Raw genomic sequence first — 453,288 nt, 5'->3', positions numbered from 1 at the left:
AGGCGGTAGCCCCGGGGCGTGGGAATGCGGCCGGCGGAGGTGTGGGGGCTGGCGATGAAACCCTGTTCCTCCAGGTCCGCCATGACGTTGCGGATGGTGGCCGGCGACAGGTCCAGCCCGGAGAAGCGGGAGAGGGCGCGGGAGCCCACCGGTTGGCCTTCGGCGATGTACCGTTCGACCAGGGTCTTGAGCAGGATGCGGGCGCGGTTGTCGAGCATGAATCGATTTTACCGAAAATCGCCGGGGCCGCCAGGAGTTGCATCCGCGCCGTGCCGCCGGGGGCGGGGGGTTTTGTGGTTTAATGCGGGCCATGAAAGGCTCCGGTCACCATTCCCCTTCGCGTCCCATGGCACTTCCCCGCACCATTGCCCTGATTGGCAAATACCACAGCCCGGAAATTGCCGAATCCCTGCGTTCCCTCGGCCAGTATCTGAGCGAGCGGGGCGTCTCGGTGCTGGTGGAGGCCGATACGGCCGCCAATGTGGGGGAAAGCCGCTGGATGACCGGCGATTTCCAGTTCATCGGCGCCCATGCCGACCTGGCCATCGTCCTCGGCGGCGACGGCACCATGCTCAATGCCGCCCGCCACCTGGCCCGCTACAAGGTGCCCCTGGTGGGCGTGAACCAGGGTCGCCTGGGCTTCATGACCGACATTGCCCGCTGCGACATGCTGTCCTGCATGGAAGACCTGCTGGACGGCCGCTTCGTGCCGGAGGAGCGCCTGATCCTGGACGCCGAGGTGATCCGGGACGGCAAGGAAGTCTGCGCCAACCAGGCCCTCAACGACGTGGTGATGGACAAGGGCGCCATCGGCCGCATGATCGAATTCGAGCTGTTCATCGACGGCGAGTTCATCTACAACCTGCGGGCCGACGGCCTCATCATCTCCACTCCCACCGGCTCCACCGCCTACGCCCTCTCGGCCAACGGCCCCATCCTGCACCCGACCCTGGGCGGCATCGCCCTGGTGCCCCTCTGTCCCCATTCCCTGACCAACCGGCCGATCACGGTGTCGGACCGCTGCGAGATCGAGTTGCGGGTGATCCAGTCCGCCGACGCCCGGGTGCACTTCGACGGCCAGGTGGCCTTCGACATCCGTCCCGACGACTGCGTGCGCATGCGCCGCTCCGCCTACAACGTCTGTTTCCTGCACCCGCCCGGCTACAGCTACTTCGCCATGCTGCGTCAGAAGCTCCACTGGAGCAAACGTCCCAAGGGGCCCTGAACCATGCTGCAACGTCTGAACATTCGCGATTTCGTCCTGGTGGACCGGCTGGAGCTGGATTTCCAGGGCGGCTTCGGCGCCCTCACCGGCGAGACCGGCGCCGGCAAGTCCATCCTGGTGGACGCCCTGGCCTTCGTCCTCGGCGAGCGGGCCGACAGCGGCCTGCTGCGGGCCGGGGCCGAGAAGACCGAAGTGGGGGCCGAGTTCGACATCCGTGCCCTGGCCGAACTGAAGTCCTGGCTGGCGGAGAACGACTTCGCCGCTGACGACGACCTGCTGCTGCGCCGCATCCTGGATGCGGGCGGCCGTTCCCGGGCCTACATCAACGGCTCTGCCGCCACCCTGCAGCAACTGCGACAGGCCGCCGAATGGCTGGTGGACATCCACGGCCAGCACGCCCACCAGTCCCTGTTGCGGGGCGAGGCCCAGCGCCAGCTGCTGGACGCCCATGCCGGCCATGCCGACCTGGCCCGCAGCGTCGGCGAAGCCTGGCGCACCTGGCGCGACGCCCGGGATTCCCTGGACGCGGCAGCCGAAGGCGGCGAAGCCCTGGCCCGGGAGCGGGAACAGCTGGAATGGCAGGTGCGGGAACTGGAGACCCTGGCCTTCTCCGCCGACGAGTGGGAAAGTCTCAACCAGGAACACAAGCGCCTGGCCCATGCCGCCTCCCTGCTGGAAGGAGCCCAGTTTTCCCTGGGCCTGCTGGCCGAAGGCGAGGGGGCCTGCGAAGCCCAGGTGCGTGCCGTGGCCTCCCGTCTCGACGGCCTGGCCGAATACGATCCGGCCCTGAGCGAAGTGGCCCAATTGGTGCAGTCGGCCGAAGCCGAGCTGGCCGAAGCCGTCAGCGCCCTGCGCCGCTACGCCGACCGGGTGGATCTGGACCCGGCCCGCCTGGCCGAGGTGGAACGCCGCCTGGAGGCCGTCATGGGCTGCGCGCGCAAGTTCCGCGCCCTGCCGGAGGAACTGCCGGAACTGTTGTCCCGCTGGCAGCAGCGTCTCGCCGAACTGGGCGAGGCGGGCGACCTGGCGGCCCTGCAGGCCAGGGTGGATGCGGCTCGCCAGCAATACGACAAGGATGCGGCCAAGCTCTCCAAGGCCCGGGCCAAGGCGGCCAAGGCCCTGGGCGACGAGGTCAGCCAGGGCATGCAGGAACTGGCCCTGGGCGGCGGCCGTTTCGAAATCGCCCTGGTGCCCGTGGCCGGCGGCAATGCCCACGGCCTGGAAAACATCGAATTCCGCATCGGCGGCCTGGCCGGCAGCGAAGCCCGTTCCCTGGCCAAGGTGGCTTCCGGCGGCGAACTGTCCCGCATCAGCCTAGCCATCCAGGTGGTCACCAGCCGCCAGGCCAGCGTCCCCACCCTGATTTTCGACGAGGTGGACGTGGGCATCGGCGGCGGCGTCGCCGAGGTGGTGGGGCGCCTGCTGCACCGCCTGGGCCGGGAGCGCCAGGTGCTGTGCGTCACCCACCTGCCCCAGGTGGCGGCCCGGGCCGACTGGCAGTGGCAGGTGGCCAAGTCTAAGGATGGCGCCGCCATCAAGAGCCGGGTCACGCCCCTGGACGCGGCGGGCCGGGTGGAGGAAATCGCCCGCATGCTGGGCGGCGTGGAAATTACCGCCACCACCCGGCAGCACGCCAAGGAACTGCTCGGTCAGGGCTGAGCCCGACTTGGCCCCGGCCCGGGGCCTGGGCTATGGTGAGGTAATCTACTTTCCCGCAAACGGGGCTGTCGCCCCGCTGCGGCCTTGAGTGTCTGCCATGATCGGGTCCCTCTCAGCTTCCGGCATTGCCAGTGTCTATCCTGTCGCCACGGGAGGCGTTGCTGCACCCGTGCAGCGGCCGGCGGCCGGCGGCGCCAAGGCGGCCGAGAGCGGCAGCGGAGCATCTTCGTCGGGCAGTGGTAGTGCGGCGGCTTCAGGTGCCGAGTGGAACGGGGGCTACGGCCAGTCCCTGGGCAAGAACCCCTTCGCCGCCGCTGCCGGGAAGAGCGAGCTGTCGGAGGACGAACAGCGGCAGGTGGAAAAGCTGAAGGAGACGGACCGCAAGGTGCGCGCCCACGAGCAGGCCCACATCGCTGCCGGCGGCGCCCTGGTCCAGGGCGGTGCCAGCTATACCTACGACAAGGGGCCGGACGGCCGCATGTATGCGGTGGCGGGAGAGGTTTCCATCGATGTCTCGCCGGGCCGTACGCCGGAGGAAAGTCTGGCCAAGGCCCAGCAGATCCGAGCCGCCGCCATGGCGCCGGCCGATCCTTCGCCCCAGGACCGGCGCGTGGCGGCAGGCGCCGCCAGGCTGGAGAGCAGCGCCCGGGCCGAGCAGGCGAAGCAAGAGGCAAGCGAGGCGGCTGCGGCCCAGGAGGGAAGCGGTTCCACCGGAGGTGTGTCTGGAGAGCAAGCATCGGCGCCGGTTGCGGCCGAGGCTGCCGTGGCAGGTCCGTCCGGTGCGGCTTCTGGCGGTGGGGCCAGGGGAGAGATGGCCTATCGGCTGGAGAGCGTGGGCGTCAGGGAAACGGCCGTTTCCCGCTCCCGCGTTGATCTCTTCGCCTGAGGCGCGGATTCCGCCGCGGGTCGATAGCGCTGCACGGCATTCTCGAAGAAGCCTTCGCTGCGCAGTTTTTCCACCGCGCTGCGGATGCGGGGCAGGTGGCCGAGCTGGGGGGATTTCTTCGACATCTGGGCCCACACCTCGGTCTTCTGCAGCATCAGGCGCGGCCAGGGCTGGCTCGGGTAGCCCCGCTTCTGCAGCAGGTGGTGCAGGGAGATGCTGTTGCCGGCGATGGCGTCCAGGCGGCCGCTGAGGAACATGTCCACCAGGGTTTCGTAGTCCCGCACTTCCACCTTGTTCAAACCGGCGTCGCCGTCGAAACGGGGGTTGAGGCGGATGTCCTTGACCAGGCCGATGCGCAGTCCCTGCAGGTCGTCATAGCTGCGCAGGGTGCTGCCGGGGCGGGCCAGCACCAGGGTGTGGAAGCTGAAGAGGTAGCCCGCGTATTCGACGTAGGCATCCCGGTCGTCGGAGCGGATCAGATAGGTCAGGTCGCAGTCGCCGCTCTGCAGCTCCTTGCCGACCCGGCCATAGGGCAGGGTGTTCAGTTCCAGGCTGAGGCCGGTTTCCCTGGCCAGTTCCCGGCTGATGTCCACGAACACGCCGCTGAGCTGGCTCTTGCGTTCGCCGCCGCCGTCCCGGCTGTAGTAGGCCCAGGGTTCGCTGTGCATGAGGCCCACCCGCAGGCCGGCCGTGACCGTATCGCCGCTATGGGCGAGAGCCGACAGGCCCAGGCAGAACAGGGCCAGCGCATGGCGGGACAGGGATCGACGGGAAAACCCCATGGAGGCGCATAGGCGTAACGATGTAGAACAAAAGTTATACCCCGCCCCTCCCGGGGGGTCAAGCGCCGGTGGTCAGCAGGGTGGCGCCGCCGGTCAGGACGAAGACCAGGGCGGCGAGGCGGCGGATCCAGTCCAGAGGCAGGCGATGGGCCAGCTTTTCGCCGATCAGCACGGCCGGCACGTTGGCGATCATCATGCCCAGGGTGGTGCCCAGGACCACGGCGGCCAGAGAATCGAAGCGGGCGGCCAGGGCCACCGTGGCGAACTGGGTCTTATCCCCCATCTCCGCCAGGAAGAAGGCGATCAGGGCCGTGATGAAGGCGCCGCGGGCCAGGGTCTTGGGGGTCTCGTCGTCGTCCAGGGTGTCCGGCTTCAGGGTCCACAGGCCGAAGGCGATGAACAGGATGCCCACCGACCAGCGCAGGATTTCCGGGCTCAGCAGGGAGGCGACCCAGGCGCCGACGGAACCGGCCAGGGCATGATTGGCCACGGTGGCGACGAAGATGCCGGCGATGATGGCCCAGGGCCGGCGCAGGCGTGCCGCCAGGACGAAGGAGAGCAGTTGGGTCTTGTCGCCGATTTCAGCCAGGGCGACCAGCAGGGTGGAGGTGAGGAGGGCGTCCATACAAAATAAAAGCCGGGGCAAGCCCCGGCGTCATGGCAAAGGAATGGGAGGGTCAGGCGTCGTGGGGCAGGTGGTGCTTGTCCACGTGGGCGTCCGGGGAATTGCGGTGGGGACAGTTTTCCTTGAGGCACTCGGCGTAGAGGTAGAGGGCGTGCTCCTGGATGGCGAAGCCCCGTTCCTTGGCGATCTTGTTCTGGCGCCGCTCGATCTCGGGGTCGTAGAACTCTTCCACCCGGCCGCAATTGACGCAGACCAGGTGGTCGTGATGCTTGCCCTCGTTCATTTCGAAGACGGCACGGCCGGATTCGAAAAAGTGGCGTTCCAGGATGCCGGCCTGCTCGAACTGGGTCAGGACCCGATAAACCGTGGCCAGGCCGATGTCCATGCCTTCGGCGATGAGGAGCTTATAGACGTCTTCGGCGGAGAGGTGGCGGACGTTGCTCTTTTCGAACAGGTCCAGAATCTTGAGTCGGGGAAAGGTGGCCTTGAGACCGATGCTCTTCAGGCTCTGGGAATTGCTCATGTCGCACCCTATTTGATAGGTTGGTCTGATTTTTTGGGCTATGATATACCGATTCACTTTGCTTGGACACCGCTGGAATCCAGCGTTTTGCCGCATGAGTCGCTTCCATATCCCTGCCTTTGATGGCCATTTCCGCCATAGTTCCCGGATTTTCCTTTCGGCCCTGGTCGTTTCCTCGACCTTGCTCGCCGGATGCTCCGTTCCCCGTATCGTCACCGAATACAAAATCGATGTGCAGCAGGGCAATGTCCTGACCCAGGACATGGTGGCCCAACTGCGCCCCGGGCTGAGCAAGGACCAGGTTCGCTACATCCTGGGGACGCCCATGTTGATGGACATTTTCCACGGCGAACGCTGGGATTACGTCTATCGGCTGGAAAAGGGCAAGACTGGGGAAACCGAGACCCGCAAGTTCTCCGTTTTCTTTGCTGACGGCAAGCTGGCCCGCGTCGGTGGCGACGTGGTGGCGGCCCAGGCCGGCGAGGCCGGTGGTGACGTGGTGCCGCCGACCCGGCAGCAGGTGATCGACCTTGGGTCCATTCCCGAGGACGGAAGTGTGCAGGCGCCGCCGCCCGACAGCGAGCGGGGCTTCTTTGGACGAATGCTGGATAAGGTTGGACTGTAATTCATGAGCAAGTTGCGTATTGCCGTGGCCGGGGCTTCCGGCCGTATGGGCCGGATGTTGATCGAAGCCACCCTGAAGGATGGCGAAGTGGTGCTGGGTGCCGCCTTTGACCGCCCGGGCAGCCCCGCTGTGGGTAAGGATGCGGGCGACCTGGTGGGCCAGCCCTGTGGCGTCCAGGTGCTGGATAGCGCCGAGACCGCCCTGAAGCAGGCCGACTGCCTGATCGACTTCACCCGCCCCGAAGGCACCCTGGAGCACCTGGCCCTGTGCCGCAAGCTGGGCGTGGCCATGATCATCGGCACCACCGGCTTCGACGAGGCTGGCAAGGCCGCCATCCGCGACGCCGCCCAGGATATCCCGGTCGTCTTCGCCCCCAACATGGCGGTGGGCGTGAATCTGGTGTTCAAGCTGCTGGATGTGGCGGCCCGCATTCTCAACCAGGGCTACGACATCGAGATCGTCGAAGCCCACCACAAGCACAAGATCGACGCCCCTTCCGGCACCGCCCTGCGCATGGGCGAAGTGGTGGCCCATGCCCTGGGCCGGGACCTGAAGGAATGCGCCATCTACGGCCGCGAAGGCGTCACCGGCGAACGGGATCCTTCCACCATCGGCTTTGCCACCGTGCGCGGCGGCGACATCGTCGGCGACCACAACGTGATGTTCTGCGGCACCGGCGAACGGGTGGAGATCGCCCACAAGGCCGGCAGCCGCATGCCTTACGCCCTGGGCAGCCTGCGGGCGGCCCGCTTCCTGGCGGGCAAGAAGAATGGCCTGTTCGACATGCAGGACGTGCTGGGCCTGCGCTGAGCCTCCTCCGGGGGCGGCCGCGAAGCCGCTCCGGGCCGTGACGTGCTGCGCCGCGATTGCCCCAAAAGGGGGCAGTCGGCTATAATAGTGCGGTTAAAAAATCAATTCGTGAAAGCGGGAGGGCGCTGAGCCCATCCCGCTTTGCGTATGTGCCCCGGTGAAACCGGTCCTGCCTGTGTGGCGGCAGGGCTGTCCGGGGTCCGACAGCGCGTCACGAGTACCACGAATTCGCCGCCCGGAGTCTTTTGTGTCCCTGCTTCCTGCCTTTTCGCCCGCCCTGCTTGCCCTGGCCGACGGCACCGTGTTCCGCGGTTACGCCATCGGTGCCGAGGGCACCACCAGCGGTGAAGTGGTGTTCAACACGGCCATGACCGGTTACCAGGAAATCCTGACCGACCCGTCCTACTGCCGTCAGATTGTCACCCTCACCTATCCCCACATCGGCAACACCGGCTGCAATGCGGAGGACTTCGAGTCCCGCGCCAACTTCGCCGCCGGCCTGGTCATCCGCGACCTGCCGATCCGCGCTTCCAACTGGCGTATCGAGCAGACCCTGCCCGACTATCTGAAGCAGCATGGCGTCGTTGCCATCGCCGGCATCGACACCCGCAAGCTGACCCGCATCCTGCGCGAAAAGGGCGCCCAGGCCGGCTGCATCATCGCCGGCGTGGCCGACGAAGCCAAGGCCTTGGCCGAAGCCCGCGCTTTCCCGGGTCTGGCCGGCATGGACCTGGCCAAGGTGGTCAGCGTCGATTCCCCCTACCAGTTCAGCGAAGGCGAGTGGACCCTGAAGGGTTACGCCGCCGCCCCCGCCGCCAAGTTCAAGGTGGTGGCATACGATTACGGCGTCAAGACCAACATCCTGCGCATGCTGGCTGCCCGCGGCTGCGACGTCACCGTGGTGCCGGCCCAGACTCCTGCGGCCGAGGTGCTGAAGTACAAGCCGGATGGCGTCTTCCTCTCCAACGGCCCCGGCGACCCCGAGCCCTGTGACTACGCCATCACCGCCATCCGTGAAATCCTGGCGGCCGGCGTGCCCACCTACGGCATCTGCCTGGGCCACCAGCTGCTGGCCCTGGCTTCCGGCGCCAAGACCCTGAAGATGAAGTTTGGCCACCACGGCGCCAACCATCCGGTCAAGGATCTGGACACCAACCAGGTGCTGATCACCAGCCAGAACCACGGCTTCGCCGTGGATGCGGACACCCTGCCGGCCAATGTGCGGGCGACCCACGTGTCCCTGTTCGACGGCTCCCTGCAAGGCATCGCCCGCACCGACGTGCCGGCCTTCTCCTTCCAGGGCCACCCCGAGGCGAGCCCGGGCCCCCACGATGTGGCCTATCTGTTCGACCGTTTCATCAAGCTGATGCAAGACAAAAAGGCCGAGGGAAAGTAACTCATGCCCAAGCGCACAGACATTAAGAGCATTCTCATCATCGGCGCCGGCCCGATCATCATCGGTCAGGCCTGCGAGTTCGACTATTCCGGCGCCCAGGCCTGCAAGGCCCTGAAGGCCGAGGGTTACCGGGTCATCCTGGTGAACTCCAACCCCGCCACCATCATGACCGACCCGGAAACGGCCGATGTGACCTACATCGAGCCCATCTCCTGGAAGGTGGTGGAAAAGATCATCGAAAAGGAGCGTCCCGACGCCCTGCTGCCCACCATGGGCGGCCAGACTGCGCTGAACTGCGCTCTGGATCTGGCCAAGCACGGCGTGCTGGAGAAGTTCGGCGTCGAGCTGATCGGCGCTTCCGAGGAAGCCATCGACAAGGCCGAGGACCGGGAAAAGTTCAAGGCCGCCATGACCAAGATCGGTCTGGGCTCCGCCCGTTCCGCCGTGGCCCACTCCATGGAAGAGGCCCTGCAGGTGCAGGCCATGATCGGCTTCCCGGCCATCATCCGTCCCTCCTTCACCCTGGGCGGTTCCGGCGGCGGCATCGCCTACAACAAGGAAGAGTTCGTCACCATCTGCGAACGGGGCCTGGAAGCCTCGCCGACCAAGGAACTGCTCATCGAAGAGTCCCTCATCGGCTGGAAAGAGTATGAGATGGAAGTGGTCCGCGACAGCAAGGACAACTGCATCATCATCTGTTCCATCGAGAACCTGGACCCCATGGGCGTGCATACCGGTGACTCCATCACCGTGGCCCCGGCCCAGACCCTGACGGACAAGGAATACCAGATCATGCGCAACGCCTCCATCGCGGTGCTGCGCGAGATCGGCGTTGATACGGGCGGCTCCAACGTGCAGTTCGCCATCAGCCCGAAGGACGGTCGCATGATCGTCATCGAGATGAACCCCCGGGTGTCCCGTTCCTCCGCCCTGGCCTCCAAGGCCACCGGCTTCCCCATCGCCAAGGTGGCGGCCAAGCTGGCTGTCGGCTACACCCTGGACGAGCTGGCCAACGAGATCACCGGCGGCAAGACCCCGGCCTCCTTCGAGCCCTCCATCGACTACGTGGTCACCAAGGTGCCCCGTTTCGCCTTCGAGAAGTTCCCCACCGCCGATTTCCACCTGACCACCCAGATGAAGTCCGTGGGTGAAGTCATGGCCATCGGCCGCACCCTGCAGGAATCCCTGCAGAAGGCCCTGCGCGGCCTGGAAGTGGGTGTGGACGGCTTCGACGAGAAGACCACCGACCGGGAAGTGATCGAGACCGAACTGGCCGAACCCGGCCCCGAGCGCATCTGGTACGTAGGCGATGCCTTCCGCATCGGCATGACCCTGGACGAGATCCACCGCCTGACCCACATCGACCCCTGGTTCCTGGCCCAGATCGAGGACCTGCACCTGAAGGCCAAGTCCCTGGCCGGCCGCAGCGTCGATTCCCTGTCCCGGGAAGAACTGCTGGTGCTGAAGAAGTGCGGCTTCTCCGACAAGCGCCTGGCCAAGCTGCTGGCCACCACCCAGACCGCCGTGCGGGAGCGTCGCCACGCCCTCAACGTGCGTCCGGTGTTCAAGCGCGTCGATACCTGCGCCGCCGAATTCGCCACCAACACGGCCTACATGTACTCCACCTACGAGGACGAGTGCGAGGCCCAGCCCAGCGACAAGAAGAAGATCATGGTCCTGGGCGGCGGTCCGAACCGCATCGGCCAGGGCATCGAGTTCGACTACTGCTGCGTGCATGCCGCCATGGCCATGCGCGAAGACGGCTACGAGACCATCATGGTCAACTGCAACCCGGAGACCGTGTCCACCGACTACGACACCTCCGACCGTCTGTACTTCGAGCCCCTGACCCTGGAAGACGTGCTGGAAGTGGTCAATGTGGAGAAGCCCGTCGGCGTCATCGTCCAGTACGGCGGCCAGACCCCGCTGAAGCTGGCACGGGACCTGGAGGCCAACGGCGTGCCCATCATTGGCACCAGCCCCGACATGATCGACGCGGCCGAAGACCGGGAACGCTTCCAGAAGCTGCTGCACGAGCTGGGCCTGAAGCAGCCGCCCAACCGCACCGCCCGCAACGAAGCCGACGCCCTGGCTCTGGCCCAGGAAATCGGTTATCCCCTGGTGGTCCGCCCCTCCTACGTGCTGGGCGGCCGGGCCATGGAAATCGTGCATCAGCAGTCCGATCTGGAGCGCTACATGCGCGAGGCGGTGAAGGTCTCCAACGACTCTCCTGTGCTGCTGGACCGCTTCTTGAACGACGCCTGCGAAGTGGACGTGGATGCCCTGTCCGACGGTGACGAAGTCATCATCGGCGGCGTCATGGAACACATCGAACAGGCCGGCGTGCACTCCGGCGACTCCGCCTGTTCCCTGCCGCCTTACTCCCTGACCAAGGAAGTGACCGACGAGCTGCGTCGCCAGACCAAGCTGATGGCCAAGGCCCTCAACGTCTGCGGCCTGATGAACGTGCAGTTCGCCATCCAGAACGACACCGTGTACGTGCTGGAAGTGAATCCCCGCGCCTCCCGCACCGTGCCCTTCGTTTCCAAGGCCACGGGCCTGCAGCTGGCCAAGATCGCCGCCCGCTGCATGGCCGGCCAGAGCCTGAAGAGCCAGGGCATCACCAAAGAAGTGATTCCGCCTTACTTCTCCGTCAAGGAAGCGGTATTCCCCTTCGTCAAGTTCCCCGGCGTCGATACCATCCTGGGACCGGAAATGAAGTCCACCGGCGAAGTCATGGGCGTGGGCACCACCTTCGCCGAAGCCTTCGTCAAGAGCCAGCTGGCGGCCGGCGTCAAGCTGCCCACCGGCGGCAAGGTGTTCCTCTCCGTCAAGGACTCGGACAAGACCAAGGCCGTGGATGTGGCCCGTGACCTGCATGCTGCCGGCTTCACCATCCTGGCGACTCGGGGTACCGGTGCCGCCATGGAAGCGGCCGGCATTCCGGTGACCGTGGTGAACAAGGTGACCGAAGGCCGTCCCCACATCGTGGACATGATCAAGAACAACGAGATTGCCCTGATCATCAACACGGTGGACGAGAAGCGCCAGGCCATCAACGATTCCCGCTCCATCCGGACTTCCGGACTGGCCGCCCGGGTCACCATGTACACCACCATCTGGGGTGCCGAGGCTGCTGCCGCCGGTATCCGCCAGGGTGGCGAACTGGTGGTTTATCCCATCCAGGCGCTGCACGCCCAGATTTCCTGATCAATCCTAACCCTCGCCGCCGGGAACGCCCCATCGGGGCGCCGGCGGTTTTGCTTTGATAGACGCGCTATGAGCAAGATTCCTCTGACCGTTAAGGGCGCCGAGAAACTTCGCGCCGAACTGCACCGCCTGAAGACGGTGGATCGGCCCAATGTCATTGCCGCCATTGCCGAAGCCCGTTCCCACGGCGACCTCTCGGAAAATGCCGAGTACGATGCCGCCAAGGAGCGCCAGGGCTTCATCGAGGGCCGGATCCAGGAAGTGGAAGGCAAGCTTTCCCATTCCCAGATCATCGATCCCCAGGCCCTGGATGCGGACGGACGCTGCGTTTTCGGCGCCACCGTCGATCTGGAGGACCAGGATTCCGGTGCCCAGGTGACCTACCAGATCGTGGGCGAGGATGAGGCGGACATCAAGGAAAGCAAGATTTCCTTCAACTCCCCCCTGGCCCGCGCCCTGATCGGCAAATATGCCGGCGATATCGCCCAGGTGCAGGCTCCGGGCGGCCTGCGGGAGTATGAAATCCTCGACGTGCGTTACGAATAAGTCCGGCGTAACCCATCATGTCCCGGGCCCTGTTCAACCGATCTGCCGCTGTCCTGGCAGGGGTGGCAGGGCCTTGGTTTTTGTCTTGAACCAAAGATGACCAAGCCTGCCGTCCTGTCCCGCCTGGCCACGGCACTTTGCCGCGGACTGCTGGTCCTCTGGGTCGGTGCCCTGTGGGCGGTCGGTTACCTGGCTGCGCCGGTGCTGTTTGCCAGCCTGCCCAGGCTGGTGGCCGGGGAGGTGGCGGGCAAGCTGTTCTTCATCGTCGGCTGGATCGGCATGGTGGCCGGCATCCTGCTCCTGGTTTATGTGCGTCACACCCAGGCGGCCGGCCGCGAGCGGCGGCTGCGTCTGCTGTTGCTGTCGGTGTTGTGGCTGCTGGCGGCGGCCCAGCTGTTCTGGCTGCAGCCGGTGATTGCCGGCATCAAGGCCCTATTGCCTCCCTTGCCGCCGGACGTGGCGTCCCTGGGGCCGGAGTTCGCCTTCTGGCATGCCTTGTCCAGCGCCCTCTACCTGCTGCAGAGTCTGGCGGGGCTGATTCTGGTGATGCTGGGGGGAGTGGAGAGCCGGCGGCCTGCTGTGGCCTGACCACCGGCGTGCCTGTTCAGGCCTGGAAGCTGCGCTTGGTGCGGCGGGGGGCGGAGCGGGGGCGGCGCTGGGGGGCGGCCTTGACCGGCTTGCCGGCGGCGTCCAGAGTGGGGCGCCACAGTACCAGCAGTTTGCCGATGTGCTGCACCGGGGCAGCGTCGAGTTGCTGGCAGATTTCCTGGAGGAACTGTTCCCGTTCTTCCCGGTTGTCGTTGTACACCCGGACCTTGATGAGCTCATGGCTCTTCAGGGAGGCGTCGATCTCCTTCATCACCCCTTCAGAGAGGCCGTTCTGGCTGATGCTGACGACGGGGTCGAGGGAATGGGCACGGGCTCGCAGAGCGCGGCGCTGGTCGGCATTGAGGGAAAGCATAGGAAGCACCTGATTCAAAACGCGGATTCTACTGGATGGCACGTTCCAAGACCAGCAAGGCGTGGCTGCAAGAACACGTCAATGATCATTTTGTCCATCGGGCCAAGGCCGAGGGCTGGCGTTCCCGCGCCTCCTTCAAGCTGCTCGAGATCGACGACAAGGACAAACTCCTCAAGCCCGGCGAGGTGGTGGTGGACCTGGGGGCGGCCCCCGGCGGCTGGTGCCAGGTGGCCGTGCAGCGGGTGGGGGAGGGCGGCAAGGTGTTCGCCATCGACCTTCTGGAAATGCAGGGTATCGCCGGGGTGGACTTCATGCAGGGGGATTTCCGCGAGGAATCGGTGCTGCGGGAGTTCGAGTCGCGCCTGGCGGGGCGCCAGGTGGGGCTTGTACTTTCGGACATGGCCCCCAATATATCAGGGGTGAACGTTTCCGATCAGGCGCGCTCCATCTATCTGTGCGAACTGGCCCTGGAATTCGCCCGGGAGCACCTCAAGCCGGATGGCGCATTCCTCGTCAAAGTCTTCCAGGGCAGCGGTTTCAACGAGTTCCTGGCGGCCATGCGGGAGACCTTCGAGGTGGTGGCGACACGCAAGCCCAAGTCGTCCCGGGATCGCAGTCCGGAACTCTATCTGCTCGGCCGGCGTCTCAAACATGGTGGGTCCGTATAGCCCCGCCTGCTGTCAGACCGGCTTTCGGTTTAGAATGGACCATTCGTGGCATTCGAGGTTTAGCCGCCGTTGAGCGGCGAGAGGAGCACACTTGAACAACATGTTTAAAAACCTGGCCATCTGGCTGGTGATTGGCCTGGTCCTGATGACGGTGTTCAATCAGTTCAACAACCGTCAGGTTGCCCAGAACTCCATGGAATACTCCCAGTTCATCGACGAGGTGAAGGCTGGTCGTATCAACAAGGTGGTGATGGAAGGCCGCACCCTCAAGGCCACCACGACGGAAGGCAAGCGCGTCACTTCCTATTCGCCGGGCGACATCTGGCTGGTTTCCGACCTGCTCAAGTACGGCGTCAAGATCGAGGCCAAGCCGGATGAAGAACCTTCCATGCTGATGAGCATCTTCGTCAGCTGGTTCCCCATGCTGCTCCTCATCGGCGTCTGGGTCTTCTTCATGCGCCAGATGCAGGGCGGCGGCAAGGGCGGCGCCTTTTCCTTCGGCAAGTCCAAGGCCCGCATGCTGGACGAATCCAACAACACCGTCACCTTCGCCGACGTGGCCGGCTGCGACGAGGCCAAGGAAGAAGTGTCCGAGCTGGTGGATTTCCTGCGGGACCCCTCCAAGTTCCAGAAGCTGGGCGGCCGCATTCCCAAGGGTGTGCTGATGGTGGGCAACCCGGGTACGGGTAAGACCCTGCTGGCCAAGGCCATCGCCGGCGAGGCCAAGGTGCCGTTCTTCTCCATCTCCGGTTCCGACTTCGTGGAAATGTTCGTCGGCGTGGGCGCAGCCCGGGTCCGCGACATGTTCGAAAACGCCAAGAAGCACGCCCCCTGCATCATCTTCATCGACGAAATCGACGCCGTCGGTCGCCAGCGTGGCGCCGGCCTGGGCGGTGGCAACGACGAGCGGGAACAGACCCTGAACCAGCTGCTGGTGGAAATGGACGGTTTCGAGGGCCATACCGGCATCATCGTCATCGCCGCCACCAACCGTCCCGACGTGCTCGACCCCGCCCTGCTGCGCCCGGGCCGTTTCGACCGCCAGGTGGTGGTACCCCTGCCCGACATCCGCGGCCGGGAGGAAATCCTCAAGGTGCACATGCGCAAGGTGCCGGTGGCCGGTGATGTGCGTGCCGACATCGTGGCCCGCGGCACCCCCGGTTTCTCCGGTGCCGACCTGGCCAACCTGGTGAACGAAGCCGCCCTCTTTGCCGCCCGCAGCAACAAGCGCCTGGTGGACATGGAGGACTTCGAGAAGGCCAAGGACAAGATCATGATGGGCGCCGAGCGCCGCAGCATGGTCATGAGCGAGGAAGAAAAGCGCAACACGGCCTACCACGAGTCCGGCCATGCCGTTGTCGCCAAGCTGCTGCCCAAGGCCGACCCGGTGCACAAGGTCACCATCATTCCCCGGGGCCGGGCCCTCGGCGTCACCATGCAGCTGCCGGTGGAAGACCGTTACGCCTACGACCGGGAATATCTGATGAACCGCATCGCCATTCTCTTCGGCGGCCGCATCGCCGAAGAGGTGTTCATGAACCAGATGACCACCGGCGCTTCCAACGACTTCGAGCGGGCCACCCAGATGGCCCGGGACATGGTCACCCGCTACGGCATGACCGACGCCCTGGGCCCCATGGTCTATGGCGAGAATGAAGGCGAAGTGTTCCTCGGCCGTTCCGTCACCACCCACAAGAACGTTTCCGAAGCCACCATGCAGCTGGTGGACAAGGAAATCCGCCGCATCATCGACCAGCAGTACGGCCTTGCCCGCAAGCTGCTGGAAGACAACCGGGACAAGGTGGAGGCCATGACCGCCGCCCTGCTGGAGTGGGAAACCATCGACGCGGACCAGATCAACGACATCATGGAAGGCAAGGAACCGCGCCCGCCCAAGGCGCCCCAGACGCCGCCCAAGTCGTCCGCCGACAGCAATTCCCCGGGCGCCGCGCCCAGCGCTGCCGCCACGGCCTGATCACGGCCTGGTTGCCAGGCGTTACAATACGGGGCCGGGAGGATCATCCTTCCGGCCTTTTCTTTTGTCTGCTGTCCACATGTCCCTTTTGCGCTGCGGGAAATTCACCCTTTCCCTGGAACGGCCCCTGATCATGGGGATCGTCAATCTCACCCCCGACTCCTTTTCCGGCGACGGCCTGGCCACCGATGCGGAACGGGCCGTGGCCCACGCCCGGGCCCAGATTGCGGCCGGTGCCGACATGCTGGACCTGGGGGCCGAATCGACCCGTCCCGGCGCCATCCCGGCCACCGCAGAAGAGGAACTGGAGCGGCTGCTGCCGGTACTGGCGGCCCTCAAGGATTGCGGCGTGCCCCTCTCGGTGGATACCTACAAGCCGGAAGTGATGCGGGCCGTGCTGGCGGCCGGCGCCGACATGATCAACGACATCGCCGCCCTGAGCTATTCCGGCGCCCTGGAGGCCGTGGCCGACAGCGATTGCGGCCTCTGCCTCATGCACATGCAGGGCGAACCCCGCACCATGCAGCAGCAGCCCAGCTACGGCGATGTGGTGGCGGAGGTGCGGGATTTCCTGGCCCGGCGGGTTGCCGCCGCCCGGGCCGCCGGCATCGCCGACGAGCGCCTGGTGCTGGACCCGGGCTTCGGCTTTGGCAAGACCCTGGAACACAACCTGGCCCTGTTGCGCCACCTGCCGGAAACCACGGTGGACGGCCTGCCCGTCCTCGCCGGCATGTCGCGCAAGACCATGCTGGGCGCCCTCACCGGCAAGCCCGTGGCAGAGCGTCTGGCGGCCAGCGTGACGGCCCATCTCCTGGCTGCCCAGCGCGGCGCCCGCATCCTGCGGGTGCATGACGTGGCCGCCACCCGGGACGCCCTGACCATCTGGCAGGCCGTGGCCGCCTGAACACTGAAAGTTGCGAGGACAACCATGAGCAGAAAATATTTCGGTACCGATGGTGTGCGGGGCCGCGTCGGCGAAGCGCCGATCACGCCGGATTTCGCCATGCGCCTGGGTTACAGCGCCGGCCAGGTGCTGGTGGCCCAGGACGGGCTGCCCGCCGGCGAGCGTCCGGCGGTGCTGATCGGCAAGGACACCCGGATTTCCGGCTACATGCTGGAAGCGGCCCTGGAAGCCGGTTTTTCCGCCGCCGGCGTCGATGTCTGCCTGGTGGGTCCCATGCCGACCCCGGCGGTGGCCTACCTGACCCGGGCCCTGCGCCTGCAGGCCGGCATCGTCATCTCCGCCTCCCACAACCCCTTCTACGATAACGGCATCAAGTTCTTCTCGGCCCAGGGCACCAAGCTGCCGGATGCGGTGGAACATGCCATCGAGGCCGGCGTGGAAGCGCCCATGGGCTGCGTGTCCTCGGACCGCCTGGGCAAGGCCCGGCGCATCGACGACGCCCGGGGCCGCTACATCGAATTCTGCAAGAGCACCTTCCCCAACGATCTGGACCTGCGCGGCCTGAAGATCGTGGTGGACTGCGCCCATGGTGCCGCCTACCACATCGCGCCGGACGTCTTCCACGAGCTGGGGGCGGACGTGGTGGCCATCGGCAACCGTCCGGACGGCCTCAACATCAACGCCGCCGTCGGCGCCACGGCGCCCAAGGCCCTCAAGGAAGCGGTGCTGGGCCAGCGGGCCGATCTGGGCATCGCCCTGGACGGCGACGGCGACCGGCTGGTGATGGTGGACGGGGAGGGCAACGTCTACGACGGCGACCAGCTGCTCTACGCCATCGTCCGCGGTCGCCAGGCCCTGGGCCCGGTGGCCGGGGTGGCCGGCACCCTGATGACCAACCTGGCCCTGGAAGATGCCCTCAAGGCCTTGGACATTCCCTTCGCCCGGGCTGCCGTGGGCGACCGCTACGTGCTGGAAAAGCTGGTGCAGAACGGCTGGCTCTACGGCGGCGAGAATTCCGGCCACATCCTCTGCCTCGACCGGCACACCACCGGCGACGGCATCATCGCGGCGCTGCAGGTGCTGGCGGCCCTGCGCCAGCAGGGCGGCAGCCTCAAGGCCCTGCTCGGCGACCTGGTGCTGTATCCGCAGAAACTGATCAACGTGCCCATGCCCAAGGGCTTCCCCTGGCAGGACAGTCCGGCCATTGCCGCGGCCCAGCGGGCGGTGGAGGCGGAGCTGGACGGGCGGGGCAGGGTGCTGCTGCGGGCTTCCGGTACCGAACCCCTGTTGCGGGTGATGGTGGAGGGCCGGGACGGCGAGCTGATCGCTCGTCTGGCGGATAACCTGGCCGGTGCCGTGCGCCAGGCCGTCGGCGAATAAGGCAGGGCGGTATTTTTCCCGGGGCTATCCCGGGGAGGCAGGAAGGGCGGGCATCCTGGCCATGGCATGGCGAAGATGCCCGTCTTTGCTTGATCTTGGCTGGCCTTTCCGGTGGAGGAGGGGGCCGGTCCGGATTTATTACAGCGATGTAACGGAAGTGTAATAGTGGCTAGGTAGACTCCGCAGGGTAGTGAAATGCACCGTCTTATGCGTGTAACCCCTCCAAGGAGAAAACCTGATGAAATTTGCCAAAATCGCCGCTGCCCTGGGTCTTGCCGGCCTGGCCGTTTCCGGTATCGCCCACGCCCAGTCCGCACTGGTGAAGGTGGATGGCTCTTCCACCGTGTATCCCATTACCGAGGCGGTGGCCGAGGATTTCCAGAAGGAAAAGAAGAACGCCATCAAGGTGACCGTGGGTATTTCCGGCACCGGCGGCGGTTTCAAGAAGTTCTGCCGCGGCGAGACCGATGTTTCCAATGCCTCCCGTCCCATCCTGAAGAAGGAAATGGACGCCTGCAAGGAACTGGGCATTGCCTACTACGAACTGCCCATCGCCTATGACGCCCTGACCGTCATCGTCAATCCCCAGAACAACTTCATCAAGAACATGACCGTGGCCGAACTGAAGGCCATCTGGGAACCCGCCGCCCAGGGCAAGATCACCAACTGGAACCAGGTGAACCCGGCCTATCCGGATGTGCCCTTGAAGCTCTACGGTCCCGGCGCCGATTCCGGCACCTTCGACTACTTCACCGAAGCCGTGGTCGGCAAGGCCAAGTCCTCCCGCGGCGACTACACCGCCTCCGAAGACGACAACGTGCTGGTGCAGGGCGTTTCCCGCGACAAGGGCGGCCTGGGCTACTTCGGCTACGCCTACTACATCGAAAACCAGAAGAAGCTGAAGGCCGTGTCCATCGACAACGGCAAGGGCGGCGTTCTGCCTTCCCCCGAGACCGTGGAGAACGGTTCCTACGCTCCCCTGTCCCGTCCCATCTTCATCTACGTGAACGCCAAGTCCCTGGAAAAGCCCGAGGTCAAGGAGTTCGTCGAGTTCTACCTGAAGAACGCCCCCAAGCTGGTCAAGGAAGTGAAGTACGTGGCCCTGCCCGGCAAGGTGTATGAAGCCAACCGGGAACGCCTGGCCAAGAAGAAGGCTGGCACCGTCTTCGGTGGCACTGAAGCTGTCGGCATGAAGATCGAAGAACTGATCAAGCGCGAAGCTCAACTCTAAGCTGTTGCAGCAGGGCGGCCCGTTGCGGCGGGCCGCCTTTTTTGAGCCCCGGCCCTGCCGGACTCCATTAGAATGAGCCCCGAAAATCCCGTTATGTCTTCCACCCTTGTATCGGATGCGCCTGTGGCCGTACCCCTTGACCATGTGAGCGAGCGTTTCGTGCGGCGGCGTACCCGCCACCTGCGCGAAACCATCATTGAATTCATCCTGCTGGCGGCAGCCCTGGTTTCCGTGGCGACCACGGCCGGGATCGTCTTTATCCTGGTGAAGGAGTCCCTGGTCTTCTTCGACCACGTGCCCCTCATCGACTTCCTCACCGATACCCAGTGGACGCCTCTGTTTGACGATGCCCATTTCGGCATCCTGCCCCTGGTTTCCGGCACCCTGGTGAGCTCCGGTGTGGCCCTGCTGGTGGCCATTCCCCTGGGGACCATCATCGCCATCTACCTTTCGGAATTCGCCCCCTTCAAGGTGCGCGAAATCGCCAAGCCCTTCCTTGAATTGCTGGGCGGCGTGCCGACCATCGTCTACGGCTACTTCGCCCTGATGTTCATCACCCCGCTGCTGCAGCAGATTTACCCGGATCTGCCCGGCTTCAACCTGCTGTCCGCCGGCATCGTCATGGGCATCATGATCGTGCCCTACGTCAGCTCGGTGGCCGAGGACGCCATGCGCGCCGTGCCCATGAGCCTGCGTGAGGGCTCCTACGCCATGGGCGCCACCCGCTTCCAGACGGCGGTCAAGGTGGTAGCGCCCGCCGCCACTTCCGGCCTGGCCGCCGCTTACATCCTGGGCATCTCCCGGGCGGTGGGCGAGACCATGATCCTGGCCGTGTCCGCCGGCATGCAGCCCAACCTGACCTGGAATCCCCTGGAGCCGGCGGCCACCATCACCGCCTACATCGTCCAGGTGGCCCTGGGCGACCTGCCCCACGGTTCCGTGGGCTACCAGACCATTTTCGCCGCGGGTCTGACCCTGATGCTGATTACCCTGTTCTTCAACGTCATCGGTCACATCATGCGCAAGAAGTTCCGCGAGGCTTACTGATCATGAGCGATACCGCTGTCGTTGCTGCCCGTCTGCAGGAAATCCGCCGCATCATCGCGCGCCACAAGCGCTGGGATCTCCTGTTCGCCTTGCTCGGCCTGTGCGCCCTGATGCTGGGCGTGCTGACCTTCGTTTCCCTCTTCGCCCAGATGGTGGTGGAAGGCGGTCCCCGCCTGTCGGTGGATTTCTTCACCAACTTCCCCTCCCGTCGTCCGGAGCAGGCGGGCATCCTCTCCGCCTGGGTGGGCTCCACTCTGGTGATGATCGTCACCGCCCTGGCCGCCGTGCCCCTGGGCGTGGCCGCCGGGGTCTACCTGGAGGAATACGCGCCGAAGAACCTGATGACCGACATCATCGAGATCAACGTCACCAACCTGGCCGGCGTGCCCTCCATCGTCTATGGCCTGCTGGCCCTGGGCATCTTCGTCTATCAGTTCGGCTTCGGCCAGAGCATCCTCTCCGCCGGCCTGACCCTGGCTCTTTTGATCCTGCCGGTGGTCATCGTCGCCACCCGGGAGGCCATCCGCGCCATTCCCATCTATGTGCGGGAAGGTGCCTACGGTTGCGGTGCCACCCAGTGGCAGGTGGTGCGGGATCACATCCTGCCCTATTCCTCCGCCGGCATCCTCACCGGGGTCATCATCGGCATGGCCCGGGCCATCGGCGAGACGGCGCCCATCATCACCATCGGCGCTCTGACCTTCATTGCCTTCCTGCCGCCGGCACCCTTCACCGGCGAGCCCATGGCCGGTCCCTTCGACTGGGTCTTCGCCCCCTTCACGGTGATGCCGATCCAGATGTTCAACTGGACCTCCCGTCCCGAAGAGGCTTTCCACCAGAATGCGGCCGCTGCCGGCTTCGTCCTTGTGCTGATGACCCTGACCATGAATGCCCTGGCGATCTGGATCCGCTATCGCCTGCGCAAGAACATCAAGTGGTAAGGCCGGACCTCGCCCTCTATCGAATTGACCGTGCCTGCCTTTAACAGGCGCTCCAACAGGAATTAATCCATGACCACTGCAACCCCGATCGTCAAGGCCGAAGCGAAGGACCTGAATTTCTTCTACGGCGGTTTCCATGCCCTCAAGGGTCTCAACATGCCGGTCTACGAGAAGAAGGTGACGGCCCTGATCGGTCCTTCCGGCTGCGGCAAATCCACCTTCCTGCGCTGCTTCAACCGCATGCACGACCTCTACCCGGGTAACCGCTATCAGGGCGCCATCAACTTCTTCCCTGACCAGACCAACCTGCTGGCCGAGAAGGTGGATCCCATCGAAGTGCGCATGCGCATCAGCATGGTGTTCCAGAAACCCAATCCTTTCCCCAAGTCCATCTACGAGAACGTTGCCTATGGCCTGCGCGTGCGCGGCGAGAAGAAGCGCACCGTGCTCGACGAGAAGGTGGAGGAGGCCCTGCGCGGCGCGGCCCTGTGGGACGAGGTGAAGGACCGCCTGGACGATCTGGCCTTCAATCTTTCCGGCGGCCAGCAGCAGCGCCTGTGCATCGCCCGGGCCCTGGCTACCGATCCCGAACTACTGCTCTTCGACGAGCCTACTTCCGCCCTGGACCCCATCGCCACCGCCAGCATCGAAGAGCTGGTGTCCGAGCTGAAGGAAAAGGTCACCATCCTCATCGTTACCCACAACATGCAGCAGGCGGCACGGGTTTCCGACTTCACGGCCTACATGTACCTGGGGGAGTTGATCGAGTTCGGCATCACCGACCAGATTTTCATCAAGCCCCAGAAGAAGCAGACCGAGGACTACATCACCGGCCGCTTCGGTTGATTGTCCTTTTTTGCGAGTGGCGGAATTTGCCATAAATCATAGAAACGGCCGGCCTTCCCGGCCGTTTTTCTTGGTTTGCGGCGCATCCGGTATCTCCGGTTTTGCATTGACCCGGGAGTCTTCTAAAAGATATAATTAAAAAGTTTTATGCACTCCCGTTTTGGGGGCGCTTCACCTGATCCGAGTCTTTGAGTCATGCGCCAAAAACTGGTTGTTGGAAACTGGAAGATGCATGGCGGCTTGGCAGCCAACCGTTCCCTGCTCCAGGGTGTGGTTGCCGGGGTGAAGGGGCTTGCCGCTGCGGTCGAGTGTGCCGTTTGTGTTCCCTATCCGTACCTGGCTCAGGCCCAGCAGGAGCTGGCTAAGACTGAAGTGAGTTGGGGGGCGCAAAACCTGAGCGAGCAAGTCTCGGGGGCATTTACCGGTGAGGTAAGTGCGGCAATGCTCAAGGATTTTGGCTGTCGCTATGTCATCGTCGGCCACTCGGAGCGCCGGGCGCTCTATGGCGAGGATGACGGGCTAGTGGCAAAGAAGTTCAAGCAGGCTCTGGCGGGCGGGTTGGTGCCGATTCTGTGTGTCGGTGAAACCCTGGCTCAGCGGGAGTCCGGTCAGACGGCTGAGGTGGTTGCTGCCCAGCTGGATGCGGTCCTGGATGCGGCGGGTGTTGAGGTTTTCGCCGGAGCGGTGGTTGCCTATGAGCCCGTGTGGGCCATCGGTACCGGCCTCACGGCCTCTCCCGCCCAGGCCCAGGCGGTGCATGAAGGGATTCGTGCCCGACTGGCGGCAAGAAATGCAGAAGTGGCTGCCGGAGTGCGTGTGCTCTACGGTGGCAGCGTCAAGGCGGGGAATGCGGCGGAGTTGTTTGCCATGCCCGATATCGACGGGGCTTTGGTCGGCGGCGCATCCCTGGTGGCGGAAGAATTCGTGGCCATTTGTCGTGCGGCTGCCTTTTGAGAAAAGAGTGACATGAATTACCTGTTTTCTGTGGTGTTGGTGGTGCATATCCTGGCGGCCCTGGGGATCATTGGTTTGGTCCTGATCCAGCATGGCAAGGGTGCCGATATGGGGGCTGCGTTTGGTAGCGGTGCGTCCGGCAGTTTGTTCGGCGCTACCGGTTCTGCCAACTTCCTGTCCCGTACCACCGCCATCCTCGCGATCGTTTTCTTTTCGACCAGCCTGGCGCTCGCCTATCTTGCTTCGGCCAAGCCGAAAAATAGTGGCAGTGTGATGCAGGAAGCTGTACAATCCGCGCCTGCTTCTGCGCCGAATGGCGCGCCGGCTGTGGTTGGCGGCGATGCCGCCGCTGCAGCGGCAGATGCTGGAGTTGGTTCGAAAGCGAAAGACATTCCCAAGTAATTTTTGGGTTTGGTTCTCTGGTACGGAAAGCAGAAGTCCTCGAATTGCCGTGCCAGAGTGGCAGTGCCGACGTGGTGAAATTGGTAGACACGCTATCTTGAGGGGGTAGTGACGTAAGTCGTGCGAGTTCGAGTCTCGCCGTCGGCACCAATTGCAACGAAGTCCAGTGGTTCCGCCAGGGGTCGTTGGGCTTCAGAACGAAGCGATAGCGCGGCGGATCATGCTGGAAAACTACTTCCCGATCTTATTATTCATTCTGGTCGGCATCGCCATCGGTGTTCTGCCGATTGTCCTTGGTTGGCTGATTGCTCCCAACCGTCCCGACGCTGAAAAGCTCTCCCCCTACGAATGCGGCTTCGAAGCCTTCGAAGACGCCCGTATGAAGTTCGATGTGCGGTATTACCTGATCGCCATCCTCTTCATCCTGTTCGACCTGGAAATTGCCTTCCTCTTCCCCTGGGCCACGATTTTCAAGGAAATCGTCAATACCGAGGCCGTGAAGTGGTTTGGTTTCGCCGAAATGATGGTTTTTATCGCCATTCTGGTGGTCGGATACATCTACGCCTGGGTCAAGGGCGCGCTGGAGTGGGAGTAAGCGTATGGCTATCGAAGGTATTCTGCAGGAAGGCTTTGTCACGACTACCGCTGACAAGCTGATCAACTACATGCGTACGGGCTCCCTGTGGCCCATGACGTTCGGTCTAGCCTGCTGCGCCGTGGAAATGATCCACGCCGGCTGTTCCCGCTACGACCTGGACCGCTTCGGTATCGTTTTCCGTCCCAGCCCCCGTCAGTCCGACGTGATGATCGTGGCCGGCACCCTGACCAACAAGATGGCTCCCGCCCTGCGCAAGGTCTACGACCAGATGCCGGAGCCCCGCTGGGTCATCTCCATGGGTTCCTGTGCCAACGGCGGTGGCTACTACCATTATTCCTATTCCGTGGTGCGCGGTTGTGACCGCATTGTGCCGGTGGATATCTACGTTCCGGGCTGCCCCCCGACCGCTGAAGCCCTGCTTTACGGTCTGGTGCAGCTGCAGAACAAGATCCGCCGTACCAATACCATCGCCCGCTGATCCTGGAGAGTTCCCATGTCCAAACTGGAAACCCTTGGCCAGAGCCTGCAGGCGCAGTTCGGTGAGCGCCTCAAGAGTCTCAAGCTGGCCCTCGGTGAAGCGACCATCGAAGTCGATGCCGCCGATTATCTGCAGGTGATGCAGGAGTTGCGCGATTCCGAAGCCCTGTGTTTCGACGAGTTGATCGACCTGTGCGGCGTCGATTACTCCACCTACGGCAACGACGGCTGGAGCGGCAAGCGCTACGCGGTGGTGGTCCACCTGTTGTCGGTGGCCAAGAACTGGCGTCTGCGGGTGCGTGTCTTCGCGCCGGATGATGCCTTCCCCGCGGTGGATTCCGTCGTCAATGTCTGGAGTTCCGCCAACTGGTTCGAGCGCGAAGCCTTCGACCTGTTCGGCATCGTTTTCCCGGGTCACGAAGATCTGCGCCGCATCCTGACGGATTACGGCTTCATCGGCCATCCTTTCCGCAAGGACTTCCCCATTTCCGGTTATGTCGAAATGCGCTACGACCCGGACCAGGGTCGGGTGATCTACCAGCCGGTGACCATCGAACCGCGCGAAAACACGCCGCGCATCGTGCGCGAAGAGAATTACGGGGACGTCTGATATGGCCGAAATTCGTAACTACACCATGAACTTCGGGCCCCAGCACCCTGCGGCCCACGGTGTGCTGCGCCTGGTGCTGGAGCTCGACGGCGAAGTCGTGCAGCGCGCCGATCCGCACATCGGCCTGCTGCACCGGGCTACCGAGAAGCTGGCGGAAACCCGCACCTGGATTCAGTCCGTGCCCTATATGGACCGTCTGGACTATGTGTCCATGATGTCCAACGAGCATGCCTACTGCCTGGCCGTTGAAAAGCTGCTGGGCATCGAGGTGCCGGTCCGTGCCCAGTACATCCGCGTGATGTTCGACGAGATCACCCGTCTGCTCAACCACCTGCTGTGGATCGGCTGTCACGGCCTGGACGTGGGTGCCATGGCCATGGTGCTGTACACCTTCCGCGAGCGGGAAGACCTGGTCGATGCCTACGAGGCCGTTTCCGGTGCCCGCATGCACGCAGCCTACTACCGTCCGGGCGGCGTCTATCGCGACCTGCCGGACCGCATGCCCCAATACACCGAGAACCGCTTCAAAAGCGCGTCCACGGTCAAGACCCTGAACGAGAACCGCACCGGTTCCCTGCTGGATTTCCTGGAAGACTTCACCAATCGCTTCCCGACCTATCTGGACGAGTACCACACCCTCCTTACCGACAACCGGATCTGGAAGCAGCGTCTGGTGAACGTCGGCGTGGTCAGCCCCGAGCGCGCCCTGCAGCTCGGCTTCACCGGCGCCATGCTGCGCGGCTCCGGCATTGCCTGGGACCTGCGCAAGAAGCAGCCGTACGAAGTCTATGCCGATCTGGATTTCGACATTCCCGTCGGCGTGAACGGCGACTCCTACGACCGCTATCTGGTGCGTATGGAAGAAATGCGCCAGTCCAACCGCATCATCAAGCAGTGCATCGACTGGCTGCGCAAGAACCCGGGTCCGGTCATCACCGACAACCACAAGGTTGCACCGCCGGCCCGCGAAGGCATGAAGTCCAACATGGAAGAGCTGATCCACCACTTCAAGCTCTTCACTGAAGGCATCCACGTGCCCGAAGGCGAGGCCTATGCCGCCGTCGAGCATCCCAAGGGCGAGTTCGGCATCTATTTCGTCTCCGACGGTGCCAACAAGCCGTATCGCATGAAAATCCGTGCTCCTGGCTACGCCCACCTGGCGGCCATGGACGAGATGGCACGGGGCCACATGATCGCCGACGTGGTGACGATCATCGGCTCCCAGGACATCGTTTTTGGCGAGATTGACCGCTGATGCTGACTCCCGAATCCCTCAAGAAGATCGACCGCGAGGTCGCCAAGTATCCGGCTGATCAAAAGCAGTCGGCGGTGATGGCATCTCTGGCGATCGCCCAGGAAGAAAAAGGCTGGCTGGCCGACGAAACCATCGAGTTCGTCGCCAACTATCTCGGCATGCCGCCCATGGCGGCCCTGGAAGTGGCCTCCTTCTACAACATGTACGATCGCAAGCCGGTGGGCAAGTACAAGCTCACCGTCTGCACCAATCTGCCCTGCGCCCTGACCGGCGGCGAACACGCCGGTGAGTACCTGCAGCAGAAGCTGGGCATCGGCTACGGCGAGACCACTCCCGATGGCAAGTTCACCCTGGTCATGGGTGAGTGCATGGGAGCCTGCGGCGACGCCCCGGTGATGATCGTCAATAACCGGTCCATGTGCAGCCACATGAATCCGGAACAGATCGACCAACTGCTGGCGGAGTTGAAATAATGGCCATTCTGGGAGCGATCAACCCCACCCTGACCGCCGGCTGGAACGGTGACGCGGGCTGGAGCCTGAAGGATTACGTGGCCCGCGGCGGCTACGAGGCCCTGAAGAAAATCCTGGCGGAAAAGATTCCCCAGGAACAGGTCATTGCCGAAGTGAAGACCTCCGTCCTGCGCGGACGGGGCGGCGCCGGTTTCCCCACCGGTCTGAAGTGGAGCTTCATGCCCCGCTCCTTCCCCGGCGACAAGTACGTGGTCTGCAACTCCGACGAGGGCGAGCCCGGCACCTTCAAGGACCGGGACATCCTGCGCTACAACCCCCACTCCGTGATCGAAGGCATGGCCATCGCCGCCTACGCCATGGGGGCCACCCGCGGCTACAACTACATCCACGGCGAAATCTGGGAAGTGTACAAGCGCTTCGAGGATGCCCTGGACGAAGCCCGTGCCGCCGGTTTCATCGGCCAGAACATCCTGGGCTCCGGCTTCAACTTCGAACTGTTCGCCCACCACGGCTACGGCGCCTACATCTGCGGTGAAGAAACCGCCCTGCTGGAGTCCATCGAAGGCAAGAAGGGTCAGCCCCGCTTCAAGCCGCCGTTCCCCGCCTCCTTCGGCCTTTACGGCAAGCCCACCACCATCAACAATACCGAGACCTTCGGCTCCATTCCCTTCATCATCCGGGACGGTGGCGAGAAGTTCCTCAACCTGGGCAAGCCCAATAACGGCGGTACCAAGCTGTTCTCCATTTCCGGCCACGTCAATCGTCCCGGCAACTACGAGATTCCGCTGGGCACCCCCTTCAGCACCCTGCTGGAGATGGCCGGCGGCGTGCGCGGCGGTCGCAAGCTCAAGGCGGTGATTCCCGGGGGCTCTTCCGCTCCGGTGCTGCCCGGCGACGTGATGATGGAATGCACCATGGACTATGACTCCATCAGCAAGGCCGGCTCCATGCTGGGCTCCGGTGCGGTCATCGTCATGGACGAGACCACCTGCATGGTCAAGGCTCTGGAGCGCCTCTCCTTCTTCTATCACGAAGAGTCCTGCGGCCAATGCACTCCCTGCCGTGAAGGCACCCCCTGGCTGTACAAGGTGGTGAGCCGCATCGAGCACGGCCTGGGCCGTCCCGACGACCTGGATCTGCTCGATTCCGTCTGCGAAGGCATCATGGGCCGCACCATCTGCGCCCTGGGCGACGCCGCCGCCTTCCCCGTGAAGAGCTTCATCAAGCACTTCCGCGACGAATTCGTGCACCACATCGAACACAAGACCTGTCTCGTGCCCAAGGATGTCCAGCGGGCGGGTAGCGGGTTCTTCAAGGCTCAGAACTGAGGCTTAAGCGACATGCTTGAAATCGAAATCGACGGCAAGAAGGCCGAGGTACCCGACGGCAGCACGGTGATGGATGCCGCGCAGCAGGTGGGTGTCTACATTCCGCACTTCTGCTACCACAAGAAGCTTTCCATCGCCGCCAACTGCCGCATGTGTCTGGTGCAAGTGGAGAAGGCGCCCAAGCCGCTGCCGGCCTGTGCCACTCCCGTGACCAACGGCATGAAGGTGTTCACCCACTCCGAGCTGGCCGTCAAGGCCCAGAAGGGTGTGATGGAATTCCTCCTCATCAACCACCCCCTGGACTGCCCCATCTGCGACCAGGGCGGCGAATGCCAGCTGCAGGATCTTTCCGTGGGCTACGGCGGCGTCAAGAGCCGCTACCAGGAAGAGAAGCGGGTGGTGTTCCACAAGGACATCGGCCCCCTCATCTCCATGGAGGAGATGAGCCGTTGCATCCACTGTACCCGTTGCGTGCGCTTCGGCCAGGAGATTGCCGGCATCATGGAACTGGGCATGGCGAACCGGAATTTCCATTCCGAGATCACCACTTTCATGGCCCGCACCGTGGATTCCGAGCTGTCCGGCAATGCCATCGACCTGTGCCCGGTGGGTGCCCTGACCTCCAAGCCTTTCCGCTACAGCGCCCGCACTTGGGAACTGCAGCGTCGCAAGTCCGTCAGCCCCCACGATTCCCTCGGCGCCAACCTGGTGGTCCAGGTCAAGGGCAACAAGGTCATGCGCGTTCTGCCCCGTGAAAACGAGGAAGTGAACGAGTGCTGGATTTCCGACAAGGACCGTTTCTCCTACGAAGCCCTGAACAGCGAAGAGCGCCTGACCAAGCCCATGGTCAAGCAGGGCGGCGAATGGAAGGAAGTGGAGTGGAACGTGGCCCTGGACTACGTGGCCCACGGTCTGAAGGACGTCTCCCGTGAATTCGGCGGCGATGCCTTGGGCTTCCTGCTGTCTCCCCACGCCACCCTGGAAGAACTGGCTCTGGCCAAGAAACTGGCGGCCGGCCTGGGTTGCGACAACGTGGACTTCCGCCTGCGTCAGCGCGACTTCTCCGCCGACGGCAAGCGTGCCGGCACTCCCTGGCTGGGCCTGAAGCTGGCCGAGATCAAGGATCTGGACGGTGCCCTGGTGGTCGGTTCCTTCCTGCGCAAGGATGCCGCCCTCTTTGCCCAGCGCCTGCGCCAGGCCGCCAAGAAGTTCACCAAGGTGAGCTTCATCGATGTGGCCGGCGATGGCCAGCTGATCAACACCCATGCCCGCCTGACCCTGGCTCCGGCCGACCTGATCCGCGGTCTCGGTGCCGTGGTCAAGGCCGCTGCCCAGATCAAGGGCGTGGCAGTGCCCGCCGGTCTGGACAGCCTCAATCCCTGTGAAACCGCCCAGAAGATCGCCCAGTCCCTGGTGGATGGCGAGAAGAAGGCCGTGTTCCTCGGCAGCGTGGCCCAGCAGTCCGGCGACGCCGCCCAGCTGCAGGTGCTGGCCAACGAACTGGGCAAGATCACCGGCGCCACCGTCGGCTTCATCGGCGAGGCTGCCAACAGCGTCGGCGGTTATGTGGCCGGCGCTCTGCCGGGCAAGCTCAATGCCCGCACCATGCTGGAACAGCCCCGCCAGGGCTATCTGCTGCTGAATGCCGAGCCCGAGTTCGACTTTGCCAATGCCCAGCAGACCCTGGCTGCCCTCAAGCAGGCCAAGCTGGTGGTGTTCATGTCCGCCTTCAAGCACGCGCCGGCCCTGGAGTACGCCGATGTGATGCTGCCCGTTGCCCCCTTCACCGAAACTGCCGGTACCTTCGTCAATGCCGAAGGCCGCGTGCAGAGCTTCAACGGTGTGGTGCGGCCCCTGGGCGAAGCCCGTCCGGCCTGGAAGATCTTCCGCGTCCTGGGTAATGTGCTCAACCTGTCCGGCTTCGATTACGAAAGCGCCGAAGCAGTGCGCGACGAGTTGCTGGGGCAGGGCACCGAATTCGCCGCCGGCCTCGATAACGGCATCAGCGGTGTGAATGTGGCACTGGCCCCGGCCCCTGCCGGTCTGCAGCGGGTGGGCGATGTGCCCATCCACTTCGCCGACACCCTGGTGCGTCGCGCGCCTTCCCTGTTGCGCACCCGTGACGGGCAGGCCCCCATGGCCCGCATCAACGGCGCCACGGCAGCCCAGTTGGGTCTGGAAGAGGGCGCCCAGGTTCGTGTGCGCCAGGGCGACGGTACTGCCACCCTGACCCTGAAGCTGGACGAAGGGACTCCTGCCGGTTGCGTGCGGGTTCCCGCCGCCCATGCCGCCACTGCGGCCTTGGGTGACCTGTTCGGCACCATCACCGTGGAGCGTGCATGATGGATATGCTGCAGCAATTCATTCAGGGCGTTTTCGGCCCTGCCTGGCCGGTGGTCTGGAACCTGCTCAAGATCGTCGCCGTGGTTGCCCCCCTGCTGCTGGGTGTGGCCTACCTGACCTACTTCGAGCGCAAGGTCATTGCCTACATGCACGTGCGGATCGGTCCCAACCGGGTCGGTCCCTTGGGCCTGATCCAGCCGATCGCCGACGGCCTCAAGCTGTTGCTGAAGGAAATCATCGTTCCGTCCGGTGCCGACAAGTGGGTCTATCTGATTGCTCCCGGCCTGGCCATCGCTCCGGCGCTGGCAGCCTGGGCAGTGGTGCCCTTTGCCGACGGCCTGGGTGTGGCCAATATCGATGCCAGCCTGCTCTACATCATGGCCATCGCCTCCATGGGCGTCTACGGCATCATCCTGGCCGGTTGGGCTTCCAACTCCAAGTACGCCTTCCTCGGTGCCATGCGTTCCGCGGCCCAGATGGTGTCCTACGAAATCTCCATGGGCTTTGCCCTGGTGACCGTGCTGATGGTGTCCAACAGCCTGAACCTCACCGAAATCGTGCGGGCCCAGGATCACGGCATCTTCGCCGGCATGGGCCTGACCTTCCTTTCCTGGAACTGGCTGCCCCTGCTGCCCATGTTCATTGTCTACCTGGTCTCCGGTGTGGCTGAAACCAACCGGGCCCCGTTCGACGTGGTGGAAGGTGAATCCGAAATTGTGGCCGGCCACATGGTGGAATACTCCGGCATGGCGTTCGCCCTGTTCTTCCTGGCCGAATACGCCAATATGATCCTGATTGCAGCTCTGACCTCCCTGCTGTTCCTGGGCGGCTGGCTGTCTCCGGTGGGATTCCTGCCCGACGGCTTCTTCTGGCTGGCCGCGAAGATGTCCTTCGTGCTGTTCCTGTTCCTCTGGTTCCGTGCCACCTTCCCGCGCTACCGTTTCGACCAGATCATGCGTCTGGGCTGGAAGGTGTTCATTCCGGTTAGCCTGGTGTGGTTCACCGTGGTCGGCGTCTGGATGATGTCGCCCCTGAACATCTGGAAGTGAGGATTACACCATGGGTGCCATGAAAGATATTGTTAAGAGCCTGTTCCTCAAGGAACTGTTCCAGGGTATGAGCGTTACCGGGCGCTATTTCTTTGCCCGCAAGATCACCGTTCAGTATCCGGAAGAAAAAACTCCGCAAAGTGCGCGCTTCCGTGGCCTGCATGCCCTGCGTCGCTACCCCAACGGGGAAGAGCGCTGCATCGCCTGCAAGCTGTGTGAAGCGGTCTGTCCGGCGATGGCCATCACCATTGAAGCGGCCCAGCGGGATGATGGTTCCCGTCGCACCACGCGCTACGACATCGACCTGACCAAGTGCATCTTCTGCGGTTTCTGCGAAGAAGCCTGCCCGGTCGATGCCATCGTCGAAACCCGCATTTTCGAGTATCACGGCGAAAAGCGCGGCGATCTCTACTACACCAAGCAGATGCTCCTGGCCAACGGCGACCGCTACGAAGCGCAGATCGCCGCTGACCGTGAAGCCGATGCCAAATTCCGCTGACGGGACCTGAAATGGAATTCAAGACTGTCGTTTTCTACTTCCTGTCGGCGATCCTGGTTTACGCCGCCCTGCGGGTGATCACTGCCCGTAACCCGGTCCATGCCGCCCTGCATCTGGTGCTGTCCTTCTTCAGTGCCGGTGGCGTATGGGCGCTGCTGCAGGCCGAGTTCCTCGCCATCTCCATCGTTCTGGTCTATGTCGGCGCGGTGATGGTGCTGTTCCTCTTCGTCGTCATGATGCTGGACATCAACATCGACCGCATTCGCGAGGGCTTCTGGAACTACCTGCCCCTGGGGGCCGTGGTCGGCCTGCTGATGGTCGTGGAAATGGGCGCCATCCTGGGTAGCCAGTACCTCGGCGCTGCCGAAGCCCAGGTGCCCCAGACTGCCGCCGGTGTTTCCAACGTCAAGGAACTGGGGCGTCTGCTCTTCACCGAGTACGTCTATCCCTTCGAACTGGCGTCGGTGATTCTGCTGGTGGCCCTGATCGCCGCCATCGTCCTGACCCATCGGGGCGCCAAGAAGACCAAGTACACCGATCCTGCCAAGCAGGTGTTCGTGAAGGCAGCCGACCGCATCCGCGTTTTGCAGATGCCGGCCGAAAAACAGGACTAAACAACGTGGCTGCGGCCTGGCCGCAGTCTGCTGAAGAAGGATAAGGGAGGCCCCTTGCTTACTCTGTCGCATTTCCTCGTGCTTGGCGCGATTCTCTTCGCCATCAGCGTGCTCGGTATCTTCCTTAACCGGAAGAACCTGATCGTGCTGCTCATGGCGATCGAACTGATGCTGCTGGCGGTGAACATGAATTTCATCGCGTTCTCCCATTACATGCAGGATCTGGCCGGGCAACTCGCCGTTTTCTTCATCCTCGTCGTCGCCGCGGCCGAATCTGCAATCGGCCTCGCCATCCTGGTGGTGCTGTTCCGCAATCTGCGCACCATCCATGTGGATGATCTGGACAGCCTGAAGGGTTAAGCATCTATGGATATGAAGAGCCTCTATCTGCTGGTTCCCCTGGCCCCCCTGGCGGGTGCCATCGTCGCCGGCCTGTTCTGCCGCGTCATTCCCCGCTGGCTGGCCCATACGGCCACCATCCTGGGGGTGGCCGTGGCGTTCATCACCTCCATCGTCATCTTCCAGGATGTGCTGGCGGGTGGCCGTTTCGACGGCACCGTCTATCAGTGGCTGGCCAGTGGCAAATACAAGTTCGAAGTCGGTTTCCTGATCGACAAGCTGACCGTGACCATGATGCTGGTGGTGACTTCCGTCTCCCTGATGGTGCACCTCTACACCATCGGTTACATGAAGGAAGACCCCGGCTACAACCGCTTCTTCAGCTACATCTCGTTGTTCACCTTCTCCATGCTGATGCTGGTGATGAGCAACAACTTCATGCAGCTCTTCTTCGGCTGGGAAGCCGTGGGCCTGGTTTCCTACCTGCTGATCGGCTTCTGGTACACCCGCCCCACCGCCATTTTCGCCAACATGAAGGCCTTCCTGGTGAACCGGGTCGGCGACTTCGGTTTCATCCTCGGCATCGGCCTGGTGCTGGCCCATTTCGGCAGCCTGGACTACGCCACCGTGTTCGCCAAGGCACCTGAACTGGCTAACAAGACCATCAACATCTGGGGTTCCGCCGACTGGTCCCTCATGACCGTTGCCTGCATCTGCCTGTTCATCGGCGCCATGGGCAAATCCGCCCAGGTGCCGCTGCACGTGTGGCTGCCCGATTCCATGGAAGGCCCGACCCCCATCTCCGCCCTGATCCACGCGGCGACCATGGTGACTGCCGGCATCTTCATGGTGGCCCGCATGTCCCCGCTGTTTGAACTGTCCGACACGGCCCTGTCCTTCGTCCTGGTGATCGGTGCCACCACCGCCCTGTTCATGGGCTTCCTCGGCATCATCCAGAACGACATCAAGCGCGTGGTGGCCTATTCCACCCTGTCCCAGCTGGGTTACATGACCGTGGCCCTGGGCGCTTCCGCCTACTCCGTGGCCATCTTCCACCTGATGACCCACGCCTTCTTCAAGGCCCTGCTGTTCCTCGGTGCCGGTTCCGTCATCATCGGCATGCACCACGACCAGGACATGCGCAACATGGGCGGCCTGCGCAAGTACATGCCCATCACCTGGATCACGTCCCTGATCGGTTCCCTGGCCCTCATCGGCACGCCCTTCTTCGCCGGTTTCTACTCCAAGGACTCCATCATCGAAGCGGTGGCCCTGTCCAACATCGCCGGCGCCAAGTACGCCTACTTTGCGGTCATGGCCGGTGTCTTCATCACCGCCTTCTATTCCTTCCGCATGTATTTCCTGGTCTTCCATGGCGAGGAACGCTTTGGCAAGGCTCACCACGATCATCATGGCGACCATGAGGACGAAGAACCGGCCGACGACCACCACCACGGCCTGGCTCCCGGCCAGAAGCCCCACGAGTCCCCCTGGGTGGTGACCGTGCCCCTGATCGCTCTGGCCATTCCGTCCGTGATCATCGGTTACATCGCCATCGAGCCCATGCTCTTCGGCGACTACTTCAAAGGCGTCATCCACGTCAATGAAGAGGCCCACCCGGTGATGGAAGCCCTGCACCACCACTTCCATGGTGCCGTCGCCATGGCGCTGCACGCCGTGACCACCCCGGTGTTCTGGCTGGCCTTCTCCGGCGTTGCCCTGTCCTGGTTCTTCTACATGAAGCGCCCCGACATCCCGGCTGCCATCAAGGCCCGTTTCTCCGGTATCTACACCCTGCTGGACAACAAGTACTACTTCGACAAGTTCAACGAAATGGTCTTTGCCGGCGGTGCCCGCCTCCTGGGCCGCGGCCTGTGGAAAGGCGGCGATGTGGCGCTGATCGACGGTCTGCTGGTGAATGGTTCCGCCCGTCTGGTGGGAGCGATCGCTTCCGTGGTCCGTTTCTTCCAGTCCGGCTACATCTACCACTATGCCTTCACCATGATCATCGGCGTGTTCGTGCTGCTGACCCTCTGGTTTAACCGCGCCTAAGCTAGAAGACTGGGATCAATATGTCTGGTTACTTGCTCTCTCTCGCCATCTGGACCCCGATTGTGGCCGGTCTGGTGGTGTTGTTCACCGGCTCCGACCGCAACGCGCCCCTGGCCCGCGGCCTGGCCCTGCTCGGAGCCGTCCTGGGTCTGCTGGTGACCCTGCCGCTCTATACCGGTTTCGACAAGGCCACCAGTGCCATGCAGTTCGTCGAACAGGCCTCCTGGATCGCCCCCTTCAACATCAACTACCACCTGGGGGTGGACGGCATTTCCATGCCCTTCGTCATCCTCAACGCCTTCATCACCATTCTGGTGGTGCTGGCCGGCTGGAAGGTGATCGAGCAGCGGGTGGCCCAGTACAACGCCGCGTTCCTGATCATGTCCGGTCTGCTCAACGGCATCTTCTGTGCTCTGGACGGCGTGCTGTTCTACGTCTTCTTCGAAGCCAGCCTGATTCCCCTGTACCTGATCATCGGCATGTGGGGCGGCCCCAACCGGGTTTACGCCGCCATCAAGTTCTTCCTCTACACCCTGATGGGCTCCCTGCTGTTCCTGATCGCCCTGATCTATCTCTTCTTCCAGTCCGGCGGTTCCTTCTCCATCCAGGACTGGCATCAGCTGCCCCTGGATCTGACCACCCAGATCTGGCTGTTCCTGGCTTTCCTGGTGGCCTTCGCCGTCAAGGTGCCGATGTGGCCGGTGCACACCTGGCTGCCCGATGCCCACGTGGAAGCACCTACCGGCGGTTCCGTGGTGCTGGCCGCCATTGCCCTGAAGCTCGGTGCCTACGGTTTCCTGCGCTTCTCCCTGCCCATCGCTCCCGACGCATCCCATGAGCTGTCCGGCCTGATGATCGGCCTGTCCCTCATTGCCGTCATCTACATCGGTTTCGTTGCCCTGGTGCAGGCCGACATGAAGAAGCTGGTGGCCTACTCCTCCATCGCCCACATGGGCTTCGTCACCCTGGGCTTCTTCATGCTCAACCCCCTGGGCGTCGAGGGTGCGCTGGTGCAGATGATTTCCCACGGCTTCGTTTCCGGCGCCATGTTCCTTTGCATCGGCGTGCTGTATGACCGAATGCACAGCCGCCAGATCGCCGATTACGGCGGCGTGGTGAACACCATGCCCAAGTTTGCCGCCTTCTTCATGCTCTTCTCCATGGCCAACGCCGGCCTGCCTGCCACCTCCGGCTTCGTCGGCGAGTTCATGGTGATCCTGGGGGCCGTCGAGTACAACTTCTGGGTTGCTTTCGCTGCCGCTACCACCATGATCGTTGGCGCTGCCTACACCCTCTGGATGTACAAGCGGGTGGTTTTCGGCGCCGTCGCCAACAGCCACGTGGCCGAACTGGAAGACATCAATGCACGGGAATTCTTCTTCCTCGCCATCCTGGCCCTGTGCGTCCTGGGCATGGGCCTGTATCCCCTGCCTTTCACCGAAGTGATGCATGCGTCGGTCAATGACCTGCTGCAGCACGTGGCCCAGAGCAAACTCCAATAATGGAAGCCGCCATGCTGACGAATTTCGTTATTCCCGACCTGCTGCCGGCAGCGCCGGAACTCTTCATCCTGGCCATGGCCTGCGTGATCCTCATTGTGGACCTGTTCGTCAAGAGCAAGGCCCGCACCCTGACCTTTGCGCTGACCCAGCTGACCCTGGTCGGTTGCGCCGCCATCACCTACATGACCAGCACGGGGGAGATCACCTATACCTTCTCCAACATGTTCGTCGATGACCTGATGGCGGACCTGCTGAAGCTGTTCCTCGACCTCACGGTCATCGTGGTGCTCTTCTATGCCCGCGGCTACATCGCCGAGCGGGTCTCCATGGCCAAGGGCGAGTTCTACGTCCTGGTGCTGCTGGCGACCCTGGGCATGATGGTGATGATTTCCGCCAACCATCTGCTGACCCTGTACCTGGGCCTGGAAATGATGTCCCTGTCGGTCTACGCCATGGTCGCCCTGAACCGGGATTCGACCCAGGCCACCGAAGCCGCCATGAAGTACTTCGTGCTCGGCGCCCTGGCCTCCGGCCTGCTGCTGTACGGCATCTCCATGGTCTACGGCGCCACCGGCACCCTGGAAATCACCCAGGTGGCCCAGGCCCTGGCCCAGGGCGCGGTCAACAAAACCATCCTGGTCTTCGGCCTGGTGTTCCTGGTGGCCGGCATCGCCTTCAAGCTGGGCGTGGTTCCCTTCCACATGTGGATTCCGGACGTCTATCACGGCGCTCCCACCCCGGTGACCCTGTTCATTGCCTCCGCTCCCAAGCTGGCCGCCTTCGCCATGGTCATCCGCCTGCTGGTCAACGGTCTGTTCTTCCTGGCGCCCGACTGGCAGCAGATGCTGATGATCCTGGCCGTGCTGTCCATGGCCATCGGTAACCTGGCTGCCATCGCCCAGACCAACATCAAGCGCATGCTGGCCTATTCCGCCATCTCCCACATGGGCTTCATGCTGCTCGGCATGGTTTCCGGCGTGGTCGGCGGCGATGCCCGTTTCGCCCTGAATGCCTACAGCTCCTCCATGTTCTACATGGTGGCCTACGTCATCACCAGCGTGGCCGGCTTCGGCATGATCCTGCTGCTGGCCCGGGCCGGTTTCGAGGCCGACTCCCTGGACGATTTCAAGGGTCTGAACAAGCGCAGCCCCTGGTTCGCCAGCATGATGATGGTGGTGATGCTGTCCATGGCCGGCATCCCGTTCTTCGTCGGTTTCTTCGCCAAGTTCGCCGTGCTGCAGGCGGTCGTCGCCGCCGGCTACATGTGGCTGGCTATCGCCGCCGTGCTGTTCTCCCTGATCGGCGCCTTCTACTACCTGCGGGTGGTGAAGCTGATGTACTTCGATGCTCCCCTGGACGAAACCCCCATCGCCGCCGGCTTCGACACCAAGCTGCTGCTGTCCGCCAACGGCCTGGCCGTGGCCCTGCTGGGTCTGTTCCCCCAGACCCTGATGTACCTCTGCGCCGTGGCCCTGGTGCGCTCCCTCTGAGGCGCCTTCCAGCCCCGCTCAGCAACGCCCCGGCAGCCCCGGGGCGTTTTCTTTTTCCTTGTTGCAACCCTTGCCGGAGCCATGCGTGGAACGTCAAACCAAGCCCGATGCCCATCTCGTCGAAGAAACCCTGAGTACCGAGCAGGTCTGGCGGGGCCGCCTGCTCGATGTTCGCCGTGACCAGGTGCGTCTGCCGGACGCCCATGAGGGGGTGCGGGAGTACATTGTCCATCCCGGTGCCGTGGTGATCATTGCCGTGCTCGATAATGGCAAGCTGCTTTTCGAACGCCAGTACCGCCACCCGGTGGGGCAGGTGTTCCTCGAACTGCCTGCCGGCAAGATCGATCCGGGGGAGGAAATACTGAAGACCGCCATCCGCGAACTGCGTGAGGAAACCGGCCATGCCGCGGGTCAATGGCGCTATCTGGGGGTCATGCATCCCTGCATCGGCTACTCCAACGAGCGCATCGAGATATTCCTGGCCCGGGAACTGACCCGGGAGTCGGCTCCCCAGTTGGATCACGGCGAGCACCTGGAGGTGATCGAAATGTCCCTGGAGGAGGCTGCCGCCGCCATCCGCGACGGGCGCCTGACCGATGCCAAGACCATCACCGCCCTCTATTGGGCGGAAAAGGTGCTGCAGGAAGGCTGGTGATCCAGGTCACCAAAGCAAAAGGCCCGCAATTGCGGGCCTTTTGCTTGATATCAGCCGTTGCTCAGACGGTATCGTCGCAGACCACCCGGTCGCGGCCGCTCTGCTTGGCGCGGTACATGCGCTGGTCAGCCTTTTCCACCAGGGTTTTCCAGTCCAGGGTCTGGTCTTCCAGGCGCTCGGCGATGCCGATGCTGGCGGTCACCGGCGAGCCGTCCGGACGCAGGCCGAAGCCGGCCTGGCGCATCCGCCGCATGGCCTGCTGGGCCTGTTCCAGATCCGTGTTGGGCATGATCAGGATGAATTCCTCGCCGCCCCAGCGGGCCAGCATGTCGCCCCGGCGCAGATTGTTCGAAATGGAGTCGGTGGCGCCCACCAGGACGCTGTCGCCGGCCTCGTGACCATAGCGGTCATTGACGGCCTTGAAGTTGTCCAGGTCGAGGAAGGCGATGGCCAGGGGAGCGTTGCTGCGGGTGGAGATGATGAACTGCAGTTCCAGCACTTCCTCGCCGCTGCGGCGGGAGAAAATGCCGGTGAGGGGGTCCCGCACGGCCTGCCGCACCAGGGCGATCATGAAGGCGAGCTGGGATAGTCCGGCCAGGGTGGACACACCGGTGATCAGGGTCAGCAGCCAGAAGGCGCCGGCAAAGGACGGCCAATCCAGGGTGGCCCAGCTGATGATGCCGGAGACGGCCTGGGCCAGCAGCATGGGCAGGGCGAAGAGGATGTTCTCCAGCAGGGTCAGGGGGAAGATGGAGAGACCCGCCAGCAGGACGAAGGGCAGGAAGGCGTAGCCGGCACCGATGGCGGCCTGCATGCCGGTCAGCTGGTAATTGACCAGCAACTGGTGGGTGGCGACGTAGAAGACGGTGGGGATGGCAAACAATATGGCCATGGCCCGGTAGGCGTCCGTGAGGCTGCCGGAGGGGCGGTAGTAGAGCACCAGCAGGGCAAAGGCGACGCTGGCCAGGATGCGCATGGAGGCCAGGGCGAACCACAATGGGAAGGGGAAGACCAGGTAGTCGATGATGCTCCACAGGGGCGTCAGGACGGCGAAGAGGAAGGCGAACAGGCGCACCCGGTTCACGATCATGGTCGCACGCCGCCGGGAGAGCAGAGTGAGGTGGAAATGGGGTGACACCAGCCAGGCCAGTTCGGCCTGGTTCAGCTCGCCGGGCATGAGGCCGGTGAGGCGGTGCCAGACGATATGTGCAAGTCGACTGGTCATGAAAAAGGGTCTTTTGTCTCGATGTAGCCTGTCGTGTTGTTGGTTGTACGGTGCCCCAAAAACAAGGGCAGCCCGCAGGCTGCCCGAGAGGATAGCATCAAATTGTTGCGCTGCGCTTAGCCGCAGGAGCCCACGGCGCCGCAGGCGGTGCAGAATTCGCAGCCATCCTTTTTGATGACCGTGGTATTGCCGCATTCGCTGCACAGCTTGCCCTGGGTGGGGCGGACGCTGTTGGAGGCTTCTTCCGGCGCTTCCAGGATGCCCATCTGCTGCAGGGGCACGCCCTGCTCGTCGAGGATGCCGAGCATGGCGTAGCGGTGGATGATGAGCTGGGCCAGGTAAGCCACCGTGGAGGGATAGTTGGTCTGGCGGCGGGTGCCTGGCACGAAGGCCATGAAGTCACCCAGGGGTTCCGGGTAGTCCAGCAGCTTGCGCAGCTTCATGCCGATCCAGGCCGGGTCCACCACCCGCATGTCGAGGGAGAGCAGCTTGCACAGGCCGTCCAGGGCGCGCGGATAGTTGCCGGAGAGCCACATGGAGTAGGGGCGGGTGACACCGTCGGGCAGGGTGATTTCCTTCAGGCCCAGGACGAAGTCTTCGCCGGTGGTCGGGTTGAAGACATCCACCGTCCAGGACAGGGTGCCGTCGGTACCGGTCTTCGGTTCCTTGGCGCTGAACATGGCGTCCACCACCGGAGTCGGGCCTTCGTGCTTCATGGCACCCAGCTGCTCCACACGCCAGTGGATCACCTGGGCCATGGCGGAAACGATGGAGGGCATGCGCTTGTGCTCGCCGTGGGGCGGGAAGGGCAGGTCGAAGGCGTCGCCCGGGGTCTTGGCCAGGGCATCCAGCTTCATTTCCAGCAGGCCCCGGTCATTGGCTCGCATGTCCATGGACAGGGTCTTGGCCACGGCACCCAGGCCGCGGGGCACGTCGGGACCGTTCACCCAGATCTCGAAGGGCCAGGAACGGCGCGGGGCGCCTTCCTCTTCCTGCTCCACATGGCCGACGAAGAGGGCGAACTTGCCCTGGGGGTAATCGAGCATGTAGGTCCAGGCCATGTTGCCTTCCGGCAGGGTGGGGCGGCCTGGCCAGCGCAGGGAGGCCAGCACGGGGGCCGGCAGGTTCTTGATGGAGAGGCGGCGGTTGGCGTCGGAGACGAAATCCTGAGGGTGATTCTTTTCCTCTTCAGCCTGGGCCTGGGCCTTGGTCGGCTCGACGGAGAGCACGGAGCCCAGGATGCTGTTGGGCCGGTAGGTGGCCAGGCCCTTGAGGCCGGACTTCCAGGCTTCCACGTAGAGGTCCTGGAAATCCTCGTAGGGGTAGTCGCCGGGCACGTTCACCGTCTTGGAGATGGCGGTGTCGATGTAGGGGGCGACGGCTGCCACCATGTCCTTGTGGGCGGCGGCGGAAATTTCCAGGGCGGTGACGAAGTAGTCGGGCAGCTTTTCCACATTGCCGCCCTGGTGCTTGTAAAGGCGCCAGGCGTAGTCTTCTACCGCGTATTCCTTCAGGGTGCCGTCGGGCATGCGCTTCTTCCGGTTGTAGGTCCAGGAGAAGGGCGGCTCGATGCCGTTGGAGGCATTGTCGGCGAAGGCCAGGGAAATGGTGCCGGTGGGGGCGATGGACAGCAGGTGGGAATTGCGCAGGCCGTGCTTGCGGATTTCGGCCTTGACCTCGTTGGGCAGGCGGGAGGCAAAGTTGCCGCCGGAAAGGTACAGCTCGGCGTTGAAGAGGGGGAAGGCGCCCCGTTCCTTGGCCATTTCCACGGAGGTCAGGTAGGCGGTGTCGCGCATGAATTCGGAAATGCGGGAGGCCATGGCCCGGGCTTCGGCCCGGTCGTAGCGCAGGCGCAGCATGGCCAGGGCGTCGCCCAGGCCGGTGAAGCCGAGGCCGATGCGGCGCTTGTTGGCGGCTTCTTCCTTCTGCCGTTCCAGGGGCCAGTGGGTGGCGTCCAGCACGTTGTCCAGCATGCGGGTGGACACCTTGATCACTTCACCGAAAGCGTCGAAGTCGAACTCGGTCTGTTCGGAGAAGGCGTTCTTGACGAACAGGGTCAGGTTGATGGAACCCAGGCAGCAGCAGCCGTAAGGCGGCAGGGGCTGTTCGGCGCAGGGGTTGGTGGCCTCGATCTGCTCGCAGTAATTAAGGTTGTTGTCCTTGTTGATGCGGTCCAGGAAGAGGATGCCGGGTTCGGCGTGGTCGTAGGTGGACTTCATCACCTGGTCCCACAGGTCCCGGGCCCGTACCTTGCGATAGACCCACATGCCGTCCTCGCGCTGGAAGGCGCCCTGGGACTTCATGTCGGCGTTGGGTTCGGCCTTGTGCACCAGTTCCACCTCGCCGTCGGCTTCCACCGCCTGCATGAAGGCATCGGTGACGCCCAGGGAAATGTTGAAGTTTGTCAGGTCGCCCTTGTCCTTGGCGTGGATGAAGTCCTCGATGTCCGGATGGTCGCAGCGCAGCACGCCCATCTGGGCGCCGCGGCGGGCGCCGGCGGATTCCACGGTCTCGCAGGAGCGGTCGAAGACGCGCATGTAGGAGACGGGGCCGGAGGCGCGGGACTGGGTGCCCTTGACCTGGGCGCCCACGGGGCGGATGGAGGAGAAGTCGTAGCCGACGCCGCCACCGCGACGCATGGTCTCGGCGGCCTGGGCCAGGGCGGTGTAGATGCCGGGGCGGCCGTCCACCACTTCGACGATGGAGTCGCCGACCGGCTGCACGAAGCAGTTGATCAGGGTGGCGGCGAGATCGGTGCCGGCGGCGGAGTTGATGCGGCCGGCGGGGACGAAACCGTTTTCCTGGGCCCAGAGGAATTTTTCTTCCCACTTGGCCCGGTCCTTCTCGTGTTCGACGGCGGCCAGGGCGCGGGCAACGCGGCGGCGCACGTCATGCACGTTCATTTCCTTGCCCTTGGCGTACTTTTCCACCAGCACTTCGGTGGAGATTTCCTGCTCGGGCAGCGGGGCAAATTCGGGTGCTTCGGGAATGGCGGACAGGGAGAGCTGTTCGGCGACCTGATTCATGGGTTTCCTCTCCAAAAATGTGGGTATGCGGTTGGTAATATGCCCCGGTAGTCCGGAGTCGAATGGGAGGTAAAGCTACTACATGTAGTGGTGCTAGGCAAATGCTTGACTAGATGTAGTTGTTGCGCTGTTCCCGGGGTGGTTCGCGGAAAGGCTGGAAAAATCAGGATTGGCACATTTTTTGACAATAAAACGGTGGTTCCGTTTGCAGCCGGTGGAACAAAAGAATACCTAGGGGGAGGGCGGGGGAGGAGGGGGTAGTCCGGTCGCAAAATCCGGTGGGGAGATTGGCCGATGGCCGGGGCCGTCCAAGGGCGGCGGTGGCGGTCCGGGAGTCCGGACCGCCGAGGGGTGTTGCGGCTATTACAGGTTGAGCAGGGTGGCGGTGTGGCGGGCGATCATCCATTCCTCGTTGGTGGGGATGACCAGCACGTCCACGGTGCTGCGGGGTTCGCTGATACGGTTGGCGTGCAGGGCGTTGGCCGATTCGTCGATGCTGATGCCCAGCCAGGAGGCCTGCAGGCAGACGCGACGGCGCACTTCGGCTGCGTGTTCGCCGATGCCGCCGGTGAACACCAGGGCGTCGATGCCGCCGATGGCGGCCGCCAGGGAACCCAGCTCCCGCACCACGCGGTAGCAGAAGAGATCCACCGCCTCCTTGGCTTCCGGCTTGTCGCTGGCCAGCAGGGTGCGCATGTCCGGGGAAATGCCGGAAACACCGAGCAGGCCCGATTCCTTGTACAGCAGCTTGGTCAGGGCCTTCACGTCCATGCCCTTGTTTTCCATCAGGTACAGCATCACACCCGGGTCCAGGGCGCCGGTACGGGTGCCCATCATCAGGCCCTCGACCGCGGTGAAGCCCATGGTGGACACCTGGCTCTTGCGATCCACCATGCCGCACATGGAGGCGCCGTTGCCCAGGTGGGCCACCACCACCCGGCCATTGGCCCGGGGCGAGTAGTCCGGCAGCACCCGGGCGATGTACTCGTAGGAGAGGCCGTGGAAGCCGTAGCGTTTGACCCCTTCACCGGTGATCCAGCGGGGCAGGGCAAAGGCCTGGGCCACGGGGGCCTGGGTACGGTGGAAGGCGGTGTCGAAACAGGCCACCTGGGGCACTTCCGGCATCATGGTGCGCAGGGCATCGACGCCGTCCAGGTTGTGGGGCTGGTGCAGGGGCGCCAGGGGAATGAGCCGGGTCAGGTGCTCGATGATGTTGTCGTCGAGCTTCATGGGGCGCGAATAGCGCTCACCGCCATGGACCACCCGGTGGCCCACGGCCACGATCTTCCAGCCCTTTTCATGGTCGTGCAGCCAGGAGATGAGGAATTCCAGGGCCTCGTGGTGCTGGCTTTCCGCATCGCCCTGGAGCGGGATGTCCACGTCGTCCAGCTTCTTGCCCTTGTCGTCCTTGGCCTTGATGTGGGCCTTGACGCCGATGCCGTCGATCTGGCCGGAGAGCACGGGTTCCGCAGCGATGCCGCCGCCGTTCTCCAGCTCGTAGAGGGAGAACTTGATGGAGGAGGAGCCGGCGTTGAGGGTGAGGACGGCGCGGGTCATTGGTTCTGCTTCCGGTAGGCGTGGGCCATCAGGGCGGCGATGGCGCAGGAGGCGGTGCGGGTCTCGGCGGTATCGGCGCGGGAGGTCAGCACGATGGGGCACTTGGCACCCAGTACGACGCCGGCGGAAAGGGCGTTGGCCAGGTATTCCAGCTGCTTGGCCACCATGTTGCCGGACTCCAGGTCAGGCACCACCAGGATGTCGGCCTGGCCGGCGACGGCGGACTTGATGCCCTTGGTCTTGGCAGCCACCAGGGAAACGGCGTTGTCGAAGGCCAGAGGGCCGTCCAGCAGGCCGCCCTTGATCTGCCCCCGGTCGGCCATCTTGCACAGGGCGGCCGCGTCCAGGGTGGACTGGATCTTGGGATTGACCGTCTCCACGGCGGACAGGATGGCCACCTTGGGTTCCGGGTTGCCCAGGATGTGGAAGAGGTCGATGGCGTTCTGGATGATGCTGACCTTTTCCTCCAGGGAGGGGGCGATGTTGATGGCCGCATCGGTGATCATGATGGGCTTGGGATAGGTGGGTACGTCCATGTAGAAGACGTGGGAGATGCGGCGGGAGGTGCGCAGGCCGTTGGCCCGGGATACCACCTCGCCCATCAGCTCGTCGGTGTGCAGGCTGCCCTTCATCAGGGCCTCGCAGTCGCCGTTGCGCACCAGGGTCACGGCCATGGCGGCGGATTCGTGGCTATGGCGGGTATTGACGATGCGGATGCCGGTCAGGTCCAGGCCGTTCTCTTCGGCGACGGAGCGGATCTTTGCCTCCGGCCCCACCAGGAAGGGTTCGATGAGGCCGGCCCGGGCGGCGAAGATGGGGCCCTTCAGGGATTCGGCATCGCAGGGATGGGCCACGGCCACGGGAATGGGTTCCAGGCCGGCGGCGGTGGCCAGCAGGGCCTGGTAGCGGGCTTCCTTGTCGCTGATGGTGAATTCGGGCAGGTGCACCCGCTCGCGGCGGATCTTCTCCGTCGGCGCCAGCACCTCGGCGGTGCCGCTCACCACCTGCAGGCCTTCCTGGTTGGTGCATTGGCAGTCGAAGAGGATGTGCTTGTTATGGTCGAACTTCTGCTTGGCGGTGATGGTGATGGTCACCGTGTCGCCGATGGTCACCGGCCGGGAGAAGTGCAGGGACTGGTCGATGTAGATGGTGCCCGGCCCCGGGAACTGGGTGCCGAGCACGGTGGAAATGAGGGCGCCGCTCCACATGCCATGGGCCACCACCTCCCGGAAAATGCCGCTCTGGGCGAATTCCGGGTCCACCACGGAGGGATTCACATCCCCCGACATGATGGCGAACAGCTTGATGTCTTCCGGACGCAGGGTCCGGATCAGGGTGGAAGAGTCTCCCACTTGGATTTCGTCGAAAGTCTTGTTTTCGATGTACTGCTCGGTGTGCTCAGCGTGCATGGCGCCTCCCGTTTTTGATTGTGTGGAGCTCTTAGCCGACGATGTTGTAGCCGCCGTCAATGTAGATGGTACCGCCGGTCAGGGTCTTCGCCACATCGCTGCACAGGTAGGCGGCCAGGGCGCCGACGTCGTCGATGGAGACCAGTCGGTGCAGGGGGGCCCGTTCCACGGCGTCCTTCATCAGATCGTCGAAGTGGGCGATGCCGGAGGCGGCGCGGGTGGCCAGGGGGCCCGGGGAGATGGCGTGCACCCGGATGCCCTTGGGGCCCAGCTCGGTGGCCAGGTAGCGGGTGGAAGCCTGCAGGGCGGCCTTTACCGGGCCCATCATGCCGTAGTTGTCCACCACTTCATCGGCGCCCAGGTAGCTCATGGTCAGCAGGGAGCCGCCGTCCTTCATCAGGGGCTCGGCCAGCTTGGCCATGCGGATGAAGGAGTGGCAGGAAATGTCGATGGCCCGCAGGAAGCCCTGGCGGGAGCAGTCCACCACCCGGCCGTGCAGGTCTTCCTTGGGGGCGAAGGCGATGGAGTGCAGGAGGAAGTCCAGCTTGCCCCACTTCTGTTCGATGGCGGCGAAAACAGCTGCCAGCTGATCGTCCTGTTCCACGTCCAGGGGCAGCACCAGGGGGGCGGCCAGCAGTTCGGCCAGGGGGCGCACGTGGGGTTCGGCCTTTTCATTCAGGTAGGTGACCGCCAGTTCGGCGCCGCAGATGTTGAAAGCCTTGGCGCAGCCGTAGGCAATGCTCTTGTTGTTGGCGATACCGACGACCAGGCCTTTTTTGCCGTTGAGGTTGAACATTTGCAGAACTCCAGGTTAGTTGAATGAAGGTGAACCATCCGGCGTCCAGTCTGGACCGGGGCCGTTATTGCAATCCTGTTTTCGTTATCATGCCGCATTTTGTGTTGCGGTGCAGCATATCGATTTTGACCTAGATCAAGGCCTAGTGGCAGTAGGACCTTAGCGGACGAGGGATAAGCCGGTATTTCGTTCCGATGACGTCCCCGTTACAGCGGCTTGCGCTGTGTCAACGTTTTTGCATTGACCATACCTATAATCCTCCGGCATGACCTTACAAGGGGGAGGGATTTTGGAACCGATTGCCAATTCTCTGGATGCAGTCCTCGAGGCGGTTTTGAGCAAACGCCGCCGGGACCCCACCCAACTGCTGCAAATTCTCCGGGAAGTGCAGGAACAGGTGGGCTACATCCCCCCTCCCGCCCTCACCGCCATCGCCGCCGCCCTGAAGCTGCCCCGGGCCCGGGTCGAGGGCGTGGCCGGCTTCTACTCCTTTCTCCATTTGCAGTCGGTGGGCAAATACCGGGTGCTCTTCTCCGACAACGCCACCGACCGCCTCCTGGGCAACCTGGACTTGCTCGGCACCATGTGCCAGAAGCTGTGGGTCGAACAGGGCAAGGTGTCGGAAGACGGCCTGGTCTCGGTGGATGTCACCTCCTGTACCGGCATGTGCGACCAGGGCCCGGCCCTGCTGGTCAATGGCCGCCCCATCACCCGCCTCACCCACCAGCGCGTCAATGAAATCTGCGAGCTGATCCGTTCCCGCCGGCCCCTGTCCCTGTGGCCCCAGGAATACTTCCGGGTGGAGGACAACATCCGCCGCAAGGACGATCTGCTCAATACCGTGCTGGAGCCGGGGGCTGCCCTGGCGGCGGCCATGGCCCTGGGGCCCGAGGCCTGGTTGGGCGAGGTGCAGAAGTCCAGCCTGCGCGGTCGCGGCGGCGCCGGCTTCACCACCGGGGTCAAGTGGGAGGCCTGCCGCAACGCCCCCGGTGAGGAGCGGGTCATCGTCTGCAACGCGGACGAAGGCGAGCCCGGTACCTTCAAGGACCGGGTGCTGCTGACCTCATACCCGGACCACGTGTTCGAGGGCATGACCCTGGCGGCCTACGCCACCGGCGCCCGCCAGGGCTTCCTCTACCTGCGGGGCGAATACCGCTACCTACTGGAGCCCCTGGAGGCAGCCCTGCAGCGCCGCCGCGAGGCCGGGCTGCTGGGGCAGGGCATCCGGGGCCAGGCCGGTTTCGATTTCGACATCGAGATTCATCTGGGCGCCGGCGCCTATGTCTGCGGTGAGGAAACGGCCCTGATCGAGTCCCTCGAGGGCAAGCGGGGCACGCCCCGCATCCGCCCGCCCTTCCCGGTGATCAAGGGCTATCTGGGGCGGCCCACGGTGGTCAATAACGTGGAAACCCTGGCCAAGACGGTGCTGATCGCCCTGGAAGGAGCCGAGCGCTTCGCCGCCGTCGGCACTGCCCAGTCCACCGGCACCAAGCTCCTCTCCATATCCGGCGACTGCGCCTTTCCCGGCATCTACGAGTATCCCTTCGGCGTTTCCATCGAGCAGATCCTGGAGGATTGCGGCGCCACCGACGTGCAGGCGGTCCAGGTGGGCGGCGCTTCGGGCACCTGCCTGGCGTCCTACGAGTTCCACCGGGGCATTGCCTACGAGGACGTGCCGACGGCCGGTTCCTTCATGATCTTCGATACCAGCCGGGACCTCTTCGAGGTGGCGCGCAACTTCGTCCACTTCTTCGCCCACGAGAGCTGCGGCTTTTGCACCCCCTGCCGGGTCGGCACCTCCCTGCTGCGGAACTTCATGGACAAGCTGGCCACCGGCCACGGCGCCAAGTACGACCTGGCCGACATCGAGTGGATCAACCGCCTGCTCAAGGCGGCCAGCCACTGCGGCCTGGGCCTGGCCGCCGCCAACCCGGTGGTGGAGACCCTGATCAAGTTCCGCCCCGCCTACGAGCGCCGGCTCCAGTCCCTGGATTTCGCCCCCGCCTTCGACCTGGACCAGTCCCTGGCCGAGGCCCGGCGCATGACCGGGCGCGACGATGCCGACGCCCACCTGAGTTCCGTGGAGGCCCACCGATGAGCGATACCAAGAAATTCCTGCTGGACGGCAAACCGGTGGTCTTCCAGGACGGCCAGACCATCCTGGAGGCCGCCCGCCAGGCTGGCCACTACATTCCCCACCTGTGCTGGCATCCGGATTTTCCGGCCCACGGTTCCTGCAAGCTGTGCATCGTCAAGGTGGGCGGACGCCACGTCTCCTCCTGCGCCATGCCGGCCAAGGAGGGCATGGAGGTGGAGAGCAACACCCCGGAGATGAACGGCGAGCGGCGGGCCCTGCTGCAGATGCTGTTCGTCGAGGGCAACCATTTCTGTCCCTCGTGCGAGAAGAGCGGCAACTGCCAGTTGCAGGCCCTGGCCTACGACCTGGAAATGCTCTCCGCCCATTTCAACCATTTCTATCCCAACCGGCCGGTGGATGCCTCCCATCCGGACGTCCTGCTGGACTTCAACCGCTGCATCTTCTGCGAGCTGTGCGTGCGGGCCAGCCGGGACATCGACGGCAAGAACATCTTCGCCCTCACCGATAGGGGCATCCACAAGCACCTGGTGGTCAATGCGGAAAGCGGCCGCCTGGCTGACACGGATTTTGCCGCCAGCGACCGGGCGGCCAACATCTGTCCCGTGGGCGTCATCCTGCACAAGCGCCAGGGCTTTGCCAGGCCCATCGGCGAGCGGGACTACGACGCCAAGCCGATCAGCGTGGTAGCCATGGAAGAGGTGGAAAAATGATCGTTTCCGGACGCAAGCTGCGGGTCGCCACCACCTCCCTGGCCGGGTGCTTCGGCTGCCACATGTCCTTCCTCGACATCGACGAGCACCTGCTGGAACTGGTGGAACTGGTGGAATTCGACCGTTCGCCCCTGACCGACATCAAGCACTGCGGCCCCTGCGACATCGGCATCATCGAAGGCGGCGTCTGCAATGCGGAGAATGTCCATGTGCTGCGGGAATTCCGCAAGCACTGCAAGATACTCATCGCCCTCGGCGCCTGCGCCGTCACCGGCGGCCTGCCGGCCCAGCGCAACCACCTGGACGTGGGCCAGTGCCTGCAGGAGGTCTACCACACCTGCATCGGCGTCGAATCCCTGCCCGGCGGCCAGGTACCCAACGACCCGGAATTGCCCCTGCTGCTGGACAAGGTCCATCCCATCCACGAAGTGGTGCGGGTGGATTACTTCATTCCCGGCTGCCCGCCCTCGGGGGAGGCCATCTGGAAGTTCCTGACGGACCTCATCGCCGGCCACACGCCCCGGCTTTCCCATCCCATCCTGCGTTTCGACTGAGGCTTCCCCACCATGTTCGAACTTGAAACCGCGTCCCAGACCGACAACCTGCGCCGCGTCGCCATCGATCCTGTTTCCCGGGTCGAAGGCCACGGCAAGGTGACCCTGCTGCTGGACGATCACAACCAGGTGCAGCAGGTGCGCCTGCACATCGTCGAATTCCGGGGCTTCGAGAAATTCATCCAGGGCCGCCCCTACTGGGAAGTGCCGGTGATGGTGCAGCGTCTCTGCGGCATCTGCCCCGTCTCCCACCATCTGGCGGCCTCCAAGGCCCTGGACCTGGTGGTGGGCGCCGCCAGCATCACGCCGACGGCGGAAAAGATGCGCCGCCTCATGCACTACGGCCAGATGCTGCAGTCCCACGCCCTGCATTTCTTCCACCTGTCCTCGCCCGACCTGCTGTTCGGCTTCGATTCCGACGTGGGGCAGCGCAACATCGTCGGCGTCGCCGCCGCCCATCCGGAGGTGGCCAAGCAGGGCATCCTGCTGCGCAAGTTCGGCCAGGAGGTGATCCGCGTCACCTCCGGCAAGCGCATCCACGGCACCGGCGCCGTTCCCGGCGGGGTGAACAAGGCCCTGGACCCGGCCGACCGGGCCATGCTGCTGCAGGACGTGGAGCAGATGATCGCCTGGAGCCGGGACGCGGTGCATCTGACCAAGCGCCTGCATACCAGCAACCCGGCCCTCTACGACCAGTTCGGGCTGTTCCGCTCCAACCTCTTCAGCCTGGTGCGGGCCGATGGTGCCCTGGACTTCTACCACGGCCACCTGCGTCTGCGGGACGGGGACGGCAAGGTGCTGCTGGACGGCGTGGACTACCAGAACTACCACCACCTGCTGACCGAGGAGGTGAAGTCCTGGAGCTACATGAAATTCCCCTATGTGACCGCCATGGGCCGGGAACAGGGCTGGTACAAGGTGGGCCCCCTGGCCCGGGTGCAGAACTGCGACTTCATTCCCAGCCCCCTGGCCGAGATCGAGCGGCGCGAATTCATGGACCACGGCCAGGGCGGCCTGGTGCACGCGCCCCTGGCCTACCACTGGGCCCGCATGATCGAAATGCTGCACGCCGCCGAAGTCATCAAGGAACTGCTGGCCGACGACGACCTGCTGGGGGACGACCTGATGTCCTGCGGCGACCGCCGCCGCGAAGGCGTGGGCGTGATCGAGGCGCCCCGGGGCACCCTGATCCACCATTACCAGGTGGATGAGGACGACCTCGTCACCATGGCCAACCTGATCGTCTCCACCACCCACAACAACCAGGCCATGAACGAGGCGGTGCGCCAGGTGGCGCGCCAGTACCTGAACGGCCGGGAAATCACCGAAGGGCTGCTCAACCATATCGAGGTGGCCATCCGCGCCTTCGATCCCTGCCTTTCCTGCGCCACCCACGCCCTGGGCCAGATGCCCCTGACCGTGGAACTGCTGGACGGCAGCGGCCGCCTGCTGGACCGCCGGGTCAAGGGATGACGCGCCGGCTGGTGGTCTTCGGCATCGGCAACCCCAGCCGCGGCGACGATGCCCTGGGGCCCCTGCTGTTGCAGCGCCTGGAGCAGGCCCGTCTGCCCGGGGTGGTGACGGTGGAGGATTTCCAGCTGCAGATCGAGCACGCCATCGACCTCCAGGGTCGGGACCTGGCCCTTTTCATCGATGCCGGGGAGGGCACGCCGGCGCCTTTCAGCTTCGCCCCGGTGACGCCCCTCTTCAATCCGGCCCACAGCACCCATTCCCTGGCTCCCGGCGCCGTGCTTGCCGTCTATGGCCAGGCCCTGGAACAGGCGCCGCCGCCGGCCTACGTCCTCTGCGTGCGGGGCCAGCGCTTCGAGTTGGGGGAGGGGCTCAGCCCCGCCGGGCGCCAGCACCTGGAGGCGGCCTGGGATTTTCTCCGCCAGCTGTGCACCGAGCCGGACCCGGAGCGCTGGAGCCAGCTCCGGCCCCTGCCCGGATTGCCGCCCCTGCTCTAGGATTCCGGGCCGCCGGTGAATTGACTTGCATCATGGTTTGTTCCCGGCCCGCCGACAGATCATGGCGCATGCTGCCCGGGGGAGGGTGGCTCCTTTTTGGCAGAACGACCATGACCCATCCGACGTCCACCCAGCCCGGCCTGCTCCTGCGCGGCTTCCTGCTGCTGTTCCTTGCCGGTTCCCTCCAGGCGGCGCCCTGGCCCAGCCCGGTGGCCTCCTACCAGGCCGTGGCGGCCGGGGAAGGGCGGGGCGAGGACATCCTCCTGGCGGCGGCTCCCGATTCTGGGCTGGAAGTCTCCTACGATGCGGCCAGCCGGCGCCTGCACCTGCACTACCCCATGGCCTTCAACCAGCTGACCGAAGGCTGGAGCTGGCGGCCCCTGGCCGATCCGGCCAGCGAGGATTACTACCGCTTCAAGTATCTGCCCCTGGGCAGCGTGAACGAGGAGCGGGACAGCTATGTGGGGGAGGACAAGATCGGCGAGCCGGAAACCATGCGGGTGCTCTGGCGTTACGACTATTTCCTGGCCTTCGACAATCTCTACGACTTCATGCCCCGGGGTACCGACGACGAAGCCGGCTTCGACGCCGAGCTGACCCTGGAGCCGGAGCAGGCGGCGCCCCTGCTGGAACCGGGGGCGGTGAGCCTGATCGCCCGGGTGCACCTGCAGGAGCCCTACGTTTCCGAGAGCACAACCTTCTGGAAGGCCATCCATGCCCGGCCCACGGATTTCACCCTGAAGAAGCGCTACCTCATCGGCGAGGTGGAGGAAATTCGCTTCGTCACCGGGCAGAATCGAGTGCTGGCGCAGCTTCCGCGGCATCCGCAACAAAAACAGCAGAGCGGCAAGCCGTAAGGGCGCAGCTTGCCGGGGGCTGCCGTGCTAAAATCTCGTTCTGTCACAAAACCTAAACTCAAAATTCATGTTCGGACGTCTGATGCCCCAAGAGGGCAAGTTTTTCGACCTGTTCAACGCTCACGCAGAACAGATCGTGCAGGGTGGTCAAGCCTTGGCCACCTTCATCAACCATCTGGGACGTAACCCCGAAGAGGCCACCCAGGCCGCCGACGCAGTGGATACCGCCGAAAGCCGGGCCGACAAGATCACCCACGAGACGGTTGCCCTGCTGCACAAGACCTTCATCACCCCCCTGGATCGGGACGAGATCCACTCCCTCATCACCGGCATGGACGACATCCTGGACCTGATCCAGGACGTGACCCAGACCGTCTCCCTCTACGACATCCGCAAGGGCACCCCGGAAGCCATCCAGCTGGCCGAAATCTGCGTCTCCTGTTGCGACCGGGTGCGCTGGGCCGTCTCCCTGCTGCCCAACGCCGACCAGGGCCCGGCCATCCTCAAGACCTGCGAGGAAATCGACCGCCTGGAGTCCGACGCCGACCGCGTCATGCGTTCCGCCATGTCCCGCCTGTTCCGCGACGAGCCGGACGTGCGCCAGCTGATCAAGCTCAAGGCCATCTACGAACTGCTGGAAACCGTGACCGACCGCTGTGAGGATGTGGCCAACATCCTCGAAGGCATCGTCCTCGAAAACTCCTAAGCGATAACCATGACTGGTCTCGAAATCAGCCTGGGAGTCGTGGTGCTCCTGGTGGTGCTGGCGTTGGCGTTCGATTTCATGAACGGCTTTCACGATGCCGCCAATTCCATCGCCACCGTGGTTTCCACCGGGGTCCTGAAGCCCCACCAGGCGGTGGCTTTCGCCGCCTTCTTCAACATCGTCGCCATCTTCATCTTCCAGTTGAAGGTGGCCACCACCATTGGCAAGGGCACCATCGATCCGGCCATCGTGGACCACATCGTCATCTTCGGCGCCCTCATGGGGGCCGTGGTGTGGAACCTGGTGACCTGGTTCTACGGCATTCCGTCCTCCTCCTCCCACGCCCTCATCGGCGGTCTGGTGGGGGCGGCCCTGGCCAAGTCCGGTCCCGATGCCCTGATCGCCGCCGGCATCCTGAAGACCGTAGCCTTCATCTTCGTCTCCCCCCTGCTCGGCTTCATCCTCGGCACCCTGCTCATGGTGGCGGTGTCCTGGCTGTTCTTCCGCACCACACCGCGCAAGGTGGACAAGTGGTTCCGCCGCCTGCAGCTGGTTTCCGCCGGCCTCTACAGCCTGGGCCACGGCGGCAACGACGCCCAGAAGACCATCGGCATCATCTGGATGCTGCTCATCGCCGCCGGCCTGTCCCAGTCCAGCGACCCCATCCCCGTCTGGGTGGTGGTCTGCTGCTACGTGGCCATCGGCCTGGGCACCATGTTCGGTGGCTGGCGCATCGTCAAGACCATGGGCCAGAAGATCACCAAGTTGAAGCCCGTGGGCGGCTTCTGTGCCGAGACGGGCGGGGCCATCACCCTGTTCCTGGCCACGGCCCTGGGCATTCCCGTGTCCACCACCCACACCATCACCGGCGCCATCGTCGGCGTCGGCTCCGCGCGCAAGTTCAACGCCGTGCGCTGGGGCATCGCCGGCGGCATCGTCTGGGCCTGGATCCTCACCATCCCCTGCAGTGCCCTCATTGCAGCCGGTGCCTGGTATCTGGGCAGCTTTCTGCTTTGATTCCCCGCCGCCCGCCCCGTCCGGGGCGGGCATAATGGAGCCTGACTCCATTTCCGCTCCACACCCATGGTCTGGCTCAAGCTTCTGGCGGTGATCGCCGCCTTCGTCCTGCTCGTCTGGTCTTTCCCCTTCCTTTGGGAAATCGGCATCGCCGCCATTTTCGGCGCCTGTTTCTGGCTCTTCGCCCGGCCGCCGCAAAACCGTCCCCCCGCCGACGACGGCCAGCCATGAAGGCGTTGCCCCAGCGTCTCCGCGGAGGGCTGTGGATTGCCGCTTCCGCCGCCGGTTTCGGCGCCATGGCCATTTTCGCCAAGCTGGCCTATGCCGAGGGCGTCGGCCTGGAAACCCTGCTCTTCCTGCGCTTTGCCCTGGGCGGCGCCTGCCTCGCCCTGATCCTGCGCTGGCGGCGCCAGGCCTGGCCGGCCCCGGCCCTCTGGCCCGGGCTGGCGGCCATGGGCGGGATCGGCTACGTGGGCCAGTCCTACTGTTACTTTGCCGCCCTGCGCCATGCCTCGGCCGGACTCACGGCGGTGCTGCTCTATCTCTATCCGGTGCTGGTGACCTTGCTCGCGGCCCTGCTGGGGCGCCAGCGGCTCAGCGGGCGCAAGCTGCTGGCGGTGGGGGCCGCCTTCGTCGGCACCCTGCTGACCATCGGCGGCAGCCTGGCGGGCACGCCCCTGGGCATCGGCCTGGGCCTGGCGGCAGCCCTCATCTACTCGGTCTATATCCTGGCCGGAGAGCGCCTGACGGCCCGGGCCGGGGCCCTGGCCTCGGCTGCAGTGATCATGCTGGCGGCGGCGGTGGTGTTCGGCGTGCTGGCTTTCCATGCCGCCTCGCCGTGGCCGGCTTCCCTGGCGGGATGGGCAGCGGTGCTGGGGATCGTGGTGTTTTCCACCATCGTCGGCATGGTGGGGTTCTTCGCCGGCATGGCCAAGCTGGGGGCGGCGGATGCGGCCACCCTGTCCACCCTGGAGCCGGTGGTGACCCTGGTGCTGGCGGCCCTGTTTCTCGGGGAGGTGGTGGGGGGCTGGCAGTTGGCCGGCGGCGCCCTCATCCTGGGCGCGGTGGTGGTCCTGGTGCGTAGCCCGGTTATGCCGGAGAGGCCCGCCGGATAAGGCGCTCCGGCCATGCCCCGGTGTCGTGCCCGGGGCATGGGCCTGGTGGCAGCGGGCTTACTCGGCGATGGGCCGGGCGGAGGTGATGAAGGAGAGGGCCTTGGTGCTGTAGAGGTCCACATGCACCGCTTCCACCTGGGGCGTGTTCACGGTGGCCTCGGCCTGCCAGCGGATGAGGAAGTTGGCGCCGGAACCGCCTTCGTCCTCCCGCCGCTCGATGAACAGCTCCAGGGTGCCCAGGGGCGGAATGGTGCGCACCTTGGGCACGAAATCCTTGAGCAGCTTGCCGTCCGTGTCGTAGTAGCGGGCCGAGAGCACCTTGATGGGGTTCTTCGTATCCGTGTTGCGCACGCTGACCAGGGCCGACAGGTAGGACTTGTCCGGATTGCCGCTCTTGTCCAGGTTGCCGTGCCAGAGGTGGGAATAGATGGGCAGGTAGAGGGTCTGGCTCTTGGCCTGGTAGATCTCCTGGGCCTGGACCGGGGCCACCAGCAACGCCCCGGCCAGCATCAGGCCGGCGAAGGTCTGCAGCGGGCGGAGCAGGCGATGGGGCAGGGCGTTGGCATTCATGGCAGTGGTCCAGTGGAAATGGTCAGAGGAGGAAGGCCCGCAGGGCGTCCAGCACCCGGTCCGGCTGTTCCGCCATCATGGCATGGCCGGCGCCGTCGATCTCGGCTTTGCGTACGTCCTTGAGGGCTTTCGCCAGGTCGCCGGCGGCCCGGGGCGGGGTCATCAGGTCCCGCTTGGCGATCACCAGCAGGGCCGGGCATTGCACCTTGGCGGCGGCTTCCAGACCGGTCTGGTAGTCGTTGCAGTTGGACAGGTCGACGAACAGGGAGCCGGCCCGGGCGCGGCGCATCAGGGCCAGGCTGGCCCCGGGCTGCCAGGCGCCGGGCACGGTGTTGCCGCCCAGGCCCTGGGCGTTGGACCATTGGTTGATCATGCGGTAGGCCTTTTCCGGCTTGTCCTTGGCGGCGGCCAGAAGTTGCTCGGAGACGGCCATGGGCACGGCGCTGCCGAGCAGGGCGATCTTGCCGATGCGGCCGGGGTGGCGGGCGGCGGCTTCCAGGGCGGTCAGGGAGCCCATGGAGTGGCCGGCCAGCACGGCCTTTTCCACGCCGGCCGCATCCAGCAGATCGGCCACCCAGTCGGCCAGGGCGCCGATGGAAGCCAGGGGTTCGCCGCCGGAGCGGCCGTGGCCGGGCAGATCCACCGCCAGCACGCTGTAGCCGTGGTTGGCGAAATAGCGGCTCTGCAGGCCCCACACCGTGTGGTCGTTGGCGGCGCCGTGGAGGAAGACCAGGGCGGGCTTCTTCGGGTCGAAGGTCTTGCCGCCGGTGTAGGCGTAGATCTTGGTGTCGCGGACGATCAGTTCCATGGCCCCCTCCTTACGCCACAGCCTTGGCCGCAGCGGCCAGGCCCCGGGACAAGTCTTCGATGAGGTCGTCCGCATCTTCCAGACCGACCGAGAGGCGGATGGTGCCGGCGCCGATGCCCGCGGCCAGCAAGGCTTCGTCGGACATGCGGAAGTGGGTGGTGGAGGCCGGGTGGATCACCAGGGACTTGGCATCGCCCACGTTGGCCAGGTGGGAGAAGAGCTTCAGGGTCTCGATGAATTTCTTGCCGGCGGGGCGGCCGCCCTTGACGCTGAAACTGAAGACGGAGCCGCAGCCGCGGGGCAACAGCTTCTGGGCCAGGGCATGGTCCGGGTGGCTTTCCAGGCCCGGGTAGGCGACGCTTTCCACAGCCTCGTGGGCAACGAGGAAATCCACCAGCTTGCGGGCGTTTTCCACATGGCGCTGCATGCGCAGGGGCAGGGTTTCGACGCCCTGCAGGATCTGGAAGGCGTTCATGGGGCTCATGCAGGCGCCGAAGTCGCGCAGGCCTTCGCGTCGGGCCCGCAGCAGGAAGGCGGCGACGGTGGATTCCTCGGCGAAGTCCATGCCGTGGAAACCGTCGTAGGGCTCGGTCAGAGTGGGGAATTTACCCGAGGCTTCCCAATCGAAATTGCCCGAATCCACCAGCACGCCGCCGACAGCGGTGCCGTGGCCGCAGAGGAACTTGGTGGCGGAGTGGAAGACCAGATCGGCGCCGTGCTCGAAGGGTTTCAGCAGGTAGGGGCTGGTGAAGGTGGAATCCACCAGCAGGGGCAGGCCGTGTTCGTGGGCCAGGGCGGAAATACGGGGGATGTCCAGCACGTCCAGGCCCGGGTTGCCCAGGGTCTCGCCGAAGAGCAGGCGGGTGTTGGGGCGGATGGCGGCGCGCCAGGCGTCCACGTCCCGGGTGGGGACGAAGGTGGTATCGATGCCGAAGCGGCGCAGGGTGTAGTCCAGCAGGTTGTGGCTGCCGCCGTAGAGGGCGCCGGAGGCGACGATGTGGCTGCCGGCCCCCATCAGGGTGGCCACGGCCAGGTGCATGGCGGCCTGGCCGCTGGCGGTGGCGATGGCGCCGACGCCGCCTTCCAGGGCGGCGATGCGCTCCTCCAGCACCGACACGGTGGGATTGGAAATGCGGGAATAGACGTGGCCGGCCCGTTCCATGTTGAAGAGGGCAGCGGCCTGGTCGGAGTCCTTGAAGACGAAGGAGGTGGACAGGTAGATCGGGGTGGCGCGGGCGCCGTACTGCGGGTCGGGCACCTGGCCGGCGTGCAGGGCCAGGGTGTCGAGGGTGTAGCCGTCCTTACCGGCCATGGGCGTTCTCCTGAGGGTCTCGTTGTTCTTTGGCTGTCAGGCCGGCATGTCCGGCAGCAGCATGTCTTCCAGCAGCCTGATGCGGTCCTTGAGCTGCAGCTTGCGCTTTTTCAGGCGCCGCACCAGGAGCTGGTCCGGCGGCGGGTTGGCGGTGAGGTGTTCGATCACCAGGTCCAGGTCCCGGTGTTCCACTTCCAGCTCGTGCAGCCGGCCGCGGATGATGCCGGCCTCGTCGTCGCTCAGGGTCATGGGCTGTTTACATTCGTAAAATGATCTTTGCCGGCGGCTTTCTTCCCGCGAGGGAAGCGGCCGCCAAGGCAGGATCGAGGACGCATTGTGGACCATTCCACAGCGTACGGAAAAGGGCATAGAATAGACCGTACAATTCTAACCTTATGGAGGAGATCCATGTCCCACACCGTCATTGTCGTTTTCGGCAAAGGCAAGGAGTACGAATTCAAGTTCACCCAGGCAGACCTCGGCGGCCAGACCGCGGAAGAGGCCCGTCGCTGGTTCGACAAGGAGTTCGTCACCCTGGAATGCGAACCCTCCAATCCGGTGGGCAAGGTCCTGATCATCGACAAGGTACTCAACGTCGCCAAGTACGGCGGCGAAGCCCGCTTCGCCGAGGCCGGCGGCTGGGCCAAGGACTTCACCCGTAACGCCGCCCTGGCCCTGGGCCGCGATACGGTGCGGGTGGATGTGGCCGATTTCATCATCGGTTACTGAAACCGCAGCGGCGGGAAAAAAGAACGGCGCACCTCGGTGCGCCGTTCTGCTTTTGTGCCTCAGTCTTTGCCATCGGCCAGGGCCGGGTGCCGGGCCAGCTCCCGGGTCCATTCCAGGGGCGGCTGGGATGCGGCGACGTACTGCCGGTACCGCCGCAGATAATCGCCCAGCAGGGTCCGGCCGGGGCCGGCCGCCGCTCCGCTGTAGGCCTGCAGCAGGCCCCGGTAGCACTGGCGGAAGCGGCGGGGCTCGCCCTGCCAGGCGTCCACCTGCTGCAGCAGCCGTTGCAGGAGCTGGGCGTCCTGCAGCAGGCGCCGGCCGTCCCAGGGATTGGGCCGGTCCACGGCGTGGCACAGGTATTTGAGATCGATGAAGCGCAGTCTGTCGCCGCTGCGGAAGGCCAGCAGGGCCCGGGCGGAGCGGGGCGAGGCGGCCAGGGCGCCGCTGTCGCCGAAGGCCAGGCGAATACGCTGCAGGGCCCGGGTCATGGGCGCCGGATCGGCGGGGTCGGCTGCCGGGTCCAGCCTGGGGCAGGGCTCCCCCAGGGCCAGGGCGAGGGCCTGCAGGTCGCTGCCGGTTTGGCTCACGGGGCATCCAGGGGGCAGCGGCTGTCCCCCTCCTGGAGGCGCGGCCGCAGGGCCGGAGCCCGTTCGCCGAGATCGCGGAATTCCAGGCGCAGTTCGATGCGGCGGCTTTCCTCGGCGCTGGCCTTCTGGAAATTGAAGGAGGAGCCGCCCACCAGGAACAGTTCCCGCACCGTCTGCTGGTCCGTCTCCGAGATGGCGTCGGCGCTGCCTGCCGGGCTGGCGAGGAGGGCGCAGAGGACCCGCTCCGAGCGCTGCAGGCTGAGATTGAGGTTGTACAGGTAGCTGCCCCGGGCATCGGCGAAGCCCTCGACCACGATCTGCTTCAGCCATTTACCGGCCACCGGGTCCCGGGCCAGGGCCAGGATCTTCGGCACCAGTTGCCGCAGCAGGCGGGCCTGCTCGGCGGAGAGCTTGTGGCTGTTGGTGTCGAAGCGGGCCCGTTCGCCGAAGTCCACGGACTGGCCGCGCAGGGTGACGCCGGGGAAGTCCCGGGTCATGTCCCGCACCCGCTGCAGCACCTCCCGGATGTCTTCCTCGCGCCGGGTCTTCTCCCGCTCGCTTTCGGAAATCTCGTGGGTGACCGCCAGTAGGGCCACGGTCATGGCCACCAGGAACAGCACCATGAGGCCCGACATGAGGTCGGAAAAGGAAATCCAGAAGGGCTTTTCCCCTTCCTCGCGGCGGGCGCGGCGCTTGCCGGGCAGGAGTCCGATCATGGCGGCGGTTTAGCCCTTGCCGTCGGCGAGGACGTCGCCCAGGTGTTCGATGGCGTCCTTCAGGTAGCCCACGGCCTCGGCCAGCTCCCGCTGGAACTGGGCGTTGCCGGCCTTGAGGGAACGCTCCACGTTGTCGGCGAAGGCGCCGTGGGCCTTGGCCAGGACCTCGCTGACGCCCTGCAGATAGACGTCGGCCCGCTGCTCGGCCCGGGCGAGGGACTGGGCGGCGCTTTCCAGGCGGCCCACCACCTCGCTGTTGAGGGCGGCCTCCCGCTGGGCCAGGGCCACCGTGCCCTGCACTTCCTGCAGCAGTTCCCGTAGGCTGGCGCCGACCTTGTGCTGCTGTTCCAGCAGCTGGCCGTTGCCGGCGCTGGCGGCGGCCAGGCTGCCGGCGGCGCTCTGGATGGCACGTCCGGCCTCGGCCACGGTCTGGGCGGTGTGGTCGAAGCTGCGCCCGGCGGCGGCGAAACCGCCGCAGGCCAGTTGCACGGCTTCGGCGCCGGCGCTGAGCTGGCCCATGGCCTGGCTGCCGGCCCGGTTGAAGCTGGCGACGCAGCTTTCCAGGGTGGCGGCGGCATTTTTCAGTTCCGTGGTGACGCCCTGCAGATGGCCGGCCACCTTGCCCATGAGCTTGTCGGTCTGCTCCGTCAGGCGCTCCTGCTGGGCCTGCTGGCCGCCGCCGATGGCCTCGGAGACGCCGGCCACCTGCTGGGCGAGCTGGCCGGCCAGCTGGGCCATGGATTCCTGGATGGCTTTTTCCAGACGCTGGCTGCTGGCCTCGAAACGCTGGCCGGTGGCTTCCAGGCTTTGCAGCAGGCGCTCCTGGCGCTGCTCCGCCTCCCGCTCCTGGCGTCCCAGCTGTTCGCCGATCTGCTGACCCACATTGCCCAGCAGGCCGTCCAGGGCCTGGCTGATGCCGCCGGCCACCGCCTTGCCCTGCTGGGCCTCCATCCGTTCCAGGGTCTGGGTCAGGCGCTCCAGGGGCGCGCGGATGCTGTCGCCGACGGCGCCGGCCAGGCCCGCCGTCATGTTCTCCAGCTGGCGCTGGCCGGCCTGTTGCTGCTGCTCCAGCAGGCTGGCCAGGGCCTGGCGCATTTCCGCCACCAGGGCCTGGCGCAGCTGGGCGGCCTGTTGTGCCGCCTGCTGGGCGGCGCCCTCGCTGGCGCCCACCAGGCGGGCCAGGTATTCCTCGCCGATGCCGGTGTCGAAGAGACTGTCGATGAGCTGGTTGAGGCGTTCCACCTGGCGGTAGCGGGCCACCACCAGGGATTTTTCGACCCAGGTGAGGAGCATGGCCAGACCGATGGCGATGGCGGAAATCTTGAAGGCGTGGCCGACGCCCTGGATCAGCTCCCTGAGGCTGCCCCGCACCACGTCGGCGCTGGCGGAAACCTCGAAGTGGGTGAGGCCGACGATGAGGCCGGAAAAGGTGCCGAGGATGCCGATGCCGGTGAGGATGCCCGGCAGGTGCTTGTAGAACTCGGCCCGCAGGGGCGTATCCACCAGGGCCTGTTCGGTGAGGAAGCTTTCCGCCAGGGCCGTGGCGCGCCAGCGGGGGCCGGCCTCGGTGCGGGTCGGGTGCAGGGTCTGGGCGTATTCGCGCCACAGGTGGGCCAGGGGCGGGGCGCCCATGATGTCGCGGCCGATCTGCTGGGGATCGGGGTTGCCGCCGCTCTCCCGCAGCTGCTCCAGCTGCCCGATGGTGCGGCGGAAGAGGCGGCCCAGGCCCAGGGCGGGCAGGACGAAGCGGAAGATGAAACCGGTGCAGATGGCCGCCAGGAGCAGGGCGATGACCAGCATGTGGCCCGGAATGTCGGTGGCGGCGAGGAGGGAAGTGAGGGAGGAAGGCATCGGGCCCGGCGGGTCAGGGTGGTCGGCAAAGGCGGCAACGAGCCCGGATTCTAGCACCCCGGCCCGGCGCTGCTGCCGGTGGCCTCCGCTACCGCAGCGGGGGAGCGGTGCGGGTCCGGGATTGATGCGGGTTTGGGGTGGCTGGAGGCCGGCGCCGTTCCTGGCCTCCAGCCATGGCATGGCCGGGAGGCGCTTGCCGCCTGCCCCGGCGGCAGGGGGTGTCCGAGGTGGTCGTCGCCAGGGCCTGGGTGGGAACTGTTTGCATCTGTCATCTTTGCAGAGTGGAAAGAAAGTTTCCAGGTGTCGGCTTTGTTACGTCGCAAGGTTTACAACTTTATGAAACGCCATTTCACGCGAGTTCCGTAGCTGCTTGATTGTTATGGTTTTGCCCTGTCTGGCACGGTTCTTGTAATCGTCCCACCCCAATAAGGGCGCGGCGATCCCCGCGCAACCATGCAAATAGCCCCGTGGGAACGGGGCAACAGACCGAGGGTGAGGCCATGCAAGAGCAAAAACTCCAGTCCCTGGAAATCCACGAGCACGTCATCGAGGCGGCCAAGCGCCTGGAAATGGGCCGCCGGGAATTCCTCCAGTTCTGTACGGCCATGGCCGCCACCCTGGGCCTGCCGGCCGGGGCCGAGGCCGCGGTGGCCGAGGCGGTGGCGGTGAAGAAGCGCCCCTCCGTCATCTGGCTGCACTTCCAGGAATGCACCGGCTGTACCGAATCCATGCTGCGGGCCGAGCATCCCACCATCGAGAAGCTGATTCTCGACGTCATCTCCCTCGACTACCACGAGACCCTCTTCGCCGCCGCCGGCCACCAGATCGAGGCCGCCAAGCAGGCCGCCATGAAGGCCAACAAGGGCCAGTACCTGCTGGTGGTGGAAGGTGCCATCCCGACCAAGGATGGCGGCATCTACTGCAAGGTGGGCGGCAAGACCGCCATCGACATCGTCAAGGAATGCGCCACCGACGCCGCCGCCATCATCGCCATCGGCTCCTGTGCCTCCTGGGGCGGCATGCCTTCCACCGACCCCAACCCCACCGGGGCCGTGGGGGTGAACAAGATCATCGACAAGCCGGTGGTGACCATTCCCGGCTGTCCGCCCAACCCCTACAACTTCCTTTCCACCGTGGTGCACTTCCTCACCTTCGGCCAGCTGCCGCCGGTGGATGAGCTGGGCCGTCCCAAGTTCGCCTATTCCCGCCTGGTGCACGAGAACTGCGAGCGCCGCGCCCACTTCGACGCCGGCCGCTTCGCCATGGAGTTCGGCGACGAGGGCCACCGCAAGGGCTACTGCCTGTACAAGCTGGGCTGCAAGGGTCCCGAGACCTACGCCAACTGTCCCACCATCCTCTTCGGCGACGCCGGCGCCGGCACCTGGCCCGTGGCCTGCGGCCACCCCTGCATCGGCTGTACGGAGCAGGGCGTGGGCTTCCAGAAACCCATCCACCAGACCGCCAAGGTCATGACCTACGCCCCGCCCGCCTCCTTCCCGCGCATCGTCGAGGAACAGGGCAAGGGCGCCTCCCTCGGGGCCGCCGCCGTGCTGGCTGCCGTGGCCGGGGCCGCCGCCGGGGCCGGGGCCATGGTGGCGAAGAACCTGGGTCTCTCCCACGCCGCCGAGGAGGCCGAGAAGGCCAAGCAGTCTTCCGAACAGAAACCCGCCGAGAAGGTGTGACCATGACTTCCCGTCGCAATTTCCTGAAAGGGACGCTGGCGGGGGGCGCAGCCGCGGCTGCGGTCTCCGTTTCGGTGAGTGGCCCGGCCTGCGCCCGGGACAACAATCCCCAGCCCGAGGGCGCCCTGGGCCTGCTCTACGACGCCACCCTGTGCGTCGGCTGCAAGGCCTGCGTCGCCGCCTGCAAGGAGGTCAATGGCAACCCGGCGGAGTTCTCCACGCCTGAACAGCTGTGGGATACGCCCCTGGATACCACTGCCAAGACCTTCAACGTCATCAAGATGTTCCGCAGCGGCACCATGGAGACGAAGGACGATCCGGACAACGGCTACGCCTTCATGAAGACCTCCTGCCTGCACTGCAACGATCCCTCCTGCGTCTCGGCCTGCCCGGTGTCGGCCATGACCAAGGACCCGGTCACCGGCATCGTCGGCTACGACGCCGACGCCTGCATCGGCTGCCGTTACTGCGTTGCCGCCTGTCCCTTCGGCATTCCCAAGTACGACTACTCCTCCGCCACCGGCAAGATCGGCAAGTGCGAGCTGTGCCGCCACCGCCTGCCGGAAGGCAAGTACGCCGCCTGTGCCGAGGTCTGCCCCACCGGCGCCACCCTCTACGGCAAGGTGTCGGACCTCAAGGCCGAGGCCGAACGCCGCCTCTCCCTCAAGCCCGGCACCAAAACCGTGTTCCAGCGCGGCCAGCTGGGGGGCAAGGACCAGAGCTACGAAAACGTGGTGGGCCATTACGTGCAGCACGTCTATGGCGAGAAGGAAGTGGGCGGCACCCAGGTGATCAAGCTGTCCGCCGTGCCCTTCGAGAAGGTGGGCCACAAGCCCCTGCCCGAGCGTTCCGCCTCCTCCAAGTCGGAAACCCTGCAACACACGCTCTACGGCGGGCTGGTGATGCCCCTGGCGGTGCTCGGCGTGATGACCTATTTCGCCAAGCGCAACGTCAAGCCTGACGACGACGAGCTGTAAGGGAGAGATCGCAATGTCTGCACAACAACACGCTGCACCCACCCCCGTCGGCGGCAAGCTGCTGACCCCGGTGACCCTCACCGCGGCGACCCTGATCGTGGTGGCCCTGGCCATCATCCTGGTCCGTTTCGTCTTCGGCCTGGGCGCCGTCACCAACCTCAACGACGGCTACCCCTGGGGCCTGTGGGTGGTGGGCGACGTGGTCATCGGTTCCGCCTTCGCCTGTGGCGGCTTCTCCGTGGCCATGCTGGTCTACATCTTCAACAGGGGCGAATACCATCCCCTGGTACGCCCGGCCCTGCTGGCCTCCCTCTTCGGCTACACCCTGGCCGGCGTCGGCGTCATCTTCGACCTGGGCCGCTGGTGGAACTTCTGGCACATCCTGACCCCGGGCTACGCCTCGGCCAACTCGGTGATGTTCGAAGTGGCCCTGTGCATTTCCCTCTACATCGTGGTGATGTGGATCGAGTTCTCCCCCACCTTCATGGAAAAGTGGGGCATGCACGAGAAGCGCAAGAAGCTGAACAAGGTGATGTTCTTCTTCATCGCCCTGGGCACCGTACTGCCCATGATGCACCAGTCCTCCCTCGGCTCCCTGCTGGTGGTGATGGGCACCCAGGTGCATCCCCTGTGGCAGTCCATGGCTTTGCCCCTGATCTACCTGCTTTCTGCTATCACCATCGGCTACGCCGTGATTCTCTTTGAATCCTGCATGGCCGCCGCCGGCTTCCGCCGCCAGATGGAGACCCACATCCTGACGCCCCTGTCCAAGGTCATGCTGGGCATGCTGGCGGTGTTCCTGGTGGTGCGGATGGGCGACCTGCTGGTCCGCGGCGCCTTGCCCCGGGCCTTCGAGGGCAGCCTGCAGGCCCTCATGTTCTGGCTCGAGATGGCCTGCTTCATCGCTCCCCTGGCGCTGCTGGGCAAGGAAGCCTCCCGCCGCAACCCGGCCCGACTCTTCGTCGGCGCCGTGCTGCTGATGCTGGGCGGCGTCCTGCTGCGCATCAATTCCTACCTGGTGGGCTACGAGACCGGCGACGGCTGGCACTACTTCCCCTCCGTCCCCGAAATGCTGGTCACCTTCGGCATGTTCGCCATCGAGGTCTTCGGCTACATCGTCATCACCCGCCGCTTCCCGGTCCTGGCCGCGGAAGACGCCGCTGCACACTAAGAATTCAAGGAGAAACCCAAAATGACCAAGCGCGTAACGATCGATCCGGTGACCCGCATCGAAGGCCACCTGCGGGTGGACGTGGAAGTGAATGGCGGCAAGGTGACCAAGGCCTGGTCCTCCGGCCAGATGTGGCGCGGTGTGGAGAACATCCTCATCGGCCGCGACCCCCGCGACGCCTGGGCCATCACCCAGCGCATCTGCGGCGTGTGCACCACCGTCCACGCCATCTGTTCGGTGCGGGCCGTGGAAGATGCGCTGAAGCTGGAAATTCCGGTGAATGCCCAGTACATCCGCAACATGATCATCACCGCCCACAACCTGCACGACTCCATCGTGCACTTCTACCATCTCTCCGCCCTCGACTGGGTGGACGTGGTCTCCGCCCTGCAGGCCGACCCGGACAAGGCTTCCGCCCTGGCCGAGAGCCTCTCGCCGTGGAACCGCAACGGCAAGCACGAGTTCCGCAAGGTCAAGGAAAAGATCGCCGGCTTCGTCAAGACCGGCCAGCTCGGCATCTTCACCAACGGCTACTGGGGCCACCCGGCCATGAAGCTGCCGCCGGAAGTGAACCTGATCGCCGTGGCCCACTACCTGCAGGCCCTGGAAATCCAGCGCTTTGCCTCCAAGATCGTTTCCGTCCTCGGTTCCAAGTCCCCCCACATCCAGAACGTGGCCGTGGGCGGCGTGGCCAACCCCCTGGCGGTGGATTCCCAGTCCGTGCTGACGGTGGAACGCCTGCTGGCGGTGAAGGAATGGATCGAAAAGCTGGACGAGTTCGTCAAGCAGGTGTACCTGCCCGACGTGGCCGTGGTCGGCGCCCATTACCCCGAGTGGACCAAGATCGGTCGCGGCATCGTGGACTACCTGTCCGTGCCCGACCTGCCCCTGGACGGCAAGGGCACCCAGTTCGCCCTGCCCGGCGGCTACATCCAGAACGCCGACCTCGGCACCTTCAAGCCCATCACCCAGTTCGGCGACAAGTACTTCGAGGCCGGCGTCTCCGAGGCCGTCAAGCACGCCTGGTACTCCTACAAGGACGGCGACAACGCCACCCTGCACCCCTACAAGGGCGAGACCACGCCGAACTACACGGACTTCCAGGACGAGGGCAAGTATTCCTGGCTGAAGTCCCCCACCTTCTACGGCAAGCCCGCCCAGGTCGGCCCCCTGTCCCGCATGCTGGCCATGCTGGCCGCCGGCCACGAGCCCACCAAGAAGTACGCCACCCTGGCCCTGGACACGGTCTCTTCCCTGGCCAAGACCAAGATCGGCCTGGATGCCATGCACTCCACCATCGGCCGCCATGCCTCCCGGGCCGTGGTGGCCTGTGTCCAGGTGGACGAACTGGCCCATCAGTGGGACCTGCTCCTGGCCAACATGGGCAAGGGCGACCTCAAGACCTACAACAAGCCCACCTTCCCCAAGGGCGAGATCGCCGGCGTCGGCTTCCACGAAGCGCCCCGCGGCGTGCTCTCCCACTGGGTGGTGATCGACGACGGCAAGATCAAGAACTACCAGTGCGTCGTGCCCACCACCTGGAACGCCGGCCCGCGTAACGAAAAGGGCGTTTCCGGCGCCTACGAGGCCTGCCTGCTGGACAACCCGGTGGCCGATCCCGAGAAGCCCCTGGAAGTGCTGCGCACCGTGCACTCCTTCGACCCCTGCCTGGCCTGCGCCGTGCATGTGGTGGACAAGGAAAACGACCAGGTGGTGAAGGTCAAGGCGGCCTGAGCCGCCGGTTTGACGGGAAGCGGCGGCGCCGGTGGTGCCGCCGTTTTGTTTGGTGCCCCGGCTGATCCCGCAGCATTTCTTGCGTTGCCTCAAACCGGCCCGGGGCCGGATTGTTTAAAGTGCCGCCCATGACTACTACCCCCACCATCGCCGTCCTTGGCGTCGGCAACATCCTCCTCACCGACGAGGGCATCGGCGTGCGCATCGTCGACGAGCTGCAGCGGCGCTACTCCCTGCCCGAGCACGTGCTGGTGCTGGATGGCGGCACCGCCGGCATGGAACTGCTGGAGCCCCTGGAAGGCCTGGACAAGCTCATCATCGCCGACGCCGTGCGGGTCGGCCAGCCGCCCGGTTCCGTCGTGCTGCTGCAGGGCGACGAGGTGCCCAAGTTCTTCCGCACCAAGATATCGCCCCACCAGATCGGCCTCTCCGACCTGCTGGCGGCCCTGGAACTGACCGAGAAGGCGCCCAAGGCGGTGGCCCTCATCGGTCTGCAGCCCGTCTCCCTGGATACGGGCATGGCCCTGACGCCGGAGGCGGAAGCCAAGGTGCCGGAAATGCTGGAACTGGTGCTGGCCGAGCTGGCCAAGGCCGGCGTCGTGCCCCAAGCCATTGAAGGGATCGCCTGATGTGCCTCTCCATTCCCATGCAGATCGTCGAGCTGGAAGGCGAGGAGGGCGAGTTCGCCTGGGTCGAGCGGGGCGAGGGCGAGCACTTCCGCCGGGAGCGGGTGAACATGATGCTGCTCGGGCCCCAGCCCGTCGGCACCTGGATCCTGGCCTCCCTCGGACTGGGCAAGGAAGTGGTGGAGGAAGAGGAGCGCCTGCTGATCGAGGACGCCCTGGCGGCCCTGGCCGAATCCCTGGAAGGGGACTACGACCCGGCCCGCCACTTCGCCGACCTCAACCGGCAGTAGGGGCATGAGTTCCTTCCGCCCCCGCGTACCGGCCTGGACGCCGCCCCCTGCCCGGGAAGGCAAGCCCTGGGCCGATGACCCGGCACCCCGGCTGGAGGAGCACTTCCGGCGCGTGCGCCAGGGCACCATGGCCGGCATGCCTTTCCTCAACGAGGCCCTGGCGGTGGCGGCGCTGCCCTTCGCCCGCGTTCAGGGCGACTGGGTCGGCATCGTGCTGACGCCCTGGTTCCTTCACGTCTATCTGCTGCCCGGTGGCGGCGAGCTGTGGCAGGACCTGGCCCAGGGCCTGCGCCGCCAGGTGCAGCTGCCGGCCGGGACCATGGATTTCATCGGTGACGAGGACGAGGCCCTGGGCCCGCTGCAGTACTGCGTGCTGCTGGCGCCGGTGCCCCAGTTCGCTACCCAGGACGAAGCCCTGGCGGCGGCCCGGGAAGCCCTGGACGCCCTGCTGACGCCGCCTCCGGCTGAGGCCGCCTCCACCCCCGCTGCCACCGTCGGCAACGAGGCAGGTGCGCCGGCCGCCACCGCTGCCGGCACTGCCGCTGCGGCCGCCACGGCCGAGAGCGCGGCCGTCAATGACGGGCGGCGGGGCTTCCTGCGGGGCATCCTGGGGCGCCCCTGAGGCCCCTTCCCGGCGCCGGCCGGGACTGCCGCAAATGCCACGTCAGGCCTGACGCTGAGGGACGGCGGCAGGCTTTTGCACTATCATGTGCGTGAATTATTTCGCATCCTGCAGCACTCACCGAGCATTTCCCTTCATGAGCAAGGCTTTCACCAAAGAGTCGGACGACGCGGACGAGGACGAACTCGAGCCCGCCCAGCGCCTGCCGATCGGCACCAAGAACTACATGACGCCGGTCGGCCACGCCCGTCTCAAGGCCGAACTGGAGCATCTGCTCAAGGTGGAACGGCCGAAGGTGGTGGAGGTGGTGCACTGGGCCGCCTCCAACGGCGACCGCTCGGAAAACGGCGACTACATCTACGGCAAGAAGCGCCTGCGGGAGATCGACCGCCGCATCCGCTTTCTCACCAAACGCCTGGACAACTCCCTGGTGGTGGATCCCCTGTTGCGGGAAGCCACGGACCAGGTGTTCTTCGGCGCCACCGTCACCATCGCCGACGAACAGGGCCAGGAACAGACCTACACCATCGTCGGGGTGGATGAAACCGATATCTCCCGGGGCCACATCAGCTGGATCTCGCCCCTGGCCCGGGCCCTGATCAAGGCCAGGGAAGGGGATACGGTGCGCTTCCAGAGCCCCATGGGCCAGCGGGAGATCGAGATCGTCGAAGTCCGCTACCTGGCCATCGAGTAAAGACAGAAATCATGCATTACGACCTGCCCATCTCCCAGATCCTGCGGCACGAGCTGCTGGAATGCGCTCCCCAGACCACGGTGGCGGAGGCGGCAGGGCGCATGCACCAGGCCCGCTGCGGCTCCATCCTGGTGGTGGAGCTGGGGGAGGTGCGGGGCATCTGGACCGAACGGGACGCCCTGGCCCTGAATTTCTCCGACCCCGAATCCATCCATCTGCCGGTTTCCCGGGTCATGAGCACGCCGGTGAAGACCGTGCGGGAAACGGACACCGTGGCCGACGCCGCCATCCGTTTCAAGCAGGAGCGCCTGCGCCACCTGCTGGTGGTGGACCGGGACGGGCGGCGCCTGGGCATCGTTTCCCAGACCGACATCGTGAACCACCAGGGGGTGGAGTTCTACGTGCACATGCGCGACGTGGGCTCGGTGCTGAAGAGCGCCCCCCTGCAGGTGCCCGGCAGCATGCCGGTGGCCGAGGCGGTGCAGCGCCTGCGGGAGGCCCGCAGCGACGCCGCCATCGTGGAGCACAACGGCCATCTGGGCATCCTCACCGGCCGCGACGTGCTGCGCCTGATCGGCCAGGAATCCCTCAACTGCAGCGCCGGCGAGGTGGCCACCTTCCCCCTCATCACCGTGCCGCGCAGTTCCACCCTGTACCACACGCGCAAGATATTCAACGACCGGCGCATCCGCCACCTGGGGGTGATGGACGAGCACGGCCGCATCACCGGCCTGCTCTCCTACGCCGACATCCTGGACAGCGTCGAGCAGGAATACGTGGCCGAGCTGCGGGCCGCCCTGCAGGAGCAGAGCCAGCGGCTGCAGCAGTCCCGCCACGCCCTGCTGCTGGCCTCCAAGGTGGCCGAGTCGAGCCAGCAGGCGATCATGATCGTCAATGCGGAACGGATCATCCAGTCCATCAACCCGGCCTTTTCCGCCATCACCGGCTATTCCGCCGAGGAGGCGGTGGGCCACGATACCCGCCTGCTCAAGTCCGGCCTCCACGACGCCGACTTCTACCGTCAGCTCTACGCCGACCTGGCGGCCTTCGGCGTGTGGAGCGGGGAAATCTGGAACCGGCGCAAGAACGGCGAGCTGTACCCGGAGAACCTCACCATCACCTCGGTCAAGGGGGAGGGCGGCCAGGTCATCAACTATGTCTGCGTGTTCACCGACATGACCGAGCAGAAGCGGGCCCGGGACGACCTCAAGGAAAGCCACCAGCGCCTGGAGCAGCAGTCCAGCCTGACCGAGATGATCCTGGACACCCTGCCGGTGATGGTCTTCGTCAAGGACGAGGACGGCCGCTACCTGGTCATGAACGAGGCCGCCGCCGCCTTCGTCGGCCACGACAAGCACGAGGTGGTGGGGCGCAGCGATTTCGAGCTGTACCCGGCCGACGTGGCTTCCCGCCTGCGCCAGGACGACATCAAGGCCCTGGCGGCGAAGAAGGTCACGGGCCGGGAAGAGAAGCACCTGACGCCCAAGGGCGAGCGCTACCTGCTCTCCTACAAGCGGGGCGTGGACCTGGGCGGGCGGCGCCTGCTCATCGGCAGCTCCACCGACATTTCCGAGCGCAAGCAGGCCGAGCAGCTGCTGGCCGCCGAGCGCCAGGTGCTGGAGCTGATCGCCAGCGACGCCTCCCTGCAGGTGGTGCTGGACGCCCTGTGCAACCGGGTCGAGTCCCTCATCTCCGACTGCTTCGCCGCCGTCCTCCTGCTGCAGCCGGACAACGGCCACCTGGTGCTGGGCTCCGCCCCCAGCCTGCGCCGCACCTGCCGCGACGTGGGCCAGAACTGCCCGGAAAACCCCGCGGTGTGCGCCTGTGCCGCCGCCATCCGCACCGGCAAGCAGATCATCGCCGAGCACATTGACGATTCGGAACAGTGGCAGGACTGCCGCGACTTTGCCTCGGCCCTGGGGCTGAAGACCGCCTGGTCCACCCCCATCGTCTCCCCGGGCAAGGAAGTGCTGGGCACCCTGTCCCTCTATTTCCGCCAGGGCCGGCGTCCCAACCGCTTCGACAAGGACGTCATCGAGCACGCCTGCCGCCAGGCCGCCATCGCCATCGACCGCAACCGGGCCATGGATTCCCTGCACCGGCTGGCCACCGTGGACACCCTGACCGGCCTCAACAACCGCTCCCGCTTCCTCGACCAGGGGGAGGCGGAGATCACTCGCGCCCGCCGCCTCGGACGCAGCGTGGCCGTGCTGATGCTGGACGTGGACCACTTCAAGCGCATCAACGACACCCACGGCCACGGGGCCGGGGACGTGGCCCTCAAGATCGTCGCCGCCATCATCGCCCGGGAGCTGCGGGCCATCGACATCTGCGGCCGTCTGGGGGGCGAGGAATTCGCCGTCATGCTGCCGGAAACCGACGGCCAGGGCGCCATGCAGGCCGCCGAGCGGCTGCGCCAGGCCGTGGCCCAGGAAAAGGTGCGGGTGGCCGAAGGCGTCGAGTTGGGCATCACCGTGAGCATCGGCGCCACCATCCTGGCGCCCCAGGATGCCAACATCGACCATCTGCTGGCCCGGGCCGACGGCGCCCTCTACGAAGCCAAGCGCAGCGGCCGCAATCTGGCGCTCTACGCCGCCCCCGGCAACATCCCCTCTTGAAATCCTGATTGCCGTCCCCATTTTCCGGGGCAACGACCGCGCCGGCCCCCGGGCCGGCACGGCGGCAACCGTTCGTTCCCACTTTTTACCCACGGAGTCTTGCATGGGCGCACCCAAGGAAACCCTCGGCTTTCAGGCAGAGGTCAAGCAGCTGCTGCAGCTGATGATCCATTCCCTCTACAGCAACAAGGAAATCTTCCTCCGCGAACTCGTCTCCAACGCTTCCGATGCCTGCGACAAGCTGCGCTTCGAGGCCCTCAACAACAACGGCCTCTACGGCGACGATTCCGAGCTGAAAATCCGCCTCTCCTTCGACAAGGCGGCCCGCACCCTGACCATTTCCGACAACGGCATCGGCCTCTCCCGGGAGGAAGCCGTGGCCCACCTGGGCACCATCGCCAAGTCCGGCACCAAGGAATTCTTCGCCTCCCTCTCCGGCGACGCCCAGAAGGACGCCCACCTCATCGGCCAGTTCGGCGTCGGCTTCTACTCCGCCTTCATCGTCGCCGACAAGGTCACCGTCATTTCCCGTCGCGCCGGCCTGGAGCACAACCAGGCGGTGAAATGGGAATCCGAAGGCGCCGGTGACTACTCCGTGGAAATGGTGGAGAAGGCCGGCCGCGGCACCGACGTGATCCTGCACCTGAAGGACGGCGAGGACGACTTCCTTAACGCCTGGAAGCTGAAGTCCATCATCCGCAAGTACTCCGACCACATCACCCTGCCCATCGTCATGAAGGCGGAGAAGTGGGACGAGGAGAAGAAGGAACAGGTCGCCACCGACGAAGACGAGACGGTGAACCAGGCCAACGCCCTGTGGGCCCGCCCCAAGAGCGAGATCACGGAAGAGCAGTACCAGGAGTTCTACAAGCACGTCGCCCACGACTTCGAAAATCCCCTGGGCTGGATCCACGCCAAGGTGGAAGGCAAGCAGGAATACACCCAGCTGCTCTACATCCCTGCCCGGGCCCCCTTCGACCTGTGGGACCGCAACGCCCGTCACGGCGTCAAGCTCTACGTAAAGCGCGTCTTCATCATGGACGATGCCGAGCAGCTGATGCCGCTCTACATGCGCTTCGTGCGCGGGGTGGTGGATTCCGCCGACCTGCCGCTCAACGTCTCCCGGGAAATCCTGCAGCAGAGCAAGGACATCGAGACCATCCGCGGCGGCTGCGTGAAGAAGGTGCTGTCCCTGCTGGAAGGCATGGCCGACAGCGACGACGCCGCCGAGAAGGAAAAGTACGCCGGCTTCTGGAAGGAATTCGGCAATGTGCTGAAGGAAGGCGTGGGCGAGGACTTCGCCAACAAGGAACGCATCGCCAAGCTGCTGCGCTTCGCCTCCACCCACCACGACACCACCGAGCAGAACGTCTCCCTGGCCGACTACGTCTCCCGCATGAAGGAAGGCCAGGAGAAGATCTACTACGTCACCGCCGAGACCTTCCTCGCCGCCAAGAACAGCCCCCACCTGGAAATCTTCCGCAAGAAGGGCATCGAGGTGCTGCTGCTCTCCGACCGCGTCGATGAATGGGTGGTGGGCCACCTCACCGAATTCGACGGTAAGCCGCTGCAGTCCGTGGCCAAGGGCGGCCTGGATCTGGGCAAGCTGGAGGACGAGGCCGAGAAGAAGGAGCAGGAAAAGGAAGCCGGCGAGTATAAGGAACTCACCGACAAGGTGAAGCAGGCCCTGGAGGCCCGGGTCAAGGACGTGCGCATCACCCACCGCCTGACCGATTCCCCCTCCTGCCTGGTCTCCGACGAGCATGACCTTTCCGGCAACCTGGCGCGCATGCTCAAGGCCGCCGGCCAGAAGGCACCGGAGGTCAAACCCATCCTGGAGATCAACCCCCACCATCCCGCGGTGCAGCGCCTGAAGTATGAGGAAGCCCGCTTCGACGACTGGGCCAACCTGCTCTTCGAACAGGCCCAGCTGGCCGAAGGCGGTCAGCTGGAAGACCCGGCCGGCTTCGTCAAGCGCATCAACGACCTGATGCTGGCCCTGTCCCTGGGCGGCAAGTAAGTCCTCCGCCAGGGCAGGCGAGGGCGGGGAGGCGGCATGGCCGCTTTCCCGCCCTTCGTATTTCTGGCATTTCCGCCGGCGAGGGCTTAGCATGGCGGAAAGAAACCACGCGCCGTACGTGGATATAACAAAGACCGCCATGAAATTCCGCCATTCCCGCCTCCCCCTGATGGCCGGCCTGTCCGGTCTCCTGGGTTTTTTCATCCTGGTCGGCGTCAGCCTGAAGAGCGACTACGACGGTCTGGAGGAGCGGGCCCGGGTCGAGGTGGGCAACCTGGGCCACCTCATGGAGCTGCACACCGCAGCCCGCATCCGCAACATCGACCAGATCCTGCAGGACGTGCAGGGCCACGTCACCCCCGAGGACATGGCCCGTTCCCAGGCCCAGCGTGGCGCCCGGGGCGAGGAGCTGGAGCGGCTGCTGCGGACCAAGCGGGAGATCGTGCCCGAGGTCCATGGCCTGCACCTGGTCAATGTGAAGGGGGATTTCCTCTACAGCTCCCTCAGTCCCCTGCCGCCCTACAACATGGCGGACCGCAGCCATTTCACCGCCCACGTGCAGAACCCGGAGGCGGGCCTGGTGATCGCCGAGCCGGTGCTGGGCCGCACCACGGGCAAGTGGACCCTGGCGGTGAGCCGCCGCCTCAACAATGCGGACGGCAGTTTCGCCGGGGTGGTGGTGGCCACCTTCCTGCCTGAATCCTTTGCCCCCTTCTACCAGAGCCTGGATCTGGGGCCCCACGGCAATGTCTCCATCCGCAACACCCATGCCCGCATGCTGATGCGCTTCCCGGCCCGGGACGACCGTATCGGCCAGCCGGTGGAATCCCATCCGGCCCAGCCCTACATGGCCCGGGGCGACCGGGAAATCCTGATGAAGATCCGCAGCGGCACGGACCAGGTGGAACGGCTGGTGAGCATCCGCAAGGTGGGCGAGTATCCGCTCTACGTCTTTGCCGGCATGGCGCCGGAGGACTACCTCAGCAACTGGCGCAGCAAGCTCTACTACTACAGTGCCGGCAGCCTGCTATTGGCGGCGGTGGTGCTGGGCCTGCTGGTGATCAACCGGCGCGGCGAACGGCAGGAGGAGTCGGCCCTGCGGGCCCTGGCCGAAACGGAGGGACGTTACCGCCTGCTGCTGGAAAACCTGCCGGTGGGCGTCATCCACTTCGATTCCCGCCTCTGTCTGACCTTCTGCAACGAGCGTTTTGCCGCCATGGTGGGCAGCACGGTGCAGGCCTTGCAGGGCCTGGATCTGCAGCGCCTGCGGGACCAGTCGGTGCTGCCGGCCATGCGCCAGGCCCTGGCCGGGGAGGACGGCACCTACGACGGCAGCTACCGCACCACCCTCAGTCATATCGACGTGTGGATATCCTTCCGCGCCAATCCCCTGCGCGATGCCAGCGGCGCCATCATCGGCGGCATCGGCATCGTCGAGGACGTGGGCGAGAAGCGGCGGGCCGAAGACAGCCTGCGGCAAAGCGAGCGGAACTTCCGCACCATGGCCGACTTCACCTACGACTGGGAATACTGGCAGGGGGCCGACGGCCGCATCGTCTACATGACCCCCTCGGTGGAACGCATCACCGGTTACGGCGTCCAGGCCTTTGCCGACGATCCTTCCCTGCTGCAGCAGATCGTCCACCCCGACGACCGGCAGGAGTTCCAGGAACACCTCAACCAGGCAGTCTTCCATCACGAGCACATGGTGGACTTCCGCATCGTGCGCCGGGACGGGCAGGTGCGCTGGATTGCCCACGGCTGCCAGGCGGTGGTGGGAGAGGAGGGGGAGGCCCTGGGGCGGCGGGTGAGCAACCGGGACGTGACCGAGCGCAAGACCCTGGAAGCGGAACTGCAGGCCCTCAACAGCCGCCTGGAGGCCCGGGTGCAGGAGGAACTGGCGAGCAACCGGGAAAAGGACCAGCTGCTGATCCAGCAGTCCCGCCTGGCGGCCATGGGCGAGATGGTGCACAACATCGCCCACCAGTGGCGCCAGCCCCTCAACGCCCTGGGCCTGGTGATCGCCAACATCCGCGACGACTTCGCGTTTGGCCAGCTGGATGCGGCGGCCCTGGACGAAAGCGTGGGCCGGGCCCTGAAGCTGCTGCAGCGCATGTCCACCACCATCGACGATTTCCGCAATTTCTTCCGTCCCGACCGGGACCCGGCGGACTTCGACCTGGGGGCGGCAGTGGAGGATGCGGCCTTCATCATGGAGGCCTCCCTGAAGAACAACGATATCGCCCTGGAACGGGCCATCGAGCCGGACCTGCGGGCCTGGGGCTTCCACGGCCAGTTCTCCCAGGCCGTGCTCAACGTCCTGGCCAACGCCAAGGAGGTGCTGCAGGAGCGCCATGTGCGCCCGGCTCGCATCCGCCTGCAGGTCAGCCGTTGCGACGGCCAGGTGGAAGTGACGGTGGAGGACAACGCCGGCGGTATCCCCGGCAACGTCCTGGGGCACATTTTCGAGCCCTATTTCACCACCAAGGAGCAGGGCAGCGGCATCGGCCTGTATATGACCAAAATGATACTGGAGCGCAGCATGCACGGTAAAATAAGGGCTGAAAACACCGCCGAAGGCGCCCGCTTCGTCCTCACCGTGCCTTTGTACACCCTTCCGCCCACGGCCCCAATGCAATGAACGCCCTCGAAAAAGACCAAGACGCGGAATTCCTGCGCACCCTCAGCCTGCTTTACGTCGAAGACGAGGAAGAGGTGCGCCGGGAACTGGCCCGCTTCCTCTCCCGCCGTTTTGCCAAAGTGGACGTGGCGGCCAACGGCCAGGAAGGTCTGGAACTGTTCCGTCAGCACGGCGGCTACGACATCGTCGTCACCGACGTGCGCATGCCGGTCATGGACGGCCTCTCCATGGCCGCCGCCATCAAGGACATCCAGCGGGAAGTGCCGGTGATCGTCATCACCGCCTACAACGAGATGGACTATTTCGTGCGGGCCATCGAGATCGGCATCGACCGCTACATCACCAAGCCGGTGGATCCTTTCCTGCTCATGGAGGCGGTCAGCCGTAGCGCCAAGATGCATTTCCACCAGCGGGAAATCGAGCGGGCCCGGGAGGATACCACCGAGGCCCTGAACCAGGTGGTGGCGGTGCTGGCGCGGGCCATCGAAGTGCGGGACCCGTACACCGACGGCCACCAGAAGCGGGTCTCCCAGCTGGCCGGGGCCATCGCCGAACGCATGGGCCTGCCGGCCGCCCAGGTGGCGGGCATCCGGGTGGGGGCGTCGATCCACGACATCGGCAAGATCCAGGTGCCGGCCGAGTTCCTCAGCATGCCGCGGCGCCCCTCGCCGGACGAGTTCGCCCTGATCAAGGCCCATGTGGAAGCGGGCTACGAGATCCTTGGCGACGCCACCTTCCCCTGGCCCATCGCCCAGATGGTGCGTCAGCACCACGAGCGACTGGACGGCTCCGGCTATCCCCAGGGCCTGAAAGGGGACGAGATTTCCCTGGAGGCCCGCATCATCGCCGTGGCCGACGTGGTCGAGGCCATGAGTTCGGACCGTCCCTACCGGGCGGCCCTGGGTCTGGAAGCGGCGAAGGAGGAAATCCGCCAACACCGGGGCACCCTCTACGACGGGGCCGCGGTGGATGCCTGTCTGGCGGTGCTGGAGAGCAATCCGGAACGCTACGTGGGGACGGCCGCCTGAGAGCGGCCGCATAACACCGGGAACAACGGGAAAGGACGGGGAGGGCTCAGGCCCGGCCCCCGGCAGGCTGGCTTACAGCCCCTGCTCCGGCAGCAGATCGGGCCGCCGCCGCATGAGGCGCACGCAGGCGTTCACCACTTCGGCATCGTAAAGCTGGCCGGCGCCGCTTTCCAGTTCGGCCAGGGCCTGCTCCAGCCCCAGGGCAGGGCGGTAGGGACGGTGGGAACTCATGGCTTCCACCACGTCGGCCACGGCCAGGATGCGGGCTTCCAGCAGGATGGCCTCACCCTTGAGGCCCTGGGGATAGCCGGAGCCGTTCAGGCGCTCGTGGTGCTGGCGCACCATCTCGGCGATGGGCCAGGGGAAATCCACATCCTTGAGCAGCTCGTAGCCGGCCTGGGAGTGGTTCTTGATGATCTCGAATTCGATGGGCTTGAGCTTGCCCGGCTTGCACAGGATTTCGCTGGGGATGCGGATGGAGCCGATGTCGTGGATCAGGGCGCCGAAACGCACCCCTTCCACCACCTCCCGCGCCAGCCCCATTTCCTTGGCGATGGCTGCCGCCAGGGCTGAAACCCGCTTCTGGTGGCCGTCGGTGTAGGGGTCCCTCATCTCGATGGCACGGGCCAAGGCCATCACCGTCTGCTGCAGGATGTCGGCAATACGGGTTTCCGCCGCCAGCAGGGCCTTCTGCTGGGTGCGCACCATGACTGCGTCGTGGATGGCGGTGAGCAGGGCATCCGGGTCGATGGGCTTGGTGACGTAGCGGTCCACCCCCAGGTCGATGGAGCGCAGCAGGTAATCCCGGTCGCTGTAGGCGGTGACCACGATGATGGGCACCGCATGGCCCGTGGCGCGAATCCTGGAGGCCATTTCCAGGCCATCCATTTCCGGCATCTTGATGTCGGTCACCACCACGTCGTACTCGCCCTTGAGGAAGGCTTCCAGGCCTTCCCTGCCATTGACGGCCACCTCCAGGGTGCCGACGCGGCGGCCGAGGAAGCGGGAGAGCAGTTCCCGCACCTCGTCTTCATCTTCCACGTAGAGCAGGCGCAGGCCTTGCAGGAAGTTCAGATCGAGGCCGGGCGGGGTATGGGAGTCCATGAGCGTATTCTAATTCTTTTTCGGCTGGCGCACCGGCACGGTCAGGGTGAAACAGGCGCCGTCGCCCAGGTTGGCGGCGCTGATGCTGCCGTTCATATTGTGTTCGATGATGGTCTTGGCCATGTACAGACCGATGCCGCTGCCCTTGTCCTTGGTGGTGAAGTAGGGGTCGAAGATTTTCGGCAGGATCTCCGGGGCGATGCCGCCGGCGTTGTCGCTGACCCGCAGGAGGATGGTTTCGCCCTGGCGCTGCAGTTCGATCTCGATGCGGCCGGCGGCGACCTTGCGCGCCAGGATTTCTTCCTTGGCATTGGCCAGGATGTTGAGCACCGCCTGGGCGAACTGGGAGGGGAAGCCTTCGGCCTCGACGCCGGGGTCCAGTTTTTCCACCAGTTCGATGCCGTGGCTCTTCAGGGTGCCCTGCATGATGAACACCGCCTCTTCCACGGCATGGCTGACGTCGAACTGGGTCATCTCCTTTTCCGGACGGAAGAAGTCGCGGAAATCGTCGATGGTGGTGGACATGCGCCCCAGCAGGCGCTGGGCGTCGGCCACCGAGCGGTCCATGACTTCCGGGGTGAGGGCCTGAAAGTCATAGTCGTCCTTGATGTTGCGCACCAGCAGGGAGAGGGCGTTGAGGGGCTGGCGCCACTGGTGGGCGATGTTGTGCACCATCTCGCCCATGGCCGCCAGGCGGGATTGCTGGATCAGCATGTGGTCCTTCTCCCGGTTCTTCGCCAGTTCCTCCTGCACCCGCTGTTCCAGGTGCTCGTTGAGCTGGCGCAGGCTCTGCTGGGTGGCCTGGACCTGGTCCCGCATGGCGGCGAAGGTATTGACCAGGGTGCCGATCTCGTCCTTGCCGCCGGGGGGCAGGTGGGCGTCGAAGCGGCCCTCGGCCAGTTCCCGGGCGGCAGTCATGAGGCGGTTGACCGGGCGCCGCACCGTGGCGTCGAGCACCACGCCCAGGGCCAGGAAGGCTCCCAGCAGCACCGAGGCGAGCAGGGCGAAGAGGGTCTTCTGGGACTGGGCCACGCTTTCCAGCAGGGCCCGGTGGCTGATCCGGATGCGCAGGCTGCCGACGCTGTCGTTGGCCAGGTTCAGCTGCTGGGTGTGCAGCTGCTCGTCGGGGCCGGCCGGCGGGACGGGAGTGCCGGCCAGGGGGTAGAGCTGGCGCCCTTCGTGGTCCTGCAGCACCACCTCGACCCATTCCGGATTCTCCTGGCGCAGGGAATCCAGGGTGTCGTGGATGTCCCCCAGCTGTCGGGCCACCACCAGGGGCAGCAGGCTTTCCGTCAGGTTGTGCATTTCCCGTTCCTGCTGCCGCTCGAAGACGGCGATCTGGTAACGCACCGAGTCGGGCAGCCAGATGCCGTAGAGATAGGCGATGAAGGCGGTCCACACCAGGGCCAGGGGCAGCAGCAGCTTGAGGCGCAGGGTCATGGGTTCAGCGTTCCGGGACGAAGAAGTCTTCCAGGCCCAGGTCCTTCAGGGGCTGGTAGTCCTTCATGGCGGTGGGCACCATGCGGGCCAGGGGGATTTCCTGCAGCAGGGCCTTGCCCTCTGGGGTGGCGGCGAAGTCCAGGAGGGCGCTGCGCACCTGCTCGCGCACGGCTGCATCGACCCGGGGATGGGCGGCGATAGGCAGGGAGGGAACCGTTGCGGTACGGTACAACACTCGCAGCCGCTCCTGCACTTCCGGCTTCTGTTCGTTGAGGGTCTTCTGCACGCCGCCGCCGGCGCTGGCCAGGCCCTGGATCACCGAGAGATAGACGGCGGTGTGGGAATTGACGTAGCGGGGTGTGAAATTGACCTTGTACTTGCGCACCAGCTCGGCCCGGATGAGCAGGCTGGCGCCGATGGCGTTGGGGGCGGGGAAGGCGATTTCCTTGCCTTCCAGGTCGGCCGGGGTGCGGAGGGGGCTGTCCCTGGCCACCACCAGGATGCCGGTGATCGGTGTCTCGTCCCGCACCTGGGGAATGTAGCCGGCCGGGTTGGCCACCACCAGGTAGGGATTGATGTAGGCAAAATCGAAGGCGCCGGCGTTGTACTGGCGCTCGAAGCTGGGGATGTCGGGCATGATGGCCAGGTCGAAGCGCAGCCCGGTGCGCTTTTCCAGCTCAATGAGGATGGGTTTCCAGATGGCGAAGAGCTGGCGCCGCTCGAACTGGGGCGTCACCCCCAGGGTGTAGACCCGCTCCGCCGGCTTGCCGGCGGTGGTCTTTGCGGTGGCGGGGGCGGCAGGGGCCGCGAGGGGGAGCATCAGCAGGCCTGCCCACAGCAGGCCGGACAGGCGCCGGAGCAGTGGTCCCATGGTGGTTCCTCCTCGGGTGATGAGTGCCGGACGTCCCGTTGTCCGCTGCGCATGCCCTACCCGGAAGCTGCGGGGGCGGAGTGGCGCTGCCATCCCATGGGGGCGGCGGAGGAGCAAACGGGGGAGCGCCAGTATCCCCTATTAAGAGTAGGGTTTCAATGGCGAAGGGCGGCGGGCCAGGCTGGAGAAGGGCTCCGGGCGGTGGCCCGGGGCCGGCTGGCAGCCTTATTTGGCGGGCTGTTTGGCGGCCTTCTTGGCGCCGGGGTGGCTGTTGGGATGGCTGCTGGTATGGCGGTTGATGCAGTCCCGCAGCTCGGGGCCGAACTTGTCCTGGCAGGCCGCCTGGGCCTTCTGCATGGCTTCGCAGCGCTGGGGCTGGCGGCTCTTGCTGCAGTCGGCCTGGAGCGGGGCAGGGGCTGCCGCCGGGGCCTTGCCGGCCGGACTCCGCTCGGCTGGGGCCGACACGGCTGCCTGGGCGCAGAGGAGGGTCAGCAGGAGCAGGGCAGTGGCCGGGGCTTTCATGGTCGGTCCAATGTAAAAATGCGTATGGCCTGAGTATAGCGCCCTTGCCGCGCCCCCGGGCGGCGCGGGATTCGTTTATAGTGCGGATCAGTTCCGCCCCATGTTTCCGACATTTTCCGCCGCCATGCCAGCCTCCACTTCCGCCAGCGCCACTTCCGCCAAAGCCACCGTCGCCGAGCATCGCCTGACCCTGGGGGAACTGGTCAAGCTGCTGGTGGAGGACGGCATGGTGGATGCGGTGGTGGCCGACGGCCTGGTCAAGGAGCGGCGCTATCACCGGGGCGACGTCCATCCCCTGGTGGTGATCGCCGACCAGAACTGGAAGTCCCTGGTCCCGCCCCACAAGCCCCTGATCCTGGAAACCCTGACCGAGTGGCTGGCGGCCAAGGTGGGCCTCGACTACCTGCACATCGACCCCCTCAAGATCGACTTCTCCGCCGTCACCGAGGTGGTCTCCAACACCTATGCCGGCCGCTTCAAGATCCTGCCCATCCAGGTGACCACGCGGGAGGTGATCATCGCCACCGCCGAGCCCTTCCTGCGGGAGTGGGAGAAGGAGCTCAAGCCCATCCTGCGCAAGGACATCCGCCGGGTGGTGGCCAATCCCCAGGACATCGCCCGCTATCTGGTGGAGTTCTACAACCTGGCCCGCTCGGTGAAGAAGGCGGCGGCCGGGGGCGGCGAGGTCAGCGGCCTGTCCTCCTTCGAACAGCTGGTGGAGCTGGGCAAGACCAACCGCCAGTTCGACGCCAACGACCAGCACATCGTCCATATCGTGGACTGGCTGTGGCAGTACGCCTTCGAGCAGCGGGCCTCTGACATCCACATCGAGCCCCGACGCGAGTTGGGCATCGTGCGCTTCCGCATCGACGGGGTGCTGCACCAGGTGTACCAGATCCCGATGGCGGTGATGGCCGCCATGACCAGCCGCATCAAGCTCCTCGGCCGCATGGACGTGATCGAGAAGCGGCGCCCCCAGGACGGCCGCATCAAGACCCGCACCGCCGGCGGCCAGGAGGTGGAGCTGCGCCTGTCCACCCTGCCCACCGCCTTCGGCGAGAAGCTGGTGATGCGCATCTTCGACCCGGAGGTGCTGGTGCGGGACTTCGCCGAACTGGGCTTCGGCGAGGAGGACAAGGTCCGCTGGCAGTCCATGACCAGCCAGCCCAACGGCATCATCCTGGTGACCGGCCCCACCGGCTCGGGCAAGACCACCACCCTGTATTCCACCCTGAAGCAGCTGGCGACGCCGGAAGTGAACGTGTGCACCATTGAGGACCCCATCGAAATGGTGGAGCAGTCCTTCAACCAGATGCAGGTCTCCCAGAACATCGACCTGGGCTTTGCCGACGGGGTGCGCGCCCTCATGCGTCAGGATCCGGACATCATCATGATCGGCGAAATCCGCGACGGGGAAACCGCCGACATGGCCATCCAGGCCGCCCTCACCGGTCACCTGGTGCTGTCCACCCTGCACACCAACGACGCACCTTCCGCCATTTCCCGCCTGCTGGACCTGGGCATGGCGCCCTATCTGATCAACGCCACCATGCTCGGGGTCATGGCCCAGCGCCTGGTGCGCACCCTCTGCCCCCACTGCAAGAAGCCGGTGGACCTGCGGCGGGAGGACGAGGAAATCTGGGACAGCCTGGTGGCGCCGTGGAAATCCAAGCGTCCGGCCCAGATCTACCAGCCCGTGGGTTGCCTGGAGTGCCGCATGACCGGCTACATGGGCCGCATGGGCCTGTACGAGCTGCTGCTGATGTCCCCCGAAGTGAAAAAGCTGGTGACCACCACCACCGACGTGGCCAAGGTGCGGGAGCAGGCCTACCGGGAAGGCATGAAGCCCCTGCGCATTTCCGGCGCCATGAAGGTGGCCGCCGGCCTCACCACCCTGGAAGAGGTGATCAAGGTGGCGCCCCCGGCCAGCCAGGGCTGAGGCTCCGCGCGGTTCTCCGGCCCAGCTGCGGTCGGCGGCATCCATTCATCTCCGTGGCCGGGGCGTCCAGCTTCCGCCGCCTGCCCCATCCCGTCCCATTCCCGTGCCATTTCCGGCGCCCCCCCTTTTCCGCGAAAGACGCCCATGCTGCCTGAGGTTCTCCACCCCTATCCCGACGCCGAGGCGGCCGGGAAAATTCTCGCCGACACCCGGCGCTGGCTGGAGCGGGCCGTCATCGGCCTCAACCTGTGCCCCTTCGCCAAGTCGGTGCATGTGAAAAAGCAGATCCGCTACGCCCTCAGCGCCGCCGCCACGCCGGACGAGCTGCTGGCAGAACTGGAGCGGGAGTTCACCCTGCTGAGCGAGACCGACCCGGCCCTGCTCGACACCACCCTGCTGATCCATCCGGACGTGCTCACCGACTTCCTCGACTACCACTTCTTCCTGCAGGAGGTGGAGGCCCTCATCCGCAACCTGGGCTACGAGGGCGTGTACCAGGTGGCCAGCCTGCATCCGGATTACGAGTTCGCCGGCAGCGAGGCGGACGACATCGACAACGTCACCAACCGTTCCCCCTATCCGACCCTGCACCTGCTGCGGGAGGCCAGCATCGACCGGGCCGTGGCCGCTTTCCCCGATCCGGAGAGCATCTACGAGCGCAACATCGCCACCGTGCGCCGTCTCGGTCACGAGGGCTGGCGCAAGCTGTTGCAGGAGGAGCCGGGCCAGGAGTAAGCAAGGGCGGCCATCCCAGCCATGCCATGGCCGAACGCCGCGCCCTCTGGGCGTGAGCGGCATGGCCCCATGAAAAAAGGCCCGGGAGCTGCCTCCCGGGCCTTTGTCTTTTCCGGTACCGGCCGCCTACAGCTGCTCCAGGCTGTCCCGGCCCAGCAGCTTCCACAGGGACGGGGCCTGGCTGGGGCGCAGGCGCACCAGATAGACCTCATCGTTGCCCTGGCGGATGCGGGCCACCGCCTCGGCCACCGGCAGCTGCAGCAGGTGGGCCAGGATCAGGGGCGTGACGCCGCCGTGGCTGACCACCAGCACCTGGCCCTGGGGCTGCTCGCGGCGGATGCGTTCCACCGCCTGGGCCACGCGCCGGGCCTGGCTGGCGAGGGATTCGCCGCCGTCCAGGCTGTCCTCCAGCTTGCCGCTGCGGGCCTTTAACTCGGCCAGCAGGGCGGCTTCCTGCCCTTCCCGGCCGTCCTCGGCCATGCCCTCGAACTTGCCGAAGCTGCGTTCGGCCAGCTCCGGCAGGGCCTGCACGGTCATTCCGGGACGGGCCAGGGCGGCGCTTTCCCGGGCTCGGGCCAGGCTGCTGCTATAGACCGCGGCGAAGTTTTCGCCGGCCAGTTTTTCCCCCAGCTGCCGGGCCTGGCTGCGGCCCGTGTCGTTGAGGGGATTGTCGGTGCTGCCCTGCAGGCGCTTCTCCAGGTTCCAGGCGGTCTGGCCGTGGCGGGCCAGGTACAGCTCCAGCACCGCCTCCTCGGCCCGGGCCGGCAGGCTGGCGGCCAGGCCCAGGCAGAGGGCGAGGAGGGCGGCGAAGCGTTGGCGTTTGCCCATGGCGTCTCTCCTTAGCGGGCCTGCAGCAGTTCGGGCACCCGCAGCAGGATGAACTCGTTGTCGTCCTGCAGGTTGGGCTGTCGGGCGGCGGAATAGGGCAGGTTGTTGTCGTTGGCGACGACGATGTGCTCCCCGTCCACCACGTCCACATCCTCGATGGTGACGAAGGGGAAGGTGAATTTGCCGTCCTTGCCGCCGCGCCGGGCCAGGTGCTTCGGATCGTCGATGTCCAGCAGGTCGATGTGGCCGATCTTGCGCACGAAGCCGTCGCTGTCGGCGTCCTTCAGGCTGATCTTGTAGATGCGCTTGAATCTGGCCGGCACGTTCTGGCAGTCCGGGCGGGCCGGGCCGTTGCAGGCGTGTTCCGGCAGGCCCTCGCCGTTGTCCCGCTCGATGATGAGGCCGGTGTCGGCGTCGATCATGTTGAAGTCGCCGATGTTGTTGCCGTTCTGCTCCAGGCGGTACTTCCAGGAGCGGCCCGTCCATTCGCCCCGGGCCACGCTGAACTCCAGGATGCGCAGGTATTCCCGGCCGTCCTGCTGTTCCCATTTTTTCTCTTCGGCATTCCACAGGGGCCCTTCCAGCAGGGGGTAGAGGAACTGGCCGTCCCTGGAGGCGGCCATGCCCTCGTAGCCCCGGGAGCGGCGGGCCACGGTGGTGAAGCTGCCGCTGGTGGCCGGGGTGGTGATGCTGAAATGGTCCGGGGACTTGAGCACCTTGCCGTCCACCTTGGTCTCGAACACGGCCAGCACCTTGCCCTGGCGGTCGGTCTTGAGCAGGTAGGGGCCCAGCTCGTCGCCGAACCACACCGCATCGCCCAGGGGCTGGATGGATTCGATGTCGAAGTCGGCCCCGGTCAGGTAGCGTTGGCGGGTGCCTTCGTTGACGATGAGGAAGGGCACCTTCTGGTCCGGGTCGTGCAGGGCGGCGCTCTTCACCAGTTTGACGCCGCCCTGGTCCCAGTCCGGCTGCAGCAGGTGGAACATCAGGAGGGCGTCGGCGCTGTTGTTGCGGGCGCCGTAGCCGTTGTCCTGCAGCACCCAGTAGCGGCCCTGGCCGGCGTGCTTGATGCCGGAGAAGCCCTGCACCGGCTGGCCCTTGAAGGGCAGGGAGACGCCGGTGGGACGGGGCGCGTTCTTGTCCGAGAGATAGGAGGTGCCGGGTAGGGATGCGGGCGTGTCCACGCGCCGGGATTCGGGCCCGGTGTATTTGCCGGAGACGGCCAGGCTGGCCGGGGCATCCTTGGGCGGGGCGATGAAGGTGCGGGCCGGCAGCATGGCATGGCCCGCCAGGGTGGCGGGGAAAGCCTGGTCGGCCAGGGCGGGAACCTGGGCCAGGGCGGCGGCAAAGGCCAGGGCGAGGGGCGTCTTGGGGCTCATGCTTCTTCCATGGGTGGGGATGAAGCAGCCAAGCCTAGGAGACGCCTGTTGCAGGATGGTGACAGAAGCCGGCGTCCCGGCCGGGGCGGTGCTCTCAGCCGCTGCGGGAGAGCTGCTTCATGGCCTCGCCCAGGCCGGCCAGGGTCAGGGGATACATGCGCCGGCCCAGCAGGTCCTGCAGCAGCTGGATGGACTGGGTGTGCTCCCAGCGCCGCTGGGGTTCCGGGTTGAGCCAGACGGCGTGGGGAAAGGCCTCGGTGAGGCGGCGGATCCAGGCGGCCCCCGGCTCCGGGTTGGAGTGCTCGACGCTGCCCTGGGGGTAGAGGATTTCGTAGGGGCTCATGGTGGCGTCGCCGACGAAGATCAGCTTGTAGTCGCTGCCGTACTTGTGCAGCACGTCGCTGGTGGCAATGCGCTGGTCGAAGCGGCGCCGGTTGTCCTGCCACAGGTTTTCATAGACGCAGTTGTGGAAGTAGAAGTGCTCCAGGTGCTTGAACTCGCTGCGGCAGGCGGAGAACAGCTCCTCGCAGACCTGGATGTGGTCGTCCATGGAGCCGCCCACGTCGAGGAAGAGCAGCACCTTGACCGCGTTGTGCCGTTCCGGGCGCAGCTGCAGGTCCAGGGTGCCGGCGTTGCGGGCGGTGCCGGCGATGGTGCCTTCCAGGTCCAGCTCCTCGGCGGCGCCGCTGCGGGCGAAGCGGCGCAGACGCTTCAGGGCCACCTTGATGTTGCGGGTGCCCAGTTCCACTGAGTCGTCCAGGTTGCGGAATTCCCGCTTCTCCCACACCTTCACCGCGGTGCGGTTGCCGCCGCTCTCGCCGCCGATGCGGATGCCTTCCGGATGGTAGCCGCCGTGGCCGAAGGGGGAACTGCCGCCGGTGCCGATCCACTTGCTGCCGCCGGCATGGCGCTCCTTCTGCTCCGCCAGCCGTTCCCGGAACTGCTGCATCAGCCGCTCCCAGCCCAGGGCCTCCAGCTTCTGCCGGTCCGCCGCGCTGAGATGGCGCCGGGCGGCCAGTTGCAGCCATTCCTCGGGCACGGCGCCGGCGTCGAAGCCGGGCAGGGTTTCCACTTCCCGGAAGTAGGTGGCGAAGGCCTGGTCGAAGCGGTCGTAGAGGCTTTCGTCCTTGATCAGGCAGGCCCGGGCCAGGATGTAGAAGTCGTCCAGGCTGGGGCCCACCACCCGGGCCTGCAGGGCCCCCAGGAGGGTGAGGAATTCGGTGGTGGAGACGGGCAGGCGGGCGTCCCGCAGGTGCAGGAGGAATCCGGCGAGCATGGCCTATTCCTCCACCGCGCCGGCCACTTCGACCCGGTTGCGGCCGCCGGCCTTGGCCCGGTAGAGGGCGGCATCGGCCGCATCCACCAGGGCGTCGGCGCTCTTGCCGTGGCCCGGGTAGCAGGCGACGCCGACGGAGAGGGTGGCCTGCAGGGCCAGGCTGCCGAAGTTCACCGTCAGCCCGGCGAAGCCGGCACGCCATTCCTCGGCACGCTGGCGGGCCGTCTCCAGGTCCACCCCGGGCAGCACCAGCAGGAACTCCTCGCCGCCGTAGCGGCAGGGTACGTCGCCGCTGCGGGCCCGGGCCTGGAGGAAGTGGCCGAGCTGGCGCAGCATCTCGTCGCCGGCCCGATGGCCGTAGGTGTCGTTGAGCTGCTTGAAGTGGTCGATGTCGAGCAGGGCCACGGCCAGGGGATAGCCTTCCCGCTGGGCCCGGGCCACTTCCCGCTCCAGGGTCTCGTCCAGGTAGCGGCGGTTGTAGAGGCCGGTGAGGGCGTCCCGGGTGGCCTGCTCCTGCAGCCGTGCCTGCAGCAGGTTGATTTCCTGGAGGCGGTAGGCCAGCTCGCCGTTGAGGGCCTGCAGGGCCTCTTCTGCCGCCTTGCGTTCGTTGATGTTGTTGAAGGAAACGAAGGCCAGGGGTTCTTGTTCCTCCAGCAGGATGCGGGCCGAGAGGAGGGCCCAGAAGGGCTGGCCGGCCGCATCCCGCAGGCGCACTTCCATGTCGGTCACCACCTGCTTCTGCCGCAGTTCCTCGATCAGCCGCTGGCGCTGGCCCATATCCACCCAGTAGTCCGGGGCATGGCGCCCCACGGCATCCTCCTGGGGCACCTGGAAGCAGGTGGCGGCCCGCTGGTTGATGTAGGTCACCAGGCTGTCCCGGAGGCGGGTGATGACCACCGGGAAAGGGGCGGTTTCCAGCAGGGTGCGGTAGCGCTGCTCGCTGTCCTGCAGGGCGGCGCGGACCCGTTCCCGCTCGGTGACGTCGGCGGCCAGGGCGATGACGCTGGGCGGCCCGCCGGCCTCGTCGCGGAGGATGGCGTTGCTCCATTCGCAGAGGATGGCGCGGCCGTCCCGGGTCAGGTTGCGGTTGAGGGAATACTGGATTTCCGGCCCGCGGAAGATGCTGTCCACGATGCCCTGCACCTGCTGCCGGGCCTCTTCGGGCACCATGTGCTCGAAGAAGCTGCGGCCCAGCATTTCCTCCCGGCGCCAGCCGAAAATTTCCTCGGCCCGGTGGTTCCATTCCAGGACCCTCGCTTCCTGGTCGTAGACGATGGCCGCCAGGGGCGCCGTCTCGAAGATGCGGGCCAGGTGCTCCCGGCTCGCCCGCAGGTTGCGTTCGCTGCTGTCCCGCTGGCGCATCTGCCCCTGCAGGCGGCCGTAGAGGCGGTGGATGTAGAGGGCGGCGAGCAGGGCCAGGGCGGCCAGAAGCAGGGTGCCCCAGGCCCACGGCGGCAGGGGCTGGGGGCCGGCCGGGCGGTACAGCAGGGTTTCCACCGCATAGTCCCGGGGCATCATGCCCAGTTCCGCATAGGTGTCGCCGATGCGGCGCCAGCGGGCCGGGCTCATGTGACCCAGTTCCACCAGGGCCGGCTCGATCAGGGGGCGCATGCGTTCCGCCTCGAACAGGAGGTGTTCCCGGCTGTGGCGGGTGGAGTAGTGCTGCAGAATCTCCCGGGCGGCGGCGTCCGGATCGGCCAGGGCCGCGGCCCAGCCCTGCAGGCTGGCGCGGCGGAAGGCCTCCACCTGCTGCGGATGGGCGACGGCGTGGGCTTCGGCGGTGAACAGGGTGTCGCCGTAGAAGTCGATGTTGGCAGCCCGGGGCGAGAAGGAAAGGTAGGGGAAGCCGGCCTTTTCCAGTTCGTAGGTCTCGTCCGTGAGATAGCCGGAAACGGCATCCACCCTGCCTGCCATGAGGTCGGCGGCGGAGAAGGAGTGGGGGACGCGCTGCAGGCGTTCCTCCTTGACCTGTTCCCGGCGCAGGAAGGCGAACAGCTCGGCCTCCGTCGGCAGCAGCATGAGGCGCCGCCCTTCCAGGTCGGCCGGGCGGCGGATGGGGCCGCCGGCCCGGGCCAGCAGCACCAGGGGCGAGTGCTGGAAGACGGCAGCCAGAGCCACCACCGGCTTGCCCCGGCTGCGTTCCAGCAGCAGTTCGGAGGCGCCGATGCCGTATTGGGCCCGGCCGGCCAGCACTTCGGCCACCGGGTCGGTGTCGGCCCGGCCTTCGACGATGCGCACCTCCAGGCCCGCCTCCCGGTAATAGCCCCTGGCCTGGGCCATGTAATAGCCGGCGAACTGGAACTGGTGCTGCCATTTGAGCTGCAGGGTGACGCTTTCCAGGGCGCCGGCCGCACCTGCCGCCAGCAGCAGGCACAGGGCCGCCAGCAGATGGCGCAGCAGGCGGCGGTGGGCGGCTCCGGGGGGCATGGTCAGCGTCCCTGTCGGGCGAGGAAGACGAGCTTTTCGAAGAGATGCACGTCCTGCTCGTTCTTCAGCAGGGCGCCGTGCAGGGGCGGAATGCTGGTGCGGGCATCCTTGCTGCGCAGGGCCTCGGCCGGAATGTCCTCGGCCAGCAGCAGCTTGAGCCAGTCCAGCAGTTCCGAGGTGGAGGGCTTCTTCTTCAACCCGGCCATCTCGCGCAGGCCGAAGAACACCTCCAGGGCCTCCTGCAGCAGTTCCCGCTTCAGTTCCGGGTAGTGCACGGCAACGATCTTCTCCATGGTCTCCCGGTCGGGGAAGCGGATGTAGTGGAAGAAGCAGCGGCGCAGGAAGGCGTCGGGCAGTTCCTTCTCGTTGTTGGAGGTGATGAAGATGAGGGGCCGGTGCCGGGCCCGCACGGTCTGCCGCGTCTCATAGACGTGGAACTCCATGCGGTCCAGCTCCCGCAGCAGGTCGTTGGGGAATTCGATGTCGGCCTTGTCGATCTCGTCGATCAGCACCACCGCCGGGGTTTCGCTCTCGAAGGCCTGCCACAGCACGCCCTTGACGATGTAGTTGGCGATGTCGGAAACCTTGGGGTCCCCCAGCTGGCCGTCGCGCAGGCGGGACACCGCATCGTATTCGTAGAGGCCCTGCTGGGCCTTGGTGGTGGATTTGATGTGCCACTGGAACAGGGGCAGGCCCAGGGCCCGGGCCACTTCCTCCGCCAGCAGGGTCTTGCCGGTGCCCGGTTCGCCCTTGATCAGGAGTGGGCGTTGCAGGGTCACGGCGGCGTTCACCGCCAGGGTCAGTTCCCGGGGGGCGACGTAACGCTCGGAACCGTCGAAACGTGGGGTCATGGGGATGCTCCGGTGGGGTTGGGGGCGCGACGGCGGCGAGGCGGCGTCCTGCCGTTTTTCTCATCATTGTAACGACAGCGCTAAATGACCTTTTGTTGATTTGTACCGCTTGCCATTTCTGCCGTTTTGCTATGATCAAAAACGATATTACAAAAGTTATGCCATTCCAAGAATGGCGTCTTTCCTTAGTCTCCTGGCATAGCCCCTTTTTCGCGGCAGCAACGATGAAAATCAATCTTCCGGTTACAAATCAAGAGATTCCCTTTCCCCCGAATCAGTATCTGGTCTCCAAAACCGATCTCAAGGGCATCATCACCCATGCCAACGATGCCTTTGTCGAGATCAGCGGTTTCTCCCGCGACGAGCTGATCGGGGCCAGCCACAATCTGGTCCGCCATCCGGACATGCCGCCCCAGGCCTTTGCCGACCTGTGGCGCACGGTGAAGTCGGGCAATCCCTGGCGCGGCCTGGTGAAGAACCGCAGCAAGGACGGCGGTTTCTACTGGGTCGAGGCCTTCGTCGTGCCGGTGGTGAAAAACGGCCATACCGAAGGCTACATGTCGGTGCGCACGCCGCCGGCCCGGGACAAGGTGCAGGCGGCCGAGGCCCTCTACCAGCGCCTGCGGGAGAACAAGAACGCCTCCCTGCCCCAGTCCGCTGCCGGCTTCTGGTCCCGCCTCTCGGTGAAGGGGCGCCTTGGGGCCATGATGGCCGCCTTCGTCGCCATCACCGCGGTGGTGACCGGCATCGGCCTCTCCGGTCTGCAGGAAGGCAACGCCAGCCTGCAGGAGCAGTACCAGCGCAAGCTGGAGCCGACCACGGTGGTGAACGAGGTGCTGGCCCTGCTGGGGGAAAACCGCTCCCAGATCATGCTGGCCCTGCAGCACGATCCCAAGAGCGAACTGGTGAAGCTGCACGACCACGGCCTGGAAGTGCATCTGGAAAAGACCCTGGCCAACCGCCAGCAGATCAACGCCCAGCTCGAAGCCCTGCAGAAGCTGCCCCTGTCGGAGAAGGAACGGCAGCTGGTGGAGCAGCTGGGGGAGGCGCGCAAGAAATTCTCCGCCGAAGGCGTCAATGCGGCCCGGGAGTCCCTCAAGGCCGGGGATTTCCATCAGGCCTCGGTGCTGCTGCTGACCAAGATCAACCCCATCTACGGCCAGGTGCAGCAGGCCGGCAAGGCCCTGGTGGATGAGCTGAAGGCCTCGGCCCGGGCCGATTTCGAGCGGGCCCAGGCACGTTACGAGAACATCCTGTGGGCCATGGCCCTGGCCACCCTGGCGGCCCTGGCCCTGGCGGTGGTGGGCGGCTGGCTGCTGGTGCGGGCCATCGTCAATCCCATGCGCCAGGCCATCGACACCTTCAAGCTCATCGCCGAGGGCGACCTCACCAGCGACATCGACATCAGCCGGCGCGACGAGGCCGGCCAGCTGCTGTGCCAGCTGGCCACCATGCAGGCCACCCTGAAGGCCATGCTGGACCAGATCCAGGAAGCCTCCCGCCAGATGGACCAGCGCTGTAGCCAGCTGGAATCCGAGGTGGCCCTGGTGGCGGCCAAGTCCCAGCAGCAGCTGGACGACGTGCAGAGCGTCGCCGCCGCCACGGAGGAATTCTCCCAGTCGGTGCAGGAAGTGGCCGGCCACGCCGGGGAGACCGCCAGCGCGGCCCAGAACTCGGAACGGCTGGTGGAGGAAAGCAACACCCAGATCGGCCGCAGCATGGCCGTCACCAACCGGGTGGTGGAAGCGGTGACCGGCTCTTCGGCCACCCTGCACGAGCTGAACACGGCCATCGACCAGATCGGCCAGATCACCCAGGTGATCAAGGAAATCGCCGACCAGACCAACCTGTTGGCCTTGAATGCCGCCATCGAGGCGGCCCGGGCCGGCGAGGCGGGCCGGGGCTTTGCCGTGGTGGCCGACGAGGTGCGCAAGCTGGCCGAGCGCACCACCACCAGCACCGCCGACATCACCGGCAACATCGGCGCCATCCAGGGCGCCACCCACGAGGCGGTGAGCCGCATGGAGCAGGCGGTGCGGGAGGTGGAGGAGGGCATCGGCATGATGCGCGAGAGCGTGGCCGGGCTGGAGGGCATTACCGCCGCTTCCCAGCAGGTCAGCGCCATGGCCCGGCAGATTTCCGAAGCCTCCCAGCAGCAGAGCATCGCCAGCCAGGAGGTGAACGGCAGCATGGAACACATTTCCGTGCTCATCGAGCAGAACACCGCCACCGCCCAGGAGGCCCAGCGGGCCACCGAGGCCCTGGTGTCCACGGCCGAGGGCCTGCGCGCCATCCTGGCCAGCTTCCGCCTGTACCGCTGATCCGGCCGGCGCCGGCAGCGGCAAAAACAAAAGGGGCGCCCGCGGGCGCCCCTTGTCATTGGTGCCGGGCCGGCATCAGGTGGTGAAGCGGCCCACCATGGTGTTCAGCTCCCGGGCGATGTTGTCCAGGGCCTCGGCGGTCTCGGCGGTGTTGCGCATGGCGGCGGAGGTCTCTTCCACCATCTGGGCGATCTGCTCCACCCGCTGGGCGATGCTGGTGCTGGCGGTGCTCTGTTCCCGGGTGGCTTCGGCCACTTCCTGGATGCGGTGCAGGGTGGTTTCCGAACCCTCGCGGATCTGCCGCAGGGCGTCGGCGGCGGATTCGGCCAGGGTGACGCCTTCTTCCACCTGGGGCAGGGCCGCATCCATGACCTGCACCGTCTCGTCGGTTTCGGTCTGGATGCTGACGATCATGTCCTCGATTTCCACCGTGGCGGAGGCGGTGCGTTCGGCCAGCTTGCGCACCTCGTCGGCCACCACGGCAAAGCCCCGGCCCTGTTCGCCGGCCCGGGCCGCCTCGATGGCGGCGTTGAGGGCCAGCAGGTTGGTCTGGGCGGCGATCTCCTTGATGACGCCGGCGATGCCGGAAATTTCCTTGATGCGGCCTTCCAGGTGGCGGATCTTCTCCGAGGCGCCGGTGACCGAGCCGGCCAGGTTCTTGATGGCACTGGAGGCGGTGGTGACCCGGGTTTCGCCGTCGGCGGCCAGGCTGGCGGAATTGTGGGAGTCGGCCTCCGTATCCCGGGAACTGTCGGAAATGTGGTTGATGCTCACCGTCAGTTCCTCGATGGCGGCGGCCATGGAGGAGGTGGCGTCGGCCTGGTGCTGGGAGGCGGTGGACACTTCCTGGGAGGCGGTGTTGATGCGCTCGGCGTTGTTGGAGAGGGCGGTGGCGCTGTTGCCGATTTCCCGGATCACCTGGCGCAGTTCGCTCACCATCTGGCCGAAGGAGGCGAGCATGGAGCCCTTGGGCGCATTGCCCACCTCCACCGCCAGGTTGCCGGCGGCGGCCTGGCTCATCAGTTTGATGACGTCGGCGGGTTCGCCTCCCACCTGCTGGCGGATGCTGCCGCCCACCAGGAAGGTGGCCACCGCCACGGCGATGAGGATGATGGCGGCGATGAAGGTGTCGGACAGGGCCCGCTCCCGCACTTCCGTGGCCACATCGTCCATGTAGATGCCGCTGCCGATGACCCATTCCCAGGGGGCGAACAGCTTCAGGTACTGCAGCTTTTCCACCGCCTTGTCCGCCGGCTGGCCCGGGCGCGGGAACAGGGTTTCGACGAAGGCGCCCTCGGGGGCGGCCTTGGAGGCGGCCAGGATGTTTTTCAGGGTATAGCGGCCGAGCACATCCTTCACCTCTTCCACCTTGCTGATGCCTTCCCATTCCGGCTTGGTGGTGTGCATGACGGTGACGCCGTCGCTCCTGTAGACGTAGAAGTATTCGGACTTGCCGTCGACGCCGCCGTAGCGGCCATGGCGCATGGCTTCCCGGGCCGCCTTCTGGGCCTCTTCCCGGCTCATCTTGCCGGCGGCTTCGAGAGCCTGGTAGTTGGCGGCGATGCTGTAGGCCGATTCGACGGCGGCCTTGACCACCGCCTTGCGGCCGTCGGTCAGGTCCCGTTTCACTCCCCAGGCGCTGAGGCCGGTGAGCAGGACCATGCCGATGACGGACATGACCAGCAGCAAGACGAGCTTGGTCTTGAGCGAGAGTTTCGCAAACATGGATTTCCCCCAGGGTGTAGGTTTTTTATCTATTACTTTTGGCTAATGTGGCTAAATACTGCACCTGTCCGTAGGGGAATGACAAGTGCCCGCCAAAGTCCGCGACAGGCGCGGAATTCCAGGGGGTGGGGGTGGCTGCCGTCAGCCAGGCGTCAGGTTCAGCCGCGGCCGGCGCGCTTGACGGCTTCCAGATAGGCTTCCGGGTCCAGCTGGTTGCCCGCCTGCTGGGCATGCCAGACGGCTTCGCCCAGGCATTCGAGCAGCTGGTGCTTGGCGGCGTGGGGATCGTCCAGGCGCCGGGCCAGGGCGTGGAAGGCTTCCCGGATGCCCCGGGGATGGTCGATGGAAATCTGCTCCTCCACCGCCAGATGCAGGGAGAGGTGCAGGAAGGGATTCATCTGCCCTTCCTCCGGCGTCCATTCCTGGCTCAGGGCCCGCTCCACGTCGGCCAGCAGGGCGTGGTATTCGGGATGAAGGCGGATCAGGTCCACGGCGATGGTTTCGGCGCCCACCAGGGGCAGGCCTTGCCGGTCTTTTTGCCAGGCGTCGCAGAAGAAGCGGCGCACCTGGTCGCGGCTGGGATTGAACATGGCTTAAATCTCGGAAAAGAGGGCGGTGACGACGCTGTTGTGCAGCAGCCGTCCGCCGTTGCTGGGGGCGATCTGGCCGCTGCCGTAGAGGCCCAGCAGGGGCACGCCGGGGAAGCGTTCGGTGAAGACCAGCAGGTCCCGGTCCTCGCCGCCGTAGAAATAGGGGCCGCGGCCGATGCAGGAGAACATCAGGCCCAGGCTGGGCCGGGGCAGCTCATCGCCCAGGGCCACCAGGGTGTCGCGCATTTCCTGTTCCGCCGCCAGGGGCTGACGCACCGCCCAGGCCAGGGACTGGCCCGGCACCAGCTTGTCGGCCAGGGTGACGACGCCTTCCGGGCCGGTGTCGATCACCGGCAGCAGGCGGCAGTAGGTGCCCTCGGGACGGTCCAGGGCATGGCCCGGTTCCGCCACCACGGCGGTGACGTGGTGCAGCAGGCGCCGCTCCCGCTGTTCCAGGGGCAGGGCCCGCAGCAGGGAATCCAGGGCGGTCTGCTGGCCCAGGGTATGCAGGTCGTGTCCCCGCACCTCCACCACCGGCGCCGGCTCGGTGAGCAGGCGCAGGCCGCAGGAGAGGGCGACACTGGCCTGGCTGCCGGCGATGGCCAGGGACAGGCGGTGGTCGGCGCAGGGGCGGCCCTGCTGCCACACGGGCCCGGGTTCGCTGGCCAGGGCGTCCAGGTGCAGGGCGCCGAAGCGCTGGCTGCCCGGGGTCGCCCATTCCGGCGGCAGGCTGGAGGCGGAGGCGAGGGAGAGCAGGGGCGCGGCGCCGGGACGGCCCGGCACCAGGGACAGGGGGCCGGCGAAAACCATGGCGGCGGCAGCGGGCCGGTCCAGCACCCAGCCTTCCTCGGTGAACAGGCCGGCGGCCACGCTGCCGGCCACCTGGGTGCAGGCGGCGGCGCGGCTGGCGGCGAGCAGGGCCGGTTGCACCTGGCGGGAGAAGTCCTGGGTCAGGTAGAGCAGCACGCTGTTGGCGTGGCTGGCGCCGGCGGCAAGGAGCTTGTCCAGGGCCTGGCGCACCGCGTCCTCCGCCAGGCGGGGCAGGGGATCGTTGCCGGAAACCAGGGCGGTGGCGACAGTCATGGCAGTGCCTCGGGACGGGCTACAGGTGGGCGGGTTCGGAACAGGTCTTGCCCGGATATTCGCACAGATCGGCGATGACGCAGCGTTCGCATTCGGGCTTGCGCGCCTTGCACACGTAGCGGCCGTGCAGGATCAGCCAGTGGTGGGCGTCCAGCCGGTATTCCGGTGGCGTGGTCTTGAGCAGCTTTTCCTCCACCGCCAGCACCGTCTTGCCCGGGGCCAGGCGGGTGCGGTTGCAGATGCGGAAGATGTGGGTGTCCACGGCGATGGTGGGTTCGCCGAAGGCGGTGTTGAGCACCACGTTGGCGGTCTTGCGGCCGACCCCGGGCAGGGCCTCCAGGGCCTCCCGGTCCCGCGGCACCTCGCCGCCGTGCTGTTCCAGCAGGATGCGGCAGGTGGCGATGGTGTTCTTGGCCTTGGTGCGGAAAAGGCCGATGGTCTTGATGTAGTCCATCAGCCCTTCCTCCCCCAGGGCCAGCATGGCGGCCGGCGTCGGGGCGGCGGGGAAGAGCTTGCGGGTGGCCTTGTTCACGCCCACGTCGGTGGCCTGGGCAGAGAGCAGCACGGCGATCAGCAACTGGAACGGGGTCTCGTATTCCAGCTCGGTGCGGGGCGCCGGGTTGGCGGCTTGGAGCCGGGCGAAAATCTGGGCCCGCTTGGCGGCATTCATGGTTTTTGGCTTGGCTGGAAAATTGTTTTAGCCACAGAGGACATCCCCCAAGGGGACTTCCTTCACCCCCTTTGGGGGTTCGGGGCGCAGAGATGACTGAGTAAGTGTTGCTCCGGCATTGGGGCCGGTGGCAGGGGGCATTTTACATCTGGCCTGAGAGGCAGTAAGGGCGGGAGTCTCGGTCATGCCTTACCGGAGAGTGGCGTCCCTATTGCCTTTCCGGCATGGCATGTATTTCTCTGTGTCCTCTGTGCCCTCTGTGGCAAGGGGTTTTCAATGGCAGCCGGCTTCGGCCACCGGCGCCGGCGGAGTCTTCTGCTGGCGGGCGGCGGCCCGGGCTTCGATCCAGTTCTTCCAGGCGATCAGGCAGCCCAGCAGGATGAAGGCGCCGGGGGGCAGGATGGCCAGCAGCAGGCCCGGGTAGTCCTTGGGCAGCAGCTGCAGGGGCTGCAGGCCGGGGAAGACCATGTCGATGCCGGAGAACAGGGTGCCGGCGCCGATCAGCTCCCGCAGGCCGCCGAGGAGGCCCAGGGTCCACAGCATGCCGACGCCCATGAAGACGCCGTCGGCGGTGGCCTGCAGGGGCGGGTTCTTGGCGGCGTAGGCTTCCACCCGGGCCAGCACGATGCAGTTGGTGACGATGAGGGGAATGAAAATGCCCAGTACCAGGTACAGCTCGTGCAGGTTGGCGTTGAAGAGCAGGTCCACCACCGTCACCAGGGCGGCGACGACCAGGATGAAGACCGGGATGCGGATTTCGTGGGGGATGAGATTGCGCAGGCTGGCGATGGCCACGCCGGAGAGGGCCATGACGATGATGGTGGCCAGGGACAGCATGACGCCGTTCACCAGGTTGGTGGTCACGGCCAGCAGGGGGCACAGGCCCAGGATCTGTACCAGGCTGGTGTTCTGCTTCCAGATGCCGTTGCCGGCGATCTGCTTGAATTCCTCGCGGGTGATCATGGTCGGCCTCGCTTATTTCCGGTCCGCTGCGTTCTTGTCGGCTGCGGCGAACAGTTCGTCCCGGTGGGCGTCCACATAGGCGACGGCCTTCTTCACCGCCTTGACCACGGCCCGGGGCGTCACGGTGGCGCCGGCGTTGGAATCGAAAAGGCCGCCGTCCTTCTTCACCTTCCACTCCTTCTCCGCCAGGGTGGCGAGGGAGAGGCCGTTGAACTGGGTGATCCAGGGCCGTTCCTTGTTCCTGTCCTTCTTCGGTTCCACGTAGTCGCCCAGGCCCGGGGTTTCCTTGTGCTGGGTGACGCGCACGCCGGCCACCCGGCCGTCGGCCTGCACCGCCAGGATCAGGCGGATCTTGCCGGCATAGCCGTCCGGCGCCATGGCTTCCAGCACCAGGGCCGCCGGGGCGCCGCCCATGCGGGCGCGGAAGACGGTGGAAGGCTCTTCCAGCCCCAGTTCCGGGGTGGGGGCCAGGGCCAGGGTGTCGTGCAGCAGGTCGTTGTCGTAGCTGGCGGTGGGCAGCACTTCGTTCACCAGCTTCATCTTTTCTTCCGTGGCCGAGGCCTGGATGGCCGGCAGGGTCCACTGGTAGGCGCCCGCCAGGAGGCCGGTGAAGACGATGACGAAGACGAACAGGATGACGGCGGTGCGCGCCGCCATGGTGCCGGCCGTGGGTTCCTTTACCGTCACCATGTCATTGGTCCTTCATGCCGAAGACCTTCGGCTGGGTGTACATGTCGATCAGGGGCACGCAGATGTTCATGATCAGCACGGCGAAGGCGATGCCGTCCGGATAGCCGCCGAAGACGCGGATGATGTAGGCCAGCAGGCCGACGCCGGCGGCGAAGATGAGCTTGCCCCGGGGCGTGGTGGCGCCGGACACCGGGTCGGTGGCGATGAAGAAGGCCCCCAGCATGGCGCCGCCCCCCAGCAGGTGGAAGACGGGATTGGCAAAGCCGGCGGGCTGCCACAGCCACAGCAGGCCGGCGAGGAGGCCCATGGCGCCGAGGAAGGCGGTGGGGATGTGCCAGGTGATGACCTTGCGCCAGACCAGGAAGAGGCCGCCGGCCAGATAGCAGAGGGCGATCACCGCCTGGGCGTTGCCGGCCAGGAAGGGCAGGGGCCCGCTATGGCCCTCGTCGGCGCGCAGGGCGGTCTTCAACGCATCCAGCGGGGTGGCGCTGGTCATGCCGTCCAGGCGCGGTGCCAGGCCGAAGATCCAGTCCAGCTGCTGGGCCGGCGCCAGGTGGGAGCCGGGGCCGGGCCACTGGGACATGAGGGCCGGGAAGGAGACGATGCACACGGCGAAGGCGATCATGGCCGGGTTGAAGGGGTTCTGCCCGAGGCCGCCGTAGAGGTGCTTGGCGACGACGATGGCGAACAGCACGCCGACCACGGTGAGCCACCAGGGCGCCACCGGCGGGAAGGTGAGGGCCACCAGCCAGGCCGTGACCACGGCCGAGCCGTCGCCGAGGAAGAGGGCCAGGGGCTTGTCCCGCAGGCGCAGCATGGCGGCCTCGGCGGCCAGGGCGGTGAGGGTGGCGATGGCGATCTGGGCCAGGATGCCCGGGCCGATGAGCAGGGTGTAGGCGACGATGCCCGGCACCAGGGCCAGCAGCACCTGGGTCATGACCCGGCGCACCGAGGTGTCCTTGAGCAGGTAGGGGGAGGTGGAGAATTCCATGACCGGGGCGTCAGTTCTTGGGGGTTTGGCCGTCGTCCGCCGGAGCGGCCGGGGCGGCCTCGGCGGGATGGGCTTCGGGGTGGGCCAGTTCGGTCTTGGCGATGTCCCGCAGGCGGGCGCGGCGGGCCTCGATGTCGGCCACTTCCTGCTGCTGGGCGCGCTGGGCCCTGGCCCGTTCCATGGCGGCGGCGATGGCGGCCTTCTTGGCGGCAGCGGCGGCCTCTTCCGGACTCTGGGCGGCCGGCGTTGCAGTGGCTTCGGCCGGGGTGCCGCCTTCGGCAGCAGCGGCAGCGGCAGCGGCGGCTTCGGCGGCCTTCTTGGCGGCCTGGGCAGCGGCGGCCTTGGCCAGCTTCTCGGCCTTTTCCTGCTTTTCCCGCTCGTCCCGGAGCTGCTTGAATTCGAAACGGGTCTTGGCGCCGTCGGCCGCCTTCTTGTCCCGTTCCCGGGCCCAGATCTCGCTCTTGGCGAAACGGAAGTACTGCACCAGGGGAATGCGGGAAGGGCAGACGAAGGAGCAGCAGCCGCACTCGATGCAGTCGAAGATGTTGTATTCCTGGGTCTTGCCGAAATTCTTGGCGCGGGCGAACCAGTACATCTCGAAGGGCTGCAGTTCGTGGGGGCAGACCTGGGCGCAGGAGCCGCAGCGGATGCAGGGCATCTCCGGCGCCTTGGGCGGGAACAGGGCCGGCGAATGGGCGATCAGGCAGTTGGTGGCCTTGACCACCGGCGCCTTGGCCTCGGGCACCAGGAAGCCCATCATGGGGCCGCCCATGATGATGCCGTCGGTGTCCGCCTTGGGGCCGGCGATGGCCAGCAGTTCGTCCATGGGGGTGCCGATCAGCACCTCGTAGTTGCGTGGCTCGGCCACGTTGCCGGTGAGGGTCACCAGGCGGGAGATGACCGGCTCGCCGTGGCCCAGGGCGCGCCAGGCAGTGTAGGCGGTGGCCACGTTGAAGCACTGCACGCCCATGTCGGTGGAGCGCTTGTTGGCGGGCACTTCCTTGCCGGTGAGGACGCGGATCAGCTGCTTGGCGCCGCCGGCCGGGTACAGGGTGGGCACGCTGACGACCTGGAAGTCCTCGCCCGCGGCCTGTACGGCCTGGGCCATGGCGGCGGCGGCTTCCGGCTTATTGTCCTCGATGCCGATGAGGACCTTCTTCGGCTGCAGCAGGTCGCGGAAGATGGCGATGCCCTTGACCACCTCGGTCGCCCGTTCCCGCATCAGCAGGTCGTCGCAGGTGATGTAGGGCTCGCATTCGGCGCCGTTGATCACCAGCTCTTCCATGGGCACGCTGCGGGACGCCTGGGTTTTGGCGTGGGAGGGGAACACGGCCCCGCCCAGACCCACCACGCCCATGTCACGCAGCAGTTCGCGCACCTGTTCCGGGGTCAGGGTTTTGTAGTCGACGCTCTGCCGCTCGATCCAGCGGTCCTCGCCGTCCGGCTCGATGACGACGCAGTCGGTGAGCAGGCCGGAGGGGTGGGCGGCGGCGTACATGCCCACTTCCCGCACGGTGCCGGAGGTGGGGGCGTGCACGGCGGCGGAGATCCAGCCGTCGGCCTCGCCGATCATCTGGCCCTTCAGCACCCTGTCGCCCACCTGCACCAGGGGCCGGGGCGTGCCGCCGATGCTCTGGTGCAGGGGCACGGCCACCACGGAGGGCAGGGGCGCCTTGGCGATGGGCAGGGTGACGGACTGGGCCTTGTTGGTGGCCGGCTTGACGCCTCCCTTGAACTTGAACAGCTGCATCAGGCCCATGGCTTAGGCGACCCTCTTCAATTCAACGACCGGGTATTTCCACTTCCACGTATCCACCGTTTCCTGGATCGGCTCCATGGTGATGCATTCCACCGGGCAGGGCGGCAGGCACAGCTCGCAGCCGGTGCACAGGGATTCGACGATGGTGTGCATCTGCTTGGCGGCGCCGACGATGGCATCCACCGGGCAGGCCTGGATGCACAGGGTGCAGCCGATGCAGGTGTTCTCGTCGATGAGGGCCACCTGGGGCGGCTTCTCCACCCCGTCCAGGGGCTTGGCTTCCCGGCCCAGCAGGTCGGCCAGCTTGCCCACCCCCTCGGCACCGCCGGGGGGGCACAGGTTGATGTCGGCCTCGCCCTTGGCGATGGCTTCGGCGTAGGGCTTGCAGCCCGGGTAGCCGCACTGGCCGCACTGGGTCTGGGGCAGGATGGCCTCGATCTTGTCCACCAGGGGATCGCCGTCCACCTTGAACTTGACCGAGGCAAAGCCCAGGGCGGCGCCCAGGACGACGGCCCCCAGGGCCATGATGGCGATGGCGATGAGCATTATTGGTACTTGTCCAGGCCGGAGAAGCCCATGAAGGCCAGGCTCATGAGGCCGGCGGTGACCATGGCGATGGCCACGCCGCGGAAGTGAACCGGCACGTCAGCCCCCTCGATGCGCTCCCGGATGCCGGCGAAGAGCACCAGCACCAGGGAGAAGCCGACGGCGGAGCCCATGCCGAAGAGCAGGGACTCGACGAAATCGTAGTGGTTGGCCACGTTGAGCAGGGGCACGCCGAGCACTGCGCAGTTGGTGGTGATGAGGGGCAGGTAGATGCCCAGCACCTGGTGCAGCACCGGGCTGGTCTTCTGGATCACCATTTCGGTCAGCTGCACGATGGCGGCGATGGTGACGATGAAGGAGAGGGTGCGCAGGTACTCCAGACCGAAAGGCATCAGGAGGTAATGGTCGATGATGTAGCTGGCCCCGGTGGCCACGGTCAGCACGAAAGTGGTGGCGGCCCCCATGCCGAAGGCGGTTTCCAGTTTCTTGGAAACGCCCATGAAGGGGCAGAGGCCGAGGATTTTCACCAGCACCACGTTGTTCACCAACACGGCGCCGATGACGATGAAGAGATAGTGGCTGATCATGGTCGGATTTTCAGGGGCGGTGCATTATCCCGCCGAATAACGTAAGGGGCAACCTTGGCGGCCCTGGGGGCATTGCCCGCCGGGCCGCCCCGGAGGGCTCAGCGGCCCATCCGGCAGAGGGTTTCCGCTGCCTCCCGGACCAGGTCCGGCCCCCGGTAGATGAAGCCGGAATAGATCTGCACCAGCTTGGCGCCGGCCTCGATCTTTTCCGCCGCATCGGCACCGGAAAGGATGCCGCCGACGCCGATGATGGGCACCTCGCCCTGGAGGGCGGTGGCCAGCTTGCGGATCACCTGGGTGGACAGGTCCCGCACCGGGGCGCCGGAGAGGCCGCCGGCCTCGTTGCCGTAGCGGCAGCCTTCGACGCCGTTGCGGGAAAGGGTGGTGTTGGTGGCAATGACCCCGTCCATGCGGTGCTGGCGCAGCAGGTCGGCGATGGCCTGGATCTGGGCGTCGTCCAGGTCCGGGGCGATCTTCAGGGCCAGGGGGGTGTGCTTGCCGTGCTTTTCCGCCAGGCGGGCCTGGGCCGCCTTCAGCTGGCGCAGCAGGTCGTCCAGGGCGTCATCCCGCTGCAGGTCGCGCAGGTTCTTGGTGTTGGGGCTGGAGATATTGACCGTGACGTAGCTGGCGGCGGCATACACCTTCTCCAGGCAGATCAGGTAGTCGTCGGCGGCCTTCTCGATGGGGGTGTCGAAGTTCTTGCCGATGTTGATGCCGAGGATGCCGCCGCACTTGGGGAACTGGGCCAGGGCCACGTTCTGCAGCAGGTGGTCCACCCCCTCGTTGTTGAAGCCCATGCGGTTGATGATGGCCTGCTTCTCCTCGATGCGGAACAGGCGGGGCTTGGGGTTGCCCGGCTGGGGCCGGGGCGTGACGGTACCCACTTCGAGGAAGCCGAAACCCATGGCGGCCATGCCGTCGATGCATTCGCCGTTCTTGTCCAGGCCGGCGGCCAGGCCCACCGGGTTGGGGAAGCGGAGGCCCATGACCTCCACCGGGCATTCCGGCGCCTTCTTGCCCATGAGGCAGGACAGACCGGCAGCGTGGAGGGCGGCCAGGCCGTTGAGGCCGATGCCGTGGGCCTTCTCCGCATCCAGGGAGAAGAAGATTTTGCGGGCGAGTGAATAGAGCATGGGCGCGATTTTACCGCAATGCACCATGGACCGGTCTTGCGGCATATGACTAAAGGTAAGGGTGCAGTTTTACCACACCCCGAGAAGCATTCCTATCTGCGAGATTGAATTGCGTATCGTGAAACGCCATTTGCCCGGCATGGTGTGGGTGGCGCCGCCCCGCTGACTTGGCATGGCCTCCAGGGCGGAGAGGGCGGAGAGGGCAGCCATGCCGTCTGGATAGCGGTGCCATCGAACCCGGTGGGGATGGCTTTTCGTACAGGTTTTTCCGTTCTACAATAAGAATAATTCTTATTCGTTTCTTTCCTTTGCCATGAGCGCCGTCCTTTCCCAATCCGATCTGGCCGTGGCCGCCCTCTACCGGGAGCACGGCGGGTGGCTGCGTTCCTGGCTGCGGCACAAGCTGGGTTGCGCCGAGAGTGCCGCCGATTTGGCCCAGGACACCTTCTGCCGCATTCTGCGGCGGGAAAACCTGGAGGGGCTGCGGGAACCCCGGGCCTACCTGACCACGGTGGCCCACGGCCTGGTGGTGGACCACTGGCGGCGCCTGGAGATCGAACGGGCCTACCTGGAAGCCCTGGCCTGGCAGCCCGAGGCCCTGGCTCCGTCGCCGGAGGAGCGGGCCCTGGTGCTGGAGGCCCTGCTGGAAATCGAGGCCCTGCTCGTGGCTCTGCCGGAGAAGGTGCGCCAGGCCTTCCTCCTGGCCCAGTTCGACGGCCTCGGCTACCGGGAGATCGGCGAGCGCCTGGGCGTTTCCGAGCGCATGGTGAAGAAGTACATGGCCCGGGCCATGCTCCACTGCCTGTTGGCCGGGAGTGACGCTTGAGCGCCCGAGCCGGCATCCAGGCCACCGACTACCAGGTGCTGCAGGCGGCGGCCGAATGGTTTGCCGTGCTCCACGACCCGGGCGTCAGCGCCGCCGAACGGCAACGCTGGCAGGCCTGGCTGGAAGCCCGGGAGGAACATCGCCGGGCCTGGCAGCAGGTGGAGGCGGTAAGCCGCAGCTTTGCCAGCCTGCCCCGGGCCGGCCAGTCCGGCGAAGCGGCCCGGCTGGCGGTGGAGGCGGGCAGCCGCCAGCGCCGCATGCAGCGGCGCCAGGCTATGAAGGCCCTGGTGTTGTTCGCCGCCGTCGGCGGCATGGCCTGGGGCGGTCGCCGCCTGGGGCTGTGGCCCGGCGAAACGGCAGATTTCGAGACCGCCCGGGGCGAAACCCGGGAAGTGCAACTGGCCGACGGCACCCGGGTCTGGCTCAATACCGACAGCGCCATCAGTGTGCGCTTCCAAGCCGGCGAGCGCCGCCTGGGCCTGCTGCGCGGCGAGGTGCTGGTGGAAACGGGCAAGGGCGAGCCGGGCGTGGACGACGGAGCGGCGCTCCGGCCCCTGCGTCTGGCTACGCCGGAAGGCCTGCTGCGGCCCCTGGGCACCCGCTTTCTGGTGCGCCGGGACGAGGGCGGCGGGTCCGGCGAATCCCTCGCAGTGTTCGCCGGGGCGGTGGAAATCACGCCCCACGGTCAGCCCGGGGGGCGGCAGGTAATCGCCGCCGGCCAGGAAGTGCGCTACGACCGTAACGGCGTCGCCACCCCGGTGCCGGCCCAGACGGCGCGCCAGGCCTGGAGCCGGGGCATGCTGGTGGCCGACGACATGCGCCTGGGCGACTTCCTTGCCGAACTGTCCCGCTATCGCAGCGGCCACTTGGGCTGGGACCCGGCGGTGGCCGAGCTGCGCCTGGTGGGCGCTTTTCCCCTGGGAGATACGGACCGCATCCTGGTCAGCCTGGAGGAAAGCCTGCCCCTGCGGGTGCGCCGCACCCTGCCCTGGTGGGTCAGCGTGGAGCCCCGCTGAGGTTCCTCCGGCGCCGTTCACTCCGGCCTCCCGGCGCAGATCAGGAGCAGTTTTGGGCAGGCGCCTGAAACTTTTTTTCCTCCCCGGTTCCCTTTTTCGTTTCCCCCTCGGCAATGCAGATGAGCCCCCTGCGGCGCACATCTTCCACGCATTGATAGAGGTTTCCCCATGTCCTTCGCCCTGCCTACCCGCCGGCCCCTGGTGCTGGCCCTGCAACTGGCCTTCGTCGCCGCCCCTCTGCTGACGCCCGCCCTGATGCCGGCGGCCCAGGCCCAGGCGGCGGCGCGCAGCTACAGCATCCCTGCCGGCACCCTGAGCCGGGTCCTCAGCCAGTTCGCCGCCGAGGCCGGGGTGCTTCTATCCGTTGATGCCACCCTCACCGAAGGCAAGCAGAGCAGCGGTCTTCAGGGCAGCTACGGCGTTGCCCAGGGACTGGAGCGCATCATGGCCGGCAGCGGTCTGGAAGCGGTGCCCCAGAACAGCGGTGGCTATACCCTGCGCCGTCTGCCCGCCGGCAGCGGCAAGGAGGCGGCCCTGGCCACGGTGGCCGTCACCGCCAACAGCGCCGGCCAGCCTGGCCAGCAGCCCAAGCCCTATGCCGGCGGCCAGATGGCCCGGGGCAGCCGGGTCGGCCTGCTGGGGGATCTGGACATGATGGACACCCCTTTCGCCACTGCTTCCTACACCTCCCAGCTGATGCAGGACCAGGCTGCCAAGAGCGTGGCCGACGTGGTGGCCAACGATCCGGCGGTGCGGGTCTACCGCGGCTACGGCAACTATGCTGAGGCCTACACGGTGCGCGGCCTACCTCTCTACGCCGACGACCTGGGCTTCAACGGCCTTTACGGCCTGCTGCCGCGGCAGTACGTGGCGGTGGAAATGCTGGAGCGGGTGGAGGTGTTCCGCGGCGCCAACGCCTTCCTCAATGGCATGGCCTCCGGCAATTCCGGCATGGGCGGCAGCATCAACCTGGTGCCCAAGCGGGCCGGCGACCTGCCGGTGACCCAGGTGACCGGTACCCTGCACGGCGATTCCCTCTTCGGCGGCCATGTGGATGTCGGCCGCCGCTTCGGTCCGGACCAGTCCGTGGGCGTGCGGGTCAATGCCCTGAGCCGGGACGGCGAGGGTTCCATCGACCGGGAAAAGCGCAGCCTGGACATGCTGGCCGTGGCCCTGGATTTTCGCGGCGACAAGCTGCGCCTCTCCGCCGATTTCGGCTACCAGAAGAGCAAGATCCGCCAGGGCCGGCCCAATGTGCAAGTGGCTGCCGGTGTGGCCGTGCCCACGGCCCCGGATGCCAGCCGCAACTTCGCGCCGTCCTGGAGCTATTCCGACACCGAGGACACCTTCGCCGCCGTGCGCGGTGAGTACGACCTGAACCAGGACTGGACCGCCTACGCCGCCTACGGCGTACGCTACAACAAGGAACTGGGCATCTACGCCACGCCGACGGTGAACAGCAGCAACGGCAACGCCACCCTTTCCCGCTTCGAAGTGCCCCACGAGGAAGACGTGTCCACCGGCGAGGCCGGCCTGCGCGGCAAGTTCTCCACCGGCGGCGTCAGCCACCGGGTCAGCCTTTCCGCCAGCCGCACCAATCTGGTGGGGCGCAATGCCTGGGCCATGTCCTGGCCGGCCCAGAACACCAACATCTACAACCCGGCGGACCTGGCCAAGCCCGGCCTGGCCTTCTTCGGTGGCGATCTCAACAATCCTCAGCGCACCGCCGACACCCGCCTCTCCAGCATCGCCGTGGCCGACACCCTGGGCTTCTTGCAGGACAAGGTGCTGCTGACCCTGGGCGCCCGCCAGCAGAAGGCCCTGGTGGGCAACTATGCCTACGGCAGCGGGGTGCAGAGTTCGGTGTACGACGTTTCCGTCACCACCCCCTCCGCCGGCCTGGTGGTGAAGGCGGCCGACAATCTCTCCCTCTACGCCAACTACATCGAAGGCCTGCTGCAAGGCGGCGTTGCTCCCACCGGCACCGCCAACCAGGGCCAGGCCCTGGCGCCTTTCCGCTCCAAGCAGAAGGAAGTGGGGGCCAAGGCCGACTTCGGCCGTATCGCCGCCAGCGCCGCCCTGTTCGAGGTGAACCAGCTGAGCGCCGCCACCAATCCGGGCACCAACGTCTATGAAGTCAGCGGCGAGCAGGTGAACCGGGGCCTGGAACTGAGCCTCTTCGGCGAAGCCAGCCGCAACCTGCGCCTCATCGGTGGCATCACGGTCATGGACGCCAAGCTGGAACAGGCCGCCAGCGCCGCCAACGTGGGCAAGCAGGCCATCGGGGTGGCCAGGTTCCTGGCCAACCTGAGCGGCGAGTACGACGTGCCCGGCGTGCCCGGCCTGGCGGTGGTGGGGCGCATGGTGCATACCGGCAAGCAGTACCTGGATACGGCCAACACCCAGGAAGTGCCGGCCTGGACCCGCTTCGACGCCGGTGTGCGCTACGGCTTCCAGGCCGGCAGCCAGGCCGTGGTGCTGCGGGCCAACATCGAGAACCTGGCGGACAAGAACTACTGGGCTTCCGCCACCGGCGGCTACCTGACCCTGGGCGCCCCCCGCACCCTGACCCTCTCCGCCACGGTGGATTTCTAAGGGCTTTCCATGCGGCGTTTCTGTTCCCTGCTGCACCGCTGGGTCGGCCTGGCCATGGCCCTGTTCCTGGTCGTGGCCGGCCTCACCGGGGCCGTCATCTCCTGGGACCACGAACTGGATGAATGGCTCAACGACCACCTGTTCGAGGCCGTTACCCCGGGGCAGCCCCTGCCGCCCCTGGAAGTGGTGCGGCGGGTGGAGGCGGCGGACCCGCGCATCCAGGTCACCTTCCTGCCCCTGCAGTTGGAGCCGGGGCACAACCTGCAACTGGGCGTGCGGCCCCGGCTCGATCCGGCCACCGGCAAGCTCTTCGCGCCGGGCTACAACCAGGTCTTCGCCGACCCGGTGAGCGGCGAAATCCGGGGGCGGCGGGAGTGGGGCGGCCTTTCCCTGTCCCGGGAAAACCTGCTGCCCTTTCTCTACAAGCTGCACTACAGCCTGCACATCCCCGACTTCGGCGGCAAAAACCGCTGGGGCTACTGGTTCATGGGAGGCGTCGCCCTGCTCTGGCTGCTGGACTGTTTCATCGCCGTGGTGCTGACCTTGCCGGCAGGTCGCCGCAAAGGCAGGCTGGATGCGCCTGTCGGGGCAGGACAGGCCGAACGCCGCTCCTGGTGGGCACGCTGGAGCACCTCCTGGAAAATCCGCCGCGGCGCCGGCGCCTACAAGTTCAACTTCGACCTGCACCGGGCTGGCAGCCTGTGGACCTGGAGCCTGCTGTTCCTCCTGGCCCTGTCCTCCGTCTCCCTCAACCTCTACCAGGAAGTGTTCCGCCCGGTGCTGGCCGCCGTCTCCACCCTGACGCCGGACCCCTTCACCCAGCGTCCCATGCGTCCCCTGGAGCAGCCCATCGCCCCCCGCCTCAGCTACGCCGAAGCGATCGCCGCGGCCGAGACGGCGGCCCGGGCCCGGGGCTGGACGGAGCCTGCCGGCAGCCTCTTCTATACCCTGCAATACGGCATCTACGGCGTCCAGTTCAACGAGCCCGGGGACGACTTCGGCAACATGAAGGTCAAATCCCTCTACCTGGACGGCCAGGACGGCCGCATCCTGGGCGAGCGGGTGCCCTGGCAGGGCACGGCGGCGGATGTCTTCGTGCAACTCCAGTTCCCCGTCCACTCAGGCCGCATCCTGGGCCTGCCCGGGCGCATCCTCATTTCCCTGATGGGCCTGGCGGTGGCCGCGCTGTCGGCGACTGGGGTCTATGTGTGGTGGAGAAAGCGGCAGGGCCGGCGGCGCCGGGAATTGCAGCAGGAGGTGCCAGTGTTAGGGTCTGCCTGAAGGATCAGGGCTGGGGGCCTGGCTCCGTCTGGGCGGCGGCGAGCGCCTCCAGCTCCTGCCATTCCCCGTCCACCAGCCCTTCCAGGGGCTTGAAGCGGATCTTGTAGGCCATCTTGCGGCTGGCGCCGATCCAGTAGCCCAGGTACAGGTGGGGCAGGCCCAGTTCCCGGCATTGCTGGATCTGCCACAGGATGTTGTAGGTGCCGTAGCTGGCGCCGGGCACGTCCGGGTCGTAGAAGGTGTAGACGGAGGAGAGGCCGTCGGTGAGCACGTCGATGACGCTGACCATGCGCACGGCGCCGCTCCCGGGTTCGAGGAATTCCACCAGCCGGGTGTCCACCCGGCTTTGCAGCAGGAAGTGGGCGTACTGCTCGTGGCTGTCCTGGTCCATGCCGCCGCCGGCGTGGCGGTTGGCCTGGTAGCGCTGGTACAGCTCGTAGTGGCTGGCGGCGAATTCCAGGGGCACTTCCCGGGCCACCAGGTTTTCGTGCTGGCGGGCCACCCGCCGCTGGGTCCGGTCCGGGGCGAAGCGCTGCACCGGGATGCGCGCCGGCACGCAAGCGCGGCAGGCGTCGCACCAGGGACGGTAGGTGAACACGCCGCTGCGGCGGAAGCCGGCCCGCACCAGCTCGCTGTAGATTTCCGTGTTGATCAGGTGGGTGGGCGTGGCCACCTGGGAGCGGGCCTGCTGCTCCGGCAGGTAGCTGCAGCCGTAGGGCGAGGTGGCGTAGAACTGCAGCAGGGAAAAGGGCAGGGACGAGTCGTTGAGTTGGGACATGTCGGTCAGGCTGCGCTATGCCACAGGTGGCTTGCATCTGCCGCCGGCCAGGGGCCGGGGGCGGGCCCCGCGGCCACCAGGGCGTCGAGGCGGGCGATGAAATCGTCCCGGGGAATTTCCCGGGCGCCGAGGGAGGCCAGGTGGGCGGTGTGCATCTGGCAATCTACCATGCCGAATCCGAGCCTTTCCAGGTAGCGGGCGAGATGGGCGACGGCGATCTTGGAGGCGTCGCTGCGCCAGGAGAACATGGATTCGCCGTAGAACATGCGTCCCAGGGCGATGCCGTAGAGGCCGCCGACCAGTTCGCCATCCACCCAGGTTTCGACCGAATGGGCCAGCCCGAGTTCATGCAGGTGGCGGTAGGCGGCCTGCATCTCCGGCACGATCCAGGTGCCGTGCTGGCCCCGCCGCGGCGTCTGGGCGCAGGCGGCGATGACCCGGGCGAAGGCCGTGTCCAGGCGCACCTCGTAGCCGCCCCGGCGCAGGGTCCGGCCGAGGGAGCGGGAAACCTTGAATTCGGCGGGGAACAGCACCATGCGCGGGTCCGGGCTCCACCACAGGATCGGCTCCCCGGGCGAATACCAGGGGAAGATGCCGCGCCGGTAGGCCGCCAGCAGGCGTTCCGGCGCCAGGTCGCCGCCCACGGCCAGCAGGCCGTTGGGCTCGCTGAGGGCGGTGGCGAGGGGCGGGAACTCGTGGGCGGCGGTGAGCCAGGGCAGCATGGGCGCTTTCAGCCGGAGGCAAGGTGGAAGGGCGGGCCGGGGTGGGGCTCATTATAATGTGGCCCTTGCCCCGGGCCAGCGCCCGGGAAAATTCTGCGAGACCTCCATGTATTCTGCCCGTCGTACCTGCCTTGGCGCCCTCCTGGGGGCCGCTTCCCTGCTGCTTTGCGGCTGCGTCACCCTGGACCGGACGGAGGCCCCGGCAGCGGCTGCGACGGCGGTGGGCCATCCGCCGCCCAAGGTGGTGCTGGCCCTGGGAGGCGGCGCCGCCCGGGGCTTTGCCCATGTGGGGGTGATCAAGACCCTGGAATCCCACGGCATCGTGCCGGACATGGTGATCGGCACCAGCGCCGGTTCCGTCGTCGGCGCCCTCTATGCCGCCGGCTATTCCGGCTACGAATTGCAGAAGCTGGCCATGAAGCTGGACGAATCGGCCATCACCGACTGGTCCCTGGCGGATCGGGGCGTGCTCAAGGGCGAGGCCCTGCAGAAGTTCATCAACGAGGCGGTGAAGCAGCAGCCCATGGAAAAGCTGAAGAAGCCCTTCGCCGCCGTCGCCACCGATCTCAAGAGCGGCGAGGCGGTGACCTTCCGCAGCGGCAACACGGGCATGGCGGTGCGGGCCTCCAGCAGCGTGCCCGGCGTCTTCCAGCCGGTCACCATCAACGGCCGCGAGTACGTGGACGGCGGCCTGGTCAGCCCGGTGCCGGTGCGGGCCGCCCGGGCCATGGGCGGCGAGGTGGTGATCGCCGTGGACATTTCCAGCAAGCCGAAGAACGGCAAGGTTTCCGGTCTCATGGAGGTGCTCCTGCAGACCTTCGCCATCATGGGCAGCCACCTGGGCCAGGCGGAGATGAAGGAGGCCGATGTCGTCATCCGCCCCGACATTCCGGGCATCGGCTCCACCGACTTCAAGTCCCGCAACGACGCCATCCTGGAAGGGGAGCGGGCGGCCCAGGCGGCCCTGCCCCTGATCCGCGCCAAGCTGGGCATCCGGTGAGCGCCGTGGCCGCCGAGGAGAACGTCACCTGCGCCACCTGCCGGGCCTGCTGCTGCAAGCTGGAGGTGATGTTGCTGGGGGGCGACGACGAGGTGCCCGAAGCCCTGACCCGGCAGGACCCCTGGGGCGGCTGGATCATGCACCGCCTGGAGGACGGCTGGTGCGCCGCCCTGGACCGCCGCACCATGCTGTGCACCATCTACGAGCAGCGTCCCTTCATCTGCCGCGACTACCAGGCGGGGGATTACGACTGCCTGGAGCAGCGGGCCGCCGGCCTGCCGGCCTGACCCAAGGCCGGCCTCAGGCCAGGGCGGAGGGCCGTTCCGGGGCGGCCAGGGCCACCACGCTGCCGATGACCAGCAGGGTCGGCGGCTTGATGCCGTGGCGCTGGGCCGTCGCCGCCAGGGTGGCCAGGGTGCAGGTGTGGAGCCGCTGTTCCGGCCAGGTGGCGCGATAGACCAGGGCCGCCGGCGTTTCCGGGGCCAGGCCGGCGCCCTGCAGGCCGGCGGCGATGCGTTCCAGGCCGTGGATGCCCATGTAGATCACCAGGGTCTGGTTGGGCTGGGCCAGGGCCTGCCAGTTCAGTTCCAGGGCCTGGTCCTTGAGGTGGCCGGTGACGAAGACGCAACTCTGGGCATGGTCCCGGTGGGTCAGGGGAAAGCCGAAACTGGCGCCGGCCCCCAGGGCGGCGGTGATGCCGGGCACGATTTCCACCGGCACCGCCTGTTGCAGCAGCACGTCCATCTCCTCGCCGCCGCGGCCGAAAACGAAGGGATCGCCGCCCTTGAGGCGCACCACCCGCTTGCCTTCCCGGGCCTTCTCCAGCAGCAGTTGGCAGATGTCTTCCTGGGGCAGGGTGTGGTTGCCGGCGGATTTGCCGACGTAGATGCGCTCCGCCGTCGCCGGGGCGAAATCGACGATGCCCGGGCCCACCAGATTGTCGTAGACCAGCACTTCCGCCGTCTGCAGGCGCCGCCAGGCGCGCAGGGTCAGCAGTTCCGCATCGCCGGGGCCGGCCCCCACCAGGGAGACGCTGCCCGGCGCCTGTTCCGACCAGACCCGGCTCACAGGCCGGGCCCCTGGTGGAAAACCAGATCATCCACGGGGCGGCCCTGCTTCAGGTGCTCCTCGACGATGCGCTCCAGGTTGTCGGCGGTGACGTTGTAGTACCAGGTGCCGTCGGGCTGCACGCACATCACCGGGCCGCCCTTGCAGGCGGCGAAGCAATTGACGCGGGAACGCTTGACCCGCAGCTCGCCCTCGGTGAGGCCGGCGGCCTTGAGCTTGTCGCCCAGGGAGTCGAAGAGGGCCTGGCCCTCGCCGTTCTGGGTGCAGCGGGGACCGGTGCACACCAGCAGGTGGCGGCGGTAGTCGCCGATGCGGGGCTTGCTGACTTCGCTCATGCTTCCGCCTCGGCTTCGGTTTCGTCCGCCGCTTCCGGGCCGGCGGCCAGGGCGGCGGCGATGTAGTCCTCCGGCAGGCGGTATTCCACGGCCAGTTCGGCGGCGCTCTTGCCGCTGTCGCGGATGGCTTCCAGCCAGCCGTTGAGGCCGGTGGAAAGGGAGCGGCCGGCCTGCTCGCCGCCCTTGGTGGAACGTTCACCCTCGGCCACGTCGTACTTGTTGGCATAGCCCCGGGGCGTGACCATCAGGCCGTCCCGGATGAAGGTGTTGGAGTTGCCGATGAGCACGGTGGACAGCATGCCGATGTCGGCCTCGGCCATCTTTTCCAGGGTGGTGAATTCCAGCCGCTGCTTGGGGCGGAAGGCGCTCTTGACGATGGCCACCGGGGTCTTGGGATCGCGGTGGCGCAGGAAAATGCGCTGGGCTTCCTGGATCTGGCGGGTGCGGCGGCCGCTCTTGGGGTTGTACAGGGCCACCACGAAATCGGCGTAGGCCACCGCATCCAGGCGGCGGGCGATGGTGGGCCAGGGCGTGAGCAGGTCGGAGAGGGAGATGGCGCAGAAGTCGTGAGTCAGGGGCGCGCCCACCAGGGCGGCGCAGGTGTTGAGTGCGGATGCGCCCGGCACGATTTCCACCTCGATCTCGGAATCGGGTGTCCAGCCGGCCTGGAACAGCACCTCGAAGGTGGGGCCGGCCATGCCGTACACGCCGGCGTCGCCGGAGGAAATCAACGCCACCTTCTTGCCCTGTTTGGCCCGGTCCAGGGCTTCGATGGCCCGGTCCAGCTCTTCGGTCATGGACTTCTTGATGACTTCCTTGCCGTCGATCAGGTCGGCCACCAGGCGAACATAGGTGACGTAGCCGATGATGGTGTCGGCTTCGGCGATGGCGGCCCGGGCGCGGCCGGTCATGTGTTCCACGGCGCCGGGGCCCAGGCCCACCAGCATGATCTTGCCGCTCTTGGCCGGGGCGTTGGTTTGAATGTCGGTCATGAAATCGTTCCTCGGAAATTCAGTGAATGCAGTTGTGGGGCTCAGGGCAGCAGGGCGATGGAGACGGTGGCGTTGCGCCCGTCCGGACCCCGCAGCTTGTGTTTTTCGATCAGCAGCCGGCTCATGTCGGTGCCGGCGGCCAGCAGGGCGGCGGCTTCCGACACCGACGGGGTGCCGGTGTACTTGCGCACCGTCTCCGACGGGTTGGGCACGGGGACGGTGGCCAGCACTTCCGGCGGGTAGAAGGTGAGGGTGAGGCCGAAGCGTTCGGCAAAGCCCAGCAGGCCCACCTCGTCCGCCTTCAGGGTGATGCTGGCACCGGCCGCCACCTGTTCCGGGGCGAGGCCGGCGGCGGCCAGGGCCTCCTGCACGGCTTGCGCAATGGTCGCCTCCGGGGTGCCCCGGTCGCAGCCCAGGCCCAGCGCCACTCTGCGGCTGCCCAGGCTCAAGCGCCTTGCTCCACGGGCGGCCGGTAGATGACCAGTCGGCCTGCCAGGCGGGGCGCCAGTTCTGGCGGCAGGGGGCGGTGGCTGATCCACAGCACGGCGGCGACGCTGTCCAGGTCCACCTCTTCCAGGCGGCTGAACTGCTTGATGTTGGCGGGCACCGGGCCGCTGCGGCCATTGGCGTGGCGCGGCCACCAGTCGGGGCTGCCGGCTTCCTGCACCAGGGCCACCGGCTCGTCGTTCACCACGGCGGCGCTGGCCTTCACCACTTCGTCGTGGGTCGCTTCAAAGGTCCAGCCCAGCTCCCGGCCCAGCAGGTCCACGCCCAGGGTCTGGCGGGAGTCGGAGGCGGTGGTGAGCACCGGGGTGGCGCCCAGGCTGGCCGCCAGGATGCCGGCCAGAGCGTTGGCGCCGCCCAGGTGGCCGGAGAGCATGGGAATGGCAAAGCGCCCAGCCTCGTCCACCACCACCACCCCCGGATCCTGTTCCTTGTCCTTGAGGTGGGGGGCGATGAGGCGCACCAGGGCGCCCAGGGAGACGATGGCGACGATGCCGTCGAAGTTGGCGAAGAGGGCGGGAATCTGGTCGCCGGTCTTGCCGCTGTAGGTGGCTGCTGCGCCAGGAGTGTTGGCAACTGCGGCTTCCGCCTCGGCCCGGAATTTATCCGGGGCGAACAGGCGGGCGCCGGGCAAGGCCGCCACCACCTTGCCCGCCAGGGCAATGCCGTGGCGGGTGATGGAGACGACGGCGATTCTCTCGTTGGGGAAGGGGAGGGGAATGGTCATTTTATTTTTTAGGTTGGGGCAAAACTGTTCAGGCGGCAGCCGTTTCGTTGGGCTGTGCGGCCTCGGCCTTGCGCTTGCGGCAGCCCCGGCGCAGTTCGCCGCGCTGGCGCTTGGGGTTCTGCACCAGCATGAGGGAGAGGTAGTTCACCTTCTCGCCCTTGAGGGAAGCCACGTCGCGCACGATGCGCTCGTCGGGGGAACCGACCTTTTCGATGAAGCAGCTGGTGGTCAGCAGCTCGCGCCGTTCCAGCAGGTCCAGCACCTCATCCACCAGGGGCTTCACCTTGAGCAGCACCAGGGTGTCGAATTCGTCCAGCAGGTGGTCGATGACTTCCACGCCGTAGGCGGCGGGGATCACCGCCAGGGTTTCGTCTTCCTCGGCCAGGGTGGTGCCGGTGGTGGCGGCCGCGGCGGCAAAGGAGGAGACGCCGGGGATGGTTTCCACCTCAACTTCCGGCACCAGTTCCCGCACCACCCGGGCCAGGTGGCCGAAGGTGGCGAAGGTGGAGGCATCGCCTTCCACCAGGAACACCAGGTCCCGCCCCTCGGCCAGCAGTTCCACGGTGCGGGCGGCGGCCCGGGCCCAGGCCTTGGTCAGGATCTCCGCGTCCCGGGTCATGGGGAACACCAGTTCCTCGGCGTCGGCGGGCACTTCCAGACCACCCCGGGTGACGATGGAGAGGGCGTAGGAGCTTTCCTCGGCCTTCTTCACCGGATAGAGCCAGCGGGCGTCGCCGTTGAGCACGGCCCAGGCACGGCGGGTGATCAGTTCGGGGTCGCCGGGACCCAGGGAGGCGCCGATGAGGCGGCCGTATTTTCTGTCGGTCATGTTTAGCTCTTCTTTGCGGAGACTATCCAGATGGGGTTTTGTGCGGCCATGCGGTGCATGTCCAGGATGGGCTGGCTGCGGGAGGCCTGGAGCTGGGTCACCTCCCAGTTCGCTCCGAATTTCTCCACCGCAGCGGCCAGGGCGGTGGTGGCCGTGGCCAGGTTTTCCAGGGTGACGAAGTTCATCACCAGGCGGCCATGGGGCTTGAGGCGACCCAGGATCAGGTCGATGAGGGCGGCCAGTTCGCCGCCGGAACCGCCGACGAACACCGCGTCCGGGTCGGGCCAGGTGTCCAGCCCTTCCGGGGCCTTGCCGTGGCGCAGGGTGTAGTTGGTGGCCTGGAAGCGCCGGGCGTTTTCCCGGGCGTTGGCGGCATCGCCCTCGTTTTTCTCGATGGCGTACACGTGGCCGTGGCGGCACAGACGGCTGGCTTCCAGACCCACGGAGCCGGAACCGGCGCCGATGTCCCACACCACGCTGTCGGGTTTCAAGCCCAGTTTGGCCAGCGACAGGGCCCGGGCTTCCAGCTTGGTGATGAGCCCCTTCTCCGGCTGGCGCTGGACGAAGTCCAGGTCGTCAAAGCCGAAGATGGCCCGCGGGTCGGCCTCCTGGCGTTCCACCAGCACCACATTGGGGTCGGGGAAGCTCATGGCCGCGGCCTGTTCCAGGGAAAGGTCGGGGAACAGCTGCTCCTCCGGCAGGGCCAGCTTGGCGGCCACCGAGAGGTGAATCTCTTCACCGTAGCCCGCCGCCAGCAGGGCCCGGGCAAGGCGGGCCGGGTTGTTGTCCGGGCCGGTGAAGGCCGCTACTTTCGGATACTCGGCGATGGCCCGGATCAGCTTGTAGAGGCCGTTCTCCGGGGTGGTGCCGAACTGCCACTCGCCCGCATCGGCGGTGTGGCAGGTGGAAATGCGGTAGTCCTGCCAGGGCCGCTGGAAGCGGGCGAAGGCCAGTTGCAGGGTGGAGGGGGCGGGCAGTACGGTGACCGCCGCGGCTCCCAGCTTGCCCACCAGATAGCTGGCCATGCCGTGGCAGAGGGGATCGCCGGTGGCCAGCACGACGGTGTGCAGGCCGTCAGCGGTAGCTTGTTGAATCCAGCCGGGCACCTGGCCCAGCTTGCCGTCCATGTCCTTGAGGGTGGTGCCGGCGGCCAGATGGGGCTGCACCAGGGCCAGGGTGCGGCCGGCGCCGACGATGAGGCCGGCGGATTGCAGGCAGTGGCGGGAAGAATCCGGCAGGCCGGCCCAGCCGTCGTCCAGGATGCCGAGGACGGTGCAGTAGGGTTGTTTAGACACTTTCGCCCTCTTCGACGCGACAGATGAACTGGCCTTCGAAATCGCAGACCAGCACGGTGAGTTGGTAGGGGCCCGGGTGGCAGGCCCGCAGGCTCTGCATGGCGTGGATGGCCAGGGCCCGATGGAAGGGCACGGTGAGGCCCAGCAGGGCTAGGCGCTCGGCGGCGAAGCGGGCCGTCTCGGCATTGCGGATTTCCTCCACCAGGTCGGCGGGGGCGCCCACTTCGGTGGCGCAGGCGGCCAGCAGGTCCCGGTCGATCTCCTGCTTCCAGGCGTGGGTCACGGCCAGGCCCTGGCCCATCTTGGTCAGCTTGCCCACCATGGCGCCGATGTAGACGTGCTGCATCTTGCGCTTGATGGCGCTCTGGAAGGCGGCCTTGACGAAGTCCCCCATCTGCACGAAGCAGGCTTCCTGCAGTTGCGGCAACTGCTTCATGGCGAATTTTTCGGTGCGGCCGCCGGTGGTGAACACCACGCTGGTCTGGCCCTGGCGCGCCGCCACGTCCACCGCCTGGACCACGCTGGCGCGGAAGGCGGCGGTGGAATAGGGGCGCACGATGCCGGTGGTGCCGAGGATGGAAATGCCGCCCAGGATGCCGAGGCGGGCATTGAGGGTCTTCTTCGCCATCTCCTCGCCGCCGGGCACGGAAATGGTCACTTCCAGGCTGTCGCCGGCGGCCAGGATGGCAGCACCGGCCCGGGCCACGTTGTCGCTGATGTTGCGCCGGGGCACCGGGTTGATGGCCGGGCCGCCCACTTCCAGGCCCAGGCCTTCCTTGGTGACGACGCCGACGCCTGGGCCGCCCTTGAGGATGACCTGGCCGCCGCCCCCGGGAATGCGCACCACGTCGGCGGTCATGTGGGCGCCGTGGGTGGCGTCCGGATCGTCGCCCGCATCCTTGATGCTGACGGCGTGGGCCCGCAGGGGCATGCCTTCGCCCTCGACGCGGCCGTCGGTGATCTGGAAGGGCACTTCCTGGCCGTTGGGCAGGCGGCAGAAAATCTGGTCCGGCACCTGGCCCTGGACCAGGCCCTGGGTGGCGGCCACGGCCGCCGCCGCCGAGTTGGCGCCGGTGGTGAAACCGGTGCGGTTGCCCCGTTCCCGCTTGGCCGTGCCCTTGCGGACCTTCTCGGCCGGCGGCGCTTCGCTGTTCACGGGAGCGCTGTTGGCGGCTTCAGGCGGCATTGCGCTGGCGGGCTTCGGCGACGCCGAGGAGGGCGTGGATGGCCGCCACCACCAGGGTGGAGCCGCCCTTGCGGCCGCGGATGACGATCCAGGGCACGTCCTGCACTTCGGCCATCAGGTCCTTGGATTCGGCGGCGGAGACGAAGCCCACGGGCATGCCGATGACCAGGGCCGGGCGGGCCCCTTCTTCCTTGATCAGGCGCACCACTTCGATGAGGGCCGTGGGGGCGTTGCCGATGCCGACGATGGCCCCGTCCAGCAGGCCCTGGCGATGGGCCTTGCGCATGGCCTGCACGGCCCGGGTGGTGTCCTCGGCCTGGGCCTGGGCGATGACGTCGGCGTCGGAAATGAAGTGGTGGGTGGTGACGCCGAAGTGCTTGAGGCGGCTGGCGGAGAGGCCGACGCAGATCATTTCCACGTCCGCCACGATGGGGGTGCCGCCCTTGAGGATGGCGGCCAGGCCCGCTTCCACCGCTGCCGGATGGAAGTCGGTGAGACCGTTGAATTCGAAGTCGGCGTTGGCGTGGATCATGCGCCGCACCACCGGCCACTGGTCGGCGCTGTAGGCGTGGGGGCCGGCTTCGGCATCGATGATGGCGAAGGAATCGTGCTCGATGGCGCGGCCGGCGGCGGTGAGCTGTTCGGTGACGACGTTGGCGTTGTGGTTCATGGCTTACCCGTGGGAGTGATGATCGTGGGAGTGATTGTGCCCATGGCAATGGCCGTGACCATGATCGTGATCATGTTTGCCCCCATGTTGGTGGCCGCAGCCGCCGTGGGTGTGGCCATGCTCATGCCCGTGGTCGTGGGTGGCGGTGTGGCTGTGGTCGTGGGTGGCGGTGTGGCTGTGGTCGTGCAGGTGCTCGTCCTCGGCGGCCAGGCGATACTTGCAGCCGTCGCATTCGAGCAGGCTGCCTTCGGGCAGTTCATCGCCGCCCACCTTGGCGTCCAGCAGGTCGAAGATGCCCTTGTCGAAGCCGAAGTGGGTGCCCAGGGCGAAGGCCACCTGGGGATACTGGCGCTGCAGGCGCTCGGCCTGGGCCTTGATGCGCTCCATGAGCACGCCGGTAAAGAGATAGACCGGAACGATGGCCACCTGGGTCATGCCCAGCTTGACCTGGCGCTGCACGGCGGTTTCCAGCCGGGGCCAGGTGACGCCGGTGAAGGCGATGTCCACCAGCTCGTGGTCGTTGTCCTCGAAGATCCAGCGGGCCATCTTGGCCAGCTCGCCGTTGGCGCCGGCGTCCGACGAACCGCGACCGAGCAGGATGACGCCGGTGGTGCAGGGGTCGGGCATGTCCAGCTGCTTCATCAGCCGGTCCAGCTGGCCCTGCAGCACCTCGAAAATCTCCCGGCCCATGCCCAGGTGGCGCACCACCTGGAATTCCACACCGGGGTGGCGGGCCCGAGCCTCTTCCACGGCGTGGGGCAGCTCCATTTTCACGTGGCCGGCGGCGTTGAGGATGAAGGGGATCACCACCACCTTCTTCGCATTGCCGGCGGCCCGGTTCAGGCCCTCATCCAGCAGCACCTCGGCGTGCTCGATGAAGCACACCTCGATGCGCCAGCCGGGGTGGCGTTCCCGCCACTGGGCGGCGAAATGGAGGATTTCCTTGTTGCCGTCCCGGTTGCGGGAACCGTGGCCGACCAGGAGCAGGGTGGTGTCTTGGGCACTGAAGGTCATGGGCATTTCTCAGGAGGCCTCGCCCACGCTGGCCTTGCGGAAGCGGTGGGTGAAGCTGGGGTCGTAGAGCTTGGAGCGGGCGATGTCCTCCCAGTCCCGGGCGCCGAGGGCCGGGCTGGCGATGATCATGGCCTGGGCGGCGATCTTTTCCGCCTGGCACTTTTTCTTGATGTCCGCGATGGTGCCGCGCACGATCTTTTCCTCCCCGGGCCAGGAGGCCTTCTGCACCACCAGGATGGGCGCATCCTCCGGCCAGCCGGCGGCCAGCAGGGCGCGCTGCACCTCGTGCAGCAGGGTGATGGAAAGGAAGATGCAGAGGGTGGAACGGTGGGCCGCCAGGGCCTCCAGTTCCTCCCCCGGGGGCATGGGGGTGCGGCCGGCGACCCGGGTGAGGATCACCGTCTGGGTCACTTCCGGCAGGGTCAGGGTCTCGCCGGCCGCAGCGGCGGAGGCCAGGGCAGAGGAAACGCCGGGCACCACGGCCCAGGGCACGCCCACCTCGTCCAGGGGACGGGTCATTTCCACCAGGGCGCCGTAGAGGCCCGGGTCGCCGGTCTGCAGGCGCACCACGGTCTGGTGGCGGCGGCTGGCCTGGAGCAGCCAGTAGGTCATTTCCTCCAGGGTCATGTCCTTGGAGTCCCGGATCTCGCAGCCCGGCGGGGCGTAGAGGGTGGCCGCCTGGTCCACCAGGGAGCCGGCGAAGAGGATGGCGCCGGCCTGTTCCAGCAGGCGGCGGCCCTTGACGGTGATGAGGTCCGGGTCGCCGGGGCCGGCGCCGACGAACCAGATCTTGCCGAGGGTGGCTGGGGTCATGGCATGTTCCTTCTCAGCAGTCTTCTTGTTGCAGCTGGGCCAGGAGGGCGCTGCAGCTGTGGATGGGGGTGTCGCCGCGGAGCAGGCCGCGCTGCCGCAGCTGCCGTTCCAGGCCGATCACCGAGGGCAGGCGCAGGCCGATGGCGGCCAGCTCGGCCTCGTGCCCGGCCAGGGCCGGGGCGTCGAAGCTGGCGCAGCAGCGGCCGGCGGCCATGAGGTGGATGCGGTCGGCCCAGCGGTAGGCGAAGTGGATGTCGTGGGTGGCCAGGAGGATGGTCATGCCCCGGCGGTGCAGGCCGTCCAGCACCGCCAGCAGTTCCTCCTGCATGGCCTGGTCGAGGCCGGCCATGGGTTCGTCCAGCACCAAGAGCTCCGGCTCCATGGCCAGCACGCCGGCGATGCAGACCCGCTTCTTCTGGCCGAAGCTGAGGTTCTGCACCGGCTTGTGGGCCAGGTCGTCCATGCCCACGGCCTGCAGGGCGGCTTCCACCCGGGCGGCGACGGTGGCCTCGTCCAGGCCCAGGTTGAGGGGGCCGAAGGAGACGTCCTCCCGCACGCTGGCGGAGAAAAGCTGCCGGTCCGGATTCTGGAAGACCAGGCCCACCTTGCTGCGCAGGGCGCGCAGGCCGGCCCGGCCGTAGTCCACCGGGGTGCCGGCGTAGTGCACCCGGCCGGCGGCGGGGCGCAGCAGGCCGTTGCAGTGCTGGAAGAGGGTGGTCTTGCCCGAGCCGTTGGCGCCGATGAGGGCGTTGCGGCTGCCCCGGGAAACGCCCAGGGAACAGCCGGCCAGGCCCGCGCTGCCGTCCGGGTAGCGGTAGTGCACGTCCTCCAGCTGCAGCAGGGGCACGCTCACCGGCCGCTCCAGGCGAGCAGCACCAGGGCCAGGGCGGCCACGCCGGCCAGGCCGGCATCGCGCCGGGCGTGGGGGTGGCGGCTGCCGAGGAAGCGCAGGGGACCGTCGTTGTTGCGGGCCAGGGCCGCCAGGTGCAGGGCGTGGGAACGCTGCCACACCTGCAGGGTGAGGTGGGCGGCCATCTGCCCCAGGCTGCGCAGCAGGCGGCTGCGGTCCAGGTGGCCGAGGCGGGCGGCCTGGGCGGCGCGCATGTCCTGCAGGGCGGCGGCGAAGACGAACAGGGTGCGGTAGCACAGCACCATGATGTCCAGCAGCACCTCGGGGGTGCGCAGGCGGCGCAGCAGGGCGATGAGGTCGCTCAGGGGCGTGGTCAGCACCAGGAACAGCAGGGCCGCCAGGGCGCCCAGGGAGCGGGTCGCCACCACGGCGGCCTGGTGGGTGCCGGCGGCGGTGGCCTGCAGGCCGCCCCCATCCACGGAGACGGCCAGGGAGAGGGCGCTGATGGCGAGGAAGAAGAGGGCCGGGGCCGCCACCCGCAGATAGAGCAGGGGCGATACCCGGGCGCCGCCGATGGTCACGGCCGCCAGCAGGGCGGCCACGCCGAGCCCGGCGGCCGGGGTGGCGGCGGCGACGAAGGCGGCCGTCACCCCGCCCAGGGCGAAGAGGCCCTTGGCCTGGGGCGCCACGCCGCGCCAGCGGTTGGCGTAGGCCGACTGCTCGATCAGCACGCCGGCCCTTCCTGGTCCTTGTCTTCGCGCCGGGCTGCCGCTTCACCGCGTCGTTGTTCCCGGCGCAGCTTTTCCCGGGTGCGGGCGCAGCCCAGGTAATAGCCGATGAAGCCGGCGCCGAGGGCCGCCTGCAGGGCGAAAAGGAGGGAGGCGATCTCGCCGCTGGCCGGCTCCAGCAGGGGCTGGAACCAGGGCTGGTAGTCCGGGGCGATGCGGGTGATGAGGGCCTGGGCCTCGCTGTCGGCGCCGCCGAAGATTTCCGCCGGCTGGCCGTCCGGCCCGACCGGCCGTTCCACCAGCCACAGGGGCAGGGCCGCCAGCAGCACCACGGCGATGAGCAGCAGCAGGTTCTGGTGGCGCTTCATGCCCGCACCTCCGGCGCCGGGGCCACGCCCAGGTCCTGCAGTTCCTGCGGGTTGAAGCGGGCCAGGGCGTTGCAGATGACCACGGTGAGCAGGCCCTCGCTGATGGCCAGGGGAATCTGGGTGAGGGCGAAGATGCCGGCGAACTTGAGGAAGGAGGCGCCAAAGCCGCCCACCGGATCGGGGAAGGCCCAGGCCAGTTGCACCGAGGTGGTGACGTAGGTGAGCAGGTCCGCCAGGCTGGCGGCGAGGAACACGCTCACCGCCAGGGAGGCCTTGAGGCGGCGGGCCAGGGCGAAGATGCCGTAGGCGGCGAAGGGTCCCACCACGGCCATGGAGAAGATGTTGGCGCCCAGGGTGGTGAGGCCGCCGTGGGCCAGCAGCAGGGCCTGGAACAGCAGCACCACGGCGCCGATGGGAGCCATGGCGGCAGGGCCGAAGAGCACGGCGCCCAGGCCGGTGCCGGTGGGGTGGGAACAGCTGCCGGTGACCGAGGGCAGCTTCAGGGCCGAGAGGACGAAGGTGAAGGCGGCGGCCACTCCCAGCAGCATGCGCTGCTCGGGATTTTCGCGGATGCGGCGGTTCACGGAACGGATGCCCCAGGCGACGAAGGGGGCGGCGGCGACGCTCCAGCCCACGGCGTGTTCGATGGGCAGGAAGCCTTCCATGATGTGCATGAGTCTCTCCCTCGGCGAGCATGACGGTGGCGCACCAGGCGGGGGAGTTGTGGCAGGTCGGATAAAGGGCCGCGGCGGATGGAACAGCGAGGAGGCGGCAAATCACCAGAACCGTTCCCGTCACCCCGGGGAATGGTGCAACTTGTGATGTCAGGCCGGTCTTCTGGCTTGCCTTCATCCTTCCCTGCCGGCCTTCCCGTGATGAACCACAGTGGCGTGAGGCAGCGTCGTCTGGCTTACAGCAGCGGGGGCTGCGCCGGACTGTCCTGGGTGGTCCCTGGAGTCACCGGCTTCCCGTTTCACCGTCCCCGCAGAGCGCGAGGCACGGCACCTGAATCGGGGCGGATGATAGCCCACTCCCCCCGGGCTGGGCAATCCGCCGCGCCAGGCGCGGCGTTTGGCGAATCGGTCGGGGCGGGTTAGACTGGCCCCGCTTCGGTTCCCCCCTCCAGGGGATGAAAAGGGAATCCGGTGCGAGACAGGGCGGCGACGCCCCGACTCCAGTCCGGAACTGCCCCCGCAACTGTAGGCGGCGAGCGTTGCGCTCCACTCTTTGCCACTGGCGATACTGCCGGGAAGGCTGGCGCAACGTGACGACCCGCAAGTCAGGAGACCTGCCGCGGCATTACTTCATATCAATCCTAATTGGGGCGGGGTGTCCCCTGAGGAAGGTAAATGCGCGCATTCCCTGACTGTCATCGTTGTCCGCTCTCGGCTGCCTGCCGCTCCGAGCCGCTTTGCCGCGGCCCGGGGTGTTCGCCCTTCTCCGATGCTCCCGCTCCGCTTTATCCAAGGAGTTGCGCATGCGCATGGAAGCAATGGAAATCGGCGCCGTCGTGGGGACGGCCGCCCAGCCCGTAGAAGCCAATCCCGCCCCCACTTCGTCCACTTCGCCGCGGCAGCAGCAGGCCACCCTCATGGTGGACGTGGTCTTCCCCGAACAGGTGAACCATCACGGCACCCTCTTCGGCGGTTCCGCCATGGCCATGATGGACAAGCTGGCTTTCCTGGTGGCCACCCGGGAGACCCGCCGGCCCATGGTCACCGCCAGCAGCGGCCGCATCGACTTCCGTAAGCCCATTCCCCAGGGGCGCCTGGTGGAACTGTCCGGCCGGGTGGTGCAGCGGGGTCGGCGCTCGGTGCAGGTGGAGGTGGCCCTGGCGGCGGAGGACCTGGCCACCGGGCTGCGGGAGACCAGCGCCACCGCCCACTTCACCCTGGTGGCGGTGGACGGTCCAGGGGCGCCGCTGCAGGAGGACGACGAGAGCTTCGCCCAGCTGCCCGGCATCGGCCCGGTGACGGCCATGGTGGAGATGGTCTTTCCCGGCCACACCAACCACCACGGCAGCCTCTTCGGCGGCCAGGCCCTGGCCTGGCTGGGCAAGGCGGCCATGGTGGCGGCCAGCCGCCAGGCCCGCATGCCGGTGGTGATGGCCGCTTCCGAGCGCATCGACTTCCACGCGCCGGTGCTGGAGGGGGAGATCGCCGACCTGGCGGCCCGGGTGGTGGCCATCGGCAACAGTTCCATGACGGTGGAAGTGCTGCTGCACGCCGAGGCCCTGCTCACCGGCCAGCGCCGCCTGTGCACCCGGGGCCGCCTCACCATGGTGGCGGTGGGCTACGACGGCCGCCCGGTGCCCGTGCCCCAGCCCCTGGGGCGGCGTCTGGCCTAGGCGCCGGCCATCGCCCGCCCCGGTCGGGGCGGGCGCCCGGTTTCCGGCCCGGAACGGCAGGCGGCAGGCTGCCCGGCCGGGCAGCGGCCCCCCACCGCGGTGTGACATAGTCGAGCCAATTCAGCGGTGGCGGGCCGTTATACTGCCGACAGAACAAGATGGGCCGGAGCCCGTGCCGTGATCGGCATGGCGCCTTCCGCAACCCAGGCTGCCCGGGCATCGGCAGTGACGATCCCTCCAACCTGCCTAGTCCCCATGTCCCTCAAGACAGCCCTGGCCCTGTGCGCCGCCTGCCTTACCCTGAGTCCGCTGCCCGGCGTCGCCTCCGAGCCGGCGTCCATCGTCTTCACGGCTGCCGAGCAGGCCTACCTGGACAGGGTGCAGTCGGTGAAGATGTGCGTCGATCCGGACTGGGAGCCCTTCGAGCGCATCAACGAGCAGGGGCGGCACGAGGGTATCGGCGCCGACCTGGTGCAGCTGGTGGCCCAGCGGGTCGGCCTGCGCATCGAGCTGCTGTCGGTGCGGACCTGGGACGAAAGCCTGGCCGCCGCCAAGGCCGGGCGCTGCCAGCTCATGAGCTTCCTCAACCAGAGTCCGGAACGGGACCGCTGGCTGAATTTCACCGCTCCCGTGTTCACCGACCCCAACATCATCGTCACCCGGGAGGAGCACGCCTTCGTCGGCGACCTCCTCGGCCTCAGCGGCGAGAGCGTGGCCCTGCCCCGGGGCACCATGGTGGAGGAGCGCATCCGCAAGGACTTCCCCAACCTGCGGGTGATCCTCACCGGCAGCGAGCCGGAGGCCGTCTCCCTGGTTTCCGAGCGCAAGGCCGACCTGACGGTGCGCTCCCTCATCGTCGCCGCCTACGCCATCCGCAAGGAAGGCCTGTTCAACCTCAAGATCGCCGGCCAGATTCCCGCCTACACCAACCAGCTGCGCATCGGCGTGGTCAAGGACGAACCCCTGCTGCGGGACATCCTGGACAAGGGCGTGCGCACCGTGACGCCCCAGGAGCGGGAGGCCATCGCCAACCGGCACGTGGCCATCAAGGTGGAGCAGCACACCGACTACAGCCTGCTGTGGAAGAGCCTGGCCGTGGCCGCCTTCGTCCTGGCCGTGGTCATCTACTCCAACCGCAAGCTGAGCGCCCTCAACCGGGAGCTGGAGCGACTTTCCGTCACCGACAAGCTGACCGGCCTGTTCAACCGCATGAAGCTGGACGAGGTACTGGAAAGCGAAATCCAGCGCTCCCAGCGTTTCGGCCAGCCCTTCAGCCTGATCCTGCTGGACCTGGACCACTTCAAGCTGGTGAACGACTGCCACGGCCACCAGGCGGGGGACCAGGTGCTGCTGGAAGTGGCCCGGCTGCTGCAGCGTCACACCCGGGAGACGGACCTGGCAGGCCGCTGGGGCGGCGAGGAATTCATGGTGGTCTGCCCCCACACGGACGAGGCGGGGGCCCGGGTGCTGGCCGAGGACCTGCGCCGGGTGTTCGAGCTCAACGAGTTTCCGGTGGTGCGGCAGAAGACCGCCAGCTTCGGGGTCGCCACCTACCGCCCCGACGACCAGGCCAAGGACATCGTGGCCCGGGCCGATGCCGCCCTGTACCGGGCCAAGGACCTGGGCCGCAACCGGGTGGAATGGCAATAGGCGCGGGCGTGGGGCGCTGCCTTCGCCTGCTGGTCCTGGCCTGCCTCCTGGGCGCCTCGGTCCAGGGCCGGGCCGGGGACGATGGGGCGGAGGCCCTGGCGGGCACCACCTTCTTCGGCTACGGCAAGGCCATGCACGTCTTCGACGACAAGAAGGGCGGCCGGCCGAACCAGAACACCGCCGGCTTCGGCGGCAAGCTGGGCCTGGAGAGCGGCGACTACCGGGGCTGGCGCCTGCGGGCCGCCTGGTACACCACCCAGGACCTGGGCTTGGCCCGGGACAATCCGCGCCAGACCGACGCCTACATGTTCGGCCTGGACAAGCGCCCCTATTCCCTGTGGGGCGAGGCCCAGCTCATCTACAGCCGGGGCCGCAGCCGCCTGACCCTGGGGCGCCAGGAAATCCAGTCGCCCCTCATCAACAGCTACGAATACCGCATCATCCCCAACCTGTTCGACGCCTACGTGCTGAGCAGCCGGGAGCTGCCCGGCACTACCCTGACCCTGGGCTACGTCGGCCAGATGTCGGGCCTGGACGGCCTGGTGAGCTTTTCCGATTTCCGCAGCATGTCCCAGCAGACCTACACCTCCCTGCTGGTGGACGGCCGGGGCCGGCCGGATGCGCGCAACGGCGAGACCCTGGACCCCTCCACCGTGGTCGGCCACCGGGGCGTGTGGATGACGGGGGTGGCCTACGAGGCGGAGCACAAGCTGCAGCTGTGGCACTACTACGGCCGCGACACCCTGCAGACCGTCTATGCCGACGGCCGCTTCAAGCAGCCCCTGGGCCGGGGCTTTACCGCCCTCATCGACGGCCAGGCCTACCGGGTGTCGGAGGTGGGTGCCTTCCGCGACTACCTGGCCCGCCACGGCCTCAATGCCAGCTACGGCCTGGCGGGCCTCAAGGGCACCCTGGCCCACGCTCCCAGCGGCCTCAGCCTGGCCCTGATGGCCAACCGCTTCGGCGGCGACCAGCGCACCGTGACGGCCTACGGCAACTGGGGCGGCTATCCGGAATTCGTGCTGATGCCCTATCTCTACGCCGAGAACGACGCCATGTCGGCCATCGCCCGCAGCCGCCTGCGCAAGGCCACCCTGCTGCTGGACCTGGGCCCCTACGGCCTGCCGGAGCACAGCCTGCTGCTGGGCCACGCCCGCATGGACATCGACGAGGCCATCCTGCCCGGTGCCGACATCATCGCCAACAGCCTCATCTACCGGGCCCGGCTGACGCCCCGGGTCTCGGCCCGGCTGCACCTAGAAGCGCGCAGCTCGGCCCATTCCCGCTACGACAACCACTTCCTCACCCTGGGCCTGCGCTACGACTTCTAGCGGCCCTCAATTTTCACCATGACCAACAAGCGACCCTTGGATTATCTGGCCGGCTATCCGGCCGAGCTGACGGCCCGGGTGCAGCACCTGATCGGCCAGGGCCGGCTGGCGCCCTGGCTGCTGGAACGCTATCCCCGGGCCCACGAGGTGCGCACCGACCGGGCGCTGTACGACTACGTGCTGGAGTTGAAGGGGCGCCATCTGCGCAATGCGGAAACGCCGAGCAAGGTGGCCTTCGACAGCAAGCTGCATGACCTGCGCAACGCCCTTGGCACCCACACCACGGTGGCCCGGGTCCAGGGCGGCAAGTTGAAGGCTAAGCGGGAGATCCGGGTCTCGGCCCTGTTCCGGGAGATGCCGGAGGTCTTTCTGCGCATGATCGTGGTCCACGAACTGGCCCACCTCAAGGAGCGGCAGCACGACAAGGCCTTCTACCAGCTGTGCCGGCACATGGAGGCGGACTACCACCAGCTGGAATTCGACCTGCGCACCTACCTTTGCTACCTGGAACAGGGCGGTGCGCCCCTGTGGGCCGCCGCCTCGCCCTCTTCGCCGGAATAAAGCCCCGGCCTAGTTTTCCAGCAGGCGGGTCTTGACGCTCTTGCCCTTGACCTTGGCCAGCTTGCGCACCGCCTCCCGGGCGATGTTGCGGGCCACGGCCACATAGGTGACCTGCTCGGTGACGGTGATCTTGCCCACCTGTTCCTTGGCGAAGCCGGCTTCGCCAGTGAGAGCGCCGAGGACGTCGCCGGGACGCAGCTTGTCCTTGCGCCCGCCGAGCAGCAGCAGGGTGGCCATGGGCGGCACCAGGGGCGCCTCGTTGCCGCTCTGCAGGCTGCCCAGGGTGTGCCATTCCGGCTCCATGCCCATCATCTGGGCGATGGTCTCCACCCGGCGCCGGTCCCGCGGGCTGCACAGGCTCAGGGCCCAGCCGTCCTCGTCGCCGCGGCCGGTGCGGCCGATGCGGTGGATGTAGATTTCCGGGTCCGGCGTCACGTCCACGTTGATCACCGCTTCCAGCTGGGCGATGTCCAGGCCCCGGGCGGCCACGTCGGTGGCCACCAGCACGGAACAGCTGCGGTTGGCGAACTGGATCAGCACCTGGTCCCGCTCCCGCTGTTCCAGGTCCCCGTTCAGGGTCAGGGCGGAAAAGCCCTGGCCGTGGAGCACTTGCACCAGGTCCCGGCACTGCTGCTTGGTGTTGCAGAAGGCCAGGGTGCTGGCCGGGCGGTAGTGCTTGAGCAGGGTGCATACCGCCTGCAGCCGTTCCTCGTGCTTCACCTCGTAGAAGCGCTGGCGGATCTTGCTGCCTTCGTGCTGTTCCACCAGCTTCACTTCCTTCGGCTGGCGCAGGAAGCGCTGGGCCAGTTCGGCGATGCCGGGCGGATAGGTGGCGGAGAAGAGCAGGGTCTGGCGTTCCGCCGGACAGCGCCGGGCGACCCAGGCGATGGCGTCGTGGAAGCCCATGTCCAGCATGCGGTCGGCCTCGTCCAGCACCAGGGTGTTGAGGGCGGCCAGGCTCAGGCTGCCCCGTTCCAGGTGGTCCATGAGGCGGCCCGGGGTGCCGACCACGATGTGGGCGCCGTTCTCCAGGCTGGTGATCTGGGGCTTCATGGGGCTGCCGCCGCAGAGGGTGAGGATGCGCACGTTTTCCTCGCCCCGGGCCAGGCGGCGCAGCTCCTGGGTCACCTGCTCCGACAGTTCCCGCGTGGGGCACAGCACCAGGGCCTGGATTTCCAGACGGCGCGGGTCGAGGCGGCTGAGCAGGGTGAGGCCGAAGGCGGCGGTCTTGCCGCTGCCGGTCTTGCCCTGGGCGATGAGGTCGTGGCCGGCCAGGGCCAGGGGCAGGCTGGCGGCCTGGATGGCCGTCATGCTGCGGTATTCCAGCTGTTCCAGGGTGGCCAGCAGGCCGGCGGAAAGGGGCAGGCTGGCGAAGGACAGGTCGGCCGCAGCGTTCAGCCCGGCATCGGGGGAAGTGGGGGCGTCGCTCATGGGGTGCTTCAGCTCCGGCGCCGGGCCTTGGGGGCCGGCTTGCGCTGGCGCTGGCCGGGGCGGGGCTTGTCTTCCACAGGCTTGGGCTTGGGCATCAGCAGGTTCTTGGCGCCGCCCTTGCCGGCTTCCCGGTGAGCCTGGATGGCGGCCTTGATGTCCTCAGTAGCCACCGCCACGGCGGCGTGTTCGCCTTCGGGCTTGAAGGTGGACAGATTGTCCTTGACGCGGAACAGGCGCTCTTCGGCCTCGCCCTTCTTCGGCAGATTGCTGACCATCTCCTCGGCCGCCGGGCTCAGGCGGAAACCGTCGTCCTCGGCCAGGACCAGGCCCATGCCGGAAAGGCGGGCGAAGGCTTCGCTCAGCTTGGCCTCGCTGGGGATGTTGCCCTGCAGGAAATCAATGGCGGCCATGATCTCCAGCAGTTCGGCCGGGCGGCGCTTGGCGGCGATGCCCAGGGCGAGGAGGAGGAGGGTGTCGATGTCGTGAATCTGTTTCATGGCGGACCTTTGCAGTGCCGGGCTGACCGATGGGGTTCCCGGGCGGGGGTGAGAGTTTAACGGCTGGCGGGGGAAAGGGCGAATCGGCTGGTCGGCGGCGGGGCGGAATTGGCGCTGCTTCTCTCACCACCTGCCCGCCGGGCCGCGCCGGACGGGCATCCGCCGGGTCCATGTCCTGTCACTGGAGCGTGGGCGGGCGCTGGGCCTGATGCCCGCCGCTGCGGACCACCCCTGGCCCGGAGCAGGGTGCTAGCGCCAGGGCCCGCTTCCAGCCTGGCCCCTGGCGCGATGGGCAGGGCTTCAGGCGGCGCTTTGCGGCCCGCCGGCGACCCGGTTGCGCCCTTCCTCCTTGGCCCGGTAGAGCTGGGCGTCGGCCTGGCGCACCGCCTCGTCCATGTCTTCCTGCTCCGGCGTGGCCAGGGCGACGCCGACGCTGACCGTGACCTGGCGGTCGATGGGGGGCTGGCTGGCGGCGATGCCGGCGCGGATATTCTCCCCCACCCGGGCGGCGTCGGCCAGGCTGCTTTCGGGCAGGATGACCATGAATTCCTCGCCGCCCACCCGGGCGATGAAATCGCTCTCCCGCACCAGGGTGCGCAGCGTCGCCGCCACATGGCGCAGCACTTCGTCGCCGCCGGCATGGCCCAGGGTGTCGTTGATGCGCTTGAAGAAGTCGATGTCCAGCATCAGCAGGCCGTAGCTGCCGCCATGGCGCCTCATGCGCAGGAATTCGTCCTGCAGGCGCTCGTTGGCGGCGAAGCGGTTGGCCAGGCCGGTGAGGACGTCCCGCCGGGCCAGTTGGTGCAGTTCTGCATTGGCCTGGGCCAGGGCGGCGGTGCGCTCGGTCACCTTCTCTTCCAGCTGGGCATTGCTCTGGGCCAGGGCTTCCTGATGGCTGAGCAGGGCGTCGGCCATGTCCTGCAGGGCCGCGGCCAGACTGCGGATTTCCTGGGGTGCGTCGGCCACTTCCAGGCGGGTCTTTTCCTCCCCCGCCTCGATGCGGTGGGCCAGCGCGGCCAGGCGTTCCAGGGGACGGCTAAAGCGGGTAGCGCTCCACCACACCAGGGCCAGGAAGAGGATGGTGGCAGCTGCCAGGGACAGCAGCACCACCCGCTGCAGGTGCCGCACATCGGCCAGGGTGCGGGTGATGGGCTGGCGTACGACGATGCGCCAGCCCAGGCTCTGGCCGGCAATGAATTCCCGAACCGGGGCCGTGGCAGTGAGGTAGGAAATACCGTCGCCCCAGCCATCGGTGGTGTAGGACTGGGGATTGAAGGCGGCCTTGTCCGGGGCCAGGAGGGTTTTTTCCTGGCCGTCGGGGTAGATCACCACGTTATCCTGGTTGACGATGAAGACGTCCAGGCCGTTGGTGGCCGCGTCGTGGGGTGTCATCACCTGGACCACTTCGGCGGCCCAGCGCCAGTGGGCGTGGGCAGCCAGGACCCCTCGCAGATGGCCGGCCTCGTCGAACACGGGCGAGGCGAAATCGATGAAGCGGATCGGCCCCTGGCCTTCGGCAGGGGGCAGCAGCTTGGCCAGCAGCAGGGCTTCGTGGAGGTCGCCGAAGAAAGGGCCCTGCCTGCCGTTGATGAACCAGGGCCGCTTGACCACACTCTGGCCTACCAGCATGCCGCCGGTAGCGGCACGCACGGTGCCCTGGGCATCGGCCAGGCCGATCCAGGAATACTGGGGATAGGTTTCCTGGACCCGCTCCAGGCTGGATCGAAAGTCGGAGCTGTCCAAGGGGGCGCGGCGGTAGAGGGGGCTCTGGGCCAGCAGCTCGATTTCCCGCTGCCGCTCCCGCAGGTTTTCGCCCAGCACCCCGGCCACGGCGGAGGCCAGGTCCCGCAGGGACTGGCCCCGATCCCGCAGCAGCTGGGCGGCGTAGATGTGATCCAGGTAGAGGTAGGTGGGCAGGCCCACCAGCAGGGCGAGGCCGACGAAGAGTAGGGCGAGACGGTTGCGGAAACTATCTGGCAGGAATTTCATGATTTACAGTCCGTCAACGAGCAAGCGGGACTGCTCGGGTGCGTCCATTTGACCATGCTTCCAGCCCTCCGGCTAGACCGGGAAAACCGCGAGGTGTGGCGGCTGCCAGCCCCGGGCACGGCCTCAGCCTGCTGGGCTCTGCGTGAAGGCTACCACGTGGTCCACGTCGAGGCGGATGCCGATTTTCTCGCCGAGGGCGTGGTTGTGGTGGGAGGGCACCAGGGACAGCACCCGGGCTCCGCTTTCCAGGCGCAGGGTGTACAGGATGTCGGCGCCGCGGAAGGCCTTGTGTTCCACCGCGGCCTGCAGGGGGCTCTTGTCGTCGTGCACCACGTCGTCGGGGCGCAGCAGGATGTCCACGCCGCAGCCCTTGCCGCAGACGCCGCAGCCGGCGCTGCATTCGACGGGCACGCCGGATTCCAGGATGCCCAGTTCCATCTGCACCCGGTTGCCGGCCAGCACCGTGCCGGGGACGAACACGCCCTGGCCGACGAAGTCGGCGACGAAGCGGTTGGCCGGCTGGTGGTAGAGGTTGTAGGGCGTATCCCATTGCTGGATGCGGCCCTCGTGCATGACGCCGATCTCGTCGGCCATGGCGAAGGCTTCGTGCTGGTCGTGGGTGACCAGGATGGCGGTGGTGCCGGCCTTCTTCAGGATCTCCCGCACTTCCAGGGAGAGGCGTTCCCGCAGGTCCACGTCCAGGTTGGAGAAGGGCTCGTCCAGCAGCACCAGGCGGGGCGCCGGGGCCAGGGCCCGGGCCAGGGCCACGCGCTGCTGCTGGCCGCCGGAAAGCTCGTGGGGATACTTCTCGCCCTGGCCGGAGAGGCCCACCAGGTCGAGCATGGCTGCCACCCGCTGCTGCCGTTCGCCGCCCTTGGTCTTCAAGCCGAAGGCGATGTTGTCGGCCACCGTGAGGTGGGGGAAGAGGGCGTAGTCCTGGAACACCATGCCGATGCGCCGCTGTTCCGGCGCCAGCTTGAAGCCGGGGCGGCTCACCAGTTCGCCGTCGAGGGCGATGCTGCCGGCGGCGATGTCCTCGAAACCGGCGATACAGCGCAGCAGGGTGGTCTTGCCGCAGCCCGAGGGGCCCAGCAGGCAGGCGATGACGCCGGCCTCGATGTGGAAACCGATGCCGTCCACCACCGTGTGGGCGCCGTAGCGCTGCATCACGTCCGCCAGTTCCAGATGGGCCATCTTTGGAGTCAGTTGAGAAGGATTGGCAATTATAATGTGCCGCGGCGCCTTTGCTGCCGCTTTTGCCGCTTCCGGCCACCCTTCCACCATGATCCCTATGCGCTCCCCCCTGCTGCCCGTCGCCGTTGCCATCGCCGCCCTGGTGGGCCTGCCCGTGGCCAGCGTGCTGACCCACCTCTTCGCCGGCGGCACCGGGGAAACCTGGCAGCACCTGGCGGCTACGGTGCTGCCCGAATACGTGGGCAACACCCTCTGGCTGTGCCTGGGGGTTGGCCTGGGCACGGCCCTGGTGGGGGTGGGCACGGCCTGGCTGACGGCCATGCACCGCTTTCCCGGCCAGGCCGTGTTCGAGTGGGCCCTGGTGCTGCCCCTGGCGGTGCCGGCCTATGTGCTGGCCTACGTCTATACGGACCTGCTGCAGTTCGTTGGCCCGGTGCAGACCTGGCTGCGGGAGACCTTCGGCTGGAGCAAGGCCGACTACTGGTTCCCCGAGGTGCGCAGCCTGGGCGGCGCCGTCGCCATGTTCGTGTGCACCCTCTACGCCTACGTCTATCTGCTGGCCCGGGCGGCTTTCCTGGAGCGGGCCTCGGGCATGCTGGAAGCGGCGCGGATGCTCGGCGTGGGGCCCTGGGCCAGCTTCTTCCGCGTCTCCCTGCCCCTGGCCCGGCCGGCCATCGTGGTTGGCGTTTCCCTGGCCCTGATGGAAACCCTGGCCGACTACGGCACCGTCGCCTACTTCGCCGTGCAGACCTTCACCACCGGCATCTACCGGGCTTGGTTCTCTTTGGGCGACCGCATCGCCGCGGCCCAGCTGGCCGCCAGCCTGCTCGGCTGCGTCATCCTGCTGGTGCTGCTGGAAAAACTCTCCCGGGGCCGGGCCCGCTTCCACAACACCACCGGCCGCAGCCGGCCCCTGGCGGGCCACACCCTCACCGGCTGGAAAGGCGCCCTGGCCACCCTGGCCTGCCTGCTGCCCCTCACCGCCGGCTTTCTCCTGCCCGCCGCCCTGCTGCTGAAAATGGCCCTGGCCGAGGGCGATGCCCAGTTCGGCCAACGCTTCCTCATCCTCGCCCGCAACAGCTTCACCGTGGCCGGCGTCACCGCCGCCGTGGCCGTGCTGCTGGCCCTGGTGCTGGCCTACAGCGTGCGCCTGGCCCGCCGCAGCCAGCCCGGCTGGCCCAGCCTGCTGGCCCGGGGCCTGAACCGGCTGGTGGGCCTGGGCTATGCCGTGCCCGGCTCGGTCATCGCCGTCGGCGTGCTCATTCCCGTGACCCGGCTCGACAACTGGCTGGCCGCCCAGTGGCAGGTCTGGTTCGGCGCCAATCCGGGGCTGCTGCTCACCGGCGGCATCGCCGCCCTGGTCTATGCCTACCTGGTGCGCTTCCTCGCCGTGGCCCTGCAGACGGTGGATGCCAGCCTGGGCAAGATCACCCCTTCCATGGACGACGCCGCCCGCAGCCTGGGCCTCTCCCAGAGCCAGACCCTGGCCCGGGTGCATGCGCCCCTGCTCAAGGGCAGCCTGCTCACCGCCGGCCTGCTGGTGTTCGTGGATGTGATGAAGGAATTGCCGGCAACCCTGGTGATGCGCCCCTTCAACTTCGACACCCTGGCCACCCAGACCTACACCCTGGCCGCCGACGAACGTCTGGCTGAAGCCTCCACCGCCGCCCTGGCCATCGTCGCCGTCGGCATCCTGCCCCTCATCGCCATCTCCCGCCAGATCGCCCGCTCCCGGCGCTGAGTCGCCGTCTTCGCCGCTGCGCGACGCCCCCGGGCGGCGGGTGCTACCATCGACGCTGCCGTATTCACTCAGGATGACGTCATGGCCCCCGCCAAACTGCTTGCCTTCGCCGCCGGCCTCGCCGCGCTGGCCGCCTCCACCGCCCCGGCCCAGGCCGGCATCTACAGCGACGACATGGCCAAGTGCCTGGTCCGCTCCACCACGCCGGCCGACCGCGCCTCCCTGGTCAAATGGATGTTCAGCGCCATGGCCCTGCACCCCGACGTCAAATCCATGGCCCGGGTGGAACCGGCCCAGCGGGAAGGGCTGGACCGCAACACCGCCAACCTCATCGTCCGCCTCATGACCGAGACCTGCCGCAGCGAAACCCAGCAGGCCCTGACCCTGGAAGGCCCCCAGACCGTGCAGCAGAGCTTCCAGGTGCTGGGCCAGGTGGCCGCCCGGGAACTCTTCTCCAACCCCGACGTGATGGCCGGTGTCGGCAACCTGGGCAAGTACGTGGACCCGGCCCGTTTCAAGGGCATGGCCATGCCCGCCGCGCCCCAGAACCCCCGCTAGGTCCGGCCAGGGCGATGGCCCAGGCCCGAGTCAGGACGGACCTGTCCGGGCAGGCATGCCGGAGATGCCCATGGCTATTGGCTTGCAGACCATCCAGGTTATGCTGGCCGCCTCACCGATTTTTGGGCGCAAGCGCGCCCGTTCAAACAGCGGGGAAAACCCGCCGAACCGCCTCACCGACCCCACGCAAAGGAGCGATCAATGCAACGACGTGAAGTACTGAAAACCGTCGCCGGCGCCGTAGCCGCCGCCATGGCCACCTCCGCGGCCGCCGCCGCCCAGGACCACCAGCATCACCACCACGACCACGGCGCCATGGGCGGCAAAAGCTACGCCGCCCTGATCGACAGCAGCAGCGACTGCCAGAAGACCGGCGAAGCCTGCCTCGCCCACTGTCTGGTGCTGCTGGGCCAGGGCGACAAGGAAATGGTCGCCTGCGCCCAATCCGTCAGCGAACTGCTGGCCACCTGCAACGCCCTGATGAAGCTGGCCCTGCAAGGCTCCAAGTTCACCCCGGCCATGGCCAAGGTCGCCGCCGACGTCTGCGCCGCCTGCGAAAAGGAATGCCGCAAGCACGAAAAGAAACACGCCGAGTGCAAAGCCTGCGCCGACTCCTGCGCCGCCTGCCTCAAGGAATGCAAGGCAGTGGCGGCCTGAGCCGTCTGTGATCGTAAAAAACCCCGGACTGCCTTGCGGCGGTCCGGGGTTTTTTATTGGTAGGGTATGGGCGGTTTTGGGTTATTTGTCAGGCCGAATGGAGGGCTGTTACCAGAAAATAGCAACCGTTAACTAGAGTGCTTTCAGAGGTCTGATTATTGGCCTTTCCGGACGTTCACTCTTCCCAGCCAAAGCGGCCGGAATAGGAGATAAAGCTGACTTCGAAGGTTCTTGTAAAAGCCTCTCGGCGGAAGAGCTATCTGCCTTTGCCTGCTATCGCTTTTCTTACTACGGCTGAGTAGTCCCCAGCTGGGTGTAGATAAACGAATCCGCCCACTTGCCAGCTTCCTCGATACTCAAAAAGATGTCCCTAAGTGGCACCACAATCATTGGATTGTTTCCCATCGGAAGTAGCCGGCGAGGATCTGTTTGAAGCCCGACGCAATGTTTTGCGTGAGCGTAGGCATAACCAAGCTCAAAAGCAGCACCTTCGTCAATCGTCCTGCCATCCATGACAATGATCACTGCTGCAGCAGCCTCGAGCGCGCAAATGTCTCGTTCAAAGATGGACTTATAAGCGGCGTGCTCATTGACGCCGCACGCAACCAAGTCTACGACCTTTCCGCCATCACGTTGGGGCAGATAAACATCTAAGCTGACTTCAATTCGATTCGCTAGTGCAACATTGAAGGCTAACTCTGCCTCCGAAAACAACGGGCCGGCTATGTAGACGAGAGGACGATCGTGATAGAGCCTTTGCATTTCTAATTTCCCAAAAATTTTTTTAGCTGCTCCGTTAGTTTTGTGGGGGTATATGCGTCTCGGTGAATAATTTGTGCGATTCGTTTCGTGAGTTCGGCGATCCCCATGAATTGGGTGTCGATGGTTACAGTACCTGACATATTTTCATATAGGGTTTTCATGTCATCTTGCATTTTACTCAGCTTGTCAGCGGTGTAGTCCTGCCGGCCAGTTGCCCGCACTCGGGCTGATAACTCTTTAGGGTTTCCCAATAGTAATATAACCACGCCGTCCTCAATGCCATAAGCGTCGCCCGGGCAGATTTTCCCCGCAAGGAATTTTGCTTTTTTGGCACGTTCGCTTTCTGGTGTAAACACTAAGGGATCAAGTGGAGGACGATCCACTACGCTGACGGCGGCATTTTCTTCGCGACGGAGCGAGTCATTCTTCTTGGCGAACTGGTCAGCAATCCAGTTGTCTGCCGTCGTTTTTTCATCGGGAGTAAGGGTGTCCCACGGCTTGCCTAAAATATCCAGGCGAGGCTCAAGCCACTCATCCAAGACACTCAAATTGCGCAGTTGGTTGGTGGTTGTACTCTTCCCGACTCCTAATGATCCTGTCATGTAGAATATATACTTCAATGGCACTTTTGCCTGTGCTGCCAAATCCTTTAACTTCGGCTCCGGCACGGTGTCATTATTTACAAGCTCCAGCAATATTTTAATTTCTGACGATGTCAGAAAAAGCGTATTTAAGTTATAAACCTTGAAATTCGCTTCAGATATTAGATCGCGTTCTTGTTCTGTAAGGTGACTGTGGTTGGGGATCCAATGAATGAAATAATGAAAATTCCCTGGATTAATTTCCGCCCCGCGCATTAATATATTTCGAAGCTCAGCCTCTAATGAGCATCCTATGATTAAGCAGGTGTTTCTAGCGAAGTGCGCCAAAAGAAATGATGTGTCATGACCCCGAGCACCGACATACTGCTTGGAGTAAGAGGCTTCAGAAAAAACAAATCTGTCGACTGTCTTTTCCATGAGCCCTGCAGGCACATAGCCGTGTGGGTGATAAATGACGCAGTCAGTGCGGCGGAATTGCGGCCAAGGATCGGTCACGGCCTCAAAGCCTCGGTTGCCATTGTCCTGGGGACGCTTCTTTTCTGCCAGCGCGCGCTCTAAGTAGTCGTCAAAATTGAAGTTAACTGTGAGAGCGCTCTTTTGCACAAGAGGAATCAGAGCTTCCATATATGGGTGTTTCGGAAGCTGACTGGCCATATCGATCGGCAATGGCTGATAAAGATACCTTTGACATATAGTGAGCCACTGCGCTGTTATGCTATTTTGTTGCTCTGTTGGGGTTAAACTCGTCAGCGTCTTCCCATATTCTGCTTGAAACTTCTGAAATAGGACTTCGGTTTGATAGGATGGGGACATACCCTTAAATGCCTCGCCATCCGTCAGGGTCTTTGCATCTATGGCGGGATCTGATGCGATATCGTTTATTAGCTTTGACCAGGATGGTGCACCAAAATCAATGCTAATTCCTGCGCCTAGGACTGTGCCAAATCTCTGTTTGCGGACTTGCGATCGCAGGTGGACGATCGCTCGAGGGTATCGCTTCAGCAAGTCGCAAAAATCATTATCTTCAGCCACAGCCACTCCTATATCAAATTGATCTGTCCACTAGCGCTTTCGCGATCCTTTATTCGTGAGCGCCATCCAGTTGGAGCCAGTGATTTTTCGGGTTTATTGCTTCGCCCCTCTGCGACGTTTACATATTCTTCAAAGACATCTAAAGACATTGGATCGAAGTCTTCATAGACGTGATTTACATTCCACAGTCCGGAGTAGGGAATGGCTTCTCGCGTACTCCATCGGCCAAGCCAGTTGCCAGTTGGCAAATCCAGTGGGCCTGTTCGTCCTGCTAGTAGCGATATGAAGTTGCGCTCCAGATATGCGCGATCACTGTCTGCGGATGCCTCATCGGGGACTTCAAGCCACGTGACAGGCATTTGACCGATATGCTCCGAGACTGCCAGCTCCATCTTCTGTTCAGACAATCGAATATCCGCTGACGCGGATTGTCCTTTCCCCCAAGTGGGAAACGCCAAGTGAAGTTTGTTTCGTCGTATCAAGGCGTCGCCAACATGAAGACGAAAGATTGAGCCTCTATGGTTGCCAAGACCATCGCTACCACCGCGATGGGTGCGTAGGCGGTTCCAGAGAGTAGCTTTGGATCCATTGCTTACCGCGTGTGTGCCAATCCTTACAACACGCGGCTCAAATGGTGAGGTCATACGCATTTCACCATCTTCAAAGAAAAAATAGATGCCACGCTTGTGGTGAACAGTCTTCGCCGTCTGTCCGGAAAGCTCGCGTGTCGTACCGAGGTTAAGCGCGACGACCCGTTTCAAGAGCGCATAGAAGCGATCCATGTAACCGAGTTTGTTTGCCTCATTGGCCACCTTCTGAAGCCACGCAACTTGGCTGCCAATGCCAAGCGCCGACATAGGGGCTGCGGTTTGAAGCCCTTCAGCTTCTAGCATGGGCGAAAGGTGCGAGCGATATGCCGAACCAGCTAGGAAAATAACTTGGCCACAAGCAGGTATGCGGGCTAGCAAGGACTGATGAACCCGCTCGGCCCACTCCCGTCGTTCTGAATCATTTCTATCCCGAAGCGATTCGTTGTACGGCTCAATCACGTCGTCAGGCGAGAGTAGTCCGTGTTTCGCTGATAGGATGAACCATTGATTGGCGCGATTTTCCGCGTAATTGCGTGCAGCGGAGAATAGTGGCGATTTGTATATGAACTCGGCCTTTGCCGGATGGTCACCTTTGCGGCTCGTACATGCGACTAGACAGACAACGTTCGTAGAAGGTTCGACTCCAAGCGGCTTCACTCTATAGCCCCTGCCATGCGAACTCATGTAATTTGCATGCATCACATGCCTCGCATGGCACAAAACCGGCCTCAGTGATCTTAGGCCGATAGCAACTCCAGGTGTCATGCCGCTGCAACCCAAGTTTTCGACCCAGTCTGGCAATTTGCGGTTTAGACCTTTTTTGCAGAGGAGCCAAAAGCTTCGGCCCCTTCGGAATTGCAAACGCTAGCATGCTGCGGAAGGCAGTGATGAATTCAGGACGGCAGTCAGGGTAGCCGGAAAAGTCCACAGAATTAATTCCTGTCCATACCTCGTCCGCGCCGACTCCCGCTGCTTCGGCAGAGGCTAGCATTAGAAAGAGGCCATTTCGCCCCGGCAAGAAAGCGCTTGAGACTCCCTTTTTGATCTCAGCCACAGAGCGATTCTTTGGAATCTCGCGAGGGGGCTTACTCCAAGAAACCGATACGATTCTGCGTTCAACTCCGAAGCGAGCGCACTGTGCCGCCGCATAGTCGAGTTCAACATGATGGTGTTGGTTATAACTCACGCCTAGACTCAGAACTTCATGTCCACGCGACTGAGCAAGCAGAACGCAGACTGTTGAGTCCAACCCTCCGCTGTGAAGCACTACGATCTTCCGTTTTTCGTTGCTCACATGGACTCCTCACCTTATATGAATCCTTACGACTGCTCTACCTACATGAATGATAGCTGGATTCGGAATTCGTAAGCTGGCCAAACCTCGCAATCCAAACGACATTTTACCTGCAAAATTTCAAGCTATGGACCACAAAGAAGGCTGGGGTGCGAGTGGCATTTGTGCCGGGGTGTTCATAGAAAACTGTGGCTTACTTCGCTGTTGATAATTGTTCGGTTGTCAATCGCGCGCTTTCCATCGGTCAAAACTACACTGGATCGCCCTGGACTTTGTAGCGACTGCGCAGTCAGCTGTGTGCACTACTGCAGTCAGTCAAGCAGGATGACTGAACGACTGCAAAGGCCGACAAGAAAACCTACTGCAGCGTCCTATTGCATGCCTGCTCCGGGTCAATATCGGACCATCAAAATTTCCATCTCCCAAACAAAAACGCCGGCCCCAAGGCCGGCGTTTTTTATCGCTACCCCCCAACTTACATGCTCTTCAAATGCTGGATGATCTCCCCGGCCATGGGCTGGGCGTCGCCGTAGAGCATGCGGCAGTTGTCGGTGTAGAAGAGGGCGTTTTCCACTCCGGAGTAGCCGGTGCCCTTGCCGCGCTTGATGACGATGACGTTCTGGGCCTGGTCGGCGTTGAGGATGGGCATGCCGTAGATGGGGCTCGATTTGTCGGTGCGGGCCGTGGGATTGACCACGTCGTTGGCGCCGATGATCAGGGCCACGTCGGCCTGGCCGAATTCGGCGTTGATTTCCTCCAGGTCGAAGATCTTGTCGTAGGGCACCCCGGCCTCGGCCAGCAGCACGTTCATGTGGCCCGGCATGCGGCCCGCCACCGGGTGGATGGCGAATTTCACTTCCACCCCGGCTTCTTCCAGCAACTCGGTCATTTCCCACACCTTGTGCTGGGCGTGGGCCACGGCCATGCCGTAGCCGGGCACGATGATGACCTTCTGGGCGTAGCGCATCATGGCGGCGGTGTCGATGGCGCCCAGCTCCTTCATGCTGCCGGCGATGGCCTCGCCACCCTGGGCGGCGCCACTGATGGGCGTGAACAGGATGTTGCTGATGGGCCGGTTCATGGCTTTGGCCATGAGCTGGGTGAGCAGGGTGCCGGCGGCGCCGACGACGATGCCGGCGATGATGAGGGCCGGGCTGCCCAGGACGTAACCCTCGAACCCCACTGCCAGGCCGGTGAAGGCGTTGAAGAGGGAGATCACCACCGGCATGTCGGCGCCGCCGATGGGCAGGGTCACCACCAGGCCCAGCAGCAGGGCCAGGGCGAAGAAGGCCAGGATCAGCCCGGGGCCGGCGTTTTCGGCCAGCACCAGGGCGGCGCCCAGGCCCACCACCAGCAAGGCCAGCAGCACGTTGACGGCGTTCTGGGCGGGCAGCCGGTAGGCTTTTTTCAGCAGCCCCTGGAGCTTGGCGAAGGCGACGCAGGAGCCGGTGAAGGAGACGGCGCCGATGAGGGCGCCGATCACCGCCAGGGTCACGGTCACCAGGCCGTGGGCCTCGCCCCGGGCCAGTTCCACGGCGGCGATGGCGGCCGCGGCGCCGCCGCCCATGCCGTTGTAGATGGCCACCATCTGGGGCATGTCGGTCATCTTCACCTTCTTCGCCGACAGCCAGGCGCCGACGGTGCCGAGGGCCAGGGCCAGGGCCATCAGGCCCAGGTTGTGCAGGTCCGGCACGAGGAAGGTGGCGGCCACCGCCACCACCATGCCGACGCCGGCCCGCAGGATGCCCTGGCGGGCGCTGGCCGGGGAACTCATGCCCTTGAGGCCGACGATGAAGAGCAGGGCGCCGAGGAACCAGGGCAGCTGGACGTAGAGGGGCAGGTTCATTTACGCACCCTCCTTGCCGCCGGCCCGCTTGCCGGGCTGGAACATGGCCAGCATGCGCTCGGTGACGACGTAGCCGCCGGCGGCGTTGGCCGCCCCCAGGGCCACGGCGAAGAAGCCGATGGCCTGCTCCAGGGGCGTTTCGGCCCGGCCCAGGGCCAGCATGGCGCCCACCACGACGACGCCGTGGATGAAGTTGGAGCCCGACATGAGCGGGGTGTGCAGGATCACCGGCACCCGGGCAATGATCTCGTAGCCGGTGAAGGCGGCGAGCATGAAGATGTAGATCGCGATAAAGCCGTCCATTACGCCTCTCCCATGGCTTGTCTGACGCCGTTGTGCGTCGTCGTTCCGTCGCGGCACAGCAGGGTGCCGGCCACCACCTCGTCTTCCCAGTCGAAGGCCAGGCGGCCTTCCTTGATCCAGGGCGAGAGGAAGTTGTAGAGGTTCTTGGCGTACAGCTCCGAGGCGTGGGTCGGCATGCGGGAAGCCAGGTTGAGGGGGCCGTGGATGTTCACATCGTTGGCCACCACGTGTTCCCCCGGCTGGGTCAGGGCGCAGTTGCCGCCGGATTCGGCGGCCATGTCCACGATCACGGCGCCGTACTTCATGCCCTTGATCATGTCGGTGGTGACGATCACCGGCGCCTTCTTGCCGGGGATGGCGGCGGTGGTGATGACCACGTCGGCCTGGGCCACGGCCTTGGCCAGGCGCTCGGCCTGGCGTGCCTTCTCCTCGGCCGACAGCTCCCGGGCGTAGCCGCCGGCGCCATCGGCGGAGACGCCGGTGTCCACGAACTTGGCGCCCAGGGATTCGATCTGCTCCTTGGCAGCGGCGCGCACGTCGTAGGCTTCCACCATGGCGCCGAGGCGCTTGCAGGTGGCGATGGCCTGGAGGCCGGCGACGCCGGCGCCGATGACCAGCACCCGGGCCGGGCGGATGGTGCCGGCGGCGGTGGTCAGCATGGGGAAGAACTTGGTGCAGCGGGCGGCGGCGATGAGTCCGCACTGGTAACCGGCACAGGAGGCCTGGGAGGAGAGGGCGTCCATGCTCTGGGCCCGGGAAATGCGGGGCAGCAGCTCCAGGGCGAAGGCGGTGATGCGGCGTGCGTTGAGGGCCGCCAGGCGGGCCGGGTCCTCGAAGGGCTTGAGCAGGCCGATGAGGGTCGATCCTTCCGGCATGGCGGCGATTTCCTCGGCGCTGGGGGGCGTTACCCGCAGCACCAGGTCGGCGCCGCCGTAGGCCTCGGCGATGCCGGGCACGGCCTGGACTTCCGGATAGTCGCTGTCGAGAAAGTGGCTTTCGCTGCCCGCACTCTGCTCCATGCGGATGGCGGCCCCGAGGGCCATGAATTTCCTGGCGGTTTCAGGCACCAGCGCCACCCGGCGTTCGCCGGACGCTCGTTCCCGAACCACCGCGATGTTCAGCGGCATGGTGATGTTCTCCCAAAGACAAAGTGATGAAACTGTTTTATTTGCCCGGGATTATGGTGTTCGGGTAGCGGGTGCTGTATTAGGGGATACCCTACGCCTGAGTATGGAAAAGGGCCTGGGTGGGGCGCATCGGGCCTCGCTCAGGGCCGATTCGCCCGGCGTCGGCCAGAGTGGGCGTTGCTGGCAAGAAAAAGCCCCGCCGGATCGCTCCGGCGGGGCTTTTGCTTTGCTCCCTTACTTCACTTCAAAGCGGGCCTGCAGGGGCTTGCGTCCGGGCAGTTCCACCGCGGCCACCACCTTGGCGCCAGGCTTGAGGCTGGCGGTGGTTTCCAGGCGGTTTTCCGCCGCCGGGGCCAGTTGCAGTTCGCGCTTGGCGCCGCCTTCCAGCACCGTCAGGCGGGCCTTGCCGCCCTGCACCGGCACCGGGGCGCCGTGCTGGGTGACGTAGAGGGCCACCTTGCCGGCCTGGTTCACCAGTTCCAGCTGGGCCTCGCCCGCTTCGGCGAAGATGCCGCCGTATTGGGGCTGGCCGTGTTCGGCATGGGCCATCACGGCGGCGGGGGCGGCCAGGGCGGCAGCCAGCAGCAGGGAGGAGGCGAGGGTGTGCAGTTTTTTCATGGCAGTGCTCCTTGGCAAATGGGAAATGATGGGTATGGGATGGAGGTTGGAAAATGGGCGCAGCATGGGCCGGCTCACAGGGCTTCGCCGCCGGCTTCCGCCAGCAGCCGTTCCGCCGCCGGCCGGGCATGGCGCCAGAACAGCAGGGGGGTGAGGAAGGTGTCGAGCAGGGTGGAGCTGATGAGGCCGGAGAAGATCACCACCGCCACCGGGTGCAGAATTTCCGTGCCCGGCTCGCCGGCTTCGAAGAGCAGGGGCGCCAGGGCGAAGGCCGCCACCAGGGCGGTCATCAGCACCGGCGTCAGGCGTTCCAGGGAGCCGCGGATGATCATCTCCTTGGTGAAGCCCTCGCCCTCGAAGCGCATCAGGTTGAGGAAGTGGCTGACCTTGAGGATGCCGTTGCGGGTGGCGATGCCGGCCAGGGTGATGAAGCCGATGAGGGCGGCGATGGAGAGGGGCTGGCCCGAGAGCCACAGGCCGATGACGCTGCCTACCAGGGCCAGGGGCACGTTGGCCATGATCAGCCCGGCCAGCAGGCCGGAGCGGTAGCGGCTGTAGAGCACCAGGAAGATCATCAGGGCCGAGACCAGGGAGAGCAGGCCGATGCGCCGGGCCGCCTCCTCCTGGGCCTGGAACTGGCCGCCCAGGGTGACGAAGTAGCCCTGGGGCAGGGGATGGGCCGCCACCACGGCGCGGATGTCCGCTACCACGTCGGAGAGGGCCCGGCCCTGGGCGTTGGCGGAAATCACCAGGCGGCGCCGGCCGTCGTCCCTGGATATCTGGTTGGGGCCGTCCGACTCCTCGATCTGGGCCACCTTGGCCAGGGGCACCCGGCCCGCCGGCGTCTCGATCAGCAGCTGCTCCAGCCCGGTGGTGCCCCGGGCGCTTTCGGGCAGGCGCAGCACCAGGGCGAAGCGGCGGTTGCCCACCACCACCTGGGTGATGCGCTCCCCGTCCACCAGGGACTGCAGGCTGGCCAGCAACTGGGCCGTGGATAGCCCGTACTGGGCCGCCGCCCCCGCATCGATGCGCACCTGGATCTGGGGCGAGAGCACCTGCTTTTCGATCTCCAGGTCGGCCAGGCCGGGGATGGCCTTGAGCCGTTCCTGCAGGGGGCCGGCCTGGGCCCGCAGCACGTCGAGGTCGTCGCCGAAGATCTTGATGGCGATCTGGGCCCGCACCCCGGAGAGCATGTGGTCGATGCGGTGGGAGATGGGCTGGCCCAGGTTGAGGGAGGCCGGCAGCACCGAGAGGCGCTGGCGCAGGTCGGCGAAGACTTCCTCCTTGCTGCGTTTGGAGGGCGTCAGGCGGATGTCCAGTTCGGTCACATGGACCCCTTCGGCGTGCTCGTCCAGCTCGGCCCGGCCGGAGCGGCGGCCCACGTGTTCCACCTCGGGCACCTGGCGCACCAGCTTTTCCGCCTGGCTGGCCATGCGCACCGATTCGGCCAGGGTGGCGCCGGGGTTGAGGCGCAGGGAGAGGATCAGGGCGCCCTCGTTGAAGGGCGGCAGGAAGGTGGTGGGAAAGAAGGGAATGGCCGCCAGGGCCAGCACTACCGCCGCCGCCGTGCCCGCCAGCACCGGCCGGGGCCGGGCCAGGACCCGCTCTAGCAGGGTCTGGTAGCGCGCCTTGAGCCAGCGCACCAGGCGGGTGTCGCCGTCGTGCAGGTGCTTCATCTTCGGCAGCAGGTACCAGGCCAGCACCGGCGTCAGGGTCACCGCCACCGCCAGGGAGGCGAGGATGGAGACGATGTAGGCGGTGCCCAGGGGGGCGAAGAGGCGGCCCTCGATGCCCGGCAGGGCGAACAGGGGCACGAACACCAGGGCGATGATGACCGTGGCGATGACCACCGCCGAGCGCACCTCGACGCTGGCATCCCGCACCAGGGTCAGCAGGCGGGCCGGGCTCAGGGCTTCGTGGCGGGCCCGGGCCAGCTTGAGACGGCGCAGGATGTTCTCCACGTCCACCACCGCATCGTCCACCAGTTCGCCGATGGCGATGGCGATACCGCCCAGGGTCATGGTGTTGATGGAGAGGCCGAAGTACTTGAAGACCAGGGCCGTGGTCAGCACCGAGACGGGGATGGCGGTGAGGGAGATGAAGGTGGTGCGGAAGTTGCCGAGGAAGAGGAACAGCACCGCGGCGACGAAGACCGAGGCGGCCAGCAGCTTCACCTCCAGGTTGTTGATGGAGGCCTCGATGAAGTTGGCCTGGCGGAAGGTCACCCGGGGCGCCGCCAGGCCCGGCGGCAGGGCCTTTTCCATGTCGGCCAGGGCCGCTTCCACGGTGCGCGTCAGGGCCACGGTGTCCGCCGCCGGCTGCTTCTGTACCGACAGGATCACCGCCGGACCGCCGTCGTAGCCCGCGTCGCCGCGCTTGATGGCCGGGGCGAAGGTGACGTTGGCGATCTGCCGCAGCAGGATGGGCTGGCCGTTTCTGGCAGTGACGGCCAGGTTCTGCAGGTCCTCCAGGCGGGAGGTGCGGCCCAGGTGGCGGATCAGGTATTCCCGGCCGTTGAGTTCCAGGAAGCCGCCGGAGGTGTTGGCGGCGTAGCCCTGCAGGGCCGCCTTCAGCTGCTCCAGGGAAATGTCCAGACTGCCCATGAGACGGGTGTCCGGCTGCACCTGGAACTGGCGTACCTCGCCACCGATGGGAATCACCTGGGCCACCCCGGGGATGGACAGCAGCCGGGGCCGCAGCACCCAGTCGGCGTATTCCCGCACCGCCATGGGCGTGGTCTGTGCCGGGTCGATGGGGATGGCGATGAGCAGAATCTCGCCCATGATGGAGGAGACCGGCGCCATGCGCGGCGTCACCGCCGGCGGCAGGGCTCCCTCCAGGGTGGTGAGGCGCTCGGCCACCATCTGCCGGGCCCGGTAGATGTCCGTCTCCCAGTCGAAGCTGAGGTAGAGGATGGACAGGCCGGCGGAAGAGACGGAGCGGATGCCCGCCACCCCGGGCAGGCCGTTCATGGCTGTTTCCAGGGGGAAGGTGACCAGCTGTTCCACCTCCTCCGGGGCCATGCCGCCAGCCTCGCTCATGAGGGTGACGGTGGGGCGGTTGAGGTCGGGGAAGACGTCCACCGGCGTGCGCGACAATTGCAGGCCGCCGAAGACCATCAGGGCGAAGGCCGCGGCCAGCACCAGGAGGCGGTTGGCCAGGCTGTTTTCCAGGAGCCACTTGAACATGCCGGTTCTCCTAGCGCACCTGGTTGAGCAGGGGGGCGCCCTGCACCACCACCCGGTCGCCCGGGGCCAGGCCCTGGGTCACCGCCACCCGGGCCCCGTCCAGGGGCTGGTAGCGGATGGCCCGGGGCTCGAACAGCTCGGGGCTGCGCTTGACCCAGAGGATGGTCTCGTTGCTGGGATTCTTCACCAGGGCCGTGGCCGGCACGGCGGCCGCCTCCAGGGTGCCCTTGAGGCGCACCTGGACCTTCACCGGCTGGCCCAGGGCCAGCCACTGGCCGACGCCGGCGCTGTGGTTGTCGAAGATCACCGGCAGGGCCTGTTCCTTGAGGCGTCGCCCGGCGCCGAGGAATTCCAGGGGAATGACCCGGGGCGCGGCCGGCCCGGCCCCGGCGCCGCCTTCGCTGACGGCGACGCTGGCCGCCTCGATGGCTTCGGCGGCCAGGGGCGTGTAGGCCATGGCCTCGATGTGCAGGCTGTCCGGGTCCACCACCTCGAAGATGATGTCCCGGGCCTCCACGATCTGGCCCGCCATGCCGTTGGCGGCGGCGATGACGCCGGTCACCGGCGCCACCAGGGTGTCCCGGTTGGAGAGGCCGCCGCCCACCGCTGCGATGCGGCCCTTGAGGCTCTTCACCTCACTCTCGGCCGCCTCGATGTCCTTGCGCGGCACCGTGTCGGCCAGTTCCTGCAGCCGGGCCAGGCGCTTTTCCGCCAGGCTGCGGGCGGCCTGCAGCTCGGCCAGCAGGGCGCTCTGGTTGGAACGCTCGATCTGGCCGGCGCTGGGCACCACGTAGGCCAGCACCTGGCCTTTGTGCACCTTCTGGCCGACGCTGGGCAGGCCCGCCGGACCCGGCTCCAGGCGCCCGGCCAGCATGGACTGGACGCGGCCGCCCTTGTGGGGGTCCATGATCACCGTGGCGTTCAGCTCCAGGGTGCGGGGCAGGGGGCCGGGAGTGACCGGCAGGGTGCGGATCTCGATCTGGCGCTGGCTGGCCTTGGGCAGGAAGACGCTGCCGTCGGCCTGGCGCCGGGGCGCATCGCCGGAGACCGGGGCGGCGGCTTCGTCGCCGTGGCCTTCGTGGGCCTGCAGGGGCATGGCCGGCAGGGCCAGGGCGGCGCCCAGGCAGGCGGCGAGGGATGCCCGCAGCAGCAGGCGGGACGGGATTCTACGGGCGCTCATACGGCACCTCCTTGTCGTTGCTGACGGCGGCGCCATGCCAGGCCAAGGCCCAGCAGCAGTGCGGCTGCCAGGGCAAGGCCGGCCAGCAGGGCCGTGGATATTGGGCCGGAGGCCAGGGCATGATCCTCATGCACGTCCAGATCCCCCAGCAGCAGGTCGCTTTCTTCCGCCTGTCCCTCGGCGGCGGGCAGGCTCAGGGTGAAGGTCAGGCTGTGCTCGCCGGCCTGTTGCAGGGCGGGCAGCAGGGCGGCGTCGCCGAGCAGGTAGTCGCCGTGCTCGGGGCGGAAGGCGGCGACGGCGCTCTGGCCACCGCTTTCCACTTCCAGCCGGGCGTTGAGCACCGGGGCGTTGTCGGCGCTGCGGTCCAGCCACAGCACCAGCCCTTCGGGACGCAGCCGGCCCACCAGTTCGAACTGGTCGGAGACGGCCTCCACCCGGGGGCTGGGGGCGGGACTGCCGGCAGGGGCGGCGGGGCCGTCGGCCCGGGCCGGGGCGGCCAGGGCGAGGCAGAGGAGCAGGGGGGAGATGAGTCGCAACATGGCTTTACTCCGGCAGCAGGCCCAGGGCCTGGCGCAGTTGGGAAAGGGCGGCGGCCGCCTGGATGCGGGAGCGCACCGCCTGGCGCTCGGCCTCGAAGGCTTCCAGCTCGATGCGCAGGCGGGTGGGCAGGTCGGCTTCGCCGAGGCGGAAGGCCTTGTCGTAGAAGCCCCGGTTTTCCGCCGCCAGCCGGGCCCGGGTTTCTGCCGCCGCCAGTTGCAGGCGGGCCGCATCGAGCTGGGCCCGGGCGGTCTCGCCTTCCTGGGCCAGGCGCTGCCGTTCCAGGCGCAGCTGGGTTTCGGCCTCGATCAGGTCGGCGTTGGCTTCGGCGATGCGGGCCTGGTTGCGCGGGGTCGAAGAGAAGGGCAGGCGCAGGGCCAGGGCCCAGGTCTGGTCCGTCATCTCGCCGGCGGCGCTGCGGTCGCGGCGGGTGGAAATGGCAATTTCCGGATTGGCCCGGGTCTGGCGGGAGGCCAGTTCCAGGGCCCGGCGGGAAACGGCGCTGCGCTGGGCCAGGTCCTGCAGCAAGGGGTGGCCGATAGCTGTAGCGGCGCCTTCGGCGTCGGCGCCATCCTCGTCGGCGAGGCCCGCAGGCAGGGCGTTGGCAGCAGGCTCCGGTTCCGTCTGCGGGGGGCCGTCGGCCGGCTTGGGAGGTTGGCCGGTGAGGCTTTGCAGGCGACGGGCAGCAGCCAGGGCGGCCACCCGGCTTTCGGCCAGGGCCGCCTGGGCGGCGGCCTGGGCGCCCTGGGCCTGGTTGAGGTCGGCCCGGGAAAGGTCGCCGGCCTTCATCCGCCGTTCCACATCAGAAGCGAGACGGGCGGCGTTGTCGGCCCGGGCCTGGGCCACCTGCTGGTCCTGGCCGGCCTGCTGCCAGGCCCACCAGGCGCTGCGCAGTTCGGCGGCCAGTTGCAGGCGGGCGGCCAGGGTGCGGGCGTCCAGGGCTTCCTTGCGGGCATCGGCCAGGGCCCGGGTGCCGTCCTTCTCGCCGGGCAGCCAGAGGGGCAGGGCGATGCCCGTTTCCACTTCCCGGGCGCCCCGGTCCCGGTTGTAGCGGTCGGTGCGGGTGGACAGGTCCAGGCTCGGCGGCTGGGCCAAAAGGGAGTCAGCGGCTTCCTGCTGGGCCCGGGCGGCGTCCTGCCGTTGGGGCAGGGCGGCAGCCAGGGGCTGGCGCTCCCAGGCGGCGGCAAAGGCCCGGGCCAGGGGCGTTGCCGGGGCGACGGAAGGCTCTGCGGCCCGGGCAGGGGACAGGAATCCCTGGCCGAGGCCCAGGCTCAGGGCGAGCAGGGCCGGCAGCAGGCGGGCGCGATGGCGGACGGGGTGCCCCGGATGGGGGGCGGTTGCGGTCTTCCGCATGGTTTTCTCCGGTGAGGCAGGGAAAAACCGGCGGTACTCCGCGGTGAGGTCACGGGCGCAGGCGGCGCGGCGCCTTTCAGGGCGTCGGCAGCATGGGCTGGCTCAACGGGAATTTCCGCCGGACTTCAGGCGGAGAAGGAGCGGGGGGGACGTTCCAGGCCCAGGGGAATGGGCGAGAGATAGCGGGCGGCGATGGCCGGGGGGCGCACGTCCTGGCCGGCAGCGGCCGGCAGGGTGGTGTCGGCGGTGAGACCGATGAGGTGGCCGAAAACGTGACCGGCGCAGTAGTGGTGATGGCCCGGCTGGCCCTGGCCGTCGTCGCCGGCGGCGTGGTGCTGGGGGGCGCAGTCCTGGTCGTGGTGGGTGTGCTGCAGGCTGTCGTGGGCACCCTGGTCGCCGTGGTGGTGCTCGGCCACGGCGGCATGGTCGTGGGGCGCGGCCGCACTCACCATTTCCCAGCCGAAGGTCGGCGTCAGGAAACCGGCCAGCATCACGGCCAGGAGGCCGCGGGCGATGGCAGTGGTGAGGAGGGCGGTGAGTCGCATGGGTCGCATTCTAGGCGCCGGAAGCGGTTTTGACCATGGAGATGGATCAAAAACGGGATCAAAAACGGCGGATGTCCCCCGGGGGCATCCGCCTGGCGCCGCTTCGGATCAGCGGTAGTTGGCCCGGTCGAAGAGGATCTGGGCCTTGGCCCGGTACATGGCCAGGGAACCCACGGGCAGGGCGTCGGCCTTGAACTTGCCGAGACTTTCCAGAGCCGGGTTGCCGACCTTGACGCTGGCCACCACCGGCCATTCGTTGTTGCCGTCGGCGAAGTAGCGCTGGGCTTCGTCGGAGGCCAGGTACTCGAGGAACTTCACGGCGGCGGCCTTGTGCGGTGCGTTCTTCAGCATGCCGGCGCCGGAGACGTTGATGTGGGTGCCGCTGGTCTTCTGGTTGGGCCAGACGACGCCGACCTTTTCCATGACCTTCTTGTCCTCGGCCTTGTCGGAGCGCAGCAGGCGGGCCACGTAGTAGGTGTTGGAGACGGTGACGCCGCATTCGCCGGCGGCCACGGCCTTGATCTGGTCGGTGTCGCCGCCCTTGGGGGCGCGGGCGAAGTTGGCCACCACGCCCTTGGCCCAGGCTTCAGCCTTGGCCTCGCCCTGGTTGGCGATGATGGAGGCCATCAGGGACAGGTTGTAGGGGTGGGAGCCGGAGCGGGTGCACACCTGGCCCTTGAGCTTGGGGTTGGCCAGGTCGTCGTAGTTCTGCACGTCCTCGGCCTTCACGGCGCTCTTGTTATAGACGATGACCCGGGCCCGGGTGGAGAAGGAGAACCAGTCGTCGGTGCGCAGATTGGCCGGGATGCGGGATTCCAGGACCTTGGACTTGACCGGGGCAAACAGGCCCAGTTCGTGGGCCAGGGCCAGGCGGGAGGCGTCCACCGTCAGCAGCACGTCGGCGGGGCTGTTGGCGCCTTCGTTCTTGATGCGCTCCAGCAGTTCCTCTTCCTTGCCTTCGATGCGGTTGATCTTGATGCCGGTCTGCTTGCTGAAATTCTCGTAGAGCTTTTCGTCGGTCTGGTAATGGCGGGCGGAATAGAGGTTCAGCACGTTTTCCTCGGCGGCCTGCAGATTGAGGGACAGGGCTGCGGCCAGGGCGCCGGCGAGAAGGGGGAGACGCAGGGTCATGGAGAACTCCAGCACGGGTTGGTCAGGTAAGTGTCAGATTCTAGTCAGGCTTGAGTTTTGTGTAAATGAGAATATTTCTTGTGCTGTAACCGGTGGTCGCGACAGCGGTGGCCGGGGCGCGGGCAACAAAAAAGCCGGCATCGGCCGGCTTTGTCGGGGAGGTGGTGGTGCTGTGTTACTGCTGTTCGGTGACGCGGCGGGCGCCGTTGTAGCGGGCCACCCAGTAGCTCTGGCGCATGTCCTCGACCCGCACTTCGCCGCCGGGGCGGGGGGAATGGACGAACTGGTTGTTGCCGAGGTAGATGCCGACGTGGGAGAAGGCGCGGCGCATGGTGTTGAAGAACACCAGGTCGCCCGGCTTGAGGTCGTTGCTGGCGACCTGCTCGCCCACCTGGCTCATTTCCTTGGCGGTACGGGGCAGGTTGAGGCCCAGGGAGTCCTGGAAGACGTAACGCACGAAGCCGCTGCAGTCCAGGCCGGAATCCGGCGTGTTGCCGCCGCGAACGTAACGCACGCCAACGAACTCCAGGCCCTTGATGATCAGGTCCTGGACGCCGCTGGTGTAGCGTTTGAAAAAGGTGGGTTCCTCCCCGCGGGGCTCCATCCTGAATTCATCCGCCGTGGCGGTGCCGGTGTTGGCCAGAACCCCGATGAACAGGGCCAGGAGGGAAGCTGCGAGCTGTTTTTTATTCAGCATGGGGCCGGACTTTATTGGAAAATCAGCCAGTTGTAAACCTAAGGTCATATACGTACAAAGCTTCTGTCACATTCGGTGGCCGGGGGTAAAGCCGCTTTTACACCGGCCTCGCCGCCGGGGCGCGGCGCCGTGGTTATAATCCCGGGACCCCGGTGGGCTGCGCAGGCCTTGCCTGGCGGTGCCGCCCCTGCGCCCGCGCCGTCCCCTGCTTGCCCCGGACCCCATGAGCCAACAGGAAAGATCATGACCGAAGCACCCCATCCCAGAATCTTGATCGTGGACGATTCCCGCATGGTGCGGGCTTCCATCATCAAGCACCTGAAAGGGCACTACGAGATCCGGGAAGAGGGCGACGGGGAGGCCGCCTGGCAGACCCTGGTGCTGGACCACGACATCCAGGCCGTCATTTCCGACCTGTCCATGCCGGTGATGGACGGCTTCGACCTGCTGGCCCGCATCCGGGATTCCAAGGTCAGCCGCCTGCGCCAGCTGCCGGTGATCATGATCTCCGGCGAGGAGGACGAGGAGTCCCGGGACAAGGCCCTGGCCCTGGGGGCCAACGATTTCATCACCAAGGGCATCGGCACCGCCGAGCTGCTGGCCCGGGTCGATTCCCTGGTGCGCCTGGGCCAGGCGGAGCAGGCGCTGCACAGCCACCAGGACCAGCAGTTGCGCCATCCCCACAGCGGCCTGTTCACCCGGGCCTATCTGGAAGCCCAGGCCGAACAGGCCCTCTCCCTGGCCGGGCGGCAGCAGGCTCCCGCCAGCGTGCTGGTGCTGGGCTTCGATTCCCTGGAACGCTATACCGCCCAGTACGGCGGCGCCCTGGTGGACAAGCTGCAGGAACGCTTCGCCAAGCTTTTGGCCGGCAACATCCGCAAGGAAGACAGCCTGGGCCACTATTCCGACACCACCTTCGCCATCGTCTCCCCCGGCACCCCGGGGGCGGCCAGCGAGGCCTTCGCCAACCGCCTGCGCCATGCGGTGGAAACTTCCAACATCGCCGTGCACGGCCAGCGTCTGCCCCTCACCATCAGCATCGGCATCGCCAGCTTCCCCCTGGACGGGGCGCCCAGCGCCACCAGCCTGCTGGCCATGGCCGAGGCGAGGCGGGCGGCGGCGGCCGCTGCCGGCGGCAACCGGGCCGTGGCGCCGGCGCCTGCCGTCGAACCGGCGGCGGTGCGCGGCGGCGCCGCGGTCAGCGTCGACCAGGCCCTGGCCATGCTGGCCGCCGGGCAGGACGAGGAATTGCGGCCCCAGGCGGCGGCTTTGGCCAAGGCCTTGATGCCCCTCCTTAGCTTTCTTAATTATGAATTACAATACGGGCCTTCCGCAGACGTACCGGAGTCCAAATTCCAGGCGTCGGGGGAACCCCAGGGCAACCGCAATCCGGGTGGGGATGCGCCCTAGGTGAAAATAGAACAGGACGAGATCAGCCTCGAATCCACCCCATAAAAAATAATCAGCAAACCAAAGTAGTGCAGGACGCAAACGCTAGAGGGAGTTTTATGACCAGCTACAAAGAGTTTCATCGTCGTTCCATCGAACAACCGGATGCCTTCTGGAGCGAGCAGGCCCAACTGATCGACTGGCACAAGCCTTTCGACCAGGTCTGCGATTACTCCCGTCCTCCGTTTGCCAAGTGGTTCGTCGGCGGCCAGACCAACCTGTGCTACAACGCCGTTGATCGCCACGCCAAGACCCGCCCCAACGACAATGCCCTGATTTTCATCTCCACCGAAACCGACGTGGAGAAGGTCTACTCCTTCGCCGAGTTGCAGCGCGAAGTCGAGCGCATGGCCGCCATCTACCAGAGCCTGGGCGTCAAGAAGGGCGACCGCGTCCTGATCTACATGCCCATGATTGCCGAAGCCTGCTTCGCCATCCTGGCCTGTGCCCGTATCGGCGCCATCCACTCCGTGGTCTTCGGCGGCTTCGCCTCCGGCTCCCTGGCCACCCGCATCGACGATGCCAAGCCGGTGCTGATCGTCTCCTCCGACGCCGGCATGCGCGGCGGCAAGGCCGTGCCCTACAAGCACCTGCTGGACGACGCCATCAACCAGGCCGAGCACAAGCCCGGCAAGGTGCTGATGGTGGACCGGGGCCTGGACAAGGCCTTCAACAAGGTCGAAGGCCGGGACGTGGATTACGCCGCCCTGCGCGCCCAGTTCATGGACGCCCAGGTGCCCGTGACCTGGGTGGAGTCCTCCGACCCCTCCTACATCCTGTACACCTCCGGCACCACCGGCAAGCCCAAGGGCGTGCAGCGTGACACCGGCGGCTACGCCGTGGCCCTGGCTTCCTCCATCAAGCACATCTACTGCGGCAAGCCCGGCGAGACCTTCTTCTCCACCTCCGACATCGGCTGGGTGGTGGGCCACTCCTACATCATCTACGGCCCCCTGATCGGCGGCATGGCCACCATCATGTACGAAGGCACCCCGATCCGTCCGGATGCCGGCATCTGGTGGCAGATCGTCGAGAAGTACAAGGTCAATGTGATGTTCTCCGCCCCCACCGCTGCCCGGGTGCTGAAGAAGCACGACCCCGCCTTCCTGCACAAGTACGACCTCTCCAGCCTGAAGCACCTGTTCCTGGCCGGCGAGCCCCTGGACCAGCCGACCCACGAATGGATCATGGGCGAGCTGAAGCTGCCGGTGATCGACAACTACTGGCAGACCGAAACCGGCTGGCCCATGCTGTCCACCGTGCGCGGCGTCGAAGACACCAAGATCAAGTACGGCACCCCGTCCTTCCCGGTCTATGGCTACGACGTGCGCATCTTCCGCGAAGACGGTTCCGAGTGCGACGCCAACGAGAAGGGCATCCTGGGCGTGGTGCCGCCCCTGCCGCCCGGCTGCCTGACCACCGTGTGGGGCGACGACGAGCGTTTCGTGAACACCTACTTCAGCCTGTTCAAGGAACCGCTGGTTTATTCCTCCTACGACTGGGCCATCAAGGATGACGAGGGTTACCACTTCATCCTGGGCCGTACCGACGACGTCATCAACGTCGCCGGCCACCGCCTCGGCACCCGGGAAATCGAGGAAGCCGTGCAGGGTCACCCCGCCGTGGCCGAAGTGGCCGTGGTCGGTGTGAACGACGCCCTCAAGGGCCAGCTGCCGGTGGCCTTCGCCGTGGTCAAGGACGCCTCCAAGATCGCCACCCCCGAACTGGTGGCGGCCCTGGAGAAGGAAGTGATGAAGCGGGTGGACGAGACCCTGGGCGCCATCGCCCGTCCCGGCCGCGTGTACTTCATCTCCGGCCTGCCCAAGACCCGTTCCGGCAAGCTGCTGCGCCGTTCCATCCAGGCCCTGGCCGAAGGCCGGGATCCGGGCGACCTCACCACCATCGAGGACCCCACCGCCCTGGAGCAGATCAAGGCCGCCCTCAGCGCCTGATCCCGCCGGCCTCCGGCAAAAAGCCCGCTGCATCGCTGCAGCGGGCTTTTTTTTGGACATTCGCCGCCGGCATCAGGCCGACGTCAGGCAGGAAGGGCCCAGATGGCCACGTTCCGCAGCGGCCTGCCGGCCGGTTGCGGCAGGGGCTCCCCCTCGGGGCGGCAAACGGCTACACTGTCTGCCAAACGTCATAGGCGGCAGGCCGGCGCGGTGCCGGCGGCCCCTTCCTGGGGAGGAAAACAAGCGATGTCCACGTCCTGGCTCGCCACCAATCTGGTGGCTACCTTTCTGTTGCCGCCGGGCAACGGTCTGGGGCTCCTGCTGCTGGCCTTCCTCTTCCGACAGCGACGCCCCCAGCTCGCCATAAGCCTGGGACTGACGGGGGGATTGCTGCTGCTGGTGCTGTCCCTGCCGGTGGTGGGCCGTGCCCTGGTGCAGCGCCTGGAGGCGCCGCCGGTGGTGCCGGAGCAGGTGCAGGAAAAGGCCAAGGGAGCCGGCGCCATCGTCGTCCTCGGCGGCGGCCGCTACCGGGAAGCGCCGGAATACGGCGGCGATACGGTGGGCAACGAGACCCTGGTCCGCCTGCGCTACGCCGGGCAGCTGCAGCGCCAGACCGGCCTGCCGCTGCTGGTCACCGGCGGCACGCCGGACGGCGGCGAGGTGAGCGAGGCCGAGGCCATGGCCCGGGTGCTGCGGGACGAATTCAAGGTGCCGGTGCGCTGGGTCGAAGGCGAGTCGGACAACACCCGGGAGAATGCCCTGAAGACGGCGGCCCTGCTCAAGGAGGCCGGCGTGTCCCGGGTCCTGCTGGTCAGCCACGCCTGGCACCTGCCCCGGGCGGCCCTGGCCTTCAGCCGGGCGGGCCTGGAAGTGGTGCCCATGCCGACCCTGTTCCAGCGCGGCGTGCCCACGGCCCTGGACTACCTGCCCCAGGCCGACGGCCTGCGCGCCTCGCGCACCGCCCTGCACGAATGGCTGGGGCGTTTCTGGTACTGGCTGCGGGGCTGAGCCGGCCCCTTTTCAGGCGGCCCGGGGCAGCCGGGCCGCAGCCGGCGCGCCCAGCACCTGGGCGAGAAAATCCAGCGCTTCGCCGCTGACCCGGCGCCGCTCGTTGTCCAGGGTGATGATGTGGTAGCTGTCGTCCAGCACCACCTTACGCCGGCGCTCGGCGCTGATGCGGCGGTATACCTGCTCCGGGCTGCGCAGGCTGGCCACGTCGTCTTCCCGGGAGTGGATCACCAGGGTGGGGCTGACCACCTGGGGCAACTCCTTCTTGATGCTGCCGATCAGGCGCTGGGCCTGGTAGATGCCGTTGAGGGGCAGCTCCGAGGCGCCGGCGGCGGAGACTTCCCTTTCCCGCATGTCCCGTTCCACCCGGGCCCGCACCCGGGGATTCTTCAGGCCGAAGGGGGCCCGTTCCCGATAGGTGTAGATGTGGCGCAGGGGCGTGTAGTAGCTCAGGGGCAGGAGGAAGCTGTACCAGGGAATGCCCCAGCCGTCGTAGTAAAGGGTGGTGGCCAGGGCGAGCACCGCCGCCACCTGCAGGCCCCGCTGGGCCGCCAGGTGCAGGGCCAGGTCGGCGCCGATGCACAGGCCGCCGACAACCACGTGGCGATGCTGCTGCCGCAGTTCGTCGAAGACCGTTTCCACTTGGGCGTACCAGTCCTCCCAGGGGCTGCGGGCGAAGCGGCGGTCCAGCACGTCTTCGGCGCACACCGTATAGCCCTGCAAATGGGGAATGGCGACGCGGTAGCCGGCCTTTTCCAGCTCCTTGCCGAGGGGGGACATTTCGTTGGGGTTGCTGTAGAGGCCGTGCAGCAGCAGGACGGCGGCGTCGTCGCCGGGGGGAAGCGGGTGGGGCAAGTCACTCTCCTAGCCGTTGATCGGCTTATGGCGCGCCATGCTAGTCCCCGGGACTGACCCACCTCTGACCCTCCGCTGACCGGGGGCTGACCCTGCCGCCGGCGCCATCCCAGGCGCCAGCCGCGTTGCCGCTACGACTCCTTGCGGCGCCGATCGCCGGCGCTGCGACCGTCACGCGCCCATTGGCCCGTCCCTCGCTTCAGCTCTCGCTGCCGCTCACCGCCTGCCAGTAGGCCCGGTGCCGGGCGACGCTCTTCGACCGTTCGACCACCGCCTCGACCAGCCAGGGGCCGCCCGTGGCAACGGCCTCGGCGATGGCTGCCTGGAACTCGGCGCGGGATGCGGCCCGGCGGTAAGGCACCCCGTAGGCCGCCGCCCCATGGGCCAGGACGAGGGGCACCGGGGTCAGCCAGCCCGTCTCGTATTCGGGCAGGGCCCGGGCCGGCAGATACTCGAAAATGCCGCCGCCGCCGTTGTTCACCACCACCAGCAGGCAATCCAGCTCCCGCGCCGCGGCCAGGGCATTGAGGTCGTGGTGGGCCGCCAGGTCGCCGAGGAGGGCGGCACTGTAACGGCCTTCGGCGCTGCCTGCCGCCGCCAGGCCCAGGGCCGTGGACAGCTGGCCGTCGATGCCGCTGCAGCCCCGGTTGCCGTGCTCCTCCAGGGGTTTGGCGGAGAGGCCGGAAAAGGAATCGCCGTCCCGCACCGCCATGGAATTGCCCCAGAAGAGGCTGCTCTCCGCCGGCAGGGCCGCCAGCAGGTCGGCCACCACGGCCCCTTCCCACAGATCGTCGCCGGCCGCGTCGAGGGCGGCCCGGGCCAGGTCCCCGGCCCCCTGCTCGGCGGCGCGCCAGGCCTGCATCCAGGCCGGCGGCGCCTTGGCCGCCACAGCCTGGGCCAGGGCCGCCAGGGTGGCGGCGGTGTCGCCCCGCAGCAGCAGGCTGGTACCCCGTTCCGGGTCGGGCCAGCGGCCTTCGCCTTCCAGCAGCAGCAGTTCGGTGCCCTGGTCCAGGCACTGGCTGAGCCAGGTCTGCAGGGAGCGGCTCACCTGGGCGTCGCCGCAGCGCAGGATCCAGGCCGGGGCCTGGGCGGCGGCAAAGGCGGCATCCCGCACCAGGGCTTCGCCGTGGGCGAGGAAATGATGGCTGTCGGGGCGGCTGTCGGCCTCAAGCCCGGCGGTATCGTGGCGCAGGCCGGAAAGGGGTTCGGCCAGCACCGGGCAATCCAGGGCCCGGGCCAGGGCGGCCACGGCCCGGGCGTAGTCGGGGCCGGCGCTGCCCGGCGGCAGGGCGCCGGCCAGGATCAGCCCGGGGCGCCCGGAGAGACGGGCCGCAGCCTGGGCCACGGCGTGGGGCGCCGGCAGCACCAGGGGCGGCGGCGCCTCCGGCGGATGGACCGGGCCCAGGTCCGGGCTGGCCGCCAGCTTGGCGGCGGGCGGCAGCAGAGGCTCGCGGAAGGGCAGATTGACATGCACCGGCCCCGGGCAGGGCCAGCGGCATTCGGCCAGGAGCCGGGCCGCCAGGGTATGCACCTGGCGCGGCAGGAAACCTTCCTCCGGCGTCGCCAGGGCGTGGGCGGCGCGCACGAAACCGGTGAACAGGCCGGCCTGTGCCACCGTCTGGTTGGCACCCCAGCCGTGCAGTTCCGCCGGCCGGTCGGTGGAGAGCAGCAGCAGCGGCACCCGGCCGGCGTCGGCCTCGATCACGGCGGGCAGCCAGTGGGCCGGGGCGGAGCCGGAGGTGCACACCAGGGCCACCGGCAGTTCCGTGGCCTTGGCCAGACCCAGGGCGAAGAAGGCGGCGGAGCGCTCGTCCACCAGTACGTGGCAGCGCACGCCCGCCTGCCGCAGGAAGGCCAGGGTCAGGGGGGTGGAGCGGGCGCCGGGGGAAATGACGACGTGGGCCAGCCCGGCGCCGGCCAAGGCGGCGGCGAAGTGGCGGGACCAGAGATAGTTGGTGGTGCCGGTGGCGTTCATGGGCGAAGGACCGTGAGGTTAGGCGCCGCGGCGGCTGGCGGCGGCAGGGGCTGGGGCCGAGGGTGCCAGGGCCTCCAGCATGGTGGCGAGCTTGGCCTCGGTTTCGGCCAGTTCCTGTTCCGCGGCGGAGCCGGCGACGATGCCGGCGCCGGCCTGGAGTTCGGCCCGGTTGCCGCGCAGGTCGGCGCAGCGCAGGGGCACGGCCAGGGTGCCGTTGCCGGCGGCGTCGATCCAGCCCAGGCCGCCGCTGTACCACAGGGGCCGCTCCTCGCCGTGGGCCTGCAGCCATTCCCGGGCCGGGGCCGCCGGCCAGCCGCCGACGGCGGGGGTGGGATGAAGCCTGGCGGCCAGGTCGAAAAGGCCGACTCCGGGCGCCGGACGGCCGTGGAAGGGGGTGCGCAGATGGCTGAGGCCGGCGTGGCGCCTGCCGCCGGGCAGCTGCAGCACTTCCGCCGGGGCGGCCTGCAGTTCGGCGCAGAGGGGGGCCAGGGTGTGGCGGATGGCCTCGGCCACCCAGCCGTGTTCCCGTTGGTTCTTGTCCGAGGTCAGGGGGGCGTCGGCCCGGCCCCAGCCGGTGCCGGCCAGGGCTTCGGTGTGCAGCTGGCCGTCCTGCAGGGTAAGGAGCCGCTCCGGTGTGGCGCCGAGGAAGGTGCCGGCCCGGTGGCCGACGGCGAAGACGCTGCTGTCGGCCTGCTGGGCCGCCAGGGCGGCGAAGACGGCGGCCGCTTCCAGGGGGCTGTCGGCCTCGAAGGTGACGCGGCGGGAGAGGACCACCTTGTCCAGCTCGCCCCGGGCGATGGCGGCCAGGGCGGCCCGGGTGCGGGCGACGAAGGCCTGCTCGGGCAGGGGTGCCGGTGGCCGTTGCAGGTGGAGCGCGGCCAGCGGCGCAGGTTGGGACAGCAGGGTCCGTTCCAGCGTTTGCCACAGGGCCTCCCAGCCGGCCATGGCCTGGGCGGCGCCATGGCCGGGGCAGGTGAGGACCAGGGTCTGGCGACCGGCCCGGCGCCTCAGCAGCAGGGCGGGGACCCGCAGGCGGGCGTTCGGCAGGGGGCTGTCGCCGCTGGCGTCGTAAAAGGCAAAGCCCAGGTGGGCCAGGGGCGCCTGGAGGTCGCCGCTGCCATTACTGCTTTGCGACATGGTGGCAATCTGCCAGCGGGCCGCCAGGCCCTGCCAGGCGCCGTTGAGGGCGGTGAAGCGGCCCGGCCCGGCGCTTTCCACGGTGCAGGCGGCACCCAGGGCCAGCCAGGCGTCGTCCGGCCGCTGCCAGGCCAGGCTGTCGGGGGCTGCGATGTAAGGCAGGGGGCCGGCCATGGGCAACGGGGGCGCCGGCAGGCACAGGCTGAGGAGGTCCGTGGGGCGGGCCTGGGCGGCCAGAGCCGCCAGTTCCCCGGCCAGGCCAGGATAGCGCTGGCTGAGGCTGGCGCTGTCGGCGGCGGGGTGGGCCTGGGGGCGGCTCATGGCGCATCCCCTGGGGCCAGCAGCCCGTCCTGGGCCAGTTGTTGGGCCAGCTGCCGCAGGGCCGGGCGTTGCAGCTTGCCCATGGGGTTGCGCGGCAGGTTGGCGACCCGCTGGATCAGCCGGGGCCGGCGCGGCGAGGGCAGGCGTTCGGCGCACCAGCGGTGCAGGCCGGCGTCGTCCATGGCGGCGGAGTCGCCCACCACCAGGGCCAGCAGCCGGTCGCCCCACACCGGGTCGGGCAGGGCCGTCACCGCCGCGTCGCGCACGCCGGGGCAGGCCAGCAGCACCGCCTCCACCTCGGCCGGATGCACATTGACGCCGCCGCTGACCAGCATGTCGTCGGCCCGGCCCAGCAGGGTCAGGCTGCCATCCGCCTCCAGGCGGGCCAGGTCGCCGCTGAGCAGGGCGCCGTCCGTCAGGCCCCGGCCCGGCTCCAGCTCTGGATTGAGATAGCCCCACATCACCTGGGGCCCGGCCAGGCGCAGCCGTCCTTGCGGATCCAGCTCGACACGGCAGCCGGCCAGGGGCGCGCCGACCCGGCCCTCCTGCCAGGCATCGGGGGGCGGATGGACCCAGGTCGCCACCTGGGCGGCGCATTCGGAAAGGCCGTAGCTGACGCAGAGGGGCCAGCCGGCAGCCGTGGCGCGGCGGAAGACGGGGGCGGAAAGGGCGGCGCCGCCGATCAGCACGTAGCGCAGATTACCCGGGGAAACGCCGGCCTCCAGCAGCCGGTCGAGCATGGCCGGCACCAGGGACAGGTGGGTGATGTTCCCTGCGGCCAGGGCCGCGGCCACCGCCTCCACCGTGAAGCGGTCCAGCACCCGGGCCGTGGCGCCACTGCGGGCGCAGCGGGCGAGGATGGAGACGCCGCCGATGTGATGCAGGGGCAGGCAGGCCAGCCAGGTGTCGCCCGGGCCCAGGGGCAGGCGCTCGGCCGAGGCATCCGCCGCCGCCGCCAGGTTGGCGTGGCTCAGCACCACGCCCTTGGGCTCGCCCTCGCTGCCGCTGGTGGCGATGACCAGGGCCGGCTGGGCAGCCGCGGGCAGCGGTGGCAAGGGATTGGTAGCCGTCGCCGCAATCGCTGCGGCCGACGGCAGGGCCTCCAGCAGACGGCCCCGGGGGCCGGCCAGGGCCAGCAGGGCGGCGCGGCGTTGCGGCGAAGTGGTCGGGTCCAGGGGAAAGAGGGTGATGCCGGCCCGGGCGCAGGCGAAAAACAGCCGGGCCAGGTCCGGAGCGGGCAGGGGAACGAGGAGGATGGTGCCGGGAGCAGCGCCCCAGGCAAGGAGCGCAGCGGCCAATGCCCTGCAATCCGCCACCAATGCCCCACGCCGCCAGGCACCGTCGGAGGTGACCAGCTGGAGCGGATCTTCGGACAGGGGACCGAGCCAGTCCAGGGGCTCGTGGGGATCAATGAAAGGCGCAGGGTTCATCAGCGCCTGATTATACGCAGGGCCGGCGGGGGGCTACACGATGTGGGTCAAATCTGGGAACGGGCCAGGCGCTTCCTGTATTCCCGCTGCAAGTTCAGCCACATAGCAGGGGAGGTTGAAAAATAGCCAGCCAGCTTGGCGGCACTGTTGCTGGTAATGGAGCTGTTGCCACTGACGATTTTGCTGACGAGGGATGCCGAGAGCCCTGTTCTTCTTGCCAATTCAGCGCGTGAAAGACCTGAGGGCTTCATGAACTCTTCGAGGAGTATTTCGCCCGGGGAGATTTCGTCAAGCAAATGCCCATTGCCTGCAGGCCCGGACGGTGCTTGATTGCGTTGCGTAGGTTGTCCAGATTTTTCCATTGGCTGTTCACTCCCCAATAGCCGGTATTCGTTCAGGGGGGAATTTATCAGTCTGTACTGCAGGATGCACAGTTCAGAATGGACAAAGAGAACGTCGGAAGCAACTGAGGTGGATAGGGGGAGCCGCAATCGGTGGAGCGCGGGGGCGGTAGTGATTGGGCCTAGCGGCTCCTGATCTCGATGCGGCCGTTGCGGATGGCGTCGATGAAGCGGTCCGCATTGGCGTCGCCCGGGCGGCGGCGCTTGTAGTCTTCCAGGTACTTGAGGGCGCCGTCCTGGTCCTTGAGGCTGAGGTGAGCCATGCCCAGGGTGAAGGCGGCATCCGCGATGCCGGCGGCCAGGGACTTTTCCAGGTAGGGGAGGGCTTCCCGGGGTTTGCCGGCGCCGGCCAGGAAAGTCCCGTACAGGTAGTTGCCCCGGGGATGGGCCGGCTCCAGCTGCAGCAGGCGCTGGAACAGGGCGTTGGCCTTGTCGGCGGCGCCGGGAATCTCCAGGTTGTGGCCCATGCCGTTCAGGTGGGCGGCGCGGAGCAGCAGGTCGGGATTGGGGTTGGGCACATTGACCAGGGTGTCGAGCATGCCGGAAATGACCTTGATGTCCTGGGTGGCCCGTTGCCGGTCCTGGGGCGTGTCGAACTGGGGCGGGTAGTTTTTGGCGTGGGCGGCCAGGTCGTTCAGCATCTGGTCCAGATAGGCGCCGTCGAAGCCGTATTTCTTGCCCGAGGGGGTTTCCGTCACCGTCAGCAGGCGTTTGGGATCGTAGGTTCCGTATTCCCGGGCATGGGCGGCGGTGCCCAGGAGCAGGGCGAGGGCGGCAAGGGCGATCAGGTGCAGATGGCGCATGGATGGTGGCTCCTGGGGACTCCGGGTCGGTCCCGGAGGATGGCAGGAATGCAGCATATTTGCCATTGGCATGAATGTCGAGGGCCGGGACGCAACTGCCGGCGGTCGCCGCGGCGGGCGGGCGCCTCAGGCCGGCGTGGCGAAGGGCTGGAAACCGAGGCCGGGGCCGGCGGGCAGGGTCAGGTAGCCGGCGGCGACGGGGGGCGGGGCGCCCAGGTCCGTCGCCAGCCATTCGGCGGTGGCCAGGCCGTGGGCCAGATCGCCGCCGAGGGCGGCGGCCAGATGGGCGGCGGCGAGGAGGCCGCAGGCGGATTCCAGGCTGCTGGTGACGATGCAGTCGCCGCCGGCGGCGGCGAAGCGCTGGGCCAGGGCGACCGCGGGGAGGAAGCCGCCGAGGCGGGGCAGCTTGAGGATGAGGCGGCGCACGGTGCCGTCGAAGAGGGCGGCCTGGGGCAGGTCGGCCAGGGATTCGTCCAGGGCCAGGGGGAAGGCGGCCCGGACTTGCAGGGCGGCCCAGGCCGGGGCGCTGGGCTGGGCCAGGGGTTCTTCCAGGGCGTCGATGGGCAGGCCGGCCAGGGCGTCGAGCCAGGATCGGGCATCGCCTTCCTGCCAGGCCCGGTTGGCGTCCAGGCGCAGGGTGCTGCCGGCGGGCAGGCGTCGGCACAGGGCCTGGACCAGGGGTATCTCCTGGGAGGCAGGCGCCAGGCCGATCTTCAGCTTGAGTACCTGGAAGCCGGCTTCCAGTGCGGATTCCAGGGTATCTGCCGTATGCGGGCCGAGGCTGCCCAGGCTGGCGTTGACCCGCACCCGCTGGCGGCAGTCGCAGCCCCGGATGCTGGCGTTGAGGGAGCGGCCGTTGCGCCGGGCCAGCAGGTCGAGCAGGGCGCTTTCGACCCCGGCCCGGGCGGCGGGGGTGTCGAAGCTGGCGGCGTCGTTGAGGGCTTCCAGGGCGGCGGCCGCCTCCAGCCTCCTGAAGCGTTGCTGCCATTGGACCAGGGCGGCGGCCGCGGCGGCGGGAGGTTCCGTACCGATGCCGGGCAGGGGGGCGCAGTCGCCGTAGCCATAGCCGCCGTCTTCATCTTCCAGGCGCACCAGCCAGCCTTCCCTCTGGTCGAGGCCGCCGGCGGCGCTGCGCCATTGCTGGCGGAAGGGCAGGCGGTAGGGCACGAAGGTGAAGGCGCGCAGGGTCATGGGCGGAGTGTAGCGGGTTGCTCCGGCTGCCGGGAGGGGCTGGCGGGGCGGATGAGTGCGGATGCGGTGCGCTTAAGGCGGGCTTAAGGATCGGGCTTTAGGCTGCAGGCATCATCCTGTTGTGGAGTGTTCCATGGAAACCGTGACCTACCGCCGCCAGCGGGTGTTCGACCCCCTGCTGCGCCTCTTGCACTGGTTCAACGCCCTGGCCATCGTGCTGCTGTTCGCCACCGAACTGGGGGCCGAGGCCCTGGAGAAGGGGGCGGTGCGGGAGGCGGTGTGGCACGGCCACGTACTGCTCGGCTACGGCCTCATCGCCGGCCTGGGGCTGCGTCTGCTGTGGGGCCTGGTGGGGCCGCAACGGGCCCGCTGGAGCGACTTTTTCCACGTCTCCGTGTGGTTGCGCCGCCAGAAGGCCGATGCCGGCGCCTTCGGCCACGATGCCTGGGCCAGCCTGGCCTACCTGGGGCTTTACGCGGTGTTGATCGGCATGGGCGCCACCGGGCTGGTGGCTGCTGCCGGCTACTTCCAGCTGGGGCCCCTGGCCGATGGCGGCATTACCAAGGAGCTGGCCCACGGCTTCAAGGAAGTGCATGAGCTGGGCGCCAATCTGGTGTGGGCCTTCATCGCCGTGCATATCGGCGCCCTGATCTGGCACGAGCGTCGCGGCGCGCCCATGGCCCAGTCCATGGTCAGCGGCTACCAGTACCGGGTGGCGGACGAGTCGCAATAGGTGCAATCCGCGGTATGAAAAAAGGGACCCGGAGGTCCCTTTTTTTACGGCCGCTTGCGGTATTTGCCGAAGTCCGGCGGGCGCCGTTCGAGCCAGGCGTCGCGCCCTTCCTGGCCTTCCTCGGTCATGTAGAAGAGGCCGGTGGCATTGCCCGCCAGTTCCTGGATGCCGGCCAGGCCGTCGGTATCGGCGTTGAAACCGGCTTTCAGCATGCGCAGAGCCATGGGCGAGAGGCGCAGCATTTCCTGGCACCAGGCCACGGTTTCCTCCTCCAGCTTTTCCACCGGCACCACCGTGTTCACCAGGCCCCAGTCCAGGGCCTGGGCGGCGTCGTACTGGCGGCAGAGGAACCAGATTTCCTTGGCCCGCTTCATGCCGATGGTGCGGGCCATGAGGCCGGCGCCGAGACCCGCGTCGAAGCTGCCGACCCGGGGGCCGGTCTGGCCGAAGCGGGCGTTTTCGGCGGCGATGGAAAGATCGCACACCAGATGCAGCACGTGGCCGCCGCCGATGGCATAGCCGGCCACCATGGCCACCACGGGCTTGGGCAGGCGGCGGATCTGCATCTGCAGGTCGAGCACGTTGAGGTGGGGAGTGCCGCTTTCGTCGTGGTAGCCGCCGTCGTCGCCGCGCACCTTCTGGTCGCCGCCGGCGCAGAAGGCGTCGGGCCCTTCGCCGGTGAGGATGATGGCGCCCACGGCGTTGTCCCGGTGGGCCAGGTGGAAGGCGTCGATGAGCTGCATCACCGTTTCCGGGCGGAAGGCGTTGCGCCGCTCGGGCCGGTTGATGGTGATCTTGGCGATGCCATCACAGGTTTCGTAACGGATGTCGGAGTAGTCGGCCTGGGCAACCCAGGGCAGGGCGGGTCGGATCATGGCGTCTGGCGCGGGGATGGGGAAAGAAGGCGCCAGTATAACGGCCCGGGCGGCGCGGCGATTTGATCTGGCATCGCCCGGGTGGCAGGCCTTCAGCCCATGAGGAATTCCGGCCCCTGCTGCATGAGCTGGCCGGCCCGGCCCGGTACTTCGCCCCGGGTCACCTGGCAACGGGGCAGCATGTCCCGGTCCAGGGCGTCCACCATCTGGCGGCAGGCCACCAGTTCGTAGCCCTGTTCCTTCCAGCCGGCCAGGAGACGCTCGAACTCGGGCAGCAGCTTCATGCCTTCCAGTTCGGCGTGCAGGGTGAATACGTGGCCGTTGTCGGGTGCGTCGTGGGTCAGGGCCAGCAGGCGGTCGGCATAGGTTTCGGCGGTGATGCCGTCCCGGCCCACCATTTCTTCCGCCGTCGGCAGGGTGGTGGGCAGCTGGGGGCAATTGACCAGCTCGCCCTCGATCACCGGCAGGTAGGGGCCGGTGCCCCGGGTGTCGCTGGCGTAGGCCAGGCCCAGCCGCTGGGTCAGGCGCAGGGCGTGGCGGGTGGTCTGCCAGCCGCTGGCGGCGCCGGCGGCGGGGCGCTGGCCGAGAATGTCCTCGTAGCGCTTGGCGGCCTTGGCCATTTCCACTTCCACCCATTCGTTGTCGGCCTGGGCCAGCTTCTTCTGCCACATCACCCGGTCCCAGCTCTGGATGCCGGTCTCGAAGCCGGCCTCATGCACGGCCCGCAGGATGTGGGCAGCGCGGCGGCCGATCTCGGGAGCGGGAATCCAGGCGCCGTAGAGCAGGCTGGTGAAGCCGTAGCGCTCCAGGCGGGAGAAGGTCTTCTGCCCGGCCGGCGTGGTGCGGGGCGGCACGTAGCCCGTGTTGTCCTTGCCCAGGGAGAAGAAGAAGGTGGCCTGGGCGCCGTGCTTCTGCAGGGCTTCCACCAGGCGGGGCACGCCGACGCGGGCGCCGCGCAGGGTGTCGACATTGATCTTGAGGGCGAGTTTGGGCTGGGACATGGGGCGATTTCGGGTCTGACTGGAGAGGCCGTCGCGGCCGGAATAGGATTGGCGCCGTCTTGCGCAGCGGCCGGGGGGAGATTGTAGTTTCATTCCGGCCGTTTGCGGTGGCCGTGTGGACGGAAAAGCGCAGGAACAACGTCGAAAATGGCATCCGCCAATGAAAAAACGCGCTCCGGCGTTGGGTCCGGAGCGCGTTGAAAGTACAGCTGTCCGTCTTGGAGGAGAGGACAGCCTCAATTGTAAGGATATCTACTGACGCCTTTCTGACGGACTTCAGGCGGAGCGGGTGATGACGTACACGCCGAGGACGATGCAGCCGATGCCGAGGAGCTTCTGGGCGCTGAGGGCTTCGCCGAACCAGTGCCAGGCGATGAAGGCATTGATGACGTAGCCGATGGAGAGCATGGGGTAGGCGATGGAGACGGGCACCCGGGAGAGGGCCATGATCCACACCACCAGGCTGACGCCGTAGGCCACCATGCCGGAGAGGATGAAGGGGTTGAAGGCTAGCTTGAGGCCGATGGGCAGGACGTTGTCCAGGTGGAAGTCGAAGTGGCCCACGGCGTTGGTGCCGGCCTTGAGCAGCAGTTGCCCGGCGGCGTTGAGGATGACGCCGGCCAGGATCAGGGAAAAGCTGATGGCGTTCATGCCCCTCAGCCCTGCAGCAGGGCGCAACCGACGCTGCGGCCTTCCGCCACCAGGATGTTGTAGGTGCGGCAGGCGGCCTGGGTGTTCATCACCTCCAGGCCGACGCCGGCCCGCATCAGGCCCTGCAGCAACTGGGGATGGGGAAAGCGCTGCTTGGCGCCGGTGCCGAGGATCATGATTTCCATCTTCAGCTCGGCGAGGAAGTCGAAATCGGCCTGGGTCAGGCTGTCGAAAGTGGCGTCGGTCCAGTCCTGGATCAGGCGCCGGGGCAGCAGCACCAGATTGCCCTGGTGGTTCTTACCGTTGATGGCCACGTAGTCGTCACCGTAGCCGGTGAAGGAATAATGGCCGTCTGTACTGTCTCTGTGGAGCTTCATGGTCGGCTGCGGTGCACAAACGGGGTAAGAAAGGGTAGGATTATAGCCTTTTTACGCGCCCGTCCGGACCGTCCGGCCGCTGGTGCCGACTGCCGGAATTCCCCTGCGCCCATGAAAGACTTTCCCCGCATCAAGCGTCTGCCGCCCTATGTGTTCAACATCACCGGCGAGCTGAAGATGGCTGCCCGCCGTCGGGGCGAGGACATCATCGACATGTCCATGGGCAACCCGGACGGCGCCACGCCGAAACACATCGTGGACAAGATGGTGGATGCCACCCAGCGCGGCGACACCCACGGCTACTCCGTCTCCAAGGGCATTCCCCGGCTGCGCAAGGCCATCTGCGACTGGTACCTGCGCCGCTACAACGTGGAATTCGACCCGGACAGCGAGGCGGTGGTCACCATCGGCTCCAAGGAAGGCCTGGCCCACCTCATGCTGGCCACCCTGGACCGGGGCGACACGGTGCTGGTGCCTAATCCCAGCTATCCCATCCACATCTACGGCGCCATCATCGCCGGGGCCAACACCCGCTCCGTGCGCATGACCGATGATGTGGATTTCTTCGAAGAGTTGCAGCGGGCCATCCGGGAATGCACGCCCAAGCCCAAGATGATGATCCTGGGCTTCCCCAGCAATCCCACGGCGCGCTGCGTCGAGCTCGACTTCTTCGAGCGGGTGGTGGCCCTGGCCAAGGAACACGACATCCTGGTGGTGCATGACCTGGCCTACGCCGACATCGTCTTCGACGGCTACCGGGCCCCCTCCATCATGGAAGTGCCCGGCGCCCGGGACGTGGCGGTGGAATTCTTCACCATGTCCAAGAGCTACAACATGGCCGGCTGGCGCGTCGGCTACATGGTCGGCAACAAGGAGCTGTGCGCCGCCCTGGCCCGCATCAAGAGCTACCACGACTACGGCACCTTCACGCCGATCCAGGTGGCCTCGGTGATCGCCCTGGACGGCCCCCAGGACTGTGTGGAAGAAGTGCGCCAGACCTACGAACTGCGCCGCAACGTGCTGGCCAAGGGGCTGCACGAGGCGGGCTGGATGGTGGAGGTGCCCAAGGCCTCCATGTATATCTGGGCCAAAATCCCCGAGCCCTATGCCCACCTGGGCTCCCTGGAATTCGCCAAGAAGCTGCTGGCGGAGGCCAAGGTGGCGGTCTCCCCGGGCATCGGCTTCGGCGATTACGGCGACGACCACGTGCGTTTCGCCCTGATCGAGAACGAGGCCCGTACCCGCCAGGCGATCCGCGGCATCAAGGACATGTTCCGCAAGGACGGCCTGCTCAAGTAAGCCGGCCGCCAGACAAAACCGAATTGATCTTCGTCCGGCCCCGCCGGCAACCCCGCAGGAAAACAAAGTGCGACCCATCAAGAAATCCGCCAAGCTCGACAACGTCTGCTACGACATCCGCGGCCCCGTGCTGGAAAAGGCCAAGCAGATGGAAGAGGACGGCCACAAGATCATCAAGCTCAACATCGGCAACCTGGCCTCCTTCGGCTTCGACGCGCCGGAAGAGATCCAGCAGGACATGATCCGCAACCTGCCCAATTCGGCGGGCTATTCCGACTCCAAGGGCATCTTCGCGGCGCGCAAGGCCATCATGCACTACGCCCAGCAGAAGAAGGTCAAGGGCGTGGGCCTGGAAGACATCTACGTGGGCAACGGCGTTTCCGAACTGATCGTCATGTCCATGAACGCCCTGCTCAACCCGGGCGACGAAGTGCTGGTGCCGGCCCCCGACTATCCCCTGTGGACCGCCGCCGTCAGCCTTTCCAGCGGCACCCCGCGGCACTACATCTGTGACGAGGGCGCCGGCTGGCTGCCCGACCTGGACGACATCCGGGCCAAGATCACTGAGAACACCCGGGCCATCGTCATCATCAACCCCAACAACCCCACCGGCGCCCTCTATCCCGATGACCTGTTGAAGGAAATCGTCGAGATCGCCCGCCAGCACCACCTGATCATCTACGCCGACGAGGTGTACGACAAGGTGCTCTACGACGGCGTCGAACACACCGCCATCGGCTCCCTTTCGGAAGACGTGCTGACCATCAGCTTCAACGGCCTTTCCAAGAACTACCGTTCCTGCGGCTACCGGGCCGGCTGGATGATGGTCTCCGGCGACAAGCGTCCCGCCGCCGACTACATCGAAGGCCTCAACATGCTGGCCTCCATGCGCCTGTGCGCCAACGTGCCCGGCCAGTGGGCCATCCAGACCGCCCTGGGCGGCTACCAGAGCATCAACGACCTGGTGGCCGAGGGCGGCCGCATGCGCCGCCAGCGGGACGTGGCCCACGAGCTGATCACCGCCATTCCCGGGGTCACCTGCGTCAAGCCCAAGGCCACCCTGTACATGTTCCCGCGCCTGGACCCCAAGGTCTATCCGATCCAGGACGACCAGCAGTTCATCGCCGAACTGCTGCAGGAGGAGAAGGTGCTGCTGGTCCAGGGCACCGGTTTCAACTGGCCCGAGCCGGACCACTTCCGCCTGGTCTTCCTGCCCCATGTGGACGACCTCAAGGAAGCCGTCGGCCGCATCGACCGCTTCCTGGCCGGCTACCGCAAACGTCACGGCACCTGACCGCACCTGATTTTTCCAACCACGATAATTAACTCAGCAACTAGGGATCTTGCATATGAAAGCGATCAACGTCGGCCTGCTCGGCATCGGTACCGTCGGTGGCGGCACCTTCACCGTCCTCAAACGTAATGCGGAAGAAATTACCCGCCGGGCCGGCCGTCCCATCGAGATTTCCATCGTGGCCGATCGCAATCTGGACCTGGCCCGCCAGGTCACCAGCGGCGCCTGCAAGGTCACCGACGATGCCTTCGCCGTGGTCAGCGACCCCAATGTGGACATCGTCGTCGAACTGATCGGCGGCTACGGCGTGGCCAAGGACCTGGTCATGAAGGCCATCGAGAATGGCAAGCACGTGGTCACCGCCAACAAGGCCCTGCTGGCCACCCACGGCAACGAAATTTTCGCCGCCGCCCAGAAGAAGGGCGTCATCGTCGCCTTCGAAGCCGCCGTGGCCGGTGGCATCCCCATCATCAAGGCCCTGCGCGAAGGCCTTTCCGCCAACCGCATCGAGTGGGTGGCCGGCATCATCAACGGCACCACCAACTTCATCCTCTCCGAGATGCGCGACAAGGGCCTGTCCTTTGCCGACGTGCTGAAGGAAGCCCAGCGCCTGGGCTACGCCGAAGCCGACCCCACCTTCGACGTGGAAGGCGTGGACGCGGCCCACAAGCTGACCATCATGTCCGCCATCGCCTTCGGCATTCCCATGAGCTTCGACAAGGCCCACGTGGAAGGCATCACCAAGCTGGACGCCATCGACATCAAGTACGCCGAGCAGCTGGGCTACCGCATCAAGCTGCTGGGCGTGACCAAGCGCACCCCGGAAGGCGTGGAACTGCGCGTGCATCCCACCCTGATCCCGCAAAAGCGCCTCATCGCCAACGTGGAAGGCGCCATGAACGCCGTCCTGGTGAAGGGCGACGCCGTCGGCGCCACCCTCTACTACGGCAAGGGCGCCGGTGCCGAGCCCACCGCTTCCGCCGTCATCGCCGACCTGGTGGATGTCACCCGCCTGCACACCTCCGATCCGGAACACCGGGTGCCCCACCTGGCCTTCCAGCCGGACGCCGTGGTGGACCTGCCGATCCTGCCCCTGGCCGAAGTGCAGACCGCCTACTACCTGCGCCTGCGGGTGGAAGACAAGCCCGGCGTGCTGGCCGACATCACCCGCATCCTGGCCGACCAGTCCATCTCCATCGATGCCATGATCCAGAAGGAGCCGGGCGAGGGCGAAGTGCAGACCGACATCATCCTGCTCACCCACCAGACCCGGGAAAAGAACGTGGACGCGGCCATCGCCAAGATCGAAGCCCTGGCCGCCGTGCAGGGCCAGGTCACCCGCCTGCGCCTGGAAGAACTGCAGTAAGCCGCACCGCGCAGCCCTGACGGGCTGCGATGCAGCTAGGACGGGCATCTTCAGCCTGCCATCCCGGAAATGTCCGCCCCGTGCGGGTCTCCAGGGTGGTGCGGTGAAGGTGCCCGTCCTTTTTCTTTGGCAGGATGGGGCAAAAGGCCTTGGCCGCCTCAGGGGTTTTGCCTGTCTGGATCAAAGACGGAGCGGTGCCACCCGGACACAATGGGCGCTCCTGTTTTTACTCCGATCCCTGCGAGGACATCCATGCACGCCTGCGACCAACCCACTCCCCTGGCCCTCTATCCCTTCGACGCCCGGGGCGTTGCCAAGCGCTTCCGCCACGCCGCCATCTTCGGCGCCTTCGACGCCCTGTTCCCCGGCGAGACCATGCGCTTCTGCAACGACCACGACCCCCTGCCGCTGCTGGACCAGCTGCTCACCCGCTACGGCGACGGCATCTCCATTGCCTACGTGCAGCGCGAGCCGGGCGCCATCGTCATCGACTTCACCAAGCAGGGCTGAGGCAGCGCGCCGGCCAGCCCGGCGCCGCCCGATCCCGCCAGGCCGGCCTTGCGCCGGCCTTTTTTATCGCAACAGGCGAAGGGCGGTGGAAGGGGCGGTGTTGGCTTGGCCGAGAACTGCTGTTCCGGCCTGTTGCAGGATTTGATTGCGGGTCAGTCGGGCGGTCTCTTCGGCAAAATCCGCATCGGTGATGCGGCTGCGGGCGGCGCTGGTGTTCTCCACATAGGCCTGCACATTGGCCACCACCGCTTCGAAGCGGTTCTGCACCGAGCCGAAGGTGGCCCGCAGGTTGGCGATCTTGGCGATGTCCGCATCGACACTGCCGACCGCTGCCGCTGCCAGGGCCTGGTTGGTGATGTTGATGGTGCCGGTGGCGGTCATGCTCTGGTAGTAGGAATACAGGCCGGTGCCGACGCCTACCCAGCCGTAACCTGCAGCGGCGTTGGCGGCGGCATTGTTCACTGCCGCCAGGACGACTGCCGGTTTGGCGCCCGCATTGGCGTTATAGGCGGCTTCGGCGGCCTGGTAGGTGGCCCAGGCCGCATTCTGGGCCGGGCTGCCGCTGGTGAAGCCGCTGACGTTGTAGGTGTTGCTGCCCACCGTGGTGGTGAGTCCGCTGGTGACGAATTTGCGCAGGGCCTGGTCGGCGGCGGTGATGGCGGCCAGGGGCGAACTGCCGCCCTGGACGGCGCCGAGAATGGCGCTGGAGGCCTTGGCCGCCGGACTGGGACTGCCCAGGGATTGGGCCAGGTCCGTGGTGCTGACCTGGATGCGGTTGTCGCCGCTGCCGCTGTAGCCCACCTGGAAGGTCAGGGTGGAGGCGCCGGAGAGCAGGCGGGAGCCGTTGAAATCCGTGGTCTGCACGGTGCGGCTGATTTCCTGGGTCAGCTGGTCCACTTCCTTTTGCAGCTGGGAGCGGTTGCTGTCCACCATGGAGCCGTTGGCCGCCTGGATGGCGATTTCCCGGATGCGTTGCAGGTTGCCGCTGATCTGGCCCAGGGCCGACTCGGCCACCTGGCTCAGGGAAATGCCGTCGTTGGCGTTGCGCACCGCCTGGTTGCCGCCGCGGATGATGGTGCTGAGGCCCTCGGCGATGGCCATGCCGGCGGCGTCGTCCTTGGCGCTGTTGATGCGCAGGCCCGATGACAGGCGCTGCAGCGATTGGGCGAGGGTCCCGGACGAGCGCGCCAGGTTCTGCTGCACGGTCTGTGCGAGAACGTTGGTGTTAATGATCAGCGGCATCGGGCGTTCGTACCATCGGGATGGGCGGCTATTCCGTATTTTTTGCGGAGCAGGGGGCTACCCATCCCTATCGGCCTTGGGCCCGCCAACTTGAGGGTGTTGCCCGTATTCGTCCTTACGTTATGCCCTTGGGGCGCCAGGCTTCGGCAAGGGGAGCGGCCGTGGTATCCTTCGGCCCTTCCTTAAGTCCTTGAACGTCCCGGATTTTCCATGCGCTATCTGTCTACCCGCGGTGATGCAGCCTCCTCCCCGACCCAGTCCTTCTGCGACATCCTCCTCGGCGGCCTGGCCCCCGATGGCGGCCTCTACCTGCCGGAAACCTATCCCCAGGTGAGCCGGGCCGAGCTGGATGCCTGGCGCCAGCTGTCCTACGCCGAGCTGGCCTTTGCCGTGCTGTCCAAGTTCATCGACGACATTCCCCCGGCCGACCTCAAGGCCATCTGCGACAAGACCTATACCGCCCAGGTCTATTGCCATGCCCGTCCCGGCGACAACGCCGCCGACGTGACCCCCATCCACTGGCTGGAGCCTGGCAAGCTGGCCCTGCAGGAACTGTCCAACGGCCCCACCCTGGCCTTCAAGGACATGGCCATGCAGCTCCTGGGCAACCTTTTCGAGTACGTGCTGGCCAAGCGCGGCGAAGAGATCAACATTCTCGGCGCCACCTCCGGCGACACCGGCTCCGCAGCCGAGTACGCCATGCGCGGCAAGAAGGGCGTGCGCGTCTTCATGCTCTCCCCGGACGGCAAGATGAGCGCCTTCCAGCGGGCCCAGATGTATTCCCTGCAGGATGAGAACATCCACAACATCGCCGTGCGCGGCATGTTCGACGACGCCCAGGACATCGTGAAGGCCGTCTCCAACGACGCCGCCTTCAAGGCCAAGTACAAGATCGGCGCCGTCAATTCCATCAACTGGGCCCGCGTTGCCGCCCAGATCGTCTATTACTTCAAGGGCTACTTCGGCGCCACCGAGAACAACGACCAGCAGGTGGCCTTCTGCGTGCCTTCCGGCAACTTCGGCAACATCTGCGCCGGCCACATCGCCCGCATGATGGGCCTGCCCATCGGCAAACTGATCCTGGCCACCAACGAAAACAATGTGCTGGACGAGTTCTTCAAGACCGGTGTCTATCGGCCGCGCAAGACCGCCGAGACCTTCGTCACCTCCAGCCCCTCCATGGACATTTCCAAGGCCTCCAACTTCGAGCGTTTCGTCTTCGACCTGGTGGGTCGCGATCCGGCCAAGGTGCGGGAACTGTGGGCCCAGGTGGATGCAGGCCAGGCCTTCGACCTGCGCGGTACCCCCTACATGGACAAGCTGGCCGGCTTCGCCTTCGTCTCCGGCGCCAGCAGCCACGCCGACCGCCTGGCCACCATCCGTTCCTGCTGGGAAACCTATGGCGTCATGATCGACACCCACACCGCCGACGGTCTCAAGGTGGCCAGGGAAAACCCCATCGCCGGCATGCCCACGGTGGTGCTGGAAACGGCCCTGCCGGCCAAGTTCGCCGAGACCATCCGCGAGGCCCTGGGCCGGGAACCGGAAGTGCCCGCCGATCTCCAGGGCCTGGAAAAGCTGGCCCAGCGCGTCGAGGTCATGGACCCGGATGTGAATGCGGTAAAGGCCTTCATCCAGGCCCGGGTCTGACAGGTCTGGCGGGCCAGGAAACGGCCGGCCATTGCCGAACGGGGCACCTGCGGGTGCCCTTTTTCTTTGATGGAGCGATCAAGATGAGCCAACACGAAAAATTCTGGAGCGAGCGCTTCAGCGCCGCCGGCGAGGACTACCTTTTTGGTACCGCTCCCACCCGTTTTCTCGCCCTCCACGAATTCCTCCTGGGGGCGGGCAGCACCGCCCTGTCCGTGGCCGACGGCGAGGGACGCAACAGCGTCTGGCTGGCGGAGCAGGGCCTGCAGGTGACGGCGGTGGAAGTGTCGCCGGTGGCGGTGGGCAAGGCGCGTCGTCTGGCCGCCGGCCGGGGCGTCCTGGTGGATTTCCAGGTGGCGGACCTGCTGGCCTGGGCGTGGCCCGAGGCCGCCTACGACCTGGTGGTGGCCGTGTTCATCCAGTTCGCCAATCCGGCGGAACAGGAACGGATTTTTGCCGGCATGGCCCAGGCCCTGAAGCCGGGCGGTCGCCTGCTGCTGCACGGCTACACCCCGAAGCAGCTGGAATACCGCACCGGCGGCCCCAGTGCGGTAGAGAACCTGTACACGCCGGAACTGCTGCGCCAGGCCTTCGCCGGCCTGGAGATCGAGGAACTGCGGGAGTATGAGGCGGAACTGCATGAAGGCCTGGCCCATCGGGGCCGTTCGGCCCTGATTGACCTGGTGGCGAGAAAGCCGGGCTGAGGTTCAGCCCGGCAGGAATGGCGAGGCGCGGCTAGAGGTAGATGACGGCCGGGAACACGGCGGCAGCCAGGACCAGGACCAGCCATTCCAGATTGTGACGGGCGAGGAAGCCGGTGAAGTGCAGCACCAGCACGGCGATGGCGATGACGTAGAAAAGCGCGAACAGCATGTCGTTCCCCCGGTGACGACCCCGGCGGATGGCCCGCCGTGGCGGCGGAACCGGGGTTCTTCGGCCGATTATAGCCACCTGCTCCGGCGCTGCCGTGACATATTTGGCTCCCGGCCGGCCCGGGAACAAAGAGATGCAGGCCTGCCGGAGGGCAGGCCCCAGGCGGACGGGTAAGGCGCTGGGGAAGCCGGGGAGAGGCGGTGGAGAGCCGCTGCGGCGGCCCCTCAGCCCGCCTTGAAGCGCATGGAGAGATCCAGGGCCTGCACGTCCTTGGTCAGGCCGCCGATGGAGATGCGGTCCACCCCGGTTTCGGCGATGGCCCGCACCGTTTCCAGGCTGACGCCGCCGGAGGCTTCCAGCACGGCCTGGCCGGCGGCCAGGCGGGAGGCTTCCGCCATGTCGGCCAGGCTCATGTTGTCCAGCAGGACCATGGTGGCGCCGGCGGCCAGGGCCTGGCGCAGCTCCTCCAGGTTTTCCACTTCCACCTGGATGAACTTGCAGGGCACAGTTGCCGCGGCGGCCACGGCCTTGGCCGCCGCCATGGCCTGGGCGATGCCGCCGGCGGCCATGATGTGGTTTTCCTTGATCAGGATGGCGTCGTAGAGGCCGATGCGGTGGTTGTCGCCGCCGCCGCAGGTGACCGCGTATTTCTGGGCCAGGCGCAGGCCGGGCAGGGTCTTGCGGGTGTCCACGATGCGGGCCCTGGTGCCGGCCACCGTATCGACGAAGCGGCGGGTGCGGGTGGCGACGCCGGAGAGCAGCTGCAGGAAATTGAGGCCGGTGCGCTCGGCAGTGAGCAGGGCCCGGGCCGGGCCGGCGATGTCGCACAGCAGCTGGTTGGGCTGGACCCGGTCGCCGTCCTGGGCGTGCCAGGTGATGCGGCAGGCCGGATCCACCTTGCGGAAGGCGGCTTCGAACCAGGCGGTGCCGCACAGGGTGGCCTCTTCACGGGAAATCACCGTGGCCGTGCCGGGCTGGCCGGCCGGGATCAGCTGGGCCGTCAGGTCGCCGCCGGCCACGTCCTCGGCCAGGGCGCCATCCACATTGCGCTCGATTTCGGCGGCGGGGGGCAGTTGCAGGGTGAGTTGGGAATCCACGGGCTTGGGCACGGCAGGCTTTCGTTCATGTTAGATTGACCGGACGCAATTCTAACATCCGCAAAGGAGGCGCCATGGGCAGCGAAGCAATGGGTATCCTGCATGTCAGTCTGGGCGTCCTGCTCGCCCTGGGCCTGGCGGCGTGGCTGGTGTACTGGTATGTGCAGGACATCACCCAGAAGCGCCACACGGTGCTGCGCAACTACCCCATCGTCGGCCACCTGCGCTATTTCTTCGAGAAGCTGGGGGAGTACTTCCGCCAGTACTTCTTCCTCAACGACCGGGAGGAGCGCCCCTTCGACCGGGCCACCCGGGGCTGGATCTACCGCCTGGCCAAAAACGAGGGCGGCATCCTGGGCTTCGGCTCCACCTACGACTTGCACCAGACCGGCGCCATCCTCTTCGTCAATGCGCCTTTCCCCGTGCTCGACGAGGAACGCCTGCCGACGCCGCCCCTGGTCATCGGCGAGGGCTGGTGCGACAAGCCTTTCACCGGCCGTTCCCTGATCAACATCAGCGGCATGAGCTTCGGCGCCATTTCCAAGCCCGCCGTCCAGGCCCTGGCCCGGGGCGCCCAGATGGCCGGCTGCTGGATGGATACGGGGGAGGGCGGCCTTTCGCCCTACCACCTGGAAGGGGGCTGCGACATCATTTTCCAGATCGGCACCGCCAAGTACGGCTGCCGCGACGAGCAGGGGCGCCTGTCGGAGCAGAAACTGCGGGAGCTGGCGGCCCACGACAACGTGCGGGCCTTCGAGATCAAGCTGTCCCAGGGCGCCAAGCCGGGCAAGGGCGGGGTGCTGCTGGCGGCCAAGGTGACGCCGGAGATCGCCGCCATCCGCGGCATTCCCCTAGGCCAGGATTCCCTCTCGCCCAACCGGCACCGGGACATCGCCGACATGGAGCAGCTGCTGGACATGGTGCAGCGGGTGCGGGACGTCACTGGCAAGCCGGTGGGTATCAAGACCGCCATCGGCGGCTGGCAGTTCATGCACCTGCTCAACGAGGCGGTGCTGCGCCGGGGGCTGCACTGCGCTCCCGATTTCCTCGCCATCGACGGCGGCGAGGGCGGTTCCGGGGCGGCGCCCCAGGCCCTGGCGGACCACATGGCCCTGTCCATCATGGAGGCCCTGCCCCGGGTGGTGGATTCCCTGCTGGAGGCCGATCTCAAGGGCCGGGTGCGGGTCATCGCCGCCGGCAAGCTGGTGACCCCGGCCAAGGCCGCCTGGGCCCTGGCCTGCGGCGCCGATTTCGTCAATTCGGCGCGGGGCTTCATGTTCTCCCTGGGTTGCATCCAGGCTTTGCGCTGCCAGAGCAACACCTGTCCCACCGGCATCACCACCCACAACCCGCGCCTGCAGCGGGGCCTGGACGTGGAGGACAAGGCCGAGCGGGTGGCCGCCTACTGCCGCAACATGGGCAAGGAGATGGACATGATTGCCCACTCCTGCGGCCTGCGCCACGCCCGGGAATTCCAGCGGGAGCACGTGCGCATGGTGCAGCCCAACGGCGAGAGCGTGGCCCTCAACATGCTCTACCCCTATCCCCGTCCGGCCTAGCCGCGGCGGCTTTCCCGCCGCTGGGCCAGGGCCAGCCACAGGCCGCTGCCGGCGATGACGGCCATGCCGGCGGTGGTGAGGCCGTCCGGCAGGTGGCCGAAGACGATCCAGCCGAGCAGGGTGGCCCACAGCAGCTGCACGTAGAGGAAGGGCGACAGGGTGGAAGCCGGGGCGTGGCGGAAGGCGGCGATGAGCAGGAAATGGCCGCTGCCACCGAACAGCCCCATGGCGCACAGCAGGGCCCAGTCCCAGCCCTGGATGGCCGGGACGGCGCCGAACCAGGGTGCCGCCAGGGTCATGGTGAGGGTGCCCACCAGGGCGGTGTAGAAAAGCATGGTCAGGGTGTTCTCGGTGGGCGAGAGCTGGCGCGTCAGCAGTTGATAAACGGTGTAGCAGCCGGCGCAGGCCAGGGCCCAGGCGATGCCTTCCAGGTTGAGATCGCCGCCGGGGCGGGCGATGAAGAGCACGCCGATGAAGCCGACCCCCACCGCCAGCCAGCGGTTGAGACCGATCTTTTCCTTCAGCCAGGGACCGGCCAGGATGGCCACCAGCAGGGGCGTGATGAAGACCACGGCAGTGGTCTCGGCCAGGGGCATGTTGCGCAGGGCCGCCATCATGCAGGCGGTGACGCCCACCAGCAGCAGGGCGCGCAGGATCTGCAGCCCTGGCCGCCGCGTGCTGACCAGGCCCCGGCCCAGGCGGGGACCGAGAAAGACCAGCATCAGCAGGCAATGCACCAGGTAGCGGGCCCAGGCCAGGAAGGGAATGGGATAGGTGGCGGCCAGGGTCTTGGAGGTGGCATCCAGCAGGGCGAAGAAGAAGACGGCGGCGAGCATGAGCAGCACGCCCCGCAGGGGATGGCTGGGATGGGACATCGTTTTTCTTTTGACGGGCGGAGCGGCGCTCCGCGATAAGGGTCAGACGGCCGGCCGGCACCAGGCGTTGAACAGGGCCCTGGCCGCCACTGCCGTCTCCGAGGCAGTCAGACCGATGGGGCCGACGCCGGTTCCCGGCAAGGTGTCGGCGGCGGCGCCGTGCAGATGCACCGCCCCCAGCAGGGCTGCGCCCGGCTCCCAGCCCTGGGCCAGGAGCGCCACCGCCATGCCGGTCAGCACGTCGCCCTGGCCGGCGGCGGCCTGGCCCGGGTTGCCGCTGGTATTGATCCACCAGCACCCGTCCGGCGCGGCGACCACGGTGCCGGCGCCCTTGAGGGCGACCCAGGCGCCAAACTGCTCGGCCAGCTGCGTGGCGGCGCCGATGCGGTCAGCCTGCACTGCGGCCACTTCCGTGCCCAGCAGGCGCGCCGCTTCCGCCGGGTGGGGCGTGAGCAGCCGCGGCGCCTGGCGGGTGGCCAGGGCCTGGGCCAGGGTGGGGTCGGCCGCCAGCAGGTTGAGGGCATCCGCATCCAGGACCAGGGGCAGTGGGCCGGTAATGGCCCGGGACAGGAATTCCCTGACCTCCGGCGCCTGGCCCAGGCCCGGGCCCACGGCCAGGGCGGTGAGGGGGGCGGCCTCCAGGGCCGCGGCCGGACGCAGCATCAGTTCCGCCTGCTGGGGATCGAAGGCGGGGCCGTGGCGGTCCGCCAGGCCGACGAAGACCCGGCCGCAGCCCAGGAGCAGGGCGGCGCGGCCGGCGAGGAGGGCGGCACCGACCATGCCGGCGGCGCCGCCGAGAATGCCGGCGCTGCCGTAGCTGCCCTTGTGGCTGTTGCGGCGGCGGGGCTGCAAGTGGGCGGCGAAGTGTTCCCGGCCGATGCTCCAGCCGTCCGCCGGCACCAGGGCGGGGGCGTCCAGCTCCAGGGCGGCCAGATGCAGGGCGCCGCAGTGGTCCGGCCCGTCCAGGGTGAGCAGGCCCGGCTTGTGGGCGATGAAGGTGAGGGTGTGGCTGGCGCGGATGGCCGGCCCCAGGGCGCGGCCGCTGTCCGCATCGAGTCCGGAGGGGCAGTCCAGGGCCAGCAGGGGGCAATGGTCCCGCTCCGCCAGATGGTTGGCGGCGGCCACGGCATCGGCGTAGGCGCCGCTCAGGGGGCGTTGCAGGCCGATGCCGAAGAGGCCGTCCAGCACCAGGCCCCAGCGGGGGCAGGGGGGGATGGCGTCGAGGATGGCGCCGCCGGCCTCGAGGAAGGCTTGGCGGGCGGCCCGGGCGTCGGCCGGGGCCCGCTGGCCGTCGTCCCAGGCCACCACCTGTACGGCGAAGAAGCGGGCCTGCAGGTGGCGGGCGGTCACGTAGGCGTCGCCGCCGTTGTTGCCGGGGCCGGCCAGCACCAGCAGCGGGCCGGGGCGGCACAGGCTGGCGGCCAGGTCGGCGGCGGCCAGGCCGGCCCGTTCCATCAGGGGCTGCTTGCCGGTGGCGGCTTCGAGGGCGCGCAGGCCCTGGCTGCGGTAGAGGGGCAGGGCGGGGGGCGGGGGCGTCAGGGTGGCGGTCATGACTGGATTCTAGCGCTGCTCGAAGTGCCGGCGGGCACAACGTATCGTGTTGGCATGGATGGCCACGGTGTCGCCGATGTCCCGGGCGTAGCCGCCGGCCATGGCGATGGCCACGGGGATGCCCCGCTCCCGGCAGGCCGCCAGGACCCGCTCGTCGCGGGCCTCCAGGCCGGCCATGGTCAGGGAAAGGCGCCCCAGGCGGTCCCCGGCGTAGGGGTCGGCGCCGGCCAGGTAGATCGCCAGCTGGGGCCGGCAGCGGCTGAAGAGGTCCGCCAGTCCTTGTTCCAGGGCCGCCAGATAGGAGGCATCGTCGCAGCCGTCGGGCAGTTCGATGTCCAGGTCGCTGCGGGCCTTGGCGAAGGGATAGTTGCGGGCGCCATGGATGGAGAAGGTGAACACGCTGGCATCCCCTTCCAGGATGCGGGCGGTGCCGTCGCCCTGGTGCACGTCGCAGTCGATCACCGCCACCTGGCCCACCCCGTCCTGCGCCAGCAGGGCCCGGGCGGCCACGGCGGCATCGTTGAAGACGCAGAAGCCGGCGCCGGCGGCATGGGCGGCGTGGTGGGTGCCGCCCGCCAGATTGACGCCCCAGCCCTCCGCCAGGGCTGCCCGGCAGGCGCCCAGGGTGGCGCCGGCGGAGCGGCGGGAGCGCTCCACCATGGCGGCCGACCAGGGAAAGCCGATCTGGCGCATTTCCTCTGGCGTCAGCTGGCCGCTGCAGACCCGTTCCACGTAGGCCGGATCGTGGGCCCGGCAGAGGTCCTCGTGGCTGGCGGCCTCGGGCAGGATGAAGTCCGCCGGCGGGTAGCCTTCGTCGAGCAGGGTCTGGCGCAGGCGGGCGTACTTTTCCATGGGGAAACGGTGGCCCGGGGGCAGGGGCAGGACGAAGGTGTCGGAGTAGAAGAGCTGCATGCCTAGTAGTGATTTCTGCGCTTGTTCGATACGGGGATTCCCGTTAAGGTGGCAACTACAAAAATTTACAATATGCTGCTGTCAGTTTTTGCCGCCAATCAGCTGTACCGGAAGCGGGTCTGGCAACCGGCATTGGTCACCTGTCACCGCGCCCCAATAATGATGAAATACCTGTCCCGGGCCAGCATTCTGCCCATGTTCCTGATGATTTCTGCTCTGCCCGGCCAGGGGGCGGAGTCGGTTGCCGACCTTTCCGAACAGGATTTCCTCGCCGACGTGCCGGTGGTGCTGACCGCTTCCCGCCTGCGCCAGAATGTAGCAGATGCGCCGGCGGCGGTGACGGTGATCGACCGCCAGATGATCCGGGATTCCGGCGCCTGGAGCATTCCCGACCTGTTCCGTCTGGTGCCCGGCATGTATGTGGGGGAGGGAGCAGGCAAGGGGGCATTGGTGCCCAACACCATGGTCAGCTACCATGGCCTCTCCGATTCCTTTTCGCGCCGCATGCAGGTGCTGGTGGACGGCCGTTCCATCTACACCCCCCTCTTCGGCGGCGCCGTCTGGAGCACCTTGCCCCTGGCGCTGGAGGATATCGAGCGCATCGAGGTGATCCGTGGCCCCAACTCGGCTACCTACGGCGCCAATGCCTTCCTCGGCATCATCAACATCATCAGCCGCCAGGCTGCCGATGTTTCCGGCAGTATGGTCTCCCTGACCCAGAGTAGTCGCGGCAACGATTCCACCTTCCGCTTTGGTGGTCAGTCCGGGAGCCTGGACTACCGGATTACCGGCAGCCTCCGTGCCGACCAGGGCATCGAACTGCAGGCGCCCACGGCGCCAGGTCATTCCTTTTCCGCCCGGCGCCATGATGACAAGCGTCTGGCCAACCTCAGTTTCCGCGGTGATCTGCAACTGGGAAACCGGGATTCTCTGGAAATCCAAGCCGGTCTTTCCTCCGGAGATCACCAGTCTGGTCGCCGGGAATCACCCGGGGCCTATGAGGGCTCCCCTCCCCACACCAGGCAGTTGAACAGCTACTACGGCTCTCTGCGCTGGCAGCGTACTCTCAGTGCTGACGAGCAGCTTTCCCTTAAAGCCTATGCCAGCCGGGACGAGCAGAACCTGGACCTGTCCGCCCTACTCAGGGACCCCAAGGTCACCATTGCCGGTATGCCGTTCTACCTCGAGGTTCCCTATCCCCTGAACAGTCCCCAGCGGTTGGTGGCGGAGCGCTACGATGTGGAACTGCAGCACGCCTTCGCCCCTACTTCCTCGACACGTCTGGTATGGGGTGGTGGCGCCCGCCTGGACCGCTTTTCCAGTACCTACTATCTCAATTCAACGGAGCCGGTGGAGTTCCGCCAGCAGAACCTGTTTGCGAATCTGGAATGGCGGCCGACTGCCAAGTGGGTGCTCAACGCGGGAGGGATGCTGGAACGCAACAGCTTCACGGGTACCTACTGGTCGCCCCGGGTGGCGGCCAACTATCACTGGCAGCCCGGCCATACTTTGCGCCTGATCGCCAGTCGTGCCACCCATACCCCGACCATTTTCGAGGCGAAATCGGACATCCGCCTCAGCACTTCCTGGACACCTGCCTCCTGCGCCACGCTGAAGGCGTTTGGCCTAATTACTTCCTGCGCCTTTCCCTCCGTGCGCAGTGCCTATCACCAGGATGACCTGCGTTCTGAAACCATCGACTCCCGGGAACTAGGCTACTTGTGGGAGTTGCCGGGCGGCCATCTGGATTTCAAGTATTCCTACGACCGACTTGGAGATTTGCTGGAGACTTATCGGCCTGCCGGAAAGAGCTGGCAGGAGTACCGGAACGAAGGTAATGCCCAGGTTCGGGCGGCGGAAATGCAGTGGCAACAGAAAGTGGCTAGCAATACCCGCATTCATCTGGCTCTGGCGGCCTCCCGTATTTCCGGCTTCAGTTCGGAGCGCTCAGGTGCCTACGCAGAATCGGCGGCCTCCCACAGCCGTAGCATGTTGCTGGCCCACGATTTCGACCACCGCTGGACCGGCAGTCTGGCTTACTACGCAGTGGGGCGGCTGACGGTACAAGGCGATGGCGATCTGCAGACGCCCTACGAGCGGGTCGATGCCCGTCTGGCCTACCGCTTCCGCGACGGCGCTTACCAGGGCGAGGTCGCCTTCATCGTGCAGAACCTGTTCGACAAGCCCTATCAGGAGGTTTATTACGAAAACCTCATCGGCCGTCGTTCCTACGTCAATCTGCGGCTGGAATTCTGATTTCCCATGTCGCGCCTGTTCCCTTCCCCGGCCCTGCCTCGCCTGCGAATGCTTTGTCATATCGCATTGGCATTGCTGTGGCTGGGGCTGACGGCAGGTGCTGCACCGGCCGCGGCGGCGGATACGGTCGCCGTGGTCCTGAGCGAGCGGGGCGGTGTCTACGCCGAATTCCTTGACGCCCTGAATGCCGGCATGGCCCAGTCCCCGGGCCGGCGGGTGGTGCGGCTGACCGGGGTGGCGGCAGCCGGGGAAAAGATCGACGAGGCGGAACTGGGCGATGCCTCCCTGGTCCTGGCCGTAGGGGCCGGCGCCGCCAGGGCCCTGGCGCGGATGGAAGGGACGCCGCCGGTGTTGAGCGTCCTGGTGCCCCGCCTGACCTTCGAGCGGATCGCTGCCGAATCCGGGCGCCGCGCCCGGCCCGGCAGCTTTTCCGCCCTCTACCTGGACCAGCCCCTGTCGCGTCAGCTCAACCTGCTGCGCTTCGCCCTGCCCGGACGCAAGCGGGTGGCGGCGCTGCTGGGGCCCGAATCCGCCGCTCTGGCGCCGCGCCTGCGCAGTGCCGTGTCCCGGGCCGGCTTTGAACTGCAGATGGAGCAGGTGGCCGAGGAGGGGGACATCGTGCCCGCCCTCAACCGCCTGTTGCCGGGCACCGACGTGCTGCTGGCCCTGCCCGACGGCCTGGTGTTCAACCGCAACACGGCCCGGCCGGTGCTGCTCACCACCTATCGCCACCAGCGCCCGGTGGTGGGCTTTTCCCAGGCCTACGTGACTGCCGGAGCCCTGGCGGCGGTGTTCTCCACCCCGGCCCAGATGGGGCGTCAGACGGCCGAGTTCCTGCGCGGCCTGCCGGCGGGACGGGTGACCCTGGGGGCGCCCCTGTACCCGAGCTACTTCAGCGTCGCCGTCAATCGCAACGTGGCCCGTTCCCTGGGACTGGACCTGCCGGACGAGGGCGTGCTGCGGGAAGCCCTGGAAAAGGCGGGGGAGGGCGAATGATGCAGCACCTCTATCTGCGCCTGGTCGGCAGCATCCGCCAGCGGGCCCTGTGGCTGGCCCTGTTGCCGGCCGTGCTGGTGGCCACGGCCCTGGCCTCTTATTTCTCCATCACCGGCATGGGCGAACTGGACGAGGAACTGCGCCGGCGTGGCCACACCATCGTCCAGTACCTGGCGCCGGCCAGCGAGTACGGCCTCATCTCGGGCAACCGGCCCAGTCTGCAGGCCCTGGTCCAGGCCGCCATGCAGCAGCCCGACGTGCGCGCCGCCGTGGTGACGGACTTCCAGGGCCGGGTCCTGGCCATCAGCGGCCGCACCCAGCTGCCGGTGCGCCTGGCGGAGCAGGCCGGCGACCTGGTGGGGCTGCTGGCCAGCAGTCACGACACCCTGGGCTTCGTCGCCCCGGTGCGCCGCAGCCAGCTGGATATCGACGATTTCCTCAGCCTCGAGCCGATGCCGCCCCAGCCCCCCAGCAGCGACCGCCTGGGCTGGGTCTATGTGGAACTGTCCAGCGAAGACCTGCAGGCGCGCAAGTCGGCCCTGCTGCTGCATACCCTGCTGATCCTGACGGCCGGCCTGGGGGCCGGCGCCTACGTGGCCCTGCGCATGGCCCGTTCCCTCTCCCGTCCCGTGGGGCGCCTGTTGAAGGCCGTCGGACGCATGGCTGCCGGCGAGCTGGAGGCCCGGGTGGAGCAGGCCTCCGCCGGCGAACTGGGGGCCCTGGAACGGGGCTTCAACCACATGGCCAGCCGTCTCCAGGACATGCACGAATCCATGCAGGAGCGCATTGCCACCGCCACTGCCCAGCTGGCCCACCAGGCCAGCCACGATCCCCTCACCGGCCTGGCCAACCGGCGCGAATTCGAACTGCATCTGCAGGCCACCCTGGACGGGCGCGGTGGCGAAGAACTGCACCACGTGCTGTGCTACATCGACCTGGACCGCTTCAAGGTCGTCAACGACACCTGCGGCCACGCCGCCGGCGACGAACTGCTGCGCCAGATCACCCAGCTGCTGCGGCAGCGGGTGCGGGGGCAGGATCTGCTGGCCCGCCTGGGCGGCGACGAGTTCGGCCTGCTGCTGGAACGCTGCAGCCTGGAAGACGGCCTGCGGGTGGTGGAATCCCTGCGCCAGCTGGTGGAAGACTTCCGCTTCGTCTGGAACAACCGGGCCTTCGGCATTGGCGCCAGCATCGGCCTGGTGGAACTGGATTCCCGCATCCAGACCCTGGAGGAGGCCCTGGCCGCCGCCGACCAGGCCTGCTTCGCCGCCAAGGATCTGGGCCGCAACCGCATCCACGTCTACCAGGCCGACGATCGGGAGGTGGTGCGGCACCAGGGGGAAATGGACTGGGCCTCCCGCCTGACCCAGGCGGTGGAGGAAAACCGCCTGCTGCTCTACGCCCAGCCGGTGGTGCCCCTGGTTTCCGGCATTTCCTCCTGCCTGCGCTTCGAGGTCTTCCTGCGCCTGCTCAACGAACGGGGCGAGGTGGTGCTGCCGGAGGTGTTCCTGCCGGCGGCGGAGCGTTTCAACCTGATGCCCCGGCTGGATCGCTGGGCCATCGATGCGGCCTGCTCCGGCCTGCGCCGGCTGCTGGATCAGGAAAGCCCCCCCAGCCTGCAGTGCGGCATCAACCTCTCGGTGCAGACAGTGGGCCGGCCCGAGACCCTGGAATACATCGGCGAGCGCCTGCAGCACTACGACATTGCCCCGGCCTATCTCTGCTTCGAAGTGGCCGAGGCCGCCGCCAGCCGCCAGTTTGCCGAGGTGCAGACCTTCGCCCAGGGCCTGCGCCAGCTGGGCTGCGGCTTTGCCTTCGACGCTTTCGGCAGCGGCCTCTCCTCCTTCGCCTACCTGCGGGCCCTGCCACCGGACTATGTGAAGATCGACGGCGACCTGATCCACCGCATGACCGACGACCGGGTCAGCCAGACCCTGGTGCGGGCCATTCACGACATCAGCCGCCAGCTGGGCGTGGCCGCCGTGGCCGAGATGGTGGACGATGCTGCGGTTTTCGCCATGGTGCGGGAGATCGGCATCGAGCTGGGGCAGGGCACCTGGTTCGATCCGCCCCAGCTGTTCGAGGACTGGCTGGCGGTGTGCGAGGCCCGTCACGTCAATGGCGAGGCCGGCGTCTATTCGATCCTGCCGTCGCCGGCGGCCTGAGGCCGGCGAACTTTTCGCGTTTTTTGCGTTCTCTCCAGCAGAAGAGCCCGGGGTCGTGGATACAATGCGGTATCCAGGGCGCAGACGGGCAGGGGCGGGGAGCATGGGGAAGGATACGGAGCGTATCTCGATCAGGCTGGTGGTGGGACTCACCGCCGTCTTCCTGCTTTGCCTGTGGGCCTTCGTCGCCTACTGGAGCCTGCGCAGCCGCGATCTGGAAATCGATAGCACCCGGGTCACCCTGGTGCGCCTGTCCACCGCCGCGGAAGAGCAGGTGCGGCGCATGTTCAAGCTGGTGGAAGTCTTTCTCGACACCTCCGACCTGTGGCTGGCCAACCATCCCCAGGCCGATCCCCTCACCGATCCCCAGTTCTCCGCCCTGGTGCAAGGCTTCTACCGGGCTTCCGGCAATGCCATCCAGCTGCGCCTGGTGAAGCGCGACGGCGCCCTCTACCGCATTCCCGCCGAAGGCCCCAAGCCCAACGCCCGGGTCGGCGACCGGGACTATTTCCTCGCCCAGGGCGACGCCGGACGGCGCGGCTTCTACATCGGCACCCCGGTGCAGAGCCGGGAGAACGGCCACTGGCTGATCCCCATCTCCGTGCCCCTGCAGCGGAGCAGCCACGACGTGACGGTGCTGCTCGCCTCCATCCGGGTGGACTATTTCGCCGGCGTCTTCGAGCAGGAGCGCATCCGCCCCAACGGCGCCATCACCCTGCTGCGCCGGGACGGCACCCTGCTGGCCCGGGCTCCCCACCTGCCCCAGTTGCTGGGCAAGTCGGCGGCCCAGACCGACGTCTTTGCCGACTTCCTGCCCCGGGCGCCCCGGGGGGTGGAGTTTTCTTCCTCCAGCGCCACCGACGGCGTCAGCAAGCTCACCTCCTATGCCGCCATGGACGATTTTCCCCTGGTGGTGGTGGTGGCCGCCGCCACCGACGACATCCTGGCCCGCTGGGAGCTGGACGCCACGGTCATCACCCTGGTGGGGCTGATCCTCACCGTCTTCGCCCTGGCCGCTTCCGGCCGCCTCATCTGGCTGTTGCGGGACCAGGAACGGGCCCGCTGCGAACTGTTCCGCATGGCCAGCACCGACGACCTGACGGGCTGCCTCAACCGGCGTCATTTCATGGCCTCCCTGACCCGGGAGTTTTCCCGCAGTCAGCGCCACGACGACGACTTCAGCCTGATGGTGCTGGACCTGGATTTCTTCAAGCGCATCAACGACGGCTATGGCCATGCCGTCGGCGACAAGGCCCTCGGCGCCTTTGTCGCCGCCGCCCAGTCCTGCCTGCGCCAGTCCGACCAGTTCGCCCGCCTGGGGGGTGAGGAATTCGGCATCCTGCTGCCGGTGACCACGGTGGAACAGGCTCAGCCCGTGGCCGAGCGCCTGCGCCAGAAGGTGGCCGAGATCCGCATCCCGACGCCCCAGGGCGTGGTGCAGTTCACCGTCAGCATCGGCATTGCCGCTTACAGCAGCGATCTGGCCTCGGCGGAAGAACTGCTGCTGCAGGCCGACCGGGCGCTCTACGCCGCCAAGGGGGCCGGGCGCAACCGGGTGGTGGCGGCGCCGCCTGCCGGGCTCCCCGCAGACACCGTCGTTACCCCGGGCTAGGGGGGCGCCAAGCGGGTATAATCCCGCCTTTCGCCTTACCCCTTCAGCCACTCCCTCTCGAAATCCCATGGCCGACATCATCTTCCTGCGTGGCGCTCCCGCCTTTTCCGCTTTCCGTCTGCAACGTCTCCAGGCTCGATTGAGCGCCGCCGTGCCCGCCGTGGCCGGGGTGGAAGCGGACTACTGGCACTTCGTGCAGCTCGACCAGCCCCTGGCCGACGATGCCCGCGGCCAGTTGGCCAGACTGCTCGAAGAGCGTCACGGCGAGGAACGCGGCGACGACCTGGAACTGTTCCTGGTGACGCCCCGCATCGGCACCATTTCCCCCTGGTCCTCCAAGGCCACCGACATTGCCATCAATGCGGGCCTTGCCGCCGTCGAACGCATCGAGCGGGGCATCGCCTACTGGGTGCGCACCCCGGGCGGCCGCAGCCTTTCCGCCGAGGAGCGGGCTGCCGTGGCGGCCCAGCTGCACGACCGCATGACCGAATCCGTCATGGCCGACTTCGACGAGACCGCCGGCCTGTTCCGCCATTTCGAAGCCCAGCGCCTGTCCCGCGTGGACCTGCTGGCCGGCGGCCGGCCCGCCCTGGTGGCGGCCAACACCGACCTGGGCCTGGCCCTGTCGGAGGACGAAATCGACTACCTGCTGGACATCTACCAGAAGGCGGGGCGCAACCCCACCGACGTGGAACTGATGATGTTCGCCCAGGCCAACTCCGAACACTGCCGCCACAAGATCTTCAACGCTGCCTGGGTGGTGGATGGGGAAGCCCGCGACGAGACCCTGTTCGGCATGATCAAGGCCACCCACAAGGCCAATCCCCAGGGCACGGTGATGGCCTATGCGGACAACGCCTCCATCATCGAGGGTGCCACGGTGCCCCGTTTCTACCCCCAGGCCGACGGCTCCTACGCCTACAGGGAAGAGCTGACCCACATCCTGACCAAGGTGGAAACCCACAACCACCCCACCGCCATTTCTCCCTTCCCCGGCGCCTCCACCGGCTCTGGCGGCGAGATCCGCGACGAGGGCGCCACCGGCCGCGGCTCTAAGCCCAAGGCCGGCCTCTGCGGTTTCTCCGTCTCCAACCTGTTCGTGCCCGGTGCCGAACGGCCCTGGGAAACCAGCATCGGCAAGCCCTCCCGCATCGCCTCGGCCCTCTCCATCATGCTGGAAGGCCCCATCGGCGCCGCTGCCTTCAACAACGAATTCGGCCGCCCCAACCTGACCGGCTACTTCCGCACCTATGAAGAAAACGTGGGTCCGGAAGTGCGCGGCTACCACAAGCCCATCATGATCGCCGGCGGCCTGGGCAACATCGAGGACGGCCAGTCCTTCAAGGCCGAAGTGTTCCCCGCCGGCACCCTGCTGGTGCAGCTGGGCGGCCCCGGCATGCTCATCGGCCTGGGCGGCGGCGCCGCTTCCTCCATGGCCACCGGCGCCAACAACGAGGACCTGGACTTCGCCTCCGTGCAGCGGGGCAACCCGGAAATCCAGCGCCGCGCCCAGGAAGTGATCGACCGCTGCTGGCAGATGGGCGTGCCGAAGAACGACATCGCCGCTCCCGGCGACGGCAACCCCATCCTCTCCATCCACGACGTGGGTGCCGGCGGCCTGTCCAATGCCTTCCCCGAACTGGCCCACTCCGGCCAGTGCGGCGCCACCTTCGACCTGCGCGCCGTGCCCATCGAGGAACCGGGCATGAGCCCGGCGGAAATCTGGAGCAACGAATCCCAGGAACGCTACGTCCTGGCCCTGCCGCCTTCCCGCCTGGAAGAATTCAAGGCCCTGTGCGAGCGGGAGCGCTGCCCCTTCGCCGTGGTCGGCGTCACCACCGCCGATGGCCGCCTCAAGGTGACCGATGCCAAGCTGGGCGAGGACCCGGTGGACATGGACATGGAAGCCCTGCTCGGCAAGCCGCCGCGCATGACCCGGGAGGCCGTGCACCAGGCGCCCGCCGCCGTGCCCTTCGCCGCCGACAGCATCAATCTCAAGGATGCGGGCTACCGGGTGCTGCAGCTGCCCTCCGTGGCCGACAAGACCTTCCTCATCACCATCGGCGACCGTTCCGTCGGCGGCATGACCGCCCGGGACCAGATGGTCGGCCCCTGGCAGGTGCCTGTGGCCGACGTGGCCGTGACCCTGATGGGCTACCAGGGCTACCAGGGCGAAGCCTTCGCCATGGGCGAGCGCACCCCCCTGGCCGTGCTCGACGCCCCCGCTTCCGGCCGCATGGCCGTGGGCGAGGCGGTGACCAACCTGGCCGCTGCCCCCATCAACAAGCTCTCCGACGTCAAGCTCTCCGCCAACTGGATGGCCGCTGCCGGCTACCCGGGCGAGGACGCCCGCCTCTTCGATACCGTAAAGGCCACCTCCGAGGTGTGCCAGGCCCTGGGGCTTTCCATCCCCGTGGGCAAGGATTCCCTCTCCATGCGCACTGCCTGGGAAGAGGGCGGTGCAAAGAAGCAGGTGGTCTCCCCCCTGTCCCTCATTGTCACCGGCTTCGCCCACAGCCCGGATGTGCGCCGCACCCTGACCCCGGTGCTGCAGCTGGACCAGGGCGAAACCGAACTGCTGCTGCTGGACCTCTCCGCCGGCAAGAACCGCCTGGGCGGCTCCGCCCTGGCCCAGGTGTACAACGCCACCGGCGAACAGGTGCCCGATCTGGATGAGCCCAAGCTGCTGGCAGCCTTCTTCGCCGTGGTGCAGAAGCTCAACCAGGACGGCCTGCTGCTGGCCTACCACGACCGTTCCGACGGCGGCCTCTTCGCCGCTGCCTGCGAGATGGCCTTTGCTTCCCGTTGTGGTATCACCATCAACGCCGACATCCTGGCCTACGACCCCCTGCAGAACGATGTGGATGGCGCCGAGAAGCGCCCCGACCTGCTCGAGGGCCGCTCCATGGAGCTGCTGGTCAAGGCCCTCTTCAACGAGGAACTGGGCGCCCTGGTGCAGATTCGCCGGGCCGACCGGGAGAAGATCACCGCCATCCTGCGCGAGGCCGGCCTGGGCCAGTGCTACGCCCTGGTGGGTTACCCCAACGACCGGGACCAGGTGCGCGTCTTCCGCAACGCCAAGCCCCTCTTCTCCGAGAGCCGGGTGGACCTGCAACGGGCCTGGTCCGAGACCTCCTACAAGCTGCAGTCCCTGCGCGACAACCCGGACTGCGCCCAGCAGGAATTCGACCGCATCCTGGACACCCAGGACCCGGGCCTCTCCGCCAGCCTCACCTTCGATATCGCCGAAGACGTGGCCGCCCCCTTCATCAACAGCGGCACCAAGCCGAAGATGGCCATCCTGCGCGAGCAGGGCGTGAACAGCCATTACGAGATGGCCGCCGCCTTCGACCGGGCCGGCTTCCATTCCGTCGATGTGCACATGAGCGACATCCTGGCCGGCCGGGTCTCCCTGCAGGACTTCAAGGGTGCCGTGGCCTGCGGCGGCTTCTCCTACGGCGACGTGCTCGGCGCCGGCCAGGGCTGGGCCAAGACCATCCTGTTCAACGGCAAGGCCCGGGACGAGTTCTCCGCCTTCTTCCAGCGCCCCGATACCTTCGCCCTGGGTGTCTGCAACGGCTGCCAGATGATGAGCGCCCTCAAGGAACTGGTGCCCGGTGCCGAGCACTGGCCCGCCCTGCAGCGCAACATCGTGGAGCAGTTCGAAGCCCGCTTCGTCATGGCTGAAGTGACCGAGTCGCCTTCCCTGTTCTTCGCCGGCATGGCAGGTTCCCGCATGCCCATCGTCGTCTCCCACGGCGAGGGCCGGGCCGAGTTCGCCAACGCCCAGGACCAGGCCAAGGCCCTGGTGGCCCTGCGCTATGTGGACAACAAGGGTGCGCCCACCGAGGTCTATCCCTACAACCCCAACGGCTCGCCTGCCGGCGTCACCGGCTTCACCACCGCCGACGGTCGCTTCACCATCATGATGCCGCATCCGGAACGGGTCTTCCGCTCCGTGCAAATGTCATGGCATCCTAGCGCCTGGGGCGAAGACAGCCCCTGGATGCGCATGTTCCGCAACGCCCGCCGCTGGGTGGGCTAGGAACACCCAGGGCCGGGAGCGGCAGCCGGACAGAAGATCCGGCGCCGCGCCACAGGAACGGCCCTCAACTTTCAGGGAGGTATGCGATGGCATTCATGCCATGGACCAAGGAGCTGGAACTGGGGCTGGCCGAGATCGACCGGCAGCACCACTGGCTCGTGGATCAGACCAACGCGCTGCACGACGAGCTGTCCGCCCCGGCCCCCAGCCGGGACAAGGTGGGACAGATTTTGGAGGGGCTGGTGGATTACACCCACAACCACTTCATCGTCGAGGAGGTGTTGTTCCAGCAGTTCGGTTACCCGGAAACCCCGGCCCACAAGGCCGAACACGACGGTTTCACGGGCAAGGCCATGGATCTGCTGATGCGTTTCGAGGATGGGGAAGAGGTGACCATGGAGGCCCTGGATTTCCTCAAGGAATGGCTGGTGCACCACATCTGCCAGGTGGACCGGGCCTACGTGCCTTTCCTCAAGTCCAAGGGCGCCCTCTAGCCGCCCGCTAACGACAGGGAAATCAGATGGCGGCTGCGGCCGCCAGACCAGGCCGGCGGCGCTCGATGAAAAGAGTGCTCCCGGCCTGTCTTTTTGCCTGCTTCTTGGCCATGCTGGCCGCCGCCGCCACTTCGTGGTGGGAGCTGAAGAGGCCCGGCTCCACCCGCAGGGCGCCGATGGAAAGGGAGGGCAGGGGATTGAAGACGGTGCGGCCCTTGCGGTCCTCGCCGACGAAGCCGCCCCGGGCTAGGTCTTCCGGCGCCACCAGGGCCGGCATGCGCTGGTCGAACAGGCGCAGGGCGCGGGCGCAGCGCTCCTCCCAGTCCGGGCTCTGGAACAGGATGATGAAGTCGTCGCCGCCGATGTGGCCGATGAAGTCCAGGCGCGGGTCCGCCACTTCCGCCATGAGCAGCCCCAGCATCTGGATCACGTCGTCGCCCTTGCGGTAGCCGTAGGCGTCGTTGAAGGGCTTGAAGTTGTCGATGTCGTAGTAGCAGGCGGCAAAGGCCGTCTGGCTCTCCAGCAGGCGCTCGGCATGCTCGTTGATGGGCACGTTGCCCGGCAGCTGGGTCAGGGGATTGGCGTAGCGGGCGGCGGAAATCTGCATTTCCGTGATCATGGCCATCAGGTCCTGGCCGCTGCCGACCCCGACGTAGGAACCCTGGTCGGTGATGACGAAGCCGTCGTAGAGATAGTGCTTGGCGGCCCGGGCGATCATCAGCCCCACCTCCTGTACCGACAGGTTCTGGTCCACCACCAGGGGCGCCGGGTCCATGAACAGGGTGCACGGCTTCTTGCCGTACAGCTCCCGGCGGAAGGGGCGGGCGAAGCGGTCGATCAGGTTGTGACGGTTGATCAGGCCCAGGGGCTGGCCCTGGTGCACCACCGGCAGCACGTGCAGTTCCGGGTTGTCCTCGAAGCGCTGGTAAACCATGTCGTTGCAGGCGTCCGGGGCGATGGGCTCGATGAAGTGGCTGAGGGCCCGGGCGGTGCTGCCGCCGGCGCCGCCGGCATTGGGGAAGATGGCGATCTGGCGGTTCTTCAGGGCGGCCAGGGTGTCGCTTTCCGGCAGGGTTCGCGGCGTTGGCGCCGGGCGGGCGATGAAGAAGCCCTGGCCGCAGGCGATGCCCAGGTCGCGCACGGTGGTGAAGTCGGCCTCGGTCTCGATGCCCTCGGCGATGATGTAGGCGCCGCAGGTTTCGGCGATCTCGTGCATGGAACTGACCAGCTTGAACTTGAGGGCGTCGTCGGCGATGCCCTGGATGAAGTGCCGGTCGATCTTCACGTATTCGGGGCGCAGCTCCGACCACAGGCGCAGGTTGGAGAAACCCTCCCCCAGGTCGTCGATGGCGATGCGGTAGCCCTGGCCCCGGTAGTGCATGAGGGCGTCGTGGAGGTCGGCGAAGTCCTCGATCTGCTGGTTTTCCGTCAGTTCGATGATGATGCGGCTGGGGGACAGGCCCAGTTCCCGCAGCAGGCCCTGGGTTTCGCCGTTGCGGAATTCCGGGTCCTTGAGGCAGCCGGGGCTGACATTGACGAAGAGGTTGCCGGGCAGGTTCAGCTGGGCGAAGGCGCGGAAGATGGCGATGCGGCAGGCCCGCTCCAGCTCCATGGTCAGGTCCAGGCGGCGGGCCAGTTCGAAGAGGGCGGCCGGGGTGTGCAGGGGGGAGTCGATGGGGCCCCGGATGAGGCCCTCGAAGCCCATGTAGGACTGGCCCCGGTAATCCAGGATCGGCTGGAAGACGGGAGTGAGCCGGCCTTCCCGGATCAGTTCGAGCAGGATGTCGGCTTCTTCGGCGCCGGGCAGGGAGTGGGCGCGGAAATTGAGGGCAAGGCGTTCGAGCAGGGAGGCGGCGGTCATCGTCTTCTCCACCAGGGAGGCAGGATCGCCACTGTAGGCGGGGGAGGTTACATGGCGATGACGTAGGACGAAAAAAAGGGGGAGGGCCATGGGCCGCTCCCCCTTGATCGGCGGGCCTCTCCGGGGAGAGGCCGCCAGCAGGCTTATTCCACCTTGGCCTTGGCGCGCAGGTCCTTGACCATGTTTTCCACGATCTGCTGCTGGGCGCGCTGTTGCAGCTGGCCCTTGACCTGGTCGAAGGGAGGCGGGTTCAGGGGGCGGGTGTCTTCCAGCTGGATGATGTGCCAGCCGAAGTCGGACTTCACCGGGGCGTCGGTCAGCTTGCCCTTTTCCAGGCGCACCAGGGCGTCGGCGAAAGGCTTGACGTAGTTGCTGGGGTTGGCCCAGCCCAGGTCGCCGCCGTTGTCCTTGGAGCCGGGGTCCTTGGATTGCTTGGCCAATTCCTCGAACTTCTCGCCCTTCTTCAGCTTGTCCAGGATCACCTTGGCTTCGGTTTCGTTGTCCACCAGGATGTGGCGGGCCTTGTATTCCTTGCCGCCGAGCTTGGACTTGATCTCTTCGTAGTCCTTCTTCAGCTGGGCATCGGTGACCGGGTGCTTGGCCAGGTAGTCCTGGATGAAGGCGCGGATCAGCACGGCCTGGGAGGCCAGACCCATCTGGGCGGCGACGTCGGCCTTCTTGTCCAGGCCCTTCTTCTTGGCTTCCTGGCTGAGGATTTCGCGGCGGACCAGTTCCTCGCGCACGGCGGCGCGCAGTTCCGGACCTTCGGGGGCGCCCTGGGCCTTCTGTTCGGCGATGAAGGCGTCAGCCAGGCTCTGGGGCACGGCGGTGCCGTTCACCACCACGGCGGCGGGAGCCTTTTGGGCCATGGCATTGGCCGAGAGAAGGGCGCCGCAAACCAGGGCGGCGGCCAGCTTGGAAGCGGACTTGGAAATAGTCTGCATGAACTTGTCCTTGTGCTGTGTGATGGGTGGGGTAAAACGCGATTATACGGAGTCTTGGTCCGGCGTCAGGGCATTTATGGCGAGGGCATGGATGGGCCCCCGCATCATGTCGCCCAGGGCGTCGTAGACCAGGCGGTGGCGGGCCACCGTGTTCTTGCCGGCAAAGGCGGCGCTGACCAGGGTCAGGCGGTAATGACCGCCGCCGCCGGCAGCGCCGGCATGGCCCCGGTGGGCCGCCGACTCGTCGTCGATGTGCAGACGCAGGGGGGCCAGCACGGCCAGCCGCCGCTGCATTTCGGCCAGGGTGTCGCTCACGCCGGCAGCACCTTCTTGAAGGGCTTGACCGTGACCTGGGCGTAGACGCCGGCGGCCACATAGGGGTCCGCATCGGCCCAGGCGCGGGCGGCTTCCAGGGAGGCGAACTCGGCGACGATGAGGCTGCCGGAGAAGCCGGCCGGGCCGGGATCGGGGGAGTCGATGGCAGGGCAGGGGCCGGCCAGGATCAGGCGGGCTTCCTGCTGCAGCTGGGTGAGCCGCTCCAGGTGGGCGGGACGGGCGGCCAGACGGGCCTCCAGGCTGCCGGGGCGGTCTTCGCCGATGATGATGTAGAGCATCAGTTTTTCTCCTCGTCGCTCACGTACTTGGACAGCATGGCCCCCTGGATGAGGACGAACACCAGCATCAGGCCCATGCCGCCGAACAGTTTGAAATTGACCCAGGTTTCCGTGGGGTAGTGGAAGGCCACATAGAGGTTGAGGGCCCCCATGAGGCTGAAAAAGGCGATCCAGGACAGATTCATGCGCTGCCAGGCGACATCGGGCAGTTCCATCTTTTCCTGCATCAGGCTGCGGATCAGGTTGCGGCGGAAGAACAGGGTGGCGCCGCCCAGGATCAGGGCGAACATCCAGTACAGCACCGTCGGCTTCCACTTGATGAAGGTCTCGTCGTGCAGCACCAGGGTGGCGCCGCCGAAAATGACGATGATGGCCAGGCTGACCCAGAGCATGGTGTCCACCGGCTGGCGGCGCAGCTTGAGCCAGCCGATCTGGCCGAAGGTGGCGGCGATGGCCACGGCGGTGGCGACGTAGATGCCGGCGAACTTGAAGGCGATGAAAAAGAGGAGGACGGGGAACAGGTCGAAGAGAAACTTCATGGGTATCCGGAAAGGGGCATGCAGCCGTGCTGGGGTCGCTGGATTATGGCGGCTTTCCCCCGGGCTGTCCATGGCGCCTCTGCTATACTTTGCGGTTACAAATCGTCACGAAAAACACCGTGGGGCGGGGCTTTGCAGCCCGCCGCCGGCAGGCGCTTCCCCGGCCCCGCCGGACCCTTTCGTCGCGGCCCTTTTGGCGCACTTTCCGTTCTTCCGGCCCTTGCCCATGAACCAGACTCCTGCCGTCCGCCGCCGCTTCAGCCTGCTGCCCTACCGCATCAGTTCCCAGGTGGCGCTGCTGGTGTCCCTGCTGTTCATGCTTACCGTGTTCGCCTTCACCGCCTACACGGTGCAGGAGCAGGCCGATCTGTCCCAGGAAACCATCACTCGCCACAGCCAGGCCCTGGCCGAGAACATCGCCCTCACCGCGGCGCCCCAGATGGTGCTGGGGGACGAGAGCGCCCTCGAGTATTTCCTGCTGCGCTCCGCCGAGTATCCGGACATCCAGGCCCTGACCCTGATCGACGCCAGGGGCAAGGTCCTGGCTTCGGTGCGCAAGGATGCCCAGGGCGGCTCCAGCGCCGAATACGGCGTGTCCCGCCTGTTGCCGCCCCATGGCGAGGAGCCCCGCTCCAACCTGCTGGAAACCCCGGCCGGCCGCCGTCTGCTGTTGTGGCAGCCGGTCGCCAACGGCCAGGTGCTGGGCTGGCTGCGTCTGGAGATCGGCCTCGACCTGCTGGCCGACGCCCGGCGCCACATCTGGCAGGACAGCATCGTCACCGCCCTGGCGGCCATCATCGGCAGCACCACCCTGTTGCTGCTGTTCCTCCTGCGGCCCCTGCGGGCCCTGCGCCAGGCCACGGATTTCGCCTCACGCCTCGACGTGCTGCGGGGTCAGAGCCTGCCGGCCTACCACGGCAGCCTGGAGATCGGCGAGCTGGTGCAGGCCCTCAACCGGGCCTCGCGCCGCCTCAAGCAGCAGGAAGAGACCATCGAGGAAAACAGCCGCTTCCTGCAGAGCCTGACCGACGCCCTGGGGGAAGGGGTCATCGCCACCGATGCCGAGGGGCGTTGCACCTTCATCAACGCCGAGGGCGAGCGCATGCTCGGCTGGCGCCGCCAGGAGCTGCTGGGCAAGGATGTGCACCACACCATCCACTTCCAGACCGCCACCGGCTTCCACGTCAGCCAGGACGAATGCCCCCTGCACTCGCCGGCGGTGGCCAGCCGGCCCTTCCGTTCCGAGCTGGATGCCTTCACCCGCAGCGATGGCAGCGTCTTCCCCATCTCCGTCGTTTCCGTGCCCCTCTTCGAGGGCGAGCGCTTCACCGGCACCGTGGCCGCTTTCCAGGACATCACCGAGCGCAAGCGGGACGAGGACTTCCTCATGGCCACCACCTCCCGCCTCTCGGCCCTGATCGAGAGCATGCAGGCGGGCATCCTGGTGGAGGACGAGAACCGCCAGATCGTGCTGGCCAACCAGGCCCTGGGCCAGCTGTTCGAACTGGATGTGGACCCCCAGGAACTGGTGGGGGTGGATTGCCGCCTGGTGCTGCAGCACCTGCAGGGCCTGTGCGCCGACGGGGCCCGGTTCGTGCCCCGGGTGGAGGCGGTGGTGGAGGACCGGCGCGCCGTCCTCGGCGAGGAAATCCGCCTGGCCGACGGGCGCGTCCTGGAGCGGGACTACATTCCCATCTACCTCTTCCCCCAGGTGGCCCAGCCGGAGGACTACCGGGGCCACCTGTGGCTGTTCCGCGACATCACGGAGCGCAAGCATGCGGAGCTGGAACTGCAGCAGGCCAAGGAGGCGGCGGAATCGGCGAACCGGGCCAAGGGCGAATTCCTGGCCAACATGAGCCACGAAATCCGCACCCCCATGAACGGCATCCTGGGCATGACCGACCTGGCCCTGGATTCGGCCCTGACGCCGGAGCAGCGGGACTACCTGGAGATGGTCAAGTCCTCCGCCGACGCCCTGCTGGTGATCATCAACGACATCCTGGACTTCTCCAAGATCGAGGCCGGCAAGCTGGAGCTGGAGCACATCCACTTCCACCTGCGCCAGCTGCTGCGGGAAACTCTCAAGCCCCTGGAACTGCGCGCCCGCCAGCGCGGCCTGACGCTGCGCTGCGAGGTGCCGGAGGAGGTGGCCGACGGCTATCTGGGGGATCCGGGGCGGCTGCGCCAGGTGCTCATCAACCTGGTGGGCAACGCCATCAAATTCACCGAGGAAGGTCAGGTGGCGGTGCGCGTCGAAGCCCGGGACGGGCTCCTGCACTTCGCCGTCAGCGACACCGGCATCGGCATTCCGGCGGACAAGCAGCAGCTCATCTTCGAGGCCTTCTCCCAGGCCGACAGCTCGGTCACCCGCCGCTTCGGCGGCACCGGCCTGGGCCTCACCATCTGTACCCGGCTGGTGCGCCTGATGGGCGGCCACATGTGGGTGGAGAGCGACCCGGGCCAGGGCAGCACCTTCCACTTCACCGCCCGCCTGGAGGCCGTGGCCGGTCCGGCCGAGAGTGGCAAGGCCGACGCCGGTCGGGGCGAGGTGGTGCTGCCGCCCCTGCGCCTGCTGGTGGCCGAGGACAACCCGGTGAACCAGAAACTGGTGCTGACCCTGCTGCGGAAGCGGGGCCACCGGGTGACCCTGGCGGACAACGGCCAGCAGGCCCTGGCGGCCCTGGCGACGGACCATTTCGACCTGGTGCTGATGGACATGCAGATGCCGGTCATGGGCGGCCTCGAAGCCACCCGCCGCATCCGGGCGGCGGAAGCGGCCCGGGGCGACGGCAAGCACCTGCCCATCGTCGCCATGACCGCCAACGCCATGGCCGGGGACCGGGAACTGTGCCTGGAGGCGGGCATGGACGGCTACGTTTCCAAGCCCCTGCGCCGGGACGAATTCTTCTCTGCCATGGCCGATGTGCTGCCGTCCGAGCTGTTGCGCCAGGCCGGCGCCGCTGCGGCGATACCCGCAGACGGCCAGGCGGCGGCTGCCGCGGCCCCTTTCGAGTCGGCGCCGGCGGCGCTGCGCCGCTGCGACCGGGCCGAAGCCGTGGCCCGCCTGGAAGGGGACGAGGAACTGTTCGCCATGCTGGTGAAAATGTTCAGCGACGACCTGCCCAACTACCTGCAGCGCCTCAACGCCGCCCTGACGGGGCAGGACATGGAGGCCCTGTCGCGGGAGGCCCACACCCTGAAAGGGCTGCTGGCCACCTTCAGCGCCGGCCGCGGCACGGCCCTGGCCCTGGAACTGGAAACCCGGGCCAAGGGCGGCCACGTGGAAACCCTGGGCGTGCTGGTGCGGCAACTGCAGGAAGAACTGGAACTGGTGCGCCAGGAACTCTTGGCGGGCGCGCCCGCCGCCTGAAACGGCAGGCCGGAGACGCCCGTCCGGTAGCGCTTTCCGTCATGCCATGCCGGACATCGGCCAGGGATGCGCCTCCTGGCCGGGTGCCCGCAGGGGTTTGTTGCCGGGCGCCTAGGGCAGGCGCAGCAGGTCGCCGGCCGCGGCAGCGTCCACGCCGTGGGGAATGACGCCCAGCAGGGGCGCCGGCAGGGCCCGCTCCAGGCAGGCCAGGTTTTCCTCGAAGCGGCTCATGGCCGGATCAATGCGGTTGGCCACCCAGCCCGCCAGGGGCAGGCCCTGGGCGGCGATGGATTCGGCCGTGAGCAGGGCGTGGCTGATGCAGCCCAGGCGCATGCCCACCACCAGGATCACCGGCAGGCCCAGTTCCCGGGCCAGGTCGGCGGCGTCGAAATCGTCCCCCAGGGGCACGCGCCAGCCGCCCACTCCTTCCACGATCAGCACCTCGGCCAGGGGCTTGAGCTCCTGGAAGGCATGGCGGATCACCGCCGCCTTGATGGGCCGGCCGGCTTCGGCGGCGGCGATGTGGGGAGCGATGGGCGGGGCGAACAGATAGGGATTGACCAGGTCCCGGGGCGCCACCACGGAGGCGGCGGCCATCAGGCGGCGCACGTCGTCGTTATCCCCGTCGGCCTCGGTGCCGGCCGCCACCGGCTTCATGGCCAGGGCCGACAGCCCCTGGCGCCGGGCGGCGTGCAGCAGGGCGCAGGCGGAGAAGGTCTTGCCGATTTCCGTATCGGTGCCGGCGATGAAATAACCCTGTTTCATGGTGCGGTCCTCACTGAAAGGCGTTGGCCACAGAGGGCACAGAGATCACAGAGAAAAGCCTGAAATAACAGAGGGGACGGAATGCTGCCGCCGGCCGTGGCAGCCGGATGGTTCTTCCCCTCAGCGTTCTCTGTGCCCTCTGTGGCAAAAAAGAATTTCCCCCCGCTCACTTCACCGCCGTACACAGCACCACGTCGTAGGTGGCGGGCAGGCCGGCGGCGCTGCGGTGGCGTTCGTAGCGCGCTTCCACGGTCTTCCAGGCGGCCTTGCCGAGGAAGCCGGTGCGACGGGCACCGCCCACCTGGTTGGCGCCGATGTCCTTGATGGCCCGCAGCAGGCTGCGCAGGTCCGGGTAGAAGATCTGCAGCTTGCGCCGCTCCACCCGCAGTTCCTGGAAACCGGCGCCGAGCATGGCTTCGCCGCAGGTGGCCGGAGGCGCGAAGGGCAGCACGTGGCGATGGCTGTCGATGCCGGCGAAAGCCTCCCCCAGTTCGGCGAAGGTGCCGGGCCCCAGGGTGCTGAAGGCGAGGACGCCGCCGGGCGCCAGCACCCGGGCCGCTTCCTTGAGACTGTGGCCCAGGTCGCACCACTGCACGGCCAGGCTGGACCAGTAGAGGGCGGCGCCGCCGGCGGCCAGGGGCAGGTGCTCCAGGTCGGCGCACAGCGGCAGGCCGCCGTTGTCCCCTTCCCGGGCTCGGGCCAGCATGGCCGGGGCGAAGTCGGCCAGGAGCAGGGGGCGGCCCGGATAGCGGTGGGCCAGCAGGCCGGCGCCGTAGCCGGTGCCGCAGCCGGCATCGAGGAGAAAGCCGGCGGGCAGCTGGCCGTCCCCGGGCGGCAGGGAGGATTCCAGGGCGTCGCACACCTGGCGTTGCAGGGCGGCGGCCTGGTCGTAGGAGTCGGCGGCCCGGTCGAAGGCGCGGCGGATGTGGCGTTTTTCCATCAGGCGGGCAGTCCTTCCGCCCAGGCCTGCAGATGGCCGGCGAAGGCAGCCGGATCGTGCAGGAAGGGGGTGTGGGCGGCCTCCGCCATGAGCTGCAGTTGGCCGTGGGGCAGCTGGGCGGCCAGCCAGCGGGCGGCCTCCACCGGCATCAGGGGATCGGCCTCGCCGTGGATGACCAGGGCCGGATGGGGCAGTTTGGGCGCCAGGGGGCGCAGATCCAGGTCCCGCAGCCAGTCCAGACCCCGCAGCAGGGCGGCCTTTTCCGCCAGGGGGGCCTTGGTCAGGGGCGCCAGCTGGCGGTTGATGTCCTTGGCCAGGCTGTCGCCCTGGTTCATCAGGGTGGCGAAGCGCGGCAGTACCGGGCCCGGGGCCAGGCCCACGGCGGCGGAGAAGCCGCCGAGCAGGCTGGCCGGCTGGCCGGCATTCCAGCCTTTGCCGGCGAGGAAGCGGGGCGAGGTGGCCACCAGCACCAGGCCGGCGATGCGCTTGGGGGGCCGGGCCGCCATCAGCTGGGCCAGCTGGCCGCCGAGGGACCAGCCGAGCAGCAGGGCGCCCTCGGGCACGTCGGCCAGCAGGGCGTCCACGGTGGCGGCCACCGAGTCGGCGCCGTCGGGGCGGCCCGGATAGCCGGGCAACTGCAGCCGGGTGACGGAGAAATGGGGCGTCAGGTGGGGCAGCAGGGCCTCCCACACCCGGGAATCCAGGCCCCAGCCGTGGAGCAGGGCCAGGGGGCGCTTGGCGGGGGAATTCATGGCGTCGGACTCAATTTTTCAGCGGCCCGCATTCGGCCAGGGCCGCCACCAGGGCGTCCACCTGGCCCACGGTGTGGGCGGCGGAAAGGGTGATGCGCAGCCGGGCCTGGCCCTTGGCCACGGTGGGCGGGCGGATGGCGGGCACCCAGATGCCCCGCTCCAGCAGGGCCCGGCTCAGGGCCAGGGTGGGTTCGTTGTCGCCGATGACCAGGGGCTGGATGGGGGTAGGGGAATCCAGCAGCTGCCAGCCCCGCTCGGCGCAGAGGGGTTCCAGGCCCAGGCGCAGGCGGGCGATGAGGGTCACCAGATGGGCCCGGCGCTCGCTGCCGGCGGCGATCAGCTCCAGGCTCTTCTGCAGGGCGCAGGCCACGGCCGGGCTGGCGGCGGTGGTGAAGATGTAGGTGCGGGCCTTCTGCAGCAGCCATTCCAGGACCTTGGCGCTGCCGGCGACGAAGGCGCCGGAGACGCCGGCGGCCTTGCCCAGGGTGCCCATGTAGAGGACCCGGGGCGAGGGAATGAGCTTTACCGCGGCGGCACTGCCCCGGCCCTGGCCCACCACGCCGAAGCCGTGGGCGTCGTCGATGACCAGCCAGGTGTCGTATTTCTCGGCCAGTTCGTAGAGTTCTTCCAGGGGGGCGATGTCGCCGTCCATGCTGAAGATGGCGTCGGTGACGATCATCTTGCGCGGCGCCTGGCTGGCGGCCAGCTGGCTTTCCAGATGGGCCAGGTCCAGGTGCCGGTAGCGGTGGCTGTCGGCCCGGGAGAGCTGCACCGCATCGATGAGGGAGGCGTGGTTGAGCTTGTCGGCGAAGACCGCGTCGCCCCGGCCCACCAGGGCCGGAATCATGGCCAGGTTGGCCATGTAGCCGGTGGAGAAATACAGGGCCCGCTGGCGCATGACGAAGGCGGCCAGGGCTTCTTCCAGCTGGTGGTGGGGGCGCAGATGCCCGCTCACCAGATGGGAGGCGCCGGAGCCGGCGCCCCACTGCCGGGCGCCCTCGGCCATGGCCTCGGCGATTTCCGGGTGGTTGGCCAGGCCCAGGTAGTCGTTGCTGCAGAAGGCCAGCACCGGCTTGCCGTCCGCCACCATTTCCGGCCCGCAGGGGGAATCGACGATGCGGCGGCGGCGGGTCAGGCCTTCGGCTTCGATGGCTTTGAGTTCGGCGTCCAGGCTTTCCCAGATCATGCGAGTGTGGCCTCCAGGGTGGCCAGGGTGCCCTGGCAGAGATGGCGGGCCTCGTCCTCGGAGAGCACGTAGGGCGGCATCAGATAGACCGTGTTGCCGATGGGGCGCAGCATCAGTTCCCGCTCCAGGCCGGCCTTGTAGAAGCGGCGGGAGAAGGAAGCGTCGGCCCCCTCCACGTCGAACGCCAGGATCATGCCGCGGCGCCGGTAGTGGCGCACCCGGGGATGCTGGCGCAGGGGTTCCAACAGCTGGTGCAGGCGCTCCGAGAGCTGCCGGTTGGCGGCGATCACGTCGTCCTGCTCGAAGATGTCCAGGGTGGCCAGGGCGGCCCGGCAGGCCAGGGCGTTGCCGGTGTAGGAATGGGAGTGGAGGAAGCCCCGGGTCACGGCATCGTCGAGGAAGGCTTCATACACGGTGTCGGTGGTCAGCACCACGGAGAGGGGCAGGTAGCCGCCGGTGATGCCCTTGGAGAGGCAGAGGAAGTCCGGCCGGATGTTGGCCTGCTCATGGGCGAAGAAGGTGCCGCTGCGGCCGAAGCCCACGGCGATCTCGTCGCAGATGAGGTGCACGCCGTAGCGGTCGCAGGCCTGCCGCGCCAGACTCAGGTAGAGCGGATCGTGCATGGCCATGCCGGTGGCGCACTGGATCAGGGGCTCCACGATGAGGGCGGCGATGTGGTCGTGGTGGGCTTGCAGATGGGCTTCCAGGGCCGCGGCGGCGCGCCGGGCCACGTCGGCGGCGGTCTCGCCGTCCCGCGCCAGGCGGGCGTCGGGGGAGGGCAGCACGGCGGCGGGGCGGATCAGGGGGGCGTAGGCATCCTTGAACAGGGCCACGTCGGTGACCGCCAGGGCGCCCACGGTCTCGCCGTGGTAGCTGCCTTCCAGGCAAAGGAAATCGGTCTTCTCCGGCTGGCCCGTGTTGCGCCAGTAATGATGCGACATCTTCAGGGCGATCTCGGTGGCCGAGGCGCCGTCGGAGGCGTAGAAGGCGTGGCCCAGGGCGCCGCCGGTGAGAGCGGAGAGGCGCTCGGAGAGCTGCACCACCGGCTCGTGGGTGAAGCCGGCCAGGATCACGTGCTCCAGGGTTTCCAGCTGGTCCCTGAGGGCAGCGTTGATGCGCGGGTTGCGGTGGCCGAAGAGATTGACCCACCAGGAGCTGACCCCGTCCAGGTAGCGGCGGCCGTCGAAGTCCGTCAGCCATACCCCCTCGCCGCTCTGGACGGGGATCAGGGGCAGTCCGTCGGCCGCCAGGTGGTGCTGCATCTGGGTGCACGGATGCCAGACAGCGGCAAGGCTGCGGTCCAGGAGGCGGCGGTTTGCGGACATGGGGCGTGGGCGGGATGGTGGGCAGGGATGGTGGACAGGTCGCGGCGCCGGGGCCACCACCTCAAGCCCGCCATTTTACCCGCCCCGGCAGGCCAGTGCCAAAAGCGATGCGCAAAGACGGCGACAAAATGGCTAGAATAGCCTGCGGCAGCCCCGCCGACTGAGGCGGGGAGGGGCCGACCAAAACAATATCGCTGGCACAACTAAGGGTTGAGAGGCGGGAGACAATCGATGAAAAACATGAAGCTGGGTTGGAAGCTTTTCCTGCTGGTGGCCCTGGCGGTCGCCGGCTTCCTCGTCAATTCCGGCCAGGGGCTGTTCCTGCTCAAGGAAAACCTGCTGGAAGACCGCAAGCTGAAGACCAAGAACGTGGTGGAAACGGCCCACGGCATCCTGGCCTACTACTACCGGGAGCAGCAGACCGGCCGCCTCTCCGAGGAGGACGCGCGGCAGACCGCCGCCGCCGCCATCAAGGGCCTGCGTTACGAGGGCGAGGAATATTTCTTCCTCATGGACTTCAACGCCAACATCGTCATGCATCCCATCAAGCCGGAGATGGATGGCAAGAACTTCGCCGAGACCAAGGACCCCAAGGGCAACCGCCTGTTCTCGGAAATGTCCCGCATCGGCCGGGACGTGGGCCAGGGCTACTACGCCTATTTCTGGCCCAAGCCGGGCAAGAGCGAGCCGGTGGAGAAGATCTCCTACGTCAAGGCCTTCAAGGAATGGGGCTGGCTGGTGGGCTCGGGCATCTACATCGACGACGTGGACGCGGTCTTCTTCAAGGCCGCCACCACCCAGGGCAGCCTGGCCATCGGCGGCCTGATCCTGCTCATCGGTTTCTCCGTCTATCTGATGAAGACCATCGTCGGGCCGGTGCAGCGCATGCAGAAGGTGATGGAGGCCCTGGCCGAGGGCGACATGACGGTCCATGCCTCCTCCGATGCCAGGGACGAAATCGGCCTCATGCTGCAGGCGGCCGAACGCATGATCGACCGCACCCGCAAGGTCATCCAGGAGGTGCGGGTCAGCGCCGACGCCCTGGTCAATGCCTCGGACCAGGTCAGCGTCACCTCCCACAGCCTCTCCCAGTCCGCCTCCGAGCAGGCCGCCAGCGTCGAGGAGACCTCCGCCTCCATCGAGCAGATGTCGGCCAATATCGAGCACAACAAGGACAACGCCCACCTGACCCAGGACATGTCGGCCCGGGCCGCCAGCGATGCCCAGGTCGGCGGCAAGACCGTGGGCGCCACGGTGGAGGCCATGAAGCAGATCGCCGACAAGATCGGCATCGTGGACGAGATCGCCTACCAGACCAATCTGCTGGCCCTCAACGCCGCCATCGAGGCGGCCCGGGCCGGCGAGCACGGCAAGGGCTTCGCCGTGGTGGCCGGCGAGGTGCGCAAGCTGGCCGAGCGTTCCCAGGCCGCCGCCCACGAGATCGGCGAACTGGCCGGCAAGAGCGTGGAGCAGGCGGAAAACGCCGGGCGCCTGTTCCAGGACATGATGCCCAACATCGAAAAGACCGCCCAGCTGGTCAAGGAAATCGCCGCCTCCTCCGAGGAGCAGGCCATCGGCGCCGGCCAGATCAGCCAGGCCATCAGCCAGGTGAACCAGACCACCCAGCACAACGCCAGCGCCTCCGAGGAACTGGCGGCCACGGCCCAGGAACTCCATTCCCAGGCCGAGCGGCTGAAGCAGAACATCGCTTTCTTCCGCATCGACTGAGGCGGGGAAAGCTTAGCCACAGAGGGCACAGAGAACACAGAGAGTTGAAACGGCGGCCACGGGCCGCCGTTTTTTTCGCCCCCAGCTTTCGCCCCCAGCTTTCGCCCCCAGCTTTCGCCCCCAGCTTTGCCACGGCGACGCCTTAACTCTGTGTTCTCTGTGCCCTCTGTGGCCCGCCTTTATGACCTGGCCTGAAACGCAGAAGGGACGCCATTCTCCGCGGTGATGCGGTGGAGAGTGGCGTCCCTTCTGCCTGGTGGGGCAGGGCCTTGTGAAGTTTTACTGGTAGCGCAGGGCCTCGATGGGGTCCAGGCGGGCGGCCTTGCGGGCCGGGTAGTAGCCGAAGAAGATGCCGACCCCGGCGGCGACGCTGAAGGCGACGATGACCGAACTGCCGGAGATGATCACCGCGGTGCCGGTGAGCAGGTTGGTCAGCACGGCGCCGCCGATGCCCAGCAGCAGGCCGATGAGGCAGCCGGCGATGGAGATGACGATGGCCTCCAGCAGGAACTGGGTCAGGATGTCCTTCTCCCGGGCGCCGATGGCCATGCGGATGCCGATTTCCCGGGTCCGTTCGGTGACCGAGACCAGCATGATGTTCATGATGCCGATGCCGCCCACCAGCAGGGAGACGGAGGCGATGGCGCCCAGCAGCAGGGACATGATGCGGGTGGTCTCCGCCGCCGAATCGGCCACGGCGGTGAGGTTGCGCACGTTGAAGTCGTCGTCCTGGCCGGGGCGGATGCGGTGCCGCTGGCGCAGCAGGGCGTTCATGGAATTTTCCACCGCCGGCATCACCTCGGGCGCCGCGGCCTTGACCATGATGGCCCGCACCGAACCCTGGAAGGGCGTGCCGAAGAGTTTGCGCTGGGCCGTGGTGAGGGGAACGATGAGCACGTCGTCCTGGTCCCGCCCGTCCAGGCTCTGGCCCTTGGGCGCCAGCACGCCGAGGATGAGGAAGGGGGCCTGGCCGATGCGCAGGGTCTTGCCCGTCGGGTTCTCGGCGCCGAACAGGTTCTGGGCCGCGGTCTTGCCGATCAGGGCCACCCGGGTCGAGGCCCGCAGGTCCGAATCGGTGAAGGGGGAGCCGTCCACCAGGGCCCAGGAGCGCACGTCCAGATAGGCCGGCGTGGTGCCGATGACGTAGGAGTTCCAGTTGCTCGAGCCATACACCAGCTGGGCCGAGCCCTGGTGCACCGGCGCCGCCGTTTCCACCCCGTCCAGCTCGGTGATGGCTTCCGCATCGGTGACGGTCAGGGTGGGGGCGTTGCCGCTGCCGCTGCGCACGCCGCCGGCGTTGGTGAAGCCGGAGAGGACGATGAACAGGTTGCTGCCCATGGAATTGATGGACTGGGCCACGGCGTACTGGGCGCCCTGGCCGATGGCCAGCATCAGCACCACGGCGCCGACGCCGATGACCATGCCGAGCATGGTGAGGAAGGTGCGCAGCCGGTTGGCGCCCATGGCGCGCCAGGCTTCGCCGAGCATGGCGGTCAGCATGGCTGGGTCTCCCCGGCGGGCAGGTCGTGGTGGGTCGGCGCATCGTGCACGATGCGGCCGTCGAGGAAGCGCACCTGGCGCTTGGCGTGCTGGGCGATGTCCGGCTCGTGGGTGACCAGGACGATGGTGATGCCCTCCCGGTTCAGTTCCTCGAACAGGGCCATGATCTCCTCGCTGGTGTGGCTGTCCAGGTTGCCCGTGGGCTCGTCGGCCAGGATCAGGCGGGGCCGGTTCACCAGGGCCCGGGCGATGGCCACCCGCTGCTGCTGGCCGCCGGAGATGCGGTTGGGCAGGGATTTGGCGTACTGGCCCAGGCCCACCTTGGCCAGCAGTTCCCGGGCCCGCTGGCGCCGCTCTTCCTTGTCCACGCCGCAATAGACCAGGGGCAGGGCCACGTTGTCCTCCAGGCTCATGCGCGGCAGCAGGTTGAAGCCCTGGAAGACGAAGCCGATGGTGCGGTTGCGCAGCAGGGCGGTCTGGTCCTTGTCCAGGGCCGAGACGTGCTTGCCGTCGAGGATGTAGTCGCCGCCGCTGGGCCGGTCCAGGCAGCCCAGGATGTTCATGAAGGTGGACTTGCCGGAGCCGGAGGGGCCCATGATGGCGACGAACTCGCCGGCATGGATGGCAAGGCTGACGCCCTTGAGCACCGGGAAGGGGCCCATGGGGGTGTCGTAGGCCTTGTCCAGGCCGGCCACCTCGATCACCGCCGCCGCGTCGGCGGAGGCCGTCGCAGCGCTCATCAGAACATCCTCATGCGCATGGTGCCGCCGCTGCTGCCGCCGGCATTGGCGCCGTCCGGCAGGTTCTCGCCGACGATCACCTGGTCCCCCGCATTGAGTTCGCCGCCGACGATTTCCGTGTTGCGGTTGTCGGTGATGCCCAGGCTGACGCTGACCGGCACCACTTCGCCGCCGCGCAGCACGTAGACGGTGCCGCTGGCGCTGTCCCGCTTGCGCTGGCGCTCGCCGGCACCCTTGCCGTTGCCGGGGCCGGCTGCTCCCGGCGGGCCGCCGGCCGGGGCGCCATTGGCGGCGGCATTGCTGGCGGCATTCGGAGCCGGCTTCTGGCCGCCGTTGGGCTTGTAGCGCAGGGCCGCGTTGGGCACCAGCAGCACCTCGCTGCGCTTGGCCACGGCGATGTTCACATAGGCGGTCATGCCCGGCAGGAGAATCTGCTCCGGGTTGTCCACCACCACCACCACGTTGTAGGTGACCACGTTCTGCTGGGTGGTGGGGTTGAGCCGCACCTGCTTCACCTCGCCCTTGAACTGGCGGTTGGGGAAGGCATCCACATTGAACTTCACCGGCTGGCCCACCTTGATGTTGCCGATGTCGGCCTCGGCGAAGCTGGTGTAGATCTGCATGGCCGTCAGATCCTGGGCGATCTTGAACAGGGTGGGGGTCTGGAAGCTGGCGGCCACGGTCTGGCCCACGTCGATCTGCCGATCCACCACCACGCCGGAAACCGGGGAGCGGATCACCGAGTAGCCCAGGTTGGCCCGGTCCTTGTCGTTGGCCGCCTTGTACTGGTTGAGCTGGGCCTGGGCGCTGCGGCGGGCCTGCACCGCCTGGTCCAGCTCCTGGCGGCTGACGTATTCCTGGGCGAAGAGGGACTTCATGCGTTCCTCGCTGGCGATGGCCAGGTCCAGGGAGGCCCTGGCGCTGGCGATGTTGGCATCGCTCTGGTGCACCTGGGCGGAATAGAGGGAGTCGTCCAGCTCGGCCAATATCTGGCCCTGCTTCACCTGGTCGTTGAAATCCACGTAGAGCTTTTTCACCGTGCCGGAAACCTGGGTACCCACATTGACCAGGGTCACCGGGTTGAGGGTGCCGTTGGCCGAGACGCTCTGGGTCAGTTCCCCCTTTTCCAGGGTCTGCAGCTTGTAGCGCTGCTCCAGGCCCGGGGCGGTGAGCTTCTGGTAGGCGACGTAGCCGCTGCCGGCGAGGAGCAGGGCGGCCAGAATCAGGACGACGGTTTTCTTCTGGGGGCGTTTCATGATCAGTTGGAGCCTTGGATGGGGCCGCTGGCGGCGGACTGGCCGGCATTGGCGGTGGCTGCGTCGGGGAGGCTTTGCAGCAGGGAAATGTCCAGGTTGCCCATGGACTGGGCCAGGGTGGCGCGGGAGACGTTCCACTCGAAGGTGGCCTGGACCCGCTGCTGGCGGGCCGCCGCCAGGGCGCTCTGGGCGTTGAGGACGTCCAGGATGCTGCCCAGACCGGCCTTGTAGCGGCCCAGGGCGACCTTTTCCGCCGCCTCGGCGGAGACCAGGAGGTCGGCGGTGGTCTGCAGGGACTGGCCGGCGGTGATGAGGCCCTGATAGGCCTTCCACACGTCCAGGGCCACCTGCTGGCGGATGCGCTCCCGCTGGGCTTCCCGGGCTTCCTTCAGTGATTCGGCGTTGCGCACCTTGTAGGTGGTGGAAAAACCGGTGAACAGGGGCACGTTGAGGGTGACGCCGATGCTCGAGGTATTGCTGACGTTGCCGCCCAGATCCTGGTAGGCCGGGCCGGCGCTGAGGGACAGGGTGGGCAGGCCGGCGGCGCGCACCGCTTCCACATTGGCCTGGGCCGCCTGGTACTGGGCCTCCGCCGCCACCAGGTCGGGCCGGCGGCGCCGGGCTTCCGCCACCAGGGCGTCCACATCCGCCGTGAATTCCCGGGTCGGGGCGACCACCGGCGTGGCCGGCACCAGGGCCGGCGGACGGTGGGCCTCGCCGCCGATGACGTTGGCCAGGGTGCCCTGGGCATTCTTGAAATCCCGGTCGGCCTGGATGCGCTTGAGGGAGGCCTGGGAGTAGGCGGTCTGGGCCTGCAGCCGGTCCGCCGGGGTGGCGGTGCCCACCTTGTAGCGGGCATCGGCGGCGTTGAAGCTTTCCAGGCTGGCCCGTTCCGATTCCCGGGCGGCCACCAGGGCCGCCTCGGTGGCCTGGACCTGGTAGTAGGCCTGCAGGGCGGCGAGGAACACGGCCTGCACCGTGCTGTCCTGGGTGGCGGCCGCGGCGGCCAGCAACTGCCGCGCATTCTCCAGGGTGGCGGCCCGGGCGCCGAAGTCGAACAGCAGGTAGGAAAGTGTCAGGCCGGCATTTTTCTGGGTGTAGCTCTCCGGCTTGCGGCTGTCGTTGCGGTTGCGGCTCTGGCCGGCGCTGAGGCTGAGGCCGGGCAGGTAGGCCGCCTGGGCCACGCCCACCAGGGCCGCCTGGGCCCGGGCGTTGGCCCACACTTCCCGGGTCTGGGGATTGTGGCAGAGGGCCCGCTCCACCACCTCGGTGAGGGACAGGGGGCCGCTCACCGGCTGCTCGGGGCAGGGATTGGCGCCCTGGCCCTCGCTGCCGCCGAGGGTCGGCCGGGGTGGCGCCAGGGCATCGCTGCCCAGGGGGTCCAGGGCCAGGGCCGGGGCGGCGGCCAGGACCGCGGCGAACGCCAGGGTCAGGGGAAGGGGGGCGAAAGCGGAGCGGGCAGGTGCCGTCACGGGCATGGTTGCGGGTTTCATCGGGGCGCGGCCGGAGCCTTAGGAATTTTGAGCCGAAGTATAGCGGGCCCCTGGGCCGTACCGGGACGGCAAGTTGTTACCGGATGTTGCATCGGCCCCCGTCCGGCCATCCTGCCGGGCGGGGGCGTGGCGGTCTCAATCGGCCAGTTCGATCTGGCCGGAAATGTTCACCGTGACGGCCGAGTCGCCGCCTTCCAGGGGCATGGGAACGGCCTCGGCGGCCATCAGGGCGCTCTTCATGCGCGGATAGACGGGGGGGCGGCCGCCGCTGCTGCCGACGCTGAGCTGCTTGATGCGCCAGGATTTGCCCAGGGTGTCGCCCACCAGCTTGGCCCGGGCCTTGAAGGCGGCGATAGCCTCCACGGTGGCTTCATCCTCGGCCTTCTTCTGGGTTTCCGGGGTCGGCATGAACTGCACGCCGCCCACGCCCATGGTGGCCTGCAGCTTGCCCAGCAGCTCGGAGAGGGCGCCTGCGTCCCGGGCTTCCAGGGCGATGTCGGAGCGCATGCGCCAGGACTCGATGCGCCCGCTCTTGCCGTAGACCGGATAGGTGTGGGTGCCGCCGCTGCGCACCTTGACGTCCTTGTAGGCCTTGGCGGTACGCAGGCCTTCGGCGATCTGGGTGTTCACCTTCTGCGCCAGGTCGGCGGTGGTGGGGCCGCTGGCTTCGGCGAAGACGCTGGCCAGGACCAGGTCGTTGGGGGCGCTGCGGCTGGCGCTGGCGGAAAGGTCCACCGTGGTGCCGGCCTGGGCGGCAGCGGCGAGGCCGAGGGCGAGCAGGGCGAAGCTGAGGCGGGAGGTCGGGCGGGAGGGATGCATGGCTTTCCTTTCGACGGCAAAGAGAGGCTGACCCGGGCAGGCGAATGAAGGTTCCGTCAATGCCGGATGAATAGCGATGCCGCCGGCCCGGTGCAATTGGCCATTCTAACGCCGCCGCCGGCCCTCCCGGACATTTGTTCGGTCGCTGGCACGGCCCTTCAAGCTCGGCTAGAATCGGCTCACCTCGGGCAAGGTCCTTGAGGCGTCTTTGAGGAGACAGCAATGCTGAAACCTGGTCAGGCTGCGCCGGAGTTCGCGCTTCCGGATGCAGACATGGAGCTGGTGGAGCTTGCGGCATACAAGGGCAAGCGCCACATCATTCTCTTCTTCTACCCCAGAGACGACACCCCGGGCTGCACCCTGGAGGCCACGGACTTTTCCGATCATGAGGACGAGTTCGAGCGCCGGGACTGCACCCTGCTCGGCATCAGCCGGGACGACTGTCTGCGTCACGCCGCGTTCCGCGACAAGCACGGCATTTCCGTGCGCCTGTTGTCGGACGAGGAGGGCCAGGTCTGCCGTCGTTACGGGGTGTGGCAGGCGAAGGAAGTGGACGGCGTGAAAAAGCACGGCATCCTCCGCTCCACCTTCGTCATCGACAAACAGGGCCTTGTTCGCCACGCCTTCTACGGCGTCAACGCCAAGGGCCATGCGCTGGAAATGCTGCGCCTGGCCAAGGAACTTTAGGAAATTCCCCATGCAAGTAGCTAAGAATACCGTCGTCACCCTGGACTACAACGTCACCGATCCGGACGGCGTCCTGGTGGATGCGGGCAAGGATCCGCTGGTCTACATCCACGGCGGTTACGACGATATCTTCCCCAAGATCGAAGAGGCCCTGCAGGGCAAGAGCGTGGGCGAAACCGTCAAGGTCAAGCTGCAGCCAGACGACGCTTTCGGCGAATACGATTCCGAACTGGTGCAGATGGAGCCCCGGGAAAACTTCCCCGAGACCCTGGAAGTGGGCATGCAGTTCGAAGGCGCCCCCGAAGGCAGCGACGACGATGACTTCATCCTCTACCGCGTCACCGACATCGCCGACGGCAAGGTGGTCCTGGACGGCAACCATCCCCTGGCCGGTACCGCCCTGGTGTTCACCTGCACCGTCACCGCCGTGCGCCCCGCCAGCGCTACCGAGCTGGAACACGGTCACGTGCACGACGACGGCGAGTGCGACGACGAGTAATCCCGTCCCGCTTCCGTGCCGTGAAAGGGCCCTGCTGCTGCAGGGCCTTTTTTCATGGGGCGCCGGTCATGCCGTTTGCTTAGCTCGGGGGGCTGGTCTATAGTCCCGAGCCAGTTGCCGCGTTGCACTCAAATCATTGACAGGCCCGGGCCACGGGCCGTTTCAGGGAGAACTCCATGCACGATTCCGCAGCCAATGCCATGGTGGGATTGGGCTTCATCGTTGTCGGTCTGGTCCTGCTGTTCGCCATCGGCGTCATCGTCGCCATGGTCTTCTATCTGCTCAACCTGCAGCGCTGCCTGGATGCCACCCGTCCCGAATTCCGCCCGGCCATTCCCTCGGCCCTGGTGTGGCTGACCCTGATTCCTGCCATCGGCTTCATCGTCTGGCTGGCTGCGGTGGTGATCCTCTCCAGCGCCCTCAAGCGGGAGGGCGAGGCGCGGCAGACCCAGGCCTTCGGCGACGGCGGCCTGACCGTGGGCCTCATCAGCTGCATCTTCGGCCTGCTTTCGCCCATTCCCTTCCTCGGCCTGCTGTTCGGCCTGGTCAGCCTGGTGTGCTGGATCATCCACTGGAACAAGGTGTCCACCTACCGCCGCCTGCTGGCCGGCGAGGCGTCCCAGCCTGGGGCTGGCCGCGTCGAGCCTGCCGTGCCGTCGCCGGTGGCGACCCTGCCGCCGGTGGCACCGGCACCTGCCGCTCCTGCTGCCGTTGCCGAGGCAATGCCGGGCAGCGATGCCACTCTGGTTTCCCGGCCGGAGCCGGTGGCCTGCCTGCGCTGCATTGCCGGCCCCCTGCAGGGCCAGGAATTCCCCGTGGGCCAGGGCCTCATGCTGGGGCGCTCGGTGGAGGCCAGCGTGGTCATCGGCGATCCCCACGTTTCCAACCGCCACGCCTGGGTCGGCCCCATCGGCGGCAAGCTACTGCTGCGGGACAACCAGTCCACCAACGGCACCTTCCACAACGGCAACATGGCCCAGCGCGTGGGCGAGGTGACCCTGCAGGACGGGGATGTGGTGATCCTGGGCGACCAGGGCAAGGTGCGCTTCCAGGTCTTCTACCGCTGATCCCGGCTTCACGAAAAAAAACGGCAGCCCCAGGGCTGCCGTTTTTTTTGGCGGGCGGAAGGCCGGATTTCAGGCCAGCTGCTGGGCCACCCACAGGTAAAGGGGAATGCCGAAGAGCACGTTGAAGGGGAAGGTGAGGGCCAGGGCCGCCGCGATACCCAGGGCCGGGTTGGCTTCCGGCACCGCCAGGCGCATGGCCGTCGGTGCGGCGATGTAGGAGGCGGAGGCCGCCAGGGTCATGAGCAGCACGGTCCCGCCCACGGACAGCCCCATCCAGCTGGCGGCCAGCCAGCCCAGGGCGGCGTTGCCCAGGGGCAGGGCGATGCCGCAGGCCACCAGGAAGAACCCGGCCTTGCGCAGGTCCCCCAGGCGGGAAGCCGCCACCAGCCCCATTTCCAGGAGGAACAGGCACAGGGCGCCCTTGAAGAGGTCGGTGAAGAGGGGCTTCAGGGGCTCGGTGCCGTGGGGGCCGGCCGCCCAGCCGATGAGGATGCCGCCCAGGAGCAGCAGCACGCTCTTGTTGGCAAAGACTTCATGGATCAGCTTGCGCCAGTCCGGGCGCTCTTCGCCGCCAAGCCGGGCCAGCACGGTGGCCACCAGGATGGCGGGCGCCTCCATGAGGGCGGCCAGCAGGGCCAGATGGCCTTCGTAGGCCACCCCACGGCTGGCCAGTACGGTGGTGCCGACGGCAAAGGTGACGACGCTGATGGAGCCGTAATGGGCGGCCAGGGAGGCCGCATCGAAGCGGTTGAAGCGCAGGCGGAAGAGGGGGAAGGCGAAGAGGGGGATGAGGGCTCCCAGGCCGATGGCCAGGGCGGCATGGGTCAGCAGGGCCGGGTCGCTGCTATGGGCGATTTCGCTGCCGCCCTTGAGGCCGATGGCCAGCAGCAGGTAGATGGAGAGGGCCTCGAAAACCGCAGTCGGCAGCTTCAGCTCGCTGCGGGCCAGGCTGGCGACAGCGCCGAGGGCGAAGAAAAAGGGGACGGCATCAAGCACGAACAGACTCCGTTTGTTTTGGTGTGGCGCATTCTGAGTCTTTTCATGTATTTGTAAAAATCATATATTTCTAAATATTGCATAGATAAAGATCAATATATGTATCGGCTTGGCGGTTCCCTGCACCTGACCCTCCATCAACTGCGCCTGCTGCTGGCCACTGCCCAGGAAGGGAGCGTTTCCCGGGCGGCGGAGCGCCTGCACCTGACCCAGCCCACCCTCTCGGCCCAGCTCAAGCAGCTGGCCGAGCAGGTCGGCCTCCCCCTGCACGAGCGGGTGGGACGCCGCCTGCACCTGACGGAAGCGGGGCGCCTGGTGGCGGCGGCCGCCGCCCGGGTGGCGGAGGAGCTGGGGCAGCTGGAAAACGAGCTGGCCGTGCTGCGGGGCGACCAGGGGGGGCGGCTGCGGCTGGCAGTGGTCAGTACCGCCGAAGCCTTCATTCCCCGCCTGCTGGGGGAATTCCGCAAGGTCCGGCCGGCGGTGGAAGTGTCCCTGGTGGTCCTGAACCGGCAGGCGGTGGTCGGCCGGCTGCTGGAGAACCAGGATGACCTGTACATCATGACCAAGCCGCCGGCGGAGACGCCGGTGAGCGCCGTTCCCTTCCTGACCAATCCGCTGGTGGTGGTGGCGGCGGCCGACCATCCCCTGGCCAAGCGCAAGCAGGTGGCAGCAGGGGCCCTGGCCGATGCGGAATTCGTGCTGCGGGAACCGGGCAGCGGCACCCGGCTGGCGGCCGAGGAGTTCTTTGCCGCCCGGGGCGTGCAACTGCGCCCCCGGCTGGAGCTGGGCAGCAACGAGGCGGTGCGTCAGGCGGTGGCGGGGGGGCTGGGCCTGTCCGTGCTGTCGGCCCACGCCCTGGGGCCCCATCCGGAAGAACTGGGGATCGCCGTGCTGCCGGTGCGGGGCACGCCCATTCCGGCCCGCTGGCAGGTGGTGGCGCCGGCAGGCAAGCGCCTGACGCCCCTGGCCCAGGCCTTCCTAGACTATCTGCAGGAACGGGCTCCCCGGCTGGAGGCCGAGGCGGGCCAGCGTCTGGCCCTGGCGGTGGCAGGGGCTATTCCCGGTCGTTGAAGCGTGCGGCCTTCACCGGCTTGAGCAGGAAGCGGGCCGGGTCCAGGGCGTCCGCCAGATCCCCTTCCAGGGGCAGGGGATCGCCGGTCATCTGGCTGGCCAGGAATTCGCCGGCCCAGGCGGACCAGACGAAGCCCCGGGCGCCGAAGCCGCTGGCCAGCCACAGGCCGGCGCGGCGCGGCAGGGTCTGCAGGCGGGCGCCGATTGCCGGGGCGGTGTTTTCCGGCAGGGGGCCGAGCATGGGCAGGCGGTCCGGGGAAATGGGGCGGAAGCCCACCCGGCTGCCCAGGTCTGCCGCTGCCAGGTCCTTGGCGAAACCGGGCAGGATGAAATTGAGCTTGGCCAGGTTGTCCTGCTGCTCTTCCAGGCGCGGCTGGGGGTCTTCATCCCCGGCCAGGAAGGAAGCGCCGCAGACCCGCAGGCCGTCCAGGGCTGGCGTCACGTAGCCGAGGCGGCACACCACCATGTCGAGGGGCGGCGTGGCTGTCTCCGGCACCAGGGTGGCCTGGCCCCGGGCGCTGCGCAGGGGCAGCCAGTCGCAGCCCCCCAGGCGCCTGGCGTCGGCGGCATTGGCCAGCACCACCTGGTCGGCCTCAGCCAGCAGGGTACCGTCGGCGGCGTAGGCGGCCCAGCCGTCGGCGCCGGCCTGCAGTTTTTCCACCCGCTGGCTGTAGCGTTGCTCGATGGCCGGATGGGCCTGCAGATTGGCCTGGCACAGGCTGGGGGGCATGCCCCAGCCGCCGCCGGGGAAATGCCAGCCGCCCACCGATACCGGCCAGCCGATGAGGCGGGAGGCCTCGGCCGCGTCCACGTAACGGAACAGCTCGGGGGCGGCGAAGGTTTCGGCCACCTGGCGCTGGGTGGCTTCGTGGGTCTTGTCCCGGGCCAGGTGCAGGACGCCGCTGGCGCCCCAGCGCACCGGCAGGCCGGCGGCGGAGAGGGCCAGCAGGTGGCGGCGGGTGTACAGGAAGGCGCTGCGGGTAAGGCGGGAGAGGCGGTTGTCGTCCAGGCTGGGCAGGGGGCGCAGGACCCCGACCCGGTTGCCGGAGGCGCCGCAGCCGGGGCCCTCGGCCTGATCCAGCAGGGTCACCTGGTAGCCCCGCTCCGCCAGGCGGTGGGCCGTGGAGGTGCCGGCGAAACCGCCGCCGATGACCAGGATGCGCTTGCCCGGCATCACCGTCCGGCGCACGCCCGGGCCCCGGTACTGGCCCTGCAGCATGTCCCGCTTGCCGCCGAAACCGGGGGCCTTGTCGCTGACGAAGCCGACGGCCTGCAAGCCTTCGCGCACCCCGACGGCCACCGACCAGGTGGCCAGGGTGGCGCCGGCGGCGGCGCAGCGGGCCAGGCCGCGGAAGACGAAGGGGGACCACAGGTCCGGATTCTTGGCCGGGGCGAAACCGTCCAGGTAGAAGGCGTCGGCGGCCAGCCGCAACTGGGGCAGCAGGCTCTGGGCGTCGCCGAAGAAAAGGGTCAGGCTGACCCGGCCGCCGGCGAAATGCAGGCGGTGCACGCCGGGGGTGAGCAGGGGCCACTGGGCCCGCAGCTCGGCCGCCAGTTCCGCCAGCTCGGGATGGGCGGCGTGCAGTTCGCCCAGGTCGGCGGCGCTGAAGGGATGCTTTTCCAGGGAGACGAAATGCAGGCGCCGGCAGGCGGCCGGATCGTCCCGCCAGGCGGCCCAGGTGGCGAGGAAATTGAGGCCGATGCCGAAGCCGGTCTCGACGATGGTGAAGCTTTCCCGCTGCTGCCAGCGCCGGGGCAGGCCGTTGCCGGCGAGGAAGACGTGGCGGGCCTGGCCCAGGGCCCCGGCGGCGGTGTGGTAGATGTCGTCGTAGTCCGGCGAGTAGGGCACGCCGGCGTCGTTGCGGCAGAGGCGGGCGGGAACGAGGGGCCGGTAGGCGTCGGGATTGGCGTCGGCGACTGAATGGGGGGCAGGGGAGGCGGGCGTGCTCATGGGGGCGGATTGTCGCACGCCCCCATGGGACCGTTAAGCCCGGGCTTCAGTCGGCGCTGCGCAGGATGCCGTCGCTGACCTTGACCCGGTCGCCCTGGCGCCAGGCCGGGGGATTGGCCTCGGTGAAGCGCTGGGTGGTGCCGTCGTCGAAGCGCACCGTGATCTGGTATTCCATGTTGCTGCGGGCGTTCTTTTCCACCTGGTGCCCGGCGTAGGCGCCACCGGCGGCACCGAGGACGGCCATGGCGGTGCGGCCCTTGCCGCCCCCCACCTGGTTGCCCAGGAGACCGCCGAGGACGCCGCCGGCGACGGCGCCCAGGCCCGTGCCTTCACCGGGCTTCTTCACTTCCATGATGTTTTCGATGACGCCGCAGTCCTTGCATACAGGTGCCGCAGCCTTGGCCGGCACGGCTTCGCCTTGGGCCACGGTGGCCGCTGCCGGCTGTTCCTTGGTCACGGGCTTGGCCCGCTTGGCGCTTTCCTTGGGCTTGCTGGCGGCCACCGGCGGCGCCGTCTTGGCGGCGGCCGGGGGCGTGGTGGCGGCCGGGGCTGCGATCGTTGCCGGGGCAGGTTCTGCGGCGGCCATGGTGGCACTGGGCGTTTCCGCCGGCTTGTTTTGGCCTGGGGCCGGCAGGATGCCGGTGAGGACGCCGACACCGGCCAGGCTGAGGGCGGTGACGGAAACGGCGGCGATCTTGATCAGGGGATGGAGGGCTTTGACTTCCATGGCGTTGCTCCGGGGGCGAATGAGGGATTCCATGGCTATTAGAACGCCTTGCCCGGCCTTTGGCCGACCGGGGAAACAGATTGTTACCTTTGTTAATGCTTCTTGCCGCAAGGGGAGGCGATGTGCCCCAAGGCCGGTTTTTCGGCGTAGATACAATCGATTCGCTTTCCCTGGGGGCTTCAAGCCGATAAAATCCACCCTTCATAAAAAGGGGCCGGGGGCTCCTTGCCATAGAGCATCGAACAACAAGAAACGTTCAGGGGTGGTGTGCATGCCTTTCAAGGCGCGTCTTTCTGCGCTGCTGGCGCTGGCTTCGTGCAGCGCCGCCTGTTTGCTCCAGGAACCGGCCCGTGCGGCCGGGGATGAGCCCGTGGCGGCCGAGCTGGCCAGCCTGTCCACCCTTTCCATCGAAGAGCTGCTGCGCACGGAAGTCAGTTCCGTGCTCAAGCACCCTTCCGAACTGGCCCAGGCGCCGGCTGCCACCACCGTGCTGCGGCGGGAGGACATCCAGCGCCTCGGCGCCACCACCCTGCCGGACCTGCTGCGCACCGTGCCAGGCCTGCACGTGGCCCAGATCGACGGCAACAAGTGGGGCGTCTCCGCCCGGGGCTTCAACGGCTTTTTCGGCGGCAAGCTGCTGGTGCTGATCGACGGCCGCAGCATCTACAACTCCATCTATTCCGGCGTTTTCTGGGACGCCTACGACATCGCCCTCGACGACATCGCCCGCATCGAGGTGGTGCGGGGGCCGGGGGCCGCCCTGTGGGGCGCCAACGCGGTCAATGGGGTGATCAACATCGTCACCCGCTCCGCCCACGAGACCCAGGGCGGCCAGGCGACCCTGGCGGTGGGTAACGTGGAAAAGGGCATGGCCAACGTGCGCTGGGGCAGCACCACGGAGGAGGGCGGTGCCTGGCGCCTCTACGCCCGCAGCCGCAGCCGGGACGACCACCAGTCCCTCACCGGCAGCGGTGCCGGCGACACCTGGCGCGCCGACCGCATCGGCTTCCGCGCCGACAGCGCCGCCGGCAGCGACACCTGGATGGTCAACGGCGAGGCCTACCAGGGACATAGCGGCGGTGCTCCCTATCCCCTGTCCACGGCCAACGACATTTCCGGCCAGCACCTGCTGGGCCGTCTCAGCCGCCGCCTGGGCGATGGCTCCCAGTTGCAGGTGCAGTCCTATGTGGACCACTCCTGGCGCCGGGAGCCCTCTTCCGGCGCGGTGCTGGAAGAGACCGTGGCGGACGTGGATCTGCAGCACACGGTCAACCTGAACCCGGCCCACCGGCTGGTGTGGGGCGGCGGCTGGCGCCAGTACCGTTTCGACTCGGTGAGTTCGGCCAAGCTCTCCTTCAGCCCGGTCAGTTCCCAGCGCACCGTCACCAACCTGTTTGTCCAGGACGAGTGGAGCGTCATCCCGGAAACCCTGCAGATCATCGCCGGGGCCAAGCTGGAGCGGGTTCCCGACCACGGCAGCGAATGGCAGCCCAACCTGCGGGCGGTGTGGAACGCCGCCGCCGGCCACACCCTGTGGGCCGGCACGGCCCGGGCGGTGCGTTCCCCCAACCAGGTGGATACGGCCATCCGCTTCAACGGCCCCGGAGTCGGGCCTTTGCCGGCCGTCGGCAATCCGGCCTTCCGCCCGGAGCGGCTGCGCAGCCTGGAGGCCGGCTGGCGGGCCCAGCTGACGCCGAACCTGAGCAGCGATGTGTCGGTCTATCAGAACCATTACAAGGACCTGCAGACCATCGAGTTCGATGGCGCCAGTTCCATGATGTACTTCAACAACGCCCAGGGCCGCACCCGGGGCCTGGAATGGGCGCTGGACTGGCAGGCGGCGGCCCACTGGCAGCTGCGCGGCGGCTTCACCCTGTACCGGGAGGCCCTGGACTACAGCAGCCGGCCCGCCGGCCCGGCCCTGATCTCCTTCCAGGGCGGCTTTCCCCGGGAGCAGCTGTTCATCCGCTCCCTCTGGGACCTGTCCCGCAACCAGCGCCTGGACCTGACCTGGCGCGGCGTCGGCCCCATGGACCAGCGCGGCGTCGCCGGCTACGGCACCTTCGACCTGCGCTGGACCCGGCGCCTGGACCGGCGCAGCGAAGTCTCCCTGATCGGACGCAATCTCCTGGGGCCCAAGCACCGGGAATTCGGCGACCAGCCCTTCTTCCAGGAAACCGTGTTGCGCCGGGAACTCAGCGTCGTGCTGAGCTGGGGCTTCTGACGTGAGGCGTTGCCTGCTGCTGCTCTGCTGCTGGCCCCTGTGGGCGCTGGCCAACCCGCCCTCGGAGGCGGCGGTGAAGGCGGCCCTGGTGGCCAATCTGGCCAACTACGCGGAGTGGGGCGAGGGCAACTGGTCGGTCAAACACACCCTGATCTGCGTCGCCGGCCGGGGGGCGGTGGTCGATTCCCTGCTCGCCCTGGACAGCCAGACCCTGCTCGGGCGGCGCATCGGCGTCTCTCCCCGCAGCCGCCCGGCCGAGGCCCGGGACTGCCAGGTGCTGTTCCTCGGCGACGCCCCCGGGCGCAGCCAGGGGGACTGGGACCTGGAGTGGACCCAGGCCCTGGCGACGGCGCCGGTGCTGACGGTGTGCGAAGGCGAGGACCTGGTCAGCCAGGGCTGCATGGTGGGCCTGGCCCGGGAAGGCACCCAGGTCGCCTTCGACGTCAATCTTGCGGCCCTGCGCCGCGCCAACATCCGGCTCAGCGCCCATCTCCTGCGCCTGGCCCGCACCATTTACGGAAGGCCACGATGATGCGCCGTAGATTCCGCTCCCTGCCCATCGGCGAAAAGCTGCGCCTTGTCCTCATGCTGGTGGCCGCCTCGGCCCTGCTGGTCTATGCCAGCCTGACCCTGATCCACGGCCTGCGCGAGGTGGAGCAGTTCAACCGGGAAAACCTGCAGGCCCTGCTCGACGTCACCGCCCGCAACCTGGAGGCGCCCCTGGTCTTCAACGACGGCAAGGCGGCCCAGGATACCCTGCGGGCCCTTTCCGCCGACCCGGCGGTGATCGAGGTGCTGGTGAGCGATGCCCAGGGCCAGCTCTTCGCCCGCTACCTGCGCGGCAACCCGCTGCAGCAGGAGCGCCTGGCCTGGCTGCCGGCCTCCTGGAACCGCATCCGGGAGAGCCGGGAAATCGTCTTCCGCAGCGGCGTGGTCGGCCACATCGAGCTGCTGGCCAGCCGCGACGGCTATTGGGATGCGGTGGGCCGGGGCGCCCTCATCTGGCTGCTGGTGACGGTGCTTTCCATGCTCGCCGCGGTGCTGGCGGCACGCCGCCTGCAGCACATCATCGCCGCCCCGGTGGTGCGCCTGGAGCAGGCCACCCGGGACATCACCCGGCACAAGCGCTTTTCCCTGCGGGTGGAGCGGGAGGAGAGCGGCAGCGAGGACGAGGTGGGCCGCCTCATCGACAGTTTCAATGCCATGCTGGCGGAGATCGAGCAGCGGGACGAACGCCTGGCCCGCTACCGGGAATCCCTGGAGGAAATGGTGGCCTCCCGCACCGAGGAACTGACCCATTCCCGGGATGCGGCGGAGGAGGCAAGCCGGGTCAAGAGCCGCTTCCTCGCCACCATGAGCCACGAGATCCGCACCCCCCTTAACGGCGTGCTGGGCATGATCCGCCTGTTGCAGACCACGGCCCTCTCCGGCGACCAGCGGCGCATGACCGAGGCCGCCCTGCGTTCCGGTGAAACCCTGCTCAACGTGCTCAACGATGTGCTCGACTTTTCCAAGATCGAGGCCGGCAAGCTGACCGTGGATGCGGTGCCCTTCGACCTGGCCGACACCGTGGAGAGCGCCGCCCTGCTGCTGGCGCCCAATGCCCGGGAAAAGGGCCTGGAGCTGGCGGTGCATCTCAAGGGCGAACTGCCCGTGACCCTGGCGGGGGACCCCAACCGGCTCAAGCAGGTGCTCTTCAACCTGCTCGGCAATGCGGTTAAATTCACCGAGCAGGGCGAAGTCTGTCTGCGGGTGGAGCGCAGTCCGGGGGCCGCCGGCGACAGCCGGGAGCGGGGCGACGTGATCCTGCTGCGCTTCACCGTGCGCGACACCGGGCCCGGCATTCCCGAATCGGAGCAGGGCAAGCTGTTCCAGGCCTACTCCCAGACCAGCGCCGCCTCCCAGACGCCGGCCGAGATCGAGGAAGCCGCCAGCCGGCGGGCCGAAGGCACGGGCCTGGGCCTGGCCATCAGCCGGGAGCTGGTGCGTCTGATGGGGGCCAGGGACCTGACCGTCTCCAGCCGTCCCGGCGAGGGCTGCGAATTCAGTTTCGAGCTGCCTTTCCATGTGGTGCGGGACAACCCCACCGGCATCCACTATCCGGGCTTCCGCCTGGTGCTGCTGGAACCCCAGCCCACCCTGGCCCTGATCCTGCAGGACTACGCCCAGAGCCTGGGCCTGGACTGCCGCCTGGCCGGCAATGCCGCCGAGGCGGAGCGGCTCCTGGGCGAGGGCGCGGCCCAGGCGGTGCTGGCCGACCTGTGCTACCTGCAACTGCCCGAGGCCACCTGGCAGGACTGGCACCGCCGCTGCGGCGGCGTGTGGATCGCCCTCTCCGACTTCGGCGCCAGCACCCTGGAAGGGGAACTGGCCCAGGTCTTTGCCCAGCGCCTGTCGAAGCCGGTGTCGCGCAAGGAATTCGTGCGCAGCATCGGCCAGGCCTTCATGGTGGCGCCCCGGGGTGCCGAGCTGCCGCCGGCTGCCGGCTGGCAGGGGGCCGCCTGGCGCCCGGCGGCTGCTGCGGTGCCGAACCGGCCCCGCTTCCACGGCAAGGTGCTGCTGGTGGAGGACAACCTGACCAACCAGGAGGTGACCCGGGGCCTGCTGCAGGTCTTCGGCTGCCAGGTGGAGGTGGCCAACCACGGCCGGGAGGCCCTTGAAAAATGGGCCGAGCGGGATTTCGACCTGATCCTCATGGATTGTCAGATGCCGGTCATGGACGGCCTCACCGCCTCCCGGGAGCTGCGCCAGCGGGAGATCCAGGCGGGCCGGCTGCCCACCGCCATCATCGCCCTCACCGCCAATTCCTTCGCCGAGGACCGGCAGCGCTGTCTGGCCGCTGGCATGAACGGCTTCCTGCCCAAACCCTTTGACGAGCTGGCCCTGGTGGCCCTGCTCACCGACTGGCTGGGACCGCCGGAAGGCGGCGCCCAGGTGCGGGTCCAGGCCCGGCCGGAGCGGGAGGCGGGAGCCCTGCTGGACGCGGCGGTGCTGGACGCCATTGCCGCGCGCCAGGAAGAGGCGGGGGAGGTGCGCAGCATCTTCCTGGCCCGCTTCGTTTCCACCTTCCTTGCCCAGGCCAGCCAGGCCCTGCAGAACATGGCCCAGGACGACCTGGCGGCGGCCCGGGAGGCGGCCCACAGCCTCAAGTCTGCCGCTGCCAGCATCGGTGCCCGGCCCCTGTCCGAACTGGCGGCCCGGGTCGAGGCGGCCGCCCGGGAAGGGCAGGCGGCCGAAGTGCGGCGCCTGGGCGAGAGCCTGCCCCAACTCCTGGCCGATACCCGCAGTGCCCTGGAACGCTACATGGAGCAGGGCGGCCACTAGGGCGGCGGAGCGCCTGCCGGGCCGGAGTCCGGGCCGTGGCGGCAGGCAAGAAAAAGGCGCGGGGCCTTGCGGCCACCGCGCCTTTTTTTATCGACTCCGGGCGGAGTCGATAGGGTTCGGCGTTCAGTCTTCCTTGCGCATCTGGGGGAAGAGGATGACGTCCCGGATGTTGGCGGTGTCGGTGAGCAGCATGACCAGGCGGTCGATGCCGATGCCGCAGCCGCCGGTGGGGGGCAGGCCGAATTCCAGGGCCTTGATGTAGTCGGCGTCGTAGAACATGGCTTCCTCGTCGCCGGCATCCTTGGCCTTGGCCTGCTCCAGGAAGCGGGCGGCCTGGTCCTCCGGATCGTTCAGCTCGGAGAAGCCGTTGGCGATTTCCCGGCCGACGATGAACAGCTCGAAGCGCTCGGTGATTTCCGGATTGCTGTCGGAGGCCCGGGCCAGGGGGGAGACTTCCACCGGGTAGTCGATGATGAAGGTGGGGTCCCACAGGTTGGCTTCGGCCACTTCCTCGAACATCAGCAGCTGCAGGGCGCCCAGGCCCATGCCGGGCTTCACCGCGACCTTCATTTCGCCCAGCTTCTTCTTCAGCCACTCGGCGTCATTCAGTTCGGCTTCGGAGTAGCCGGGGCACTGGGCACGCACGGCCTGGACCATGGTCAGGCGGGCGAAGGGCTTGGACAGGTCCAGCTCCCGGCCCTGGTACTGGAACACCTCGGTGCCCAGGGCGTCGCGGGCGGCGTGGCGCAGCAGGCCTTCGGTGAAGTCCATGAGGAGCTTGTAGTCGGCATAGGCCTCGTAGAACTCCATCATGGTGAATTCGGGGTTGTGGCGGGTGGAGAGGCCTTCGTTGCGGAAGTTGCGGTTAACTTCAAAGACCTTCTCGAAGCCGCCCACCACCAGGCGCTTCAGGTACAGCTCCGGCGCGATGCGCAGGAACAGTTCCATGTCCAGGGCGTTGTGGTGGGTGATGAAGGGCTTGGCCGAGGCACCGCCGGGGATGGGGTGCATCATGGGCGTTTCCACTTCCAGGAAGTGGTGGCTGATCATGTAGTTGCGGATGGACTGGATCATCCGGCTGCGGGCCACGAAGGTGAACCGGGAGGACTCGTTCATGATCAGGTCGAGATAGCGCTGGCGGTGGCGCTGTTCCATGTCGGTCAGACCGTGGAACTTCTCCGGCAGGGGGCGCAGGGCCTTGGACAGCAGGCGGATCTCGGAGACCTGGATGGTCAGTTCGCCGGTGCGGGTCTTGAACAGGGTGCCTTCGGCACCGACGATGTCGCCGATGTCCCAGTGCTTGAAGTCGTCATAGGCTTCGGCGCCCACCAGGTCCACCTTGACGTAGAGCTGGATGCGGCCGGAAACGTCCTGGATGGTGGCGAAGCTGGCCTTGCCCATGAGGCGGCGCAGCATGATGCGGCCGGCGACCTTGACGCTGATGGGGGCCGCTTCCAGTTCCTCGGCGGTTTTCTCGCTGTACAGCTCGTCGAGGCGGCCGGCGGTGTTCTCGCGGCGGAAGTCGTTGGGGTAGGCCTTGCCGCTCTCGCGCCACTTGGCCAGCTTGGCCCGGCGCTCGGCGATGAGCTGATTCTCGTCCTGGGGTTGTGCGGTCTGTTCGGTCATGGTCGTCTGCCTGATGTTTTATTCGCTTACACGCCTTGCTTGAGGCTGGCCTGGATGAAGTCGTCGAGGTCGCCGTCGAGTACGGCCTGGGTGTTACCCGTTTCGAAGTTGGTGCGCAGGTCCTTGATGCGGGACTGGTCCAGCACGTAGGAGCGGATCTGGTGGCCCCAGCCGATGTCGGACTTGGCGTCTTCCAGCTTCTGCTGCTCGGCCTGCTGCTTGCGCAGTTCGAATTCGTAGAGGCGGGCCCGCAGCATCTGCCAGGCTTCGTCCCGGTTGCGATGCTGGGAACGGTCGTTCTGGCACTGCACCACGATGCCGGTGGGCACGTGGGTCAGACGCACGGCGGAGTCGGTCTTGTTGATGTGCTGACCGCCGGCGCCGGAGGCGCGGTAGGTATCGGTGCGCACGTCCGCCGGGTTGATGTCGATCTCGATGGAGTCGTCCACTTCCGGATAGACGAACACGGAAGTGAAGGAGGTGTGGCGGCGGGCGTTGGAGTCGAAGGGGCTCTTGCGCACCAGGCGGTGGATGCCGGTCTCGGTGCGCAGCATGCCGTAGGCGTAGTCGCCGGCGATGCGCAGGGTGGCGCTCTTGATGCCGGCCACGTCGCCTTCGGATTCTTCCAGCACCTGCACGTCGAAACCCTTGCGCTCGGTGTAGCGCAGGTACATGCGCAGCAGCATGGAAGCCCAGTCCTGGGCCTCGGTACCGCCGGCGCCGGCCTGGATTTCCAGGAAGCAGGGATTCGGGTCCTGGGGATTGTTGAACATGCGGCGGAATTCCAGGGCCGCCACCTTGGCCTCGATGGCCTCGTTGTCGGCCGCCACGGCGGCCACGGTGTCGAAGTCGCCTTCTTCACGGGCGATCTCGAACAGCTCCTTGCCGTCGGCCAGACCCTGGGCCACTTCCTGCAGGGTCACCACCACGCCTTCCAGGGCCTTCTTTTCCCGGCCCAGGTCCTGGGCGCGCTTGGCGTCGTCCCAGACGTCGGGACTTTCCAGTTCCCGGGAGACTTCGACTAGACGGACTTCCTTGGTGTCGTAGTCAAAGATACCTCCGAAGTTCCGCCGACCGGGATTCCAGGTCGGCAAGCTTGTTGGCGATGGCGTTGAGCTGTTCCGCTTCCATGTTCTTGGCTGTTCTGCTGGGAAAACCGGCAATTATACACTTTGCACCGGGCTCCCGGTGGCCGCGACGATGCAAGGAAGGCGGGCAAAGGAGTAAACTCCGTAGCCCCTTTTCTTCCGGGTTGCCGCCGGTGTCCCTCCCCACCTCCAGTTTCGAACGTCTGCCCCGCCAGGGGCTCCTGCTGCTGGCCGCCCTGGCCCTGGGCTGGGGCTTCAACTGGCCGGTGATGAAAGTGGTGCTGTCCGAAGTGCCGCCCCTCTATTTCCGCGGCAGCTGCCTGCTGCTGGGCGGCCTCGGCATCCTGGCCATCGCCCGGGCCGGCGGCGGCAGCATCCGGGTACCCCGCAGCCGCTGGGGCCGCCTGGCCCTGGTGACCCTGACCAACATCGTCGGCTGGAATGTCCTCGCCATCTACGGCGTCGGCCTGCTGCCCTCGGGACGGGCTGCCCTCTTGGGCTACACCATGCCCCTGTGGAGCGTGCTGCTGTCGGTGTGGCTTCTCGGCGAGCGGCTGACGGCGGGCCGTATCGTGGCCCTGCTGCTGGGCCTGGCCGGGGTCGGGGTGCTCATGGGCGACAGCCTGGAAGGCATGCTGCGGGCGCCGGTGGGGGTGGCCTGCATGGTCGGCGCGGCGTGGAGCTGGGCCCTCGGGGTGGTGCTGCTGAAGCGTCTGCCGGTGGGGCTGTCCACCACCGCCCTGACGGGCTGGATGATGGTCCTGGGCGGCCTGCCCATGCTGGCGGTGGCGCTTCCCCTGGAAACCTCGCGCCTGGCCTGGCCCTCGTTCTGGCCGGCCTTCGGCGTCTCCTACAACGTCTTCGTCGCCTTCATGTTCTGCTACTGGGCCTGGAACCGCATCGTGCTGATGGTGCCGGTGGCGGTGTCCTCCCTGTCCTCCCTGGTGACGCCCCTCATCGGCGTCCTCGGCGGAGCCCTGATCCTGGGGGAGCAGCCCGGCTGGCGGGAAGGGGTGGCGGCCCTGCTGATCCTGGCGGCGGTGGGCGCGGTGTCCGTGAAGCGCAGCTAGACCGCGTTTGGCGCCCGGGCGGGCGTCGCGGCCCGGGGCGAAGGCTGGAAATCACCTGCCCTGGGAGCCAGCATTCACGCGACTTTCCCGGCAGGTTGCCTGGGAAGGCCCGTCCCTTCTGCTCCTCAGGCCGGGGCGCAGTGCTCCACCACCAGCTGGGGCGTCTGCACCCCGTTGTAGTCGTTGATGGTCAGGCGGTAGGCCAGGCGGGCCCGGGGGCCGGGATTTTCCGTGGCGTTGAACTGGATCGCCTCCAGCACCGACCGCTCCTTCTTCAGGCGCAGCTTGAGGTGCTTGTCCTTCAGCACCCGCTGGCTTTCCACCTCGAACACGTCCTCGAACAACGGCGCCGGGAAGCCCTGGCCCCACACTTCGCCGGCCAGCATTTCCGCCACCTGCAGGGAGATGTAGCCGGCCTCCAGGGCGCCGTCCGTCTCCAGGGTGCGGGTCAGGTCCGCCGGGTTGAGCAGTTCGTCGGCCACCTGGGCGAAGAGGCTCTTGAATTCCTCGAAGCGTTCTTCCATCAGGGTGGCGCCGGCGGCCATGGCGTGGCCGCCGAAGCGCAGCAGGATGCCGGGGGCCCGCTTGGAGACGAGATCCAGGGCATCCCGCAGGTGCAGGCCGGGAATGGAGCGGCCGGAACCCTTGATCTGGCCGTCGTCGCCCCGGGCGAAGGCGAACACCGGGCGGTGCAGCTTTTCCTTGATGCGGGAGGCCAGGATGCCGACCACCCCCTGGTGCCAGTCCGGGTCGAAGAGGGCGACGCCGGCGCCGCTGGCTTCCAGGTCGAAGTTTTCCAGGTGGATGAGGGCCTGTTCCTGCATGCCGGCCTCGATCTCGCGCCGTTCCCGGTTGAGCTGGTCCAGCTGCTGGGCGATGTTGGCGGCCCGGGCCTCGTCGTCGGTGATGAGGCATTCGATACCCAGACTCATGTCCGAGAGGCGGCCGGCGGCGTTGAGGCGGGGGCCGACGGTGAAGCCCAGGTCGAAGGCGGAGGCGGTCTGCAGATTGCGTCCGGCGGCACGGAAGAGGGCGCGGATGCCCGGCGTCAGCTTGCCTTCGCGCATGCGCTTCAGGCCCTGGGCCACCAGGATGCGGTTGTTGTGGTCCAGCTTGACCACGTCGGCCACCGTGCCCAGGGCCACCAGGTCCAGCAGGCAGGAGAAGTTGGGCTCCGGGCGCTCCGGGCCGAAGGCGCCGCGGCGGCGCATCTCGGCGCGCAGGGCCAGGGCCACGTAGAACATGACGCCGACTCCCGCCAGGGCCTTGCTGGGGAAGGTGCAGCCGGGCTGGTTGGGATTGACGATGCAGTCCGCCTCCGGCAGGGTCTCGGCCGGCAGGTGGTGGTCGGTGATGAGGGTGGCGATGCCCAGCTGGCGCGCCGCTTCCACCCCTTCGATGCTGGCGATGCCGTTGTCCACGGTGACCAGCAGGTCCGGCTGGCGCTCTGCCGCCAGCTCGACGATCTGGGGCGAAAGGCCATAGCCGTGGACGAAGCGGTCGGGCACCAGGTAGTCCACCGTGCCGCCCAGGAGGCGCAGGGCGCGCACGGCCACGGCGGTGGCGGTGGCGCCGTCGCAGTCGTAGTCGCCGACGACGAGGATGCGGGCCTCGGCCTCGATGGCATCGGCCAGGAGGATGGCGGCCTCTTCGGTGCCGGTGAGCTGGCTCGGGGGAATCAGGCTTTTCAGGTCGTAATCCAGTTCGGCCTTGTGCTTGATGCCCCGGGCGGCGTAGATGCGGGCCAGGAGCGGGTGCAGGCCTTCCTGCTCCAGTTGCCACTGGGGGCGGGGCGGGACGGGGCGGGCGATGAGCTGGGTCATGACGGTGACTTTGGGGAAATTGGGGGCGGTCGGGGCCTAGGCGGCGGCCAGGCGGCGGGCCAGCTGCTGCAGGGCTTCGGGCTTGCCGGCGAGGAAGGAAAAGAGGCCGCCCTTGATCTGGCGCGGGCTCGCCTGCCAGGTCAGGTCGCCGTAGCTGGTGCCGGCCACCACTTCCAGCTGGCTGAGGCGCCCCTTGGCCAGGGCTGTCTTGAGGGGAGCGAACCAGCGGTTTTCCAGGTCCGCCAGGGCGTCGCGCCAGGCCTGGGCGTCCTGGTCCTGGGCCGCCTGCAGCAGGTCGTCGAGGCACACCAGATGGCGTTCTTCAGCCGGCCCGGCCTGCAACAGGGAGTGGGCGGAGGCGGGCAGGGGGTGGTGCTGCAGACCGGCGGCTCGGGCCAGTCCCCGGGGCAGGGGCTGGTTGCTCCAGATGGCGCCTGCCTGCGGGGCCGCTGCCGCCAGACTGCCGGCGCCCCACAGCCAGAGGCCGTTCACGGCGGGCAGGCCCCGCTCGCCCCGGGCTTCGTTCACCGGGTGGCTGTGCAGCAGCATCTGTATTTCGTTCATCAGGGCTAGCAGGCGGCGCGACGGCACGTCCGCCGGGGTCGGCAGGTTGAGGCGGCGGCCGGCGGCGGCGGAAAGGGGCGGCAGGGCGTCCCCGGGCAGTTCGGCCGCCCAGGGCGTCTCCAGGCGCACATACCAGCGGCTGGCCGTCATCGGGTGGAAGCTGGCCTCGCCCGCATAGTGGGCGTTGAGGCTGGCGGCCAAGGTTTCGACTTCGGCGGCTTCCAGGTCCAGTTCCCGGCTGTCGGCGACGATGATCTCTTCCTGGTGCAGGCGCAGGTGGATGGGGTCGGCACAGAGCCAGATGCCGGTGTCCGGCGCCAGGGCGGCACCGTCCTCTCCCAGCAGGCGCAGGGCGCCCAGGGGTTGCGGCGTCGGGCCCAGCCAGCGGGCCGCCTGGGCCTCGGCGGCCAGGGCCGGGCGGCGCTGCAGTTCGCTCCGTTGCAGCAGGGTGGCCAGGGCCGGGCAATCCAGGGCCTGCCAGGCCAGGTCGTCTTCCGGTTCGGGCCACAGCAGTTCGGGAACGAGGAGGGTGAGGCGCATGGGCAAAGCCTGGCTGGAAAAGAAAAATATGGGGGAAAACAAGGAGAATGCGGCGGGGCCGACCGAGGCGACATTTGGTTCTGGTCCGGGAGCTGCGGCCAGCCTTTGAGCCGGGTTGGGGCCGCCGGCGCCTGCCCGCTGCGTATTGCCGCAAGTGGCCAAAAGCGGGCAAAAGTGTAGCATAGCGCCTTTGCTTTTCAGCCCGTTCCCGCGGGCCTCCCCTCGGCATGAAACTGCCCTACGAACTCCTGGTCGGCCTGCGTTATACCCGGGCCAAGCGCCGCAACCATTTCATCTCCTTCATTTCCCTCATTTCCATGGCCGGCATCGCCCTCGGCGTGGCGGCCCTGATCGTGGTGCTGTCGGTGATGAACGGCTTCCAGAAGGAGCTGCGCACCCGCATCCTGGGGGTGGCTTCCCACATCCAGGTCACCGGCATCAACGGCGAGCTGCACAACTGGCTGGAGGTGGGGCGGCAGACCCTGCAGCATCCGGAAGTGAAGGCGGCAGCGCCCTTCGTCCAGGCCCAGGCCATGCTCTCCCGGGACGAGACGGTGCGCGGCACCCTGGTGCGGGGCATCATCCCCGAGCTGGAGGACAAGGTGGCGGACTTCGGCCGCTTCATGAAGGCGGGCAAGCTGGAGAACCTGCAGCCCGGCGGTTTCGGCATCGTCCTCGGCAGCGACCTGGCCAATGCCATGGGCGTCACCCTGGAGGACAAGGTGACCCTGATCGCGCCCCAGGGCACCGTGACGCCGGCCGGGGTGGTGCCCCGGCTGCGCTCCTTCACCGTGGTCGGCATTTTCGAGGCCGGCATGTATGAATACGACTCGGGCCTGGCCCTCATCGACATGAGCGACGCCCAGCTGCTGTACCGCCTGGGCGACGGCGTCTCCGGCGTGCGCCTGAAGCTGGACGACCTGTTCCGCGCCCCCCGGGTGGCCCGGGAACTGGTGCCCCTGATCCAGGAGGACGCCTACATCTCCGACTGGACCCGCAGCCACGCCAATTTCTTCCGCGCCGTGCAAATCGAGAAAAACATGATGTTCATCATTCTTTCCCTGATCGTGGCCGTGGCAGCATTCAACATCGTTTCCACCCTGGTCATGGCCGTCACCGACAAGCAGGCGGACATCGCCATCCTGCGCACCCTGGGGGCCAGCCCCCGCAGCATCATGGCGGTCTTCGTGGTCCAGGGTGCCCTCATCGGCGTCATCGGCCTGGGCCTGGGGGTGGTCGGCGGCGTCGCCCTGGCCCTGAACATCGACGTGGTGGTGCCCTTCATCGAGCGGGTGCTGGGCACCCAGTTCCTGGCCAAGGATGTGTATTACATCTCCCAGCTGCCGTCGGAACTGCAGTGGGGCGACGTCACCGGTATCACCGCCATCGCCTTCGTGCTGGCCCTGGCGGCAACCCTCTACCCGAGCTGGCGCGCTTCCCGCGTCAATCCGGCGGAGGCCCTGCGTTATGAATGAGGCAGCGATGGCAAGTGCGGCAGCAGTAGCGGAAAGTGCGATGGAGAATAGGGCCAGCGATACGGCCGTGCTGGCCTGCCAGGGCCTGTCCAAGGTCTATCGCCAGGGCGACCTGGAAGTGCCGGTGCTGACCCGCATCGACCTTTCCCTGCAGCCCGGTGAGCGCCTGGCGGTGGTGGGTTCCTCCGGCTCGGGCAAGAGCACCCTGCTGCACCTCCTGGGCGGGCTGGACCGGCCCACCGCCGGCACGGTGCGGCTCAAGGGCGCCGATCCCTTCAGCCTGTCCGAGGCGGCCCGGGGCGAGTGGCGCAACCGCTACCTGGGCTTCGTGTACCAGTTCCACCACCTGCTGGCGGAATTCACGGCCCTGGAGAACGTGGCCATGCCCCTGCTCATCCGCCGCCTGCCCCGGGCCGAGGCGGAAAGCCAGGCCGAGGCCATGCTGCAGAAAGTCGGGCTGGGCCATCGCCTGCACCACCTGCCGTCGGAACTGTCCGGCGGCGAGCGGCAGCGGGCGGCCATCGCCCGGGCCCTGGTGACCCGCCCGGCCTGCGTGCTGGCCGATGAACCGACGGGCAACCTGGACCGTCATACGGCGGAGCAGGTGTTCGACCTGATGCTGGAAGTGAGCCGGGAGCAGGGCACCGCCTTCGTCATCGTCACCCACGATCCGGCCCTGGCGGCCCGGGCCGACCGCACGGTGCACCTGGCCGACGGCATGTTCCTGGAGGAGCCCTGGTAAGCGACCTGTTTTGGCATTGCCCGTAGCAAATACTAAAAAAAGACCCGAGGGAGAAAGGCGGCGCAGACCGCAAGACGCTGTTCAACCTGGAGCCTAAAAAAATGATGCAAATCCTGTTTGCACCGGCCATTGCCTTGATGCATCGGCTGACCTATCCGAAGAAATTCGCCCTCATCGGCCTGGTGGCCCTGATCGCCATCGCCGTGCTCTTCGTCAATCTGTCGCGTCAGTTGCAGAGCCAGATCCACCTGGCCAACGACGAACTGGCGGCCCTGGAGGTGATCGTGCCCATGGACCGCCTGGTGCAGTTCACCCAGCAGCACCGCGGCCTTTCCGCCGGCGTCATCAATGGCGACGCCAGCCTGCTGCCCAAGAGGGAGGCCAAGACCGGCGAAGTGAAGACCGCCCTGCAGGGCCTGGGTCCGATCCTGCCGGCCTCCGTTGCCGCCTCCGAAGAGTGGAAGAAGATCAACGAGGAGTGGAACCTGATTGCCGCCGACGGCCTTTCCTGGACCGCCACGGAGAGCTTTGCGGCCCACACCCGGCTGATCGCCGCCATCCTGCAGCTGAAGGTGGACGTGGCCGACGAGAGCGGCCTCACCATCGACCCCAACATGGATTCCTACTATCTGCTGGAAACCGCCGTGGTCAAGCTGCCCTCCATGCTGGAGCGTCTCGGCCAGACCCGGGCCAAGGGCACCGGCATCCTGGCCAAGAAGAGCATCAACGATCACCAGCGGGTCGATATCGGCATCCTAATGGCCCAGGTTTCCGACACCCTGGCCGCCCTCAATGTGAACCTGCAGAAGACGGCCCGCCACAACCCGGCCATCCGCGACACCCTGGGCACTTCCTCCAAGGATCTCAACGAGGCGGTGAGCGGCCTGGTGAATATCGTGAACCAGGACATCATCGCCGGCATGTTCGTCACCGATTCCGGCGACTTCTTCAAGCAGTCCACCGCCGTCATCGACAAGGGCTACGCCCAGCTCTACGACACCCTGCTGCCCACCGCCAAGCAGCTCATCGGCGAGCGCAAGGCCAAGGCCGAACGAGGCCTGCTGCTCAACCTGGGCCTGTCCCTGGTGATGGTGCTGGTCTTCATCTACCTTTCCGCCGGCGCCTACCTGGCCATCGTTTCCTGCATCACCGGCTTTTCCGCCAGCGCCCACCGCATCGCCCAGGGCGACCTGACGGCCCGCATCCAGCTCCAGTCCAAGGATGAACTGCAGCAGGTGGCCGGCAGCTTCAACGAGGTGGCCGGCGCCTTCGCCAGCCTCACCACCAGCGTGCAGCAGAGCGTGAACCAGCTCTCCGCCTCGGCCCGCAGCATGGCCGACGCCAGCGAACAGATCACCCTGTCCACCCAGCAGCAGAGCGAGGCTGCCTCCTCCATGGCGGCTGCCATCGAGCAGATGACCGTGGGCGTGGATCACATCAGCAAGAATGCCCAGGACGCCCACGCCCTTTCGTCCCAGTCCGGCGACCTGTCGGCCCGGGGCGCCCAGATCGTCGGCAACGTGGTGCAGGAGATCGAGCAGATCGCCAGCGCCGTGAACCAGTCCGCCGGCATCGTGGAGGACCTGGGCCAGCATTCGGAGAAGATTTCCACCATCGTCGGCGTCATCAAGGAAATCGCCGACCAGACCAACCTGCTGGCCCTCAATGCCGCCATCGAGGCGGCCCGGGCCGGCGAGGCGGGTCGGGGCTTCGCCGTGGTGGCCGACGAGGTGCGCAAGCTGGCCGAACGCACCGCCCATTCCACCCAGGAGATCACCGACATGGTGGCCGCCATCCAGGGCGGCACCCAGGAGGCCGTGGTCAGCATGAAGCACGGTGTCGAGCGGGTTTCCCAGGGCGTCGAACTGGCCCGGGAGGCCGGCGACGCCATGGGCCAGATCCAGGCCGGGGCCCAGCAGGTGGTGGACATGGTGAGCGACATTTCCTCCTCCCTGCGGGAACAGAGCGCCGCCAGCACCGAGATCGCCAAGAACGTGGAGCGCATCGCCCAGATGGCGGAGGAGAACAGCGCCGCCGTCAGCGAAAACGCCAACACCGCCGGCCAGCTGGAGCAACTGGCCGAGGCCCTGCAGACCGAGGCGGCCCGCTTCCAGGCCGGCTGATCCTACCCCGTCGGCCTGCCGGCCCGCCTTCTTCAACGGCCCTGCGGGGCCGTTGTCGTTGGTGCCGGGGCCTTGCCGTCGTTACCGTTTTCTTCTTCGTCCGGCCCACCCTGGCCGCTCTCCTTCCAGGCGTAGCGGTCGTACCAGTAGCGGGGCCGGCGCTGCCGTTCGGCCCAGAGTTCCGGCTTGCCGCTGGCCGTGGCTGCGCCCAGGACCAGGCCGATGGCCCCGTCCCGGTCCGTGCGCCAGGCCCGGGCGCCGCTGGCGGCATAGCGTTCCACGACCTCCGGCCGGGGATGGCCGAAGCGGTTGCGGTAGCCCACCGGGTACAGCACCTCCCGGGCGCCGACGGCGGCGACGAAGGGTGCCGTGGATGAACTGCGGCTGCCGTGGTGGGGCACCAGCAGCACCTGGCTGGCCAGCTCCGTCCGGTGACGGGCCAGCAGCCAGGCTTCGTCGGCGGCCTCGATGTCGGCAGTGAGCAGCAGCCGTTGCCCCGCCGCTTGCACCAGCAGGACGCAGCTCTGGTGGTTGCTCCTGCCCTGGGGCGCATCCACCCTGCCTGCCGGCGGATGCAGCATGGAGAAGCGCACCCCGTCCCATTCCCAGCCTTGCCCCTCGGCGCAGGCCCGCCGTTCCTGGGCCAGGGGCTGCAGGTCCCGGGCCTCGGGGGATGCCGGGGGCAGGGAATCGAGCAGCAGCGCCACCGGCAGGCTTTCCAGCACCGAGCGGGCGCCGCCCGAGTGGTCCCAGTCCCGGTGGGTCACCACCAGGGTGTCGAGGCGATCCACGCCGACGGACCGCAGCCAGGGCAGCACCAGCCGCTCCCCCGCATCCGATTCCGGGCTGTAGTAAGGCCCGGCGTCGTAAAGGAGGGTGTGCTTTTGCGTGCGCACCGCCACTGCCAGCCCCTGGCCCACGTCGAGCAGGGTGACCCAGGCCTGGCCCGGCGGCGGCCGGGGCTGGGGCGTGGCCAGCAGGGGCAGCAGCATCAGCAGCCCCAGCCAGCGGCCGGGAAAGCCCCGGGGCAGGAGCACACAGACGCAGCCGAGGGCGGCCAGGAACAGGGCCGGCAGGGTGGGCGCCGGCGGCGTCCACAGGGCCCCGGGCAGGGCTGCCAGCCACTGCAGGCAGAGCATCAGTCCGTGCAGCAGGGCGTGGGCAGCGGCGGCCAGCCCGGGCAGGGGCAGCAGGGCCGCCGCCAGGGCCAGGGGCGTCACCGCCAGGCTGACCAGGGGAATGGCGAGAGCGTTGGCCAGGGGCGAGACCAGGGAGAACTGCTGGAAGAAGAGCAGCAGCAGGGGCAGGGTGCCCAGGGTGGCGACCCACTGGGTCAGGCTCCAGTGTCCCAGGTGCCGCCCCAGGCGGCGCCAGGACTGGCGCGGCGGCTCCTCCGCCAGGGGGCGGGCGGCCAGCAGCAGGGCGCCGACGGCGACGAAGGACAGCCAGAAGCCCGGCGCCAGGACGGCCCAGGGGTCCGGCAGCAGCACCGCCAGCAGGGCGAAGGCGAGGACGTTGCCGGGCGCCACCCGGCGGCCGCTGGTCTATCCCAACCTTATAAATTCGTACGGTCGATTCTTAATCGGCGTACTCATAGTCTGTGTCATCCACTTGAATGAAGCGTTTGGTGCTTGCGTCATACCTTCTGCAGAAAGCTATGCGCCTGAGCGTACCTATGCTGTCGCTGTATTGAACATAGCCAAAGAAAAAATAGTGCGGAGGTTGGCCAGCGCTAATGATAGTTTTACTTTGCCAGCCATTCACAATGCTAGCTGTATCAGGGGCGTCGATAAACAGAGTCTCTTGAAGACCAGACTCCCCAGGTTCACGAATCACATTAACGATAGCAGTGGTTATTGGGCTATAGGGAGGAATTGGAGGAAGGGGGGCGTCAAGTTGGGCGAAGGTAGCATTGCTCTCTATTATTGTTGCTCGGCTACCTCCAATATTTGCAATAGTGAACTCGATTCTGGGGCGGTTGTCCGCTTGGGCAATTACTCCCTTTGCTCCATAGTGAAGCGAGATTCCGCGAATAATAAGCTTGGGGCGGTGAGTAGTAAGGTATTGCCATCGTTCAAGCTCATGCTGCTTTTCGAGAATCTCGACTTGGCGTGCAGCCAAAGAAATCTGACCCTCAGAGAGAGTGAGGGCTTCCTGCGATTTGGCATCCTGCCGATCGGAGGTCGCTTTAGCATCGTTGGCGAGTTTAACTGTAGCCCTCCAGAGTCTGGCGGTGAAGATTGCAAGGGCGGCCGTAACGAGGAACAGAAGCCCCGAGAGGTAAACCAGCCACCATTCCGAAGACGAATAATCGTTTCCCTTGTTGCTTTCATCCTTGGGAACGTTGTGATGGTCAAGGGATGGAGCATCTTTTACAGCGGAATGCAATTTAAGGGGCGCCTGATTGCTTACGTTGGAACTTTCCTTTGGATTTGCGCTGGAGGCTTGTGGTTGAGTAGTGGATTTAAGTGGTCTTGGGGATGGCCCGTCTGACCATGCGGGCCACGATATAAAAATGACTGCCATCATGAGCCAGCGCATCATTGTCTCCTTTGACTTTTCTAAGATGTCGGCGTTTCAGTGGTTATGTTTTTGTATTGCAATTGGTACGGATTGTGGAAGTTACAATTGTTTTAAGGCGGACTTGTTGTGGTTGGTACCTATCTGGGAGTGTCTTCGAAATTTTCGATTTTCAGTCTGTAGGTGGCATAACTGCTTCTGGCAGGTAACCCAAAGTCAGTGACCAATGACAAGAGGGGTCATGTCAGCCTGGGGCATTCCGTTAGGGCGGGAACTTGGCGTTTACACAGTTTTATACTCAACCTTAGAGTTAAGCTTCATCTCATTCCCATAGTCTCCCGTCCTAATCATCCTCAGCGATACTAAAGTAATCAGCCTCTTCCATGGCAAGAGCTATGCATCCAAAGAGATCTTCAAAAGGAAGGGGATAGTCGCAAGGTTTTCCTTGTTCTTTTAGCTGTTCGGACCTGTGGGTGAACATCTGAAGTAGCTGCATCGCAATCGTACAAGCCGCTTCATGCTGGCCCTGACTTTGGATTGCCTCGGCTTCCTTTACTAGGATGAATGCGGCAACCAGCGCATCTAAATCTCTTTTGGCACAGAGAATGTTACTAACCTGCCCTAAATCTACTGGGCGCCTCCAGAAAAAACCTGATGTTTCCTTTTCGGATGCAATAAACATAGATTGAAGCCTTGGTGAAAGGCCTTCAAAAAACATCCGAATCTCAGCCATCTCCATCGGAGCGGGATCAACCAAGCGCCATAGAGGCAAGGACAACCACTTTGCTGTCCCTGGATAGATCTTCTCAACCCGCTTAACGAGATTGAGTCCTCCGGTGCTACCACTGCACCCGCCACGTGGCGCTACCGTTCCTGCACGATATTTGTTCCATAAACACGAGCGCTTTCCATTTGCGACCTTCCTGCTTGAAAACTGGCGCTCGAGGTCGCGTGTCCCCATGCCTCCACTCGCCTGCTCTACGGCATGAAACCATGTCTGGATTCGCATAGCCCGAACCTTGGGATCTTCCTTGTAGCATCGGGGTTTTTGCATCATGAGATATGCATGTTTTTAACCTAAAGGGGATCTATTTTCCACCAAAGGTTAAAACGTAGGTCTTGTTCCCAGTCAATTTAATTACTACAACGTGACTATGGCTGGAACTGCGAAAGGTTTTTGAAAAAATCGTAGTCAGTGACGCCATCGTGGCTTTACTAGCTGGTTGTGCTGTCGCAGCCAAAATCGAACGAGGAGAAGTCCGACCCACAGAGTTGAAAAATCAGATCCCAAGCAGGACCACAAATGGAAACGGCCTGGAACTTGCGAGAAGTCCAGGCCGTGATTGAAGCTTTCTAGTCGGGAAACCCGATAGCTTCATTCTAGGCTTGAAGGGCACATAGTCAAGTGCCTTTGCCGTTCCAATTTCGTCCAAATTTAGTATGGCTGACAAATTGAATTTGTCAGCTAAGGGACCGGCTTTGCTTAATTTTGTAGGAAGGATTCTCGCCCCGTTCAGCATGTTCGAAAGGAAACGATCATGATGAACACCACTCAACTCGATGCCTATTGCAAAGAACTTGGAATCACCCACAAGGCTCGCTTGGTCATAGACCAGGTACGTTCCTTACCGCCTACCCGTCGCGTACAGAGCGGAACCCACAATGTGGCCTGCCGATATGCCAGTAAGAAAATGGGACTGGTGATCCAAGCAGAGAGTCATAAAAACGAACTGCCGGCAATCATTGGCTGGGAGCGAGACCAGCACACTTACGAGTTCTACGATCAGCCGCCCAAGGTAAAACTGAGCTATGTCGGCCGCGGTGGTAAGCCTGTCTGTTACAACGCGACACCGGACTTCTTTCTTCTCCAGGAAGACTTCGTTGGATGGGTGGAATGCAAAACCGAGGAATGGCTGCAATCCCATGTGGCAGAAGGCTCGAATCTGTATGTTCAGGATGGCAATGGGGGCTGGCGCTGCCCAGCTGGGGAGAAATACGCAGATTCCGTCGACCTCGGTTTCCGGGTTAGATCGTCATCGGAGACGCAGTGGAACACGATCCGGAATCTGGAGTTTCTGGCTGACTACCTAGATGAGCGCTGCCCAGAACCATCACGGGAAGCATTGGAACGCATCCAGAATGCCATGGGCGGGCAAGCATGGATCGTACTGAAAGATCTGCTGAATGCCGTTCCCGTCGATGATGCTGACGCTCTCTACAAGATGGTTGCCGACGGAGTTCTCTATGTTCGCCTGACTGAGGACCTTCTCTCGGAGCCGGAGCGTACCTGTGTCTTTCGTGATGGGGGGGCTGCCGATGCATATCGGCTGCATTGGGCCTCGCAATCTCAGGCGGCGCTGCCGTCACTACGGACGCTAACAGCCACTTCTGGTCAATCGCTCCTGTGGGATGGTCGGGTCTGGAATATCCGGAATGTCGGAGAGCAGAACGTTTTCATTCAGGATGAAAACCAGGTTATCGCGCCCATCGGTCTGAAAATGTTCGAGCAGATGGTCAAGGATGGCGTAATCACCGGCGTTCCCGTCAGCACTACCCTGGAACAAGATCGGGCAGAGGACATTGTCCGTCGGGCGAGTCCCCATGATTTTGAACATGCGATGCGTCGCTACTACAGCCTGTTCCCGGAACAGAACGATGGTGTGCCAACCAAATCGTGCGATCGCGCCCGGCGTAAATGGCGTGCCCTCTACAAGCGCGGACAGGAATTGTACGGATCTGGACTACTAGGCCTCATTCCCAAGATTAATCAGCGGGGCAATCGAGAGCGTCGCATTGATGATGAAGTTATCAAGGTCATGGACGCTGTGATTGACGAGCACTATGCCGTCAAAGATAGCTGGTCGATCACCGCATGTTGGGGGGAGGTGACCAATCGATGCACCACGAATAGCCTACTGCCGCCCAGCCAAGTGGCATTTCGTAACCAAATCAAACGGCGTCGTCAGCACGACCTGACTGTGGCCCGGGAAGGAGAGAAGGCTGCTTACAGCGACTCCGAGTTCTATTGGCTCATCGATTCGGCAACGCCCCGTCACGGAGAGCGGCCATTTGAGATCGGCCACGTGGACCATACGCAACTTGACCTCCAATTCCGCGGTAGCCGGAGGGGGGAAAAGATGGGTAAAGCCTGGCTGTCAGTGCTATTTGATGCGTACACCCGGATGGTTTTGGCCTGGGTCATAACGTTTGACGTTCCAAGCTACCGGACCTGTATGGCATTGATCCGGGCATGTATTGAGCGTCATGGCCGAATTCCGCAGACCATCGTCGTCGATAAGGGTGTGGACTTCCAAAGTATTTACTTTGAGACGTTGCTGGCCCGACTTGAATGCCACAAGAAAACTCGCCCTGCCAGTAAACCACGTTTCGGCAGTGTTATTGAACGCTTCTTCGGCATGAGCAATGGACAGTTCATACATTGCTTGCGTGGTAACAACATTGCTCTCCAGAAACCGAGATCAATGTCGAAATCGCACGATCCCCGGGAACTATCAGTCTGGACCTTGCCGGAGTTCCGGGAGGCCTTCGATGGCTTTTTAGATCAGGTTTACGGCGAAATGGAGCATTCAGCGTTAGGCATTTCCCCAAAGGCCGCAATGGCAATTGGCCTGGCGCAGTCAGGCCTGCGTAGGCATACCTTGATCCCCAATACCCGGGAACTAATGATCATGTGTTTGCCGTCGACTTCTAAGGGTACCGCCAAAATTAACCCAAGCCGGGGGGTAAAGATTGGCTACATCTTTTACTGGAGTCCTGCGTTCAAGGACCCAAAATTTGCCCGGACCGACGTTCCAGTTCGATACGACCCCTATGACATATCAGTGGCCATGGTCTGGCTTAAGGATCATTGGGAAACCTGCCAATCGGAATACGCCGCTGTTTTCCGTGGCCGTACCGAGAAGGAAATTCAGCTCATTTCTCAGGACATCGCAGGACAGAACCGGAATACCGGCGTACGCAACAGAATCAATGCATCGCTTATCGCTAGATACCTGAGTACGACGGATGCGACCGAGAAGATCCTGCAGCAGCGTCAGCGCGATAAGGAACGGAACCCCCAACCTTCTGTTTCTAGCTCAACCACTGGGTCAAGTGGGTATTCGAGCGTCAACGAAATCGAAGAGTCCATCTGGTCTGATCTTGAATACGAATGCTTTGGAGAATGACATGAAAAATGCTTACACCCCCCTTTTCCCCGCTCATCTGCTGGACGCCGCCACCAAAAACCGGGTTCAGTATTTTCGTAACTGTGTGATTGAGCATGCCAACCAACAGGAATGCTTTACAAGGGCCATTTCAGCTATCAATAGCGCCTGCAGCCCGATGATCATCCAGGTTGTGGGGCCGACCGGTGCTGGTAAAAGCACTTTAGCCATACATCTTTATCAAGCGTTGCTGGAGCAATATGTCGATTTGATCGAGAACGATCCTGGTGCTGTGCCGATTGCAATCCTTGATGCGATTGCACCAAACGGTAGTTCTTTCAACTGGAAGGACTTTTATATCCGTCTGCTGGAAAAACACGGCGATATTCTGACTGACCGTAAAACGCTCCTGCCTCGCCAGTACGATCTCTTTGAAGGCTACGCGGTCCCCATACATCAGGAGCGTACGACCACCGAAGCGTTGCGTCGCACCACAGAGAAATGCCTGAAAAACCGTAAGACCAAGGTGCTGATCATCGACGAGGCGCACCACCTCCTTATGGTCAACAACCCTAAGCGCCTTGAATTTCAGTTCGAGGCGCTCAAGTCCCTGACTATCGAGTCCAACGTCGTTATCGTCTTGGTAGGGACATATAAGCTATTGGCCATCCGAGACCAAAGTGGGCAATTAGTTCGGCGTAGCGAGGTCGCTCATTTCCCCCGGTATAACCTGCGCCAAAAAGAGGATCAGCGTAATTTTCTGAATGCCTTGGTTGAACTGCAACGGCAGTTGCCCTTGCCCGTCATGCCAAACTTGAGTGCCGATGTCAGGTATTACTTCCTCAAGTCTGGCGGCAGTATTGGGATACTAAAGGACTGGTTATCTCGCTGCCTGGAGCACGCCATTCTTCGGGGTATGCAGACCTTCGATCATATTTTCGCCGAGAAATTTGCGCTTTCCAACAAGGCCCTGATTACCATCCTCGATGAGGCTATTGAGGGGGAAATCGCCTTGGAAGATGCCAGCATTGATGAGGTTAAGGAGCTGCTCTACCGCGTAGCTAATAGGTCAAAGTTGGTGTCACTAAATGAGCCGGCAGCGAAGAGGGCTGGAAAGGTGGGGGAGCGTAGGCCAGTTCGCGACAAAACGGGAAATAGTCATGGTCGCAAGTGATCTATTTTTCACGCCGGACTACCCGGGTTTTGCTTCTGGGCGGATTCTTCCGCCCAGAAGCAGATTGTTCGCACTGGAGCCGATTGCTCTTGGAACACCGATGGTTGAAGGAATGATTTCCTACGTCATCCGGCTGGCAAACGCCTATTCGGTTAGTCCGCGTCGCCTGATCAGGCGTGAAATCATGAAGATAGCCCCTGGCATTGAAAAATATGGCCGAGAGGGACTACTTTTCCAGAAGGATGCGCGGAGCATTAATGGTCTGCATCAATACAGCAAGTCATTCTCAGCCGCCATCGGAACATTATGCGGACTCACAAGTGCCAGACTGCTCACCCTACAGAGCTTAGATGATCTGCTGCCGTACAATGCCGCAGGATTAATTGCCGTACATCCTCGCTGGTGTCCCGTGTGTTACCGGGAAAGACTCGACTTCCACCAAGAAACTTACCACCCCCTCATCTGGTCATTTGACTTATACCGTGTTTGTAGCAGGCATAAATGCACGTTACTTGACCGTTGCCCAACTTGTGGTCAGTTTCAACATGTGATTCCCAACAGCCCAATCATTGGATTCTGTTGCCACTGTGGAACCAGTCTTGCCCACGAAGCATCGGCAATGTGTGCGGATGACCATATCGACCTCTGGTTAGCTTGGGCCATAGAGGAAATCGTCGGAGCACTTCCCGAGCTTACGGGGCACACAACGCGCGCTTGCTTTGTTACTCAGCTAAATTCCGTGGTTCAGATCAACTTCGGAGGTAATGGGCGGAGGTTCTGTAACGAGTTGGGGTTGCCGAAAAATGCATTTCGTTATTGGGTACATGGCAACTCAAAACCAACCCTCGCTCAGTGGCTCACAATTGCCTACAGCCTAAATGTCGGCCCAGTTGAATTTCTGAAAAAGAAATTCACGTCCGACATGTCAGCCCATGAGGTACGCAAACTCGACAGAAAGATCAAACCCCATATTAGGCGCCCCCCTCCAACTAAATTACAGCATGACGCTGTTGAAGCAGATCTGCGTAAGCAAGCAGAGTGTGGAGATGGTTTGGTTTCCGTGGCGATGATTGCAGAACGACACCAACTAGGGCGCACCTATTTGTGGCGACTATGGCCAGATCTATATGCAACTATTAGGGATGCCTACAAAGCTAGATTGAAGTCCTTGGCTTGGGAAGAAAAGTGCCGGAAGGAAAGGATCGTGCGAGAGATTGTCGATGAGTTTATTGATCGAGGGACTTTTCCAACTCAGGGCGCATTGACAGTCGCTTTAAGCAGAGTGAGGGTGTCGTATGCAGATCCAGTCGTTCAACGGATGCATCGACAGCTTTTGGCAAAATGGAAGGAAGAAAGAAATGCCGATTGATAGCCGTCCAGATGGATGCCCTTCTACTTAATGCCAAGTTTCTTGCTCAATAAATTTCTAGCCAAGGCGTTATGCCTGAAAGCCGTCATGAGGCGTTTCAGTTGCTCAGGCGTTATGTCTAGGTCTCCAGCTGGGTACAGGTTTGGCAGCAGTGATCCGAGCGCGTGAACGGGGAATCCTGCTCGCACCTTTCCTTTGGGAGAGTCGGACAACAGAAAGCCCTCCTTCAAGAGTTGCCCGAGTACGTCTCTAGCAACTCTCTCCGATAGACCTGTAATTCGACCTGCCTTCCCTCGCTCGAACTCGCCGAATCTGAAAGCATGAAGAAATAGGTAAGCGCTCTCAGGTCTTAAATCAAAGCGAACTCGATTGAAGTAGCCTTCAGCTCGGGCCTGGAAGTTTTCGAGCGAGAACATGCTGCCCATATACTTGGTTTGATCAATGGCTGTCCTCAGTGAGTATTCAATAAACTCGGCAAGCCGTTTCTCTGAAAGGTTGCCGCGACCATCAAGGTCTCCCATCCGGTGCTCGTCCGCTCCTGCTAGTTTGGCCTTGTAACTATCGGCAGTCTTCGCGAAACCTCGGGACATTGACCATAGGTAGCTGCCATTGACTCCGCATTCGCGAAGCATCGCATCAAGGGTGATACGAGCAACACGTCCGTTACCGTCTAAGAATGGATGAATCCAAGCAAGGCGATGATGGGCGGCGAAGGAGGCTAGGATCCCATCGAGCTTGAATATCCCGTTCTTTTTAGCCCATTCAAGTTTTTGCCCATAGACATTCGTGTAGCGCGTAAGGAAAGGCCCAAGGGTTTCGGCTTTCGGTGCGAGATGTCTCCCGACTTGCACTTCCTTGTTTGTGGGTCGAAGCTCTCCAGGCTTCATGATTGAGCCATCACTGAGCCTCAGAAGGTCATTTGGCAAGTGCTGGCAAAACACTCGATGTATTCCGAGTAGGAAGGAAAGTAGAGTGTCCTTTGTGAGGCTTTGCTGTTTTGACCACCGATCTGCTTCAACATGTGCGAACGCTAGGCTCTGCGAGTCTATCTGCTCCGACTTATCTGTTGCCTCTTGCAGTGCTTCCTCGATATCGATTGGGAGTATCTTGTGGCCTTCAATGAGGTTGCTGTAATAGCAGTTCATGTTCTCGACAAGCGTTGAAAGACTCCTCGCTGTCGAGGGAACAAGAGCCGCATCTAGGCATGCTGAAATCTCAGAAAGCTCGTGAGCGAGTCCGATAAGTGAGTTGTAAACAGACCGAGAGCCATCTATGACTAGCGGCTCCATCTGAGCGGGGTCAACGTAAAAATTTGCCAATTGCTTTTCGTTTTCTTCCGATCCTTGTTCCGATTGTAAAGTATTTATATCAATCGATTAGATTGTTTTGTTGCCCTGGCCTTTCCGATCTTTTTCTATATTTCCACGGATGCTTTTACTGAAGCTTCATTGAAATTTCGTTAGAGCTTTTTTAGGTGCGAAAAGTCCCTCAGACTTACATAGTTTTTCACGAGAACAATGCCTCGGAAGTGCTATCCACCTCTCTGGGGCGAGTCACAAATCCACCCCAGCTAACAAAACATGGCAGTTCCTCGGCCAAAGCTGCCGGTGACGTCATCAATAAGAAATGGCCACATCCTCGTCGTTGCAGGGTGTCAGGCAGGCGGCATTGTCATAGTGACGCGGCGGCTTGATTAACCTTCTTACCCAGCGCGATTACGCGGAACCCAGCGGGAACATGAGTGAACAAGGGGACGATTCCCCAACAGAAGAACAGGCCGACAATTACGAAAACGTAGCCGCCAACCACAGAACTGGCCAGGCTGGTGGAATTTGATCGCAAAGATGATTAACCGGCTGGACGAGGACCTGGCAAATCTCAATGCCACCATCAAGATTTTTGCCTCGGACTTCAACCTAGCCGGGATTGGCGTAAAGCGCGTTCGCGGCGCCAAGGTCGGTGGTTTTAAGCACTACAATCAGGGCGAAAGTCACACCCTGGGATAGGCGGGGTTTGTCTATCACACCAGGGGCAGTCCACCTCAGGCCAGTTGGAAGCAAATACTCAGTTTGTATAATTGTCATCAATCACTATTCCGTAGGCACAACTGCCATGAGCCTTGCCAGTGTTCGTTCTAGCCGTGGCGATAGCTATGAGCTTCTAATAGCAGCAAGGTGGGCGGTTCATATACTTCACGATCCCGGCTTTACGCGGATCGACATTGACTCGACCTCCCTTGATGTATCCGATACACCAATCGAGGTTGACGACATAGTAGTCAGCCTGGCCAATGGTCAGACACTCTACTGTCAGTGCAAGAAGAACCAACAGGATTTCAGGGCTTGGTCGCCTGCAGACCTGCAGGATGAACTGAAGAAGGCTGCTCGACAGCTTGCGCGAGACCCAAATGGTCTGGTTCATTTCTACTCAGCAACCCCATTTGGCGACATAGCAAAGCTAGCGGAGCATGCCGCGACCCAACCCGATGCAGCTGCCTACGCCCATAGTCTTGGGAGCATTGCCAACCTACGCAGCATCAACAGCACTCTTGAGGGCTATTGGTTGCCCGAATTGGCAGGCACAAATCTATTTGTATTCGATCTTCTTCGCCGCATTTCATTTCATTCAACCTCAGGATTGAATGAGCTACGGCAAGAGCTTCTAGGTGCTATTGGTCAGCACGCCACCCAGGCAGGTTACGTCCTCGATGTACTCCTGAGCCGGCTCGCCAGCATCAAGAGTCGAACGTCTGCATCCTCCTGCGGGGTCGCTGCCACTCCATCCACAGGCATTGTCCGGGGCGACCTGTTGCGGATTCTCTCTGAGGTAGGTTCACTCCTCACTCCGCCGCGTGCCGAACGTGATTTGCTTGCTGAGTTCCGGAATGTCTCAGCGATGGGTCGCTCGTGGCGACGAGACATAGGCAGCAAGAGGCTACCCCGCAAAGCGATAGACGAGGTACTCAAGCATATCCAAACAGAAGCGAAACGCGTCTTGGTAACTGATGGGCCGGGTTCTGGGAAGACGTGTGTTCTTCTGGATCTGGCAGACAGACTTGAAACTGATCCTGTTCAGGCTGTGTTGTTTATCCAGGCACGCATCTATTCCGAATGTCACACACCCGATGCGCGACGTGGAATGGGGTTGCCAGAAAATATTGTCGAAGACATTGGACGTCTGGCGGAATACAGACCCATCGTTGTTATCCTCGATTCACTAGATGTTCTATCTTTGGCCCGTGAGCACGATGTTCTCGACTTCTTCTTAGGCCTCATTGACCGTCTTTCACTTATTCCTCGGGTTACCGTAGTTGCCGCCTGTCGCAACTACGACCTGCAATACGACCACAGACTAAAGAGCCGTGACTGGGGATATGTCGTCTCCCTCGGTTTGCTCGACTGGGATAACCAGGTTCTTCCTCTGTTGCAGGAATGGTCGCTTGATCAAGAGCACCTCCCGGCACCATTGCGTGATTTGCTTGTAAACCCACGCATGCTCGCAATCTTCGAGGAGATCGTCCGACGCGGTGCAATCCCGACAGCTAACACTGCACAGGAGTTAACTGAGCACTACCTGCAATCAGTGGTTCTAAATGCCCCCACCTTAGGGGACGCTGCGATGGCACATCTGGAGCGTCTCGGTCGCGAAATGCTTCAGCTGAGGCTGATGTCTTTGCCAACGGTTAGAGCCAATGTGCCGGACACGTTGATGAATGCGTTGAAGAGCGCCGGTGTCCTAGCTGAATCGGGCACTAAAGCGGTGACATTTGGCCACCAAACCCTCCTCGATGTACTCGCTGTTCGAGCCGCATATCGGGACAAAAAATCTCTACTCGACTTCATAGGAGACCAAGCGGCCACGCCTTTTGCTCGACCAGCGGTCCGCAGTTTCTTCTTCTACTTAAGATCTGCGGAGCCTGAGAGATTCAGAGGGCAGGTTCGTGCGGCGCTAAACAATCCAAGCGTTGCATTCCATCTGAAGCGTCTCCTCACTGAATCACTGGCAGAGATCGAGCCACAAGATGCCGATTGGCCACTGATACAGCACATTTATACAGACCACAGTGAACTTTTTCCCACCTTCTACTTTCCGACGAATAACCCGGCATGGCTTTCATTCTTTGCAAAGCATTGGTGGCCGGTCGTGCTAGCCGAGAAAGCAGAGCAATGGGCGCTGAATCACGCTCGACACCTCGGAATCTGGCTCCAGAAGCATCCGGATGCCGTTGTGAATGCCTGGCTGGCCATGTTCGAGATCGAATGGTTGCCTAAGAACGATTTGGCATACGTTGTAACTCTAGCGCTAGAGAAATTCAGCGAGTGGCAGTCGTCATCAACTCGTGCCTTAATTGAGAAGTTACTGCCACTTACCCGTGGCGAGCATGATTTCCTAGGAGCGCGAATTGGCGCATTGGTTGCCGCAACAAATAGCGATGACGATCTCTTATGGCGCTTCATCATCCGCGATGTCACAGAAGATGCCCTACTGAGCTATCACCTCGACGGGAAATTGCGTTGCGCACCCCATGACCTAGGCCAAGATCGCCTGATTTTGGAAAAGCGGATGGCGCAATCTGAAAGACTGCTAAACGATGCCATAGCCTCAGTAAATCAGTGGTCCGCTTTCATTCGCGCCAGATGGAACAACCCGGAAAGCTTCCACAACCAGTTCTTACAAGAAACGTCGTATGGACAGACACACACTCGAATAAGCATCCGGCATGTGAGCAGTGAATCTGTTCTGTTCCATGCAATTGAGCAGGCTTGTCTACAGCACGCAAGAACCGACTCCTCCTGGTGGCGCAATCACGAGAAAGAGCTACGCCAAAGCCATGATGCGGCGCTTAGATACATAGCAATTAAGGCGTACACAGAGAATCCAACCTCTAATCTTGCTAGCATCGCCGCAGTTCTGACGGACCGAGAGATGCTGGAACACCGATGGACATTTGAGATCGGGCTGTTGATACAGGCATCGTTCCACTTGCTCGACCTGACCTCCCAAGATCAAGTGATCCAACTAGTCCTAGAGATTCATAGCAATCACGAGGTCGAAAATGATCATCAAAAAGTATGGATTGCCCGAAAGCAGCGGGACTACTTGCGGATGATGCCGGCGTTCAGTTTGACTCTCGAAGCTGACAAAATCTTGCGCGAAACCCTGTTGCAGTACGGCCCTGCCAGCGATACGCCCTACATTGAAGCACGTAGTGGGTGGGTAACGCAGCCCTTCTCGGACGAAACCCTAATAGGCTTGAGTGACGATGCGATCTTGAGAATTGTCAGACACTATGAAGGTAGTGGAAGAGGTGCATGGGAATATGACTCTCTCATTGGCGGTAGCGACCAAGTGACGCAAGTCGTCAACTACGCCGCGTCGAGGCAGCCGATTCGTTTCATGGCCTTTCTGGCGACGCATTGGCTAGATTTGCCACCTAAGTTCCGCGATGAAATCTTTTCTGGCGTCGCCATTCACTTGCGCTATCGCTTTGGTCACCTATCATCCAGCACACCATGGGAACCACTTGAGACACCGTCCGGAGCCGACGTCGCCAGCAGTTTGATGACTGAACTCAACCGGCACCCCTCCTATTGGCGCTGTAAGCACCAAACGGCAGCAGCCCTAGAGGCCTGCGCGTATGTCGTTGAGGAGCAAACTGAAGCAGAGGATCTAGCCTTCTGGCTTACGGAGACCCGACTCGCAGACGACCCGCTACCAGGTCGACAGCATGATGGAATGGGTTTAATCGGTATTGCAATCAACAGTACGCGTGGCATAACGGCCGACGCATCAATGATTCTCGCTACAAGATGGATTGAGGCCAATCGACCTCTACCAGAGTTGTTGCCACCTCTATTGCTTGCTCTGGCATCTGATCAACATTTGGCAATACGGGCGGTTCTGGTTCGCAGACTGCCAGTGCTGCAATTCCATTCTCCGGAATTGGGCTGGCACGTATTTTCAAGAGCCATTGCGGGAGCTGACAAGGACTTATGGAGCTTGGCGGAGCCCTGCCTTTACCACGCCTACCATGCAAACTTCGGCACTGTAGAACCGTATCTCGACGACGTTCTCACAGCCGGAGCAGGAGATTCATGGGGTCGAATCGCAGCTCTCGCGTGCCTTTCAAATCACATCGAATTTGATGTATTAACCCAACGGCTCGCCAACCTGACTGACACTCTTGCGTGGACTGGCGTAGCGCAAGTATTTGGTTTGAACCTTGATAAGCCAGAACACTTCAACACTTGCTTGGCCGGGCTAACCTGGATGCTGAGCAATAGTCCACAGCCAACGGTGATCGCATCAGAGATTCTATCCAACGCCTTTAGCGATAAAAAACCGCCATTACGGTTTTCGGCAGAATTTCTTCAGCGACTGTTTTCCACTCACAGCCAGGGTGGCCAAGATCAGCAAAGATCGCTTCACAGCTTCATGGAATGGCTAGAAGCCCTCGTTCAGACTCATGTTGAGGATGCGCTCCAGGCAACCGAGGTTATGTTGGCAGCAGGTAGCTTTGGCCAAGACTTGGACCTTTGGCACCTGACATCTGGATCTGTTCTGAACAGATTATTTCAGGAGGCGGAAGACCGCGAGGCGTCGGATGGCGGAAACTTTCTGCGCCGCGTAATTGCCGTCCAAGACGTCTTGCTGAAGTCAGGAACTTACGGTCTCGACCAATGGCTAAAGGATGCCGAACGCCCATAAGGGCCTCACATCTTACTTTTCGTCCGCAAGGTCCCAAGTACGCGATGGGCCATAAACCCTCAGCCTTCAGGCATATCCTTTAGTAGCCGGCCATACATTGCATGCCAAGCTGGCGATGGCATCCCTGCGGTGCAACCTTCCGCTCGATGGGACTGCCTGCAAGCAGTGCTTACTGGTTCCCTTACTTTGCTCGGAAGCTCCTTGGTTAGCATGTTCCTGAACGTCCGCCTTTCCAAACGCATTACTTCCGCTTGGGGTCGGAAGTCAACGTAGTCAGGTAGCTACCCCAATCAAAATACAAATGGCCGGTCTGGAATCAGAACCGGCCATTTTTCATTCAGTAGGCCACCGGTAGCTTTGGCCGACGAGAAGTCTTTGTGTTGCAGTGGATCTAAATCCCCCTCCGAGTCAGGATCCGACGTAGCTTGGCAGTTACCCCAATGAGAATGGGCAACCAGGGGGGAATTCAGCCCCAGCCTGACCATCAAGCTCTTACATGAATATCTGTTGCTCGAAATGGCTAACGGCACATCCCTAGTTCTGAGCTGAGGTGCCTCAGGGGCGGTGGCCTACTCACGAGGTATCTACCTGCGCTCCGATGCATAGCCTTCGGGGTCAGCCTGCCCGTCGGTGAAGCTGTAGAATACGACCACGTCATTAGACAGGTATTCTTGTGTTCCTAGAGGAAAATCGTCGGCACTTTTTTCGGCCCTTGTCCGGTAAGCGTCGGGAAATGGTGGCTTCTTGCTTGAAGTCACTGTATGACCGGCTTCACGGCCCAGGGGCCGATTATTCCCAGAATCTGACCCGGGACGGCTTGCGGGAGTTGCTCTACCCCGTCATCCAGGAAACAGCCAACCTGGAAATCTCGGCCGGCGAGCCTGCCAGCGACGATGACCTGGCCCAGATCCATAGTTCCGACCTTCCCCTGCTGGCCAACGCCCTGATCCGGGACTTGGTCCGGGATGGCTGGTTGGAGTCCTTTGGCGATCGGGCAGGGCTTGTGGCAGCTTACCGGTTCACCCGGGCCGGCAAACTGTTTGCAGAGGCTCTCTGGTCCCTGGACCGGGTTCGGGCACGCAGTCGCCAGCGCAATGTCCGGGGATGTCGTAACGCCCTGGAAGCAGCCTTACGCAACGTGGACGCCTATGACCTGGTGGATGCCTACGATTATGCCGAGAAGGTGATCAGTGACCTGTCTGAGGGGGTAGAGTACTTCCAGGAGCTGGTCCGGCGCCTGATGGCTGAGGCTTCTCAGACTCCCTGGGACTCCTTCATGGAGTTCCTCTCCCGGTTCGAGACAGACTTCAAGAAGCAGATGACCGCCGACAATGTGGAGCGGCATCGGCAATCCATTCGGGAGGCCATTGACCGCCTGCGTGCGCTGGAGGATGACCGGTTCAACCGGCTGTCTCGCCAGCTGGAGGAAATCGCGCCCTGGGCTCAATCGGCCACCACCCGGGAAACTGCCCTGGAATGGCTGCTATCCCGGACCGAGGAGATGGTAGAAGCCGCCTGCACGATCAAGCATCCCGAGCTACTCAAAGCCATGAACACCTACATGCGCCGGGCAGCAACCATCGTGCAGCAGGCCATGCTATTGCGTCAGGGCCTGGCCCGGCATGCCTATTCCCAGGCCATCGCTCGGGTGGCAGAGGCTATCGGCGAGGCTCAGGACCTGCTGCTGCTCAGGATTGGCCAACACCTGGCGCCGGCGGAAGTCCGACTGCTCGACCCGGCCGCTTTCAAGATTCGTTCCGCCGCCCAACGCCGGCGGGCCCTGGCCGTCACCATCAAGCCCAAGGTGACCCGGGAATCCCGTCTGGCGGCTTTCCTGCACCGGGCCGAGGCTGAGGCGTTCTCCTTGTCCGCTGAGGATGTGCTGGGCCGGTTGCGACGGGAACTGCACCTTCGGGGCAAACCTTACCGGCTATCCCATCTTACGTTCCAGTCGGCTGACGACGTGCTGGCCGCCATGCAGGCCGTGGAGTCCATCCGCAACTCCCGCAATGCCAGCCTGCGGGTTACGCAGTTGCCCAGCAAGCTGATCACCCCGTTTTACACGGGGTACGACTATCTGATCGAGGCACATACCGATGTTGCTTGAGTCTTTGAATGACCTGCTGGAGTCCTCCGGGCTGAAATTGCCTCGATTCCAGCAAATCACGACCCGACTGTTTGCCTACGGCATCATCCTGCGGGACGAAGACGGGGGGGAGCAGCGCCTTTACGACGACGCCCACCGTATCGAGGCGGTGCTGACGGATTACTTCCAGGCAGGGGGCTTCCGGCTTCACCACGACGTCCCCGGCCAGTTTTTCCGGCTGTACGTACCAGGAGCCTCCATCCCGGGGCTCCCTGAGGACGAGCTGGACTCCGTGCCGGCCCTTCGTGCCAAGGTTACCCCTGATTTCGTAGCTGCCGCCCTGGCCCTGCGCTTCCTCTACCAGCAGGCCCTCAATGAAGGGGGCGGCAAGCTCTCCAATGAAGGGGACGTGCTGATCTACTTCGAGGAACTGGCCACCACATTGCAGACCCAGCTGCGCCGGAACCTCCCGGACACCCAGGGGGACCGGGATCGGCTGTTGAAAGACCTGAAACGGCACCGGCTGATCCACTTCAACGCGGGCTTCTCGGCAACCGACGAGGAAGCCATGATTGCCATTCGCAGCACCATTCTGGGACTGATCAGTGAAGATGCGCTGGCCGCGGCCCTGGAAGGCGGCGAAGGCGCCCAGATTTCGGAAACGTCTGATAACGAGGACACTCCCGACCATGAAGCTTGATCGACTGATTCTGGTGAACTGGGGCGCCCTGCACTCCGGGGAATACCCCATGGGCAACATGACGTTGCTCACTGGCCCTTCCGGCGCCGGCAAGTCCACCATCCTGGATGCGCTGCAGACAGTGATGACGGCTGTCTACACCAACATCTTCAGCTACAACCCCAGCCAGGGCGAAACAACCCAGACCCGCCGGGATGGTAAGACCAAGCGGACCCTGTGGTCATACATCGTGGGGGCCGAGGACAACTTGTTTGCCCGGCCGGACGGCGCCCATGGCTACATCGGCGCTGTTTTCAAGCCCAGCGAAGGCGAGCAGGGCAAGGAATTCACAGCCCTCATCGCGGCTTCCGCCCGGGTGGAGGGCTCCGGCGGTCTGCGTCAAGCGGTCGGCGAGAAGCTCAATCTGCTGATCATAGACGACGCTGCCCTATCGGTGGACGACCTGTACCGGATCGACGGCGACAACATGTGGGTGGTGGAAGTCGAGCGGATCGAATCGGTGTTGAGCAGCAAGTATCCCAAGGTGCTCAACTTGCGGGATCTCAAGCGGGAGTACCTGTGCCAGCTGTACGGCCGGTTCCGGGGCATGAAGTCCGTATCCTTCCAGGAAGCTGAAGCAGCGGCCAAGGCTTGGTGCCATGCCATTGCGCTGCCCAAGATCGACAGTGTGGACGACCTGGTTAAGCACCAGATCCTGGACTTCGATGGCCAGCAGCTCAACCAGCGTATTTCCCACATTGCAGAGCTTATGCAGCAAGTGCATGCCTTGCGCAAGGAGGGAGATCGTCTGCAGGAGAACGTGAGGCAGCTCACTGGGCTGAAGGAGTCATCCGCTGCAGCACTGCAGGGCTTCGAAGACTTTGCGCTGCATAAGCTGGTGGGCGCCCGCCGAGCGCTGGTGCTGGATCAGCGGGCCATTGCAGAAGCCTCCGGGCAACTGGGGCACGCCCAGCAAGAGCTTTCTTTGCAGCAAGGCAAGGTCCTGACCATCAAGCAAGACCTGGAAGGCCTACAACAGCAAATCATTCAGGTGCAGGCCCAGCTCATGGGTATTCCCGCCGCTGCCCAGAAGGATGCGCTGGAATCCCAGCTACAGTCGGCCCGGGTGGCTACTCAGACCGGGCTCAAGCAGCTGCAAGTCGCCCTGGCCCGCGGCCAGCAGCTTCAGGAACGCGCCAATCAGTTGCTGGCTATCGAGTTTCCTCCGGAATTCAGCAAGGTCTGGGACGCCGTCCCGCAAGTGGCCAGTGCCTTCCGGGCGGTACGGGACTACCCTCTGGACCGGTGGGCACTGCAGGCAGGACGCCTGGCCGAGCACGCTGATCTGTCTGATGGCGCTCAAGTTCTCACGCTGACCACGCAGGTGGAAGCCCTTCGGGGGGGCTTCGAACCCTTGTACACTGCCATGACCCGGCCGGCCGACAGTCTGGCTGCCGCCCTCAGCGAGCAGCGCAATGAGTTGGCAGGATTGCTGCAGACCTTGGAGGCCAAGGAAGCAGACGCCGCCGGCCGTAAGCGCGCCCTGGCCGGTGGCGGAACAGACTACCCGGGGCAGATCCGCCGTGCCCTGCAATGCTTCCGTGCCGAGCTTCCGGGCGTCACCGTGCAGGTCTTGTGTGACCTCATCGAGCCTTTGGACGAGGACTGGCAGCCGGCCATCGAAGCCTACATGGGAGACGCCCGATTCAACTTCCTGGTGGCGCCTGAGCACGAGGAGGATGCTACCAACCTGGTGAAACAGCGCCAGTTGGGCACCCGGGTCGTCCAGGGCACCAAAAGCCTGCAGGATGCCCGGGCCGATCGGGTTCATCCTGAGTCCATCGTGTATGACCTGCAAACGGAGCATCCTGTCGCCAAGGCATACCTCATGGCCCAATTCGGGGATGTGATCAAGGTGCGGGATGCCAAAGACCTGAAGAGCACACGCCGGGGCGTCCTGCTGGACGGCCGGGCAGCCGGTAGCCGGACGACCTACCATGCTCGGGTGCAGGACCTGGTTTTTGGCCAGGCTCAACGCAGGCTAGCCCTGGAGCGGGCGATGGAAGCGCATAACGCCCTGCTGGATGACGTGGCAAAGAATCGGAGCCTGCTGGCCGAGCTGGTACGGGTGCAAAAGCTGGTGGATGGCCTGTTCTTGCCTGAGTTCGACAGCATTCCTCAGATTGTGCTGGGAATGCAGGAGATCGATCGAATTCTCAACAGCCTGGACCAGCTGGACCTCACCGCGATCAAGGATCTCGAGGATCAACGACAATCTCTGGAGACGGAACGCAAGGCCCAGGATTCGGCCTTGCAGCAAGCCAATCGGCAGGTTGCCCGTCTGGAAGAAATCTTGCATGGGCTGGAAAACATCATCGTCCAGCGGCAGCAGGGCCTGGCTGCCCGGGAAACGACCATCGTAGAGCAGGAGACCCGTGTCCAGGGGCTGTGCCTGCACAACCCGGCCTTGAGCTTCCTGGCCCTGGTGGACAAGGCCCGGGACATGGCCGAAACCCAAGAAGCCGATCAATCGGAAAGTCAGGCACATGCCTGCCTGCAGACGGCGCTGGCGGCCCAGGGCGACTTGCGGGAGGGGCTAAGCGCTTACAACCAGCGGGCCAAGGCCGGGGAACGGCTAGACTATGGCTACGCTGGCGGGCATTCTCAGCGTGCCGAGGAAACGTTCTCCGACAACTATGCGCCCTTGGTGGTGCTGCTGACCGGCATCCGGGGGCAGCTTCGGCACCAGCGCGACACCGGGCTCTACAAGAACGTGGCCGAACTACGCCAGGCTGAGCAGTCCTTCCGGGACGTGTTCACCAAGCAGTTCTGCTTTGAAATTCGCAATGCGGTGGATACCGGTATCAAAACACTGAAAGCGCTCAACGCCGAGCTGAGCCACCTGAAGTTTGGCACTGATCGCTTCTATCTGGACTGGAGCGCCTGGGTGCCCGAGTTCAAGGCTTATTACGATTTCTTCGAAGCGGCCTACACGCTGTCCGAGGCTCAGGAATCCGAAGACCTGTTCACCACGACGACCCTGACCCCGGCGCACTGCGAGGTGCGGGACAGACTGGTGCATTTGCTGCTGTCCGAAGATCAGGATAAGGCCCTGCAGGAATTGCGGCGCATTGCCGACTACCGGAACTACCGGCGCTACGAGATCTGGAAGGAATCCGATTCCGGCTCCAAGGTGGCGTTGTCCACCTGGGGCACCGGCTCCGGCGGGCAGCTGCAGACCCCCAGCTACATCATCCAGGCGGCAGTGGTGGTCAATCGGCTCAAGCACTTCGAGAAGGGCCCCGCCCTGAAGCTGCTGGTGAACGACGAGTCCTTCCATCGCATGGATGAAACCCGAACCCACGACGTGCTCAAGTTCCTTCGAGACAACCTGGGCCTACAAGTCATTTGCGCCATGCCCACCAAGAACGCCGGCCCCTTCAAGCCTGAATTCACCAAGGAGTGGTGCGTGACCCGCACCGGCGTAGAAGGCAACGGCGAGGTGGGCTTCGTGGCCGAAGCCGATGAGCGGGACCTCAACCCGGATGCACTCCGGGAGTTGTGGGACCATCGTCGGGATCAGGTCCGCACCCAGGCCGCCCTGCTGTTCGAGGAAGCCAACTCCCTGCCGGCGGAAGCATGACCGACGCACCACTTTGGCTTCAGGACCCAGGGCTCCAAACCTTTCTGAAGGAGTTGGTATCCCGGCTGGACCGGGCAGAAGGGCAGGGTAAGCCCCTGGCCCGGGCGGTGCCCGTGGATGCCCGCACCTTCCCGGCATTTTTCAAGGCGGACCTGGAAAACACTCGAGAGCAGTATTGGACTCAACTGCTGCAGCTGGCTGTGCAGGGCTGGTTTCATCTGGAAACGGATCGGGTGCCCCAAGGCGCTGCCGCCTATGAGTGCCGGCCCAGGGTCAGCAGGCTCGATACGGCGTTGTTGCGGCACGCCACCGGCCAGGTCGGCAGGCAGGTCAGCCCCGCTGAGCAATGGCGAGCCGCCGTGCTGGACGGGTTGAAAGCGTCCCCCGAAGTCCTGGTCCAAGTTTGTCGATACCGGCTGGAAGTCCCTGGCCGAAGCCCCGCTGAGCTGGTGGCCCAGCTGGCCCAGCTCCCGAGCCTGACCAATGCGGACCTCATGCTGCGGGAAGTTTCGGCCAAGCTGTTCTGGGGCCAGTCCAAGGTGCTGGATGGCCGGCAGGCCCTGGTGGCGGCCCTGCTGGGGGTTCCTGAGTGCCCCTTCCCGGAAATGCCGGTGCAACTCCACGTCAGGCTACCGCGCTGTCCGGCAAAAGAGGTGCTGTTCATCGAGAACCTGACCACGTTTGAGCAGGTGTCCCGAAATGCGGATGGGGCGCTGCCTGAGGTGGCCCTGATCTATGCCGCCGGCTTCAAGGCAAGCGCTCGCCGGCTCCGCCGCCCGGAAGGAGTCTCCCTATACCTGGCCGCCACCGGTGACTTGTCGCCTGACGGGCTGGCCGCATTTCAGGATTGGCTCTTTGGTCAGCACGAGCTGTCTTGCTGGTTCTGGGGCGATCTGGATGACGCAGGAATGGATATCCTAGCCCGGCTACGGGAGGGATTCCCAGATATGAAAGCGTGGACGCCAGGGTATGCTCCGATGGTACGATCTCTCCTCGCCGGAGAGGGGCATACCCCTGAGCATGCCCAGAAAGCCCAAACCCGGGCGACACTTACCGGGTGCCCCTATGCAGATACCGTGCTGATCCCAGCGTTACGGCAGACCGACCGGTACCTGGATCAGGAATACCACCAGGTCCTGGAGGGGGCCCTCTGACATAAGGCCTAGCCGGGAGATCCCCTGGGTATGAGCGGACCATGGAATGCCTGCTGAAAACGTTCCCCGTGACGCCTGTGCGCCAACGCTTCAAGAGAAATTGGATCGGATTTCCAAAGCCTGTCCGGAAACCAAGGGGGAGGTGCTTGGCCCGACTCTCAATTGGATAATGATGGGCAATGTCAGCCCTCGCTCCAGGCGTGGCCAGCTGCTAGCCTTGCTAGCCCGAGTGGAGGCCGCTGTAACGCCTCATGCGCCTTGCAAGTCTGGGTGCGCCGCCTACTGTCACATTCCCTTGTCCATCTCTATGAGCGTGAGGCCCAGACCGTGGGTGTCCTGACTCGCCGTACCCCGAAAAGGTTGCCACGCCGGACCGTTGCAACTGCGGTTGAGGCCGGAAAACAGTTCATAAACTAAGCTCTGGGAGCAGGGCCAACGGCAGCTATGGCCGAAATTCTGACTGACTGAGGATAATGTCAAACAGTGAAGGGGAGTTACCTACTTCCGCTTATCGGCCGAAGCGGCTAGCAGATGAATGGGTGGTAGGAGGCGGCTTTTCGCCCCTTAGCGGTCGAGAGTGAGGCTGCCTGAAACCTGACTCAAACCAAGCGGTTAACCCTTTCCCGGGCCCTCGATATGGACGCCACTACGCTAGCGACGGTTAAAGGATTGGCATTCCAGCTTGGATACCGGCTTACCCTGGTGCCAGACAACGAGCTGGCAGAAGGTCTGGCTAAAGAGGAGCTGTTCTTCCGGTAAGAGCAATACGCATCGCACTTGGAGTTCTCATCCTTGGATGCCGTCGCTCCAAGAAGGCTTCCTGCCGCTTGCTGTCCAAATGATCGAGTCATAGTCCCCAATGCGGGGATATACTCAGCTGGCAAGCTCGTACCGGGGGATTCCCGGTACGAGAAGATGGCCGAAGAGCCCATTGGGAGATTTCAGGTGCAAAGAATTCTGATGGGGCTGCAGGAGCTGTTCCTGGCTTTAGGGGTCGTCGCGGCCGAGATGGGCATCCTCAGGATGTGATCAATATGTTCGTTTCCTTCGATTGCGAATTTACTCGGCTGACCGAGCAAGCAGAGCTGATCTCTTTCGGCGCTATTTCTGAAACAGGCGACACCCTTTACCGGGAACTCGCACCGATTGTTTGCGAAGAGTGTTCCAATTTTGTACGAACCGAAGTGCTTCCACTGTTTAACGGAGGTGAAGCATCTTGTGAGCGCCAGATATTCGTGGATGTTCTTGTCCGCTGGCTCGAGCGCATTCCTGCACCTGTGCTGCTGTGCGATTCTGTATGGGACATCTATGTGCTCACTGGAGAAATTGGGTGCCGTAGCCGGGAAGCTAGAGAGCTAATTCTCCCAGGTCTCCGCAACCCAGTACCGATAAGCCTAGTTACGGATATGTTAGGGACTGTACAAGCAGCTGTTGCTGAAGGTAAGCAACAGTTTTGGCTCCGAAATACCAGCCTTCGCCCACATCATGCACTAAACGATGCCCGTGCCCTCATGAACGGATGGTTGGGTGCAGTCGCAAATCTTCCAAGCGCTAGTCTTTTCACCGCTGTCGGCACGAAATCTGCAGATGAGCAAGGCTATAAGTAATGATCTTATCCCAATCAGGCACCGTCACTAGGAGTCTACAAAAACGCATTGCAAGATGCCTACAGGCCAACAGCAATTGCTGTTGATTAAGTCCAGCCTCCGCTCTACCGACTGCATCTTTGAATACTGTCGGTACCTCCAAGCCAATTCAGCCCGCACCTGCTCCAGATTAACGTCTTGGCCGCTACGCAAGACGACGCACACTTCTCGCCCGTACCGATCCGGCGCGCCGCAGTCGAGTTCGACATCGTGGCTAAACACATGGTCTGATAACCGCAAGCTTAAGAAAGCTGCACTGCACCCTAGGCCACCGAAAGCCCCGCCTTGACTGTTTCAGAACTGATCATCAGCAAATCGACTTAACTCGAACGATTGTCCTTGGTGTCCCTGTTCTTCAGACGCTTGCTTGCTGGAAAACTCTGGTAGTGCGGCACAACGCATAAGGTTGAAGCGTTTATTCTTTATTTCAAGTTACGCCAAATGATTGGTAAAAAATAATTCCGATTAGGACGGAAAATCGAGGATCACCGGACTAATGCTGTTAGAATCGGTACGATAATCAATTATCGATAATAGACTTCACAGGATTATTATGGACATCACGACTCTTTCCGTTGCAGAGCTGAAATCCCTTCTAGAAAAGATTCCCGCTGAAATCACGCGCCGCGAGAAGGAGGAGAAGGCCCTTATTCGTAAAGAGCTTGAGGCACTTGCGGCTCAACGAGGCTATACCCTTGATGATCTACTGGGTAATGCTGTTGAGAAGGTGGTCAAGGTTAAGAAGGCCGTTGCAGTCAAATACCGCCATCCGCAGGACGCTTCTCTCACCTGGTCAGGTAGAGGTAAGCGTCCCCGCTGGACGGTCGAATTTCTTGCCAATGGTGGTGCCTTGGAGCAGTTAGCCATCTGATCTTTCGCTCGTAATATATTAATGGCCGCATGTGCGGCCATTTTTATTTCAAATTCAAGCTTCCGGATGCTCCGCCAGATCAAGGGCATCATCGACTTCAATTACCCTAGTAACGCAAAGTGTTTTCCAACCTGGCGTGTCCGAGTAATAGTTGGATTGCCCTAATATTTCTGGTTCTCCGATATATCCGCATTGGTTTTGTATGGCGCATTGAGTCGGTACCGTACCCTTGCTATTGCCTACTGAGTTGCAGTCGGGTCCGTATTGCCCATATCTCCGCAAGTTTGAGAGGAGATTTCTGACCAATGATGCATCCCTTATTCCAAGGTGTTGCACGTGTTGCTATGACCATGGCAATCTCCCAGGTAGCCCGCTGTGTTGGAGGAAGGCGTTCACTTCGATTGGTGCAAACTCCAAGTCCCTAGGTGGGCGTTTTTTGGTATGGGCGTGCACAAGCTTTACGGCACATGCTACCTGCCAGAGATCGTCATCGTGCTGAGAGCAGGAGGCAAGATCTACGTACAAGAAGTAGATACTGTCCCAACTCACTTTTCGTTTCGTGTCAAAAATGGCCTGGCCATCAGGAAATGCTAGCGGTCGCAAATGCCGATGGATTAATTTTTGCGCCAATGCAAGTATGATCGCGCCTGCCGAAGCGGCCGCCTTGATGGATACCAGAAGGACGCAGGATCAATCGTGCATACGCCTATACTGTTCCAAGGCCCGTACTTCCACTGATCCTGCTGTTTTCAAGCGAAATGTCTCTGTTCAAGGAAGCCTGCTTGCTTATTGCCGGATGTACCTTTCTACATCGAGAGGGAGCGTCAAAGCCTAGGAAATCGTCGCACAAACCGCATAAACACTTGAGCCACAAGGCATGCTGAAATCATGGGGAATTTCCCGTGAGTGCCGGCACATGCAGGGATAAGTACAAAAACAGGATTGGTGAGAAGCCAGCCTCTAAGTCGACTGATCGATAAGGCACTTCACCAACTCACGCACCTTGCTCGGAGATAAAACACCGGCTGCACGGATCAAATCTGCCAGATCATCATTTGGCTCATATAGATATGAGACGGGAACTTTCAACTGCGAAGCTAGGCGTTGTGCAGTCGATAAGTCGGGGATATGTTTGCTGCGCTCGTACTGGTTGATTCTGGCACTGGCTACAAATTGGTCAATACCGGCCTGAATACCCAGTTGTTTCTGAGAAATGCCAATAGCTTCACGAGCCTCCCTGAGCCGTTTGGCAAACGTTGATTTTCCCTCCATCCATTGTCCCCTTCGAAGAGGACTAAGAGATTCTTAGGAATTCGATTGACGAGATACTAAGGAATACTTAGCATCCCAAGTCAATATTCAAAGACCCTTGATTCGGGGAGGACTAGTAATGAAGTGTGCTGGACACGTCGCATTGGATGCTGTCGGAACCTGCAACGCATGTGGGAAGGGGCTCTGCCCTGAATGTGTAACGATATTCACGCCCCCACTTTGTAGTGGCTGTGCTCTGGCGCATAACAAAAGCGTTGCCACATCGCTTTGGACCCATCTCGCCTTGATGGCAGGCCTATTCGGAGTCGCTCTCGTCGTCCTAATTGGCAAGTTGCCAGTCCTGACGGCCATCTGCTATGCCTTAATGGTGGCTTTTTTCCCGTCAGGATGGAGCTTTCTGAGGCGCTACTTCTCGCCGAGTGGCGGCTATCTGTTTCCGATGGCTCGGTGGATCAACCTACTTTTCCAGGCAGCAGTGGCTACGATGATCGGCATCGTAGTTGGTCCGATCTATCTACTCAAATCTTGGAGGGAACTTCAGGTCGTCCGCGAGACAAAAAGAACAATCGGCAATCAATAATATTCAGTATCTTCATTACCTCCACCTCCGATTCGCCGTGGAGGCTTGCCACCTAGAGAGCATGAGATGTACCCCTGGTTAAGACTTCTTAGCCGACTCCAGGCTGACCGGGTATCCCATCCATTCTTCCCCACCGGGGTTGCAGCCAGCCACGGAATCAGCGCTAATTACCAGGAAATGCTACCCGGAGAATGACCGGTACCTCGTAGGTACCGCGCTGGAACAGGATGGGGGGCACTGGCCAGAAGGGATGGGTTACCGTCACTTGTTGACGGTTCAACTACTCCCGGATGGTCATTCTTCAAGGTGTGGAGGCACCGACGAGCTACTGGACTGCAACTTGGGAATGCCCCTGGTGGCAGGAATGCCTGCCCCGCTGGAAATACAGGAGTTTCGCTAAGAGGATGGCCCCTGGGGCAATGGACCGTTTCTGGTCATTGGGGAGCTGGCCTCATTACAGCGCAAGCCCACCCCCCTAGCTGATGCGCGCACTTTTCTGTGACTGCATCTGACTTTCAGCCAATTCGAGTTCACTTCGGATCTTTGGCATGTCGAGCGTTGGCAATCCAAAGGTAAAGGAGGGGGCAACGATCGTGTTGTCCGGTAGCCCTAAATGCTGGTGATCCCATCGAAAAATTTGTTCGGGATGGTCGTGCGCGTTATCCACCCGTCGCAAATTATCCTTCGATGGCGTCGTCATCATGTAGGCGTAGCTACGCTTGTCAGTGTGCTGCTCGCACCGCAGAATCACTTTTATACCGCTCTTGCGCGTACCCGTCACTTGAATCTTTTTCGCATCCCTCCTGAGGTCGTTGCAGGCGAGATCAGTAAGAGCTTTCTCGATCAGTTGGTAGACGTCTTCCGAGGTTGCTTCTCTGATGCTTAGGGGGTTGTTAAACCCACACATGCTTGCCAAAAAGTCAAATAGAAAGCCCTTCGCTGACTCCTTTTCGTGCTCAGGACAAAGGCTTAGAACAAGCGTCTGAGCGTAATCACCGATAGAAATTGTTGTTGCGACGGTAGTCTGCGACGCGGTTTCATTGCAAATGAGACACACCCCCCCTGTGTCAAGAACATCGATCTCCTGGGTCGTGGTCGCACCGACGCGACCTTCGTAGAACTGCGTGAGGAGCTCAGTTTGTGGGTTGGTGTTCCTCTTCCTGTAGTCAGCCAAACGCTCGGTGTAGCCATTAACTTGAGCCAGTTTCTGCAAGTCCGCGAGGGATAAGAGCTCAGTCAGTCCATGCAGCTTATTGCTACGGTACTGGTTAAGCCCGTCAATGGTCGTGTTCGTGTAGTAGAAGCGCGCTGCGGGCCTATCGGAGTCAGCAAGTATTAGGAAACCGAGTAAGACGACCGGGGAATTGGGAACATGCGCGGCAATCCAACGCGCGTCTTTGGGGGCCCAGGCAAGCAGCTTCTCCTCCTCCAAGATACCAATAGGCATCAGGCCTGTGGCTGCGTCGGACAGCTGCGGCGAGTAGACGGCGACGAACCTCTCAGCCTGTTCGAATGTGATGTTATGCAACTCGATGAGTAGTGAGATCTCTTTTGTCGGATCAAGTCGACGTACGGTATCCATCAACCCTCTTGAAATGGTGCGCATTGACTCGCGCATTGGTCAATGCCAGCTGAACTGATGCTCCATGTGCTCAGTTAGCTTTCTGTGCCTTTGTGGTATTGGTTTGGTCAAAGTCAGCTCCCGATGTGCAGACTACGCATAATCTCGTAGCAACGGTCGAGTCGATGATCGATCGACCTACCGCGATCGCGATGCAGTCCATGGCTTGTGTTGTGGCACCTCGGATTGTTGCCGCCGGTATACCGCCAATTGTAAGTAACGCCACATAAGGCACGGTTTTGGAGTCTGCCTTAATCGCTGGCGGGCTTTTTATTCCTGATAAAACGTGATGTGCTGAGAAAAATGGTCAAATCAAGCCATGAAAAACGTCTGAACACCGGCTGACTGTAACAGCGCATAAAGTGGAGCCACGGTTGTACGGGTGCCCCGTTCGGCTGTATACGTGAAGATTACGCGCTGCTTTGCGCGAGTGAAAGCCACGAAAAACCCCGCGGTTGACTCTGCAGTGTCTTGCTGGAAGCTCCACCAGGCTGAATCATCTAGACCGACGAAGATTACGGTGTGGTATTCCAGCCCCTTGCTCTTGTGTAGGGTCATCAGTGGAAGGCCGTGTATTCCTTCGTATGCGTCGAGCGCAGCGCTCCAGTCAGGAGCCCCGGCGGTGCTAGCTTGCAGGTGGAGAGCCATGCTGTGTTCGACCTCCGACAGCCAATTTCCTTGACCATACACAGGATTCGCTGCGATCAGCGCGTCGCGCCCCAGGAATCCGACGATGGACTGTATGACAGCCTGTACAGCTTCAGCTGTCTGAGGCGGGGTGGGATAAGTACGATTGAATCGGCGTGCGAATGTATCAAGGTCCACCGTGAGTTGTCGGTGTCCTCGCTCGTTTTCTGGCACGATGCCGCGCAGAGATGACAGCGCCTGGAGCGCATCGCTCCAGGCTGACCTAGCCCTGCCAACCGTGGCCAAGCGCAAGATCAGAACCAGCAACTCGGACAACGGCTCGGTAAGCAGTTCCTGCAGCATCTGAGCCCCGAGCTTCGCGGCCTCGTTGCGCAGGGCAATTCCTTGATCGCGAAACACCGGTTCGAGAATGGCGGCGTATTCTTCAGCTTTCTGGCGAACGAGGATCACGAAGTCGCCCGGTTGGAGACTATGTGCCTGCATCTGCGATGTTATGAACTGGGCTAGATACTGTGCCTCAACTGGAGCCGAGGAAAAGTTCCAGATTGAGCAGCAGGCATCGGAGATTCGGGAAGAGGTTCGTGACAGGGGCTCCGCGGCCCCTGCATCGATGGCTTGGGCGAGGACATGCTGGATGCGCACGAGCTCGGGGGATGAGCGGTAATTGCTCCGCAGAGGGATTCGCTGCGCGCCAAAGGTTTGCTCGAAGGCGCTGAATGAATCATCCATGGCCAGTGCCCAGCGCATGATTTGCTGCTTGTTGTCGCCCACAGCGGTCATGGTAGCTGGAGTTCCCAGAAAAATCGTCTTGACCAGATCGAACTGCGCCTGGGTGGTGTCCTGGAATTCGTCCATGAAGACGTGGGAATAGGTCAGCGCCAAGGCATGCCGAGCTGCCACATTGACCCGAACCAACAATTCCGCGAGCCGGGTGAGCATCGGAAACGTCAGTGTACTTCGCGTTCCCTGGTGGAGTTGTTCATCCCAGAATCGCTGGCCGATCCATTGCCCAGGGTTGCCTGATGGCCAACCAGCTTCGGGCAACGGGGCGGCAAGGACGTGCCTGCGCTCCAAGGTTTTGCTCGCAATGGCGTGAATCTGTGCCCGATGGAACGGTAGATCATCGGCCATGGCTGCGCGGCGAATGAAGTCTTCGAGGAAAGGGCGGGTTGGAAACAAAATTCCGTAGTCGGAGGTGGGGCGCCATCGTTCCGGCAGCGCCTGACCGAAGCGGTCGACGAGACCCTTCGCCAATGCGTCGAAGGTCAGGGAGTCGAAGCGCGCCGCATGCTCAGGATGACACCGTTGACGTACACGCCTGGCCAGATTCCTTGCCGCATCGCGCTTGAAGCTGATCGCCAGGATCCGCTGAGGCGCTGGCGATGCGCCCGTCTGCAGTAGGAAGGCGGCGCGCTGTGCGAGGAGTTCCGTTTTTCCTGCACCGGGGCCAGCCAATACCGCATAGTGTCTCGACGAGCACACGACAGTCGAGGCGTTCGTCTCCAGCTCGGTGACACCGACAGGCTGCCAATAATCGGGGGGGACGCGGCGCGGAGGCAAGGACATGATTAAAGCCCAGACAACTGAACCGAGATGTGACGAAGTACGCGCTGCAGCGGCTCTGGCATGGCGTTCCTGAGCGCTTCTGCATCCACATGCGTTAAAGCTCGCAGATGGGTGGCGGGTTTACTTTGGGTCAGGAAGTGGTAGCGGTAGGCTGCCATGTGTTCGCGAAAGGGCTCAATGTCTCCGGTGTAGCAGGCCAAGCCAGGCCCTGCGGTGCCAAGCACTACTTCCGCTGCAGCTTCGTTGGTCATCCGCGGTCCAGTTCCTTCGACGGTCGCGGCGTAGGCTGTCGGGAAAGCAGACAGCATCGCTAGATCGAGATCCAGCGGCCATGAAAAGAATACTGAGGAAGAGCTTTCCAGATAGCTCAGCCAACCAGCCAAGTGGGCTTGGTCAAAGGTATGCATTTGGTCGAGCCTCTCGTCGTTCATGACTGACCCATCCGAGAGTGCCAGAATCCTCTCTCTGGGAACCCCCAGCGCAAGCAACTGCCGCAAAACGTTCTTGACTCGCCCATAGCCGCCGCCTTCGCGGCCCAGATCAAGATCAAGCAGGGTTGCATGGGGAATGCCGAGGCCGTTCAGAAGGCGCCAGAAATGCTGCACGTGGCGGCCTCCCAAAGGGACGATGGCGACGAACGAGGGATCGACCAGCAGGTCGAGTGCTTCGGCGAGTTTGGGAAGAACGATGCGCTCTGAATCACCCTCCACCAGCAGCGCGAAGCGTGCGAAATACAGCTCTGGAAAGGCCAGCATCGCGTTGCGCACGAACTTGATGACCTCGACTTCATCGGTCGGCATCGGGATGGCGCATACCGACGAGCGCCCGCTGCTCGTATCTCGGCGGCAGTATCTGACGTCTTCGGGCGGCACTCGCCCCAGGACCGAAGGGGAGTGGCTGGAGATCAGGGCTTGTCCGGCGCCTGTATCCACCAGGGTGCGGATTTGTCCGATGATCCGGGACAGGTAGTAAGGGGACAGATGATTTTCGGGTTCCTCTACTGCAAATAGCGTGAGTGCCGGGATGCTGAGGTCCTCGGACCGAAAGCCCTGGATGGTTCCAGCGGTCGCTGCGCGCTCCACATCGAAGACGGCTGCAGCCAGTGCGAAATAGAAGAGGGACTGCTGTCCATCACTGAGTACGTCGAGACCCCGATCTTCACCTGTGGGGCCACGTCTGAACATGACGCCAATGCGTGTGATGACCTCTTCGAAGCGGCGACTCATCAGACTCAGCGCCGGCTCGCAATCGACATCGCCATCGTGCAGATTCGACCAGCGTCTGGAAAGCGATGCGCTAAAGGCCTGAATGGCACGCTCACTGCCAAAGGCGGTGGTGAGTTGCTCGGTAGCGGATTCGACAGCACTTTGGGTGTCAGCCGACCACTCGATCGCTTTGAGCAGGCGCGCCGCTAGTGCGCCGGTGGTGGCTCGAATCTGCGAACTGGCGTCACGGGTTGCTGGCGTGTAGAACAGTTGAATTAAGCCCCGATCGGCGGCAGCCACTGGCGTGCAATGTTCATCTCGAACGGCATCGTCCGTGGTGTTGACCCAGCACAACGTCTGGCTCACTGCTCCTTCGGCGGTGCCATCGGCATCCCAGCGTGCCTCCAGTCGTATCCGGCAGGTCGGAATACCTCCGGGGCGGTCGATGCACATGTGCCGAAATACAGGAGCCACGGTTGCCGCTGTGGCCGTGCCCGCAATTAATTCGGGTAGGCACAGCTTAACGTCGATCGTCAGGCCCCTGGTGTTGGGTGGCGTGTGTTCCTCCGGCGGGACGTGAAAATCTGCAGGAACAATTGTGCGTTGAGCGCGAGTGATACCGAACAGGCGCATCAGGGCATGGAGAGCCGCTGTTTTGCCCGAAGCGTTGGGGCCCACGATGGCTGTCAGCCCAGAGTTGAAGCTGATTACTGTAGGTTCAGGCCCAAAACAGCGAAAGCCGGTGATCGCAATTTTTTCCACGTGCATTTGGCGTTACCTGGTTATCTCATTAGCATTGAGCATTTGACCATAACCATTCGTACAGTAGGTAAGCCATGCCAAATATCCGCGCCATCGACATGATATTTCTAGACGACCTGTTTGAGATGGGTAGCGGATACGTCCTGAACTTCTCAAATTCGACATTCTCACGATTTTTCTCCGATGAGCTTAACGTCGATATCGATGACCCCATCTATGCTGAGCAGGGCGGATCAAAAGGAAAGCGACTTAGATGCTTCCTGCAAAAAGTTGATGTCCCAACGGTAATCAGGGCGCTCAAAGCCTTATGGGACTACCGAGAGGCCATTAGGCAACGCGATGGAAAACCTGAGACGACCCAGAATGCGCAAGGCCGTCTGTTATCCCTGATTAATCGACTCGAGGGCAAGCCAGATATTCAGCCAGCGGGGCAAACACCCAAGCCTGAGTTTGACCGTCACAAGCTTATCGCGCTGCAGAATAACCTTATCGGATTACTCCAACTCGCACCGCAGGCGAGGGGCTACGCTTTCGAGAGCCTACTGCGCGACCTATTTAATATATTCGGGCTTGAAGCCCGCGAGCCGTTCCGGCTCAAAGGCGAACAAATCGACGGAAGCTTCCTGCTACAAGGCGAAACTTATCTGGTGGAAGCCAAGTGGCAGGATGCACAGACAGGTGCAGCAGATCTGCATACGTTCCACGGGAAGCTCGAACAAAAGGCCGCATGGACTAGAGGCCTGTTCGTCAGCAATAGCGGCTTTACCGAAGACGGGCTTATTGCGTTCGGCAGAGGTAAGCGTGTGGTTTGTATGGATGGACTCGATCTATTCGAGACGTTGAGCCGTGAGCTACCGCTCAATCATGTTCTCGAGAGAAAAGTTCGCCGGGCAGCAGAGACCGGTTTTCCGTTCGCGCGGGTGCGAGATCTCTTTCCAACTTAGATAACGAAAGTAAGCCCAAAGGATCAAGCGGTTGCGCAGAAAGCCACGCCAGTCGCGCAAGCTGGGTCGGCAGCAGCCCCTGTGGCAAACGGTACGCCGCTATCTGGAGCAAAGCTGGTCCCCGGAGCAGATCGCCGGCCGGCTGAAGAAAGACTATCCTGAGCAGCCCGACCTGCCCAGTATTCATCTGCGACCACCCGAGGCAGATGAGCGGCTGGTGCCAGGACACTGGGAAGGAAACTTTCTCAAAGGGGCCGCCAACCGGACGGCCGTCGGTACCCTGGTGGACCGGATGAGCCTGTTCGTGATGGTGGTGAAGATGGAGCCTGTAGCACCCTGGCTGCCCTGGAGGGTTTCAGCCGGGCCTTTGCCCCGCTGGACTCAAGCCTGTGCCAGACACTGGCCTACGATCAAGGCAAGGAGATGGCATTGCATGCCACCCTGGCAGAACGGACGGGGCTGAAAATCTACTTTGCTGATCTGCGCAGCCCCTGGCAGCGTGGCATCAATGAAAACACCAATGGGCTGCTACGCCAGTATCTGCCCAAGGGAACTAACCTCTCGATCTATTCCCAACGGGATCTGGATCGTATTGCCTGGTCACTCAATGCCCGTCCCCGGAAGTCTCTCGGCTTTCGTACCCCTGCCGAGGTCTTCTGTGAGCATTGTGCTAACCAGGGAATTACGCTCGATCCCTCTGTTGCACTTGGGCTTTGAAACCGCCCAAGTTGGTTGATGATTGTCGATGTAATCCAGTGACGCTGTCTTTTGGTTCCATTTGTTGGGACTTACTGTGTCGATGATCCTGATCCACAGATAGACAACTGGCTACCATATAAGGGGCATCGAACCTCGAGAAGCGGGATGATCGTCTCAGCGTATTTTTTAGCTGCCCATATTCCTTTCCTACCCACTATCACCAGGGCCATTTGTTCGTTGGCGACCAGGTATCGTTTCCATGTCCCTAAATCTATTGAAGAGGGGGAAGGGGTATCCTCTGGGTGGGTGTGCCATTCCCCAAGATATTGAAGACGACCTGATGAACTGGCGAAGGCTTTATCTACAACGACTTGATGGTGAGGACCACGACGGTCAACAAAGTATCGGTGTCTGATGTCGCCTTTTCCCGGTTCCGAGATTTGATGTACCACGAGGTGCAAGCCTCGGCGTTCGCCAATGAGCACACCAGCAGCCTCGGTGCTGTAACTATCTAGCTGGCAATAGGTTAGTAATCTGTTTAGGGAAGAAGGCATGATCACCAGCAACCCACCCTGATTATCTGCGAATGTCAGCTCAGTCTCAGTCATTGCAGATTGGGCATTCGGACTGACGTGGTAAGAGACGAGCTCGCTTGGATCGGCTTCCATCAAGCATGTGTTCACTGTACGTCCAGCTCAGGCTGGGCTCCAAGATCGAAAGCACAGCTTCTTGCACCATAGCCGCTGTGATCACACTGACCGCCGCATCATAAGGAGTGAAGGTATTCCCACAACTGACGAAGCGTTCCTCGTTGACCTCTATTTTGCTAAACCGTAGGTCCAAGCCATTTTTGTAAAAGGCAGTGTCTGTCAGCATGCATCCATAGCAGCAACTACCGTCGTCAATCAAGACTTTTGATGAGCGACCGTTGCCGTCATTAAAACCGTGGACGATCTTAGGCCTCTTGTTTATTGGCATAGTACGAGCTACATGGGCCAAGCGCTTTGCCACTGGAGGGCGGCCAGTCGTGTCGATAACTATGTCGTACCGGTTCAACAGCTCAGGTGTAATTGAAAATTGAAAAGGTATTCCCTCTATATTGCAGTTCAAATGTGTAGAGGATTTAAGCATAGCCGCTAATGCATTTGCTTTGTTCTCCCCAAAGTTTACTGTTGAGAGAGGATGGCGACCAAAATTTTGAGGCCCAAAGGCATCGTTGTCGTATAGATCAAATTTCCCTTCTCCGCAGCCTGCGCCAGAGCGAAGCAGCAAGCCACAAAGATATCCTCCTATGGTTCCACAACCTATAAGCGCAATGCGTTTAGTGCTCAAGTCGCCGGATGCAGATCGACGTCGATTGCGGCTCAGAATTGTATTTTTGTCCGCCTTGGTTACCCCAATTCGAGTAAATTTATGGACTGAGTGCTTGGCTGAAAGGCAGGTGATCAGCATATTAGACCTGACTACGCGTCCCGTATTTTTCTTGCGATTGTTTTTCTGGGGATAGGTATTCAATCCAGTTGCAGCAATATCTAGCTCAACAAAGAGTCCTACGAGGTCTTGTTGACGAACATCGAAAAGAAGCACATGCCGCTTCACTGGATTATTCACAAAATGATTAAGCAGGCGGGAGCGAGCGCTTAGGTCTACCTCGGTAAGCCACTGCAGTAGTTCCCGGAAGTTCTGGGGCGGCCACTTCACACCGGCTAGGCGGGAAGGGGTGACTTTGAAATAGCTGGTGAGAATGCTCCTTCTGTCTTGTTTTGTAAGACGTCTTTGCCTGAGCCACTCATTGAGCTTGCTTTCGTCCTCTTTTGCATATGCTACCCACTCTTCACTTGAGGCCTTGTCTAGGTTTTCTAATCCGGTCTCATTGAGAGTTACGTAGCATTGCATTTCTAGTTTTTCGACAGCATCAGAGAGAAGATAAAGCCTCTTCTTAGGCAACCAATATGAGGAAAACTCACCCTCCATTTCTTGATCATCGGGCGAGCCTTGGTCCACCGAGGCAACCGTAGCATCTAATGTTCTTTGGATTTGGCTATCAACCTGCAAATAAAGCTCGTGCATATCATTCGCATCCCAGTCAGCTTCCATCTCTCGGACATAGCATAGGTACCACCCCAGGTTGACGTGGGGAAGCAATCGATCCTTGTACTGGTCCGGTTTTTTGAGAATGTACGCGCTAGGTAAAGTGATATGAGGGTCCACGGGGAGACTCAAAGCAATGCTGAAATCGCCACCCGTAGTCCTGTATGCTTTGACGTAAAACCCTTTGGCGGGATTGATGAGACGCAAAGGCGTCCCTTCAGGGATGTGCTGGGCCTTGGTGTATTGATATCCGCACCCCAGCAGTATCTGATGAAGCTCGCTAAACACGTAGAGTTAACCACTCGCCATGGTATTGCTGATGGTCGCAGCTTTGGCACCACGTGCGGGTTCATTAGCAAAGGCAGGGGCAGACTTATCGCTTACGATAAGGTCACTCTTAACTACTCGCCGGCCGAATGCCCGATTGATTGAATCGAGAGCGAGTTCTTTGGATAAGCACTGCTCAGCAGCAACCAAAATTCCGTGGAGCTCAGAGAGTCTCGCCATAATTTCCAACTCATGCGCCCCATGTTTACTTCGAGGTGGGAAAAGCGGTTTCTCATCAGTGTGGTCAGGGCTTTCAACTCCATTTGAGAACTCATCAGGAAGGTATTTTGCAAGTGTTCTCATCGTTGCTCCTAGGTCATTCTTGTCGTGTGCAACCCGATCGAGAATACTAACGGAAGCTGCCATAAGTGAAATGGACGAAGGGCCACCACCTTTTTCCCATTGAACATCCCGCCACGATTTCATAAAGCGGCAAATACTGCGTAGATGAGGACCAATGCGCCGGCAGCTGTCGTTGAACCAATCTTCGACAATTTTTGGATCGCTCTTCATCCACTTTTTTTCACCTTCACGCAAAGCCAGGTTTACGCAGCCCTCGTCAAGCTCATAGTCGGCACGATTCAATACACGCGACCCACTTATCGAGTCCATTACCTCCATGGCGATACTGCGGCTTTTTGTCAGTGCGGCTTCCTTAAGAAAAAATTGATCTTTTGGAATTGCATACATAGGGACATCAATATGAGTGTGCTCTGCGGGAATTTTGATTCGAGCGCAGGTAGACTTAGCCTCAAATTGCCAGCCGCTATTTTCATGCACCAAAGACTTCAGGGATGAGTCCACAAGAAGCACCAGGAGCTGATGACCAATGATGGGGCGATCTTCAAAGATGTCCATCGGGAGATATGTGCCATCATCAATGTCCATTTCCTGAGGTGGGATGGCGTAAGGGTTGTTGAGTGTGTCATATTGAAAACTACCCTGAGTCCAGAAGCGTGGTGTAAGCGCCAAAAAGGCTTTCCGCGCGTCATCATCCATGTCTCTGAGAAGTTTCGCTGCCTCCTCCTGAGCTTGCTGGCTAAGGTATTTGAGCCGAGTGTTCGCAACTCGAGCTGTAATACTTTCGAGAGAGATGGTCCTGTTGGATGTTTTGACGAGCTCCTTCGCTTCGTCAAAAATCTCTTTTGTGCGGCTTCGGACGAGGTCTCGTAACCTTTTAAGCTTCACGACACGAGACTCTTCCAACTTCAACTTACTAATGAGTCCATCGGTGCTGTCGTTGTAATAGCGGTGGAAATTCCAGGTCATTAATTCTTCTCCTTTTGGACAAGACCACGTACAGCAAAGGGGGGCGTTGGTTGTTTGAAGAAAGCCTGCAATAGAAGGTTCTTGGAGTATTCGGTAGTAGCCAGCTGTTTTCCTCGGCTAGCGAGGTTACGCAAGCTACTTTCGCTAGCGTTATCCAGAGTGATATCGGCGGCCGCTTCGTTAGGAACGACATCGTCCAGATAGACATAGTTTTCTGAGGCGTTATGGCTTCTGAGCTCCCGCTCCAGCATTGCTTTATGAAGCTGCTGATTTGCGGCCATGGTGGTTAGCACCAATCGCTCACCAATGCCCCACAGTCCAAGATAGCCGTTATTGCACTTTGACTCCAAAGCGGCAGGGCTCACCGTGTACCCCTCACTCAGGGTTCCGATATTCAGTATCTTGACATCGGCAACTGTGGCATCCCGGAAGTCGCTGCTCATGTCCCGAAGAACTTCATGTAGTCCGATGAAGCTGGGATTATTAGCAACCAAGCCCCCATCAGCGAAGTACGCATCCAGATCCGCGCAATGATGAGGCGCAAAGTAGGTAGGTGCCGCCGATGTGGCCATTGCCGCATCTATCAGCTTGAGGCGACTGTCACGACTGAACTCCGGGTTATGAGGAGTTTTAAAAAACTGGGGTTTGCCGGTCGAGAGGTTGACGGCAGGAATCATGACTCGGCGTTCTAATTCACCAAATGTGACATCGGCTCCAACCATGCTGGTGATGGCGTCAAAAAGTGGTTTGCTACTATATCGGGCGCTAAAGGCTGCCTTCCATTTTTTTCGCCAAGAGCTGATGCTTGGAAATATTAAGGGGGCCTGGCGGCGAAAAACTGCCTCCAAATCCCTGGCACTTTTCCCGGATGCGAGCCCTAGCGCCAGAATTCCACCAATTGAGGTGCCAGTAATCAGGTCGAAGTACTCTCCAGCTTTAACGTCCGACTGTCCGGTCTGTTGTTCAATGATGCGCTCAATCTCTGCTAGAACATTGATGGTAAATAGACCTCTAGCGCCCCCGCCATTTAGGCTGAGTATCTTAATGCTACCGCTGTGTGCTGGCATGGAGCGCTCCTTTTTCACGGCTCGTTCATATTGGTATGAGTCTGTCTCGACTGATTCTAATACGCTAGTACAAATTTTAATGAGACGGTTTTAAAGCTCAAGTGCAACAGGGGGATTGAGAGCAATTTCTCGGTTAGCACAATGCTTACAGAAGACCTCGGTCAGAGTACAAAAGCCGAGCAAGCAGTCCAGGCCATAAAGGAGAGCTGCTAGCCTTCTAGCTCAGATATCGCCCCTTAACTCGCGGTAGCGCGCAATTAACGCGCGCCAAGTGGGTTTCTTGAAGGCTGATGTGAGGTTGTCCACCAGATCACGTGTTTCCAATAATGAGAGCTCTAACCGGTAACCTCTGCCGGAGTGTATCGCCACCTGCTTTCCCATCCTGAGTAGCTTAAAGTCACCCCGGGAGAAGGAGTAAGGCGTGGTTCTACTTCCTAGCACGTCATCAAAAACACCGCACTCGATGGCCGTGTAGAGGCTGAGTACTGCATGCGACCCAAAGATATGCATGTGGTGCCCCTCACTTACAACCAGTGTCATATCCTTGCCGTATAGTTCCCAACTAACGGTGTTGACGTTGAAATTCTCGGTTTCTGGAAAGAAACCTTCCATGTCGCGTTGAACAATATCCTCATCAACACCCATCCTGGCCCCATGTACGGCAACTGGGAGAAGGGCTTTTAGATGAGGGGCAAAGATTCTTGCGACTATGGTTGAATCCAAATACTGAAGATCGTCAGCCATAGCCTCAAGGGGGCGCGTCAACATCTCTGCATAGCCAATATCGAGACCATTCCGAATCTCTGTACGGATACGCTGGATGCCGACATCCAATTCTTCATTTTCCTTGATCCCCAGGCAGCCGCGGGCATGGTCGTAGCCCCCCGTAAAGTGCATACTCTTTCCGTGCACCATCAGCTTGATAATTATATCGAGCATGGCGATGACATAACGCGGATTTGCGTAGCCGTCGAAGCCCGCTGACAGATACGCCCAGTGCAGGAAGTACATGAGGCCGGAATAGACCGGAAGCGGCAACCTGGTGTTGCTGTCGGACCCAGCTACTGCACCGCGCAGGGCGCGTAGGGTGCCGGTGCGGTCGGCGTTAGCCGCTTCGAGTGCCAGTATTCGATACTCATTGGCAAAAGCTGCCTCAATGCCGGCTCGAACAGTGTCTGGGGCAGGCTTGCCAATCTTCTTTGCAAACTGGTCGATGAGTTGAGACAGCTTGGTAGGCAAACGTAAGGAGTAGGGGGTGCTGCCTTGCTGGTTACTCATGGATAGCCTCTAAGTGTAGTTACGACAAGTAGTGTAACAGCATTTGTCGTAGTAACTACAAATTCTGCGCTGTGTATATTAGCTTTACTAAAAACACGCTAAATGCATTTGGCGTGCGCTGCGTTGAGTTATCAATGGCTCCAAGCACACTCCCTTTAATCCTCAAGTTCATCGCTTTGAGGGGCAGTGGCAAGCATTACGGTGATGCAGGTTACCTATTGTGAAAAGTTAATATCTAACCTTCGGTGCTGCGCGAAGGCATAACTGTGCCGCTGTAAGCTGAAGGTATAACTGTGCCAAACCGGTTCGGTTATGCCTTGAGATACAGCTGGCCAGGGCCAGGGCGGCGGCGCCGAGCATGGCCAGGGTGCGCAGGGCCGGCACCCCGGCACCGGCCAGCAGCGTGTAACCGGCCGCCGCCAGCCAGCCGGCCAGGAGCGCCGCCCGCTGGGCCGGCCAGCGCGCCATGAGGGTTGGCGAGCGGCGCCACAGGGCCCCGGCCAGGGCGGCGGCAAGGGCCGCCATCATGGTCACGTGGAGCCCGGAAATGCTCATCAGGTGGGTGGTGCCGGTGCCGGCGAAGACCTTCCACTGGTCGCCGGGAATGGCCTTCTGGTCCCCCACCGCCAGGGCGGTGAGGATGCCGGCGTAGGGATAGTCGGCCTCCGGCAGGCGGGCCTGGAAGTCCTCCCGCACCGCCTGGCGCAGCCGTTCGATGCGGCTGAAGAAGCCGTCGCTGCGGCCCAGCAGGCGGTTGTCCCCAGCTTCGCGCACATAGCCGGTGGCGCCGATGCCCCGTTCCAGGAGCCAGGCCTCGTAGTCGAAACCGGCGCCGTTGGCGTGGCCGTGGGGGCGCTTCAGGCGCACCGTCAGCTGCCATTTCTGGCCCGGCTCCAGGCGCGGCCGGGGCGTTTCCGGCCGGTCGTACCAGGAGAGCAGGAGGGTCGGCGGCAGGCTCACTCCGGCCCCGGGCGCCACGGCGAACTCGAAGCGCTGGCCCCGGCCAAAGTCCTGGGGCAGGGCGGCGATGCGGCCCTGCAGCTGCAGGTCCAGTCCTTCCAGGGCCGGCGCCAGCCGTTCGGCAAGGCGGGTCTCGGCCCGCCAGCCGGCCCACAGGAAACCCAGGGCCGCGGCCAGCAGGATTGTTCCCAGGCGGGGCAGGGCGCCGGGCCGCCGCCCCAGTGCCAGCAGCCCGAGGGTTGCCGCCGCCCCCAGGGGCAGCCAGGGCCAGGGCGGCAGGGCCGGCTGCTGTTGCAGCAGGACGATGCCCAGGGCGAAGGAATAGAGGGGCCAGTTCATGGCGATAGCATAGCCACTTTCGCCCCCGGGCTGGCCCTGGGCCGTCCGGGGGCCGGCGCAGTAGAATGAATCCATGGTGCGCAAACATCTGAAGCGTTTTCTGCCCGACCACCAGGCCCTGATCGGCAACCGCTGGCTGGCGCCCTTTGCCGGCACCCTGCTGCATCCCCGCCTGTGGCACCTGAACCGCCATTCCGCCGCCGGCGGCGTGGCCGTGGGCCTCTTCTGCGGCCTCATTCCAGGCCCCTTCCAGATGCTGGGGGCGGCCATCCTGGCCACCCTGTTCCGGGTCAATCTGCCCCTGGCCCTGGTGACCACCCTGTACACCAATCCCCTGACCATCGTGCCGCTCTACTTCGTCGCCTACCATCTGGGCCGGCTGGTGCTGCTGCGGGAAGGAGGCGCCTTCGTGGCGCCGCCGGAGCCGGGGGATGGGGGCATGCTGGCCTGGATCGGCGCCCTGGGCGACTGGCTGCTGGCCCTGGGCGAGCCCCTGGCCCTGGGCCTGGTGTGCCTGGGCCTGCTGCTGGCCCTGGCGGGATATGGTATTGTCCGTACGGCATGGCGCGCATACCTGCTCTACGCATGGCGCCGCCGCCGCTATCGCCAACCACCGCCGCCGCCCCCGAATCCATTCCCATGAGTGCCAGCACCAGCAATCAGCCGCTCCAGGTCCAGCGTTACCTCTATGGAGCCCTGATCATGCTGGTGGCCGTGCATGTCATCGGCACCTTCGGCTACCACCTGCTGACCGGGGGGCGCTACACCTGGTTCGACTGCTTCTACATGACCTTCATCACCGTGGCCACCATCGGCTACGGCGAAATCATCGAGATGACCCAGAATCCGGCGGCCCGGATGTTCACGGTGTTCATCGGCATTCTCGGGGCAGGCACCCTGTCCTTTCTCTTCTCCACGGTCACGGTGACCCTGGTGGAATCGGATCTCAACGGCACGCTGCGGAGACGGCGCATGGAAAAGATGATCAAGAAGCTCACCGGCCATTACATCGTCTGCGGTTTCGGACGGGTGGGCCGCAACGTGGCGCGGGAGCTGGAAGCCACCAACCGCCACTTCGTCGCCATCGAGGAAAACCTGGAAGGCCTGGAGGCCCAGCGGGAAAAAAGCCCGGGCCTGCTCTACCTGCACGGCGACGCCTCCGACGACGACGTGCTGCTGGGCGCCGGGCTGGAATCGGCCCGGGGCGTCTTCGCCGTCACCGGCGACGATTCGCGCAACCTGATGATCACCATCACGGTGAAGCAGCTCAATCCGGCCATCCGGGTGGTGGCCCGCTGCCAGGAGTCGCGCAACGTGGAGAAGATGAAGAAGGCCGGCGCCGACGCCATCTTCTCCCCGGACCTGACCGGCGGCATGCGCCTGGCCTCCCTCATGGTGCGGCCCCACGTGGTCTCCTTCCTCGACGAGATGCTGAAGTCGGAAAAGCGCCTGCGGGTGGAAGAGGTGGCGGTGCCCGGCCATTTCCCGCCGACGCCCCTGGGCAACCTGAAGCTGCGCAGCAACGAGTACGTGTTGCTGGCGGTGCGGGAAAAGCTGGACTGGGTCTTCAACCCGCCCAAGGACTACGAACTGAATCCCGGCTACGTCATCGTCGCCATGGCCTCGGCCCTGGGGCGGCAGGAGCTGGAAGCCTCCCTGCTGGAAATGATCGGCTAGGCGGCGGGGCGCTCCCCCGCGGGAGTGCTAGACTTTGGGCCATACCCTCTGCCAGGAGACGAGGCCCATGAATATCTGCAACAGTCTGCGCCGCCTGTTTTCCCCCGCGCCGGCCATGGTCGAGAAGCGGGTGCTCTGCGCCGCCCTGGACGGCTCCGGCCTGCATCGCATGGCCTATACCCAGTGGGGCGATCCCGCCAATCCCCGGGTCCTGGTGTGCGTGCACGGCCTCACCCGCAACGGTCGCGATTTCGATTTCCTTGCCCGCCAGCTGAGCCGGCACTACCGGGTGGTGTGCCCGGACGTGGTCGGCCGGGGCCGCAGCGACTGGCTGAAAAAGGCGTCCGGCTACGGTTTTCCCCAGTACGTGGCGGACATGGTGAGCCTCATCGCCCGCCTCGACGTGGCCGAAGTGCACTGGCTCGGCACCTCCATGGGCGGCCTCATCGGCATGTGCATCGCCGCCATGGAGCGCAGCCCCATCACCCGTCTCATCCTCAACGACGTGGGGCCGGTGATCACCAACGAATCCCTGCGCCGCATCGGCGAATACGTGGGCAAGGCGCCCCGCTTCCCCAGCCTGGAGGCGGCGGAGCAGTTCATCCGCCAGGTCTCGGCCCCCTTCGGCTCGCTGACGGACGCCCAATGGCGCCACCTGACCGAGACCAGCGTGCGCCAGGCCGACGATGGCCAGTGGGAGATGCGTTACGACCCGGCCATCGCCGAGGCCTTCCAGCTCGGCTTCGTCATGCACCAGGACGTCATCCTGTGGCCCTACTACGACGCCATCCGCTGCCCGACCCTGGTCATCCGCGGCGCCGAGTCGGACCTGCTGCCCCGGGAGGCCCTGGCCGAGATGGCCCGGCGCGGTCCCCAGGCGTGGACCCGGGAAATCCCCGGCGTCGGCCACGCCCCCATGTTCCAGGACCCGGCCCAGGTGGCGGTGGTCCGGGAATTCCTGCTGGGAGCCTGATGTGGCCAAAGTGAATGTGCTCGGGCGCGAGCTGGAATACGAGCTGATCAGCGCCCACCAGATCTATCGCCCGACCCTGGTGTTCCTGCACGAGGGCCTGGGCTGCGTCGGCTTCTGGCGCGACTTCCCGCACAAGGTGGCCCAGGCCACGGGCTGCCGCACCCTGGTCTTTTCCCGCCAGGGTTACGGCGATTCGGACCCGGCGCCGTCACCGCGCACTCCCCGCTACATGCACGACGAGGCTCTGGAGATGCTGCCCGCCACCCTGGCCGCCCTGGACATCGAACGGCCCGTGCTGGTGGGTCATTCCGACGGCGGCTCCATCGCCCTGATCCACGCCGGCACCTATCCCGAGGCCGTCTCCGGCCTGGTGGTGCTGGCGCCCCACGCCTGGGTGGAGGAGGAGGCCCTGGCCGGCATCCGCCAGGCCGGCGAAGCCTGGCGCCAGACCGACTGGCCCTCCCGCCTGGGGCGCTACCACCGGGATGCCTTCCGGGTCTTCCACGACTGGCACGATACCTGGCTCTCGCCCCAGTTCCGCGACTGGAACATCGAGTCCTACCTGTCGGGCATCCGGGTGCCGGTGCTGGCCATCCAGGGCAAGGACGACGAATACGCCACCCTGCGCCAGATCGAGGTCATCGCCGAGCAGGTGCCGGCGGAGGTGGAACTGCTGGAACTGGCGGACTGTCGCCACTCGCCCCACCGGGATCAGCCGGAGGCGGTGCAAGAAGCCCTGGTGCGCTACCTGGAGCGGCTGGAACCGGCGGCCTGAGCCCGGGCCAGGGGGTCCTGGCGGTAGAACAGGGCCAGCTGGGCGTAGAGGGCCGGATACTCGGCGGCCACCACCTGGGGCTGTTCGAAAAAGCTCTCCGAGACCACGGCGAAAAATTCCCCCGGATGCTCGGCGCCGTAGGGGTCGATGGGCAACTGCTCGAGGGCCTCCTCGCCCCTGGCTTCGGCCCGCTCCACCCGGGCCAGGAAATCATCGTAGGCCCCGTCCAGGGCGGCTATCCAGGCCTCCTTGTCCATGCCCGGATGCAGGGGCGGCAGGCCGTCCGGGGCGCCGTTGATCATGTCCAGCTTGTGGGCGAATTCGTGGATCACCACGTTGTAGCCGTCCCCCGCCATCTGGCTGTCCTGCCAGGAGAGGATCAGGGGGCCGCCGTCCCAGGCCTGGCCCGCCGCCACCTCGTCGTATTCGTGCACCACCCCGTCCGGGTCCATCTCCTGGCGGGGCACCACGAACTCGTCCGGATAGACGATGATCTCGACCCAGTCGTCGTACCACTCCAGGCCCAGGTTGAGGATGGGCAGGCAGCCCTGGGCGGCGATGTGCACGCCCATGGCGTCATCCACCTCCAGGCCGGCGGCTCCGGAAAACTGCTTGGCCGCCAGGAAGGCTTCGCTGAGGCTTTGCAGGCGCGCCAGGTCCGCCGCCGGAAGCCATTGCAGGAAGGGCAGGCGGGCCACGGTCTGCTGCCACAGGGGCTGCGGAATGGGGCGGGGCCGGCGGCGTCCCAGCAGTCGGTCGAGCCAGCCCATCAGGCGCCCTTGAGACGGGGCAGGCGGGCCATGGTCAGGTAGATGCCGCTGAAAATGAGGCCGATGCCGACGAAGTGGTAGAGGTGGGGCAGTTCGCCCAGGAAGAGGGCGGAGAGCAGGGTGCCGAAGACCGGCATGAGGTGGATGAAGAGGCTGGCCTTGTTGGCCCCCACCTCGGCCACGCCCCGGTTGTAGAAGATGTAGCCGACGAAGCTGGGCAGGACGCCGACGTAGGCGATGCCGGCCAGGGAGCCCCAGTGCAGGTTGATGTGCCGGGCCGGGCCGCCGAAGGCCCCCAGCTCGTGGGCGTAGATGGGCGCCAGGGCCAGCACCCCCACCAGGGTCAGGGCGCCCAGCATGAGCATGGGATGCACCCCGGCCGGGCGCCACTGCAGGCCCACGGTGTAGATGGCCCAGGTCAGCACCGCCCCCAGCATCCACACGTCCCCCAGGTTGAGGGAAAGGCCCAGCAGCACCGCCAGGTCGCCCCGGGCGATGATGGTGGTGGCGCCGAGGAAGGAAATGGCCACGCCCACCGCTTCGATGGGTTTGAGGCGCTTGCCCAGGAACAGCCAGGAGAGGGCGATGGTGACGATGGGAATGAAGGAGTTGAGCAGCACCGCATTGGTGGCGGCGGTGTACTGCAGGGCCACGTAGGCGAAGGTGTTGTAGCAGCCGACGCCGAGGATGCCCAGCAGCAGCACCGGCTTCCAGCCCTTTTTCAGCAGGGGCCACTGTTCCTTCAGGTGGGGCAGGGCCAGGGGCGCGATCAGGGCCAGGGCGATGACCCAGCGCCAGAAAGCCAGGGCGATGGGCGGCACGTCGGCGCGGATGCCGCGGCCCAGGACCATGTTGCCGGACCAGAAGAGGGCGGTCAGGGTCAGCAGCAGGTAGGGATGCCGGTAAAGGGGCGTGTTGGGGTTCATGTCTCTCTGTCCGGCCGCTACCTGGGGGCGCGGCCTTTGTCGTTGGCTGGAGCGTGGATTATGCCCCAACGGCGGGCCAGTGCCCGGGGTCGCGGCGGACCTACGTTGGCGGCACTGCCGGCCCCGGGAGGCGGCCCGGCGCGGGTCCCGGCGTATTTGCCGCCAGGGGCGTATAATCCGCGCCATGGTTTCCGTCGTCCATTCCGTCGCCGCGCAGAGCGACTTCGAACAGTCCCTCCTGACCCTCACCGATGGCCTCTCCGAAAACGAGACGGCCTTTATCCGGGAGGCGGCCCTCTTCGCCCGTGACGCCTATGGCGACAACACCCTGGGCAGCGGCGAGGGCATCCTCTCCCACGCCCTGGGGATGGCCCTCATCATCGCCGGCCTGAAGCTGGACGCGGACTCCCGCGCCGCGGCCCTGCTCTTCGCCGTGGCCACCTACGACGAGAAGGGCCTGGAAACCCTCAACGAACGCTTTGGCGGCGGCGTCGCCCACCTGGTGGGCGGCATCTCCCGCCTCAACCGGCTGCGCCCCATCTCCCGCGGCTTCGTCGCCGACACCACCCAGAATCCCCAGGAAATGAAGGCCCAGGTGGAAGTCCTGCGCAAGATGTTCCTGGCCATGGTGGAAGACATCCGGGTGGTGCTGCTGCGCCTCGCCTCCCGCACCCAGACCCTGCGTTACTACGCCGCCGAGCCGGACGACCTGCGGGTGCACGTGGCCCGGGAAACCCTGGAACTGTATTCGCCCCTGGCCAACCGCCTGGGGGTGTGGGAACTGAAGTGGGAGCTGGAGGACCTCTCCTTCCGCTTCATCCACCCGGACACCTACAAGAAAATCGCCAAGATGCTCGACGAGAAGCGTCTGGAGCGGGAGCAGTTCATCATCGACGCGGTGGACCGGGTCAAGTCCGAGCTGGCGGCGGTGGGCATCCACAAGGCGGAAATCTACGGCCGGCCCAAGCACATCTATTCCATCTGGAACAAGATGCGCAAGAAGGGCGTGGATTTCTCCGAGGTGTACGACATCCGGGCCCTGCGCGTCATCGTGGACGAGGTCAAGGACTGCTACACGGTGCTGGGCATCGTGCACAACATCTGGACGCCGATCCCCAAGGAATTCGACGACTACATCTCCAATCCCAAGGGCAACAACTACCGCTCCCTGCACACCGCCGTGCGCTGCCCCGACGGGCGCAGCCTGGAAGTGCAGATCCGCACCTGGGAAATGCACCGCCACGCCGAGCTGGGCGTGGCCGCCCACTGGCGCTACAAGGAAGGCACCAAGCACAGCTCCGAGGACAACTACGACGACAAGATCGCCTGGCTGCGCCAGCTGCTGACCTGGAAGGACGAAGTCTCCGACTCCTCCGACTGGGTGAACCACTACAAGCAGGCCGCCCTGGACGAGACCATCTACGTCATGACGCCCCAGGGCAAGGTGGTGGACCTGCCCCAAGGCGCCACCCCGGTGGACTTCGCCTACCGCCTGCACACCGACCTGGGCCACCGCTGCCGCGGCGCCAAGGTGGACGGGGCCCTGGTGCCCCTGGATACGGCCCTGAAGACCGGGCAGCGGGTGGAGATCGTCGCCGCCAAGCAGGGCGGCCCCTCCCGGGACTGGCTCAATCCCTCCCTCGGCTACATCGCCACCAAGACGGCACGCACCAAGGCCCGGGCCTGGTTCTCCAACCTGGCCCTGGAAGAATCCCTGGCCGAAGGCCGGGGCATCGTGGCCAAGGAAATCCAGCGGGTCGGCGGCGGCGGCACCAATCTGGAAGAACTGGCGGGCAAGCTGGGCTACGCCAAGGCGGACGACCTCTACATCGCCGCCGCCCGCAACGAACTCAACCTGCGCCTGTTCCAGGCCGCCGTGCGCGGCACCGAGCCGCCGGTGGACGAGCGGGGCATGGAACCCATGCCGGTGCGCCGGCCCAAACCGGCTGAAGGGGAGGGCGCCGGCGACCGGGGCATTCTCATCGTCGGCGTGGACAAGCTATTGACCCAGCTGGCCCGCTGCTGCAAGCCGGCACCGCCGGACCCGATCCAGGGTTTCGTCACCCGGGGCAAGGGCGTCTCCATCCACCGGGCCGACTGCCCGGACTTTGCCAACCTCCAGGCCCTGCACCCGGAGCGGGTGATCGAGACCGAGTGGGGCGGCCATCCCCACGGCATCTTTCCGGTGGACATCACGGTGGACGCCCACGACCGCCAGGGCCTGCTGCGGGACATCTCCGACGTCTTCGCCCGGGAGAAGATCAACGTCATCGGCGTGCAGACCCTCTCCAAGCAGGGCCAGGCCCACATGGGCTTCACCGTGGAAATCCTCAACCTGCCCCAGCTGACGCGGACCTTGAAGCTGATCCACGATGTCCAGGGCGTGGTGGGGGCGCGGCGGGGGTGACGCCCGCCAGGTAAAGCCGCCTCGCTCGGCTGTGGCCGGACGCCCCGGCGGCAAGAAAAAACGCCCTCCAAGGAGGGCGTTTTCTTTTTCGCCTGCTACCGCGGGGCGGTTCAGGCGCCGGCGCGGATGAAGTCGGCGAACTTGGCCAACTGGCCGGCAATGTAATCCCGGGTGCTGGCGTCGTTGAGCTTGCCGTTGGCCGCATCCACCTTGTTCTGCACGCTGCCCACCATCACTTCCGGCACGTTGAAGACCCGCGGGTTGAGATAGATCAGCACCTGGCGCAAGTGGTACTGGGCCCGGGCGCCGCCAAAGGGGCCCATGGAGGCGGATTGCAGGGCCACCGGCTTGCCGGCGAAGGGCTGGTTGGGAATCCGGGAGAGCCAGTCGATGGCGTTCTTCAGCACCCCGGGTACGGAATAGTTGTATTCGGGGGTGATGATGATGAGGCCATCGGCGGCCCGGATGGCGTCAGCCAAGGCAGTGACGGCGGGTGGGATGCCCTGGGCTTCCACGTCGCCGTTGTAGAGGGGAATGTCGTTGAGGGCGGGCAGGGCGCTGATGGTGACGCCGGCCGGGGCCAGTTCCGGCAGGGTGTTGGCGACCATGCGGTTGTAGGAGGCCTGGCGCAGGCTGCCAACCAGGGTGACGATGCGCAGCGGGGTGGCGGTGCTCATTTCCTCTTCTCCTTGAAGTCAGTGCAACGGGAACGGGTGAGGCGGGATGATGCGGGGTGACGCAGTCTGGGGGTGAGGCCAGGGAAGTGACAGCATCGTTCCCCTGGCCGGGAAAGGCAAGGCCGTCGCCGGGGGCGGCGGTATGGGCATCTGCGGCCACCCTGCCCTGGAAGGCAGAAGGGACGCCACTCCCGGCCCTTGATGCGCGGAGATGGGCGTCCCTTCTGCCTTCTGGCGGGGGTAGGGTTCGGGCTTTTCAGACGCCGCTGGAAAGCCCCTGCAGCAGTTCGCTCTGGGCGCAGCGGGGCTTGGCCCGGGGGCTGCGCTTGCGGGTGTAGCCGCCGGAGGCGCCATCCATTTCCCAGGCCTGCTGGTTATCCACCATGTAGGGGCGCAGGCCTTCGACGATGACCCGCTTCTTCAGCTTCGGGTCCAGTACCGGGAAGCACAGTTCGATGCGGCGGAAGAAGTTGCGTTCCATCCAGTCGGCGGAGGAGAGATAGACGTTTTCCGCGCCATCGGCGTGGAAATAGAAAATCCGGTGGTGTTCGAGGAAGCGGCCGATGATGGAGCGCACCCGGATGTTCTCCGACAGCCCCGGCACCCCGGGGCGCAGGGCGCAGACGCCACGCACGATGAGATCGATCTTCACCCCGGCCTGGGAGGCTTCGTAGAGGGCCATGATGGTCTCCGGCTCGAGCAGGGAATTCATCTTGGCGATGATGCTGGCGGGCCGGCCGGCCTTGGCGTGTTCCGCTTCCTTGCGAATGGCGGCGATGATGTTGGCGTGCAGGGTAAAGGGCGCCTGCCACAGGTGGTGCAGGGCCTGGGCCCGGCCCAGGCCGGTGAGCTGCTTGAAGACTTCGTTGACGTCGGCCCCCATCTGCTCGTCCGCGGTGAGCAGACCGAAGTCGGTGTACAGCCGGGCGGTGCGTGGGTGGTAATTGCCGGTGCCCAGGTGCACATAGCGGCGCAGGCGGCTCTGGCCGTTCTTGTCCTCTTCCCGGCGCACGATCATGATCATCTTGGCGTGGGTCTTGTGGCCCACCACGCCGTACACCACGTGGGCGCCGACTTCTTCCAGACGGGTGGCCCAGTTGATGTTGGCCTCTTCGTCGAAACGGGCCATCAGTTCCACCACCGCGGTCACTTCCTTGCCGTTCTCGGCGGCGCGGATGAGGGATTCCATCAGCACCGAGTCGGTGCCGGTGCGGTACACCGTCATCTTGATGGCCACCACCGCCGGGTCCGTGGCCGCCTGGCTGAGCAGGTCGATCACCGGGGTGAAGCTCTGGTAGGGGTGGTGCAGCAGGATGTCGTTCTTGCGGATACTGGCGAAGATGCTGGCCCGCTTTTCCAGGGTCTTCGGCAGCCCCGGGGGGAAGGGGGGGAATTTCAGGTCCGGCCGGTCCACCTGGTCGGGAATTTGCATCAGGCGCACCAGATTCACCGGGCCGTTTACCCGGTACAGATCGTTTTCCGACAGGTTGAACTGGCCGAGCAGGAATTCGCTCATGGCGGGGGAGCAGTTGTCTGCAACCTCCAGACGCACCGCATCACCGAAATGACGCTGGGGCAGTTCGCCCTGAATCTTGGTGCGCAGGTTCTTCACCTCTTCCTCGTCCACGAAGAGGTCGGAGTTGCGGGTGACGCGGAACTGGTAGCAACCCAGCACGTTCATGCCGGCGAATAGTTCGCCGACGAAGGCATGGAGGATGGAGGAGAGGAAGACGAAGCTATATTCCGTTTCTCCCAACTCACGCGGCAGGCGGATGACCCGGGGTAGCACCCGGGGCGCCTGGACGATGGCGGCGCCGGAATTGCGACCAAAGGCGTCCCGCCCTTCCAGTTCCACGGCGAAGTTGAGGCTCTTGTTGAGCACCCGGGGGAAGGGGTGGGAAGGGTCCAGGCCGATGGGGGTGAGCACCGGCATCACCTCGCGGAAGAAATAGTCTCGCACCCACTCGCGCTGGGCGTCGGTCCAGCGGGTACGGCGCAGGAACTGCACGCCTTCCTTCTCCAAAGCCGGCAGCACATCGGCGTTGAGCAGTTCGTACTGCTCGTGCATCAGGCGGTGGGCTTCGGCGGATACCTGGCGATACACCTCCTGGGGCGTCTTGCCGTCGGTGGTGCGGGTGGAGGAACCCAGCTTGAGCTGTTCTTTCAGGCCGGCGACACGAATCTCGAAAAACTCGTCCAGGTTGGAGGAAACGATGCACAGGTAACGCAGCCGCTCCAACAGTGGGATGGAAAGGTTCTCTGCCTGGGCGAAGACACGGCGGTTGAAGGCCAGCAGGCCCAGTTCCCGGTTGATGAAATTTTCCGGGGGGAAGCGGCGGTAGATGTGGGATCGGTTCAGGTTCATGGCGGCGGTGGCGCGGGGCAGGGGAGTGGCGTGATTGCCGGATTACGGACAAACGCCATTTTGTTACGTTAATGTTAAGGGAATATGACCGCAAACGACCAGTATGCGCCCTTTCCCACGGTTGGTGCCGTGCGGGGCGTTCCGGGTCGCTGTCACGAGACGCCCACATTGCGGGTGCTAGAATGACGGCTCTCCGACAGAACAAGAGCCACTGAAAAGGCTGCCCGCTGCATGCGCTATGAATTGATTGCCGCCGTCGATCTGGGCTCCAACAGCTTCCGCCTGCAGGTCGGGCGGGTGGTGGACGACCAGATCTATCCCCTGGATTCCCTCAAGGAGCCGGTCCGGCTCGCTTCCGGCCTGTCCCCCGACAAATACCTCAACGAAGCCGCCCAGGAACGGGCCATCGCCGCCCTGCGCCTGTTCGGCGAGCGCCTGCGGGGTTTCGCCCCCGACGCCGTGCGGGTGGTGGCCACCAACACCCTGCGGGTAGCGAAGAACGCCCCCGAACTGCTGCCCCGGCTGGAAGAGGCCCTGGGCTTCCCCATCGAAATCATCGCCGGCCGCGAAGAGGCGCGCCTGATCTACATCGGCGCCGCCCATTCCCTGCCGCCGGCGGAGCACAAGCGCCTGGTCTTCGACATCGGCGGCGGCTCCACCGAATTCATCATCGGCCGCGGCGCCGAGCCCCTGCTGCTGGAATCCCTGTACATGGGCTGCGTCAGCTACACGGTGCGCTTCTTCCCCGACGGCAAGGTGGACAAGAAGCGCCTGCGGGAAGCCGAAGTGGCGGCGGGCAAGGAAATCCAGACCATCGCCCACGACTACCAGCGCCTGGGCTGGAACGAGGCCGTCGGCTCCTCCGGCACGGCCCGGGCCATCGCCGACGTGCTGGAGCTGAACAACCTCAATCCGGGCGGCGTCGCCGGCATCACCCGGGAGGGCCTGCAGAAGCTGCGCGCCATCCTGCTCAAGGCCGGCTCCGCCGAGGCCATGCCCCTGGAAGGCCTGCGCAACGACCGCACGCCGGTGCTTTCCGGCGGCATCGCCATCATGGGCGCCATCTTCGAGACCCTGCAGCTGGAGCACATGACCTACGGTGACGGCGCCCTGCGCCTGGGGGTGCTCTACGACCTGCTGGGCCGTTTCCACCACCACGACATGCGCGACGCCACCGTGGCCAGCTTCATGCGCCGCTACCAGGTGGATCTGTGGCAGGCCCAGCGGGTGGAGCAGACCGCCGGGGAAATCTTCAGCCACCTTGATACGGGCGGCTGCGGCGGCGACAGCACGGACCGGGACAATGCGGAGCATTTCCTGCGCTGGGCCGCCAAGCTGCACGAGATCGGCATTTCCATCGCCCACAACGGCTACCACAAACACGGCGCCTACATCCTCACCTTCGCCGACATGCCCGGCTTCTCCAAGAAGGACCAGGCCCGCCTGGCCATGCTGGTGCTGGGGCACCGGGGCAAGCTGGACAAGGTGGCGGTGCTGCCCAAGGGCGACGTGAACTGGCTGCTGATCCTCTCCCTGCGCCTGGCCGTACTCTTCCACCGCTCCCGCAGCGACCAGGGGCGGCCGCCCTACAGCATCGCCATGGGCGACAAGGGCGCCACCCTGGAACTGCCGGCGGACTGGCTGGCCGCCAATCCCCTGACGGCGGCAGCCTTCGCCGAAGAAATCCAGGCCTGGCAGCGGGCCGGCCTGGAATTCCGCCTGAAGCGCCTCAACGCCGCCAAGGGTGGCGGCAGGCAGGCGGCCTGAAGCCATGAACGCGGGCGGCCTGGAAACGGTACAGGGCGACGCGGGCCCCATCGCCCGCATCAGCGGCGACTGGACCCTGGCCTCCCTGCCCCGTTCCCTGGCCGAGCTGGAAGATCGCCTGGCCGCCCTGGCCGCCGCCGGTGCCGGCTGGGACCTGACCACCCTGGGGCGTCTCGACAGCCTGGGGGCGCTCCTCCTGTGGCGCGCCTGGGGCCGCCAGTGGCCGCCCGGCGTGGCCCTGGCAGCCGATCACCGGCGCGCCCTGGAACGGGTGGCGGCCCTGCCGCCGGCGGCTGCGGCCCTGCCGCCGGCCCGCCCCTTCGAAGCGGTGGAAGCCCTCGGCGTCTTCGTCCTCAAGTTCAGCCACAACCTGCTCGGCCTGGTGGCCCTGCTGGGCCAGCTGGTGCTGGACCTGGCCTACCTGCTGCGCCATCCCCGGGAACTGCCCTGGGTCGAGTACTCGGCCACCCTCTACAAGAGCGGCGCCAAGGCCCTGCCGGTGACGGCCCTGGTGGGTTTTCTCATCGGCGTGGTGATGAGCTACCTGTCGGCCCTGCAACTGAAGATGTTCGGCGCCGACATCTTCATCGTGAACATCCTGGGCATCAGCATCATCCGGGAACTGGGGCCGGTGCTGGTGGCGGTGCTGGTGGCCGGCCGTTCCGGCTCGGCCATGACGGCCCAGATCGGCGTCATGCGGGTCACCGAGGAAATTGACGCCCTGGCCACCATGGGCATCTCCCGCACCCAGCGCCTGGTGCTGCCGAAAATCGCCGCCCTCACCACCGCCTTGCCCCTGCTGGTGCTGTGGACCTCCGCCGCCGGCATCCTGGGCGGCATGGTCTCGGCCAACCTGCAGCTAGGGTTGTCCTACGGTTTCTTCCTCGACCAGCTGCCCAAGGCCGTGCCCCTGGCCAACCTGTGGATCGGCCTGGCCAAGGGCTGGGTTTTCGGCCTGCTCATTTCCCTGGTGGCCTGCCACTTCGGCCTCCACGTCAAACCCAACACCGAGAGTCTTTCGGCCCGCACCACCGCCGCCGTGGTCACCGCCATCACCATCGTCATCCTGGTGGATGCTCTGTTCGCCATCGCCACCCGCGAGATCGGGCTGCCCAAATGAGCCGGCCGGTCATCGAAGTCCATGGCCTGTGGAGCCGCTACGGTGACACGGTGATCCATCGGGAGCTGGACCTGGTGGTGGAGCAGGGCCAGATGGTGGGCCTGGTGGGCGGCTCCGGTAGCGGCAAGACCACCCTGCTGCGGGAGGTGGTGGGGCTGCTGCGACCGTGGAAGGGGCGGGTCCATCTCTTCGACTGCCCCCTCTATTCGGGGGACCCGGGCGTGGACCGGGCCCTGCGCCAGCGCTTCGGCATGCTGTTCCAGCAGGGCGCCCTGTATTCGGCCCTCTCCGTTTTCGACAACGTGGCTTTCCCGTTGCGGGAATTCGGCCTGGAGGACGAGAGCCTGATCCGGGACCTGGTGCACCTGAAGCTGGCCATGGTGGAACTGGACCCGCGCCACGGCCTGCTCAAGCCGGCGGAACTTTCCGGCGGCATGGTCAAGCGGGTGGCCCTGGCCCGGGCCCTGGCCCTGGAGCCGGAACTGCTGATCCTGGACGAGCCCACCGCCGGCCTGGACCCGGACCGCAGCGAAGGCTTCGTGCGCCTGATCCGGGAACTGCAGGCCGAGCTGGGCTTCACCGTGATCATGGTGACCCACGACCTGGCCACCCTGACCGGCCTGTCCACCCATATCGCCGTGCTGGCCGACCAGCGCATCGTCGCCTTCGGCACGCCGGAGGAGGTGCGCCGGGTGGAGCATCCCTTCATTTCGAGTTTTTTCGGCGGCGCCGCCGCGGCCCCAGGCCCGGCCGCCCCCGCGCCCCTCTAGGCGTCAGCAGGAGTCGTTTATGGAAAACCGCGCCCATGCCCTCGTTGCCGGACTGTTCACCCTGCTTCTGGCAGCGGCCGTCCTGTTCTCCGTGTGGTGGTTCGGCGGCAAGCACGACGTCACCCGGGACTACCTGGTGGTGACCCAGGGCAACGTCACCGGCCTCAACCTGCAGGCCCAGGTGCGCTACCGGGGCATCCGCGTCGGCCGGGTGGAGGATATCCGCCTGGACAAGAACCAGCCCGACGACATCCTCATCCGCATCAGCATCCTCGACGAGGTGCCGGTGACCCGCAGCACCGTGGCCCTGCTCAACTACCAGGGCGTCACCGGCCTGGCCCAGGTGCAGCTGGAGGAGCGGGGCGACGACGACCGTCCCCTGGCGGCCGGCGACGGCCTGCCGCGCATTCCCATGCAGCCTTCCCTGATCCAGGAGCTTTCCGATGCCGGCGCCGAGACCCTGCGCCAGGCGCGGGAACTGCTGACTTCCGCCAACCAGCTGGTGGGGGAGGAGAACCAGCGCCGGGTCGGCAACACCCTGGCCAACCTGGAAAGCATCTCCGCCGGCCTGAAACCCGCCGCCCAGGAGCTGGGGCCGACCCTGGTGCAGCTGCGCAAGGCCCTGGCCGACGACAACCTGAAACACCTCAGCAGCGCCCTCGAAGGCAGCGCCGGCACCGCCAGGGAAGCCAAGGAACTGGTGGCCGGCCTGCGCCGCCTGTCGGAGCGGCTGGAACAGTCTGGCGGCGGCGAATCCGGCGCCGGGCTGCTGTCGCCGCGCTGGGGCGACCTGGCCGGCGACATCGCCGCCAGCACGCGCCAGCTCAATCGGGTCCTGAACCAGGTGGAACGGGACCCTCAAAGCCTCATCTTCGGCGCCCCGGCCCCCGTGCCCGGCCCCGGGGAGCCCGGCTTCCTGCCCCATCCCGGGAGAAATCCATGACCTTCGCCACCATCGGGCGCCTCGCCGCCTGTTCCCTGCTGCTGACCCTGGCCGCCTGCGCCGGCGGCCGCGGCGCCCCGCCGGCCGCCACCTACGATTTCGGGCCGCGCCTGGCCGAGGCCAGCGCCGTGGCCAGGCCCGTCAGCCTGGAGCTGCGCCTGGTCCCCTGGCTCGATACGCCGGCAGTGAATTACCGTCTGGCCTACGACGACGCCAGCCGCCTCATGGCCTACAGCCAGAGCCGCTGGGCGGCGCCGGCGGGGCAGTTGCTCAACCTGCGCCTGCGTCAGCAGCTGGGCGGCGGCAACGGCGGTTGCGCCCTGCGCCTGGAGGTGGATGAATTCACCCAGGTCTTCGACAGCCCGACCCAGAGCCGCGGCGTGTTGCAGGGCCGCATGACATTGTTCGACAAACAGCGCAAACTCATATTCGAGCGTCCGTTCAGCGTGGAGAAGCCCGCTCCTAGCCCCGATGCGCGGGGTGGGGTGGTTGCGCTGAGCCTGGCTGCCGATGCCTTCGGCCAGGAAATCGGACGTCGGCTGGCCGACCTGGAGCGGGAGGCCAGACTGGCTCCCTGCCGTTAGCAGTCCGGGGGCAGGGAGTTCATGAAAAATACCAACGCAAACACATAAGAGGGATATTCATGGCAGGTCATAACGACAACAGCAGCAACATCTACAAGCAGGGTCTGGAAAAGAATGCGGCCAACTATGTGCCGCTGTCGCCGCTAACCTTCATTGCCCGTTCCGCCTACATCTACCCGGAACGGGTGTCCGTGATCCACGGCCAGCGCCGCTATACCTGGCTGGAAACCTTCAACCGCGCCAGGCGCCTGGCCTCCGCCCTGGAAGCCCGGGGCATCAAGGAAGGCGACACCGTCGCCGTGATGCTCAACAACACGCCGGAAATGTACGAATGCCACTTCGGCGTGCCCGTCACCGGGGCCGTGCTCAACACCCTCAACACCCGTCTCGATCCCGAAGCCGTGGCCTTCATGCTGAACCACGGCGAGGCCAAGATCCTCATCACCGACAAGGAGTATTCCCACATCGTCGGGCCGGCCCTGGAAAAACTGGGCCGCAGCATCGTCGTCATCGATGTGAACGACAGCGAATACACCGGCCCCGGTGACCTGCTGGGAGAGAAGGACTACGAGGCCCTGCTGGCCGAAGGCACCCCGGACTACGAGTGGAAGGGCCCCCAGGACGAATGGGACGCCATCTCCCTCAACTACACCTCCGGCACCACCGGCAACCCCAAGGGCGTGGTCTATCACCACCGGGGCGCCTACCTCAACGCCATGTCCAACATCGTTTCCTGGGGCATGCCGCCCCACTCGGTGTACCTGTGGACCCTGCCCATGTTCCACTGCAACGGCTGGTGCTTCCCCTGGACCATGGCGGCCAATGCCGGCACCAACGTCTGTCTGCGCCGGGTCGATCCCAAGCTGATCCTGCAGTCCATCCGGGAAAACAAGGTGACCCACTACTGCGGCGCGCCCATCGTCCATTCCATGCTGGCCAATGCGCCGGCCGAATGGCGTGAAGGCATCAACCACGGCGTCTCCGGCCTCATCGCCGCCGCGCCGCCCCCCGCCGCCGTCATCGAAGGCATGGCCAAGATCGGCTTCAAGATCACCCACGTCTATGGCCTGACCGAGACCTACGGTCCCGCTTCCGTCTGCGCCCAGCAGCCCGAGTGGTTCGATCTGCCGGTGGGCGAGCAGGTTAACCTGAACGGCCGCCAGGGTGTGCGCTACCACGCCCAGGAAGCCATCACCGTGCTCGATCCGGCCACCATGGAGGCGGTGCCCTGGGACAACGAGACCATGGGCGAGATCATGTTCCGCGGCAACCTGGTGATGAAGGGCTACCTGAAGAACCCCAAGGCCACGGAAGAGTCCTTCGCCGGCGGTTACTACCACACCGGCGACCTGGCGGTGATGCAGGCCGACGGCTACGTCAAGATCAAGGACCGTTCCAAGGACGTGATCATCTCCGGTGGCGAGAACATCTCCTCCATCGAGGTGGAAGACACCCTCTACCGCCATCCGGCGGTGATGGCCGCGGCCGTGGTGGCCACCCCCGATCCCAAGTGGGGCGAGGTGCCGGCCGCCTTCATCGAACTGAAGGACGGCGTCAGCATCACCGAGGTGGAAATCATCGAGTTCTGCCGCGAGCACATGGCCCGCTTCAAGGTGCCGAAGAAGGTCATCTTCGGACCCCTGCCCAAGACTTCCACGGGCAAGATCCAGAAGTACGTGCTGCGGGAAATGGCCAAGTCCACCGCCGCCATCGAGTAATCCAGCCGCATCCATAACCAAGCCGGGGGCAGACAGCACAGCCTCCGGCTTTTTTCTGTAGGAGACAAACAATGACAAACCAGGAACCCATCCTGCTGCGCGAAGACCGCCCCGACGGCCGTACCACCCTGGTGCTGAACCGTCCGGCCCAGTTCAATTCCCTCTCCAACGCCATGCTGGAAACCCTGCTGGCCGAACTGCAGAGCATCGCCGCCGACAAGACGGTCCGCGTCGTGGTGCTGCAGGGCGCCGGCAAGGCCTTCTGTGCCGGCCACGACCTCAAGGAAATGCGCAGCAACCACGACAAGGCCTTCATGCAGGCCCTGTTCAAGCTGTGTGCCAAGGTCATGCTGACCATCCAGGAAATGCCCCAGCCGGTCATTGCCCGCATCCACGGCATCGCCACCGCTGCCGGCTGCCAGCTGGTGTCCATGTGCGACCTGGCGGTGGCCGCCGACGTGGCCAAGTTCGCCGTTTCCGGCATCAACGTGGGCCTCTTCTGCTCCACCCCCGCCGTCGGCCTGGCGCGCAACATGGGGCGCAAGGAAGCCCTGGAAATGCTGCTCACCGGCGAGTTCATCGATGCCGGGGAAGCCCAGCGCCGGGGCCTGGTGAACCGGGTGGTGGCCCTGGGCGATCTTGACGAGGCGGTGGAGCACCTGGTGCAGTCCATCCTGGCCAAGAGCCCGGTGGCCGTGGCTACGGGCAAGCAGATGTTCTACAAGCAGCTGGAAATGGGCATCGAAGCGGCCTACCAGTATGCCGGCGAGGTCATGGCCTGCAACATGATGGCCGGCGATGCCGCCGAGGGCATCGACGCTTTCATCGAAAAGCGCAAGCCAGTCTGGCAGGCCGCCTGAACGGGCCCGACAGGGCCGGAAATGTCCTGCAGCCGGGACTTTCCCGGCCCTGCCGCGGTAGGATGCCCCATGGCCGGAGATCCGCCGGCCGGGGCCTGGCGCCGCACAGGCCGGGGAGAGAGTGAACGCCATGTCCGCAGGTGATAGGGTTGAGACGGCCTTCGTGCCGACCGCAAGGCACTGGCTGGTGGCCATCATCGGCTTCGTCCTGCTCCTGGCGGGCGGGCTCTACCGCAGCCACCAGGTGCTGTTCGGCGCCGCCCGGGAGACGGCGGAACAGCAGCTGCAGGCGGTGGCGGCCCTCAAGTCCCAGGAAATCCAGCGCTGGATCGAGGATCGCCTGATCTTTCTCAGCCAGCCGCCGGGCAGCGTCATGTCCCAGCATTTCGCCCGCCTCCTGCAGCAACCGGGCGACGCCCGGGCCGCAGCCGGGCTGCGTCAGCGTTTCCGCTACCTGCAGCAGACCATTCCCGAAATCTCCGCCATCGGCCTGCATGACCTGGCCGGCCGCAGCTATCTGGCCGACCCGGCGGACGATCATCTGTGGGACGACACCCTGCACCAGGAAGCGGTGCAGGCCCTGCTGGAGAGCCGCAGGCCGCGCCTGGTGGACTTTCATCGCAAGGCCGGACGCGAGGGCGAGGTGGTCCTCGACCTGCTGGTGCCCCTCTTCGCCGAGGGGGAGACGGGGCGCCTCATCGGCTACGCCCTGTTCGAGATCGACCCGGCCAGGGTGCTCTATCCCATGGTCAGCCAGTGGCCCGTCCCCAGCGCCACCGGGGAAAGCCTGCTGGTGCGGCGGGACGGGGACGAGGTACTGTTTCTTTCTCCCCTGGGGCGGCAGGCCGGGGCTCCCCTCAACCTGCGCCTGCCCCTGGACACGCCGGGGCTGATCTCGGGCATGGCCCTGCATGGCGTCGGCGAGGCGCTGGCGGGGCGGGATTACCGGGGCCTGGCGGTGCTGGGCGTGGTGCTGCCGGTGGGCCAGACCGACTGGCTGCTGGTGGCGAAAATGGACGACAGCGAAATCTATCGCGAGGCCCGGCGCAACTTCGCCTGGCTGACGGCGGCGGGCGTCGTGCTGATGGCCGTGCTGCTGCTGCTGGGGCGGGTCTTCAGCGCCGCCCTGCAGGCCCGGGAGCAGGAAGCCCGCTTCCGCCTGCTGGCCGAGAGCGGCAGCGACGTGGTGTGGCTGTACGAACTGGCTTCCCGCCGCTTCGCCTATGTCAGCCCCTCGGTGCAGGCCATGCGCGGCATCACCGTGGACGAGGCCCTGCAGCAGACCATGGCGGACCTGCTGACACCGGAGTGCCACCAGCACCTGGACGGGGAGCTGGAGCGCTGGATCGCCGCCGTGGATACGGGCCAGGAGGCTGCCGCCTCACGCCACTACGAACTGGTGCAGCCGAGGAAGGACGGTTCCCTGATCCAGACCGAGGCGGTGATGACCCTGATCACCGATGCCCAGGGACGGGTCACCCACATCCAGGGCATTTCCCGGGACATCACGGAACGCAAGCGGGCCGAGGCCGAGCTGCGCAAGTTCCTGCTGTCGGCGGAGCAGAGCCCGGTGAGCATCGTCATCACCAACCTGGCGGCAGAGATCGAATACGTGAACGAGGCCTTCGTGCGCACCGCCGGCTACAGCCGGGAGGAGGTGCTGGGGCAGAATCCGCGCATCCTGCAGTCCGGGCGCACGCCACGCTCCAGCTACGAGGAGATGTGGCGCTGCCTGTCCCGGGGCGAGGGCTGGCGCGGCGAACTGTTCAACCGGCGCAAGGATGGCAGCGAATACCTGGAAGACGCCAGCATCAACCCCATCCGCCAGCCCGACGGCAGCATCACCCATTACTTGGCGGTGAAGGAGGACATCACCGAGCGCCGGGCCACCGAGGCGGCCCTGGCCGAGAGCGAGGACAAGTTCCGCACCATCTACGACACCATCGGCGATGCCATTTTCGTGCACGACGTCGCCAGCGGCAGCATCCTGGACGTCAATGGCGGCGCCTGCCGCATGTACGGCTATAGCCGGAAGGAGCTGCTGTCCCTGGATGTGCAGGGCATCACCGCCGACGACCCTGCTTTCCCGCCCCAGGCGGCCCGGGACTACATGCGGCGGGTGCAGGAGGAGGGGCCCCAGTCCTTCGAGTGGATGGCCCGGGGCAGTTCGGGGCGGCAGTTCTGGGTCCTGGTGAACCTGCAGATATTCCGTCTCTCCGGCGGCCAGCGGGTACTGGCCGTGGTGCGCGACATCGACGGGCGCAAGCGGGCGGAGCAGGAACTGCAGCAGGCCCTGGCCGAGGCAAAGGCCCTCAACCAGCGGCTGGCCGAGGCCCAGAGCCAGCTGCTGCAGTCGGAGAAGATGGCCTCCATCGGCCAGCTGGCGGCCGGGGTGGCCCACGAGATGAACAACCCCATCGGCTTCGTCTATTCCAACCTGGGCACCCTGGACCACTACCTGCGGGAGATCTTCGCCATCATCGCCGCCTATGAGGCGGCGGACAGCGGTCCCTGCCGCGATTGCCGGCAGCTGGAAAGCGCCCGCCAGCTGAAGCTGGAGAAGGACTTCGATTTCCTCCGCAGCGACATCGTCCAGCTTCTGGCCGAGTCCCGGGACGGGCTGGAGCGGGTGGCCAAGATCGCCCGGGATCTGAAGGACTTCTCCCGGGCCGGCGAGGCCGAGAGCCAGTGGGCCGACCTGCACCAGGGCCTGGATTCCACCCTCAACATCGTCTGGAACGAGCTCAAGTACAAGTGCACCGTGCACAAGGAATACGGCGAACTGCCCCTGGTGTGGTGCGAGCCGTCCCAGATCAACCAGGTCTTCATGAACCTGCTGGTCAATGCGGCCCAGGCCATTCCCAAGAAGGGCGACATCTGGCTGCGCACCGGCCGCCGCGGCGACGAGGTGTTCGTCGCCGTGAGCGACAGCGGCTGCGGCATCGCCCCGGAGTACCTGCACCGCCTGTTCGAGCCCTTTTTCACCACCAAGCCCGTGGGCAAGGGCACCGGCCTGGGCCTCTCCCTGGCCTACAGCATCGTGCAGAAGCATCAGGGCCGCCTGGAGGTGGAGAGCGAGCCGGGCCGGGGCAGCACCTTCACCGTCTGGCTGCCCATCGAGGCCAGGCCCAGGCCGGAGGAGGGGACCGAGGCTGCCAGTGCGCCCCGGTGATGGCATACTCCCGCCTCCATTAGCCGGATGGCCCCGGGCCGTCGTTTTCTCCCATGCCTTACCTGATCACCGTCAACCTGCTCTGGGCCTTTTCCTTCAGCCTTATCGGCGAATACCTGGCGGGGCGGGTGGACAGCGATTTCGCCGTGCTGGTGCGGGTGGCCATCGCCGCCCTGGTGTTCATTCCCTTCACCCGCTGGCGCGGCCTGCCCGGGCGCCTGGTGGTCGGGCTGTGGCTGGCCGGGGCCCTGCAGTTCGGCGTCACCTACCTCTGTCTCTACCGCAGCTTCACCGTGCTGACGGTGCCCGAGGTGCTGCTGTTCACCGTGCTCACCCCCATCTACGTCACCATGCTCGACGACGCCCTGGCCCGGCGCTTCAATCCCTGGGCCCTGGTGGCCGCCCTGGTGGCGGTGGGGGGCGGGGTGGTGATCCGCTTCCAGCCGGTGGCGGGGGAATACCTGGCGGGCTTCCTGTTGCTGCAGCTGGCCAACGCCACCTTTGCCGCCGGGCAGGTGCTGTGCCGCCACCTGCTGGCCCGCTATCCGCTGCAGTTCCCCCTGTCCCGCTGTTTCGGCCATTTCTTCCTCGGCGCCCTGGTGCTGGCCCTGCCGTCCTTCCTCATCTTTGGCAATCCGGCCCGGCTGCCCACGACCGCCGTACAGTGGGGCGTGCTGCTGTGGATGGGCCTGTTCGCCACGGCCCTGGGCATGTTCTGGTGGGTCAAGGGCAGCACCCGGGTGGATGGCGGCACCCTGGCGGTGATGAACGAGCTGCACGTGCCCCTGGGGCTGGTGGTCAATCTGCTGATCTGGAACCGGGACGCGGACCTGCAACGCATCGCTCTGGGCGGCAGCGTCATCCTCGTCTCCCTCTGGCTGAACCGCTGGGGACGCCGCCGTTTTGTGGCGGCGGCAGCCTGATGGGGACTTCAAGTCAGATTGCGGTCCGCCGCCTTCCGCTATGATGGGCACCATGAGACTGCGCCAGCTTTCCCACAGCATCATCCTGCGCATCCTGCTCCTGGGGCTGGGGATCGTGGTCGTCGGCACGACGGCCCGCTATTTCATCCTCAGTCAGTTCCTGCGCGAGGATCTGGACAAGGTGGTGGCGTCCCAGCAGCAGGCCCTGGCCAGCTATGTGGCCCGGGACGTGGACAGCAAGCTGGTCGAGCGGCGCGACCTGCTGCAGCGCCTGGCGGCCAGCCTGCCCCGGCAGTTGCTGGGCCAGCCCCGGCAGTTGCGGGCCTGGCTGCAGGAGCGGCATGAACTGCATCCCCTGTTCAACCAGGGGCTGCTGCTGGTGGATTCCCGGGGCGCCATCCTGGCCGATTTCCCCGAGCGGCCCTTGCAGGCCAGGATCAACCTGGCGGATCGGGAATATGTGCAGGCCGCCCTGGCCGGCGAAGCCAGCCTGGGCCGGCCGGCGCCGGACTGGCTGGACCGGGAGCCGGTGCTGCCCATGGCGGCTCCGGTGCGGGACGAGCAGGGCCGGGTGCAGGCCGCCCTGGTGGGCCTGACGCCCCTGGCCACCCCGGGCTTCCTCAACCTGCTGCTGCAGAGCCGGATCGGCCGCAGCGGCGGCTTCCTCCTCATCTCTCCGCGGGACCGGGTCTTCGTCGCCGCCACCGAGCCGGAACTGGTGCTCAAGCCGACGCCGCCGGCCGGCGTCAATCCCCTGCACGACCGGGCCATGGCCGGCTATCGGGGCACCGGCATCACCGTCAACGCCAAGGGTGTGGAAGAGGCGGTGGCCATCGTCTCCGTGCCCAGCGCCGAGTGGTTCGTGGTGGCCCGCCTGCCCACCGCGGAAGCCTTCGAGCCGGTGACCCGGGTGCAGCAGTACATCCTGCGCAACAGCGTGGTGGTGTCCCTGGTCTTCCTGGTGCTGGCTTCCCTGGGCCTGGCCCACGTCTTCCGCCCCCTGCGGCGCACGGCGGAGCACGCCGACCGCATGACCCGCGGCGAGTGCCCCCTGGAACCCCTGCCGGTGCTGCGCAACGACGAGGTGGGCCATCTCACCGCCGCCTTCAACCGGCTCCTGCGCAAGCTCAGCGAGAGCCAGGCGGCCCTGGCCCAGGCGGCGCACCACGACGCCCTCACCGGCCTGCCCAACCGCATGCTGCTGGCCGACCGCCTGAGCCAGGCCCGGGTCCTGGCCCAGCGCAAGGGCAGCCGCATCGCCCTGCTGTTCCTCGACCTGGACGGCTTCAAGCCGATCAACGACAGCCTGGGTCACGAGGCCGGGGACGAGGTGCTGCGCCTGGTGGCCGGCCGCCTCAGCGGCTGCGTGCGGGCCAGCGACACCCTGGCCCGGGTCGGCGGCGACGAATTCGTCATCCTCATGGGCGATCTGGATAGCCAGGCGGAGCAGGCCGCGGCCCGGGTCGCCGCCAAGTGCATCGAAGCCCTGGCGGAGCCGTTCCCGGTCCAGGATCAGAGCTGCCGTCTCGGGGTTTCCATCGGTATCGCCCTGGGTGACGGCGAGAGCGCCGCCAATACCCTGTTGCTGCAGGCGGACCAGGCCATGTACCGGGCCAAGGAAAGCGGCCGCGGCCGCTACGTGATCGCTACCACCTGAAGCGGTGGGGTGGAAGGAAAAGGGCGCCGGCGGCGCCCTTTTTCAGTTCTGGGCCGGCAATTCCAGCTCGTGCAGGGCCAGGCGGCTGTGGTTGTGCTTGAGGTAGGCGAGAAAATCCATGCCGGAACAGTTGAGGCCCAGTTCCGGATGGCCCTGTTTCAGGGAGAAGAAGGAAATGTCCCGACCCACGATCTCCAGGCCGCACTGGGAGGCGACCTCGATGATCTCCCGCAGGCGGGTGGAGAGGGGGTCGATGCTGGGGTCGCTGGGCATGATGATCCAGAAATCGACGCCGTGCCGGGCCACCAGGTCGGTCTTGCGCAGGGTCTGGCCGAGGGCGTCCTGGACTTCGTGCAGCTTGAGGCTGGCCGCCTGGGCGCCGTAGGTCTCGCCCAGGATGTGGGGGGAGCCGAAGTCGACATGCACCAGGTGGAAGTGGATATTGCTGTCGTAGCGGGCGGAGACTTCCAGCAGCCATTCCAGGGTGAACAGGAAATTCCCGAACTGTTCGACATCTTCGTGCAGCATAAGTCCCTCCTTGATGGCGACGGGAGGCTCCCGTGAATGGCGCAGGGGCGGCCGGGAGCGGCGTCTGGCTTTGAGGCGGCCCTTATGTTGTTGTGCTGGCCGCCCGTTGCCTCAACTTTAACCATTGCCCGGCTCCCATGCCAGCTTTTCGGCCGGTGCAGAAGCAGGCGGTGAGCAGATAGCCGCCGGTGGGTGCCTCCCAGTCCAGCATTTCGCCGGCGCAGAAGAGGCCGGGCCGCTGCCGCAGCATGAGCTGCTCGTCCAGCTCCTCCAGGCGCACGCCGCCGGCGCTGCTGATGGCTTCGTCCAGAGGGCGGGGAGCCACCAGCCGCAGGGGCAGGGCCTTGATGGCGGCAGCCAGGGCGGCCTCGTCCTGGAACCGCTCCTTGTCCAGGCATTCCCGCAGCAGGCCCATCTTCACCCCCTTCAGGCCCAGGCGGCTTTGCAGGTGGCTGGAGAGGGAACGGGAGCCCCGGGGGCGGCGCACCTCGGCCAGCACCCGCTCGGCGCTGTGGCCGGGCAGCAGGTCCAGGCTCAGGGTGGCGCTGCCGTCCCGCTCGATGAGGTCCCGCAGGGGGGCGGAGAGGGCGTAGATGAGGCCGCCCTCGACGCCGTCGGCACTGACCACGAATTCCCCCTGGCGGCGCCAGGCCCGGCCGTCGGGGCCGCTGCAGGCGGCCACCACCGGCTTCACCGGCTGGCCGGCGAAATGCTCCCGGAAGTGGGGGCTCCAGGCGGCGTCGAAGCCGCAGTTGGCCGGTCGCAGGGGCGCCACGGCAATGCCGGCCCGGGCCAGGGTGGGCACCCAGGCGCCGTCCGAGCCCAGCTTGGCCCAGCTGCCGCCGCCCAGGGCCAGCACCGTGGCGGCGGGCTTTACTTCAATTTCCCCTGCCGGCGTGGCAAAGCGCAGGGCGCCGTCGGCGCTCCAGCCGAGCCAGCGGTGCCGCACCTGGAAGGCGACGCCTTCCTGGCGCAGCCGGTGCAGCCAGGCCCGCAGCAGGGGCGCCGCCTTCATCTCGGTGGGGAAGACCCGGCCCGAGGTGCCGACGAAGGTGTCGACGCCCAGGCCGTGGATCCAGGCCCGCAGGGCCTCCGGGCCGAATTCCTGCAGCAGGGGCGCCAGCCGTTCCCGGGCGCTGCCGTAGCGTTCCTGGAAGGCGGCGAAGTCCTCGCTGTGGGTGATGTTCATGCCGCCCTTGCCGGCCATGAGGAACTTGCGTCCCACCGAGGGCATGGCCTCGTAGACGGTGACCTGGGCGCCGTCCCGGGCCAGCACTTCCGCCGCCATGAGCCCGGCCGGGCCGCCGCCGATGACGGCGACGTGGGGAGGAGGGGAGGGCATGGGGGTCATGGGCGGGACTCGGGCGGGACTCGGGCAGGGGCAAAAGAAGGCAAACCGGCCGCCATTCTAGGGCCGGCGCCGGGTCCGGGCAAAGCGCTTTGGTGGTCAGGGGCGGGGCGGCCTTGGTATAGTCGCGGGGTCATGCTTGCCTACCTCCTGCGTCGCCTCCTCTACGCCATCCCCATTCTCATCGGGGTGAACCTGCTCACCTTCGCCCTCTTCTTCGTCGTCAATACGCCGGACGACATGGCGCGCATGCAGCTGGGCGTGAAACGGGTGACCCCGGAAGCCATCGCCAAGTGGAAGGCGGAGCGGGGCTACGATGCCCCCCTCTTCTGGAACGGCGAGGCCGCCGGCCTGGAAAAGGCGACCCGTACCATTTTCTTCACCAAGTCGGCCCGGCTCTTCGTCGGCGACTTCGGCGCGGCGGAGGACGGCCGCGACATCGCCACCGAAATCCGCACCCGCATGGGGCCCTCCCTGGCCATCGCCATTCCCACCTTCATCCTGGGCCTGCTGGTGACCGTTTCCCTGGCCCTGCTGCTGGCCTTTTTCCGCGCCACGGCCCTGGATTTCTGGGGCGTCGTCGCCTGCGTCGCCATGATGTCCATCTCCGGCCTGTTCTACATCATCGGCGGCCAGTGGCTCATCTCCAAGGTGTGGCGGCTGGTGCCCATCTCCGGTTACGTGGAGGGCCTGGACGCCTGGAAATTCCTGCTCCTGCCGGTGGCCATCGGCGTCGTCGCCGGCATCGGCAGCAGCGCCCGCTGGTACCGCACCATCTTCCTTGAGGAAATGGGCAAGGACTACGTGCGCACCGCCCGGGCCAAGGGCCTCTCGGAGAGCGCCGTGATGTTCCGCCACGTGCTGCGCAACGCCATGATCCCCATCCTCACCGGGGTGGTGGTGGTGATTCCGTCATTGTTTCTCGGCGCACTAATTACAGAAGCTTTTTTTGGCATTCCCGGATTAGGTAGTTACACCATTGATGCCATCAAGAGTCAGGACTTTGCCGTAGTGCGTTCGATGGTCTTCATCGGCTCCGTGCTGTACATCGCCGGCCTGATCCTGACCGACATTTCCTACACCCTGGCGGACCCGCGGATTCGCTTCGACTGACATGGCCTTCCTTCCCGTCTTTCTCTGGTCCGACCTGGTCATCTGGCTGCTGGTGGCGGCCCTTGGCCTGCTGGCCTGGGGCGTGGCCCGCACGCCGCCCCTGCGCGCCGCCTGGGGCCGGGTGCTGCACAGCCGTACCGGCATGGCCTCTCTGGCAGTACTGGCGTTGTTCGTGGCAGTGGGTCTGCTGGACTCCGCCCATTACCGGCCCCGCCTGGCCGATGCCCCGCAGAACGGCCAGGGTGGCGGCGTTGCGGCGGCCCCGGCCTACGGGGTTGAAGTCCTTTCGCTCCTGGACGCCCTCCTGACGCCTCTGCGCACCCAGGTGGAAAAGACCTATTCGGCGCCCCTGGCGACCCGGGCCTACGCCAAGGAAATGCAGGAAGTCCGCCAGCCCGACGGCAGCCTGGTGCAGCAGCGGGACTTTCCCCGCCTCAAGTTCGGCGGCGCCCACCTGGGAACGGAGGAATCCGCCTGGGCCGGCGACGTGGCCCGGCGCCTGCTGCAGGGGTACGGCCTGGCGGCCCTGCTGTGGGGGGGGCTGGCGATTTTTCTCGTCGGCCGTCTGGCCCGGCGCCGGCAGTGTTCCTTCCGGCAGTCCTGGCGGGACCTGTGGTGGCGGCCGCCCACCAGTACGGCGCCGGCCTGGGATGCCTTGCTGCTGACCCTGGCCGGCCTCTTCCTGCTGCTCACGCCCCTGCTGGCCCTGGCACCGGAATACCATGTACTGGGTACCGATAAGGTGGGTCAGGATATCCTCTATTTGGTCTTGAAGAGTATCCGTACCTCACTTGTTATCGGTTTGGTCACTACCCTTGTAACTCTTCCTATTGGCGTATTGCTAGGTATCTCTGCTGGCTATTTTCGCGGTTGGGTGGATGACCTGATCCAGTATCTATATTCCACCCTGAACTCCATCCCGAGTGTGCTGCTCATCGCTGCTGCCGTGCTGATGATGCAGGTGGTGATCGACACCCATCCGGAGTGGTTCGCCACCGCCGCCGAGCGGGCCGACCTGCGCCTCTTGGCCCTCTGCTTCATCCTCGGCATGACCAGCTGGACCGGCCTGGCCCGCCTGCTGCGGGGCGAGGCCCTGAAGCTGTCCCAACTCGAGTACATCCAGGCGGCTCAGTCCTTCGGCGTTTCCTCCTGGCGCATCCTGCTGCGTCACATCCTGCCCAACGTCATGCACATCGTGCTGATTGCCTTGGTCATGGACTTTTCCTCTCTAGTGATGACTGAGGCTGTTCTTTCATATTTGGAAATTGGAGTTGATCCGACCATGGTCAGCTTTGGGTCGTTGATCAACAACGCCCGCATGGAACTGGCCCGGGAGCCCATGGTGTGGTGGTCCCTGGCCGCCGCCTTCGTTTTCATGTTCATCCTGGTCCTGGCCGCCAACCTCTTCGCCGACGTGGTGCGGGACGCTTTCGATCCGAGGGCCGCCTGATGTCCGACCTGCTTTCCGTCCGCAACCTCAAGGCCGGCTTCCTCGCCGGCGGCCGGGTGCTCACCGCCGTGGACGGCGTCTCCTTCGCCGTGGCCCCCGGCGAGACCTTCGCCCTGCTCGGCGAATCCGGCTGCGGCAAGTCCGCCACCGCCCTGGCCCTGTTGCGCCTGCTGCCCAACGCCGGGCGCATCCAGGGCGGCGAGGTGTGGCTGGAAGGGGAGGAAATCCTGGCCCTGCCCGAAGCGGCCATGCGCGACCGCCGCGGCAGCGCCGCCGCCATGATCTTCCAGGAGCCGGCCACCAGCCTCAATCCGGTGCTGACCATCGGCCGCCAGATCGGCGAATCCCTGGAACGGCACCGGGGCATGAAGGGCGAGGCGGCCCGCCGGGAAGCCCTGGCCCTGCTCACCGCCGTCGGCATCGCCGACCCGGAGCGGCGGCTGGAGGAATATCCCTTCCAGCTCTCCGGCGGCATGAAGCAGCGGGCCATGATCGCCATCGCCCTGGCCGGGGAGCCGCGCCTGCTCATCGCCGACGAGCCGACCACGGCCCTGGACGTGACCATCCAGGCCCAGATTCTCGACCTGCTGGCCAGGCTGCAGGCGGAACGGGCCATGGGCATGCTGCTCATCACCCACGACCTGGGCGTGGTGGCCCGCAGCGCCCACCGGGTCGGCGTCATGTACGCCGGCGAAATCGTCGAGACGGCCCCCCGCCAGGAGTTTTTCGCCAGCCCGCGCCACCCCTATACGCAAAAGCTCTTCGCTGCCCTGCCGGACCTGGGCCAGCGGGGCGCCCAGCTGGCCACCATTCCCGGCCAGGTGCCGGGCCTGGCCGCCATGCCCGCCGGCTGCCGCTTCGCCCCCCGCTGCCCGGTGGCCATGGACCGCTGCCGGCTGGAAAGCCCGGGCTGGACAGAGCTTGAAGCAGGTCATCAGGTGCGCTGCCATTGGGTGGCCCAGCAGCTGCCGGGTGGCGAGCAGCGCCTGCCGGACCTGCCCGCCGCGCCACCGGCTGCTGCCGCTGCCGCCGACGCCGCCCGGGAAAACCTGCTGGCCGTGGGCGAACTGAAGGTCCATTTCCCCATCCGCAAGGGCCTCTTCAAGCGCACCGTGGGCCACGTCAAGGCGGTGGACGGGGTGTCCCTGGAACTGCAGCGGGGCCGTACCCTGGCCCTGGTGGGCGAATCCGGCTGCGGCAAGACCACCGCCGGCAAGGCCGTGCTGCGCCTGCTGCCGGCCACCGGCTCGGTGCGGCTCGATGGTCGGGAGCTGCTGGGTCTGCCGGAGCGGGAACTGAAGCCCCTGCGCCGGCGCATGCAGATGGTGTTCCAGGACCCCTTTGCCTCCCTCAACCCCCGCCTCACCGTGGGGGAGATCATCGAGGAAGGCATGACCGCCTTGCGGGTGGCCGCCAGCCGGGACGAACGGCGGGCGGCCCTGGCCGCCCTGCTGGAATCGGTGGGCCTGCCGGCGGAGGCTCTGGGCCGCTATCCCCACGAATTTTCCGGCGGCCAGCGCCAGCGCATCGCCATCGCCCGGGCCCTGGCGGTGCAGCCCGAACTGCTGGTGTGCGACGAGCCCACCTCGGCCCTGGACGTTTCCGTGCAGGCCCAGATTCTCAACCTGCTGCGCCGCCTGCAGGAGGAACTGGGGCTGGCCTATCTTTTCATCACCCACAACTTCGCCGTGGTGGAATACCTGGCCCACGACGTGGCGGTGATGTACCTGGGCCGCATCGTCGAGCAGGGGCCGGTGCAGCAGGTGCTGGCGGCTCCCTGCCATCCCTATACCCGGGCCCTGCTCTCGGCCGTGCCCGAGCCCCGCCTGGCGGGGCAGCGGGAAATGGTGCGCCTGCCCGGCGAAACGCCGTCCCCGGCGCGGCCGCCCCAGGGCTGCCATTTCCATCCCCGCTGCGCCCAGGCCAGCGAGCGCTGCCGCCAGGAGTATCCGGCCCCCAGCACCCAGGCCGGCGGCGTGGTGGTGCGCTGCCATCTCTATCCGGCGGACTAGCCGCAAAACAAGCACCCCTGCAAGGCAGAAGGGACGCCATTCTCCACCGTGCCATGGTGGAAAGTGGCGTCCCTTCTGCCTTTGCGGCCTGGGTTTTTTCCGGGTTCCTTAGCCGTCTCCCAGGCGCCGCAGGGAGAGGGCGATGCCCAGCACCACCGCCACGCAGGCCAGCAGGGTGGCCACCACTCCCGGCCAGCCGCCATGGATCCAGGGCCAGCCCGTGGCGCTGCCGATGACGCTGCCGCCCAGGTAATAGCTGGACAGGTACAGGGCGGAGACCAGCCCCCGCCGCGGCCCGGCCCGGCGTCCCACCCAGCCGCTGGCCACCGCATGCACGGCGAAATAGCCGAAGGTGAACACGGCCAGGCCGAGGATGATCAGGGGCAGGGCCGCGGCTAGGGTGAGGCCGATGCCGGCGGCCATGGTCAGGCTCATCAGCAGCACGATGCGGCTGCGTCCGATGCGGTCCGCCAGGTGGCCGGCCAGGGCCGAGGAGGCGCTGCCCACGGCGTAGAGCAGAAAGATGGCTCCGATGGCCGCCGGGCCCAGGCCGTAGGGCGGCAGGCTGAGGCGGAAGCCCAGGTAGTTGTAGATGCCGACGAAGCTGCCCATGATGAGGAAGGCGGTGACGAACAGCCAGGGCAGGCCCGGGTCGGCGTAGATGCGGCCCACGTCCGCCAGCAGCAGGCGGGGCTTCAGGGAGCGGGGCCTGAAGTGTTGGGCCGGCGGCAGCAGGCGCCAGAAGGTGAAGGCCGCCAGCAGCCCCAGCAGGCCCAGGGCTCCCAGGCCGTGGCGCCAGTCCCACCAGCCCGTCACCAGGGCCGAGAGAAAGCGCCCGGACATGCCGCCCAGGGCGTTGGCGGCGATGTAGAGGCCCATGGCCCGGCCTCGGGCGTGGGGGGCGATCTCTTCCCCCAGGTAGGCCATGGCGGCGGCGGGTACCCCGGCAATGCAGGCGCCCAGCAGGGCCCGGCACAGCACCAGCAGGTGGAAGTCCGGCATGAAGGCGGAGGCGCAGGCGAACAAGGCGGCCCCCAGCAGCCCCAGGCGCATCAGCCGTTCCCGGCCATAGCGGTCGGCGATGAGGCTCAGGGGAATGAGCAGCAGGGCCATGGAAAGGGTGCCGGCGGCGACGCTGAAACTGGCGCTGGCCGGGGAGATGCCAAACTCGTGGGTGAGCTGGGGCAGCACCGGCTGGGTGCCGTAAAGCAGGGCGAAGCAGGTGAAGCCGCCGGTGGCCAGGGCCAGGTTGGCGCGACGGAAGGCGGGAGTGCCGGCTTGCAGCCCTCCGTTATCGGCGGCTGCAGCGGTGGAAGACGTGGGGGTCATGGTCAGCGAGTGGAGGCCGGGTTCCGGGGCGGCCAGGCGCGGCCCGGCGCCGGCAGGGACGGCGGCGAAGGCTTGAATTCTACGCCCCGCCGCAATCCCGCCGGAGCGGGGATATCCGTACTTGAAGCACTGGAGATGACGGTGTAGGGCTGCACCTGCAGGTGGCGGCAGCTTAGGCGCGCCACAACGTAGCCGTCGGGGAAAGGTGGCGGAAGGCGGAAAATCCTTGCCGCGCCCCGTCGGCCAAAAGAAAAGGCGCCCGCAGGCGCCTTTATCCGTCGTCCTTCGGCCTCAGTCGTTCTGGGCCAGCTGGATGGTGATGGTCTGGCCCGGTTTCAGGTTGCCCGGAGCCACCTTGTTCCAGCGCTTGATGTCGTCCGCTTCCACCTTGAACTTCTTGGCGATGCCGGCCAGGGTGTCGCCCTTGCGGATGGTGTAGCGGGCCACCTTGGCCTTGGCGGCAGCGGCCTTGGCATTGGCCGGGGCCTTGTCGTTCTTGCTCAGCTTGAGGTTCTTGCCTTCCAGGGTGGCGCTGACGCGGCCGTTGGCCGGGGCGCTGGCCACCGTGGTCTTGGCGGCAGCAGCGGGAGCAGCGACGGCGGGGGCCACGGTGAGCTTGGTGCCGGCGGCCATGTTGCGGCCCAGCTTGTTCCAGCGCTTCAGCTCGTCCACGGAAACGTCGTAGCGGCGGGCGATGGAGAAGAGGGTGTCGCCTTTCTTGACCACGTGGAACTTGGCCGGCTGGGCCCGGGGTTCGTTGCGGGAGTCGGCACGGGAATCAGCGCGGGCGTCGCTGCGGGCGGGTGCGGTTTCGGCTGCCGGCGGGGTGAAGGAGGCGACGGCGAGGTCGCCTTCGATGCCGTCCCGGGCCGGGACCAGCAGGGTGGTGCCGGCGCCTACCTTGGCCTTGGGCGGCAGGCCGTTCACCGTCTTCAGGTGGGCTACGGAGACGCCCAGGCGGGCTGCCACCTTGTCCAGCTTTTCCCCGGCCTTGAGGGTGTAGGAGGTCCAGGAGGAGAGGGGGGCTTCGTTGTTTTCCAGGTTGGCGCGGAAGCGCTCCACCTTTTCCGCCGGCAGCACCAGGGGACGGTCGGCCTTGATCACCGGGCGGTTATGGGCCGGGTTGAGGGCGACGAATTCATCCACCGGCATTTCCGCCAGCTTGGCCGCCACCTTCACGTCCATGTCGGCCGGCTTGGCCACGGCGGCGAAGTAGGGCTGGTTGGGAATCTGGGGCAGGTCCAACTGGGCCAGCAGGCGGGGGTTGGAGAGGATGTTCTTGAGGGCCTGCAGCTTGGGCACGTAGTTGCGGGTTTCCGCCGGCATGGTCAGGTTTTCGTAATCTGTCGGCAGACCCTTGGCCCGGTTCTTGGCGATGGCCCGGCCGACGGCGCCTTCGCCCCAGTTGTAGGAAGCCAGGGCCAGCTGCCAGTCGCCGTGCATCTCGTAGATGGTCTGCAGATAGTCCAGGGCGGCGGAGGTGGAGGCGATGATGTCGCGCCGGTCGTCCACCCACCAGTTCTGTTCCAGCTTGAAGTTCTTGCCGGTGGAGGGAATGAACTGCCACAGGCCGGAAGCGTGGCTGCGGGAATAGGCCATGGGGTTGTAGGCGCTTTCCACCATGGGCAGCAGGGCCAGTTCCATGGGCATGCCGCGCTTCTCGATGGCCTCGACGATGTGGAACATGTAGCGGCGGCTGCGTTCGACCATGCGTCGCACGTAATCGGGCCGGTTCATGTACCACTGCTGGTGGGTCAGCACCAGGTCGTTGTTCAGGTTCGGCATGCCGAAGCCGTTGCGGATGCGTTCCCATAGGTTGTCGGGGGAGGCGGTGAGGTCGATGGTGCGGGGTAACTGGGGGATCGGCGCGATCTCCTCCACCGGCAGGCTGCCATCGTTCTGGACCGGGCTGGCTTCGGGGCGGGCGGACAGTTCGGTGCGGGACGGCACCATGGACTGCAGGCTGGGCGCGAAGGAAAGCGTCAGGGGCTGGTCGTTGGCCTGGGCGGGAGTGGCGGCGAAGAGGGCGCCGCAGGCCAGGGCCGGGAGGGAACGATGGAGTTGCCGGATGAAGCGGAGGGTGCAGCCTAGCGTGTCGTCGAGCGTCATAGATTCTCTTTGTCTGCTGTTCCCCGCCAGGCGGGGGGATTCCCGAGGGCCGGCACGGCAGGCGGGCCGGGCGTCGGGCACGACGTTTCAGGATGACCTAATCGCGGAATTATACCCTATGAAAAGAAGGGGATATCCGCTGCCAAAGGTAAAAAATCCAGGCCGTTGGAATGACGTACGGTCTTTACCGGAGGCGTTGCCACAGGGCCTCCAGGGTGGCGGCAGCCCCCTGGGTGATGTGGTGGTCGGCGAAGGGGCTGACGGGCGTGGTGCCCGGATTGATCTCCACCGTGGTGATGCCCTGCTCGCTGGCCCACAGCACCGGTTCGGCCACATAGGGAAAGAGGCTGGAAGTGCCGATGGAAAAGACCATGTCGGGGCCGGCATCCAGGGTGCGGAGCAGCTGTTCCATTTCCATCTGCGGCAGGGATTCGCCGAAAAGCACCACCCGGGGCCGTACCAGGGCGTTACAGCGGGGGCAGGCCGGCGGCAGTTCCAGATCGGAGAAGCTGTCCACTTCCACCTCGTAACTGCAGCGGGTGCAGTGCAGATGATGCAGGCGACCGTGGATCTCGATGACGTCGGAAGAGCCGGCCTGGCGGTGCAGACCATCGATGTTCTGGGTGAAGACGGTGACCGCGGTGCCGCGCCGTTCCAGATCGGCGATGACCTGGTGGGCCCGGTTGGGGCGGGCGTCGCGGCAGGTGCGCTCGATCTGGGCCAGGTATTTCCAGGTGATCTGGGGATGCTGGTGCAGCATGGGGCCTGACAGCGCCTCTTCGATGGAGAAGCCTTCCGCCGTCAGGTCCTCCTCGTAGAGTCCGCCGACGCCCCGGTAGGTGGGCAGTCCCGAGTCGGCGGAGATGCCGGCGCCGGTGATGAAAAGGACGCGGCGGGCCTCTGCCAGTTCTTCGGCAACGGCATCCAGGGTGGCGGCTGTGTCCATGGCGGATTCCCGGAGATATGAGGAAATGGGGGCTGGAAACGAAAAAACCGGCCCAGGGCCGGTTTTTTCTATTTTGTTGGCGGAGTGGACGGGACTCGAACCCGCGACCCCCGGCGTGACAGGCCGGTATTCTAACCAACTGAACTACCACTCCAAACTGCTTTAACTCTGTACTGCGCTACCGATGCTGCCGGTACCACTTGAATCTGTGGCGTCCCCACGGGGATTCGAACCCCGGTTATCGCCGTGAAAGGGCGGTGTCCTAGGCCTCTAGACGATGGGGACCCTAGGTATCTTTCGCATTTGTATGGTGGAGGTACGCGGGATCGAACCGCGGACCTCTTGCATGCCATGCAAGCGCTCTCCCAGCTGAGCTATACCCCCGCCGCGAAAGAAGACCGAATTATAGGGAGCGTTTTTGGGGTTGTAAAGCCCTTTTGTGATTTTTTTTAAGAAAATCGCCATTCACCTGGATAAGTCCCTGTTTTGTCTCTTGCCGCGTACTCTTTGACGGGCTGTGGGCCTGATGGGGAAAGGCTCGTAGGGCGGTCGGGGGTGACAAGGGGAGGGCTGAAAAGCAAAAAGCCAGCATTTCTGCTGGCTTTTTGCTTTTAGCTGGCGGAGTGGACGGGACTCGAACCCGCGACCCCCGGCGTGACAGGCCGGTATTCTAACCAACTGAACTACCACTCCGAACTTCTGAAGCTTGCAACGGTAAAACTGGTGCCGCTTACAAAACTTAGGGCTTGCTGATTTTGTCGATCAGCAAGCCCTGCTGTAGGTGGCGTCCCCACGGGGATTCGAACCCCGGTTATCGCCGTGAAAGGGCGGTGTCCTAGGCCTCTAGACGATGGGGACCCTAGGTATCTTTCGCATTTGTATGGTGGAGGTACGCGGGATCGAACCGCGGACCTCTTGCATGCCATGCAAGCGCTCTCCCAGCTGAGCTATACCCCCGCCGCGAAAGAAGGCCGAATTATAGGGAGCGTTTTTTAGCTTGTAAACCCTCTTCGCCAACTTTTTTTAAATTTTTGCTGCGGCCAGTCGTGCCAGCACCTTTTCCCGGGGGAACAGGGCCACCACTGCATCCACGGACGGGGTCTGGGCCTGACCGGTGAGCAGCACCCGCAGGGGCATGGCCAGCTTGGGCATCTTCAGGCCGTGTTTGGCCACGGTCTCCTTGATCAGGGCGCCGATGGCCGGCGCTTCCCAATTGACGCCCTGGACGCCGGCAATGAAGTCGGCCAGGGCCGGCTTGGCTTCCTCGCTGAGGTGCTGGGCCAGCAGTTCGGCGTTGGGGTGGATGTCGATGTAGAACACCTCGGCCGCATCCGCCAGCTCATTCAGGGTATGCACCCGTTCCTTGTAGAGGGCGATGATGGATTCCAGGGCCGGCACCGGCGCCGGCGTGATGCCCCGGGCCGCCAGGCGCGGGCGCACCAGGTCGGCCAGGCGGCCGTTGTCGGCCTGCTTGATGTAGTGGGCGTTGAGCCAGTTCAGCTTTTCCGTATTGAACTGGGCGGCCGACGGGGTGATGTGGTCCAGATCGAACCACTGGCAGAACTGTTCCATGGAGAACACTTCGTCGTCGCCATGGGACCAGCCCAGGCGGCCCAGGTAGTTGAGCACCGCTTCCGGCAGATAGCCGTCCTCGTCGTACTGCATGACGGAAACGGCGCCATGGCGCTTGGACAGCTTCTGGCCGTCGTCGCCCAGGATCATGGAAAGGTGGGCGTACTGGGGCACGCTGGCGCCCAGGGCCTGCAGCACATTGATCTGGCGCGGGGTGTTGTTCACGTGGTCATCGCCGCGGATGACCTGGGTGATGCCCATGTCCCAGTCGTCCACCACCACGCAGAAGTTATAGGTGGGGGTGCCGTCGGCCCGGGCGATGATGAAGTCGTCCAGCTCGCTGTTGCTGATCTCGATGCGGCCCTTGACCAGGTCGTCCCAGGTCACCACGCCGTCCACCGGGTTCTTGAAGCGCACCACCGGCTGGATGCCGGAAGGCGGGGTGGGCAGGGTCTTGCCCGGCTCCGGGCGCCAGCGGCCGTCGTAGCGGGGCTTTTCGCCCTTGGCCCGCTGGGCTTCGCGGATCTGTTCCAGTTCTTCGGGGGAGGTGTAGCAGTGGTAGGCGGTGCCGGCTTCCAGCATCTGCTGGATCACTTCCTTGTACCGGTAGATGCGCTGCATCTGGTAGAAGGGGCCTTCGTCGTGCTCCAGGCCGAGCCAGTTCATGCCGTCGATGATGGCCTGCACGGCTTCCGGGGTGGAACGGGCCACGTCCGTATCCTCGATGCGCAGCACGAACTTGCCCCCGTGGCGGCGGGCGTAGGCCCAGGAGAAGAGGGCGGTGCGGGCGCCGCCGATGTGCAGATAACCGGTGGGGCTGGGGGCGAAACGGGTACGGATCATGGTGGGTGTCTGGCGTTGAACAAAAGAAGGCTATTGTAATGGATGCCATGGACGCCGGTCCCGGCAGCGGGCGCTCCGGGGGAGAAAAGATGTTTTTTTCAAAAACGTTTGACCACCCGAAATTGTTGTGGTCTAATGCGCACCTCTTCGACGCACCGGGTGGTTAGCTCAGCGGTAGAGCACTGCCTTCACACGGCAGGGGTCACAGGTTCAATCCCTGTACCACCCACCAGAAACCTCTGGAAAACGACGGTGTGACGAAAAACAAAAAGCTGCCTTTTGGCGGCTTTTTTGCTTTTTGCCTTCCGCTCGGGCAAAAAGCCCCATCTCCGCTACTCCTGTCGATGCCCTTTGCGGCCTCAGACTCGTCCCCCGGTTTTCCCCTTTCGTCATCATCCCCCTGCCTGCTCCGTGCCGGCTGTCGGTGTTTCCTACTGCTGTTTCGTCCGGGTTGCCGAAACCTTCGTTGCCGAGAAGAGCCTTGCCATCGGTACCAAGAGCTTTGCATTGGCCAAGTTTTTCGCGGAGCTTTTTGCTGGGCATGCCCGCTACTTCGATGTGGGGAGCAGCCATAACGCAGGCCAAGGGGGCCGCTCCCTCGCTCCAACCAAACCGCAACCAGTTCCTTGCTCCGGCAGCAGGAGACCTACGTTGTTTTTCAAGTTGTCCGGAGGCTTTCCCGTGGCAAAAAGGTTTTCGTAGAATCTGCCCCCTCGTTGAACCTGGAGAGGAAAAAGCCTATGAAAAAAAACCTCGCTATCGTTGTCGCTGCAGTCGCCCTGTCTGGTTGCGCAACCTTTGGTCAGCTTGAGGATGGTCTCAATGCCTTGGTAGGACGACATGAGAAGGAAGCATTCAGTGCTCTCGGCTATCCGAACAGTAAGCAGGAGTTTTCCGGGGATACGGTCTATTACTGGGGAGAAAGCCGGAATTCAGCAGTTTTTATGCCCCAAACGGCGACTACGACTGGATATGTAGGACGCACGCCGGTTTTTGGAACCACAACCTCGTCTCAACTGGTGCCTGTTAGCTATAACTGCACCATCAAATTAGTTGTGGGGGAGGACAAGGTCATCAAGGATTGGGAGTTCAGCGGCAATCTGGCTGGATGCGAACCGTATATCAAAAGGGTCAAGAGCTACACCAAGGGTGGGCAATCGTGACCATCCAATCCGGTCCTCCGCTGGGGGAGTCTGGCGCAGTTCGTCGATTCATGCGCCGGTGGAAATCCCACCGGCGAGAGCTTGTGATGTGGCCCATCTGCAGCCACCGGGTGCTGTCTTCGATACGCGCTTCAGACTCGTCTTCTCTGCTTCAGGGGAATCGTAGCCATCCCGCCCCCCAGGGACAGCCTCGGAAAAGACTTCAGCCGGTGGTTTTTGCAGCCCAGGGATTGATTTGGATGGCCAGATCTACTGGCCTTCCACCGGAGTGCTGGGCGCCGGGGCGTTGGGCGGCGGCGGGGCCAGGGGATTGAAGCCCGGTTCGCCGTAGCGGTTGGCCTCTTCCGGCGGTGGCGCCGGGGGCGGTTCGACGGGCAGGGGCTCGGGTTGCGGCGGCGGGCTGGCCGGGGCGGGTGTGCGGCGGGGGCTGTGGGGCGGAGGAACTTCCGGCGCGGGGGCCAGCAGTCGGGTTAACCAGTCCCGGCCCCAGGCCAGGACGCGGGTGAACAGGCTGCTGTCCTCGGGTTCGGCGAAGCGGGCCTTGGCGTCGATCTGGCGCGAGCGCAGGGCCTGCTGGAAGAAATCGCCCACCATGGGCAGGGCGCTGTGGGCGCCCTGGCCCCAGTAGTCGCTGCGCAGGGTGATGCGGGCATCGTTGAATCCGACCCAGGCGCCGGCCACCAGCTGGGGGTGCATGAGGATGAACCAGCCGTCCGTGTTGTCCTGGGTGGTGCCGGTCTTGCCGGCCACGTCGGCGCGGATGCCGAAGCGGCTGCGGATGGCGCTGCCGGTGCCCCGGTCGATGACGCCGCGCATGGTGTCCACCAGGGTGTAGGCCACCTTGGGTGGCAGGGCCGGTTCCGGGTCCGCCGGGGCGAATTCGGCCAGGATCTTGCCCTTGCCGTTTTCGATGCGGCTCACCAGCACCGGCTCCAGGTAGCCGCCGCCGTTGGCGATGGTGCCGTAGGCGGCGACCATTTCCCGGAGGCTCACCGGGCTGGTGCCCAGGGCCAGGGAGGGCACCGTTTCCAGCCGGCTCTGGCGGATGCCCATGGCCTGGGCCAGGCGGGCGACCCGCACCGCGCCCACTTCCTGCATCAGCTGGGCGGTGACGGTGTTTTTCGACAGGGCCAGGGCGGTGGCCAGAGTAATGGGCTGGTTGCTGGGCGGCTCGTGGTCGGCGGGGCGCCAGATTTCGCCGCCGGCCAGGGGGATTTCCACGGCCTGGTCCATGCGACTGTCGCCGGGCTGGGCGCCCCGCAGGAAGGCGGCGCCATAGACGAAGGGCTTGAAGGTGGAGCCGGGCTGGCGCTTGGCCTGCTGCACGTGGTCGAAGGCGTCCTGGCTGAAATCCCGGCTGCCGACCCAGGCCCGGACCTGGCCGTTGCGCGGGTCCAGGGCGAGGAAGCCGGCCTGGATGCGGGTCTTCTGCTGGCGCAGGGCGGCCATGAAGGCCTTGTCGGCAAGGAGTTTCTTCAGTGCCTCCTCCTGGCCCAGGCCGGCGGCGACGGCGCTGCGGAATTCCGGCGTTTCGCCCACCAGGGTGCGCACCAGGGGATTGGCGGCGTTCCAGCCGCCGCGGCGGTTCCAGGCCGCATCGGCCTGGTTCTGCAGCACGTAGCCCTGGCGCGCCACGGCCTGGTTGGCCCAGGCCTGCAGGCGGGAATCCAGGGTGGTGTACACCACCAGGCCGTCGGCGTAGGCGTTGTAGCCATGGTCGTCGGCCCAGGCGATGAGCCATTTGCGCAGCTGCTGGGCGAAGTGGGGGGCCGGGCCTTCCGGCTCGCTCTGGCGTTCGAAGTCCAGGCGCAGGGGTTTTTTCTTCAGGCCGTCGAACTGGGCCGGGGAGAGTCGCTCCCGCTTCACCATCTGGGCCAGCACCGTGTTGCGCCGCTGCACCGCCCGTTCCGGGTTGAGCACCGGGTTGTAGTAGCTGTTGCCCTTGAGCATGCCCACCAGGGTGGCGCTCTGCAGCACGTCCAGGTTGCCGGCGGAGGTGTCGAAATAGGTGCGGGCCGCCATTTCGATGCCGTAGGCGTTGTAGAGGAAGGGCACCGTATTCAGGTAGGTCTCGAGGATTTCCTCTTTGGTATACAGGGCCTCGATCTTGAGGGCGGTGATGGCCTCTTTCAGCTTGCGCGTCAGGGTGGGGGCCCGGCCGATTTCGTCCGGGTAGAGATTGCGGGCCAGCTGCTGGGTCAGGGTGGAGCCGCCCTGGCGGTCGCCGGAAAAGGTGTTGAGGGCGGCGCCGGCGGTGCGGCGCCAGTCGATGCCGTGGTGCTGGTAGAAGCGGTGGTCCTCGGTGGCGATGAGGGCCTCCACCACCCGGGGCGACACCTGGGCCAGCTTCACCCATTCCCGGTTGGCCCGCTTGAACACGGCCAGTTCCTTGCCGTCGGCGCTGAGGATGCGGGCCGGCTGCTCCTGCTTGGCCTTGCGCAGGTCGCTGATGCCCGGGGTGAAGGGGATCAGCAGCAGGGTATAGGCCAGCAGCAGGGCCAGCAGCAGGGCCGGCGGCAGGGCCAGGAGCAGCAGCACGCCGCGCCAGCCGAGGCGGCGCAGGCGTTGCCAGTAGTCGAGGAGAAGGGTCTGGAGGCGAACGGGGAAGGTGTGGGGATTCAAGGGCTGGATCGCTTTCCGCTGTCTGGCCGCTGCCCTTGCCGCAGGCGGGGCGGGACCGGACTTCTTGGCTGGCGCTGGAACGGCTGCCTGGCGCCAATTTTATCGCTGCACCGCAATAGTCGGGGAATTATCGGACGCAAGCCCCCGTTTTCAGCAATGGCCCTTGTTTTTCAACGATTAAATGTGATCCGGCAAGGCCGGGGCGCCGCGCCGGGGCCGGTGGACGGCCCGCCTGTCATACAAGCAGGATGGGCGTTGCCGGCCCGAATTTGGTAATCTGACGCCCGTTTTGTTTAGCCTGTCGCGGCGTTTTTGCCGCTTTGCCCGAAACGGGGAAAAAAGCACCATGAGCAATCCTTCCGATTACAACGCTTCGTCGATCACGGTCCTCAAGGGCCTGGAACCGGTGAAGCAGCGTCCGGGCATGTACACCCGGACCGAAAATCCCCTGCACATCATCCAGGAAGTCATCGACAACGCGGCGGACGAAGCCATTGCCGGTTTCGCCAAGAGCATCCTGGTCACCGTCCATGTGGATGGCTCCATTTCCGTGGCCGACAACGGCCGCGGCATTCCGGTGGAATTGCACCCGGTGGAAAATGCGCCGACGGTGGAAGTGGTGTTCACCCGCCTGCACGCGGGCGGCAAGTTCAACAAGGGCGCCGGCGGCGCCTACAGCTTCTCCGGCGGCCTGCACGGGGTCGGCGTTTCCGTCACCAACGCCCTGTCCACCCGCCTCGAGGTGGAAGTGGCCCGGGAAGGTGGCATGCACCGCCTGGTCTTCGCTGCCGGCGACGTGGTGGAGCCCCTGGCCCGCATCGGCGATGCGCCGAAGAAGGCCAGCGGCACCCGGGTGCGCGCCTGGCCCGACGCCAAGTATTTCGATTCCCCCACCATCCCCATGGGCGAGCTGGAGCACATCCTGCGCTCCAAGGCCGTGCTGCTGCCCGGCGTTGCCGTCACCCTGCACATCGAGCGCAGCGGCGAGACCAAGGAATGGGCCTACAAGGACGGCATGCGCGGCTACCTGGCCGAACTGCTGGACGGCACCGACCTGGTGATCCCCATGATCGTCGGCGAGAAATACGCCGGCAAGCCGACCAACGGCGACGGTTTCGCCGAGGGCGAGGGCGCCGCCTGGGCCATCGCCTGGACGGAAGAGGGCGCCCTGGCCCGGGAATCCTATGTGAACCTGATTCCCACCCCCGGCGGCGGCACCCACGAATCGGGCCTGCGGGACGGCATCTTCCAGGCCGTGAAGAGCTTCGTGGACATGCACAGCCTGCTGCCCAAGGGCGTCAAGCTGCTGCCGGAAGACGTTTTCGGCCGCGCCAGCTTCCTCCTTTCCGCCCGCATCCTGGACCCCAGCTTCCAGGGCCAGACCAAGGACCGCCTCAATTCCCGGGACGCGGTGAAGCTGGTCAGCGCCATGTTCCGCGACACCTTCGAGCTGTGGCTCAACGAGCACGTGGAATACGGCAAGAAGCTGGCCGAGCTTTCCATCAAGCAGGCCCAGAGCCGCCAGCGTTCCGCCCAGAAGGTGGAAAAGAAGAAGGGCAGCGGCGTCGCCGTGCTGCCGGGCAAGCTCACCGACTGCGAATCCGACGACATCGAGCGCAACGAGCTGTTCCTGGTGGAAGGCGATTCCGCCGGCGGTTCCGCCAAGCAGGGCCGGGACAAGGAATTCCAGGCCCTCCTGCCCCTGCGCGGCAAGGTGCAGAACAGCTGGGAAGTGGAGCCGGACCGGCTCTACGCCAACGTGGAAATCCACAACATCGCCGTGGCCATCGGTGTGGACCACCACACCCTGGAAAGCGACACCAGCATCGACGGCCTGCGCTACGGCAAGGTCATCATCATGTCCGACGCGGACGTGGACGGCAGCCACATCCAGTGTCTGCTCCTGACCCTGTTCTTCCGCCATTTCCCCAAGCTCATCGCCAACGGCAACATCTACGTCGCCAAGCCGCCCCTGTTCCGGGTGGACGTGCCGGGCCAGGGCAAGAACCGGCCGCCGCGCAAGATCTACGCCCTGGACGAGAACGAGCTGGAAGCGGTGAAGGACAAGCTGGTCAAGGAAGGCATCAAGCTCGAAGCCCTCTCCATCTCCCGCTTCAAGGGCCTGGGCGAAATGTCCAGCGAACAGCTGTGGGACACCACCCTCAACCCGGACACCCGCCGTCTGGTGCGGGTGGAATTCGGCGACTACCCCATGGAAGAGACCATCGCCAAGATGAACATGCTCATGGGCAAGGGCGAAGCCAGCTCCCGCCGCGAATGGCTGGAAGTGCACGGTAACGAAGTCGAGGCGGATATCTGACCATGACCCACAAGAACGAGCATAACAACGACAGCCTGAGCGGCGATCTCTTCGCCGCCGACGACAACAAGGCGACTGCCGCCGAAGTGGCCCAGGCCGAGGCCGTGGCCGAACACCTGATCGAACAGGCCGCGCAAATGGACGGTGCCCTGGAAGCCGCATCCAGCGGCGATGCTGGCGATGCCGATGCGGACATGCCCGTGGCTGCTGCCTCCGGGGGCAGCGGTGGCGGCAACAACCTGGCCCCCCTGCCGCCCCTGCCGACGGACGCCGATTCGGCCCCCCTGGCCCTCTTTGCCGAGCGGGCCTATCTGGAATACGCCGTCAGCGTGGTCAAGGGCCGGGCCCTGCCCGATGTCTGCGACGGCCAGAAGCCGGTGCAGCGCCGCATCCTCTACGCCATGAACGAGCTGGGCCTGACCAGCGGCGCCAAGCCGGTGAAGTCCGCCCGGGTGGTGGGCGACGTCATCGGTAAATACCACCCCCACGGCGATTCCTCCGTCTATGAAGCCATCGTCCGCGTCGCCCAGGATTTCTCCCTGCGCTACCCCCTGGTGGACGGCATCGGCAACTTCGGTTCCCGGGACGGCGACACCGCCGCCGCCATGCGTTACACGGAATGCCGCCTCACCCCCATCGCCCAGCTGCTGCTCGGCGAGCTGGACATGGGCACCGTGGATTTCCAGCCCAACTACGACGGCGCCTTCCAGGAACCGGCCCTGTTGCCGGCCCGCCTGCCCATGCTGCTGCTCAACGGCGCCTCCGGTATTGCCGTCGGCATGGCCACGGAAATGCCCAGCCACAACCTGCGGGAAGTCTCCGAAGCGGCCATCGCCCTGATCAGGAAGCCCGAACTGTCCGTGGCCGACCTCATGGAATACATCCCGGCGCCGGACTTCCCCGGCGGCGGCCAGATCATTTCCACCCCCGCCGACATCCGCAACGCCTACGAGACCGGCCGCGGCTCCCTCAAGGTGCGCGCCCGCTGGAAGGTGGAAGAACTGGCCCGGGGCCAGTGGCAGCTGGTGGTCTATGAACTGCCGCCCTCCGCCTCCAACCAGAAGATCCTGGAAGAGATCGAGGACCTGACCAATCCCAAGGTCAAGACCGGCAAGAAGACCCTGACCCAGGAACAGACCCAGACCAAGCAGCTGATCCTCTCGGTGCTGGAAAAGGCCCGGGACGAATCCGACAAGCAGCACCCGGTGCGCCTGGTGTTCGAACCCCGTTCCAGCCGCCAGGATGCGAACGAGTTCATGAACATCCTGTTGGCCCACACCTCCATGGAATCCTCGGCCCCCATCAACATGGTGGCCATCGGCCTGGACGGCCGGCCGCGGCAGAAGACCCTGAAGGACCTGCTGGCCGAGTGGATCGCCTTCCGCTTCGACACCGTGCGCCGCCGCACCGAGCACCGCCTGGGCAAGGTGAACGACCGCATCCACATCCTGGAAGGCCGGCACATCGTCTTCCTCAACATCGACGAAGTGATCCACCTCATCCGCGAGTCGGACGAGCCCAAGGCGGCGCTGATCGCCCGCTTCAACCTCTCCGACCGCCAGGCCGAAGACATCCTGGAAATCCGCCTGCGCCAGCTGGCCCGCCTCGAAGGCATCAAGATCGAGCAGGAACTGGCCGAGCTGCGGGAAGAGAAGGCCGGCCTGGAAAACCTCCTGGCCGACGACAAGGCCATGAAGAGCCTGATCATCAGCGAGATCAAGGCCGACACCAAGAAATACGGCGACGAGCGCCGCACCGTGGTGGAAGCCGCCGAGCGGGCCGCCGTGGCCCAGGTGGTGGTCAATGAACCCGTCACCGTGCTGCTCTCCGAAAAGGGCTGGATGCGCACCCGCCAGGGCCACGGCCTCGACCTTTCCACCGTCGGCTTCAAGGAAGGGGACCGCCTCTTCGCCGCCCAGGAATGCCGCACCGTGGACAACGTGGTGGTGCTGCTCACCGATGGCCGGGCCTGCACCGTGCCCGTCTCCAGCCTGCCCGGCGGGCGCGGCGACGGCGTGCCGGTGGCCACCCTCATCACCATCCCCAGCGGCGCCAAGGTGGCCCAGATGGTCTGCGGCAACGCCGAACAGCGGGTGCTGCTGGCCGTTTCCAGCGGCTACGGCTTCACCTGCCGCATCGGCGACATGCTCGGCCGCAACAAGGCCGGCAAGCAGTTCATCAGCGTCGAGCCGGGCGACACCATTCTCTCGCCATGGACCTTCGACAGCCACGAAACCCTGCTCGCCATCAGCAGCGGCGGCCGCCTGCTGGTGTTCCCCATCGCCGACGTGAACGAACTGCCCCGGGGCGGCCGTGGCGTCATCCTGATGAAACTCAACGAAGGCGACACCCTGGCCGCCGTGGCCGTGGCCGCCTCCGACGAGACCCTGCAGATCCGCTGCATCTCCAAGACCGGCAAGGAAACCCAGATGTCCGTGACGCCCAAGGACGTGCAAATCTTCCTCAGCGCCCGGGCCCGCAAGGGCGAAGCCTTCATCGGTAGAACCCAGCCGGTGGGCTTTGTACGGGAGACGCCGCTGAAGTAGGGCGGTTGATGGGAAAAGAAAAGGGGCGCTTAGGCGCCCCTTTTTTTTGACTGCTTTCGACTCAAAGCTGAAATCGGTTGCTTGGGAAAGCGGAAGTTCAACGTTGGAATTCAGCGGCCGCCGGAGGCGGTCCACTGGAATGACGGGTTAGGTGCGTTCATTGCTTTGCATCCTTTCAATAAACGCCCCAAAAATTTTGTCACCAGCGGTGGATTCGAGCGATCTGAACTGTTTACCTGCAGCAATGGACAAGCGGGTAGCAAGCCCTTCGTCCTTGGAAGCGAGCTTCGCAATTGTTGCGACGGCCCCCTTAACAGCAACTAGAAGTTCATCGGGCCTAAGCGAGACAAATTGGCCTGGATTGGTAAGTTCGAGTGCTGCTTGAGCTAGCGTTGGATCGTCAGTACCGAATGAGTAGAAGACTGACCTTGCTTTACCTGATTTACTCAAATCCGACTCCCACCCAAGGGTGTGGAGAACAGAGCATCTTGCGGCGTAGAGTTCTAGCGCCGCACATTGAATGCTACTGCCTGGAAGAATGTGACTGTCGCAGAGCGCAGTGAACCGCTCGCGAACCCCTTGGGTCTTATCGCCATAAAGCGCCCAAGCCAACGTATCCATCGCCGTGTAGAGCAATACAAGCATAGGAATATCAAGAGCGCGCTCCCGGCACAACTCGGCAGCCTCAAACATCTTCGCGAATGTGCTCTTTTCTAGGGGAGACATTAAAGCACCCAACGTGGAGGTCATGGACGCTGCGCGACTTTATCGCGCAGTGTCCCCCGCCGCAGGGTTAGCTTTCTCGTTCGTCGCCACTCCCTGAGGCGCCGCCACCTCCGCAACCTTGGTAGGGTCACTTGGGGCCGGAACACTGTTAGCGGCCAAACCTACAAGCTGAAAAGTGACCGCCACGTAGATGCATGACAAGCCAAGGTAAGTCCAGCCCTTCAAGGAGCCAAACATGAAACCAAGGGTTCTTTTGAACTTGCTGCTGTTCCTTTTATCGGCGGCGTTCTGTTGTCGCAGTTGATCGAGAGTTTGACCGAGCCCTGCGTCAATCGGCATGAGGATGTGATTCACACCAAACGCCATGTTCAAGGTGAATAGACCGATGAAAGTTGCGAACATGAGGAGCACTAAGCACCAATTGCCGGATGGCCCGAGCGCAATGGTGAATTTCAACAATGCGCCACAGGCAAGATACCAAGTCAGATTCTTGAATATGGCGTCAGTGACGTCTTTCTGAGTAATGACGTCACCAAAAGTCATCTTCGGAGTTTCCTGGGACATACGCACCTCTGTGTTGAGAAACCTAAGAGTTATTAAACGGACCCTCTGGGTCCGTATATGAATTGATATACAGGCAGCAACTATGCTTAAGGAATTGCTTGTGGGGCAAGGAAGTGGCCTCCGATGGGTCCGTATAACAACTCCAATAATGCGGACACCAAGAAGGTTGCTCGGATGTCCGCTTACGGGACAAATTCATCAATGACCACTCATGGTCGGAAGTGGACATGGCTAGGTAGAGATTCGGCTCAAGAAAGTCGGTCCAATTATGAATTGCCAATTTTTGCGAGCAGCCGTCGTTTCCGTTCGGCCGACAAACATTCATTCCCCCTCACTGCCTCACCGCCTTCCCCTGAATAGCCCGGTTCAACGCCCGCACCACTTCCCTCAACCTGATTTCCAGCGTCTCCTGGCCGGCCTGGGAGGCGCTTTGGTCTTCCATGGCGGCGCGGGCCATGCGGATCAGGGAGTGTTCCTGTTCGCTGCTGAGGCCCAGGCGGACGAAGGCGTCTTCCATTTCGTGCAGGTGGGCGATCAGGGCGGCCTGGGCTTGCAGGCGCTGTTCCTGCTGCCGTTTTTCGATCTCTTCCAGGGTGACGCTGAGCTGGGTGACGGCCTGGACGATGGCTTCGGCCTGGGCCAGGCGCAGGTTTTCCGTGCCCAGGGCCTGCAGCCGGGCTTCGGCGGCTTCGGCGACGATGGCCAGGTGGTCCCGCAGGCGGCCGACCCGGTCCGGGTCGTCCTGGGGCAGTTGGGGAATGAGCAGGGTCACCAGGGGGTAGTTGATGACCATGCGTTCTGCGGACTGGACGATGCGCGGCAGGTTGCGGGCGTATTCGAGAATGGCGCTTTCCAGGGGGGCTACCGAGCCCTGGCTGCTGAAGTGCAGGGGGGCGTGGTCGGGGCTGCGGATTTCCACGGCGCCCTGGAGGCCGTAGCCGCCCAGGGTGTTGAAAATTTCCTGGGCCAGTTCCCGGGGGCTGAGGGCAAGGAAGGACTTGCGCATGAATTCGAGCACGGCGCCCATCTCGCCCATGGAGGACATGGCGGAGAAGGCCACGGTCTGGGCCATGTCGGCCCGGGAGGCGAGGGAGTCGCGCAGTTCCAGCTGGCCGATGGCCTGGCGGATCTTGCGCGTCAGCTCGTCGGGCATGAAGGGCTTGACCAGGAAGTCGTTGCCGCCCGCGTCGTAGGCCGCCAGCCGGGTCTCCATGTCGTCGTGGCTGGAGATGAACAGCACGTGGGGCCGTTCGTGGCCGTCCTGGCGCAGGGCGCGGCAGGTGGCGATGCCGTCGAGGCCGTCCATTTCCACGTCGAGGATGATGATGTCGGGCTGCTCCTCCACCCGGCCCAGGCAGGCCTGGCCGTCCTCCAGCTCGATCATGGTGAAGCCCTGTTCTTCCAGGCTGTTGGTGGTGACCAGCCGGGCCAGGGGGTCGTCGTCGACGATGAAAATCTTCATGGTTCCTCCCGCAGATTACTGATTGCTGATGTGAATTGGTTCAGTCGCTAAATTCGGTGGCGGTGCGCACGAAGGCCCGCTCCTGGGCCTGCATGGCGGCCACCACGGTGGGGTCGAAATGCCTGCCGGCCTGGCCGACGATGTAGGCCAGGGCTTCGTCGTGGGGCATGGGCGGCTTGTAGACGCGCCGGGAAATGAGGGCGTCGTAGACGTCGGCCACGGCCATCAGGCGGGCCGAGACGGGAATGTCCTCGCCCTTGATGGCCTGGGGGTAGCCGCCGCCGTCCCAGTGCTCGTGGTGGCCGTAGGCGATCTCCATGCCGTAGCGCAGGAAGTCGTTGTCTTCCCCCACTTCCTTGGCCACCTGGGAAATGGCGTCGCGGCCGATGCGGCAGTGCTCGCGCATGATTTCCCACTCGGCGGCGTCGAGCTTGCCCGGCTTGAGCAGGATGCGGTCGGGGATGCCCACCTTGCCGATGTCGTGCAGGGGGGCGGACTTGTAGAGCAGGGTCACCACCTGGTCGTCCAGGTGGTGGCGGAAGTCCGGGTGGTCCTGCAGTTCCAGGCCCAGGATGCGCACGTAGTTCTGGGTGCGGCGGATGTGGTTGCCGGTCTCGTTGTCCCGGGCCTCGGCCAGGGAGCAGAAGGCGCGGATGGTGGCCTCCTGGCCGGAAATGACCTGCTGCTTGCGCTGCAGCAGTTCCCGGGTCTGCTCCATGTATTCCCGGGTGCGCTGGGCGACCAGGGCTTCCAGGTTTTCGTTCTGCTCCCGCAGCTGGCGGCTGGTGGCGGCCAGCTGCAGGTGGGTGCGCAGGCGGGCCTTGATGCCGGGCATGGAGAAGGGCTTGTGGATGAAGTCCACCGCGCCCAGGGCCAGGCCCCGGGCTTCCACGTCCGGGCTGTCGAGGGCGGTGATGAAGATCACCGGCAGTTCCCGGGTGGTCGCATTGGCCTTGATCTGGCGGCAGAGGGAAAAACCGTCCAGGTGGGGCATGACGATGTCGAGCAGGAAAATGTCGGCCCGGCCGCCCTGCTTCAGGTAGAGCTGGACGTCGGTGCCGTCGGGGAAGGTGCGCACCTCGTAGTCTTCCTGGAGCATGGCCTCCAGCAGCAGGAGGTTTTCCGCCTGGTCGTCGGCGATCACGAGGATGGGCCGGGAGGTCATGGCGCGTTCTCCTGCAACTGGTCCAGATACTGGTGGATGGTGGCGAACAGCCGCTCCAACTGGTCCGCCAGTTCGCCGGCCAGGACCGCGCTTTCCGGCTCGCCGGCGGCGGCGGCGTATTCCAGGCGGCGGGCCAGGGTGGCGGTGGGTACGGCGGCCAGGTTGGCGGCGGAGCCGTAGAGAGCATGGCCGAGGCGGCGCAGCCGCTCCAGGTCCGGGTTGCAGGCCAGGTCCCGCAGTTCGTCGGGCAGGCGGCCGTTGCTTTCCAGGAACAGGCGCAGGAAGCGCTCCATCAGCCCGGGCTTGACCCCCAGGCGGCTGCGCAGCTGGGGCCAATCTATCGCGTCGGAATCGAGGTCGCTAGCAGGGGGAGGTGGTGGGGTTGTCGGGGTCGGCAGCGGGTTGGGCGGGGCCTGCCACAGGGGCGAGGGCCGGGCGTCGCTGCGCACCACCCGCAGGATGGCCTCCACCAGGGCGTCGAGCTGGTAGGGCTTGCCCACGTGGTCCACCATGCCGGCGTTGAGGCAGTTCTGCCGGTCTTCCAGGGTGACGTTGGCGGTGACGCCGATGATGGGCAGCTCCGGGTACTGGCGGCTCACTTCCCGGGCCGCGGTGTAGCCGTCCATGACCGGCATCTGGACGTCGGTGAGGAACAGCTGGAAGTCCTGGGGGCCGCGTCGTTGCAGGGTTTCCACCGCCTCCAGGCCGTTCTCGACGCAGACGATGCTGGCCCCTTCCGATTCCAGCAGTTCCCGCAGCACCAGCCGGTTGGCCTGGTTGTCCTCGGCGATGAGGATGGCGATGCCGCCCAGGCGGCGCTGGGGGTCCGCCGCCGTGGTGCCGGCGGCGCACTGGCCCAGGGCCAGGGATTCCACATGGCAGGCGCGCAGGGGCCGCTCCAGGTATTGCAGCTCCGGCGCCAGGGGGCTGGGAGGGGGCAGGCAGCCGGGCTGGTGCAGCACGGCCACCCGTTCGCCCCGTTGCAGCAGGCGGCCGAGGAGGGCGGGCTCCACCTTGACGTCGGCGACGACCAGGGCCAGGCCGCTGGGGGTGGTGGCCGCGTCGCCGCCGATGATGGCGGTGGAAATGCCGTAGGCCGCCAGGGTGGCGGCCAGCTGGCGCCGGTCCTCCTGCTCGAAACCGAGCAGGCCGACCTGCAGGGGCGGGGAGGGCTGGGCCTCGACCACGTTGTGCATGGGGATGCGGATGGAGAAGCAGGTGCCCTGGCCCGGGGTGGATTCCACCTCGATGCTGCCGCCCATCATCTCCACCAGGCGCTTGGTGATGGTGAGCCCCAGGCCGGTGCCGCCGAAGCGCCGGGAGGCGCCGCCGTGGCCCTGCTCGAAGGCGTGGAAGAGGCGCCCCAGCTGCTCCCGGTTCATGCCGATGCCGGTGTCGCGGATGCTGTAGATGAGGTCCTGGCCGTCCCGTTCCTCGCGCAGGGTGATGCTGCCCTGGTCGGTGAACTTGAGGGCATTGCCCAGCAGGTTGAGCAGCACCTGGGCCAGGCGCAGGGAGTCGCCGTCGAAGGCGGCGGGCAGGTTGTCGCTTTCCTCCACCCGCAGTTCCAGGCCCTTCTGGAAAACCGAGGCGGCCATCAGCTTGACCACGTGGTCCACCACCTCGCAGGGATTGGTGGGCTGCATCTCCAGCTTCATCTTGCCGGCTTCGATCTTGGAGAAGTCCAGGATGTCGTTGATGATGCCCAGGAGGTGCTGGCCGGCGTCATGGATGCGCTGGAAGCCAATCCTGGCGCGGGATTCCGGCGTCTCCCGCTGGCCCAGCTGGGCGAAGCCGAGGATGGCATTGAGCGGGGTGCGGATCTCGTGGCTCATGTTGGCGAGGAACTCGCTCTTGATGCGGGCCAGCTGCTCCGCCGCCTCCCGCGCCGCTTCCCGGGTGGCGTCGGCCTGGCGTCGCTCGGTGATGTCCTGCAGGGTGCCCACCACCTGCAGGCGGCCCTGGCGGCGCTGCACGTCGAAGGTGTCCGCCACCCAGCGGCAGGTGCCCTGCTGCAGCACCCGGTATTCGAAGAGATGGCGCCCTTCGGTGTGGAGGGCCTGGCCCATGGCCTGGGCCATGGCTTCCCGGTCCTCCGGGTGGATGGCCTGGAGGAATTCGGCGAAGCTGCCCTGGTGCAGGTCGAACAGGGTGTTGCCGCTGAGGGCCGGCAGGTGGCATTCCAGTTCCGGGTCGTATTCCCAGGCCCCCAGGCCGGCGGCGGCGATGGCCAGGCGCAGGCGGGCCTCGCTGGCCCGCAGTTCGGCGGAGCGGGATTCCACCAGCTGTTCCAGCTTGTCCCGGTGCTGCTCCAGTTCCACCTGGGTCTGGCGCAGGGCCTGCTCGGCCTGTTTCAGCTCGCTGACGTCGGTGAGGCTGGCGACGATGCCGTCGATCTGGCCGTTCTGCATCAGGGGCTGGTAGCGCAGGCTGATGTGATAGGTGCCCCGGCTGGGCCTGTCCACCGACAGCTGGAAGCGCACCGACTGGCCTTGCAGCGCCGCCTGCAGGTGGGGCAGTGCCTTCTCGAAGCGGTCCGCCGGCAGCAGCTCCTGCAGGGCCAGGCCGCGGATGCTCTCCGGCGTGTGGCCCAGGAATTCGGCGAATTCCCGGTTGCACAGGCACACCCGCAGGTCCCGGTCGTAGATGGCCAGGCCGTCGCCGGCGTTGAGCACCAGCTGCTCGTAGCGCTGCTGGTTGAGCTCGGCCAGCTTCTTGTCGTGGATGTCGATGTTCATCCCCACCCAGGCGCCGATGCGGCCGTTGGCCAGGCGCAGGGGCACGGCGCGGCAGTGGGTCCAGCGCCACTGGCCGGAATGGTGGCGCAGGCGGTGGTCCATCTCCAGGATGGAGTTCTGGCTGAGGGCCTGGCGCCAGCGCCGGGCCAGTTCCTCCTTGTCTTCCGGGTGAATGGAGGCCAGGCGCAGATCGCCGTCGGCCATGCTGCTGCCGGTGTAGGCCTGCCAGGAGGGGGAGTCCTCGAAGATTTCGCCCCGGGCGTTGCAGCTCCAGACAATCTGGGCCGAGGCTTCCACCAGGGCCTTGTAGCGGGCTTCCGTCTGCAGGGACTGGTGCTGGGCCTGGCTGATGGCGGTGACGTCGGTGTTGGTGCCGATGATGCGGCGTACCTGGCCGTCGTTGCGGATGGCCATGGCGCGGCAGAGCACGTCGTGCCAGGTGCCGTCCTTGCTGCGCATGCGCAGGACCTGCTCGATACGCTCCCGGCCGGTGGCGCCGGTGGCGTCGCTGAGGATGGCCATGGCCCGGGTCAGGTCGTCCGGGTGGATGAACTGGCGCCAGGTTTCCAGGCTGCAGGGATATTCGTTTTCGCCGTAGCCGAGCATGGTGAACCAGCGGGGCGAGAGGTAGAGGGCGTTGCTGCTCAGGTCCCAGTCCCAGAGGCCGTCGTTGGTGGCGGTGAGGGCCAGGTCGAGCCGTTCCCAGACGATCTCCAGCTCCCGCTCGATGCGCTGGCGCCGCTGCTTTTCCTCGCTTTCCTCGATGCTGCGGCAGATGGCGGGCATGAGCCGGGCCAGCCGGTCCTTGAGGACGAAGTCGGAGGCGCCCAGCCTGAGCAGGTCCACCGCGTCCTCGTCCATGAGGGAGCCGGAGACGACGATCACCGGCACCTCCGGCTGGCGCCGGCGGATCAGGTGGAAGGCGTCCTCGAAAGAGAGGCCGGGAATGGAGTAGTCGCACAGCACCACATCCCAGTGGCGATCCTCCAGGGCCTCGTTGAGCTCGTCCACGTTGCCGACGTGCCGGGTTTCCACCGGGATCTCCCCGTGGCTGAGGCTGCGGGCCAGGAGCAGGTAATCGCTGGCCATGTCCTCGATGACCAGGATGTGCAGCGGCGAGAGCATGGGGCAGCCTCCTCTCAGTTCTTCGGCGGTATGTTGGTGGCCAGCCAGTACACCCCCATGCGGGCCACGGTTTCGGCGAATTCGCCGAAATCCAGGGGTTTGCGCACGAAGCTGTTGGCGCCGTCCTCGTAGGAGGCGAGGCGGTCCTGCTCTTCGTCGGAGGAGGTCAGCATCACCACCGGCAGCAGGTGGGTGCGGGAATCGGCGCGCAGGCGCTTGAGCACGTCCAGGCCGCTGATGCGGGGCAGGTTGATGTCCAGCAGCACCACGGTGGGCAGGGGCTGGCCGGCCCGTCCGGAAAACTCGCCTTCGGCGAAGAGGTAGTCCAGGGCCTGCTGGCCGTCCCGGGCCACGTCCACCTGGTTGGCCAGGTTCACCTTGCGCAGGGCCCGCAGGATCAGCTTTTCGTCCTGGTCGTTGTCTTCCACCAGCAGAATGTTCTTGTCCATGGTTCGGGTCCTTTCAAGTGGGCAGGGTGATGCGGAAGACGGCGCCCTGGTTCACCGCCGAGGAGGCCGTGATGTCGCCGCCGTGGCGGTGGATGATGCGTTGCACCGTGGCCAGGCCGATGCCGGTGCCGGCAAATTCGCTCTGCCGGTGCAGGCGCTGGAAGGGCTTGAACAGCTTGTTGGCGTAGTTCATGTCGAAGCCGGCGCCGTTGTCGGCGACGCACCAGGCGACGGTGTCGGCGGTGATGCTGTCGGCGTAGACGCGGATGTGGGGCGCCTTCTGGTGGGCCGAATACTTCCAGGCGTTTTCCATGAGGTTGCGCATCACCACTTCCAGCATGGCGGGATCGCCGTGGACCTGGATGCCGGGTTCCACCTCCAGGGTGAAATGGGCGCCCCGCTGGTGGCTGCGGATTTCCCGGGCCATGGCCTCGGCCAGGGCGGAGATGTCCACCGGCTCCCGGCGCAGTTCGCCCCGGGTGCAGCGGGAGAGGGTGAGCAGGCCGTCGATCAGTTCTCCCAGGTGGCGGCCGCCGCGGATGATCTCGTCGAGGAATTCCCTGGCCTCGCCTTCCAGCTTGTCGCCGTAGTCCTCCAGCAGCGCCTGGCTGAAGCCGGTGATGGCCCGCAGGGGCGCCCGCAGGTCGTGGGAGACGGCGTAGGCGAAGCCTTCCAGCTCGTGGTTGGCCGCCGCCAGCTCGGCGGTGCGCTCCTTCACCCGCCGTTCCAGGCTGTCGTTGAACTGGCGGATCTGCTCTTCCGCCGCCACTTCCCGGGTGATGTCCCGGGCCACGCCGGCGGCGCGCTCGGCCTTGCCCTCCGGGGTGCGTTCGAATTCCGCCGTGAGATGGACCCAGCGCAGTTCGCCCCGGTGCCGGATGCGGCACTTGATGTCGAAGGGGGCCGTACCGGCCTCGGCCTCGCGCCAGGCCTGCTGCAGGTTCGCCACGTCTTCGGCGTGGGCCAGCTGCAGCAGCTGGGCGCAGTTGTACTCGCCCGGCGGCCAGTCCACGATGGGGGTGAAGTCGGGGATGAACCAGCGGCCCTGCTTGAGGTCCGCCGCCCAGCTGGCGAAGTGGCCGAGGCGCTGGCCCTGGGAAATGATGCGGCGGGCTTCGCTGAGGGCCGCCATCATTTCCCGCTCCACCTGCACGTCCGTGTTGCTGCCGATCCAGCGGATCAGCTTGCCTTCCCGGTCCTTGAGGGCCGAGGCCCGGGTGTCGAACCAGCGGTACTGACCGTCGTGGCGGCGGATGCGCAGGTCGATGCGCAGGTTCTCGCCCCGGGCGATGCAGCTTTCCCAAGCGGCGTTGAGGCGGCCCTGGTCCTCCGGGTGGATCTGGGCCATCCAGGCCCGGCCCAGCTGCTCGCTTGCCGGCCGGCCGGTGTATTCCTCCCACTGGCGGCTGAGAAAGTCGCAACGGGTGTCCGGCGTCGCAGTCCAGATCAGCTGCTGCAGGGAATTGCACAGCTGGCGCAGCTGGTTCTCGCTTTCCTGCAGGGCCTGCTGGTCCTTGAGGGCGTCGATCAGCTGGGAGCAGCTGTCCACCACCGGCTGCAGGTAGTCGGCCAGGGCCTGGTCGTAGCCGCCGGGCCGATTGGCCAGGCCGACGCTGCCGACGATGCGGCCGTCGCGGAAGATGGGCAGGCCGAGGAAGGCCTGCATGGGCGGATGTCCGGCCGGGATGCGGTCGTTGTGCCGGGGATGATGTGCCGGATCGTTGGCGATGACTGCCGCGCCGCTGTCGATGGCGGCGGCGTAGAGACCGTTGAGGCCGACGAACTGCATGCGGCCCGCGGCCGCTCCGGCGTATTGCTGACGGCTGGCCTCGTCCCAGGCAATGTCGGAGAGGGCGAGGAAGCGCTGCACCGGCTCGCCGTCGGGGCGGTAGCTCAGTTCGGTGATGTAGCCGAACTGGCTGTTGGAGAGATCGAGGATTTCCGTCAGCACCAGGGCGAAGATGGTGTGACCGTCGTGGCCCCGGATGTAGGCGTCGCGCAGGCGGGCGATGCTGGCCAGGCGCCGGTGCTCCTGGGCCAGGGCGGCCTGGTTGCCCTGCTGTTGCCGCACTTCCCGGGCCAGGCTGCGTAGCAGCTGCAGCAGCAGCAGGCTGATGGTGCCGCCGGTGGCCAGGATGATGAGGGAGGAATGCTGCTCCAGTTCCGCCTCGAAGGCCGGGGTGCTCTGGAAGCGCAGGGTCCATTCGCGCATGGGCAAGGCCAGGGTCACCTGGGTGCGGCGGATGCCGCTGCTGTCGGTGATGCCGCTACGGGTGGCGTAGAGGCGGTTGGCTTCGCTGAAGGGGGCGCCGTCGTAGATCTCGAAGTCCAGTTCCCGGCCCCAGTGGCCCAGGATGTCGGTCATCAGGTCGCCCATACGGAAAGGGCTGTAGACGAAGCCGAGCAGGGCCTGGCGGCGCTGGGCGGTGGTTTCCAGGGGCTGGCCGGGGCGATACACCGGCATGTAGAGCACGGTGCCGGCCTGGATGTCGTGGCCGTCCTCCTGCACCAAGGTGACCCGGCTGGTGAGGGCGGCACTGTTGCGGTCCCGGGCCAGTTCCATGGCGGCGCGGCGGGTCGGGTCCGAATACATGTCGTAGCCGAAGGCCCGCTGGTTGCGCTCGGAGAAGGGCTCGATCAGGTGGATGCTGCTGTAGACGGGACGGTCGCCCCGGGGGCTGATGGCAAAGTCGGGAAAGCCTTCCTGGCGCACCTGTTTTTCGTAGGCCGCCCGCTCTTCCGCCTTGAGCATGACGGTATAGCCCAGGGCCAGGATGCCCGGGTAGTGTTCCTTCAGGTTGAGGGCCTGGAAGAAGTCCCGCCATTCCTGCCGGGTGACGTCATCCGAGGACAGGATCAGGCCGACGGCGCCGCGCAGAATCTGCTCGTGCTCCTGCATGCGCAGGGTGATGCGCTGGCTGGCCTCGGCCACGTAGCGCTGGAAGCGTTCCTCAGTGATGCGGTCGTTGGTGGCGACGGACGTGCGCCAGAACCACAGGCTCAGGGCCAGGGCAATGGTCAGGACCGCCCAGGGGCTGGCCGGGTGCAACAGCAGGGCTTGCCCCCGGGAGAGCCGGGGCGGCGGCTGGGGATGTGCCGTCATGGTCTTGTCTCCAGGCTGTGGCAGCCTTGGTTCTGGTTATTTTCCAGGCCATTATGGGGAAAAGACTATGGTGGCGACATACGAAAAAAGTAGTAGGAATAAAGACTTAAGTAGTTCTACGGATATAAAAAAGGCCGGGGTCGCTCCCGGCCTTCTGCCGCTGCCTGGCGCAGCCCGCCAGGCCTACAGCTCCACCAGCCTGCTGGCGTAGCGGCGGGCGTTGTCCACGTAATGGTCGGCGCTCTTTTGCAGCCGGGCCTTTTCCTCCTCGCTCAGCTCCCGCACCACCTTGCCGGGGGAGCCGACGATCAGCACCCCGTCGGGGAAGACCTTGCCTTCCGGGATCAGGGTATTGGCGCCGACGATGCTGTGCTTGCCGATCACCGCCCGGTTGAGGATGACGCTGCCGATGCCGATCAGGGAATTGTCGCCCACGGTGCAGCCGTGCAGCATGACCATGTGGCCCACGGTGACGTTGGCGCCGATGTGCATGGGCACGCCTTCGTCCGTATGCAGCACGGAGCCGTCCTGGATGTTGCTGTTGGCGCCGATGTGGATGGGGTCGTTGTCGCCCCGCAGCACGGCGTTCCACCAGATGGAGACGTTGTCACCCAGGCGGGCGTCGCCGATCACCGTGGCGTTGGGGGCGACCCAGGCGCTCGCGGCGATCTGGGGCGTCTTCTGGTCGATCTTGTAGATGGGCATGGGGGGCTCCTGGGGTTTGTTTTTTTAGCCACAGAGGGCACAGAGATCACAGAGAGGCGGCTATGGCAGCTGGCCTGCCTGCTGATACGGTTTGGCTTTTGCCCGCCTCTGTGTTCTCTGTGCCCTCTGTGGCAAAGGTTTGTCAGGCCCGGGGCAGGGCGGCCAGGAGGGCCACCAGGAACTGCCAGCTCCTGGCCACCGTTTCCACCTCGACCCGCTCGCCGGGAGCGTGGGCGCCGTGGATGGTGGGGCCGAAGGAGAGCATGTCCAGGCCCGGGTACTTGGCGCCGATGATGCCGCATTCGAGGCCGGCGTGGATCACCTCCACCTGGGCGCTGCCGCCGAACTGTGCGGCATAGACCTGCTGGGCCAGGGCCAGCAGGGGCGAATCCGGGTTGGGCTTCCAGCCGGAGTAGCCGTCGGTGAGCTGGCAGTCGGCGCCGATCAGGCCGAAGAGGTCGGCGATGCGCCGGGCATGGGCCTGGGCGGCGGAATCCACCAGGGAGCGCACCATGAAGTTGGCCCGGGCCTGGCCGTTGGCGACGCTGAGCACCCCCAGGTTGTTGGAGGTTTCGACGATGCCGGGCACGCTCTGGCTCATGCGGGCAACGCCGTGGGGCGCCGCGTTGAGGGCGGCCAGCAGCTGGCGCTGGGCGGCGGGGGCCATGGCCGGACCGGCCAGGGAGGGCAGCTCGGAGAGGCGCACGGATAGGCCGTTTTCAACCCCCTTCAGCTCCCGGGCAAGGGCCTGGGCGCCCGTAGCCAGGGTCGCCTCGATCTCGGCCAGGCAGGCCGGGTCCAGGATCACGGTGGCGAAGGCCTCCCGCGGCAGGGCGTTGCGGGCGGTGCCCCCTTCCAGCTGCAGCAGGCGCCAGGCCTCGGCGCCGAGTTGCTGGCCCAGTTCCCCTAGCAGGCGCACCAGCAGCTTGATGGCGTTGCCCCGCTCCTTGTGGATGTCGATGCCCGAGTGGCCGCCGCTGAGGCCGGTGAGGGAGATTTTGGCCACCGTCCAGCCCGCCGGGGCCGGCTCGCTGCTGTAGGGATAGGTCACATTGACGTCCATGCCGCCGGCGCAGCCCAGGTACAGGTGGCCCCATTCCTCGGTGTCGATGTTGATCAGGTAGCGGCCCCGCAGCAGGCCCGGGGCCAGGCCCAGGGCGCCGCCCATGCCCGCTTCCTCGTCCACCGTGAGCAGCACTTCCAGGGGCGGATGGGAGAGGCCGTCGGCTTCCAGGGCGGCCAGGGCCAGGGCCACGCCGATGCCGTTGTCGGCGCCCAGGGTGGTGTTCTCCGCCAGCAGCCAGCCGTCCTTCAGTACGGGGCGGATGGGGTCCTGCTGGAAATCGTGGCCGGTGCCGCTGTTCTGCTGGCAGACCATGTCCAGGTGGCCCTGCAGGATGACGCCGGCCTCCTGTTCCCGGCCCGGGCTGCCGGGCTTGCGGATCACCAGGTTGCCGACGCCGTCCTGCTCGCTGGCCAGGCCCCGGCCCTCAGCCCAGGCCGCCAGGTGGTCGCGCAGGGCGGCTTCGTGCTTGGACTGGCGCGGAATGGCGCAGAGGGCGGCGAAATGGCGCCACACGGCGACGGGCTGCAGGTCGGCGAAAGGGAAGTCGGGCGTGGGCTGGTAGGCGGCGACGCGGGGGGAGAGGGCGGGTGCGGCAGAGACAGAGGAGGCGGCAGTGGGGGCAGAAGAGGGGGCAGAGTCGGTCATGGTCCGGTGCGTCGGGGCATAATCACGGTCCGCCCCGTCCAACATTGAAAAGCCCATGACCTTAGCAGAAATGCCCGTCCCTGCCGACCCTGAATCCCGCTCCCCGTCCGATCTGCAGCGGCTGACCGAGGCCATCCTGGCCTTCCGCGACGAGCGGGACTGGAAGCAGTTCCACAGCCTGCGTCACCTCATCGTCTCCCTCAACCTGGAGGCGGCCGAACTGCTGGAGCTGACCCAGTGGAAGAGCGACGCCGACATGGCCGCCCTGGTGGCGGACCCGGCGGGGCGGGAGGCCCTGGCCGACGAATGCGCCGACGTACTGCTGTACCTGCTGCTGCTGACGGCGGAGGCGGGCATCGACCTGCCGGCGGCGGCCCTGGCCAAGATCGGCAAGAACGCGGCCAAGTATCCGGTGGAGAAGGCCCGGGGCTCCTCGCGCAAATACACGGAGCTGGAGTGAGCCGGGAGCACCGCCGGGGGCAGCCATGAACTTCCTGGCCCACGCCTATCTGGGCGGCGAGGTAGCGGAGCACCGCCTAGGCGGCTTCCTCGGCGACTTCGTCAAGGGGCCTCTGGACAATGCTCCGGGCGGCCTGCCGGCGGAGGTGCTGGCCGGGGTGGAACTGCACCGGCGCCTGGACAGCTTTGCCGAAACCCATCCCGCCTTCTGCCGCAGCCGGGAGCGCATCAGCCCGGCACGGCGCCGGGTGGCGGGGATCATGGTGGATCTGTTCTACGACCACTTCCTGGCCCGGGACTGGGCCGAGTGGTCAGCCCTGGCGGCGGGCGATCTGCCCCGGGGGCTGGCGCAGTTTTCCGCCGGCCTTTACGCCCAGGCAGAAGAGCTGGGGCCGGCCCTGCCGCAGCGGCTGGCGGCCATCCTGCCGCGCATGCGGGGCGACGACTGGCTGGCCTCCTACCGGGAGCCGGAGATCATCGCCCTGGCCCTGGACCGCATGGCCCAGCGCTTTACGCGCCCGAGCGCCCGGACGGCCCTTTGCGGGGCGGGCGCGGAGTTGCTGCAGGATTACGCGGGCTTTGCGGCGGATTGCCGGGCTTTCCTGCCGGACGCCCAGGCTTTTGCCCGGCGCTGGCGGCAGGCGCGCGGGGCGCCTTCCGGCCCGCCGTATTAGACGGAAAACCGGCGCTGCCCCGGGGATTGAACACCGTCGGCCGGGCCCGCTCCGGGCGTAGCGGCGTATCGCCGAGGGTGCCACCGGCGCCGCTCTCCAGGACGAAGTGGGCGCCCTTGCCGGCATCCCCTTCTTCCGCCAGCAGTTCCACCAGCCGGGGCAGCACTTCCTTCAGGGTGGCGGCCAGGGTCCAGGGCGGGTTGAGGATGAACATGCCGCTGCCGGCCATGCCGAAGCCGTCCGCGTCCGGCGAACGCACGTGCAGGGAGACGTGGAGCCAGTCCTTGGCCGGCAGGCGCTTCAGGCGGTCGGGAAACTGGCGGGATTCGGGGCGGTTGAGACAGGGATACCAGACGGCGTAGGTGCCGGTGGCGAAGCGCTGCAGGGCGTCCTGCAGGGATTTGTAGATGGTGGCGTAGTCGGTCTTGACCTCGTAGGAGGGGTCGATCAGCACCAGGGCCCGGCGCGACGGAGGCGGCAGCAGGGCCTTCATGCCGGCCAGGCCGTCGCCGGAGGTGACCTGGACCTGGCGGCCGGCATCCTTGAAGTTGGCGGCCAGCAGGCGGGCGTCGGTGCTGTGCAGCTCGTACAGGCGCAGCCGGTCGATGTCCCGCAGGCCCTGCTGGGCCAGCCAGGGGGAGCCGGGGTAGAGGCGCAGGGGGCCGTTGGCCTCGTTGCCGTTGAACTGGCGGATGCGGGCCACGTAGTCGGCCAGGGCCGGCGGCAGGTCGGCAGGAGGCACTTCCCACAGGCGGCCGATGCCGCCCTGGAATTCGGCTAGCTTCTTGGCGTAGTCCGACTTCAGGTCGTAGGCGCCGGCGCCGGCGTGGGTGTCGATGACGTAGAGGGCCTTGTCCTTCTGGGTCAGGTAGTCGAGCAGCTGGAGCAGAACCAGATGCTTGAGGACGTCGGCGTGGTTGCCGGCGTGGAAGGCGTGGCGGTAGCTGAGCATTAGATTACAGCCTTGAAAAGTTCGAGTTGGGGCGGGCCGACGTAGAGTTCCCGGGGCGTCAGGGCCGCGTTGGCGTGGGCCTTGCGGAAGGCCTCCGACTGGGTCCAGTCCTCGAAAGCCTGTTGCGAAGCCCACATGGTGTGGGAGGCGAAGAGGGTGAATTCGCCCGGGTCGTCGCCCAGGGGTTCCAGTTGCAGCAGGTGGAAGCCGAGAAAGCCCGGGACTTCGGCCAGATAGCTTTCCCGCTTTTGCCAGTGTTCGATGAAGGCGGCTTCGCTGCCCGGCTTGATGCGAAAGCGGTTCATGGCGAGGAACATGGGCGGGCTCCGGGAAATGGCGGTCGAGGGGGCGGATATTAGCGGACTTTCGCCCGCCCCGGCAGTCGCCAGGCGGGGCGCGGCTCCCGGCCCGGCGCAAGAATGGGTCGGGGGCAAAAAAGGGCTTGCCGGGGCAGGCAACTCTTGGGGAAAATAGAAGTCAAACGATCGTTTGAATTAACGCAATGGCCGGCGATGGCCGACCGTGAGCAATGCCGGAGGCTCCGGCTTTGGCCCATCGCGCCGTGGTCACGGGTCCGAGCTGACCGCCGCGGATGCCGCCCGGCGCGCCGTGGCCCGGCCGGCCATTGCCCATCCCCTTTCCCGACGAGAGATTCATGAAAGCCAGCACCTTCCGCCGCCTCATCAACCTGTGGCCGCCCTTCCTGTTCACCGGCATCCGCAGCCCCCGCATCGCCCCCGACTACCGGGAGGCGGAAGTGGAACTGCGCCTGCGCTGGTACAACCGCAATTACGTCGGCACCCATTTCGGCGGCAGCCTTTTCGCCATGACCGATCCCTGGTACATGCTGCTGCTCATGCAGCGCCTGGGCAAGGACTACCTGGTGTGGGACCAGCGGGCCGTGATCGACTTCGTGGCTCCGGGCAAGGGCGTGGTCAAGGCCCTGTTCAAGGTGGATGACGCCACCCTGGAGGAGATCGTGGCCCGCACCGCCGGCGGCGACAAATACCTGCCCGAGTTTCACATCGACGTGGTGGACGAGGCCGGGCAGGTGGTGGCCCGGGTGCACAAGACCGTCTACGTGCGGCGCAAGCGGCGGGCCCGGGGCGAGGGCTGAAAGGCGGCTGAACGGCTGCCGGCCCGGGATGCAGGAAGGACGCCATTCTCCGGGCAGGCATGCCGCTCATGCCCGTCCCTATTGCCTCCCGGGGCAGTGCCCTGCAAGGCAGCAGGACCCGGCATTACCCGGCCGCCGCGGCCCTGAGGCGCCATGAGCGGCGCCACGGCCCCCGCCGTTGTCCCAAGTGCGGGTAAAATGCCCGCCCTATGGCTCTCAAATCCACCGTATTCAAGGCCGACCTCAGCGTCGCCGACATGGACCGGCACCACTACGCCGATTATTCCCTGACCCTGGCCCGGCACCCGTCGGAAACCGACGAGCGCATGATGGTGCGCCTGCTGGCCTTCGCCCTCAACGCCGACGAGCGTCTGGCCTTCTGCAAGGGCCTCTCCGACGACGACGAGCCGGACCTGTGGCGCAAGGACTACACCGAAGCCATCGAGCAGTGGATCGAAGTGGGCCTGCCGGACGAGAAGCGCATCAAGAAGGGCCTCTCCCGTTCTGCCCAGGTGCTGGTCATGGCCTACGGCGGCCGGGCGGCGGAAATCTGGTGGTCCCAGCTGGCCAGCAAGGTGGAGCGCCAGGAAAAGCTCACCGTGCTGTTCATCCCCGAAGCCCAGAGCCGCGCCCTTGCCGAACTGGCCGACCGCACCATGAGCCTCTCCTGCACCATCCAGGACGGCCATGTCCTGGTCGGCTGCGACAAGGGCACGGTGAATATCGAGCCGGTGAAGTGGCTGTACAAGGAATGAACGGAATGTGCAGGAAATGAAAAAAGGCCGGGACCACCGGCCTTTTTTTCGGCCTTTTTTTTCGCCCCTTTTCATGGGGGCCAGGGCTTCCTCTGCCCGGCAGCGTCAGCGCCGGCTTTTCCCTTTCAGGGCCCGGACTTCGAAGGCGGCCTCGTCGATCACCCGCTGCCGGGCATCCACCAGCTGCAGGCGGTGGCGGCCGGGCTGGGGCAGCCAGCGGGGCGCCGGTTGGGCGGCGGCCAGCCGCTTGCCGTCGAGTTGCCAGTGCCAGCCCGGGGCGGCGGGGCCGCTCAGGCGCAGTTCGATGCGTTGCCGGCTGGGCGGAATGTCCGGGTCCAGGGCCAGGATGGTGCCGTCGGCCGGGTAGGCGATGCGGCCCAGGGCCTGGCCGCCGGCCTGGCGGATGACCGCCTGCTCGGTGCCGGCCAGGAACCACTCCTGACGGGCCGGTTCCCGGGCCGGTTCGAAGCGGATGCTCTGGCGCACCACGCCGGCGGGGGCCGGCGGCGGCCGGCTGGATTGGGGTGGCCGGGCCCGGGCCGGATCGCCCCGGTGCAGCCAGTCCATGACTTCCCGCCACACCGGCGCCGCACCACTGATGCCGGAAACGTCGTGCATGGGGCTGCCGCCGGCATTGCCCACCCACACTGCCACGGTGTAGCGACGGGAATAGCCGGCGCACCAGTTGTCCCGCATGTCCTTGCTGGTGCCGGTCTTGACCGCGCTCCAGTAGGGCGTGGCGAGCCAGGATTCCAGGCCGAAGGTGGAAGCCCGGGCATTGCGGTCGGCCAGGATGTCTCCCACCAGGAAGGCCGCCGCCGCGGTGAAGGCCGGGCGGGGCACGTCGCTGAAAACCCCGGCACAGCCTTCGCGGCGGCAGGGAATGGGCTGGGCCTTGCCATTGCTGCCGGCAGCGGCGGCAGGCACGGCCCGCAGAGGGCTCCAGCGGCCGCCGTTGGCCAGGCTGCGGTAGCCGTTGGCCAGCATCAGCAGGGAAATATCCGCCGAGCCCAGGGCCAGGCTGTAGCCGTACCAGTCGCCATCCTGGTTGAGGCTGGCCAGGCCGGCCTGCAACAGCTTGCGGCGGAAGGGCTCGGGCCCCAGGCGCACCAGGGTGCGCACCGCCGGCACGTTGAGGGAGCCGGCCAGGGCGCGCCGCACCGAGACCCAGCCCTGGTAGTGGGGCTCGTAGTTCTGGGGAGCGTAGAGGCCGTTGCCCGTATCCAGGGCCAGGGGCGCATCCTCGATGAGGGAGGCGGGCGTCAGGGCCCGCTGTTCGAAGGCCAGGGCGTAGAGAAAGGGCTTGAGGGTGGAGCCGGCCTGGCGCAGGGCGGTGACCCCATCCACTTCCGCCGCCTCCGAGAGGTCGCCGCTGGAGCCGACCCAAGCCAGGATTTCGCCGCTGGCGTTGTCCAGCACCAGCACCGCGCCGTCTTCCACGTTCTGGTGCCGCAGGGCATGGAGGTGGCGCCGCAGGGCGTGGCTGGCGAACTGCTGCAGGTCAGCATCCAGGCTGGAACGCAGGGCCTGGCCGGGTTGCTCCAGCAGCTTGCGGGCCAGGTGGGGCGCCAGTTGGGGGGCGGGGGCCTGGCGCGTGCGCTGGGCGCCGCTGAGGGCGTAGTCCACATAGGCGGCGAAGGCCTGGGCGTCGCTGCATTCCTGTTCCCGGCCCATTTCCGCCAGCAGGCGGCAGGCCCGGCGGGCCACCACGGCGGGGGCGGCATTGGGGGAGCGCAGCAGGGCAGCAGCCAGGGCGGATTCCCGCTCGTCCAGGCCGTGGGGCCACTTGCCGAACAGCTCCTGGCTCATGGCGCCGACGCCCTGCAGCTCGCCCCTGAAGGGCACCAGGTTGAGATAGGCCTCGATGATCTGGCGCTTGTTCCAGGTGCGCTCCAGGCGTCCCGCCGCCATGGACTGGCCGAGCTTGTCGAGGAAGGAGCGGCGGCCCCGGCGCTGCCCGTCCTCCTCCAGCAGGCCGGCCAGCTGCATGGTCAGGGTGCTGGCGCCCCGGGTGCGGCTGCCCCAGAAATTGCTCCAGGCGGCCTTGCCGGCGGCGCGCCAGTCCACGCCGTCATGCTCCATGAAGCGCCGGTCTTCGGAGACGATGACGGCCCGCACCAGGGCTGGGGAGATTTCCGCCAGGGGCGTCCAGGCCCGGCGCCGGACGTTGCGGTCGAGGCGCAGGCTCTGCAGCACCTGTCCGTCCCGGGCCAGCAGGGTGGCGTCGGAGGCCCGGTATTCCCGGCGCACCTGGGCGTAGTCCGGCAGGGCCTGGGCAGCAGGCGCGGCCAGCCCCAGAAGCAGGGCCAGGGTGGGGAGCAGCGCCCGTCGCCGCAGCGGCGGGCGGGGCTCCCCAAAGCCTGAAGAGCGCGGCACGGCCGGTCTAGTCGCCAACCTTGATCCGGCTGTTGGGCACTTCGCCGAACACGTCGGGGGCGTAGAGGGCCTCCACCCGGGTCGGCGGCAGGGCGAAGTCGCCGCTGTTGTTGAGGCGCAGGGTGTATTCCAGGACGAAGCGGCCCTTGGGCAGCCACTGGTAATAGGCCCGGAAGGCGCTGAAGCTGCGCTCCACGTAGCTGGGCCGCAGGCCGTGCGCGTCCCGGTTCTCATCCAGGGTGCCGATGGCGCTGTCCCGCCCGTCGCCGTCGCCCAGGATGCGGGCACCGGCGGGAATGGGGTCGCTCAGGGCCACCCAAGTCATATCCTGGTCCGCATCCACCGTCAGGGTCACGCGCCACAGATCGCCGCGGCTGACCTTGCCCGGGGTCTTCTCCTGCAGCGGCGCCACCTTGCGGCTGATGCGGTAGCCCATGGCCCGGGCCGGGCCGTCGGCCACGGCCGCCAGCACCTGCACGGTGGCCCAGGGCTTGCCGCTGCCCTGGTGGCTCAGCTGCAGCTTGTCCTCCTTGCCGGCCGGATTGGGCCAGGGCAGGGCCAGGGGGGCAGGCTGGGCAGCGCCGGCCTGGCGCCAGTCCACCTCGGCACTGGCTTTTGCCAGGCTGGCCACGGTTCTGCCGGTCACCGGCTCCCGCTCGAACTTGCGGGCGAAGCGGTCCAGGGTGACCCGGGCCCAGGCATTGGCTGTGGTGGTCAGCCAGCGACCCCGCACCTGGCGCTCCATGGCGCCCTGCACCAGGCGCGGCAGGTCCTCCTGCCAGGCCGGGTTGTCGAGCATGGCCTCGATGAGGCGGAAGGCGTTGGCGTCGGCGTTGAGCATCATCCACCACCAGTAGTCTTCCCGTTCCGTGGTGAAGGTCAGGCGGCCGCCGGTGTAGGAGAGGCGGTTGCGCAGTTCCTGCTGGGCCTCGGCCAGGCGCTTGCTGCGCTGGGGCAGGTCGGCGGTGCGCTGCAGCACCAGATACCAGTCGATGAGGGCCGCCGTGGGCAGGCGCAGGGGATCGACCTCCAGGGCCGCCACCGTGCGCGGCAGTTGCACACCCTGCCGGCCCAGGGCCTGCAGGGCGTTGAGGCGGCGCAGCAGCAGCGGGTCGCCGTAGCTGGCGGGTGCCCATTCCCCGGTGCGCAGTCGGCCTTCGGCGTAGGCGGTGAGGCCCTGGAGCATGCGCCGCTTGCTCTCCTCCGGCACGGTGAAGCCGGCCAGGGTGGTGAGGTCGAGCAGATAGGCCGTCAGGGTGGCGCTGCCCGGGGTGCCGGGGAAGTAGCCGGCCAGGCCGTTGCTGTCCAGCATGCCGGGCAGGCTGTCGGCCACGGCCTGCCAGCGCCCGGCATCGTTGAGGCCGACGGCGACGGAGGTCTTCTGCTCCAGGCAGGAGAAGGGGTACTCCTCGAAGAAGCGGCGCAGGCCCGGCGGCGGCACCGCCAGCTTGGGCGACAGGCTGATCTCCAGCCCGCCCTTGCCGGGCAGGGCGCCGGCCGGCGGACTGACGCCGACCTCGTACTTGCCGTCGACCCGGGTGAAGGTGGCCTGCTGCACCGTCACCGGCACGGCGGGGGCGACCTGCTGGGTAATCTTCAGGGCATCCTGGGCCTTGCCGCCTTCTTCTTTGGCGGTGAATTCCCAGTCCTGGTGGTTGGCACCATCGGGGGCGTCCGCCTCCCAGCTGAGTTCGGCGGCCCCTTCGGCGGCCAGGACGACCTGGCGTTCGGGCAGGCTCTGGCTGCCATGGCGGGCCTGGAGGCGCACCGTCATCTGGCGGGCGGTGCCGTTGCGCAGGGTGACCAGGGCCTTGAAATGGTCGCCCTCCCGCACCAGGGGCGGCAGGCCGGAGATGATCTGCAGGTCCTGCCGGGTGCGCACGCTGCTGCTGCCGCTGCCGAACAGGCCGGCCCCGGCCGTGGCCACACCCACCAGGCGGAATTCGCTGAGGGAATCGTTCATCGCCACCTTGAGGGTGGCGCTGCCGTTGGCATCCAGCTTGACCCGGGGCTGCCAGCTGAGCAGGGTGTCGAACAGTTCCCGGGCCGGGGCGCGGCCGCCGCCGCCGCCGGGGGGCAGGGCTTTCTTGCCGAAATGGCGCTTGCCGATGACCTGGGATTGGGCGGTGGCGGTTTCCACCTGATAGGCCCGCTTTTGCAGGAAGGCCTGCAGCAGGTCCCAGCTGTCGTTGGGGCGCAGTTCCAGCAGGGCCTGGTCCACCGCGGCAAAGGCCACCTCGCTGCCGGCGGGGGCCGGCTTGCCGTCCGGCGTGGTGACGCGGATTTTCACCGTGGCCTCTTCCCGGGGCCGGTAGTCGCTCTTGTCGCTGCTCACCTCAACCTTGAGGCGGAAGCCGTCGTTGCCCACGGCGATTTCCCCCAGGCCCAGGCGGTAGGCCGGCTTGGCCAGGTCCACCATAGCGGTGGGCTGCTCCGGGTGCCACCATTCCTTGAACCAGGCCAGGGGCTCGCGCCAGCCCCACTGGAAGAAGCTGGTCCATTTCAGGGGCTCCACCCGGCCCCGCACGGCGAGCACGGAGACATAGACATTCGGCCCCCATTCGGGTTTGACCGGGATTTCCACGGTGGGCTTGAAGCGGGAAAGGGGCTGCACGAAGGTGTCGATGATGCCGCCCGCCTCCACGGAAACCAGGGCGGTGGCTTCCCGGAAGGGCGTGCGCACCTGGAAGCGGGCCGTCTCCCCGGGCTGGTAGCTGCGCTTTTCGGGAATGACGTCGATGCGGTCCTGGTTGCCGGCGGTGAACCACAGGTCGCCGCCGCCGCTGACCCAGTAGCTGGTGCTGGCCCGGGCCACGTTGCCCTGGCTGTCCCGGGTTTCGGCCAGCAGGTGGATGGCCCCCGGCTCGCCGGCCTTGGGCTCGCACAGCAGCAGGCCCCGGCTGTCCGTGGTACCGGCGCAGACTTCGCCCATGTCCTGGTATTCCTGCTGGTTTTCGTAGGCGTAGAAACCGCCGACGATGCGCCGGCGGTGGCTGTAATCCACCCGCCGCTTGGCCTTGACGCTCACCGCCTGGCCCGCCACGGGCTTGCCCTGGATATCCAGCACCGCCACTTCGATGCGGTTCTTGCCATTGCCGGAGGCCCAGTCCGCCACCTTGATGCCCACCGCCACATTGGCCGGCCACAGTTCCACCTGGCCCCGCAGGGTCTGGATTTCCCCGTTGGGGTCGGCGAAGGTCATTTCCGCATAGACCTCGCTGGGTCCCTTGGGCTTGCCGGGCAGCACCACCTCCAGCTTGCCGGCGCCGGCCTGGTCCAGGGTCACGGCCTGGCGATCGAGAATGAGGGTTTCCTGTTCCCGGTTGGACTCCACCTTGAAGGCGGCCAGGGCAGCGGCATCGAAATCGATGTGGAAGTTGTAGGCCTCGAAGTTCTTGTACACCGGCCAGCGTGGGCGCAGGGTGGCCGAGACCTGGACTTCCGCCCGCTTGGCCGCGCCGCCGTTGAGGAAGGACAGGCCCAGGGCCAGGGGCACCTTGCCCGGCGCCACCTGGCGGGCCGGCACGCCCTGCACGCTGCCGGTGAACACCGGCAGGCGGAAGTCGGCGACCCGGAATTCCCCGGTGTACTGCTCGCCCCGCTTGCCGCCGGAGAGCACGATTTCGTAGTTGCCCAGCTTGGCCGAGTCCGGCACCTTCCAGCTGCTGGTGGCGGCGCCCTGGGCATCCCAGCTCAGGGGCTGGGGATATTCGGTACCGCTCTCGCCGTGGCGGATGACCAGGCGGGTGGGTAGCTCCTCCGCTGCCGGAATGGCAAAGCCCCGGCTGTTGCGGCTGCGGGCCAGGTGCTTCATGGAGAGGGTCTGGCCGGGACGGAAGAGGGTGCGGTCGAGCACGGAGTGGATCTTGAAGTCGCCGCTCTCGCCCCAGGTTGCCACGCCGAAGCGCCAGGGTTCGATGCCTTCGTTCCAGTCGGAGCGGACGAAGCTGTAGTCCCCGTTGAGGCGGGCGCTGGCAAAGAGGAACTGGGTATCCCGGCAGTAGGGCGCTTGCAGGGCCTGATCCACCCGGGCCCGGCCCTGGGCATCGGTGCTGCCTTGCCAGAGGGACTGGCCGTTGCAGCCGGAGATGCGCACCTCGGCGCCGGCCACCGGCTTGCCGCTGTCCAGGGCGGTGACCCAGACCAGGCCGTTGTCCCGTCCCGTTTTCAGATGCACCGCCAGGTTGGTGACCAGGGCCGCGGCCCGCACGTACATGGGCTTGGGCGTTGCCAGCAGGGCCTGGCCCAGCAGCTGGCTTTCGATTTCGACGATGTGGTAGCCGGGCTTCTGCAGGGGTACGCCGATCACCTCGAACTCGCTGCTGCCGCCGGGCTTGGGCAACTCCTGGCGGGCGACGCCGGCTCGCCCCTGGAGGAAGGAAAGCTCCCGGGCGTAGTAGGGGTCGATCAGTTCCCGCCATTCCCCATCCACCTTCAGGCGGACCTTGCGGCTCTGCTGCTCGAACTTCTCCAGGGCCAGCATGGCGGCAATCACGTCCGCATCTTCCGTCAGGCGCTGCTGGCTGAAGCGGTGCTGGCCCGGCAGGGTCAGCCCGGCGGTCTTCAGGCTGGCCTCCACGTTGCGCAGGGTGACCGGGAGCAGCCCGCCTTCCTGCAGCTCGATGATGCCGAAGGCGCCGGGAAACTTGGCCAGGGGCGGCAGCCCGCCGGTACGCAGTTTGAGGGGGAAGCTGGCGGCGTTGGCCAGGGGGCGGCCCGCGTCATCTTTCAGCCCGGCGGGGATTTCCAGGGTCAGCTCGGCATTCTGGGGCAGGGGGCCGGGGAAGCTGAGGGATTGCAGGGTGTCGCTCTTGCTGCTGCTGTTCTGGTTGGGGTCCTGGGGCTTGCGCTTGCCCTCCGGGGTGACCAGGGCGAACTGGCCGATCTGCTTGGCATCGAAAGGGGCATTGAACTGGAGGCTGAGGCCCGAGAGGGCGGAGCAGGGCGCACCGGCCTTTTCCCGCTCGCAAGAGAAGGTGGCCTTGAAGGGCTCCCGCACCTTGTAGACGAAGCTCTCCTCCTTTTCCGTCGGCGTGCCGTTGGCAGCACGGATGCCGGCGCCCCAGACCAGGCGGGCCCGGCTGCCGGCGGGCAGACGTTCGCTGCAGGTCACCACCAGGGGCGCGGCGCCCCCATTGCCTACCCGTTGCAGCACCTCCTGACGCACCTTGGCCGCCACCGGCCGGGCCGGCAGACGCTGGCCGACGCCGTCGGCTTCGCACCAAAGATTGTTTTCCAGGGAACGGGCATCCAGCTCGCCGCCGCCGTTGATGACGAAAGCCTGTTCCTCGTCGATGGCGCTGCCGGGGGACGGGACAATGCGCCAGGGCCGGGGAGGGGCGCCGAACAGCTCGAAACGGGTTTTGCCGCCGATGCTCTCCCCGCTCAGGGCAAGCTGTTGGGATTTGACCGTGAAAACGCAGCGTTCGCCGGGCTGCAGGGCGCGTGCCAGTTGCCAGGCCCAGGTGCGGGCATCCACCCAGCGGCCTTCGCCGGAGATGCGGGCGCAATCCACCTCGAAGGGCGCGGCCGCCGTGGCCTCTCCCAGCTTCACCATGTCGGCGCTGAAGCGGGCCGTGATGCGGGTCTGGTCTGCGACCTTGCCCTGGGGCTGGAACTGCTGCACGGTGGCGGCGGAGACCAGACCGGTCAGGGACAGGCTACAGACAAGCAGGGCCAGTTTTTTCATGGGCGAGCCTTTGGGGCAGGTGGCTGGGGAATGTCGCATTTTATGACGATCGCTTCGATCGTGAGTCGCGAATTGGCATGCCAAGCGCGGCAGAGGGAAAGTATCGGTCTCTGTCGTGGGCGTAGCCGGGCCGAGAGCTGTGGCGACCCGCCGGGTGTCGCCGCCCCCAGGTCGGTTGTGGCAAAGCGGAGGAAAGGGCGGTGTGAGGGCGGTCCATTCCATGCCGGATCATGCCGGCGCCACCGGCGCTGCGGTCGCCGTCCGTTCGCAGAGCGCCTGTTCCCCGCTGCTACTTGCTGAACAGCCCCTTGATGGCCTTGCCGACGCCTTCGGCCGCTTCCACTGTTTTCTGGCCCACGGTACCGACGCCCTTGGCCAGGCCTTCGAAGCTGATGCCGAAGGTGTCGGCGATGGAGGCGCCGACCTTGGTGGCGAAGCTTTCGTTGAGATGGAACTGGGGGTCCTTCAGGTTGCCCTCGAGGACGAACTTGATGTCGATGCGGCCGTTCTTGTCCTTCAACAGGCCGAGCACCGCCTGACGCGGCATGCCCATGAAGGTGCTGCCGTTGCTATCCAGCTCCAGCTGGTTCAGCACCAGATTGCCTGGGGCCCTGAGGCGCTGCTCCTTGACCACGGAGTGCAGGTCCAGGTCCAGGCTGCCCTTCTTGACGCCGGTTTCGGCGGCCTTCACCAGATAGGGCTGGAGGGCCACCAGGTCCACCTGGCGGAAGGTGCTGGTGATGTCCGAATCCCGGGTGGCCAGGTCCATCCAGCCCTTGATGCTGATGCGGCCGTCCTGGCGCACGCCCTTCAGCACGCCGTCCAGGGCCAGCCGGGTGCGGCCGGCAAGGTCGGGCAGCTGGATGTCCTGCACCGTGGCGTCGAGCTGTTCCAGGCGGATTTTCAGGGCAGGCTTGCGCACCGTGGCGTCGAAAAATTCCAGCACGGCGCCGGTCAGTTCGATGCGGCCCAGGTGCACCCGGGGCGGCGGCGTCTTCTCGGCCTGCTCCGCCGGCGCCGGATGTTCCAGCAGGTTCGGCACCACCCGCATCTTGCCGTCGGCGCTGCGCAGGGCCGAGACATAGGCGCCTTCGATGCGGATGGAGGACACCCGGATGGGCTGGCCCAGCAGGCTGCGCAGGTCGGGACTGACGACGATGCGCTCGGCCCGCAGGGTGTCGGCCGCCGGCCAGCCTGCGGGGGCCTTGAGGCGCAGCTTGAGGATTTCCACCTCGCTCCAGCCGAGGCGGATTTCCCCCACTTCGCTGTCGGGCCCCAGGGCCTGCTGCACCTGGTCCTTGAGCAGCCGGGTGCCGACCTGGAGGCCGGCGACGGCGAGCACGATCAGGGTGACGGCGAGGATGAGGAGGGCGGAGAGCCAGCGCTTGAGTCGGGTCATGGCAGCAGTCGGTACGGGAAGGGCGAGGTCGATGGTCGATGGCGAGGATAGCACCGCCACCCTGGCGGCATAAAGCCGGGATGGGGCGGCCTGGTGCGGGGCCGCGGCTTCAGCGCCTGAGGGCGGCGATGAACTCGTCGCTGTCGAAGCCGTCCTTCATGTGGTGGCCGCGCACGATCAGGTAGGGCACGCCGTTGCCGCCATAGCTCTGCATTTCCTGCTCGCAGCGGCGGTCGATGCTCATGTTGCAGTCGGTGTAGGCAAATCCGTACTGGCTCAGCCAGGAGCGGGCCTGGGCACTGTAGGGGCATTCGCTGGTGGTGTACATCACCACTTCGCCGGGGCCGACGCCGCGGGCCAGGGCCTGCAGTTCGTCGAGACTGGGTGAGGTGCTGGCCGCAACCGTGGCGGCCCCTGCGACATCGGTGCCGGCATAGTGACGCCAGCCCAGGTGGACGGCGCCGGCCAGGATCAGGATGAGGAACAGCTTGGGCATGGGGAAGGCTTGGGGTGACGAGGCTGTCAGTCTAACGTCATGGAGGCGGTGGGTGTGCGCAAGCCCCTTAGCCGAACAGTTCCAGGGGCCCCTCGTCCATCAGGGCGATCTGTTCTTTCAGTTCCAGGATGCGTTCTTCCCAGTAGCGCTGGCTGCCGAACCAGGGGAAGGCGGCGGGAAAGGCCGGGTCGTTCCAGCGGCGGGCCAGCCAGGCGCTGTAATGGACCAGGCGCAGGGTGCGCAGGGCCTCCACCAGATGCAGTTCCCGGGGATCGAAGTCCATGAAGTCCCGGTAGCCGGCCAGCACGTCGTCCAGCTGCCGCTGCTGTTCCCGGCGGTCGCCGGAAAGGAGCATCCACAGGTCCTGGATGGCCGGGCCCGTGCGGCTGTCGTCGAAGTCCACGAAGTGGGGGCCGGCATCGGTCCACAGCACGTTGCCCATGTGGCAGTCGCCGTGCAGGCGCAGGCTGGCGACGTCGCCGGCCCGCTCGAAGCAGCGGCGGGCGCCGTCCAGGGCCACGTTCACCGTGCCTTCCCAGGCGTTTTTCAGTTCCGGCGGAACGAAGCCGCCGGCCAGGAGGAAGTCCCGGGGCTCCTCGCCGAAGCTGTGCAGGGTCAGGGCCGGCCGTTCCCGGTAGGGGGCGAGGGCGCCGACGGCGTGGATGCGGGCGATGAAGCGGCCCAGCCATTCCAGGGTGTCCGGGTCCGACAGCTCCGGTGCCCGGCCACCGCGGCGGGGGAACAGGGCGAGCCGGTGTTCGCCGCTGTGGTGCAGGGTGCGGCCGCCGATTTCCAGGGGGGCGACCACGGGAATTTCCCGCTCCGCCAGTTCCCGGGTGAAGGCGTGTTCTTCCAGGATGGCGCCATCACTCCAGCGGCCCGGGCGGTAGAACTTGGCGACGACAATGTTGTGGCCGGCCAGGGGCTCGTCCAGCCACAGCTGGTACACCCGGTTTTCGTAGCTGTTGAGGGCCAGCTGGCGGCCGTCCGGCAGCAGGCCCAGGCTTTCCAGGGCGTCGAGCACCGCGTCCGGGGTCAGGCTGGCGTAGGGCGGCGGGGCTTGGGTTTCGGGCATGGTGGGGTCCGGCTTTGCGCGTAGAATGGGCCGATTGTAACCGGCCGCCCCGAGAGCCGCGCCCCATAAGGAGTCCGCCATGTCTCCCCTGAGTCCCGATGCGCTGAAAATCTACTGGTCCGCCGACGAGGTGGCCACCAATCTGCTGGTCTTCGTCAATCTGCTGGGGGCTTTGCTGCTGGGTTTCATCGTCGGCTACGAGCGCTCCTACCACGGCCGGGCGGCCGGCATGCGCACCTACGGCCTGGTCTGCATGGCCTCGGCGGCCCTGGTGGTGATCATCGGCTATCCCGGCTACTGGTATGGTGGCCAGGGATTGCAGCCCGCGGCCACCGATCCCACCCGGGTGATCCAGGGCATCGTCACCGGCATCGGCTTTCTCGGTGCCGGGGTCATCATGCGCGAGGGCTTCACCATCAGCGGCCTGACCACGGCGGCCTCCATCTGGGCCTCGTCGGCCATCGGCATCCTGGTGGGAGTTGGGTTCTACGCGGCGGCCATCCTGCTGGCCCTGTTGTCGGCCACCTGCATGATGCTGGTGTCCCGGCTGGAGGGCTGGCTGCCGTCGCGGCAGGCGGTGGCCATCACCATGCGTTTCCGGGCCGGCTTCACGCCGCGCCAGGATGTGCTGGCCCGGGCCGCCCTGAAGCGGGGTTACGAACTGGCGCCGGGCAGTTTTGCCATCGGCTACGATGCCGGCCAGGCCGAATGGCGCTTCGTCGCCGTATCCCTGGGCAAGGCCAACGGCACGCCCATCACCCAGCTGGCGGAGGAACTGGCCAGCTTCGAGGGCGTGGACAGCTTCAAGCTCTCCCACGCCCGCAACTGAGTCCCTACTTGCCGGTGTCGCTCCCGGCCTTTTCCGCCTTGCCCTGTTCCACCAGCTTGCCCAGCTTCTGGGTGAAATAGCCGGCGTAGGCCAGGGCCGCCAGGGTGAGGCCGGCCAGCAGCAGCTGGGTGCCGCTCATCTGGCCCGGGGTCAGGTTGTTCATGGTGGAGTAGCCCAGCACCAGGGCGGCGACGAAGCCGCCGATGACCTGCATCAGGGCGAAGACTTTTTGCGCTTTGAGGGGGGGAGTGGCCATGGCGGAACGGATATTTGGCTGAAAGTGGGCGATTGTAACGGATGGGGCGCCCAACTCCTGCGATAATGGCGGCCTTTCGCGGGATTTTCCCGGCGTCCGACGCCCCTTCCCGTCGCATCCTATTTGAGATTTCAGGCAAGACATGACAATACAGTGGTTCCCCGGCCATATGACCTCGGCCCGCAAGAAGGCCGCCGAAACCATGGAGTTCGCCGACGTGGTGATCGAAGTGCTCGACGCCCGTCTGCCCGAAGCCAGCCGCAACCCCATGATCGAGGAACTGCGCAAGCACCGCCAGCGGCCCTGCCTCAAGCTGTTGAACAAGTCCGACCTGGCCGACCCGGCCGTGACCCAGGCCTGGCTCGACTACTACAAGCAGCAGCCCGACGTGAAGGCCGTGGCCATCTCCTGCAAGAAGCCCGGCGAGGTGGCCCGCATCCCGGCCCTGGCCCAGACCCTGGCGCCCCACCGCAACAGCAACGTCAAGCCCCTGCGGCTGATGATCATGGGCATCCCCAACGTGGGCAAGTCCACCCTGCTCAACGCCCTGGTCAAGCGCAAGGTGGCGGCGGTCGGCGACCAGCCGGCGGTGACCAAGCAGCAGCAGCGCATGGATCTGGGCCCGCGCCTGTCCATCGTCGATACCCCGGGCCTGATGTGGCCCAAGATCGAGCTGGCCAGCGACGGTCTGATGCTGGCCGCCAGTCATGCCGTCGGCCCCAATGCCTACATTGACGAGGAGGTGGGGGTGTATCTGGCGGAACTGCTGTTGCAGCGCTATCCCCAATGCCTGGAGGCCCGCTACGGCCTCAAGGCGGCCGAGACCGATGCGGTGGGCGTGGTGGAAACCGTGGCCCGCAAGCGGGGCTGCATCATCAAGGGCCGGGCCGGCGAGCTGGACCTGGAGAAGGCCTCCCTGATCCTGCTCAACGACTACCGCAACGGCACCCTGGGTCGCATCAGCCTGGAGACGCCGGAGAGCCGGGCCGCCCTGCTGCAGGCCGCCGCCGCGGGCCAACTGGTGCCGCCGGAAGAGGCGCCGGGCGCGGACGAATAACAGCCGCCATCAGAAAAAAAGGCCTGTCAGCGACAGGCCTTTTTTTTGCGCCCGCTTGGCCGGGCTAGTGCTGATGCTGCTGCATCATTTCCTTGAAGCGGGGATCCTTCATCATCTCCGCCGGGTTGAAGGTGCCCATGTTGGGCATGATGATGTCGCCCGGTTTCTGGCCCTTGGCGCAGGGGCCCAGCCAACGGGTCTCCTGGGTCATCCTGGTTTCCTTCATGCCCTGCAGCGGCGGGCTGTAACGCATGGTCATGTCGCTCTTGTAGCCGCTGGAGAAATCCCCGGTGAGGACGCCATCGGTGGTCACCGTGGTCTTGTCCATGCGGCAGACGGTATGGATGGTGACCTTGTTGCCGCTCTGCTTGACGTCCATGGCGCTACAGTCCGGCTTCTGGCCGGGCTGCTCCTGCATCAGGTTGTCCGTGTTGGCGTCCACGCACATCTTCATGGGGCCGGGGCTGGGGGCGCCGACGATCTGGGTGTGGATTTCCCACAGACCCGACTTGCGCTTGGGCAGCTCGGCGGACCAGGTGGAAAGGGACAGGCTGCCGGCGAGGACGGAGCAGACGGTCAGGGCCAGGGGGTGACGGAAGGGAGAGGGCATGGCGGCTCCTTTGCCTGAAAGGGGACTCTGCAACGCCGGAACGGTTTTCCGGTGGCGTCGAGTGTAGCAAAACTGCCCGTTGCTACGGGGCAGGTTTTCAGGCAGGTATTACAGGAAAGGAGCGCCGCGGCGGGTGGCGCTGGGAGGACGGCGGCGCCGGCCTCAGCGGAAGGCGGAGATGTAGGCGTTGCCGTTGTAGTGGGCAGAGGCCTCGCCCCGGTGGGAGCGGAAGGTGACTTCAAAACGGTGGCCCAGGGGGCGTACTGCGATGACTTCGTAATGCTCGTCGTCTCCCTTGCAGAAGTCGACAATCCGGTCGCCCGGCATGAGTTCTTTTACTTTCACTAAGCTTTGTTTCCTTGAGTTGATCAGCACCCTGCGAAGTTCCGCATCGGCGGGGATGGCGCAGGGTGCCGTGGCGCGCCTAGCGGCGGCGGCGTGCGGGGGCGGGGCCCCGGGCACCTTCGCCGAGGTGGCGGAAGGTGATGCGACCCTTGGTCAGGTCGTAGGGGGACATTTCCACGGTGACCTTGTCACCCATGAGCACCTTGATGCGGTGCATCTTCATTTTGCCTGAACCGTAGGCGAGGATTTCCACGCCGTTGGCCAGGGTGACGCGATAGCGGGATTCGGGCAGCACTTCCATGACGGTGCCTTCAAATTCGAGGGCTTCTTCCTTGGACATTCAGTTCTCCGTTTGGTCTGCCCCATTCCTGTCGGACAGGCGGAACAGCGCGAGGTGGATCAGAGCCGGGCGCACAAACACATGGCGCAAGCCGGCCGGGGGCTGATGCGATCTCTTCTGGACGTAGTTCCGGGGCAGCGCCTGGGGCGTGGCCGGCAACAAGCACGAATGCATCTGGGGATGACTCGGGGCGCGGGGCGCCGAGGGTACCGCAAGGGCGGAGGGCTTGAGGGCAGAGGGGGCATCACGTTGGCCGAGGTGATGCTATTCGGCCAAGGTGCAGCAGTGTACTGCATTTCCCCCGGGGACGTCGGAATATCTTTACATCCCCGGGAAAGGGGGGAGGGGGCTAGAACTTCTCGTCGCTGCGCAGGTAGCGCCACTGGCCCGGCGGCAGCTTGCCGAGGACCACGCTGCCGATGCGGATGCGCTTCAGGCCCACCACCTTCAGACCCACCAGCTCGCACATGCGGCGGATCTGGCGCTTGCGGCCCTCGCGCAGGACGAAGCGCAGCTGCTCCTCGTTCTGCCAGGAGACGTGGGCCGGCTTGAGCTTGACGCCATCCAGGCTGAGGCCGTGGTTGAGCAGGGCCAGGCCGTTTTCGATCAGTTCGCCCTCGACCCGCACCAGGTATTCCTTTTCCACGGTGGAGTCTTCGCCGATCAGGCGCTTGGCCACGCGGCCGTCCTGGGTCAGCACCAGCATGCCGGTGGAGTCGATGTCGAGCCGGCCGGCGGGGGCCAGGCGGCGCAGGTGGGCGCTCTTGAAGCGGGTGCCGCCCTTGTCCTCTTCCCAGCGGTTTTCCGGCTGGACCAGGACCACGGCGGGCTCGTAGCCGTCCTCGGCCTGGCCGGAGACGTAGCCGATGGGCTTGTGCAGGATGATGGTGACGCTTTCCGCCTGGTGCTTGCGGGCCTCCGGATCGACCTCGATGCGGGCCGTGGGCACGATGCGGGAACCCAGTTCGCTCACCACCTTGCCGTCCACCTTGACCCAGCCGGCCTCGATCCATTCGTCCGCTTCGCGGCGGGAACACAGGCCCTGCTCGGACATCACCTTGGACAGGCGCGGCAGTTCGCTGGGATTGCCGCGGTCGCCTCGGGGCGGCCGGGTAGCGGCGGAGCGCTCGCCCGTGGCCGCATCGTCGCGCCGCGGCGCGGGACGGCGGGGGGTGTCGTCGAAACGGCGTGCCGGCTTGGCGAAGTCACCCGCCGGCTTGCCGCGGAAGGGCCGTTCCCGGTCGCCGTAGGTCCGTTCGCCGCCTTCGCGGCGGGGGCGCTCCGCCCGTTCGCCGTCCCGGGCGTAGGCCGGACGGGCGGGGGCGTCGCCACGCCGAGGCGGGCGACCATCCTCACTGCGGGGCTTGCCGAAAGGGGCGCCGGGCTTGCGTTCGCCGTAGCTGCGCTCGCCGTCCTCGCGGCGGGGCGCGCGGGGCCCACGGGGGGCATCCCCATCCCGGCCGTCGCGGGCGTAGGCGGGCTTGCCGGGTCCATCGCTGCGCCGGGGCGGGCGGCCATCGGCCTGGCGCGGCGGCCGCTCATCGCGGCCGGCGGGCTTGCCCCAGGCCGGGCGGTCCCGGTCGCCATAGGGGCGTTCGCCGTCTTCCCGGCGGGGGCGGCGCGGTGCTTCACCATTCCGGTCATTGCGGCTATCACGACCATCGCGGCCGTAGGCCGGCTTGCCAGGGGCGTCGCTGCGCCGCGGCGGACGGGCATGGTCGCTGCCTTCCCGGCGCGGCTGTTCGCCTTCGCTGCGGCGGCGGGGTGACTCTTCACTGCGCGGTGCGGAGCGGCGGGGTGCCTCGTCCCGGGCCGGGGCTTCCGCCCGGGGCTGGTTGCGGGTGGCGCGGTTGCCGCCGCGGATGGGCTTGCGCGCCGGATCGCGGGAGGGTTCGCTGCTGGCGTCGCCGGCTTTTTTACTCGGCAGTTTGAGGGTGGAGCGGGTCATGGTGGGGCCGTGGAAATCTTCAGGCCTCGCAGTGTACGCCAAGTGGGGCATCCCAAGCGGGAAAACGTCGCCGCCTGCCGCCGTGCGGCGCGGGGGGGCGTGGCGGCAGCGATGCCGGTGGTGCGTCGCCCAGTGGGGCGGGCAACGTGACCGCGGCTTTTGCCGCATGGCGCCCTGGCGCCGTTGGACGAGTGCGGTCGTCGCCGTGTCGGCCTCATCCATAAAAAAAAGCGGCACTCCCGGAGGAGCGCCGCCTTTTTCCGGCTTGGTCGGCAGACGGAGGTCAGACCCGCAGCAGCACCGTCTTCAGGGGCGGCTGGCCGTCCGGGCTGGGGAAGTCGGCCTCGGGGACGATCCATTCGGCCGCCCGCACTTCCCGGCCGGCCTTGCGGGCGCTGCGCTGCAGCTGGTCGAGCCAGGCGTCGCGCTGCACTTCGGCCACGTTGTTGCAGCAGACCAGGGTGCCGCCTTCGGCGGTGGCCAGCAGGGCCGGCTTGAACAGGGCCGGGTAGTCGTTCACCAGGTCCACCACGCCAAAGGGGCTCTTGGCGTAGCGGGGCGGGTCGAGGAACACCAGGTCGAACTGGCGGGGCTCCAGTTCGATGAAGGGGGGCATGCGCTTGCCCCGCACCATCTTGGGCTGGCCGATGCCGGCCAGCTGGCGGATGGCGGGGAAAACGTCGCTCTTGATGAAGCGGGGCCGGTGATTGAGTTCGTTGAGGGCGGCGTTGCTCTTGCCCACGGCCAGGCTGCTTTCGGCGAAATCGACATTGACGACGAAGGCGGCCCCGGCCTTGGCGGCGGCGATGCCGACGCCGCAGGTGTAGGCGAAGAGATTGAGCACGGACTTGCCGACGGCTTCCTGCATGATGCGGCGGCGGCCGGCCCGCAGGTCCAGGAACAGCCAGGGGTCCTGGCCGGCGTGGCGGGCCTGGATCAGGTAATTGACGCCCAGTTCGCTGAACTGCCGCGGGCGGTGGGCCGGTTCCACCTTTTCCGGCGGCAGATCGTTGGCGATGCGGGAATTGGCGCGGCTGCGGTCGTTGTAGATGCAGTCCAGGCCGGGCAGGACGCCGGCGTAGAAGGCTTCCAGCTCGGCCAGTTCGCCGGCTTCCAGGGGCGTGTGGAAGCTCTGCACCAGCAGCAGGTCGCCGTAGCGGTCCACGGTGAGGCCGGAGCGGCCTTCGACGCTGCCGTGGAAGAGGCGGTAGGCATTGGTGCCTTCGGCGTGCAGCTGGGGCAGCAGTTCGCTGCGGGCGGAATGGGCGGCGGCCAGGCGGTCGCTGAGCAGGTCTGACATGGGGACTCCGGTGCTGCTGAGGGGGAGGCCGGCGCCCGGGCGGCGGTCGGCAGGGGGGGGCGGCGGAGCGGCGGCGGGCTGGTGCCCGGCGGCCGGCCCCGACGACGGGCAGGCCGGCATTGTAGCGGAAGGCCTGCCGCGGTGCTGGCCTATCGCTGCAAACAGTGCCGTGGAAACAGCAGCTTGGCCACCGCTGCGGCCTCTTGCCGAGGTTCAGGCGGAGCGGCCGCGGCCCCGCTGCTTGCGCCGGCCTTCCAGGGCCCGGCGCAGGCGGGCGGCGGTGTCCGGCAGGTCGATGGGGTGGGCGGGGGCCAGCTCGTTGCTGCGGCTGCGCAGCTGCTCCAGGGACGGGGGGAAGTCCTCCTGCTTGCAGGCGAAGGCGATCTGGTTGCCTTCCTCCTGGGCGTCGATCAGCAGCACCCGGCCGTCGAAGCACTGGCGCAGGCGGCCCAGGTAGAGCTGCAGCAGGTCGTCGCCGGCCCACAGGTTGACCACCATGACGCCGCCGGGCTTGAGGCGGGCGTAGCAGTAGTCGTAGAAGGCGGTGGTGCAGAGCTGGCGCGGCAGGCCGTCGAGGCAGAAGCCGTCGATGAGCAGCACGTCCACGCTGTCCTCTATGGCCCGGATGTAGTCGGCCCCGTCGGCGCAGACGACGCGGAAGTTGTCGCCGTCCGGCGGCAGGCGGAATTCGTCGCGCAGGGCGATCACCGCCGGGTCGATCTCCACCGCGGTGAAATCCACCCCGGGCAGGCGCTGCAGGCAGTACTTGGCCAGGGAACCGCCCCCCAGGCCGATCATGGCGATGCGGGCCGGCTCCGGATGGAGCAGGAGGAAGCCCATCATGGAGCGGGTGTAGCCCAGGGTGAGGGCCGTGGGGTCGGCCTTGGACATGGTGCTCTGCACCGTGCGGAAGTCGAAGTGGAGGGCCAGTTCATCCGCCTCGTCCTTGAGGTAGGGACGGCCGCTGAGGCGCTCGGGCGGCACGCTCTGCCTCAGTTCGTAGTCGTCGTCCCGGGCCATGGTTCAGGTGCCGGCGTAGCGGCCGGGGCGGTGATTGACGGCGATGACGAAGTTGAGGGCGACGGCGCCGAGGATGGAGAGCAGCACGTGGTAGGGGTCCCGCACCAGCAGGGCGGCCGAGAGGATGGCCACGTCGGCGGCCATCTGCACGTGGCCGGCGCGCCAGCCGCGCCGCTCCTGCAAATACACGGCCATGACGCCGAGGCCGCCGAGGCTGGCCCGGTGGCGCACCAGCATGAGCAGGCCGATGCCGGTGAGAAAGCCCCCCATGAGGGCGGCAAAGACCGGCTCCAGGCTGGCAAAGGCGACGTGGGCCGGCAGCAGCTCCGTATAGAGGGAGAGCAGGGCCACGGCGATGAAGGTCTTGAGGGTGAAGTTCCAGCCCAGGGCCCGCACCGAGAAAAAGTAGAAGGGCAGGTTGATGAGGAAGAAGGCGGGGCCGAACGGCAGGTCGAGGCCGTAATGGGCGAGGAAGGCGAGGCCGGTGGTGCCGCCGGTGAGGAGACCGGCATGGCGGAACAGCAGCACGGCGAAAGCGACCACCAGGGGCGCCACCAGGAGGGCCTGGAGGTCTTCGAAGAGGCTGTGGCGGGGCGGGGCGGGGGGCTGGGTAGTCAAGGCAGGGTGGGAGCAGGCGTGAGGGGCGTAGTGTAAGCCATGGGGCGGCAGGCGTAGAATCCGCCCTCACTCAACGACCGGGAACCGCCATGGAAGAGCGTCTGAACGAACTGGAAATCAAGCTCAGCTTTGCCGACGATGCCATCGACGAACTGAATCGCACCGTCTTCCGCCAGCAGCAGCTGATCGAACAACTGCAGCACGACCTGCGGGCCCTGCGGCAGCAGATGCTGGCCAGCCTGCCGGAAGAAAAGCGCACCCTGCAGGACGAGATTCCGCCCCATTATTGAGCTAACTTTTTGCCACAGAGGGCACAGAGAACACAGAGGTAAAGCAACGGCTTGGCATCGCTCTTCTCTGTGTTCTCTGTGCCCTCTGTGGCTAAAGGTTTTTCCCCCACTCAGTGGGGCATGAGCTGGATGCTGCGGTTCTTGCGCATCTTGCCCACCACGTGCATTTCGCACTTCACGCAGTCGAACTTCAGGGTCAGGCGCTCGCCGTTGTTCACCAGGGTCAGGGGATCGGGCTTTAATCCCTTCACTTCCTTGGGGCACAGGTTGAAGCTGTGGCGCAGGCAGTGCTTGGTGATCATCAGGGAAACGGCGCCCTTCTCCTCGTCCGCCTCGTAGGCCGCGGCGATCAGTTCCACCCCGTGCTTGAGGTAGAACTCCCGGGCCTTGCGGTTGTACACATTGCCCAGGTAGGTCAGTTCCACTTCCGGGTAGAGGGCCGGCGGCTCCACCGGCCTGGCCCGGGGCGGGCGCTGGTAGGCGGCGGCCCGGGCCGTATCCAGGGCTGCCACCGCTTCCCGGCGCAGGGCGTTGATGGCGCCGGCGGGCAGGAACCAGGGCTGGGACAGCTGCAGCTCCACCCCGTCGGCCACGTACAGGGTGTTGCCCAGCTTGGCCAGGTTTTCCCGGAGGCCGGCCAGGGCCCGTTCGCCGTTCTGGGCGGCTTCCTTGGCGTGGGCCAGGGGCACGCTGACGGCTATGCCGGTTTCGTCCGTCAGGGTCAGGGCGAAGCCGTCGCCGCTTTCGGCGAAGACCATGGTGATGCCCACCCGGCGTTCCGCCGACTTCTTTTCCAGGATGCGTTCGAATTCCTGGTCCCGGTTGCGGTGGATGGCGGTGCCCACGGCCAGGTCCGCCGGCACTTCGTTGGGCGTGCAGCGCCAGGCCGCGCCCACCTTCTCCGCCGTATTGAGGCGCAGGCCCACCAGTTCGCCGTGACCGTCGAAATAGGAGAGGCCGTCGCCGTTGTGCAGGGCTTCCGCCGTCTCGACCTCGAACCAGCCCTTGCCCAGGCGGCTCACCTTGCCGATGGCCGGGCCGGAGAAGGCGGGGGTGTCGAAGGCGCCCACTTCGCTGTGGCCCCGGCCGTGCACAAAGTAGTCGGTGGCGCCCCGGTTGAAGGTCTTTTCCGGCTGGGGGGTGAAGAAGAAGGTGCTGCGGCCGGCGGAGGAGCGGGTGAATTGGGGATGCTGCGCCAGGATGCCGTCCAGCAGGGTGCGGTAGTGGGCGGTGATGTTCTTGACGTAGGAGAGGTCCTTCAGCCGGCCTTCGATCTTGAAGGAGCTGATGCCGGCCTGGGCCAGGGCCAGCAGGTTGGCGCTCTGGTCGTTGTCCTTCATGGAGAGCAGGTGCTTGTCGCTGGCGATGATCTGGCCCTGCTCGTTTTCCAGGTCGTAGGGCAGGCGGCAGGCCTGGGAACATTCGCCCCGGTTGGCGCTGCGGCCGGTGTGGGCGTGGCTGATGTTGCACAGGCCGCTGTAGCTGACGCAGAGGGCGCCGTGCACGAAAAACTCCAGGGCGATGTCGGTCTGGGCGGCAATCTGGCGGACCTGTTCCAGGTCCAGCTCCCGGGCCAGGACGATCTGGGAGAAGCCCACGTCCTGCAGGAAGCGGGCCTTGTCCACGGAGCGGATGTCGGTCTGGGTGCTGGCGTGGAGCTGGATCGGCGGCAGGTCGAGCTGCAGCAGGCCCATGTCCTGGATGATGAGGGCGTCGGCGCCGGCGTCGTGGCATTCCCAGGCGATGCGGCGGGCGGTCTCCAGTTCCTCGTCCTTGAGGATGGTGTTGAGGGCCACCAGTACCCGGGCGTTGTAGCGGTGGGCGAATTCGCTGAGGCCGGCGATGTCGGCCACGCTGTTGCCCGCATTGGCCCGGGCGCCGAAGGCCGGACCGCCGATATAGACGGCGTCGGCGCCGTGGACGATGGCTTCCATGCCGAAGTCGGCATTCTTGGCGGGGGCGAGGAGTTCAAGCGGGTGGGCGAGGGGATGGGGCATGGGGGAATCTTTTATTGCCACAGAGGCACAGAGAACACAGAGTAAAAGCGGGAAAGCCGTAACGCCATGGGTACGGGCAGGCGTTACTTGGTGCGCCGCGGGCGACAGGAGTTCAGATTATTTCAGCTGGCCGCTGGAAATGACACTGCCCGGAGAGGAAGGAGGGACGCCATTCTTCGCGGTGCAGCGGTGAAGAATGGCGCCAATATTACCTCTCCAGCCAGCAGGTATTCGCTCTCTGTGCCCTCTGTGGCGAAGGTTCTTACAGGAAGCGTTCGAGAAACTTGCGGCTGGGCTTGTCCAGGGCCTGGCGGTTGCGGATCAGGTACTGCACGCCGTGGCTGTCGGAAATGAGCAGGGCCTGCTGGTTGAGGCGGCGGATGTCGTCCTCGCCCTTGAGCACCAGGCGGGCGTTGCCCCGGTCCGTTTCCACGTCCCAAGTACTGGGGGTGGCGAAGCTGGAAACGTGCACGATGCGGGAGATGACCGGCATGAACTCCCGGTTGGCCAGTTCTTCGACCACCAGTTGCCGCGGGCCTTCCGGCAGGTCGGCCAGGCGCTCGATCCATAGCAGTTCCTTGCCGTGGGCGTTGACCAGGGCCAGGCCCTCGTCCGGGGCGGTGATGCCGAAGGCGCGCACCGGCACCACGCCTTCGTGGACGTCGCCCTCGGCGCCGGTGAACACCAGCTGGCCGAAGGGATTGCGAATCAGGGTGAAATTGCAGGGCGTCATGGCGTTCATTCCTCGCTCTCACGCTCGGCCAGCTGCTCGTCGAGCTGCTTGGTCTGGGCGGTGTACAGGCGGTAGTAGGCGCCTTCCTTGGCGATCAGTTCGTCGTGCTGGCCTTCTTCCACCACCACGCCGCGATCCATGACCACCAGCCGGTCGGCTTTGCGCAGGGTGGACAGGCGGTGGGCGATGGCGATGGTGGTGCGGCCCTTGATCAGGTTGTCCAGGGCGCCCTGGATTTCCAGTTCGGTTTCCGTATCCACGGCGGAAGTGGCTTCGTCCAGGATCAGGATCTTGGGGTCGATGAGCAGGGCCCGGGCGATGGAGATGCGTTGGCGCTCGCCGCCGGAGAGGGCCTGGCCCCGTTCGCCCACCAGGGAGTCGTAGCCGTGGGGCAGGCGCAGGATGAACTCGTGGGCATGGGCGGCCCGGGCGGCGGCGACGATTTCCTCCCGGCTGGCGTCCGGCTTGCCGTAGGCGATGTTCTCGGCAATGGTGCCGAAGAAGAGGAAGGGCTCCTGCAGCACCAGGCCGATGTGCTTGCGGTATTCGGACACGGGAATGTTGCGCACGTCCACGCCGTCGATGCAGATGGCACCTTCGCCCACGTCGTAGAAGCGGCAGATGAGGTTCACCAGGGTGCTCTTGCCGGAGCCGGAGTGGCCCACCAGGCCGATCATCTCGCCCGGGTTGATCTTCAGGTCCACACCCCGCAGCACGGTGCGGTTGCCGTAGCGGAAGCCCACCCGCTCCACGGTGATGCCGCCTTCCACCTTGGTCAGGTGCTGGGGCTTGACCGGTTCCGGCACGCTGGAAACGTGGTCCAGGATGTCGAAGATACGCTTGGCGCCGGAAGCGGCCTTCTGGGTGTGGGAGACGATGCGGCTCATGGAATCGAGGCGGGTGTAGAAGCGCCCGATGTAGGCCAGGAAGGCGGCCAGGGTGCCCACGGTCACCTGGTTCTTTGTCACCAGCCAGATACCCAGGCCCCAGACGATGAGCAGGCCCACTTCCGTGAGCAGGGTGATGGTGGGGGAGAAGAGGGACCACAGCCGGTTCACCCGGTCGTTGGCCTCCAGGTTGCGCTGGTTGGCGTCCTTGAAACGGCTGGTTTCCCGCTTTTCCTGGGCGAAGGCCTTGACCACCCGGATGCCCGGGATGGTGTCGGCCAGCACGCTGGTGACGCCGGACCAGACCCGGTCGATCTGCTCGAAGCCGTGGCGCAGCTTGTCCCGCACCACGTGGATGAGCCAGACGATGAAGGGCAGGGGAATGAGGGTCACCGCCGCCAGCCAGGGATTGATGGAGACCAGGATCACCGCCGTCATGGTGATCATCAGCACGTCGGTGAAGAAGTCCAGCAGGTACAGGGAGAGGAAGACGCAGATGCGGTCCGACTCGCTGCCGATGCGGGCCATCAGATCGCCGGTGCGCTTGCCGCCGAAGTATTCCAGGGACAGCTTGAGCAGGTGCTCGTAGGTCTGGCTGCGCAGGTCGGCGCCAAGGCGCTCCGACACCAGGGCCAGGATGTAGGTCTTGGCCCAGCCCAGGCCCCAGGCCAGCAGGGCCGAACCCAGCAGGCCGCCCAGATAGAAGTAGACCTTGCCGGTGTCCAGGGGCTGGCCGTTCTGGTAGGGGATCAGCACCTCGTCCATGAGGGGCATGGTCATGTAGGGCGCCACCAGGGTGGCGGCGGTGGAGATCAGGGTCAGGATGAAGCCGGCCAGCAACTGGCCCCGGTAGGGCCGGGCAAAGCGCCACAGGCGGAACAGGGTCCAGGTGGAGGGCGGGGTGTACAGCTCCTTGGCGCAGCTCGGGCAGTCGTCCTGGCCCGGCACCAGGGGGGCGCCGCAGCGGGCGCAGATGGCGGCGGGCGGGGCTTCCACGGGCTGGCCGCTGACGGCGGCATCCCGCTGCTGCTCGAAGTGATCCAGCACCTGGCGGGCGTTGGTGTCCTTGCCCAGGGTATGGCGCCAGCGGGCCAGCTGTCGCTGCTCGTCCACCAGCTCCAGGCTGGCCACGCCGGCATGATCCCGACGCTGCAGGTGGAGGCCGGCCCGGTAGGGAAAGGCCTGCCAGGCAGGCTCTTCGCCGCTGCGGGCGATGAGCTGGCGGTCGGTGACCAGGACCAGGCCCCGGGCAAAGCGCAGGGTCTTGTCCAGGTCCAGTTCCAGGTGGGCCAGGATGGTTTCGTCCGGCCCCAGGAGGGCGGACAACTCCGTCAGCCAGGCACCGGGAAGCTCTTCCAGAGTGGTGGTGAGGGATGCGGATTGGGAGGACAGCTTGGAAATTTCCCGTAAGGGTTCTACGTTTTGTGAAATAATTTTTGCACCCGCCGGTGAACCAAAAGAAAAGTTGCGCGTTGATTTTACCTTACAAAGGAGAGTCCCCCGGAAAAACGGGCCAGGTTGATCCCTTCTTGGGCTACATCGGAAATAGCGCGGAAGCTAAGCTAAACGCAGTTTTCCCCAAGGAGTTGACCTGAGCCTGCAGGTTCCCCGGTTCCGGCACAAGGTATGAGCCACAAGACAATCAAATTTCTGAGCATTACCCATCTCAAGGGTCCCAACGTCTGGACCTACACCCCCGTCCTCGAAGCCCTGATCGACATCGGCGATCTGGAGGACTGTCCGTCCAACACCATCCCCGGTTTCTACGAGCGCCTCTCATCCTGGCTGCCCGGCCTGGTGGAACACCGCTGCAGCTATGACGAGCGCGGCGGCTTCCTGCGCCGGGTGGAAGAGGGGACCTGGCCCGGCCACATCATGGAGCACGTCTCCCTGGAGCTGCAGGCCCTGGCCGGCATGCCCGGCGGCTTCGGCCGCGCCCGGGAAGTGCCGATCCGCGGTGTCTACAAGGTGGTGGTGACGGCCTGGCACGAGATGGTCACCCGCTACGCCCTGGAAGCGGCCCGGGACCTGGTCATGGCCGGGATCGAGGACAAGCCCTTCGACGTGGCGGCGGCGGTGAGCCACCTGCGGGAGCTGGTGGACGACTACTGCCTCGGCCCCTCCACCGGCTGCATCGTGGAGGCCGCCGAGAGCCGGCACCTGCCCTTCATCCGCCTGTCCACTGGCAACCTGGTGCAGCTGGGTTACGGTTCCCGCCAGCGCCGCATCTGGACGGCCGAGACGGACCGCACCAGCGCCATTGCCGAAAGTATCTCCCGGGACAAGGACCTGACCAAGAGCCTGCTGGCCTCCTGTGGCGTGCCGGTCCCCGAGGGCGTCACCGTCAAGTCGTCGGAAGATGCCTGGGAAGCGGCCGAGGACATCGGCCTGCCGGTGGTGGTCAAGCCCAGCGACGGCAACCACGGCCGCGGCGTGTTCACCAACCTGACCACCCGGGAAGAGATCGAGACCGCCTTCAGCGTGGCCCAGGACGAAGGCAGCGAAGTCATCGTCGAACGTTTCATTCCCGGCAACGAACATCGCCTGCTGGTGGTGGGCGGCCGCATGGTGGCCGCCTCCCGGGGCGAGACCGCCCAGGTGGTGGGGGACGGCAAATCCACCGTGCTGGAACTGATCGAGCTGCAACTGAATTCCGATCCCCGCCGCGGCAACAGCGAAGATCATCCGCTCAACCGGGTCCGCCTGGATTCCGCCGCCCGCCTGGAGGTCCGGCGCCAGGGCTTCGAGCCCGACGGCGTGCCGCCGGAAGGCAAGGTGGTGGTGATCCAGCGCAACGGCAACGTCTCCATCGACTGTACCGCCGAAGTGCATCCGGATACGGCCGAGACCGTGGCCCTGGCGGCCCGCATCGTCGGTCTGGACATCGCCGGGGTGGACCTGGTGGTGGAGGACGTGTCCAAGCCCCTGGCCGACCAGGGCGGCGCCATCGTCGAGGTCAATGCCGGTCCCGGCCTGCTGATGCACATCAAGCCCGCTGCCGGCGAGCCCCAGCCTGTGGGCAAGGCCATCGTCGAACACCTGTTCCCCAACGGCGACAGCGGCCGCATCCCCGTGGTGGGCATCAGCGGCGGCAAGGGCAAGACCACCGTGGCCCGCGTCGTCACCCGCCTGCTCGAATTGTCCGGCCACTACACCGGCCTGGCCTGCAGCACCGGTCTGTACCTGGACCGCCGCCTGGTGGAAGCCGGGGACCGGGCCCAGTGGGATACGGCCCGCCGCGTCCTGATGAACCGTTCGGTGCAGGCTGCCGTGATCGAGAATAGCGCCACTTCCATCGTCACCGAAGGCCTGGCCTACGACCGTTGCCAGGTGGGGGTGCTGACCAATTTCGAGCCCATCGAGGACCTCAGCAAGTACTACATGGACTCCCCGGAGAAGCGCTTCACCACCCTGCGTACCCAGGTGGACGTGGTGCTGCCCACCGGCGTCGCCGTGCTCAATGCCCGGGAACCCCAGCTGGTGGAGATGGCCGAGCTGTGCGACGGCGAGGTGATCTATTTCGCCGCCGATCCGAGCCTGCCGGTACTGGCCGAGCACCGCTCCAAGGGCGGTCGTGCCGTGCTGCTGCGGGAAGGTGCCGTGGTCCTGGCCAAGGGCTGGGAGGAAACCAAGCTGCTGGACCTGGCCCAGGTGCCCATGGCTGCCGGCGGCGAAGCCTTCCAGGCCGAGAACGTGCTGGCCGCCGTGGCTACGGCCCGGGCCCTGGACATTGCCCCCGAGGTGATCCGCGCCGGCCTGGAAACCTTCGTGCTGGACGCTGCACCCGCCATTTGATGATTGCCGACTGACGAGACGCCTGCCCCGGGCTTTCCCGGGCAGGCCCGACTAAACGGTCACAACAGGATTTTTTATGGAAGTCTCCCGCATCCGAGCCCTGCGCGGCCCCAACCTGTGGAGCCGCCACACCTCCATCGAAGCCATCGTTACCTGTAGCGAGGCCGAGCGCTTTTCCCCCGCCTCTTCCGCCCTGCTGGAAAGTTTCCTCGACCGGCTGCTGGAGCGCTTCCCGGAAATCGGCCTGGTCATGCCGGCCGGTGCCGCTGCCCTGCCGTCCGTGGCCCATGCCCTGCAATTTGCGGCCCTGGGCCTGCAGGCTTCCGCCGGCTGCCCGGTGACCTTCAGCCGCACTTCCGAAACCCTGGACCCCGGGGTTTACCAGGTGGTGGTGGAATACACCGAGGAGCCCGTCGGGCGCCTGGCCTTCGACCTGGCCGTGTCCCTGTGCCAGGCGGCCCTGGAGAACACGCCCTTCGACCTGGACAATGTGCTGGCCCGCCTGCGGGAACTGGACGAGGACGTGCGCCTCGGTCCTTCCACCGGTTCCATCGTCGATGCGGCCATTGCCCGCAACATCCCCTTCCGCCGTCTGACCGAGGGCAGCCTGGTGCAGTTTGGCTGGGGCAGCAAGCAGCGCCGCATCCAGGCGGCCGAAATGGATTGCACCAGCGCCATTGCCGAATCCATCGCCCAGGACAAGGAACTGACCAAGGAACTGCTGCGCGCCGCTGGCGTGCCGGTGCCCTGGGGCCGGACCGTGGCCGATGCCGACGATGCCTGGGCGGCCGCCCAGGAGATCGGTCTGCCGGTAGTGGTCAAACCCCGGGACGGTAACCAGGGCAAGGGCGTGGCGGTCAACCTGAAGAGCGAGGCGGAGGTCCGCCAGGCCTTCGATGTGGCTTCCGAATTCCGCGATGATGTGATGGTGGAACGCTACCTGCCCGGCCAGGACTTCCGCGTCCTGGTGGTGGGCAAGCAGCTGGTGGCGGCCGCCCGCCGCGATCCGCCCCAGGTCATCGGCGACGGCGTGCATACCATCCGCCAGCTGGTGGACCAGGTGAATGCGGACCCGCGCCGGGGCGAGGGCCATGCCACCTCCCTGACCAAGATCCGTTTCGATGAAATCGCCCTGGCCACCCTGGCCCGGCAGAACTACAACGCCGACTCGGTGCCGCCCCGTGGCGCCCGGGTGCCCCTGCGCAACAACGCCAACCTGTCCACCGGCGGCTCGGCCACCGACGTCACCGACGACGTCCATCCCGAACTGGCGGCCAAGGCCGTGGCCGCGGCCCAGATGGTGGGCCTGGACATCTGCGGTGTGGACGTGGTGTGCGAGACCGTGCAGCGCCCCCTGGAAGAGCAGGGCGGCGGCATCGTCGAAGTCAATGCAGCCCCCGGCCTGCGCATGCACCTGCAGCCTTCCTTCGGCAAGGGCCGGGCGGTGGGCGAGGCGGTCATCTCCACCATGTATCCGGACGGCGACGACGGCCGCATCCCGGTGGTGGCCGTGGCCGGCACCAACGGCAAGACCACCACGGTGCGCCTGATTTCCCACCTGTTCACCTGCAATGGCCAGCGCACCGGCATGACCGGCACCGACGGTGTCTATATCCAGGGCAAGCGCATCGACACCGGCGACTGCTCCGGTCCGAAGAGCGCCCGCAACGTCCTGCTGCACCCGGATGTGGATGCGGCCGTGCTGGAAACCGCCCGGGGCGGCGTGTTGCGCGAGGGCCTGGGGTTCGATCGTTGCAACGTGGCCGTGGTCACCAATATCGGCATGGGCGACCACCTGGGCCTGGCCTACATCAATACCGTGGAAGACCTGGCGGTGGTGAAGCGGGTCATCGTCGAGAACGTGGCCAACAACGGCACCGCCGTGCTCAATGCCACCGACCCCATCGTCGCCCGCATGGCCGAGTCCTGCCCGGGCAGCGTCACCTTCTTCGCCGCCGATCCGCACCATCCGGTGATGGCCACCCAGTTCGCCCAGGGCCGTCGCGGCCTCTATGTGGAAGGCGGCGACATCGTGGCCGCCGAAGGTTCCACCGTGGTCCATCGCATCCCCCTCTCCGGCGTGCCCCTGACCCGTAACGGCAGCATCGGCTTCCAGGTGGAAAACGTCATGGCGGCCACCGGTGCCGCCTGGGCCATCGGCATCTCCTGGGAGGTGATCCGCCAGGGCCTGGCCACCTTCGTCAGCGACGCCTCCACCGCTCCCGGCCGTTTCAACCTGTTCGACTACAAGGGCGCCACCCTGATCGCCGACTACGGCCACAATCCGGATGCCATCCAGGCCCTGACCAACGCCATCGCCACCATGACGGCCAAGCGCCGTTCCGTGGTCATCAGCGGTGCCGGCGACCGCCGCGACGAGGATATCCGCCAGCAGACCCGCATCCTCGGCGGTGCCTTCGACGAGGTCATCCTGTACCAGGATGCCTGCCAACGCGGCCGCGCCGACGGTGAAGTGCTGGGCCTGTTGCGGGAAGGCCTGCAGGGCGCCAGCCGCACCCGGAACGTGGAGGAGGTGCGGGGCGAGTTCCTGGCCATCGACACGGCCCTGGCCCGGCTGAGCCCGGGCGACCTGTGCCTGATCCTGGTGGATCAGGTGGATGAAGCCCTGGAGCATATTGCCAAGCGCGTCAAAGAGGCTTGATTTTGCTACAATTCCGGGGTTTGCCTGACGGCGGGCCCCGGACGTTGTCCCCGGGCCGTTCTCTCAACCGCAATTTACAACCTGGAATCCGTGCCACCATCGCCCGCGGCGATGGCGACCCCCTGCTCAAGCTGCCATGTCCTCCGGACCATCCCGCCTGGTATTCATCGACGTCCTCAAGGCGTTTGCTTCCCAACTGATCGTTCTGCACCACCTGGCCTTCTACGGCCCCATGTCCGACGCCGCCCAGGAGCTGGTTCCCGGCCTCATCGGCTGGCTCAGCGAATATGCCCGCATCGCCGTCCAGGTGTTCCTGGTGGTGGGCGGCTTTCTCGCCATTCGCGCCCTGGCGCCCCAGGGCCAACTGCTGACGCGACAGCCGGTCAATATGCTGGCGCGGCGTTACCTGCGCCTGGTGCCGCCATTCCTTGCCGCCATGGCCATCGCCGTCGTCTGTGCCCATGTGGCCCGCCTGTGGATGGATCACGACTCCATCCCGGACAAGCCCATGGCCCTGCAGGTGCTGGCCCACGCCTTCCTGCTGCACAACATCCTGGATTTTGATGCCCTCTCCGCCGGGGTCTGGTATATCGCCATCGACTTCCAGCTCTTCGCCCTGCTGGTCGGCCTGCTCTGGCTGGGGCGCTGGGGCCGGGAACGCATTCCCGCCATGGCCGGCGGTCGCAGCCGCGGCGTGCACAGCCTGGGCATGATCCTGGTGTTTTCCCTGGTGCTGGCTTCCCTGTTCCATTTCAACCGGGACGCCAGCTGGGATGTCTGGGCCGTCTATTTCTTCGGCGCCTACGGCATGGGTGTGATGGCCTACTGGGCTTCCGAGCGGGGGCAGTCCCCCGTCTGGCTGGCCATCATCGCCTCGGTGGCCCTGGTGGCCCTGTTCCTGGATTTCCGCCTGCGCATCGCCGTGGCCCTGTGCGCTGCCCTGGCCCTGGGCCTGGCCCGGCGCAGCGGCTGGATGGAACGCTGGCCCCTGGGTTTGCCGGGCCAGACGGCCATCACCTTCCTCTCCCGGGTTTCCTATTCCGTTTTCCTGGTGCATTTCCCGGTCTGCCTGCTGGTCAATGGTGCTTTTGACCGCTTCGTCCCGGCGGAGCCTGCCCTGCAGCTGACGGGCATGGTCCTGGCCTGGCTGGGCAGCATCGTGGCGGGCACGGCCTTCCATTTCTATGTGGAAAGCCGCCAGTGGAACCTCTCCGGAATGCTGCAAACCCTGTGGCGGCGCACTGCCAAGGCCTGATTCCGGGCCTGGCGGCGACCTGGCAATTAAAGTGAAACTTTAAGTCAACCGATTAAATCTCTCCTGCGTTATTGGCCTCATGGGGCAAGAAATTGTCCCGGTCATTCAAAGGAGAGTATCAAATGGGCAGTCTGAGCAACGAATCCTTCGAAGAATTCCTGGATTCCCTGAAACGGGCCGGAATCACCATCACCCGCGAAGATGAACTGCGCGAGCGCCTGGCCGAAGCCCAAAGCTGGCGTTACGCTTTCATGACCCTGGCCAACAATGGCCGTTCCATCGGTATCCGCTTTGAAGATCAGGGCGCCAGCCAGAATCTGGATGTGGTGCGCAACGCCTTCAGCGCCTACCAGTTTCCCGAGCAGTACGAAGCCGCGTTCGAAGCCAGCCTGCGTCCCCGCCACTAAGCGGGCCGCCCAGGTAAAGGGCCACCAAAGATTCCCAAAAATACCCGTCCTTGAGGCGGGTATTTTTTTGCCGGCCATCCCGACAGGGATGGCTAGGGCGAAATCTGAATTCGGGCTTTGACCTGCTTGAGGCCGCTGATCAGGGAAAAACTCATCAGGGCCAGCATGGTCCAGGATGACCATTTGCCCAGATGCACGGTGGCCCAGGCACCCAACTGGTTGGGATAGCGCCAGACGCCGAGAAAGGTGCCCATGTTCTCTGCCAGCCAGATGAAAAAGCCCACCAGGATGAAGCCGAGCAGGAAGGGCATGGAACGTTCCCGGTCCAGGGGGGGGAAAACGATGCTGCTGCGGGCGTAAAGCCCCAGGGCGAGGGCGGCCAGATACCAGCGGTAGTCGCCGATGAAGTGGTGGGTAAACAGGTTGAGATAGAGCAGCAGGGCCAGGCCGCCGCTCATCCAGTAAGGCGGGTGGCGTTCGATTCGCAGATGGAGGATGCGCCACGCCTGCATGACATAGCTGCCGACAGCTGCGTACATGAAGCCGGAGAACAGTGGTACGCCCAACACCTTGGTCAAGGCGGGGTCCGGGTAGCTCCAGGAGGCGATGGGAGCGGATACCTTGAAGACCTCTAGGGCGAATCCTGCCAGGTGGAAGAGCAGGATGGTCCGGGCTTCATCCCAGGTTTCAATGCGCCGCCACAGCAGCCATGCCTGCAAGGCCAGGGCGATCAGCAGGAGCAGGTCGTAGCGGGCGATGCCCAGCCAGCCCCCCCGCGGCACGACGAAGAGGGCGAGAAAGAACAGTCCGGCGAAGATGCAGGCCCGGGCTTCCTTGATGCCGAACCACCAGAATTCCGCCACAAAACGCCGCCAGCCGCTCAGGGCGGGGCGTTCCTGCCGGTTTTCCAGGTGCAGGTCGAGGCGGCGCAAGGTGGCGTAAAGGGGCATGAAAGTTATCTAGATGGAAAAAGCCCGCCAAAGGCGGGCTTGGGGTCGTGCTGACAGGCGGCCATTCCGGACGGCAACGTCGCGGGGGGGCTGCCTGAGCCCTCAACGGCTGATGGGCTTGTAGCGGATGCGCTTGGGCTTGGCGCCTTCTTCGCCCAGGCGCTTCTTCTTGTCGGCTTCGTATTCCTGGTAGTTGCCGTCGAAGAAGGTCCATTGGGAATCGCCTTCGGCCGCCAGGATGTGGGTACAGATCCGGTCCAGGAACCAGCGGTCGTGGGAGATGATGAGGGCCGAGCCGGGGAATTCCAGCAGGGCGTCTTCCAGGGCCCGCAGGGTTTCCACGTCCAGGTCGTTGGAAGGTTCGTCCAGCAGCAGGACGTTGCCGCCCTCCAGCAGGGTCTTGGCCAGGTGCAGGCGGCCACGCTCGCCGCCGGAGAGGGTGCCGACCTGCTTCTGCTGGTCGCCGCCCTTGAAGTTGAAGCGGCCGATGTAGGCCCGGCTGGGCATTTCGAACTTGCCCACGGTGAGGATGTCGGCGCCGTTGGCGATTTCCTCGAAGACGGTCTTGTTGGCGGAAAGGTTTTCCCGGCTCTGGTCCACGAAGGCCATCTTCACCGTGCTGCCGATCTTCACTTCGCCGCTGTCCGGGGCTTCCTTGCCGGTGATCATGCGGAACAGGGTGGATTTACCGGCACCGTTGGGGCCGATGATGCCGACGATGGCACCGGCGGGAATCTTGAAGGACAGGTTGTCGATCAGCAGCCGGTCGCCGAAGGCCTTGGAGACGCCATTGAACTCGATGACCTCATTGCCCAGGCGCTCACCCACGGGGATGAAGATTTCCTGGGTTTCGTTGCGCTTCTGGTATTCGTAGCTGGAGAGTTCCTCGAAGCGGGCGATACGGGCCTTGGACTTGGCCTGGCGACCCTTGGGGTTTTGCCGCACCCATTCCAGTTCCTGTTTCATGGCCTTCATGCGGGCGGCTTCCTGGCGGCCTTCCTGCTCCAGCCGCTCCTCCTTCTGTTCCAGCCAGGAGGAGTAGTTGCCCTTCCAGGGAATGCCCTGGCCCCGGTCCAGTTCCAGAATCCATTCAGCGGCGTTGTCGAGGAAGTAGCGGTCGTGGGTGACGGCCACCACGGTGCCGGGGAAGCGGCAGAGGAACTGTTCCAGCCATTCCACGGACTCGGCATCCAGGTGGTTGGTGGGTTCGTCCAGCAGCAGCATGTCGGGCTTGGAGAGCAGCAGCTTGCACAGGGCGACGCGGCGCTTCTCACCGCCGGACAGGTTCTTGATCAGCGCATCCCAGGCCGGCAGGCGCAGGGCGTCGGCGGCGATCTCCATCTGGGCTTCGGTGTCGCTGCCGGCGGCGGCCAGGATGGCCTCGCAGCGCGCCTGTTCCTCGGCCAGCTTGTCGAAGTCCGCATCGGGTTCGGCGTAGGCGGCGTACACCTCCTCCAGGCGCTGCTTGGCGCCCATGATCTCGCCCAGGGCCGATTCCACCTCCTGGCGCACGGTCTTTTCCGGGTCCAGCTGGGGTTCCTGGGGCAGGTAGCCGATGTTCAGGTTCGGTTGCCACTGCACTTCGCCATCGTATTCCTTGTCGGCGCCGGCCATGATCTTCAGCACGGTGGACTTGCCGGAGCCGTTCAGGCCCAGCAGGCCGATCTTGGCGCCGGGGAAGAAGGAGAGGGAAATATCCTTGATGATCTGCCGCTTGGGCGGGACGATCTTGCTCACGCGGAGCATCGACATTACGTATTGGGCCATGGAGCACTCTTGATGGGTGGAATTCGGCTGGGCCGCGGGCGGGGCCGGCGGCAAAGGCGCTATTGTACCGAGCCTTGCCGCGGGCGCCACCGGGCTTTGTCGACGGAGGCTTTTAGGCAATGATGGCGGTATAGTTTTGGACTATAGTGGTGGAACGTACGAGCAAGCGCCATAAGGCGTACCAATAACAGTCCCTGGGGGTAGCGAAGATGACCTGGTTTGACAACCTGAGCCTGCGGGCCAAGCTGTACTTCAATTTCGCCATTACCGGCGGGGTCCTGATCCTGGCCCTGCTGTTCTGTCTCTATCAATTGCAGAAAGTCGGCGGGGAAACCCGGGACATCATCGGCAACTGGCTGCCTTCCCTGCAGATGGTGGGCAAGATCAGCCAGGAGCGCCTGCGTTACCGGGTGCGCAGCCTGGAGTACATGCTGCCCGGCAGCGCCGAGGACAAGGCCAAAATCGAAAAAAGCCTGGCCAAGCTGGATGAAGACGTGCGTACCGTGCTCAAGGAATACGCGCCTCTGGTAACCGGCTCGGAAGAGCAGAAAATCCTCGACGAGGTGGGTAAGGCGGTCAATGCCTACAAGGCCGTGGTCGAGGAGGCGATTGTGCTGGAAAAGGCTGGCAAGGAAGAGGAGGCCCAGCAGCTGCGGCGCAAGGGCTGGGTGGAAAAGGCCAACCAGCTGCGCGACTCCACCGATGCCCTGGCTAAGTTCAACCGGGAAGGGGCCGACCGTTCCGCCGCCCAGGCCATGAGCGATGTTTCCAGCGCCATCAGCAGCGGCCTGACGGCCCTGGTGCTGGGGCTGCTGGTGGCCCTGGTGGCCTCCTTCCTGCTGGCCCGGCGGATTTCCCGGCGTCTGGAAGAGGCTCTGGCCGGCGCCCGGCGCATCGCCGCCGGCGACCTCACCGGCGCCCTGCCGGCACCGACGGCGGATGAAGTGGGGCGCCTGGTGGGCGCCATGGGCGACATGCAGACGGCCCTGCGCAGCACCATCGGCCAGACCAAGATGGGGGCGGAGGAAATCTCCAGCGCAGCCCAGCAGCTGAACCAGACGGTGAAGCAGATGGAGCAGAGCGTCACCGTGCAGAGTTCCGCCTCTTCAGCCATCGCTGCCAACATTGAGGAACTGACCGTTTCCATCAACCACGTTTCCGACAGTACCGGCGATGCCGCCCGGCTGGCCGGTGAATCCGACGAGCAGGCCCGGGAAGGGCGGGAGACGGTGGAACGGCTGGTGGGGGAAATCGACCAGGTGTCCCATGTGGTGAAGGCGGCGGCCGAGCAGATCGGTGAGCTGGAAGTGGAATCGGCGAAGATTTCCAGCATCGTCAGCGTCATCAAGGACATCGCCGACCAGACCAACCTGCTGGCCCTCAACGCCGCCATCGAGGCGGCCCGGGCCGGCGAGCACGGCCGCGGCTTTGCCGTGGTGGCCGACGAAGTGCGCAAGCTGTCCGAGCGGACGGCCCATTCCACCGGGGAGATCACCCAGATGGTGGATTCCATCCAGGAATCCACCCGGCAGGTGGTGGCCGGCATCAGCGGCGGCGTCGGGGCGGTGGAGAGCAGCGTCAGCCACGCCCAGCAGGCCGGCGAGACCATCGCCAAGCTGCAGGAGATGGCGCGCCGGGTGGCTGAGATCATCGGCGACGTGGATATCGCCCTGCGGGAGCAGTCCACCGCCTCCACGGAAGTGGCGCGCAAGGTGGAGGAAATCGCCACCCACGCGGAGGAAACCAATGCGGCGGCCAACGAGACTTCCCGGGCTTCCGATACCCTGGACCGGGTGGCCGGCGAAATGCAGCGGGCGGTCAGCGGCTTCCGGGTTTGATCCTGGCGGGGCCATGCCCCGCAGCCAGCAAAAACGGCACCCCGCGGGGTGCCGTTGTCGTTGATGGCGTCCTGCCTGGGCGCCAGGGCAGGGGGGCTCAAAGTCCGCCCAGGTCCTCGATGGCGTCCACCACCATGCTGGTGCCCACGGCAATGAGCAGGATATCGGAGGCAACCCGCACGTAACGGTAGCCGGCTGGCGGCGTGCCGAGGCGGATGGAAAGGTCCCGCGGCAGGTCGTAGATGACCACGCCGCTGGGCAGGCGGGCGCCCCGCTGCCACTGCTTGGCCTGTCCCGGCGGCAGGCAGCCGTTGTGTTTTTTCGCCAGCCCGGGCGGGCAGCCCTTGCTGCGGATGCTGTTGCCGTAGTAATCCCGGATCAGGTCCCGGTCACCGCCGCCGAAGCGGATTTCCACCGAGGCGCCGTCACGGCGCCCATCCCGGCCATCCCGGCGGCCATCATCGCCCCGGCCCCGGTCATCCCGGTCGTTACGGCCCTTGCCCGGACGTTCGTCCTGGCCATGTTTGTCGTTGCCGCCGCCGGCCCAGGAAGGTTTGTCGGCGAAGGCCGGGGCGGTGCCGAGCATCAGGCCTAGGCCGATGGCGGTCCACAGGGGGGCATGTTTGTGTTTTGGCTGGGACATGGATCAGTCTCCTGGCTGGTGTTGTCGTGGCCCGCAGGAAGCGGGCGGGTCGAGCTTAACCCTCCGCCCGCAGCCGTTCAAGGCCCGGCGGCGGATGGGCCGCAAAGCCCGCCCGCCGCCGGGCCTGCCGGTGGCCTAGAGCAGTGCGTTTTCCTTCTTGCCCTCCTTCAGGGTGACGTTGCCGTGCAGGGTCGGAATGCCGGGTTCGGCCGGGCTGGCCTTGGCCGAGCCTGCCTGGTGTTCATCCCCCAGGGAGCGCACGTCGCCGGAAACCTGGCCGCCTTCGTCGATGAGGATGCTGCCGTAGCGGATGGTGCCGCTGACTCGGCCGCTGGCGTGGATGAACAGCTGCTTGCGGGCCACCAGCTCGCCTTCGAAGGTGCCCCGGATTTCCGCCACGTCGATGCTGACCTTGCCGGAAAAGGCGCCCTGTTCGGCGATCTGGATCAGGCGGCTGTCCAGGGTGGCCTCCACCCGTCCTTCCACCACCAGGGTGTCGCAATCCTGGATTTCCGCCCCCTTCAGCTTGACGTCGGGGCCGACGATGAGACGGCTGCCGGAGGGCTGTTCCTTGTCGGCAGCCACCGGCGCCGGCGGCGGTGCACTGGCCGTGCTGGCCGTGCTGGCTTTGGGCGCGCTGCTGACGTTGCTGCTGTTGGTCTGGGGCGCGCTGCCGGGCCAGGGATTGCGGGGCAGGACGGTTTCCTCGCGCTTGGAGGAAAACAGGGATTGCTTGTTCAGCATGGAAGCTCCTTTTCGCAGGTTGGAGCCTTTACTTCGCAAGGCCCGTGCCTGGGATCGGGAAAGGATGCCGCTGCCAGCCAGGGCTGGCTGAAATCCCGCGCCAGTTGGCGACTTTGGGGCGGGTGCGACGATTACGGCAATGCTCCCGGCCTGCTTCCGGCGACCCGGATTTGTCGTGGGCTCCCGACGGCCTGGGGAGCCAATGCCCCTAAGTGCCTGTTTTTTAGGCGATGGCTGCCTGTTGGGGGAGGGCGACGTCGGGGCCGGCCCGGGTCGGGGGTGCCGGCCATGGGGCCGGGCGCCCCTTTTCCCCGTTGCCTCAATGGCTTGGCCGACCGCCCGGGTAGACATCCGCCGGAGCCTGGCGTAGCATCCGCCGCCCCCTGCCGACCTCGCCGCGTTGGCCGGCAACCTTCGTCTTCGCCACCAACCGCCGTCATTCCATGCCTGCCACCGCTCCCCGCCGCGCCTGCGGCCTCGACTTCGGCACCTCCAACTCCACCGTGGGCTGCCTGCGCCCCGGCCAGCCCACGCTGCTGGCCCTGGAGGAGGGCAAGGTGACCCTGCCGTCCGTGGTCTTCTTCAATGCGGAAGACAACAGCACCAGCTTCGGCCGGGCCGGCCTGGGCGAGTATCTGGCCGGCTACGAGGGCCGCCTGATGCGCTCCCTGAAAAGCCTCCTGGGCAGCAGCCTGCTGGACGGCAAGACCGAAGTGCAAGGCCGGGCCCTGCATTTCCGTGACCTGCTGGCCCAGTTCATCGGCGAACTGAAGCGACGGGCCGACCGCCAGGCCGGCGGCGAATTCGAGCAGGCGGTGCTGGGCCGGCCGGTGTTCTTTGTGGACGACGACAGCGACGCCGACCGCCTGGCCGAGAACACCCTGGGCGACATCGCCCGGGCCGTGGGCTTCAAGGAGGTCAGCTTCCAGTACGAGCCCATCGCCGCCGCCTACCACTACGAGACCACTCTGGCGCGGGAGGAACTGGTGCTGGTGGCCGACATCGGCGGCGGCACCTCGGACTTTTCCCTGATCCGCCTTTCCCCCGAGCGGGCACGCCAGGCGGAGCGCCGGGACGACCTGCTGGCCAACGGCGGCGTGCATATCGGCGGCACCGATTTCGACCGCCTGTTGAGCCTGGCCGGGGTCATGCCCCTGCTGGGCTACCGCAGCCTGCTGCGCAGCGGCCGGGAAATGCCGGCCAGCATCTTCTTCAACCTGGCCACTTGGCACACCATCAACTTCGCCTACACCCGCCAGGTGCTGGCCGAACAGCAGCGCCTGGCCATGGATGCGGCAGCGCCGGAAAAGATGCAGCGCCTGCTGGGGCTGATCGGAGAACGGGCCGGTCACTGGCTGGCCAACGAGGTGGAGCAGGCCAAGATCGCCCTCTCGGATGCGGACACCTGCACCCTGTCCCTGGAGCGCCTGGAAGCCGGCCTCAGCCATGAGCTGAGTCGCAGCGAGTTCGATCAGGCCACGACAAGCCTGGTGGAACGGGTCGAAGGCACCGTCAGCGACTTGCTGCGGCAGGCGGGTGTCGACGCCGGGCGGATCGATACGGTGTTCTTCACCGGCGGTTCCAGCGGCATTCCCCGTCTGCGCCAGCGCATCGCCGCCGTCCTGCCCCAGGCCCGGGCGGTGGAAGGGGATCTCTTCGGCAGCATCGGCGCTGGCCTGGCGGTGGAAGCGGCGCGGCGCTACGGCTGAGGCCGAGGCTGGCGGCTGAACCGGCTCAGGCCCCTGCCGGCTTGTCGGCAGCCCAGGCCAGGGCCAGGGAGCCGATGGTCTGGCCCGTATCGTCCTGGATCACGGAAAAACTCATGCTGACGTAGCGCTTCTGCCCGTCCACCTGCAGGGCCCGGGTCAGGCGGGGCTTGCCCGGATGCTGCACGGCGCCCCGGGCCATGGCCTGGTGGAAGCCGCGCCAGTGGGCGGCGCGCAGATGCTCCGGAATGATCAGGTCCAGACTGGCGCCGATGGCGGCGGCGGCGGGAAAGCCGAAGAGGGCGGTGGCCGCCCCATTCCACAGGCGGATTACTCCTTCCTTGTCGGCCAGGATCAGGGCCGCATCCATTTGCTCGGCCAGCAGCCGGTGGATCGACGCCGGCAGGTCGTCCGGGGCAGGGCCCAGCACCTGCCAGGCATACATGAGGGAAGCTTCGTTGAATTCCTGGCCGCTTTCCTCATCCCGCCACCACCGGTTGCCCTGGGCATCCTCTCCCCGGTAGCGCCAGCGGCGCTGTTCGCCGCTGCACAGTTCGATGCGGTAGAGGCTGTGCGGCAGCAGGGGCGCAGACATGGGAACTCCCTTTATTCCAGGGGAAAGACCTGTTGGTAGAGGGCGTGGCTGGCGTAGGCCAGCAGGGGGAAAACCAGCGGAAAGGGAAACAGCAGCAGGATGCTGCCGATGACGCCGGCAGCCAGCAGGACGCCCCACAGCAGCGCCAGGAGGAAGTTACCGAAGACGGCGCGGACGCTGAGAACCACGGCCTGGATCAGGTTGGCCCGGCCGTAGTGCAGCAGGGGCACGGCGAAGGCGGTGACGGCGTAGATCATGAAGGCCAGCACCGCCCCCATGAGGGAGCTCCAGCGCAGGAAGGCCTGCACGTCGGTGCCGGGGCTGAGCAGGGTGGCCAGGCCCCGGGGTTCGCCGCCCACCATGAAGCCGTAGAGTGTGGCCGCGTCGGTGATCCAGATCAGGTAGAAAAAGGTGCACACGGCACCGATGGCCCACAGGCCGGTGGGGGCGCGCCGGTAGGCGGTGAAGGCCAGGGCTGCAGGGGCCGCTTCACCACGGGCGCTGCGGTCCGCCAGTTCGAAATAGCCCACCAGCAGCAGGGGGCCGACCAGCATGAAGCCGCCGCTGGCGGCTAGGGCCAGGGGGGCGACGGCGGCCTGGCCCAGGATCAGCCAGATCAGTACGCCGACGACGGCCAGGGGCAGGGCCAGGAGCGCGCTGGGGCCCGGGTTGCGGGCGAAGGTGCGCCCGCCGCTGGCCAGGGCGGCCCCCAGATGGGCAAGTCGCAGACGTCGGGGCTGGATGGCCATGGGGGCTCCCATAGGATCAGGCGGTTAGGACGGGTCCAGGGTCAGCAGCAGGGCGCCTTCGGCCAGGACGTCGCCTGCGCAGACGAAGACTTCCCGCACCGTGCCGGCGTAAGGGCTGGGAATGTCCAGGGCCACCTTGCCGGTTTCCAGGGTCAGGATGTTGTCGTCCCGTGCCAATGTGTCACCGGCTTGGACCAGGAGTTCCAGCACGAAGACGTCGCCCTGGGCGCAGTTGCCGCAACTCTCCCAGCATTCGGGGTATTTGGGCATGCGCACTTCGATGGGACCGGACATGGGGGAAGGGTAAGGGGATGGAGGTGGAATTGTGCCCCGGCCCGGGGCATCGGCCTTTGACCGAAATGAAATGTGGGGAAAAAAGCGGGGAGTGGCCCCGCCCCGGGAACGGGACGGGGGGCGGGAAGCTCAGGCGCTGAGCTTTTCGTCCAGGGAAATATCGACCATGAGATCGTTGGAGAGCCGTTCCAGCTCGCCGGTGAGGCCGCGCACATCCAGTCCCGGCCCGGCCAGCAGGCTGACCTGGGCGTGGAAGAGGATTTCGGCGGACATGGGGGCACTGGAGGTGTGGGTGGCCAGCTCCTCCACATTGACGCCGTGGCGGGCCAGCACTTGGGAGACCTCGCGCACGATGCCAATGCGGTCGTGGCCCACCAGGGAAAGGCGCAGGCGGCGGCCCTTGGGGGCTTCCTGGCTTTCGGGGGAGCTTTCTACCGTCACCTTGAGCAGGGAGAGGCCGGCCAGTGCCTGCTGCAGGGCTGGGGCCTGCTCGGCCGGTACGCTGACCTTGAGGATGCCGGCAAACTTGCCCGCCAGACGGGACATGGAGGATTCCAGCCAGTTGCCCTGATGGGTGGAGATGGCGGTGGATAGCTGCTCCACCAGGCCGGGGCGGTCGTCACCGATGACGGTGAGTACCAGGATCTGATCAGCCATGTTGGTAGTCCTCCACAGGGGCGCAGGCGCAGAAGAGATTGCGGTCGCCGTACACGTCGTCGATGCGGTTCACGCTGGGCCAGAACTTGTTCTCAGCCACCCAGGCCAGGGGATAGCAGGCTTCCTGACGGCTGTAGGGGCGGCTCCAGACCTCGTCGGCCAGATCCTTCTGGGTGTGGGGGGCGTGCTTCAGCGGGTTGTTGTCCGCCGGCCACTGGCCCGCTTCCACCTTGCGGATTTCGTTGCGGATGGCGATCAGGGCGTCGATGAAGCGGTCCAGCTCGGCCTTGGATTCGGATTCGGTGGGCTCCACCATGATGGTGCCGGCCACCGGGAAGCTCACCGTGGGGGCGTGGAAGCCGTAATCCATGAGGCGCTTGGCGATGTCGATCTCGGCGATGCCGGTGGCCGCCTTGATGGGGCGGATGTCCAGGATGCACTCGTGGGCGACGCGGCCGTTCTTGCCCCGGTACAGCACGGGGTAGTGTTCCTGCAGGCGGGCGGCGACGTAGTTGGCGTTGAGGATGGCCACCTGGGTGGCGGTCTTGACGCCCTTGCCGCCCAGCATGGCGATGTACATCCAGGAAATGGGCAGGATGGAGGCGGAGCCGAAGGGAGCGGCGGAAACGGCGCCCTGGCCCTTGTGCTTGCGCTCGGCAGGGCCGGTGGCCTGCACCGCGTGGTCGGCCATGTAGGGGGCCAGATGGGCCTTGAGGCCGATGGGGCCCATGCCCGGGCCGCCGCCGCCGTGGGGGATGGCGAAGGTCTTGTGCAGGTTCATGTGGGACACGTCGGCGCCGATGAAGCCGGGAGCAGTGAGGCCCACCTGGGCGTTGAGGTTGGCGCCGTCCATGTACACCTGGCCGCCGTTGGCGTGCACGATGTCGCAGATATCCTTCACCGCTTCCTCGAACACCCCGTGGGTGGAAGGGTAGGTGAGCATCAGGCAGGAGAGCTTGGCGGCGTGCTGCTCGGCCTTGGCCTTGAGATCGGCCACGTCCACGTTGCCGTTGTCGTCGCAATCCACCACCACCACCTGCAGGCCGGCCATCTGGGCGGTGGCCGGGTTGGTGCCGTGGGCGGACTTGGGAATCAGGCAGATGTCGCGCTGGCCCTGGCCGTTGGCCTCCTGGTAGCGGCGGATGGCCACCAGGCCGGCGTATTCGCCCTGGGCGCCGGAGTTGGGCTGCATGCAGACGGCGTCGAAACCGGTGACGGTCTTCAGCCACTCGGCCAACTGCTCGATCATCTCCAGGTAGCCCTGGGCCTGGTCCAGGGGCGCGAAGGGGTGGATGTCGCCGAACTCGGGCCAGGTGACGGGAATCATCTCGCTGGTGGCGTTCAGCTTCATGGTGCAGGAACCCAGGGAGATCATGGAGTGATCCAGGGCCAGGTCCTTGTTCTGCAGCTTCTTCAGGTAGCGCAGCATCTCGTGTTCGGTGTGGTGGGTGTTGAACACGGGATGGCTGAGGATGGCGTCGGTGCGCAGCAGCTCGGCCGGCAGGGCTGGGTCGGCGGCGGCCACCTGGGCGTCCAGGGCCTCGATGTCGACTTTCACGCCAGCGATGAGTTGCAGCAGGGTGGCCACGTCTTCCCGGGTGGTCTTTTCATTGAGGGCGATGCCGAGGCGGCCGCCCTCGATCAGACGCAGGTTGTAGCCGGCATTCTGGGCGGCCTGGTACACGGTGAGGGCCTTGGCCCCCAGGTCCAGCTGCAGGGTGTCGAAGTAGCAGGCGTTGAGCTGCTTGATGCCGGCCTTGGCCAGGCCCGTGGCCAGGATGGCGGCCAGGCGGTGGATGCGGCGGGCGATGGTCTTGAGACCCTCGGGGCCGTGATAGACGGCATACATGCCGGCCATGTTGGCCAGCAGCACCTGGGAAGTACAGATGTTGGAATTGGCCTTCTCCCGGCGGATGTGCTGTTCCCGGGTCTGCAGGGCCATGCGCAGGGCCTTGTTGCCCCGGGCATCGACGGAGACGCCGATGATGCGGCCGGCCACGGAGCGCTTGTGTTCGTCCTTGCAGGCGAAGAAGGCGGCATGGGGGCCGCCGAAGCCCATGGGAATGCCAAAGCGCTGGGAAGAACCCAGGGCCATGTCGGCCCCCATGGCACCGGGGGATTTCAGCAGCACCAGGGCCATGAGGTCGCAGGCCACGGCGGTGACGGCACCCTTGGCCTTGAGGGCGGCGATGGTGGCGGTGAGGTCCTGCACCTCCCCCTTGTCGTTGGGGTACTGCAGCAGGGCGCCGAAGACCTCCACCGTGGCGGCTTCTTCCACCGGCCCGAAGATCAGCTCGAAGCCGAAGTAGGCGGCCCGGGTCTTGACCACGTCGATGGTCTGGGGGAAGCAGGCTGCATCCACGAAGAAGCGGTTGGAGCCGGACTTGGAGACGCGGCGGGCCATGGTCATGGCCTCGGCGGCGGCGGTGGCCTCGTCCAGCAGGGAGGCGTTGGCCAGTTCCAGACCGGTGAGATCGATGATCACCTGCTGGTAGTTGAGCAGGGCTTCCAGGCGGCCCTGGGCGATCTCGGCCTGGTAGGGGGTGTAGGCGGTGTACCAGCCCGGGTTTTCCAGCACGTTGCGCAGGATCACCTTGGGCGTCAGGGTCTCGTGATAGCCCTGTCCGATGAGGGACTTTTTCACCACATTGCGACCGGCCAGGGCCTTCAGGTCGGCCAGGGCCTCATGCTCGCGCCGGGGGGCGGGCAGGGGCAGGTCGGCGGGGAAGCGGATGGCGGCGGGCACGGTCTGATCCACCAGCTGATCCAGGCTGGCGGCACCGATGGCGGCCAGCATCTGGCTCATTTCGCTGGCGCAGGGGCCGATGTGGCGGGCGATGAACTCGTCCTTCTGTTCCAGGGCGGAAAGGGACTGGGGCAGGGTATCGGACATGGGCAATCTCGGGAGGCGGAAAGAAAAAAGGGAAGGGGCTTTGCCCTTCCCTTGTCTGTTGGCTTATTCGCTGTCGGCCACGGCACCGTAGGCGGCGGCATCGAGCAGGGCGCCCAGGTCGCCGGCGTTGGCCGGCTGCAGCTTGAACAGCCAGGCGGCGTAGGCGTCCTGGTTGAGGGTCTCGGGGGCATCCACCACGGCCTCGTTGACGGCGGTGACGCTGCCGGCGATGGGGGCGTACACGTCGGCGGCGGCCTTCACGGATTCCACCACGGCGGCTTCCTGGCCGGCGGCCAGGGTCTTGCCCACTTCCGGCAGCTCGATGAAGACCAGGTCGCCCAGGGCTTCCTGGGCGTGGTCGGTGATGCCCACGGTGACGCTGCCGTCGGCTTCGAGGCGAACCCATTCGTGGCTCTTGGTGTACTTCAGATCGGCGGGAACGTTGGACATGGAACTCTCCTTAAGTTGAATGTGAATTCTGATTGCTGAAATCGGGATAAATCAGGCCACGGCCTTGCCGTGACGGGCGAAAACGGGTTTGACCACCTGGGCGTTGAGCAGCTTGCCGCGGATATCCACCTGCACGGTGTCGCCAATGGCGACGCCCAGGGGCAGGCGGGCCAGGGCGATGGATTGTTCCAGGGTGGGGGAGAAGGTGCCGCTGGTGATTTCACCCTCGCCCTGGCTCGTCACCACCTTCTGGTGGGCCCGCAACACGCCCTTGTCCAGCAGCTTGAGGCCGAGGAACTGGGCCTTCTGGCCGTTGGCGAGGAGGGCGGATTTGCCGACGAAGTCCCGCTCGGACTTGAGGTCCACGGTCCAGGCCAGGCCGGCGTCCAGGGGGGAGACGGTTTCGTCCATATCCTGGCCGTAGAGGTTCATGCCGGCCTCCAGGCGCAGGGTGTCCCGGGCGCCCAGGCCGCAGGGGCGCACGCCGGCGGCGATCAGGGCATTCCAGAAGTCCTCGGCCTTGGCAGCGGGGAGGGCGATCTCGAAGCCGTCCTCGCCGGTGTAGCCGGTGGTGGCAATGAAGAACTGGCCGATCTGGGTGCCGAAGAAGGGGGCCAGGTTTTTCGTGGCGGCCTTCACCTCGGGCAGCACCTGCCACACCTTGGCCTTGGCCTGGGGGCCTTGCACGGCGATCATGGCTACGGCCTTGGGACCTTCGCGCAGGGGAATGACGGAGACGTCCAGCTGCCACTGACCCAGGAGCTGATCCATCCAGGCCAGGTCCTTGTCGGCGGTGCCGGCGTTGATGACCACCCGGTAGTGGGTGTCGGTGAGGTAATAGACGATGAGATCGTCCACCACGCCGCCTGCCTCGTTGAGCATGGCGCTGTAGAGGGCCTTGCCCGGGACTTTCAGCTTGTCCACGTTGTTGGCGATGAGGCGCAGGAGGAAGGCCTTGGCGTCGGCACCGGTGACATCCACGGCGCACATGTGAGAGACGTCGAACATGCCGCAGTCGTTGCGCACGGCATGGTGCTCCTCGATCTGGGAGCCGTAGTTCACCGGCATGTCCCAGCCGCCGAAATCCACCATGCGGGCATTGAGGGCGCGGTGGGCCTTGTTGAGGACGGTTTGCTTCGTCATTTCAGTTCCTTGGGCGGGGCTGTGAAAGCCGATTCTGAAAACGAAAAAGGGGCGAGCCGGAAAATTCCAGACAGGTCTGGTTTCCGGCTCGCCCCCTCTGTCCTGCAACCTGAGAGTGTTGCGGTCCCCGTTCGTTCCACCCGGAGGATGGAGAAACAGCGGCCGTTGCCCCCTTCGGTGGGCCGCCCGGACCGGGGGCCGCTCTCCAGAGATGTTCTGCCGCAAACGGTCCTTTTTGCCTGAGCGATTTCGGGGCTAGCGAATGGTGGATTGCGCCTTCGGCGGCAGCCCGTGGAAGCCGGGCCGCGCTCTCCCGTTTGCGCGGCGGACTATACCCAAAGGCAGGGGGCATGACAACAAGCCCGGGCGGCGCTGCCAGCGGCGTTTTCCCAGACCGCGCCAATGCTAGATTTCAGGCCGTCGCCCGGATGCCCGGCAAGGGCCTCCGGGAGGGCCGGGAGTTGGCTTGCTACATGGGTTGATAAATATTTGTTGAGAAGCACTTGCATTTGGATGGGTTCGTGATAATAATTCTCATTAGTTTGTTAGCCATCCATCTGTTCAGGAGCACCCGCCATGTATGTCTGTGTCTGCCACGCCGTTACTGATCGCCAGATCTCAGCGTCCGTAGCCATGGGCGCCTCCACGCTTGCCGACCTGCGCGACGAGCTGGGGGTGGGCACCTGCTGCGGCAAATGCGCCCGGGAAGTGCGCCAGCAGTTGCGCGACGAACTGGGCCAGTGCCGGGGCTGCGGCAAATGCGCTAACGCCAAGCATTGTTGAACCTCGGGTTGCGGTTCGGTCGGGCAGTCCGTTCCGCTTTTTCCCCTTGCCCTCGCGTCACATCGGCGCGGGGGCTTCTTTTTTGTGCCTTGTGCTAATCTACCGGCATCCATTCCCCAACGAATCAGGAGCCAGCCATGAAGGGCGATAAAAAAGTCATTCAGTACCTCAACAAGATTCTGGCCAACGAGCTGACCGCCATCAACCAGTACTTCCTGCATGCCCGCATGTACAAGAACTGGGGCCTGAAGAAGCTCAACGAACACGAGTACCACGAGTCCATCGACGAGATGAAGCATGCCGACAAGGTGATCGAGCGCATTCTCTTCCTCGAAGGCCTGCCCAACCTGCAGCAGCTGAACAAGCTGTTCATCGGCGAGAACACCAAGGAAATGCTGGAGTGCGACCTGAAGCTGGAACTGGCCGCCATCCCCCTGCTGCGCGAAGCCATTGCCTACTGTGAAGGCGTGGCCGACTACGTCACCCGGGATCTGCTGGAAGACATCCTGGAAAGCGAGGAAGAGCATGTGGACTGGCTGGAAACCCAGCTGGAGCTGATCGCCAAGGTGACCCTGCCCAATTACCTGCAGTCCCAGATGCACGACGACTGAGTCCTGCGCCACCACACCCGGGGCCGGCCTGTGCCGGCCCTTTTCATTTGCCTGCCATGAAACCGAGCCGAGTCGAATATTTCTCCCTGCGCGGCCGTCGCCAGGCCCTGCGCCGCTGGGGGCCTGCCGAGGCGCCGCCCCTGGTGTTGCTGCACGGCTGGATGGACGTTGCCGCCTCCTTCCAGTTCGTGGTGGATGCCCTGAGTCGGGAGTGGTCCGTGCTGGCACCGGACTGGAGGGGCTTCGGCGACAGCCAGGAAAATCGGGGGCCCTACTGGTTCGCCGATTACCTGGGTGATCTGGATGCCATGCTGGACAGCCTGTTCCCCCGGCAGGCCGTGCCCCTGGTGGGGCACAGCATGGGCGGCAACGTGGCCTGCCTGTACGCCGGATTGCGGCCCCAGCGGATCAGTCACCTGGTCTCCCTGGAAGGTTTCGGTATCAATGACATGGTCCCGGCCCAGGCGCCGGAACGCTTGTCGGCCTGGCTGGATCAACTGGCTGCGCCGCCCTCACTCCATGCCTACGCCGACCGGACCGCCCTGGCATCCCGCCTGCGCCGGGACAACCCGCGCCTGACACCTGCTCGGGCCGAGTTCCTGGCCACCCATCTGGGGCGTGTCGACGATGACGGGAGTGTGAAGTGGGCCGGCGATCCCTGGCACAAGGCCGCCAGTCCGCTGCTCTACCGGCTTGAGGAAGCCAAGGCCTGCTGGCGCCGGGTCCAGGCGCCCACCCTGTGGGTGCGGGGAGCGGAAACCTCTTTCCTCAAACGCTTTCATATAGACGAGGGCGACTATCGGGAACGCCTGGGCTGTTTTGCCTCGGCCCGGGAAGCCGTGGTGGCCGATGCCGGCCACATGCTGCATCACGATGCGCCCGAGGCGGTGGCAGCGCTGCTGGAGTCCTTCATCACGGCCTGAGGCCAAGGGGCGGCGCGGCCCCTGTGCTATGATTCCGCGCTTTCCTGCTGTCTTGGGGCGCCTTTGTCGCGACCTGCCGATGTCTGACCTGAACTGGGATTTCCACTGCCACTCCACCGCTTCCGACGGCCTGCTGCCGGCGGCCGAAGTGGCGCGCCGCGCCGCCGGCAACGGGGTGCAATTGCTGGCCCTGACCGACCATGACGATCTGGCCGGCCTGCCCGCAGCCCGGGCCGCGGCGGAGGAAATGGGCATGGGCCTGGTCAATGGCGTGGAAGTTTCCATCGAATGGGAAGGCCTCTCCATCCACGTGGTGGGCCTGGGCTTCGATGCCGCCAATCCGGTTCTGAACGAAGGGCTGGCCGGCATCCGCAGCGGCCGGGTGGAACGGGCTAGGCGCATGGCCGAGGCCCTGGAGGCCATTGCCATCCGCGGCGCCTTCGAGGGCGCCATGGCCTATGCGGAAAACCCCAACCTGATTTCCCGCGCCCATTTCGCCCGCTATCTGGTGCAGATCGGCCTGTGCAAGGACGTGCACAACGTCTTCGACAACTACCTCACCCCGGGCAAGCCCGGCTACGTGGAGCATCGCTGGGCTTCCCTGGAGGACGCGGTCAGCTGGATTCGTGCCGCCGGCGGTTTGGCCGTGGTGGCCCATCCGGGGCGCTACAAGATTTCCAATGCGGCCTTGCGCCGTTTTCTGGGCCAGTTCAAGGATGCGGGCGGGGAGGGCATCGAGGTGGTGACCGGCAGCCACAGCCCCGACCAGATCCATCATTTCGCCCGCCTGGCCCGCCATTACGGCTTTCTCGCCTCCCGCGGCTCCGACTTCCACGGGCCGGAGGAGAGCTATACCGATCTGGGGCGCCTCTCGCCCCTGCCGGACGGCCTCACGCCCATCTGCTCCCGTTTCGTCTGATCATCCACGCCATGGCCGAATATCTTTCCCTCCATCCCGATAATCCCCAGCCCCGCATGCTGGCCAAGGCCGCCCAGGTCCTGCGGGAGGGGGGGCTGATCGCCTTTCCCACTGACTCCTGCTATTCCCTGGCCTGCCATCTGGGCGACAAGGAGGCCCTGGATCGGCTGCGGGCCATCCGCGGCGTCGATGACCGGCACCACATGACCCTGATGTGCCGCGACCTGTCCCAGATCGCCCACTTTGCCCGGGTGGACAATGCCCAGTACCGCCTGCTCAAAACGGTCACGCCGGGCAGTTACGTGTTCATCCTGGAAGGCACCAAGGAACTGCCGCGACGGGTGATGCACCCCAAGCGCAAGACCATCGGTCTGCGGGTGCCCGACCATCTGGGCGCCCTGGCCCTGCTGGAGGAGTTCGGCGAGCCCCTGCTCACCGCCACCCTGCAGCTGCCCGGGGATGAAGCGCCTCTCACCGAAGGCTGGGAGATCCAGGACCGTCTCGACGACCAGCTGGAGCTGATCCTGGATGGCGGCCATTGCGGCACCGAGCCCACCACCGTCATCGACCTCACCAGCGGGGCACCGGAACTGGTGCGGGCCGGCCGCGGAGCGCTGGCCCCCTTCGGTCTCTGACCAGCACGGCCGACCGGAGCCGGGTCGGTCCCTTTGGTAGAATCCCCCCTTTATTACGCTGACGCGCCATGGACCAACTGATCCAGACTCTTGCCATTGCAGCCCTGCCGGTGATCTTCGCCATCACCCTGCACGAGGCCGCCCATGGTTATGTGGCGCGCCACTTCGGTGACCTGACGGCCTATGCGGCGGGGCGCATCAGCCTCAATCCCCTGCGCCACATCGATCCGGTAGGCACCATCCTGATTCCGGTGCTGATCCTGCTCTTCTCCGGCGGTAGCCTGCTGTTCGGCTATGCCAAACCGGTGCCCGTGGATTTCGGCCGCCTGCGCCGTCCCAAGCAGGACATGCTGTGGGTGGCCGCCGCCGGCCCCCTGGCCAACCTGGCCATGGCCATCGGCTGGGGTTGCATGCTCAAGCTGGCCCAGCTGCTGCCGGTGAATGCCTATACCCTGCCCCTGGAGCGTATGGCCGACCTGGGCATGGATGTGAATATCGGCCTGATGCTGCTCAACCTGCTGCCCATTCCGCCCCTGGATGGCGGCCGCATCGCCGTCAGCCTTTTGCCCTACCGCCAGGCCGTCGCCTTTTCCCGGGTGGAACCCTGGGGTTTCCCGATCCTGATCCTGCTGCTCTTTTCCGGCGTGCTGGCCAGCATCCTTTATCCGCTGATGGGTATCATGCGTTACCTGTTGGCCCTGATTTTCAATTTCCAAGCCTGAGACAAACATCACCATGTACGCGGAACGAGTCCTTTCCGGCATGCGCCCCACGGGCAGCCTGCACCTTGGCCACTACCACGGGGTCCTGAAGAACTGGGTCAAGCTCCAGCACGACTACCCCTGCCTGTTTTTCGTGGCCGACTGGCATGCCCTGACTACCAGCTACGACCAGCCGGACATCATCGAGAAGGCCGCCTGGGACATGGTGATCGACTGGCTGGCCGCCGGCGTGGACCCCAATCAGGCCACCATCTTTATCCAGTCCCGGGTGCCCGAGCACGCCGAACTGCACCTGCTGATGTCCATGATGACGCCCCTGGGCTGGCTGGAGCGGGTGCCGACCTACAAGGACCAGATCGAAAAGCTCTCCCACAAGGACCTCACCACCTACGGTTTCCTCGGCTATCCCCTGCTGATGTCTGCCGACATCCTGGTGTATCGCGCCAACCGGGTGCCCGTGGGCGAGGACCAGATTCCCCACCTGGAGTTTTCCCGGGAAATCGCCCGCCGCTTCAACCATCTCTACGGCCGGGAGCCCGGCTTCGAGGAGAAGGCCCTGGAAGCGGTGAAGAAGCTGGGCGGCAAGGTGGGCAAGCGTTTCAACGAGCTGCGCACCCGCTTCCAGCAGGACGGCGATGCTGCCGCGGTGGAGGAGGGCAAGCGCCTGGTGAACGAGGCCCAGAGCCTGTCCCTGGTGGATCGGGAGCGCCTGCTGGGCCATCTGGAAGGCACCGGCAAGATGATCCTGGTGGAGCCCGATGCCCTGCTTACCGAGGCTTCGCGCATGCCCGGCCTGGACGGTCAGAAGATGTCCAAGTCCTACGGCAACACCATCACCCTGCGGGAGGATGAAGCCTCCGTCACCCAGAAGGTCAAGCGCATGCCCACCGATCCGGCCCGGGTGCGCCGCACCGACGCCGGCAATCCGGACAAGTGCCCGGTGTGGCAGCTGCACCAGGTCTATTCCGACGGGGCCACCAAGGAGTGGGTGCGCCAGGGCTGCACTTCCGCCGGCATCGGCTGCATCGAATGCAAGCAGCCGGTGATCGACGGCATCCTCAAGGAACAGGCGCCCATGCGGGAGCGGGCCCAGGTCTATCTGGACAATCCGGCCCTGGTGCGGGAGATCGTCAACGACGGTTGCGCCAAGGCCCGCCGCCTGGCCCAGGAAACCATGACCGATGTGCGCGCCGCCATGGGCCTGAACTACGCCTGACATGAGCGATACTCCGGTCCTCGACGACATTCCGGCCCCCCAGGCGGCGCCGGCCCAGGAGGCCCTGGCCCGCATCTACGGCCAGCCCCTGGAGCAGCTGCCCCTGGACCTGTACATCCCGCCCGACGCCATGGCGGTGATGCTGGATGCCTTCGAAGGCCCCCTGGACTTGCTGCTCTACCTGATCCGCAAGGCCAACGTGAATGTGCTCGACATTCCCATGGCGCCCCTGACGCTCCAGTACCTGGAGTACGTGGAAGCCATGCGCTCCCAGAACATGGAGCTGGCGGCCGACTATCTGGTGATGGCCGCCATGCTCATCGAGATCAAGTCCCGCATGCTGCTGCCCCGGGCCAAGCAGGCGGAAGAGGACGAGGTGGAGGATCCCCGGGCCGAACTGGTGCGCCGCCTCATCGAATACGAGCAGATGAAGCTGGCGGCGGTGCGCCTGAACGAGCATCCCCAGGCCGAGCGGGACTTCGTCTGGGTCGAGACCTGGGTGGAAAAATCCCAGATGCAGCGTTTCCCCGACGTGTCGGTGGCGGACCTGCAGCAGGCCTGGCAGTCCATCCTGCGCCAGGCCCAGCTGCATACCTCCCACAAGGTGCAGCGGGAAGAGCTGTCGGTGCGCGAGCACATGGGCCTGATCCTGCGCCAGCTGAAGGAAGCGGACGGCTTCGTCGAGTTCATCCACATGTTCGACGTGGAGCTGGGCGCCCCTTCCGTGGTGGTGCATTTCCTGGCCATGCTGGAACTGGCCCGGGAGCGGCTGATCCGCATCACCCAGGCCGAGGCCTTCATGCCCATCTACGTGCGCCTGGCCATTGCCGACGACGCGGAAACGCCCCTGACCGAGGAAGAGGCGGGGCAGATAGTCGAAATCCCTGCGGAAGAAGGAGAGGGCGATGCCCCAGTTACCGTCTAACCCCGCCGAGATCAAGCGCATCCTGGAAGCGGCCCTGCTGGCCGCCCAGCAGCCCCTCTCGGTGTCCGAACTGCGCCAGATGTTCGATGGCGAGCTGGCGCCGGAAGTGGTGCGCAAGCTGCTCGACGAACTGCGGGAGGAGTGGAGCGAACGCACCGTGGAACTGGTCCAGCTGGCCACCGGCTGGCGCTTCCGCACCCGCACCGAGTACATGCCCTATCTGGAAGCCCTCAATCCGGAAAAACCGCCCAAGTATTCCCGGGCAGTGCTGGAGACCCTCTCCATCATTGCCTACCGCCAGCCCGTGACCCGGGGCGACATCGAGGACATCCGCGGCGTCACCGTCGCCACCCAGGTCATCAAGGCCCTGGAAGAGCGGGGCTGGGTCGATGTGGTGGGCTACCGGGATACCCCGGGCCGTCCCGCCCTGTTTGCCACCACCAAGAAATTTCTCGACGATCTGGGGCTGCGCAGCCTGACCGAGCTGCCGCCCCTGGAACAACTCAATCAAACACTGGAATTAAGCGATGCCTCCTAAGCCTCCCCGTAAGCCTGCCGCACCCAAGACGGGCCAGGCACCCCGCCGCAGCCCTGCCGGCGGTCGTCAGCGCCGGGACGACGGCGCCGAGTGGGTGGAGGGTTCCGACCCCGCTCCCCATGGTCGTCGCTCAGGCAGCACTGGTGCGGCTTCTGGCCGGCCTGGCCCGAAACCCGCGCGCGACGCGGCGAAGCGGACGCCATTCCGCGCGCCCACCCGCCCCCGTCCCGAGCCTGTCGCCGCCGTGGAGGAAGTAGAGGAGCAGGAAGCGCCTCGTCCCCGTCGCGGTGCCGGCCGCAATGCCCCTGCGCCCCGTGCCGTTGGCCGCAGCGGCCGCAATGCACCGGTGGAGGCCAAGCCCGAGCGCCTGCACAAGATCCTGGCCCAGAGCGGCGTCGGTTCCCGGCGCGACATGGAGGAGTGGATTGCCGCCGGCCGCGTCACGGTCAATGGCAAGCCGGCCGAAGTGGGCCAGCTGGTGGGGCCGGAAGACAAGGTCAAGGTCAGCGGCCGCCTGGTGCATCTGCGCTTCGGCTCCCTGCGCCTGCCCCGGGTGGTGCTCTACCACAAGCCCGAAGGTCAGATCGTCTCCCGCGACGACCCGGAAGGCCGGGACAGCGTCTTCGACTTCCTGCCACGCATGCGCGGCAGCCGCTGGGTGGCGGTGGGGCGGCTGGACTACAACACCAGCGGCCTGCTGCTGTTCACCAACTCCGGCGACCTGGCCAACCGGCTGATGCACCCCCGCTACAACCTGGAGCGGGAGTACGCGGTGCGGGTGCTGGGCGACCTGGACGACGCCACCCTCAAGCAGCTGGCCGCCGGCATCGAACTGGAAGACGGTCCGGCCCGCTTCACCACCCTGCTGGACGCGGGCGGCGAGGGGGCCAACCACTGGTACCGGGTGACCTTGTCCGAAGGCCGCAACCGGGAAGTGCGGCGTATGTTCGAAGCCGTAGGGGCCACGGTGAGTCGCCTGATCCGCGTGCGTTACGGCCCCTTCGTCCTGCCGGCCCGCCTCAAGCGGGGCAGCACCATGGAGCTGACGGACATGGATGTGGCCAAGCTGATGCGGGAATTTGGCCTGCCGGCACCGGAAGTGATCCAGAAGCGGGACAAGCGTACCCGGAAGTGATTTCGGGCCGCAGCGGCCCGATCCGCGGCTACCCCCAGGGTCGTTTGGAGCCCGGGTGGCGGCTTTCCGGCAGGAAAGCCGTTGTCCGGGCTGTTGTTTTCCGATATAATTCAAAAGTTTTCATCGTCCTGCCCGGCTTTGGGCGGGTAACTTTTTGGATGGGCGTTTCGCCCATTTTTTATTTGTAGCGCATGGATCTGCACTCATTAGTTGAAAATACGGTCACCGGCCTGGGTTACGAGCTGGTGGACCTGGAACTGACGCCCCGGGCCCGGGTTATCCGCGTCTTTATCGACCAGCCTGAAAAGGAGGGCGGTATCGGCGTGGAGGATTGCGTTGCCGTGAGCAACCAGCTTTCCCGCGTGCTGATGGTGGAAAACATCGACTACGACCGGCTGGAGGTTTCCTCCCCCGGTCTCGACCGGCCTTTGAAGAAGCTGGCCGATTTCGATCGCTTTGCCGGCCAGGAAGTGCATATCCGCTTGCGCGTGGCGCTGAACAACCGGCGCAACTACAACGGCATTCTCATGGGCGTGCGCGACGGCAAGGTCTGCGTGCGCCTGATTGACAAGAACAGCGGCAAGGAAGAGGGCGAAGTGGCCCTCGAGCCGGGCAATATCGACAAGGCCCGGCTGGAGCCGAAGTTTGATTGATGGCGGGTTGAAGGCAGATACGAGGAGAGAAAAGCAATGAGCCGCGAGATTTTGTTGCTGGTGGATGCACTGGCGCGCGAAAAAAACGTTGCCAAGGATGTGGTGTTCGGCGCTCTGGAGTCGGCCCTGGCATCCGCTACCAAGAAGCGTATTAACGACGAAGCCGACGTGCGCGTCGTGATCGACCGCAATACCGGCGAGTACGAGTCCTTCCGCCGCTGGCAGGTGGTGGCTGACGAAACCTACGTCAACGAGTTCCTGGAAATGCCCCTGTCCGAAGCCCAGAAGCAGGACGAAGGCGTGGAAGTCGGCGACGTGATCGAGGAATCCCTGGAGCCCATCGACTTCGGCCGTATCGGCGCCCAGGCCGCCAAGCAGGTCATCCTGCAGCGCATCCGCGATGCCGAGCGGGAGCAGATCCTGGCCGACTTCCTGGAGCGCAAGGAACACATCGTTTCCGGCACCATCAAGCGCATGGAGCGCGGCAACGCCATTATCGAAGCCGGCAAGATCGAGGCCCTGCTGCCCCGGGACCAGATGATCCCCAAGGAAAACCTGCGCGTCGGCGACCGGGTCAAGGCCTTCCTGCTGCGTATCGATCGCAATGCCCGCGGTCCCCAGATCATCCTTTCCCGCACCGCGCCGGAATTCATCATCAAGCTGTTCGATCTGGAAGTGCCCGAGATCGAAGACGGTCTCATGGAAATCAAGGCTGCCGCCCGGGATCCCGGCATGCGAGCCAAGATCGCCGTGAAGTCCAACGATCCCCGCGTGGATCCGATCGGTACCTGCGTCGGCATGCGCGGTACCCGCGTCACCGCCGTCACCAACGAACTGGCCGGCGAGCGCGTGGACATCGTGCACTGGTCCCAGGACCCGGCCCAGTTCGTCATCGGCGCCCTGGCTCCGGCCGAAGTCAGCTCCATTGTGGTTGACGAGGAAAAGCACAGCATGGACGTGGTGGTGGACGAGGCCAACCTGGCCATCGCCATCGGCCGCGGCGGCCAGAACGTGCGCCTGGCCTCCGAACTGACCGGCTGGAACATCAACCTGATGACCCAGGAAGAGTCGGAAAAGAAGGTGGAAGCAGAAACCGCTGCCACCCGTGTGCTGTTTATGGAAAAACTGGATGTGGACGAGGAAGTCGCCAACATCCTGATCGACGAAGGCTTCTCCACCCTGGAAGAAGTTGCCTATGTGCCCCTGGCGGAAATGCTGGAAATCGAGGCCTTCGACGAAGATACGGTGAACGAGCTGCGTAACCGCGCCCGTAATGTGCTTCTGACCGAAGCCATCGTCACCGAAGAGCAACTCGAAGGTGTGGAAGATTCCCTTTTGGCCCTGGACGGTATGGACAAGTCCCTGGCTGCCAAGCTGGCTTCCGGCGGTGTGAAAACCCTGGACGACCTGGCCGACCTGGCTGTGGATGAACTCACCGAAATTACCGGCATTGACGCAGATCGCGCCAAGCAACTGATTACCAACGCCCGCTCGCACTGGTTCGAGTGAGAGGGAAGGGAGAGAAGTAAATATGGCGCAAACCACCGTATCCCAATTTGCCGCCGAGCTGAAAATGCCGGCCGCTGTTCTTCTGGAACAGCTACAGAAAGCCGGCGTCAGCAAGCAAGCCGCTGAAGATCAGCTCTCCGAGCAGGACAAGACCCGTCTGCTCGACTACCTGCGCAGCAGCCACGGCGAAGCCCAGGGTAAGAACAAGATTACCCTGACCCGCAAGCAGACCAGCGAGATCAAGGCCCAGGATTCCACCGGCAAGACTCGTACCGTCCAGGTCGAAGTGCGCAAGAAGCGCGTCCTGGTCAAGCGTGAAGCCGGCGAAGGCGTGGTCGAGGCAGCAGTCGAAGAAGCCCAGCAAGCTGCTGTTCAGGCTGAGCCGGTTGTCGAGCCCGTGGCTGCACCCGTGGTCGAGGCCGCGCCCGAACCTGTGCCCGAGCCCGTGGTGGAAGTTGCTCCCGAACCCGCACCCGAGCCTGTGCCCGAACCCGTGGTGGAAGCCGCTCCCGAGCCCGTTGCTGCTCCGGCTGAGGAGCCCGTGGCTGCCGCCGAGCCTGCTCCGGCTGCCGCGCCGACCCGCACCAAGGTGGTCAAGCGCAGCATGGTTTCCGTCATCGGCGAAGCCGAGATGAAAGCCCGGGAAGAAGAGGCCCGTCGCCACCAGGCCCTGCTGGAACACCAGCAGCGGGAATACCAGGAAAAGCAGGCCCGCGCCGCCGAACTGGTGCGCCTGCGGCGTGAAGCCGAGGAAAAGGCCGTGGCCCTGAAGGCTGCTGAAGCTGCCAAGAAGGCGGCGACCGCCCACCAGGTGGCCCAGCCGGCAGACGACAAGCCCGCCGACCGCACCCTGCACAAGCCCGCTGGCAAGCCCGGCGACGCCAAACCCGGTGCAAAGAAAGAAGGCGGCTGGAACGACGGCAACAAGAAGCGTCCCGGTCTCAAGACCCGTGGCGGCGATGCCAACAGCGGCTGGCGCAGTGGCGGCGGCAAGCATGGCAAGCGCCATGGCGGCGGCAACGACGAAGCCCATGCCTTCCAGGCACCGACCGAACCCATCGTGCGTGAAGTACACGTGCCCGAAACCATTTCCGTGGCTGATCTGGCCCACAAGATGGCAGTCAAGGCCACCGAGGTGATCAAGACCCTGATGAAGATGGGTTCCATGGTCACCATCAACCAGGTGCTGGACCAGGAAACCGCCATGATCGTGGTGGAAGAAATGGGCCACAAGGCACTGGCGGCCAAGCTGGATGATCCGGATGCCTTCCTCGACGACGCCGTCGAGCATGTGGATGTGAAGCAGGAGCCCCGCGCCCCGGTGGTGACCGTGATGGGTCACGTGGACCACGGCAAGACCTCCCTGCTCGACTATATCCGCCGCACCCGCGTGGCTTCCGGCGAAGCCGGCGGCATTACCCAGCACATCGGCGCCTACCACGTGGAAACTCCCCGCGGCATGGTGACCTTCCTCGACACCCCGGGTCACGAGGCCTTCACGGCCATGCGGGCCCGCGGTGCCAAGGCCACCGACCTGGTGATCCTGGTGGTGGCGGCCGACGACGGCGTCATGCCCCAGACCAAGGAAGCCATCCACCACGCCAAGGCGGCCAATGTGCCCCTGGTGGTGGCGGTGAACAAGATCGACAAGCCCGAAGCCAATCCGGACCGCGTCAAGCAGGAGCTGATTGCCGAAGGCGTGGTGCCGGAAGAGTACGGCGGCGATTCCCCCTTCGTGCCGGTGTCTGCCAAGAAGGGTACCGGTATCGACGACCTGCTGGAGCATGTGCTGCTGCAGGCCGAAGTGCTGGAACTGACCGCGCCCAAGGATGCTCCGGCCAAGGGCATCATCATCGAAGCCCGTCTGGACAAGGGCAAGGGCCCCGTGGCCACCATCCTGGTGCAGTCCGGCACCCTGAAGCGGGGCGACATCGTCCTGGTCGGTCAGGTGTTCGGCAAGGTGCGCGCCATGCTCGACGAGAACGGCAAGCCCATCGACCAGGCCGGTCCTTCCATCCCGGTGGAAATCCAGGGCCTGTCCGACGTGCCGGCTGCCGGCGAGGAAGCCATGGTGCTGGCCGATGAGCGCAAGGCCCGTGAAATCGCCCTGTTCCGTCAGGGCAAGTTCCGCGAAGTGAAGCTGGCCAAGCAGCAGGCCGCCAAGCTCGAGTCCATGTTCGACAACATGGGCGAGGGCGCCGCCAAGTTCCTGCCGCTGATCGTCAAGTCCGACGTGCAAGGTTCCCAGGAAGCCTTGGTGCAGTCCCTGAACAAGCTGTCCACCGACGAAGTGCGGGTGAACGTGATCCACGCAGCGGTCGGTGCCATTACCGAAACCGACGTGAACCTGGCATCCGCCTCCAAAGCCGTCATCATCGGCTTCAATACCCGTGCCGATGCCGGCGCCCGCAAGGCGGCCGATACTTTCGGCGTGGATATCCGCTACTACAACATCATCTACGACGCCGTGGATGAGGTGAAGGCAGCCCTGTCCGGCATGCTGTCCCCGGAAAAGCGGGAACAGATCACCGGTCTGGTGGAGATTCGTCAGGTCTTCCGCATTTCCAAGGTCGGTTCCATCGCCGGTTGTCTGGTGCTGGAAGGCGTGGTCAAGCGCAATTCCCGCGTCCGTCTGCTGCGCAACAACGTGGTGCAGTGGGATGGCGAGCTGGACTCCCTGAAGCGTTACAAGGATGACGTGAAGGAAGTGAAGGGCGGCTTCGAGTGCGGTCTGTCCCTGAAGAACTTCAATGAAATCGAGGAAGGCGATCAACTGGAAGTGTACGAAATCCAGGAAATCGCCCGGAGCCTGTAAGGCACGATGGCTAACAAGAGTTTTTCACGCAAGGACCGGGTGAATGAGCAGATCCGCCGCGAACTGGCGGAGCTCATTCGCACCGAGCTGAAGGACCCTCGCGTCGGCATGGTCAGCCTGACCGACGTCGAGGTGACTCCCGATTACGCCCATGCCAAGGTTTTCTTCACCACCCTGGCGGCCTCGGAGCAGCTGGCGGAAATCAAGAAGGGCCTGGACAAGGCTTCCGGTTTCCTGCGGCGGGAACTGGGGCGCCGGGTGCGCATCCACACCACGCCCCAGCTGCATTTCGTGTACGACAATTCCATCGAGCACGGCACCAGCCTTTCCCGTCTGATCGACGAAGCGGCGGCCACCAGCCGCCAGACTTCGCCCGACGAGGATGGGGAAGCCCCGCCGGATACCGCTGCCGAAAGCTGACCAGCTCATGTCCAAACCCAGACGCACCTGGAAACAGGTGGATGGGGTGCTGTTGCTGGACAAGCCCCTTCACCTCTCCTCCAACGACGCGCTGCAAAAGGCGCGTCGTTTCTTTTCGGCCGCCAAGGCCGGCCATACCGGTACCCTCGATCCCCTGGCCACCGGCCTGCTGCCCATCTGCTTCGGCGAAGCCACCAAGTTTTCCGCCGACCTGCTGGATGCCGACAAGGCCTATGTTGCCGATGTCCGCCTCGGTCAGACCACGGCCACCGGCGATGCGGAGGGTGAAATCCTGCAGACCCGGCCGGTACAGGTTTCCGCCGAGCAGCTGGCTGCCGTGCTGCCCCGCTTCACCGGGGTGATTGCCCAGGTGCCGCCCATGTATTCGGCCCTCAAGCGCGATGGCAAGCCGCTCTACGAGCTGGCCCGCCAGGGGCTGGAAGTGGAGCGGGAAGCCCGGGAAGTAACCATTCTCAGCCTGGCTGCCAGCGATTTCGACGGCGTTAACTTCCGTCTGCATGTGGATTGCAGCAAGGGTACCTACATCCGTACCCTGGCCGAGGACATTGGCGAGGCCCTCGGCTGCGGTGCCCATCTGACGGGCCTGCGGCGTACCCGGGTCGGTCCGCTGGAACTGGATCGTGCGGTGTCCCTGGCAGAGCTGGAAAATACGGAGGAGGCGGACCGGGGGCGCTACCTGCTGCCGGTGGATGCCTTGCTGCGCAGCCTGCCCGAGGTATTGCTGGAGGCTGAATCCCTGCAGCGCTTTGCCCACGGCAATCCGGTGGCAACCGAACTCCAGTCCGGCAAGGCCCGGGTCTATGGCGAGGGCGTCCTGCAGGGGGTGGGAGAGGTCAGGGAAGGCAAGCTGTGGCCCTACCGCCTGCTGCGCCAGAAGGACAACGGCTAGGGGCGTGCAAAATAGCGGGGAATGGCCGGAATTATCTTGCTACTCCTCTGCTCCCTGCGTATAATCCGCCGCTTCGCTCCCCGTGGAGCGAAGTTTTTTTAACCGTCGGGCGCCTGGCTCTATCAAACTGGGGCAGCGTCGTAACACTCAAGAGAGTTTGACATATGGCTATCAACACCACTCAAAAGGCCCAGATCGTTGGCGATTTCCAACGCGCTCAGGGCGATACCGGTTCCTCCGAAGTGCAGATCGCGCTGCTGACCGCACGCATCAACGACCTGACCGGTCACTTCAAGGAACACATGAAGGATCACCACTCCCGTCGCGGTCTGCTGCGCATGGTGTCCCGCCGCCGCAAGCTGCTGGACTACCTGAAGCGCACCGATGTGGACAAGTACCGCAGCGTTATCGAGCGTCTGGGCCTGCGCAAGTAATCTTGCCCACGCCTGATACCGTCCGCCCATGCGGTCGGGACGCATCAAGTAGCGTTTGAAAGAGCGGGCGGCCTTTGGCCGCGCCGCTCTTTTGCTTTCCGGGAGCATGGTTTTCCCCGGGTAAGCAGGTAGAATCGGCGGTTGCAAGAATTTAAGCGAAGACAAGAGAAAGAGAGAAAGGAAGATATGTTCAATATTGCAAAGAAAACCTTCACCTACGGTGCCCATCAGGTCACTCTGGAAACCGGCGAGATTGCTCGCCAGGCCTCCGGCGCCGTACTGGTCACCGTTGACGACACCGTGGTCCTGGTGACCGTGGTCGGCGCCAAGCAAGCCAAGCCGGGTCAGGATTTCTTCCCCCTGACCGTCGACTATGTCGAGAAGACCTACGCTGCCGGCAAGATCCCCGGTGGCTTCTTCAAGCGCGAAGGCCGTCCTTCCGAAAAGGAAACCCTGACCTCCCGCCTGATCGACCGTCCCATCCGCCCCCTGTTCCCTGAAGGCTTCTACAACGAAGTCCAGGTGGTGGCGACCGTCATGTCCCTGAATCCCGAAGTGGATTCCGACATTCCCGCCCTGATCGGTGCCTCCGCTGCCCTGGCCATTTCCGGCATTCCCTTCTCCGGCCCCATCGGTGCAGCCCGCGTCGGCTACATCGACGGCCAGTACGTGCTGAATCCCTCCGCCACCCAGCTCAAGGACAGCAAGCTGGACCTGGTGGTTGCCGGCACCCAGTCCGCCGTGCTGATGGTGGAATCCGAAGCCAAGGAACTCTCCGAAGAAGTCATGCTGGGCGCCGTGGTCTACGGCCACGAGCAGATGCAGGCCGTCATCAACGCCATCAATGAACTGGTGGAAGAAGCCGGCAAGCCCGAATGGGAATGGCAAGCTCCGGCCCAGGACCAGGTCCTGGTGGGCAAGCTGGAAGCCCTGGTCAAGGCCAAGCTGGAAGAGGCTTACAGCATCACCAGCAAGCAGACCCGCAGCCAGCGCGTCAAGGAAATCCGCAGCGAAGCCGTTGCCGCCCTGTGCCAGGGTGAAGATGCTCCCGACGAAAACACCGTGGCCGACCTGTTCTTCGCCATGGAAGCCGCCATCGTCCGCGGCCGCATCCTGGCCGGCGAGCCCCGCATCGACGGTCGCGACACCCGCACCGTGCGTCCCATCACCGTGCGTACCGGCGTGCTGCCCCGTACCCACGGTTCCGCCCTGTTCACCCGTGGTGAGACCCAGGGCCTGGTGGTGGCCACCCTCGGTACCAGCCGCGACGAGCAGATCATCGATGCCCTGGCCGGCGAGTACAAAGACCGCTTCATGCTGCACTACAACATGCCTCCCTACGCCACTGGCGAAACCGGCCGCGTCGGTTCCCCCAAGCGTCGCGAGATTGGTCACGGTCGTCTGGCCAAGCGTGCCCTGCTAGCCGTGCTGCCGCCCGCCGACGAGTTCTCCTACTCCATGCGCGTGGTGTCCGAGATCACCGAATCCAATGGCTCCTCCTCCATGGCTTCCGTCTGTGGCGGCTCCCTGGCGCTGATGGATGCTGGCGTGCCCCTCAAGTCCCACGTGGCCGGTATCGCCATGGGCCTGATCAAGGAAGGCAACCGCTTCGCCGTGCTGACCGACATCCTGGGTGACGAAGACCACCTGGGCGACATGGACTTCAAGGTGGCCGGTACCGATTCCGGTATCACCGCCCTGCAGATGGACATCAAGATCCAGGGCATCACCAAGGAAATCATGGCGGTGGCGCTGGATCAGGCCAAGGCCGGTCGCCTGCACATCCTGAACATCATGCAGGATGCCCAGGATGCTCCGCGTACGGAAATGTCCGCTTACGCTCCCCGTCTGTACACCATGAAGATCAATCCGGAAAAAATCCGTGACGTGATCGGCAAGGGTGGCGCGGTAATCCGTGCCCTGACCGAGGAAACCGGTACTTCCATCGACATCCAGGACGACGGCACCATCACCATTGCCTCCACCGACGGTGAAGCCGCCGAGATGGCCCGCAAGCGCATCGAGGCCATCACCGCTGAAGTGGAAGTGGGCAAGGTCTACGAAGGTCCTGTGCTGAAGATTCTGGACTTCGGTGCCATCGTCAGTGTCCTGCCGGGCAAGGATGGTCTGCTGCACATCTCCCAGATCGCCAACGAGCGCGTCAATGCCGTGGCCGACTACCTCAAGGAAGGTCAGGTCGTCCGCGTCAAGGTTCTGGAAACCGACGAGAAGGGTCGCATCCGCCTGTCCATGAAGGCTGTGGCTGCCGAAGAGGCTGCTCCCGCCGTGGCTGCAGAACCGCAACAGTAAGTTTTTCACCGTTGCAAAGGAAAAAGGGCGCTTCGGCGCCCTTTTTCATAGTTTGATCCGCCGACAATAAAAAAGCGCAGCCGAGGCTGCGCTTTTTTGCGGCGGAGTGCTCCGCTTACTTGGCGACCTGCTTTTCCCGCAGTTCCTCCAGGGTCTTGCAGTCGATGCATAGGGTTGCCGTGGGGCGGGCTTCCAGGCGCTTGATGCCGATTTCCACGCCGCACTTGTCGCAGAAGCCGTAGTCGCCGGAATCGATGCGACCCAGGGTCTCGTCGATCTTCTTGATCAGCTTGCGCTCCCGGTCCCGGTTGCGCAGTTCCAGGGCGATATCCGTTTCCTGGCTGGCCCGGTCGTTGGGGTCGGCAAAGACAGTGGCTTCATCCTGCATGGTATGCACCGTGCGCTCGATGTCAGCCATCAACTCCTGCTTCAGCGTGCCAAGAATGGCGCGGAAGTGAGCCAGCTGCTTGCTGTTCATGTATTCCTCGCCCTTCTTGGGGACGTAGGGCGTGAAATGTTTGTGGAGCAAATCTTCAGCCATGTTCGAAGACCATCCGTGTTTGTGCAAAAAGGCGATTAAATATCAGAAAAGCATCTTACCTGCAACAATCATTGATTGCACGAAAAAAAACTACTTTTGGCGCTTGACCACCCCGGGGGGCATGTGTAGAATTCGCGTCTCTTCGGGGCGTAGCGCAGCCTGGTAGCGCATCTGCTTTGGGAGCAGAGGGTCGTGAGTTCGAATCCCACCGCCCCGACCAGCAGATACAGGTTGCACCCAAGGCGAGCGAGAATTAGCGCCCGTAGCTCAACAGGATAGAGCAACGGCCTTCTAAGCCGTAGGTTGTGAGTTCGAGCCTCGCCGGGCGCGCCAAACAGGTTTCAGTGGCGGTATTAGCTCAGTTGGTAGAGCACTGGATTGTGATTCCAGGTGTCACCGGTTCGATCCCGGTATATCGCCCCAAAATAAAGAAAAACCCGGCCTAGTGCCGGGTTTTTCTTTTTCTGCTTCAAAAATTCAACTTTAATCTTCCGCCACCGCGCTGTTGCCCGCAGTTTTGCCCAGCTTTGCCGCCAGCCCCAGCAGGGGGGCGTTGCCGGGGTCCCTGGCCACATCCAGCAATACCAGATTGCCGTACTTGCCGATGTCGCGCATGGCATCGATGCGGTTGGTTTCCAGCAAGACGGTCAGGGCTTCGGCCGAATTGACGTGGAATTTCTCGAAGTCGGCGAGGGATTCCCGCAGACCTTCGGCCAGCAGCTTGCGCGAGTCGGCCAGGCCTTTGGCCCGGGCCCGCTGGGCGTCGGCCTCCGCTTCGGCCTGGCGCACGGTCTTGATGCGCATGGCTTCCGCTTCCTGTTCCGCAGCCTCCCGTTCCCGCTTGGCGGCCACCACCCGGTTGAAGGAGGCCTGGACGTCGCCGGAGACCGTGGGCTGGTCTACCAGCACCGCTTCCAGGACGTATCCGAATTCCTCCAGCTTGGCCGAGAGGGCCTTTTCCACCTGAGTCACAAGATGGTCCCGGTCCTTGAACAGGTCCTCCAGGGTCATGGAAGCGGCGATGGCGCGGATGGTGTTGAGGACCCAGGTGGAGATCTGGGCCGACGGGTTCTGCAGCTTGTACCAGGCATGGCTGGCACGCTCCGGTGTGACACGGATCATCAGGCTGACGGGGAGGGAGACAAACATGTTGTCCGAGGTCTTCACCTCCACCGTGCTCTGCACTTCGTCGATGCGCAGGGAGAGCATGCCGGTGACGCGCTGGAAGGGGAAGAAAATCCAGTTGAGGCCGGGCTCCAGCACCCGGGAATAGCGGCCCAGGGTTTCAACGACGGCGGCGGTCTGCTGATTGATGATGCGGATGCCGAGAACAGCGATGGCCACGGCCAGGATCAGCAAGAGTGACATCAGTTCCATGAAGAAAATCTCCGGATTGAGGTGGTGCTAGTGTAATCCGGTTGTCATCGTCGGCGGGTAGGATTCAGCCGTCACAGGGAGCAAACCGCTTGAGCAAGGATGATGAACATGATGGAACTGGAACAGGTGCTGGCCCGCATTCTGCGCGATACCCGCGGTCAGTGGGGATTGAGCTGAAATCTGCGGAATGCCCATAAAAAAAGCCCAGGTGTTTGCCTGGGCTTTTTTTATGTCGGGTCGTTTGGCCCTTCGTTCCGTCTTCAGTTGGGCAATTCCTCACGCCGCAGCAGGAAGACGAACTGGTCGCCACCGGAAGTGTCGAGCCAGGTAAATGGGGTCTGGGGGTAGGCTTCTTCCAGGACGTCCCGGTTGTGGCCGATTTCCACCACCAGCAGGCCGCCGGGGTTGAGGTGGTCCTTGGCTTCCCGCAGCAGGGTGCGCACCAGGTCCAGCCCGTCGTCGCCCCCGGCCAGGGCCAGTTCCGGCTCGGCCCGGTATTCCGGTGGCAGGGTTTCCATGGATTCCGCATTGACGTAGGGCGGGTTGGAAATGATGAGGTCGTAGCGCTGGCTCGCCAATCCGGCGAAGAGGTTGGATTGCACCAGGCGCAGCCGGTCTTCCAGGCCGTAGTCGGCCACGTTGCGCTTGGCCACTTCGAGGGCGTCGGCAGAGATGTCCACGCCGTCCACGTCGGCTTCGGGGAAGGCCAGGGCCGCCAGGATGGCGAGACAGCCGGAGCCGGTGCAGATGTCGGCTACCCGGGTGATGGCCCAGGGATCGTCGATCCAGGGGGCGAACTGCTCTTCCAGCAGTTCAGCGATGAAGGAGCGGGGCACGATGACCCGTTCGTCGACGTAGAAGCTATGCTCGCCGAGCCAAGCTTCATGAGTCAGGTAGGCCGCCGGAACGCGGCTTTTGACGCGGCGTTCGATGATGTGCAGGACGGTGTTGCGCTCGGCTTCGGTGAGGCGGGCGTCGAGGAAGGGTTCCAGCCGGTCCAGGGGCAGATGCAGGGTGTGCAGCAGCAGATAGGCGGCTTCGTCCCAGGCATTGTCGGAGCCGTGGCCGAAGAACAACTCGGCTTCGTTGAAACGGCTGACGGCGTAGCGCAGCAGGTCGCGCAGGGTGAAGAGTTCGGTGCGGGCGTTTTCGGACATGGTCAGGTCAGCAGTTTTTCCAGGATGCGGCAATAGGTGGCGGAGAGGCGGGGCAGGGCGGCTGCCTCCACACACTCGTCGATTTTGTGGATGGTGGCATTCACCGGCCCCAGCTCGATCACCTGGGGGCAGATTTCGGCAATGAAGCGGCCGTCGGAAGTGCCGCCGGTGGTGGAAAGTTCGGTCTCGATATTCAGCTCTTCGCGGATGGCTGCCATGGCTGCATCCACCAGGGGGCCACGCCCCGTGAGGAAGGGCTTGGCGCCCAGGGTCCAGGCCAGGTCGTAGTCGATGCCGTGCTTGGCGAGGACGGCTTCGAGACGGCTTTTCAGGCCTTCCGGGGTGCTGGCGGTGGAGAAGCGGAAGTTGAAGAGGATGTCCACCGTGCCGGGAATGACGTTGGTGGCGCCGGTGCCGCCCCTGATGTTGGAGACCTGCCAGGTGGTGGGCGGGAAGTACTCGTTGCCCTGGTCCCACTCGGTGGCCGCCAGTTCGGCGATGGCCGGCGCTGCCAGATGGATCGGATTCTTAGCCAGGTGCGGGTAGGCGATGTGGCCCTGGATGCCCTTCACCGTCAAGCGGCCGGAGAGGGAGCCGCGGCGGCCGTTCTTCACCATGTCGCCCAGGCGATTGACGCAGGTGGGCTCGCCGACGATGCAGCAGTCGATGCCTTCACCGCGCGCCTGCAGGGCTTCCACCACGGCCACGGTGCCATCGGTGGCGTCGCCTTCCTCATCGGAGGTGAGCAGGAAGGCGATGGAGCCCTGGTGCTGCGGATGGCGGGCGACGAAGGTTTCCACGGCGGTGACGAAAGCGGCCAGGGAACCCTTCATGTCGGCGGCACCGCGGCCATAGAGCATGCCGTCGCGCAGGGTCGGCGTGAAGGGATCGGAGGCCCATTGTTCCACGGGGCCGGTGGGCACCACGTCGGTATGGCCGGCCAGGCAGACCAGGGGAGCGGCGCTGCCGCGGCGGGCCCAGAGGTTCACCGTGTTGCCCTGGTTGATGGCTTCCAGGGTGAAGCCCAGAGGCTTCAGGCGGGCGCTGATGAGGTCCATGCAGCCGCCGTCTTCCGGGGTGACGGAGCGGCGGGAAATGAGCTGTGCAGCCAGGTCCAGGGTCGGGTCGCTGGTGCAGGAAATGGGCTGGGACATGAATGGTGGTGGAGTGATGATCTTATTCGTCGCTCATGCTGAGCGTGAATTCCTTGAAGGAGGCGCCCCCCGTTGGATTGGTGACATGGGGGTCGATGGAGGGTTCGGCCGGCGCTTCCTCGATGGTGGCGGTACCGCTGTTGCCGAACTCCGAGTTGTTGATCAGCCAGGAGAGGTTGGTCGGCGAATCGGAGGTGCCCAGGGCCTCTTCCAGAGTGATGACATTGGTCTTGTAGAGGCGGAACAGGTCCTGCTCGAAGGTCTGGGAACCGGGGGCCAGGCTTTGTTCCATGGCCTCCTTGATGGCATTGATCTCACCACGTTCGATCAGTTCCTGGATGTGGCGGGTGTTGAGCAGGATTTCCGCCGTGGGAATGCGCTTGCCGTCCGGCTTCTTCAGCAGCCGCTGGGAAATGATGGCCTTGAGGCTGACCGACAGGTCCAGGTTGAGGGCAGAGCGGTTTTCCAGGGGGAAGAAATTGATGATGCGGTTGAGGGCGTGGTAGCTGTTGTTGGCGTGTAGGGTGGCCAGGCACAGGTGGCCGGTCTGGGCGTAGGCCAGGGCAGCGGACATGGTCTGCTTGTCCCGGATTTCGCCGATGAGGATGCAGTCCGGGGCCTGGCGCATGGCGTTCTTCAGGGCATTGTCCCAATCGGCAGTATCCATGCCGATTTCCCGCTGGTTCACGATCGACTTCTTGTGCTTGAAGAGGAATTCGATCGGGTCCTCCACCGTCAGGATGTGGCCGGAACGGTTGGCGTTGCGGTGATCCAGCATGGAGGCGATGGTGGTGGACTTGCCCGAGCCGGTGGAGCCGACGATGAGGATCAGGCCCCGCTTTTCCATGATCAGTTCGCTCAGCACCGGAGGCAGCCCCAGGCTGTCCAGGGCCGGGATGTTGCCCAGGATGTAGCGGATGACGATGGAGGTGGAACCGCGCTGGCGGAAGAGATTCACCCGGAAATTGCCGACCCCGGACATGCCGAAGGACAGGTTCATTTCCATGGTCTGGCCAAAGGTCGCCAGTTGCTCGGCGTTCAGCAGTTCCTCGGCGATCTTGTCGATCATGGCCGGGTCCATCATCTGCTGGTTCACCGGGATGGTGTTGCCCTGGATCTTGATGTGGATGGGGGCGCCGGCGGAGATGAAAATGTCCGAGGCCTGCTTTTCCGCCATCAGCTGGAACAGCTTGTCGAGAATCACGCTTCCTCCCTCCCGCCGAAAAGATTGGGGCGCCTCGTGGCGCCCCTGTTGTTATTGGCTTAGTCGCGCAGCAGTTCGTTGATGCTGGTCTTGGCCCGGGTCTGGGCGTCCACCTTCTTCACGATCACGGCGCAGTACAGGCTGTGGCTGCCGTCCTTGGCCGGCAGGTTGCCGGAGACGACCACGGAGCCGGGGGGGATGCGGCCGTAGCTGATCTCGCCGGTTTCCCGGTCGTAGATCTTGGTGGACTGGCTGATATACACGCCCATGGAGATGACGGAACCTTCGCCGACGATGACGCCTTCCACCACTTCGGAGCGGGCGCCGATGAAGCAGTTGTCCTCGATGATGGTGGGGTTGGCCTGCAGGGGTTCCAGCACGCCGCCGATGCCGACGCCGCCGGAGAGGTGCACGTTCTTGCCGATCTGGGCGCAGGAGCCGACGGTGACCCAGGTGTCCACCATGGTGTTTTCATCGACGTAGGCGCCGATGTTCACGTAGGAGGGCATCAGCACGGCGCCCTTGGCGATGTAGGAGCCGCGACGGGCCACGGCCGGCGGAACGACGCGGAAACCGCCCTGACGGAAGGCGTGTTCGTCGTAGTTGGCGAACTTGGTCTGCACCTTGTCGAAGAAGCGCAGGTCACCGGACTGCTGCAGCACGTTGTCCTGCAGGCGGAAGGAGAGCAGCACGGCCTTCTTGATCCACTGGTGGGTGACCCAGTCGCCGTTGATTTTCTCGGCAACGCGCAGGGTGCCCTTGTCCAGCTGTTCCAGCACGTGGTCCACGGCTTCGCCGATCTTGGCTGGGGCGGTGCCGGGCTGCAGGGAGGTGCGGTTTTCCCAGGCGTCTTCGATGATCTGTTGCAGTTCTTGCATGTTGTAGTTTCCGTTTTGGGGGTTAGGGTTGCTGTTCGAGTTGCTGCACAAAGAGGCGGATGCGTTCGGCGGCTTCCAGGCAGTCGGCCAGGGGGGCCACCAGGGCGATCCGGACAAAATTCTCGCCGGGATTCACGCCCCGCGCCTCGCGCGCCAGGTAGCTGCCCGGCAGGACCACGACATTATAGTCGGCGAGCAGACGGCGGGCGAACTCGGTATCGGCGATGGGCGTGCGGGCCCACAGGTAGAAGCTGGCATCCGGCAGGCCGGTCTGCAGCACGGAGGCGACGATGGGCGTCACCGCATCGAACTTTTCCTTGTACTGGCGACGGTTTTCCCGCGCATGGGCTTCCTCGTTCCAGGCGATGGCGGAGGCCGCCTGCACCGCCGGGTTCATGGCGCCGCCGTGGTAGGTGCGGTAGAGCAGGAATTTCTTCAGCACTGCCGCATCGCCGGCGACGAAGCCGGAGCGCAGGCCCGGCACGTTGGAGCGCTTGGAGAGGGAGGAGAACATGACCAGGCGCTCGAAACCCCGTCCCAGCTGTTTTGCAGCCTGCAGGCCGCCCAGAGGCGGCTTGGCTTCGTCGAAGTAGATTTCCGAGTAGCACTCGTCGGAGGCGATGACGAAGCCGTACTTGTCGGAGAGGGCGAAGAGCTTCTTCCAGTCTTCCAGGTCCAGCACCTTGCCGGTGGGGTTGCCGGGGGAGCAGACATAGAGCAGTTGCACCCGGGCCCAGTCGGCCTCGGAGAGGGCCTCCAGTTCCAGGGAGAAGTCGTTCTCCGGCAGGGTGTTGAGGAAGTAGGGTTCGGCCCCGGCCAGGTAGGCCGCGCCTTCGTAGATCTGGTAGAAGGGATTGGGGCTGACCACCAGGGGCACGTAGCCGCGGCTGGGGTCGATGACGGTCTGGGCGAAGGCGAAGAGGGCTTCGCGGGAACCGTTCACCGGCAGGATCTCGGTGTCCGGATTGACGCCGGCCAGGCCGTAGCGGCGCTCCATCCAGGCGGCGATGGCCTGGCGCAGGGCGGGCGTTCCCTGGCTTGTGGGATAATTGGCGAGGCCGCCCAGATTGGCCGTCAGGGCTTCCTTGATGAAGCCCGGGGTGGCGTGCTGGGGCTCGCCGATGGACAGCTTGATTTCCTGGTAGTCCGGATTGGGCGTGACGCCCTGGAACAGCTGGCGCAGTTTTTCGAAGGGGTAGGGCTGCAGCTTGGCGAGAAATGGATTCACGGCGGGGTTCCCGGTGTGGGGCTGGGCTGAAAACAACGGATTATAAAGGGCGGAGCGTGAGGGAAGAAGCGGCACGGAGAGGAAATGGCAGGCGCACCCACCTGGCCGTCGGCGCCCTGCTCACCGGCGCCCTGGTCTGGGGTGTGCTGTGGTATCCCTACCGGGTGCTGGCCGGCCTGGGCATCAGCGGCATCGCCGCCTCGGCCCTGACCTACGCGGTGGCCCTGGCGCTGGCCCTGGTCTTCTGGCGCCGGGCCCTGGCCGCCCTGCGGCCCTCCTGGCTGCTGGCGGCCATCGGCCTGGCCGGCGCCGCCTGCAACATGGGTTATGTATTGGCCACCCTGCACGGGGAAGTGATGCGGGTGCTGCTGCTGTTCTACCTGGCGCCCCTGTGGACCATCCTGCTGGCACGCTGGTGGCTGGGGGAGCAGCTGGGGGTGTGGGGGCTGGCGGTGGTGGGCCTGTCCCTGGGCGGTGCCGCCGCCATGCTCTGGCATCCGGCCATGGGCCTGCCCTGGCCCCGCAATGGGGCCGAATGGCTGGGCCTGGCGTCCGGCTTCTTCTTTGCCTGTTCCAACGTGCTGTCGCGACGGGCCCAGGCCCTCTCCATCGAGGTCAAGTCCGTCGCCATGTTCGTCGGTGCCCTGGTCATCAGCGGTGCCCTGCTGCTCACCGGCTGGGGCTCCATGCAGTGGCCCCAGAGCGGTGCCGGCGTCCTGTGGCTGCTGGGTATCGGCGTGATCCTGATGCTGGTGAACAGGGTGGTGCAGTTCGGCCTGCACCACACCGCGGCCAACCGGGCCATCGTCATCCTGCTCTCGGAGCTGGTTTTTGCCGCCATCTCCGCCTGGTTCCTGGCGGGGGAGGCCATGGGGGCGCGGGAGTGGCTGGGCGGGGCCATGATCGCTGCCGCCAGCCTGTTGTCCACCCGCCTGGAAGCACGGGTGGAAGCGGCTGCCTGAGCCGTTCTGCAGCCTATCGCCTCAGTAGCGGAGGAGGGTGAAGGTCGGCAGGCCGGCCTCCGCCAGACGGGCCGATCCGCCCAGTTCCGGCAGGTCCACCACCGCCGCCGCTTCAATGATGCGGGCCCCCAGCCGGGTCATGAGATTGACCGCCGCCAGCAGGGTGCCACCGGTGGCGATGAGGTCGTCGATGATGAGCACGTGTTCCCCCGGCAGGGCCGCATCCGTATGCACCTCGATGCTGGCCTCGCCGTATTCCAGGGCATAGGACTCCTGCATCGTGGTGAAGGGCAGCTTGCCCGCCTTGCGTACCGGGATGAAGCCGCAGCCGAGCCGGTAGGCCAGGGCGGCGCCGATGATGAAGCCCCGGGCGTCGATGCCGACCACGGCGTCGATGTGGCTGTCGGCATAGCGCTCGGCGAAGGCGTCGATGAGGCGGCGGAAGGCGGCGCCGTCCCGCAGCAGGGGCGTGATGTCGCGGAACTGCACGCCGGGCTGGGGCCAGTCGGCAATGGTGCGGATGTGGGAGGCGAAAAAGGCGTCGTTCATGGGCGGCTCAGAGCAGGGCGAATTTGAGGACGAAGGCCAGGGCGATGACCACCACCATGGGCTTGAGGTCGCCCTGCCGGCCCGACAGCAGCTTGAGGGCGGCATAGGTGATGAAGCCGAAGGCGATGCCGTGGGCGATGGAGAAGGTGAAGGGCATGGTGATGGCCGTCACCACCGCCGGAGCCGACTCGGTGAGGTCGTCCCAGTCGATCTCGGCCAGGCCGCGCACCATCAGCACCGCCACATAGCACAGGGCCGGAGCGGTGGCATAGGCCGGCACCACCCCGGCCAGGGGCGCGAGGAAGAGGGCGGCCAGGAACAGCAGGGCCACCACCACGGCGGTGAGGCCGGTGCGGCCGCCGACGGAGGTGCCGGCGGCGGACTCGATGTAGGCGGTAGTGGAGGAGGTGCCCAGGGCGGCGCCGGCCAGGATGGCGCCGGAGTCGGCCAGCAGGGCCTTCTTCAGGCGCGGCAGGCGGCCCTCGGCGTCGAGCAGGCCGGCCCGGTGGCAGACGCCGATGAGGGTGCCGGAGGCGTCGAACAGTTCCACCAGGAAGAAGGTCATGACCACGGTCAGTAGGCCGGCGTGGAAGGCGCCCTCCAGGTCCATCTGCAGGAAGGTGGGGGCGATGCTGGGCGGCATGGCGACGATGCCGTTGAAGGGCGTCAGACCCAGCAGCATGGAGGTGGCGGTGACCGCCAGGATGCTGATGATGATGGCGCCGGGAACGCGGCGCTGCTCCAGGGCCAGGATCAGGATGAAGCCGCCGATGGCCAGCAGGGCGCCCGGCTGGTGCAGGTCCCCCAGGGTCAGCAGGGTGGCCGGATGGGCGGTGATGAGACCGGCGTTCTTGAGGCCGATGATGGCCAGGAAAAGGCCGATGCCGGCGGAGATGGCGTACTTGAGGGAGCGGGGAATGGCATTGACGATGGCCTCCCGCAGGCGGAACAGGCTGATCAGCACGAACAGGCAGCCGGAGATGAAGACGGCGCCCAGGGCCGTCTGCCAGGGGAAGTGCATGCCGCCGACGACAGTGAAGGCGAAGTAGGCGTTGAGGCCCATGGCCGGGGCCAGGGCGATGGGGTAGTTGGCGTAGAGCCCCATGATGGCCGAGCCGAGGGCGGCGGCCAGGCAGGTGGAGACGAACACCGCCTCCCGGGGCATGCCGGCGGCCGAGAGAATGTCCGGGTTCACGAAAATGATGTAGGCCATGGTGAGGAAGGTGGTGATCCCCGCCATGAGCTCGGTGCGAGCGGTGGTGCCGTGGGCAGACAGTTGGAAGTAGCGTTCCAGCATCGGAAGAATCCTGGAAGATCGACGGCAGGAGGCCGTCGCCGGTGGAAGGAAGGGGTGGGTGGGTCCCGGCGGCGCGGGGCCGCCGGGGCAGGGCTTCAGCTGAGGCTCATTCCTTGCCGCAGCACTGCTTGTACTTCTTGCCGCTGCCGCAGGGACAGGGATCGTTGCGGCCCACCTTGTCGCCGTCGCGGCGCTGGGTGGCCGGGTTGCGCTTGGCCAGCCAGAAGCGGTGGATTTCGGCCACGGCCAGGGGCAGGTCGTCCTGGCACTGCTTTTCCATGTCGGCCTTTTCCTTGCCGTCGGGCCATTCCTCGCCGTGTTCCTTGGCGGCGGCCTCGGCTTCGCCGGTCAGCACCATGAAGGGGAACAGGCGCTCGTCCAGCCATTCCAGTTCCTCTTCGTCGGCGATGGCGTCGAACCAGTCTTCCGGCGCCGCATCCACGCCCAGCAGGTAGGCGGAACACCAGGGGGCGAAATCGCTGGGGGCGTCGTCCCCTTCCTCCTGGCCGTAGAGCAGCAGCACGGGAGGCTCGCCGGAGTTGAGCAGCTCGGCCTGGCCGGCGGCAAAGCGGCGCAGCAGGCCGGTCAGTTCCTGGCCGGCGGGGCTGGCGGCGGCTTCGTCGCTGCCCAGGACCTCGGCCAGCCATTCTTCTTCGGGCACCGGCACCGGGCCGCCCAGGGTGGCGCAGAGGTAGCCCTGGATTTCGTCCAGGCGCAGGGTGTCTTCCAGGGCCGGGTCGTCCAGCAGGACTTCCAGACGGTCCAGGTCGGCATCGTTGAGCGGGGTGGGGGGAGTGGTGGTCATGGTGAGGTCTCAGGGTTTGATTTCAGTGGAATCCGGGTGCAACAAATCGGTCGTGTGGGGCCTTGGCCGGGGCTGGTCTGCCGGCGGCGGTGTCGTGCGGCAGGGCGGAAAACCGGACATGTCGCCTGCCACGCCGAGGCGCTTCAGGCGGGGCGCCGCACTGCCGTTGCCTGAATGAAACTGTCGGCGGACGGCCAGTTTTTGCTGCTGCCCGGCCCGGTCCCGGTTTCTGCCGGTGAAAAAGGACCGGGGCATGATGGCGGGGTAGTTCGTCCGCCACAGGCAAAATGCTATTATACGCGCCCATGTATGTGGATTCCGGGGCGCCCGCAGTCTTTTCTGGCGCCCTTTTCGTTTCATTTGGATTAACGAGAAACGCGATCCGGGCTTTTCGGGGGAAAAACCAAGTTTTCTCCTCCGGCCGACCCGCCGCCTGACTGACCCGCCGATGCGCCTGACCAAGCTCAAACTTGCCGGCTTCAAATCCTTTGTCGATCCCACCATGGTGGCCCTGCCGGGGCAGCTGGTGGGCGTCGTCGGCCCCAACGGCTGCGGCAAGTCCAACATCATGGACGCGGTGCGCTGGGTGCTGGGGGAGTCCAAGGCCTCGGAGCTGCGCGGCGAGTCCATGCAGGACGTCATCTTCAACGGCTCCTCCAACCGCAAGCCGGTGTCCCGGGCCTCCGTCGAGCTGATCTTCGACAATTCCCTGGGCCGGGCCATGGGCCAGTGGAGCCAGTACGCCGAACTGTCGGTGAAGCGGGTGCTGACCCGTTCCGGCCAGTCCGACTACCTGATCAACAACATCAAGGTCCGCCGCAAGGACATCACCGACCTGTTCCTGGGCACCGGCCTGGGCCCCCGGGCCTACGCCATCATCGGCCAGGGCATGATCTCCCGCATCATCGAGGCCAAGCCCGACGAGTTGCGGGTGTTCCTGGAAGAGGCCGCCGGCGTCACCCGCTACAAGGAACGGCGCAAGGAAACCGAAGGTCGCCTGGCCGACACCCGGGAAAACCTGCTGCGGGTGGAGGACATCCGTCTCGAGCTGGCCGGCCAGATGGAGCGCCTGGAAGCCCAGGCCGCCGTGGCCCGCCAGTACCACCAGCTGAACGACGAACTGACCCTGAAGCAGCAGGTGCTGTGGGTGCTGCGGCGCAACGAGGCCAAGGCCGAGCAGCAGCGCTTCGCCATGGAAATCGAGCGGGCCGGCACCGACCTGGAAGGCCAGACCGCCGCCCTGCGCGACATCGAGGCCCAGCTGGAAGCCTCCCGGGAAGCCCATTTCGCCGCCAGCGACGGCGTGCACCAGGCCCAGAGCGACCTCTTCGCAGTCAATGCGGACGTGGCCCGGCTGGAAACGGAAATCCGCCACCAGCGCGAATCCGGCGTGCAGCTGGAATCCCGTCTGGCCCAGCTGGAAGGCGAGCAGCAGCACTGGCAGGAACAGGCCGAGCGCCTGGACATGGACGAGGAACGCTGGCGCGAACTGCAACTGGTGGCCGAAGGCCGCCAGGAACAGGCCCAGATGAAGCTGGAGGCCCGCCAGGAACGCCTGCCCATGGCCGAGGAGGCCCAGGCGGCGGCCCAGGAGGCCCTCAACCAGCAGCGGGCCGAGATGGCCAAGGTGGAGCAGGCACTGCAGGTGGAACAGACCCACCGCAGCCATGCCGAGCGCACCCTGCAAAGCATCGCCCAGCGCCGCAACCGCATGGAGCAGGAGCGGGAAAGCCTGGCCGATCCGGATACCAGCGAGCTGGACCTGAAGACCGAGGAACTGGCCGAACAGCAGGAGCGCCTGATCGCCCTGCAGGACAAACTGGGCGCCGCCCAGGGCGAACTGCCCCAGCTCGAGGCCCGTCGCCGCGAGTTGCTGGAGGAAGTGCAGGCAGCCGTGAAGGACGTGGCCGATGTGCGCGCCCGCCGCGCCGCCCTGGAACAGTTGCAGGAGCGGGTCCAGTCCGGCGGCAAGGTGGGTGAATGGCTGCGCCGCCACGGCCTGGAAAGCCGCACCCCCCTGTGGAAGCGCCTGGAGGTGGACGCGGGCTGGGAAGACGCGGTGGAAGCCGTGCTGCGCGAACGCCTCAACGCCGTTTCCCTGGAAGACCCGGTGGCCCTGGCCGCCCTGGTGGACGACAAGCCGGCGGGCAAGCTGACCCTGCTCCTCTCCGGCGCCGCCGAAGCCCCGGCCGGCGGCCTGCTGGGCCGCATCCGCTGCCATGAGCCGGCCCTGGCCGGCGTCCTGGCCGACTGGCTGCACGGCATCGATTGCGTGGACAGCATGGAGGCGGCCCTGCAGCGGCGCGCCAGCCTGGCCCCCGGCCAGCTGCTGGTGACCCGGGAAGGCCATCTGCTGAGCCGTCACAGCCTGACCCTGTTCGCCCCCGATTCGGCCGAACACGGCCTGCTGGAACGCCAGCGGGAAATCGAGGCCCTCGCCGCCGCCCTGGACGACAAGCAACTGGCGGTGGAAACCGCCCAGGCCCGCCTGGCCGAAGTGGAGGAACGCATCGCCGCCGGCCAGAGCGACAGCCAGAACCTGCGCCGCCGCACCCAGGAACAGCAGGACCGCATCCACACCCTGCAGATGGAAGTGATGCGGCAGAACCAGATTCTCGAGCGCATCCGGGAGCGCCACGCCCAGATCGAACAGGCCGCGGCCGAACTGGCGGCGGAAGAGGAAGTGGAGCAGGAGCGCCTCTTCATCGCCGACGAGGCCATCGCCCAGCAGCGGGAAAACCTGGACGCCCTCCATGCCCGCTTCGCCGGCGTGCGGGCCCGCCTGGAAGAGGCGGACCGGGCCCTGCGCGAGGAGCGGGAGGCCCTGGCCAACGTGGAGCGGGAACACCGGGAAGCCCAGTTCTCCCTGCGCGAGGCCGAAGGCAAGCTGGCCGAAGTGGCCAACAACCGGGTCATGTCCCAGCGCCAGCTGCAGCGCATCGCCGACGACCTGGCCCAGTGCCGCCAGACCCGGGAAAACCTTCAGGTCGAGATTCTCGAACCCAAGCTGCAGGAAGCCCTGGAACAGCGCGTGCTGCGCGAGCAGGCCCTGGCGGCCCAGCGGGAGGCCATGGAAAACGCCACCCAGGCCCTGCGCCAGCTGGAAGAGCAGCGCCTGAAGATCGAGCAGGGCCTCAACCCCATGCGCGACCGGGTCGGCGAACTGCGCCTCAAGGAACAGGCGGCGGCCCTCAATGTGGAACAGCTCACCGCCCAGCTGCTGGAAGCCGGCGCCAACGAGGAAGTCCTGGCGGAACAGGCCCAGGCCTTCGCCGGCACCAAGGCCAGCAGCCTGCAAAGCTCCATCGGCAGCCTGCAGAAGGCCATCCTGGAACTGGGAGCGGTGAACCTGGCGGCCCTGGAGGAACTGGAATCGGCGACCCAGCGCAAGCAGTTCCTCGACGACCAGGCGGAAGACCTGAACACCGCCATGGAAACCCTGGAAAACGCCATCCGCCGCATCGACAAGGAAACCCGGGACCTGCTGCAGGCCACCTACGACACGGTGAACCGGCACTTCGGCGAACTGTTCCCGACTCTCTTCGGCGGCGGCGAGGCCCGGCTGGTGATGACCGGCGACGAGATCCTCGATGCCGGCGTGCAGATCACCGCCCAGCCCCCGGGCAAGAAGAACGCCACCATCCATCTGCTCTCCGGCGGCGAGAAGGCCCTCACCGCCATCGCCCTGGTGTTCGCCATGTTCCAGCTCAACCCGGCGCCCTTCTGCCTGCTCGACGAAGTGGATGCGCCCCTGGACGATTCCAATACCGAGCGCTTTGCCGAGATGGTCAAGCGCATGTCTGCCAATACCCAGTTTTTGTTCATCAGCCACAACAAGATCGCCATGGAAATGGCCCAGCAACTGGTGGGCGTGACCATGCAGGAATCCGGGGTGTCCCGGATCGTCGAGGTGGATATCGCCGAGGCCCTGCGCATGCGCGAACAGGTGGCCGCATGACCCCGATGGAAAAGGAAAAGCCATGACCGAATTGCATATTGGCCTGTTGGCTTTCGGCGGCGTCGCCGTGGTTGGCGTGCTGGCCTACAACAAGTGGCAGGAGCGCAAGCACCGCCAGGTGGCCGAGCAGATGCTGCGTCCCAGCGACGAGGACGTGCTGCTCGACGGCGAGGAGGATGCCGTGGAGGAAGAGGGCGAGGAGGAATACGCCGTCCTCATCCAGCGCGACGAAAACGGCGAGATCATCCGCGCGCCCCAGCTGGCCCAGCGCAAGGAGCCGGTGTTCGAGGCAGAGGCGGAGCCGGCCCCGGCCGCGCGCCAGGAACCGGTGTTCAACTTCGACGACGAACCGGCCCCGGCGGCCGAACCCGTCTATGCCGCCGAAGCACCCCGGACCGCCGCCAAGGCCACGCCCCAATCCGCCCTGGACTTCGATGCCGAGCCTGCCCTGGCGGTGAAGCCCGCTGCGCCTGCCTTCGCCGCGACACAGGCCCAGGGTGCCCTGTCCATCGACCCGATCGCCATGCCCCTGCGGGAAGCCGCGCCGGCCGTGGCTGCGCGGGCACCCGCCAGCGAGATGCCAGCCCCGGGCGAAGCCGAGGCCCCCCGCACCCTGATGGCGCCGGCCCTGCCCACCTTCCTGCTCTCTCCGGCCGCCGACTACATCGTGGCCCTGGAAACCGTGGATTTCATTCCCGCCGGCCAGTTCATGCAGTCCCAGCGGGAAGCCCTGCTGCGCATCGGCAAGCGGGTCACCTGGGTCGGCCTCAACGAAGGCAGCGGCGAGTGGGAAGTGATGGACGAGAACAGTCCCCAGGAGTACCGCCGCCTGCGCATCGGCGTGCAGCTGGCGGACCGCCGCGGCGCCATTTCCGACGCCGAGCTGTCCATCTTCCACACCGCCATGCGCCAGCTGGCCGAGGAATTCATGGCCGTGGCCGACCTGCCGACCCGCAAGTCGGCCCTGGAAGACGCCTACGAACTGGACCGCTTCTGCGCCGACGTGGATATCCAGATCGGCATCAACGTGGTGGCCGTGGGCCAGCTCTTCCCCGGCACCAAGATCCGCGCCCTGGCCGAAGCCGCCGGCATGGTGCTGGAAGCCGACGGTGCCTTCGTCCGCCGTGACGACGACGGCCGGGTGCTGTACACCCTCAGCCACCAGAGCCAGCAGCCCTTCACCGCCGAGGCCATGAAGACCCTCTCCTGCCACGGCCTGACCTTCCTCCTGGATGTGCCCCGGGTGCCCAACGGCGACCGGGTCTTCAACCAGATGGGCGACCTGGCCCGCCGCTTCGCCGATTCCCTGCACGGGGTGGTGGTGGACGACAACCGTCAGCCCCTGACCGAGGCCCTGCTGGAGCCCATCCGCAAGCAGGTGGCCCAGTACCAGGGCGCCATGGCCCAGCGCGGCCTGGTGGCCGGCGGTTCCCTCTCCCTGCGCCTGTTCGCCTGATGCCGGTGGGGGAAGTCGCCCGGGCCCGGGCCGCGGCCCTGCGGGCCGAGCTGGAAAGCCACAACCACGCCTACTACGTGCTCGATGCGCCGACGGTCCCGGACGCGGAATACGACCGTCTGTTCCGGGAACTGCAGGCCCTCGAAGCCGAGTATCCGGAGCTGCTCAGCGCCGATTCGCCGACCCAGCGGGTGGGCGGCAAGCCCCTGGACAGTTTTCCCAGCGTCAGCCATGCGGTGCCCATGCTCTCCATCCAGACCGAGACGGATACGGAGCCCAGCGGCGCCTTCAATTTCGACGCCCGGGTGCGCAAGGAGCTGGAGCTGGAGGAGGGCGCGGCGCCGGTGGAATACGCCGCCGAGCTGAAGTTCGACGGCCTGGCGGTGAGCCTGCGCTACGAGCACGGCGTGCTCGTCCAGGGGGCCACCCGGGGCGACGGCGCCAGCGGCGAGGACGTCACCCAGAACCTGCGCACCGTGCGTTCCATCCCCCTGCGCCTGCAGGGCCCGGCGGCAAGCCTGCCGCCCCTGCTGGAAGTGCGGGGCGAGGTGTACATGCGCCGGGACGACCTGGCCCGCTACAACGAAAAGGCCCTGGCCCGGGGCGACAAGACCCTGGTCAATCCGCGCAACGGCGCGGCCGGCAGCATCCGCCAGCTGGACCCGGCCATCGCCGCCAGCCGCCCCCTCAATTTCTTCGCCTACGGCATCGGCGCCGTCTCCGGATGGACGCTGCCCGCCACCCATGCCGGCCTGCTCGACGCCCTGGCCGCCTTCGGCCTGCCCGTGTGCCAGCACCGGGACGTGGTGCGGGGCGCCGCCGGCCTGGCCGATTTCCACCGGCGCATGGGCGCCCTGCGGGACAGCCTGCCCTTCGACATCGACGGCGTGGTGTACAAGGTCAATTCCCTGGAACTGCAGGCCCGCCTCGGCTTCCGCTCCCGGGAGCCGCGCTGGGCCGTGGCCCACAAGTATCCGGCCCAGGAGGCCCTGACCGTGGTCGAGGCCATCGACATCCAGGTCGGCCGCACCGGCGCCCTGACTCCCGTGGCCCGGCTGCAGCCGGTCTTCGTCGGCGGCGTCACGGTGACCAACGCCACCCTGCACAACGAGGACGAAATGGCCCGCAAGGGCGGCCTCTGCACCGGCGACACGGTCATCGTGCGCCGGGCCGGCGACGTCATCCCCGAAGTGGTGGGGGTGGTGGCCGAGCGCCGTCCCGCCGGCGCCACGCCCTTCCAGATGCCCCGCAGCTGCCCGGTGTGCGGCTCCCATGTGGTGAAGGAGGAGGGCGAGGCAGTGGCCCGCTGTTCCGGCGGCTTCGCCTGCCGGGCCCAGCGCATCCAGGCCATTCTGCACTTCGCCGGGCGCCGCATGATGGACATCGAGGGCCTGGGGGAGCGCTATGTGGAGCGGCTGGTGGAGTTCGACCTGATCCACGGCGTTGCCGACCTCTACCGCCTGACCCTGGCCGACCTGCTGGAAATGAAGCGCCTCGCCGACGAGCGGGATGGCGTCACGCCGGAGACGGTGAAGCAGGGCCAGATCGCCACCCGCTGGGCGGAGAACCTGCTGGCCGGCATCGCCGCCAGCAAGACGCCGCCCCTGGCGCGGCTGCTGTTCGCCCTGGGCATTCGCCACGTCGGCGAATCCACGGCCAAGACCCTGGCCGACTGGCTGGGCTCCCTGGCCGTGGTGCGCCGGGCTCCGGCGCCCCTCCTGGCGGCCCTGCCGGATATCGGCGCCACCGTGGCCACGGCCATTGCCGACTTCTTCGCCGAACCCCACAATGCCGCCGCCGTGGATGCCCTGCTGGCGGCCGGTGTGGCGCCGGCCGACGAACATGCCCCCAGCCCCGAGCTGGGTGGCCGCCTGGGCTGGACCGAACTCTACGCAGCCCTCGGCATTCCCCGCCTGACGCCGGTGCGGGCGCGCCAGCTGGCCGATCTGGTGCCTGAAGGCGAGGGACTGGCGGCCCTGGCACCCGGCTGCCTGGAACTGGCGGCCCTGCCCGCCGAGGTGGCGACCGCGGTGCTGGCCTGGCTGGAGGAGGAGGGCAACCGCGCCCGCCTGACGGCCCTGGCGGCCCTGCGGCGGGAACTGCTGGCGGCCCTGCCGGCCCAGGCCCTGGGGCCCCGGCCCCTGGCGGGCTTGACCTTCGTCCTCACCGGCACCCTGCCGACCCTGAAGCGGGACGAGGCCAAGGCCCGCATCGAGGCCCAGGGCGGCAAGGTCAGCGGCTCGGTGTCGAAGAAGACCGATTATGTGGTGGCCGGCGAGGAAGCCGGCTCCAAGCTGGAAAATGCCTTGAAACTGGGGGTGCCCGTGCTCGACGAGACGGCCCTCCTGAATCTGCTGAATGAGGAAAAATCCAATGAAAAAAGTGCGTAAGGCCGTCTTTCCCGTGGCCGGTCTGGGAACCCGCTTCCTGCCGGCGACCAAGGCCAGTCCCAAGGAAATGCTGCCCATCGTGGACAAGCCCCTGATCCAGTACGCGGTGGAAGAGGCCTGTGCGGCCGGCATCACCGACATGATTTTCGTCACCGGCCGCAGCAAGCGGGCCATCGAGGACCATTTCGACAAGGCCTACGAACTGGAGAAGGAACTGGCCGAGCGGGGCAAGACCGAAATGCTCAAGTTCGTGCAGGATATGCTGCCCAAGTCCATGAACTGCATCTATATCCGCCAGCCCGAGGCCCTGGGCCTGGGCCACGCCGTGCTGTGCGCGGCGCCGGTGGTGCAGGACGAGCCCTTCGCCGTGATCCTGGCCGACGACCTGCTGGATGGCGAGACGCCGGTGATGAAGCAGATGGTGGACACCTACGACTACTACCATTGCTCCGTGCTGGGCGTGCAGGACGTGCCCCGGGCCGACACCAAGAGCTATGGCATCGTGGACGCCAAGCCGGTGGCCGAGCGCCTGGAGCAGATCGCCGCCATCGTCGAGAAGCCCAAGCCCGAGGAGGCCCCTTCCACCCTGGCGGTGGTCGGGCGCTACATCCTGACGCCGCGCATCTTCCACCACCTGGAGCGCATCGGCAAAGGCTCCGGCGGCGAAATCCAGCTCACCGACGGCATCGCTTCCCTGCTCTCGGAAGAGCAGGTGCTGGCCTACCGCTACGCCGGCACCCGCTACGATTGCGGCTCCAAGCTGGGCTATTTGCAGGCCACGGTGGACCTGGGCCGGCGCCATCCCGAAGTGGGGGCCGCCTTCGGCGCCTATCTCGATTCCCTGAAATAAGAAGGAGCAGCCCATGGCTACCCGCGAAGAAGCCCTGGCCCTGCTGGCCCGGGGAGAACTGGTCCATTCCGCCGAAACCGTGTCCGCCGCCGTGGACCGGGTGGCGGCGGAAATCACCGCCCGCCTGGGGGAGAGCAATCCCCTGATCCTCTGCGTCATGACCGGCGGCGTGGTCTTTGCCGGCCAGTTGATGGCCCGCCTGCCCTTCCCGGCGGACTTCGACTACCTGCATGCCACCCGCTACGGTCAGGATACGGCCGGCGGCGCCCTGTCCTGGCGCGCCGCGCCCTGGACCAGCGTCAAGGACCGCACCGTGCTGGTGGTGGACGACATCCTGGACGAAGGCGTGACCCTGGCGGCCATCAAGGACCGCCTGCTGCACCAGGGGGCCAAGGCCGTCTATCTGGCGGTGGCGACGGACAAGGAAAACGGCAAGAATAAGCCCGTGACTGCCGATTTCGCGGCCCTCAAGGTGCCCGACCGCTTCGTCTTCGGCTACGGCATGGATGCCTACGGCGCCTGGCGCAACCTGCCGGCCATCTACGCCCTCAAGGACGAGTAATCCCGGCGGCGGCTTTCGCCGCCACCGGCCAATCTTCGGAGTTTTCCCGCAATGCTTGCAATCATCGGCGGCAGTGGCCTGACCCAGCTGGCCAACCTGGACATTTCCCACCGGGAAATCGTCCGCACCCCCTACGGCGAGCCCTCCGGGCCTGTCACCTTCGGCAACATCTGCGGCCAGCCCGCCATGTTCGTCGCCCGCCACGGCTACGGCCACACCATTCCGCCCCACGAGGTGAATTACCGCGCCAACCTGTGGGCCCTGTGGTCGAAGAAGGCCACAGCCATCGTCTCCGTGGCTTCCGTCGGCGGCATCCGCGGCGACCTGGCCCCCGGCGACATCGTCGTGCCGCACCAGATCATCGACTACACCTGGGGCCGCCGCTCCACCTTCCATGAAGGCGACGGCTGCACCGTGACCCACGTGGATTTCACCCATCCCTACGACGAGCTGTTGCGCAACCAGATACTCACCGCCGCCTCCATGATCGGCGAGGAGGTGCGCATGGGTGGCGTCTATGCCGCCACCCAGGGGCCGCGCCTGGAGACGGCCGCCGAAATCAACCGCATGGAGCGGGACGGCGCCGACCTGGTGGGCATGACCGGCATGCCCGAAGCGGTGCTGGCCCGGGAGCTGGATCTGCCCTATGCCGCCATCAACGTGGTGGCCAACTACGCCGCCGGCCGCGGCGAGAGCCGGGACGGCATCCACTTCGAGTCCATCGAGGACGTGCTGCAGAACGCCATGGGGCGGGTGCGGGGCATCATCGAGCAGCTGGTCGCCAACCACGGCGCCCGGGACTGACCATGGCCGCCGGCGTCGCCCGTCCCGTCCTGCGCATGGGCCATCCGGTGCTGCGGCAGCGGGCCCGGGAAATCACCGAGTTCGGCACTCCGGCCCTGGCCGCCCTGATTGCGGACATGGAAGCGACCATGGTGGCGGAGGGCGGCGTCGGCCTGGCGGCGCCCCAGATCGGCGTGGACCTGCGCCTGGTGGTGTTCGGCTTCGACAGCAGCGAGCGCTATCCGGAGGCCCCGGCCATTCCCTTCACAGTGCTGCTCAATCCGCAGCTGGAGCCCCTCGACAGCGAGGAGGAAGAGGGCTGGGAAGGCTGTCTCTCCCTGCCCGGCATGCGCGGCTGGGTGCCCCGCTGGAAGCGCCTGCGCTATAGCGGCTTCACCCCCGAGGGAGAGCCCCTGGAGCGGGTGGTGGAAGGTTTCCACGCCCGGGTGGTGCAGCACGAGTGCGACCATCTGGACGGCCTGCTCTATCCGGCTCGCATCCGGGACTTTTCCCGCTTCGGCTTCATCGAGGAGTTGTTTCCCGAGGGCCCCGGCACGGGGGCGGAGGATTAAAAAAGGAGGCCGCGGCCTCCTTTTTTTCATGGCGCAGTCCGCCGCCTGGAGTCTGCCCTAGACCTGCAGCATTTCCAGCAATTCCGTTTCCAGACGGATGCGCTTGCTGCTCTGGTCCAGGTCGCCGCCGGAAACGAGGAAGGTGTCCTCGGCCCGTTCGCCCAGGGTGGCGATTTTCGCCGTCTGCAGCCCGGCGCCGTGTCGGGCCAGGGTCTGGGCAACGGAGAAGAGCAGGCCGGGACGGTCGGCGGCGACGATGGAGAGGACGCAGTGGCCCCGGTCGTCGGGCAGCAGGCTGACCTGGGGCGCGATGGGGAAGTGCCGCACCTGGCGGGACAGGCGGCCGGTGGGCGGTGCCTCCGGCGGCCCCGGGTGGAGCAGGGCCTCGGTCAGTTCGTGTTCCACATAGCTGGCCATTTCCCGCGGAATCTCCCGGTTGGAGACGTCAAGCAGGATGAAGCTGTCCAGGGCGTAGCCGTGGCGGGTGGTGTGGATCTTGGCGTCGACGATGTTGAAGCCGGCGCGGCCGAAGAAGCCGCAGAGGCGGGCGAAGAGGTCCGGCTGATCCCGGGTGTAGACCATCACCTGCAGGGTCTCGGTGGCCTCGCTGCAGTCCTGGATCTGGCGCAGGCGGGCCTTCACCAGGGGCTCGTCGTGGTGGATGCGGTAGTGCAGGCAGCGGGTATGCCAGGCGATTTCCTCGGCCGAGTGGCGCAGGAAATAGACCGTGTCCAGCTGCTTCCACAGGCCCTGGTGCACCGTGTCGGAGAGGGCGAAGTAGCGCAGCAGGCGCAGGGCCTCCTCCTGGCGCTCCTCGATGACGCCGTGGGGTTCGGGCGTGACACCCTTTTCCAGCAGGCGCAGGGTCATGCCGTAGAGGTCCTCCAGCAGCTTGCCCTTCCAGGCGTTCCACACCTTGGGGCTGGTGCCCCGGATGTCGGCCACGGTGAGCAGGTAGAGGGCGGTGAGATGGCGTTCGTCCCTGACCCGGGCGGCAAAGGCGGCCACCACTTCGGGATCGGTGATGTCCTCCTTCTGGGCCACCTGGGACATGACCAGGTGCTGGCCCACCAGCCATTCCACCAGCTCCGTGTCTTCCGGCGCCAGGCCGTGGTTTTCACAGAAGGCGCGGGCGTCGGCCATGCCCAGGCTGGAGTGGTCGCCGCCCCGGCCCTTGGCGATGTCGTGGAACAGGGTGGCGATGTAGAGCAGCCAGGGGCGGTCGAAGCCGGCCACCAGGCGGGAGCAGAGGGGGTATTCGTGGGCGAATTCCTCCATGGTGAAGCGGCGCATGTTGCGCATCACCTGGAGGATGTGCTGGTCCACCGTGTAGGCATGGAACAGGTCGTGCTGCATCTGGCCCACCACGGCGCCGAAGGCCGGGATGTAGCGGCCCAGGATGCCGTACTGGTTCATGCGGCGGAATTCGTGGACGATGCCCTGCTTCTGCTGGAAGAGCTTGAGGAAGCAGGCCCGGTTGGCCGGATCGGCGCGGAATTCGTCGTTGATGAGCAGGCGGGCCCGCCACAGGGCGCGCAGGGTGCGGGCGGTCATGCCCTTCAGGTCCGGGTTCTGCTGCAGCAGGAGAAAGGCTTCCAGCAGGGCGCCGGGACGGTGCTGGAAGACTTCTTCGTCGCTGACGTCGAGCAGGCCATTGGCCTTCTGGAAATCGGCGTCGATGGCTTCGGGGGCCCGTTCCTGGGCCGGGAAGATGGCGGCCCCGATGTTCTGCATGAGGATGATGTTGAGCTGGGTCACCAGCTTGGCGTTGCGGTAGTAACGCTGCATCAGCTGTTCGCTGGAGCGGCGGGTGGGCGTGGCTTCGATGCCCATGTCCGCCGCCATGGGCGTCTGCACGTCGAACAGCAGCCGGTCCTCGCGCCGGCCGGTGAGCAGGTGCAGCCTGACCCGCAGGGTCTCCAGCAGGCCCTGGGCCTCGATCAGGGCCTGGGTTTCCTCGGCGGTGATGAAACCGCCCCGTTCCAGGTCCTGCCAGGTTCGGCCCAGGCCGGCCGCCTGGGCCACCCACAGCACCACCTGGAGGTCCCGCAGGCCGCCCGGGCTTTCCTTGAGGTTGGGCTCCAGGGCGTAGGGGGTTTCATGGAAACGGATGTAGCGCTCATCCTGCTCCAGTTTCTTGGCCTTGAAGAAGGTCTGGGGGTCCAGGGTGGCCGCCAGTCCCTGCTGGAAGCGGCTGAAGAGGGCCTGGTCGCCGCTCAGCAGGCGGGCTTCGATGAGGGCCGTCTGCACCGTGATGTCGCCGGCAGCCTCCTGCAGGCATTCTTCCAGGGTGCGGACACTGTGGCCGATTTCCAGACCGATGTCCCAGAACAGGCCCACCAGCTGTTCCAGCTTGCCCTTCAGGGCCTCGTCGGGCTCCTCCGGCAACAGCAGCAGCAGGTCGATGTCGGAGGCCGGATACAGCTCGCCACGGCCGTAGCCGCCCACGGCCACCAGGGCCAGGGAGGAGGGGAACTGCTGGTCCTGCCAGATTTGCACCAGCAGTTTGTCGATGTTGCTGCAGCGTTGCCGCAGCAGGGCAGCGGCATCGCCCTGGGACTGGTAGTCCGACTTCAGCGCCTGCTGCCCTTCCTGCAGCATGGCTTTGTAATGGGCCAGGGGATGGGGAGCGGGGGCGCTGCTGGGCATGGGCTTCAGATCCAGTCGGGTTTGGGGCGGCTGCCGGCGGAGACGGTCAGGGCTTCGTAGCCGGTTTCGGTGACCAGGATGGTGTGTTCCCACTGGGCGGAAAGGCTGCGGTCCTTGGTGACGATGGTCCAGCCGTCGCCCATTTCCTTGATGGCGGCCTTGCCGGCGTTGATCATGGGTTCCACGGTGAAGATCATGCCGGGTTTCAGTTCGATGCCGGTGCCGGCCTTGCCGTAGTGCAGGACCTGGGGGTCTTCGTGGAACTTGCGGCCGATGCCGTGGCCGCAGAATTCCCGGACCACGGAAAAACCGGCATTTTCCGCATATTTCTGGATGGCGGCGCCGATGTCGCCCAGGTGGGCGCCGGGCTTGATCTGGTTGATGCCGATCCACATGCAGTCGTGGGTGATCTCGCACAGGCGCTTGGCCAGGATGGAGCCTTCGCCGACCACGAACATGCGGCTGGTGTCGCCGTGGAAGCCGTCCTTGATGACGGTGATGTCCAGGTTGACGATGTCGCCGTTCTTCAGCGGCTTTTCCCCCGGGATGCCATGGCACACCTGGTGGTTGATGGAGGTGCAGATGGACTTGGGGTAGGGCGTGTAGCCCGGCGGGGCGTAGTTGAGGGGGGCGGGGATGCAGCCCTGCACATTGACCATGTAGTCGTGGCAGATGCGGTCCAGTTCGCCGGTGGTGACGCCGGGCTTCACATAGGGGGTGACGTGGTCGAGCACTTCCGCCGCCAGGCGGCAGGCGATACGCATTTTTTCGATTTCGTCGGCGGTTTTGATGATGACGCTCATTGCGGCTCTTTGTCTGATGCGGGTTGAAGGGCGAAGGATATAGAAGGCGCCACCCTTAGGCAATTTTGGCGGCCGGTGGTTCGCCTTGAGTAAAAAGCGATGAAATGCTAAAATCCTGCGGCTTTTCGGCTTCGGTCCATCGAAACCGGGAAGACGGGGCTGGCGAAACTGTTTTGCCAGGCCTGCATGTCATGGAACCGGGTGGTCCGGTTCCGGGCAAATCACTCACATCCGCCTCTATCTAGGGTGCCCGCTTTGCGGGTGGCAGTAGTGGCTTTTAAAGCTGTAATGCGGCGGATGGCGGTTCAACCCTTGAGGAGTTTTATATGTCCGCAACTATGCGTCAGATGCTGGAAGCCGGTGTTCACTTCGGCCACCAAACCCGTTTCTGGAACCCGAAGATGGCTCAGTACATCTTCGGTGCCCGCAACAAGATTCACATCGTCAACCTGGAAAAGACCCTGGCCAAGTACAACGAAGCCATGGCCTTCGTGAAGAAGCTGGCCGCCAACAAGGGCACCATCATGTTCGTCGGTACCAAGCGCCAGGCTCGCGAGATCATCGCCGAAGAAGCCCAGCGCGCCGGCACCCCTTATGTTGACCAGCGCTGGCTGGGCGGCATGTTGACCAACTTCAAGACCGTCAAGCAGTCCATCAAGCGTCTGCAGGACATGGAACAGTCCGTCGAGGACGGCTCCATCGAGCGTCTGGGCAAGAAGGAAGCCCTGATGCAGAAGCGCGAACTGGAAAAGCTGCAGAAGTCCATCGGCGGCATCAAGAACATGGCCGGCCTGCCCGACGCCCTGTTCGTGGTGGACGTGGGCTACCACAAGATCGCCATCACCGAAGCCAATAAGCTGGGCATCCCCGTGATCGCTGTGGTTGATACCAACCACTCCCCCGAAGGCGTGGATTACGTGATCCCCGGCAACGACGACTCCTCCCGCGCCATCCGCCTGTACGCCCGTGGCGTGGCCGATGCCATCCTGGAAGGCCGCAGCATGTCCCTGCAGGAAATCGTGGCTGCCACCGGCGGCGACGACGAGTTCGTTGAAGTGGAAGAAGCTGCCGAGTAATCGGTCCCTTCCGACGCCGCTTCCGAGCGGCGTTTCTGATTCGTTTATGTCAATCCGGAAGGGCGCCTGCGTGGCGCCCTTCCAGTAGCAACCGGAGAAAAAATATGGCGGCAATTACCGCAAGCATGGTGGCTGAACTGCGCGCAAAGACCGATGCGCCGATGATGGAATGCAAGAAGGCCCTGACCGAAGCCGACGGCGACATGGGCAAGGCCGAGGAAATCCTGCGCGTCAAGCTGGGCAACAAGGCTACCAAGGCCGCTGCCCGCGTGACCGCCGAAGGCGTGGTCGGCATCTACATTTCCGCTGACGCCAAGCTGGGCGCCATCGTTGAAGTGAACTGCGAAACCGACTTCGTGGCCAAGAACGACGACTTCCTGGAGCTGGTGAAGAACGCCGCCGAACTGGTGGCCACCAAGAACCCGGCCGACGTGGAAGCCCTCTCCGCCCTGGAAGTGGGTGGTCAGAGCCTGGAATCCATCCGTGCCGCCCTGGTCGGCAAGATCGGTGAAAACATGTCCTTCCGCCGCTTCGTGCGCGTGGAAGCCCAGGGCAAGCTGGCCTCCTACATCCACGGCGGCGCCAAGATCGGCGTGCTGCTGGACCTGGTGGGCGGCGACGAACAGCTGGCCAAGGACATCGCCATGCACATCGCCGCTTCCAAGCCCAAGGCTCTGGATGCTTCCGGCGTTTCCCAGGAACTGATCGACACCGAGCGTCGCGTCGCCATCGAAAAGGCCCGTGCCGACAACAAGCCCGAAGCCATGCTGGAAAAGATCGCCGACGGCACCGTGCAGAAGTTCCTGAAGGAAGTGACCCTGCTGGCCCAGGTCTTCGTCAAGGCTGAAGACGGCAAGCAGACCATCGAACAGCTGCTGAAGGCCAAGGGTGCCTCCGTGGCCGCTTTCACCCTGTTCATCGTGGGCGAAGGCATCGAGAAGAAGGTCACCGACTTCGCTGCTGAAGTGGCTGCCCAGGCTGCCGCTGCTGCCCAGAAGTAATCTAGCAATCTAAGGATGCCCATGCCCGATACCACTCCCCAGCCGGCCTACAAGCGTATTCTCCTCAAACTCAGCGGCGAGGCCCTGATGGGCTCCGATGCCTACGGCATCAATCGCCAGACGATCTCCGAGATTGTCGCCGAGATCAAGGAAGTGGCTGAACTGGGGGTGGAAGTCGGCGTGGTCATCGGCGGCGGCAACATCTTCCGCGGTGTTGCGCCTGCCGCCACAGGCATGGACCGGGCTACCGCCGACTACATGGGCATGCTGGCCACCGTCATGAACGGTCTGGCCCTGCAGGACGCCATGCGCATGGCCGGCCTCAACAGCCGGGTCCAGTCCGCCCTGGATATCGAGCAGGTGGTGGAGCCCTACATCCGGGGCAAGGCCATCCGCTATCTGGAACAGGGCCGCATCGTCATTTTCGCTGCCGGCACCGGCAACCCCTTCTTCACCACCGATACCGCCGCCGCCCTGCGCGGTGCCGAAATCGGCGCCCAGATCGTGCTCAAGGCGACCAAGGTGGACGGCATCTACACTGCCGATCCGAAGAAGGATCCGTCCGCCACCCGTTACGACAAGATCAGTTTCGACGAAGCCATCGCCCGCAATCTGGCGGTCATGGATGCCACTGCATTCGCGCTGTGCCGCGACCAGAAACTGCCGATCAACGTGTTTTCCATCTTCAAGAGCGGCGCCCTGAAGCGGGTGGTGCTGGGTGAAGCGGAAGGCACGCTGGTCTACTGCTGAGGGGAACAGACCATGATTTCCGAAGTCAAGAAGAACACCGAAGCCAAGATGCAGAAGTCCATCGAGGCCTTGAAGAACGACCTCGCCAAGGTCCGCACCGGCCGTGCCCATACCGGCCTGCTGGATCACGTGCAGGTGGATTACTACGGCAGCATGGTGCCGGTTAACCAGGTGGCCAACATCACCCTGGTGGACGCCCGTACCATTGGCGTGCAGCCCTGGGAAAAGGGCATGGGCGCCAAGATCGAAAAGGCCATCCGCGATTCCGACCTGGGCCTTAATCCGGCCACCCAGGGCGACCTGATCCGCGTGCCGATGCCTCCCCTGACTGAAGAGCGCCGCCGCGACCTGACCAAGGTGGTCAAGGGCGAAGGCGAGAATGCCAAGGTGGCCGTGCGCAACCTGCGCCGGGATGCCAACAACAGCCTGAAGGAGGGCGTCAAGTCCAAGGAGATTTCCGAGGACGACGAGCGTCGTACCCAGGACGACATCCAGAAGCTCACCGACAAATACATTGCCGAAGTGGACAAGCTCGTCGCCCAGAAGGAAGCCGAGCTGATGGCGGTCTGACCGCCATCTTCCCCTTCCGGGAGATTTCACCGGATGTCCATTTTCAAAAGCTCCACCCGGGAGATTCCCCGGGCGGCAGCGGTGCCCCGGCACATTGCCATCATCATGGATGGCAATGGCCGGTGGGCCAAAAAGCGTTTCCTCCCCCGTTTTGCCGGTCACACCAAAGGCGTCGAGTCCGTCCGCGACATGGTGCGGGCTTGCCTGGAAAAAGGGGTGGAATACCTGACCCTGTTCGCCTTCAGTTCCGAGAACTGGCGCCGTCCCCAGGATGAAGTCAGCCTGCTCATGCAGTTGTTCGTCAAGGCGCTGCAGCAGGAGGTGGAACGGCTGCACAGCAACGGTGTACGCCTGCGCATCGTGGGCGACCTGTCCCGTTTCGATCCCGCCTTGCAGCAACTCATCCGCCAGGGCGAGGAACGCACTGCCGGCAACGAGCGCCTGACCCTGACCATTGCCGCCAACTACGGCGGTCGTTGGGACATCCTGCAGGCGGCCAACCGTCTGGCCCAGGCCTGTCCCGACAAGCTCGGACAGTGGCAGGAAGAGGACCTGGCGCCTTTCCTGGCCATGGCCTATGCCCCGGAGCCGGATCTGTTCATCCGCACCGGGGGCGAGCAGCGCATCAGCAATTTCCTGCTCTGGCAGCTGGCCTACTCGGAATTCTATTTCACCGATACCCTCTGGCCCGAATTCGATACGGCCGCCCTGGAGGCCGCCATTGCTTCCTACCAGCAGCGGGAGCGCCGCTTCGGCCGTACCAGCGAGCAGCTCGCCACCGACACCAAGGGGAACTCCCATGCTTAAGGCCCGGGTCATCACCGCCATTTTCCTGCTGATCGGTTTCCTGGCCGCCCTGTTCCTGCTTTCGCCCCTGGGCTGGACCCTGCTGGCCACCGTAGTCGCCATGCTGGCGGCCTGGGAGTGGGGCGGCCTGATGCGTCTGGTCGGCATCCAGCGGATCGCGGTGGCCTTGCTCCTTGGTGTCCCTTGTACCACCTTGATGCTTGCCCAGCCGGAGGCGCTCGGTCTCTCCGGCAGCCTCGACAAGGGCGCCGCCCTGTCCCTGGCCTGGTGGTTCCTGCTGCCGGCCCTGGGTTTTTGGACCCTGCTGGTGCCCTTATGGCTGGTGCGGCGCTTTCCCTTGTCGGGGACAGCGTTCGGCCTGCTGACCGGCGCCGTGGTGCTCTTGCCCACCTGGCTGGCCCTGGTCCTGCTGCGCCACCTGGGTCCTTGGGCTCTGCTCGGCATCATGGCTCTGGTCTGGATCGCCGATATTGCCGCCTACTTCACCGGCCGGGCCTTCGGTCGCCGCAAGCTGGCGCCCCAGATCAGCCCGGGGAAGACCTGGGAGGGAGCCTATGGCGCCGTGGCCGGCGTCCTGATCTACGGTCTGGCGGTCTATTTCCTTGCCGGTTCCGCGCTGGCTTTGCCCTTGCTGCTCCTGATCCCCACCCTGCTGGTGCTGACCGCGGTCAGCATCATCGGCGACCTGTTCGAGTCCCTGCTCAAGCGCCAGGCCGGCATCAAGGACAGCAGCCAGCTGTTGCCCGGCCATGGCGGCATTCTGGATCGCATCGACAGTCTCACTTCGACCCTGCCTTTGGTGACCCTGCTCTGGCTCGTTCTCTGATCCTTCCGTATTTTTTGCCGGACTCCCCATGCAGCCCCAGCGTCTCACCATCCTAGGTTCCACCGGCTCCATCGGCGTCAGCACTCTGGACGTCGTCCGCCGCCATCCCCAGCGCTACCGGGTGGTGGCTCTGTGTGCCCACCGGCAGGTGGACAAGCTGGCGGAACAGTGTCGGGAATTCCTGCCATCTTATGCCGTAGTCGGTACCGAGGCTCTGGCCCACGATTTGAGGGGCCGGCTGGCGGGGCTCTCCATCGAGGTGCTACACGGTCCCCAGGCCTTGTGTCAGATGGCGGAGCTGGCGGAGGTGGATGCGGTCATGGCTGCCATCGTCGGCGCAGCCGGTCTGGCGCCCACCCTGGCCGCGGTCCGTTGCGGCAAGAAAGTGCTGCTGGCCAACAAGGAAGCCCTGGTCATGGCCGGGCCGGTGTTCATGGCTGCAGTGGCCCGGCATGGCGCCACATTACTGCCTATCGATAGTGAGCATAACGCTATTTTTCAATCACTTCCGATTAATTTCTCAAGTGATTTATCAAGAAATGGGGTGCGTCGGATTCTGCTCACCGCCTCCGGCGGGCCGTTCCGCAACGCCACGGCAGAGAGTCTCGAATCGGTCACGCCGGATCAGGCCTGCGCCCATCCCAACTGGGTCATGGGGCGCAAGATTTCAGTGGATTCCGCTTCCATGATGAACAAGGGCCTGGAGGTGATCGAGGCCCACTATCTGTTCAACGTGGCCGCCGACAAGATCCAGGTGGTGATCCATCCCCAGAGCGTCATCCATTCCCTGGTGGAGTATGTGGATGGCTCGGTGCTGGCCGAACTGGGCAACCCGGACATGCGCACTCCGATCGCCCACGCACTGGCCTTTCCCGAGCGCATCGAGTCCGGGGTCGGCCCTCTCGACCTGTTCCAGGTTGGTCGGCTGGATTTCCAGGAGCCCGACAACCGGCGTTTCCCCTGCCTCTCCCTGGCCTATCGGGCTCTGGCGGAGGAGGGCAGTGCCCCGGCCCTGCTCAACGCAGCCAACGAAGTGGCAGTGGAGGCATTCTTGGCCGGTACCATCAGCTTTACCGCTATTCCCCGCGTCATTGAGGCGACCCTCGATGCCATTCCCGCGGTCGCCGTGGGCAGTCTTGACGACGTGATGGGCGCCGATGCCCAGGCCCGTGCCAAGGCCAGGGAACTGTTGGCCCGGGAATCGCTGCGGTGAGCAACTTCCTTTTCTACCTGGCGGCATTCGCCGTCGTCCTCGGTATCCTGATCGTGGTGCACGAACTGGGACATTATTGGGTCGCCCGGCTTTGCGGCGTGAAGGTCCTGCGCTTTTCCATCGGTTTTGGACGGCCAGTTTTTTCGCTGTTCTCCGGGGCGGACCGTACCGAATGGGCCGTCGGTGCCTTCCCGCTGGGCGGCTACGTCAAGATGCTCGACGAGCGGGAGGCTCCCGTGGCGGCCCAGGAACTGCACCGGGCCTTCAACGTGCAGCCGGTGGGCAAGCGCATGGCCATTGTGGCGGCGGGCCCCCTGGCCAACCTGCTGCTGGCGGTCCTGATTTACTGGGGGCTTTTCTACAGCGGCACCGAAGAACTGCGCCCCATCCTGGGCGCGCCACCGGCCGCCTCCGCGGCCGCCGAGGCGGGTATTCAAAACGGCGAAGTGGTGGTCCGGGTGGATGGCCGGCCGGTGCAGACCTGGCAGGATTTCCGCTGGGAACTGCTGCAGTCCAGCGTCAATAAGTCCGCCGGGGCCGAAGGTGGAGAGCCCGATCCCGGCTATGTGAGTATCGAAGTCCAGGACGCCCGTCAGCAAATCGTATTCCGGCGCCTCAACCTGGCACCCTTGAGGGAGCAGGGTTACGAGGGGGATCCGCTGGGGCTCCTGGGGGTGAATTTTTTCCGGCCCCAGCTGGCGCCGGTGTTCGGCAAGGTGACGCCCGGCAGTCCGGCGGAGGCCGCGGGGCTCCTGAGTGGTGATCGGGTGCTGGCGGTGGATGGCGTGGCCATCGAATTCTGGTCGGATGTGGTGCAGAAAATCCGCAATGCGCCGGACCAGCCGCTGCGCCTGAGCATTCTTCGCGACGATGCCCGGCTGGAAATCAGTGTCGTGCCGGAAGGCTATGGGGATCGCGGCGCCAGGATCGGGCGCATCGGCGTCGGCGTGCGCGATGCGGGTCCCAGCCGCGACGAGTTGACGGTCACGGTGCGCTACGATGTGCTGACCGCCTTGTCCAAGGCGGTCGAGGAAACCTGGGAAAAATCCTCCTTCAGCCTGGTGATGATGGGCAAGATGCTGACGGGAGAGGTGTCCTGGCGCAATCTCAGCGGTCCGGTCACCATCGCCGATTACGCGGGTCAATCGGCTCGCATGGGGATCGACTACTACCTCAAGTTTTTGGCCCTGGTCAGCATCAGTCTGGGCATCCTCAATCTGCTCCCCGTGCCGGTGCTGGATGGCGGGCATTTGATGTATCATATGATTGAGATTATCAAGCGAGGGCCAGTCTCGGAGCGGTTCATGGAGATTGGTCAACAAATCGGGCTGGCGCTGCTTTTGTTGCTCATGGCGTTTGCCTTCTACAACGACATCAACCGATTGATTTCCGGCTGAATATGAACAAAAACCTGTTGGCAGGGGTTGTTGCGGCGCTTTTCGCTTCTGCGGCCCAAGCCTTCGACCCGTTTGTGGTCAAAGATATCCGTGTTGAAGGTATTCAGCGTACCGAAGCCGGTACCGTATTCAGCTACCTGCCGGTCCGCGTTGGCGACACCCTGAATGACGAGCGTGCCGCCCAGGCCATCAAGGCCCTGTTCGCCACCGGCTTTTTCAAGGATGTGCGCATCGAGGTTGATGGCGATGTCATGGTCCTGGTGCTGGAAGAGCGCCCGGCCATCTCCCAGATCGATTTTGTCGGCCTCAAGGAGTTCGACAAGGACCAATTGAAGAAGGGCCTGAAGGACGTCGGTCTGGCCGAGTCCCGCATCTTCGACCGGGCGCTGCTGGACAAGGCGGAGCAGGAGTTGAAGCGCCAGTATCTCTCCCGTGGCAAATACGCGGTGGAGATCAAGACCACGGTAACGCCTCTGGAGCGGAACCGGGTTGCCATCAACTTCACCATTGACGAAGGCGATGCGGCCAAGATCAAGCAGATCAACATCGTCGGCAACCAGGCCTTCAAGGAAAAGGAACTGCTGGAACTCTTCCAGTTGCAGACGCCTGGCTGGCTGACCTGGTATACCAAGAACGATCAGTATTCCAAACAGAAGCTTTCCGCCGACCTGGAAAGCCTCAAGTCCTATTACCAGAACCGGGGCTATCTGGAATTCAATGTGGAGTCCACCCAGGTTTCCATCAGTCCGGACAAGAAGGACATCTACATCACCATCAGCGTCAATGAGGGGGAACGGTTCATCGTTTCCTCGGTGAAGCTGGCGGGTGACCTGATTGCGCCTGAAGCCGAATTGCGCAAGCTGGTGACCATCAAGCCGGGCGAGATTTTCTCCCGGGAAAAACTGAATGAAACCCAGAAGGCCGTTTCCGACCGTCTGGGTCGCGAAGGTTACGCCTTTGCCAACGTGAACTCCGCACCCGAAGTGGACAAGGAAAAGCGCCAGGTCGCCTTCACCATCTTCGTGGATCCGGGCAAGCGGGTTTACGTGCGCCGTATCAACATCGGCGGCAACACGCGGACCCGGGATGAGGTCATCCGCCAGGAAATGCGCCAGATGGAGGGCGGCTGGTACGATGCCGAAAAGATCCAGCTCTCCAAGCAGCGCGTGGACAAGCTCGGCTACTTCTCCGATGTGACCGTGGAAACACCACCGGTGGCCGGCACCAGCGACCAGGTGGATGTCTCCATGAACGTCACGGAGAAACCCACTGGCAACCTGATGCTGGGTGCCGGCTTCTCCAGTAACGATGGTGTCATCCTGTCCGGCTCCATTGCCCAGCAGAACGTCTTCGGCAGCGGCAAGTCGGTTTCGGTCGGCGTGAATACGGCCAAGTCCCGGGAGACCTATTCGCTCTCCTATACCAATCCCTACTTCACGGTGGACGGTATCAGTCAGGGTTTCGATGTCTATAAGAAAACCTACGATCCCACCAACTCGAGCTACTACGCCAAGAGCTACAAGACCACCTCCATCGGTGGCGGCCTGCGTTGGGGTATTCCCATTGCCGAAAAGGAAACCTTCAGTTTCGGCGTGGCTGTGGATAACACCGATATCACGACGCTCTCCACCAGTCGCCAGATTTACCTGGACCACGTCAAGGAATTCGGTAATTCCAATACCTCGGTCAGTGGTACGGTCGGTTGGTCCCAGGATGGTCGGGACAGTTTGATCTATCCGACCAAGGGCGGTATGACCCGGGTCAGTGCCGAAGTGGCACCGGCTGGCAGTCTCAAGTACTACAAGATGAACCTCCAGCACCAGCGTTTCTTCCCCTTCACCAAGGACCTGGTCCTGATGCTGAATGGGGAGCTTGGTATCGGTAATGGCCTGAACGGCAAGTCCCTGCCGTTCTATCGCAGCTATTACGCTGGCGGCGTGACTTCAGTGCGCGGCTACGATGTGGCCAGCCTCGGCCCCCGTCAGAATGACGAAGCCATCGGCGGTACCAAGCGGGTGGTGATGAATGCCGAACTGTTGTTCCCGATGCCCGGTACTGGTCTGGACAAGTCCTTGCGTCTGGGCTGGTTCGTGGACGCCGGCCAGGTCTTTGGTCCCAAGGACGACAACGGGGATTACTCCAAGTTTGCCTTGGGCGACCTGCGTTATTCCACGGGTCTGGCCGTGGCGTGGGCTTCGCCCATGGGGCCGCTCAAGTTCAGCGTGGCTCAGCCGCTGAACGACAAGGAAGGCGACAAGACCCAGCGCTTCCAGTTCACCATGGGTACTACTTTTTAATCAGGAGAGACTGGTTTGAAATACAAAATGCTTAATGTCGGTGCCGCCGCTGTCCTGTCTGCATTTCTGGCTGTGCCCGCTTTTGCCAATGAAGCGAACAAGATCGGTTACGTGAATACCCAGCGGGTGTTCCGCGATGCCCCCGCTGCCGTCAAGGCCCAGAAGAAGCTGGATGCCGAGTTTTCCCGCCGGGACCAGGACCTCCAGGTCGTTGCCAAGAAACTGCAGACCCTGCAGGAAAGTCTGGAAAAGAACGGCGTCACCATGTCCGAGAGCGAGCGCCGCAACAAGGAGCGCGAGCTGAACGATCTGAACCGCGACTTCCAGCGCCGTCAGCGTGAGTTCCGCGAAGACCTGAACCTGCGCCAGAACGAGGAAATGGCCGCCGTGCTGGAAAAGGCCAACAAGGCCATCAAGCAGATCGCCGAGAACGAGAAGTTCGACCTGATCCTGCAGGATGTGGTCTGGGTCAGCCCCAAGCTGGACATCACCGACAAGGTGATCAAGGCCCTGTCCGACGACAAGGCCGGCAAGTAAGCCGATTTGCCAGGGGGTCGCGTGACGGGGGAGGGGATTCGTCTCGACGAAATCGTCGCCCGTCTGGGAGGCTCCCTGCTGGGTGACGGTGCCGTCCAGATTTGCGGGGTGGGCACCCTGGCCGGGGCCGGCGAGGGGCAGATCAGCTTCCTCTCCAACCCCAAGTATCGCAGCCAGCTGGCGAGCACCCGGGCGGCCGCAGTCATCGTGCCGCCGGCCATGCAGGACGGCACGGACCGGCCCCGCATCGTTGCCGCCAATTCCTACACTTATTACGCCCGGGTAGCCCAGCTGCTCTATCCGGCTCGTCAGCCAAAAACGCCGGTGCATCCGAGCGTGGTGCTGGGGCAGGATGTGCAATTGGGCGAGGGTGTGGTGATCCATGCCGGCTGCGTCATCGGCGACGGCGCCAGTATCGGCGACGGTTCGGTGCTGCATCCCAATGTCACCGTGTATGCCGGTTGCCGCATCGGCAAGCGGGCCCTGATCCATGCCGGTGCAGTGATCGGTGCCGACGGCTTCGGTTTCGCCAAGGATGGCGAGGCCTGGCTGAAGATTCCCCAGGTGGGGCGCGTCATCATCGGCGACGATGTGGAAATCGGCGCCAACACCACCATCGACCGGGGCGCTATCGAGGACACCGTGATCGGCGACGGCGTCAAGCTCGACAACCAGATCCAGGTCGGCCACAACGTGGTGATCGGCGACCACGCGGCCATGGCCGGCTGCGTCGGCATCGCCGGCAGCGCCCGCATCGGCAGGCGCTGTACCGTCGGTGGCGGTGCCATCATCCTGGGCCACCTGGAGCTGGGGGACGATGTGCATGTCTCTTCCGGCACCCTGGTGGCCAAGAGCCTGAAACAGCCCGGTCAATACACCGGAGCCTTCCCCGTGGAGCGCCACGAGGGCTGGCTGAAGAATGCGGCCCATCTGCGCCATCTGTCGAAACTGGCGGACCGGGTCCATGAACTTGAAAAAAAACTTAGTGAGCTGGAGAAAAAATCTTGACCAATATGGATATTCACCAAATTCTCGAATACCTGCCCCACCGTTATCCCATCCTGCTGGTGGACCGGGTGCTCGAATGCGAGCCGGGCAAGAGTATCCATGCCATCAAGAACGTGACCATCAACGAGCCCTTCTTCAACGGCCACTTCCCGCACCATCCGGTCATGCCCGGCGTGTTGATCCTGGAAGCCCTGGCCCAGGCCGCTGCCATCCTGTCTTTCAAGACCATGGGCTCCAAGCCTGACGACAAGTCCGTCTATTACTTTGCCGGCATCGACGGCGCCCGTTTCAAGAAGCCGGTGAGCCCGGGCGACCAGCTCAATCTGCATGTGGAGATCATCGCCAGCAAGCGCGGCATCTGGAAGTTCAAGGCCGAAGCCCGGGTCGATGGTCAGCTGGCCACCGAAGCCGAACTGATGTGCACCGTCCGCTCCATCGAGTAAGCCCATGATCCATCAGACGGCCATCGTCCATCCCGGAGCCAGGCTCGGAGCGAACGTCTCCGTCGGCGCCTATTCCATCATCGGCGAGCATGTGCAGATCGGTGACAACACCGAGATCGGTCCCCATGTGGTGATCGAAGGCCATACCACGATCGGTCGGGACAACCGGATTTTCCAGTTCTGCTCCATCGGTGCCGAACCCCAGGACAAGAAGTACGCCGGCGAACCGACCCGTCTGGAAATCGGCGACCGCAACGTCATCCGGGAATTCTGCACCTTCAACCTGGGCACCATCCAGGACGGCGGCGTCACCCGTCTGGGCAACGACAACTGGATCATGGCCTACGTGCACCTGGCCCACGACTGCCAGGTGGGCAACCACACCATTTTCGCCAACAATGCCCAGCTGGCCGGCCACTGCCATGTGGACGACCACGCCATCCTCGGCGGCTTCACCGTGGTGCACCAGTTCGTGCGCATCGGCGCCCATTCCATGACCGGCATGGGCACCATCCTGTTCCAGGACCTGCCGCCCTACGTCACCGCTGCCGGCAATACGGCCTCGCCCTACGGCATCAACAGCGAGGGCCTGAAGCGCCGCGGTTTCTCCTCCGAGGCGGTGATGGCCCTGAAGCGGGCCTACCGGGCCATCTACAAGTCCGGCCTGACCCTGGAAGAAGCCAAGGCCAAGCTGGAGGCTGATCTGGCCAAGCATCCCGAATACCAGCTGTTGCTCGATTTCCTCGCCGTGTCCAAGCGCGGCATCGTTCGGTGAGGCCATGGCGGGCAACGGAATCCGTATCGCCATGGTGGCGGGGGAAGCCTCGGGCGACCTCCTGGCCAGCCATCTGATCAAGGCGCTCAAGCAGCACCTGCCGGACGCCACCTTCTACGGCATCGGCGGCCCCAAGATGTCGGCCCAGGGCTTCGATGCCTGGTGGCCCCTGGAAAAGCTGGCGGTGCGCGGCTATGTGGAAGTGCTCAAGCACTACCGGGAAATCACCGGCATCCGCCGCCAGCTGAAAAAGCGCCTGCTGGAGGAAAAGCCCGATGTCTTCATCGGCGTGGACGCGCCGGATTTCAATCTGGATCTGGAGCGGGGCCTGAAGAACAAGGGCATTCCCGCCATCCACTACGTCAGCCCCTCCATCTGGGCCTGGCGCGGCAAGCGCATCCACAAGATCGCCCGTTCCGTCTCCCGCATGCTCTGCCTGTTCCCCTTCGAGCCGGCCCTGTACGAGGCCAAGGGCGTGCCGGTGGACTACGTGGGCCATCCGGTGGCCGACATGGTGCCCCTGGAGATCAACCGCCAGTCGGCCCGGGAAAAGCTGAACCTGCCCCTGGAGGCGCCGATCTTCGCCTTCCTCCCCGGCAGCCGCCAGTCCGAGCTGGAGTACATGGCGGACACCTTCATCGAGACGGCCAAGCGCATTTACGCCCGCATGCCCAAGGCCCTGTTTCTGGTGCCCCTGGCCACCCGGGAAACCCGCCTGCTGTTCGAGACCGCCATCTACCGCCATCAGGCCCTGGATGTGCCGTTCACCCTGCTCTTCGGCCATTCCCACGATGCCATGGCGGCCGCCGACACGGTGCTGGTGGCCAGCGGCACCGCCACCCTGGAAGCGGCGCTGCTCAAGCGTCCCATGGCCATCGCCTACCGCATGGCGCCTTTCTCCTGGCGCCTCATGAAGCGAATGAAGTACCAGCCCTGGGTGGGCCTGCCCAACATCCTGGCCGGTCAGTTCGTGGTGCCCGAATTCCTGCAGGACGATGCGACGCCGGACAATCTGGCCCAGGCCCTGCTCAACCTGCAGACCGACAAGCTGCTGCGTAGCCGCATCGAGGACGAATTCACCCGCATCCACCTGCAGCTGCGCCAGAACACGGCGGAGAAGGCGGCGGCGGCCATCCTTTCCGTGCTCGGGCGCCGTCCCGTGCGGGCCGACGATGTCCCTGCAGCTGTTTGACGACCTGGTCTGCGGCATCGACGAAGCCGGCCGCGGCCCCCTGGCGGGCAGCGTGGTGGCGGCGGCGGTGATCCTGGACCCGGCCCGGCCTATCGCCGGCCTCAACGACTCGAAAAAGCTGAGCGCGGCGAAGCGCGAGGCCCTGGCCCCGGAAATCCGGGAAAAGGCCCTGGCCTGGTGTGTGGCAGAAGCCTCCGTGGCCGAGATCGACCGTCTTAACATCCTCCACGCCACCATGCTGGCCATGCAGCGGGCCGTGGCCGGCCTTGCCGTGGCGCCCCTGCGGGCCCTGGTGGACGGCAACCGCTGCCCCAAGCTGGCGGTGCCGGCTGAGGCGGTGGTCAAGGGCGACGGCAAGGTGGCCTGCATTGCCGCCGCCTCCATTCTGGCCAAGACGTTCCGGGACGGGGCCATGCTCGACCTGCACCGGCAATACCCCGAATACGGCTTCGACCGCCACATGGGCTACCCAACGGCGGACCATCTGGAGCGCCTGCGGCAGCATGGGCCGAGCCCCATCCACCGGCGCTCCTTCGGCCCGGTGAAGCTGCTGCTGGCCCAGGCCGAGCTGTTCTGAACCATGCGCTTCGTCGAATCCCCCGACAATCCCGCCTACCGCCAGTTGCGGCGCCTCTGCCAGTCCGGCCGGGAGCGGCGCAAGACCGGCTTTTCCGTGCTCGACGGCATGCATCTGCTGACGGCCTACGAGGAACGCTTCCAGAAGGTACGGGAGCTGTTCGTCAGCGAGGCGGCCCGGGACAAGCCCGAAATCGCCGCCTACCTGGCCGCCTCCGCCGGCATCAAGCAGACGGTGCTGAGCGAGCGCCTGTTCGAAGACCTGGGGCTGGTGGATACGCCCACCGGCATCGTCGGCCTCATCAATACCCCGGTGCCCGCCGCCGGCCCCGACGCCCAGGGCGATGCGGTGCTGCTGGACGGCGTGCAGGACCCGGGCAACCTGGGCTCCATCCTGCGCAGCGCCGCCGCCGCCGGTTTCCGCCAGGTGCTGCTGAGCGCGGATTGCGCCCAGGCCTGGGCACCCAAGACCCTGCGGGCGGGGCAGGGCGCCCATTTCCAGACGGTCATCCATGAGAACCAGGACCTCTGCGCCTTCCTGGCCGGCTATGGCGGCAAGGCCGCCGTTACCTGCCTGGGGGCCCAGGGCGACCTCTTCGATGCGGACCTGCGCGGCCCGGTGGCCTGGGTCTTCGGTTCCGAAGGGCAGGGCGTGCGGCCCGCCGTGCTGGCCCTGACCAATGCGCCCCTGGCCATTCCCATGCCGGGGGGCAGCGAATCCCTCAACGTGGCTGCTGCCGCCGCCATCTGCCTGTTCGAGACGGTGCGCCAGCGGCGCTGAGCCGCAGCAGCGAGATCAGTACCTTAAAGCGGCCCGGCCTGAAATGCAGCAGGGGCGCCATTCTTCCCGGCCTATGGCTGGAGAATGGCGCCCCTGCTGCCTTGTAGGGCGACGGGGTTAGAAGCTCAGCCGTTCCAGCTTCACTTCCTGCATGATGGTGGTGGAGATTTCCTCGATGGACTTGGTGGACGAATCTAGCCAGCGGATGTCGTGCTGGCGCATCATTTTTTCCGCCTCCTTGACCTCGTAGCGGCAGTTTTCCAGGGAGGCGTACTTGCTGTTGGGGCGCCGCTCGCTGCGGATCTGATTGAGGCGCTCGGGCTGGATGGTGAGGCCGAACAGCTTCTCCCGGTGCTTGACCAGGCTGTCGGGCATTTTCATGCGCTCGAAGTCTTCCGGAATGAGGGGGAAGTTGGCGGCCTTGACCCCGAACTGCATGGCCAGGTAGAGGCTGGTGGGCGTCTTGCCGCAGCGGGAGACGCCGACGAGAATGACATCGGCCTGCTCCAGCCCCTGGTTGGTGACGCCGTCGTCGTGGGACAGGGTGTAGTTGATGGCCTCGATGCGTTGCTTGTAGTCGTTGGTGTCGATGGAGCCGTGGGTGCGGCCAATGGTGTGGGTGGACTTGACGCCCAGCTCCGCCTCCAGGGGCACGATGAAGGTGTCGAAGAAATTGAGGCAGAGGACGTTGGCCTCGCTCAGGATGCGGTTCAGGTCCCGGTCGATGAGGGTGGAGAAGACGATGGGCCGGGCGCCGTCCAGGATGGTCGCCTCCTTCAGTCGCTCCAGGCATTCCCGGGCCTTGTCCGTGGAATTGACGAAGGGAATCCGCACCATCTTCAGGCGCACACCCTCGAATTGGGTGAGCAGGCTGTGTCCCAGGGTTTCAGCGGTGATGCCCGTGCCATCGGAGATGAAGAAGATGGTGCGGGAGGGGAGATGGGACGGCGCTTGAGTCATGGATTTCCCTAATCGGCGGGTCAAGTGTTGTGGAAGGCGCTAAAATAGCGGTTTCCCGATTTTGAAACAATCTTCAGAGGACTTCATGAGCGATTATGTAATCGGTTTCGACCAGCTGCGCATGACAGATGTGGACCGTGTCGGCGGCAAGAACGCCTCTCTCGGCGAAATGATCAGCCAGCTGGCCAATACCGGTGTGCGGGTTCCCGGCGGTTTCGCCACCACGGCCCATGCCTATCGGGAGTTCCTGGCCCATGAAGGCCTGGCCGCCCGCATCGAGGCTGAACTCTCCAACCTGGACGTGGACAACGTCAATGCCCTGCTGGCTGCCGGTGCCAAGATCCGCCAGTGGATCATCGACACCCCGTTCCCGGCCCAGCTGCAGAACGAGATCAAGGCCCACTACGACGCCCTGATCGCCGATTCCACCGCCGACGCCTCCTTCGCCGTGCGCTCCTCCGCCACCGCCGAGGACCTGCCCGACGCTTCCTTCGCCGGCCAGCAGGAAACCTTCCTCAACATCCACGGCTTCGACAACATCCTTCACGCCATGAAGGAAGTGTTCGCCTCCCTCTATAACGACCGCGCCATCTCCTACCGCGTGCACAAGGGCTTCACCCACGCCGAGGTAGCCCTGTCCGCCGGCGTGCAGCGCATGGTGCGTTCCGACAAGGGTGCCGCCGGCGTGATGTTCACCCTGGATACCGAATCCGGCTTCCGCGACGCCGTCTTCGTCACCGCCTCCTATGGCCTGGGCGAGACCGTGGTGCAGGGCGCCGTGAACCCGGACGAGTTCTACGTGCACAAGCCCATGCTGGCCGCCGGCAAGAAGGCCGTGATCCGCCGCAACCTGGGTTCCAAGCTGATCAAGATGACCTTCTCCGCCGAGAAGGTGGCCGGCAAGTCCACCATCACCGAGGACGTGGCCGAGGCCGAGCGTCACCGTTTCGCCATCAACGATGCCGAAGTGGAAGAGCTGGCCCGCTACGCCATGATCATCGAGAAGCACTACCAGCGTCCCATGGACATCGAGTGGGGCAAGGATGGCGTGGACGGCAAGCTGTACATCCTGCAGGCCCGTCCCGAGACTGTAAAGTCCCAGGAAGGCCACGGCCGCGTCGAGAAGTTCAAGCTCAAGTCCTTCTCCAAGGTGCTGGCCTCCGGCCGCGCCATCGGCCAGAAGATCGGCGTCGGCCCGGTGCGCGTGGTGCACGATCCTTCCGAGATGGACCAGGTCAAGCCCGGCGACGTGCTGGTGGCCGACATGACCGATCCCAACTGGGAGCCGGTGATGAAGCGGGCTTCCGCCATCGTCACCAACCGTGGCGGCCGTACCTGCCACGCCGCCATCATCGCCCGGGAACTGGGCATCCCCGCCATCGTCGGTTGCGGTGACGCCACCGAGACCCTGGCCGAAGGCGAAGTGGTCACCGTCTCCTGCACCGAAGGCGACACCGGCCACGTCTATCGCGGCAAGCTGGACTTCGAGGTCACTTCCCGCGATCTGGGCGCCATGCCCGAGATCAAGACCAAG

Annotated in this window: 382 protein-coding genes, 11 tRNA genes, 1 pseudogene and 3 riboswitches (2 of these 397 cut by a window edge); of the genes and pseudogenes, 198 read left to right on the top strand and 196 right to left on the bottom strand. The window is 65.6% G+C overall.

Features of this window, described 5'->3' with window-relative positions:
* Positions 1-218 carry the 5' portion of a heat-inducible transcriptional repressor HrcA gene (gene hrcA / locus AC3QLZ_RS04365; protein ID WP_130458770.1) on the bottom strand. Its footprint begins 811 nt before the window's first position, so the window shows 218 of its 1,029 coding nt (coding positions 1-218); its start codon is at positions 216-218; its stop codon lies off the left edge, out of view.
* Between the two features lie 128 nt (positions 219-346).
* On the opposite strand from hrcA, the gene AC3QLZ_RS04360 reads away from it, so the two are divergent.
* From AC3QLZ_RS04360 to AC3QLZ_RS04350, 3 genes are all read left to right on the top strand, one after another.
* Entirely contained in the window at positions 347-1,225 is an 879-nt protein-coding gene (locus AC3QLZ_RS04360; protein WP_014238087.1) for an NAD kinase, read from the top strand.
* Between the two features lie 3 nt (positions 1,226-1,228).
* Positions 1,229-2,884: a DNA repair protein RecN gene (recN, locus tag AC3QLZ_RS04355; RefSeq protein ID WP_492783396.1), complete on the top strand. Its 1,656-nt coding sequence runs from the start codon at positions 1,229-1,231 to the stop codon at positions 2,882-2,884.
* A 97-nt stretch (positions 2,885-2,981) separates the two neighbouring features.
* Positions 2,982-3,770 carry a putative metalloprotease CJM1_0395 family protein gene (locus AC3QLZ_RS04350; protein WP_492783395.1) on the top strand — a complete coding sequence of 263 codons (789 nt, stop codon included), beginning with the start codon at positions 2,982-2,984 and terminating at the stop codon, positions 3,768-3,770.
* On the opposite strand, the gene AC3QLZ_RS04345 is transcribed toward AC3QLZ_RS04350, so the two are convergent.
* From AC3QLZ_RS04345 to fur, 3 genes are read right to left on the bottom strand one after another with little or no spacing between them, the layout of a single operon-like run.
* Positions 3,701-4,552 carry a substrate-binding periplasmic protein gene (locus AC3QLZ_RS04345; protein ID WP_492783394.1) on the bottom strand — a complete coding sequence of 284 codons (852 nt, stop codon included), beginning with the start codon at positions 4,550-4,552 and terminating at the stop codon, positions 3,701-3,703. The two genes, AC3QLZ_RS04350 and AC3QLZ_RS04345, sit on opposite strands and share 70 nt — an antisense overlap.
* A gap of 58 nt (positions 4,553-4,610) precedes the next feature.
* Positions 4,611-5,177, bottom strand: coding sequence for a TMEM165/GDT1 family protein (locus AC3QLZ_RS04340; RefSeq protein ID WP_014238083.1), 567 nt, complete (start codon positions 5,175-5,177; stop codon positions 4,611-4,613).
* A 52-nt stretch (positions 5,178-5,229) separates the two neighbouring features.
* Positions 5,230-5,700 (bottom strand): ferric iron uptake transcriptional regulator, encoded by a 471-nt coding sequence (gene fur, locus AC3QLZ_RS04335; RefSeq protein ID WP_130458766.1) that lies wholly within the window; start codon positions 5,698-5,700, stop codon positions 5,230-5,232.
* Between the two features lie 181 nt (positions 5,701-5,881).
* Here fur and AC3QLZ_RS04330 point away from each other — a divergent pair, with 181 nt between their 5' ends.
* From AC3QLZ_RS04330 to AC3QLZ_RS04305, 6 genes are all read left to right on the top strand, one after another.
* Positions 5,882-6,325, top strand: a complete 444-nt coding sequence (locus tag AC3QLZ_RS04330; RefSeq protein ID WP_492783393.1) for an outer membrane protein assembly factor BamE — start codon at positions 5,882-5,884, stop codon at positions 6,323-6,325.
* Positions 6,326-6,328: 3 nt separating this feature from the next.
* Complete coding sequence (gene dapB, locus AC3QLZ_RS04325) at positions 6,329-7,135, top strand: 4-hydroxy-tetrahydrodipicolinate reductase (protein ID WP_130458765.1); 807 nt, start codon at positions 6,329-6,331, stop codon at positions 7,133-7,135.
* A 247-nt stretch (positions 7,136-7,382) separates the two neighbouring features.
* Positions 7,383-8,531: a glutamine-hydrolyzing carbamoyl-phosphate synthase small subunit gene (carA, locus tag AC3QLZ_RS04320; RefSeq protein WP_014238079.1), complete on the top strand. Its 1,149-nt coding sequence runs from the start codon at positions 7,383-7,385 to the stop codon at positions 8,529-8,531.
* A 3-nt stretch (positions 8,532-8,534) separates the two neighbouring features.
* The gene (gene carB, locus AC3QLZ_RS04315; RefSeq protein ID WP_014238078.1) at positions 8,535-11,741 is read left to right on the top strand and encodes a carbamoyl-phosphate synthase large subunit; all 3,207 of its coding nucleotides are present in this window, start codon (positions 8,535-8,537) and stop codon (positions 11,739-11,741) included.
* Between the two features lie 69 nt (positions 11,742-11,810).
* On the top strand, positions 11,811-12,287 hold the full coding sequence (gene greA / locus AC3QLZ_RS04310; protein ID WP_014238077.1) for a transcription elongation factor GreA: 477 nt from the start codon (positions 11,811-11,813) through the stop codon (positions 12,285-12,287).
* Positions 12,288-12,383: 96 nt separating this feature from the next.
* On the top strand, positions 12,384-12,875 hold the full coding sequence (locus AC3QLZ_RS04305; RefSeq protein ID WP_492783392.1) for a DUF4149 domain-containing protein: 492 nt from the start codon (positions 12,384-12,386) through the stop codon (positions 12,873-12,875).
* Positions 12,876-12,891: 16 nt separating this feature from the next.
* On the opposite strand, the gene yhbY is transcribed toward AC3QLZ_RS04305, so the two are convergent.
* Positions 12,892-13,248, bottom strand: coding sequence for a ribosome assembly RNA-binding protein YhbY (gene yhbY, locus AC3QLZ_RS04300; RefSeq protein ID WP_014238075.1), 357 nt, complete (start codon positions 13,246-13,248; stop codon positions 12,892-12,894).
* A gap of 35 nt (positions 13,249-13,283) precedes the next feature.
* Between yhbY and rlmE the strand changes: the two genes are divergently transcribed.
* The 26 genes from rlmE (at position 13,284) to AC3QLZ_RS04170 (ending at position 38,880) form a co-directional block, all read left to right on the top strand.
* Positions 13,284-13,916 (top strand): 23S rRNA (uridine(2552)-2'-O)-methyltransferase RlmE, encoded by a 633-nt coding sequence (gene rlmE / locus AC3QLZ_RS04295; protein WP_014238074.1) that lies wholly within the window; start codon positions 13,284-13,286, stop codon positions 13,914-13,916.
* 91 nt (positions 13,917-14,007) lie between these two features.
* Positions 14,008-15,891 (top strand): ATP-dependent zinc metalloprotease FtsH, encoded by a 1,884-nt coding sequence (ftsH, locus tag AC3QLZ_RS04290; RefSeq protein WP_014238073.1) that lies wholly within the window; start codon positions 14,008-14,010, stop codon positions 15,889-15,891.
* Positions 15,892-15,970: 79 nt separating this feature from the next.
* On the top strand, positions 15,971-16,795 hold the full coding sequence (gene folP / locus AC3QLZ_RS04285) for a dihydropteroate synthase (RefSeq protein ID WP_492783391.1): 825 nt from the start codon (positions 15,971-15,973) through the stop codon (positions 16,793-16,795).
* A 24-nt stretch (positions 16,796-16,819) separates the two neighbouring features.
* Positions 16,820-18,175, top strand: coding sequence for a phosphoglucosamine mutase (gene glmM, locus AC3QLZ_RS04280; protein ID WP_492783390.1), 1,356 nt, complete (start codon positions 16,820-16,822; stop codon positions 18,173-18,175).
* Positions 18,176-18,413: 238 nt separating this feature from the next.
* On the top strand, positions 18,414-19,406 hold the full coding sequence (locus AC3QLZ_RS04275; RefSeq protein WP_014238070.1) for a PstS family phosphate ABC transporter substrate-binding protein: 993 nt from the start codon (positions 18,414-18,416) through the stop codon (positions 19,404-19,406).
* A gap of 123 nt (positions 19,407-19,529) precedes the next feature.
* Positions 19,530-20,453, top strand: coding sequence for a phosphate ABC transporter permease subunit PstC (gene pstC / locus AC3QLZ_RS04270; RefSeq protein ID WP_050804318.1), 924 nt, complete (start codon positions 19,530-19,532; stop codon positions 20,451-20,453).
* 2 nt (positions 20,454-20,455) lie between these two features.
* Positions 20,456-21,394 (top strand): phosphate ABC transporter permease PstA, encoded by a 939-nt coding sequence (gene pstA / locus AC3QLZ_RS04265; RefSeq protein WP_130458759.1) that lies wholly within the window; start codon positions 20,456-20,458, stop codon positions 21,392-21,394.
* Between the two features lie 69 nt (positions 21,395-21,463).
* Positions 21,464-22,240: a phosphate ABC transporter ATP-binding protein PstB gene (gene pstB, locus AC3QLZ_RS04260; protein ID WP_014238067.1), complete on the top strand. Its 777-nt coding sequence runs from the start codon at positions 21,464-21,466 to the stop codon at positions 22,238-22,240.
* Positions 22,241-22,435: 195 nt separating this feature from the next.
* Positions 22,436-23,194, top strand: a complete 759-nt coding sequence (tpiA, locus tag AC3QLZ_RS04255; RefSeq protein ID WP_205229862.1) for a triose-phosphate isomerase — start codon at positions 22,436-22,438, stop codon at positions 23,192-23,194.
* Positions 23,195-23,206: 12 nt separating this feature from the next.
* A complete protein-coding gene (gene secG, locus AC3QLZ_RS04250) occupies positions 23,207-23,596 on the top strand; it encodes a preprotein translocase subunit SecG (protein ID WP_130458757.1) in 390 nt (129 codons plus the stop codon).
* Between the two features lie 65 nt (positions 23,597-23,661).
* Positions 23,662-23,746, top strand: a tRNA-Leu gene (locus AC3QLZ_RS04245).
* Between the two features lie 70 nt (positions 23,747-23,816).
* Positions 23,817-24,191: an NADH-quinone oxidoreductase subunit A gene (locus AC3QLZ_RS04240; RefSeq protein ID WP_014238065.1), complete on the top strand. Its 375-nt coding sequence runs from the start codon at positions 23,817-23,819 to the stop codon at positions 24,189-24,191.
* Between the two features lie 4 nt (positions 24,192-24,195).
* Entirely contained in the window at positions 24,196-24,672 is a 477-nt protein-coding gene (locus AC3QLZ_RS04235) for a NuoB/complex I 20 kDa subunit family protein (RefSeq protein WP_014238064.1), read from the top strand.
* Positions 24,673-24,687: 15 nt separating this feature from the next.
* Entirely contained in the window at positions 24,688-25,281 is a 594-nt protein-coding gene (locus tag AC3QLZ_RS04230) for an NADH-quinone oxidoreductase subunit C (protein ID WP_130458756.1), read from the top strand.
* Between the two features lies 1 nt (position 25,282).
* On the top strand, positions 25,283-26,536 hold the full coding sequence (locus tag AC3QLZ_RS04225; protein ID WP_014238062.1) for an NADH-quinone oxidoreductase subunit D: 1,254 nt from the start codon (positions 25,283-25,285) through the stop codon (positions 26,534-26,536).
* The gene (gene nuoE / locus AC3QLZ_RS04220) at positions 26,536-27,009 is read left to right on the top strand and encodes an NADH-quinone oxidoreductase subunit NuoE (RefSeq protein ID WP_014238061.1); all 474 of its coding nucleotides are present in this window, start codon (positions 26,536-26,538) and stop codon (positions 27,007-27,009) included. The genes AC3QLZ_RS04225 and nuoE overlap by 1 nt, the downstream gene beginning before the upstream one ends.
* Positions 27,009-28,337, top strand: a complete 1,329-nt coding sequence (gene nuoF / locus AC3QLZ_RS04215; protein WP_014238060.1) for an NADH-quinone oxidoreductase subunit NuoF — start codon at positions 27,009-27,011, stop codon at positions 28,335-28,337. The genes nuoE and nuoF overlap by 1 nt, the downstream gene beginning before the upstream one ends.
* Positions 28,338-28,349: 12 nt before the next feature.
* Complete coding sequence (gene nuoG, locus AC3QLZ_RS04210; RefSeq protein WP_287873723.1) at positions 28,350-30,680, top strand: NADH-quinone oxidoreductase subunit NuoG; 2,331 nt, start codon at positions 28,350-28,352, stop codon at positions 30,678-30,680.
* Entirely contained in the window at positions 30,680-31,729 is a 1,050-nt protein-coding gene (nuoH, locus tag AC3QLZ_RS04205) for an NADH-quinone oxidoreductase subunit NuoH (RefSeq protein WP_043799532.1), read from the top strand. The genes nuoG and nuoH overlap by 1 nt, the downstream gene beginning before the upstream one ends.
* A 10-nt stretch (positions 31,730-31,739) precedes the next feature.
* Complete coding sequence (gene nuoI, locus AC3QLZ_RS04200; RefSeq protein WP_014238057.1) at positions 31,740-32,228, top strand: NADH-quinone oxidoreductase subunit NuoI; 489 nt, start codon at positions 31,740-31,742, stop codon at positions 32,226-32,228.
* An 11-nt stretch (positions 32,229-32,239) separates the two neighbouring features.
* Positions 32,240-32,842 (top strand): NADH-quinone oxidoreductase subunit J, encoded by a 603-nt coding sequence (locus AC3QLZ_RS04195; RefSeq protein ID WP_014238056.1) that lies wholly within the window; start codon positions 32,240-32,242, stop codon positions 32,840-32,842.
* A gap of 54 nt (positions 32,843-32,896) precedes the next feature.
* Positions 32,897-33,202: an NADH-quinone oxidoreductase subunit NuoK gene (gene nuoK / locus AC3QLZ_RS04190; RefSeq protein WP_014238055.1), complete on the top strand. Its 306-nt coding sequence runs from the start codon at positions 32,897-32,899 to the stop codon at positions 33,200-33,202.
* A gap of 6 nt (positions 33,203-33,208) precedes the next feature.
* Complete coding sequence (nuoL, locus tag AC3QLZ_RS04185) at positions 33,209-35,233, top strand: NADH-quinone oxidoreductase subunit L (RefSeq protein ID WP_492783389.1); 2,025 nt, start codon at positions 33,209-33,211, stop codon at positions 35,231-35,233.
* A 20-nt stretch (positions 35,234-35,253) separates the two neighbouring features.
* Entirely contained in the window at positions 35,254-36,735 is a 1,482-nt protein-coding gene (locus AC3QLZ_RS04180; protein ID WP_014238053.1) for an NADH-quinone oxidoreductase subunit M, read from the top strand.
* A gap of 11 nt (positions 36,736-36,746) precedes the next feature.
* A complete protein-coding gene (gene nuoN, locus AC3QLZ_RS04175; protein ID WP_014238052.1) occupies positions 36,747-38,225 on the top strand; it encodes an NADH-quinone oxidoreductase subunit NuoN in 1,479 nt (492 codons plus the stop codon).
* Positions 38,226-38,310: 85 nt separating this feature from the next.
* Entirely contained in the window at positions 38,311-38,880 is a 570-nt protein-coding gene (locus AC3QLZ_RS04170) for an NUDIX domain-containing protein (protein WP_014238051.1), read from the top strand.
* Positions 38,881-38,941: 61 nt separating this feature from the next.
* On the opposite strand, the gene AC3QLZ_RS04165 is transcribed toward AC3QLZ_RS04170, so the two are convergent.
* The 5 genes from AC3QLZ_RS04165 to fabI all read right to left on the bottom strand — a co-directional run bounded on the left by AC3QLZ_RS04165 (position 38,942) and on the right by fabI (position 46,893).
* Entirely contained in the window at positions 38,942-40,105 is a 1,164-nt protein-coding gene (locus tag AC3QLZ_RS04165) for a GGDEF domain-containing protein (protein ID WP_014238050.1), read from the bottom strand.
* A gap of 116 nt (positions 40,106-40,221) precedes the next feature.
* Positions 40,222-43,131 (bottom strand): adenosylcobalamin-dependent ribonucleoside-diphosphate reductase, encoded by a 2,910-nt coding sequence (locus tag AC3QLZ_RS04160; protein WP_416244153.1) that lies wholly within the window; start codon positions 43,129-43,131, stop codon positions 40,222-40,224.
* Positions 43,132-43,494: 363 nt separating this feature from the next.
* Positions 43,495-44,688, bottom strand: coding sequence for an acetate/propionate family kinase (locus AC3QLZ_RS04155; RefSeq protein WP_014238048.1), 1,194 nt, complete (start codon positions 44,686-44,688; stop codon positions 43,495-43,497).
* A complete protein-coding gene (locus AC3QLZ_RS04150; protein WP_492783388.1) occupies positions 44,685-46,097 on the bottom strand; it encodes a bifunctional enoyl-CoA hydratase/phosphate acetyltransferase in 1,413 nt (470 codons plus the stop codon). The genes AC3QLZ_RS04155 and AC3QLZ_RS04150 overlap by 4 nt, the downstream gene beginning before the upstream one ends.
* 31 nt (positions 46,098-46,128) lie before the next feature.
* Positions 46,129-46,893 carry an enoyl-ACP reductase FabI gene (fabI, locus tag AC3QLZ_RS04145; protein ID WP_014238046.1) on the bottom strand — a complete coding sequence of 255 codons (765 nt, stop codon included), beginning with the start codon at positions 46,891-46,893 and terminating at the stop codon, positions 46,129-46,131.
* A gap of 265 nt (positions 46,894-47,158) precedes the next feature.
* On the opposite strand from fabI, the gene AC3QLZ_RS04140 reads away from it, so the two are divergent.
* From AC3QLZ_RS04140 to AC3QLZ_RS04095, 10 genes are all read left to right on the top strand, one after another.
* Positions 47,159-48,991 carry an NAD(P)H-dependent oxidoreductase subunit E gene (locus AC3QLZ_RS04140; RefSeq protein ID WP_492783387.1) on the top strand — a complete coding sequence of 611 codons (1,833 nt, stop codon included), beginning with the start codon at positions 47,159-47,161 and terminating at the stop codon, positions 48,989-48,991.
* Complete coding sequence (locus tag AC3QLZ_RS04135; protein WP_014238044.1) at positions 48,988-49,701, top strand: 2Fe-2S iron-sulfur cluster-binding protein; 714 nt, start codon at positions 48,988-48,990, stop codon at positions 49,699-49,701. The genes AC3QLZ_RS04140 and AC3QLZ_RS04135 overlap by 4 nt, the downstream gene beginning before the upstream one ends.
* Positions 49,698-50,255 (top strand): NADH-quinone oxidoreductase subunit B family protein, encoded by a 558-nt coding sequence (locus tag AC3QLZ_RS04130; RefSeq protein WP_014238043.1) that lies wholly within the window; start codon positions 49,698-49,700, stop codon positions 50,253-50,255. The genes AC3QLZ_RS04135 and AC3QLZ_RS04130 overlap by 4 nt, the downstream gene beginning before the upstream one ends.
* Before the next feature lie 12 nt (positions 50,256-50,267).
* Positions 50,268-51,728 carry a Ni/Fe hydrogenase subunit alpha gene (locus AC3QLZ_RS04125; protein WP_152088957.1) on the top strand — a complete coding sequence of 487 codons (1,461 nt, stop codon included), beginning with the start codon at positions 50,268-50,270 and terminating at the stop codon, positions 51,726-51,728.
* A complete protein-coding gene (locus AC3QLZ_RS04120) occupies positions 51,725-52,222 on the top strand; it encodes a hydrogenase maturation protease (protein WP_014238041.1) in 498 nt (165 codons plus the stop codon). Before AC3QLZ_RS04125 ends, AC3QLZ_RS04120 begins: the two co-directional genes overlap by 4 nt.
* 110 nt (positions 52,223-52,332) lie before the next feature.
* The gene (locus tag AC3QLZ_RS04115; RefSeq protein ID WP_014238040.1) at positions 52,333-53,079 is read left to right on the top strand and encodes a hypothetical protein; all 747 of its coding nucleotides are present in this window, start codon (positions 52,333-52,335) and stop codon (positions 53,077-53,079) included.
* A 67-nt stretch (positions 53,080-53,146) separates the two neighbouring features.
* The gene (locus tag AC3QLZ_RS04110) at positions 53,147-53,785 is read left to right on the top strand and encodes a DUF47 domain-containing protein (protein WP_043798343.1); all 639 of its coding nucleotides are present in this window, start codon (positions 53,147-53,149) and stop codon (positions 53,783-53,785) included.
* A 9-nt stretch (positions 53,786-53,794) separates the two neighbouring features.
* A complete protein-coding gene (locus AC3QLZ_RS04105) occupies positions 53,795-54,802 on the top strand; it encodes an inorganic phosphate transporter (protein WP_130458749.1) in 1,008 nt (335 codons plus the stop codon).
* A 66-nt stretch (positions 54,803-54,868) separates the two neighbouring features.
* Positions 54,869-55,033 (top strand): hypothetical protein, encoded by a 165-nt coding sequence (locus tag AC3QLZ_RS04100; protein ID WP_287873715.1) that lies wholly within the window; start codon positions 54,869-54,871, stop codon positions 55,031-55,033.
* Positions 55,030-55,917 carry a DMT family transporter gene (locus AC3QLZ_RS04095; RefSeq protein ID WP_492783386.1) on the top strand — a complete coding sequence of 296 codons (888 nt, stop codon included), beginning with the start codon at positions 55,030-55,032 and terminating at the stop codon, positions 55,915-55,917. The genes AC3QLZ_RS04100 and AC3QLZ_RS04095 overlap by 4 nt, the downstream gene beginning before the upstream one ends.
* A gap of 57 nt (positions 55,918-55,974) precedes the next feature.
* On the opposite strand, the gene AC3QLZ_RS04090 is transcribed toward AC3QLZ_RS04095, so the two are convergent.
* Genes AC3QLZ_RS04090 through AC3QLZ_RS04075 form a run of 4 tightly spaced genes read right to left on the bottom strand, consistent with a single transcriptional unit; the run spans position 55,975 to position 58,856 of the window.
* Positions 55,975-56,487, bottom strand: coding sequence for a DUF3124 domain-containing protein (locus AC3QLZ_RS04090; protein WP_287873713.1), 513 nt, complete (start codon positions 56,485-56,487; stop codon positions 55,975-55,977).
* A gap of 22 nt (positions 56,488-56,509) precedes the next feature.
* Complete coding sequence (locus AC3QLZ_RS04085; protein WP_287873712.1) at positions 56,510-57,295, bottom strand: alpha/beta fold hydrolase; 786 nt, start codon at positions 57,293-57,295, stop codon at positions 56,510-56,512.
* Between the two features lie 10 nt (positions 57,296-57,305).
* Positions 57,306-58,607 carry an O-acetylhomoserine aminocarboxypropyltransferase gene (locus AC3QLZ_RS04080; RefSeq protein WP_287873711.1) on the bottom strand — a complete coding sequence of 434 codons (1,302 nt, stop codon included), beginning with the start codon at positions 58,605-58,607 and terminating at the stop codon, positions 57,306-57,308.
* Positions 58,608-58,643: 36 nt separating this feature from the next.
* Entirely contained in the window at positions 58,644-58,856 is a 213-nt protein-coding gene (locus AC3QLZ_RS04075) for a YdcH family protein (protein ID WP_014238032.1), read from the bottom strand.
* Positions 58,857-59,015: 159 nt separating this feature from the next.
* Here AC3QLZ_RS04075 and AC3QLZ_RS04070 point away from each other — a divergent pair, with 159 nt between their 5' ends.
* Positions 59,016-59,336, top strand: coding sequence for a hypothetical protein (locus tag AC3QLZ_RS04070; RefSeq protein WP_130458744.1), 321 nt, complete (start codon positions 59,016-59,018; stop codon positions 59,334-59,336).
* 59 nt (positions 59,337-59,395) lie between these two features.
* Here the strand turns inward: AC3QLZ_RS04070 and AC3QLZ_RS04065 are convergent, their stop codons facing one another.
* Genes AC3QLZ_RS04065 through AC3QLZ_RS04055 form a run of 3 tightly spaced genes read right to left on the bottom strand, consistent with a single transcriptional unit; the run spans position 59,396 to position 62,490 of the window.
* Positions 59,396-59,923, bottom strand: a complete 528-nt coding sequence (locus tag AC3QLZ_RS04065; RefSeq protein ID WP_287873710.1) for a hypothetical protein — start codon at positions 59,921-59,923, stop codon at positions 59,396-59,398.
* On the bottom strand, positions 59,920-60,639 hold the full coding sequence (locus AC3QLZ_RS04060; RefSeq protein WP_287873709.1) for an OmpA family protein: 720 nt from the start codon (positions 60,637-60,639) through the stop codon (positions 59,920-59,922). Before AC3QLZ_RS04060 ends, AC3QLZ_RS04065 begins: the two co-directional genes overlap by 4 nt.
* A 9-nt stretch (positions 60,640-60,648) precedes the next feature.
* A complete protein-coding gene (locus AC3QLZ_RS04055; RefSeq protein ID WP_287873708.1) occupies positions 60,649-62,490 on the bottom strand; it encodes a hypothetical protein in 1,842 nt (613 codons plus the stop codon).
* A 500-nt stretch (positions 62,491-62,990) separates the two neighbouring features.
* Here AC3QLZ_RS04055 and AC3QLZ_RS04050 point away from each other — a divergent pair, with 500 nt between their 5' ends.
* The 12 genes from AC3QLZ_RS04050 to AC3QLZ_RS03995 all read left to right on the top strand — a co-directional run bounded on the left by AC3QLZ_RS04050 (position 62,991) and on the right by AC3QLZ_RS03995 (position 78,593).
* Entirely contained in the window at positions 62,991-64,172 is a 1,182-nt protein-coding gene (locus tag AC3QLZ_RS04050; protein WP_014238027.1) for a hydrogenase small subunit, read from the top strand.
* Between the two features lie 2 nt (positions 64,173-64,174).
* Positions 64,175-65,149, top strand: a complete 975-nt coding sequence (gene hybA / locus AC3QLZ_RS04045) for a hydrogenase 2 operon protein HybA (protein ID WP_014238026.1) — start codon at positions 64,175-64,177, stop codon at positions 65,147-65,149.
* Positions 65,150-65,162: 13 nt separating this feature from the next.
* Positions 65,163-66,320: a Ni/Fe-hydrogenase cytochrome b subunit gene (gene hybB, locus AC3QLZ_RS04040; protein WP_014238025.1), complete on the top strand. Its 1,158-nt coding sequence runs from the start codon at positions 65,163-65,165 to the stop codon at positions 66,318-66,320.
* A gap of 21 nt (positions 66,321-66,341) precedes the next feature.
* Entirely contained in the window at positions 66,342-68,054 is a 1,713-nt protein-coding gene (locus AC3QLZ_RS04035) for a nickel-dependent hydrogenase large subunit (RefSeq protein WP_014238024.1), read from the top strand.
* A gap of 128 nt (positions 68,055-68,182) precedes the next feature.
* Positions 68,183-68,683: a HyaD/HybD family hydrogenase maturation endopeptidase gene (locus AC3QLZ_RS04030; RefSeq protein ID WP_287873707.1), complete on the top strand. Its 501-nt coding sequence runs from the start codon at positions 68,183-68,185 to the stop codon at positions 68,681-68,683.
* Positions 68,683-68,970: a HypC/HybG/HupF family hydrogenase formation chaperone gene (gene hypC / locus AC3QLZ_RS04025; RefSeq protein WP_014238022.1), complete on the top strand. Its 288-nt coding sequence runs from the start codon at positions 68,683-68,685 to the stop codon at positions 68,968-68,970. The genes AC3QLZ_RS04030 and hypC overlap by 1 nt, the downstream gene beginning before the upstream one ends.
* A 4-nt stretch (positions 68,971-68,974) precedes the next feature.
* Complete coding sequence (gene hybE / locus AC3QLZ_RS04020; RefSeq protein ID WP_287873705.1) at positions 68,975-69,592, top strand: [NiFe]-hydrogenase assembly chaperone HybE; 618 nt, start codon at positions 68,975-68,977, stop codon at positions 69,590-69,592.
* A gap of 136 nt (positions 69,593-69,728) precedes the next feature.
* The gene (gene greB / locus AC3QLZ_RS04015) at positions 69,729-70,286 is read left to right on the top strand and encodes a transcription elongation factor GreB (RefSeq protein WP_014238020.1); all 558 of its coding nucleotides are present in this window, start codon (positions 69,729-69,731) and stop codon (positions 70,284-70,286) included.
* Between the two features lie 11 nt (positions 70,287-70,297).
* Complete coding sequence (locus AC3QLZ_RS04010; protein ID WP_130458737.1) at positions 70,298-72,904, top strand: diguanylate cyclase; 2,607 nt, start codon at positions 70,298-70,300, stop codon at positions 72,902-72,904.
* A gap of 103 nt (positions 72,905-73,007) precedes the next feature.
* Positions 73,008-74,924 carry a molecular chaperone HtpG gene (gene htpG, locus AC3QLZ_RS04005; RefSeq protein ID WP_152088968.1) on the top strand — a complete coding sequence of 639 codons (1,917 nt, stop codon included), beginning with the start codon at positions 73,008-73,010 and terminating at the stop codon, positions 74,922-74,924.
* Positions 74,925-75,063: 139 nt separating this feature from the next.
* Positions 75,064-77,565: a PAS domain S-box protein gene (locus AC3QLZ_RS04000; RefSeq protein ID WP_492783385.1), complete on the top strand. Its 2,502-nt coding sequence runs from the start codon at positions 75,064-75,066 to the stop codon at positions 77,563-77,565.
* Positions 77,562-78,593 carry a response regulator gene (locus AC3QLZ_RS03995; RefSeq protein ID WP_492783384.1) on the top strand — a complete coding sequence of 344 codons (1,032 nt, stop codon included), beginning with the start codon at positions 77,562-77,564 and terminating at the stop codon, positions 78,591-78,593. The genes AC3QLZ_RS04000 and AC3QLZ_RS03995 overlap by 4 nt, the downstream gene beginning before the upstream one ends.
* A gap of 72 nt (positions 78,594-78,665) precedes the next feature.
* On the opposite strand, the gene AC3QLZ_RS03990 is transcribed toward AC3QLZ_RS03995, so the two are convergent.
* From AC3QLZ_RS03990 to AC3QLZ_RS03975, 4 genes are all read right to left on the bottom strand, one after another.
* The gene (locus AC3QLZ_RS03990) at positions 78,666-79,697 is read right to left on the bottom strand and encodes an HD-GYP domain-containing protein (protein WP_130458733.1); all 1,032 of its coding nucleotides are present in this window, start codon (positions 79,695-79,697) and stop codon (positions 78,666-78,668) included.
* Between the two features lie 9 nt (positions 79,698-79,706).
* Positions 79,707-81,137 carry a sensor histidine kinase gene (locus AC3QLZ_RS03985; RefSeq protein ID WP_014238014.1) on the bottom strand — a complete coding sequence of 477 codons (1,431 nt, stop codon included), beginning with the start codon at positions 81,135-81,137 and terminating at the stop codon, positions 79,707-79,709.
* A 4-nt stretch (positions 81,138-81,141) separates the two neighbouring features.
* Complete coding sequence (locus AC3QLZ_RS03980; protein ID WP_492783383.1) at positions 81,142-82,008, bottom strand: phosphate/phosphite/phosphonate ABC transporter substrate-binding protein; 867 nt, start codon at positions 82,006-82,008, stop codon at positions 81,142-81,144.
* Positions 82,009-82,233: 225 nt separating this feature from the next.
* A complete protein-coding gene (locus tag AC3QLZ_RS03975; RefSeq protein ID WP_014238012.1) occupies positions 82,234-82,530 on the bottom strand; it encodes a hypothetical protein in 297 nt (98 codons plus the stop codon).
* Positions 82,531-82,630: 100 nt separating this feature from the next.
* Between AC3QLZ_RS03975 and tfpB the strand changes: the two genes are divergently transcribed.
* Together tfpB and AC3QLZ_RS03965 are read left to right on the top strand one after the other, a co-directional pair.
* The gene (tfpB, locus tag AC3QLZ_RS03970) at positions 82,631-84,469 is read left to right on the top strand and encodes a type IV pilus assembly ATPase TfpB (RefSeq protein ID WP_232058832.1); all 1,839 of its coding nucleotides are present in this window, start codon (positions 82,631-82,633) and stop codon (positions 84,467-84,469) included.
* 144 nt (positions 84,470-84,613) lie between these two features.
* A complete protein-coding gene (locus AC3QLZ_RS03965; RefSeq protein WP_152088973.1) occupies positions 84,614-85,204 on the top strand; it encodes a DUF1415 domain-containing protein in 591 nt (196 codons plus the stop codon).
* 126 nt (positions 85,205-85,330) lie between these two features.
* Here the strand turns inward: AC3QLZ_RS03965 and AC3QLZ_RS03960 are convergent, their stop codons facing one another.
* From AC3QLZ_RS03960 to AC3QLZ_RS03940, 5 genes are all read right to left on the bottom strand, one after another.
* Positions 85,331-86,032: a histidine phosphatase family protein gene (locus AC3QLZ_RS03960; protein WP_416244172.1), complete on the bottom strand. Its 702-nt coding sequence runs from the start codon at positions 86,030-86,032 to the stop codon at positions 85,331-85,333.
* 11 nt (positions 86,033-86,043) lie between these two features.
* Complete coding sequence (locus AC3QLZ_RS03955; protein ID WP_492783382.1) at positions 86,044-87,411, bottom strand: esterase-like activity of phytase family protein; 1,368 nt, start codon at positions 87,409-87,411, stop codon at positions 86,044-86,046.
* 94 nt (positions 87,412-87,505) lie between these two features.
* Positions 87,506-88,687, bottom strand: a complete 1,182-nt coding sequence (locus AC3QLZ_RS03950) for a vWA domain-containing protein (protein WP_416244174.1) — start codon at positions 88,685-88,687, stop codon at positions 87,506-87,508.
* A 3-nt stretch (positions 88,688-88,690) separates the two neighbouring features.
* Positions 88,691-91,114: a diguanylate cyclase gene (locus AC3QLZ_RS03945; protein ID WP_492783381.1), complete on the bottom strand. Its 2,424-nt coding sequence runs from the start codon at positions 91,112-91,114 to the stop codon at positions 88,691-88,693.
* A gap of 2 nt (positions 91,115-91,116) precedes the next feature.
* Positions 91,117-91,965 carry an AAA family ATPase gene (locus AC3QLZ_RS03940; RefSeq protein WP_130458724.1) on the bottom strand — a complete coding sequence of 283 codons (849 nt, stop codon included), beginning with the start codon at positions 91,963-91,965 and terminating at the stop codon, positions 91,117-91,119.
* Between the two features lie 224 nt (positions 91,966-92,189).
* On the opposite strand from AC3QLZ_RS03940, the gene AC3QLZ_RS03935 reads away from it, so the two are divergent.
* Positions 92,190-94,286, top strand: a complete 2,097-nt coding sequence (locus AC3QLZ_RS03935) for a methyl-accepting chemotaxis protein (protein WP_492783380.1) — start codon at positions 92,190-92,192, stop codon at positions 94,284-94,286.
* Positions 94,287-94,361: 75 nt separating this feature from the next.
* On the opposite strand, the gene AC3QLZ_RS03930 is transcribed toward AC3QLZ_RS03935, so the two are convergent.
* The 11 genes from AC3QLZ_RS03930 to AC3QLZ_RS03880 all read right to left on the bottom strand — a co-directional run bounded on the left by AC3QLZ_RS03930 (position 94,362) and on the right by AC3QLZ_RS03880 (position 105,023).
* Positions 94,362-96,011: a methyl-accepting chemotaxis protein gene (locus AC3QLZ_RS03930; RefSeq protein WP_492783379.1), complete on the bottom strand. Its 1,650-nt coding sequence runs from the start codon at positions 96,009-96,011 to the stop codon at positions 94,362-94,364.
* Positions 96,012-96,169: 158 nt separating this feature from the next.
* Complete coding sequence (locus AC3QLZ_RS03925) at positions 96,170-96,601, bottom strand: DUF1841 family protein (RefSeq protein ID WP_130458721.1); 432 nt, start codon at positions 96,599-96,601, stop codon at positions 96,170-96,172.
* A 3-nt stretch (positions 96,602-96,604) separates the two neighbouring features.
* Entirely contained in the window at positions 96,605-97,684 is a 1,080-nt protein-coding gene (locus AC3QLZ_RS03920) for an FIST C-terminal domain-containing protein (RefSeq protein WP_492783378.1), read from the bottom strand.
* A 19-nt stretch (positions 97,685-97,703) separates the two neighbouring features.
* Positions 97,704-98,354 carry an endonuclease III gene (nth, locus tag AC3QLZ_RS03915; protein ID WP_014238001.1) on the bottom strand — a complete coding sequence of 217 codons (651 nt, stop codon included), beginning with the start codon at positions 98,352-98,354 and terminating at the stop codon, positions 97,704-97,706.
* A 273-nt stretch (positions 98,355-98,627) separates the two neighbouring features.
* A complete protein-coding gene (locus AC3QLZ_RS03910; protein ID WP_492783377.1) occupies positions 98,628-99,317 on the bottom strand; it encodes an electron transport complex subunit E in 690 nt (229 codons plus the stop codon).
* Between the two features lie 12 nt (positions 99,318-99,329).
* Complete coding sequence (gene rsxG / locus AC3QLZ_RS03905; RefSeq protein ID WP_492783376.1) at positions 99,330-100,007, bottom strand: electron transport complex subunit RsxG; 678 nt, start codon at positions 100,005-100,007, stop codon at positions 99,330-99,332.
* Position 100,008: 1 nt separating this feature from the next.
* Entirely contained in the window at positions 100,009-100,998 is a 990-nt protein-coding gene (locus tag AC3QLZ_RS03900) for an RnfABCDGE type electron transport complex subunit D (RefSeq protein ID WP_492783375.1), read from the bottom strand.
* Positions 100,999-101,008: 10 nt separating this feature from the next.
* Positions 101,009-102,757, bottom strand: a complete 1,749-nt coding sequence (rsxC, locus tag AC3QLZ_RS03895; RefSeq protein WP_492783374.1) for an electron transport complex subunit RsxC — start codon at positions 102,755-102,757, stop codon at positions 101,009-101,011.
* Positions 102,758-102,760: 3 nt separating this feature from the next.
* Complete coding sequence (rsxB, locus tag AC3QLZ_RS03890; protein WP_014237996.1) at positions 102,761-103,303, bottom strand: electron transport complex subunit RsxB; 543 nt, start codon at positions 103,301-103,303, stop codon at positions 102,761-102,763.
* Positions 103,303-103,887 carry an electron transport complex subunit RsxA gene (gene rsxA, locus AC3QLZ_RS03885; protein ID WP_130459282.1) on the bottom strand — a complete coding sequence of 195 codons (585 nt, stop codon included), beginning with the start codon at positions 103,885-103,887 and terminating at the stop codon, positions 103,303-103,305. Before rsxA ends, rsxB begins: the two co-directional genes overlap by 1 nt.
* A gap of 101 nt (positions 103,888-103,988) precedes the next feature.
* On the bottom strand, positions 103,989-105,023 hold the full coding sequence (locus tag AC3QLZ_RS03880; protein WP_043798339.1) for a quinone-dependent dihydroorotate dehydrogenase: 1,035 nt from the start codon (positions 105,021-105,023) through the stop codon (positions 103,989-103,991).
* Positions 105,024-105,336: 313 nt separating this feature from the next.
* Here AC3QLZ_RS03880 and AC3QLZ_RS03875 point away from each other — a divergent pair, with 313 nt between their 5' ends.
* The 4 genes from AC3QLZ_RS03875 to AC3QLZ_RS03860 all read left to right on the top strand — a co-directional run bounded on the left by AC3QLZ_RS03875 (position 105,337) and on the right by AC3QLZ_RS03860 (position 110,741).
* Positions 105,337-105,849, top strand: a complete 513-nt coding sequence (locus tag AC3QLZ_RS03875) for a sigma-70 family RNA polymerase sigma factor (RefSeq protein ID WP_492783373.1) — start codon at positions 105,337-105,339, stop codon at positions 105,847-105,849.
* Positions 105,846-106,865 (top strand): FecR domain-containing protein, encoded by a 1,020-nt coding sequence (locus AC3QLZ_RS03870; protein WP_492783372.1) that lies wholly within the window; start codon positions 105,846-105,848, stop codon positions 106,863-106,865. The genes AC3QLZ_RS03875 and AC3QLZ_RS03870 overlap by 4 nt, the downstream gene beginning before the upstream one ends.
* A gap of 168 nt (positions 106,866-107,033) precedes the next feature.
* Positions 107,034-109,460: a TonB-dependent siderophore receptor gene (locus tag AC3QLZ_RS03865; RefSeq protein WP_492783371.1), complete on the top strand. Its 2,427-nt coding sequence runs from the start codon at positions 107,034-107,036 to the stop codon at positions 109,458-109,460.
* A 9-nt stretch (positions 109,461-109,469) separates the two neighbouring features.
* On the top strand, positions 109,470-110,741 hold the full coding sequence (locus AC3QLZ_RS03860; protein ID WP_492783370.1) for a PepSY-associated TM helix domain-containing protein: 1,272 nt from the start codon (positions 109,470-109,472) through the stop codon (positions 110,739-110,741).
* Positions 110,742-110,745: 4 nt separating this feature from the next.
* Here the strand turns inward: AC3QLZ_RS03860 and AC3QLZ_RS03855 are convergent, their stop codons facing one another.
* Together AC3QLZ_RS03855 and aat are read right to left on the bottom strand one after the other, a co-directional pair.
* On the bottom strand, positions 110,746-111,519 hold the full coding sequence (locus AC3QLZ_RS03855; protein WP_152088990.1) for an arginyltransferase: 774 nt from the start codon (positions 111,517-111,519) through the stop codon (positions 110,746-110,748).
* A 5-nt stretch (positions 111,520-111,524) separates the two neighbouring features.
* Entirely contained in the window at positions 111,525-112,241 is a 717-nt protein-coding gene (gene aat / locus AC3QLZ_RS03850; RefSeq protein WP_130458710.1) for a leucyl/phenylalanyl-tRNA--protein transferase, read from the bottom strand.
* 106 nt (positions 112,242-112,347) lie between these two features.
* Between aat and AC3QLZ_RS03845 the strand changes: the two genes are divergently transcribed.
* Both AC3QLZ_RS03845 and AC3QLZ_RS03840 read left to right on the top strand, forming a co-directional pair.
* A complete protein-coding gene (locus tag AC3QLZ_RS03845; protein ID WP_152088992.1) occupies positions 112,348-113,241 on the top strand; it encodes a patatin-like phospholipase family protein in 894 nt (297 codons plus the stop codon).
* A complete protein-coding gene (locus AC3QLZ_RS03840) occupies positions 113,238-113,528 on the top strand; it encodes a YkgJ family cysteine cluster protein (RefSeq protein WP_014237986.1) in 291 nt (96 codons plus the stop codon). Before AC3QLZ_RS03845 ends, AC3QLZ_RS03840 begins: the two co-directional genes overlap by 4 nt.
* A 13-nt stretch (positions 113,529-113,541) precedes the next feature.
* On the opposite strand, the gene cobA is transcribed toward AC3QLZ_RS03840, so the two are convergent.
* From cobA to AC3QLZ_RS03765, 15 genes are read right to left on the bottom strand one after another with little or no spacing between them, the layout of a single operon-like run.
* Positions 113,542-114,309: a uroporphyrinogen-III C-methyltransferase gene (gene cobA, locus AC3QLZ_RS03835; protein WP_492783369.1), complete on the bottom strand. Its 768-nt coding sequence runs from the start codon at positions 114,307-114,309 to the stop codon at positions 113,542-113,544.
* A complete protein-coding gene (locus AC3QLZ_RS03830) occupies positions 114,306-114,644 on the bottom strand; it encodes a (2Fe-2S) ferredoxin domain-containing protein (protein WP_287875806.1) in 339 nt (112 codons plus the stop codon). The genes cobA and AC3QLZ_RS03830 overlap by 4 nt, the downstream gene beginning before the upstream one ends.
* Complete coding sequence (cobJ, locus tag AC3QLZ_RS03825) at positions 114,641-115,636, bottom strand: precorrin-3B C(17)-methyltransferase (protein ID WP_287875804.1); 996 nt, start codon at positions 115,634-115,636, stop codon at positions 114,641-114,643. The genes AC3QLZ_RS03830 and cobJ overlap by 4 nt, the downstream gene beginning before the upstream one ends.
* Before the next feature lie 41 nt (positions 115,637-115,677).
* Positions 115,678-116,064: a cobalamin biosynthesis protein gene (locus tag AC3QLZ_RS03820; protein WP_416244191.1), complete on the bottom strand. Its 387-nt coding sequence runs from the start codon at positions 116,062-116,064 to the stop codon at positions 115,678-115,680.
* Between the two features lie 17 nt (positions 116,065-116,081).
* Complete coding sequence (locus tag AC3QLZ_RS03815; protein ID WP_492783368.1) at positions 116,082-116,867, bottom strand: cobalamin biosynthesis central domain-containing protein; 786 nt, start codon at positions 116,865-116,867, stop codon at positions 116,082-116,084.
* Positions 116,868-116,895: 28 nt separating this feature from the next.
* Positions 116,896-117,696, bottom strand: a complete 801-nt coding sequence (cobI, locus tag AC3QLZ_RS03810; RefSeq protein ID WP_287875799.1) for a precorrin-2 C(20)-methyltransferase — start codon at positions 117,694-117,696, stop codon at positions 116,896-116,898.
* A 2-nt stretch (positions 117,697-117,698) separates the two neighbouring features.
* Entirely contained in the window at positions 117,699-118,991 is a 1,293-nt protein-coding gene (gene cbiE / locus AC3QLZ_RS03805; RefSeq protein WP_287875797.1) for a precorrin-6y C5,15-methyltransferase (decarboxylating) subunit CbiE, read from the bottom strand.
* On the bottom strand, positions 118,984-120,177 hold the full coding sequence (locus AC3QLZ_RS03800) for a cobalt-precorrin-5B (C(1))-methyltransferase (RefSeq protein WP_287875795.1): 1,194 nt from the start codon (positions 120,175-120,177) through the stop codon (positions 118,984-118,986). Before AC3QLZ_RS03800 ends, cbiE begins: the two co-directional genes overlap by 8 nt.
* Positions 120,167-120,847, bottom strand: a complete 681-nt coding sequence (locus tag AC3QLZ_RS03795) for a precorrin-8X methylmutase (protein ID WP_026687354.1) — start codon at positions 120,845-120,847, stop codon at positions 120,167-120,169. The genes AC3QLZ_RS03800 and AC3QLZ_RS03795 overlap by 11 nt, the downstream gene beginning before the upstream one ends.
* A gap of 3 nt (positions 120,848-120,850) precedes the next feature.
* Positions 120,851-121,861 (bottom strand): sirohydrochlorin chelatase, encoded by a 1,011-nt coding sequence (locus AC3QLZ_RS03790; RefSeq protein WP_287875791.1) that lies wholly within the window; start codon positions 121,859-121,861, stop codon positions 120,851-120,853.
* Positions 121,862-121,870: 9 nt separating this feature from the next.
* On the bottom strand, positions 121,871-122,674 hold the full coding sequence (gene cobM / locus AC3QLZ_RS03785; RefSeq protein WP_014237975.1) for a precorrin-4 C(11)-methyltransferase: 804 nt from the start codon (positions 122,672-122,674) through the stop codon (positions 121,871-121,873).
* 13 nt (positions 122,675-122,687) lie between these two features.
* The gene (locus AC3QLZ_RS03780) at positions 122,688-123,527 is read right to left on the bottom strand and encodes an energy-coupling factor ABC transporter ATP-binding protein (protein WP_287875789.1); all 840 of its coding nucleotides are present in this window, start codon (positions 123,525-123,527) and stop codon (positions 122,688-122,690) included.
* Entirely contained in the window at positions 123,524-124,255 is a 732-nt protein-coding gene (gene cbiQ / locus AC3QLZ_RS03775; protein WP_130458702.1) for a cobalt ECF transporter T component CbiQ, read from the bottom strand. Before cbiQ ends, AC3QLZ_RS03780 begins: the two co-directional genes overlap by 4 nt.
* Positions 124,249-124,620 (bottom strand): energy-coupling factor ABC transporter substrate-binding protein, encoded by a 372-nt coding sequence (locus AC3QLZ_RS03770; protein WP_287875786.1) that lies wholly within the window; start codon positions 124,618-124,620, stop codon positions 124,249-124,251. The genes cbiQ and AC3QLZ_RS03770 overlap by 7 nt, the downstream gene beginning before the upstream one ends.
* On the bottom strand, positions 124,617-125,294 hold the full coding sequence (locus tag AC3QLZ_RS03765; protein WP_014237971.1) for an energy-coupling factor ABC transporter permease: 678 nt from the start codon (positions 125,292-125,294) through the stop codon (positions 124,617-124,619). Before AC3QLZ_RS03765 ends, AC3QLZ_RS03770 begins: the two co-directional genes overlap by 4 nt.
* 136 nt (positions 125,295-125,430) lie before the next feature.
* Positions 125,431-125,644: riboswitch (cobalamin riboswitch) on the bottom strand.
* 69 nt (positions 125,645-125,713) lie between these two features.
* A riboswitch (cobalamin riboswitch) is annotated at positions 125,714-125,930 on the top strand.
* 167 nt (positions 125,931-126,097) lie between these two features.
* On the opposite strand from AC3QLZ_RS03765, the gene AC3QLZ_RS03760 reads away from it, so the two are divergent.
* The 4 genes from AC3QLZ_RS03760 (at position 126,098) to AC3QLZ_RS03745 (ending at position 130,509) form a co-directional block, all read left to right on the top strand.
* Positions 126,098-126,967: an acyl-CoA thioesterase gene (locus AC3QLZ_RS03760; RefSeq protein WP_287875784.1), complete on the top strand. Its 870-nt coding sequence runs from the start codon at positions 126,098-126,100 to the stop codon at positions 126,965-126,967.
* 255 nt (positions 126,968-127,222) lie between these two features.
* Positions 127,223-128,617: a diguanylate cyclase gene (locus AC3QLZ_RS03755; RefSeq protein WP_287875782.1), complete on the top strand. Its 1,395-nt coding sequence runs from the start codon at positions 127,223-127,225 to the stop codon at positions 128,615-128,617.
* 8 nt (positions 128,618-128,625) lie between these two features.
* A complete protein-coding gene (locus AC3QLZ_RS03750; RefSeq protein WP_287875780.1) occupies positions 128,626-129,948 on the top strand; it encodes an OprD family outer membrane porin in 1,323 nt (440 codons plus the stop codon).
* Between the two features lie 18 nt (positions 129,949-129,966).
* Positions 129,967-130,509, top strand: a complete 543-nt coding sequence (locus tag AC3QLZ_RS03745) for a YgjP-like metallopeptidase domain-containing protein (RefSeq protein WP_287875778.1) — start codon at positions 129,967-129,969, stop codon at positions 130,507-130,509.
* Between the two features lie 9 nt (positions 130,510-130,518).
* Here AC3QLZ_RS03745 and dbpA read toward each other — a convergent pair whose 3' ends face one another.
* The 4 genes from dbpA to AC3QLZ_RS03725 all read right to left on the bottom strand — a co-directional run bounded on the left by dbpA (position 130,519) and on the right by AC3QLZ_RS03725 (position 135,620).
* A complete protein-coding gene (gene dbpA, locus AC3QLZ_RS03740; protein WP_492783367.1) occupies positions 130,519-131,940 on the bottom strand; it encodes an ATP-dependent RNA helicase DbpA in 1,422 nt (473 codons plus the stop codon).
* An 8-nt stretch (positions 131,941-131,948) separates the two neighbouring features.
* Positions 131,949-132,437 (bottom strand): hypothetical protein, encoded by a 489-nt coding sequence (locus AC3QLZ_RS03735; RefSeq protein ID WP_492783366.1) that lies wholly within the window; start codon positions 132,435-132,437, stop codon positions 131,949-131,951.
* Between the two features lie 300 nt (positions 132,438-132,737).
* Positions 132,738-134,426 (bottom strand): sensor domain-containing diguanylate cyclase, encoded by a 1,689-nt coding sequence (locus tag AC3QLZ_RS03730; RefSeq protein WP_492783365.1) that lies wholly within the window; start codon positions 134,424-134,426, stop codon positions 132,738-132,740.
* A gap of 123 nt (positions 134,427-134,549) precedes the next feature.
* Positions 134,550-135,620: an ABC transporter ATP-binding protein gene (locus AC3QLZ_RS03725; RefSeq protein WP_492783364.1), complete on the bottom strand. Its 1,071-nt coding sequence runs from the start codon at positions 135,618-135,620 to the stop codon at positions 134,550-134,552.
* Between the two features lie 88 nt (positions 135,621-135,708).
* On the opposite strand from AC3QLZ_RS03725, the gene AC3QLZ_RS03720 reads away from it, so the two are divergent.
* The 4 genes from AC3QLZ_RS03720 to AC3QLZ_RS03705 all read left to right on the top strand — a co-directional run bounded on the left by AC3QLZ_RS03720 (position 135,709) and on the right by AC3QLZ_RS03705 (position 138,576).
* On the top strand, positions 135,709-137,361 hold the full coding sequence (locus AC3QLZ_RS03720) for an ABC transporter permease (protein WP_492783363.1): 1,653 nt from the start codon (positions 135,709-135,711) through the stop codon (positions 137,359-137,361).
* Between the two features lie 81 nt (positions 137,362-137,442).
* The gene (locus AC3QLZ_RS03715; RefSeq protein ID WP_130458692.1) at positions 137,443-137,919 is read left to right on the top strand and encodes a hypothetical protein; all 477 of its coding nucleotides are present in this window, start codon (positions 137,443-137,445) and stop codon (positions 137,917-137,919) included.
* Between the two features lie 70 nt (positions 137,920-137,989).
* On the top strand, positions 137,990-138,142 hold the full coding sequence (locus AC3QLZ_RS03710) for a hypothetical protein (protein ID WP_492783362.1): 153 nt from the start codon (positions 137,990-137,992) through the stop codon (positions 138,140-138,142).
* The gene (locus AC3QLZ_RS03705) at positions 138,121-138,576 is read left to right on the top strand and encodes a four-helix bundle copper-binding protein (protein WP_492783361.1); all 456 of its coding nucleotides are present in this window, start codon (positions 138,121-138,123) and stop codon (positions 138,574-138,576) included. The genes AC3QLZ_RS03710 and AC3QLZ_RS03705 overlap by 22 nt, the downstream gene beginning before the upstream one ends.
* Before the next feature lie 288 nt (positions 138,577-138,864).
* Here the strand turns inward: AC3QLZ_RS03705 and AC3QLZ_RS03700 are convergent, their stop codons facing one another.
* The 15 genes from AC3QLZ_RS03700 to AC3QLZ_RS03630 form a co-directional block, all read right to left on the bottom strand.
* A complete protein-coding gene (locus tag AC3QLZ_RS03700; RefSeq protein ID WP_492783360.1) occupies positions 138,865-139,338 on the bottom strand; it encodes a nucleoside 2-deoxyribosyltransferase in 474 nt (157 codons plus the stop codon).
* Positions 139,339-139,340: 2 nt separating this feature from the next.
* Positions 139,341-140,972, bottom strand: coding sequence for an SIR2 family protein (locus tag AC3QLZ_RS03695; protein WP_492783359.1), 1,632 nt, complete (start codon positions 140,970-140,972; stop codon positions 139,341-139,343).
* 8 nt (positions 140,973-140,980) lie between these two features.
* The gene (locus tag AC3QLZ_RS03690) at positions 140,981-142,246 is read right to left on the bottom strand and encodes a GIY-YIG domain-containing protein (RefSeq protein ID WP_492783634.1); all 1,266 of its coding nucleotides are present in this window, start codon (positions 142,244-142,246) and stop codon (positions 140,981-140,983) included.
* A complete protein-coding gene (locus AC3QLZ_RS03685; protein ID WP_492783633.1) occupies positions 142,221-142,829 on the bottom strand; it encodes a 7-cyano-7-deazaguanine synthase in 609 nt (202 codons plus the stop codon). Before AC3QLZ_RS03685 ends, AC3QLZ_RS03690 begins: the two co-directional genes overlap by 26 nt.
* A 502-nt stretch (positions 142,830-143,331) precedes the next feature.
* Positions 143,332-144,702: an NAD(P)(+) transhydrogenase (Re/Si-specific) subunit beta gene (locus tag AC3QLZ_RS03680; protein WP_492783358.1), complete on the bottom strand. Its 1,371-nt coding sequence runs from the start codon at positions 144,700-144,702 to the stop codon at positions 143,332-143,334.
* Entirely contained in the window at positions 144,703-145,005 is a 303-nt protein-coding gene (locus AC3QLZ_RS03675; RefSeq protein ID WP_014237952.1) for an NAD(P) transhydrogenase subunit alpha part 2, read from the bottom strand. It lies immediately after the preceding gene.
* Positions 145,005-146,132 (bottom strand): NAD(P) transhydrogenase subunit alpha, encoded by a 1,128-nt coding sequence (locus AC3QLZ_RS03670; protein ID WP_014237951.1) that lies wholly within the window; start codon positions 146,130-146,132, stop codon positions 145,005-145,007. The genes AC3QLZ_RS03675 and AC3QLZ_RS03670 overlap by 1 nt, the downstream gene beginning before the upstream one ends.
* Before the next feature lie 234 nt (positions 146,133-146,366).
* Positions 146,367-146,750, bottom strand: a complete 384-nt coding sequence (locus tag AC3QLZ_RS03665; protein ID WP_416244211.1) for a hypothetical protein — start codon at positions 146,748-146,750, stop codon at positions 146,367-146,369.
* Between the two features lie 74 nt (positions 146,751-146,824).
* Complete coding sequence (locus AC3QLZ_RS03660; protein WP_492783357.1) at positions 146,825-149,938, bottom strand: efflux RND transporter permease subunit; 3,114 nt, start codon at positions 149,936-149,938, stop codon at positions 146,825-146,827.
* Positions 149,939-149,948: 10 nt separating this feature from the next.
* Positions 149,949-151,118, bottom strand: coding sequence for an efflux RND transporter periplasmic adaptor subunit (locus AC3QLZ_RS03655; RefSeq protein WP_492783356.1), 1,170 nt, complete (start codon positions 151,116-151,118; stop codon positions 149,949-149,951).
* A complete protein-coding gene (locus AC3QLZ_RS03650) occupies positions 151,115-151,657 on the bottom strand; it encodes a hypothetical protein (RefSeq protein ID WP_205229802.1) in 543 nt (180 codons plus the stop codon). The genes AC3QLZ_RS03655 and AC3QLZ_RS03650 overlap by 4 nt, the downstream gene beginning before the upstream one ends.
* A 4-nt stretch (positions 151,658-151,661) precedes the next feature.
* Positions 151,662-153,008: a TolC family protein gene (locus AC3QLZ_RS03645; protein WP_416244214.1), complete on the bottom strand. Its 1,347-nt coding sequence runs from the start codon at positions 153,006-153,008 to the stop codon at positions 151,662-151,664.
* A 125-nt stretch (positions 153,009-153,133) separates the two neighbouring features.
* The gene (locus AC3QLZ_RS03640; RefSeq protein WP_416244215.1) at positions 153,134-153,553 is read right to left on the bottom strand and encodes a hypothetical protein; all 420 of its coding nucleotides are present in this window, start codon (positions 153,551-153,553) and stop codon (positions 153,134-153,136) included.
* A gap of 108 nt (positions 153,554-153,661) precedes the next feature.
* On the bottom strand, positions 153,662-154,684 hold the full coding sequence (locus AC3QLZ_RS03635) for a Fe(3+) ABC transporter substrate-binding protein (protein WP_014237944.1): 1,023 nt from the start codon (positions 154,682-154,684) through the stop codon (positions 153,662-153,664).
* A 175-nt stretch (positions 154,685-154,859) separates the two neighbouring features.
* The gene (locus tag AC3QLZ_RS03630) at positions 154,860-155,381 is read right to left on the bottom strand and encodes a C40 family peptidase (RefSeq protein ID WP_014237943.1); all 522 of its coding nucleotides are present in this window, start codon (positions 155,379-155,381) and stop codon (positions 154,860-154,862) included.
* A 243-nt stretch (positions 155,382-155,624) separates the two neighbouring features.
* Between AC3QLZ_RS03630 and AC3QLZ_RS03625 the strand changes: the two genes are divergently transcribed.
* From AC3QLZ_RS03625 to AC3QLZ_RS03615, 3 genes are all read left to right on the top strand, one after another.
* Positions 155,625-156,791, top strand: a complete 1,167-nt coding sequence (locus AC3QLZ_RS03625; protein WP_130458679.1) for a response regulator — start codon at positions 155,625-155,627, stop codon at positions 156,789-156,791.
* 98 nt (positions 156,792-156,889) lie between these two features.
* Complete coding sequence (locus AC3QLZ_RS03620; RefSeq protein WP_014237941.1) at positions 156,890-158,782, top strand: propionate--CoA ligase; 1,893 nt, start codon at positions 156,890-156,892, stop codon at positions 158,780-158,782.
* A 246-nt stretch (positions 158,783-159,028) separates the two neighbouring features.
* On the top strand, positions 159,029-159,790 hold the full coding sequence (locus tag AC3QLZ_RS03615; protein WP_416244216.1) for a YdcF family protein: 762 nt from the start codon (positions 159,029-159,031) through the stop codon (positions 159,788-159,790).
* A 12-nt stretch (positions 159,791-159,802) separates the two neighbouring features.
* Here the strand turns inward: AC3QLZ_RS03615 and AC3QLZ_RS03610 are convergent, their stop codons facing one another.
* From AC3QLZ_RS03610 to menC, 7 genes are all read right to left on the bottom strand, one after another.
* Positions 159,803-160,645 carry an alpha/beta hydrolase gene (locus AC3QLZ_RS03610; protein WP_416244217.1) on the bottom strand — a complete coding sequence of 281 codons (843 nt, stop codon included), beginning with the start codon at positions 160,643-160,645 and terminating at the stop codon, positions 159,803-159,805.
* A 199-nt stretch (positions 160,646-160,844) separates the two neighbouring features.
* Positions 160,845-162,620 carry a 2-succinyl-5-enolpyruvyl-6-hydroxy-3-cyclohexene-1-carboxylic-acid synthase gene (menD, locus tag AC3QLZ_RS03605; RefSeq protein ID WP_492783355.1) on the bottom strand — a complete coding sequence of 592 codons (1,776 nt, stop codon included), beginning with the start codon at positions 162,618-162,620 and terminating at the stop codon, positions 160,845-160,847.
* Positions 162,621-162,638: 18 nt separating this feature from the next.
* On the bottom strand, positions 162,639-164,078 hold the full coding sequence (locus AC3QLZ_RS03600; protein WP_492783354.1) for an isochorismate synthase: 1,440 nt from the start codon (positions 164,076-164,078) through the stop codon (positions 162,639-162,641).
* Positions 164,075-165,508, bottom strand: a complete 1,434-nt coding sequence (locus AC3QLZ_RS03595) for a class I adenylate-forming enzyme family protein (RefSeq protein ID WP_287875727.1) — start codon at positions 165,506-165,508, stop codon at positions 164,075-164,077. The genes AC3QLZ_RS03600 and AC3QLZ_RS03595 overlap by 4 nt, the downstream gene beginning before the upstream one ends.
* Positions 165,509-165,555: 47 nt before the next feature.
* On the bottom strand, positions 165,556-165,870 hold the full coding sequence (locus tag AC3QLZ_RS03590; protein WP_014237935.1) for a HigA family addiction module antitoxin: 315 nt from the start codon (positions 165,868-165,870) through the stop codon (positions 165,556-165,558).
* Between the two features lie 161 nt (positions 165,871-166,031).
* Positions 166,032-166,712: a hypothetical protein gene (locus tag AC3QLZ_RS03585; RefSeq protein WP_287875723.1), complete on the bottom strand. Its 681-nt coding sequence runs from the start codon at positions 166,710-166,712 to the stop codon at positions 166,032-166,034.
* A gap of 126 nt (positions 166,713-166,838) precedes the next feature.
* The gene (gene menC, locus AC3QLZ_RS03580; RefSeq protein ID WP_492783353.1) at positions 166,839-167,903 is read right to left on the bottom strand and encodes an o-succinylbenzoate synthase; all 1,065 of its coding nucleotides are present in this window, start codon (positions 167,901-167,903) and stop codon (positions 166,839-166,841) included.
* A 133-nt stretch (positions 167,904-168,036) separates the two neighbouring features.
* Here menC and AC3QLZ_RS03575 point away from each other — a divergent pair, with 133 nt between their 5' ends.
* Positions 168,037-168,636: a cytochrome b/b6 domain-containing protein gene (locus AC3QLZ_RS03575; RefSeq protein ID WP_492783352.1), complete on the top strand. Its 600-nt coding sequence runs from the start codon at positions 168,037-168,039 to the stop codon at positions 168,634-168,636.
* A 44-nt stretch (positions 168,637-168,680) separates the two neighbouring features.
* Here AC3QLZ_RS03575 and menB read toward each other — a convergent pair whose 3' ends face one another.
* The 4 genes from menB to AC3QLZ_RS03555 all read right to left on the bottom strand — a co-directional run bounded on the left by menB (position 168,681) and on the right by AC3QLZ_RS03555 (position 171,540).
* Entirely contained in the window at positions 168,681-169,511 is an 831-nt protein-coding gene (gene menB / locus AC3QLZ_RS03570; protein ID WP_492783351.1) for a 1,4-dihydroxy-2-naphthoyl-CoA synthase, read from the bottom strand.
* 92 nt (positions 169,512-169,603) lie between these two features.
* On the bottom strand, positions 169,604-170,512 hold the full coding sequence (locus tag AC3QLZ_RS03565; RefSeq protein ID WP_014237928.1) for a polysaccharide deacetylase family protein: 909 nt from the start codon (positions 170,510-170,512) through the stop codon (positions 169,604-169,606).
* A 276-nt stretch (positions 170,513-170,788) separates the two neighbouring features.
* Positions 170,789-171,163, bottom strand: coding sequence for an SMR family transporter (locus AC3QLZ_RS03560; RefSeq protein ID WP_014237927.1), 375 nt, complete (start codon positions 171,161-171,163; stop codon positions 170,789-170,791).
* A gap of 5 nt (positions 171,164-171,168) precedes the next feature.
* Complete coding sequence (locus tag AC3QLZ_RS03555; protein WP_130458666.1) at positions 171,169-171,540, bottom strand: Mth938-like domain-containing protein; 372 nt, start codon at positions 171,538-171,540, stop codon at positions 171,169-171,171.
* Positions 171,541-171,651: 111 nt separating this feature from the next.
* On the opposite strand from AC3QLZ_RS03555, the gene alaC reads away from it, so the two are divergent.
* The 4 genes from alaC to AC3QLZ_RS03535 all read left to right on the top strand — a co-directional run bounded on the left by alaC (position 171,652) and on the right by AC3QLZ_RS03535 (position 176,009).
* On the top strand, positions 171,652-172,839 hold the full coding sequence (gene alaC, locus AC3QLZ_RS03550; RefSeq protein WP_014237925.1) for an alanine transaminase: 1,188 nt from the start codon (positions 171,652-171,654) through the stop codon (positions 172,837-172,839).
* A gap of 67 nt (positions 172,840-172,906) precedes the next feature.
* Positions 172,907-174,133: a pyridoxal phosphate-dependent aminotransferase gene (locus AC3QLZ_RS03545; RefSeq protein WP_205231244.1), complete on the top strand. Its 1,227-nt coding sequence runs from the start codon at positions 172,907-172,909 to the stop codon at positions 174,131-174,133.
* 55 nt (positions 174,134-174,188) lie between these two features.
* On the top strand, positions 174,189-175,499 hold the full coding sequence (locus AC3QLZ_RS03540) for a homoserine dehydrogenase (RefSeq protein ID WP_492783350.1): 1,311 nt from the start codon (positions 174,189-174,191) through the stop codon (positions 175,497-175,499).
* Between the two features lie 252 nt (positions 175,500-175,751).
* The gene (locus AC3QLZ_RS03535) at positions 175,752-176,009 is read left to right on the top strand and encodes a DUF2249 domain-containing protein (protein ID WP_014237922.1); all 258 of its coding nucleotides are present in this window, start codon (positions 175,752-175,754) and stop codon (positions 176,007-176,009) included.
* A gap of 63 nt (positions 176,010-176,072) precedes the next feature.
* Here the strand turns inward: AC3QLZ_RS03535 and AC3QLZ_RS03530 are convergent, their stop codons facing one another.
* Complete coding sequence (locus tag AC3QLZ_RS03530) at positions 176,073-177,251, bottom strand: flagellin N-terminal helical domain-containing protein (protein ID WP_492783349.1); 1,179 nt, start codon at positions 177,249-177,251, stop codon at positions 176,073-176,075.
* A 210-nt stretch (positions 177,252-177,461) separates the two neighbouring features.
* Here AC3QLZ_RS03530 and thrC point away from each other — a divergent pair, with 210 nt between their 5' ends.
* Together thrC and AC3QLZ_RS03520 are read left to right on the top strand one after the other, a co-directional pair.
* On the top strand, positions 177,462-178,901 hold the full coding sequence (gene thrC, locus AC3QLZ_RS03525) for a threonine synthase (protein ID WP_492783348.1): 1,440 nt from the start codon (positions 177,462-177,464) through the stop codon (positions 178,899-178,901).
* Positions 178,902-178,984: 83 nt separating this feature from the next.
* Positions 178,985-179,605 carry a class I SAM-dependent methyltransferase gene (locus AC3QLZ_RS03520; protein WP_492783347.1) on the top strand — a complete coding sequence of 207 codons (621 nt, stop codon included), beginning with the start codon at positions 178,985-178,987 and terminating at the stop codon, positions 179,603-179,605.
* A gap of 31 nt (positions 179,606-179,636) precedes the next feature.
* Here the strand turns inward: AC3QLZ_RS03520 and AC3QLZ_RS03515 are convergent, their stop codons facing one another.
* Together AC3QLZ_RS03515 and nadC are read right to left on the bottom strand one after the other, a co-directional pair.
* Complete coding sequence (locus AC3QLZ_RS03515; protein ID WP_014237918.1) at positions 179,637-179,774, bottom strand: hypothetical protein; 138 nt, start codon at positions 179,772-179,774, stop codon at positions 179,637-179,639.
* Between the two features lie 224 nt (positions 179,775-179,998).
* Positions 179,999-180,883: a carboxylating nicotinate-nucleotide diphosphorylase gene (nadC, locus tag AC3QLZ_RS03510; protein ID WP_492783346.1), complete on the bottom strand. Its 885-nt coding sequence runs from the start codon at positions 180,881-180,883 to the stop codon at positions 179,999-180,001.
* Positions 180,884-180,945: 62 nt separating this feature from the next.
* Here nadC and AC3QLZ_RS03505 point away from each other — a divergent pair, with 62 nt between their 5' ends.
* Positions 180,946-182,430, top strand: a complete 1,485-nt coding sequence (locus AC3QLZ_RS03505; protein WP_492783345.1) for an FMN-binding glutamate synthase family protein — start codon at positions 180,946-180,948, stop codon at positions 182,428-182,430.
* Here the strand turns inward: AC3QLZ_RS03505 and AC3QLZ_RS03500 are convergent.
* Genes AC3QLZ_RS03500 through AC3QLZ_RS03490 form a run of 3 tightly spaced genes read right to left on the bottom strand, consistent with a single transcriptional unit; the run spans position 182,427 to position 185,768 of the window.
* Positions 182,427-183,305, bottom strand: coding sequence for a DMT family transporter (locus AC3QLZ_RS03500; protein ID WP_205231238.1), 879 nt, complete (start codon positions 183,303-183,305; stop codon positions 182,427-182,429). The two genes, AC3QLZ_RS03505 and AC3QLZ_RS03500, sit on opposite strands and share 4 nt — an antisense overlap.
* Positions 183,306-183,347: 42 nt before the next feature.
* Positions 183,348-184,856, bottom strand: a complete 1,509-nt coding sequence (locus AC3QLZ_RS03495) for an NAD(P)H-hydrate dehydratase (RefSeq protein WP_492783344.1) — start codon at positions 184,854-184,856, stop codon at positions 183,348-183,350.
* Between the two features lie 9 nt (positions 184,857-184,865).
* The gene (locus AC3QLZ_RS03490; protein ID WP_492783343.1) at positions 184,866-185,768 is read right to left on the bottom strand and encodes a histone deacetylase family protein; all 903 of its coding nucleotides are present in this window, start codon (positions 185,766-185,768) and stop codon (positions 184,866-184,868) included.
* Between the two features lie 159 nt (positions 185,769-185,927).
* Between AC3QLZ_RS03490 and AC3QLZ_RS03485 the strand changes: the two genes are divergently transcribed.
* From AC3QLZ_RS03485 to AC3QLZ_RS03460, 6 genes are all read left to right on the top strand, one after another.
* Positions 185,928-188,024, top strand: coding sequence for a TonB-dependent receptor plug domain-containing protein (locus AC3QLZ_RS03485; RefSeq protein ID WP_492783342.1), 2,097 nt, complete (start codon positions 185,928-185,930; stop codon positions 188,022-188,024).
* Positions 188,025-188,090: 66 nt separating this feature from the next.
* Positions 188,091-189,020, top strand: a complete 930-nt coding sequence (locus AC3QLZ_RS03480) for an ABC transporter substrate-binding protein (RefSeq protein ID WP_492783341.1) — start codon at positions 188,091-188,093, stop codon at positions 189,018-189,020.
* On the top strand, positions 189,017-191,185 hold the full coding sequence (locus tag AC3QLZ_RS03475) for an EAL domain-containing protein (protein ID WP_492783340.1): 2,169 nt from the start codon (positions 189,017-189,019) through the stop codon (positions 191,183-191,185). Before AC3QLZ_RS03480 ends, AC3QLZ_RS03475 begins: the two co-directional genes overlap by 4 nt.
* Positions 191,186-191,288: 103 nt before the next feature.
* The gene (locus tag AC3QLZ_RS03470; protein WP_492783339.1) at positions 191,289-192,797 is read left to right on the top strand and encodes a sensor domain-containing diguanylate cyclase; all 1,509 of its coding nucleotides are present in this window, start codon (positions 191,289-191,291) and stop codon (positions 192,795-192,797) included.
* Positions 192,798-192,864: 67 nt separating this feature from the next.
* Positions 192,865-196,842, top strand: a complete 3,978-nt coding sequence (gene purL / locus AC3QLZ_RS03465) for a phosphoribosylformylglycinamidine synthase (RefSeq protein ID WP_130458654.1) — start codon at positions 192,865-192,867, stop codon at positions 196,840-196,842.
* Positions 196,843-196,928: 86 nt separating this feature from the next.
* Positions 196,929-197,336 (top strand): bacteriohemerythrin, encoded by a 408-nt coding sequence (locus tag AC3QLZ_RS03460; protein WP_130458653.1) that lies wholly within the window; start codon positions 196,929-196,931, stop codon positions 197,334-197,336.
* A 22-nt stretch (positions 197,337-197,358) separates the two neighbouring features.
* Here AC3QLZ_RS03460 and AC3QLZ_RS03455 read toward each other — a convergent pair whose 3' ends face one another.
* Genes AC3QLZ_RS03455 through AC3QLZ_RS03435 form a run of 5 tightly spaced genes read right to left on the bottom strand, consistent with a single transcriptional unit; the run spans position 197,359 to position 201,294 of the window.
* Positions 197,359-199,287, bottom strand: a complete 1,929-nt coding sequence (locus AC3QLZ_RS03455) for a GGDEF domain-containing protein (RefSeq protein ID WP_205231231.1) — start codon at positions 199,285-199,287, stop codon at positions 197,359-197,361.
* Between the two features lie 53 nt (positions 199,288-199,340).
* Complete coding sequence (locus tag AC3QLZ_RS03450; protein ID WP_152089051.1) at positions 199,341-200,141, bottom strand: peptidylprolyl isomerase; 801 nt, start codon at positions 200,139-200,141, stop codon at positions 199,341-199,343.
* Between the two features lie 42 nt (positions 200,142-200,183).
* Entirely contained in the window at positions 200,184-200,456 is a 273-nt protein-coding gene (locus AC3QLZ_RS03445; protein ID WP_014237904.1) for a BolA family protein, read from the bottom strand.
* Positions 200,453-200,755: a YciI family protein gene (locus tag AC3QLZ_RS03440; RefSeq protein WP_014237903.1), complete on the bottom strand. Its 303-nt coding sequence runs from the start codon at positions 200,753-200,755 to the stop codon at positions 200,453-200,455. The genes AC3QLZ_RS03445 and AC3QLZ_RS03440 overlap by 4 nt, the downstream gene beginning before the upstream one ends.
* On the bottom strand, positions 200,755-201,294 hold the full coding sequence (locus tag AC3QLZ_RS03435; protein ID WP_205231229.1) for a septation protein A: 540 nt from the start codon (positions 201,292-201,294) through the stop codon (positions 200,755-200,757). Before AC3QLZ_RS03435 ends, AC3QLZ_RS03440 begins: the two co-directional genes overlap by 1 nt.
* Positions 201,295-201,520: 226 nt before the next feature.
* Between AC3QLZ_RS03435 and AC3QLZ_RS03430 the strand changes: the two genes are divergently transcribed.
* Positions 201,521-204,664 (top strand): ATP-binding protein, encoded by a 3,144-nt coding sequence (locus AC3QLZ_RS03430; RefSeq protein WP_492783338.1) that lies wholly within the window; start codon positions 201,521-201,523, stop codon positions 204,662-204,664.
* A gap of 111 nt (positions 204,665-204,775) precedes the next feature.
* Here AC3QLZ_RS03430 and bioD read toward each other — a convergent pair whose 3' ends face one another.
* The 5 genes from bioD to AC3QLZ_RS03405 all read right to left on the bottom strand — a co-directional run bounded on the left by bioD (position 204,776) and on the right by AC3QLZ_RS03405 (position 209,632).
* Complete coding sequence (gene bioD / locus AC3QLZ_RS03425) at positions 204,776-205,429, bottom strand: dethiobiotin synthase (RefSeq protein WP_416244236.1); 654 nt, start codon at positions 205,427-205,429, stop codon at positions 204,776-204,778.
* 166 nt (positions 205,430-205,595) lie between these two features.
* Entirely contained in the window at positions 205,596-206,369 is a 774-nt protein-coding gene (gene bioC / locus AC3QLZ_RS03420; protein WP_416244237.1) for a malonyl-ACP O-methyltransferase BioC, read from the bottom strand.
* A complete protein-coding gene (locus AC3QLZ_RS03415; protein WP_416244238.1) occupies positions 206,369-207,121 on the bottom strand; it encodes an alpha/beta fold hydrolase in 753 nt (250 codons plus the stop codon). The genes bioC and AC3QLZ_RS03415 overlap by 1 nt, the downstream gene beginning before the upstream one ends.
* Positions 207,122-207,131: 10 nt before the next feature.
* The gene (bioF, locus tag AC3QLZ_RS03410) at positions 207,132-208,307 is read right to left on the bottom strand and encodes an 8-amino-7-oxononanoate synthase (RefSeq protein WP_014237897.1); all 1,176 of its coding nucleotides are present in this window, start codon (positions 208,305-208,307) and stop codon (positions 207,132-207,134) included.
* Positions 208,304-209,632, bottom strand: coding sequence for an adenosylmethionine--8-amino-7-oxononanoate transaminase (locus tag AC3QLZ_RS03405; protein WP_416244239.1), 1,329 nt, complete (start codon positions 209,630-209,632; stop codon positions 208,304-208,306). Before AC3QLZ_RS03405 ends, bioF begins: the two co-directional genes overlap by 4 nt.
* Positions 209,633-209,863: 231 nt before the next feature.
* Between AC3QLZ_RS03405 and AC3QLZ_RS03400 the strand changes: the two genes are divergently transcribed.
* Positions 209,864-211,360, top strand: a complete 1,497-nt coding sequence (locus AC3QLZ_RS03400) for a methyl-accepting chemotaxis protein (RefSeq protein WP_416244240.1) — start codon at positions 209,864-209,866, stop codon at positions 211,358-211,360.
* A 279-nt stretch (positions 211,361-211,639) separates the two neighbouring features.
* Here the strand turns inward: AC3QLZ_RS03400 and AC3QLZ_RS03395 are convergent, their stop codons facing one another.
* The 5 genes from AC3QLZ_RS03395 to AC3QLZ_RS03375 all read right to left on the bottom strand — a co-directional run bounded on the left by AC3QLZ_RS03395 (position 211,640) and on the right by AC3QLZ_RS03375 (position 217,168).
* Positions 211,640-212,860: an ABC transporter permease gene (locus AC3QLZ_RS03395; protein ID WP_014237894.1), complete on the bottom strand. Its 1,221-nt coding sequence runs from the start codon at positions 212,858-212,860 to the stop codon at positions 211,640-211,642.
* Positions 212,854-213,600, bottom strand: a complete 747-nt coding sequence (locus AC3QLZ_RS03390) for an ABC transporter ATP-binding protein (RefSeq protein ID WP_152089058.1) — start codon at positions 213,598-213,600, stop codon at positions 212,854-212,856. Before AC3QLZ_RS03390 ends, AC3QLZ_RS03395 begins: the two co-directional genes overlap by 7 nt.
* Positions 213,600-214,856 (bottom strand): efflux RND transporter periplasmic adaptor subunit, encoded by a 1,257-nt coding sequence (locus AC3QLZ_RS03385; RefSeq protein ID WP_416244241.1) that lies wholly within the window; start codon positions 214,854-214,856, stop codon positions 213,600-213,602. The genes AC3QLZ_RS03390 and AC3QLZ_RS03385 overlap by 1 nt, the downstream gene beginning before the upstream one ends.
* Before the next feature lie 2 nt (positions 214,857-214,858).
* Positions 214,859-216,349, bottom strand: a complete 1,491-nt coding sequence (locus AC3QLZ_RS03380; protein WP_416244242.1) for a TolC family protein — start codon at positions 216,347-216,349, stop codon at positions 214,859-214,861.
* A 135-nt stretch (positions 216,350-216,484) separates the two neighbouring features.
* A complete protein-coding gene (locus AC3QLZ_RS03375; protein ID WP_130458642.1) occupies positions 216,485-217,168 on the bottom strand; it encodes an SIMPL domain-containing protein in 684 nt (227 codons plus the stop codon).
* Positions 217,169-217,390: 222 nt separating this feature from the next.
* Between AC3QLZ_RS03375 and AC3QLZ_RS03370 the strand changes: the two genes are divergently transcribed.
* From AC3QLZ_RS03370 to AC3QLZ_RS03360, 3 genes are all read left to right on the top strand, one after another.
* Complete coding sequence (locus AC3QLZ_RS03370; protein WP_014237889.1) at positions 217,391-217,855, top strand: peroxiredoxin; 465 nt, start codon at positions 217,391-217,393, stop codon at positions 217,853-217,855.
* A 10-nt stretch (positions 217,856-217,865) separates the two neighbouring features.
* Entirely contained in the window at positions 217,866-218,354 is a 489-nt protein-coding gene (locus tag AC3QLZ_RS03365) for an FKBP-type peptidyl-prolyl cis-trans isomerase (protein ID WP_014237888.1), read from the top strand.
* 176 nt (positions 218,355-218,530) lie between these two features.
* On the top strand, positions 218,531-219,421 hold the full coding sequence (locus AC3QLZ_RS03360) for an FHA domain-containing protein (RefSeq protein ID WP_416244243.1): 891 nt from the start codon (positions 218,531-218,533) through the stop codon (positions 219,419-219,421).
* A 69-nt stretch (positions 219,422-219,490) separates the two neighbouring features.
* On the opposite strand, the gene AC3QLZ_RS03355 is transcribed toward AC3QLZ_RS03360, so the two are convergent.
* Positions 219,491-220,417 carry a sodium-dependent bicarbonate transport family permease gene (locus AC3QLZ_RS03355; protein WP_130458640.1) on the bottom strand — a complete coding sequence of 309 codons (927 nt, stop codon included), beginning with the start codon at positions 220,415-220,417 and terminating at the stop codon, positions 219,491-219,493.
* A 120-nt stretch (positions 220,418-220,537) separates the two neighbouring features.
* Between AC3QLZ_RS03355 and AC3QLZ_RS03350 the strand changes: the two genes are divergently transcribed.
* Positions 220,538-221,488, top strand: coding sequence for a LysR family transcriptional regulator (locus AC3QLZ_RS03350; RefSeq protein ID WP_130459273.1), 951 nt, complete (start codon positions 220,538-220,540; stop codon positions 221,486-221,488).
* Here the strand turns inward: AC3QLZ_RS03350 and mnmC are convergent.
* Positions 221,472-223,439 (bottom strand): bifunctional tRNA (5-methylaminomethyl-2-thiouridine)(34)-methyltransferase MnmC2/FAD-dependent 5-carboxymethylaminomethyl-2-thiouridine(34) oxidoreductase MnmC1, encoded by a 1,968-nt coding sequence (mnmC, locus tag AC3QLZ_RS03345; RefSeq protein ID WP_492783337.1) that lies wholly within the window; start codon positions 223,437-223,439, stop codon positions 221,472-221,474. The two genes, AC3QLZ_RS03350 and mnmC, sit on opposite strands and share 17 nt — an antisense overlap.
* 46 nt (positions 223,440-223,485) lie before the next feature.
* Positions 223,486-224,166 (bottom strand): glycine zipper 2TM domain-containing protein, encoded by a 681-nt coding sequence (locus AC3QLZ_RS03340; RefSeq protein WP_492783336.1) that lies wholly within the window; start codon positions 224,164-224,166, stop codon positions 223,486-223,488.
* A gap of 370 nt (positions 224,167-224,536) precedes the next feature.
* On the opposite strand from AC3QLZ_RS03340, the gene AC3QLZ_RS03335 reads away from it, so the two are divergent.
* Genes AC3QLZ_RS03335 through AC3QLZ_RS03325 form a run of 3 tightly spaced genes read left to right on the top strand, consistent with a single transcriptional unit; the run spans position 224,537 to position 229,714 of the window.
* Positions 224,537-226,390: a TonB-dependent receptor plug domain-containing protein gene (locus AC3QLZ_RS03335; protein WP_287874872.1), complete on the top strand. Its 1,854-nt coding sequence runs from the start codon at positions 224,537-224,539 to the stop codon at positions 226,388-226,390.
* 1 nt (position 226,391) lies between these two features.
* On the top strand, positions 226,392-226,922 hold the full coding sequence (locus AC3QLZ_RS03330) for a YfiR family protein (protein WP_287874870.1): 531 nt from the start codon (positions 226,392-226,394) through the stop codon (positions 226,920-226,922).
* Positions 226,919-229,714 carry a response regulator gene (locus tag AC3QLZ_RS03325; RefSeq protein WP_287874868.1) on the top strand — a complete coding sequence of 932 codons (2,796 nt, stop codon included), beginning with the start codon at positions 226,919-226,921 and terminating at the stop codon, positions 229,712-229,714. The genes AC3QLZ_RS03330 and AC3QLZ_RS03325 overlap by 4 nt, the downstream gene beginning before the upstream one ends.
* A gap of 123 nt (positions 229,715-229,837) precedes the next feature.
* Here the strand turns inward: AC3QLZ_RS03325 and lysS are convergent, their stop codons facing one another.
* Positions 229,838-231,340, bottom strand: a complete 1,503-nt coding sequence (lysS, locus tag AC3QLZ_RS03320; protein WP_014237879.1) for a lysine--tRNA ligase — start codon at positions 231,338-231,340, stop codon at positions 229,838-229,840.
* Positions 231,341-231,366: 26 nt separating this feature from the next.
* A protein-coding gene (gene prfB, locus AC3QLZ_RS03315) for a peptide chain release factor 2 (RefSeq protein ID WP_014237878.1) occupies positions 231,367-232,471 on the bottom strand; the annotation gives its coding sequence in 2 pieces (ribosomal slippage) (positions 231,367-232,389 and positions 232,391-232,471; 1,104 coding nt in all).
* A 130-nt stretch (positions 232,472-232,601) separates the two neighbouring features.
* On the opposite strand from prfB, the gene AC3QLZ_RS03310 reads away from it, so the two are divergent.
* Positions 232,602-233,498, top strand: a complete 897-nt coding sequence (locus AC3QLZ_RS03310; protein ID WP_014237877.1) for a DMT family transporter — start codon at positions 232,602-232,604, stop codon at positions 233,496-233,498.
* Between the two features lie 125 nt (positions 233,499-233,623).
* On the opposite strand, the gene recJ is transcribed toward AC3QLZ_RS03310, so the two are convergent.
* Together recJ and AC3QLZ_RS03300 are read right to left on the bottom strand one after the other, a co-directional pair.
* Complete coding sequence (gene recJ, locus AC3QLZ_RS03305; protein WP_014237876.1) at positions 233,624-235,321, bottom strand: single-stranded-DNA-specific exonuclease RecJ; 1,698 nt, start codon at positions 235,319-235,321, stop codon at positions 233,624-233,626.
* 36 nt (positions 235,322-235,357) lie between these two features.
* Positions 235,358-236,425: a hypothetical protein gene (locus tag AC3QLZ_RS03300; RefSeq protein WP_014237875.1), complete on the bottom strand. Its 1,068-nt coding sequence runs from the start codon at positions 236,423-236,425 to the stop codon at positions 235,358-235,360.
* 233 nt (positions 236,426-236,658) lie between these two features.
* Between AC3QLZ_RS03300 and AC3QLZ_RS03295 the strand changes: the two genes are divergently transcribed.
* The 3 genes from AC3QLZ_RS03295 to AC3QLZ_RS03285 all read left to right on the top strand — a co-directional run bounded on the left by AC3QLZ_RS03295 (position 236,659) and on the right by AC3QLZ_RS03285 (position 240,765).
* On the top strand, positions 236,659-237,900 hold the full coding sequence (locus AC3QLZ_RS03295) for a lipoprotein-releasing ABC transporter permease subunit (protein WP_043799420.1): 1,242 nt from the start codon (positions 236,659-236,661) through the stop codon (positions 237,898-237,900).
* Between the two features lie 40 nt (positions 237,901-237,940).
* Positions 237,941-238,642, top strand: a complete 702-nt coding sequence (gene lolD / locus AC3QLZ_RS03290; RefSeq protein WP_043798326.1) for a lipoprotein-releasing ABC transporter ATP-binding protein LolD — start codon at positions 237,941-237,943, stop codon at positions 238,640-238,642.
* 101 nt (positions 238,643-238,743) lie between these two features.
* Complete coding sequence (locus AC3QLZ_RS03285; protein ID WP_014237872.1) at positions 238,744-240,765, top strand: methyl-accepting chemotaxis protein; 2,022 nt, start codon at positions 238,744-238,746, stop codon at positions 240,763-240,765.
* Between the two features lie 32 nt (positions 240,766-240,797).
* On the opposite strand, the gene AC3QLZ_RS03280 is transcribed toward AC3QLZ_RS03285, so the two are convergent.
* The 3 genes from AC3QLZ_RS03280 to AC3QLZ_RS03270 form a co-directional block, all read right to left on the bottom strand.
* Entirely contained in the window at positions 240,798-242,294 is a 1,497-nt protein-coding gene (locus tag AC3QLZ_RS03280) for a DNA internalization-related competence protein ComEC/Rec2 (protein ID WP_492783335.1), read from the bottom strand.
* A gap of 49 nt (positions 242,295-242,343) precedes the next feature.
* Positions 242,344-243,306 carry a hypothetical protein gene (locus AC3QLZ_RS03275; protein WP_492783334.1) on the bottom strand — a complete coding sequence of 321 codons (963 nt, stop codon included), beginning with the start codon at positions 243,304-243,306 and terminating at the stop codon, positions 242,344-242,346.
* Positions 243,307-243,628: 322 nt separating this feature from the next.
* Positions 243,629-244,342: a hypothetical protein gene (locus AC3QLZ_RS03270; RefSeq protein ID WP_492783333.1), complete on the bottom strand. Its 714-nt coding sequence runs from the start codon at positions 244,340-244,342 to the stop codon at positions 243,629-243,631.
* A gap of 481 nt (positions 244,343-244,823) precedes the next feature.
* Here AC3QLZ_RS03270 and AC3QLZ_RS03265 point away from each other — a divergent pair, with 481 nt between their 5' ends.
* Genes AC3QLZ_RS03265 through AC3QLZ_RS03255 form a run of 3 tightly spaced genes read left to right on the top strand, consistent with a single transcriptional unit; the run spans position 244,824 to position 249,994 of the window.
* Positions 244,824-247,472, top strand: coding sequence for a TnsB C-terminal domain-containing protein (locus AC3QLZ_RS03265; protein ID WP_492783332.1), 2,649 nt, complete (start codon positions 244,824-244,826; stop codon positions 247,470-247,472).
* 1 nt (position 247,473) lies between these two features.
* A complete protein-coding gene (locus AC3QLZ_RS03260) occupies positions 247,474-248,625 on the top strand; it encodes an AAA family ATPase (protein WP_492783331.1) in 1,152 nt (383 codons plus the stop codon).
* A complete protein-coding gene (locus tag AC3QLZ_RS03255; protein WP_492783330.1) occupies positions 248,612-249,994 on the top strand; it encodes a TniQ family protein in 1,383 nt (460 codons plus the stop codon). Before AC3QLZ_RS03260 ends, AC3QLZ_RS03255 begins: the two co-directional genes overlap by 14 nt.
* A gap of 23 nt (positions 249,995-250,017) precedes the next feature.
* Here AC3QLZ_RS03255 and AC3QLZ_RS03250 read toward each other — a convergent pair whose 3' ends face one another.
* Complete coding sequence (locus AC3QLZ_RS03250) at positions 250,018-251,313, bottom strand: Fic family protein (RefSeq protein ID WP_492783329.1); 1,296 nt, start codon at positions 251,311-251,313, stop codon at positions 250,018-250,020.
* Between the two features lie 513 nt (positions 251,314-251,826).
* Here AC3QLZ_RS03250 and AC3QLZ_RS03245 point away from each other — a divergent pair.
* From AC3QLZ_RS03245 to AC3QLZ_RS03215, 7 genes are all read left to right on the top strand, one after another.
* Positions 251,827-252,000 (top strand): hypothetical protein, encoded by a 174-nt coding sequence (locus AC3QLZ_RS03245; RefSeq protein WP_492783328.1) that lies wholly within the window; start codon positions 251,827-251,829, stop codon positions 251,998-252,000.
* A gap of 7 nt (positions 252,001-252,007) precedes the next feature.
* A complete protein-coding gene (locus AC3QLZ_RS03240; RefSeq protein WP_492783327.1) occupies positions 252,008-256,702 on the top strand; it encodes an NACHT domain-containing protein in 4,695 nt (1,564 codons plus the stop codon).
* Between the two features lie 748 nt (positions 256,703-257,450).
* Positions 257,451-258,809: a Wadjet anti-phage system protein JetA family protein gene (locus tag AC3QLZ_RS03235; RefSeq protein ID WP_492783326.1), complete on the top strand. Its 1,359-nt coding sequence runs from the start codon at positions 257,451-257,453 to the stop codon at positions 258,807-258,809.
* Between the two features lie 4 nt (positions 258,810-258,813).
* Positions 258,814-259,488 (top strand): DUF4194 domain-containing protein, encoded by a 675-nt coding sequence (locus AC3QLZ_RS03230; RefSeq protein WP_492783325.1) that lies wholly within the window; start codon positions 258,814-258,816, stop codon positions 259,486-259,488.
* Positions 259,478-263,110 carry an SbcC/MukB-like Walker B domain-containing protein gene (locus tag AC3QLZ_RS03225; protein ID WP_492783324.1) on the top strand — a complete coding sequence of 1,211 codons (3,633 nt, stop codon included), beginning with the start codon at positions 259,478-259,480 and terminating at the stop codon, positions 263,108-263,110. The genes AC3QLZ_RS03230 and AC3QLZ_RS03225 overlap by 11 nt, the downstream gene beginning before the upstream one ends.
* Positions 263,107-264,264 (top strand): Wadjet anti-phage system protein JetD domain-containing protein, encoded by a 1,158-nt coding sequence (locus AC3QLZ_RS03220; protein WP_492783323.1) that lies wholly within the window; start codon positions 263,107-263,109, stop codon positions 264,262-264,264. Before AC3QLZ_RS03225 ends, AC3QLZ_RS03220 begins: the two co-directional genes overlap by 4 nt.
* 1,034 nt (positions 264,265-265,298) lie before the next feature.
* Complete coding sequence (locus AC3QLZ_RS03215; RefSeq protein WP_492783322.1) at positions 265,299-265,871, top strand: hypothetical protein; 573 nt, start codon at positions 265,299-265,301, stop codon at positions 265,869-265,871.
* Positions 265,872-265,898: 27 nt separating this feature from the next.
* Here AC3QLZ_RS03215 and AC3QLZ_RS03210 read toward each other — a convergent pair whose 3' ends face one another.
* Complete coding sequence (locus AC3QLZ_RS03210; RefSeq protein ID WP_492783321.1) at positions 265,899-266,132, bottom strand: thermonuclease family protein; 234 nt, start codon at positions 266,130-266,132, stop codon at positions 265,899-265,901.
* Between the two features lie 331 nt (positions 266,133-266,463).
* Between AC3QLZ_RS03210 and AC3QLZ_RS03205 the strand changes: the two genes are divergently transcribed.
* Positions 266,464-266,781, top strand: a complete 318-nt coding sequence (locus tag AC3QLZ_RS03205) for an H-NS histone family protein (protein WP_492783320.1) — start codon at positions 266,464-266,466, stop codon at positions 266,779-266,781.
* A 960-nt stretch (positions 266,782-267,741) separates the two neighbouring features.
* Here the strand turns inward: AC3QLZ_RS03205 and AC3QLZ_RS03200 are convergent.
* The 4 genes from AC3QLZ_RS03200 to AC3QLZ_RS03185 form a co-directional block, all read right to left on the bottom strand.
* Complete coding sequence (locus tag AC3QLZ_RS03200) at positions 267,742-268,053, bottom strand: helix-turn-helix domain-containing protein (protein WP_492783319.1); 312 nt, start codon at positions 268,051-268,053, stop codon at positions 267,742-267,744.
* 1,055 nt (positions 268,054-269,108) lie between these two features.
* Positions 269,109-270,215, bottom strand: coding sequence for a hypothetical protein (locus AC3QLZ_RS03195; protein ID WP_492783318.1), 1,107 nt, complete (start codon positions 270,213-270,215; stop codon positions 269,109-269,111).
* A gap of 351 nt (positions 270,216-270,566) precedes the next feature.
* Positions 270,567-272,468 carry a UvrD-helicase domain-containing protein gene (locus AC3QLZ_RS03190; protein ID WP_492783317.1) on the bottom strand — a complete coding sequence of 634 codons (1,902 nt, stop codon included), beginning with the start codon at positions 272,466-272,468 and terminating at the stop codon, positions 270,567-270,569.
* A gap of 2 nt (positions 272,469-272,470) precedes the next feature.
* Positions 272,471-274,441: an ATP-dependent nuclease gene (locus tag AC3QLZ_RS03185; protein WP_492783316.1), complete on the bottom strand. Its 1,971-nt coding sequence runs from the start codon at positions 274,439-274,441 to the stop codon at positions 272,471-272,473.
* A gap of 68 nt (positions 274,442-274,509) precedes the next feature.
* Between AC3QLZ_RS03185 and AC3QLZ_RS03180 the strand changes: the two genes are divergently transcribed.
* Both AC3QLZ_RS03180 and AC3QLZ_RS03175 read left to right on the top strand, forming a co-directional pair.
* Complete coding sequence (locus tag AC3QLZ_RS03180) at positions 274,510-275,379, top strand: restriction endonuclease (RefSeq protein ID WP_492783315.1); 870 nt, start codon at positions 274,510-274,512, stop codon at positions 275,377-275,379.
* A 228-nt stretch (positions 275,380-275,607) separates the two neighbouring features.
* A complete protein-coding gene (locus AC3QLZ_RS03175) occupies positions 275,608-276,096 on the top strand; it encodes an IS30 family transposase (RefSeq protein ID WP_492783632.1) in 489 nt (162 codons plus the stop codon).
* A gap of 71 nt (positions 276,097-276,167) precedes the next feature.
* Here the strand turns inward: AC3QLZ_RS03175 and AC3QLZ_RS03170 are convergent, their stop codons facing one another.
* From AC3QLZ_RS03170 to AC3QLZ_RS03145, 6 genes are all read right to left on the bottom strand, one after another.
* On the bottom strand, positions 276,168-276,632 hold the full coding sequence (locus AC3QLZ_RS03170; protein WP_492783631.1) for a Mov34/MPN/PAD-1 family protein: 465 nt from the start codon (positions 276,630-276,632) through the stop codon (positions 276,168-276,170).
* A gap of 46 nt (positions 276,633-276,678) precedes the next feature.
* Positions 276,679-278,457: an E2/UBC family protein gene (locus AC3QLZ_RS03165; protein WP_492783314.1), complete on the bottom strand. Its 1,779-nt coding sequence runs from the start codon at positions 278,455-278,457 to the stop codon at positions 276,679-276,681.
* A gap of 6 nt (positions 278,458-278,463) precedes the next feature.
* On the bottom strand, positions 278,464-279,765 hold the full coding sequence (locus AC3QLZ_RS03160) for a CBASS cGAMP synthase (protein WP_492783313.1): 1,302 nt from the start codon (positions 279,763-279,765) through the stop codon (positions 278,464-278,466).
* Positions 279,765-280,832 (bottom strand): CBASS cGAMP-activated phospholipase, encoded by a 1,068-nt coding sequence (locus AC3QLZ_RS03155; RefSeq protein WP_492783312.1) that lies wholly within the window; start codon positions 280,830-280,832, stop codon positions 279,765-279,767. The genes AC3QLZ_RS03160 and AC3QLZ_RS03155 overlap by 1 nt, the downstream gene beginning before the upstream one ends.
* A gap of 222 nt (positions 280,833-281,054) precedes the next feature.
* Positions 281,055-282,110 carry a hypothetical protein gene (locus AC3QLZ_RS03150; protein WP_492783311.1) on the bottom strand — a complete coding sequence of 352 codons (1,056 nt, stop codon included), beginning with the start codon at positions 282,108-282,110 and terminating at the stop codon, positions 281,055-281,057.
* 228 nt (positions 282,111-282,338) lie between these two features.
* Complete coding sequence (locus AC3QLZ_RS03145) at positions 282,339-283,409, bottom strand: ComEC/Rec2 family competence protein (RefSeq protein WP_492783310.1); 1,071 nt, start codon at positions 283,407-283,409, stop codon at positions 282,339-282,341.
* A 76-nt stretch (positions 283,410-283,485) separates the two neighbouring features.
* On the opposite strand from AC3QLZ_RS03145, the gene AC3QLZ_RS03140 reads away from it, so the two are divergent.
* The 4 genes from AC3QLZ_RS03140 to AC3QLZ_RS03125 all read left to right on the top strand — a co-directional run bounded on the left by AC3QLZ_RS03140 (position 283,486) and on the right by AC3QLZ_RS03125 (position 286,834).
* Positions 283,486-284,052 (top strand): DUF2062 domain-containing protein, encoded by a 567-nt coding sequence (locus tag AC3QLZ_RS03140; RefSeq protein WP_043799396.1) that lies wholly within the window; start codon positions 283,486-283,488, stop codon positions 284,050-284,052.
* Entirely contained in the window at positions 284,049-285,086 is a 1,038-nt protein-coding gene (locus tag AC3QLZ_RS03135; protein WP_287874858.1) for a potassium channel family protein, read from the top strand. The genes AC3QLZ_RS03140 and AC3QLZ_RS03135 overlap by 4 nt, the downstream gene beginning before the upstream one ends.
* Before the next feature lie 67 nt (positions 285,087-285,153).
* Positions 285,154-286,059: an alpha/beta fold hydrolase gene (locus AC3QLZ_RS03130; protein WP_014237840.1), complete on the top strand. Its 906-nt coding sequence runs from the start codon at positions 285,154-285,156 to the stop codon at positions 286,057-286,059.
* A 1-nt stretch (position 286,060) separates the two neighbouring features.
* Positions 286,061-286,834, top strand: coding sequence for an alpha/beta fold hydrolase (locus tag AC3QLZ_RS03125; protein ID WP_014237839.1), 774 nt, complete (start codon positions 286,061-286,063; stop codon positions 286,832-286,834).
* On the opposite strand, the gene AC3QLZ_RS03120 is transcribed toward AC3QLZ_RS03125, so the two are convergent.
* Together AC3QLZ_RS03120 and AC3QLZ_RS03115 are read right to left on the bottom strand one after the other, a co-directional pair.
* Entirely contained in the window at positions 286,804-287,604 is an 801-nt protein-coding gene (locus AC3QLZ_RS03120; RefSeq protein WP_014237838.1) for a M90 family metallopeptidase, read from the bottom strand. The genes AC3QLZ_RS03125 and AC3QLZ_RS03120 overlap by 31 nt on opposite strands.
* Positions 287,604-288,530 carry a DMT family transporter gene (locus AC3QLZ_RS03115; protein WP_014237837.1) on the bottom strand — a complete coding sequence of 309 codons (927 nt, stop codon included), beginning with the start codon at positions 288,528-288,530 and terminating at the stop codon, positions 287,604-287,606. Before AC3QLZ_RS03115 ends, AC3QLZ_RS03120 begins: the two co-directional genes overlap by 1 nt.
* Positions 288,531-288,714: 184 nt before the next feature.
* Between AC3QLZ_RS03115 and AC3QLZ_RS03110 the strand changes: the two genes are divergently transcribed.
* Positions 288,715-290,937, top strand: coding sequence for a RelA/SpoT family protein (locus AC3QLZ_RS03110; RefSeq protein ID WP_014237836.1), 2,223 nt, complete (start codon positions 288,715-288,717; stop codon positions 290,935-290,937).
* Positions 290,938-291,047: 110 nt separating this feature from the next.
* On the opposite strand, the gene AC3QLZ_RS03105 is transcribed toward AC3QLZ_RS03110, so the two are convergent.
* Both AC3QLZ_RS03105 and ppk1 read right to left on the bottom strand, forming a co-directional pair.
* Entirely contained in the window at positions 291,048-291,614 is a 567-nt protein-coding gene (locus tag AC3QLZ_RS03105; RefSeq protein ID WP_014237835.1) for an NADPH-dependent FMN reductase, read from the bottom strand.
* 256 nt (positions 291,615-291,870) lie between these two features.
* Complete coding sequence (gene ppk1 / locus AC3QLZ_RS03100; protein ID WP_014237834.1) at positions 291,871-293,979, bottom strand: polyphosphate kinase 1; 2,109 nt, start codon at positions 293,977-293,979, stop codon at positions 291,871-291,873.
* Positions 293,980-294,210: 231 nt separating this feature from the next.
* On the opposite strand from ppk1, the gene ppx reads away from it, so the two are divergent.
* From ppx to AC3QLZ_RS03050, 10 genes are all read left to right on the top strand, one after another.
* Complete coding sequence (ppx, locus tag AC3QLZ_RS03095; RefSeq protein ID WP_014237833.1) at positions 294,211-295,746, top strand: exopolyphosphatase; 1,536 nt, start codon at positions 294,211-294,213, stop codon at positions 295,744-295,746.
* A gap of 4 nt (positions 295,747-295,750) precedes the next feature.
* Complete coding sequence (locus AC3QLZ_RS03090; protein WP_014237832.1) at positions 295,751-296,866, top strand: MlaE family ABC transporter permease; 1,116 nt, start codon at positions 295,751-295,753, stop codon at positions 296,864-296,866.
* Positions 296,863-297,636 carry an ABC transporter ATP-binding protein gene (locus AC3QLZ_RS03085; RefSeq protein ID WP_014237831.1) on the top strand — a complete coding sequence of 258 codons (774 nt, stop codon included), beginning with the start codon at positions 296,863-296,865 and terminating at the stop codon, positions 297,634-297,636. Before AC3QLZ_RS03090 ends, AC3QLZ_RS03085 begins: the two co-directional genes overlap by 4 nt.
* Positions 297,637-297,655: 19 nt before the next feature.
* Positions 297,656-298,579 (top strand): MlaD family protein, encoded by a 924-nt coding sequence (locus AC3QLZ_RS03080; RefSeq protein WP_014237830.1) that lies wholly within the window; start codon positions 297,656-297,658, stop codon positions 298,577-298,579.
* Entirely contained in the window at positions 298,576-299,163 is a 588-nt protein-coding gene (locus AC3QLZ_RS03075) for an ABC-type transport auxiliary lipoprotein family protein (protein ID WP_014237829.1), read from the top strand. Before AC3QLZ_RS03080 ends, AC3QLZ_RS03075 begins: the two co-directional genes overlap by 4 nt.
* Before the next feature lie 59 nt (positions 299,164-299,222).
* Positions 299,223-300,881 (top strand): acyl-CoA synthetase, encoded by a 1,659-nt coding sequence (locus AC3QLZ_RS03070; RefSeq protein ID WP_014237828.1) that lies wholly within the window; start codon positions 299,223-299,225, stop codon positions 300,879-300,881.
* 71 nt (positions 300,882-300,952) lie between these two features.
* Positions 300,953-301,741, top strand: a complete 789-nt coding sequence (locus AC3QLZ_RS03065; protein WP_014237827.1) for an enoyl-CoA hydratase — start codon at positions 300,953-300,955, stop codon at positions 301,739-301,741.
* A gap of 163 nt (positions 301,742-301,904) precedes the next feature.
* Positions 301,905-304,913, top strand: a complete 3,009-nt coding sequence (locus tag AC3QLZ_RS03060) for a PAS domain S-box protein (protein ID WP_157870647.1) — start codon at positions 301,905-301,907, stop codon at positions 304,911-304,913.
* Between the two features lie 53 nt (positions 304,914-304,966).
* Positions 304,967-305,836, top strand: coding sequence for an EamA family transporter (locus AC3QLZ_RS03055; protein WP_014237825.1), 870 nt, complete (start codon positions 304,967-304,969; stop codon positions 305,834-305,836).
* Between the two features lie 52 nt (positions 305,837-305,888).
* Positions 305,889-307,493: a sensor domain-containing diguanylate cyclase gene (locus AC3QLZ_RS03050; protein ID WP_043799383.1), complete on the top strand. Its 1,605-nt coding sequence runs from the start codon at positions 305,889-305,891 to the stop codon at positions 307,491-307,493.
* Between the two features lie 42 nt (positions 307,494-307,535).
* Here the strand turns inward: AC3QLZ_RS03050 and AC3QLZ_RS03045 are convergent, their stop codons facing one another.
* On the bottom strand, positions 307,536-308,021 hold the full coding sequence (locus AC3QLZ_RS03045; RefSeq protein WP_014237823.1) for a nucleotidyl cyclase domain-containing protein: 486 nt from the start codon (positions 308,019-308,021) through the stop codon (positions 307,536-307,538).
* 82 nt (positions 308,022-308,103) lie between these two features.
* Positions 308,104-309,372 carry a TIGR03862 family flavoprotein gene (locus AC3QLZ_RS03040; protein ID WP_014237822.1) on the bottom strand — a complete coding sequence of 423 codons (1,269 nt, stop codon included), beginning with the start codon at positions 309,370-309,372 and terminating at the stop codon, positions 308,104-308,106.
* A gap of 132 nt (positions 309,373-309,504) precedes the next feature.
* On the opposite strand from AC3QLZ_RS03040, the gene AC3QLZ_RS03035 reads away from it, so the two are divergent.
* The 3 genes from AC3QLZ_RS03035 to AC3QLZ_RS03025 are packed head-to-tail and all read left to right on the top strand — an operon-like array spanning position 309,505 to position 313,944.
* Entirely contained in the window at positions 309,505-310,482 is a 978-nt protein-coding gene (locus tag AC3QLZ_RS03035; protein ID WP_014237821.1) for an ABC transporter permease, read from the top strand.
* Position 310,483: 1 nt separating this feature from the next.
* Positions 310,484-311,932 (top strand): ABC transporter permease, encoded by a 1,449-nt coding sequence (locus AC3QLZ_RS03030; RefSeq protein ID WP_014237820.1) that lies wholly within the window; start codon positions 310,484-310,486, stop codon positions 311,930-311,932.
* Positions 311,932-313,944, top strand: a complete 2,013-nt coding sequence (locus AC3QLZ_RS03025; RefSeq protein ID WP_014237819.1) for an ABC transporter ATP-binding protein — start codon at positions 311,932-311,934, stop codon at positions 313,942-313,944. The genes AC3QLZ_RS03030 and AC3QLZ_RS03025 overlap by 1 nt, the downstream gene beginning before the upstream one ends.
* A 108-nt stretch (positions 313,945-314,052) precedes the next feature.
* Here AC3QLZ_RS03025 and AC3QLZ_RS03020 read toward each other — a convergent pair whose 3' ends face one another.
* The 10 genes from AC3QLZ_RS03020 to gltX form a co-directional block, all read right to left on the bottom strand.
* Entirely contained in the window at positions 314,053-315,273 is a 1,221-nt protein-coding gene (locus AC3QLZ_RS03020; protein WP_014237818.1) for an MFS transporter, read from the bottom strand.
* A 291-nt stretch (positions 315,274-315,564) separates the two neighbouring features.
* A complete protein-coding gene (locus tag AC3QLZ_RS03015; protein ID WP_014237817.1) occupies positions 315,565-317,382 on the bottom strand; it encodes a lytic transglycosylase in 1,818 nt (605 codons plus the stop codon).
* A gap of 184 nt (positions 317,383-317,566) precedes the next feature.
* Positions 317,567-318,328 carry an SIR2 family NAD-dependent protein deacylase gene (locus AC3QLZ_RS03010; protein ID WP_014237816.1) on the bottom strand — a complete coding sequence of 254 codons (762 nt, stop codon included), beginning with the start codon at positions 318,326-318,328 and terminating at the stop codon, positions 317,567-317,569.
* A 77-nt stretch (positions 318,329-318,405) separates the two neighbouring features.
* Positions 318,406-318,482 (bottom strand) — tRNA-Asp (locus AC3QLZ_RS03005).
* A 55-nt stretch (positions 318,483-318,537) separates the two neighbouring features.
* A tRNA-Glu gene (locus AC3QLZ_RS03000) sits at positions 318,538-318,613 on the bottom strand.
* Positions 318,614-318,636: 23 nt separating this feature from the next.
* Positions 318,637-318,712: transfer RNA gene (locus AC3QLZ_RS02995), tRNA-Ala, on the bottom strand.
* 232 nt (positions 318,713-318,944) lie between these two features.
* A tRNA-Asp gene (locus AC3QLZ_RS02990) sits at positions 318,945-319,021 on the bottom strand.
* Positions 319,022-319,110: 89 nt separating this feature from the next.
* Positions 319,111-319,186 (bottom strand) — tRNA-Glu (locus AC3QLZ_RS02985).
* Between the two features lie 23 nt (positions 319,187-319,209).
* Positions 319,210-319,285: transfer RNA gene (locus tag AC3QLZ_RS02980), tRNA-Ala, on the bottom strand.
* 66 nt (positions 319,286-319,351) lie between these two features.
* A complete protein-coding gene (gene gltX / locus AC3QLZ_RS02975) occupies positions 319,352-320,743 on the bottom strand; it encodes a glutamate--tRNA ligase (protein ID WP_014237815.1) in 1,392 nt (463 codons plus the stop codon).
* A gap of 157 nt (positions 320,744-320,900) precedes the next feature.
* On the opposite strand from gltX, the gene AC3QLZ_RS02970 reads away from it, so the two are divergent.
* A tRNA-Val gene (locus tag AC3QLZ_RS02970) sits at positions 320,901-320,975 on the top strand.
* Here the strand turns inward: AC3QLZ_RS02970 and AC3QLZ_RS02965 are convergent.
* On the bottom strand, positions 320,954-321,286 hold the full coding sequence (locus AC3QLZ_RS02965; protein WP_157870646.1) for a hypothetical protein: 333 nt from the start codon (positions 321,284-321,286) through the stop codon (positions 320,954-320,956). The two genes, AC3QLZ_RS02970 and AC3QLZ_RS02965, sit on opposite strands and share 22 nt — an antisense overlap.
* A 197-nt stretch (positions 321,287-321,483) precedes the next feature.
* Here AC3QLZ_RS02965 and AC3QLZ_RS02960 point away from each other — a divergent pair, with 197 nt between their 5' ends.
* Entirely contained in the window at positions 321,484-321,906 is a 423-nt protein-coding gene (locus tag AC3QLZ_RS02960) for a hypothetical protein (RefSeq protein WP_157870645.1), read from the top strand.
* A 249-nt stretch (positions 321,907-322,155) separates the two neighbouring features.
* Here AC3QLZ_RS02960 and AC3QLZ_RS02955 read toward each other — a convergent pair whose 3' ends face one another.
* On the bottom strand, positions 322,156-324,528 hold the full coding sequence (locus AC3QLZ_RS02955; protein ID WP_014237814.1) for a penicillin-binding protein 1A: 2,373 nt from the start codon (positions 324,526-324,528) through the stop codon (positions 322,156-322,158).
* A 346-nt stretch (positions 324,529-324,874) separates the two neighbouring features.
* Here AC3QLZ_RS02955 and AC3QLZ_RS02950 point away from each other — a divergent pair, with 346 nt between their 5' ends.
* Both AC3QLZ_RS02950 and parC read left to right on the top strand, forming a co-directional pair.
* Positions 324,875-326,848: a DNA topoisomerase IV subunit B gene (locus AC3QLZ_RS02950; RefSeq protein WP_014237813.1), complete on the top strand. Its 1,974-nt coding sequence runs from the start codon at positions 324,875-324,877 to the stop codon at positions 326,846-326,848.
* 2 nt (positions 326,849-326,850) lie between these two features.
* On the top strand, positions 326,851-329,394 hold the full coding sequence (gene parC / locus AC3QLZ_RS02945; RefSeq protein WP_014237812.1) for a DNA topoisomerase IV subunit A: 2,544 nt from the start codon (positions 326,851-326,853) through the stop codon (positions 329,392-329,394).
* Positions 329,395-329,541: 147 nt separating this feature from the next.
* Here parC and AC3QLZ_RS02940 read toward each other — a convergent pair whose 3' ends face one another.
* From AC3QLZ_RS02940 to AC3QLZ_RS02900, 9 genes are all read right to left on the bottom strand, one after another.
* Entirely contained in the window at positions 329,542-330,144 is a 603-nt protein-coding gene (locus AC3QLZ_RS02940) for a hypothetical protein (RefSeq protein WP_014237811.1), read from the bottom strand.
* Positions 330,145-330,159: 15 nt separating this feature from the next.
* Positions 330,160-330,684 carry a hypothetical protein gene (locus tag AC3QLZ_RS02935; RefSeq protein ID WP_157870644.1) on the bottom strand — a complete coding sequence of 175 codons (525 nt, stop codon included), beginning with the start codon at positions 330,682-330,684 and terminating at the stop codon, positions 330,160-330,162.
* Positions 330,685-331,015: 331 nt separating this feature from the next.
* Complete coding sequence (locus tag AC3QLZ_RS02930) at positions 331,016-332,146, bottom strand: response regulator (RefSeq protein WP_014237810.1); 1,131 nt, start codon at positions 332,144-332,146, stop codon at positions 331,016-331,018.
* A gap of 40 nt (positions 332,147-332,186) precedes the next feature.
* Positions 332,187-333,311 (bottom strand): HD domain-containing phosphohydrolase, encoded by a 1,125-nt coding sequence (locus AC3QLZ_RS02925; RefSeq protein WP_014237809.1) that lies wholly within the window; start codon positions 333,309-333,311, stop codon positions 332,187-332,189.
* Positions 333,308-337,174, bottom strand: coding sequence for a PAS domain-containing protein (locus AC3QLZ_RS02920; RefSeq protein ID WP_014237808.1), 3,867 nt, complete (start codon positions 337,172-337,174; stop codon positions 333,308-333,310). Before AC3QLZ_RS02920 ends, AC3QLZ_RS02925 begins: the two co-directional genes overlap by 4 nt.
* 14 nt (positions 337,175-337,188) lie before the next feature.
* Positions 337,189-337,623, bottom strand: a complete 435-nt coding sequence (locus tag AC3QLZ_RS02915; RefSeq protein WP_014237807.1) for a response regulator — start codon at positions 337,621-337,623, stop codon at positions 337,189-337,191.
* 13 nt (positions 337,624-337,636) lie between these two features.
* Positions 337,637-340,726 carry a CHASE domain-containing protein gene (locus AC3QLZ_RS02910; protein ID WP_014237806.1) on the bottom strand — a complete coding sequence of 1,030 codons (3,090 nt, stop codon included), beginning with the start codon at positions 340,724-340,726 and terminating at the stop codon, positions 337,637-337,639.
* Between the two features lie 183 nt (positions 340,727-340,909).
* A complete protein-coding gene (locus AC3QLZ_RS02905) occupies positions 340,910-341,431 on the bottom strand; it encodes a gamma carbonic anhydrase family protein (RefSeq protein WP_014237805.1) in 522 nt (173 codons plus the stop codon).
* Between the two features lie 142 nt (positions 341,432-341,573).
* The gene (locus AC3QLZ_RS02900; protein ID WP_014237804.1) at positions 341,574-343,142 is read right to left on the bottom strand and encodes an aminoacyl-histidine dipeptidase; all 1,569 of its coding nucleotides are present in this window, start codon (positions 343,140-343,142) and stop codon (positions 341,574-341,576) included.
* A gap of 55 nt (positions 343,143-343,197) precedes the next feature.
* Here AC3QLZ_RS02900 and AC3QLZ_RS02895 point away from each other — a divergent pair, with 55 nt between their 5' ends.
* The gene (locus AC3QLZ_RS02895; protein WP_014237803.1) at positions 343,198-343,602 is read left to right on the top strand and encodes a nucleotide pyrophosphohydrolase; all 405 of its coding nucleotides are present in this window, start codon (positions 343,198-343,200) and stop codon (positions 343,600-343,602) included.
* 25 nt (positions 343,603-343,627) lie between these two features.
* Positions 343,628-344,275, top strand: a complete 648-nt coding sequence (locus AC3QLZ_RS02890) for an acyl carrier protein phosphodiesterase (protein WP_014237802.1) — start codon at positions 343,628-343,630, stop codon at positions 344,273-344,275.
* 187 nt (positions 344,276-344,462) lie between these two features.
* Here the strand turns inward: AC3QLZ_RS02890 and AC3QLZ_RS02885 are convergent.
* Positions 344,463-345,227: pseudogene (locus AC3QLZ_RS02885) on the bottom strand (23S rRNA (adenine(2030)-N(6))-methyltransferase RlmJ); the annotation flags it as partial.
* Positions 345,227-345,544, bottom strand: coding sequence for an antibiotic biosynthesis monooxygenase family protein (locus AC3QLZ_RS02880; RefSeq protein WP_014237801.1), 318 nt, complete (start codon positions 345,542-345,544; stop codon positions 345,227-345,229). The gene AC3QLZ_RS02880 and the pseudogene AC3QLZ_RS02885, both read right to left, overlap by 1 nt.
* A 338-nt stretch (positions 345,545-345,882) precedes the next feature.
* Here AC3QLZ_RS02880 and AC3QLZ_RS02875 point away from each other — a divergent pair, with 338 nt between their 5' ends.
* Both AC3QLZ_RS02875 and AC3QLZ_RS02870 read left to right on the top strand, forming a co-directional pair.
* Positions 345,883-346,344: a DUF4442 domain-containing protein gene (locus tag AC3QLZ_RS02875; RefSeq protein ID WP_014237800.1), complete on the top strand. Its 462-nt coding sequence runs from the start codon at positions 345,883-345,885 to the stop codon at positions 346,342-346,344.
* A gap of 209 nt (positions 346,345-346,553) precedes the next feature.
* The gene (locus AC3QLZ_RS02870) at positions 346,554-347,099 is read left to right on the top strand and encodes a YaeQ family protein (RefSeq protein ID WP_492783309.1); all 546 of its coding nucleotides are present in this window, start codon (positions 346,554-346,556) and stop codon (positions 347,097-347,099) included.
* A gap of 105 nt (positions 347,100-347,204) precedes the next feature.
* On the opposite strand, the gene pbpC is transcribed toward AC3QLZ_RS02870, so the two are convergent.
* The 5 genes from pbpC to AC3QLZ_RS02845 form a co-directional block, all read right to left on the bottom strand.
* Positions 347,205-349,475, bottom strand: a complete 2,271-nt coding sequence (gene pbpC / locus AC3QLZ_RS02865; RefSeq protein WP_492783308.1) for a penicillin-binding protein 1C — start codon at positions 349,473-349,475, stop codon at positions 347,205-347,207.
* A gap of 7 nt (positions 349,476-349,482) precedes the next feature.
* On the bottom strand, positions 349,483-355,164 hold the full coding sequence (locus AC3QLZ_RS02860) for an alpha-2-macroglobulin family protein (RefSeq protein ID WP_014237797.1): 5,682 nt from the start codon (positions 355,162-355,164) through the stop codon (positions 349,483-349,485).
* A 289-nt stretch (positions 355,165-355,453) separates the two neighbouring features.
* Positions 355,454-356,563 carry a DUF748 domain-containing protein gene (locus tag AC3QLZ_RS02855; protein WP_014237796.1) on the bottom strand — a complete coding sequence of 370 codons (1,110 nt, stop codon included), beginning with the start codon at positions 356,561-356,563 and terminating at the stop codon, positions 355,454-355,456.
* 109 nt (positions 356,564-356,672) lie between these two features.
* Positions 356,673-357,059: a glutaredoxin family protein gene (locus AC3QLZ_RS02850; RefSeq protein ID WP_014237795.1), complete on the bottom strand. Its 387-nt coding sequence runs from the start codon at positions 357,057-357,059 to the stop codon at positions 356,673-356,675.
* 67 nt (positions 357,060-357,126) lie between these two features.
* Positions 357,127-358,134 carry a serine/threonine protein kinase gene (locus AC3QLZ_RS02845; protein WP_014237794.1) on the bottom strand — a complete coding sequence of 336 codons (1,008 nt, stop codon included), beginning with the start codon at positions 358,132-358,134 and terminating at the stop codon, positions 357,127-357,129.
* A 79-nt stretch (positions 358,135-358,213) separates the two neighbouring features.
* Here AC3QLZ_RS02845 and AC3QLZ_RS02840 point away from each other — a divergent pair, with 79 nt between their 5' ends.
* The gene (locus AC3QLZ_RS02840) at positions 358,214-358,963 is read left to right on the top strand and encodes an MgtC/SapB family protein (protein WP_014237793.1); all 750 of its coding nucleotides are present in this window, start codon (positions 358,214-358,216) and stop codon (positions 358,961-358,963) included.
* A 4-nt stretch (positions 358,964-358,967) separates the two neighbouring features.
* On the opposite strand, the gene AC3QLZ_RS02835 is transcribed toward AC3QLZ_RS02840, so the two are convergent.
* A complete protein-coding gene (locus AC3QLZ_RS02835) occupies positions 358,968-359,219 on the bottom strand; it encodes a hypothetical protein (RefSeq protein ID WP_014237792.1) in 252 nt (83 codons plus the stop codon).
* Between the two features lie 142 nt (positions 359,220-359,361).
* On the opposite strand from AC3QLZ_RS02835, the gene ylqF reads away from it, so the two are divergent.
* Complete coding sequence (gene ylqF, locus AC3QLZ_RS02830; RefSeq protein WP_014237791.1) at positions 359,362-360,276, top strand: ribosome biogenesis GTPase YlqF; 915 nt, start codon at positions 359,362-359,364, stop codon at positions 360,274-360,276.
* Positions 360,277-360,340: 64 nt separating this feature from the next.
* Here ylqF and AC3QLZ_RS02825 read toward each other — a convergent pair whose 3' ends face one another.
* From AC3QLZ_RS02825 to AC3QLZ_RS02795, 7 genes are all read right to left on the bottom strand, one after another.
* Positions 360,341-360,886 carry a DUF3617 domain-containing protein gene (locus AC3QLZ_RS02825; RefSeq protein WP_014237790.1) on the bottom strand — a complete coding sequence of 182 codons (546 nt, stop codon included), beginning with the start codon at positions 360,884-360,886 and terminating at the stop codon, positions 360,341-360,343.
* A 162-nt stretch (positions 360,887-361,048) separates the two neighbouring features.
* On the bottom strand, positions 361,049-361,231 hold the full coding sequence (locus tag AC3QLZ_RS02820) for a hypothetical protein (RefSeq protein WP_043798298.1): 183 nt from the start codon (positions 361,229-361,231) through the stop codon (positions 361,049-361,051).
* Between the two features lie 79 nt (positions 361,232-361,310).
* Positions 361,311-361,571 carry a translation initiation factor IF-1 gene (infA, locus tag AC3QLZ_RS02815; RefSeq protein ID WP_014237788.1) on the bottom strand — a complete coding sequence of 87 codons (261 nt, stop codon included), beginning with the start codon at positions 361,569-361,571 and terminating at the stop codon, positions 361,311-361,313.
* Between the two features lie 349 nt (positions 361,572-361,920).
* Positions 361,921-363,519, bottom strand: coding sequence for a pseudouridine synthase (locus tag AC3QLZ_RS02810; protein WP_014237787.1), 1,599 nt, complete (start codon positions 363,517-363,519; stop codon positions 361,921-361,923).
* Positions 363,520-363,802: 283 nt separating this feature from the next.
* Positions 363,803-364,819: a class I SAM-dependent rRNA methyltransferase gene (locus tag AC3QLZ_RS02805; RefSeq protein WP_014237786.1), complete on the bottom strand. Its 1,017-nt coding sequence runs from the start codon at positions 364,817-364,819 to the stop codon at positions 363,803-363,805.
* Between the two features lie 213 nt (positions 364,820-365,032).
* Positions 365,033-365,839 carry a fused MFS/spermidine synthase gene (locus AC3QLZ_RS02800; RefSeq protein WP_014237785.1) on the bottom strand — a complete coding sequence of 269 codons (807 nt, stop codon included), beginning with the start codon at positions 365,837-365,839 and terminating at the stop codon, positions 365,033-365,035.
* A 3-nt stretch (positions 365,840-365,842) separates the two neighbouring features.
* Entirely contained in the window at positions 365,843-366,457 is a 615-nt protein-coding gene (locus AC3QLZ_RS02795; protein WP_014237784.1) for a YitT family protein, read from the bottom strand.
* Positions 366,458-366,546: 89 nt separating this feature from the next.
* On the opposite strand from AC3QLZ_RS02795, the gene AC3QLZ_RS02790 reads away from it, so the two are divergent.
* Positions 366,547-366,747: a SlyX family protein gene (locus AC3QLZ_RS02790; RefSeq protein ID WP_014237783.1), complete on the top strand. Its 201-nt coding sequence runs from the start codon at positions 366,547-366,549 to the stop codon at positions 366,745-366,747.
* A 110-nt stretch (positions 366,748-366,857) separates the two neighbouring features.
* Here AC3QLZ_RS02790 and AC3QLZ_RS02785 read toward each other — a convergent pair whose 3' ends face one another.
* The 3 genes from AC3QLZ_RS02785 to AC3QLZ_RS02775 form a co-directional block, all read right to left on the bottom strand.
* Entirely contained in the window at positions 366,858-368,744 is a 1,887-nt protein-coding gene (locus AC3QLZ_RS02785) for a peptidase U32 family protein (RefSeq protein WP_014237782.1), read from the bottom strand.
* Between the two features lie 262 nt (positions 368,745-369,006).
* Positions 369,007-369,477, bottom strand: coding sequence for a cyanophycin metabolism-associated DUF1854 family protein (locus tag AC3QLZ_RS02780; RefSeq protein WP_014237781.1), 471 nt, complete (start codon positions 369,475-369,477; stop codon positions 369,007-369,009).
* A gap of 5 nt (positions 369,478-369,482) precedes the next feature.
* Positions 369,483-371,690: a cyanophycin metabolism-associated ABC transporter gene (locus tag AC3QLZ_RS02775; protein ID WP_014237780.1), complete on the bottom strand. Its 2,208-nt coding sequence runs from the start codon at positions 371,688-371,690 to the stop codon at positions 369,483-369,485.
* A 300-nt stretch (positions 371,691-371,990) separates the two neighbouring features.
* Between AC3QLZ_RS02775 and AC3QLZ_RS02770 the strand changes: the two genes are divergently transcribed.
* The 4 genes from AC3QLZ_RS02770 to AC3QLZ_RS02755 all read left to right on the top strand — a co-directional run bounded on the left by AC3QLZ_RS02770 (position 371,991) and on the right by AC3QLZ_RS02755 (position 378,483).
* Positions 371,991-374,159, top strand: coding sequence for a cyanophycin synthetase (locus AC3QLZ_RS02770; protein WP_014237779.1), 2,169 nt, complete (start codon positions 371,991-371,993; stop codon positions 374,157-374,159).
* A 76-nt stretch (positions 374,160-374,235) separates the two neighbouring features.
* Positions 374,236-376,821 carry a cyanophycin synthetase gene (gene cphA / locus AC3QLZ_RS02765; RefSeq protein ID WP_014237778.1) on the top strand — a complete coding sequence of 862 codons (2,586 nt, stop codon included), beginning with the start codon at positions 374,236-374,238 and terminating at the stop codon, positions 376,819-376,821.
* A gap of 136 nt (positions 376,822-376,957) precedes the next feature.
* Positions 376,958-378,076, top strand: a complete 1,119-nt coding sequence (locus AC3QLZ_RS02760; protein WP_014237777.1) for an acyltransferase family protein — start codon at positions 376,958-376,960, stop codon at positions 378,074-378,076.
* A 122-nt stretch (positions 378,077-378,198) separates the two neighbouring features.
* Entirely contained in the window at positions 378,199-378,483 is a 285-nt protein-coding gene (locus AC3QLZ_RS02755) for a hypothetical protein (RefSeq protein WP_014237776.1), read from the top strand.
* A 92-nt stretch (positions 378,484-378,575) separates the two neighbouring features.
* On the opposite strand, the gene AC3QLZ_RS02750 is transcribed toward AC3QLZ_RS02755, so the two are convergent.
* Both AC3QLZ_RS02750 and ettA read right to left on the bottom strand, forming a co-directional pair.
* Complete coding sequence (locus tag AC3QLZ_RS02750) at positions 378,576-379,433, bottom strand: DUF817 domain-containing protein (RefSeq protein ID WP_014237775.1); 858 nt, start codon at positions 379,431-379,433, stop codon at positions 378,576-378,578.
* Between the two features lie 102 nt (positions 379,434-379,535).
* Positions 379,536-381,200, bottom strand: coding sequence for an energy-dependent translational throttle protein EttA (gene ettA, locus AC3QLZ_RS02745; protein WP_014237774.1), 1,665 nt, complete (start codon positions 381,198-381,200; stop codon positions 379,536-379,538).
* 209 nt (positions 381,201-381,409) lie between these two features.
* Between ettA and AC3QLZ_RS02740 the strand changes: the two genes are divergently transcribed.
* Positions 381,410-383,038: a methyl-accepting chemotaxis protein gene (locus tag AC3QLZ_RS02740; protein ID WP_014237773.1), complete on the top strand. Its 1,629-nt coding sequence runs from the start codon at positions 381,410-381,412 to the stop codon at positions 383,036-383,038.
* Positions 383,039-383,135: 97 nt separating this feature from the next.
* Here the strand turns inward: AC3QLZ_RS02740 and AC3QLZ_RS02735 are convergent, their stop codons facing one another.
* Positions 383,136-383,681 (bottom strand): hypothetical protein, encoded by a 546-nt coding sequence (locus AC3QLZ_RS02735; protein WP_014237772.1) that lies wholly within the window; start codon positions 383,679-383,681, stop codon positions 383,136-383,138.
* A gap of 135 nt (positions 383,682-383,816) precedes the next feature.
* Positions 383,817-384,425, bottom strand: a complete 609-nt coding sequence (locus AC3QLZ_RS02730; protein ID WP_014237771.1) for a bactofilin family protein — start codon at positions 384,423-384,425, stop codon at positions 383,817-383,819.
* 443 nt (positions 384,426-384,868) lie between these two features.
* On the opposite strand from AC3QLZ_RS02730, the gene AC3QLZ_RS02725 reads away from it, so the two are divergent.
* Entirely contained in the window at positions 384,869-386,134 is a 1,266-nt protein-coding gene (locus tag AC3QLZ_RS02725; RefSeq protein WP_014237770.1) for an Hsp70 family protein, read from the top strand.
* A 25-nt stretch (positions 386,135-386,159) separates the two neighbouring features.
* Here the strand turns inward: AC3QLZ_RS02725 and AC3QLZ_RS02720 are convergent, their stop codons facing one another.
* The 7 genes from AC3QLZ_RS02720 to gcvT all read right to left on the bottom strand — a co-directional run bounded on the left by AC3QLZ_RS02720 (position 386,160) and on the right by gcvT (position 392,912).
* Complete coding sequence (locus AC3QLZ_RS02720) at positions 386,160-386,726, bottom strand: PAS domain-containing protein (RefSeq protein ID WP_014237769.1); 567 nt, start codon at positions 386,724-386,726, stop codon at positions 386,160-386,162.
* A gap of 11 nt (positions 386,727-386,737) precedes the next feature.
* Positions 386,738-387,475, bottom strand: coding sequence for a DUF2189 domain-containing protein (locus tag AC3QLZ_RS02715; protein ID WP_014237768.1), 738 nt, complete (start codon positions 387,473-387,475; stop codon positions 386,738-386,740).
* 24 nt (positions 387,476-387,499) lie between these two features.
* Positions 387,500-387,769: a biotin/lipoyl-containing protein gene (locus AC3QLZ_RS02710; protein WP_014237767.1), complete on the bottom strand. Its 270-nt coding sequence runs from the start codon at positions 387,767-387,769 to the stop codon at positions 387,500-387,502.
* A gap of 129 nt (positions 387,770-387,898) precedes the next feature.
* The gene (locus AC3QLZ_RS02705; protein WP_014237766.1) at positions 387,899-388,426 is read right to left on the bottom strand and encodes a glycine cleavage system transcriptional repressor; all 528 of its coding nucleotides are present in this window, start codon (positions 388,424-388,426) and stop codon (positions 387,899-387,901) included.
* The gene (gene gcvP / locus AC3QLZ_RS02700) at positions 388,419-391,319 is read right to left on the bottom strand and encodes an aminomethyl-transferring glycine dehydrogenase (RefSeq protein WP_014237765.1); all 2,901 of its coding nucleotides are present in this window, start codon (positions 391,317-391,319) and stop codon (positions 388,419-388,421) included. The genes AC3QLZ_RS02705 and gcvP overlap by 8 nt, the downstream gene beginning before the upstream one ends.
* 63 nt (positions 391,320-391,382) lie before the next feature.
* Complete coding sequence (gene gcvH / locus AC3QLZ_RS02695; protein WP_014237764.1) at positions 391,383-391,769, bottom strand: glycine cleavage system protein GcvH; 387 nt, start codon at positions 391,767-391,769, stop codon at positions 391,383-391,385.
* A gap of 51 nt (positions 391,770-391,820) precedes the next feature.
* A complete protein-coding gene (gcvT, locus tag AC3QLZ_RS02690) occupies positions 391,821-392,912 on the bottom strand; it encodes a glycine cleavage system aminomethyltransferase GcvT (RefSeq protein ID WP_014237763.1) in 1,092 nt (363 codons plus the stop codon).
* 216 nt (positions 392,913-393,128) lie between these two features.
* Positions 393,129-393,238: riboswitch (glycine riboswitch) on the bottom strand.
* Positions 393,239-393,545: 307 nt separating this feature from the next.
* Between gcvT and AC3QLZ_RS02685 the strand changes: the two genes are divergently transcribed.
* The 17 genes from AC3QLZ_RS02685 to pnp all read left to right on the top strand — a co-directional run bounded on the left by AC3QLZ_RS02685 (position 393,546) and on the right by pnp (position 410,370).
* A complete protein-coding gene (locus tag AC3QLZ_RS02685; RefSeq protein ID WP_416244263.1) occupies positions 393,546-393,695 on the top strand; it encodes a bacterioferritin-associated ferredoxin in 150 nt (49 codons plus the stop codon).
* A 137-nt stretch (positions 393,696-393,832) separates the two neighbouring features.
* The gene (bfr, locus tag AC3QLZ_RS02680; protein ID WP_014237761.1) at positions 393,833-394,306 is read left to right on the top strand and encodes a bacterioferritin; all 474 of its coding nucleotides are present in this window, start codon (positions 393,833-393,835) and stop codon (positions 394,304-394,306) included.
* A gap of 56 nt (positions 394,307-394,362) precedes the next feature.
* Positions 394,363-395,229 (top strand): alpha/beta fold hydrolase, encoded by an 867-nt coding sequence (locus tag AC3QLZ_RS02675; RefSeq protein ID WP_014237760.1) that lies wholly within the window; start codon positions 394,363-394,365, stop codon positions 395,227-395,229.
* 79 nt (positions 395,230-395,308) lie between these two features.
* The gene (locus AC3QLZ_RS02670; protein WP_014237759.1) at positions 395,309-396,148 is read left to right on the top strand and encodes a 3',5'-nucleoside bisphosphate phosphatase; all 840 of its coding nucleotides are present in this window, start codon (positions 395,309-395,311) and stop codon (positions 396,146-396,148) included.
* Positions 396,149-396,159: 11 nt separating this feature from the next.
* Positions 396,160-396,783, top strand: a complete 624-nt coding sequence (locus AC3QLZ_RS02665) for an L-threonylcarbamoyladenylate synthase (RefSeq protein ID WP_014237758.1) — start codon at positions 396,160-396,162, stop codon at positions 396,781-396,783.
* Positions 396,784-396,851: 68 nt separating this feature from the next.
* Entirely contained in the window at positions 396,852-397,505 is a 654-nt protein-coding gene (locus AC3QLZ_RS02660) for a site-2 protease family protein (protein ID WP_014237757.1), read from the top strand.
* A gap of 13 nt (positions 397,506-397,518) precedes the next feature.
* Positions 397,519-398,721 carry a tryptophan--tRNA ligase gene (locus AC3QLZ_RS02655; RefSeq protein ID WP_014237756.1) on the top strand — a complete coding sequence of 401 codons (1,203 nt, stop codon included), beginning with the start codon at positions 397,519-397,521 and terminating at the stop codon, positions 398,719-398,721.
* A 1-nt stretch (position 398,722) separates the two neighbouring features.
* On the top strand, positions 398,723-399,646 hold the full coding sequence (locus tag AC3QLZ_RS02650; RefSeq protein ID WP_014237755.1) for a segregation and condensation protein A: 924 nt from the start codon (positions 398,723-398,725) through the stop codon (positions 399,644-399,646).
* Positions 399,627-400,184 (top strand): SMC-Scp complex subunit ScpB, encoded by a 558-nt coding sequence (gene scpB, locus AC3QLZ_RS02645; protein ID WP_014237754.1) that lies wholly within the window; start codon positions 399,627-399,629, stop codon positions 400,182-400,184. Before AC3QLZ_RS02650 ends, scpB begins: the two co-directional genes overlap by 20 nt.
* A 244-nt stretch (positions 400,185-400,428) precedes the next feature.
* Positions 400,429-401,319, top strand: a complete 891-nt coding sequence (rluB, locus tag AC3QLZ_RS02640; RefSeq protein WP_238526306.1) for a 23S rRNA pseudouridine(2605) synthase RluB — start codon at positions 400,429-400,431, stop codon at positions 401,317-401,319.
* 191 nt (positions 401,320-401,510) lie between these two features.
* Entirely contained in the window at positions 401,511-401,972 is a 462-nt protein-coding gene (rimP, locus tag AC3QLZ_RS02635) for a ribosome maturation factor RimP (protein ID WP_014237752.1), read from the top strand.
* Between the two features lie 36 nt (positions 401,973-402,008).
* Positions 402,009-403,481: a transcription termination factor NusA gene (gene nusA / locus AC3QLZ_RS02630; protein WP_014237751.1), complete on the top strand. Its 1,473-nt coding sequence runs from the start codon at positions 402,009-402,011 to the stop codon at positions 403,479-403,481.
* Between the two features lie 22 nt (positions 403,482-403,503).
* Positions 403,504-406,296 carry a translation initiation factor IF-2 gene (infB, locus tag AC3QLZ_RS02625; protein WP_014237750.1) on the top strand — a complete coding sequence of 931 codons (2,793 nt, stop codon included), beginning with the start codon at positions 403,504-403,506 and terminating at the stop codon, positions 406,294-406,296.
* 6 nt (positions 406,297-406,302) lie between these two features.
* Positions 406,303-406,716: a 30S ribosome-binding factor RbfA gene (gene rbfA, locus AC3QLZ_RS02620; RefSeq protein ID WP_014237749.1), complete on the top strand. Its 414-nt coding sequence runs from the start codon at positions 406,303-406,305 to the stop codon at positions 406,714-406,716.
* 7 nt (positions 406,717-406,723) lie between these two features.
* Positions 406,724-407,626: a tRNA pseudouridine(55) synthase TruB gene (gene truB / locus AC3QLZ_RS02615; protein ID WP_014237748.1), complete on the top strand. Its 903-nt coding sequence runs from the start codon at positions 406,724-406,726 to the stop codon at positions 407,624-407,626.
* A gap of 164 nt (positions 407,627-407,790) precedes the next feature.
* A complete protein-coding gene (gene rpsO / locus AC3QLZ_RS02610; protein WP_014237747.1) occupies positions 407,791-408,060 on the top strand; it encodes a 30S ribosomal protein S15 in 270 nt (89 codons plus the stop codon).
* A 186-nt stretch (positions 408,061-408,246) separates the two neighbouring features.
* Entirely contained in the window at positions 408,247-410,370 is a 2,124-nt protein-coding gene (pnp, locus tag AC3QLZ_RS02605) for a polyribonucleotide nucleotidyltransferase (RefSeq protein WP_014237746.1), read from the top strand.
* 115 nt (positions 410,371-410,485) lie between these two features.
* On the opposite strand, the gene dksA is transcribed toward pnp, so the two are convergent.
* Positions 410,486-410,911: an RNA polymerase-binding protein DksA gene (dksA, locus tag AC3QLZ_RS02600; protein WP_014237745.1), complete on the bottom strand. Its 426-nt coding sequence runs from the start codon at positions 410,909-410,911 to the stop codon at positions 410,486-410,488.
* 143 nt (positions 410,912-411,054) lie between these two features.
* Here dksA and AC3QLZ_RS02595 point away from each other — a divergent pair.
* From AC3QLZ_RS02595 to AC3QLZ_RS02585, 3 genes are all read left to right on the top strand, one after another.
* Positions 411,055-411,131 (top strand) — tRNA-Pro (locus tag AC3QLZ_RS02595).
* A gap of 36 nt (positions 411,132-411,167) precedes the next feature.
* Positions 411,168-411,244, top strand: a tRNA-Arg gene (locus AC3QLZ_RS02590).
* 14 nt (positions 411,245-411,258) lie between these two features.
* Positions 411,259-411,334 (top strand) — tRNA-His (locus tag AC3QLZ_RS02585).
* Between the two features lie 60 nt (positions 411,335-411,394).
* Here the strand turns inward: AC3QLZ_RS02585 and AC3QLZ_RS02580 are convergent.
* The 6 genes from AC3QLZ_RS02580 to dapC form a co-directional block, all read right to left on the bottom strand.
* The gene (locus AC3QLZ_RS02580; RefSeq protein WP_014237744.1) at positions 411,395-412,288 is read right to left on the bottom strand and encodes an SPFH domain-containing protein; all 894 of its coding nucleotides are present in this window, start codon (positions 412,286-412,288) and stop codon (positions 411,395-411,397) included.
* A gap of 260 nt (positions 412,289-412,548) precedes the next feature.
* Positions 412,549-413,445, bottom strand: a complete 897-nt coding sequence (gene prmB / locus AC3QLZ_RS02575) for a 50S ribosomal protein L3 N(5)-glutamine methyltransferase (RefSeq protein ID WP_014237743.1) — start codon at positions 413,443-413,445, stop codon at positions 412,549-412,551.
* A 2-nt stretch (positions 413,446-413,447) separates the two neighbouring features.
* Positions 413,448-414,599 carry a succinyl-diaminopimelate desuccinylase gene (dapE, locus tag AC3QLZ_RS02570; RefSeq protein ID WP_014237742.1) on the bottom strand — a complete coding sequence of 384 codons (1,152 nt, stop codon included), beginning with the start codon at positions 414,597-414,599 and terminating at the stop codon, positions 413,448-413,450.
* Positions 414,600-414,621: 22 nt separating this feature from the next.
* Complete coding sequence (locus AC3QLZ_RS02565) at positions 414,622-415,803, bottom strand: PilT/PilU family type 4a pilus ATPase (protein WP_014237741.1); 1,182 nt, start codon at positions 415,801-415,803, stop codon at positions 414,622-414,624.
* Between the two features lie 59 nt (positions 415,804-415,862).
* A complete protein-coding gene (dapD, locus tag AC3QLZ_RS02560) occupies positions 415,863-416,681 on the bottom strand; it encodes a 2,3,4,5-tetrahydropyridine-2,6-dicarboxylate N-succinyltransferase (RefSeq protein ID WP_014237740.1) in 819 nt (272 codons plus the stop codon).
* Positions 416,682-416,703: 22 nt separating this feature from the next.
* Positions 416,704-417,909 carry a succinyldiaminopimelate transaminase gene (gene dapC / locus AC3QLZ_RS02555; protein WP_014237739.1) on the bottom strand — a complete coding sequence of 402 codons (1,206 nt, stop codon included), beginning with the start codon at positions 417,907-417,909 and terminating at the stop codon, positions 416,704-416,706.
* 56 nt (positions 417,910-417,965) lie between these two features.
* On the opposite strand from dapC, the gene AC3QLZ_RS02550 reads away from it, so the two are divergent.
* On the top strand, positions 417,966-418,871 hold the full coding sequence (locus tag AC3QLZ_RS02550) for a DMT family transporter (RefSeq protein ID WP_014237738.1): 906 nt from the start codon (positions 417,966-417,968) through the stop codon (positions 418,869-418,871).
* Between the two features lie 21 nt (positions 418,872-418,892).
* Here the strand turns inward: AC3QLZ_RS02550 and AC3QLZ_RS02545 are convergent, their stop codons facing one another.
* From AC3QLZ_RS02545 to AC3QLZ_RS02535, 3 genes are all read right to left on the bottom strand, one after another.
* On the bottom strand, positions 418,893-419,420 hold the full coding sequence (locus AC3QLZ_RS02545) for an adenine phosphoribosyltransferase (protein WP_014237737.1): 528 nt from the start codon (positions 419,418-419,420) through the stop codon (positions 418,893-418,895).
* A 7-nt stretch (positions 419,421-419,427) separates the two neighbouring features.
* Positions 419,428-420,717: an NCS2 family permease gene (locus tag AC3QLZ_RS02540; protein WP_014237736.1), complete on the bottom strand. Its 1,290-nt coding sequence runs from the start codon at positions 420,715-420,717 to the stop codon at positions 419,428-419,430.
* Between the two features lie 106 nt (positions 420,718-420,823).
* On the bottom strand, positions 420,824-421,522 hold the full coding sequence (locus AC3QLZ_RS02535; RefSeq protein WP_014237735.1) for a YecA/YgfB family protein: 699 nt from the start codon (positions 421,520-421,522) through the stop codon (positions 420,824-420,826).
* A 448-nt stretch (positions 421,523-421,970) separates the two neighbouring features.
* On the opposite strand from AC3QLZ_RS02535, the gene smc reads away from it, so the two are divergent.
* The 7 genes from smc to def are packed head-to-tail and all read left to right on the top strand — an operon-like array spanning position 421,971 to position 432,093.
* A complete protein-coding gene (gene smc, locus AC3QLZ_RS02530; protein WP_492783307.1) occupies positions 421,971-425,480 on the top strand; it encodes a chromosome segregation protein SMC in 3,510 nt (1,169 codons plus the stop codon).
* A 22-nt stretch (positions 425,481-425,502) separates the two neighbouring features.
* Positions 425,503-426,936 (top strand): cell division protein ZipA C-terminal FtsZ-binding domain-containing protein, encoded by a 1,434-nt coding sequence (locus AC3QLZ_RS02525; RefSeq protein ID WP_014237733.1) that lies wholly within the window; start codon positions 425,503-425,505, stop codon positions 426,934-426,936.
* Complete coding sequence (ligA, locus tag AC3QLZ_RS02520; protein ID WP_014237732.1) at positions 426,936-429,326, top strand: NAD-dependent DNA ligase LigA; 2,391 nt, start codon at positions 426,936-426,938, stop codon at positions 429,324-429,326. Before AC3QLZ_RS02525 ends, ligA begins: the two co-directional genes overlap by 1 nt.
* Positions 429,310-430,176, top strand: a complete 867-nt coding sequence (gene galU, locus AC3QLZ_RS02515) for a UTP--glucose-1-phosphate uridylyltransferase GalU (RefSeq protein ID WP_014237731.1) — start codon at positions 429,310-429,312, stop codon at positions 430,174-430,176. The genes ligA and galU overlap by 17 nt, the downstream gene beginning before the upstream one ends.
* A 13-nt stretch (positions 430,177-430,189) precedes the next feature.
* Entirely contained in the window at positions 430,190-430,738 is a 549-nt protein-coding gene (locus tag AC3QLZ_RS02510) for a hypoxanthine-guanine phosphoribosyltransferase (protein ID WP_014237730.1), read from the top strand.
* Positions 430,739-430,789: 51 nt separating this feature from the next.
* The gene (locus AC3QLZ_RS02505) at positions 430,790-431,542 is read left to right on the top strand and encodes an S-methyl-5'-thioinosine phosphorylase (protein WP_014237729.1); all 753 of its coding nucleotides are present in this window, start codon (positions 430,790-430,792) and stop codon (positions 431,540-431,542) included.
* A gap of 2 nt (positions 431,543-431,544) precedes the next feature.
* Positions 431,545-432,093: a peptide deformylase gene (gene def / locus AC3QLZ_RS02500; protein WP_014237728.1), complete on the top strand. Its 549-nt coding sequence runs from the start codon at positions 431,545-431,547 to the stop codon at positions 432,091-432,093.
* A 57-nt stretch (positions 432,094-432,150) separates the two neighbouring features.
* Here the strand turns inward: def and AC3QLZ_RS02495 are convergent, their stop codons facing one another.
* Both AC3QLZ_RS02495 and map read right to left on the bottom strand, forming a co-directional pair.
* A complete protein-coding gene (locus AC3QLZ_RS02495; RefSeq protein ID WP_014237727.1) occupies positions 432,151-434,742 on the bottom strand; it encodes a [protein-PII] uridylyltransferase in 2,592 nt (863 codons plus the stop codon).
* Positions 434,743-434,747: 5 nt separating this feature from the next.
* On the bottom strand, positions 434,748-435,545 hold the full coding sequence (map, locus tag AC3QLZ_RS02490) for a type I methionyl aminopeptidase (RefSeq protein WP_014237726.1): 798 nt from the start codon (positions 435,543-435,545) through the stop codon (positions 434,748-434,750).
* Between the two features lie 326 nt (positions 435,546-435,871).
* Between map and rpsB the strand changes: the two genes are divergently transcribed.
* The 16 genes from rpsB to AC3QLZ_RS02410 all read left to right on the top strand — a co-directional run bounded on the left by rpsB (position 435,872) and on the right by AC3QLZ_RS02410 (position 450,794).
* Positions 435,872-436,621: a 30S ribosomal protein S2 gene (rpsB, locus tag AC3QLZ_RS02485; protein WP_014237725.1), complete on the top strand. Its 750-nt coding sequence runs from the start codon at positions 435,872-435,874 to the stop codon at positions 436,619-436,621.
* 104 nt (positions 436,622-436,725) lie between these two features.
* On the top strand, positions 436,726-437,622 hold the full coding sequence (gene tsf, locus AC3QLZ_RS02480; protein WP_014237724.1) for a translation elongation factor Ts: 897 nt from the start codon (positions 436,726-436,728) through the stop codon (positions 437,620-437,622).
* 21 nt (positions 437,623-437,643) lie between these two features.
* Positions 437,644-438,372, top strand: a complete 729-nt coding sequence (gene pyrH / locus AC3QLZ_RS02475) for a UMP kinase (protein ID WP_014237723.1) — start codon at positions 437,644-437,646, stop codon at positions 438,370-438,372.
* 12 nt (positions 438,373-438,384) lie between these two features.
* On the top strand, positions 438,385-438,942 hold the full coding sequence (gene frr, locus AC3QLZ_RS02470) for a ribosome recycling factor (protein ID WP_014237722.1): 558 nt from the start codon (positions 438,385-438,387) through the stop codon (positions 438,940-438,942).
* A 33-nt stretch (positions 438,943-438,975) separates the two neighbouring features.
* Positions 438,976-439,749 carry a polyprenyl diphosphate synthase gene (gene uppS / locus AC3QLZ_RS02465; protein WP_014237721.1) on the top strand — a complete coding sequence of 258 codons (774 nt, stop codon included), beginning with the start codon at positions 438,976-438,978 and terminating at the stop codon, positions 439,747-439,749.
* Positions 439,742-440,575 (top strand): phosphatidate cytidylyltransferase, encoded by an 834-nt coding sequence (locus AC3QLZ_RS02460; protein WP_014237720.1) that lies wholly within the window; start codon positions 439,742-439,744, stop codon positions 440,573-440,575. Before uppS ends, AC3QLZ_RS02460 begins: the two co-directional genes overlap by 8 nt.
* Positions 440,576-440,603: 28 nt before the next feature.
* Positions 440,604-441,788 carry a 1-deoxy-D-xylulose-5-phosphate reductoisomerase gene (gene ispC / locus AC3QLZ_RS02455; protein ID WP_014237719.1) on the top strand — a complete coding sequence of 395 codons (1,185 nt, stop codon included), beginning with the start codon at positions 440,604-440,606 and terminating at the stop codon, positions 441,786-441,788.
* Positions 441,785-443,185 carry an RIP metalloprotease RseP gene (rseP, locus tag AC3QLZ_RS02450; RefSeq protein ID WP_014237718.1) on the top strand — a complete coding sequence of 467 codons (1,401 nt, stop codon included), beginning with the start codon at positions 441,785-441,787 and terminating at the stop codon, positions 443,183-443,185. Before ispC ends, rseP begins: the two co-directional genes overlap by 4 nt.
* Before the next feature lie 2 nt (positions 443,186-443,187).
* Positions 443,188-445,482 carry an outer membrane protein assembly factor BamA gene (bamA, locus tag AC3QLZ_RS02445; protein ID WP_014237717.1) on the top strand — a complete coding sequence of 765 codons (2,295 nt, stop codon included), beginning with the start codon at positions 443,188-443,190 and terminating at the stop codon, positions 445,480-445,482.
* Between the two features lie 15 nt (positions 445,483-445,497).
* Entirely contained in the window at positions 445,498-446,019 is a 522-nt protein-coding gene (locus AC3QLZ_RS02440; protein ID WP_014237716.1) for an OmpH/Skp family outer membrane protein, read from the top strand.
* Between the two features lie 21 nt (positions 446,020-446,040).
* On the top strand, positions 446,041-447,027 hold the full coding sequence (gene lpxD / locus AC3QLZ_RS02435; RefSeq protein ID WP_014237715.1) for a UDP-3-O-(3-hydroxymyristoyl)glucosamine N-acyltransferase: 987 nt from the start codon (positions 446,041-446,043) through the stop codon (positions 447,025-447,027).
* Between the two features lie 5 nt (positions 447,028-447,032).
* Positions 447,033-447,470 carry a 3-hydroxyacyl-ACP dehydratase FabZ gene (gene fabZ / locus AC3QLZ_RS02430; protein ID WP_014237714.1) on the top strand — a complete coding sequence of 146 codons (438 nt, stop codon included), beginning with the start codon at positions 447,033-447,035 and terminating at the stop codon, positions 447,468-447,470.
* A 4-nt stretch (positions 447,471-447,474) separates the two neighbouring features.
* Entirely contained in the window at positions 447,475-448,245 is a 771-nt protein-coding gene (lpxA, locus tag AC3QLZ_RS02425) for an acyl-ACP--UDP-N-acetylglucosamine O-acyltransferase (protein WP_014237713.1), read from the top strand.
* 4 nt (positions 448,246-448,249) lie between these two features.
* Entirely contained in the window at positions 448,250-449,437 is a 1,188-nt protein-coding gene (lpxB, locus tag AC3QLZ_RS02420; protein ID WP_014237712.1) for a lipid-A-disaccharide synthase, read from the top strand.
* Positions 449,418-450,014 carry a ribonuclease HII gene (gene rnhB / locus AC3QLZ_RS02415; protein WP_014237711.1) on the top strand — a complete coding sequence of 199 codons (597 nt, stop codon included), beginning with the start codon at positions 449,418-449,420 and terminating at the stop codon, positions 450,012-450,014. Before lpxB ends, rnhB begins: the two co-directional genes overlap by 20 nt.
* Before the next feature lie 3 nt (positions 450,015-450,017).
* Entirely contained in the window at positions 450,018-450,794 is a 777-nt protein-coding gene (locus AC3QLZ_RS02410) for a TrmH family RNA methyltransferase (protein WP_014237710.1), read from the top strand.
* Positions 450,795-450,911: 117 nt separating this feature from the next.
* Here AC3QLZ_RS02410 and ppsR read toward each other — a convergent pair whose 3' ends face one another.
* Positions 450,912-451,754, bottom strand: a complete 843-nt coding sequence (gene ppsR, locus AC3QLZ_RS02405) for a posphoenolpyruvate synthetase regulatory kinase/phosphorylase PpsR (protein ID WP_014237709.1) — start codon at positions 451,752-451,754, stop codon at positions 450,912-450,914.
* Positions 451,755-451,839: 85 nt separating this feature from the next.
* Between ppsR and ppsA the strand changes: the two genes are divergently transcribed.
* A protein-coding gene (ppsA, locus tag AC3QLZ_RS02400; RefSeq protein WP_014237708.1) for a phosphoenolpyruvate synthase crosses the window boundary here: on the top strand, positions 451,840-453,288 show its 5' portion. It continues 927 nt past the right edge of the window; 1,449 of the gene's 2,376 nt are visible here — the first part of the coding sequence; it begins with the start codon at positions 451,840-451,842; the stop codon falls past the right edge of the window.

Source organism: Azospira sp. MPR-LB4 (assembly GCF_058809525.1).
Note: the sequence above shows the minus strand (reverse complement) of the source record. Positions and strands in the feature narration are given on the sequence as shown.

What these genes read in the sequence shown, in the direction of transcription:
- dbpA (WP_492783367.1), bottom strand. Translation starts at nt 131,940, where the DNA reads ATGAGCGACGCCCCCACTTCCCCCGATGCCGGGCTGAACGCTGCGGCC.
- AC3QLZ_RS03935 (WP_492783380.1), top strand. Translation starts at nt 92,190, where the DNA reads ATGAAAATCAATCTTCCGGTTACAAATCAAGAGATTCCCTTTCCCCCG.
- AC3QLZ_RS03160 (WP_492783313.1), bottom strand. Translation starts at nt 279,765, where the DNA reads ATGACCTGGAATTTCCACCGCTATTACAACGACAGCACCGATGGACTC.
- parC (WP_014237812.1), top strand. Translation starts at nt 326,851, where the DNA reads ATGACCCACAAGAACGAGCATAACAACGACAGCCTGAGCGGCGATCTC.
- AC3QLZ_RS03220 (WP_492783323.1), top strand. Translation starts at nt 263,107, where the DNA reads ATGACCGACGCACCACTTTGGCTTCAGGACCCAGGGCTCCAAACCTTT.
- AC3QLZ_RS04180 (WP_014238053.1), top strand. Translation starts at nt 35,254, where the DNA reads ATGTCTGGTTACTTGCTCTCTCTCGCCATCTGGACCCCGATTGTGGCC.
- pstB (WP_014238067.1), top strand. Translation starts at nt 21,464, where the DNA reads ATGACCACTGCAACCCCGATCGTCAAGGCCGAAGCGAAGGACCTGAAT.
- nuoF (WP_014238060.1), top strand. Translation starts at nt 27,009, where the DNA reads ATGGCCATTCTGGGAGCGATCAACCCCACCCTGACCGCCGGCTGGAAC.
- AC3QLZ_RS03110 (WP_014237836.1), top strand. Translation starts at nt 288,715, where the DNA reads ATGGTTTCCGTCGTCCATTCCGTCGCCGCGCAGAGCGACTTCGAACAG.
- AC3QLZ_RS03640 (WP_416244215.1), bottom strand. Translation starts at nt 153,553, where the DNA reads ATGCGACTCACCGCCCTCCTCACCACTGCCATCGCCCGCGGCCTCCTG.
- folP (WP_492783391.1), top strand. Translation starts at nt 15,971, where the DNA reads ATGTCCCTTTTGCGCTGCGGGAAATTCACCCTTTCCCTGGAACGGCCC.
- dksA (WP_014237745.1), bottom strand. Translation starts at nt 410,911, where the DNA reads ATGGCTGAAGATTTGCTCCACAAACATTTCACGCCCTACGTCCCCAAG.
- lpxB (WP_014237712.1), top strand. Translation starts at nt 448,250, where the DNA reads ATGGCGGGCAACGGAATCCGTATCGCCATGGTGGCGGGGGAAGCCTCG.
- AC3QLZ_RS03985 (WP_014238014.1), bottom strand. Translation starts at nt 81,137, where the DNA reads ATGACCCTGCGCCTCAAGCTGCTGCTGCCCCTGGCCCTGGTGTGGACC.
- AC3QLZ_RS03075 (WP_014237829.1), top strand. Translation starts at nt 298,576, where the DNA reads ATGACCTTCGCCACCATCGGGCGCCTCGCCGCCTGTTCCCTGCTGCTG.
- AC3QLZ_RS03340 (WP_492783336.1), bottom strand. Translation starts at nt 224,166, where the DNA reads ATGGAAGTCAAAGCCCTCCATCCCCTGATCAAGATCGCCGCCGTTTCC.
- AC3QLZ_RS03040 (WP_014237822.1), bottom strand. Translation starts at nt 309,372, where the DNA reads ATGACCCCCATGCCCTCCCCTCCTCCCCACGTCGCCGTCATCGGCGGC.
- AC3QLZ_RS04275 (WP_014238070.1), top strand. Translation starts at nt 18,414, where the DNA reads ATGAAATTTGCCAAAATCGCCGCTGCCCTGGGTCTTGCCGGCCTGGCC.
- AC3QLZ_RS03080 (WP_014237830.1), top strand. Translation starts at nt 297,656, where the DNA reads ATGGAAAACCGCGCCCATGCCCTCGTTGCCGGACTGTTCACCCTGCTT.
- purL (WP_130458654.1), top strand. Translation starts at nt 192,865, where the DNA reads ATGGCCGACATCATCTTCCTGCGTGGCGCTCCCGCCTTTTCCGCTTTC.
- mnmC (WP_492783337.1), bottom strand. Translation starts at nt 223,439, where the DNA reads ATGAGCACGCCCGCCTCCCCTGCCCCCCATTCAGTCGCCGACGCCAAT.
- AC3QLZ_RS03050 (WP_043799383.1), top strand. Translation starts at nt 305,889, where the DNA reads ATGAGACTGCGCCAGCTTTCCCACAGCATCATCCTGCGCATCCTGCTC.
- AC3QLZ_RS04165 (WP_014238050.1), bottom strand. Translation starts at nt 40,105, where the DNA reads ATGACCAGTCGACTTGCACATATCGTCTGGCACCGCCTCACCGGCCTC.
- AC3QLZ_RS04225 (WP_014238062.1), top strand. Translation starts at nt 25,283, where the DNA reads ATGGCCGAAATTCGTAACTACACCATGAACTTCGGGCCCCAGCACCCT.
- AC3QLZ_RS02580 (WP_014237744.1), bottom strand. Translation starts at nt 412,288, where the DNA reads ATGGAACTGATGTCACTCTTGCTGATCCTGGCCGTGGCCATCGCTGTT.
- AC3QLZ_RS03910 (WP_492783377.1), bottom strand. Translation starts at nt 99,317, where the DNA reads ATGATCACCCGCGAGGAATTCAAGCAGATCGCCGGCAACGGCATCTGG.
- nusA (WP_014237751.1), top strand. Translation starts at nt 402,009, where the DNA reads ATGAGCCGCGAGATTTTGTTGCTGGTGGATGCACTGGCGCGCGAAAAA.
- AC3QLZ_RS03030 (WP_014237820.1), top strand. Translation starts at nt 310,484, where the DNA reads ATGGCCTTCCTTCCCGTCTTTCTCTGGTCCGACCTGGTCATCTGGCTG.
- AC3QLZ_RS02835 (WP_014237792.1), bottom strand. Translation starts at nt 359,219, where the DNA reads ATGGCCACTCCCCCCCTCAAAGCGCAAAAAGTCTTCGCCCTGATGCAG.
- AC3QLZ_RS02660 (WP_014237757.1), top strand. Translation starts at nt 396,852, where the DNA reads ATGGACCAACTGATCCAGACTCTTGCCATTGCAGCCCTGCCGGTGATC.
- AC3QLZ_RS04125 (WP_152088957.1), top strand. Translation starts at nt 50,268, where the DNA reads ATGTTCGAACTTGAAACCGCGTCCCAGACCGACAACCTGCGCCGCGTC.
- AC3QLZ_RS03990 (WP_130458733.1), bottom strand. Translation starts at nt 79,697, where the DNA reads ATGGACTCCCATACCCCGCCCGGCCTCGATCTGAACTTCCTGCAAGGC.
- AC3QLZ_RS04360 (WP_014238087.1), top strand. Translation starts at nt 347, where the DNA reads ATGGCACTTCCCCGCACCATTGCCCTGATTGGCAAATACCACAGCCCG.
- lpxA (WP_014237713.1), top strand. Translation starts at nt 447,475, where the DNA reads ATGATCCATCAGACGGCCATCGTCCATCCCGGAGCCAGGCTCGGAGCG.
- tpiA (WP_205229862.1), top strand. Translation starts at nt 22,436, where the DNA reads ATGCGCCAAAAACTGGTTGTTGGAAACTGGAAGATGCATGGCGGCTTG.
- alaC (WP_014237925.1), top strand. Translation starts at nt 171,652, where the DNA reads ATGAAAGACTTTCCCCGCATCAAGCGTCTGCCGCCCTATGTGTTCAAC.
- AC3QLZ_RS02845 (WP_014237794.1), bottom strand. Translation starts at nt 358,134, where the DNA reads ATGCCCGAAACCCAAGCCCCGCCGCCCTACGCCAGCCTGACCCCGGAC.
- ppk1 (WP_014237834.1), bottom strand. Translation starts at nt 293,979, where the DNA reads ATGAACCTGAACCGATCCCACATCTACCGCCGCTTCCCCCCGGAAAAT.
- AC3QLZ_RS03760 (WP_287875784.1), top strand. Translation starts at nt 126,098, where the DNA reads ATGCGCATGGAAGCAATGGAAATCGGCGCCGTCGTGGGGACGGCCGCC.
- AC3QLZ_RS03925 (WP_130458721.1), bottom strand. Translation starts at nt 96,601, where the DNA reads ATGTTCAATCCCAGCCGCGACCAGGTGCGCCGCTTCTTCTGCGACGCC.
- AC3QLZ_RS03880 (WP_043798339.1), bottom strand. Translation starts at nt 105,023, where the DNA reads ATGCTCTATTCACTCGCCCGCAAAATCTTCTTCTCCCTGGATGCGGAG.
- nuoI (WP_014238057.1), top strand. Translation starts at nt 31,740, where the DNA reads ATGGGTGCCATGAAAGATATTGTTAAGAGCCTGTTCCTCAAGGAACTG.
- AC3QLZ_RS03225 (WP_492783324.1), top strand. Translation starts at nt 259,478, where the DNA reads ATGAAGCTTGATCGACTGATTCTGGTGAACTGGGGCGCCCTGCACTCC.
- AC3QLZ_RS04080 (WP_287873711.1), bottom strand. Translation starts at nt 58,607, where the DNA reads ATGGCCGGTAAGGACGGCTACACCCTCGACACCCTGGCCCTGCACGCC.
- AC3QLZ_RS02675 (WP_014237760.1), top strand. Translation starts at nt 394,363, where the DNA reads ATGAAACCGAGCCGAGTCGAATATTTCTCCCTGCGCGGCCGTCGCCAG.
- gcvH (WP_014237764.1), bottom strand. Translation starts at nt 391,769, where the DNA reads ATGTCCAACGTTCCCGCCGATCTGAAGTACACCAAGAGCCACGAATGG.
- AC3QLZ_RS03875 (WP_492783373.1), top strand. Translation starts at nt 105,337, where the DNA reads ATGAGCGCCGTCCTTTCCCAATCCGATCTGGCCGTGGCCGCCCTCTAC.
- AC3QLZ_RS03515 (WP_014237918.1), bottom strand. Translation starts at nt 179,774, where the DNA reads ATGCTGTTCGCGCTTTTCTACGTCATCGCCATCGCCGTGCTGGTGCTG.
- greA (WP_014238077.1), top strand. Translation starts at nt 11,811, where the DNA reads ATGAGCAAGATTCCTCTGACCGTTAAGGGCGCCGAGAAACTTCGCGCC.
- AC3QLZ_RS03995 (WP_492783384.1), top strand. Translation starts at nt 77,562, where the DNA reads ATGAACGCCCTCGAAAAAGACCAAGACGCGGAATTCCTGCGCACCCTC.
- AC3QLZ_RS04060 (WP_287873709.1), bottom strand. Translation starts at nt 60,639, where the DNA reads ATGATCGGACTCCTGCCCGGCAAGCGCCGCGCCCGCCGCGAGGAAGGG.
- AC3QLZ_RS03370 (WP_014237889.1), top strand. Translation starts at nt 217,391, where the DNA reads ATGCTGAAACCTGGTCAGGCTGCGCCGGAGTTCGCGCTTCCGGATGCA.
- AC3QLZ_RS03535 (WP_014237922.1), top strand. Translation starts at nt 175,752, where the DNA reads ATGCACGCCTGCGACCAACCCACTCCCCTGGCCCTCTATCCCTTCGAC.
- rnhB (WP_014237711.1), top strand. Translation starts at nt 449,418, where the DNA reads ATGTCCCTGCAGCTGTTTGACGACCTGGTCTGCGGCATCGACGAAGCC.
- pyrH (WP_014237723.1), top strand. Translation starts at nt 437,644, where the DNA reads ATGCCCGATACCACTCCCCAGCCGGCCTACAAGCGTATTCTCCTCAAA.
- AC3QLZ_RS03735 (WP_492783366.1), bottom strand. Translation starts at nt 132,437, where the DNA reads ATGAAACAGATTCACGACATCGACACCCTCCTCCTCCTCGCCCTGGGC.
- secG (WP_130458757.1), top strand. Translation starts at nt 23,207, where the DNA reads ATGAATTACCTGTTTTCTGTGGTGTTGGTGGTGCATATCCTGGCGGCC.
- rsxC (WP_492783374.1), bottom strand. Translation starts at nt 102,757, where the DNA reads ATGGGCCTGATGCAGCTGTTCAAGTTCAAGGGAGGCGTCAAGCCGGCC.
- AC3QLZ_RS02730 (WP_014237771.1), bottom strand. Translation starts at nt 384,425, where the DNA reads ATGCTGAACAAGCAATCCCTGTTTTCCTCCAAGCGCGAGGAAACCGTC.
- AC3QLZ_RS03190 (WP_492783317.1), bottom strand. Translation starts at nt 272,468, where the DNA reads ATGTCCTTGCCTCCGCGCCGCGTCCCCCCCGATTATTGGCAGCCTGTC.
- AC3QLZ_RS03390 (WP_152089058.1), bottom strand. Translation starts at nt 213,600, where the DNA reads ATGAGCGCTGCGACGGCCTCCGCCGACGCGGCGGCGGTGATCGAGGTG.
- rlmE (WP_014238074.1), top strand. Translation starts at nt 13,284, where the DNA reads ATGGCACGTTCCAAGACCAGCAAGGCGTGGCTGCAAGAACACGTCAAT.
- hybA (WP_014238026.1), top strand. Translation starts at nt 64,175, where the DNA reads ATGACTTCCCGTCGCAATTTCCTGAAAGGGACGCTGGCGGGGGGCGCA.
- AC3QLZ_RS03725 (WP_492783364.1), bottom strand. Translation starts at nt 135,620, where the DNA reads ATGGCCCATCTGGAACTGGCGGACGTGATGCAGCGCTACGGCGCCCAC.
- AC3QLZ_RS04085 (WP_287873712.1), bottom strand. Translation starts at nt 57,295, where the DNA reads ATGGAACTGATCGTCCGCGACACCAAGATCTACGCCTACACCGGCGGC.
- AC3QLZ_RS02930 (WP_014237810.1), bottom strand. Translation starts at nt 332,146, where the DNA reads ATGAAGATTTTCATCGTCGACGACGACCCCCTGGCCCGGCTGGTCACC.
- AC3QLZ_RS03755 (WP_287875782.1), top strand. Translation starts at nt 127,223, where the DNA reads ATGTCCCTCAAGACAGCCCTGGCCCTGTGCGCCGCCTGCCTTACCCTG.
- AC3QLZ_RS02905 (WP_014237805.1), bottom strand. Translation starts at nt 341,431, where the DNA reads ATGCCCATCTACAAGATCGACCAGAAGACGCCCCAGATCGCCGCGAGC.
- AC3QLZ_RS02750 (WP_014237775.1), bottom strand. Translation starts at nt 379,433, where the DNA reads ATGCCCCTTTACGCCACCTTGCGCCGCCTCGACCTGCACCTGGAAAAC.
- AC3QLZ_RS04235 (WP_014238064.1), top strand. Translation starts at nt 24,196, where the DNA reads ATGGCTATCGAAGGTATTCTGCAGGAAGGCTTTGTCACGACTACCGCT.
- AC3QLZ_RS04035 (WP_014238024.1), top strand. Translation starts at nt 66,342, where the DNA reads ATGACCAAGCGCGTAACGATCGATCCGGTGACCCGCATCGAAGGCCAC.
- AC3QLZ_RS03845 (WP_152088992.1), top strand. Translation starts at nt 112,348, where the DNA reads ATGTATTCTGCCCGTCGTACCTGCCTTGGCGCCCTCCTGGGGGCCGCT.
- yhbY (WP_014238075.1), bottom strand. Translation starts at nt 13,248, where the DNA reads ATGCTTTCCCTCAATGCCGACCAGCGCCGCGCTCTGCGAGCCCGTGCC.
- AC3QLZ_RS03940 (WP_130458724.1), bottom strand. Translation starts at nt 91,965, where the DNA reads ATGACCCCACGTTTCGACGGTTCCGAGCGTTACGTCGCCCCCCGGGAA.
- AC3QLZ_RS02755 (WP_014237776.1), top strand. Translation starts at nt 378,199, where the DNA reads ATGGGCAGTCTGAGCAACGAATCCTTCGAAGAATTCCTGGATTCCCTG.
- AC3QLZ_RS03035 (WP_014237821.1), top strand. Translation starts at nt 309,505, where the DNA reads ATGCTTGCCTACCTCCTGCGTCGCCTCCTCTACGCCATCCCCATTCTC.
- AC3QLZ_RS04115 (WP_014238040.1), top strand. Translation starts at nt 52,333, where the DNA reads ATGACCCATCCGACGTCCACCCAGCCCGGCCTGCTCCTGCGCGGCTTC.
- AC3QLZ_RS03450 (WP_152089051.1), bottom strand. Translation starts at nt 200,141, where the DNA reads ATGCAGACTATTTCCAAGTCCGCTTCCAAGCTGGCCGCCGCCCTGGTT.
- cobM (WP_014237975.1), bottom strand. Translation starts at nt 122,674, where the DNA reads ATGACCCCAGCCACCCTCGGCAAGATCTGGTTCGTCGGCGCCGGCCCC.
- AC3QLZ_RS03470 (WP_492783339.1), top strand. Translation starts at nt 191,289, where the DNA reads ATGGGGAAGGATACGGAGCGTATCTCGATCAGGCTGGTGGTGGGACTC.
- AC3QLZ_RS04090 (WP_287873713.1), bottom strand. Translation starts at nt 56,487, where the DNA reads ATGAATGCCAACGCCCTGCCCCATCGCCTGCTCCGCCCGCTGCAGACC.
- AC3QLZ_RS03300 (WP_014237875.1), bottom strand. Translation starts at nt 236,425, where the DNA reads ATGCGCCTCACCCTCCTCGTTCCCGAACTGCTGTGGCCCGAACCGGAA.
- gltX (WP_014237815.1), bottom strand. Translation starts at nt 320,743, where the DNA reads ATGATCCGTACCCGTTTCGCCCCCAGCCCCACCGGTTATCTGCACATC.
- AC3QLZ_RS03715 (WP_130458692.1), top strand. Translation starts at nt 137,443, where the DNA reads ATGGCCCCCGCCAAACTGCTTGCCTTCGCCGCCGGCCTCGCCGCGCTG.
- AC3QLZ_RS04155 (WP_014238048.1), bottom strand. Translation starts at nt 44,688, where the DNA reads ATGACCCGCGCCGTCCTCACCCTCAACGCCGGCTCCTCCTCCATCAAG.
- AC3QLZ_RS04130 (WP_014238043.1), top strand. Translation starts at nt 49,698, where the DNA reads ATGATCGTTTCCGGACGCAAGCTGCGGGTCGCCACCACCTCCCTGGCC.
- rbfA (WP_014237749.1), top strand. Translation starts at nt 406,303, where the DNA reads ATGGCTAACAAGAGTTTTTCACGCAAGGACCGGGTGAATGAGCAGATC.
- AC3QLZ_RS02740 (WP_014237773.1), top strand. Translation starts at nt 381,410, where the DNA reads ATGACCTGGTTTGACAACCTGAGCCTGCGGGCCAAGCTGTACTTCAAT.
- AC3QLZ_RS03070 (WP_014237828.1), top strand. Translation starts at nt 299,223, where the DNA reads ATGGCAGGTCATAACGACAACAGCAGCAACATCTACAAGCAGGGTCTG.
- AC3QLZ_RS03485 (WP_492783342.1), top strand. Translation starts at nt 185,928, where the DNA reads ATGATGAAATACCTGTCCCGGGCCAGCATTCTGCCCATGTTCCTGATG.
- AC3QLZ_RS03560 (WP_014237927.1), bottom strand. Translation starts at nt 171,163, where the DNA reads ATGAACGCCATCAGCTTTTCCCTGATCCTGGCCGGCGTCATCCTCAAC.
- menB (WP_492783351.1), bottom strand. Translation starts at nt 169,511, where the DNA reads ATGATCCGACCCGCCCTGCCCTGGGTTGCCCAGGCCGACTACTCCGAC.
- AC3QLZ_RS04075 (WP_014238032.1), bottom strand. Translation starts at nt 58,856, where the DNA reads ATGACCCTGAGCGACGACGAGGCCGGCATCATCCGCGGCCGGCTGCAC.
- AC3QLZ_RS03795 (WP_026687354.1), bottom strand. Translation starts at nt 120,847, where the DNA reads ATGAACCACAACGCCAACGTCGTCACCGAACAGCTCACCGCCGCCGGC.
- AC3QLZ_RS03490 (WP_492783343.1), bottom strand. Translation starts at nt 185,768, where the DNA reads ATGCAGCTCTTCTACTCCGACACCTTCGTCCTGCCCCTGCCCCCGGGC.
- AC3QLZ_RS02810 (WP_014237787.1), bottom strand. Translation starts at nt 363,519, where the DNA reads ATGACCCGCTCCACCCTCAAACTGCCGAGTAAAAAAGCCGGCGACGCC.
- AC3QLZ_RS03020 (WP_014237818.1), bottom strand. Translation starts at nt 315,273, where the DNA reads ATGACCCCCACGTCTTCCACCGCTGCAGCCGCCGATAACGGAGGGCTG.
- AC3QLZ_RS02840 (WP_014237793.1), top strand. Translation starts at nt 358,214, where the DNA reads ATGTCTCCCCTGAGTCCCGATGCGCTGAAAATCTACTGGTCCGCCGAC.
- fur (WP_130458766.1), bottom strand. Translation starts at nt 5,700, where the DNA reads ATGAGCAATTCCCAGAGCCTGAAGAGCATCGGTCTCAAGGCCACCTTT.
- AC3QLZ_RS02940 (WP_014237811.1), bottom strand. Translation starts at nt 330,144, where the DNA reads ATGACCTCCACGTTGGGTGCTTTAATGTCTCCCCTAGAAAAGAGCACA.
- AC3QLZ_RS03460 (WP_130458653.1), top strand. Translation starts at nt 196,929, where the DNA reads ATGGCATTCATGCCATGGACCAAGGAGCTGGAACTGGGGCTGGCCGAG.
- AC3QLZ_RS04100 (WP_287873715.1), top strand. Translation starts at nt 54,869, where the DNA reads ATGGTCTGGCTCAAGCTTCTGGCGGTGATCGCCGCCTTCGTCCTGCTC.
- AC3QLZ_RS02770 (WP_014237779.1), top strand. Translation starts at nt 371,991, where the DNA reads ATGAGCCACAAGACAATCAAATTTCTGAGCATTACCCATCTCAAGGGT.
- AC3QLZ_RS03955 (WP_492783382.1), bottom strand. Translation starts at nt 87,411, where the DNA reads ATGAGCCCCAAGACGCCCCTCGCCCTGGCCTTTGCCGCCGCCCTGGCC.
- AC3QLZ_RS03920 (WP_492783378.1), bottom strand. Translation starts at nt 97,684, where the DNA reads ATGACTGTCGCCACCGCCCTGGTTTCCGGCAACGATCCCCTGCCCCGC.
- bioD (WP_416244236.1), bottom strand. Translation starts at nt 205,429, where the DNA reads ATGAAACAGGGTTATTTCATCGCCGGCACCGATACGGAAATCGGCAAG.
- AC3QLZ_RS04120 (WP_014238041.1), top strand. Translation starts at nt 51,725, where the DNA reads ATGACGCGCCGGCTGGTGGTCTTCGGCATCGGCAACCCCAGCCGCGGC.
- AC3QLZ_RS03575 (WP_492783352.1), top strand. Translation starts at nt 168,037, where the DNA reads ATGGAAACCGTGACCTACCGCCGCCAGCGGGTGTTCGACCCCCTGCTG.
- AC3QLZ_RS04350 (WP_492783395.1), top strand. Translation starts at nt 2,982, where the DNA reads ATGATCGGGTCCCTCTCAGCTTCCGGCATTGCCAGTGTCTATCCTGTC.
- bioF (WP_014237897.1), bottom strand. Translation starts at nt 208,307, where the DNA reads ATGATCTGGGAAAGCCTGGACGCCGAACTCAAAGCCATCGAAGCCGAA.
- AC3QLZ_RS03380 (WP_416244242.1), bottom strand. Translation starts at nt 216,349, where the DNA reads ATGAAACCCGCAACCATGCCCGTGACGGCACCTGCCCGCTCCGCTTTC.
- AC3QLZ_RS03650 (WP_205229802.1), bottom strand. Translation starts at nt 151,657, where the DNA reads ATGTTGCGACTCATCTCCCCCCTGCTCCTCTGCCTCGCCCTGGCCGCC.
- AC3QLZ_RS04340 (WP_014238083.1), bottom strand. Translation starts at nt 5,177, where the DNA reads ATGGACGCCCTCCTCACCTCCACCCTGCTGGTCGCCCTGGCTGAAATC.
- AC3QLZ_RS02850 (WP_014237795.1), bottom strand. Translation starts at nt 357,059, where the DNA reads ATGCCCAAGCTGTTCCTCATCCTGATCCTGGCCGGCGCCGTCCACCTG.
- fabI (WP_014238046.1), bottom strand. Translation starts at nt 46,893, where the DNA reads ATGTTCAACCTCAACGGCAAAAAAGGCCTGGTCGTCGGTATCGCCAAC.
- AC3QLZ_RS03105 (WP_014237835.1), bottom strand. Translation starts at nt 291,614, where the DNA reads ATGAGCACCGCCACCCCGCTGCGCATCGTCACCCTGGTTGGCAGCCTG.
- AC3QLZ_RS02510 (WP_014237730.1), top strand. Translation starts at nt 430,190, where the DNA reads ATGGCTACCCGCGAAGAAGCCCTGGCCCTGCTGGCCCGGGGAGAACTG.
- AC3QLZ_RS03500 (WP_205231238.1), bottom strand. Translation starts at nt 183,305, where the DNA reads ATGTCCCATCCCAGCCATCCCCTGCGGGGCGTGCTGCTCATGCTCGCC.
- AC3QLZ_RS02715 (WP_014237768.1), bottom strand. Translation starts at nt 387,475, where the DNA reads ATGGCCATCCAGCCCCGACGTCTGCGACTTGCCCATCTGGGGGCCGCC.
- AC3QLZ_RS03585 (WP_287875723.1), bottom strand. Translation starts at nt 166,712, where the DNA reads ATGCGCCATCTGCACCTGATCGCCCTTGCCGCCCTCGCCCTGCTCCTG.
- AC3QLZ_RS02910 (WP_014237806.1), bottom strand. Translation starts at nt 340,726, where the DNA reads ATGACGGCACATCCCCAGCCGCCGCCCCGGCTCTCCCGGGGGCAAGCC.
- tfpB (WP_232058832.1), top strand. Translation starts at nt 82,631, where the DNA reads ATGTTTCCGACATTTTCCGCCGCCATGCCAGCCTCCACTTCCGCCAGC.
- infA (WP_014237788.1), bottom strand. Translation starts at nt 361,571, where the DNA reads ATGTCCAAGGAAGAAGCCCTCGAATTTGAAGGCACCGTCATGGAAGTG.
- ispC (WP_014237719.1), top strand. Translation starts at nt 440,604, where the DNA reads ATGCAGCCCCAGCGTCTCACCATCCTAGGTTCCACCGGCTCCATCGGC.
- fabZ (WP_014237714.1), top strand. Translation starts at nt 447,033, where the DNA reads ATGGATATTCACCAAATTCTCGAATACCTGCCCCACCGTTATCCCATC.
- AC3QLZ_RS03360 (WP_416244243.1), top strand. Translation starts at nt 218,531, where the DNA reads ATGCACGATTCCGCAGCCAATGCCATGGTGGGATTGGGCTTCATCGTT.
- AC3QLZ_RS03945 (WP_492783381.1), bottom strand. Translation starts at nt 91,114, where the DNA reads ATGCCCCCCGGAGCCGCCCACCGCCGCCTGCTGCGCCATCTGCTGGCG.
- ligA (WP_014237732.1), top strand. Translation starts at nt 426,936, where the DNA reads ATGCCGGTGGGGGAAGTCGCCCGGGCCCGGGCCGCGGCCCTGCGGGCC.
- AC3QLZ_RS04195 (WP_014238056.1), top strand. Translation starts at nt 32,240, where the DNA reads ATGGAATTCAAGACTGTCGTTTTCTACTTCCTGTCGGCGATCCTGGTT.
- thrC (WP_492783348.1), top strand. Translation starts at nt 177,462, where the DNA reads ATGCGCTATCTGTCTACCCGCGGTGATGCAGCCTCCTCCCCGACCCAG.
- rimP (WP_014237752.1), top strand. Translation starts at nt 401,511, where the DNA reads ATGGATCTGCACTCATTAGTTGAAAATACGGTCACCGGCCTGGGTTAC.
- gcvP (WP_014237765.1), bottom strand. Translation starts at nt 391,319, where the DNA reads ATGTCCGATACCCTGCCCCAGTCCCTTTCCGCCCTGGAACAGAAGGAC.
- def (WP_014237728.1), top strand. Translation starts at nt 431,545, where the DNA reads ATGGCCGCCGGCGTCGCCCGTCCCGTCCTGCGCATGGGCCATCCGGTG.
- AC3QLZ_RS03555 (WP_130458666.1), bottom strand. Translation starts at nt 171,540, where the DNA reads ATGAAGCTCCACAGAGACAGTACAGACGGCCATTATTCCTTCACCGGC.
- recN (WP_492783396.1), top strand. Translation starts at nt 1,229, where the DNA reads ATGCTGCAACGTCTGAACATTCGCGATTTCGTCCTGGTGGACCGGCTG.
- hypC (WP_014238022.1), top strand. Translation starts at nt 68,683, where the DNA reads ATGTGCCTCTCCATTCCCATGCAGATCGTCGAGCTGGAAGGCGAGGAG.
- AC3QLZ_RS02670 (WP_014237759.1), top strand. Translation starts at nt 395,309, where the DNA reads ATGTCTGACCTGAACTGGGATTTCCACTGCCACTCCACCGCTTCCGAC.
- AC3QLZ_RS03565 (WP_014237928.1), bottom strand. Translation starts at nt 170,512, where the DNA reads ATGTCCCAGCCCAAACTCGCCCTCAAGATCAATGTCGACACCCTGCGC.
- cphA (WP_014237778.1), top strand. Translation starts at nt 374,236, where the DNA reads ATGGAAGTCTCCCGCATCCGAGCCCTGCGCGGCCCCAACCTGTGGAGC.
- AC3QLZ_RS04230 (WP_130458756.1), top strand. Translation starts at nt 24,688, where the DNA reads ATGTCCAAACTGGAAACCCTTGGCCAGAGCCTGCAGGCGCAGTTCGGT.
- nuoG (WP_287873723.1), top strand. Translation starts at nt 28,350, where the DNA reads ATGCTTGAAATCGAAATCGACGGCAAGAAGGCCGAGGTACCCGACGGC.
- AC3QLZ_RS03185 (WP_492783316.1), bottom strand. Translation starts at nt 274,441, where the DNA reads ATGCACGTGGAAAAAATTGCGATCACCGGCTTTCGCTGTTTTGGGCCT.
- menD (WP_492783355.1), bottom strand. Translation starts at nt 162,620, where the DNA reads ATGAACGCCACCGGCACCACCAACTATCTCTGGTCCCGCCACTTCGCC.
- AC3QLZ_RS03365 (WP_014237888.1), top strand. Translation starts at nt 217,866, where the DNA reads ATGCAAGTAGCTAAGAATACCGTCGTCACCCTGGACTACAACGTCACC.
- AC3QLZ_RS02790 (WP_014237783.1), top strand. Translation starts at nt 366,547, where the DNA reads ATGGAAGAGCGTCTGAACGAACTGGAAATCAAGCTCAGCTTTGCCGAC.
- aat (WP_130458710.1), bottom strand. Translation starts at nt 112,241, where the DNA reads ATGCTGCCCTGGCTCACCGCCGCCCACGAGTTCCCGCCCCTCGCCACC.
- AC3QLZ_RS03415 (WP_416244238.1), bottom strand. Translation starts at nt 207,121, where the DNA reads ATGAATTCCCCCGCCAAGCGCCCCCTGGCCCTGCTCCACGGCTGGGGC.
- bfr (WP_014237761.1), top strand. Translation starts at nt 393,833, where the DNA reads ATGAAGGGCGATAAAAAAGTCATTCAGTACCTCAACAAGATTCTGGCC.
- AC3QLZ_RS02855 (WP_014237796.1), bottom strand. Translation starts at nt 356,563, where the DNA reads ATGACCCGACTCAAGCGCTGGCTCTCCGCCCTCCTCATCCTCGCCGTC.
- AC3QLZ_RS03720 (WP_492783363.1), top strand. Translation starts at nt 135,709, where the DNA reads ATGATCCCTATGCGCTCCCCCCTGCTGCCCGTCGCCGTTGCCATCGCC.
- AC3QLZ_RS02805 (WP_014237786.1), bottom strand. Translation starts at nt 364,819, where the DNA reads ATGTCAGACCTGCTCAGCGACCGCCTGGCCGCCGCCCATTCCGCCCGC.
- AC3QLZ_RS04105 (WP_130458749.1), top strand. Translation starts at nt 53,795, where the DNA reads ATGACTGGTCTCGAAATCAGCCTGGGAGTCGTGGTGCTCCTGGTGGTG.
- AC3QLZ_RS03055 (WP_014237825.1), top strand. Translation starts at nt 304,967, where the DNA reads ATGCCTTACCTGATCACCGTCAACCTGCTCTGGGCCTTTTCCTTCAGC.
- AC3QLZ_RS03205 (WP_492783320.1), top strand. Translation starts at nt 266,464, where the DNA reads ATGGACATCACGACTCTTTCCGTTGCAGAGCTGAAATCCCTTCTAGAA.
- cobJ (WP_287875804.1), bottom strand. Translation starts at nt 115,636, where the DNA reads ATGACCGACATTCAAACCAACGCCCCGGCCAAGAGCGGCAAGATCATG.
- AC3QLZ_RS03670 (WP_014237951.1), bottom strand. Translation starts at nt 146,132, where the DNA reads ATGCCGCTGAACATCGCGGTGGTTCGGGAACGAGCGTCCGGCGAACGC.
- rsxG (WP_492783376.1), bottom strand. Translation starts at nt 100,007, where the DNA reads ATGGTGACGGTAAAGGAACCCACGGCCGGCACCATGGCGGCGCGCACC.
- AC3QLZ_RS03325 (WP_287874868.1), top strand. Translation starts at nt 226,919, where the DNA reads ATGATGCGCCGTAGATTCCGCTCCCTGCCCATCGGCGAAAAGCTGCGC.
- AC3QLZ_RS03635 (WP_014237944.1), bottom strand. Translation starts at nt 154,684, where the DNA reads ATGACCCTGCGTCTCCCCCTTCTCGCCGGCGCCCTGGCCGCAGCCCTG.
- bamA (WP_014237717.1), top strand. Translation starts at nt 443,188, where the DNA reads ATGAACAAAAACCTGTTGGCAGGGGTTGTTGCGGCGCTTTTCGCTTCT.
- AC3QLZ_RS02535 (WP_014237735.1), bottom strand. Translation starts at nt 421,522, where the DNA reads ATGACCACCACTCCCCCCACCCCGCTCAACGATGCCGACCTGGACCGT.
- AC3QLZ_RS03530 (WP_492783349.1), bottom strand. Translation starts at nt 177,251, where the DNA reads ATGCCGCTGATCATTAACACCAACGTTCTCGCACAGACCGTGCAGCAG.
- AC3QLZ_RS04135 (WP_014238044.1), top strand. Translation starts at nt 48,988, where the DNA reads ATGAGCGATACCAAGAAATTCCTGCTGGACGGCAAACCGGTGGTCTTC.
- AC3QLZ_RS03090 (WP_014237832.1), top strand. Translation starts at nt 295,751, where the DNA reads ATGAACGCGGGCGGCCTGGAAACGGTACAGGGCGACGCGGGCCCCATC.
- AC3QLZ_RS03155 (WP_492783312.1), bottom strand. Translation starts at nt 280,832, where the DNA reads ATGCCAGCACACAGCGGTAGCATTAAGATACTCAGCCTAAATGGCGGG.
- ettA (WP_014237774.1), bottom strand. Translation starts at nt 381,200, where the DNA reads ATGGCCCAATACGTAATGTCGATGCTCCGCGTGAGCAAGATCGTCCCG.
- AC3QLZ_RS03130 (WP_014237840.1), top strand. Translation starts at nt 285,154, where the DNA reads ATGAATATCTGCAACAGTCTGCGCCGCCTGTTTTCCCCCGCGCCGGCC.
- truB (WP_014237748.1), top strand. Translation starts at nt 406,724, where the DNA reads ATGTCCAAACCCAGACGCACCTGGAAACAGGTGGATGGGGTGCTGTTG.
- AC3QLZ_RS03375 (WP_130458642.1), bottom strand. Translation starts at nt 217,168, where the DNA reads ATGCATCCCTCCCGCCCGACCTCCCGCCTCAGCTTCGCCCTGCTCGCC.
- AC3QLZ_RS03865 (WP_492783371.1), top strand. Translation starts at nt 107,034, where the DNA reads ATGTCCTTCGCCCTGCCTACCCGCCGGCCCCTGGTGCTGGCCCTGCAA.
- AC3QLZ_RS02655 (WP_014237756.1), top strand. Translation starts at nt 397,519, where the DNA reads ATGTACGCGGAACGAGTCCTTTCCGGCATGCGCCCCACGGGCAGCCTG.
- AC3QLZ_RS02960 (WP_157870645.1), top strand. Translation starts at nt 321,484, where the DNA reads ATGAAAAAAAACCTCGCTATCGTTGTCGCTGCAGTCGCCCTGTCTGGT.
- smc (WP_492783307.1), top strand. Translation starts at nt 421,971, where the DNA reads ATGCGCCTGACCAAGCTCAAACTTGCCGGCTTCAAATCCTTTGTCGAT.
- pstA (WP_130458759.1), top strand. Translation starts at nt 20,456, where the DNA reads ATGAGCGATACCGCTGTCGTTGCTGCCCGTCTGCAGGAAATCCGCCGC.
- AC3QLZ_RS03475 (WP_492783340.1), top strand. Translation starts at nt 189,017, where the DNA reads ATGATGCAGCACCTCTATCTGCGCCTGGTCGGCAGCATCCGCCAGCGG.
- gcvT (WP_014237763.1), bottom strand. Translation starts at nt 392,912, where the DNA reads ATGACGAAGCAAACCGTCCTCAACAAGGCCCACCGCGCCCTCAATGCC.
- AC3QLZ_RS03620 (WP_014237941.1), top strand. Translation starts at nt 156,890, where the DNA reads ATGACCAGCTACAAAGAGTTTCATCGTCGTTCCATCGAACAACCGGAT.
- AC3QLZ_RS02890 (WP_014237802.1), top strand. Translation starts at nt 343,628, where the DNA reads ATGAACTTCCTGGCCCACGCCTATCTGGGCGGCGAGGTAGCGGAGCAC.
- hybB (WP_014238025.1), top strand. Translation starts at nt 65,163, where the DNA reads ATGTCTGCACAACAACACGCTGCACCCACCCCCGTCGGCGGCAAGCTG.
- AC3QLZ_RS03395 (WP_014237894.1), bottom strand. Translation starts at nt 212,860, where the DNA reads ATGCTGACCGCCATGCTCGGCGAAGCCTGGCGCGCCATGGGCGCCAAC.
- AC3QLZ_RS04055 (WP_287873708.1), bottom strand. Translation starts at nt 62,490, where the DNA reads ATGCCTTCCTCCCTCACTTCCCTCCTCGCCGCCACCGACATTCCGGGC.
- AC3QLZ_RS03730 (WP_492783365.1), bottom strand. Translation starts at nt 134,426, where the DNA reads ATGAAATTCCTGCCAGATAGTTTCCGCAACCGTCTCGCCCTACTCTTC.
- map (WP_014237726.1), bottom strand. Translation starts at nt 435,545, where the DNA reads ATGAGCGTCATCATCAAAACCGCCGACGAAATCGAAAAAATGCGTATC.
- AC3QLZ_RS02760 (WP_014237777.1), top strand. Translation starts at nt 376,958, where the DNA reads ATGTCCTCCGGACCATCCCGCCTGGTATTCATCGACGTCCTCAAGGCG.
- AC3QLZ_RS03045 (WP_014237823.1), bottom strand. Translation starts at nt 308,021, where the DNA reads ATGCTGCACGAAGATGTCGAACAGTTCGGGAATTTCCTGTTCACCCTG.
- AC3QLZ_RS03600 (WP_492783354.1), bottom strand. Translation starts at nt 164,078, where the DNA reads ATGAGCCGCCCCCAGGCCCACCCCGCCGCCGACAGCGCCAGCCTCAGC.
- menC (WP_492783353.1), bottom strand. Translation starts at nt 167,903, where the DNA reads ATGACCCTGCGCGCCTTCACCTTCGTGCCCTACCGCCTGCCCTTCCGC.
- infB (WP_014237750.1), top strand. Translation starts at nt 403,504, where the DNA reads ATGGCGCAAACCACCGTATCCCAATTTGCCGCCGAGCTGAAAATGCCG.
- AC3QLZ_RS03455 (WP_205231231.1), bottom strand. Translation starts at nt 199,287, where the DNA reads ATGGCCCTCCCCCTTTTTTTCGTCCTACGTCATCGCCATGTAACCTCC.
- AC3QLZ_RS02935 (WP_157870644.1), bottom strand. Translation starts at nt 330,684, where the DNA reads ATGTCCCAGGAAACTCCGAAGATGACTTTTGGTGACGTCATTACTCAG.
- AC3QLZ_RS02735 (WP_014237772.1), bottom strand. Translation starts at nt 383,681, where the DNA reads ATGTCCCAGCCAAAACACAAACATGCCCCCCTGTGGACCGCCATCGGC.
- AC3QLZ_RS03705 (WP_492783361.1), top strand. Translation starts at nt 138,121, where the DNA reads ATGCAACGACGTGAAGTACTGAAAACCGTCGCCGGCGCCGTAGCCGCC.
- AC3QLZ_RS03675 (WP_014237952.1), bottom strand. Translation starts at nt 145,005, where the DNA reads ATGGACGGCTTTATCGCGATCTACATCTTCATGCTCGCCGCCTTCACC.
- rpsO (WP_014237747.1), top strand. Translation starts at nt 407,791, where the DNA reads ATGGCTATCAACACCACTCAAAAGGCCCAGATCGTTGGCGATTTCCAA.
- AC3QLZ_RS03025 (WP_014237819.1), top strand. Translation starts at nt 311,932, where the DNA reads ATGTCCGACCTGCTTTCCGTCCGCAACCTCAAGGCCGGCTTCCTCGCC.
- AC3QLZ_RS03680 (WP_492783358.1), bottom strand. Translation starts at nt 144,702, where the DNA reads ATGAACCTGCCCCTCTACGTCCAGCTGCCCTGGTTCCTCGGCGCCCTG.
- AC3QLZ_RS03590 (WP_014237935.1), bottom strand. Translation starts at nt 165,870, where the DNA reads ATGGAAAAATCTGGACAACCTACGCAACGCAATCAAGCACCGTCCGGG.
- carB (WP_014238078.1), top strand. Translation starts at nt 8,535, where the DNA reads ATGCCCAAGCGCACAGACATTAAGAGCATTCTCATCATCGGCGCCGGC.
- greB (WP_014238020.1), top strand. Translation starts at nt 69,729, where the DNA reads ATGAGCAAGGCTTTCACCAAAGAGTCGGACGACGCGGACGAGGACGAA.
- AC3QLZ_RS03430 (WP_492783338.1), top strand. Translation starts at nt 201,521, where the DNA reads ATGAACCAGACTCCTGCCGTCCGCCGCCGCTTCAGCCTGCTGCCCTAC.
- htpG (WP_152088968.1), top strand. Translation starts at nt 73,008, where the DNA reads ATGGGCGCACCCAAGGAAACCCTCGGCTTTCAGGCAGAGGTCAAGCAG.
- AC3QLZ_RS02900 (WP_014237804.1), bottom strand. Translation starts at nt 343,142, where the DNA reads ATGACCGACTCTGCCCCCTCTTCTGCCCCCACTGCCGCCTCCTCTGTC.
- AC3QLZ_RS03790 (WP_287875791.1), bottom strand. Translation starts at nt 121,861, where the DNA reads ATGACCTTCAGTGCCCAAGACACCACCCTGCTCCTGGTCGGCCACGGT.
- AC3QLZ_RS02495 (WP_014237727.1), bottom strand. Translation starts at nt 434,742, where the DNA reads ATGCCCAGCAGCGCCCCCGCTCCCCATCCCCTGGCCCATTACAAAGCC.
- AC3QLZ_RS03855 (WP_152088990.1), bottom strand. Translation starts at nt 111,519, where the DNA reads ATGTCCCAACTCAACGACTCGTCCCTGCCCTTTTCCCTGCTGCAGTTC.
- glmM (WP_492783390.1), top strand. Translation starts at nt 16,820, where the DNA reads ATGAGCAGAAAATATTTCGGTACCGATGGTGTGCGGGGCCGCGTCGGC.
- AC3QLZ_RS03900 (WP_492783375.1), bottom strand. Translation starts at nt 100,998, where the DNA reads ATGGAATTCTCCACCTCCCCCTACCTGCTCAAGGACACCTCGGTGCGC.
- AC3QLZ_RS03385 (WP_416244241.1), bottom strand. Translation starts at nt 214,856, where the DNA reads ATGAAACGCCCCCAGAAGAAAACCGTCGTCCTGATTCTGGCCGCCCTG.
- AC3QLZ_RS02525 (WP_014237733.1), top strand. Translation starts at nt 425,503, where the DNA reads ATGACCGAATTGCATATTGGCCTGTTGGCTTTCGGCGGCGTCGCCGTG.
- AC3QLZ_RS02870 (WP_492783309.1), top strand. Translation starts at nt 346,554, where the DNA reads ATGGCTCTCAAATCCACCGTATTCAAGGCCGACCTCAGCGTCGCCGAC.
- ylqF (WP_014237791.1), top strand. Translation starts at nt 359,362, where the DNA reads ATGACAATACAGTGGTTCCCCGGCCATATGACCTCGGCCCGCAAGAAG.
- recJ (WP_014237876.1), bottom strand. Translation starts at nt 235,321, where the DNA reads ATGACCCAGCTCATCGCCCGCCCCGTCCCGCCCCGCCCCCAGTGGCAA.
- AC3QLZ_RS02950 (WP_014237813.1), top strand. Translation starts at nt 324,875, where the DNA reads ATGAGCAATCCTTCCGATTACAACGCTTCGTCGATCACGGTCCTCAAG.
- AC3QLZ_RS03625 (WP_130458679.1), top strand. Translation starts at nt 155,625, where the DNA reads ATGACCGAAGCACCCCATCCCAGAATCTTGATCGTGGACGATTCCCGC.
- AC3QLZ_RS03505 (WP_492783345.1), top strand. Translation starts at nt 180,946, where the DNA reads ATGGGCAGCGAAGCAATGGGTATCCTGCATGTCAGTCTGGGCGTCCTG.
- frr (WP_014237722.1), top strand. Translation starts at nt 438,385, where the DNA reads ATGATTTCCGAAGTCAAGAAGAACACCGAAGCCAAGATGCAGAAGTCC.
- AC3QLZ_RS03930 (WP_492783379.1), bottom strand. Translation starts at nt 96,011, where the DNA reads ATGTTTGCGAAACTCTCGCTCAAGACCAAGCTCGTCTTGCTGCTGGTC.
- AC3QLZ_RS03660 (WP_492783357.1), bottom strand. Translation starts at nt 149,938, where the DNA reads ATGTTCAAGTGGCTCCTGGAAAACAGCCTGGCCAACCGCCTCCTGGTG.
- AC3QLZ_RS02665 (WP_014237758.1), top strand. Translation starts at nt 396,160, where the DNA reads ATGGCCGAATATCTTTCCCTCCATCCCGATAATCCCCAGCCCCGCATG.
- cobI (WP_287875799.1), bottom strand. Translation starts at nt 117,696, where the DNA reads ATGACCGACAGAAAATACGGCCGCCTCATCGGCGCCTCCCTGGGTCCC.
- AC3QLZ_RS03145 (WP_492783310.1), bottom strand. Translation starts at nt 283,409, where the DNA reads ATGAACTGGCCCCTCTATTCCTTCGCCCTGGGCATCGTCCTGCTGCAA.
- AC3QLZ_RS03015 (WP_014237817.1), bottom strand. Translation starts at nt 317,382, where the DNA reads ATGACGCTCGACGACACGCTAGGCTGCACCCTCCGCTTCATCCGGCAA.
- ppsR (WP_014237709.1), bottom strand. Translation starts at nt 451,754, where the DNA reads ATGACTCAAGCGCCGTCCCATCTCCCCTCCCGCACCATCTTCTTCATC.
- nuoN (WP_014238052.1), top strand. Translation starts at nt 36,747, where the DNA reads ATGCTGACGAATTTCGTTATTCCCGACCTGCTGCCGGCAGCGCCGGAA.
- AC3QLZ_RS02800 (WP_014237785.1), bottom strand. Translation starts at nt 365,839, where the DNA reads ATGGCCCGGGACGACGACTACGAACTGAGGCAGAGCGTGCCGCCCGAG.
- AC3QLZ_RS03275 (WP_492783334.1), bottom strand. Translation starts at nt 243,306, where the DNA reads ATGCGCTGGCTCATGATGGCAGTCATTTTTATATCGTGGCCCGCATGG.
- AC3QLZ_RS04240 (WP_014238065.1), top strand. Translation starts at nt 23,817, where the DNA reads ATGCTGGAAAACTACTTCCCGATCTTATTATTCATTCTGGTCGGCATC.
- AC3QLZ_RS03860 (WP_492783370.1), top strand. Translation starts at nt 109,470, where the DNA reads ATGCGGCGTTTCTGTTCCCTGCTGCACCGCTGGGTCGGCCTGGCCATG.
- AC3QLZ_RS03115 (WP_014237837.1), bottom strand. Translation starts at nt 288,530, where the DNA reads ATGAACCCCAACACGCCCCTTTACCGGCATCCCTACCTGCTGCTGACC.
- AC3QLZ_RS03285 (WP_014237872.1), top strand. Translation starts at nt 238,744, where the DNA reads ATGATGCAAATCCTGTTTGCACCGGCCATTGCCTTGATGCATCGGCTG.
- AC3QLZ_RS02545 (WP_014237737.1), bottom strand. Translation starts at nt 419,420, where the DNA reads ATGAACGACGCCTTTTTCGCCTCCCACATCCGCACCATTGCCGACTGG.
- AC3QLZ_RS04345 (WP_492783394.1), bottom strand. Translation starts at nt 4,552, where the DNA reads ATGGGGTTTTCCCGTCGATCCCTGTCCCGCCATGCGCTGGCCCTGTTC.
- rpsB (WP_014237725.1), top strand. Translation starts at nt 435,872, where the DNA reads ATGTCCGCAACTATGCGTCAGATGCTGGAAGCCGGTGTTCACTTCGGC.
- AC3QLZ_RS02460 (WP_014237720.1), top strand. Translation starts at nt 439,742, where the DNA reads ATGCTTAAGGCCCGGGTCATCACCGCCATTTTCCTGCTGATCGGTTTC.
- AC3QLZ_RS03815 (WP_492783368.1), bottom strand. Translation starts at nt 116,867, where the DNA reads ATGACCATTCCCCTCCCCTTCCCCAACGAGAGAATCGCCGTCGTCTCC.
- AC3QLZ_RS03135 (WP_287874858.1), top strand. Translation starts at nt 284,049, where the DNA reads ATGAGTGCCAGCACCAGCAATCAGCCGCTCCAGGTCCAGCGTTACCTC.
- AC3QLZ_RS02895 (WP_014237803.1), top strand. Translation starts at nt 343,198, where the DNA reads ATGACCTTAGCAGAAATGCCCGTCCCTGCCGACCCTGAATCCCGCTCC.
- AC3QLZ_RS02505 (WP_014237729.1), top strand. Translation starts at nt 430,790, where the DNA reads ATGCTTGCAATCATCGGCGGCAGTGGCCTGACCCAGCTGGCCAACCTG.
- AC3QLZ_RS02880 (WP_014237801.1), bottom strand. Translation starts at nt 345,544, where the DNA reads ATGTTCCTCGCCATGAACCGCTTTCGCATCAAGCCGGGCAGCGAAGCC.
- AC3QLZ_RS03265 (WP_492783332.1), top strand. Translation starts at nt 244,824, where the DNA reads ATGATGAACACCACTCAACTCGATGCCTATTGCAAAGAACTTGGAATC.
- AC3QLZ_RS03085 (WP_014237831.1), top strand. Translation starts at nt 296,863, where the DNA reads ATGAGCCGGCCGGTCATCGAAGTCCATGGCCTGTGGAGCCGCTACGGT.
- AC3QLZ_RS02725 (WP_014237770.1), top strand. Translation starts at nt 384,869, where the DNA reads ATGCCTGCCACCGCTCCCCGCCGCGCCTGCGGCCTCGACTTCGGCACC.
- AC3QLZ_RS04150 (WP_492783388.1), bottom strand. Translation starts at nt 46,097, where the DNA reads ATGCACGCTGAGCACACCGAGCAGTACATCGAAAACAAGACTTTCGAC.
- AC3QLZ_RS03405 (WP_416244239.1), bottom strand. Translation starts at nt 209,632, where the DNA reads ATGTCCGCAAACCGCCGCCTCCTGGACCGCAGCCTTGCCGCTGTCTGG.
- AC3QLZ_RS03765 (WP_014237971.1), bottom strand. Translation starts at nt 125,294, where the DNA reads ATGCACATCATGGAAGGCTTCCTGCCCATCGAACACGCCGTGGGCTGG.
- AC3QLZ_RS03440 (WP_014237903.1), bottom strand. Translation starts at nt 200,755, where the DNA reads ATGCTCTACATCATCATCGGCGAAGACCGCCCCGGCAGCCTGGAGGCC.
- nuoL (WP_492783389.1), top strand. Translation starts at nt 33,209, where the DNA reads ATGGATATGAAGAGCCTCTATCTGCTGGTTCCCCTGGCCCCCCTGGCG.
- AC3QLZ_RS02785 (WP_014237782.1), bottom strand. Translation starts at nt 368,744, where the DNA reads ATGCCCCATCCCCTCGCCCACCCGCTTGAACTCCTCGCCCCCGCCAAG.
- AC3QLZ_RS03435 (WP_205231229.1), bottom strand. Translation starts at nt 201,294, where the DNA reads ATGAAGTTTCTCTTCGACCTGTTCCCCGTCCTCCTCTTTTTCATCGCC.
- ppx (WP_014237833.1), top strand. Translation starts at nt 294,211, where the DNA reads ATGCGCTATGAATTGATTGCCGCCGTCGATCTGGGCTCCAACAGCTTC.
- dapE (WP_014237742.1), bottom strand. Translation starts at nt 414,599, where the DNA reads ATGTCCCAGCCCATTTCCTGCACCAGCGACCCGACCCTGGACCTGGCT.
- AC3QLZ_RS03630 (WP_014237943.1), bottom strand. Translation starts at nt 155,381, where the DNA reads ATGCTGAATAAAAAACAGCTCGCAGCTTCCCTCCTGGCCCTGTTCATC.
- rsxB (WP_014237996.1), bottom strand. Translation starts at nt 103,303, where the DNA reads ATGCTCATCGCCATCGCCATCATGGCCCTGGGGGCCGTCGTCCTGGGC.
- nuoE (WP_014238061.1), top strand. Translation starts at nt 26,536, where the DNA reads ATGCTGACTCCCGAATCCCTCAAGAAGATCGACCGCGAGGTCGCCAAG.
- dapB (WP_130458765.1), top strand. Translation starts at nt 6,329, where the DNA reads ATGAGCAAGTTGCGTATTGCCGTGGCCGGGGCTTCCGGCCGTATGGGC.
- AC3QLZ_RS03950 (WP_416244174.1), bottom strand. Translation starts at nt 88,687, where the DNA reads ATGCTCGCCGGATTCCTCCTGCACCTGCGGGACGCCCGCCTGCCCGTC.
- AC3QLZ_RS03495 (WP_492783344.1), bottom strand. Translation starts at nt 184,856, where the DNA reads ATGACCGCCACCCTGACGCCCCCGCCCCCCGCCCTGCCCCTCTACCGC.
- AC3QLZ_RS04110 (WP_043798343.1), top strand. Translation starts at nt 53,147, where the DNA reads ATGTTCGGACGTCTGATGCCCCAAGAGGGCAAGTTTTTCGACCTGTTC.
- galU (WP_014237731.1), top strand. Translation starts at nt 429,310, where the DNA reads ATGAAAAAAGTGCGTAAGGCCGTCTTTCCCGTGGCCGGTCTGGGAACC.
- AC3QLZ_RS03665 (WP_416244211.1), bottom strand. Translation starts at nt 146,750, where the DNA reads ATGAAAAAACTGCACACCCTCGCCTCCTCCCTGCTGCTGGCTGCCGCC.
- AC3QLZ_RS03745 (WP_287875778.1), top strand. Translation starts at nt 129,967, where the DNA reads ATGACCAACAAGCGACCCTTGGATTATCTGGCCGGCTATCCGGCCGAG.
- AC3QLZ_RS03180 (WP_492783315.1), top strand. Translation starts at nt 274,510, where the DNA reads ATGCCAAATATCCGCGCCATCGACATGATATTTCTAGACGACCTGTTT.
- scpB (WP_014237754.1), top strand. Translation starts at nt 399,627, where the DNA reads ATGCCCCAGTTACCGTCTAACCCCGCCGAGATCAAGCGCATCCTGGAA.
- AC3QLZ_RS03540 (WP_492783350.1), top strand. Translation starts at nt 174,189, where the DNA reads ATGAAAGCGATCAACGTCGGCCTGCTCGGCATCGGTACCGTCGGTGGC.
- AC3QLZ_RS02825 (WP_014237790.1), bottom strand. Translation starts at nt 360,886, where the DNA reads ATGCCCTCTCCCTTCCGTCACCCCCTGGCCCTGACCGTCTGCTCCGTC.
- AC3QLZ_RS03215 (WP_492783322.1), top strand. Translation starts at nt 265,299, where the DNA reads ATGTTCGTTTCCTTCGATTGCGAATTTACTCGGCTGACCGAGCAAGCA.
- AC3QLZ_RS03830 (WP_287875806.1), bottom strand. Translation starts at nt 114,644, where the DNA reads ATGAGCGAAGTCAGCAAGCCCCGCATCGGCGACTACCGCCGCCACCTG.
- pnp (WP_014237746.1), top strand. Translation starts at nt 408,247, where the DNA reads ATGTTCAATATTGCAAAGAAAACCTTCACCTACGGTGCCCATCAGGTC.
- AC3QLZ_RS04010 (WP_130458737.1), top strand. Translation starts at nt 70,298, where the DNA reads ATGCATTACGACCTGCCCATCTCCCAGATCCTGCGGCACGAGCTGCTG.
- AC3QLZ_RS02410 (WP_014237710.1), top strand. Translation starts at nt 450,018, where the DNA reads ATGCGCTTCGTCGAATCCCCCGACAATCCCGCCTACCGCCAGTTGCGG.
- AC3QLZ_RS02860 (WP_014237797.1), bottom strand. Translation starts at nt 355,164, where the DNA reads ATGAAAAAACTGGCCCTGCTTGTCTGTAGCCTGTCCCTGACCGGTCTG.
- AC3QLZ_RS03595 (WP_287875727.1), bottom strand. Translation starts at nt 165,508, where the DNA reads ATGAACCCTGCGCCTTTCATTGATCCCCACGAGCCCCTGGACTGGCTC.
- lolD (WP_043798326.1), top strand. Translation starts at nt 237,941, where the DNA reads ATGGAGAATAGGGCCAGCGATACGGCCGTGCTGGCCTGCCAGGGCCTG.
- AC3QLZ_RS03065 (WP_014237827.1), top strand. Translation starts at nt 300,953, where the DNA reads ATGACAAACCAGGAACCCATCCTGCTGCGCGAAGACCGCCCCGACGGC.
- nuoH (WP_043799532.1), top strand. Translation starts at nt 30,680, where the DNA reads ATGGATATGCTGCAGCAATTCATTCAGGGCGTTTTCGGCCCTGCCTGG.
- AC3QLZ_RS02875 (WP_014237800.1), top strand. Translation starts at nt 345,883, where the DNA reads ATGAAAGCCAGCACCTTCCGCCGCCTCATCAACCTGTGGCCGCCCTTC.
- dapD (WP_014237740.1), bottom strand. Translation starts at nt 416,681, where the DNA reads ATGCAAGAACTGCAACAGATCATCGAAGACGCCTGGGAAAACCGCACC.
- AC3QLZ_RS02650 (WP_014237755.1), top strand. Translation starts at nt 398,723, where the DNA reads ATGAGCGATACTCCGGTCCTCGACGACATTCCGGCCCCCCAGGCGGCG.
- AC3QLZ_RS03195 (WP_492783318.1), bottom strand. Translation starts at nt 270,215, where the DNA reads ATGGATACCGTACGTCGACTTGATCCGACAAAAGAGATCTCACTACTC.
- AC3QLZ_RS03980 (WP_492783383.1), bottom strand. Translation starts at nt 82,008, where the DNA reads ATGGGACCACTGCTCCGGCGCCTGTCCGGCCTGCTGTGGGCAGGCCTG.
- AC3QLZ_RS03700 (WP_492783360.1), bottom strand. Translation starts at nt 139,338, where the DNA reads ATGCAAAGGCTCTATCACGATCGTCCTCTCGTCTACATAGCCGGCCCG.
- bioC (WP_416244237.1), bottom strand. Translation starts at nt 206,369, where the DNA reads ATGGAAAAACGCCACATCCGCCGCGCCTTCGACCGGGCCGCCGACTCC.
- AC3QLZ_RS02705 (WP_014237766.1), bottom strand. Translation starts at nt 388,426, where the DNA reads ATGGCTGATCAGATCCTGGTACTCACCGTCATCGGTGACGACCGCCCC.
- AC3QLZ_RS04305 (WP_492783392.1), top strand. Translation starts at nt 12,384, where the DNA reads ATGACCAAGCCTGCCGTCCTGTCCCGCCTGGCCACGGCACTTTGCCGC.
- nth (WP_014238001.1), bottom strand. Translation starts at nt 98,354, where the DNA reads ATGAATGCCGCCAAGCGGGCCCAGATTTTCGCCCGGCTCCAAGCCGCC.
- uppS (WP_014237721.1), top strand. Translation starts at nt 438,976, where the DNA reads ATGTCCATTTTCAAAAGCTCCACCCGGGAGATTCCCCGGGCGGCAGCG.
- hybE (WP_287873705.1), top strand. Translation starts at nt 68,975, where the DNA reads ATGAGTTCCTTCCGCCCCCGCGTACCGGCCTGGACGCCGCCCCCTGCC.
- AC3QLZ_RS02685 (WP_416244263.1), top strand. Translation starts at nt 393,546, where the DNA reads ATGGGCGCCTCCACGCTTGCCGACCTGCGCGACGAGCTGGGGGTGGGC.
- AC3QLZ_RS02915 (WP_014237807.1), bottom strand. Translation starts at nt 337,623, where the DNA reads ATGGACAAGAACATTCTGCTGGTGGAAGACAACGACCAGGACGAAAAG.
- AC3QLZ_RS03170 (WP_492783631.1), bottom strand. Translation starts at nt 276,632, where the DNA reads ATGCCTTCTTCCCTAAACAGATTACTAACCTATTGCCAGCTAGATAGT.
- AC3QLZ_RS02720 (WP_014237769.1), bottom strand. Translation starts at nt 386,726, where the DNA reads ATGTCTGCGCCCCTGCTGCCGCACAGCCTCTACCGCATCGAACTGTGC.
- AC3QLZ_RS04140 (WP_492783387.1), top strand. Translation starts at nt 47,159, where the DNA reads ATGACCTTACAAGGGGGAGGGATTTTGGAACCGATTGCCAATTCTCTG.
- AC3QLZ_RS04000 (WP_492783385.1), top strand. Translation starts at nt 75,064, where the DNA reads ATGAAATTCCGCCATTCCCGCCTCCCCCTGATGGCCGGCCTGTCCGGT.
- AC3QLZ_RS03010 (WP_014237816.1), bottom strand. Translation starts at nt 318,328, where the DNA reads ATGGACACAGCCGCCACCCTGGATGCCGTTGCCGAAGAACTGGCAGAG.
- AC3QLZ_RS04070 (WP_130458744.1), top strand. Translation starts at nt 59,016, where the DNA reads ATGTCCCACACCGTCATTGTCGTTTTCGGCAAAGGCAAGGAGTACGAA.
- AC3QLZ_RS02710 (WP_014237767.1), bottom strand. Translation starts at nt 387,769, where the DNA reads ATGTCCGGTCCCATCGAAGTGCGCATGCCCAAATACCCCGAATGCTGG.
- AC3QLZ_RS03965 (WP_152088973.1), top strand. Translation starts at nt 84,614, where the DNA reads ATGCTGCCTGAGGTTCTCCACCCCTATCCCGACGCCGAGGCGGCCGGG.
- AC3QLZ_RS03270 (WP_492783333.1), bottom strand. Translation starts at nt 244,342, where the DNA reads ATGATGCAAAAACCCCGATGCTACAAGGAAGATCCCAAGGTTCGGGCT.
- AC3QLZ_RS03975 (WP_014238012.1), bottom strand. Translation starts at nt 82,530, where the DNA reads ATGAAAGCCCCGGCCACTGCCCTGCTCCTGCTGACCCTCCTCTGCGCC.
- AC3QLZ_RS04160 (WP_416244153.1), bottom strand. Translation starts at nt 43,131, where the DNA reads ATGAATCAGGTCGCCGAACAGCTCTCCCTGTCCGCCATTCCCGAAGCA.
- AC3QLZ_RS02925 (WP_014237809.1), bottom strand. Translation starts at nt 333,311, where the DNA reads ATGACCTCCCGGCCCATCCTCGTGATCGCCGACGACCAGGCGGAAAAC.
- AC3QLZ_RS04030 (WP_287873707.1), top strand. Translation starts at nt 68,183, where the DNA reads ATGACTACTACCCCCACCATCGCCGTCCTTGGCGTCGGCAACATCCTC.
- AC3QLZ_RS03710 (WP_492783362.1), top strand. Translation starts at nt 137,990, where the DNA reads ATGGCTATTGGCTTGCAGACCATCCAGGTTATGCTGGCCGCCTCACCG.
- AC3QLZ_RS03400 (WP_416244240.1), top strand. Translation starts at nt 209,864, where the DNA reads ATGAAAAACATGAAGCTGGGTTGGAAGCTTTTCCTGCTGGTGGCCCTG.
- AC3QLZ_RS03255 (WP_492783330.1), top strand. Translation starts at nt 248,612, where the DNA reads ATGGTCGCAAGTGATCTATTTTTCACGCCGGACTACCCGGGTTTTGCT.
- tsf (WP_014237724.1), top strand. Translation starts at nt 436,726, where the DNA reads ATGGCGGCAATTACCGCAAGCATGGTGGCTGAACTGCGCGCAAAGACC.
- AC3QLZ_RS03690 (WP_492783634.1), bottom strand. Translation starts at nt 142,246, where the DNA reads ATGAGTTCGCATGGCAGGGGCTATAGAGTGAAGCCGCTTGGAGTCGAA.
- AC3QLZ_RS02780 (WP_014237781.1), bottom strand. Translation starts at nt 369,477, where the DNA reads ATGACGCCCTGCAATTTCACCCTGATTCGCAATCCCTTCGGCCAGCTG.
- AC3QLZ_RS03770 (WP_287875786.1), bottom strand. Translation starts at nt 124,620, where the DNA reads ATGAAGCGCCACCAGAACCTGCTGCTGCTCATCGCCGTGGTGCTGCTG.
- AC3QLZ_RS04050 (WP_014238027.1), top strand. Translation starts at nt 62,991, where the DNA reads ATGCAAGAGCAAAAACTCCAGTCCCTGGAAATCCACGAGCACGTCATC.
- AC3QLZ_RS03645 (WP_416244214.1), bottom strand. Translation starts at nt 153,008, where the DNA reads ATGCGGAAGACCGCAACCGCCCCCCATCCGGGGCACCCCGTCCGCCAT.
- AC3QLZ_RS03260 (WP_492783331.1), top strand. Translation starts at nt 247,474, where the DNA reads ATGAAAAATGCTTACACCCCCCTTTTCCCCGCTCATCTGCTGGACGCC.
- prmB (WP_014237743.1), bottom strand. Translation starts at nt 413,445, where the DNA reads ATGTCCGAAAACGCCCGCACCGAACTCTTCACCCTGCGCGACCTGCTG.
- AC3QLZ_RS04095 (WP_492783386.1), top strand. Translation starts at nt 55,030, where the DNA reads ATGAAGGCGTTGCCCCAGCGTCTCCGCGGAGGGCTGTGGATTGCCGCT.
- AC3QLZ_RS03200 (WP_492783319.1), bottom strand. Translation starts at nt 268,053, where the DNA reads ATGGAGGGAAAATCAACGTTTGCCAAACGGCTCAGGGAGGCTCGTGAA.
- AC3QLZ_RS02920 (WP_014237808.1), bottom strand. Translation starts at nt 337,174, where the DNA reads ATGCTCTCGCCGCTGCACATCCTGGTCATCGAGGACATGGCCAGCGAT.
- AC3QLZ_RS03960 (WP_416244172.1), bottom strand. Translation starts at nt 86,032, where the DNA reads ATGGGCAAACGCCAACGCTTCGCCGCCCTCCTCGCCCTCTGCCTGGGC.
- AC3QLZ_RS03800 (WP_287875795.1), bottom strand. Translation starts at nt 120,177, where the DNA reads ATGCCGCCTGAAGCCGCCAACAGCGCTCCCGTGAACAGCGAAGCGCCG.
- AC3QLZ_RS03615 (WP_416244216.1), top strand. Translation starts at nt 159,029, where the DNA reads ATGTCCACGTCCTGGCTCGCCACCAATCTGGTGGCTACCTTTCTGTTG.
- lysS (WP_014237879.1), bottom strand. Translation starts at nt 231,340, where the DNA reads ATGACCGAACAGACCGCACAACCCCAGGACGAGAATCAGCTCATCGCC.
- AC3QLZ_RS02540 (WP_014237736.1), bottom strand. Translation starts at nt 420,717, where the DNA reads ATGCTGGAACGCTACTTCCAACTGTCTGCCCACGGCACCACCGCTCGC.
- AC3QLZ_RS03520 (WP_492783347.1), top strand. Translation starts at nt 178,985, where the DNA reads ATGAGCCAACACGAAAAATTCTGGAGCGAGCGCTTCAGCGCCGCCGGC.
- AC3QLZ_RS03655 (WP_492783356.1), bottom strand. Translation starts at nt 151,118, where the DNA reads ATGAGCGCCCGTAGAATCCCGTCCCGCCTGCTGCTGCGGGCATCCCTC.
- AC3QLZ_RS03150 (WP_492783311.1), bottom strand. Translation starts at nt 282,110, where the DNA reads ATGAGTAACCAGCAAGGCAGCACCCCCTACTCCTTACGTTTGCCTACC.
- AC3QLZ_RS03120 (WP_014237838.1), bottom strand. Translation starts at nt 287,604, where the DNA reads ATGGGCTGGCTCGACCGACTGCTGGGACGCCGCCGGCCCCGCCCCATT.
- AC3QLZ_RS02965 (WP_157870646.1), bottom strand. Translation starts at nt 321,286, where the DNA reads ATGCCCAGCAAAAAGCTCCGCGAAAAACTTGGCCAATGCAAAGCTCTT.